Annotated in this window: 307 protein-coding genes, 1 tRNA gene, 3 pseudogenes and 2 riboswitches; of the genes and pseudogenes, 159 read left to right on the top strand and 152 right to left on the bottom strand. The window is 71.6% G+C overall.

All coding sequences use genetic code 11. From position 1 onward, the window contains the following. Nucleotides 1-841: 841 nt before the first annotated feature. The 5 genes from LPA41_RS10400 to LPA41_RS10380 form a co-directional block, all read right to left on the bottom strand. Complete coding sequence (locus LPA41_RS10400) at nt 842-1468, bottom strand: response regulator transcription factor (protein WP_229069877.1); 627 nt, start codon at nt 1466-1468, stop codon at nt 842-844. Then, a complete protein-coding gene (locus tag LPA41_RS10395) occupies nt 1465-2727 on the bottom strand; it encodes a sensor histidine kinase (RefSeq protein WP_229069876.1) in 1263 nt (420 codons plus the stop codon). Before LPA41_RS10395 ends, LPA41_RS10400 begins: the two co-directional genes overlap by 4 nt. Before the next feature lie 5 nt (nt 2728-2732). Beyond that, nucleotides 2733-3473: an ABC transporter permease gene (locus LPA41_RS10390; protein WP_229069875.1), complete on the bottom strand. Its 741-nt coding sequence runs from the start codon at nt 3471-3473 to the stop codon at nt 2733-2735. Next, nucleotides 3470-4384, bottom strand: a complete 915-nt coding sequence (locus tag LPA41_RS10385) for an ABC transporter ATP-binding protein (RefSeq protein ID WP_229069874.1) — start codon at nt 4382-4384, stop codon at nt 3470-3472. The genes LPA41_RS10390 and LPA41_RS10385 overlap by 4 nt, the downstream gene beginning before the upstream one ends. An 82-nt stretch (nt 4385-4466) precedes the next feature. Beyond that, complete coding sequence (locus LPA41_RS10380) at nt 4467-5675, bottom strand: glycosyltransferase (RefSeq protein WP_229069873.1); 1209 nt, start codon at nt 5673-5675, stop codon at nt 4467-4469. 168 nt (nt 5676-5843) lie between these two features. On the opposite strand from LPA41_RS10380, the gene LPA41_RS10375 reads away from it, so the two are divergent. Next, nucleotides 5844-6290, top strand: a complete 447-nt coding sequence (locus LPA41_RS10375) for an SRPBCC family protein (RefSeq protein ID WP_229069872.1) — start codon at nt 5844-5846, stop codon at nt 6288-6290. Nucleotides 6291-6317: 27 nt separating this feature from the next. Here the strand turns inward: LPA41_RS10375 and LPA41_RS10370 are convergent, their stop codons facing one another. Together LPA41_RS10370 and LPA41_RS10365 are read right to left on the bottom strand one after the other, a co-directional pair. Continuing rightward, nucleotides 6318-7214 carry a helix-turn-helix transcriptional regulator gene (locus LPA41_RS10370; RefSeq protein WP_229069871.1) on the bottom strand — a complete coding sequence of 299 codons (897 nt, stop codon included), beginning with the start codon at nt 7212-7214 and terminating at the stop codon, nt 6318-6320. A gap of 42 nt (nt 7215-7256) precedes the next feature. Beyond that, a complete protein-coding gene (locus LPA41_RS10365) occupies nt 7257-7469 on the bottom strand; it encodes a hypothetical protein (protein ID WP_229069870.1) in 213 nt (70 codons plus the stop codon). Nucleotides 7470-7816: 347 nt separating this feature from the next. Here LPA41_RS10365 and LPA41_RS10360 point away from each other — a divergent pair, with 347 nt between their 5' ends. Continuing rightward, nucleotides 7817-8005, top strand: a complete 189-nt coding sequence (locus LPA41_RS10360; RefSeq protein WP_229069869.1) for a hypothetical protein — start codon at nt 7817-7819, stop codon at nt 8003-8005. A 121-nt stretch (nt 8006-8126) separates the two neighbouring features. On the opposite strand, the gene LPA41_RS10355 is transcribed toward LPA41_RS10360, so the two are convergent. Next, nucleotides 8127-9719, bottom strand: a complete 1593-nt coding sequence (locus LPA41_RS10355; RefSeq protein WP_229069868.1) for an NAD(P)/FAD-dependent oxidoreductase — start codon at nt 9717-9719, stop codon at nt 8127-8129. 177 nt (nt 9720-9896) lie between these two features. Between LPA41_RS10355 and LPA41_RS10350 the strand changes: the two genes are divergently transcribed. Both LPA41_RS10350 and LPA41_RS10345 read left to right on the top strand, forming a co-directional pair. After that, nucleotides 9897-10361 (top strand): SRPBCC family protein, encoded by a 465-nt coding sequence (locus tag LPA41_RS10350; protein ID WP_229069867.1) that lies wholly within the window; start codon nt 9897-9899, stop codon nt 10359-10361. Between the two features lie 71 nt (nt 10362-10432). Beyond that, nucleotides 10433-10618, top strand: coding sequence for a hypothetical protein (locus LPA41_RS10345; protein ID WP_229069866.1), 186 nt, complete (start codon nt 10433-10435; stop codon nt 10616-10618). 16 nt (nt 10619-10634) lie between these two features. Here LPA41_RS10345 and LPA41_RS10340 read toward each other — a convergent pair whose 3' ends face one another. Continuing rightward, nucleotides 10635-11198, bottom strand: a complete 564-nt coding sequence (locus tag LPA41_RS10340; protein WP_229069865.1) for a hypothetical protein — start codon at nt 11196-11198, stop codon at nt 10635-10637. A 289-nt stretch (nt 11199-11487) separates the two neighbouring features. On the opposite strand from LPA41_RS10340, the gene LPA41_RS10335 reads away from it, so the two are divergent. After that, nucleotides 11488-11697 (top strand): hypothetical protein, encoded by a 210-nt coding sequence (locus LPA41_RS10335; protein WP_229069864.1) that lies wholly within the window; start codon nt 11488-11490, stop codon nt 11695-11697. Here the strand turns inward: LPA41_RS10335 and LPA41_RS10330 are convergent. Beyond that, nucleotides 11685-12134 (bottom strand): hypothetical protein, encoded by a 450-nt coding sequence (locus LPA41_RS10330; protein WP_229069863.1) that lies wholly within the window; start codon nt 12132-12134, stop codon nt 11685-11687. The genes LPA41_RS10335 and LPA41_RS10330 overlap by 13 nt on opposite strands. Before the next feature lie 117 nt (nt 12135-12251). On the opposite strand from LPA41_RS10330, the gene LPA41_RS10325 reads away from it, so the two are divergent. Further along, nucleotides 12252-12608, top strand: a complete 357-nt coding sequence (locus LPA41_RS10325; RefSeq protein WP_229069862.1) for a DUF6401 family natural product biosynthesis protein — start codon at nt 12252-12254, stop codon at nt 12606-12608. A gap of 199 nt (nt 12609-12807) precedes the next feature. Here the strand turns inward: LPA41_RS10325 and LPA41_RS10320 are convergent, their stop codons facing one another. After that, the gene (locus LPA41_RS10320; RefSeq protein ID WP_229069861.1) at nt 12808-14235 is read right to left on the bottom strand and encodes a hypothetical protein; all 1428 of its coding nucleotides are present in this window, start codon (nt 14233-14235) and stop codon (nt 12808-12810) included. A gap of 255 nt (nt 14236-14490) precedes the next feature. Here LPA41_RS10320 and LPA41_RS10315 point away from each other — a divergent pair, with 255 nt between their 5' ends. The 7 genes from LPA41_RS10315 to LPA41_RS10290 all read left to right on the top strand — a co-directional run bounded on the left by LPA41_RS10315 (nt 14491) and on the right by LPA41_RS10290 (nt 20155). After that, complete coding sequence (locus LPA41_RS10315; protein ID WP_229069860.1) at nt 14491-16653, top strand: ATP-binding SpoIIE family protein phosphatase; 2163 nt, start codon at nt 14491-14493, stop codon at nt 16651-16653. A gap of 11 nt (nt 16654-16664) precedes the next feature. Next, nucleotides 16665-16793, top strand: a complete 129-nt coding sequence (locus LPA41_RS41795; RefSeq protein WP_255689457.1) for a hypothetical protein — start codon at nt 16665-16667, stop codon at nt 16791-16793. Then, the gene (locus LPA41_RS10310; protein WP_229069859.1) at nt 16793-18037 is read left to right on the top strand and encodes a sodium:proton antiporter; all 1245 of its coding nucleotides are present in this window, start codon (nt 16793-16795) and stop codon (nt 18035-18037) included. The genes LPA41_RS41795 and LPA41_RS10310 overlap by 1 nt, the downstream gene beginning before the upstream one ends. Before the next feature lie 144 nt (nt 18038-18181). Continuing rightward, on the top strand, nt 18182-18898 hold the full coding sequence (locus tag LPA41_RS10305; protein WP_229069858.1) for a VOC family protein: 717 nt from the start codon (nt 18182-18184) through the stop codon (nt 18896-18898). Nucleotides 18899-18959: 61 nt separating this feature from the next. Continuing rightward, on the top strand, nt 18960-19169 hold the full coding sequence (locus LPA41_RS10300; RefSeq protein WP_229069857.1) for a DUF3072 domain-containing protein: 210 nt from the start codon (nt 18960-18962) through the stop codon (nt 19167-19169). 136 nt (nt 19170-19305) lie between these two features. Beyond that, entirely contained in the window at nt 19306-19542 is a 237-nt protein-coding gene (locus tag LPA41_RS10295) for a helix-turn-helix domain-containing protein (protein WP_229069856.1), read from the top strand. Nucleotide 19543: 1 nt separating this feature from the next. Then, nucleotides 19544-20155, top strand: a complete 612-nt coding sequence (locus LPA41_RS10290; RefSeq protein ID WP_229069855.1) for a Clp protease N-terminal domain-containing protein — start codon at nt 19544-19546, stop codon at nt 20153-20155. A gap of 124 nt (nt 20156-20279) precedes the next feature. On the opposite strand, the gene LPA41_RS10285 is transcribed toward LPA41_RS10290, so the two are convergent. Both LPA41_RS10285 and LPA41_RS10280 read right to left on the bottom strand, forming a co-directional pair. After that, nucleotides 20280-20744 (bottom strand): GNAT family N-acetyltransferase, encoded by a 465-nt coding sequence (locus LPA41_RS10285; RefSeq protein WP_229069854.1) that lies wholly within the window; start codon nt 20742-20744, stop codon nt 20280-20282. A 665-nt stretch (nt 20745-21409) separates the two neighbouring features. Next, a pseudogene (locus LPA41_RS10280) lies at nt 21410-21630 on the bottom strand (transposase); the annotation flags it as partial. 271 nt (nt 21631-21901) lie between these two features. Here LPA41_RS10280 and LPA41_RS10275 point away from each other — a divergent pair. Further along, nucleotides 21902-22342: a MarR family winged helix-turn-helix transcriptional regulator gene (locus tag LPA41_RS10275; RefSeq protein WP_229069853.1), complete on the top strand. Its 441-nt coding sequence runs from the start codon at nt 21902-21904 to the stop codon at nt 22340-22342. Nucleotides 22343-22345: 3 nt separating this feature from the next. Continuing rightward, nucleotides 22346-23293: a pirin family protein gene (locus tag LPA41_RS10270; protein ID WP_229069852.1), complete on the top strand. Its 948-nt coding sequence runs from the start codon at nt 22346-22348 to the stop codon at nt 23291-23293. 344 nt (nt 23294-23637) lie between these two features. Here the strand turns inward: LPA41_RS10270 and LPA41_RS41790 are convergent, their stop codons facing one another. After that, nucleotides 23638-23766, bottom strand: a complete 129-nt coding sequence (locus LPA41_RS41790) for a hypothetical protein (protein WP_255689455.1) — start codon at nt 23764-23766, stop codon at nt 23638-23640. Nucleotides 23767-23864: 98 nt separating this feature from the next. Here LPA41_RS41790 and LPA41_RS10265 point away from each other — a divergent pair, with 98 nt between their 5' ends. Further along, nucleotides 23865-25448, top strand: a complete 1584-nt coding sequence (locus LPA41_RS10265) for a phospholipase D-like domain-containing protein (RefSeq protein WP_229069851.1) — start codon at nt 23865-23867, stop codon at nt 25446-25448. 18 nt (nt 25449-25466) lie between these two features. Here LPA41_RS10265 and LPA41_RS10260 read toward each other — a convergent pair whose 3' ends face one another. Genes LPA41_RS10260 through allB form a run of 4 tightly spaced genes read right to left on the bottom strand, consistent with a single transcriptional unit; the run spans nt 25467 to nt 30110 of the window. Next, nucleotides 25467-26654 (bottom strand): protein-L-isoaspartate O-methyltransferase, encoded by a 1188-nt coding sequence (locus tag LPA41_RS10260; protein ID WP_229069850.1) that lies wholly within the window; start codon nt 26652-26654, stop codon nt 25467-25469. After that, nucleotides 26621-27781 (bottom strand): phosphotransferase family protein, encoded by a 1161-nt coding sequence (locus LPA41_RS42930; protein WP_229069849.1) that lies wholly within the window; start codon nt 27779-27781, stop codon nt 26621-26623. Before LPA41_RS42930 ends, LPA41_RS10260 begins: the two co-directional genes overlap by 34 nt. Next, a complete protein-coding gene (gene alc / locus LPA41_RS10250; RefSeq protein WP_229069848.1) occupies nt 27778-28761 on the bottom strand; it encodes an allantoicase in 984 nt (327 codons plus the stop codon). Before alc ends, LPA41_RS42930 begins: the two co-directional genes overlap by 4 nt. After that, a complete protein-coding gene (allB, locus tag LPA41_RS10245) occupies nt 28761-30110 on the bottom strand; it encodes an allantoinase AllB (protein ID WP_229069847.1) in 1350 nt (449 codons plus the stop codon). The genes alc and allB overlap by 1 nt, the downstream gene beginning before the upstream one ends. Before the next feature lie 126 nt (nt 30111-30236). On the opposite strand from allB, the gene LPA41_RS10240 reads away from it, so the two are divergent. Together LPA41_RS10240 and LPA41_RS10235 are read left to right on the top strand one after the other, a co-directional pair. Then, on the top strand, nt 30237-30662 hold the full coding sequence (locus LPA41_RS10240) for a glutaredoxin domain-containing protein (RefSeq protein ID WP_229069846.1): 426 nt from the start codon (nt 30237-30239) through the stop codon (nt 30660-30662). 363 nt (nt 30663-31025) lie between these two features. Further along, nucleotides 31026-31703 carry a hypothetical protein gene (locus tag LPA41_RS10235; protein WP_229069845.1) on the top strand — a complete coding sequence of 226 codons (678 nt, stop codon included), beginning with the start codon at nt 31026-31028 and terminating at the stop codon, nt 31701-31703. Nucleotides 31704-32140: 437 nt separating this feature from the next. Here LPA41_RS10235 and LPA41_RS10230 read toward each other — a convergent pair whose 3' ends face one another. The 6 genes and pseudogenes from LPA41_RS10230 to uraD all read right to left on the bottom strand — a co-directional run bounded on the left by LPA41_RS10230 (nt 32141) and on the right by uraD (nt 37943). After that, nucleotides 32141-33277 (bottom strand): aldolase/citrate lyase family protein, encoded by a 1137-nt coding sequence (locus tag LPA41_RS10230; RefSeq protein WP_229069844.1) that lies wholly within the window; start codon nt 33275-33277, stop codon nt 32141-32143. A 10-nt stretch (nt 33278-33287) separates the two neighbouring features. Continuing rightward, nucleotides 33288-34838: pseudogene (aceB, locus tag LPA41_RS10225) on the bottom strand (malate synthase A); the annotation flags it as partial. 47 nt (nt 34839-34885) lie between these two features. Continuing rightward, entirely contained in the window at nt 34886-36226 is a 1341-nt protein-coding gene (locus LPA41_RS10220; RefSeq protein ID WP_229069842.1) for an 8-oxoguanine deaminase, read from the bottom strand. Beyond that, a complete protein-coding gene (pucL, locus tag LPA41_RS10215; protein WP_229069841.1) occupies nt 36223-37083 on the bottom strand; it encodes a factor-independent urate hydroxylase in 861 nt (286 codons plus the stop codon). The genes LPA41_RS10220 and pucL overlap by 4 nt, the downstream gene beginning before the upstream one ends. 4 nt (nt 37084-37087) lie before the next feature. Then, nucleotides 37088-37450: a hydroxyisourate hydrolase gene (gene uraH, locus LPA41_RS10210; RefSeq protein ID WP_229069840.1), complete on the bottom strand. Its 363-nt coding sequence runs from the start codon at nt 37448-37450 to the stop codon at nt 37088-37090. Continuing rightward, a complete protein-coding gene (gene uraD, locus LPA41_RS10205; RefSeq protein WP_229069839.1) occupies nt 37440-37943 on the bottom strand; it encodes a 2-oxo-4-hydroxy-4-carboxy-5-ureidoimidazoline decarboxylase in 504 nt (167 codons plus the stop codon). Before uraD ends, uraH begins: the two co-directional genes overlap by 11 nt. A 139-nt stretch (nt 37944-38082) precedes the next feature. Here uraD and LPA41_RS10200 point away from each other — a divergent pair, with 139 nt between their 5' ends. Next, on the top strand, nt 38083-40953 hold the full coding sequence (locus LPA41_RS10200) for an ATP-dependent RNA helicase (protein ID WP_374238142.1): 2871 nt from the start codon (nt 38083-38085) through the stop codon (nt 40951-40953). Nucleotides 40954-41566: 613 nt separating this feature from the next. Here LPA41_RS10200 and LPA41_RS10195 read toward each other — a convergent pair. The 8 genes from LPA41_RS10195 to glgX form a co-directional block, all read right to left on the bottom strand. Then, nucleotides 41567-43933 (bottom strand): bifunctional diguanylate cyclase/phosphodiesterase, encoded by a 2367-nt coding sequence (locus LPA41_RS10195; RefSeq protein WP_229069837.1) that lies wholly within the window; start codon nt 43931-43933, stop codon nt 41567-41569. A gap of 55 nt (nt 43934-43988) precedes the next feature. Continuing rightward, a complete protein-coding gene (locus LPA41_RS10190; RefSeq protein ID WP_229069836.1) occupies nt 43989-44711 on the bottom strand; it encodes a PP2C family serine/threonine-protein phosphatase in 723 nt (240 codons plus the stop codon). Nucleotides 44712-44792: 81 nt separating this feature from the next. Further along, nucleotides 44793-45818, bottom strand: coding sequence for a hypothetical protein (locus LPA41_RS10185; protein ID WP_229069835.1), 1026 nt, complete (start codon nt 45816-45818; stop codon nt 44793-44795). Then, a complete protein-coding gene (locus LPA41_RS10180; RefSeq protein ID WP_229069834.1) occupies nt 45815-46960 on the bottom strand; it encodes a transporter substrate-binding domain-containing protein in 1146 nt (381 codons plus the stop codon). Before LPA41_RS10180 ends, LPA41_RS10185 begins: the two co-directional genes overlap by 4 nt. A gap of 23 nt (nt 46961-46983) precedes the next feature. Beyond that, nucleotides 46984-47223: a membrane protein insertion efficiency factor YidD gene (yidD, locus tag LPA41_RS10175; protein ID WP_374238140.1), complete on the bottom strand. Its 240-nt coding sequence runs from the start codon at nt 47221-47223 to the stop codon at nt 46984-46986. Continuing rightward, nucleotides 47220-48947 carry a malto-oligosyltrehalose trehalohydrolase gene (treZ, locus tag LPA41_RS10170; protein ID WP_229069832.1) on the bottom strand — a complete coding sequence of 576 codons (1728 nt, stop codon included), beginning with the start codon at nt 48945-48947 and terminating at the stop codon, nt 47220-47222. The genes yidD and treZ overlap by 4 nt, the downstream gene beginning before the upstream one ends. Beyond that, on the bottom strand, nt 48944-51214 hold the full coding sequence (treY, locus tag LPA41_RS10165) for a malto-oligosyltrehalose synthase (RefSeq protein WP_229069831.1): 2271 nt from the start codon (nt 51212-51214) through the stop codon (nt 48944-48946). Before treY ends, treZ begins: the two co-directional genes overlap by 4 nt. Further along, complete coding sequence (glgX, locus tag LPA41_RS10160) at nt 51214-53325, bottom strand: glycogen debranching protein GlgX (protein WP_229069830.1); 2112 nt, start codon at nt 53323-53325, stop codon at nt 51214-51216. Before glgX ends, treY begins: the two co-directional genes overlap by 1 nt. A gap of 214 nt (nt 53326-53539) precedes the next feature. Between glgX and LPA41_RS10155 the strand changes: the two genes are divergently transcribed. The 4 genes from LPA41_RS10155 to LPA41_RS10140 all read left to right on the top strand — a co-directional run bounded on the left by LPA41_RS10155 (nt 53540) and on the right by LPA41_RS10140 (nt 58416). Further along, nucleotides 53540-55384: a glycogen debranching enzyme N-terminal domain-containing protein gene (locus LPA41_RS10155; RefSeq protein ID WP_255689512.1), complete on the top strand. Its 1845-nt coding sequence runs from the start codon at nt 53540-53542 to the stop codon at nt 55382-55384. Then, nucleotides 55381-56619, top strand: coding sequence for a glycosyltransferase family 4 protein (locus tag LPA41_RS10150; RefSeq protein ID WP_229069828.1), 1239 nt, complete (start codon nt 55381-55383; stop codon nt 56617-56619). Before LPA41_RS10155 ends, LPA41_RS10150 begins: the two co-directional genes overlap by 4 nt. An 82-nt stretch (nt 56620-56701) precedes the next feature. Beyond that, a complete protein-coding gene (locus LPA41_RS10145; protein WP_229069827.1) occupies nt 56702-56929 on the top strand; it encodes a potassium transporter TrkA in 228 nt (75 codons plus the stop codon). Nucleotides 56930-56937: 8 nt separating this feature from the next. Further along, on the top strand, nt 56938-58416 hold the full coding sequence (locus LPA41_RS10140; RefSeq protein WP_229069826.1) for a cation:proton antiporter: 1479 nt from the start codon (nt 56938-56940) through the stop codon (nt 58414-58416). Nucleotides 58417-58450: 34 nt separating this feature from the next. Here LPA41_RS10140 and LPA41_RS10135 read toward each other — a convergent pair whose 3' ends face one another. The 4 genes from LPA41_RS10135 to LPA41_RS10120 are packed head-to-tail and all read right to left on the bottom strand — an operon-like array spanning nt 58451 to nt 61675. Further along, nucleotides 58451-58714: a UBP-type zinc finger domain-containing protein gene (locus tag LPA41_RS10135; protein WP_229069825.1), complete on the bottom strand. Its 264-nt coding sequence runs from the start codon at nt 58712-58714 to the stop codon at nt 58451-58453. Next, on the bottom strand, nt 58711-60285 hold the full coding sequence (locus LPA41_RS10130; protein ID WP_229069824.1) for a Na+/H+ antiporter: 1575 nt from the start codon (nt 60283-60285) through the stop codon (nt 58711-58713). The genes LPA41_RS10135 and LPA41_RS10130 overlap by 4 nt, the downstream gene beginning before the upstream one ends. Nucleotides 60286-60342: 57 nt before the next feature. Then, a complete protein-coding gene (locus LPA41_RS10125; RefSeq protein ID WP_229069823.1) occupies nt 60343-60933 on the bottom strand; it encodes a fibronectin type III domain-containing protein in 591 nt (196 codons plus the stop codon). Between the two features lie 31 nt (nt 60934-60964). After that, entirely contained in the window at nt 60965-61675 is a 711-nt protein-coding gene (locus tag LPA41_RS10120) for an EcsC family protein (RefSeq protein WP_374238139.1), read from the bottom strand. 185 nt (nt 61676-61860) lie between these two features. On the opposite strand from LPA41_RS10120, the gene LPA41_RS10115 reads away from it, so the two are divergent. Beyond that, nucleotides 61861-62763 (top strand): proteasome assembly chaperone family protein, encoded by a 903-nt coding sequence (locus LPA41_RS10115; RefSeq protein ID WP_229069822.1) that lies wholly within the window; start codon nt 61861-61863, stop codon nt 62761-62763. A gap of 104 nt (nt 62764-62867) precedes the next feature. Here LPA41_RS10115 and LPA41_RS10110 read toward each other — a convergent pair whose 3' ends face one another. After that, entirely contained in the window at nt 62868-63449 is a 582-nt protein-coding gene (locus tag LPA41_RS10110; RefSeq protein ID WP_229069821.1) for a dihydrofolate reductase family protein, read from the bottom strand. Nucleotides 63450-63678: 229 nt separating this feature from the next. Here LPA41_RS10110 and LPA41_RS10105 point away from each other — a divergent pair, with 229 nt between their 5' ends. From LPA41_RS10105 to LPA41_RS10085, 5 genes are all read left to right on the top strand, one after another. Further along, nucleotides 63679-64344, top strand: coding sequence for a hypothetical protein (locus tag LPA41_RS10105; RefSeq protein ID WP_229069889.1), 666 nt, complete (start codon nt 63679-63681; stop codon nt 64342-64344). A 333-nt stretch (nt 64345-64677) separates the two neighbouring features. Beyond that, the gene (locus LPA41_RS10100; protein WP_229069820.1) at nt 64678-65796 is read left to right on the top strand and encodes a DMT family transporter; all 1119 of its coding nucleotides are present in this window, start codon (nt 64678-64680) and stop codon (nt 65794-65796) included. Between the two features lie 203 nt (nt 65797-65999). Further along, complete coding sequence (locus tag LPA41_RS10095; protein WP_229069819.1) at nt 66000-67085, top strand: hypothetical protein; 1086 nt, start codon at nt 66000-66002, stop codon at nt 67083-67085. A gap of 19 nt (nt 67086-67104) precedes the next feature. Next, nucleotides 67105-67776 carry a tRNA (guanosine(46)-N7)-methyltransferase TrmB gene (trmB, locus tag LPA41_RS10090; protein ID WP_229069818.1) on the top strand — a complete coding sequence of 224 codons (672 nt, stop codon included), beginning with the start codon at nt 67105-67107 and terminating at the stop codon, nt 67774-67776. A 157-nt stretch (nt 67777-67933) separates the two neighbouring features. Beyond that, the gene (locus LPA41_RS10085; RefSeq protein ID WP_229069817.1) at nt 67934-70129 is read left to right on the top strand and encodes an ATP-binding protein; all 2196 of its coding nucleotides are present in this window, start codon (nt 67934-67936) and stop codon (nt 70127-70129) included. A gap of 450 nt (nt 70130-70579) precedes the next feature. On the opposite strand, the gene ggt is transcribed toward LPA41_RS10085, so the two are convergent. After that, complete coding sequence (gene ggt, locus LPA41_RS10080) at nt 70580-72376, bottom strand: gamma-glutamyltransferase (protein WP_229069816.1); 1797 nt, start codon at nt 72374-72376, stop codon at nt 70580-70582. 91 nt (nt 72377-72467) lie between these two features. Then, on the bottom strand, nt 72468-73865 hold the full coding sequence (locus tag LPA41_RS10075; RefSeq protein ID WP_229069815.1) for an alpha/beta hydrolase: 1398 nt from the start codon (nt 73863-73865) through the stop codon (nt 72468-72470). A 260-nt stretch (nt 73866-74125) separates the two neighbouring features. Here LPA41_RS10075 and LPA41_RS10070 point away from each other — a divergent pair, with 260 nt between their 5' ends. Then, a complete protein-coding gene (locus LPA41_RS10070; RefSeq protein WP_229069814.1) occupies nt 74126-75250 on the top strand; it encodes a sorbosone dehydrogenase family protein in 1125 nt (374 codons plus the stop codon). Nucleotides 75251-75255: 5 nt separating this feature from the next. Here LPA41_RS10070 and LPA41_RS10065 read toward each other — a convergent pair whose 3' ends face one another. The 4 genes from LPA41_RS10065 to LPA41_RS10050 all read right to left on the bottom strand — a co-directional run bounded on the left by LPA41_RS10065 (nt 75256) and on the right by LPA41_RS10050 (nt 78264). Continuing rightward, on the bottom strand, nt 75256-75507 hold the full coding sequence (locus tag LPA41_RS10065; RefSeq protein WP_229069813.1) for a hypothetical protein: 252 nt from the start codon (nt 75505-75507) through the stop codon (nt 75256-75258). Between the two features lie 89 nt (nt 75508-75596). Further along, nucleotides 75597-75863 (bottom strand): hypothetical protein, encoded by a 267-nt coding sequence (locus LPA41_RS10060; protein WP_229069812.1) that lies wholly within the window; start codon nt 75861-75863, stop codon nt 75597-75599. 10 nt (nt 75864-75873) lie between these two features. Next, nucleotides 75874-77544 (bottom strand): sodium:solute symporter family protein, encoded by a 1671-nt coding sequence (locus LPA41_RS10055; RefSeq protein ID WP_229069811.1) that lies wholly within the window; start codon nt 77542-77544, stop codon nt 75874-75876. 60 nt (nt 77545-77604) lie between these two features. Continuing rightward, a complete protein-coding gene (locus LPA41_RS10050; RefSeq protein ID WP_229069810.1) occupies nt 77605-78264 on the bottom strand; it encodes an HAD family phosphatase in 660 nt (219 codons plus the stop codon). Nucleotides 78265-78510: 246 nt separating this feature from the next. Between LPA41_RS10050 and LPA41_RS10045 the strand changes: the two genes are divergently transcribed. Then, nucleotides 78511-80085 carry a glycosyltransferase gene (locus LPA41_RS10045; protein WP_229069809.1) on the top strand — a complete coding sequence of 525 codons (1575 nt, stop codon included), beginning with the start codon at nt 78511-78513 and terminating at the stop codon, nt 80083-80085. A gap of 522 nt (nt 80086-80607) precedes the next feature. Here LPA41_RS10045 and fgd read toward each other — a convergent pair. Continuing rightward, on the bottom strand, nt 80608-81606 hold the full coding sequence (gene fgd, locus LPA41_RS10040) for a glucose-6-phosphate dehydrogenase (coenzyme-F420) (RefSeq protein WP_229069808.1): 999 nt from the start codon (nt 81604-81606) through the stop codon (nt 80608-80610). A 10-nt stretch (nt 81607-81616) separates the two neighbouring features. Then, nucleotides 81617-83482 carry a sigma-70 family RNA polymerase sigma factor gene (locus tag LPA41_RS10035; RefSeq protein ID WP_229069807.1) on the bottom strand — a complete coding sequence of 622 codons (1866 nt, stop codon included), beginning with the start codon at nt 83480-83482 and terminating at the stop codon, nt 81617-81619. A 135-nt stretch (nt 83483-83617) separates the two neighbouring features. On the opposite strand from LPA41_RS10035, the gene LPA41_RS10030 reads away from it, so the two are divergent. The 4 genes from LPA41_RS10030 (at nt 83618) to LPA41_RS10015 (ending at nt 86753) form a co-directional block, all read left to right on the top strand. Beyond that, the gene (locus LPA41_RS10030; protein WP_229069806.1) at nt 83618-84016 is read left to right on the top strand and encodes an ATP-binding protein; all 399 of its coding nucleotides are present in this window, start codon (nt 83618-83620) and stop codon (nt 84014-84016) included. Between the two features lie 149 nt (nt 84017-84165). After that, complete coding sequence (locus tag LPA41_RS10025; RefSeq protein ID WP_229069805.1) at nt 84166-85308, top strand: PP2C family protein-serine/threonine phosphatase; 1143 nt, start codon at nt 84166-84168, stop codon at nt 85306-85308. Between the two features lie 76 nt (nt 85309-85384). Next, nucleotides 85385-85849: a MarR family winged helix-turn-helix transcriptional regulator gene (locus tag LPA41_RS10020; RefSeq protein ID WP_229069804.1), complete on the top strand. Its 465-nt coding sequence runs from the start codon at nt 85385-85387 to the stop codon at nt 85847-85849. 22 nt (nt 85850-85871) lie between these two features. Then, entirely contained in the window at nt 85872-86753 is an 882-nt protein-coding gene (locus LPA41_RS10015; RefSeq protein WP_229069803.1) for an LLM class flavin-dependent oxidoreductase, read from the top strand. A 101-nt stretch (nt 86754-86854) separates the two neighbouring features. On the opposite strand, the gene LPA41_RS10010 is transcribed toward LPA41_RS10015, so the two are convergent. Next, nucleotides 86855-87205: an Lsr2 family protein gene (locus LPA41_RS10010; protein WP_229069888.1), complete on the bottom strand. Its 351-nt coding sequence runs from the start codon at nt 87203-87205 to the stop codon at nt 86855-86857. 190 nt (nt 87206-87395) lie between these two features. On the opposite strand from LPA41_RS10010, the gene LPA41_RS10005 reads away from it, so the two are divergent. Together LPA41_RS10005 and LPA41_RS10000 are read left to right on the top strand one after the other, a co-directional pair. Continuing rightward, on the top strand, nt 87396-87827 hold the full coding sequence (locus tag LPA41_RS10005) for a hypothetical protein (protein ID WP_229069802.1): 432 nt from the start codon (nt 87396-87398) through the stop codon (nt 87825-87827). Continuing rightward, nucleotides 87818-89176 (top strand): serine hydrolase, encoded by a 1359-nt coding sequence (locus tag LPA41_RS10000; RefSeq protein ID WP_255689452.1) that lies wholly within the window; start codon nt 87818-87820, stop codon nt 89174-89176. Before LPA41_RS10005 ends, LPA41_RS10000 begins: the two co-directional genes overlap by 10 nt. Nucleotides 89177-89272: 96 nt before the next feature. Here LPA41_RS10000 and LPA41_RS09995 read toward each other — a convergent pair whose 3' ends face one another. Then, nucleotides 89273-89773 (bottom strand): DUF456 domain-containing protein, encoded by a 501-nt coding sequence (locus LPA41_RS09995; RefSeq protein WP_229069800.1) that lies wholly within the window; start codon nt 89771-89773, stop codon nt 89273-89275. 194 nt (nt 89774-89967) lie between these two features. Here LPA41_RS09995 and LPA41_RS09990 point away from each other — a divergent pair, with 194 nt between their 5' ends. Next, nucleotides 89968-90879: a sigma-70 family RNA polymerase sigma factor gene (locus tag LPA41_RS09990; protein WP_229069799.1), complete on the top strand. Its 912-nt coding sequence runs from the start codon at nt 89968-89970 to the stop codon at nt 90877-90879. Between the two features lie 169 nt (nt 90880-91048). On the opposite strand, the gene LPA41_RS09985 is transcribed toward LPA41_RS09990, so the two are convergent. Next, on the bottom strand, nt 91049-93367 hold the full coding sequence (locus LPA41_RS09985) for an ATP-binding domain-containing protein (protein WP_374238138.1): 2319 nt from the start codon (nt 93365-93367) through the stop codon (nt 91049-91051). Nucleotides 93368-93541: 174 nt separating this feature from the next. On the opposite strand from LPA41_RS09985, the gene LPA41_RS09980 reads away from it, so the two are divergent. Beyond that, nucleotides 93542-94057, top strand: a complete 516-nt coding sequence (locus tag LPA41_RS09980) for a hypothetical protein (protein ID WP_229069798.1) — start codon at nt 93542-93544, stop codon at nt 94055-94057. 111 nt (nt 94058-94168) lie between these two features. On the opposite strand, the gene LPA41_RS09975 is transcribed toward LPA41_RS09980, so the two are convergent. After that, complete coding sequence (locus LPA41_RS09975) at nt 94169-95026, bottom strand: sigma-70 family RNA polymerase sigma factor (RefSeq protein WP_229069797.1); 858 nt, start codon at nt 95024-95026, stop codon at nt 94169-94171. 245 nt (nt 95027-95271) lie between these two features. Between LPA41_RS09975 and LPA41_RS09970 the strand changes: the two genes are divergently transcribed. Then, nucleotides 95272-96849 carry a DEAD/DEAH box helicase gene (locus LPA41_RS09970; RefSeq protein WP_229069796.1) on the top strand — a complete coding sequence of 526 codons (1578 nt, stop codon included), beginning with the start codon at nt 95272-95274 and terminating at the stop codon, nt 96847-96849. Between the two features lie 119 nt (nt 96850-96968). Here the strand turns inward: LPA41_RS09970 and LPA41_RS09965 are convergent, their stop codons facing one another. Beyond that, nucleotides 96969-97619 (bottom strand): hypothetical protein, encoded by a 651-nt coding sequence (locus tag LPA41_RS09965; RefSeq protein WP_229069795.1) that lies wholly within the window; start codon nt 97617-97619, stop codon nt 96969-96971. 17 nt (nt 97620-97636) lie between these two features. On the opposite strand from LPA41_RS09965, the gene LPA41_RS09960 reads away from it, so the two are divergent. Next, on the top strand, nt 97637-97801 hold the full coding sequence (locus LPA41_RS09960; RefSeq protein ID WP_229069794.1) for a hypothetical protein: 165 nt from the start codon (nt 97637-97639) through the stop codon (nt 97799-97801). A gap of 19 nt (nt 97802-97820) precedes the next feature. Here LPA41_RS09960 and LPA41_RS09955 read toward each other — a convergent pair whose 3' ends face one another. Both LPA41_RS09955 and LPA41_RS09950 read right to left on the bottom strand, forming a co-directional pair. After that, nucleotides 97821-98867, bottom strand: coding sequence for an App1 family protein (locus tag LPA41_RS09955; RefSeq protein WP_229069886.1), 1047 nt, complete (start codon nt 98865-98867; stop codon nt 97821-97823). 90 nt (nt 98868-98957) lie between these two features. Then, nucleotides 98958-99659 (bottom strand): hypothetical protein, encoded by a 702-nt coding sequence (locus LPA41_RS09950; protein ID WP_229069793.1) that lies wholly within the window; start codon nt 99657-99659, stop codon nt 98958-98960. Nucleotides 99660-99801: 142 nt separating this feature from the next. On the opposite strand from LPA41_RS09950, the gene LPA41_RS09945 reads away from it, so the two are divergent. From LPA41_RS09945 to LPA41_RS09890, 12 genes are all read left to right on the top strand, one after another. After that, nucleotides 99802-100686, top strand: a complete 885-nt coding sequence (locus LPA41_RS09945) for an NAD-dependent protein deacetylase (protein ID WP_374238137.1) — start codon at nt 99802-99804, stop codon at nt 100684-100686. A gap of 112 nt (nt 100687-100798) precedes the next feature. Then, nucleotides 100799-101803 carry a LacI family DNA-binding transcriptional regulator gene (locus LPA41_RS09940; RefSeq protein ID WP_229069792.1) on the top strand — a complete coding sequence of 335 codons (1005 nt, stop codon included), beginning with the start codon at nt 100799-100801 and terminating at the stop codon, nt 101801-101803. A 147-nt stretch (nt 101804-101950) separates the two neighbouring features. After that, a complete protein-coding gene (locus LPA41_RS09935; RefSeq protein ID WP_229069791.1) occupies nt 101951-103642 on the top strand; it encodes an ABC transporter substrate-binding protein in 1692 nt (563 codons plus the stop codon). A 64-nt stretch (nt 103643-103706) separates the two neighbouring features. Continuing rightward, nucleotides 103707-104798, top strand: coding sequence for an ABC transporter ATP-binding protein (locus LPA41_RS09930; RefSeq protein ID WP_229069790.1), 1092 nt, complete (start codon nt 103707-103709; stop codon nt 104796-104798). Continuing rightward, nucleotides 104795-105775: an ABC transporter permease gene (locus LPA41_RS09925; RefSeq protein WP_229069789.1), complete on the top strand. Its 981-nt coding sequence runs from the start codon at nt 104795-104797 to the stop codon at nt 105773-105775. Before LPA41_RS09930 ends, LPA41_RS09925 begins: the two co-directional genes overlap by 4 nt. A gap of 3 nt (nt 105776-105778) precedes the next feature. Further along, a complete protein-coding gene (locus tag LPA41_RS09920; RefSeq protein WP_229069788.1) occupies nt 105779-106888 on the top strand; it encodes an ABC transporter permease in 1110 nt (369 codons plus the stop codon). Then, nucleotides 106885-107895 carry an ABC transporter ATP-binding protein gene (locus tag LPA41_RS09915; protein WP_229069787.1) on the top strand — a complete coding sequence of 337 codons (1011 nt, stop codon included), beginning with the start codon at nt 106885-106887 and terminating at the stop codon, nt 107893-107895. The genes LPA41_RS09920 and LPA41_RS09915 overlap by 4 nt, the downstream gene beginning before the upstream one ends. A gap of 55 nt (nt 107896-107950) precedes the next feature. After that, nucleotides 107951-109267, top strand: coding sequence for a GH1 family beta-glucosidase (locus LPA41_RS09910; protein ID WP_229069786.1), 1317 nt, complete (start codon nt 107951-107953; stop codon nt 109265-109267). Next, the gene (locus LPA41_RS09905; protein ID WP_229069785.1) at nt 109264-110091 is read left to right on the top strand and encodes a bifunctional 2-polyprenyl-6-hydroxyphenol methylase/3-demethylubiquinol 3-O-methyltransferase UbiG; all 828 of its coding nucleotides are present in this window, start codon (nt 109264-109266) and stop codon (nt 110089-110091) included. Before LPA41_RS09910 ends, LPA41_RS09905 begins: the two co-directional genes overlap by 4 nt. 47 nt (nt 110092-110138) lie before the next feature. Then, complete coding sequence (locus LPA41_RS09900; protein WP_229069784.1) at nt 110139-110339, top strand: hypothetical protein; 201 nt, start codon at nt 110139-110141, stop codon at nt 110337-110339. Nucleotides 110340-110502: 163 nt separating this feature from the next. Beyond that, nucleotides 110503-111465 carry an aldo/keto reductase gene (locus LPA41_RS09895; RefSeq protein WP_229069783.1) on the top strand — a complete coding sequence of 321 codons (963 nt, stop codon included), beginning with the start codon at nt 110503-110505 and terminating at the stop codon, nt 111463-111465. A 1068-nt stretch (nt 111466-112533) separates the two neighbouring features. Beyond that, nucleotides 112534-113079, top strand: a complete 546-nt coding sequence (locus LPA41_RS09890) for a hypothetical protein (protein WP_229069782.1) — start codon at nt 112534-112536, stop codon at nt 113077-113079. 128 nt (nt 113080-113207) lie between these two features. Here the strand turns inward: LPA41_RS09890 and LPA41_RS09885 are convergent, their stop codons facing one another. The 3 genes from LPA41_RS09885 to LPA41_RS09875 all read right to left on the bottom strand — a co-directional run bounded on the left by LPA41_RS09885 (nt 113208) and on the right by LPA41_RS09875 (nt 118540). Next, the gene (locus LPA41_RS09885) at nt 113208-115727 is read right to left on the bottom strand and encodes a DNA topoisomerase (ATP-hydrolyzing) subunit A (RefSeq protein ID WP_229069781.1); all 2520 of its coding nucleotides are present in this window, start codon (nt 115725-115727) and stop codon (nt 113208-113210) included. A 10-nt stretch (nt 115728-115737) separates the two neighbouring features. Next, nucleotides 115738-117819, bottom strand: coding sequence for a type IIA DNA topoisomerase subunit B (locus LPA41_RS09880; protein WP_229069780.1), 2082 nt, complete (start codon nt 117817-117819; stop codon nt 115738-115740). Nucleotides 117820-117931: 112 nt separating this feature from the next. Next, the gene (locus LPA41_RS09875) at nt 117932-118540 is read right to left on the bottom strand and encodes an adenylate/guanylate cyclase domain-containing protein (RefSeq protein ID WP_229069779.1); all 609 of its coding nucleotides are present in this window, start codon (nt 118538-118540) and stop codon (nt 117932-117934) included. 244 nt (nt 118541-118784) lie between these two features. Here LPA41_RS09875 and LPA41_RS09870 point away from each other — a divergent pair, with 244 nt between their 5' ends. From LPA41_RS09870 to LPA41_RS09860, 3 genes are all read left to right on the top strand, one after another. Further along, nucleotides 118785-121601, top strand: a complete 2817-nt coding sequence (locus LPA41_RS09870) for an AAA family ATPase (RefSeq protein ID WP_229069778.1) — start codon at nt 118785-118787, stop codon at nt 121599-121601. Nucleotides 121602-121776: 175 nt separating this feature from the next. Continuing rightward, nucleotides 121777-122547, top strand: a complete 771-nt coding sequence (locus LPA41_RS09865) for a DUF5995 family protein (RefSeq protein ID WP_229069777.1) — start codon at nt 121777-121779, stop codon at nt 122545-122547. Between the two features lie 351 nt (nt 122548-122898). Then, the gene (locus LPA41_RS09860) at nt 122899-123903 is read left to right on the top strand and encodes a glutathione S-transferase family protein (protein ID WP_229069776.1); all 1005 of its coding nucleotides are present in this window, start codon (nt 122899-122901) and stop codon (nt 123901-123903) included. 12 nt (nt 123904-123915) lie between these two features. Here LPA41_RS09860 and LPA41_RS09855 read toward each other — a convergent pair whose 3' ends face one another. Continuing rightward, entirely contained in the window at nt 123916-124404 is a 489-nt protein-coding gene (locus LPA41_RS09855) for a MarR family winged helix-turn-helix transcriptional regulator (protein WP_229069775.1), read from the bottom strand. 78 nt (nt 124405-124482) lie between these two features. Between LPA41_RS09855 and LPA41_RS09850 the strand changes: the two genes are divergently transcribed. From LPA41_RS09850 to LPA41_RS09825, 6 genes are all read left to right on the top strand, one after another. After that, on the top strand, nt 124483-125748 hold the full coding sequence (locus LPA41_RS09850; RefSeq protein ID WP_229069774.1) for an EamA family transporter: 1266 nt from the start codon (nt 124483-124485) through the stop codon (nt 125746-125748). Nucleotides 125749-126041: 293 nt separating this feature from the next. Next, entirely contained in the window at nt 126042-129062 is a 3021-nt protein-coding gene (locus LPA41_RS09845) for an SWIM zinc finger family protein (RefSeq protein WP_255689499.1), read from the top strand. After that, nucleotides 129059-130120, top strand: coding sequence for an AAA family ATPase (locus LPA41_RS09840; protein ID WP_229069772.1), 1062 nt, complete (start codon nt 129059-129061; stop codon nt 130118-130120). Before LPA41_RS09845 ends, LPA41_RS09840 begins: the two co-directional genes overlap by 4 nt. Then, nucleotides 130113-132383: a DUF5682 family protein gene (locus LPA41_RS09835; RefSeq protein WP_229069771.1), complete on the top strand. Its 2271-nt coding sequence runs from the start codon at nt 130113-130115 to the stop codon at nt 132381-132383. Before LPA41_RS09840 ends, LPA41_RS09835 begins: the two co-directional genes overlap by 8 nt. Further along, nucleotides 132380-133558 (top strand): VWA domain-containing protein, encoded by a 1179-nt coding sequence (locus LPA41_RS09830; protein ID WP_229069770.1) that lies wholly within the window; start codon nt 132380-132382, stop codon nt 133556-133558. The genes LPA41_RS09835 and LPA41_RS09830 overlap by 4 nt, the downstream gene beginning before the upstream one ends. A 23-nt stretch (nt 133559-133581) precedes the next feature. Continuing rightward, the gene (locus tag LPA41_RS09825; protein ID WP_229069769.1) at nt 133582-134343 is read left to right on the top strand and encodes a trans-aconitate 2-methyltransferase; all 762 of its coding nucleotides are present in this window, start codon (nt 133582-133584) and stop codon (nt 134341-134343) included. A gap of 380 nt (nt 134344-134723) precedes the next feature. On the opposite strand, the gene LPA41_RS09820 is transcribed toward LPA41_RS09825, so the two are convergent. Next, on the bottom strand, nt 134724-134948 hold the full coding sequence (locus LPA41_RS09820; RefSeq protein ID WP_229069768.1) for a hypothetical protein: 225 nt from the start codon (nt 134946-134948) through the stop codon (nt 134724-134726). Between the two features lie 482 nt (nt 134949-135430). On the opposite strand from LPA41_RS09820, the gene LPA41_RS09815 reads away from it, so the two are divergent. Then, complete coding sequence (locus LPA41_RS09815) at nt 135431-136168, top strand: hypothetical protein (protein WP_229069767.1); 738 nt, start codon at nt 135431-135433, stop codon at nt 136166-136168. Nucleotides 136169-136223: 55 nt separating this feature from the next. Here LPA41_RS09815 and LPA41_RS09810 read toward each other — a convergent pair whose 3' ends face one another. Next, nucleotides 136224-138320, bottom strand: coding sequence for a S8 family peptidase (locus LPA41_RS09810; protein ID WP_229069766.1), 2097 nt, complete (start codon nt 138318-138320; stop codon nt 136224-136226). A gap of 233 nt (nt 138321-138553) precedes the next feature. On the opposite strand from LPA41_RS09810, the gene LPA41_RS09805 reads away from it, so the two are divergent. Further along, entirely contained in the window at nt 138554-139306 is a 753-nt protein-coding gene (locus LPA41_RS09805; protein WP_229069765.1) for a hypothetical protein, read from the top strand. Nucleotides 139307-139458: 152 nt separating this feature from the next. Here the strand turns inward: LPA41_RS09805 and LPA41_RS42925 are convergent, their stop codons facing one another. Beyond that, the gene (locus LPA41_RS42925) at nt 139459-141669 is read right to left on the bottom strand and encodes an IPT/TIG domain-containing protein (protein ID WP_229069764.1); all 2211 of its coding nucleotides are present in this window, start codon (nt 141667-141669) and stop codon (nt 139459-139461) included. 334 nt (nt 141670-142003) lie between these two features. Here LPA41_RS42925 and LPA41_RS09795 point away from each other — a divergent pair, with 334 nt between their 5' ends. The 6 genes from LPA41_RS09795 to LPA41_RS09770 all read left to right on the top strand — a co-directional run bounded on the left by LPA41_RS09795 (nt 142004) and on the right by LPA41_RS09770 (nt 147177). Continuing rightward, nucleotides 142004-142756, top strand: a complete 753-nt coding sequence (locus tag LPA41_RS09795) for an NUDIX domain-containing protein (protein WP_229069763.1) — start codon at nt 142004-142006, stop codon at nt 142754-142756. Then, entirely contained in the window at nt 142753-143802 is a 1050-nt protein-coding gene (locus tag LPA41_RS09790; protein ID WP_229069762.1) for a molecular chaperone DnaJ, read from the top strand. Before LPA41_RS09795 ends, LPA41_RS09790 begins: the two co-directional genes overlap by 4 nt. Before the next feature lie 11 nt (nt 143803-143813). After that, on the top strand, nt 143814-144773 hold the full coding sequence (locus LPA41_RS09785) for a hypothetical protein (protein ID WP_229069761.1): 960 nt from the start codon (nt 143814-143816) through the stop codon (nt 144771-144773). After that, nucleotides 144770-145996 (top strand): adenylosuccinate synthetase, encoded by a 1227-nt coding sequence (locus tag LPA41_RS09780; RefSeq protein ID WP_229069760.1) that lies wholly within the window; start codon nt 144770-144772, stop codon nt 145994-145996. Before LPA41_RS09785 ends, LPA41_RS09780 begins: the two co-directional genes overlap by 4 nt. A gap of 302 nt (nt 145997-146298) precedes the next feature. Beyond that, nucleotides 146299-146592: a DUF1540 domain-containing protein gene (locus LPA41_RS09775; protein WP_229069759.1), complete on the top strand. Its 294-nt coding sequence runs from the start codon at nt 146299-146301 to the stop codon at nt 146590-146592. Between the two features lie 114 nt (nt 146593-146706). Further along, nucleotides 146707-147177 carry a hypothetical protein gene (locus LPA41_RS09770; RefSeq protein WP_229069758.1) on the top strand — a complete coding sequence of 157 codons (471 nt, stop codon included), beginning with the start codon at nt 146707-146709 and terminating at the stop codon, nt 147175-147177. A 7-nt stretch (nt 147178-147184) separates the two neighbouring features. Here the strand turns inward: LPA41_RS09770 and LPA41_RS09765 are convergent, their stop codons facing one another. Continuing rightward, the gene (locus LPA41_RS09765; protein WP_229069757.1) at nt 147185-148354 is read right to left on the bottom strand and encodes a DUF5925 domain-containing protein; all 1170 of its coding nucleotides are present in this window, start codon (nt 148352-148354) and stop codon (nt 147185-147187) included. A gap of 44 nt (nt 148355-148398) precedes the next feature. Next, nucleotides 148399-148833: a nitroreductase family deazaflavin-dependent oxidoreductase gene (locus tag LPA41_RS09760; protein ID WP_229069756.1), complete on the bottom strand. Its 435-nt coding sequence runs from the start codon at nt 148831-148833 to the stop codon at nt 148399-148401. 136 nt (nt 148834-148969) lie between these two features. Here LPA41_RS09760 and LPA41_RS09755 point away from each other — a divergent pair, with 136 nt between their 5' ends. From LPA41_RS09755 to LPA41_RS09740, 4 genes are read left to right on the top strand one after another with little or no spacing between them, the layout of a single operon-like run. After that, nucleotides 148970-150628, top strand: coding sequence for a S8 family peptidase (locus LPA41_RS09755; protein ID WP_229069755.1), 1659 nt, complete (start codon nt 148970-148972; stop codon nt 150626-150628). Between the two features lie 44 nt (nt 150629-150672). Continuing rightward, on the top strand, nt 150673-151272 hold the full coding sequence (locus LPA41_RS09750; protein WP_229069754.1) for a sulfite oxidase-like oxidoreductase: 600 nt from the start codon (nt 150673-150675) through the stop codon (nt 151270-151272). A gap of 8 nt (nt 151273-151280) precedes the next feature. After that, on the top strand, nt 151281-152033 hold the full coding sequence (locus LPA41_RS09745; protein ID WP_229069753.1) for a ferredoxin reductase: 753 nt from the start codon (nt 151281-151283) through the stop codon (nt 152031-152033). After that, on the top strand, nt 152030-152290 hold the full coding sequence (locus LPA41_RS09740; protein ID WP_374238136.1) for a DUF6510 family protein: 261 nt from the start codon (nt 152030-152032) through the stop codon (nt 152288-152290). Before LPA41_RS09745 ends, LPA41_RS09740 begins: the two co-directional genes overlap by 4 nt. 212 nt (nt 152291-152502) lie before the next feature. Here the strand turns inward: LPA41_RS09740 and LPA41_RS09735 are convergent, their stop codons facing one another. From LPA41_RS09735 to LPA41_RS09715, 5 genes are read right to left on the bottom strand one after another with little or no spacing between them, the layout of a single operon-like run. After that, nucleotides 152503-154590: an alpha-galactosidase gene (locus LPA41_RS09735; RefSeq protein WP_229069752.1), complete on the bottom strand. Its 2088-nt coding sequence runs from the start codon at nt 154588-154590 to the stop codon at nt 152503-152505. Then, the gene (locus LPA41_RS09730; RefSeq protein ID WP_229069751.1) at nt 154587-155921 is read right to left on the bottom strand and encodes an ABC transporter substrate-binding protein; all 1335 of its coding nucleotides are present in this window, start codon (nt 155919-155921) and stop codon (nt 154587-154589) included. The genes LPA41_RS09735 and LPA41_RS09730 overlap by 4 nt, the downstream gene beginning before the upstream one ends. 50 nt (nt 155922-155971) lie before the next feature. After that, nucleotides 155972-156802 (bottom strand): carbohydrate ABC transporter permease, encoded by an 831-nt coding sequence (locus tag LPA41_RS09725; RefSeq protein WP_374238135.1) that lies wholly within the window; start codon nt 156800-156802, stop codon nt 155972-155974. Further along, a complete protein-coding gene (locus LPA41_RS09720) occupies nt 156799-157668 on the bottom strand; it encodes a carbohydrate ABC transporter permease (protein WP_229069750.1) in 870 nt (289 codons plus the stop codon). Before LPA41_RS09720 ends, LPA41_RS09725 begins: the two co-directional genes overlap by 4 nt. Next, a complete protein-coding gene (locus LPA41_RS09715; RefSeq protein WP_229069749.1) occupies nt 157665-159641 on the bottom strand; it encodes a beta-galactosidase in 1977 nt (658 codons plus the stop codon). Before LPA41_RS09715 ends, LPA41_RS09720 begins: the two co-directional genes overlap by 4 nt. Nucleotides 159642-159774: 133 nt before the next feature. Between LPA41_RS09715 and LPA41_RS09710 the strand changes: the two genes are divergently transcribed. Further along, entirely contained in the window at nt 159775-160788 is a 1014-nt protein-coding gene (locus tag LPA41_RS09710) for a LacI family DNA-binding transcriptional regulator (protein ID WP_229069748.1), read from the top strand. Between the two features lie 82 nt (nt 160789-160870). On the opposite strand, the gene LPA41_RS09705 is transcribed toward LPA41_RS09710, so the two are convergent. Beyond that, complete coding sequence (locus LPA41_RS09705) at nt 160871-161245, bottom strand: hypothetical protein (RefSeq protein ID WP_229069747.1); 375 nt, start codon at nt 161243-161245, stop codon at nt 160871-160873. 241 nt (nt 161246-161486) lie between these two features. On the opposite strand from LPA41_RS09705, the gene LPA41_RS09700 reads away from it, so the two are divergent. Next, entirely contained in the window at nt 161487-162266 is a 780-nt protein-coding gene (locus LPA41_RS09700) for an SGNH/GDSL hydrolase family protein (RefSeq protein ID WP_229069746.1), read from the top strand. A 415-nt stretch (nt 162267-162681) separates the two neighbouring features. After that, nucleotides 162682-163056 carry a PLDc N-terminal domain-containing protein gene (locus LPA41_RS09695; protein ID WP_229069745.1) on the top strand — a complete coding sequence of 125 codons (375 nt, stop codon included), beginning with the start codon at nt 162682-162684 and terminating at the stop codon, nt 163054-163056. 12 nt (nt 163057-163068) lie between these two features. On the opposite strand, the gene LPA41_RS09690 is transcribed toward LPA41_RS09695, so the two are convergent. The 3 genes from LPA41_RS09690 to LPA41_RS09680 form a co-directional block, all read right to left on the bottom strand. Further along, entirely contained in the window at nt 163069-165036 is a 1968-nt protein-coding gene (locus LPA41_RS09690) for a serine/threonine-protein kinase (RefSeq protein WP_229069744.1), read from the bottom strand. Nucleotides 165037-165247: 211 nt separating this feature from the next. Then, entirely contained in the window at nt 165248-167323 is a 2076-nt protein-coding gene (locus LPA41_RS09685; protein WP_229069743.1) for a response regulator, read from the bottom strand. A 61-nt stretch (nt 167324-167384) separates the two neighbouring features. Next, complete coding sequence (locus tag LPA41_RS09680) at nt 167385-168323, bottom strand: ribose-phosphate pyrophosphokinase (RefSeq protein ID WP_229069742.1); 939 nt, start codon at nt 168321-168323, stop codon at nt 167385-167387. A 65-nt stretch (nt 168324-168388) separates the two neighbouring features. Here LPA41_RS09680 and LPA41_RS09675 point away from each other — a divergent pair, with 65 nt between their 5' ends. Then, nucleotides 168389-169231, top strand: a complete 843-nt coding sequence (locus tag LPA41_RS09675; protein WP_229069741.1) for an ABC transporter ATP-binding protein — start codon at nt 168389-168391, stop codon at nt 169229-169231. Here the strand turns inward: LPA41_RS09675 and LPA41_RS09670 are convergent. Genes LPA41_RS09670 through LPA41_RS09655 form a run of 4 tightly spaced genes read right to left on the bottom strand, consistent with a single transcriptional unit; the run spans nt 169228 to nt 176965 of the window. Continuing rightward, entirely contained in the window at nt 169228-169878 is a 651-nt protein-coding gene (locus LPA41_RS09670) for an ABC transporter ATP-binding protein (RefSeq protein ID WP_229069740.1), read from the bottom strand. The two genes, LPA41_RS09675 and LPA41_RS09670, sit on opposite strands and share 4 nt — an antisense overlap. After that, entirely contained in the window at nt 169875-172859 is a 2985-nt protein-coding gene (locus LPA41_RS09665) for an FtsX-like permease family protein (protein ID WP_229069739.1), read from the bottom strand. The genes LPA41_RS09670 and LPA41_RS09665 overlap by 4 nt, the downstream gene beginning before the upstream one ends. After that, nucleotides 172856-175882: an FtsX-like permease family protein gene (locus LPA41_RS09660; RefSeq protein WP_229069738.1), complete on the bottom strand. Its 3027-nt coding sequence runs from the start codon at nt 175880-175882 to the stop codon at nt 172856-172858. The genes LPA41_RS09665 and LPA41_RS09660 overlap by 4 nt, the downstream gene beginning before the upstream one ends. Nucleotides 175883-175927: 45 nt before the next feature. After that, nucleotides 175928-176965, bottom strand: a complete 1038-nt coding sequence (locus LPA41_RS09655) for a magnesium transporter CorA family protein (protein WP_229069737.1) — start codon at nt 176963-176965, stop codon at nt 175928-175930. Between the two features lie 21 nt (nt 176966-176986). Here LPA41_RS09655 and pnuC point away from each other — a divergent pair, with 21 nt between their 5' ends. The 4 genes from pnuC to LPA41_RS09635 all read left to right on the top strand — a co-directional run bounded on the left by pnuC (nt 176987) and on the right by LPA41_RS09635 (nt 179361). Continuing rightward, nucleotides 176987-177694, top strand: a complete 708-nt coding sequence (pnuC, locus tag LPA41_RS09650; protein WP_229069736.1) for a nicotinamide riboside transporter PnuC — start codon at nt 176987-176989, stop codon at nt 177692-177694. 174 nt (nt 177695-177868) lie between these two features. After that, on the top strand, nt 177869-178261 hold the full coding sequence (locus tag LPA41_RS09645; protein ID WP_229069735.1) for a TetR/AcrR family transcriptional regulator C-terminal domain-containing protein: 393 nt from the start codon (nt 177869-177871) through the stop codon (nt 178259-178261). 106 nt (nt 178262-178367) lie between these two features. Then, nucleotides 178368-178853 (top strand): flavin reductase family protein, encoded by a 486-nt coding sequence (locus LPA41_RS09640; RefSeq protein WP_229069734.1) that lies wholly within the window; start codon nt 178368-178370, stop codon nt 178851-178853. 169 nt (nt 178854-179022) lie between these two features. After that, on the top strand, nt 179023-179361 hold the full coding sequence (locus LPA41_RS09635; RefSeq protein WP_229069882.1) for a hypothetical protein: 339 nt from the start codon (nt 179023-179025) through the stop codon (nt 179359-179361). Between the two features lie 90 nt (nt 179362-179451). On the opposite strand, the gene LPA41_RS09630 is transcribed toward LPA41_RS09635, so the two are convergent. Further along, nucleotides 179452-181947, bottom strand: coding sequence for an NACHT domain-containing NTPase (locus LPA41_RS09630; RefSeq protein WP_229069733.1), 2496 nt, complete (start codon nt 181945-181947; stop codon nt 179452-179454). Nucleotides 181948-182205: 258 nt separating this feature from the next. On the opposite strand from LPA41_RS09630, the gene LPA41_RS09625 reads away from it, so the two are divergent. Together LPA41_RS09625 and LPA41_RS09620 are read left to right on the top strand one after the other, a co-directional pair. Beyond that, the gene (locus LPA41_RS09625; RefSeq protein ID WP_229069732.1) at nt 182206-185652 is read left to right on the top strand and encodes a TIR domain-containing protein; all 3447 of its coding nucleotides are present in this window, start codon (nt 182206-182208) and stop codon (nt 185650-185652) included. A gap of 17 nt (nt 185653-185669) precedes the next feature. Continuing rightward, nucleotides 185670-186143 (top strand): hypothetical protein, encoded by a 474-nt coding sequence (locus tag LPA41_RS09620; protein WP_229069731.1) that lies wholly within the window; start codon nt 185670-185672, stop codon nt 186141-186143. Here LPA41_RS09620 and LPA41_RS09615 read toward each other — a convergent pair whose 3' ends face one another. Continuing rightward, nucleotides 186144-189230 (bottom strand): BTAD domain-containing putative transcriptional regulator, encoded by a 3087-nt coding sequence (locus tag LPA41_RS09615; protein ID WP_229069730.1) that lies wholly within the window; start codon nt 189228-189230, stop codon nt 186144-186146. 315 nt (nt 189231-189545) lie between these two features. Here LPA41_RS09615 and LPA41_RS09610 point away from each other — a divergent pair, with 315 nt between their 5' ends. Continuing rightward, the gene (locus tag LPA41_RS09610) at nt 189546-190487 is read left to right on the top strand and encodes a helix-turn-helix domain-containing protein (RefSeq protein WP_229069728.1); all 942 of its coding nucleotides are present in this window, start codon (nt 189546-189548) and stop codon (nt 190485-190487) included. Then, nucleotides 190484-191029: a dihydrofolate reductase family protein gene (locus tag LPA41_RS09605; RefSeq protein ID WP_229069726.1), complete on the top strand. Its 546-nt coding sequence runs from the start codon at nt 190484-190486 to the stop codon at nt 191027-191029. The genes LPA41_RS09610 and LPA41_RS09605 overlap by 4 nt, the downstream gene beginning before the upstream one ends. A 132-nt stretch (nt 191030-191161) precedes the next feature. Here LPA41_RS09605 and LPA41_RS09600 read toward each other — a convergent pair whose 3' ends face one another. Further along, nucleotides 191162-192118: an SDR family NAD(P)-dependent oxidoreductase gene (locus tag LPA41_RS09600; protein WP_229069724.1), complete on the bottom strand. Its 957-nt coding sequence runs from the start codon at nt 192116-192118 to the stop codon at nt 191162-191164. Nucleotides 192119-192226: 108 nt separating this feature from the next. On the opposite strand from LPA41_RS09600, the gene LPA41_RS09595 reads away from it, so the two are divergent. Further along, nucleotides 192227-192892, top strand: a complete 666-nt coding sequence (locus tag LPA41_RS09595) for a TetR/AcrR family transcriptional regulator (RefSeq protein WP_229069723.1) — start codon at nt 192227-192229, stop codon at nt 192890-192892. A 23-nt stretch (nt 192893-192915) separates the two neighbouring features. Here the strand turns inward: LPA41_RS09595 and LPA41_RS09590 are convergent, their stop codons facing one another. Then, complete coding sequence (locus LPA41_RS09590) at nt 192916-193521, bottom strand: TetR/AcrR family transcriptional regulator (protein ID WP_229069721.1); 606 nt, start codon at nt 193519-193521, stop codon at nt 192916-192918. A gap of 88 nt (nt 193522-193609) precedes the next feature. On the opposite strand from LPA41_RS09590, the gene LPA41_RS09585 reads away from it, so the two are divergent. Then, nucleotides 193610-194470 (top strand): alpha/beta fold hydrolase, encoded by an 861-nt coding sequence (locus LPA41_RS09585; RefSeq protein ID WP_229069719.1) that lies wholly within the window; start codon nt 193610-193612, stop codon nt 194468-194470. Between the two features lie 46 nt (nt 194471-194516). Then, nucleotides 194517-194738: a hypothetical protein gene (locus tag LPA41_RS09580; RefSeq protein ID WP_229069717.1), complete on the top strand. Its 222-nt coding sequence runs from the start codon at nt 194517-194519 to the stop codon at nt 194736-194738. A 213-nt stretch (nt 194739-194951) separates the two neighbouring features. On the opposite strand, the gene LPA41_RS09575 is transcribed toward LPA41_RS09580, so the two are convergent. Together LPA41_RS09575 and LPA41_RS09570 are read right to left on the bottom strand one after the other, a co-directional pair. Then, entirely contained in the window at nt 194952-195296 is a 345-nt protein-coding gene (locus LPA41_RS09575) for a hypothetical protein (RefSeq protein WP_229069715.1), read from the bottom strand. Then, nucleotides 195293-196441, bottom strand: a complete 1149-nt coding sequence (locus LPA41_RS09570) for a hypothetical protein (protein ID WP_229069709.1) — start codon at nt 196439-196441, stop codon at nt 195293-195295. Before LPA41_RS09570 ends, LPA41_RS09575 begins: the two co-directional genes overlap by 4 nt. A gap of 150 nt (nt 196442-196591) precedes the next feature. On the opposite strand from LPA41_RS09570, the gene LPA41_RS09565 reads away from it, so the two are divergent. Continuing rightward, nucleotides 196592-197422 carry a phosphotransferase gene (locus tag LPA41_RS09565; protein ID WP_229069708.1) on the top strand — a complete coding sequence of 277 codons (831 nt, stop codon included), beginning with the start codon at nt 196592-196594 and terminating at the stop codon, nt 197420-197422. Between the two features lie 303 nt (nt 197423-197725). Here LPA41_RS09565 and LPA41_RS09560 read toward each other — a convergent pair. After that, nucleotides 197726-197797: transfer RNA gene (locus LPA41_RS09560), tRNA-Val, on the bottom strand. Between the two features lie 51 nt (nt 197798-197848). Further along, complete coding sequence (locus LPA41_RS09555) at nt 197849-198256, bottom strand: TIGR02611 family protein (RefSeq protein ID WP_229069706.1); 408 nt, start codon at nt 198254-198256, stop codon at nt 197849-197851. Between the two features lie 276 nt (nt 198257-198532). Here LPA41_RS09555 and LPA41_RS09550 point away from each other — a divergent pair, with 276 nt between their 5' ends. The 4 genes from LPA41_RS09550 to LPA41_RS09535 all read left to right on the top strand — a co-directional run bounded on the left by LPA41_RS09550 (nt 198533) and on the right by LPA41_RS09535 (nt 200911). Further along, nucleotides 198533-198964 carry an SsgA family sporulation/cell division regulator gene (locus LPA41_RS09550; RefSeq protein WP_014446635.1) on the top strand — a complete coding sequence of 144 codons (432 nt, stop codon included), beginning with the start codon at nt 198533-198535 and terminating at the stop codon, nt 198962-198964. A gap of 205 nt (nt 198965-199169) precedes the next feature. Then, nucleotides 199170-200060, top strand: coding sequence for an AraC family transcriptional regulator (locus LPA41_RS09545; protein WP_229069704.1), 891 nt, complete (start codon nt 199170-199172; stop codon nt 200058-200060). Nucleotides 200061-200140: 80 nt separating this feature from the next. Continuing rightward, complete coding sequence (locus LPA41_RS09540; RefSeq protein ID WP_229069702.1) at nt 200141-200596, top strand: Rrf2 family transcriptional regulator; 456 nt, start codon at nt 200141-200143, stop codon at nt 200594-200596. 132 nt (nt 200597-200728) lie between these two features. Next, nucleotides 200729-200911, top strand: a complete 183-nt coding sequence (locus LPA41_RS09535; RefSeq protein WP_229069700.1) for a DUF4236 domain-containing protein — start codon at nt 200729-200731, stop codon at nt 200909-200911. 4 nt (nt 200912-200915) lie between these two features. Here the strand turns inward: LPA41_RS09535 and LPA41_RS09530 are convergent, their stop codons facing one another. Continuing rightward, the gene (locus LPA41_RS09530; RefSeq protein WP_229069698.1) at nt 200916-201821 is read right to left on the bottom strand and encodes a hypothetical protein; all 906 of its coding nucleotides are present in this window, start codon (nt 201819-201821) and stop codon (nt 200916-200918) included. Nucleotides 201822-201895: 74 nt separating this feature from the next. On the opposite strand from LPA41_RS09530, the gene LPA41_RS09525 reads away from it, so the two are divergent. The 3 genes from LPA41_RS09525 (at nt 201896) to LPA41_RS09515 (ending at nt 206027) form a co-directional block, all read left to right on the top strand. Next, on the top strand, nt 201896-203455 hold the full coding sequence (locus tag LPA41_RS09525) for a fibronectin type III domain-containing protein (protein WP_229069696.1): 1560 nt from the start codon (nt 201896-201898) through the stop codon (nt 203453-203455). Nucleotides 203456-203590: 135 nt separating this feature from the next. After that, nucleotides 203591-205159: a GGDEF domain-containing protein gene (locus tag LPA41_RS42680; RefSeq protein ID WP_229069694.1), complete on the top strand. Its 1569-nt coding sequence runs from the start codon at nt 203591-203593 to the stop codon at nt 205157-205159. Nucleotides 205160-205256: 97 nt separating this feature from the next. Beyond that, nucleotides 205257-206027: an alpha/beta fold hydrolase gene (locus LPA41_RS09515; RefSeq protein ID WP_229069692.1), complete on the top strand. Its 771-nt coding sequence runs from the start codon at nt 205257-205259 to the stop codon at nt 206025-206027. A gap of 108 nt (nt 206028-206135) precedes the next feature. Here the strand turns inward: LPA41_RS09515 and LPA41_RS09510 are convergent, their stop codons facing one another. From LPA41_RS09510 to LPA41_RS09490, 5 genes are all read right to left on the bottom strand, one after another. Continuing rightward, the gene (locus tag LPA41_RS09510) at nt 206136-206645 is read right to left on the bottom strand and encodes a DinB family protein (RefSeq protein WP_229069690.1); all 510 of its coding nucleotides are present in this window, start codon (nt 206643-206645) and stop codon (nt 206136-206138) included. Nucleotides 206646-207694: 1049 nt separating this feature from the next. Beyond that, nucleotides 207695-208567 (bottom strand): endonuclease/exonuclease/phosphatase family protein, encoded by an 873-nt coding sequence (locus LPA41_RS09505; RefSeq protein WP_229069688.1) that lies wholly within the window; start codon nt 208565-208567, stop codon nt 207695-207697. An 11-nt stretch (nt 208568-208578) separates the two neighbouring features. Beyond that, nucleotides 208579-210090, bottom strand: coding sequence for a phosphatase PAP2 family protein (locus LPA41_RS09500; RefSeq protein ID WP_229069881.1), 1512 nt, complete (start codon nt 210088-210090; stop codon nt 208579-208581). Nucleotides 210091-210106: 16 nt separating this feature from the next. Then, entirely contained in the window at nt 210107-211114 is a 1008-nt protein-coding gene (locus LPA41_RS09495; RefSeq protein WP_229069686.1) for a YihY/virulence factor BrkB family protein, read from the bottom strand. Further along, entirely contained in the window at nt 211111-212058 is a 948-nt protein-coding gene (locus LPA41_RS09490) for a diacylglycerol kinase family protein (RefSeq protein WP_229069682.1), read from the bottom strand. Before LPA41_RS09490 ends, LPA41_RS09495 begins: the two co-directional genes overlap by 4 nt. 66 nt (nt 212059-212124) lie before the next feature. On the opposite strand from LPA41_RS09490, the gene LPA41_RS09485 reads away from it, so the two are divergent. The 3 genes from LPA41_RS09485 to LPA41_RS09475 are packed head-to-tail and all read left to right on the top strand — an operon-like array spanning nt 212125 to nt 213976. Beyond that, complete coding sequence (locus tag LPA41_RS09485; protein ID WP_229069681.1) at nt 212125-212625, top strand: DUF1990 family protein; 501 nt, start codon at nt 212125-212127, stop codon at nt 212623-212625. Next, nucleotides 212622-213398, top strand: coding sequence for an MBL fold metallo-hydrolase (locus tag LPA41_RS09480; protein ID WP_229069680.1), 777 nt, complete (start codon nt 212622-212624; stop codon nt 213396-213398). Before LPA41_RS09485 ends, LPA41_RS09480 begins: the two co-directional genes overlap by 4 nt. Then, nucleotides 213398-213976, top strand: coding sequence for a DedA family protein (locus LPA41_RS09475; protein WP_229069679.1), 579 nt, complete (start codon nt 213398-213400; stop codon nt 213974-213976). The genes LPA41_RS09480 and LPA41_RS09475 overlap by 1 nt, the downstream gene beginning before the upstream one ends. Before the next feature lie 15 nt (nt 213977-213991). Here LPA41_RS09475 and LPA41_RS09470 read toward each other — a convergent pair whose 3' ends face one another. Next, nucleotides 213992-214918 carry a serine hydrolase gene (locus LPA41_RS09470; RefSeq protein WP_229069678.1) on the bottom strand — a complete coding sequence of 309 codons (927 nt, stop codon included), beginning with the start codon at nt 214916-214918 and terminating at the stop codon, nt 213992-213994. A 145-nt stretch (nt 214919-215063) separates the two neighbouring features. Between LPA41_RS09470 and LPA41_RS09465 the strand changes: the two genes are divergently transcribed. After that, on the top strand, nt 215064-216104 hold the full coding sequence (locus tag LPA41_RS09465; RefSeq protein ID WP_229069677.1) for a hypothetical protein: 1041 nt from the start codon (nt 215064-215066) through the stop codon (nt 216102-216104). A 649-nt stretch (nt 216105-216753) separates the two neighbouring features. Here the strand turns inward: LPA41_RS09465 and LPA41_RS09460 are convergent. Together LPA41_RS09460 and LPA41_RS09455 are read right to left on the bottom strand one after the other, a co-directional pair. Continuing rightward, the gene (locus LPA41_RS09460) at nt 216754-217785 is read right to left on the bottom strand and encodes a S1 family peptidase (protein WP_229069674.1); all 1032 of its coding nucleotides are present in this window, start codon (nt 217783-217785) and stop codon (nt 216754-216756) included. 220 nt (nt 217786-218005) lie between these two features. Next, on the bottom strand, nt 218006-218554 hold the full coding sequence (locus tag LPA41_RS09455; RefSeq protein WP_229069672.1) for a winged helix-turn-helix domain-containing protein: 549 nt from the start codon (nt 218552-218554) through the stop codon (nt 218006-218008). 182 nt (nt 218555-218736) lie between these two features. Here LPA41_RS09455 and LPA41_RS09450 point away from each other — a divergent pair, with 182 nt between their 5' ends. Next, on the top strand, nt 218737-219237 hold the full coding sequence (locus LPA41_RS09450; RefSeq protein ID WP_229069670.1) for a flavin reductase family protein: 501 nt from the start codon (nt 218737-218739) through the stop codon (nt 219235-219237). Nucleotides 219238-219254: 17 nt separating this feature from the next. Continuing rightward, nucleotides 219255-219737, top strand: coding sequence for an NAD(P)H-dependent oxidoreductase (locus LPA41_RS09445; protein WP_229069669.1), 483 nt, complete (start codon nt 219255-219257; stop codon nt 219735-219737). Nucleotides 219738-219765: 28 nt separating this feature from the next. Here the strand turns inward: LPA41_RS09445 and LPA41_RS09440 are convergent, their stop codons facing one another. Genes LPA41_RS09440 through LPA41_RS09425 form a run of 4 tightly spaced genes read right to left on the bottom strand, consistent with a single transcriptional unit; the run spans nt 219766 to nt 224048 of the window. Continuing rightward, a complete protein-coding gene (locus LPA41_RS09440; RefSeq protein ID WP_229069667.1) occupies nt 219766-221271 on the bottom strand; it encodes a S8 family peptidase in 1506 nt (501 codons plus the stop codon). Between the two features lie 31 nt (nt 221272-221302). Beyond that, nucleotides 221303-221941, bottom strand: a complete 639-nt coding sequence (locus tag LPA41_RS09435) for a response regulator transcription factor (RefSeq protein WP_229069664.1) — start codon at nt 221939-221941, stop codon at nt 221303-221305. Then, the gene (locus LPA41_RS09430; RefSeq protein ID WP_229069662.1) at nt 221938-223089 is read right to left on the bottom strand and encodes a sensor histidine kinase; all 1152 of its coding nucleotides are present in this window, start codon (nt 223087-223089) and stop codon (nt 221938-221940) included. The genes LPA41_RS09435 and LPA41_RS09430 overlap by 4 nt, the downstream gene beginning before the upstream one ends. A gap of 5 nt (nt 223090-223094) precedes the next feature. Beyond that, nucleotides 223095-224048, bottom strand: a complete 954-nt coding sequence (locus LPA41_RS09425) for a hypothetical protein (protein WP_229069660.1) — start codon at nt 224046-224048, stop codon at nt 223095-223097. Between the two features lie 111 nt (nt 224049-224159). Here LPA41_RS09425 and LPA41_RS09420 point away from each other — a divergent pair, with 111 nt between their 5' ends. From LPA41_RS09420 to LPA41_RS09410, 3 genes are all read left to right on the top strand, one after another. Then, the gene (locus LPA41_RS09420; protein WP_229069658.1) at nt 224160-225647 is read left to right on the top strand and encodes a hypothetical protein; all 1488 of its coding nucleotides are present in this window, start codon (nt 224160-224162) and stop codon (nt 225645-225647) included. Further along, nucleotides 225644-226636: an NTP transferase domain-containing protein gene (locus tag LPA41_RS09415; protein WP_255689448.1), complete on the top strand. Its 993-nt coding sequence runs from the start codon at nt 225644-225646 to the stop codon at nt 226634-226636. Before LPA41_RS09420 ends, LPA41_RS09415 begins: the two co-directional genes overlap by 4 nt. A 743-nt stretch (nt 226637-227379) precedes the next feature. After that, nucleotides 227380-228195: a pectate lyase gene (locus tag LPA41_RS09410; protein WP_229069656.1), complete on the top strand. Its 816-nt coding sequence runs from the start codon at nt 227380-227382 to the stop codon at nt 228193-228195. Here LPA41_RS09410 and LPA41_RS09405 read toward each other — a convergent pair. The 4 genes from LPA41_RS09405 to LPA41_RS09390 form a co-directional block, all read right to left on the bottom strand. Further along, entirely contained in the window at nt 228186-228860 is a 675-nt protein-coding gene (locus LPA41_RS09405; RefSeq protein WP_229069654.1) for an HAD family hydrolase, read from the bottom strand. The genes LPA41_RS09410 and LPA41_RS09405 overlap by 10 nt on opposite strands. 123 nt (nt 228861-228983) lie before the next feature. Next, nucleotides 228984-229907 carry a GlxA family transcriptional regulator gene (locus LPA41_RS09400; RefSeq protein ID WP_229069653.1) on the bottom strand — a complete coding sequence of 308 codons (924 nt, stop codon included), beginning with the start codon at nt 229905-229907 and terminating at the stop codon, nt 228984-228986. 7 nt (nt 229908-229914) lie between these two features. Next, nucleotides 229915-230499: a cysteine hydrolase family protein gene (locus tag LPA41_RS09395; protein ID WP_229069651.1), complete on the bottom strand. Its 585-nt coding sequence runs from the start codon at nt 230497-230499 to the stop codon at nt 229915-229917. 97 nt (nt 230500-230596) lie between these two features. Next, entirely contained in the window at nt 230597-232267 is a 1671-nt protein-coding gene (locus LPA41_RS09390) for a DUF6194 family protein (protein ID WP_229069649.1), read from the bottom strand. Nucleotides 232268-232314: 47 nt separating this feature from the next. Between LPA41_RS09390 and LPA41_RS09385 the strand changes: the two genes are divergently transcribed. Further along, nucleotides 232315-233040, top strand: coding sequence for a MerR family transcriptional regulator (locus tag LPA41_RS09385; RefSeq protein ID WP_229069647.1), 726 nt, complete (start codon nt 232315-232317; stop codon nt 233038-233040). Nucleotides 233041-233088: 48 nt separating this feature from the next. Here LPA41_RS09385 and LPA41_RS09380 read toward each other — a convergent pair whose 3' ends face one another. The 4 genes from LPA41_RS09380 to LPA41_RS09365 form a co-directional block, all read right to left on the bottom strand. Further along, the gene (locus tag LPA41_RS09380) at nt 233089-233508 is read right to left on the bottom strand and encodes a PRC-barrel domain-containing protein (RefSeq protein WP_229069645.1); all 420 of its coding nucleotides are present in this window, start codon (nt 233506-233508) and stop codon (nt 233089-233091) included. 77 nt (nt 233509-233585) lie between these two features. Beyond that, on the bottom strand, nt 233586-234512 hold the full coding sequence (locus LPA41_RS09375) for a sugar kinase (RefSeq protein WP_229069643.1): 927 nt from the start codon (nt 234510-234512) through the stop codon (nt 233586-233588). Then, entirely contained in the window at nt 234509-235147 is a 639-nt protein-coding gene (locus tag LPA41_RS09370; RefSeq protein ID WP_229069641.1) for a bifunctional 4-hydroxy-2-oxoglutarate aldolase/2-dehydro-3-deoxy-phosphogluconate aldolase, read from the bottom strand. The genes LPA41_RS09375 and LPA41_RS09370 overlap by 4 nt, the downstream gene beginning before the upstream one ends. A 101-nt stretch (nt 235148-235248) precedes the next feature. Continuing rightward, a complete protein-coding gene (locus LPA41_RS09365) occupies nt 235249-236136 on the bottom strand; it encodes a hypothetical protein (protein ID WP_229069639.1) in 888 nt (295 codons plus the stop codon). Between the two features lie 52 nt (nt 236137-236188). Here LPA41_RS09365 and LPA41_RS09360 point away from each other — a divergent pair, with 52 nt between their 5' ends. Continuing rightward, nucleotides 236189-236470: a DUF1707 domain-containing protein gene (locus tag LPA41_RS09360; RefSeq protein ID WP_229069637.1), complete on the top strand. Its 282-nt coding sequence runs from the start codon at nt 236189-236191 to the stop codon at nt 236468-236470. Here LPA41_RS09360 and LPA41_RS09355 read toward each other — a convergent pair. After that, complete coding sequence (locus LPA41_RS09355; RefSeq protein WP_229069635.1) at nt 236442-237011, bottom strand: hypothetical protein; 570 nt, start codon at nt 237009-237011, stop codon at nt 236442-236444. The two genes, LPA41_RS09360 and LPA41_RS09355, sit on opposite strands and share 29 nt — an antisense overlap. 232 nt (nt 237012-237243) lie before the next feature. Between LPA41_RS09355 and LPA41_RS09350 the strand changes: the two genes are divergently transcribed. Together LPA41_RS09350 and LPA41_RS09345 are read left to right on the top strand one after the other, a co-directional pair. Next, nucleotides 237244-238128: an NADP-dependent oxidoreductase gene (locus LPA41_RS09350; protein WP_229069633.1), complete on the top strand. Its 885-nt coding sequence runs from the start codon at nt 237244-237246 to the stop codon at nt 238126-238128. A gap of 128 nt (nt 238129-238256) precedes the next feature. Further along, complete coding sequence (locus tag LPA41_RS09345; protein WP_229069631.1) at nt 238257-239054, top strand: SGNH/GDSL hydrolase family protein; 798 nt, start codon at nt 238257-238259, stop codon at nt 239052-239054. On the opposite strand, the gene LPA41_RS09340 is transcribed toward LPA41_RS09345, so the two are convergent. Continuing rightward, entirely contained in the window at nt 239038-241338 is a 2301-nt protein-coding gene (locus LPA41_RS09340) for a peptidoglycan recognition protein (RefSeq protein ID WP_229069628.1), read from the bottom strand. The two genes, LPA41_RS09345 and LPA41_RS09340, sit on opposite strands and share 17 nt — an antisense overlap. A 158-nt stretch (nt 241339-241496) precedes the next feature. After that, entirely contained in the window at nt 241497-241985 is a 489-nt protein-coding gene (locus LPA41_RS09335) for a TspO/MBR family protein (RefSeq protein WP_229069627.1), read from the bottom strand. A gap of 142 nt (nt 241986-242127) precedes the next feature. On the opposite strand from LPA41_RS09335, the gene LPA41_RS09330 reads away from it, so the two are divergent. Further along, complete coding sequence (locus LPA41_RS09330; protein WP_229069625.1) at nt 242128-242274, top strand: hypothetical protein; 147 nt, start codon at nt 242128-242130, stop codon at nt 242272-242274. Nucleotides 242275-242278: 4 nt separating this feature from the next. Here the strand turns inward: LPA41_RS09330 and LPA41_RS09325 are convergent, their stop codons facing one another. Further along, on the bottom strand, nt 242279-243973 hold the full coding sequence (locus LPA41_RS09325; RefSeq protein ID WP_229069624.1) for an alpha-glucosidase: 1695 nt from the start codon (nt 243971-243973) through the stop codon (nt 242279-242281). 82 nt (nt 243974-244055) lie between these two features. On the opposite strand from LPA41_RS09325, the gene LPA41_RS09320 reads away from it, so the two are divergent. The 4 genes from LPA41_RS09320 to LPA41_RS09305 all read left to right on the top strand — a co-directional run bounded on the left by LPA41_RS09320 (nt 244056) and on the right by LPA41_RS09305 (nt 249089). Then, entirely contained in the window at nt 244056-245090 is a 1035-nt protein-coding gene (locus tag LPA41_RS09320; protein WP_229069623.1) for a glycosyltransferase family 4 protein, read from the top strand. A gap of 191 nt (nt 245091-245281) precedes the next feature. Continuing rightward, complete coding sequence (locus LPA41_RS09315; RefSeq protein ID WP_229069621.1) at nt 245282-246475, top strand: glycosyltransferase; 1194 nt, start codon at nt 245282-245284, stop codon at nt 246473-246475. Further along, nucleotides 246472-247608 carry a glycosyltransferase gene (locus tag LPA41_RS09310; RefSeq protein WP_229069619.1) on the top strand — a complete coding sequence of 379 codons (1137 nt, stop codon included), beginning with the start codon at nt 246472-246474 and terminating at the stop codon, nt 247606-247608. Before LPA41_RS09315 ends, LPA41_RS09310 begins: the two co-directional genes overlap by 4 nt. Beyond that, the gene (locus LPA41_RS09305; RefSeq protein WP_374238134.1) at nt 247605-249089 is read left to right on the top strand and encodes a glycoside hydrolase family 130 protein; all 1485 of its coding nucleotides are present in this window, start codon (nt 247605-247607) and stop codon (nt 249087-249089) included. The genes LPA41_RS09310 and LPA41_RS09305 overlap by 4 nt, the downstream gene beginning before the upstream one ends. A gap of 20 nt (nt 249090-249109) precedes the next feature. On the opposite strand, the gene LPA41_RS09300 is transcribed toward LPA41_RS09305, so the two are convergent. Next, nucleotides 249110-249937 (bottom strand): methyltransferase domain-containing protein, encoded by an 828-nt coding sequence (locus tag LPA41_RS09300; RefSeq protein WP_229069617.1) that lies wholly within the window; start codon nt 249935-249937, stop codon nt 249110-249112. A gap of 222 nt (nt 249938-250159) precedes the next feature. Between LPA41_RS09300 and LPA41_RS09295 the strand changes: the two genes are divergently transcribed. Beyond that, nucleotides 250160-251179, top strand: coding sequence for a Gfo/Idh/MocA family oxidoreductase (locus LPA41_RS09295; protein ID WP_229069615.1), 1020 nt, complete (start codon nt 250160-250162; stop codon nt 251177-251179). Nucleotides 251180-251348: 169 nt separating this feature from the next. Here the strand turns inward: LPA41_RS09295 and LPA41_RS09290 are convergent, their stop codons facing one another. The 5 genes from LPA41_RS09290 to LPA41_RS09270 form a co-directional block, all read right to left on the bottom strand. Further along, nucleotides 251349-252362, bottom strand: a complete 1014-nt coding sequence (locus tag LPA41_RS09290) for an amidohydrolase family protein (protein ID WP_229069614.1) — start codon at nt 252360-252362, stop codon at nt 251349-251351. A gap of 194 nt (nt 252363-252556) precedes the next feature. Further along, the gene (gene kynU, locus LPA41_RS09285; protein ID WP_229069612.1) at nt 252557-253789 is read right to left on the bottom strand and encodes a kynureninase; all 1233 of its coding nucleotides are present in this window, start codon (nt 253787-253789) and stop codon (nt 252557-252559) included. Next, the gene (gene kynA, locus LPA41_RS09280) at nt 253786-254637 is read right to left on the bottom strand and encodes a tryptophan 2,3-dioxygenase (protein ID WP_229069610.1); all 852 of its coding nucleotides are present in this window, start codon (nt 254635-254637) and stop codon (nt 253786-253788) included. Before kynA ends, kynU begins: the two co-directional genes overlap by 4 nt. Nucleotides 254638-254679: 42 nt before the next feature. Continuing rightward, nucleotides 254680-255090: a YchJ family protein gene (locus LPA41_RS09275; RefSeq protein ID WP_229069608.1), complete on the bottom strand. Its 411-nt coding sequence runs from the start codon at nt 255088-255090 to the stop codon at nt 254680-254682. A gap of 122 nt (nt 255091-255212) precedes the next feature. Then, nucleotides 255213-255722 carry a methyl-accepting chemotaxis protein gene (locus tag LPA41_RS09270; RefSeq protein ID WP_304523756.1) on the bottom strand — a complete coding sequence of 170 codons (510 nt, stop codon included), beginning with the start codon at nt 255720-255722 and terminating at the stop codon, nt 255213-255215. Between the two features lie 148 nt (nt 255723-255870). Here LPA41_RS09270 and LPA41_RS41770 point away from each other — a divergent pair, with 148 nt between their 5' ends. Beyond that, nucleotides 255871-257376, top strand: coding sequence for a DUF6596 domain-containing protein (locus tag LPA41_RS41770; RefSeq protein WP_308036529.1), 1506 nt, complete (start codon nt 255871-255873; stop codon nt 257374-257376). 104 nt (nt 257377-257480) lie between these two features. Here LPA41_RS41770 and LPA41_RS09255 read toward each other — a convergent pair whose 3' ends face one another. Beyond that, a complete protein-coding gene (locus LPA41_RS09255) occupies nt 257481-257834 on the bottom strand; it encodes a YciI family protein (protein WP_229069606.1) in 354 nt (117 codons plus the stop codon). Nucleotides 257835-258031: 197 nt separating this feature from the next. Between LPA41_RS09255 and LPA41_RS09250 the strand changes: the two genes are divergently transcribed. The 6 genes from LPA41_RS09250 (at nt 258032) to LPA41_RS09225 (ending at nt 267734) form a co-directional block, all read left to right on the top strand. Next, the gene (locus LPA41_RS09250; RefSeq protein ID WP_229069604.1) at nt 258032-259027 is read left to right on the top strand and encodes a LacI family DNA-binding transcriptional regulator; all 996 of its coding nucleotides are present in this window, start codon (nt 258032-258034) and stop codon (nt 259025-259027) included. Nucleotides 259028-259360: 333 nt separating this feature from the next. Further along, nucleotides 259361-260740 carry an ABC transporter substrate-binding protein gene (locus LPA41_RS09245; protein ID WP_229069602.1) on the top strand — a complete coding sequence of 460 codons (1380 nt, stop codon included), beginning with the start codon at nt 259361-259363 and terminating at the stop codon, nt 260738-260740. A gap of 68 nt (nt 260741-260808) precedes the next feature. Continuing rightward, nucleotides 260809-261747 carry a carbohydrate ABC transporter permease gene (locus tag LPA41_RS09240; protein WP_229069600.1) on the top strand — a complete coding sequence of 313 codons (939 nt, stop codon included), beginning with the start codon at nt 260809-260811 and terminating at the stop codon, nt 261745-261747. 2 nt (nt 261748-261749) lie between these two features. Then, nucleotides 261750-262637, top strand: a complete 888-nt coding sequence (locus tag LPA41_RS09235) for a carbohydrate ABC transporter permease (protein WP_229069599.1) — start codon at nt 261750-261752, stop codon at nt 262635-262637. Between the two features lie 79 nt (nt 262638-262716). Continuing rightward, nucleotides 262717-264351 carry a glycoside hydrolase family 13 protein gene (locus tag LPA41_RS09230; RefSeq protein ID WP_229069598.1) on the top strand — a complete coding sequence of 545 codons (1635 nt, stop codon included), beginning with the start codon at nt 262717-262719 and terminating at the stop codon, nt 264349-264351. Nucleotides 264352-264428: 77 nt separating this feature from the next. Continuing rightward, nucleotides 264429-267734 (top strand): CARDB domain-containing protein, encoded by a 3306-nt coding sequence (locus LPA41_RS09225; RefSeq protein ID WP_229069597.1) that lies wholly within the window; start codon nt 264429-264431, stop codon nt 267732-267734. Nucleotides 267735-267943: 209 nt separating this feature from the next. On the opposite strand, the gene LPA41_RS09220 is transcribed toward LPA41_RS09225, so the two are convergent. Both LPA41_RS09220 and LPA41_RS09215 read right to left on the bottom strand, forming a co-directional pair. Next, nucleotides 267944-270325: a bifunctional SulP family inorganic anion transporter/carbonic anhydrase gene (locus tag LPA41_RS09220; protein WP_304523755.1), complete on the bottom strand. Its 2382-nt coding sequence runs from the start codon at nt 270323-270325 to the stop codon at nt 267944-267946. A gap of 1812 nt (nt 270326-272137) precedes the next feature. Continuing rightward, nucleotides 272138-273223, bottom strand: coding sequence for an NAD-dependent epimerase/dehydratase family protein (locus LPA41_RS09215; protein ID WP_229069595.1), 1086 nt, complete (start codon nt 273221-273223; stop codon nt 272138-272140). Between the two features lie 239 nt (nt 273224-273462). Between LPA41_RS09215 and LPA41_RS09210 the strand changes: the two genes are divergently transcribed. The 6 genes from LPA41_RS09210 (at nt 273463) to LPA41_RS09185 (ending at nt 283112) form a co-directional block, all read left to right on the top strand. Beyond that, entirely contained in the window at nt 273463-276081 is a 2619-nt protein-coding gene (locus LPA41_RS09210; protein WP_229069593.1) for a carboxylate--amine ligase/circularly permuted type 2 ATP-grasp protein, read from the top strand. A 95-nt stretch (nt 276082-276176) separates the two neighbouring features. Further along, complete coding sequence (locus tag LPA41_RS09205; protein WP_229069591.1) at nt 276177-277949, top strand: N-acetylglutaminylglutamine amidotransferase; 1773 nt, start codon at nt 276177-276179, stop codon at nt 277947-277949. A gap of 21 nt (nt 277950-277970) precedes the next feature. Next, nucleotides 277971-279899, top strand: a complete 1929-nt coding sequence (locus tag LPA41_RS09200; protein WP_229069589.1) for a prolyl oligopeptidase family serine peptidase — start codon at nt 277971-277973, stop codon at nt 279897-279899. 105 nt (nt 279900-280004) lie between these two features. Further along, entirely contained in the window at nt 280005-281336 is a 1332-nt protein-coding gene (locus LPA41_RS09195; protein ID WP_229069586.1) for a nitrate/nitrite transporter, read from the top strand. An 84-nt stretch (nt 281337-281420) separates the two neighbouring features. Next, nucleotides 281421-282335 (top strand): hypothetical protein, encoded by a 915-nt coding sequence (locus LPA41_RS09190; RefSeq protein ID WP_229069584.1) that lies wholly within the window; start codon nt 281421-281423, stop codon nt 282333-282335. 276 nt (nt 282336-282611) lie between these two features. Further along, the gene (locus LPA41_RS09185; protein ID WP_229069582.1) at nt 282612-283112 is read left to right on the top strand and encodes a DinB family protein; all 501 of its coding nucleotides are present in this window, start codon (nt 282612-282614) and stop codon (nt 283110-283112) included. Between the two features lie 160 nt (nt 283113-283272). On the opposite strand, the gene LPA41_RS09180 is transcribed toward LPA41_RS09185, so the two are convergent. The 7 genes from LPA41_RS09180 to LPA41_RS09150 all read right to left on the bottom strand — a co-directional run bounded on the left by LPA41_RS09180 (nt 283273) and on the right by LPA41_RS09150 (nt 292995). Then, nucleotides 283273-284778, bottom strand: a complete 1506-nt coding sequence (locus tag LPA41_RS09180) for an ATP-binding protein (RefSeq protein WP_229069580.1) — start codon at nt 284776-284778, stop codon at nt 283273-283275. 30 nt (nt 284779-284808) lie between these two features. After that, the gene (locus LPA41_RS09175; protein WP_229069578.1) at nt 284809-286467 is read right to left on the bottom strand and encodes an FAD-dependent oxidoreductase; all 1659 of its coding nucleotides are present in this window, start codon (nt 286465-286467) and stop codon (nt 284809-284811) included. Between the two features lie 69 nt (nt 286468-286536). Continuing rightward, nucleotides 286537-287949 carry an NAD(+)/NADH kinase gene (locus LPA41_RS09170; protein ID WP_229069576.1) on the bottom strand — a complete coding sequence of 471 codons (1413 nt, stop codon included), beginning with the start codon at nt 287947-287949 and terminating at the stop codon, nt 286537-286539. A 653-nt stretch (nt 287950-288602) separates the two neighbouring features. Then, complete coding sequence (locus LPA41_RS09165) at nt 288603-289559, bottom strand: phosphotransferase family protein (protein WP_229069574.1); 957 nt, start codon at nt 289557-289559, stop codon at nt 288603-288605. 349 nt (nt 289560-289908) lie between these two features. Next, on the bottom strand, nt 289909-290613 hold the full coding sequence (locus tag LPA41_RS09160; protein ID WP_374238133.1) for a DUF222 domain-containing protein: 705 nt from the start codon (nt 290611-290613) through the stop codon (nt 289909-289911). A gap of 9 nt (nt 290614-290622) precedes the next feature. Next, nucleotides 290623-291507 carry a DUF222 domain-containing protein gene (locus LPA41_RS09155; protein ID WP_229069572.1) on the bottom strand — a complete coding sequence of 295 codons (885 nt, stop codon included), beginning with the start codon at nt 291505-291507 and terminating at the stop codon, nt 290623-290625. 507 nt (nt 291508-292014) lie between these two features. Beyond that, complete coding sequence (locus LPA41_RS09150) at nt 292015-292995, bottom strand: class I SAM-dependent methyltransferase (protein ID WP_229069570.1); 981 nt, start codon at nt 292993-292995, stop codon at nt 292015-292017. A gap of 291 nt (nt 292996-293286) precedes the next feature. On the opposite strand from LPA41_RS09150, the gene LPA41_RS09145 reads away from it, so the two are divergent. Next, nucleotides 293287-293748, top strand: a complete 462-nt coding sequence (locus LPA41_RS09145; protein ID WP_229069568.1) for a substrate-binding domain-containing protein — start codon at nt 293287-293289, stop codon at nt 293746-293748. Between the two features lie 151 nt (nt 293749-293899). On the opposite strand, the gene LPA41_RS09140 is transcribed toward LPA41_RS09145, so the two are convergent. Then, complete coding sequence (locus tag LPA41_RS09140; protein ID WP_229069566.1) at nt 293900-294586, bottom strand: adenosylcobinamide amidohydrolase; 687 nt, start codon at nt 294584-294586, stop codon at nt 293900-293902. Between the two features lie 2 nt (nt 294587-294588). Then, a complete protein-coding gene (locus tag LPA41_RS09135; protein ID WP_229069564.1) occupies nt 294589-295128 on the bottom strand; it encodes a GNAT family N-acetyltransferase in 540 nt (179 codons plus the stop codon). Nucleotides 295129-295215: 87 nt separating this feature from the next. Here LPA41_RS09135 and LPA41_RS09130 point away from each other — a divergent pair, with 87 nt between their 5' ends. After that, complete coding sequence (locus LPA41_RS09130; RefSeq protein ID WP_229069562.1) at nt 295216-296193, top strand: nitroreductase family protein; 978 nt, start codon at nt 295216-295218, stop codon at nt 296191-296193. Between the two features lie 72 nt (nt 296194-296265). Here the strand turns inward: LPA41_RS09130 and LPA41_RS09125 are convergent, their stop codons facing one another. Next, nucleotides 296266-297936 (bottom strand): sulfatase, encoded by a 1671-nt coding sequence (locus tag LPA41_RS09125; protein WP_229069560.1) that lies wholly within the window; start codon nt 297934-297936, stop codon nt 296266-296268. A 98-nt stretch (nt 297937-298034) separates the two neighbouring features. On the opposite strand from LPA41_RS09125, the gene LPA41_RS09120 reads away from it, so the two are divergent. Genes LPA41_RS09120 through LPA41_RS09110 form a run of 3 tightly spaced genes read left to right on the top strand, consistent with a single transcriptional unit; the run spans nt 298035 to nt 302403 of the window. Further along, nucleotides 298035-298703, top strand: coding sequence for a TetR/AcrR family transcriptional regulator (locus LPA41_RS09120; protein ID WP_229069558.1), 669 nt, complete (start codon nt 298035-298037; stop codon nt 298701-298703). Then, nucleotides 298697-300445: an ABC transporter ATP-binding protein gene (locus LPA41_RS09115; protein WP_229069556.1), complete on the top strand. Its 1749-nt coding sequence runs from the start codon at nt 298697-298699 to the stop codon at nt 300443-300445. The genes LPA41_RS09120 and LPA41_RS09115 overlap by 7 nt, the downstream gene beginning before the upstream one ends. Continuing rightward, nucleotides 300442-302403 carry an ABC transporter ATP-binding protein gene (locus LPA41_RS09110; protein WP_374238132.1) on the top strand — a complete coding sequence of 654 codons (1962 nt, stop codon included), beginning with the start codon at nt 300442-300444 and terminating at the stop codon, nt 302401-302403. Before LPA41_RS09115 ends, LPA41_RS09110 begins: the two co-directional genes overlap by 4 nt. 157 nt (nt 302404-302560) lie before the next feature. Here the strand turns inward: LPA41_RS09110 and LPA41_RS09105 are convergent, their stop codons facing one another. The 7 genes from LPA41_RS09105 to LPA41_RS09075 form a co-directional block, all read right to left on the bottom strand. Next, complete coding sequence (locus LPA41_RS09105) at nt 302561-305545, bottom strand: Calx-beta domain-containing protein (protein WP_229069555.1); 2985 nt, start codon at nt 305543-305545, stop codon at nt 302561-302563. A 14-nt stretch (nt 305546-305559) separates the two neighbouring features. Continuing rightward, a riboswitch (cyclic di-GMP riboswitch) is annotated at nt 305560-305639 on the bottom strand. A gap of 232 nt (nt 305640-305871) precedes the next feature. Next, nucleotides 305872-306489 carry a response regulator transcription factor gene (locus LPA41_RS09100; protein WP_229069554.1) on the bottom strand — a complete coding sequence of 206 codons (618 nt, stop codon included), beginning with the start codon at nt 306487-306489 and terminating at the stop codon, nt 305872-305874. Further along, complete coding sequence (locus LPA41_RS09095) at nt 306486-307631, bottom strand: sensor histidine kinase (RefSeq protein WP_229069553.1); 1146 nt, start codon at nt 307629-307631, stop codon at nt 306486-306488. The genes LPA41_RS09100 and LPA41_RS09095 overlap by 4 nt, the downstream gene beginning before the upstream one ends. Further along, the gene (locus LPA41_RS09090; RefSeq protein WP_229069552.1) at nt 307628-308419 is read right to left on the bottom strand and encodes an ABC transporter permease; all 792 of its coding nucleotides are present in this window, start codon (nt 308417-308419) and stop codon (nt 307628-307630) included. Before LPA41_RS09090 ends, LPA41_RS09095 begins: the two co-directional genes overlap by 4 nt. Beyond that, nucleotides 308416-309261 carry an ABC transporter ATP-binding protein gene (locus LPA41_RS09085; protein ID WP_374238141.1) on the bottom strand — a complete coding sequence of 282 codons (846 nt, stop codon included), beginning with the start codon at nt 309259-309261 and terminating at the stop codon, nt 308416-308418. Before LPA41_RS09085 ends, LPA41_RS09090 begins: the two co-directional genes overlap by 4 nt. 101 nt (nt 309262-309362) lie before the next feature. Then, nucleotides 309363-310145 carry an ABC transporter permease gene (locus LPA41_RS09080; protein ID WP_229069549.1) on the bottom strand — a complete coding sequence of 261 codons (783 nt, stop codon included), beginning with the start codon at nt 310143-310145 and terminating at the stop codon, nt 309363-309365. Next, complete coding sequence (locus tag LPA41_RS09075) at nt 310142-311071, bottom strand: ABC transporter ATP-binding protein (RefSeq protein WP_229069547.1); 930 nt, start codon at nt 311069-311071, stop codon at nt 310142-310144. Before LPA41_RS09075 ends, LPA41_RS09080 begins: the two co-directional genes overlap by 4 nt. A 133-nt stretch (nt 311072-311204) precedes the next feature. On the opposite strand from LPA41_RS09075, the gene rnhA reads away from it, so the two are divergent. Continuing rightward, nucleotides 311205-311666 (top strand): ribonuclease HI, encoded by a 462-nt coding sequence (gene rnhA / locus LPA41_RS09070; RefSeq protein ID WP_229069545.1) that lies wholly within the window; start codon nt 311205-311207, stop codon nt 311664-311666. A gap of 19 nt (nt 311667-311685) precedes the next feature. On the opposite strand, the gene LPA41_RS09065 is transcribed toward rnhA, so the two are convergent. Next, nucleotides 311686-312318: a hypothetical protein gene (locus LPA41_RS09065; protein WP_229069543.1), complete on the bottom strand. Its 633-nt coding sequence runs from the start codon at nt 312316-312318 to the stop codon at nt 311686-311688. A 401-nt stretch (nt 312319-312719) separates the two neighbouring features. On the opposite strand from LPA41_RS09065, the gene LPA41_RS09060 reads away from it, so the two are divergent. The 8 genes from LPA41_RS09060 to LPA41_RS09025 all read left to right on the top strand — a co-directional run bounded on the left by LPA41_RS09060 (nt 312720) and on the right by LPA41_RS09025 (nt 321970). Then, nucleotides 312720-314009: an ABC transporter substrate-binding protein gene (locus tag LPA41_RS09060; protein WP_229069542.1), complete on the top strand. Its 1290-nt coding sequence runs from the start codon at nt 312720-312722 to the stop codon at nt 314007-314009. A 64-nt stretch (nt 314010-314073) separates the two neighbouring features. Continuing rightward, nucleotides 314074-315141 (top strand): DNA polymerase domain-containing protein, encoded by a 1068-nt coding sequence (locus tag LPA41_RS09055; protein ID WP_229069541.1) that lies wholly within the window; start codon nt 314074-314076, stop codon nt 315139-315141. Between the two features lie 175 nt (nt 315142-315316). Next, on the top strand, nt 315317-316429 hold the full coding sequence (locus LPA41_RS09050; RefSeq protein WP_229069540.1) for a sensor histidine kinase: 1113 nt from the start codon (nt 315317-315319) through the stop codon (nt 316427-316429). 3 nt (nt 316430-316432) lie between these two features. Continuing rightward, the gene (locus tag LPA41_RS09045) at nt 316433-317083 is read left to right on the top strand and encodes a response regulator transcription factor (protein ID WP_229069539.1); all 651 of its coding nucleotides are present in this window, start codon (nt 316433-316435) and stop codon (nt 317081-317083) included. 90 nt (nt 317084-317173) lie between these two features. Then, on the top strand, nt 317174-319891 hold the full coding sequence (locus LPA41_RS09040) for a bifunctional diguanylate cyclase/phosphodiesterase (RefSeq protein WP_229069538.1): 2718 nt from the start codon (nt 317174-317176) through the stop codon (nt 319889-319891). Nucleotides 319892-319910: 19 nt separating this feature from the next. Then, complete coding sequence (locus LPA41_RS09035; RefSeq protein WP_229069537.1) at nt 319911-320348, top strand: TIGR03618 family F420-dependent PPOX class oxidoreductase; 438 nt, start codon at nt 319911-319913, stop codon at nt 320346-320348. 3 nt (nt 320349-320351) lie between these two features. Beyond that, the gene (locus tag LPA41_RS09030; protein WP_229069535.1) at nt 320352-321254 is read left to right on the top strand and encodes a TIGR03619 family F420-dependent LLM class oxidoreductase; all 903 of its coding nucleotides are present in this window, start codon (nt 320352-320354) and stop codon (nt 321252-321254) included. Nucleotides 321255-321271: 17 nt separating this feature from the next. Beyond that, nucleotides 321272-321970: a carbohydrate-binding protein gene (locus LPA41_RS09025; protein WP_229069533.1), complete on the top strand. Its 699-nt coding sequence runs from the start codon at nt 321272-321274 to the stop codon at nt 321968-321970. Between the two features lie 147 nt (nt 321971-322117). Here LPA41_RS09025 and LPA41_RS09020 read toward each other — a convergent pair whose 3' ends face one another. Beyond that, complete coding sequence (locus tag LPA41_RS09020) at nt 322118-322519, bottom strand: Hsp20/alpha crystallin family protein (RefSeq protein ID WP_229069531.1); 402 nt, start codon at nt 322517-322519, stop codon at nt 322118-322120. A gap of 161 nt (nt 322520-322680) precedes the next feature. On the opposite strand from LPA41_RS09020, the gene dinB reads away from it, so the two are divergent. Continuing rightward, complete coding sequence (gene dinB, locus LPA41_RS09015) at nt 322681-323862, top strand: DNA polymerase IV (RefSeq protein WP_229069529.1); 1182 nt, start codon at nt 322681-322683, stop codon at nt 323860-323862. 127 nt (nt 323863-323989) lie between these two features. Then, nucleotides 323990-324748 carry a precorrin-6A synthase (deacetylating) gene (gene cobF, locus LPA41_RS09010; RefSeq protein WP_229069527.1) on the top strand — a complete coding sequence of 253 codons (759 nt, stop codon included), beginning with the start codon at nt 323990-323992 and terminating at the stop codon, nt 324746-324748. Nucleotides 324749-324842: 94 nt separating this feature from the next. On the opposite strand, the gene LPA41_RS09005 is transcribed toward cobF, so the two are convergent. Continuing rightward, complete coding sequence (locus tag LPA41_RS09005) at nt 324843-325439, bottom strand: GNAT family N-acetyltransferase (RefSeq protein ID WP_229069525.1); 597 nt, start codon at nt 325437-325439, stop codon at nt 324843-324845. Between the two features lie 41 nt (nt 325440-325480). Next, nucleotides 325481-329017, bottom strand: a complete 3537-nt coding sequence (gene cobN / locus LPA41_RS09000; RefSeq protein ID WP_229069523.1) for a cobaltochelatase subunit CobN — start codon at nt 329015-329017, stop codon at nt 325481-325483. A 35-nt stretch (nt 329018-329052) separates the two neighbouring features. Next, a riboswitch (cobalamin riboswitch) is annotated at nt 329053-329173 on the bottom strand. Between the two features lie 87 nt (nt 329174-329260). Here cobN and LPA41_RS08995 point away from each other — a divergent pair. The 4 genes from LPA41_RS08995 (at nt 329261) to LPA41_RS08980 (ending at nt 334392) form a co-directional block, all read left to right on the top strand. Beyond that, nucleotides 329261-330517, top strand: a complete 1257-nt coding sequence (locus LPA41_RS08995; RefSeq protein WP_229069522.1) for a nitrite/sulfite reductase — start codon at nt 329261-329263, stop codon at nt 330515-330517. Next, complete coding sequence (locus tag LPA41_RS08990) at nt 330514-331134, top strand: precorrin-8X methylmutase (RefSeq protein WP_374238131.1); 621 nt, start codon at nt 330514-330516, stop codon at nt 331132-331134. The genes LPA41_RS08995 and LPA41_RS08990 overlap by 4 nt, the downstream gene beginning before the upstream one ends. Before the next feature lie 4 nt (nt 331135-331138). Continuing rightward, complete coding sequence (locus LPA41_RS08985; RefSeq protein ID WP_229069518.1) at nt 331139-332659, top strand: precorrin-2 C(20)-methyltransferase; 1521 nt, start codon at nt 331139-331141, stop codon at nt 332657-332659. Nucleotides 332660-332838: 179 nt separating this feature from the next. Then, nucleotides 332839-334392 carry a cellulase family glycosylhydrolase gene (locus LPA41_RS08980; RefSeq protein WP_229069516.1) on the top strand — a complete coding sequence of 518 codons (1554 nt, stop codon included), beginning with the start codon at nt 332839-332841 and terminating at the stop codon, nt 334390-334392. Here LPA41_RS08980 and LPA41_RS08975 read toward each other — a convergent pair. The 10 genes from LPA41_RS08975 to LPA41_RS08930 all read right to left on the bottom strand — a co-directional run bounded on the left by LPA41_RS08975 (nt 334332) and on the right by LPA41_RS08930 (nt 348112). Further along, nucleotides 334332-335534: a glycosyltransferase gene (locus LPA41_RS08975; RefSeq protein ID WP_229069514.1), complete on the bottom strand. Its 1203-nt coding sequence runs from the start codon at nt 335532-335534 to the stop codon at nt 334332-334334. The genes LPA41_RS08980 and LPA41_RS08975 overlap by 61 nt on opposite strands. Beyond that, the gene (locus LPA41_RS08970; RefSeq protein WP_229069513.1) at nt 335506-336819 is read right to left on the bottom strand and encodes a glycosyltransferase family 4 protein; all 1314 of its coding nucleotides are present in this window, start codon (nt 336817-336819) and stop codon (nt 335506-335508) included. Before LPA41_RS08970 ends, LPA41_RS08975 begins: the two co-directional genes overlap by 29 nt. Continuing rightward, entirely contained in the window at nt 336816-338084 is a 1269-nt protein-coding gene (locus LPA41_RS08965; RefSeq protein ID WP_229069511.1) for a sugar transporter, read from the bottom strand. The genes LPA41_RS08970 and LPA41_RS08965 overlap by 4 nt, the downstream gene beginning before the upstream one ends. 71 nt (nt 338085-338155) lie before the next feature. Continuing rightward, nucleotides 338156-339610, bottom strand: coding sequence for a hypothetical protein (locus LPA41_RS08960; protein ID WP_229069509.1), 1455 nt, complete (start codon nt 339608-339610; stop codon nt 338156-338158). Continuing rightward, on the bottom strand, nt 339607-341586 hold the full coding sequence (locus LPA41_RS42430) for a hypothetical protein (protein WP_304523754.1): 1980 nt from the start codon (nt 341584-341586) through the stop codon (nt 339607-339609). The genes LPA41_RS08960 and LPA41_RS42430 overlap by 4 nt, the downstream gene beginning before the upstream one ends. After that, nucleotides 341586-342698: a glycosyltransferase family 4 protein gene (locus tag LPA41_RS08950; protein ID WP_229069506.1), complete on the bottom strand. Its 1113-nt coding sequence runs from the start codon at nt 342696-342698 to the stop codon at nt 341586-341588. Before LPA41_RS08950 ends, LPA41_RS42430 begins: the two co-directional genes overlap by 1 nt. Continuing rightward, nucleotides 342695-343570 carry a glycosyltransferase family 2 protein gene (locus tag LPA41_RS08945; protein WP_229069504.1) on the bottom strand — a complete coding sequence of 292 codons (876 nt, stop codon included), beginning with the start codon at nt 343568-343570 and terminating at the stop codon, nt 342695-342697. The genes LPA41_RS08950 and LPA41_RS08945 overlap by 4 nt, the downstream gene beginning before the upstream one ends. A gap of 136 nt (nt 343571-343706) precedes the next feature. Further along, on the bottom strand, nt 343707-344471 hold the full coding sequence (locus LPA41_RS08940) for an L-type lectin-domain containing protein (RefSeq protein WP_229069502.1): 765 nt from the start codon (nt 344469-344471) through the stop codon (nt 343707-343709). A gap of 84 nt (nt 344472-344555) precedes the next feature. Further along, the gene (solA, locus tag LPA41_RS08935) at nt 344556-345725 is read right to left on the bottom strand and encodes an N-methyl-L-tryptophan oxidase (protein WP_229069500.1); all 1170 of its coding nucleotides are present in this window, start codon (nt 345723-345725) and stop codon (nt 344556-344558) included. An 11-nt stretch (nt 345726-345736) separates the two neighbouring features. Beyond that, nucleotides 345737-348112 (bottom strand): FAD-dependent oxidoreductase, encoded by a 2376-nt coding sequence (locus tag LPA41_RS08930; protein ID WP_229069499.1) that lies wholly within the window; start codon nt 348110-348112, stop codon nt 345737-345739. A gap of 321 nt (nt 348113-348433) precedes the next feature. Between LPA41_RS08930 and LPA41_RS08925 the strand changes: the two genes are divergently transcribed. The 4 genes and pseudogenes from LPA41_RS08925 to LPA41_RS08910 all read left to right on the top strand — a co-directional run bounded on the left by LPA41_RS08925 (nt 348434) and on the right by LPA41_RS08910 (nt 353271). Further along, nucleotides 348434-349237: a glycerophosphodiester phosphodiesterase gene (locus tag LPA41_RS08925; protein WP_229069497.1), complete on the top strand. Its 804-nt coding sequence runs from the start codon at nt 348434-348436 to the stop codon at nt 349235-349237. 395 nt (nt 349238-349632) lie between these two features. Further along, nucleotides 349633-350178: pseudogene (locus LPA41_RS08920) on the top strand (Pecanex-like protein 1); the annotation flags it as partial. 985 nt (nt 350179-351163) lie between these two features. Beyond that, entirely contained in the window at nt 351164-352003 is an 840-nt protein-coding gene (locus LPA41_RS08915; RefSeq protein WP_229069494.1) for a siderophore-interacting protein, read from the top strand. 71 nt (nt 352004-352074) lie between these two features. Beyond that, nucleotides 352075-353271 carry an MFS transporter gene (locus tag LPA41_RS08910; RefSeq protein WP_229069493.1) on the top strand — a complete coding sequence of 399 codons (1197 nt, stop codon included), beginning with the start codon at nt 352075-352077 and terminating at the stop codon, nt 353269-353271. A gap of 12 nt (nt 353272-353283) precedes the next feature. Here LPA41_RS08910 and LPA41_RS08905 read toward each other — a convergent pair whose 3' ends face one another. Beyond that, entirely contained in the window at nt 353284-353922 is a 639-nt protein-coding gene (locus LPA41_RS08905) for a 4'-phosphopantetheinyl transferase superfamily protein (protein WP_229069492.1), read from the bottom strand. A 200-nt stretch (nt 353923-354122) separates the two neighbouring features. On the opposite strand from LPA41_RS08905, the gene LPA41_RS08900 reads away from it, so the two are divergent. From LPA41_RS08900 to LPA41_RS08890, 3 genes are all read left to right on the top strand, one after another. Beyond that, nucleotides 354123-356561, top strand: coding sequence for a glycogen/starch/alpha-glucan phosphorylase (locus LPA41_RS08900; protein WP_229069491.1), 2439 nt, complete (start codon nt 354123-354125; stop codon nt 356559-356561). Between the two features lie 169 nt (nt 356562-356730). Continuing rightward, nucleotides 356731-357237, top strand: a complete 507-nt coding sequence (locus LPA41_RS08895) for a SigE family RNA polymerase sigma factor (protein WP_229069490.1) — start codon at nt 356731-356733, stop codon at nt 357235-357237. After that, nucleotides 357234-358130: a hypothetical protein gene (locus LPA41_RS08890; RefSeq protein WP_229069489.1), complete on the top strand. Its 897-nt coding sequence runs from the start codon at nt 357234-357236 to the stop codon at nt 358128-358130. The genes LPA41_RS08895 and LPA41_RS08890 overlap by 4 nt, the downstream gene beginning before the upstream one ends. Nucleotides 358131-358134: 4 nt before the next feature. Here LPA41_RS08890 and LPA41_RS08885 read toward each other — a convergent pair whose 3' ends face one another. The 4 genes from LPA41_RS08885 to LPA41_RS08870 form a co-directional block, all read right to left on the bottom strand. Then, on the bottom strand, nt 358135-359616 hold the full coding sequence (locus tag LPA41_RS08885; RefSeq protein WP_229069488.1) for an RICIN domain-containing protein: 1482 nt from the start codon (nt 359614-359616) through the stop codon (nt 358135-358137). After that, complete coding sequence (locus LPA41_RS08880) at nt 359616-360233, bottom strand: type II secretion system protein J (RefSeq protein WP_229069487.1); 618 nt, start codon at nt 360231-360233, stop codon at nt 359616-359618. Before LPA41_RS08880 ends, LPA41_RS08885 begins: the two co-directional genes overlap by 1 nt. Further along, on the bottom strand, nt 360233-361945 hold the full coding sequence (locus LPA41_RS08875; RefSeq protein WP_229069486.1) for an Ig domain-containing protein: 1713 nt from the start codon (nt 361943-361945) through the stop codon (nt 360233-360235). The genes LPA41_RS08880 and LPA41_RS08875 overlap by 1 nt, the downstream gene beginning before the upstream one ends. A gap of 190 nt (nt 361946-362135) precedes the next feature. Next, nucleotides 362136-363128, bottom strand: a complete 993-nt coding sequence (locus tag LPA41_RS08870; RefSeq protein WP_229069485.1) for a polyprenyl synthetase family protein — start codon at nt 363126-363128, stop codon at nt 362136-362138. Nucleotides 363129-363214: 86 nt separating this feature from the next. On the opposite strand from LPA41_RS08870, the gene LPA41_RS08865 reads away from it, so the two are divergent. The 3 genes from LPA41_RS08865 to LPA41_RS08855 all read left to right on the top strand — a co-directional run bounded on the left by LPA41_RS08865 (nt 363215) and on the right by LPA41_RS08855 (nt 366510). Beyond that, nucleotides 363215-364375 (top strand): acyl-CoA dehydrogenase family protein, encoded by a 1161-nt coding sequence (locus LPA41_RS08865; protein WP_229069484.1) that lies wholly within the window; start codon nt 363215-363217, stop codon nt 364373-364375. 87 nt (nt 364376-364462) lie between these two features. Then, nucleotides 364463-365752: a VWA domain-containing protein gene (locus LPA41_RS08860; protein ID WP_229069483.1), complete on the top strand. Its 1290-nt coding sequence runs from the start codon at nt 364463-364465 to the stop codon at nt 365750-365752. Continuing rightward, nucleotides 365752-366510: a peptidase gene (locus tag LPA41_RS08855; protein WP_229069482.1), complete on the top strand. Its 759-nt coding sequence runs from the start codon at nt 365752-365754 to the stop codon at nt 366508-366510. The genes LPA41_RS08860 and LPA41_RS08855 overlap by 1 nt, the downstream gene beginning before the upstream one ends. Nucleotides 366511-366589: the final 79 nt, after the last annotated feature.

The raw sequence follows: 366589 nt of genomic DNA, 5'->3' as shown, positions 1-366589 counted from the left end.
ACCCACGGCTGGTTTCCGAGCCACCAAACAGCCGTACGTGACAGCCAGACCGGCCAGAACGCGCCAGCTGTCACCCACGGCTGGTTTCCGAGCCACCAAACAGCCGTACGTGACAGCCAGACCGGCCAGAACGCGCCAGCTGTCACCCACGGCTGGTTTCCGAGCCACCAAACAGCCGTACGTGACAGCCAGACCGGCCAGAACGCGCCAGCTGTCACCCACGGCTGGTTTCCGAGCCACCAAACAGCCGTACGTGACAGCCAGACCGGCCAGAACGGGCCAGCTGTCACCCACGGCTGGTTTCCGAGCCACCAAACAGCCGTACGTGACAGCCAGACCGGCCAGAACGCGCCAGCTGTCACCCACGGCTGGTTTCCGAGCCACCAAACAGCCGTACGTGACAGCCAGACCGGCCAGAACGCGCCAGCTGTCACCCACGGCTGGTTTCCGAGCCACCAAACAGCCGTACGTGACAGCCAGACCGGCCGGAGCGGGCCAGCTGTCACCCACGGCTGGTTTCCGAGCCACCAGACAGCCGGCCGGAGCGGCCGGAGCGGCCAGCCGCCGGAGCGGGATGGCTGTCACCTCCGGCTGGTTTCTGGGACGCCGGGCAGCCGTGCGTGACAGCCGGGGGCGGTTGGCTGTCACGCACGGCTGGTTCTGGGGGCGGTGGGCAACCGTGAGTGACAGCTGAGGGTGGTGGGTGGCGCGCGATCGGCCGGCTCGACGGGCGGCTTCGGGCACCCGCCGGCCCGAGGAGTTCGACCTTGGCGCGGGAGCTGGCGCGTGGTCCGGGGGGAGGCCGGCCTCAGGTAAGAGGTCGGCGGCCCGGGACTGCGGGCTATTCGCGGCCGAGCAGGCCGCGTTCGAAGGCGGCGGCCACCGCGGCGGCTCGGTCGCGGACGCCCAGCTTGGCGTACGCGTGCAGCAGGTGCGTCTTCACCGTGGCCTCGCTGATGAAGAGGCGGCCGGCGGTCTCCCGGTTCGTGCAGCCCTGCGAGATCAGTGTCAGTACTTCGAGTTCGCGCTGGCTGAGCGGCTCCTTCGCGGGTGAGCGCAGTTCGCCCATCAGCCGGCCGGCGATGGCCGGGGAGAGCACGGATTCACCGCGGTGCGCCGAGATCACCGCGCGGAACAGGTCCTCGCGCGGGGTGTCCTTCAGCAGGTATCCGGTGGCGCCGGCCTTGATCGCGGGGAGCACGTCGCTGTCGGTGTCGAACGTGGTCAGGACCAGCACCCGGGCGGCCGATCCGGCGGCCTTGAGTTCGCGGATCGTGGTGACGCCGTCCATCACCGGCATTCGCAGGTCGAGCAGGACCACGTCGGGGGTGACCGCGCCGGCGACCGCGAGCGCCTCCCTGCCGTTGCCGGCCTCGCCGAGGACGGTGAACCGGTTGTCGCCGGCGAACATGCCGCGCAGACCGTCCCGGACGACGGGGTGGTCGTCGACGATCAGCAGGCCGATCATGCGATGCCGCCGACCGCGACGGCCGGCACGCAGGCGGAGAGCGCAGTCCCGCCACCCGGCTCGGACTCGATCTCCATGGTGCCGGCGATCCGGGCGAGGCGTTCCCGCATGCCTTGCAGGCCGAACCCGCCGTCGGCGCCGCCGGTGCGGGACTGCGCCGGGTCGAAGCCGGCGCCGTCGTCGCGCACGTCCAGGGTGACCACGTCCTCCATGTAGGAAAGGGTGAGACCGACCCGGTGGGCGCCCGCATGCCGGGCCACGTTGGCCAGGCCTTCCTGTGCGGTACGCAGCAGCGTCGTCTCGATCTCCGGCAGCAGCCGGCGTGGCATCCCGGTGGTGACCAGTTCCGCCTTCACGCCGGTCCGCTCGGCCCAGATCTCCACGATCTCGCCGAGCGCCTCCGGCAGCGCCGCACTGTCCAGCTGTTGTGGCCGCAGCGCCTGCACCGAGCGGCGTGCCTCGGTCAGGCTTTCCCGGGCCAGCCGTTTCGCGGCCGCCAGGTGCCGGTCCCGCTCGCCGGGGTGGCCCTCGGCCGCCTCCAGCTGGGTGACGATGCCGGTCAGCCCCTGCGCCAGGACGTCGTGGATCTCGCCGGCCATCCGCTGCCGCTCGTCCAGGACGCCCGCCTCCCGTGCCTGGACCAGGAGCTGAGCGTGCAGGCCGGCGTTCTCCCGCATCGCGGTCTCCAGCTTGGCGTTGGCCTCGGCAAGCTCGTCGAGCATCTGCTCCCGGCGGGCGTGGTTCTGCTCGGTCCGGGTCTCCACCTGCAACATCACCGTCGCGATCAGCACGTTGCAGCCGAGGACGGCGCCGTAGATGAGCCACACGCCGTCCTCGGCGAAGTTCTGGACCCCGCCGATCTGGGAGGCCGCCGCGACGGCGGCGACCGGGACCGCACCGGCCAGCCTCCAGCGACCCGGCAACGCGTACGCGACGAAGAGGTAGCCGGTCCAGGTGAAGACGCCGTAGAAGGGGCTGCACCAGACGAGCGCGACGTTGAGCACGTACAGCCCGGCCAGGAAGACCAGCATGTGGCCGAGACGTTTCTCCCACTGCGGGTGCAGGGTGATCCACCAGCCGATCCAGGCCGCGGTCACCACGGTGAGCAGCAGGACCAGCGGGATGGGCCGCGCGGGCAGGCCGCTGTCGCGGGTCGCGAGGGCCAGCACGAACGAGCCGGCCAGGGTGCCGTAGGTCAGCCAGGTGATCCACCACTCGCGAACCGCCTGCGAGCCTTCCTCCGCCTCGGCGTCCAGCATGTCCGTCACTCCCAGCGGAAGTACTTCGCGGCAACCGCCCCGAACACCAACAGGTATCCCAGGAGCACCGTAACGGAGAGCAGGTTCGGCCAGTGCCCCGTCATCGCCTCGTGCATCAACCGCTCACCGGCGCCGAGCGGGGTGTAGTCGCTGACCCGCCGCAGCACCTCGGGCATCACCTGGCGCGGCGCCCACAGCCCGGCGAAGAACATCAGCGGGAAGAACAGCAGCAGCCCGATGGAGTTGGCGGCCTTGCCACTCGGTGCCAATGCCGCGATCACCAGCCCGATCGAGAACACGCCGAGCGTCGCCAGCACCACGGCGAGCACGAAGGCGACCGGGGACTCCGGCATCGGCACGCCGTAGACGGTCCCGGCGAACGCGAAGACCAGCACCCCGGAGACCAGCACGGTGATCAGCGCTGCCGTCAGCTGGGCGCCGAGCAGCGCGACCGGCTTGACGGGTGTGGTGGCGAGCCGCCGCAGGATGCCCTTTTCCCGGTAGGTGGCGAGCACCGTCGGCATGCCCTGCAGGCCCATCATGCCGATGCTCAGCGCGATCACGATGCCGGCGTAGACGTCGATCACCCGGAGGCCGCCGAGGTCGTCGCTGGGCTCCCGGAAGGACGGCACGGCGCCGAGGATGCCGATCAGCACGACCGGGAAAATCACCGTGAAGAACAGGTAGAGCGGCTCCCGCAGGGCGGTCCGGAACTCGGCGGCGACGAGCTTGCGGAAGACGGTCATGACGGGGACTCCTCGGAGGCGCGGCCGGTCAGGCGGACGAAGGCGTCGTCGAGGGTGGCTTGCTCCAGGCGCAGCTCCACCGCGACGATGCCGTTGACAGCGAGCACCGAGGTGACCGCGTGGAGCAGGTTGCCGGTACCGCTGACCTCGATCCGGTCGCCCTGCCGGCTGATCCGGGTGACCTCCGGAGGCGCGGAGAGCAACTCGTCGGAGATCGGGGCGGACGGACGGAAGCGAATCTTCTGGTCCTGGCTGCTGGTCTGCTCGACCAGGCCGGCGGGGGTGTCCAGGGCGACCACCTCGCCGCGGTCGATCACGGCGATCCGGTCGCAGAGGCGCTCAGCCTCCTCCATGAAGTGGGTGACCAGCACCAGCGTGACGCCGCGGTCACGGAACCCGGAGATCAGGTCCCAGGTGTCCCGCCGGGCCTGCGGGTCGAGGCCGGTGGTCAGCTCGTCCAGGATCGCGATCCGCGGGTTGCCGATCAGGGCGAGAGCGATCGACAGTCGCTGCTTCTGGCCTCCGGAGAGCTTGCCGAACGTGGTCCGCAGCTTCTCGGTGAGGCCCAGGTCCCCGGCGAGTTTCCGCCAGTCGGCCGGGTCCGGGTAGAACGCGCTGTAGAGCTCCAGCACCTCGCGGACCGTCAGCTTCTCCTGAAGCTCGCTCTCCTGGAGCTGGACACCGACCTGGGCACGCAGCGCCCGGTCCCGCGGCGCGTGGCCCAGGACGGTGATCCGGCCGGAGTCGGGGGTCCGCAGACCGGCGACGCATTCGACAGTGGTGGTCTTGCCGGCACCGTTCGGACCCAGGATGCCGAAGATCTCACCCGGTTCGACCGCGAACGAGACGTCCCGGACGGCGAGTGTCTCGCCGTACCGCTTGCTCAGGTTCTTGACCTCGATGACTGCCATGCACCAAGCGTCGCGGAAACACCACCGGGACCGAATCGACCGGCGAGCGACAGTGGCGGTCCACCGATCGGTTGATGCCGGACTACACCCCCTCGGTGACCGCCTCCGCGCTCGGTGCGTTGCTGCGGCGCAGGCTCGAGTAGACCGAGCCGACCTGGGCGGCGACACGCTTCCAGGAGTACGCCTGACGCGCCCGATCCAGCGCCGCGGTGGCATAGGTGAAGCGGCGCACCTTGTCGTTGACCAACCGGCGCAGCGCACCGCCCAGCGCCCGCGGGTCACGGGCCGGGACCAGGTCACCGGTCAGCCCGTCCACCACGGTCTCGTTCAGCGCGCCCACCGCGGTGCCGACGATCGGCACACCGCAGGCCATCGCCTCCAGCGCGGACTGCTCCAGCAGGTCCTCGTCCTGCCACGGCGCGGACACCACCACGTCGGCCGAGCGGTACCAGCTGGGCAGGTCCCGGTGCGCGACCGAACCCACCAGGCGCAGCCGGTCCGCGACCCGGAACTGCTCGGCCATCGCGCGCAGCACCTTGGCGCCCGGGTCGGCGGAGAGCTGCTCGGCCGGCGGACCGCCGACCACGACGATCTCGGCGCCCGGCACGTACCGCATCGCCTCGATGACGTCGCCGAAGCCTTTGCGCTCCACCAGCCGGCCGACGGAGAGGATCCGGGGGCGTTCCGGGTCGCGCTGCACGGACGGGCCGTCCGGGGTGAAGCGGTCGCTGTTCACACCGGCCGGGACGATCGTGAGCCGCTCCCGCGGCACCCCGATGCGCACGAGGCCGCGTACCTCGTCCTGGGTCTGTGCCACCACCCGGTCCACCGCCCGGCCGAGCGCACGCTCGTAACCGGACCGCGACGGGCCGCGCACGTCCTTCGGCGCGTCGCGCAGGGTCGCGAGCTCATGGAAGGACTGCACCACCGGGATCCCGATCTGACGTGCGGCGGTCACCGCGGCCAGGCCACTCGTCCAGAAGTGGGCGTGCGCGACGTCCGGCCGCCAGCCGTCACCGCGCCACTGGTCACTCAGCACCCGCGCGAACTCGCCCATGTGCGGCAGCAGCAGGTCCGGCGGGATCGGCTGGGCCGGGCCGGCGACCACGTGCACGACGCGGACACCGCTCGGGGTGGCGACCACCTCGGCCACGTCGGGGTCGTCGCGCCGGGTGTAGACGCGCACCTCGTGACCGAGCTCGGCGAGTGCACCGGACAGCTCGGCGACGTAGGCATGCTGGCCGCCTTCGCCCAGCGGGCTGGCGTGCTCGGAGATCATCGCAATCCGCACCGTGGTCTCCTTCGGCGGCTATTTTTCCAGGCTGCGGTCGGGTACGACGCCACGCGACGACAGCCGGAAGGGGGCGAGCTCGATTACGCGGTCGGGATTGCCCCTGAGTTCGATACGTAAACATGGGCCGGTCGTTACAAGGGCCGCCAGCAGGGTAATCCGTTCGCCGTGGCAATCGTGGCGCGCACCATCCAGGCCCCTCCCGAGCGTATCTTCGCCGTGCTGGCCGACGGCTGGACATACAGCGACTGGGTGGTCGGCACCGTACACATCCGGGACGTCGAGTCCTCCTGGCCGAGTCCCGGCTCGAAACTGCACCACAAGGCCGGCCCGTGGCCAGTCTCCCTGCACGACTCCTCGACCGTGCTGGCCTGCACCCCCAACCGGCAGCTACGGCTGAACGCCGGGCTCTGGCCGCTGGGCGCGGCGGTGGTCGACATCCGGCTGGAACCGCTGAACGGCGGCACCGCCACCCGCGTGGTGATCAAGGAAGACTTCGAGGCCGGCCCCCTGCGCTGGGTCCAGAACAAGGTCAACGACCTGGTGCTGCACCGCCGCAACGTGGAGACGCTGCGCCGCCTGGCCGACATCGCCGAACGCGACGACAAGCGCTGAGCACCGGCGCCGCTCCGCCACCGGTGCTCAGCCCGCGGCGGAGCGGTCACGGTAGAGGCGGGAGTAGCGGTCCAGGATCGGTTCGATCTCGGTGACCGCCACCTCGGCGAACCCCTCGAACACGTCCCGGTGCAACTCGATGTCCGAGACGACCCGGGACGACAGCGCGGTGTTGAAGAGATCCATCATCACCCAGGTGTCGTCGAGCAGCTCGAAGCCGTTCATCGGAGCCTGCGTCAGCGCGGCGTCAGCGGGGATGATGCCGACCGACACATTGGGCTGCCCCGCGATCTCCCGGATCCGGCGCAGCTGCGCGAGCATGTCCTCGGGGCTTCCCAGCCGATTGCTCAGAGTGGCCTCGGTCATCAGGAAGCGGAACCGTTTGTCGGGGAGCTTCAAGATGCGCTGACGTCGTAACCGGGCGGCGACCCCGTCGAGCAGGTCCACCTCCGGCACTTCGGGCGCCGCCCGGCCGGTCCGCCGGCGTTGCGGTCGCATCACGGCCTCGGCGTACCCGCTCGTCTGCATCAGGCCGGGGACCACCGCCGGTTGGAAGGTCCAGATCTCATGGGCGGCCAGCTCGGCCCGCGCGACCTCGACCTGGCGGCGGGCCAGTCCGCTCTCCTCCGGGCGCCACTGCGTCATGGGTACGGAGGTCGTCCGCCCGCCGGCCGCGCGCCGCACCAGATCGTCGATCTCCGCGGGCGGCATCCGTAACGCCTCGGCGAGCCGGCGCACGTCCTCGGGGGCCGCGCCGGTGCGTCCGGTCTCGATCCTGGACACCTTGGCCTGTGTCATGCCGGCCAGTGAGGCGAGGGCGTTGCCGGTCAGACGTAACGACTCACGGCGCTGCCGCAGGATCCGGCCCACCGGACGTCCGGGATCCCGGCCGGAAGCGCCCGGCCCGGAATCCTCATCGGCCACGCCCGGCATCCCTCGTTCCCTCCCCCTCAGGCTGGGCCCGACCTAGACCTTCTGCTGCGCCCGCACGGCGTCGGCCAGGAGTTCGAGGGGGATCTCGACGAGTTGCTCACCCTCGGGCACGTCGACAGCGGCCGCAGCGGCGGTCACCGTGTAGCCCTGCACGATGACGCTGCTCCGATTTGTCGTATAGACGGTGGGGCATGTCCCAGTGGTGCAGGTAACGGCCAGCGGGGTCAGGACGAGATCATTTTGCATGGTCGCAGATTCTCACAGTCCCGATCCCAAGATCGCTAATCCGGCACATTGCACCCCAGACACACTGCAACTCATATCAGACGCGATCAGCCATCGAGCCGTATGCAATGCTCCCCTTCGCCATATGGCAATTCGCCGATCCCAGATTGCCATCTGGCAGGTCATTTGCCGGTTCGGCGCCGGTTTCACCACCCCTTGCACATGCATTGCACGGGATCTCCGAGGAATTGCATAGTCGAATCGCGGGCCGCGCACTCCTGGCCCGCTTCACCCGGCCGGGTGCCCGTCATCCCGCTCCACCGTCTCGGCACCACTCGCCCGTGGTCAGCCGGAGATAGGGGTCCGCCATGTCGCCGCACCACAACCTGCTTTACTTCGCCACTGCCGCCTGCATTCTGCTCGCCCTGCACATGGTCCGTCGCGTCCTCGCGCCGATGGGCGCCCTGTTACGCGCCGCGGCAGCGGTGACAGTCGCCGTGCTGGCGTTGCTCACCGCGCTCGTGCTCGTCGCCACCGCACTCGCCGTCCAGCCGTAACCGGAACGACCCTACCGCGCAGTGTGCCCGGCCCCCGCTCGCTGCGCGGCCCCGTACCGCCCAGAATTCGTCCGCGTCCAGCGCTCCACCGCGCCCGGCCCACCCGCGCGGGGGTGGCGGGTCAGTCCGCGTAGATCAGGCGGTTGGCGCCGCTGATCGCGGCTCGGTAGAGGCCCCCGGTCAGGGACCGGTCGCGGGCCAGCGCGGCGCGCGCCGCGTTGGCGCCGGGGGCGCCGTGCACGCCGCCGCCCGGGTGGGCCGAGGCGCTGCCGAGGAAGAGGCGGTCGACCGGGGTGTCGGGCCGGCCCAGGCCGGGGATGGGGCGCAGGAACAGCTGCTGGTGCGCGGCCGCCGTGCCGCCGCCGAGCGCGCCGCCGACCAGGGACGGGTTCTCGCGTTCCAGGTCGGCCGGGGAGAACACGTTGCGGCCCCGCACCGCGTCGCGGAAGCCGGGCGCGTGGTCCTCGATCACCGCCTCCATCCGTTCCACGTGTTCGGCGATCTCGTCGGCCTGCCATGACTTGCGGTGCGGGAGGTGGGTGTACGCCCAGACCGACTCGGTGCCCTCCGGCGAATGCGCGGGGTCGGCCGTGCTCATCTGGCCGAGCAGCATGAACGGTTTCGGCGGGATCTCGTCGACGGCGAGGTGCGCGGAGTAGCGGGTCAGGTCGTTCAGGTCGGCGCCGAGGTGGACGGTGCCGGCGGTGGTGGCGTCGGTGTTGCGCCACGGCACCTTCCGGCCCACCGCCCAGTCGACCTTGAGGGTGGCGCCGTCCCAGCGGAAGTGGGCCAGGTCCTCGACGAAGCGCGGCGGCAGCCAGCGCTCACCGACCAGGTCCAGGAAGAGGGCGGGGGCCGGCACGTCGGCGATCACCGCGCGGCGGGCCCGCCAGTCGCGGCCGTCGGCGGTTCGCACACCCATCGCCCGGCCGCCGGCCACCAGCACCCGGCTCACCGGCGCCTGGTAGACGATCTCGCCGCCGCGGTCGGTGAGCCGCCGGACCAGGGCGCTGGTGATCTCCTGGGCGCCACCGACCGGAACGGGCCAGCCGAACTCCTGGCCGAGCATGGCGAGCAGCCAGCCGTACACCCCGCCGCCGGCCTGTTCCGGTGAGAGGTCGGTGTGCAGGGCACAGCCGGCCAGCGCCAGGGTGGCGCCCTCGCCGTCGAAGAGTTCGGTGCCGAGTTCGCGGACCGAGAGGACCAGGCGCCGGGCCAGCCGCAGCGCGCCGCCGACCCGCAGCTCCCGGAGCAGGCTGACGCCGTTGCGCACCGGCGGGAACGGGGTGAACAGGGTGTCCAGCATCTTCGCGGAGACCGAGCGCCACTCGTCGTAGACGGTGCGCCACCGCTCACCGTCGCCGGGGGCGAACCGCTCCATCGAGGCCATCGTGCGTTCCAGGTCGCGGTTCACCGTCGCCGCACGGCCGTCGGGCAGCAGATGGGTGAAGACGTCCGGGGCGTGCGTCCAGGTCAGACCCTGCTCGTCGAGGCGCAGCGCGCGCATCACCGGCGACGCGTACCCGAGCGGGTAGAAGGAGCTGAACAGGTCGGACAGATAGCCGGGTGCGGTCACGAACCCGGAACGGACGGCACCACCCGGGTGCGGCGTCGCTTCCAGTACCCGCACCGACCAGCCGGCATCGGCGAGCAGGTTCGCCGCCACCAGTCCGTTGTGCCCGGCTCCGACGACTATCGCATCCACGGTCTCCACAGCGGCACGCTACCCATCGAGGGGCAGCGGAAACACCGAACGCCTCACGTTTAGCCCCCAGGTGCACGGGCACCACTTCAGTCGTGAGCGGGAGGCACCGGCCGCCGTCGAGCCGCCGGAGCCCCGCCGATCTGAACGTCATCCGCATTCCCGTACGCCAGCGAAAGGGAGAACCGCGTGAGCACGGTAACGAAGTCCGTTGATGTCAATGTCCCGGTCCGCACGGCATACAACCAGTGGACCCAGTTCGAGGACTTCCCCCGCTTCATGGAGGGTGTCAACGAGATCCGTCAGCTCGACGACACCCACACGCACTGGAAGACCGAGATCGCCGGCGTGAAGCGTGAGTTCGACGCCGAGATCACCGAGCAGCTTCCGGACGAGCGTGTCGCCTGGCACGCCACGAACGGCGAGAAGCAGGCCGGTGTGGTGACCTTCCACCGGCTCGACGACACGCACACCCGGGTCACCGTCCAGATGGACTTCGACCCGCAGGGCTTCGTCGAGAACGCCGGCGACAAGCTGGGCATCGTGGACCGCCGGGTCAAGGGCGACCTGGACCGGTTCAAGGAGTTCATCGAGAGCCGCGGCGGTGTCGAGACCGGCGCCTGGCGCGGCCAGGTGGACCGGCCGGGCATCTGACCCCGGTCACTGTGGGACGGCCGCCTCCGGGCGGCCGTTTCGCTTTTCCGGGTACGGGTAACCGGACTCCCATGACTGATCGAGAGCAGGACGGCGTGTGGCGCGACGAGGAGAAGTTGCCGCTCGACGAGCTGAACCGGGCGATGGCCACGTGGGACATCGACGGCCAGAACGACGCGAGTGACAACGACACCGGGCAGGAGCCGGAGGAGTCCGGTTCACGCCCGAGCACGACCGGTCACACCGGCCCCCACTGATCGACCGGCCGCCGGGTCACCGCGGGTCCCGGCGGCGCAGTGTCAGGTCGCCGAGGCCCGAACGCACCCGGATCGCGTAGCGGTCGGCGGCCCGCCGGTAACCGGGTTCCCGCAGCACCGTCCCGGCCGGGGTCCCGTTGTTCGCGGTCCACGGGGTGAGGACCGACCCGGCGCCCTGATCGAACCGGATCCGGAACGGCGCACCGGTCGCCGCGGTCACCACCGCGGCGCCGACTCCGCCGGTGAATGTCACCGGTACCGTGCCGACCGGGTCCGGCAGCGAGAGCTCGGCCAGTCCCGAGGAGCCGAGTACGACCCGGTTCACCCGGCCGTGCCGCAGGTTGAGCTGCTGCTCCCCGGCACCGGCGGGCAGCCGGATGTCCCAGCGGACGTCCCGGTTCAGCACGATCCGCAGTTCGTCCAGGCCGTCGCCGCCGGTGCCGCGCAGGCGGATCACCACCCGGCCGCCGCGGCGGAACACCACCGGGGTCACGCCGGCGTCCGGTGCGGTCGTGATCCGGTAGAGCTGGCCGGGTAGGCGGGCGAAGCGTACGCGTACCCTGCTCGCGGCGTCACTCACCGTGAGCCACGCTCCCGTTCGCGCTTGCAGCGGCCCCGCCAGAACCGGCATGGTTTTTGCCGATATTTCGTCCTTCGCCGGAGTCACCGCGGTGATCGGCTTTTTCGCCACCGGCGGGGGTGGCGGCGACTCCTGGCAGGAGGCCGTCAAAACGGCCCCGGCCAGCAAGGACAGGCCGGGCAGGAGCACGCTTGAGCGGCGGTGGCGCAACGCGGGGGGCACCATCGGACAACGCAGAATCGGCCGAACGGGTGACGGCGTTCCGTCCTGATCGAGTAAGACTGTCCGGGTGCGAGATGCCGGATTCCTGTCTGAACGTCAGCGCCGTTTCGCGTGGCTGGGCTTTCTGCTCGCCGCCTTCCAAGCGCCGCTTGCCGCAAAACTGATCGACGACGCCTCCTGGTTCTTCGCCGTCGTCGTGGCCCTCCTCGTCGCTACCGTGATCGTCGCCGACGACGCGCAGCGCCGCCGCCCCGAGGCAGTCGACTACGCCGAGTAATCGGGTCGCGCCTCGTGGCCGGGCCGCCCGCGGGTCCGCCGCTGTTCCTTGAGTTCCGCCTCGTAAAGGTGCCGCCGGCCCTGCGCGAGGCGGTCCCGCACGTCCTTCTCCACGGTGCGGAACTCGGTGTAATACCCGTCGTCGAACTCCTCGACGATCTGGAAGGTCCAGTGGCCCGGGATCACGTTGAGCCCGATCAGCTCGTTCTGGATCCGCTCCGCCACGTCGGCGTGCCCGGCCTTCTCGAAGAGCGACACCGCCTCGTCCAGCATGAAATCGGCGGTGCCGACCAGCTGGTGCATCGAGTAGAGGTGACCGCGGACCCGCTCCACCGTCTCCAGAGCCTCGCTGAGCTTGCCCAGCGCCTCGACGGTGTTGTCGTTCAGGCCCGCCGGCCGCCGGTGCTCCGCGTCCGGTCCGTCGGTGTCGTGTCCCATTCGCGATCCCTTCGTTCGATTTCCGCCCCGACGCAGTTCCCCGATCCGGCGGCTTCAACCGACCTGCACCTGTTCGGGGAACCGTTGGACACCCGAGCCTCCATAACGTTTCTTCTCATGAATGGCCTGTTCAGCAACGCCGCCGCCCGCTCCGCCCAGCGCTCCGCCAACGCTTCGCTTGCCGACCTGACCGCCGCAGTCGGCGTCAGTGGCCTCGCTGCCGCCCAGGACAACCCCGGCTTCATGTCCGTCATCGACCAGCACGCCGCAGGCGTCCGGGACAGCCTCTCCGCCGACAGCCGGCCACTGACCGCGATCCTGCTCGCCGCGTACGCCGAGGGCGTCCGCGACGCCGCCTTCCAGCACGGCTGGCAGGCCCCGGACGGCGAGATCAACTGGTCCGAGGACGACTGGGTGCTGCGTCGCCTGCTCGCCGTCTGCATGCTGGCCCGCACGCTCCCGATCGCGAACTGACCCGCTGCCCGCTGCCCGCTGCCCGCTTCGACGTGCTGACCTGCTGATTCGTTGACCGACGGCCGGAACACGGCCCGTACCCATAGTTCTGGCGTCCGTTGATCGGGGCCGGCACCGGGATCCTCCCGGCGCCGGCCCCGCCGCATCGGCATCGGCATCGGCATCGGCGGTGCCCGGCCGGGCCGCGCCTGCCGGACCTCTACCTACCGGGCCGGCCACCCCGGGGTTCGTCGTCGGCCGCCCCCGGCTCGATGACCTGGGTCTGTTCGTGCGGGGGCAGGGACACCACCTGCGTACGCTCGCCCTCGTCGGTCTCCGCGATCACCACTGTCGCGTCCTCGTCGGGCAGCCGGACGAGCGTCGGCTCCTCGTCGCCGGTGCCCTGCGTGACGACCGTCGTGTCGCCGCTGCCGGGACGGTTCCGCGAGATCACCTCGGTCTCCCGGACCACGGCCGTCGTGTCGTCGTCGTCCCGGTCGAACCCGGGCACCAGGTGCGGCCGATCGTCCCGCGGCACCGCGATGACCTGGGTCTCGTCGCCCGGCCGCTCGGCCTCGGCACGACGTTCCCATTCCAGCCGCTCGCCCTCAGCGCGGCGTTCCTGGTCGAGGCGCTCCTCCTGCGCGCGCCGGGCCTCGGCCTGCCGCGTCTCCTCGGCCTTGCGGACCTCCTCCGCGAGCCGGGCCTCCTCGGCCTTGCGGGCCTCCTCCGCCAGCCGGGCCTCCTCGGCGCGGCGCCGCTGCTCGGCGAGGCGCTGTTCCTCGGCCTGCCGGGCCTCCTCCGCCTTCCGGGCCTCCTCGGCGCGGCGGGCCTCCTCCGCGAGCCGGGCCTCCTCCGCCTTGCGCTTCTCCTCGGCCAGCCGGGCCTGCTCCGCGAGCCGGGCCTCCTCCGCGCGGCGGGCCTGCTCCTCGGCGGCCAGCCGGGCACGTTCGTCGGCGTTGGCCCGGGCCTGGTCCCGCATCGCGCCGGACTCGGTGGCGGCCCGGTCGAGCCAGCCCTCCCAGCGCTGCTGCATGGGCCGGATCAGCCCGCCACCGACACCCACGACGATCACGCCGGCGACCGTGGCGAGGATCGCGACGAGCAGCGGGCGGGTCACCGAGGTGGCGATGCCGACCTGGTCGAGGCCGGCGATCACACCGAGCGTCACGATCACGACGGCGGCCGCCTTGGCCAGCACGCGGGCGTATCCGAGACCGCCGAGACTCGACGCGATCAGATCGTGCGCGGCGCCCGCGACGGCGGCCGCGACGACCACGATCACGATCGCCACGAAAAGCTGTGGCAGCCACCCGATCAAGGCATTGAGCAGGTCGCTCACCGGGTTCGGGCCCCACAGGCCGAACGCCAGCTGCAACGCGACGAGCAGCACCAGGTAGTACGCGATCCGGGCGCAGATCTGCGACGGAGCGGCCGCCTCGCCGCGGAACACGCGACCGGCCGGGCCCCGCCGCACCACCTGGTCGAAGCCGGCCCGGTGCAGGGCCTTGCGAGTCACCGTGCGGGCCAGGCGGGCCAGCAGGTAGCCGACGAGCACGATGGCGCCGAACGCCAGCGCGTACGGCAGGAACAGCACCAGCGAGCGCCACATGTCGCTCAGCCCACGGCTCAACCCGTCCCCGGTCATCCGCCCTCCTTCGTCTCGCACGGCCGCCACTGCGGCACCTCACCGGCCAACCCTAGGGCCCCGGGTCATCCCGTGCCCGGCGGCGGAACCGGCACGCCGGGCTCCCGCGCGGGCACCGCACCTCGCATCCGCAAGATCACGCCGGGTAGCCTTATGTGTGAAATCGCGACGACACGCACCCTGAGTACCGTCGGTAACCGGACGGTCGGCCGGTGCGGCATCGTACAAACGGACCACTCGGGTTAGGCTTTCATCATGGTCGGCTCGGGAGCGATCGGCTCGGGCGGAGTCCGCCCGGCAGCGATCTCAACGCTGCCCGTGCAGGGCGTTGGTGCACAGCACACCGGCAGAGGCTGCGCGGCGCTGGTGCACGCCCAGGACTGGTCGGGCACCTCACTCGGCCCGATCACCGGGTGGGACCCGGCCGTGCGCGCTGCCGTCGAGTTGATGCTCGCCTCACCGGTTCCGATGATGCTGACCTTCGGGTCCGAGTGCCTGGTCCTCTACAACGACGCGTACGCCGACGTGCTGCACGACCTGCACCCGGCCGCGCTGGGCCGGCCCGCGGCCGAGGCGTTCGGCGAGGCCTGGCTGCACTCCGGCATGGGTGACGTGATCGGCCAGGTGCACCGCACCGGCCGGGCCGTCCTCGAGCCGGAGAGCCAGGTCCCGATCCGGCCGGGTGGCACCGAACCGGCCTTCTACACCCAGGGCCACTCCGTGGTCCGTGACTCGCGCGGCGCCGTCGCCGGCGTGCTGACGGTGGCCGCCGAGGCCACCCAGGTGATCCACCGGCTGCAGAGTCTCGGCGAGCTGACCGCCCGACTGGCCGGCGCACTGACTATCGACGATGTCACGCGCGTCGTCCTGGCGTACGCGATGAGCTCTTTCGACCTGGACCACTGCGTGCTGGCGGTCGACGACGGCCTGGCCTACCGCTATGTGCGGCGCATTCGCGGCGAGATGCTGGACGAGGCCGACGAGCGGCTGCCACCGGTGTGGCGGCGCGCGAACTCCGACCCGTCGGCGCCACTGGTGGCGGCGGCGGAGAGCGGGCGCGCGACGTTCGTGGCCGACGGCGAGCCGCTGCGCGACGTGGCGTCCGACCGGCATGAGCGGCGAGTCCGCGCGCTGGCCGCCCTGCCACTGCGCACGCCGTCCCTGCGTGGCGCCCTGACCATGGGCTTCACCCGGGCACACACCTGGCTGCCCGCCGAGCGCGCGCTGCTGAAGGCGGCCGCCGAACTGGTGGCGCAGGCTGCCGAGCGGGCCCGCCGGTTCGAGGCCCAGCACGGCACCGCCCAGCTGCTGCAGCGCAGCATGCTGCCGGAGCACCTGCCCGAGCTGGACACGTTCCGGATCGCGGCCCGCTACGACGTGGGGGTGGACGGCAACGCCGCCGGCGGCGACTTCTACGACGCGTTCCGGCTCGCCGACGGCCGGCTCGCGATGGTGCTGGGCGACGTGGCCGGGCACGACGTGCGGGCCGCCGCGGTGATGGGCCAGGTCCGGGCCGCGCTGCGCGCCCTGGCCCTGACCGATCCGACGCCGCCGAGCGTGCTCGCCGGCCTGGACCGGCTGGTCGGCTCGCTCAGCGCCGAGTCGCGCAACGAGGAGATTTTCGTAACCGTGGTGTACGGGGTGCTCGACCCCACCGACGGCACGATCATCCTGTCCAGCGCAGGCCACCCGCCGCCGGTGCTGCGCCGGGCCGGTCACCGCGGCGGGCCGGCCACCGCCGAGCTGGTGAAGGTGCCGCCGGGTGCCCCGCTCGGGCTGGGCGGCCGCTGGCAGACCGGCTCGCTGCGGCTGGAGCCGGGCGACACCATCCTGATGTTCAGTGACGGCGTGGTGGAGCGGCGCGGCCGCCCGCTCAACGACGGGCTGGACGCGCTGGTCGCCGCGGCGGCCGGTTCCGCGAGCGGCGACCCGCGCAACATGTGCTCGCTCGCCACCGCAGCGGTGGAGGGCACCACCGACGACGACGTGGCGGTGCTCGCGGTCGAGCACGCGCTGGCGATGAGCCGGGCCGCGACGATGCTGGTCCCCGCCGAGCCGACCGGCCCGAGCCGGGTCCGGCAGTGGATGTCGACCCGGCTGCGCGAGTGGTCGGTGCCGGAGCCGGTGATCGGCGCCGCGATCCTCTGCACCAGCGAGCTCACCACGAACGCGCTGCTGCACGCCGGCACCCCGGCCCAGGTCCACATCGACCTGAACGCGGAGCGGCTGCTCGTCTCGGTGGCCGACACCGGCACCCGGGGCAGCGTGATCCGGGCCCGGGCCGACGCGCTCGCGAGCCGCGGCCGGGGCCTCGGCCTGATCGAGGACCTGAGCGATTCCTGGGGAACCGACCCGACGGTGCGCGGCTCGACTGTGTGGTTCGAGATGTTGCTGATTCGCGAGGATCAAGACGGGTAAATGCTCCGGCCATGAAACCCGGAGTTCCCCTCGACGCCGACAGCACCCCGACCGGCACCACCTTGATCCGTACCGCCTTGATCCGTACCGCCTTGATCGGCACCGCCCGCACGCACGTCGTTCCCGCTGAGATCCACTGATGCAACTGTCCGACCTGGTGTTCGCCCTGATCGGGGTGGGCGCCCTGCTCGCCGGCATCCTCCCCCGCCTCGTGGAACGCCGGCCGCTGTCGATGCCGATCGCCTTCCTGGGCCTGGGCATGCTGGTCTTCGGCCTACCCCTGAACCTGCCCGAGGCCGACCCGCTCACCCACGCGAAACTCACCGAGCACCTCACCGAGATCGGCGTGATCGTCGCGCTGATGGGTGCCGGCCTGAAGATCGACCGCCCGTTCGGCCGCCGCCGCTGGGCCTCCACCGGCCGCCTCCTGATCATCGCGATGCCGATCACCATCGCCGCGATGGCACTGCTCGGCTGGTGGTGGGCCGGTCTGGTGCCGGCGTCCGCTCTGCTGCTCGGCGCCGCGATGGCGCCGACCGACCCGGTCCTCGCCTCGGACGTGCAGGTCGGTGAGCCGACCGACGAGGAGGACTCGGAGGACGAGGTGCGGTTCGCACTGACCTCCGAGGCCGGGCTCAACGACGGGCTGGCGTTCCCCTTCGTCTACGCCGCCATCGCGATCGCGCTGTACGGCCTCGACCCGGCCGGCTGGCTCGGCGAATGGGTGCTGAAGGACGTCCTGTACAAGGGCGCGGTCGGCCTGGGCGGCGGCGTGCTGATCGGCTGGGCGCTGGGCAAGCTCTTCTTCCGGGCCCGGAAGGACGCGCTGCGCCTGGCCCATCACTCCGAGGGCTTCCTCGCGCTGGCCGCGACCTTCCTGGCGTACGGGCTGGTGGAGGTCGCCGGCGGCTACGGCTTCCTGGCGGTCTTCGTGGCGGCCCGGGCGATCCGGGCGGCGGAGCGGTCCCACGACTACCACCAGGTTCTGCACAACTTCGCGGAGCAGACGGAACGGCTCCTGACCGTACTGCTGCTGCTCCTCCTCGGCGGAGCCGTCGTCGGCGGCCTCCTGGCGCCGCTCACCTGGCAGGCCGCCCTGGCCGGCCTGGCCCTGATCTTCCTGATCCGTCCGCTGGCCGCTTTTGCCGCTTTGCGGGGCGCTCCGGGCACCACGGCGGAACACTGGGTGATCGCAGCATTCGGGATCCGTGGCATCGGCTCGTTTTATTACTTAGCGTACGCAATGACACACGCAAATTTCCCTCGCGCCGATCTCCTGTGGGCAACCACCGCATTCGTAGTCGTCGTCTCCGTTGTCCTGCACGGAATCGCGGCAACTCCGGTGATGCGTCACCTGGACCACTCAACCACTCACGCTAGGTAATACTTTTCTGCTCTAAACCGGACAATGAACCGTGCGGTGGTGACGAAGCGTATTCAGTGCCGTAGAGTGCTCAAGCAACTGGGGATGTCCACCATGGAGCGGCTCATGCGGATCAGAGGCTATGCACCCTTGACACCTTGCTGGGTGGAACTGGCGAGTACGGACCCCGCACGTGCGGCGGAGTTCTACGGAGAGTTGTTCGGCTGGGAGTCGGCGGGTGATCGGTTCAAGCTGGGCGGACGAGCCGTGGCGGGGCTCTCCCGCAGCGTGCTCGAACGGCCGGACGGCTGGCTCACGCACCTGAGCACTCCCGACATCGAGGAGACCCTCGAGCAGGCGCTTCTCTCCGGCGGACACTGCCTGAGCGGGCCGTCCGAGGCGCACGGCGGCCGGCGTGCCGTCGTCGTCGACCCGGCCGGTGCGGTGATCGGCCTGTGGCAGGGCACCGACTTCGCCGGCGCCCAGGCGCGTGACGAACCGGGCACCATGTCGTGGCCGGAACTCATCACCGACGACCCGGACAGCGCGGCCCGGTTCTACGGCTCCGCGTTCGGCTGGCTGCTGCGCCACGAGTTCGGCACCGGCGAGTGGCTCAACCACGGGCACGACGCGATCGCCGGATTGGCGGCCGGCTACCGCGGTGCCTGGTGGCGGGCCGCGTTCCAGGTGGCCGACATCCAGGAGGCGGCCGACCACTGCGAGCGCCTCGGCGGCGCGGTGATCTCGGAACCGGCCGAGGCCGGGCTGAGCGCCTTCGCCGAACTGCGCGACCCGTTCGGCGCACGCTTCACGGTGGCCGCACCCGTCCACCACCCGGTGGAACTCACCGTGTCGCTGGGCAATCTGCCTGCTTGGGAGTGACCTTCACCGGGTAGTGGTACAGGCGTTCGACACCGACACCACTACCCGGAAGGACGGCGTGATGGCCGACCAGACGAACGCCGACAACAGCAACACGATCAAGGACCCGGCGGACTGGACGACCGGCGAGGAGCCGGCGACCGGCGCACAGGAGTCCTACCTGCAGACGCTCGCCTCGGAGGCGCACGAGGACGTGCCGGACGGCCTGACCAAGGCCGAGGCCTCCGTCAAGATCGACGAACTGCAGGACAAGACCGGCCGGGGACGCTGACGCGACCTCGGCCCCACTGCTTTCAGATTCCGCCCGCCGGGCGCCCCGTCTCACGGGGCGCCCTTTTCTGTTCTCCCTCACCCGCCGATCGTCAACCCTCGTTGACAACTCCCCTGCGTCAACGTAGGTTGACAGCATGACCGAAGCGACCGATCTCGCCGCCGCCGCCGGCAGCACCGACCCACGGGTCGGCCTGCGGGCGGTCGTGGCGCTGCGCCGCCTCCTCGAGGGCCTCGAGCACCTTCAGGTCGCCAACGCCCGGGCCAAAGGCTGGTCCTGGCAGGAGATCGCCGATGCTCTCGAAGTGACGCGCCAAGGCGTACACAAAAAACATGCCAAGCTGATGCCGACGCGGGACCTGCGGGAGGACTGAGATGTTCGAGCGATTCACCAAAGGGGCCCGCACCGCCGTGATCGGCGCCCAGAAGCAGGCCCGTGACCTGGGCCATACCACGATCGGCACCGAGCACGTGCTGCTCAGCCTCGTCAGCGACGAACAGAGCTCCCTGGCCGGGGTGCTGCGGGCGGCAGGCATCGACCGCCAGGGGGTACGCGCCGCGATCGTCCGGCACACCGGCGACCGCACCACCGGGGCCGCCGCCCTGGCCGACCGGGACGCCGAGGACGCAGCCGCGCTCAAGGCGATCGGCATCGACCTGGAAGCCGTCCGCGCCGCCATCGAGGAGAACTTCGGGGCCGGCTCGCTACGGCTGCCGCACCCGGCGCCGAAGAAGAAGGGCCTGTTCGGCCGGCTGAGCCCGCTGGGCGGGCACATCCCGTTCTCGCCGCGCGCCAAGAAGATCCTGGAACTGGCGTTGCGGGAGGCGTTGCGGCTCAACCACAACTACATCGCGCGCGAACACATCCTCCTCGGCATCCTCCGCGAAGGCCACGGGCTGGGCATGCGGGTGCTCACCGAGCTCGGCGCCGACCCGGCCCAGCTGCGCACCGAGGTGACGCGTTCGCTGGAGGTCCGGGCCGCCTGAGCCGGCCGCCACCCGGGCCGATCTCTGCCCGAGCCGGCCGCCGCTGCACCGGTCATTGGCCTGAGCCGATCGCCACCTGTGCCGGCGGTCGCCTGCACCGGCGGTCGCCTGCACCGGCGGTCGATCAGAGGAGCAGGCGCATCGCCGGGTCCTGGGTCCGTTGGAAGCCGAGCGAACGGTAGAGCGGCTCACCGTCAGCCGAGGCCCGCAGGTCGACCACATCCACGCCCTCGGCGCGGAACCAGGCCAGCAGCGCGGTCACGCATCCGCGCGAATACCCGTGACGGCGCTGGTCGGGGTCGGTGACGACGCTGAACACGTACCCCATCAGCCCGCTCGCCCGCCCCGGCCCGCCGAGCCGCTCCTCGATCGTCCCGACGGCGCAGGCGGCCAGCCCGGCACCCTCCGCCCGATCGACGACGAACGCCGCCATCGTCGGCTCCGCCTCGTCGAGCCGCCTGACCAGGATGCGTCGGGCCGACTCACGCCAGTCGTCACTCCAGTCCGGACCGGAGAACGTGCGGAGCATCACCTCGCGCAGGCGAACCAGTTCGTCGGCGTCGGCGGCGGTAGCCCGGCGGATCTGCACACGGCGAGATTACCCATCACCGCGGCGCGGCCCGGCCCTCACCCGACGCCTGTCACCCCGGACCAGCCGCTGACACCGCTGCCGCCGGAAGCCGACCACCGACGCCCGGGCGGCCCAGACGACGGCGCCAGCGCCGGGGTCACGCTCGGGCCAAAACCAAACACCAACCCTGGGGTCACGCTCGAGCCGAAACCAAACACCAACCCCGGGACCACGCTCGAGCCGAAACGGAACACCGACCCATGACCAGGCTGGGCCCGAGCCGGGGTCCCTATGGTTGCCGGGCAGCGAGTGCGGGCGCCACGAACCCATCGACGACGCTGCGGATTTCGTCGGCTTTCCACCCTTTTGCGCCTGCTATGAGGCGGAAGTGCGGAGTCTGGGACGCAGGGTGTCGACACGGCGGTGTGGCGTTGCTTCCCTCGGCTCCGTTGCGGTCGCCGGATGAGAGGCTGCGGTGGGCCCGCGTGGCGTAGTGGATCTGCTAGCGATGCGAAATCGCGGTTTCAACCCCATGATCACAGCGATTTCGTAGCGCCAGCAGATCAACATCTCGCCTGGGGCGGGCGCGACCGGCGCGGCCGGAGCCGGAGACGGGGGACGCGGGGTTGGCGCCCGGGCGGCATCCGCTGGACGGCGATCGGGGGTGCGACGGGGTCGGCCCGGCGCAGCGCGTGCGGCAGGGTCGGGCAAGCGTCAGCGATCACGTTGGCGTCGCGAGTGCCGGTCTTCGCCGGGCCCGGGTGCAGATCAGCGAGTCGGAGCATGACCAGGCCCGGCAGGTAGGGCGATCTCGTTGCCCACGCGCCCTGGCCACGGCGACAGGCAGGGCACCGATCGAGGTGAGCTGGCTGGCCACGGCGAGGATCCAGCCGAGTTGGCCGAGCCGACCGAGCTGACCGAGCTGACCGAGCCGACCGAGCTGACCAGGTCCGACCAGGTCCGACCAGGCTGGCCGGGCTTGCCGAGCTGGCCGATCTGGCCGGGCTTGCCGAGCTGGCTGAGCTGGCCGAGGTGACCGAGCTGGCCGAGGTGGCCGAGGTGACCGAGCTGGCCGAGGTGGCCGGGCTGGCCGGTTTCGGGGGGCGGCCGGCGACGCGTACCCCTGGGGTCTTTCGAATTTGAAGTTTCAGATTTTAAGGAGTACGGTTCTCCGCATGGCCGAGCCCCTCGACGAGACCCAGATGCGGCACTGGCGCGCGTTCATCGAGAGTTCGTGGGCGCTGCACACGCGACTCGAGGACGAGCTACGGGCCGCGACCGGGCTGAGCATGAACGACTACCACGTGCTTGTTGCGCTCGCCGAGGCGAAGGATCGGCGGATTCGGATGGGTGAGCTCGCCAACCGGCTGTGGCTGTCGCCGAGCCGGATCACCTACCAGATCAACTCAATGATCAAACGCGGTCTGGTGCGCAAGGAGAACTGCACTGACGACGGGCGCGGCCAGGAAGCCGTGCTCACCGATCTGGGGCTGGAAACGCTGCGCGAGGCCGCTCCGGCACACCTGACAACCGTGCGGAAACGCTTCATCGATCATCTGGACGACGAGGAGCTGGCCGTCATCGGCCGCGTCTTCGACAAGATCAGGAAGGTGTGAACCATGCCCGCCATCACCGTCGAGGACGTCCTCGTCCTGCCGCGCCTCCCCCGGCTGGACCCGATGACCGATTTCCGGCCGGTTCGCCGGCTGACCACCGCGCCGTCGGGATACGAGGGCGAGGGCTTTCCGGTCCGCCGCGCGTTCGCCGGTGTGCCAATGACCGAGTTGGATCCCTTCATCCACCTGGACCAGATGGGCGAGGTGGATTATGCGCCGGGCGAGCCGAAGGGTACGCCGTGGCACCCGCACCGCGGCTTCGAAACCGTCACCTACATGATCGACGGCATCATGGACCACCAGGACTCCCTGGGAAGCGGCGGTTCGATCACCGACAGCGACACCCAGTGGATGACCGCGGGCGCCGGGATCCTGCACATCGAGGCGCCGCCGGAGCACCTGGTGATGAGCGGCGGTCTCTTCCACGGCCTGCAGCTGTGGGTTAACCTGCCGCGCGCCGCGAAGATGATCGACCCGAAGTACCAGGACATCCGAGGTAAGCAGGCCGCGCTCCTGACCACTCCGGACGGTGGCGCCCTCATCCGCGTCATCGCCGGTGAGGTGGCCGGCCACAGCGGGCCCGGCTCCACGTTCACCCCGATCAACCTGGCGCACGTGACCCTGCAGCCCGGCGCGCGGCTCGACCTGCCGTGGCAGCCGGATTACAACGCCCTCGTCTACACCCTCGCGGGCGAGGGATGGGTCGGCACCGACCTCCGCCCGATCCACCTCGGCCAGCTTGCCACCCACGGCCCCGGCGACGCCATCCGCGTCGAGGCGAAGACCGAAATGGATCTGTTCATCATGGGCGGCCGCCCGATCCGCGAGCCGATCGCCCACTACGGCCCGTTCGTGATGAACACGCAGGCCGAGCTGAAGCAGGCCTTCGAGGATTTCCAGAAGGGTCGCCTCGGCGTCATCCCGGCCACGCGGCTGCCGCACACCGACTGAGCGCCGGCCGCTGCGGGGGCTTGATGCCGCGAACAGCTCGCCAGGCTTCGGTACCGCACGCCCGGGGCGAGCTCAGCGGCGACCACGAACCGGCCGAGGGGAACGCACGGTGAGGCGACCACGAACCGGTCGAGGGGTAGTACGCAGGGTGAGGGCGCGACCGTGCGCAACACGGTCAGTGAGGTGCCGTGGGCTGGAAGATGAGGCGCCGTGGGCGGGAAGACGAGATCCGGTGGGCGGGGAGAAGGGTGCCCGGGCGGGGGCACTTCCGAGGGAATGGGGCGTTGATCACACCGGCGGCTCGGGGCGGGCGAGCCGGTTGCCGGGGAGGGTGACCTACGGGGTCAGGGCATCATCATCAGGATGGCTGCGGTTCCGGCCAGTACCAGTAGCAGGACCGCGATGAGCAGCCCTTTCTCGGCGGACTCGGGGGTGTTGGTGACGCTCGTGGTCGACAGCGGCTCGCTGCTCATGTGATCCACTCCTCCGCGGGATCGGGGTCGCCGCTCCGGGTGCGGACGGCGGGTGGGAGGCTTACGGTGAGGGCGTCGTCGACCTCGAAGGGGTTGCTGTGCCGCCGCAGGAATGGCTTCTCACCGCTGCCGAACGCGGCGACCCGGACACCTCCATACCCACATGGAACACCGGAAACACCGTCGAAGCACTGATTCATGGGCAAAAGTACTTCGATCGGTTGGCTACCGAGGTGGAGGCCCTCCAAGCGGGCGATCACCTCTTCTTCACCGACTGGCGGGGCGACCCGGACGAGCGGTTGCGGGAGGACGGTCCGACGATCGCGGAGCTGTTCGCGAAGGCGGCCGGCCGCGGGGTGATCGTCAAGGGGCTGCTGTGGCGTTCTCATGTGGACAAGCTCGCGTACAGCGAGGAGGAGAACCGCACGCTCAGTGACGACATCGAGGCTTGCGGCGGGGAGGTCCTGCTCGATCAGCGGGTCCGCCGGGGTGGGTCGCACCATCAGAAGCTGGTCGTGCTGCGGCATCCCGGGCGACCGGAACTGGACATCGCGTTCGCCGGTGGCATCGACCTGTGTCACAGCCGCCGCGACGACGAGGCACACGAGGGTGATCCGCAGGCGGTGCGGATGGCGAAGGCGTACGGTCCGAATCCTCCCTGGCACGACGTGCAGCTCGCCCTGCGGGGGCCGGTCGTGGGAGCCCTCGACCTGTCGTTCCGGGAGCGGTGGAACGACCCGGCGCCGCTTGATCAGCACGGGCCGATCTCCACGGCCGTCGACATGCTCAAGCACGAGGACATGAGCGCCGACCGGCTTCCGCCGCAGCCGCCGGACCCGCCGCCGGCCGGTGAGATGACGGTGCAGGTGCTGCGTACCTATCCGGCGATGCGCCCGGCGTACTCGTTCGCGAGGATGGGCGAACGCACCGTGGCCCGCGGCTACACGAAGGCGATCCGCCGCGCCCGCCGGCTGATCTACCTGGAGGACCAGTACCTGTGGTCCAAAGATGTCGCCCAGCTGTTCGCCGAGGCGATGCGTGACAACCCGGACCTGCACCTGATCGCCGTGGTGCCCCGCTACCCGGACGTGGACGGCGCGTTCGCGCTGCCGCCGAACCAGGTGGGACGTGAGCAGGCCATCGAGCTGTGCCGGCGGGCCGCCGGTGACCGGGTGCACGTGTACGACCTGGAGAACGCGGCCGGCACCCCGATCTACGTGCACGCCAAGATCTGCGTGATCGACGACGTCTGGTCCAGCGTGGGCAGCGACAACTTCAACCGTCGCTCGTGGACGCACGACAGCGAGCTGTCCTGCGCGGTCCTCGACGACAACCGGGACGACCGCGCGCCGGCGGATCCGGCCGGTCTCGGTGACGGCGCCCGCCGGTTCCCGCGTGAGCTGCGGCTGTCGCTGCTGCGCGAGCACCTGGGGCGGGCCGAGGGCGACGACGAGGACCTGCTGGACCCGTTCGACGCGGTGCGGGCCGTGACCGAGTCGGCGGATCGGCTGAAGAAGTGGAACGACGGCGGCCGGCAGGGTGCGCGTCCGCCGGGCCGGCTGGTGCCGCACGAGACGAACCGGCTGCCGTGGTACCAGCGGTTGTGGGCGACCCCGGCCTACCGCCTGATCTACGACCCGGACGGCCGGCCCTGGCGGGACCGCCGCGCGGGCACCTGGTGAGTAGGCGCGCCGACAAGCCTACGGGCGCAGCAGGTTCCACGTCCTCGGCACGAGGATCGGCCCGGTCCGCTCGAACCAGGCCCGCCAGGCCCGCATGGGTGGCCGGTGCAGCGCCTGCCAGCGTTCGGTGAGCGCCACCGCGACCCCGGCCCACCGGTCGGCCGAAGCCAGCACCGCGCCGTCCGGCAGCACCACCGCCCCGCCGGTGCCGTCGTCGTCCAGGACGGCGAGGAAGCTGCGGTCCCGGAACCCGGCGAACGCGCCGCCCGTGCCCGGGGTCTCCGGCACCCTGGCCCAGGTGACCCGCCGGTGCCAGACGCCGGCGGCGAACCAGAGATCCCGGTAGGCGAGGGCGGCGAGCGGTTCCCATCGGGGCCCGACGACGGGTACGAGCCCGGTGAGCGGTTCGGCCGGCGGGTCCGGGTGGCTGCCCGGATGCCGGGCGGTGAGCGGGCCGGCGGCGCTCATGAACCCGGCCGGGCAGACCACCGATGCCTCGCAGGCGGTGCCGGCGACGAGGACCGGGTGCATGCCGGCGTGCTCCACGGGTGCGACGATCCGGCCGCCGGGACGCAGCCGCGCCGGCCAGTGCGGTGCCAGCCCGGCCACCCCGACGGTCACGATGATCCGGTCGTAGTCGCCGTCCGGCACGGAGTCACGGAACACGGAGTCACCGGGCACGGCGGCGGGATCCGGCGGGCCGGCGGCACCGGGCCACCTGTCGTCCGGCGGGCGGGACCCGAAGGTGTACCCGTCGGCGGTCTCCACCCGTACCCCGGTGATCCCGGCCCGGGCCAGCGCGGCGCGTGCCCGTTCCGCCACGTCGGGCTGGCTCTCCACGCTCGTCACCTCGGCGCCGAGGGTGGCGAGCAGCGCGGCGTTGTAGCCGGTCCCCGCGCCGATCTCGAGGATCCGCTGACCGGGCCGGATGTCCAGCGCCTCGATCATCAGGGCCATCAGGGACGGCTGGCTGGACGAGCTGACCGGTCGCTGCCCGTCGAGCTTGGTGACCAGCACGTCGTTGCTGTAGACGGCGCGCAGGAACTCCGGGTCGGCGGGCAGCACCAGCCGGCCGTCGCGCCGGTGGAATCCGCCGGGGACGAAGACCTCGCGTGGCACGGTGGCGAAGGCGCGGGCGAGATCGGGTGACAGGGTCACCCCGTCGTGGCGGATCAGGTCGAGGTAGTGCCGGCGGGCGTCCTCCATGAGTCACAAGCCTGCCTCAGGGACGCCGCCACGTCATCGGCGTGATAGACGCGTTCGGCCGGTTCGATGTTCGCCACGAAGTCCGCGTAGACCACGGCCTGCCGCAGGCCGGCGAGCGGCCGCACCAGTTCCACCGCCCGCAGCGCGTCACAACCCGGCCACCGACCGGCCCAGTCCCGCAGCACCCCCGGGTCGGAGCTGAGCCGCAGCGCGTCGAAGGCGGGGTGGCCGGCGCCGGAGTCGCCCCAGTCCACGATCACCGGGCTGCCGTCCGGGCCGGTACGCACGTTCCCCGGGTGCAGGTCGCCGTGCAGCAGCGTGTCCGGCATCCCGCACGCGGCCAGCTCCGCGAGGCGGCCCGGCAGCTCGGCCAGCACGTCGGCGAGCCCGGGGATCCGGTCGAGGTGGGGCGCGGCGACGGCTTCGACGCGTGCCGGGTCGAGCCGGTGGTCCGGCAGGCCGGCGGCGAGCAGCTCGTCCACCCGGGTCGCGAAGTGCGCCTGCACCGGGTGGAACGCGTCGACGACCGCGGCGGCGAGGGACGGGCCGGCGCCGTACCGGTCCTCCCCCGGCACGTGGGCCAGCAGGGTCCGGCCCTGTTCGCCGGCGGCCAGCACATAGGGCACCAGGCCCGGCGAGACGGCGTCAACCATCCGCAGCACGACCGGTTCGTGCGCGAAGAACCGCGGCACCTGCTTGAGCCAGGCCACCGGGGTGCCGTCCGGGGCGTCGAAGCGCCAGATGGCGGAGAGGTTCCAGGTGCGCTGCTGCCGTGGGACCGCCCCGGACAGGCCGATCCGGTCCAGCGCGCCGGCGGCCCAGGCCAGCGACGCCGCCGGGCCGCCGACCTCGGCCCAGGGCGCGCGCAGCGGGTGCGGTGCGAGGCTGGGAGTCACCGGCAGCAGCCCGGCCGGTGAGTCCCGGGTCTCGGCCAGGTAGGTCACGTGCCCGCCGTGCGGCGCCGGCCGGTCGGCGTGCAGCAGCCGCAGCACTGTCACGTCGGCGCCGGCCTTCGCGACGACCTCGGTCACCTCCTGCCACCACGGCGTGACGACGGGGAACGGCGGGAGGGCGCCGAGGACGGCACCGTGCGGGTCGACGAGGACAAGGGAAACGGTACGGCTCACCCCGCCATTCTGGACCGCAGATGCCCCCGATCGGCACGTCCCAGCAGACGCAGCCGCGCCATCCCGCCGTCCGGGAAGATGTCCAGCCGCACGTGCGTCACCGCCGGCCCTTTCGTCAGACGGAACCGGTGCGGGGTGTCCGGCCGCAGCGCCACCCGGGGCAGCAGCTCCACCCAGTCCGCCGGGCCGGTCCGGTCGTCGGTGCCGGTCAGCCGGGCGGCACCAGGGGCGTTGCCCTTGAAGTGGCTGGTGTCCAGGTCGGCGAAGCGGAGCACGGCCGGTGCCGCGAGCCGCACCACGACCCAGTCGTTGCCGTCGTCGCGGCGCCGGGACGTCTCCCAGCCGTCACCCATGTTCCGGGCGAGGCCGGGCATCAGCATCCGCTGCGGGTTGCCGTAGAACATGTCGCTGCAGTCGACGACCGTCGCGCCGTACTCCGCGGCCGCCACATCGAAGGTCTTCGGCAGCAGCGCCGGATCGGGCACCACCTCGCCGTGCACCCGGAGCCGGGCCACCCCGCCGTCCGGGAAGATGCGCAGCCGGACGTGGGTCCAGCGGCGCCGGTCCGCCACCGCGAACAGGTTGTGGCTGTCGCCCCGCAGCGCCGACCGCGGCACCAGTTCGGTCCACTCGGCGGCGGCCAGTTCGTCCGGGCCGGGATGTCCGGGCAGCGCGGCACCCTCGACCGACGCGTGCGGCGGATAGTTGCCGGTGAAGAACGCGGTGTCCACGTCGACGCCGTGCACGATGCCGGGCGCTCCCAGCCGTACCACTGCCTCGTCGTGCCCGGCCACCCGCCGCCGCCGGGTCTCCCAGCCGTCGTAGACCTGTCCCTTGTGGTCGAAGGTCCGCGGCGCGTGCCCGGGTGGTTCCGGCAGGACCAGGTGGTCGGCCGCGGCGAAGAACTCGTCGTTGGCGTGCACGACGCCGCCGCCGAACGCGCGCGACGCCAGATCGGGCAGTGCGGTGAAATCGTCCATCACTTCTCCTCCGGCTCTGCTGCTCCGCCCGGCTCTGCTGCTCCGCCGCGGCTCAGCAGACGGCCGCGGGGTTCGTCGCCGGTCACCGCGCTGCCGCGCAGCCAGGTCCGGGTCACCACACCCGTCAGGACCCGGCCCGCGTACGGGGTGACCGGGTTGCGGTGATGCAGCGCCCGGGGGTCGACCGTGAACCGCTCGTCGGGCCGGAAAGCCACCAGGTCCGCGTCGGCGCCGGCCGCGATCCGCCCCTTCCGCCGCAGCCCGGCCAGGTCGGCGGGACGGCGTGCCATCCATCCCACCACGTCGGCGAGGCTGTGCCCCCGCTCCCGGGCCGCCGTCCAGACGACCGGCAGACCGAGTTGCACGGACGCGATACCGCCCCACGCCGCCGCGAAGTCCCCGGTGTCCTGCCGCTTCAGGTCGGGGGTGCACGGCGAGTGGTCGCTGACCACGCAGGTGATCAGGCCGTCGGCAAGCGCGGCCCAGAGCAGGTCGGCGTTCGCCGCGTCCCGGATCGGCGGGCAGCACTTGAACTCGGTGGCGCCGTCCGGGATCGCGCCGGCGTCAAGGGTCAGATAGTGCGGGCACGTCTCCGCGGTGACCCGGACCCCGTCGGCCCGGGCCTGCGCGATCAGGGGAAGCGCGGAGGCGGCGGAGAGGTGCAGGATGTGCACCCGGCGACCGGCCTCGCGGGCGACGGCGATCGCGGTGGCGACGGCGGCGTGTTCGGCGGCCGGCGGGCGGGAGGCCAGAAAGTCGGTGTACGCGGCCGAGCTCACCGCCTCGCCCAACCTGCCCGGGTCTTCGGCGTGCACCACGAACAGCGCGTCGACCGCGCGCATCGCCTCGGCGAGCTGACCGGCGTCGACCGGCGGGAACTCCGGCACCCCGGAGTCGGCCAGGAACGCCTTGAAGCCGTACACCCCGCGCGCGTGCAGCTCGGGCAGGTCACCGGCGTTGCCCGGGATCGCACCGCCCCAGAACCCCACGTCCACGTGGCACTGCCCGGCGGCGGCCGCCTGCTTGATCCGCAGCGCCTCGGCGTCCACGGTCGGCGGCAGACTGTTCAGCGGCATGTCGACGATCGTGGTGACCCCGCCGGCCGCGGCCGCCCGGGTGGCGCTGGCGAAGCCCTCCCACTCGGTCCGGCCCGGCTCGTTGACGTGCACGTGCGTGTCCACCAGGCCGGGCAGCAGCGCGTCGTCGCCCAGGTCGACGTCCTCGGCAGCGGCCACCACGGCGTCGTACGGCCGGACCGCCACGATCCGCCCGCCCTCGACCGTCACCGCGGCCGCCCGCTCGCCCTCCGGGGTGATCACCCGCCGGGACCGCACCACCAGATCAGCCATGGCCAGACCCTAGCGGCGGTTTGTTTCACCGGACGATCATCCGCCCGGCCGGGGATTTCGTCACGGTTCGCTGTTTTGGCCAGCACTTTCGCGGCGTAGCCGCGTAACGGTGTACCGTCGCGCTCCATGGTGCGTCGGTGGAGGCTGGCAGTTCTGGCGGCCGTCTGTGGTGTGCTCATCGCCGCCGTCAAGGTCAATGACGGCTCCACGTGGGGCGCGGCCTTCCTGCTGCTGCTCTTCCTGGGTCTGGCCGTGGCCCTGTCGCCCGGCGTCTTCCCCCGTCCCGAGCGCGCCGCCGAAGCGGTCCGGGACGGCCGGCCCGTCGTCTACTGGCGGCCGGGCTGCCCGTTCTGCCTCCGGCTCCGCGCCCGGCTCGGCCCGGACGCGGCCCGGCTGCACTGGGTGGACATCTGGCAGGACCCGGAAGGCGCCGCAGCCGTCCGGGCGATCACCGGCGGCGACGAGACGGTGCCGACCGTGGTGATCGACGGTGCGGGTTTCGTGAACCCGGACCCGTCGTGGCTCCGGGACCGGATCGTGCCGGCGTCCTGACCTGGGTCCAGCCCAGGAACTGCTCGAACAGCTCGGCCGGCGTGCGGCGGGGCAGGTCGGTCACGGCCTGGTCCAGGTTGCCCCACATGTACATGGCGAGCGACACCCGGTCGGCGCCCTCGGTGAGCTGGGCCCGCGCCGGCGGGCATGGCCAGGCCCGGCCGCAGGCACGGCACCTCCAGGACGGGCGCTGCCAGATGTGCTCGGAACGTGTGGACTTCAACGGGATGTACCGCACCAGATGCCTCCCCGCATGGTTTGACGGCGACAGGTAGTACTCGGCTTCGCCCCGGAAAGTTCGACCGCACGGCGGATTAGGCATGCGCTATGGTCCAACGTCACGATCAAGTAACGGGGGCCTGTGTGACCGATAAAGCGAAGGACGTCGAAACAGCAGCCGAGCCGGCGGCGGTGCCCGTCGATGCCGTCGGCGAGCCCGAGTCCATCGAGGACGCCGTGCCGGCCGCGGAGGCGACGGAAGAGGCGGAGACCACGGCGGAAGCGGAAGCCGCGGTGGAGACAGAGATCGAGACCGAGGCTGCCGGAGAGCCCGAGCCCGCCGCGGAAGCTCAGCCCGCCGGAGAGGCTGAGCTGATCGCGGAGGAAGTACCCGGCGCGGCGGACGACGCCGAAGCGCAGCCCGTCGACTCGCCGGCGCCGGTGGTGGAGAACGATGCCGGCGACGCGGACACCGACGAGGACGAGCCGGAGACGGACGGCCCGGCGGGTCTAGAAGTGGCCGAGGAGCCGGAACCCAAGGCCGAGCCCACCATGGCCCTGAGCGCGGAGCCGCGCGACGATCCGGCCGCCCCGGAGAACCGGCGGATCCTCGTGCTGAGTGTGCTCGTCGGTGCGCTCGCCGTCGCCGTGGTCGGCGTCTTCGGTCTGATCGTCTACGACCCGGCGACGATGTTCGGTCTCATGCCTACGTGGTGGGCCGAGCCCGGTTCGGGCCGGATCATCGCCGGTGCCGGGATCGTCGCCGCGCTGGCCGTGATCGCCGCCGGCATGCACCGCACCTTCCTGCGCCGCCGGAACTGAACGCGAACGCGATCCGGAGCAGAGCAGTGCGATCCGGAGTGGGAGGCCAGGCGCGAGCGTGGCTGTTGGCCGCTACGGGGGACTGGTGTTGATCTGCTGGCGGTGCGAAATCGCGGTTTCAGGTCCATGATCACAGCGATTTCGTAGCGCTAGCAGATCAACATCTTGGCTGCTTAGGCTCATCGCGCCAAGATCGCGGCTCGGCCGGCCAGCCGGCGAACAGGGCGGCCCGGCGCGAGCAAGGCGGCCCGGCGCGAGCAAGGCGGCCCGGCGCGAGCAAGGCGGCCCGGCACGAGCAAGGCGGCCCGGCACGAGCAAGGCGGCCCGGCACGAGCAAGGCGGCCCGGCACGAGCAAGGCGGCCCGGCACGAGCAAGGCGGCCCGGCACGAGCAAGGCGGGCCGGCACGAGCAAGGCGGGCCGGCACGAGCAGGGTGATCAGGTCAGGGCGGTCAGCTCGGCCCGGGTGAAGCCGACATCGTCGAAAGCACCGCAGTCCAGGCCGCGCAGCAGGTACCCGGCGAGGGCCCGGGCGGTGGCCGGCTCGTCGGCGATGCCGCTCTCCTGGCGGTGCACGTACCGGTGCAGGCGCCCGGCCGCCACCTCCCGGCCGTCGCGGAAGAACTGGTAGGTCGCCGCGTACCGGCTGGGCAGTTGCGCCGGGTGCAGGTCCCAGCCCTGGTAGAAGCCGCGTTCCAGGGAGCGCCGGACCAGGCGGTGGTGCAGTTCCCAGGCCGCGCGGACGTCGGCGGGCGAACCGGCCGGGAGGACGTTCGTGGAGCCGTCGGAGAGGCGTACGCCGGTCTGTGCGGCGGCGGCCTGCATGACGGCTTTCGCGTGGTCGGCGGCCGGGTGTTCCATGGACTGGTAGGCCGCCGCCACCCCGGCGGCCGCGCTGTAGTCGTAGGTGCCGTAGTGCAGCCCGGTGCACCGGCCGTCCGCCGCCGTGATCAGGCGGGCCACCGTGGCGGTGCCGTCGGCGGCGAGCACCGCGGACGGCAGTTCGATCTGGATTTCGAAGGTCAGGGCGCCGCTGCTCAGCCCGTACAGCCGCTCGATCTTCTCGCAGAGGGTGACCATCGCCCGGACCTGGTCGGTGCCGCTGACCTTGGGCAGCGTGATGGCGAAAAGCCCTTGATAGGTGTCGATGAAGAGGTCGAGGGTGCGCAGCGCGCGGTGGCGGGTGGCGGCTTCCAGGGACTTGATCCGGATGCCGAGGAACGGCGGTCGCGGACCGGCGGCGAGGGTCGTGGCGGCCCGGCGGACGGCCGCGTCCTCCTCGTCGTCGTCGCGGACGCCGTACCCGTCCTCGAAGTCGACCCGCAAGTCCTCGATCGGTTCTCGTTCGAGCTTCGCGCGGATGGTCGGATCCGGCCACGGGAAGTCGTTTTCGTCCATGGACAGGAGCGCCTGAGGGCCCCACTCGGCGAAGGAGATGAGCTTGTCGGCCGGGATGTACACCGTATGGATCGGCTGCCTGCCGGCGCGCTCCCCCGGGTAACGGGCCCGGAGGAACGCGTCGTGGGCAGCCAGACGCCGGTCGATCTCGTCGTAATCATGATCGGACAGGCGCACGGGGAACCCTTCAGTCGATGGAGTCGTAGGCCGCGCTCGTGAGGAAGTCGGCGAAGTCGTCGGCGAGGGCGACCCGCTCGAACAGCTTGCGGGCGTCGTCGTAGCGGCCCGCCGCCCAGGCGTCGTCACCGATCGACGCGCGGATGGCGGCGAGTTCCTCGTCCTCGATGCGGCCGACCAGTTCCGCGGTGATGAGCGTGCCGTCCTCGAGCCGGACCCCGTTGTGGATCCACTGCCACACCTGGGAGCGTGAGATCTCCGCGGTGGCCGCGTCCTCCATCAGGTTGTGGATCGCGACCGCGCCGTTGCCGCGCAGCCAGGCCTCCAGGTACTGCAGCGCCACGTTGACGTTGTTGCGCAGCCCCGCCGCGGTGACCGGCTTCTTCAGCGCGGCGACGTTCAGCAGGTCGTGCGCGTCGACCGCGACGTCCGGGCGCTGCTTGTCCAGCTGGTTCGGCCGGTCGCCGAGCACTCGGTCGAAGATCTCCTGGCAGACCGGCACCAGGTCGGGGTGCGCCACCCAGGAACCGTCGAAGCCGTCACCGGCCTCCCGCTCCTTGTCCTCGCGGACCTTGCTCAGCGCGACCTTGTTGACCTCCTCGTCGCGCCGGCTCGGGATGAACGCGGCCATGCCGCCCATCGCGAACGCGCCCCGGCGGTGACAGGTGGCGACGAGCAACTCGGTGTAGGCCCGCATGAACGGCGCGGTCATCGTCACGGCCGCCCGGTCCGGCAGGATCATGGTGGGGTTGTCGCGGAAGTACTTGATGATGCTGAACAGGTAGTCCCAGCGGCCCGCGTTGAGGCCGGAGATGTGCGGCCGGAGCGCGTACAGGATCTCCTCCATCTCGAAGGCGGCCGGGATCGTCTCGATCAGCACGGTGGCGCGGATGGTGCCGACCGGGATGCCGAGCTTCTCCTGGGCGTACGTGAAGACGTCGTTCCAGAGTGCGGCCTCGTTGTGCGACTCCATCTTGGGCAGGTAGAAGTACGGCCCGCTGCCGCGTTCCAGCAGTTCGGCGGCGTTGTGGAAGAAGTAGAGGCCGAAGTCGACGAGGGCGCCGACGGCCGGCTCGCCGTCCACCGGCAGGTGCCGCTCGTCGAGGTGCCAGCCGCGCGGGCGCATCACGATCGTCGGGTACGGGCCGTCGCCGAGTTCGTAGACCTTCTTCGGAGTCTCCAGCCGGATCGTCCGCCGGATCGCGTCGTGGAGGTTCTGCTGCCCGTCGACCACGTTGGACCAGTGCGGGGTGTTCGCGTCCTCCAGGTCGGCCAGCCACACCTTGGCACCGGAGTTCAGCGCGTTGATCGTCATCTTGCGCTCGGTCGGGCCGGTGATCTCGACGCGGCGGTCCTGGAGGTCGGCCGGCGCGGGCGGCGCGGTCCACTCGGCGGCGCGGATGTCCGCCGTCTCCGCGAGGAAGCCGAGGCCGGCGCCGGACGCGATCTCCGCGCGGCGGCGGGCACGGGCCTCGAGAAGCTCGTTACGGCGGGGCCGGAATCGCCGGTTCAGATCGGCGACGAACGCCACGGCCTCGTCGGACAGGATCTCGGTCATCGTTGACGGTTCCTCTCGGTGTGGTTACTCCCCCGTACCGTAGTCGAGCATTATTCATGCACCAGCCGTCGATGTGCCCGCCGGGCCTCCCGCGTCAACGTCTCCTCGTCGGCGTTCACCAGCTCACCGCGCCGCACCACCGGCCGGCCACCGACCAGGGCCAGCTCCACCGGCGCCGGCGGGCCGAACACCAGCGCGGCAACCGGATCGTCGATGCCGGCGTGCCCCAGGCCGTCCAGCCGCCACAGCACCAGATCGGCGAGCTTGCCTGCCTCGATCGAGCCCAGATCGTCCTGCCGGCCGAGGCAGCGCGCCCCGCCCATCGTGCCCAGCCGCAGCGCCTGCCGGGCGTCCATCGCCTTCGGACCACCGCGCATCCGGGCCGTCCAGAGGGCCTGCCGCAACTCGGCGCCCAGGTGCGAGACCTCCTGCGAGGCGGCGCCGTCCACACCGAGACCCACCGGTACGCCGTGATCCAGCAACTCCCGTACGCGTGCCGTGCCCGCACCCAGCCGCGCGTTCGAGCTCGGGCAGTGCGCGACACCCGTACCCGTCGCGCCGAGCCGGGCGATCGCCGCGTCGTCCAGGTGCACGCCGTGCGCCAGCCACACGTCGTCGCCGAGCCAGCCGACGCGTTCCGCGTACTCCACCGGGGTGCATCCGAACTGCTTGCGGCAGAACTCCTCCTCGTCGTCGGTCTCGGCGAGATGGGTGTGCAGCCGGACACCCTTGCGCCGGGCCAGGACCGCGGCCTCCGTCATCAGCCGGGTGGTGACCGAGAACGGCGAGCACGGCGCCACCGCGATCCGCAGCATCGCGTCCGGCGACGGGTCGTGCCACCTGTCGATCGCGGCCTCGGTCGCGGCCAGTGCCTCGTCCGTCTCCTCGACCAGGTGGTCCGGCGGGAGGCCGCCGTCCTTGCGGCTCAGGTCCATCGAACCCCGGGTCGGATGGAACCGCAGGCCGATCCGGCGGGCCGCCTCGATCTCGGCCGCCAGGACATCGCCGCCGTCGCGCGGGAAGACGTAGTGGTGGTCCATCGACGTGGTGCAGCCGGAAAGGGCGAGCCAGCCCAGACCGGCGCCGGCGGCCGCGCCGACGATGTCCGCGTCGAGCCGGCCCCAGATCGGGTAGAGCGTGGTCAGCCAGCCGAAGAGGGTCTCGTCGAGGGCGAGGCCACGGGTCGCCCACTGGTAGAGGTGATGGTGGGTGTTGACGAGTCCGGGGGTGAGCAGGCAGCCCGTACCGTCGACGCGTTGTCCCGGCCGTTCGGGAGCGGGCCCGGCGCCCACCGCCGCGATCCGGCCGTCGTCGCCCACCACGACGTACCCGTTCGCGTACGACGTGTCCGCGGCGTCGACCGTCGCCACCGCGGCGTTCTCGATGATCACAGCCACCACTCCGCGATCGCGGCCGGCGCGTCGTCCCGCGTGACAGTGCCCTCGATCAGCCCGTACGGCCGGTCCCCGGCGATGAACACCTCACCCTCGTTGGACAGGTCGAACGGCGACAGATCCACGAGATAGTGATGCTTGTTCGGCAACGCCAGCCGCACCTCGGCGACCTCCGGCCGATCCGTCAGCAGCCGGGAACCCATCGCCTTGAGCGTCTGCTGCAGCGAATAGCTGTACGTCTGGACGAACCCGTTCTTCAGCGCCTCCAGCGACCCGGCGAACGAACCGGCCCACTCCACGTCGTCACCCCGATGCCGCCACCGCGCGTCCACCGCCGTGGCCAGGATCCGGTCCGTCGCCTCCGGCAACGTCGTGTACCGGTCACGGACGAACCCGTGGAACTCCGAATCCGTCGTGTTCAGCAGCACCAGCCCGGTGACACCCGAGACCACCTGCGTGCCGGCGGCGGACACCGACACCACAGCGGTACGGGTCAGGTCGCCACGCCTGGCGAACGAGTGCGGGCCCAGCCGGTCCCAGGCGTACGCCTCGATCGACACCGTCGCGCCGTGCACCTGCTCCTGGCTGCCGACGAAATGCCGGGCCAGCAGCAGCGCGAACGACTCCGGTTCGGTGACGCCGTGCTCCTTCGCGAACGCGTACACGGTGTTCTTCATCGTGTCGGTCGGCAGCACCCCCGAGTTGTCACCGGTCTCGTGGGTGGCGGCCAGATCGCCGGAGAGCGCGACACTGACGTTGAGATCCACGAGACCGTGGGTGCCGCCGTCCCGCGTCACCCGGACCAGCCGGGTCTCCGCCTTGCCGTAACGGTTCGGTCCGAGCACGATCGCCACCAGGTCAGCTCCCTCGGTAGGTGGTGTAGCCGTACCGGCTCAGCAGCAGCGGCACGTGGTAGTCACGGTCCGGGTCGTGCACGTGGAACGCGACGGTGATCTCCGGGAAGAAGCAGTCGCCACCCAGGTACGGCTCGACGTAGAAGAACAGCCGGTACCCGCCGGCCTGCCAGTCCCGCACCGGCACCCGGAACCGCAGCCGGCCGTCGTCGTCGGTCCGCCCCTCGGCCGCGGTCAGCCAGCCGTCCGAGTCGCGGCGCTCCAGACGCACGTACACGTCGCGCGCCGGCTCTCCGGTCACCGTGTCCAGGATGTGTGTGGAGATCCGGGCGTGGAACCCGCCCGTCGTGCCGTCGTCAGAGGGCATCGAGCACCCGCTCCAGCCGCAGCAGCGCGATCTTGCGCAGCTCGTCGGTCACGACCGCCCGCTCGGTCGCCTCGTCGTTGCCGAGCCGGGCCTTCGCGACGTCCAGGATCTCGCCCTGGCTCCGGCCACTCGCGAAGATCAGGAAGACGTGCCCGAACCGGTCCTCGTACGCCCGGTTCGCCTCCACCAGGGCCGCCCTCGTCCCGTCGTCCGACGACGCCGCGGCCGCCGACTGCTCGGCCCGCGACCACGACGCCTCCTGCGACGCGCCGGCCGCCCGCTCACCGATCCGCGGGTGCGCGGACAGGCCTTGCCGGACGTCGTCCCAGCTCAACGACCGGGCGGCGGCGTCCGCGGCGGCGAGCAGCTCGGCCCGGTCCCGGAACGGCCGGCCGGCCGCGACCCCGGCACCCCACGCGGGCGCCGCCAGGCAGGCGAACAGTTCGCGCTCCAGACGCTCGGCAGGCAGCGCGTTGAAGGCCTCCACGCTCACACCCCCTCCTCCAATGTTGATCAGTCAAGCAGGCGAAGTCCGCCGAACGCACCGGCCGGCGGAAGAATTAACAGACACCCTGCCACGAAACACGCCCGGAAAAACTGTCACCGGTATGGGCCAGACTGGTGCCGTGCTGATCCCCGCCGACGAGTTGCCCGACCTCCCGGTCCGCCCCGCCCTGCCCGAGGTGACCGCCACACTGGCCGCCGCCGGCGCGGCAGTGCTCGTCGCGCCCCCGGGCACCGGCAAGACCACCCTGGTGCCCCTGGCCCTGGCCACCGGCACCGACCGGGTGATCGTGGCCGAACCGCGCCGGGTCGCCGCCCGCGCCGCCGCCCGGCGGATGGCGAGCCTGCTCGGCGAGCGGGTCGGCGGCCGCGTCGGCTACGCGGTGCGCGGCGACCGCCAGATCTCCCGGGACACGGTGGTCGAGGTGGTGACGACCGGCCTGCTGCTCCGCCGCCTGCAACGCGACCCCGAGCTGGCCGGCGTCACCACCGTGATCCTCGACGAGTGCCACGAGCGCCACCTCGACTCCGACCTGGCGCTCGCCTTCCTGGTCGAGGTCCGCGCCGCCCTCCGTCCCGACCTGCGCCTGCTGGCGACCTCGGCCACAGCCGACTCGTCCCGGCTCGCCGCCGTGCTGGGCGACCCGGCGCCGGTGCTGACCGCCCACGCCCGCACCCACCCGGTCGACGTGGTCTGGGCACCACCCACCGGCCCGGTCACACCCCCGCACGGCCTCCGCGTCGACCCCCGCCTGCTCGATCATGTGGCGGCCACGGTGCGGCGCGCGCTGACCGAGAACGACGGCGACATCCTGGTCTTCCTCCCCGGCGCGCGCGAGATCGACGTGGTCGCCGCCCGCCTCCGCGCAGCCGACGGGTCGGATCCCCGCGCGTCCGCCGATGCCCGCGCTTCTGCCGATGCGCGCGCTTCTGCCGATGCCGGCGGGTCGCTCGGCGGGGGCTTTGACGTTGTCGCGCTGCATGGGCGGCTGTCCGGTTCTGCCCAGGACGCCGCCCTGCGCCCCGGCATCCGCCGGCGGGTGGTCCTGGCGACCGCGATCGCCGAGAGCAGCCTCACCGTGCCCGGCGTGCGCGTGGTGGTCGACGCCGGCCTCAGCCGCGTCCCCCGCACCGACCACGCCCGCGGTCTCGGCGCACTGGTCACGGTGCCGGTCTCCCGGTCGAGCGCCGAACAGCGCGCCGGCCGAGCCGGCCGCGAGGCACCCGGTCGCGTCTACCGCTGCTGGCCGGCGGCCATGCACGACCGCTTGCCCGCCCACCCCGAACCGGAGATCGCCACCGCCGACCTGACCGGCCTCGCCCTGGACCTCGCCCTGTGGGGCCACCCCGACGGCTCCGGCCTGTCCCTTCCTGATCAGCCCCCACCCGGCGCGCTCCGAGCCGCCACGGCGACCCTCCACGATCTCGGCGCCATCGGCGAGGACGGCCGTGTCACCCCCCGGGGCCGCGCCCTCGCCGACGCCGGCCTGCACCCCCGCCTGGCACGCGCACTCCTCGACGGCGCAACCTTGGTCGGCTCGCGCCGGGCCGCCGAAATCGTCGCCATCCTCGACGCCGACAACTCCGGATCCGACGACGTGGTCACCCTCTGGCGGAGGGCGCGGACCGGAAATGACCACAGCTTCACCACCGAGGTACGCAGGCTGCGCGCGGCCCTGACCAGAACAGCTGCCCCGCCGTCCCGCATGGTGGGCAACGCTGATACCGCCGCCGCGCCCGTTCCCGCCGTCGAACACCGGGCCGGCGACGCTCACGAGGGTGCGTCCAGCGACGGCCGTGAGAGTGCGTCCGGGATCGTCCGTGAGGGGGCATCCGGCGACTGCCGCGAGGGTGCGTCCAGCGGCGGCCGTCAGGAGGCGTCCGGAAATGGTCAGAAGGCCGCGGTGGGCGACGGCCGCGAGGGTGCGTCCAGCGGCGGCCAGAAGGGCGCGGCTGTTGACGGCCGCCTGCGCGCCCCGGTTGACGGCCAGGAGTCGGACGGCGGCGGTGTCCGGGAACGGCTGCCGGACGATCTGGCGGCCGGGCTCGTCGTCGGGCTGGCCTATCCGGAGCGGGTGGCGAAGGCGCGCGAGCCGGGCGGAAAGGCGTACCTCATGGCCGGAGGCACCGCCGCCGACCTGCCCGCCGGCAGCTCGCTGGCCGGCGCACCCTGGCTTGCCGTCGCCGGCGCCGACCGCAGGGCCGGGGCCCGCACCGCGCGGATCCGGAGTGCCGCACCCCTCGACGAGGCCACCGCGTGCGAGGTCGCCGCCGCCCTGCTCACCGACGCCACCGAGATTGGCTGGATCGACGGCGATGTGGTGGCCCGCCGCGTCCGGCGGCTTGGAGCGATCACGCTCTCCAGCGTCCGGCTGACCGATCCCGATCAGGCCCAGATCCGCGCGGCGCTGTTCACCGGACTCCGCGAGGAGGGGCTGTCGCTGCTCACCTGGACCCGTGGCGCGGACGAGCTACGGCGCCGGCTGGCCTTCGCGCACAGCGCCCTCGGCGATCCCTGGCCCGACGTCTCCGACGAGGCCCTGCTGAAGAACGCCGACCAGTGGCTCGACCCGGGCACCGCCCGCCGCCGCTCCGACCTGGCCAAACTCGACGTCGCTGCAGCGCTGCGCCGCCTGCTCCCCTGGTCGGTGGCCGGGCGGCTCAACGAGGTGGCCCCGGAACGGCTGCCCGTGCCGAGCGGTTCCCAGGTGCGGGTCGACTACAGCGACCCGGCCGCCCCGGTCCTCGCCGTCAAGGTGCAGGAGGCGTTCGGCTGGCAGGACGCGCCCACTCTGGCCGACGGCCGGGTACCGGTGCTGCTGCACCTGCTCTCCCCCGCCGGCCGTCCGGTAGCGGTCACCCGCGACCTGCGATCCTTCTGGGCGCAGGGCTACCCGCAGGTGCGTGCCGAGATGCGCGGCCGGTACCCCCGGCACCCATGGCCGGAAGATCCCACTTCCGCCCAGCCGACCCGCCGCCTGAACCCGCGCTCCCGCTGATACCGCTGATACCGCTGATACCGGCAGGCTGGTGACGCGACCGGCTGGGGTGGGCGACAGCGTTGGCGTTGTCGTCCTCGATCGGGGCGGCTCAAGCTGGGGTTCACCGTGCCGCAGGACGGCTACTGCGTCCACCAGCACGAGCAGCGCGGACCGGCTGTCACCCACGGTCGTTGAAAGCCCTTCCCAACAGCCACCAGTGACAGCCCGGCACCAGCTGTCACCCACGGTCGTTCAAAGCCGTTCCCAACAGCCACCAGTGACAGCCCGGGACCAGCTGTCACCCACGGTCGCCCCCAAGCCCTCTCAACAACCACCAGTGACAGCCCGGCACCGGCTGTCACCCACGGTCGTCCAAAGCCGTTCCCAACAACCACCAGTGACAGCCCGGCACCAGCTGTCACCCACGGTCGCTGGCAGGCGCTCGCGACAGCCAACAGCGACAGCCGGCACACGCCCAGGCCTAAGGCGGGGGCGCGGAGCAAGGGCTGGACACGGGCGAAGCCAAGGCGCGACGCAAAGCGCAAGGCCGCACGGAGGGGCGAAAGCCACGCGAGCGGGCCGTCAGGAGGACACCAGGGCGAGCCGTCAGGAGGACGCCGGGGGCGGGCCGTCAGGAGGACGCCGGGGGTGGGCCGTCGCTGAGGGCGGCCAACGGCACCGGCGGCCCGAACAGGTATCCCTGCCCCAGCGGGCACCCCAGGGCCGCCATCCCCGACGACCGCGCCGGCGTCTCCAGTCCTTCGGCGACCACCGTGATCTGTAGTTCGGCGCAGATGCGCAGGACGGAACGGCACAGCGCGCCGGCCCGCGACGACTCGACGTCGGTCAGGGTGGAGTCGAGTTTGACGATGTCGACCGGCATGGCGTGCAGTTGCGCGAGCGCGTTGAAGCCGCTGCCGAAGTCGTCGAGTGCGACCCGGACGCCGAGGTCGCGCAGCGACGCCACGACGGCGGCGGCGCGGGGCAGGTCGGGGATCCGCAGGGTTTCGGTGATCTCGACGACGAGGCGGGAGGCGGGAACGTCGTGCCGGCGCAGGGCCGCGGTGACCGCGTCCCGCAGGCCCTGCTGCCCGAGGCGCCCGGCGGAGACGTTGACGTGCACGGCGATGGGACGGCCGAAACGTTCCTCCAGCCGGGCCACATCGGCGCAGGCCCGGTCGAGGACGAAGTCGTCGATCGCCGCGACCAGGCCGGTCCGCTCGGCCATGGTGACGAAGACGTCGGGGTGCACGGGCCCGGCGACGGGGTCGGTCCAGCGGGCCAGGGCTTCGACGGCGACGGTGGTGTTGTCGGTGAGCCGGACGATGGGCTGGTAGTGGACCTCGAAGCCGGCGGCGCCCGGGTTGCCGCCTTCGGCGAGGGCACCGGCGAGCAGTTGGGGCAGGTCGGCGAGGGGTCCGGCGTCGCGTGTGCCGTTCCAGCGGATCAGCGCGCCTTTGCCGCGGCGTTTCACGGCGTACATGGCGGCGTCGGCGCGGCGCAGCAGGATGTCGGCGGAGAGCGGGTCGCCGGGTTCGGCGGCGACCAGGCCGACGCTGACGCCGACACCGACGGACCGGCCGTCGATCTGGTAGGGCTCGCGGAGCGCGGTGAGCATCCGCTGGCCGATGGCTTCGGCTTCGGCGACCCAGGTGCCGAACGGCAGTTCGGCGGTGGCGGTGCCGGGGGCGGCGCGGCGTTCCACGAAGTCGGTGACGCGGACCCCGGCGGCGGAGAGCACGTAGCGCCGGGGGCGGAAGCGGCGGCGGCGGTGCCGTGGCGCGGGCGGCTGTTCGCCGTGGTCGAGCACGACCGCGAATTCGTCGCCGCCGAGGCGGGCGACGAGGTCTTGTGCGCGTACGCATGACCGCATCCGCTCGCCCACCGCGGTCAGCACCCGGTCGCCCATGGCGTGCCCGAAGGTGTCGTTTATCAGTTTGAAGTCGTCGAGGTCGGCGAAGAGCACGGCGACCGGGGTGCCGTGGGTCTGGTGCTCCTGGAGGGCGAGGACGAGCCGTTCCCGGAACAGGGCGCGGTTGGCGAGCCCGGTCAGCGGGTCGTGGTAGGCCAAATGGTGCAGCCGCTGCTGGGTGTCGGCGATCCGGTCCAGCAGGACGGTGTTGTCCATGATGGTGAGCATCTGCCGGGTGACGACGAGGGCGAGACCGAGCCAGCCGAGGTACGCCTGGAACGCGGTCAGCGGCTCGCCGGCGATCGTCTGCGCCACCAGCAGGACACCGGCCACGACGACGGGGCCGTACGGCAGGAGCAGGTGGAACCAGTCGTGCTGGAGCAGCGCGGTGGCCGGGCGGGTGAGCGGCGGCCGGGCCGGGCTGAGGGCGGCGAGGGCGATGAGGGCGGGGCCTAGCAGGTGCCCGGTGGTTTCCACCCAGGCCGGTCCGGCGTCGAGCAGCCGCAGCGTGTCGGCGCTGCCGAAGGCGAGTATCGCCGCGCCGATCAGCGCGAGCGGCCGCCGGCCGGCGGGCGAGTCGGGCCGGGTGGTGAGCAGCAGCACGACCATGGTGACCAGCACCAGGTCGACGACCGGGTAGGCGAGCAGCACCGCCTCGGCGAGACGGTCGACGGGCCCGCCGGGCAGGGGGCTGCCGGGCAGCAGCGACCAGAGCAGCGCCAGCACCGAGCCGGTGATCAGCACGCTGTCGATGACCAGGGCGATCTGGTCGCGCCGCGGTGAGGTCGGCACCGGCCGGGGCCGGGTGTGCGCGGCGGCGAGCAGGCCGGCCAGCATGCAGGCCGGCAGCACCAGGAAGCCGATGTCGGAGACCAGTTCCGGTGGGTCGCGGTCGGCGCCGCCGAGGTGCTGCACCACCCACCAGAGCCGGGTGGACGCCCAGATCAGCAGGCCGGCGCCGGCGAGGTGCCGCCAGTGGCGCGGCACGCCGGTGCGGCCCCGGGCTGCGACCAGGCAGACGGCCGCGGCGGCCAGCCCGACGACGAGCTGGGCCAGGTCGGCTAGGTAGCCCACGCCCGGAATCACCACCAGATTTTCTCCGGCCGCGCCCGATGTTCCGCGGCCGGAGTAAAATACCTGGTCAGTCTCCGCTGGTCACGTCGGCGACGATGACCGTGACATTGTCCGGTCCGCCGCCGCGCAACGCGAGGTCCACCAGTCGCTCGGAGCAGGACTTCGGGTCCGCCACGGTGCACATCTCCTGCTCCAGCGTCGCGTCGTTGACCACGCCGGTGAGCCCGTCGCTGCAGAGCAGCCAGCGGTCACCGGCCTGCGGTTCCACGATGACGTACGCGGGGGTGACGGGTTCGCCCTGCAGGACCCGGGTGACGACGGCCCGCCGCGGGTGCCCGGCCGCCTCCTCGGGTTTGAGCAGGCCCTGGTCGATGAGCATCTGGACGTACGTGTCGTCCTTGGTCAGCTGGTTGAGCCGGCCGTCGCGCAGCAGGTAGGCCCGGGAGTCGCCGACGTGGGCCATGGCCGCCCGCTCCCCGTTGAAGAGCACCGCCGTCAGCGTGGTGCCCATCCCTTGCAGGGCGGGGTCGGACACCACCATCTCGGCGATCCGGCCGTTCGCCACTTCCAGCGCCTTGTGCAGCGCGTCCATCTGATGGTCGGTGGCGATCGGCGTGTCGAGGGAGACCATGGCTTCGATGGCGAGCCGGCTGGCGAGGTCGCCGGCGGCCATCCCGCCCATGCCGTCGGCCACGACGAGGAGGTTGTCACCGGCGTAGTGACAGTCCTCGTTGTTGCTCCGGACGTGTCCTTGGTCGGTGACGGCCGCCCACCGGAGGTACAAGGTCATGGCGTGCAGCCTGCCAGGTCGATGCCAAGCTGTCTGCACGTGGTTCGCGGCGAGTCGCACATGTCGTTGTCGAAAATACACTCAGCTCGGAACAAGGGGACGCCCGAGGCACCGCGGATCGACTTCGGTCACGGTCCGTGTCGGTGCGATCCATCGCAGTGCGGAGGCCTCGGCGGGCCAGCCGCGGACCGTGATCCCGCTGTACTCCGGCGGACCGGCGCCGGGGCAGAGCGTCTTGGAGCGCACCTCGCCGTTGGGGATGAAGGTGACCTCACCGTCCGGCTGCAGCATGGTGGTGGAGGTGTCGTCCACCGCGATCAGCTGACCGCGGACCACGGTGACGGGCCGTCCTTCGGGGGCCATCTCGATCGCGCTGTCCGGCAGCACCGGCGCGCGCAGGAACACCACGCCGACCACGAACGGCAGCGCGAAGGCGGCGCCGATCGCCGGCCAGTACGTCGCGATCCGCGCCCATTTGGCCGGGACCGGGCCGGTCAGCAGCGGCCCGAACAGGGGCGGCAGGGCCAGCAGGGCGGCCGTGGACCAGGCGCCGGCGCGGACGGCGGCGACCACACCGGGCCACACGAAGATCCACACGAGCAGTCCGGTGAGCACCGGCACGCCCACCGTGATCCAGACCATCAGCGGTGCCGCGCCTTGGGCGCTCTGCACGGCGGTGAGCCCGAGGATCGCGACGATCAGCATCGCCAGCAGGGGCAGCAGCTGCAGCTGCCAGGTGAACGCGGCGATCATCGCGGCGACCGCCACCACCCAGCCCGGCATCCGCAGCGCGGCCACCGCGAGGTACGACGTACCGGCCTGCGCGGGCACGCTGACCAGCAGGATCCCGCCGAGCACCCGGATCAGCAGGATGGCCGCCGGGATGGTCCAGCTCAGCGTGATGAAGAGCGCGCCAACCATGCCGAGCGGGTTGATGTACTGCACCAGCAGCAGCATCGTGGCCATGTCCTGCCGGCTCAGGTACCAGAGCCGCAGCACCAGCAGCAGCAGCGGGAAGGCGGGCAGGACGGCGAGCAGCCAGTTGAACTCGGCCCGGTACCGCGGCCGGGCACCGAGGCGCTCCTTGATGACCTGGACCTCGCTCATCCGAGGGGGTCCTCCCAGGGCAGCCGGCGCACGTCGGGCCGCTCCACGCGGGGCTGCCGGCCGTCGGCGATCGGAATCCTCTTCTTCGTGTCGATCTCGGACTGCAGGTGCTCCTGGTAAGCCCGTTCCCAGCGGGAGTCCTTCGGATCGGCGTACGACCGGTAGAGGGTCAGGTTGACCAGTTTCTCCAGGGCCGGGTTGTTGCCGACGTTGACGCCCCACCGTTCGACCGTGTCCAGGCCCAGGTCCCAGTGCTCGTACTTCGCCGGGAACCGGTGCTTCCAGCCGGCCAGGATCGCGGCGTCGGTGCTTATCGCGTCGATCGTGCCCCGGTCGAGTTCGGCGAAGCACTCACGGACCCGGTTCTTGCGCGACACGATCGCCTCGGCGCGCTCCAGAGCGGTCTGGCTGGTCGAGGTGGACAGGGTGCAGACCCGCTGCTTCTCGAGGTCCTCCAGCGCGGACACCGGCGGGTGGTCGTTCAGCGTGATCACCGACTGCTCGGTGAGGAGGTACGGCGCCGAGAAGTGCACGCCGGCGGCCTTGCGCGCGTCGGTGACGCTGTAACTGGCGATGACGAGTTGCACGGGCACCCGGTTGCCCTGGGCGTCGGTCGCCTGCATCCGGGCCCGGTCCTCGCTCTCCAGGCCGAAGAACCGCACGTCGTCGCGGCGGAACCCCAGGTCCTCGGCGATCATGTAGGCGATGTCGATGTCGAAGCCGGCCCAGGCCTCGTCGCCCGCGTCGTAGTAGGCGACGCCGTACTGGTCGTCCTTGACCCCGATGTTCAGCGTGGTCCAGTCGTCCACGCCGGCCTCGGCGCGCAGGTCCGCCACCGACGGCGGCCCGCCGATCAGCAGCCGGCTCATCGTCACCGCGAGGGTGAGCACGAGCAGCACGCCGAGCCCGGCCAGCCGCCAGGCGCGGAACCGGTGCTCCCAGTCGACGAGGGAGCGGAACTGCGCCTCCTCGTAGACCTCCTCGAACACCTCCTGCTCGGCGATGTCCCGGGAGGCGATCTCCTCGACGGTGACGTCCGGGGGCGGCACCAGCCGGCGGCGCAGCCACGGCAGGTCGGGGGGCTGCCACTGCCGGAACCGGCGACGCACCGTCCGCGGTTCCCTGTCGTCCGGATCGACCATGCGGACATGGTGCTACACCGATGTCACGGAACGGGGTCCGAGGTACCGAAAGGGACACCGGGACGGCACCTGAGCAGCCGGGCGGCGGTCAGGCGCAGCCCCGGTCCGAGCCCGTGCCTCTCGATCGCCGCGAGGGCGTAGGCGCTGCAGGTGGGCGTGTACCGGCACCGGGTGGCCAGGCGCGGCGAGACGCGACGGTACAGCGTGATGCCGCGTGTCACGGCGCGCTGCGCCAGGCCTCCCGGAGCGGGTGTACGGGTCACCGCACCGCGACCACTGCCGCACTTTCCGCCGGCAGCACCAGACGGTCGCGCTGGACGACGACGCCCGGCTCGGTGGCGAGCAGCACGGAGCGGGCCGGGGAGCGCACGCTGACCGTCTGCTCGACCCCGGCCAGGTTGGCGGCCACCACGACGGATCCGCGGCGGACCACCAGGTGCTGGTCCCCGTGCCACACCTCGACGTCGTGCAGCCACGGGTCGGTCAGGGCGGGCACCTCGCGGCGCAGGCGGATCAGTTTGCGGTAGAGCTCGAGGATCTCGGCGTGGCCCGGCTTCTCCGGCTCCGACCAGTCCAGCTTGGAGCGCTCGAAGGTGGCCGGGTCCTGCGGGTCGGGCACCTCGGCCTCGTCCCAGCCGTGCCGGGCGAACTCCCGGCGCCGCCCGGTCTGCACGGCCTCGGCCAGCTCGGGCTCGGGGTGGCTGGTGAAGAACTGCCACGGGCTGCTCGCCGCCCACTCCTCGCCCATGAAGAGCATCGGCGTGAACGGCGAGGTGAGCAGCAGGGTCGCGCCGACCTTGAGCAGGCCCGGCGAGAGGGTGGCGGTGAGCCGGTCCCCGATGGCCCGGTTGCCGATCTGGTCGTGGTTCTGCAGGAACGCGACGAACCGGTGCCCGGGGATGCGCTGCCGGTCGACCGGGCGGCCGTGCCGCCGGCCGCGGAAGCTGGACCAGGTGCCGGCGTGGAAGAACGCGCCCTCCAGCACGGTACGCAAACAGTCCATCGACCCGAAGTCGCCGTAGTAGCCCTGGCGCTCACCGGTCAGCGCGGCGTGCAGCGCGTGGTGCACGTCGTCGTCCCACTGCGCGTCCAGGCCGTAACCGCCGGCCTCACGCGGCGTGATCAGCTTGGCGTCGTTGAGGTCGGACTCGGCGATCAGGGTGAGCGGCCGCCGCAGGTGCGCGGAGAGCGACTCGACCTCGACCGCGAGCTGTTCCAGCACGTGCACCGCGCCCTCGTCGTGCAGCGCGTGCACGGCGTCCAGCCGCAGGCCGTCCACGTGGTAGTCGCGCAGCCACATCAGCACGCTGTCGGCGATGTAGCGCCGCACCTCGCCGGAGTCCGGCCCGTCCAGGTTGAGCGAGCTGCCCCAGGTGTTGCTGCCGGTGCTCAGGTAGGGCGCGAACATCGGTGCGTAGGCGCCGCTGGGACCGAAGTGGTTGTAGACCACGTCGAGCACCACGCCCAAGCCCTTGGCGTGCGCCGCGTCGACGAACCGCTTCAGCCCGTCGGGGCCGCCGTAGGCCTCGTGCGGCGCGAACCAGCAGACGCCGTCGTAGCCCCAGTTGTAGGTGCCGTTGAACGCGTTGACCGGTAGCAGCTCGACCAGGTCGACGCCGAGGTCGACGAGGTGGTCGAGCTTCTCGATGGCGGCGTCGAACGTGCCCTGCGGCGTGAACGTGCCGATGTGCAGCTCGTAGAGGACCGAGCCGGGCAGTTGCCGGCCGGTCCAGTCCTGGTCGGTCCAGGTGAAGGCGGAGTGGTCGTAGACCCGGCTGAGCCCGTGCACGCCCTGCGGCTGCCACGGCGACCGGGGGTCGGGGAGCGGCTTGTCCTGCTCGGGCAGGAGGAAGCCGTAGTCGGTGCCGGCGCCGGACGGCAGGTCGAGCCGCCACCAGCCGCCGTCGGCGGACTCCATCTCGTGCTCGCGGCCGTCCACGACCAGCCGCACCGGCTTCTCCGGCGCCCAGACCTCGAAGATAGTCATTCTTTCACCAGGAGAGCGACGGGATAGGTGTGCAGGAGTTCGGCGACCGCCAGGCGATTGCCACCGTAACTGGTATTCGTGAACACTTCCGTCCAACTGTGTCCGTCGAGTGAAAGGGTCGTGTCGTGCCAGCCGCCGTGGCGTGACAATCCGACCGGCAGCCGGGTGGCCACCGCCACCACGCCACCGCGGTCGAAGGCGAGCACGTGCTCACCGACCCGGCCGTCGGCGAAGACCGGGCGGTAACCGGTGAACAGCTCCGGCCGCTGCCGGCGCAGGCGCAGCACCCGGCTGGTGACGAGCAGCTTCGCGGCGCCGGTGTCGTCGATCGGCGGCAGCCAGCCGTCGTCGATCCGGCCGAGCAGCTCGCGCCGCAGGCCGAAGTCGACCGGGCGGCGGTTGTCCGGGTCGACGAGCGAGTAGTCCCAGAGCTCGCTGCCCTGGTAGACGTCCGGGATGCCGGGCATGGTGAGCTGCACCAGCTTCTGCCCGAGCGAGTTGGACCAGCCGGGCGGCGCGATCGACGCGGCGAAGTCGCTGATCTCCCGGTGCAGCGCCGGGTCGTCGTAGATCCGGTCGACCAGCTGCCGCAGCGCGGTCTCGAACGACTCGTCCGGCCGCTGCCACGTGGTCGCGGCGCCGGCCTCGCGCGCGGCCTTCAGCGCGTACGCGTGCAGTCGTTCCCGCTCGATCGGCCACGCGCCCACCGCGACCTGCCAGATCAGATGGGCCAGCGACGGGTCCGGCAGCGGGGCGATCCGGACCCACCGGCGCACCACCTCGGTCCAGTCGCCGGGGACCTCGGAGAGGACGGCGAGGCGGGCCCGCACGTCCTCGCCGCGCTTGGTGTCGTGGGTGCCGAGCGACGTCATCGACTCCGGCCACTCGGCCTGCCGCTGCTCGGCGGCCTCGTGGAACTCGTCCGTCGAGACGCCGAAGTCGGCCGGGTCGTTGCCCACCTCGTTGCGGGCCACGAACCGGGTCCACCGGTAGAACGCGGTGTCCTCCACGCCCTTGGCCATCACCGCGCCGGTGAACTGCTGGAACCGGATCGCCAGTTCGTCGGCGGGGTTGCGCAGCCGGGCGGTGAGCTGGTCCAGCACCCCGATCAGGTGCGGGTTGCGGCGACCCGCCTCGGACCGGGCCTGCGCCAGGTGGCGGCTGCCGGCGGGCAGGTAGGACCGGTAGACCGGGAAGCAGGCGGCGAGTTCGGCCAGCGCCCGCGACGCGTTCTCCACCTCCGGGACCAGCCGGGTCAGCCGGGCCAGCTCGGCGGCGAGCAGGGTGGTGGCCACCGTGTACTTGGTCCGGTGCACCAGGTCCTGCCAGGACGTGGTGCCGCCGGTCAGGTGATGGTCGAGGGTGTCGAAGAACGCCTCGGTGCCCAGGTCCACGAAGACCCCGTTCACCTCGGCCATCGCGTCGTAGCCGGTGGTGCCGGCGACCGGCCAGGCGGGCAGCTTCTCCCCCGGTTCGAGGATCTTCTCCACCACCAGCCAGGCGTCCGGCGCGGCCTCCCGCAGCCGGGCGAAGTAGCCGGCCGGGTCGCGCAGGCCGTCCGGGTGGTCGACCCGGATGCCCTGGACGATGCCCTCGCGGTACCAGCGCAGGATCTCGGCGTGGGTGGCGTCGAAGACCTCCGGGTCCTCCACCCGCAGCGCGGCCAGTTCCACGATCGCGAAGAACCGGCGGTAGTTGATCTCGCTGTCGCCCCGGGTCCAGTTGACCAGCTCGTAGTGCTGCCGGTCGTGCACCTCACGCGGGCTGCCGTCGCCGGTCCCGTCGGCGATCGGGTACCGCTTGTCGAAGTAGTGCAGCTCGCCGTCCTCGACCCGCAGCTCGTCGAGCGCGTCCGGGTCGTCGGCGAGGACCGGGATCAGCAGCCGGCCGCGCGACCAGTCGATGTCGTAGTAGTGCGCGTACTGCGACTTCTGCCCGTTGCGCAGCACGTCCCACCACGTCGGGTTCGCCGGCGGGACGGCGACCCCGGCGTGGTTGGGCACGATGTCGGCGACCATGCCGAGGCCGGCCGCCCGTAGCGCGTCACTCAGGGTGCGCAGCCCTGCGCCGCCACCCAGCGCCGGGTTGACCTGGGAGTGGTCCACCACGTCGTAGCCGTGTTCGGAACCGGGCGTCGAGGTCAGCAACGGCGCCGAGTAGAGGTGGCTCACCCCGAGATCGGCCAGGTAGTCGACGATCTCGGCGGTGGCGGTCAGCGGGAAGTCGGGACGGACTTGAACACGGTAGGTGCTGCTGGGGTGGGGCATTACACCGTCCTGTCGAGCACGATGAGGGACCGGTCCGGCACCCAGAGGCTGTGTCCGGCCTCGACGACGGACGGGTGGTCCGGGTCCGGTTCGGCGGTTTCGATCACCTTTTCCCACTTCTCCCCGTACTCCGTGGGAGGAGTGGTGAATTCGAGCGGCGCGTCGTGCGCGTTGAAGAACAGCAGGAACGAGCTGTCCACGTGGCGCTGGCCGTACTGGCCGCGCTCCCGGATGCCCTCGCCGTTGACGAAGAGCGCGACCGCCCGGCCGAAGTCGTTGCCCCAGTCGTCGCCGGCCATCGGCCGGCCGTCCGGGGTGAACCACTCCAGGTCGGGCAGCGGGTCGCCGCCGCCGCGCGCGGTCACCGGCAGCCCGGTGAAGAACCGCCGGCGCTGGAACACCTGGTGCCGGTGCCGGAACGCGGTCAGCTTCCGGGCGAACTCCAGCAGCTGCTCGTCGGCGTTCTCCCAGTCGATCCAGCTGATCTCGTCGTCCTGGCAGTACGCGTTGTTGTTGCCCTGCTGGGTGCGGCCCAGCTCGTCACCGTGCGAGATCATCGGCACGCCCTGGCTGAGCATCAGCGTGGCCAGGAAGTTGCGCCGCTGCCGGGCCCGCAGCTGGAGCACCTTCTTGTCGTCGGTGGGTCCCTCGATGCCGCAGTTCCAGGACCGGTTGTGGCTCTCGCCGTCCCGGTTCTCCTCGCCGTTGGCCTCGTTGTGCTTGTCGTTGTAGGTGACCAGGTCGTTGAGGGTGAACCCGTCGTGCGCGGTCACGAAGTTGATCGAGTGGAAGGGCTTGCGGCCGTCGTCCTGGTAGAGGTCGGCCGACCCGGTGATCCGGGACGCGAACTCGGCCAGGGTGGCCGGCTCACCACGCCAGAAGTCGCGCACGATGTCCCGGTACTTGCCGTTCCACTCCGTCCAGTTGGGCGGGAAGTTGCCGACCTGGTAACCGCCGGGCCCGACGTCCCACGGCTCGGCGATCAGCTTCACCTGGCCGACGACCGGGTCCTGCTGCACCACCTCGAAGAAGGTGGAGAGCCGGTCCACGTCGTAGAACTCGCGGGCCAGCGTGGAGGCGAGGTCGAAGCGGAAGCCGTCGACGTGCATCTCGGTCACCCAGTACCGCAGCGAGTCCATGATCAGCTGGAGGCTCTGCGGGCTGCGCACGTTCAGGCTGTTACCGGTACCGGTGTAGTCCATGTAGAACTGCGGCTGGTCGTCGACGAGCCGGTAGTAGGTCCGGTTGTCGATGCCCTTCAGCGAGAGCGTCGGACCCAGGTGGTTGCCCTCGGCGGTGTGGTTGTAGACGACGTCGAGGATGACCTCCATGCCGGCCGCGTGCAGCGCCTTGACCATGCCGCGGAACTCCTGGGTCTGCTGTCCCAGGGTGCCGGTGGAGGAGTAACCGTGGTACGGCGCGAAGAAACTCAGGGTGTTGTAACCCCAGTAGTTGCGCAGCCCCAGGTCGTCGAGGCGGTTGTCGTGCACGAACTGGTGCACCGGCATCAGCTCGACCGCCGTCACGCCGAGCCCCTTGAGGTGCTCGATGATCGCCGGGTGGCCGATCGCGGAGTACGTCCCGCGCATGTCCTTCGGGATCTCCGGGTGCCGCTGGGTCAGGCCCTTCACGTGCGTCTCGTAGATCACCGAGTGGTGGTACGGGATGTCCGGGCGCCGGTCGTTGCCCCAGTCGAAGTACGGGTTCACCACGACGGCCTTCGGCATGTACTGCGCCGAGTCCAGATCCGACATCTGGTCCGGGTTCTCGAAGTCGTAGGCGTACATCGCCGGGTGCCAGGTGATGTCCGAGTCGACCGCCCGCGCGTACGGGTCGAGCAGCAGCTTGTGCGGGTTGCAGCGCAGCCCCCGGTGCGGCTCGTACGGCCCGTACACCCGGTAGCCGTACCGCTGGCCCGGCTCCACGCCCGGTAGGTACGCGTGCCAGACGAAGGCGTCCTGCTCGTGCAGCTGAACCTTGCGCTCGTTGCCGGAGGCATCGAAGAGACAGAGTTCCACCGCCTCGGCCACCTCGGAATAGATCGCGAAGTTCGTGCCCGTCCCGTCGTAAGTGGCACCCAGCGGATACCGGTGACCAGGCCAGACCTGCATATCGGTTGCTCCTACCCCTCGGCCATCTCATGTCGCACGACCGCCGGGCTGCAATGCCCACCAACCGGTGGTGCTAATCCTGCCCGGCCGCGTCTTGCGGCAATTCTCTCGGAATCGGCTGCTAACGTCGGCGCGACTGACCGGATCCCCGGTGATCTTCCCCATCCGGGGGTTTGGCGTGTTCGAAATCGAGAATTCAGGCGACGTGCCGCGCTTGGATCACTTCACCTTCGGCCCGCAGGTCTGCGGCGCTCTCACCCCGGATGCCGGCGCGGGCCGGGAGTGGCTGGTCACCGACGGCCTCGGCGGGCACGCCGCCGGCACGGTCAGCGGCTTGCGGACCCGCCGCCAGCACGCGCTGCTGACGGTGGCGGCCGACGGGACACCGCACGTGGCGCTCGCCTCCCTCGACCTCACGGTCACCCTGCCCTCCGGCGCCAAGGTGGCGTTGCACACCCACGAGTGGGCGTCCGGCGCGGTCGAGCCCGGCGGGCACCGGTACCTGGAGACGTTCACGCTCGACCGGGGCCTGCCCCGGTGGCGGTGGCGGATCGGCGACGTGGTGATCGAGCGGGAGCTGGCCCTGCGGCACGGTCATCCCTCGCTCGCCGTGGTGCACCGGGTGGTCAGCGCGCCGGCCCCGGTCGGGCTCGCCGTCGCCGCGATGTGCACCTGGCGCGCCGCGGACGCGACCCGGCACGCCGGCGGTGAGCCGCCGTCCACCGAGCCGGTCGCCGACGGGGTGGTGCTGGCCGGCGCGTACCGGCTGGCCGGTCCCGGCTGGCAGCCCGCCGGCCTCTGGCACCTGGGCGTGCGCACCCGCGCCGACGACACGGTCGAGGACCTCTGGCTGGCCGGCGCCTTCTTCCAGCAGGCCGGCGCGGGCGAGTCGATGGAGATCTCGGCGTGGGCGGGCACCCTGGGCGAACGGCCGCCACCCGCGTCGGCGGTGATCGCCGCGGAGCGGGAGCGCGCTCACCGGCTGGTCACCGCGGCCAAGGCGGAGGGGTACGGCGAGACGCTCGCGATCGCCGCCGACAGGTTCGTCGTCCGCACCCCGGCCGGACCGGAGGTGATCGCCGGTTACCCGTGGGGCGGCGGCGCACCCGGCGAGGCGATGACCGCGTACGAGGGGTTGTTCCTGGACACCGGCCGCGCCGACGAGGGCCGGGAGCTGCTGATCGAGCGGACCCGCGCGGCGGTGTCCGTGGACGCGCCGCGATCCGGGCCGGACGCCGTCGACTTCCCGCTCTGGCTGGTGCACGCGGTGGACCGGCACGTGACCCGGACCGGCGACAGCGACCTGGCCGCCGAACTCGCCGCGCCGCTGGGCCGGCTGCTGCGCCAGCGGCTGAACGGCACCGGTCCGCTCGCCGTGGACCCCGCCGACGGGTTGCTGCGGCTGACCGCGGACCCGGCCGGCGCGGCCCGGATCGGCAAGCCCGTGGAGATCAACGCGCTCTGGGTGAACGCGCTCGCGGCGATGGGTGACCTGCTCACCGAGGGCGGCTACGACGACGGCGAGCCGCGGTCCCGGCACGCGCGGGCCCGGACCTCCTTCCTGGCCGCCTTCCCGGCGCCGGAGGGCTGGCTCTACGACGTGGTCGAGGGACCTGCCTCGACCTACCCGCTCGGCGCCGGGACGCACCACGACGACCCGTCGCTGCGGCCCAACCAGCTCCTCGCCTGGTCGCTGCCGCACGGCCCGATGCGGGGCCAGGAGAGCGCGGCCATCCGTACCATCGGGGAGACGCTGCTCACGCCGCTCGGCCTGCGCACACTCGCCGAGAGCGAGTACGGCTACCAGGGCCGGCAGGCCGGTGGCCGGGACGGCACGGTGTGGCCCTGGCTGATCGGGCCGTGGGCGGACGCCTGCGCCGCCACCGGGCGCCCGGCCGAGGGACTGCTCACTGGTCTGGAGGCACACCTGACCGAGTGGGGTGTCGGATCGGTGAGCGAGAGCGCGGAGGGCGAGGCACCGCACCGGGCCACCGGCCGCCCGTTCGCCGCGAGATCGGTGGCCGAGGTGCTACGAGTGAGACGGGGGCTGTGTGCATGAGGATCCTGATGCTCTCCTGGGAGTACCCGCCGCTGCTCGTCGGCGGCCTGGGCCGGCACGTGCACGCGCTGGCGACCACCCTTGTCGCGGCCGGGCACGAGGTCACCGTGGTGACCCGGCACGCACCCGGCGCGCTGCTCGAGGAGTACGCCGAGGGCGTCCGCGTCATCCGCGCCCCGGACGACCCGCCGGCCTTCACCGTCGAGAACGGCGACATGCTCGGCTGGGCCCTGGCGTTCAACCACACGCTCACCCGGGCCGCCCTGCGCGCCGCCCGCACCGGCCGGTACGACGTGGTGCACGCCCACGACTGGCTCGTCGCGCACACCGCCGTGACGCTCCGCGACCACCTGGACATCCCGCTGGTCGCCACGATCCACGCCACCGAGTCCGGCCGGCACCAGGGGTGGCTGCCGGCGCCGCACAACCGCACCATCGACGACATCGAGCGCTGGCTGTCCACCGAGGCGATCCGGGTGATCGTCTGCTCGGCGTACATGAAGCGCGAGGTCACCCGCCTGTTCGGCGTGCACCCGGCCCGCACCGACGTGGTTTTCAACGGGGTCGACGCGCTGCGCTGGCGTGCCCGGCCGCGGGCGGTCGAGGCGGCCCGGGCACGGTTCGCCGGCGACGGCCCACTGATCAGTTTCGCCGGCCGGCTGGTCTACGAGAAGGGCGTGCAACACCTGCTCGCGGCCGTCCCGATCCTGCGCGAGCGCCACCCGGACCTTCGCGTGGTGATCGCGGGCGACGGCCCGTACCGCAGCGAGCTCGAAGCCCTGGCCACGCCCGGGGTGACCTTCGCGGGGTTCCTCGGCGGGCATGAGCTGACCGCCCTGATGGGCGCCTCGGACTGCTATGTGGTGCCGAGCATCTACGAGCCGTTCGGCATGGTCGCGCTGGAGGCGGCGGCCGCCGGCACGCCCGTCGCGGTCGCCGAGACCGGTGGCCTCACCGAGATCGTCGAGCACGGGGTGACGGGCGTGAAGTTCACGCCCGGCGACCCCGCGGCGTGCGCGGCGGCGACGGGTGCGGTGCTCGCCGACCGGGACTACGCCCGGTCGCTCGCGCTGCGTGCCCGCCAGCGCGTCCGCGAGGACTTCAACTGGCCGGCCATCGCGGCACGGACCGTCGCGGTCTACGGCCAGGCCCGCGCCTGCGACGCCGGCCAGGTCTCGCGGGAGGCGGAGAGCCTGCTCGGGCACGTCCCGACGACCCGGCACGCCACTGTCTGAGCAGGTCCGAGGGGAGTGTCGCGCAGGTCTCGGCGGGCGGCGCGTAATCGTCGCGACACAGAACCCCCCGTAGGATCCCGCCATGGGTAAAGGCGTTCACATCCAGGAACTTCCGGGAGTAGGCACCCGGTACGACATCGCGGTGGGCGGCGGTGGGCAGCGCGTCTCCGTCGTGCTGTCCCGGGACGGCAAACGGCACCTCTACGTGTTCGAGGACAGCGGGGACGAGCCGGGCGCCGTCCTGGAGCTCTCCGAGGAACAGGCCCGCAAAATCGGCGCGGTGCTCGCCGGCACGTACTTCGTCGACTAGGGCGACCGGTGCACGCGAATCTCATCGGCCTGGGCGCGCTGATCCTGGCCGCCGGGCTGCTGGCCCGGCTCGGCCGGCGGTTCCGGCTGCCGACCGTTCCGTTCTTCATGCTCGCCGGCATCCTGCTCGGCCCGTTCACCCCCGGCCTGACGCTCTTCGATCACCCCGAGGACCTGGACATGCTGGCCCTGCTCGGGCTGGTCCTGCTCCTCTTCCACCTCGGCGTGGAGTTCCCCGTCGAACAGGTGCTGGGCAGCGGCAAGCGGCTGTTCGCCGCGGCCGGTGCCTACATCGGCATCAACATCGGCGCCGGCCTCGGTCTGGGCTTCGCGCTCGGCTGGGGCACGTCGGAGGCGTTCGTCATCGCCGGCGCGGTGGGCATCTCGTCCTCCGCGATCGCCACCAAACTCCTCATCGAGTTACGCCGGCTGGCCAACGCCGAAACTCCGGTGATCCTCGGTGTGATCGTCATCGAGGACCTGTTCCTCGCCCTCTACCTGGCCCTGCTCACCCCGATCCTGTCCGGCGCCGACTCGGCCGGTGAGCTGGCCCTGCGCATCGGCATGAGCTTCGGTTACCTGGCCTTGCTCTTCGCGGTCGCCCGCTGGGGCGCCCGCCTGGTCGGCAAGGTGATCGACAGCCGCGAGGACGAACTGCTCGCCATCCTGATGGTCGGCCTGGTCGTGCTGGTCGCCGGGATCTCCGCCGAGGTCGGCGTCTCGGACGCGATCGGCGCGCTGATGATCGGCCTGGTGGTGGCCCGCACCTCGGTGAAGGAGCGGGCCGAACGCCTGGTCCTGCCGCTGCGCGACGTCTTCGCCGCGGTCTTCTTCGTGGCGTTCGGGATGAGCATCGACGTCGGCGCGATCGGGTCGGTCGTGGTGCCGGTGCTGATCGCGGTCGGCATCACGGTGCTCACCAACGTCAGTGCCGGCCTGATCACGGCCCGGCTGTTCGGCCTCAACCAGCGCGGCGCGGCGAACGTCGGCCTGACCGTGCTCGGCCGCGGCGAGTTCTCCCTGATCCTCGCCACGCTCGCGCTCGGTGCCGGGCTGGACGAGCGGGTCGGCCCGTTCATCGCGCTCTACGTGCTGATCCTGGCGGTGCTGGCGCCGATCCTCGCGGCCAACTCGCGGATGCTCGCCCGGTTCCTTCCGGACCGGCTGCTGCACACGCAGTGGCGGTACGTCCGGGAGGAGACGATCAGCACCGCCTGCACCCACATGGACCGGATCCACATCACCGAGACCGACACCGACGTCTGCCAGCAGTGCGTCGACTCCGGCGACACCTGGGTGCAGCTGCGCATGTGTCTCACGTGCGGCGAGGTGGGCTGCTGCAACGACTCACCGAACAAGCACGCGGACGCGCACTTCGCCGACACCGAGCACCCGATCATCCGCTCACTCGAGGAGGGTGACGGGTGGCAGTACTGCTACGTGGACGGCGCCCTCATCCGCGAACCGGCCGGGTCCACGCGCGGGTGAGCGAGCCGGCCGGGCGTGGTCCGCCCGGCCGGCTTCAGCCCAGCTGCTGGTGCACGTAGCACCAGCGCCAGCCCTCGCCCGGCTCGTAGGATCGCATCACCGGATGGTCCTGCTCCTCGTGGTGGCGCGACATGTGCCGCCGCGGGGAGGAATCGCAGCACCCGACATAACCGCAGCTCAGGCAGACTCGCAGGTGCACCCAGTCGGTGAACCCGCCGGCCACGCACTCCGGGCAGCCGCCGTCGAAGGGCGCCAGCGGCGCCGGGTCGCCGGCCTCCTTCAGATGCTCACAGATCAAGACTCGCTCCGTTGCAGCTGTGTCTCTTCCAGGTCCAGTTCGCGCTGGGCACGCACCAGCACCTCCTCGGGGATCCGCCCCTCGTTGCGGGCAATCTTGAAGACGTGCCGCTCCGCCTTGATCATTTCCCGCCGCAGCCGCCCGTACGCCGCTGACGGGGTTTCCTGCTGCTGACTGCCCAAACGCTCCCAGGCATTGTTCGACCGGCTCTCCACCAGGCCGCGCAACCGCGCCACCACGGCCGGCGGCGCGCTGCCGGCGTGCGCCTCCAGCGCCTCCAGGGCGGCCCGGCTGGCGGTGTGCTGGATGCCCGCCTCGGCCAGGGCGTCCTGCGCGCTGTTGTCCTCCTTGACCCGCAGCACCCGGGCCAGCGCGGGCAGGGTCGCGCCCTGCACCAGAAGGGTCAGCACGATGATCGCGAAGGCGACGAAGACGAACAGCTCACGGGGGTATTCGGGCACCCCGCCCACACCCGGCTCCGGCAGCGTCTGCGCCGCCGCGAGCGTCACCACCCCGCGCATGCCCGCCCAGGCGATCACGGTCGGCACGGCCGGTCGCGGCCGTTCCTCCCGGTTGCGGATCCGCGGGACCAGCCGGGCCAGATAGGTGGCCGGGTACATCCAGGCGAACCGCACCAGCACCAGCGTGGCGAAGACCGCGGCGGTGACCTGAACGGTGGTCGCCATGTCGGTCTCGATGCTGCCCACCACCTCGCGCAACTGGAGGCCCACCAGCAGGAAGACCACGCCCTCCAGCAGGAAGTTCACCAGTTTCCAGACCGCGTCCATCTGGAGCCGCGACGTCGGCGACAGCAGGAAGGGGATGCGGTGACCCAGGTAGAGACCGGCCACCACCACGGCCACCACGCTCGACGTGTGCAGCTCCTCGGCGACGATCACGACGACGAACGGGGTGAGCAGCGAGACCGCGTCCTCCAGCAGCGAGTCCTCGATCCTGCGGTGCAGCCAGGCCGCGGCGACCGCGAACACGAACCCGATCACCAGGCCGCCGCCCGCCTTGAGCGCGACCTCCTGGCTGATCTCCCACAGCCCTACCGCCGCACCGGCCAGCGCACCCGCCGCGACCCGCACCATGACCAGCGCGGTCGCGTCGTTGAGCAGGCTCTCGCCCTCCAGGATCGTCACCACCCGGCGGGGCAACCCGACCCGGCGGGCGATGGCGGTCGCGGAGACGGCGTCCGGTGGGGCGACGATCGCACCCAGCGCGACACAGGCTGCCAGCGGCACCGCCGGCAGCAGCAGGTGCACCACGAACCCGATCACGAACGCGGTGAGCACCACCAGACCGACCGCGAGCAGCAGGATCGGCCGCAGCGCCAGCCGGAACGCGGGCACCGAGGTCTGCAGCGCCGCCACGTACAGCAGCGGCGGCAGAATCCCGATGAGCACCAGCTCCGGCTCGAGATGCGCCTCCGGGAAGCCCGGCACGTAGGACAGCGCCAGCCCGGCGACGAGCAGCACCAGCGGCGCCACGAAACCGAGGCGGCGGGCCAGCGCGGCGCCGACCACGGAGATCGCTACGAGCACGACCGTGTCGACGATGGCTTCCATGCCGGGAAGCTTAGAGACTGACCCGCCGATCGTCCGCTCCCGGACCGGCCACGGGCGTCACGCCGTGGTGCTCACCACATCCGAGCGCGCGATCGTCCGGGTGTAGGTGCCCTCCAGCGTGCCGGTGTGCTTGCGCACCACATCCACCGAGAAGACGTACGGCGTGCCCGGCGTGAGACCCGTCACGGTGGCGCTGACCTCACCGCAGGCCGCCGGGGTGACAGTGGTCCAGCCGACCTCGTCCTGCTCGCCGACCTGCAGATCCTGCGTGGCGGCGGTGACCCGGTAGTCGACGATGTCCGCACCGCCCGGGTGGTACCAGCTCACCACGGCGCTGGTGCCCCCCGGCACCACACCCAGTCCGTTGATCACGCCGGCGCCGCGCGGGGCCGGCGTGCAGGACGGGTTCGGGTTCGGGGCCGGGGGCGTCGTGGCGGGCGGGGTCGGCAGCGTCAGCTCCGGTGTCGGCGTGGCCTTGCCGTACTTCGTCACCGGCGACGGCGTGGCCTGACCGGCGGCCACCCGGATCCAGTCGGCGCCGTTCTCGGTCGCCGGTGTGGTGGCCGACTCGGCGGACGCGCAGCCCGCGATCAGCAGCGGCAGCGCGAGGGCGGACAACAGGGCGGCGGACTTCCGGATTCGCAGCACGTCAGGAGGATCGGGCGGGAACGCCGGATCCTTAGGGCCTTCCCCCGCCGGATTCCGGCATCGGCCGGGCGGCCGGGTCCGTGGTGCGGTAATGGATCCGGGCGCGGGCGGCCAGGTCACGGGTCGCCGCCGAATTGGCCCAGGTGCCGAGGACCACCCCGCCGAGCGGGATCATTTTGGCGAAGACGCGCTTCGCCGCGCGTACGCCCGCCATCTGCGCCAGGCGCACGCCCAGAGTGACCAGGACACGCGCCATCGGCGTGCCGCCGGCGCCGGTGAAGAGGCGGCTGGCACGCTCCCGGCCGGCGGCGACACCCAGCGCGGTACGCGCGGTCTCCGCCACCTTGTGCACCCGCTGCAGAACCAGCAGCTCGGTGGCGCGCTCCGGCGCCGTCGGGTCGGCGCCGTGCGCGGCCGCGACGTGCAGCACCATCCGCGCCTGCGTCCACGCGAGCACGCCGACGTCGAGGACCGCGCCCGGCAACCCGGCCGCGCCCGACACGGCACCGGAGACCCGGGCCAGCGTGGTGAACCGCTTGACGGCGAGCGCCGCCAGTTCGTCCGGGCCGGCGTCCGGGCGCTCCTCGCGCATCCGGCCGATCCAGCGCTGCGCCTCCGGGCCGAGACGCCGGACGGCTTCCAGCGCCAGGTGCTCCGGGGCGTACTGCGGGTCGGACTTCATCCGGGCCCAGAGCGTGCTGGGCGGTGCGGTGTTCTCCAGGAGGGGTACCGGCTGACTCACACATCGCTCCGAGGGGGCGTAGAAGTGGATCTGAACCCAGTGTGCCCGGTCCGCGCACGTCGCCGGTTGCGCCGATGTCGTACGCGTACGCAAGAATTCGGCGGGGCCGGAATGAACCCACCCGGCGCCGGTGTTGGCACAAGAAGCCCGCGGAAGCGGGCATCGCTCTCAAGGAGGACCGCAGCGTGCTCGACCCCCACGGGCTCTACGAGGTGGCCGGTGACCTCCCGGCCCTGGACAGCCCGGTGCTCATCCAGGCGCTCACCGGGTTCGTCGACGCCGGCAGCGCGATCCAGCTGGCCCGGGACCACATGCTGGAGAACCTGGAGAGCGAAGTCGTCGCGACGTTCGACCTGGACCAGCTCCTCGACTACCGCTCCCGCCGGCCGCCGATGGTCTTCGTGGCCGACCACTTCGAGAGCTACGAGGAACCCAGCCTCGCCCTGCACCTGGTGACCGACCAGCTCGGCACCCAGTTCCTGCTGCTCGCCGGCCCCGAACCGGACCTGCAGTGGGAGCGGTTCATCGCCACCGTCACCGAACTCATCGAACGGCTCGGCGTCCGCGTCACGGTCGGCCTCAACGCCATCCCGATGGCCGTGCCGCACACCCGCCCGGTCGGGATGACCGCGCACGCCACCGACAAACGCCTGCTCGGCGACCACGAGGCCTGGCTGCAGCGGGTGCAGGTGCCGGCGAGCGTCGGCAACCTGCTGGAGTTCCGGCTCGGCAACACCGGCCACGACGCCCTGGGGTACGCGGCGCACGTCCCGCACTACCTCGCGCAGACCGGTTACCCGGCCGCCGCCGAACTGCTGCTCGACTCGGTCTCGGCGAGCACCGGCCTGGCACTGCCGACCGGCGCCCTGCGCGAGTCGGCCAAGCTGGTCCGCGAAGAGGTCGACAAGCAGATCGCCGACGACGAGCAGGCCGGCCGCCTGGTGACGTCGCTCGAGGCACAGTACGACGCCTTCGTCCGCGGCCGCCAGGGCAACCTGCTCGCCGACTCCGACGCCCCGCTGCCCACGGCCGAGGAACTCGGCGCCGAGCTGGAGCGCTTCCTGGCCGAGCAGAGCCGGGACGAGTAACGGGCCCGGCCGGTTCCTGCCGGCCGGGCTTTCCCGCCCGCTGTCCTCTCCGCGCGTTGTCCTCTCCGCGCGCTGTCCTTCTCGCGCGTTGGCCTTCTCGCGCGTCAGGATGTGTGCGGGGTGGGCCGATAGACGAGTTCCTGGGTGCGGCCGTCGAGGGTCCGCGACGCGACCAGGTCGAGGTCGAAGTCGGCGGCACCGGCGAACACCGGGTCGTCCCCGGTCTGCCCGGTGATCACCGGGAACACCGTGACCTGCACGAAGTCGACCAGCCCGGCCGCCATCAGCGCCCGGTTCATCGCCAGGCTCCCGTGCGACCGCAGCGGCACGTCCGACTCCGCCTTGAGCCGCGCCACGACCTCGACGGCGTCGCCCTTGGCCACGACGGCGTCCGGCCAGTCGAGCGGCTCGGTCAGCGTGCTCGACACGACGACCGCCGGCAGATCCAGCATCCGCCGTACCCACGCGTCGTGCACGGTCTCCTCGGCACCACCGGCCACCAGCTGCGTGAAAGCCCGGTACGTGTTCGCCCCGAACACCATCCGCTGCGCCGGCGCGTATGTGGCCGACCGGTGCGCGAGCAACTCGGCCCCCTGCTTGCCCCAGTAACCACCCCAGTCGGCGGAGGTCACCCCGCCGAAGCCGTCCAAACTGGTGAAGACGTCAAAAGTGTACGTAGCGGTCACGTCGCTCTCCTCGATCGCGTCTCGAACGCTGCCGAGCAGTCAGACCAGCCCCCGCACCGGAACTCATCGGCGGCCGCCGGATCAGACACCTCGTACCGCCGCTTTCGCGTTGGGAATGTCGTACCCGTCGATTAGTATGTATGTACGAAAGAGGGGCCCTGAGCTGCTGATCTTCGGCCGATTTTGTGCCGGGCAGCGCGAGTGAGGAGACGACGTGACCACGTCCACCATGTCCACGATCTCGACCAACCCCGTGCCCGTGATCCCTCCCTACGCGACGATGCTCGGCTTCACCCGCTACGTGTCGCGCACCGGGCCGGCCAAGGCCACGTTCGTCGGCGGCCTGCGCAAGCAGCGGGAGCGGCGGTCCGGGTTCAACCCGCACGGCCAGCTGGTGAAAGCCCTGAAGGCGGACATCGCGTTCCGCACCGGCGGCAGCTACCTCGACGGCGTCGTCGGTCTGGTGAAGGAGCGGTGGAAGCCGCTCTACGAGTCGCTGCGCGGCGGCGCGGCGGCCTACCTGGCCTCCCTCGGCGACCCGGAGCAGGTCAGCCTCGCGCAGACCCGGGACGCGATCGCCACGGTCGGCCCGCTCGCCGTGAAACTCAACCCGCACTTCGGCCTGCGCCACGCGGACGGGCACCGCGAGGCCGTCCGGCTGCACTTCGACGAGGAGCCGCCGAGCACCGAGGCCGTCACCGCCATGCTGCACCTGATGGCCCGCCACATGGACCAGATCCTGCCCGACGCCGAGCCGGTCCTGGTCGACGTCCGCCGCGGCGTCACCCACCGCCTCGGCACCACCGCCCCGGCCGCCCACGTCGACAGCTGGCTGGCCGGCGAGGCAGCCGCCTTCACCGCCATGTGGGCCGCCACCGCCACCCCCGCCGCCTGACTTCTCCCCCATCTCCCTCCCCCGGCTTCCCGCAGCTCCCTCCCCCGCTCTTCCCCGGCGCGGCTCCCCACGCGCCGGGGAAGTCCGCGTCCTGCCCCGCCGCCCTTGCCCCGCTCCCTCTCGTTCCGCGATGCGGACCGCCGGGACAGCGGGAGCGGGGTGCTTGCCGCGGCCGCTAGGCTGCCCGGCGTGAGTCTTTCTCTCGGCAACCTCGGCCCGCCGCGCTCCTGACCGGAGCGCCCGCCTGACCGTTCGAGCACCGCTCGACCGGTGATCTTCTGCTGCGCTCCGGTGCCTGCCGACACCGACTCACTTCGTCCTTCCGGAGCGCACGTGTTCACCAAATCCTTCACCCTGCCCACTGCCGCCGGCGCGCGCCTGAGCCTGCTGCAACTCTCCGCCGCCGGCATCCTCTGGGGCACCGCCGGCGTCGTCGTCCAGGTCGTCGCCGAGAGCACCGGCCTCGGCGCCGTCGCGATCGGGTTCTACCGGCTGCTGTCCGCGGCCGCCGTCATGCTGCTCATCGGCCTGCCCGCGCGGCGGCAGATCGTCGCGGCCTTCCGGGGCGCACCCGTGACGATCGTCCTCGCCGGCGTGGGGCTGGCGGCGTACCAGGCGCTGTACTTCGTCGCGGTACGCCTCGCCGGCGTCAGCATCGCCACCGTGGTCAGCCTCGGCATCGCCCCGGTGCTGCTCAGCGCGTGGGAAACCGCCCGTACCCGGCAACGCCCCGGCGCCGCGGCCCTCGCCGCGTCCGGTGCCGCCATCCTCGGCCTGGTGCTGATCGCCGCCGCTACCGCCGGGCCGGGTTCAACCGGGCATGATGCGACCGGGCCGGGTGCGATCGGGCCGGGCGCGACGGCCGGGCCCGGTGCGACGGCTGCCGGGCTGGGGCTGCTGGCGGCGGTCGCGTCGGGCATCGTGTACGCCGCGTCGACCGCGCTCAGCCGGCACACCACCCAGGGCGTACCGCCGATGATCCTGACCACCCTGTCCTGCACCATCGGGGCGGTCACGCTGCTGCCGATCGCCGCCGTGGAGGGGCTCACGTTCACGCCGCGGGCGGAGCCGGTCGCGCTGCTCGTCTACGCCGGGGCGGTCACCACGGCACTGGCGTACGCGCTGTTCTACACCGGTCTGCGGCGCACCACCGGCAGCGTGGCAGTGGTCGTCACGCTGCTGGAACCGCTGACCGCCGCCCTGCTCGCGGTGCTCCTGATCGACGAGCCGCTGGGCGCCGCCACGATCGCCGGCGGGATGCTGCTGCTGGGCGCGGTCGCGACGCTGTACGTCGGCGCCAAGGACCCGGCCACCGCGCCCGCCGAGACCGAGGCCAGCGCGCCCCGATCCAGCGCCGCGCCCGCCGAGACCGGCGCGAACCGGCCCGGCGCAGCCCCCGCCGAGACCGGGGCGGGCGGAACCGGCTCGGTGCCGGCCGAGAAGCGGGCCTGACGGACCCGGCTGCCACAAGCCCCCATCCACCAGCGAAAACGGCCGGGGCGACACCCCGTCCCGGCCGTTAGTCCCATCCGACATCAGACGAAGAGATGTGATTTTTCCGGTCACAGCGTGGTTCCCGCTCAGCAGCTCGCCGGTTGCGACGATGCTTCCAGGTGCAAGCGCAAGTGAGGCAGAACTTCGGGGGGCGTTCGGCCATGAAGAGCATCGGTCAGGCAGCGGGCAACGTGGCGATCGCAGCGGCCGCAGGTGTGTGCTGCGTCGTCTGCAACCCGGGCGTCGCAGCAGCCGGAAGCAGCACGGCAGCCGGCAGCGCGGCGACCGCGGCGACCGCGGCGGCGAACGTCGCGGCGGCCAAGAGCGCGGCCGGCACCACGGCCGGCAGAACGGCGAGCAGCACGGCCGGCAAGACGGCGAGCAGCCAGCTGCCGAGCCTGGTCGCCTACGTTCGCGGCGGCGACGTCTACACCAGCAAGGGCACCACCGAGAAGCGGCTCACCACCGGCGGCACCAGTGCCCGGCCGCGCTGGTCGCCGAACGGCAAGCAGCTCGCCTTCCTGAAGGACGGCCAGCTCTGGACGATGAACGCGGACGGTTCCGGGCAGCGCCGGCTCACCACCCGGGCCGCCGACGGCCCGTCGTGGTCGCCGGACGGCAAGTGGATCGCGTTCTCGTCGCTGTCCTGCAACGGCGGGCCCGGCGTCTACCGGATCTCGGCCGCCAAGCCGGCCAAGAACCCGGAGGTGCTGTTCCCGCGTGACTGCCGGGGCGAGGCGCTGCCCGAGGCGGCCGCGAATGCCGGGCAGAAGGAGCTGAGCAGTGACAACACGGTCGCCTGGTCGCCGGACGGCAACCAGCTCGCGTTCCGGGGCGGCGACTGCGAGTCGATCTACGACACGTGCCTGAGCCTCGGCGACGTGCGGACCGGCGGCGAGCGGACGGTGGCCGCCTACGGCGGTGGCAGCGTGCAGAACCGTGGTTTCGCGGCGGTGCCGAGCTGGCGTTCGGACGGGGCGAAACTGGCGTTCACCGCGTACCAGGAGGGTGAGACGGCCGAGGAGAGCAAGCCGGTGCACCTGGTGGAGTACGACGCGATCACCGGTGCGAAGCGCACGATCGGCAACGCGATGGACCGGGAACTCGACTACGTCGACGCCGGCCGGGCCGTCATCACCAGCGAGAACGCCGGCACCTCCTGGGTGACGGTGGTGGGTTTGGCGAACGGCCTGCGCACCCCGTTCAAGTCGGGTTCGCAGCCGAGCGTGCAGCCGGTGCTGCGCTGACAAATACGATGGGGCGGCCATGACTGACACCAACATCCGGCCCATCCGTACATTTCATCCTCGCCGGGGGCGGATGAGCAGCCGCCATGCGGACGCTCATGCCGCCCTCTGGCCACAGTGGGGCCTGGAGGTCACCGACGGTGACCGCAGCGCGCTCGACCTCACCGCGTTGTTCGGGCGCGCCGCTCCGGCCGTACTCGAAATCGGTTTCGGCATGGGCGACGCGACCGCGGCCATGGCCGCAGCGGACCCGGACCGAGATTTTCTCGCTGTCGAAGTGCACACGCCGGGCATCGGCAACCTGCTGGCGATCGCCGGTGAGCAGGGGCTGACGAACATCCGGGTGGCGCACGGCGACGCCATGGAGCTGGTCCACCGGATCGCGCCGGGTGCGCTGGACGCGGTGCACGTCTTCTTCCCGGACCCGTGGCCGAAGGCGCGTCACCACAAGCGCCGGCTGATCCAGCCGGGCAACGTCGCGCTGCTGCGGGAACGCCTTCGCCCGGGCGGTGTGCTGCACTGCGCCACCGACTGGCCGGCGTACGCGGAGGCGATGACGGAGACCCTCGACGCGGACCAGGGCCTTCGCCGCCTTCCGGCGACGCCGCATGCGCGGCCGGAGACCAAGTTCGAGAGGCGCGGGGCCGCGGCGGGGCGTCCGATCACCGATTTGCGGTACGCGCGACGCTGAGTAACGGGAGTGGCCCGGGGCCGGTCGCCGGACCCGGCCCGCACCGGTGCCGCTCCCACAGCGGCTGAGATGCCGCAGCCACCGGCCGCGGCCGCAAGCCGCCAATTCACCCCCTTTAAGCCCTTTCGCACCTCTACCCTTGAGGGGGAGGTCAGCCATGCGCCGAGATGACGCCGGCATCGACGCCGGGCGGTCCGGAGGGACCGGTGCGGCGGCAGCCGCGGCGCTCGCACGTGCGGCCGCACCTCACGGGGGGACGGCCGCCGGTGGGCACTCACCGGCGGCCGCCGACACGCACGCCGGCTCGTTCCGCCAACTGCTGGCCGGCGCCGCCACGACCGGACCCTCCCTGCACCGCGGCGTGCTGACCAGCGGATCCGCCGACCAACTTGCCGCGCTGACAGCCCGGGCGGCGGGCGCACCGAGCGCCTGCGTGCAGTTCGTGGAGGATTCGCGGCTGCGGCTCTACGGCAGCTGGGGCGTCGCGGCCGACTGGGACGTGCTCGCCGAGACCGGCCTGGAGAACTCGCTCGGCGGCGTGGTCGTGACCGGCGGCGGCACCCTGATGGTCGAGGACGCCGCCCAGGACGACCGGGTCCCCGACGGCGTGCTCAAGTCGAACGGCGGCGCCTACCTGGGCTGCCCGGTGCACGACCGTTCCGGCACGGTCATCGGCGTCTGCTGCGCCTACGACCACCGGCCGCGCGCCTGGACACCCGACCAGGTGGCCGCCGTCTCCGAGGCCTCCGAAGTGGCGACCCTGCTGATCGGCGAACAACTCGACCGCTACGAGCTGGAACAGCAGCACCGCTTCCTCGACGCCGTGCTGGACAGCCTGCACGACGGCGTGGTCGCCTGCGACGCCACCGGCCGGATCGCCCTCGTCAACGAGCGGATGCGCCGGCTGTGGGGTGACACCGTCTTCGGCACCGAGGCCGTGCCCGGCCTGACCGACGCGACAGGCACCCCGCTGACCCGCGACGACCTGGGGCTGAACCGGGCGTTACGCGGCGAGGTGATCCGCGACGAACCGGTCGCGCTGCACGGCCGCAGCCGCCGGACCCACTACTACGTGATGGACGCGCAACCGATCCGCGGACTCGACGGCCGGGTGCTGGGCGCGGTGCAGGCGGTGCAGGACGTCACCCGCCAGCGCCGGGCCGAGCGGTTCCGCAGCTGCGAACTGGCCGTCACCACCGCCCTGGCCGAGGCCGCGAGCATCGAGGCGGCCGGGCCCCGGGTCCTGGAGGCGGTGGTCGGCACCCTGGACTGGGTGCACGCCGAACTGTGGATGGTCGACGACGGCACGATCCGCGCGGCCGCCCGCTGGAGTGCTCCGGGGTGGCCGTCCGGCATCCCGGTGCCGGAACGGCTCGCCTACGGGCAGGGGCTGGCCGGTCGCGCCTGGCAGGTGGACAAGCCGCTCTGGATCCGCGACGTAGGCCGCCCGCAGAGCCTGATCTCCCCGGACACGTCGGCCGACCGGCTGCACACCGCGCTGGCCATCCCGGTGCACGACCACTCCGGGCCGATCGGCGTACTGACCGTCTTCGCCGACGCCATCGAAGATCCCGAGGACGAACTCGTCGCGCTGATGTCCGGGATCGCCGCGCACCTCGGCCAGTTCGTCGAGCGCCGCCGGGTCGAGGACCTGCAGCGGCAGCTGACCCGCAGCAAGAACGAGTACCTGGCGCTGATCGGCCACGAGCTGCGTACCCCGCTCACGTCGATCAGCGCGTACACCGAACTGCTCCGCGAGGCCGACGAGGCGACCCTGGTCCGGGACGGGCCCCGGCTGATCAAGGTGATCGAGCGGAACACCACCCAGCTCCGGGACATCATCAACGAGCTGCTGGAGCTGTCCGCGCTGGACGCCGGGCACGCCGACGTCCGGCGTACCCCCATCGACCTGGCCGCCGTCGTCCGCGACGTGGTGGACCGGACCCGGTCGGCAATCCACGGCACGCCCGTGGTGATCGACGCCGACCTGCCGGGCGAACTGATCGTGCCGGGCGACCGGGACCGGCTGCGGCACATCGTGCAGAACCTGCTCGGCAGCGCGGTCCGCTACAGCCCCGACGGCGGCCACGTGGCCGTCTCGCTGCGCAACACGGGCCGGGCCGCGGAACTGGCCGTCTCGGACGCGGCGGGCGACGTGCCCCGCGCCGAACGCGAGGAGATCTTCACCGGTCACTACCGGACCAGCCGCGCGAACGACCATGTGATCCCCGGCGGCGGGCTGGGCCTGACGCTGAGCCGGGCCGTCGTCGAACGGCACCACGGCAGCGTCGAACTGACCGGCGGCGACTCAGGCACAACAATCCTGATCCGCCTCCCCCTAGAGGCCCGCTGACCCCTCGCGCCCCACCCCAGCTGTCACCCACGGCTGCCCACCGCCCCCAAAACCAACCGCCCGTGACAGCCACCCCACCCCGGCCGTCACCCACGGCTGCCCGCCGACCCCAGAAACAGCCGTGGGTGACAGCCACCCTCCGGCTGTCACCGGTGGCTGCCCGACCACCCGGAAACCAGATGTCCGTGACAGCCACCCGGCCCGGCTGTCATCCACGGCTGCTTGGCGGGCCCAAAAACAGCCGTGCGTGACAGCCACCCGGCTGGGGCTGTATCCACGGCTGCTTGGCGGGCCCAAAAACAGCCGTGGGTGACAGCCACGGCTGGCTGTCACCCACGGCTGTCTGGCGGGCCGGGGAACAGCCGTGCGTGACAGCCACCCGGCTGTGGCTGTCACGGGCAGCTGTCTCGGGAGCGGGGGAACAGCCGTGGGTGACAGCCGGAGAAAGGGTCAGCGCTTCGGGTGGACCACGCCTGCTGCTCCCCCGCCGCGGCGGGTGGGCTCGGAGGAGGCGATCAGGCCGCCGCCCCGGGTGAACTCGATCGCGGTCGCCGCGCCGAGTTCGGCCACGTCCGGGCCGAAGGTGTGCCCGAGTGCGGTGAGCGCCGGCCCGTACCGCGCCCGGAAGGCGGGCTCGGCCTGGATGCCCGCGGAGTTGCGCTGCGAGGCCCGCGGCGCCGCCATCGCCTCCGGCAGTGTCATCCCCAGGTCGAGCCGGTTGATGAGCACCTGGAGCACGGTGGTGATGATCGTGGCGCCGCCGGGCGAGCCGAGCGCGAGGAACGGCTTGCCGTCCTTCAGCACGATCGTCGGCGACATCGAGCTGCGCGGGCGCTTGCCGGGGCCGGGCAGGTTCGGGTCGGCCGCGTCGCCCTGGGTGGGGGCGAAGTTGAAGTCGGTCAGCTCGTTGTTGAGCAGGAAGCCCCGCCCGGGCACGACCATCGCGTTGCCGCCGGTCTGTTCGATGGTGAACGTGTATTCGACCACGTTGCCCCACCGGTCCGCCACGGTCAGGTTTGTCGTGCTCTGTCCCTGCTCGGTGGGCCCGCCCACGGTGGCCGGCGTGCAGCCGCGCGCGGTCAGGTCACCGGGCGGCACCGGCTTGGTGAGCGCCTTGCCCGGGTTGATCTGGCAGGCCCGTTGCGCGGCCCACCGGTCGGAGACGAGTTGCCGCACGGTGCGCTGCGGGGTGTCCGCCCCGACGTACCGGTTGCGGTCGGCGAAGGCGAGCGCCGACGCCTCGAGGTAGTAGTGCAGCTTGTCGGTGATGGACGCGCCGGCCGGCAGGCCCTTCTCGATGATGTTGAGCGCTTCGCTGACGGCGACGCCGCCGCTGGACGGCGTGTTCATGCCGTAGACGGTCAGCCCCCGGTAGTCGGAGCGGGTCGGCTCCGGGAAACGCAGCCGGTACCGGGCCAGGTCGGCCTTGGTGAGCTCACCGGGACGGATCGGGTACGCCCAGGTGCCGGTCGGGTCGTCCGCAACCGGCGGCCGCTGGACCGTCTCCACCAGGTCGTCGGCGATCGCCCCGCGGTAGAAGACGCCGGTGCCCTTGCGGGCGATCAGCCGGTACGTGTCGGCGAGGTCCGGGTTGCGCAGCGTCGTGCCGACCGCGGGCGGCGCACCGCCGGGCAGGTAGATCTCCCGGGTGGAGTCGAACTGGCCGAACGCGGCCGCGTTGTCGGCCACCTGCTGCCGGAACGTCGCGTCCACCGGGAAACCGCGGTCGGCGACCTGCGCGGCCGGCCGCAACCCGTCGGCGAGCGACCGGGTGCCCCATTTGCGGGCCGCCGCCTCCCAGGTGGCCAGGGTGCCGGGCGCGCCGACGGAGAGCCCGCTGACGCGTGCCTCGGCGAAGTCGTACGGCAGGCCGTCCGCCGGGTCGATGAAGTAGTCCTCGGTCATCGTGGCCGGCCCGGTCTCGCGGCCGTCGATGGTGGAGACGGTCCGGCGCTTGGCGTCGTAGTGGACGAAGAAGCCGCCGCCCCCGATGCCTGCCGAGAACGGCTCGGTCACGCCGAGGGTGGCTGCGGCGGCGATCGCGGCGTCCACCGCGTTGCCGCCTTTGCGGAGCACGTCGAGGCCGACCGCGGTGGCGGTCGGGTCCACGGTGGCGACGGCCCCGCCGTACCCGCTGGCGGTGGGCCCGAGGGCCGGCGCGCCGCCGCCCGCCGCAGCGGGTGGGGCCGCGACCGCGACCCCCAGGGTGGTCAAGGACAGCGCAGTGAACGCGGACAGGAACCGCATCGGCCCTCCAGTCAGGACAGCGTCAGTTGTCAATACTCTGCCTACCGGGGATCTCGCCGGGGCACAACCGCAGGGGCCACTCCGCCGTCGATCAGCCGACCCCGTACGGCACCGGCGCGACCGGCGGGCAGGTCACGTCCGGCGCCGGCAGGGTCAGCGCGGTCAGGTACCGGTCGACGGCGCCGGACACGCAGTCGCTGTGGCTGTAGGCGACGTGCCCCCAGCCGTCGTAGGTGAGCAGCCGCGCGCTGGGCCCGAGCTGGGCGGTCACGCTGCGCGCCCAGGAGTACGCGGTGGCCGGGTCGTGCCGCGAGTTGACCAGCAGGACCGGCCCGGCCGCCTTCGGGATCGGGCGCTGCGGGTCGACCGGCGGGTCGGGCCAGCCCGCGCAGCCGGAGACGGCGGTCAGTGCCAGCGGCGAGGCGAGCATCTGCGGCGCCCGCCGCGCGGCGGCGTCGAGGAGCCTGCGGTACTCCGGGTAGCCGCCGACCGGCAGCGACCAGTCCCGGCACATCACGGCCGGGAAGCTGTGCGGGGTCAGCTCGATCTGGGGGCGGGCACGGCGGCCCACCGGCGCCGGCTCGTACGCCTCCTTCAGGTAGTAGGCGAAGGAGTACCACTGCGGATCGTAGAACGCGCTGAACGCCGCCGAGATCAGCTCCCAGGGACGCAGCGGGCTGGGCGGATCGTACGGGTCGGTGAGCGTGCCCGCCGCCGCCCGTTTCATCAGCTCCGCCCACACGGCCCGGATGTCCCGGCCGCGCAGCGCGCACTGGGTGTCCCGAGCACACCACCTCACGAACTCGTCGAAGGAGTCCTGTGCCGCCTCCGCGGTCCGGCCGAGGAAGTCCTCGACCGCGGAGCTGTGGTCCATGACGCTGTCCAGCACCAGGGCCCGTACCCGGCCGGGGTGGCGCTCGGCGTAGAGCTGGCCGATCAGCGACCCGTACGACGCGCCGTAGAAGTTGATCTTCTCTTCGCCGAGGGCGATCCGGACCGCCTCCATGTCGCGGACCACGTTGCCGGTGCCGGCGTGCCGGAAGACCGGGCCGCTGCGCGCCGCGCAGTCCGCCGCGAGCCGCCGGTTGTAGTCGCCGAGCGCGGCGAACTCGGTCTCGTTCGCGGCCAGCGGCACCGGTTTCGCGTCGACCAGATCCTGCGCGCACAGGATCGGGGAGCTGCGGCCGACACCGCGCGGATCCATTCCCACGATGTCGAACCGGCGTTCCACCTCGTCGCCGAAGAGCTCGGTGTCCAGCGCCTGGTTGACGGCGGAGGCGCCGGGGCCGCCCGGGTTGACCATCAGCACGCCGAGCCGCCGGGACCTGTCGCCGGCCGGGCGCCGGGCCAGGGTCAACTCGATCGAGGGACCGTACGGCTGGGACCAGTCGGCGGGCACCCGCATCGTCCCGCACTGCGCCTTCTCGTCCTCGGGACACGGTTCCCACCTGATCGCCACGGCATTGCCACGCCGGAAATCCGGTGGCACGCCGAAGCCTCCGTTGGCCCCGGCCGGTGGTGGCGCGTACCAGAAAATGCTGGTGAGGGTGAGCAACGCGGCCGTGACCGGCCGCCATGATCGCGGGTGTCCAGCTCGCAAAACCCATCTCCGCCCTGCGTGGCCGGCGCACCACGCGGCACCCATCTTGGGCCCGATCACCCCGGCTGATCCGGCAAACAGCTACTTTTAGCGCAGATTGGGCAGCCAGCGGCGAGCCGCGCGGAGCACGATCGTGGCAACGTTGAGCGATGAATGTCATCCGGATCACCCGCCTGGCGCTCGCGGTGACGGGCGCGGCGCTGCTGACCGCGTGCTCCACCGGCGACGGCGACGGGGCACCGCCCACCGTGCAGCCGGTGCCGCCGGTCTCCGCACCGGCGTCCGCGGCGACAGCGTCCGCGGCGACAGCGTCCGAACGGGCGCCGTCGGGCGTTCCGGACCTCTCCGCGCCGGAGACGGTGGCGGACGGGATCGACGTGCCGTGGGGCCTGGCCCTCCCGGCGGACGGCAGCGCCCTGGTCGCCGAGCGCGACACCGGCGACATCCTCCGGGTGCGGCCCGGTGAGCAGCCACGACGCGTCTACACGGTGCCCGGCGTGGACGCCGGGGGCGAGGGCGGGCTGCTCGGGCTCGCGGTGCGCGACGACTGGGTCTACGCCTACCACACCGCGACGGACGACAACCGGATCGTGCGGTTCCGGCTGACCGGTGGCGGCCGGCCGGAAGTGATCTTCGAAGGCATCGCCAAGGGTTCGCGGCACAACGGCGGGCGGATCGCCTTCGGGCCGGACGGCATGCTCTACGTCGGCACCGGCGACGCGGGCGACGAGCCGCGGTCCCAGGACCGGGACGACCCGAGCGGCAAGATTCTGCGGATCACCGCGGCGGGTGAGCCGGCGCCCGGCAACCCGTGGGCGGGCTCACCGGTCTGGACCCTGGGTCACCGCAACGTGCAGGGCCTGGCCTGGGACGACCAGGGCCGGATGTACGGGATCGAATTCGGTCAGAACAGGTACGACGAGGTGAACCTGATCGAGGGTGGCAAGAACTACGGCTGGCCGGCGGTGGAGGGCCGTGCCGATGACGACCGGTTCGTCGAGCCGATCGTCGCGTGGGACACCGACGAGGCCTCGCCGAGCGGTGCGGCGGTCTCCGGCGACACGCTCTACGTCGCGGCGCTGCGCGGGGAGCGGCTGTGGACGGTTCCGCTCGGTGGTGGCTCGGCCCGGGCCGAGCTCACCGGGGAGTACGGGCGGTTGCGCACGGTCGCCGTGGCCCCCGACGGCTCGCTGTGGCTGACCACGTCGAACACCGACGGCCGCGGCGACCGGCGCGCGGACGATGATCGGATCTTGCGTTTCCCGGCGCGATGACGGGGTTACCGGCTGGTCGGGGGCAGTTGCGGCAGGGACGAGATGGCGTGGGCGTACTGGCTGATCTGCCGCTTGTTGGGCACGACGCCGTAAACCCGGAGCTGGTCCTGGATCGCCTGTTTGACGGCGTCCTCGCTCTGGCCGCGGTGGGTCTGCATCACCTGGTTCACGACGTAGTCGACACGGAGCTGGACCTGCCAGCCGGGGTCCCGGCGGGCGCCGGTGGTGAGGCCGCTGAGGGCACTGAGGGCGTTCATGCCCGGGTTATCGGTCGTACCGATCCGCGTCTTGATGATTTGCGGACCCAGTGCACCACGACCGCAACCCGGGCACACCGTCCTGGCCATCAGTCTTTCGGGGCGGGCTCCTGAGTGGCCTCCTCGGCCGGTTCCTGCGGCAGCGGCTTCGGCGGGTTGAGCCGCAGCCAGAGCAGCATCAACAGGCCCAGCGCCAGCATCGCGAGGCCCATCCAGAGGTTGATCCGGACGCCCTCCGCCTTGTCGATCTCGGCCTGGGTGTCGAAGATCCCGAGCCCGGTGACGATCACGCCGTAGACGACGAACAGATACCCGATGACGGACCGGACGTCGAACAGCCGGTTCTTCTCACGCATGGTCAGCTCCTCACCAGACGGGGATGTAGAGAACGACGGCCAGGACCACGGCGATCGTGCCGAGCAGCACCGGGTTGCGCCACCAGACCTTCTCACCGGAGATGATCGTCTCGGCGGAGGTGGAGTCGCCGCCGAGCCCGTACACCAGGCCGCGCAGCTCGCTCTCCGGCTTGCTCGGGGTGAACATGGTGACGATGATCGCGACCACCACGGCGGTCACGAACGCGGCACCGGCACCCCAGAAGCTCTCCTCCAGGTCGGAGTTGAAGTGGAAGACCTCGGTGAGGTGACCCACGTACAGCGTCAGCGAGGCGAGGAAGCCCAGCAGCAGCGACCAGAAGCCGGCCCACGGCGACATCCGCTTCCAGAACATGCCGACGATGAAGGTGGCGAACAGCGGCGCGTTGAAGAGCGAGAACAGCGCCTGGATGTAGTTCATGATGTTGCTGAAGCCGGCCGCGATGAACGCGGTGCCGATGCCGACCAGGATGCCGCCGATCGTGGCGATCCGGCCGACCCGGATGTAGTGCGCGTCGTCGGCGTCCTTGCGGATGTAGGTCTGCCAGATGTCGTACGTGAAGACGGTGTTGAAGCCACTCACGTTCGCCGCCATGCCGGCCATGAACGAGGCCACCAGACCGGTCACCGCGACACCCAGCACGCCGTTCGGCAGCAGGTCCCGCATCAGCAGCGGGATCGCGTTGTTGTAGACCATGTCGCCCTCGTCCGCGCCGAGCCCCTTGATGGTGACCAGGGCGATCAGGCCGGGGATCACGGTCACCGCCGGGATGAGCAGCTTGGGGAAGGCGCCGATGATGGGCGTACGCCGGGCGGCGTTCATGTCCTTGGCGCTCAGCGCCCGCTGCACCTCGGCGAAGTTGGTGGTCCAGTAGCCGAACGAGAGCACGAAACCGAGACCGAAGATGATGCCGATCCAGTTCGCGCCGAGCGGGTTACCGGTGCCCGCGGTGTCCGAGAACGTGTTCAGGCCGGCCTCGCCGAGCGGGGTCTGCCGCACCTTCTCGAACAGGCCGTCGATGCCACCGACCTTGACCAGGCCGACCACGGTGAGCGGGATCAGACCGGCCAGGATGACGAAGAACTGGAGCACCTCGTTGTAGATCGCCGAGGAGAGGCCGCCGAGCGTGATGTAGACGAGCACGATCGCCGCGCCGATGACGATGGACAACCAGAGCGGCCAGCCGAGCAGGGCTTGCAGGATCAGGGCCAGCGCGTACAGGTTCACACCGGCGATAAGCATCTGCGCCACCGCGAAACTGACCGCGTTGAACAGGTGGGTCGGCCGGTTGAAGCGGCGCCGCAGGAACTCGGGGACACTACGGACCTTGGAGCCGTAGTAGAACGGCATCATCACGATGCCGAGGAACACCATGGCCGGCACCGCGCCGATCCAGTAGTAGTGCAGGGTCATCAGGCCGTACTCGGCGCCGTTGGCGGCCATGCCGATGATTTCCAGGGCGCCCAGGTTGGCCGAGACGAAGGCCAGACCGGTGACCCAGGCCGGCATCGACCGCCCGGACAGGAAGAAGTCGGCGCTGCTCTTGATGGCACGGCGGGCGGCGAATCCGACGCCCAGAACCGTGACGAAGTAGATCGCCAGAATTAAGTAGTCGACGATTCCGACGTCGAGCCGAAGACCCTCCGCAGCAAGGGTTCGCACGGGCCCACCTCCATTGGTCGGCCCGTGCGTTACCCGAATCGAAGATTTTTCACACGAAATTCACAGGGTGGTGATCATCTCCGGTGTGACCTCCGCGATTCCTGTCACGACACGGCTCGCGGCGGCGAGCGCGTCGGCCGCCGGCGGGTAGACGCCGTGCGGCACCGCGATCACCGCGAGCCCCGCCGCGGCGGCCGACCGCAGCCCGTTGCTGGAGTCCTCGACGGCGGCACAGACCGCCGGCGTGAGACCCAGCTTCGCGACCGCGGTGAGATAGACGTCCGGCGCCGGCTTGCCCCGGGGGACCTCCTCCGTGGAGAGGGTCACCTCGAAGGCGCCGGTCAGCCCCGCCGTCCGCAGCACCTGGTCGATCAGGAGCCGCGCCGACGAACTCGCCAGCGCCAGCCGGTAATGCTCGCCGAGCGCGCGCACCACCTCGACCGCACCCGGGATCAGCGGCAACGCCTCCGTGTAACGCTGCGCCATCCGGCCCAGCACGTCGGCCGCCACCTGCTCCGCGGTGCGCGGCACACCCACCTCGTCGGCGAGGTGCGCGGACCACTCGCCGGTGCTCATGCCCATCATCCGGTCCTGGCTGTCCGGCCGGAACTCGCGGCCGAACTCGGCCACATAGCCGCGCCGCACCTCCTCCCAGACCTCCTCGGTGTCGATGATCACGCCGTCCAGGTCGAAGACCACCGCTTCGATGCTTTGCTTCACATCGATCACCCTACTGCATTTCGTGTACGGACAGTGACGCCCCTGCCACGCCTCCGGAGCCGACCGGCCCGCTTCGACCCGGCGGGATGATCACTATCAACCGTTAGGGCCGGTTGTCCCGGGGTTGCAGGCAGGTAGCTTCGGCACAGCACGCCAGCCGAAACCGGGAGTCGCCGCGACATGCCAGTTCCGCCGAGCCACCGCGCCACCCCCGGCCACCGCCCGCCGTCACCCTCCGTAAGCATCGTGATCGCGGTCAGCTCGTCTCGGGTGCCCGGCGCCGGCCGTACCGCAGGCAGTACCGCGGGCCGTGGCGCCGCCCGTGCCGCGGACCGTGACGCGGGCCGCGCCTCGCGCCGCGCCTCAGGCCGTGACGCGGGCCGCGCCTCAGACAGTGACGCCGGGCTGGAGTCGCTGCCCGCGTTGATCAGCTCGTTGCCGCCGGTCCACGAGGTGATCGTCGTGGTCGGACCCGGCGAGGACACCACCCGGCCGCTCCCCCGGGCCGCCCGCACCATCCGGCAGACCCGCACCGGCCCGGGCAACGCGATCGCCTGCGGAGTGGCGGCAAGCACCGGCGACGTGGTCGTGACCCTCCCCGGCGACGGCTCCTGCGACCCGGCCGACATCCCCCGCCTCCTGGCCGCCCTGCAAGAGGGCGCGGACACGGCACACGGCTCCCGCTACCTCGCCCCCGTCCGAACCGCCCGCTCGCACCACCTCGCCCCCGTCCGAACCGCTCGCTCACACCACCCCGAACCCGCCCGGGCCGCCCGCTCGCACCACCCCGAACCCGCCCGGGCCGCCCTGCTCACCCGCTGGGCCGACCTGATCGTGCTCTGGTTCCTGCGAGTCCTCTTCGGCTGCCGGCCCACCGACCCCGGCCACGGCTACCGGGCCTTCTGGCGGGACACGGCCGACCGCATCGGCCTGCCCCCGGTGGCCGGCCTGGAATCGGCCCGCGGCGACGGCCCCGAGATCGACGCCCTCCTCACCGCCCGCACCGCCGCCGCCGGCCTGCGCGGCGCCGAGGTCCCGGTCACCGTCCACCCGCTCACCGTCGGACGGCCGTTCCTGACAGCCGTACGCGCCCTGCTCGCCGAAGCCGCCGCCCACCGCCGGGCCGCCCGCGCCGGCACACCGGCCAGCATCGTCGTGATGACCGGTTCCGCCCACACCGCCCACCACCACGCCCGCCGCACCCCGAACCCCTCCACCGGCCGCAGCACCCCCGGCCCCAGCGCCCCCGGCTTCTTGCCCAGCCGCAGCACCGCCGGCTTCTTGTCCAGCCGCAGCACCGCCGACACCACCAGCTCATCCAGCGACTACAGCGCCGATTCCTCCGCGCCGGGCCGGTCGCTGATCAACGCACCGCGCCGGGCGCACCGTGCACTCGCCGACCAGGCACCGCTCTGGCCTGTGCCGAACCAGCGCCGCACACACCCGGCCGGCGGCCAGTTCCACGGTCTCACCGAGCGCCGCAGCGGAGAACGCCGCAACAGTGACCGGGCCCACGGTTCGGCACACCGCGACCGCCGGCGTGCAGAACCGCCGTTCACCGGCCCCGCTCCCGGCCATGCCGCACCGAGCGAAGCGAACTCCGACCGGGCGATGTCCGTTTCAGATCGCCGGAACACGCCTCTTGCTCGCGGCCGGTCGGCCCTGGAAGGCGCGACGAACCTGACCCGTCGCCGCTGGCGGGACAGCCACATCGATCGGAATGCTGCGAAAACCGACACCGGACGCCCCAACCTCCGCGTGATCAACGGCGAGGGGGCGGGCCCGCACGGCCGTCGCAGCGACCACTTGCGCTCCGTCTGAGAAAGCGCTTCCGCTGACGCCGGACGCGCCGAGCCGAGATGTTGATCTGCTAGCGCTACGAAATCGCTGTGATCAAGGGGCCATGACCGCGATTCCGCTCCGCCAGCAGATCAACAAACGCCGCGTGGGCACCACACCGGCGGACGCAAGGCAGCCGATCCCAGCCGCTGACGTCACTGATGGAACAGCGCCGGGGGCACAAAACATCAGGCCACGAACCAGTACAAAACGACCATGTGAGGCGGTCGGCAGATAAGACAGCCGCAAGCGAGGCGGCCGCAGGAGGAATGCCGGGGCGAGGCGGCAGCGGGAGAGAACGCCGGGGCGAGACCGCCGGGTGGGAGAAACATCATGGCCCGGCGGCCGGCGTGGAGAACGCCGTGCCCCGAACAGGCCAGCGCAGGAAAACGCCGTGCCCCGAACAGGCCAGCGCAGGAAACGCCGTGGGCTGCCGGGTGGGGAAGAACAGACGGTGAGCCCCGGGTGTGGGGCTCACCGTGTTCGGGCGGGTGGGGCGGTCTCTCAGCTGCGGTTGCGCAGGAGCGGGAGCACCTCGGTGGAGTACAGGCGCAGGAAGCGTTCCTGGTCCGGCCCGGGCGCGTGGAAGACCAGGTGCTTGAAGCCCATGTCCAGGTATTCGGCGACCTTGGCGGCGTGTTCCTGCGGGTCGGAGGAGACGATCCAGCGGCTGGCGGTGCGGTCGACCGGGAGGGCGTCGGCGAGGCGCTGCATCTCGATCGGGTCCTCGACGCCGGTCTTCTCGTCGGGGGACAGGGCCAGCGCACCCCAGTAGTGGGTGTCGTTGCGGGCCCGGTCGAGGTCGTCGTCGAACGAGACCTTCACCTCGATCATCAGGTCCAGGTCGTCGATCTTGCGGCCGGCCTTCTCGGCGCCCTCGGTGACGGCGGGGAGCAGGGTGTCGGTGTAGAGCGCGTGGCCCTTGCCGCTGGTGGTGATGAAGCCGTCGGCGATGCGGCCGGCGAGCCGGGTCGCCGCGGGACCGGAGGCGCCGATGTAGATCGGGACGGGGATTTCCGGCTTGTCGTAGATGGTGGCGTTCTCAGTGGAGTAGAACTGCCCCTCGTACGTGACCCGGTCCTCGGCCCACAGCTTCTGGATCAGCAGGACCGCCTCCTTGAGCCGGGCGAAGCGTTCCTTGCCGTCCGGCCAGCGGGTGCCGAGCAGCACCTCGTTGAGCGATTCCCCGGAGCCGACGCCGAGGATGGCGCGGCCCGGTGCCAGGCAGCCGAGCGTGGCGAAGGCCTGCGCGACCACGGCGGGGTGGTAGCGGAACGTGGGCGTGAGCACGCTGGTGCCGATCAGCACCCGTTCGGTACGCGCGGCGAGCGCACCCAGCCACGGCAGCGCGGCGGGCGCGTGGCCGCCGTCGTGCCGCCACGGCTGCAGGTGGTCGCTGACGAAGACCGAGTCGAAGCCCAGCTCTTCGGCGAGTGTCCCGTACTTGAGCAGTTCAGCCGGCGCGAACTGCTCGGCCGACGCCTTGTATCCGAACCGAATCATGAAACGAAGACTAACCTGCTGCCCGGTACGCCTTCCCGGCCTCGGTCGGTGTCCGCCCGTCCCGGTAGAGGCCGAAGTCGGTGCTGTCACCGACGGCGGGGAGCCCGAACCAGGCGTACCGCTGGACGTGGGAGCGCTTCTCCAGCCCGGCCGTGGCGCCCTTGATGAAGGTGACCTTCTGGGCGTCGCTCGGGTACTTCGGGGACCCGCCGAAATTGATCAGACCGAACTCGGTGATCCAGATCGGTTTGCCGTACTTGGCGTGCACCGCGTCGACGTAGCCGAGGAACTGGTTCACGGCGGCCTTGCTGAAGTCGGAGCCGTACCAGTGCAGGGCGATCGCGTCGACCCGCAGGCCCCGCGACTCGGCACCGGTCATGAAGCGGTCCAGCCAGCCGCCGTCGGTGTCGCCGCCGAACGCGACCGCCGGGCTGACCAGTTTCATCCCGGTCGCCTCCAGTTGCGGCCAGGCGTCCAGGGCGGCCTCGACGGTCATGTTCGACTGCTCGGCCAGGTCGGGTTCGTTGAAGCCGAGCAGCCAGTCGTCGCCCTCGGCCTTCGCCTGCTTCAGAGTGGCGCCGGTGACGTTCGCGGCCCCCCAGATCATCGGCACGAACTCCACGCCGGCCGGGCCGGGCACCTCGTTGTCGTTCGGTGACCACGAGTAGTACCAGGACGCGCCGACGTCGGCGAGGGCCGGCTTGACGCCGTCGAACTTCCAGACCGCCGCGCCCTTCTTGCCCGAGGTGGCGGCGGCCGGGACGGCAGCCTTGCGGGAGGCGGGCGGCTTCGAGGCGGGGGCTTTCGAGGCGGGGGCACGGGAGGCGGTGGGCGAGGCCGAGAGCGACGGCGAGGGTACGGGCGACGACGGCACCGAGGCCGTCGAGGAGGCAGCCGGGGACGTCACGGCCGGTATGACCAGGGCCGCCGGCGCGGCAGCGGGTGGTTCGGGCGAGCGGGACGCCAGGACCGCCGCTCCGCCGCCGGCCACCGCACCGGCGACGACGAACCCGGCGAGCACCTTCGACAGCACGGAACCGCCGGTTTTCGCCGCGAGATGTGCCGGGACGGTTTTCGCTGCGGTTGTGTGAGCGGTGGCCGTACTCGCGAAGGCTTTGATCGAAGCCGGCGGCAGCGGCACCAGCGCCATGCCCGCCAGGAGCCGTTCGGCGGCGATCAGGTCGTGCCAGGCGGGTGCGCAGAGCCGGCATTCGCGGGTGTGCCGGGCGATGCGTTTGCGCCAGAGCGCGCCGGGGCGGCCGTCCCAGCCGGTGACAAGCGTCGCCAGGTCCGGGCAGCGGGGTGTCCGGTGCAGGGCCCGGACCACCGCGCGGGCCGTCTCGAGTTGTGCCTTCATCCGCTGGATGCGCACCGCGGCGTGCTGGCGGCCGACCCCGGTGGCCTCGACGATCTCGTCGCGGGTGAGTTCGCCGGAGGCTTCCAGCCACCACAGCGAGAGCAGTTCACGGTATTCCTCGTCCAGCCAGCGGGTCGCCTCCGCGGTCTCCCGGCGCTGGCCGGAGAGTTCCAGGCGGGTGATCGCCAGATCGGTGAAGTCGGCACCCGGGTCGCGCAGGTCGGCGTCGAGCAGTTCGTCGCCGGTGCTCTGCCGGGTGCGGAACCGTTCCCGCACCTGGCGCACCGTGATCGCCACCAGCCAGGAGCGGAACGCTTCAGGGTCGCGCAGCTCGCCCAGGTTGCGGAGCACCCTGATCATGACTTCCTGCACCACGTCGTCGACGTCGGCGTGACCTTCCAGGGCCCGGCCCACGATGGTGTAGACCAGCGGCAGATAACCGGCCACCAGCCGATCCACGGCCGCCGGGTCACCGGCACGCGCCGCGATCACCGTCGCGATGTCGGGCTGTTCAGCCATGGTCCCGCCTTTCCTTAGTGCATCCGCACGTCCACCGGATAGGGAGACGGGCGCGCCGACCATGGATAACACGAATCGCCGGAGCACATCCGGGCCCGGCGATTAGCGGAAGCGGTGATCGGGCACAGGTAGGGCATGCGTATGTCGGTCCGGCTCAATCTGCCGCGCGAGGTGGACAGCGTCCCCGCCGTGCGCCGACTGCTGCGATGCGCGCTGACGAACCTGCGGGTGGATCGTCAGGCCGGCAGCGATCTGGAGATCGCGCTCACCGAGGCGTGCGCCAACGTGGTGAAGCACGCCGCCGGCGCGGAGAACTTCGAGGTCCACCTCGACGTGGCCGAGGACCGCTGCTCGATCGACGTGGTCGACCAGGGTGCCGGCTTCGACATCACCGCGGCGAGCGTCGCGTCCCCGGCGTCCAGCAGCGAGCGGGGACGGGGACTTTTCCTGATCCGGGCGCTGGCCGAGAACGTGCGGATGCAGTCGAGTGCGCGCACCGGAAGTCTCATCCACTTCGAGAAGTCCTTCGCCTGACGGCAGGCGGACGGGCCGGACGGGCCGGACGGGCCGGTGGCCTGTCCGGCGCCGCAATGCTTGCCGTATAACAAATACTTGTCGCCCGGGTGTCGCGTACGCGGACCCCGCCACCGCCGTGCACAGGCTCATCGGAGAGGAGTGTGGAAATGTCCGATCAACCGGTCCCCCTGGGCGTGCTCCTGCGAGCCGCCTCGCCGGATCGCCTGCCCGAAGTGGCAGCCGAACATCTGCGCCGCCACTTCGATGCCGACCCGGTGGAGGTGTACGTCGCGGACCTCACCCTGAGCGGTCTCCGGCCGCTGCTGTCCGACGAGACGGCGGACGTCGATCCGGCGGCGCTGCGCTGCCTCGGCAGCCAGTGGGCCGGCAGCGAGACGACCGCGGGCGGCACGACCCGGATGTACCTGCCGCTGAACAGCTGGGGTGAACGGGTCGGGGTGCTGCGCCTGGAACTGCCGGCACGGCCGGAGCCGGAGCTCGCCGAGCAGTTGCATTTCGCCGCCGACGAGCTGTCCACCGCCCTGCGCGCCGCCGCCACCAGCACCGACCGGTACCGCCGGGCACAGCGCCGCGACCGCCTCACCATGGCCGCCGAACTTCAGTGGGAGCTGCTGCCCGGACGGTCCCTCGGCGACGAGCGGTTCCTGGTCGCGGGATTGCTCGAGCCGGCGTACGACGTCCGGGGCGACCACTTCGACTGGGCGCTGGACGACGACCGCCTCACCGTGACGGTGCTCAACGGGTTCGGTGACGGGCTCGAGTCGGCCCTGCTGACCACGGTCGCCGTGAACGCCATGCGCAACGCCCGCCGCGCCGGGGCCGACATCGTCGAGCAGGCCGAACTGGCCTCGGACGCGGTGCACGACCGCCGCGGCGGCGCCGCCCACGTGTCCACCCTGCTGCTCGAGATCGACCTGGTCGGCGGGCAGGTCGACGCGGTCGACGCCGGCTCACCGCGCTGCCTGATCGCCCGCGGCCCCGAGGTGGAACCAGTCACACTGGAGCAGCAACTGCCGTTCGGGATGTTCCCCGAAGCCCACTACGAGATCCAGCGATTCCGCCTGGAACCGGGCGACCGGATGCTCGTGGTCAGCGACGGCGTGCACGCCGCGATGCCCGGCGGCCGGTCCCCGTTCGGGGAGTCCGCGCTGCTCAGCGCCATTCGGCGGACACGGTTGCAGCCCGCCACCGAGGCGATCGGTACCGTGATGCGAAGTCTGCGCGACTACCACGCCGGCGCCGACTCCGAGGATGACGCCGTGACGGTCTGCGTGGACTGGCGGCGCTGAGCCCGGTTCGGCTACCGCCCGAACGGGTATGGGGTGCAGACTGACTGGTCCGCGACCTTCTACAACGGGGATCGTCATGGAACGCGCCATCGAACTTGCCGCCGCCGTCGAGGCATCGGCCGAGGCGCTGGCGGCTGTCCTGGAACGGGCCCGCTCCGCCATGAGTCCGATGGTGCCGCCGGCCCAGTTGCGGGTGCTCACCATCGTGGCCGGCAACCGGCACACCAACATGAGCCGCCTGGCCGAGGCCCTCGACGTCGTACCATCCTCGGCCAGCCGGCTCTGCGACCGGCTGGAGGCGACCGGCCTGCTGCGCCGGGTCGCCGACCCGCGGGACCGCCGCGAGGTCCGGCTGCTGCTCACCCCGGCGTCCCGGCGGCTCCTGGCCGATCTGCGGTCCCGCCGCCGGCAGGCGCTCGCCGAGGTCCTCGATCGGATGCCGGCGTCGGCGCGACAGGACCTGCTGCGGGCCCTGCAGTCCTTCGAGGTGGCCGCCGGGCCCGGCGCCGAGGAGGCGGACGGCGGCCTGCGGTCGGCCTGACCAGGGGAGGTAACCTTCCCCGGTGCGTATCGGCATCGTGATCCTTCCTGACCGCCGCTGGTCCGAGGCCCGGGGCCGCTGGCGCCTCGCCGAGGAGTACGGCTTCGACCACGCCTGGACCTACGACCACCTCGGCTGGCGTGACCTCGCCGACGGCCCGTGGTTCGACGCGGTGCCGACGCTCACCGCCGCGGCCACGGTGACCGAGCGGATCCGGCTCGGCACCTACGTGGCGTCGCCCAACTTCCGGCACCCGGTCCACTTCGCCCGGGAGGCGCTCGCGCTCGACGACATCTCCGGCGGCCGGCTGCTGCTCGGTCTCGGCGCCGGCGGCACCGGTTTCGACTCGGCGGTGCTCGGCCGGCCTGAGCTGACCCCGCGCGAACGGGTCGACCGGTTCACCGAGTTCCTCGAACTTTTCGACACGATCCTGCGCAACCCGGCCACTACGTGGACCGGGTCGCACTACGCGGCCGTCGACGCCCGCAGCATTCCCGGGCCGGTGCAGGAGCCGCGGCCGCCGTTCGTGATCGCCGCCAACGGGCCGCGGGCGCTGCGGCTGGCCGCGCGGCACGGTCAGGGCTGGGTCACCACCGGCGCGCAGGGATGCGAGACCGCCGACGAATGGTGGGCCTCGGTCACCGAGATCCGGGACCGGTTCGACGCGGCGCTGGTCGCCACCGGGCGGCCGTCGGACGCGGTGGACCGTTACCTCAACCTCGACTCGTCGCCCGTTTACTCATTGAGCAGCGTGGACGCGTTTGTCGACGCGGCCGGGCGGGCCAGGGAGCTCGGATTCACCGATGTGATCACGCATTGGCCACGGGAGTCCAGCTGGTACGCGGGCGACGAGAAGGTGCTCGAAGCGGTCGCGGCGGAGCTTCCGGGCATCCGTTTCCCGTAAGCCGTTTCCGGGCACGTTCTGTCCAATTCGGACGCACCGAGTGGGATTTCTCACGCATGCTGTGCCGATGGCGCGGCACCGGCACAGCATCGTGGGGTGAATCAGCGGCCGTTGGCCGCCCGGTACGCGTTGCTTACCTCCTGCGGAATGCGGCCGCGCTCGGAGATTTTGTGCCCGTTCCGGATCGCCCACTCACGGATCAAGCGGTTCTCGTCGCGCGAACCGGCCGTGCGCGCGGGCGCCGCTGCCCGCGACGGGATACGACCGCCGGTCGTCCGGCCCAACCGGGTGCCGGCCGTGATGTACGGATCCAGCGCCTTCCGCAGCTTTCCGGCATTGGCCTCGGAAAGGTCGATCGTGTAGCTGACGCCGTCGAGACTGAACTCGACCGTCCGATCCGCCTTCTTGCCGTCCAGATCGTCGATCAGGGTGGTGATTACCTGCCGCGCCATAACGACTCCCGAGAGAATATTAATCAACCGCGCCCAGTCTCGCGCGCAACCGGCTCACTGCGCAACTCCTCGCCGCGATCCGGCAATTCTTTCCGTCCTTCTTTACCGAATAGAGACGCCGGGATTTGGCGGGCGAATCCCGCAAAGCCCGGTTGACCGCAGCCCCGCCCCGCGCGTTAGGGTCTGCGCCATGCAGGACGAGCACGTCGCCTGGCGGGAGCAGCAGAGGCTGGCCGCGGCCGGTCGCGCGGCAGCCCTCGAGGCGGAGCGCGCGGCGGAGGCACGGCAGGCGTCGGCACTGCTCGACACGTTCGTCGTCCAGGCCGCCGAGCGCGGGCTCGAGCCGCACCCGCTCGTCGCGCGGGCCCTCGACGGCCGGGCGACCTACAAGACGCACCTCCGCGGGTGGTACCTGAAATCGAACCGCTCGGTGGCCGTCGGCGAGGACGGGGAGTACTACATCCTCACCGTTCCGCCGTCGCTGCGCGCCCGGTTCACCGGCGCCGACCTCTCCCCCAGCCGGCCCCGGCTGATCGTCGGTGCGGGCGGCGGCGACGGCGAACCGGTCCCGTTGAAGCAATTGCTCGATCGACGCCTGGAGGCGGGAGCACGTTGGCCGTGAAGATCTTTGCGTCCCTGAGCGCGACGGTCCTTCTGCTCACCCCGGTTCCCGCTTCGGCATCCCTTTCCCCGGCCGGCCCGGCACTTTCCGGGGCGGTCCCCGCCCTTTCCCGCACCGGCCCCGCCGTTTCCGGGACCGGCCCGGCTCTTTCCGGGACCGGCACGGCACTTTCCCGGACCGGCCTGGCTCTTTCGGCGGCCCGGGCCGAAATACCCTGCCCCAAGCCGAAGGTGGCGAAGCCCAGCGCCCCGCCGCGCCCCACCCCGCCAGCGGCGAACGCCGAACACCTGGTCGTCGGCGGCGAAGACCTCGCCACCCGTGGCCTGATCGTCCCGGACGGCAGCCCAGCACCGCCCGCCCTTACCGCCACCACGTGGCTCGTCGCCGACCTGGACACCGGTGAGGTGCTCGGCGCGTGCGGGCCGCACGTGCACCAGACCCCGGCCAGCGTGCAGAAGATGCTGCTGGCGGCCACCGCGATCGACGACCTCGACCCGAAGCAGCAGATCACCGCCACCCGCAGTGACCTGGACATCGAACCGGGCAGTTCGGCGGTGGGCATGGTGGTCGGCGGGAAGTACCCGGTCTCCACGCTGTGGCTGGGACTGCTGCTCAACTCCGGCAACGACGCGGCCAACGCCCTGGCCCGGATGGCCGGTGGCGGCGGGACGGACGGCGTCGCCAAAACCGTCGGGGAGATGAACGCGCTGGCCGAGCGGCTCGGTGCGTACCAGACGCACGCCGTCACACCGTCCGGGCTGGACGGTCCCGGTCAGTTCACCAGCGCGTACGACCTGGCGCTCATCGCACGGGTCTGCTTCGCCAGTGCGGACTTCCGCAAGTACGCGCTGACCCGGAGCGCGAACATGCCGGCGCAGAAGAAACCGAAGGCCGGCGGTTTCCAGTTCCAGAACGAGAACAAGCTGATCTACAACTACCCGGGCGCGCTGGGCGGCAAGACCGGCTTCACCACGCTGGCCCGGCACAGTTACGTCGGCGCGGCGCAACGCGACGGGCGCCGGTTGGTCGCCACCCTGCTCGGCGCCGAGGCCCGCCCGATGCGCGGCTGGGAGCAGGGCGCCGCACTGCTCGACTGGGGCTTCTCGCTGCCGAAGGGCAGCGCGGTCGGCAACCTCGTCACGCCCGAGGAGGCCGGCCGGACCGAGGCGCCCGCGGAGCCGGAGACGGCGGCGACGGCCCCCGCCGTGCCGGACGCGGCAGCGCAGCAGAAGGAGGCGCCGCGCGGGCTGTCGGTGGTGGCCGCGCTCTCGGTCGCCGTGCTGCTCGCGCTCGCCCCGCTCCTGCTGCTGCTCACCCAGCGACGCCGCCGCCGACTGGGCCGCCGCTAGCCGGCTGGGCCGCCGCTAGCCGGCTGGGCCAGCCGCCGGAACTCCGCCGGCTGGCCGGCACCCGGTCAGCCCCGCGTCGACAGGGCAACCGGCGGCTCAGGCGGCGAAGAGGCCGAACACCCAGACCAGGGCCATCGCCAGTGCCGCCGCCAGCTCCACCAGCAGGGAGAGCCCGACCGCGGCGATCGCGGACCGGGTCGTCGGCCAGGCCCGCTCGGCGCCCAGCCGGTTCACCTCGACCAGCCAGATCCCCAGCACGAAGCCGAGCACCAGGCCGATCACCGGCACCACGAAGAAGCCGATCAGGCCGAGCACCCCACCGGCCAGCAGCGCCGAGGTCGGGACGCCGGTGCTTTTCAGCTTCTTCCCCGGCCAGAGGAACTTGATCACCAGGCCGCCCGCGGCGATGAGCGTGGCGGCGCCCAGGACCAGCCACCGCACCGTGCCGCTGCCCTCGCCGAGGAGCGCCCAGAGCAGCACGCCGGACCAGCTGAGCAGCAGGCCGGGCAGCACCGGCAGGAGCACGCCGACCGCGCCGATCGCGATGAGCAGGCCGGACAGAAGGGTGATCGCCGCGCCGGTGTCGCCTAGATTCATGCGGCACACAGTAGCCAGGCCCGCCGAATGCTCATGCCGGCCCGCCCGCCGCCGATAGCTGGACAACGCCGCGGAAGCCCTGCCCGGAACAACCGGCATGCAACCGTGAGTGACCCGGTGGCGCACCCTCCGCTCGCGAATCTTTCTCCTGTCAGCCGGTGCCGCAAGGCGCCGACACACACGGGGGAGACGACTTGACCAGCAACGTGGCTATCGCTGCCGACCTTGCCGCCACCACCGCCGCGGTTCTCACCGCCGCGGAGCAGGAGGAGCTGATCCGCACGCACATGCCGCTCGTCGGCCACCTGGTGCGGGACATGCTCAGCCGGATCCCCAACCACATCCACCGCGACGACCTGACCAGCGCCGGCCTGCACGCCCTGGTCACCGCGGCCCGTGGCTTCGACCCGGAGCGCGGCGTCCCGTTCAACCGCTTCGCCGGCACCCGCATCCGCGGCGCGCTCCTCGACGAGCTGCGCTCGCTGGACTGGGCGACCCGCTCGGTGCGGTCGAAGGCCCGCAACACCGACACCACCCGCCAGGAGCTCACCACCACGCTGGGCCGCAGCCCGTCGGCGGAGGAGCTGGCCCAGGCGCTCGGCACCACCACCACCGACCTGCAGCGCACCGACACCGACGTGCAGCGCGCCACCGTGCTGTCGTTGCAGGGCTTCACCACCAGCAGCGCCGACGACCTGGTCACCGAGCGTGCCCCGGGCCCGGAGGAGATGCTGCTGCGCCGCGAGCAGATCGGCTACCTGCACCACGCGATCGCCTCGCTGCCGGACCGCCTGCAGACCGTCGTCACCGAGTACTTCCTGCGGGAGCGCCCGATGGCCGACATCGCCGCCGACCTGGGCGTCACCGAGAGCCGCGTCAGCCAGCTGCGCGCCGAGGCGCTGTCCCTGCTCAAGGACGGCCTGAACACCCACCTCAACCCGGAGCTCGCCCCGGTCCCGGAGAACCCGGAGAGCATCGTGGCCCGCCGCCGCGCGTCCTACTACGCCAACATCGCCAGCAACACGAACCTGCGCAGCCGCCTCGCCATGACCAACGAGCACGGCCACACCACCCTCGGCCGCGGCCTCGCCAAGGCTGCCGCGTAACTCACCCGCACGACCAGGGCCCGGCGTCATCGCGACGCCGGGCCCTTTTCAGCTGTACGCCTCCGTCCGCACCTCGGACCAGGCCTGTACGCCTCCGTCCGCACCTCGGACCAGGCCGGTGCACGTCCGGCCGGATCTCGGGCGGGACCGGCACGCCTGCGGCCGGATCTCAGGCGAGGCTGGACAGGACCTCCGGGAGCCGGTCCGTGTGGAGCACCCCGAGCCGCCGCGTGGCCCGGGTGACCGCCACGTAGAGGTCGGAGAGACCCCGTGGACTCTCCGCGAGGATCTCCCCCGGCTCGATCACCAGAACCGAGTCGAACTCCAGGCCCTTCGCTTGGCGCACCGTCATCAGCACCACGTGGTTGAGCAGGTCCGGTTGCTCGCCGACGGCCGCACCGGGCACGGCGTCCACGAGGGCCGCCCCCAGCGTCGCCTCCAGCCGTTCCGGCACGAGCACGCCGAGGCGACCCTCCTCGATCAGCGCGGCCTCCTTGCGGACGTCCGCGATCAGTTCCTCGGCGAGGCCGGCGGGCGGCACCCGGCGCGCCCACGGCGTCACGCCGGCCGAACGCACCGAGCGCGGCGGCCGCAGTGCCGGGTCGACGGCGGCGAGCACGTCCGCCGCGACCGCCATCACCTCGGCCGGGGTGCGGTAGTTGACGGTCAGCTCGACCAGGCGCCAGCGCTGCGCGACGTACGGCTCGAAGACCTGCTCCCAGGTCGTCGTGCCGGCCAGCTCCGAGGTCTGCGCCACGTCACCGACCACGGTCATCGACCGGCTCGGGCAGCGGCGCATCAGCAGGCGCCAGGCCATCGGCGACAGCTCCTGCGCCTCGTCGCAGATCACGTGACCGAACATCCAGGTCCGGTCGGCCGCGGCGCGCTCGGCGGCGGTCCGCGTGTCGATCACCTCGTGCCGTTCGACGAAGGCGCTCGCGTCCACCACGTCGAGCGCGGAGAGGATCTCGTCCTTCTCGGTGCCCTCGTCCTCGAAGTCGAGCGACCGGGAACCTTCGACGATCTCCAGGACGCCCTCGGCGTACTCGATCGCCGCCTCGCGCTGCCGCTGCTTCTCCCGGGCCTTGAGCGTGTCGTCGACGCCCAGCAGTTCGGCCAGTTCGTCGAGCAGCGGGACGTCGGCGGGGGCCCAGCCGGCCGACCGCTCGCGCAGCAGCAGGGCGCGTTCCTCCGGGGTGCACCCGGCGGACTCCAGCCGGTCGGCGTCGCTGAGCAGGTCGCGCAGCACCTGACGCGGGGTCAGCACCGGCCAGAACTCGAAGAGCGCCCGCTGCACGTCGATGTCCTCCCGCAGCTCGCGGCGGGTCTCGGCGAGGTCGGCCTCGGAGAGCAGGTTGTCACCCCCGAGCGGGTCGGCGCCGATCCGCTCGGCGATCTGCAGGGATAGCTGGTGGATCGCCTCGGTCACGAAGACCTGCCGGGCCACGTTGTGCGGGCGCTCGGTGCGGCGGGCGGCGGACCGGGCGTCCTCGAGCACCGAGCGCTCGATCCGCAGCGGGTAGCCGTCGTGGTCGACCTCGACGAACTCGTCGGGCACGGTCTGCCGGTCGGCGACCGCGTTGTCGAGCACGTCGAGCATGTGCAGGCTGCCCTTGAGCGCGGCGGTGGCCGGCGGCTCGACGGCCCGGGCCCGGACGCCGGGGAACATGTCGCCGAGCGTGGCCAGCAGCACGCCGGTCTCGGCGAGCGACGGCAGCACCTGGGAGATGTACCGCAGGAACGTCGTGTTGGGCCCGAGGATCAGCACGCCGGACCGGGTCAGCTGCTCGCGGTAGGTGTAGAGCAGGTAGGCCGCCCGGTGCAGAGCCACCGCGGTCTTGCCCGTGCCCGGACCACCCTGCACGACCAGCACGCCGGGCAGTCCGGAACGGATCACCTCGTCCTGCTCGGCCTGGATGGTCTCGACGATGTCGCGCATCCGGCCGGTGCGGTTCGCGGTGAGCGCGGAGAGCAGCGCCGCCTCGCCCGTCACGTCCTCCCGCCCGGTGCCGTCGCCGGCCGAGATGTCGAGCACCTCGTCGTCGATGCCGGTCAGCACCCGGCCGCGGGTGCGCAGGTGGCGGCGGCGGGTCACGCCGTCCGGGCTGACCGCGGTGGCGAGGTAGAACGGCCGCGCCGCGGGTGCCCGCCAGTCGACGAGCAGCGGGTCGCGATCCCGGTCCTCGGCGAAGAGGCCGAGCCGGCCGATGTAGCGGGGATTGTCCGCGGCGAAGTCGAGCCGGCCGAAACAGAGACCGTTCTCGACCGAATTGAACTGCGCGAGTTGTTCGGCGTAGTGGCTTCGGGTGGCCTCGCGCTGCGCCCGGCCCTGCGGCGTGCCACCGGCCTCCAGCAGGATGCCACGCAGCCGGCTGTCGGCCTGCTCACGCAGCTGGTCCAATCGCCCGTAGAGCGTGGTCAAGTACGCCTGTTCGGAATCGATCTCGGCGTCCGAGCTTGACAAAGTCGCCCCTTTTCGTGCTATCATTCCGGCGCTGGCAACCATTCCGATGGTTGCCATTTTGCTTTTCTGCCACAGCATTCGGCAAACGCCCAGACTAGCCGATCCGGCGGAGGTTACGGGCCGGGGCGGGAGTGTCCGCAATCCGTCTTCGACACACCGGGGCGTTACGCCCGGCGGCCGGCCGTCATTAACCGGGTCATGGACTACAACCACCCGTTCAACCGTCGTCTCGGCGCCGTGGCCCTCGCCGCGATCGCCACCCTCGGCGTCACCGCCGGCTGCTCCGACGATGCCGAGGTCCCGGCCGGCAACGCCGCCGCTGCGGCCGGCGGCCCGGAGCCGAAGACGATCGACGGCGCGAAGGCGGCCGCGCAGACGGTGTTCGACCGGTTCAGCGGCGGGGACTTCGCCGGCGCCTGGGAGCTCTACACCTCGGCCGGCAAGAAGGCGATCAGCAAGGTCGACTACATCAAGCTCAACGAGGCCTGCTCGCGCAAGGGCCTCGCGATCCAGCTGACGAGTGCCCGGATGGAGGGCGCCGACCGGGCCATCGTGATCGCGAAGCAGCTCGTCGCGGCGCAGTCCTACACGATGGTCTACGAGGCCGACGCCTGGAAGCTGGAGCCGGCCAAGGAGGGCCTGGCGCTCTACAAGCTCGGCGCGGCGAAGGCGATCGCCGCCCAGAAGAAGGCCGGGACCTGCGCGAGTGCCTGAGTGATGCCGGGGCCCGCCGCGAACCGCGGCGGGCCCCGTCCAACCTGGGACGTCTCGGGCCGGCCCGTGCGGGCCGGACTGGGTGGCCGGAGTGGGTGCGGCCGTGGCGGGCTAGGCGGCGACCGACATGGGCAGGCCGTCGGTGCTGGTCATCGCGAGCCGGGTACGCAGCGTCCCGCGGGTCGCGATCCTGTCGTAGTACGCCGCCCGGCGCCGGGCCACACAGCCCTCCTTGGGCGGGGCCTGCGCCGCCAGCGCCGGGTCCAGGTGGGTGTTCATCCCGTCGCGCAGCAGCACCAGCGCCTCGGCACGCAACTGTGACACCCGCGACTCGCTGACCCCGAGCTCGGCGGCGATCTGGGCCATCGGCCGCTCCTCGAAGAAGTAGCCGCGCACCACCACCCGCAGCCGCTCCGGCAGCGCCTCGACCGCGTCCCGCAGGTAGCCGAAGCGCTCCCGCCGCAGCAGCATCTCCTCGGGCCCGGCGCCCGGCTCGGTGACCATGTCGTCGGCGGTCGCGGTGGCGAAGCCCTGGAGGCTGAAGACGGTGGCGCGGTGCACGTCGTCCTCGGCAGCCTCCAGGTCCTCCACCGTGCAGCCGAGCCGCTCGGCGACCTCCCGCACGGTGGGCGTCCGGCCCAGCTCGGCCATCAGTTCCTCGCGGGCCGAGTCGGTACGCCGGGCCCGCTGCCGCACCGAGCGGCTGGCCCAGTCCAGGCCGCGCAGCTCGTCCACCAGGGCGCCGCGGATCCGGGTGGCGGCGAACCGGGGGAACGGCACGCCGCGCTCCGGGTCGAAGCCGCGGGCCGCCGCGACCAGGGCCGCGTAGCCGGCCGAGAGCAGGTCGTCGCGGTTGACGTGCGCGGGGACCCGGGCCAGCATCTCCCGGACCAGATGCCCGACGAGCGGCATGTTCGCCCGTACGATGTCTTCGCCACGCCTCTCGGTCACAGGGGTGTCACCGGTCATCAGGGGGTCTCCTCGATCGCCTGCCGGGCGGGGATCCCGGCGCTGAGGAGAAAGATCCGGCCTGCTGAGTGCGGCACGGTTCGCCGTCGGGTGCGAACCGGTTGCGGATCGTGCCCGGTACAATGATCTGGAGCGGCCACCCGTCTGGTCCAGGCCGCACTCGGATCGACCACCACGCGCCGCGGCCGGGAAAATGGTCAGCGCCGGGCAGGACGATTCTCGACGACCTTGGAGTTCGCTCTTATATGACCACCTTTTCCGAGCTCGGCGTGCCCGCCGTCCTCACCACGGCGCTCACCGGACTCGGCATCACCACCCCGTTTCCGATCCAGGCCGCCACACTGCCCGACACCCTCGCCGGCCGTGACGTTCTCGGCCGGGGCCGCACCGGTTCCGGCAAGACGTACGCCTTCGTCATCCCGCTGGTGGCCCGCCTGGCCGCCGCCTCCCGCGCGGCCCGGTCCGGCCGCCCGCGTGCGCTGATCCTGGCGCCCACCCGGGAGCTCGCCACCCAGATCGAGGCCACCCTGCGCCCGCTCGCCGACGCGGCCGGCCTGCGCACCCTGGTGGTCTTCGGCGGGGTCGGCGCCAACCCGCAGATCAAGGCGCTGAAGGCCGGTGTCGACGTGCTCGTCGCCTGCCCGGGCCGGCTCGACGACCACATCCGCAACGGGCACGCCGCCCTGGACGATGTGGAGATCACCGTCCTGGACGAGGCCGACCACATGGCCGACCTGGGCTTCCTGCCGGTGGTGCGGCGGCTCATGTCGCAGACACCGGCCCGCGGTCAGCGGCTGCTCTTCTCCGCCACTCTGGACAACGGCGTCGACGTGCTGGTGCAGCGCTTCATGCGCGACCCGGTGACGCACCACGTCGACTCGGCCGCGCAGGCGCCGATCGAGATGGACCACCACGTGCTGCACGTCACGCACGACGACCGGTTCGGTGTGCTCGTCGACCTGCTCGCCGCGCCCGGCCGCTCCGTGGTGTTCACCCGGACCAAGCGGCGCGCCAAGGTGCTGACCCGGCAGCTGAACGCGGCCGGTGTGCCCGCCGTCGAACTGCACGGCAACCTGGCGCAGAACGCCCGCAACCGCAACCTCTCCGCGTTCTCCGACGGCACGGCCGGCACGCTCGTCGCCACCGACATCGCGGCCCGTGGCATCCACGTCGACGACGTGGCGCTGGTCATCCACGCCGACCCGCCGGTCGAGCACAAGGCGTACCTGCACCGGTCCGGCCGGACCGCCCGGGCCGGCGCCCGCGGCACGGTGATCACCCTGATGACCGACGACCAGCAGGCCGACGTGCGCGACCTGACCCGTAAGGCCGGCATCCGGCCGACCACGCGCCGCACCCGGCCGGGCGACACCCTGCTCGCCGAGCTGGCGCCGGGCGAGCGCACGTTCGCCGCACCGTCCGCCGCGGTCGCCATGCCCGCACCGGTCAGCGACCGCGACACCGACCCGGACGGCGCCGGTGACTCACGTCGCCGTCGTGGCGGCCGGGGCAGGCGTCCGGCGGGTGCCGGCGCGACCCCGGACGCGCGTGCCAAGCAGTCCGACGCGGCGGCCGGGGGTTCGCGCCCGGCCCGCAAGTCCGCCGGCACGCCGGAGGGCAACCCGGCACGGTCCGGGCAGGCCCGCTCGGGTCAGCCCCGGTCCGGCCAGGCGCACAGCAACGGCCAGGCGCGCACCGCGGGCGCCGCACGGGGCTCGGGCCAGGCACGGAGCCGCACGGGTACGCCGCAGCAGCGTCCCGCCTCCGCCGGCGGCGCGGCCGCCTTCTCGGCGCGTACCGGTAACCGCCGCTCCGCCCGCTGATCCGGTGATCGCCACCGCCCGCTGAGCCAGACGGCCGGCCGGCTCCCACCCGTGCGGTGGGGCCGGCCGGCCGGCTTCGTTCAAGCCTCCGGCCGGGGCATCGTCCGGCCGGGCTTCGTTCAGGCCTCCGGCACGCGGACCGCGAGCTCGTCGGAGAGCCGGTAACCGGGACAGAGCTCCAGCTCGTCGCCGGACCAGAAGCGGCCCGGGTCGTACCAGTTGGCCTTGCGGCCGCGCGGCAGCAGGCCCATGTCCTCGTAGGTGATCGCGACCACCTCGGCGCAGTACGCCTTCTCCAGGGTCGCGTCGCTGACCTCGCCCGGTTTCCACGGCACCCGGATCTGCGGCACCCGGCCGCGCAGCCACCGGAAGGCCAGTTGCGAGGTGGACGGGAACGGGGTGCCGTCCAGCCGGGCGACCGTCTTGAGCGCCTGGTCCTCCATCTCCTGGGTGACGCCGGGGTCGAGCTGGCGCAGCCAGCCCCGCTGGCCGTACCGCCGGGCCCACACCGTGACCGCGTCGCGCAGGTCGTGCAGCTGCACGCCGCGCTGGAAGTTGCCGGACCACATGTCGGGCAGGGACCTGCCCAGTTCGGCGTGCCACATGAGCGGCGGCATGTCGTCGATGACCAGGGACATGCCGACGTGGTTCACCGGGCTGTTGGTGAGCGCCTGGATGGCACGGTCCGGGCCGGACCGGCCCCGGAAGATCCAGATGTCACCCGTACGCGTCAGGTCGATGGCCTCGTCGAGGCTGAGTTCGGCAACCACGTGTCTATCCTCAGCTGATGCGTTGGTGGAAGATTGCGGGACTGGCAGGGCTGGCGGGCGTCGCGGCGACGGGCGCGGTGATCGCCCGGGCGGAGCGGCGGCGCCGGGCGTACACCCCCGAGGAGATCCGGCAGAAGCTGCACGAGCGGGTCAACGAGGCCGCCGAACCGGCCGCCGACTGACGGCTCGTTGCGGGCACGCTCACACCACGTCGGTGTCGCGCAGCAGGGACCAGAGGCCGGCACCGTCCGGGGCGGAGAACCACGTCTTGCCGCCGGACGGGTGCACCTCGGCGGTCTCCGACGGCCCCGGTATCGCGCCGGCCAGCACCGCCTGTGTCGGCGAGAGCCGGCGGATCGCGACGGCGCTCACGTGCTCCGGGTGCGACCGGGCGAACTCGGAGTAGATCTCCTGGTCGTGCTGGCCGTCGTCGCCGATCAGCAGCCACCGGATGTCCGGGAACTCCTCGGCGAGCCGGCGCAGCGACCTGCGCTTGTGCTCCTGGCCGCTGCGGAACCAGCGGTCCGGGGTGGGCCCCCAGTCGGTGAGCAGGATCGGACCGGCCGGGTAGAGGTGCCGGCTGAGGAACCGGGTGAGCGTCGGCGCCACGTTCCACGCGCCGGTGGACAGGTAGATCACCGGCGCGCCCGGGTTGGCGTTGACCAGCCGCTCGTAGAGCACCGCCATGCCGGGCACGGCGGTGCGCGCGTGTTCGTCGAGCACGAACGTGTTCCAGGCGGCCAGCAGCGGCCGCGGCAGGGCGGTGACCATGACCGTGTCGTCGATGTCGGAGATGACACCGACCTTGACGCCCGGGTCGATCACCCGGATCGGGGCGTCCACCGGGGTCGCACCATCGGTGTGCATCCGGGCGGTGCCCCAGCCGGGCTCCAGGTCGCCCTTGACCTTGCAGTCGACGTAACCGCTGCGGTCCGACCGGGTCTCGGTGACGGTGCCACCGACCTCGATGCGGACCACGGCGCCGTTGACCGGGGTGGTGGTGAAGCTGCGCCAGCCGCGCACCTTCTCCCGGCGTTTGCTGACCGTGCCGGGCCGGGCCAGCAGGACCCGGCCCACGACGCGGGCCCAGCCGGGTGCGCCGTACCCGGTGTAGGCGGTGATGTACGGCTTCCAGCCGCGCCCCATCAGCCGTCGTTCGATGAGCTCGTGCACCGCGTCCTCGACCAGGGCGGCTCGATGCATGTGGGTGATGGGCGCGCTGCCGCCCGCGGGAGTTACCGTCACCATCGCCTCCTTACCCCAGGACAGCCCGGAGGTCACGTTACCCGGGCCACCTGTGTGGCCGAGCGGGAACGGTAGGGGTGTCCAGGGTGGACCTCACGCGGTGGCCGGCAGTTCCGCCCCGGTCCACTGCTCGGACCACCACTGCTGGTCCGCGGACTCGTCGGCGGCGCCGCGCAGCCGGGCCGCGGCGGCTTCGGCGCGCAGGTCACGCAGCGTCTCCGCGGCGGCCTCGGCGCTGCGCCACGCGGCCTGCTCCGCCTCCACCGCCCGGCGGTACGCCGCCAGCCGGTGCGTGCGGGCGGCGGCGTGCAGCACCGCCTCCTGCTGGACCGGGTGCAGGCGAGGGTTCCAGCCGCGGTGCGCGAACACGTCGTTGAGCTGGGCGATCGACAGGTCGTGGGTGCGGCACAGCTCGGTGGCCGCCCGGTGCAGGTACCGCTGCCGGTCGACGTTCTCGCCGGGCTTGCGCTTGCGGCTCATCAGCGGGAACGCGGTGGCCGCACCGATCCGGCGGGCGGCGCGTTCCGCTTCCTCGTACGCCGACCAGGCCTTCTCCGCCGTCTCCTGGGCGGTCAGCCACTCGGCACGACGCCGGTCGGCCGCCACGGCCGCCTCGGCGGCGGCGTTCTCCACCTCCACCGCGTACGGATTGTCGTCCGGCTCCGGCTGTGGCACGGCCAGGCGGCGGGGCAGCCGGGCGCCCACCACCGCCACGGCGAGCAGGAGCAGGATCGTCAGCCAGATCGCCGCTGCCTGCGGCACGACGCTCAGAAAGCTCTGCAGTGCGGAATCCATGGAAAACCCCCAGGTGGGACACGGCCGCGTGGGAGCCGCGATCACACCGCTCAACCTACTAAAGCCCTGGTGAACGCGCACCGGACAATGAGGTCACGCACACCCGTACGGGTTTGCCCGGCGGTCACCCGGACGAGGGACCATGGGTGTCATGGACCTTCAGATGGTGGAGCAGGTGGCGCGGCTGGACGCGTGGATCGCCGAGGGCGGCGTCACGGTGCTCAGCGGCGCGGGCCTCTCGACCGACTCCGGGATCCCGGACTACCGGGGCCCGTCCGGGTCGGCCCGGCGCGGCACCCCGATGACCTATCAGACCTTCACCGGGGACCCGCTCGCGCGCCGTCGCTACTGGGCCCGCAGCCACCTCGGGTGGCGCACGATCGGTGACGCCCGGCCGAACGACGGCCATCGGGCGGTGGCCCGCTGGCAGCAGCTCGGCCTGCTCTCCGGGCTGATCACGCAGAACGTGGACGGCCTGCACCAGGCCGCCGGCGCGACAGGCGTGGTGGAGCTGCACGGCAACCTGTCCCGGATCGTCTGCCTGGACTGCCGGGAGACGACCTCCCGCGTCGAGCTGGAGGACCGGCTGACCGCGGCGAACCCGGGCTTCGCGGCGGTGGCCACGGTGATCAACCCGGACGGCGACGTGGAGCTGGACGACGCGGAGCTGGACGGGTTCGCGGTGGTGGACTGCCGGTCCTGCGGCGGGGTGCTGAAGCCGGACGTGGTGTATTTCGGCGAGTCCGTGCCGGTGGACCGGGTGACCCTGTCGTTCGAGCTGGTGGAATCGGCCCGCACGCTGCTGGTTCTCGGCTCCTCGCTGACCGTGATGTCGGGCCGGCGGTTCGTGCTGCGCGCGGTCCGGGAGGGCGTCCGGGTGGCGATCGTGAACCGGGGTGTGACACGCGGTGAGCCGTACGCGGACCTGGTCGTCGACGCACCGCTCGGAGTGGTGCTGCCGAACCTGGCCGGGGATACCGATAACGACCGATTTGTAAACTCGGTTACCGTCTCGAAACCTAATTAGATCTCGACGCACATTGACGTGACGGCCCTCACTGAGGTTGACTGCCGGAACCGGTACCGAAACCGGTTCCGAAACCTCGACGCAACTGCGTAGATACATCCGCGGAGGAGCAGTGCCGATCACTATCGCCGATGTGGCGGCCCGGGCCAAGGTCAGTAAGACCACGGTTTCCCGGGTGCTGAACGGCAAGGGTGAGCTCGACGAGACGACCGCCGCGCGGGTGCGCGCGGTCATCGACGAGCTCGGCTACGTTCCCAGCGCACGGGCGGTCAACCTGGCCCGCGGGCGCACCCGGGTGGTCGGCATGCTGGTGCCCTCGCTCACCTGGCCCTGGATGGGCGAGGTGCTGCAGGGCGCGGTCGACGTGCTCGAGGCCGAGCACTACGGCCTGCTGCTCTTCACGTGCAACCGCGGCGACGACTCGATGCGGCAGTTCGCCGCCCAGGTCGCCGCCAAGTCCTTCGACGGCCTGCTGGTCATCGAGCCGGAGGGCACGCTCGACTACATCACCACCCTGCACGCCCGGGGGCTGCCGATGGTCCTCATCGACGATCGCGACCAGATCTCCGGCGGCACGATGGCGACGATCGGGACCACGAACCACACCGGTGCCGCCGACGCCGCGAACCACCTGCTGCAGATCGGGCGCCACAAGCCGCTCGTGATCACCGGGCCGTCCCGCTTCGGCTGCACCCAGCAGCGCACCGACGGCTTCGTCTCGGCCTACGCCGACGCCGGCTTCCCCCTCTCGCCCGACCGGATCATGCTGGGCGACTTCAAGGTCGGTTCCGGTGTGGACAACGTCCGGCGCGCGATCGAGACGGGGATGGAGTTCGACGCGGTCTTCTGCCACAACGACCTCTGCGCGTTCGGCGCCATGCGGGCCGTCCAGGACAGCGGCCGGCGCGTCCCCGAGGACGTCGCGGTGGTGGGCTTCGACGACATCCCGATGGCCGCGCACGCCAAGCCGTCCCTGACCACGGTCCACCAGCCTCTGCGGGAGATGGGCGAGGCGGCGGCACGCACGCTGCTCGCCCACTTCGAGGGAGCCCCGCTCCCGAACCGGCCGACCATAATCCCGGCCACCTTCACCATCCGTCAGTCCACCGCACCGTAGATCACACACCCCACATCCACCGGCCGCTATGACGGCCGGGACATCGCGACACCCAGTGACCGGTCTTGGCCGGCCGCGCGGTACCGCACGCCCTCCGGGCACCCCTCTCACCCCTTCACCCGCGAGAAAATTCCGAGGAGTTTAGCGATGCAGAGAAGGAAACTGTTCGCGGTCGCCCTGGCGGGTGTGCTCGCCACGGGCGGGCTGTCCGCGTGCGGTGACTCGCCCAACGCCAACAGCAACAAGAACGCGGCGAACGGCAAGCAGGCCGACTTCCTCTCGATCGGCATGCCGAACGGCACGGTCACCGAGAGCAACAACCCGTTCGTCCAGACGTCGGCGGCCGCCTCGCTCGGCTACCGCTGGATGATCTTCGAGCCGCTCGGTCAGTGGAACAACACCAAGCCGGCCGACCCGCTGACGCCGTGGCTGGCCAGCGAGATCAAGTGGTCCTCCGACTACAAGACCGTCGACCTGGTGATCCGGGACGGCGTCACGTGGTCGGACGGCAAGCCGCTGACCGCCGAGGACGTGGTCTACACCCACAACCTGATCAAGAGCAACGACGCGCTGAACCTCTTCGCCATTCCGTACGACCAGATCACGGCCGACGGCAACAAGGTGAAGATGACCTTCAAGTCGTCGCAGTTCACCACGCACCACAAGGTCATCGGGCAGACCCCGATCGTGCCGAAGCACGTCTGGGAGAAGATCTCGGACCCGGCGACCGACACGATCAAGGAGCCGGTCGGCAGCGGCCCGTACACCTTGAAGTCGTTCAGCCAGCAGGCGACGATCCTTGCCGCTCGAGAGAGCGGTTACTGGGGCACCCAGCCGAAGGTGAAGGAGCTGCGCTACACCTCCTACGCCGACAACAACGCGCAGGCCACGGCCCTGGCGAGCGGCCAGTCGGAGTGGAGCTTCGTCTTCATCCCGAACTACGAGCAGACCTTCGTCGCCAAGGACCCGGCGAACTACAAGGTCTGGGCGCCGGGCGTGCTGGGCATCCACGGCCTCTACCTCAACACCACGAAGAAGCCGTTCGACGACCCGGCCCTGCGCCGCGCCATGAACATGGTGATCAACCGCAACGACATCTTCGTGCAGGCCGAGGCCGGCTACTTCCACCCGGAGATCAAGAGCGTCACCGGTCTGCCGGAGGGCGCGGGTGACGCCTACATCGCCGACGAGTATAAGGGCAAGACCTTCTCGGTCGACGTCGAGGGCGCCAAGGCGCTGCTGACCCAGTCCGGCTACAAGCTGGAGGGCAACGTCCTCAAGGACAAGTCCGGCAAGCCGGTCACCATCAAGCTCACCGACCCGGCGCCGTGGTCCGACTACCAGACCTCGCTCGAGATCATCAAGAGCAACCTGGCCGAGATCGGCATCGCGGCCACGGTGGAGAAGCCGAACCAGAACGTCTGGGACGCGAACGTGCAGAAGGGCGACTTCGAGGCCACCATGCGGTGGACCAACGGTGGCTCGACGCCGTTCGACATCTACCAGACGGTCATGGACGGTGACCTGATGAAGCCGATCGGCACCGCCGCCCAGCAGGGCAACTTCGGCCGCTTCGAGAGCCCGGAGGCGACCGCCGCCCTCAAGGCGTACTCCAACGCGACCGACGACGCGGCCCGCAAGATCGCCCTCGCCACGATCCAGAAGATCTTCGTGGAGCAGGCCCCGATGCTGCCGGTCGGCTCGGACAACGTCGGCGCCGCGTACAGCACCAAGAACTGGGTCGGCTGGCCGACGGACGCGGACTCCTACGCGCCCGCACAGCCCACGCAGGCCGCCTCTCTGATGGTCGTCCTGAAGCTCCAGCCCGCCAACTCCTGATCGCCGAGCGGGCGCCCCGGCACGCCGGGGCGCCCGTCTCACCCCCGCACAAAAGGAACCCGGCATGACGTCGATCCCCGACGCCAAGGCGCCGGCCGGCGAGGTGGTGCTTGAGGCGATCGGCCTGACCAAGCACTTCCCCGTCCGCCGGCGGCTACGCGACCTGTTCTCGAAGCGGCACGACGCGGTGCACGCCGTCGACGACGTGAACCTCACCCTGCGACGCGGCCAGGTGGTCGCGCTCGTCGGCGAATCCGGCTCCGGCAAGTCCACAGTGGCCCGGCTGCTGGCCCAGCTCTACCCCCGCACCGGCGGCGACATCCGGCTGCACGGCGAGTCGACGAAGGTCACGTCCGGCGCGGCGTTCCGCAGGTACTGCGCGCAGGTCCAGATGATCTTCCAGGACCCGTTCGCCTCGCTGAACCCGGTGCACACCATCCGGTACCACCTGAGCCGCTCCCTGCAGATCCACGGCAACGCCGGTGACGATCTCGAGGGTGCGCTGCACGAGCTCCTGGAACGGGTGAGCCTGACCCCGCCGGAGCGGTACCTGGACAAGTTCCCCCACGAGCTTTCCGGCGGCCAGCGGCAGCGGGTCGCCATCGCCCGCGCGCTCGGCGCCCAGCCCGAGGCCCTGCTCGCCGACGAGCCGGTGTCCATGCTGGACGTCTCGATCCGCCTCGGCGTGCTGAACCTGCTGCGCGACCTCAAGGAACGACTGAACCTGGCGATCCTCTACATCACGCACGACATCGCCTCGGCCCGGTACTTCGCCGACCGGACGATGGTGATGTACGCCGGCCGGATGGTGGAGGGCGGTGACTCCGAGACCGTCACGCAGTCGCCGGCTCACCCGTACACCCGGCTCCTGATCGAATCCGCGCCGGACCCGGACCGGCTCGCCGGTCTCTCCGAGGCCGCAGGCGAGGACCGGGGCAACGGCGAACCGCCGAGCCTGATCAACCCGCCCAGCGGATGCCGCTTCCACCCGCGCTGCCCGGCCGCGATGCCGCGCTGCTCCGCCGACCTGCCGGTCCCCCTGGAGATCGGTGACGCGCCCGGTCACTGGGCCGCCTGCTGGCTCTACGACACGAGCGAGAACAACCGGAGCCAGAACGACAAGAGCTCGGACGACAAGAGCGAGGTCGCACGGTGAAGTACTTCCTCCAGCGCCTCGCCTTCTACCTCTTCACCGCCTGGGCCGCGGTCACGCTGAACTTCTTCATCCCCCGGATGATCCCCGGCGACCCGGTGCAGTCGCTCGTCACCAAGTACCAGGGTCAGCTGAGCAGTCAGGCGATCGAGGCGCTCTACGTCCTCTTCGGGCTCGACAAGGACGCCAACATCTGGCAGGAGTACGTCGCCTACTGGAAGCAGCTGTTCTCCGGCGACCTGGGCCTGTCGTTCACGTTCTTCCCGACCCCGGTCTCCGAAATCATCAGCTCCAGCCTGCCCTGGACGCTCCTGCTCGTCGGCATCACCACGGTGATCAGCTTCTTCCTCGGCACCGGCCTGGGCATCCTGGCCGGCTGGCGCCGCGGCTCGTGGACCGACGGTCTGCTGCCGGTCACCACGTTCCTCTCCTCGGTGCCGTACTTCTGGCTCGGCATCATCGCGATCTACCTGCTCACCGGCCCGGACAGCTTCTTCCCGTCGTCCGGTGGCTTCGACAGCGGCCTGGTGCCGGCCTGGGACCAGTACTTCATCCCGAGCGCCATCCAGCACAGCCTGCTGCCCGCGCTCACCATCCTGATCTCCTCGGTCAGCGGCTGGATCCTCAGCATGCGGAACATGATGGTGACCGTCGCGTCCGAGGACTACATCACCGTGGCGCACGCCAAGGGCCTCACCGACCGGCGGGTGGCGATGAGTTACGCGGCCCGCAACGCGCTGCTGCCCAACGTCTCCGGCTTCGCGCTGTCCCTCGGCTTCATCGTCGGCGGCACCCTGCTCGTGGAGATCGTCTTCTCCTACCCGGGCGTCGGCTTCCAGCTCTTCCAGGCGCTCGGCGCCTCGGACTACCCGCTCATGCAGGGCATCTTCCTGATCATCACGATCTCGGTGCTGGTCGCGAACCTGCTGGCGGACATCGCATACCTGCTGCTCGACCCGCGCACCCGCAAGGAGGGCTGAGCTTTGACCATCCCCACCTCCAGCATCGAGCAGGTCATCCCGGCACAGGGTGCGATGGCGCAGCCCGAGACCGGCAAGCCGACTAAGGCGAAGCGGCAGCGCTTCCGGTTCGTCGCCAACAAGAAGGCGGCCACCGGCCTGGTCATCCTCGGCATCTACGTGCTGCTGGCGATCATCGGGCCGTGGATCGCGCCGTACGACCCGGGCGCCCGCGGCAACGACCTGGTCCAGCCGCCCTCGACCGAGCACTGGATGGGCACCACCCACCTCGGCCAGGACGTCTTCAGCCAGCTGCTGACCGGCACCCGCAGCGTCATGTTCGTCGGCTTCTTCGCCGGCATCGTGGCGACCGTGCTGTCGGTCCTGATCGGGGTCACCGCCGGCTACGTCGGCGGCAAGACCGACGAGGCCCTCTCGGCCATCTCCAACGTCTTCCTGGTGATCCCGGCCCTGCCGCTGATCATCATCATCACCTCCACCCTGGAGAGCGCCGAGGACTGGCTGATCGCCCTGGTCATCGGCCTCACGTCCTGGTCGTGGAACGCCCGGGTGCTGCGGGCCCAGACGCTGTCGCTGCGCCGGCGCGACTTCGTCGAGGCGGCCCGCGCGACGGGCGAGCGGACCTGGCGGGTGATCGTCTTCGAGCTGCTGCCGAACCTGACCGCGGTGATCGCCTCCGGTTTCGTCGGCACGGTCATCTTCGCGGTGCTCTCCGAGATCACCCTGGCCTTCATCGGCGTCACGTCGGCCACCACCTGGAACTGGGGAACCATCCTGTTCTGGGCGCAGGGCCAGCAGGCGCTCGCCCAGTCGGCGTGGTGGTGGTTCGTGCCGGCGGGTCTGGCCATCGCGATCCTCGGCACCTCGCTGTCGCTGATCAACTTCGGGATCGACGAGTTCGTCAGCCCGCGCCTGCGCAGCGCCGGCAAGACGAAGCTGAAGACCGCCGACGGCAAGACGGTCCGGATGCGGATCGGCTTCACCCCGGTCCTGAACAACTCGGCCGCGCCGCACACGCACGCCACCCCGACACCCGTCGTACCGACCCCTGTCGCCCCGACCCCCGTCGTCCCCGCACCGGCCGACCCGCAGCAGAAGGAGGTCGCGCCATGAGTGAGCCCGTCCTCGAGATCCGGAACCTCAACGTCGCGTACGGGCTGGGCGACCAGGCGGTCCGCGCGGTCCGCGACGTCAACCTCACGCTGCACCGCGGCGAGGTGCTGGGCCTGGCCGGCGAGAGCGGCTCCGGAAAATCCACCCTGGCGTACGGGCTGACCCGCCTGCTCCCGCCGCCCGGCGTGATCACCGGCGGTGAAGTGATCTACCACCCGGACGGCGGCGAGGCGTACGACGTGCTCGCCCTCTCCGACGCGGCGCTGCGCCGGTTCCGCTGGAACGAAACGGCGATCGTGTTCCAGGGCGCGATGAACTCGCTCAACCCGGTGCACAAGATCTCCACGCAGCTCACCGACGTGCTGAAGGCGCACGACCCGCGGATGAGCGAGCACAGCCGCAACGCCCGGGCCCGGGAGATGCTGAAACTGGTCGGGATCTCGCCGGACCGGATGGACGCCTACCCGCACCAGCTCTCCGGCGGCATGCGGCAGCGCGTGATGATCGGCATGGCGCTGATCCTCCAGCCGCAGGTAGTGATCATGGATGAGCCGACCACCGCGCTCGACGTGGTGATGCAGCGGCAGATCCTGGGTCAGCTCATCGAGCTGCGGGAACGGCTCGGGTTCTCGGTCATCTTCATCACGCACGACCTGTCACTGCTCGTCGAGTTCTCCAACCGGATCGCGATCATGTACGGGGGCCGGATCGTCGAGGAGGCACCGGCCGCCGCGATCTACCGGGACGCGCTGCACCCGTACTCCGCGGGGTTGCTCGGGTCGTTCCCGGCCCTGCGCGGCCCGCGCCGTGAGCTGACCGGCATCCCCGGCTCCCCGCCGGACCTCAAGGGCATGCCGACCGGGTGCTCGTTCCACCCGCGCTGCCCGAAGGCGTTCGACCCGTGCGCCGGGAACATCCCGGTGCTCGGCCGTCCCGGCACCCCGGACGGCGCGACCCGGTCGGTCGCCTGCTGGTTGCACCCGACGGCTCAACCCGTCGGCCGATAGCCGTGGGCCGGTCCTCTGCCGTCAGGACCGGCCCACCTTTACGTAGGGATGAAGTGTGACATTCACGTGGGGAGTGGCCACCTCGGCCTATCAGATCGAGGGCGCCGCGGCCGAGGACGGGCGCACCCCGTCCATCTGGGACACGTTCGCCCGGGACGTGGTCGGCGAGACCGGTGACGTGGCGTGCGACCACTACCACCGGATGCCGGACGACGTGCAACTTGTCAAGAGTCTCGGCGTGGACGCGTACCGCTTCTCGGTCTCCTGGCCGAGGGTGCAGCCGCGCGGCCGAGGTCCGGCCAACCAGGCCGGACTCGACTTCTACGACCGGCTCGTCGACGAACTGCTCGGCGCCGGGATCGACCCGTGGCTGACGCTCTACCACTGGGACCTGCCGCAGGAACTGGAAGACGCCGGCGGCTGGCCGAACCGGGACACCGCCTACCGGTTCGCCGAGTACACGGGCCTGGTCCACCAGCGCCTGCACGACCGGGTCCGCAACTGGGGCACGGTCAACGAGCCGTGGTGCGTGGCCTACCTGGGGTACGAGCACGGGGTGCACGCGCCGGGCCGCAAGGACTTCCGGGCGGCGCTCGCCGCGACCCACCATCTGCTGCTCGGGCACGGGCTGGCGACGGCCCTGATCCGGAAGCCGGGGACCGTCGTCGGACCGGCCCTGAACATCGGGACGGCCACCCCCGCCTCCGACGACCCGATCGACATCGCCGCCGCCCGGCTCGCCGACGGCATGGGGACCCGGATCTTCCTCGACCCGATCGCGCGCGGCGCCTACCCCGGCGACGTGCTGGAACACCTCGCCGCCCGCGGCCACGGACTCCCGATCCGGGACGGCGACCTGAAGATCATCTCGGCGCCGATCGACATCCTCGGCGTCAACTTCTACTTCGGACAGGACTTCGCCGGCCGCGACCTCGACGGCAACACGGTCGACGCGGCCGGGCTGCCGATCGTCCGCGAGATCATGCCGGACGTGCCCCGGACCGCGCTGAACTGGCCGATCACGCCGGACCGGTTCACCACGCTGCTGCTGCGGCTGCACCACGACTACGGGATCCCGCTCGCCGTCACCGAGAACGGCGCGGTCTACGACGACCGGCCCGACGACACCGGCTACGTGGCCGATCACGAGCGGACCGCGTATATCGCCGCGCACGTCGACGCGGTTTTCGCGGCCCGCGCCGCCGGTGCCGACGTGCGCGGCTACTTCGCCTGGTCACTGATGGACAACTTCGAATGGGCGGAGGGGTACGCGAAACGGTTCGGCCTGGTCCACGTCGACTACGAGACGCAGGTCCGGACCCCTAAACGGAGCGCGCTCTGGCTGCGGGACCGCGTACGCTCCGGCGCATGACCGAGTACCTCGACATCAACCGCGCGAACTGGGACGAGCGCGCACCCGCACACGCCGCATCCCCCGACTACCACGTCGAGGACTTCGCGACCGACCCCGCGTACCTGAGCGAGGTGGTCCGGTTCGACAGGCCGCGCCTCGGTGACATCACCGGGCTGCGCGGCGTGCACCTGCAGTGCCACATCGGTACCGACACGGTCTCGCTGTCCCGGCTCGGCGCCACCATGACCGGCCTCGACTTCTCCGGCGCCTCACTCGACCAGGCCCGGACCATCGCCGAGCGGGCCGGCGCCAAGATCCGGTATGTGCGGAGCGACGTCTACGCCGCGCGCGACGTCCTCGACGGCGAGTTCGACCTGGTCTACACCGGGGTCGGCGCGCTCGGCTGGCTGCCCGACATCCGGCGCTGGGCGCAGACCGTGGCGTCCCTGCTCGCCCCCGGCGGGCGGCTCTTCATCCGGGAAGGACACCCGGTGCTGTGGTCCCTCGACTACGACCGCACCGACGGGGTGATCGCGCTCGCCGAACCGTACTTCGAGCAGGCGGAACCACAGATCTACGACGAGCCCGGCACGTACGTGGCGAGCGACCACCAGTTCCAGCACACCACCACACACGAGTGGAACCACGGGCTCGGCGAGATCGTCACCGCTGTCCTCGACGCCGGCCTGACCCTGACCGGGCTCGACGAACATCAGTCCGTGCCGTGGGAGGCGCTGCCCGGCCGGATGCACCCCGTCGGCGGCGGCGAATGGCAGCTGATCGAGAAGCCGGAACGGCTGCCGCACACCTACACGCTTCAAGCCCGCCGTTTAGAGAACTGACGCCACGGGGTATCTGCCGCCCAACCCGGAGGCGAAGGAGAACCCCGATGCGGATCGGCGCGGTCATAGTGGTCATCTGGCTCGTGCTCGGCGTCGTCGCGGCGTACGAGCGTGGCTATTTCAAGGACAGCGGCGACGCGAGCTGTGCCGAGGCGGGCACGGTCATCGTCACCACGGTCGCCGGCCCACTCAACTGGATGGGCGTCAACCCCAAGATCACTTGCGACGTACCGGAACCGAGCAAGTAGGCGTACCCCCTCTCTCGCGAGCCCTCTCTCGCAAGTCTCTCGAAGGAAGCGGATCGCGCGGCAGTCAGCCCGCGCCTTCCGCTTCCTTTTTGCTGTTCGGGGCTTCACCTTTTGCTGTTCGGGGCTTCACCTGGAGCGCGCTCCAGGTCCTACCGTCGACGCCATGCAGATCAGAGGATTCGGCAGACTCGGACGGATCAGCGCGCTCACCCTCGGCGGCGGCGGACTCGGCGGCGTCTGGGGCAGCACCGACCGCGCCGAGGCGGTGTCCACCGTGCACGCCGCCCTCGACGCCGGGATCACCATGCTGGACGTGGCGCCCAGTTACGGCGGCGACTTCGAGTCGGAACGCGTCGTCGGCGAAGCCCTGCGGCAGCGGCCAGCCCCAGACGTTCAGATCACCTCGAAGGTGCAGGTCCACGACGTACCCCCGGGTGGCGACTTCGCCGGCCTGATCGACCGCAGCCTCGCCGGCAGCCTCGAACGCCTCGGCCGCGACCACCTCGACCTGCTCCTGCTGCACACCCAGATGCTGCCCCGCGACGGCTCGGCCACCGCCGGCGGCACCATCCACTGGGACTCCTACCGCGACGCGGTGGTCCCGCACTTCGAACGCCTCCGCGACGCCGGCACCATCCGCGCCTGGGGCATCACCGCCGTCGGCCACCCGGCACCGGTCCTCGACGCGCTGCGCACCGACCCCCGCCCCGACGCCGCCCAGATCATCGTCAACCCGCTCGACATGAACGGCGACATGTGGATCTACCCGGACGCTCCGTCCACCAACGACGAACTCGTCCGGGCCGCCTCCGCCGCCGCCATCCCCGTCCTCGCCATCCGCGCCGTGGCCGCCGGCTCCCTCACCGACACCCTGGACCGCGACCTCCCCGCCACCCACCCGGCCGCGGCCGACTACGCCCGCGCCGCCCCCTTCCGCAAACTGGCCGCCGACCGCGGCGAATCCGCGGCCTCCCTGGCACACCGTTACGCCCTGGCGGTTCCGGGCGTCGCCAGCGTCATCCTGGGCGTCAAAAACCGCACCGAACTGGCCGAATGCCTGGAGGCCGAAGCCCGCGGCCCGCTGCCGGCGGACGAGGTGGCCGAGCTCCTGGCGCTCCGCGCCTGACCCCTGCCTGCATACGGCCTCGGACCGCCGCCGGCGGTTCGGCCTGTGGCTCCCAGGCATACGGCCTCGGGCCTCCCAGGCGTACTGCCTCGCGCCGCCGCGCGTACGGCCTCGGGCCTCCGCGCGTATGGCCTCGGGCCGCCGGGCGTACGGCCTCGGGCCGCCGGGCGTACGGCCCCCGCCTGCCGGGCTTACGGCCTGTGGCTCCCAGGCGTACGGCCTCGGGCCGCCGGGCGTACGGCCTCCGCCTACCAGGCTTACCGCCTGTGGCTCCCAGGCGTACTGCCTCGAGCCACCGGGCGTACCGTCCCCGCCTGCGGGGCTTACGGCCTCCGCCTGCCGGGCGTACGGCCTCCGCCTGCGGGGCTTACGGCCACGGGCGTCCGCCAACGGGGGCGGCGGACGCCCGGATTCGTCACGCGCCGCGTCTCACTCGCATGATCGCCAGGGATGGCGGCACCCAGCGAGCTTGCGCGCGTTGTTGATCTGCTAGCGATGCAAAATCGCTGTGATCATGGGCCTATCACCGCGATTTTGCATCGCTAGCAGATCAACTTCTCGCCCGTGGACGGCCCGTCCGGCATCATCGGGGTCCGAGGACGGCCAACTGGGGGTGATTTGCGCGGTATCGACCGGGTCGCGATCTGGCGAGCGGCGGCCGCGGGCGCTGCGCGGGCGATGACGGCGGGACGCGACCTTGCGAGCGGCGGAAGCGGCTGACACGCAGCGGCAGACGGCGGGTCGCGACCTCGCAGACGGCGAACCCGGGTGACATGCAGCGGCAACGGCGGGTCGCGAACTCGCGAGCAGCGAACCCGGGTGACACGCAGCGGCAGACGGCGAACCCGGGTGACACGCAGGCGGCGACGGCGGGTCGCGAACTCGCGAGCGGCGGCCGCCGGGACGGGAGCGGAGGCCTGCTTCACCGGGGCGATCGTTATTCGGCTGGGAACGGCATGGACACCGGTCGTTACGCTCGGGTCATCGGTGGTCGCCCTGTGGAGTGCTGGCGAGGGGTGACGCGTTGGTGGGTGGTCGATGATCCTTACGGTGCGCGGGCGTTGAGGCATGGATGTCGAGGAGTACCGGCTTGCCCTGTCGGCCGCTAATCGGCACGGGTGGGCTTTCCTGGCCGCCTACGGGGTGACGTGGCTGGCGAGTGCGGCGGTATGGGCTCGGGCGACGCCACGGACGGCCGCTGTGGTGACGCTTGTCCAGGGTCTGGTGGCGCTGCCTGTGGCCTTGCTGCTGACCATGGTGACGCCGGGACCGCCGCGGCCGAGCATGGAAGCACTCGACTCGCTGTCGATCATCCTGGCGACCGGGCAGCTTCTCGGGTTGCCGGTGGTTGTCTTCCTCGTCATGTCGGAGCGTTACGCCCTGGTGCCGCTCGGCATGGTCGTTTTGCTGGTCGTGCACTTCGCGCCGTACTCCTGGCTGTACGGCACGCCGCTGTACCTGGTGCTGGGCGGCGTCATCGCGATCGCGGCGGCGGTGGTCAGCGGCCGGGCGGAGCGGGACGGCGGGCCAGGGCCGGAAGCCGGGGCCCGCCGGACATGCGCGATGACAGGGGTGCTGATGCTGGCCGGGGCAGCCGTGGCAGCGGCGCTGTGAGCCGCCCGGCACAACCACACTGCCAGCCGCCCGGCACGACCACACCCTGAGCCGGCCGGCACAGTCACGCTCTGAGCCGCCCGGCACGGCCTTCGCGCCGCGCGCGGGGGCCGGCCGGGACGGGTCGGTCAGTCTCGTTCGATCAGGTGGCCGATCAGCTGGGGGCCCATGATGACGGCGGTGCCGGAGCCGTCGCGGCGGGGGTCGGGTTCGGGGAGTTCGACCGGGTCGCCGGTGGCGGAGGCGCCGACCGGGCGGGGGCCGACCCAGGCGACGGCCAGCTGGGTTTCGCCCTTGAGGAAGCGCTGGACGCGGACGCCGCCGGTGGCGCGGCCCTTCGCCGGGTAGAGAGCGAAGGGGGTGACCTTGACCTGGGTGCCGGTGGACGTGACGACCATGGGTTCGCCGTGTTGCGGGTCGGCGGCGGAGACGGCGCCGAACGACAGGACCTCGACGTCGGCGGTGAGGTTGATGCCGGCCATGCCGCCGCCCTTGAGGCCCTGCGGGCGGACCAGTTTGGCCGGGAAGCGCAGCAGTGACGCGTCCGAGGTGACGAAGACCAGGGACTCGGCGCCGTCGGTCAGCCAGGTGGCCTGGAGGACCTCGTCACCCTCCTTGAGGGTGATCACCTCGAATTCGTCGGAGCGGACCGGCCATTCGGGGGCGCACACCTTCACGATGCCGTACTTGGTGCCCAGCGCCAGCCCCGGCGAGTCGGCCCCGGAGAGTGGCGCCATCCCGACGACTTTTTCGCCCTTGTGCAGCGGCACCAGCTCGGAGGCGGACATGCCGCCGCGCAACGAGACGGTGCCGGACTGTTCGGGCAGCACCGGGAGGGTGAGCACGTCGGTCTTGAAGGCGCGGCCCAGGTTGGTGACGAGCAGGATCCGGCCGCGGGCCGTGGAGTGGATGATCGCGCGGACCGCGTCGTGCTTGACCCGGCCGCTGCGTCGGCGCGCCTCGGTGCTCTCCTCGCTCTCGGCCGCGGTCCGGGCGATCAGCCCGGTGGCGGAGAGGATCACCTGGCAGGGGTCGTCGGCGACCTCGAGCGGGCCGGCCGGCACGGAGGCGGCGAGCACCTCCTTGAGGTCACCGTCGATGAGCGTGGTGTGCCGCGGGCGGCCGAACTCGGTGGCGACCTCGGCGAGCTCGTCGGAGACGACCTGCTTGAGGACGTCGTCGTTGTCGAGGATCCGGCTCAGGTCGGCGATCTCGCTGCGCAGGCGCTCCTGCTCGGTTTCCAGCTCGATCCGGTCGAACCGGGTGAGGCGGCGCAGCGGGGTGTCCAGAATGTACGACGCCTGGATCTCGGAGAGCCCGAATTCGCTCATCAGGCCGCTCTTGGCGGCGGCCGCGTCGTCGCTGGCGCGGATCAGCGCGACCACCCGGTCGATGTCGATCAGGGCGATGAGCAGGCCGTCGACGAGGTGCAGGCGGTCCTCGCGCTTGGTCCGCCGGTACGTCGTGCGCCGCGTGACCACCTCGTAGCGGTGCTGCACGAAGACCTCGAGCAGCTCCTTGAGCCCGAGGGTCCGCGGCTGCCCGTCGACGAGCACCAGGTTGTTGATGCCGAACGAGGTCTCCAGCGGGGTCAGCCGGTAGAGGTCGGCGAGCAGGGCCTGCGGGTTGACGCCGACCTTGCACTCGATGACGAGCCGGGTGCCGTGTTCCCGGTCGGTGAGGTCCTTGACGTCGGAGATGCCGGCGAGCCGGGCGGCCTGGCGCTGGCCGCGCCGCGGGCCGGAGGTGATCAGCTTGCCCTTCACCTCGTCGGTGATCGCCTCGATGATCTTCTCGGTGCCGACGCCGTACGGCAGCTCGGTCACGGTGATCGCCTGCCGTCCGCGGCCACCCTCGAGCAGGCCGGTCTGCGCGCGGGCCCGCATCCGGACGACGCCGCGGCCGGTCTCGTACGCCCGGCGCACCTCGTCGAGGCCGAGCAGCTGACCGCCGGTCGGCAGGTCGGGGCCGGGCACGAAGCGCATCAGCTCGTCGAGGTCGGCGTCCGGGTGGGTGATCAGGTGCCGAGCGGCCGCCACGACCTCGCCGAGGTTGTGCGGGATCATGTTGGTCGCCATCCCGACGGCGATGCCCGACGTGCCGTTGACCAGCAGGTTCGGGAAGGCCGCCGGCAGCACCTTGGGTTCTTGCTCGGAGCCGTCGTAGGTGGGCTTGAAGTCGACGGTCCCCTCGCCGAGCTCGCCCACCAGCAGCATCGCCTCCCGGGACATCCGGGCTTCGGTGTACCGCGCGGCGGCCGGCCCGTCGTCCGGCGAGCCGAAGTTGCCGTGGCCGTCGATGAGTGGCGTGTTGAGCGAGAAGTCCTGGGCGAGCCGGACCAGGGCGTCGTAGATCGCCACGTCGCCGTGCGGGTGGTACTTGCCCATCACGTCGCCGACGACGCGGGCGGACTTCACGTACGGCCGGTCGGGGCGGTGGTTCTGCTCCGACATGGACCACAGGATCCGCCGGTGGACCGGTTTGAGGCCGTCCCGCGCGTCGGGCAGTGCGCGCGAGTGGATCACCGAGTACGCGTACTCCAGGTAGGAGTCCTCGACCTCGGTGGTCAGCGGGTTGTCGATGACCCGGGCGCCAGGCTGATCGAACGCGGACAGGTCGACGCGGTTCTCGTTCTTGCGGCGTGCCATTGCAGACCTCTCAGGCGTCGATCGTCTCTTGGTCGATCCGGCCGGCTGCCTCGATCAACCAGTTCTTGCGGGGCTCGACACGCTCACCCATCAGCAGCTCGAGGGTGGCCTCGGCGCGTTCGGCGTCCTCGATGGTGATCCGCCGGACGGTCCGTGCGGCCGGGTTCATCGTGGTCTCCCAGAGCTCGTCGGCGTCCATCTCGCCGAGACCCTTGAACCGGGGCACCGGTTTCTGCACCTGCCGGCCGGACCGCTCGATCCGCGTGACGGTGGTTTCCATCTCCTGCTGGGTGTACGTGTAGAGCGTCTCGGAACTGCGCCCCTTGGTGACCACCTTGTGCAGCGGCGGCATCGCGGCGAAGAGCCGCCCGTGCTCGATCACCGGCCGCATGTACTTCGCGAAGAGCGTGATCAGCAGGGTCCGGATGTGCGAGCCGTCGACATCCGCGTCCGCCATGATCATGACGCGGCCGTACCGCATCGCGCCGATCTCGAAGGTCCGGCCGGAACCGGCGCCGAGCACCTGCACGATCGCCGAGCACTCGGCGTTGTCGAGCACCTGCTGCAGGCTGGCCTTCTGCACGTTGAGGATCTTGCCGCGGATCGGCAGCAGCGCCTGGTATTCGGAGCTGCGGGCCATCCGGGCGGTGCCCAGGGCCGAGTCACCCTCCACGATGAACAGCTCGGACCGGTCGATCCCGACGGCGCGGCAGTCGACCAGCTTGGCCGGCATCGACGCGCCCTCGAGCGCGGTCTTGCGGCGGGCGGCGTCCTTCTGCTGTTTCTGGGTGAGCCGGACGCGGGCCGCGTCCACCACCTTCTGCAGGACGGTCCGGGCCTCGGCCTTGGTCCGCCGGTTCTCGATCCACTCCTTGACCCACGTCTCGACCAGGCTCTGCACCACCCGGGTGACGCCGGCCGTGGACAGCTCGTCCTTGGTCTGCGAGGTGAACTGCGGCTCGGGCACCCGCACGTGGATGACCGCGGTCATGCCCTCGAGCAGGTCGTCCAGGACCGGCGGCTCCTCCTTGGGTTTCAGCAGGCCGCGGGTGTTGCGGATGGCCTCGGTGAGCGACCGCACCAGGGCGCGCTCGAAACCCTTGCGGTGGGTGCCGCCGTGCAGGTTGCGGATCGTGTTGGTGAAGCACTCGACGGTGCGCTCGTACCCCGTACCCCAGCGGAAGGCGACCTCGACCTGCGCGTGCCGCACCACGTTGGACTGCATGACGCCGTTGGCGTCCGCCGCGTTCTCCTTGTAGGAACCCTCGCCGGTGACCAGGAGGATGCCGGAGACCGGCTTGTCACCGGCCGGGGTGAGGAACTCGACCATGTCGGTGAGCCCGTTGGGGTAATGGAACGTCTCGGTGACCGGCTCCTCGGCGTTCGCGTCGAAGAGGGTGTATTGCACGCCGGGGACGAGGAACGCGGTGTTGCGCAGCTTGGCCCGCACGGCGTCGGGGTCGAGCCGGGCGCCGGACTCGAAGTACCGGGCGTCGTACCAGTACCTGATGCTCGTGCCGGACGGCTCGCCGCGCTTCATCTTGCGCACGATGCGCAGGCCCGGCTCGCGGGTGAACGCGGCCTGCGGCCCGGGGCCGTCGAAGACGCCCGGCACGCCGCGCTGGAAGGAGATCTCGAAGACCTTGCCGTCGCGCTTGACGGTGACGTCGAAGCGGAGCGCGAGCGCGTTGACCGCGGAGGCGCCGACGCCGTGCAGACCACCGGAGGTCTTGTAGCCGGAGCCGCCGAACTTGCCGCCCGCGTGCAGCCGGGTGAGCACCAGCTCGACGCCGCTGAGGCCGGACTTGGCGTGCACGTCGGTGGGGATGCCGCGGCCGTCGTCGTCGACCTGCACCGATGCGTCGGAGTGCAGCGTCACCGCGATCCGCGTGGCGTGACCGGCCACGCCCTCGTCCGTCGAGTTGTCGATGATCTCGTTGGCGAGGTGGTTGATGCCCCGGCTGTCCGTGGAGCCGATGTACATGCCCGGACGTTTCCGGACAGCGTCCAGCCCCTCCAGGTGCGTGAGGTCGTCAGCCCCGTACAAGGTCTCTGGCTGTGCGGTCACAGGGCAGTACTCCCGATCGGCCATGGGTGGTCAAGACGGCGCGAGCCTACCCGGCGCCTGTGACACTTCTGCCCCAGGCGAGCCAGGTCTCAACCACACCGTGGCCTAAACCGGGATAAACGCGCCAAAAAGCATCCTAGGCTACCGCGGCGAGCTGCGCCGCCTGCGGCTGCAGGGCCCGATAGAGATCCAGCGGATACGGCTTGCCCGGCACCGAGACGGGCGGCAACTCCTGGTACGCGATGAGCGTGTCGGTCACCTCGCGAGTGGCCGAGCAGACCACGACGGTGTCGTGCGGCGCGTACGCCTGCAGCCGCGCCGCCGTGCTCACCACGCTCCCACTGATCATCGCGTACCCGCCGTCGAAGGCCGCCATCGGATCGACGATCACCTCGCCGGTCGCCAGGCCCACCCGGGTCCGGGCCGGGAACCTGCCGGCCAGGAGACGCCCCCTCAACGCCTCCTGGACCGACAGGCCCGCCCGCACCGCCGCAGCGGCCGACTCCGGGCCGAAGCCCCCCTCTTCGGCACCGAACACCGCCATCACCGCGTCACCGACGTACTTCTCGACGATGCCGCCGCAGGCACGCACCACTCCCGACACCGTCGAGAAGTAGTCGCGCTGCAACGCACGGACGTCCGCGCAGTCCAGCCGATCGACGAGCGTGGTGAAACCCACGATGTCGATGAACAACACGGTGACGTCCTGGCGCCGCTCCTGATCGGCGATGGTGATGGCGGTCATGTCCCACGCTCCCCCAGATCACTGAACCCGTCCTCGACGCGGCGAGAAGCCCGGCGCCATCCGGCCCGATGCCAGGTGGAGGAAGGTTCACTGCGTTGACCGGGAGTACGGTGCCAGCCCTGGCGCGGACGCGGATCCGCAGAACGACGTATCTCTGACGGCATCGGTACTCGTCGTTTTTGTGACGCAGAACAGTCCGAACCGACGACAACGTGACAGTCCTGTTCGCATTAGGCTGCCGGTCATGGCCAGCCAGGGGGACGACGGGCCGCTTGTCGGGCGCACCGGCACGCTGGCCGACATTCAGTCCGACCTGCGCAACGTCGGTCCCGGTGGTACGGCAGCGGTTTTCGTGACCGGGGAGAGCGGCGTCGGCAAGAGCCGGCTGCTGCGCGAGACCGCCGACGCGTTGCGCGGTACGGGATTCGCGGTGCTCACCGGAACCTGCCTGGACATCGGCGACGCCTCACCGCTGCACCCGGTGCTCCAGGCGCTGCGCCGGCACGACGGCACCGGGCCGGCCGCCGCGACCGCCGCGGGTGACGCCGGCGCCCTGCTCGACCGGGTCTCGCACGACCTGCGCGCGGTGGCCGGCGACAAGCCGCTGCTGCTCGTCCTGGACGATCTGCAGTGGGCCGACCGCAGCACCCGCCAGCTGCTGCTCTACCTGCTCGCCGGCCTCGGTGACGTGCGGATCTCGGTGCTCGCCGCGATCCGGGCCGAGGCCCTGCACGGCACCCATCCGCTGCGCCGCGTCCTCGCCGAGCTGCGCCGGCTGCGCTCGGTCCGGGTCGTCGACCTGGCACCGCTCAGCCAGGAGCAGACCCACGAGCTGGTCACCGCGATCGCCGGTGCCGACGTGGCAGGTGAGGACGCCGACCGCGTCTTCAAGCGCAGCGGCGGCAACCCGTTCGTGGTCGAGGAACTGGCCCGCGACCTGCGTGACGGCCGGGTCGAGCTCTCCGACACGCTGCGCGAGATCTTCCTGACCAGGGTGGACGAGCTGCCACCGCACGCACACCAGGTGGTGCACGCGATGGCGGCCGGTGTGGAACCGGTCGACCACGCGGTGCTGGCCCGGGTCGTGCCGCTGCCGGAGGACCAGCTGATCGAGGCGGTCCGCGCGGCCGTGGCGCACCGGTTCGTGGCGAGCGACGGCGACGGGTACCGGCTGCGGCACCGCCTGGTCGCCGAGGTGCTCGAGCAGGAGGTGCTGCCGGCCGAGGCGGCCGCCCTGCACCGGCGTTACGCCGAGGCGCTGGAGGCCTCCGGTGACGAGCCGGACCACGCCCGCCTGGCACACCACTGGCAGCGCGCCGGCGTACCCTCGCGGGCCCTGCCCCCGGTGATCGCCGCCGCGCGTTCCGCGGAGGCCCTCTACGGCTTCGCCGAGGCCCACCGCTACTGGTCGATCGCCCTGCGGCTGGTCACCGGCGACGACGCCGAGCGCACCGCGCTGCTGGGCAACGCCGCGGAGTCGGCGCACCAGTGCGGCGAGCACCTGCTCGCGCTCTCCCGGCTGGAGGAGCTGGCCGGCCGTACGGACGCCCCCGGCCAGGGCGAGTTGCACCTGCGCCGGGCCCGGTACCTGGCCGCGGCGGGGCGGACCGCGACCGCCGAGACGGAGTACGAACTGGCTCTCGACGCCCCCGACTGCACCCCGCAGCTGCGCGCCCGGGCCGCCGCGTTCCTCGCCGAGCTGCTGGTCCAGCTCGCCCGGTACGCGGACGCCCACGAGCGGGCCCGCGAGGCGCTGGAACTGGCCGCCGTCGACGGCACCACCGCTGACCTGGTCCGGGCCAGCGCGGCGCTCGGTTTCAGTGCCGCGTTCCGGGAGGACCCCGACGCCGGTCTCGCCGTCATCCGGCACGCCGTGGAGATCGCCGAGCGCTCCGGCCACCCGGACGACCTGGGCGTCGCCTACCTGCACCTGGCCGAGCTGCTGACCGGCCCGTTGAACAACATCGAGGAGGGCGTGCTGGTGGCCCGCCGCGGCGCCGAGCGGCTGGCCGCGCTCGGCGGCGGCCGGACCCATCAGAGCCGGTTGCTCGCGATCGCGGCGAACGGCCTGTTCCGGATCGGTCAGTGGACCGAGGCGGACGCGGTCCTCGAAGCCGGCATGCGGCACCGCCCGTCCGGCGCCGAGGCGGTGGAGCTGCTGCTCGCCCGCTGCCGGCTCTGGGTCGGCTTCGGCGACGTGGACAACGCGGTGCGTGACCTGGACGCGGTCGCCACCCTGCTGGCCGGTGGCGGCGCCCGGCACGTGCTGCCGATGCTGACCCTGCGTGCCGGCCTGGCGATGTGGCGCGGCGAGCACGCCGTCGCCCGGGCCGCGGTCCAGCGCGGGCTGACCGAGACCCGCTCCGACGACCTGGTGCTGCTCGGCGTGCTGGCCTGGCACGGCCTGCGCGCCGAGGCGGAGGCACACGTCGCGGGCAAGCCGGTCGACCCGGGCGCGATCCGCCGGCTGCTGATGGTGCGCGACCGGCTGGCCTCCAGCGCCGGGGGCGCCGGACCGGCGGCGCGCGCGATCATCGACGCCTACCTGGACCTCTGCGCGGCCGAGCTGAGCCGGATCGAGGACCGGCACGACCCGGAGCCGTGGGCGCGGGCGGCGGCGATCTGGGACCGGCGCCAGCAGCCGTACCCGGCGGCCTATGCGCGGCTGCGCCATGCCGAGGCCGCCCTGCAGCGCCGGGTCCGGCGGGCGACGGCGATCACCGGGCTGCGTCAGGCGTACGCCACCGCCACCGCGATGGGGGCCCGCCCGTTCGCCGCCGAGATCGTCGGGATCGCCCAGCGGTTCCGGGTGGCGCTCGCCGACGACATGCCGACGGTGGCGATGGCGGCGCCGGAGCAGCCCGCCGACGAGCTCTCCACCCTCACCGGCCGGGAGCGGGAGGTGCTCGCCGCGGTGGCCGAGGGCCTCACCAACCGGGAGATCGGCGAACGCCTGTTCATCAGCGAGCGCACGGTCGGCGTCCACCTGGGGCACATCTTCGACAAACTTCAGGTGCGTACCCGTGTGCAGGCGAGTCGCGTCTACCTGACAGCGGCCTGACCAGGGATTCGTTATCTGAGCGTTACCGACGTACGCAGAATACGTCGTTCTACCGATCCCCCGGCCCGCGTCCTTTGGAAGGGTGGTCGGCACGGGGGAGCACCACCCGGCGGCACAACCGCCGGGTGGTGCTGGGGGCCCTCCGCTGCACTGCGTCACCCGTGGAGGATCCGTCATGACCCAACCCATCTGGGGCCCCGTCCAGCAGGAGATCTCCGATCTGCTGAAGTCACACCCCGACGACGTGCCCGGAGTCGTCGACCAGCTGGCCCAGCTGCAGGAACTGCTCTGCCAGGTGCCGCCGTTGCTGCAGAGCAACCCGGTCGCCGACTTCAACCAGCTCTACCTGACCATCACCGAGAACGTGCTGGAGCGGCTCTACGCCGGCAAGTTCAAGGACCCGGCGTTCCTGTCCCGGCTGGACGTGGAGTTCGCGGCGCGCTACTTCGACGCGCTGCGCTACTGGAGCGACGGGAGCCCGGCGTGCCCCGGCGTGTGGGCCGGCCTGTTCTGCCGGGTGCCGGGACCGGACGCCCGGCCGCTGCCGTCGGCCGTCGCCGGCGTGAACGCGCACATCAACTTCGACCTGCCGTTCGCGCTCGTCACCACGTTCGACCACCTGGGCAGCGACCCGATCGACGGCAGCGACCAGCACTACGACTATCTGCAGGTCAACGACATCTTCGCGGAGGAGATCCCGGGTCTGCGCCGCGGCTACCTGGACCGCTGGCAGCTGCTCATCGACACGATGAACGGCGACCTGGACGACTGGTGGCAGGGCGAGATGGTGGAGTACACCCGCAACGTGGCCTGGCGCAACGCCCAGAAGATCTGGGCCATCCGGCACGACATGGTCGCGCTGGACAAGCACCGCCGCCGGCTCGACGACACCGCCACCGGCCTGGGCAAGCTGCTGCTCTCCCCGTTCGCCGGCTTCCTGCAGTGAATCGCCGGCTTCCTGCGGTACGAGGGCAGCGCGGCGCTGTGCCCTGGCCGTGCCGCACCACGACGGTAAACCTCGATCGGTGAATCACTCTCGCCATATGTCCGGGAACGTGCTCACTGTCCGGAAAGCGCTCTCCGAACCGTGCTATAAAGACGTTCGTGCGCATCGTCCAAGGACGTCCGGCAGGGTGTCCGCGGACCGGCGGCGATCATGCGCCTCGATGGACGCGAGCGCCGCGGTGGTGAACGTGCGCCGGGCATCGGCCGCCACAGGGACCGGGCGAGGCGTCGCACACGGGGGGATGCCTCGCCCTCCGGGTGGGCTCGGCCGGATTCCGGGTACAGAGCGGGGATGGCCTACGTTAACCCCGCGGGAGAGTTCACCCGCGATCAGCGCTACATCGCCACGCGGATCACCGCGGACGGGCGGGACGGTTTCCCGGTGGAGCCGGGCCGCTATCGGCTCGTGGTGAGCCGGGCGTGCCCGTGGGCGAACCGGGCGATCATCGTGCGGCGGCTGCTCGGGCTGGAGGACGCCCTGTCGATGGGCGTGGCCGGGCCGACGCACGACGAGCGGAGCTGGACGTTCGACCTGGACCCCGGCGGGCGGGACCCGGTGCTCGGCATCGAGCGGCTGCAGGAGGCCTTCTTCGCGCGCTACCCCGATTACGACAAGGGCATCACCGTCCCGGCGATCGTGGATGTGCCGACCGGTCAGGTGGTCACGAACGACTTCCCGCAGATCACCCTGGACATGTCGCTGGAGTGGACCGCGCATCACCGCCCGGGCGCGCCCGAGCTGTATCCGGAACGGCTGCGGGACGAGATCGACGAGGTCAACAAGGTCGTCTTCGCGGACGTGAACAACGGGGTCTACCGGGCCGGGTTCGCCGGGTCCCAGGAGGCGTACGAGAAGGCGCACCACCGGCTCTTCCAGCGGCTGGACTGGCTGTCGGCACGATTGGAGGGGCAGCGCTTCCTGGTCGGTGACACGATCACCGAGGCCGACGTGCGGCTCTTCACCACGCTGGCCCGGTTCGACGCCGTCTACCACGGGCATTTCAAGTGCAACCGGTCGAAGCTGAGCGAGATGCCGGTGCTCTGGGCGTACGCGCGTGATCTGTTCCAGACGCCCGGGTTCGGCGACACCACCGACTTCGTGCACATCAAGCGGCACTACTACGAGGTGCACCGGGACATCAATCCGACGGGCGTCGTCCCGGCCGGCCCGGACCTGCACAACTGGCTGGAGCCGCACGGCCGCGAGGAGCTGGGCGGCCGGCCGTTCGGTGACGGCACTCCCCCGCCGCCGCCGCGCCCGGGCGAGGAAGTGACGCCCGGCCACGGCGCGCGGTGAGGACGGGCGCCGTCAACGGCCGGCGAGCAACTCCCTGAGCAGTTCGGCGAGTGCGGCGCGCCGGTCCGGCGGCAGATGGGCCATCAGACGCTGCTGTTCGGCCAGGCCGGCACCCACGGCCTGGTCGACGGTCGTGCGGCCCTTCTCGGTCAGGCGGACCAGCACGCCTCGCCGGTCGTCCGGGTCCGGGGATCTTTCCACCAGACCGGCGCGTTCCAGGCGGTCCAGGCGGGCGGTGGTGCCGCCGCTGCTGAGCATCATCGACGCGGCCAGCGCGCCGGGTGAGAGCTGGAACGGCGCGCCCGCCCGGCGCAGGGTGGCCAGCACGTCGAACTCGGGGCGGCCGATCCCGAACGGCGCGTAGGCACGCTCGGTGGCGGCCCCGGCGATGCGCGCCAGCCGGTAGATCCGGCCGAACAGGCCCATCGCCTCGGTTTCCAGGTCGGGGCGTTCGACCGCCCACTGGCCGACGATGCGGTCGACCCCGTCGCGCTCTGTCATTCACCCATTGTCTTGATGACAAGCTTCTCGACAAGGTTTATCTTGATGTCGAGATACTTGACGTCGAGGGAGTTGATCGTGAGACGACCGGGCCCACTGCTGATCACGGCGTTCACCCCGATCGTCTGGGGCACCACCTACGCGGTCACCACCGAGTTCCTGCCGCCCGGCCGACCCCTGCTGAGCGGGGTTCTGCGTGCCCTGCCGGCCGGTCTGCTGCTGCTCGCGATCACCCGGGAACTGCCGCGCGGCTCGTGGTGGTGGCGGTCCGCGGTCCTCGGCGCGCTCAACATCGGGATCTTCTTCCCCCTGCTCTTCCTGAGCGCCTACCGGCTGCCGGGCGGGCCGGCCGCGGTGCTCGGTGCGGCCCAACCGCTGCTCGTCGCCGGCCTCGGTGTCGTCCTGCTGGCCGAGCGCGTGTCCCTGCGTACCCTGCTCGCCGGTCTGCTCGGCGCCGCAGGCGTGGCCCTCGCCGTGCTCACCGCCGCCGCCCGCCTCGACCCGCTCGGGATCGCCGCCGGCCTGCTCGGCACCGCGTCGATGGCGGTCGGCCTGGTGCTCACCAAGCGCTGGGGGCGCCCCGGCGTCTCGCTGCTGACCGCGACCGGATGGCAACTCACCGCGGGTGGCCTACTCCTGGTGCCGGTCACCCTGGCGGCGGAGGGCCTGCCCGGGTCGCTCACCGCGACGAACCTGATGGGGTACGGGTACCTGTCGCTGATCGGGACCGCCCTGGCGTACACCATCCTGTTCCGTGGTCTGGAGCACCTGCCGGCCGCGCGGGTCTCGCTGCTCAACCTGCTCTCCCCGCTGACCGCCACGGTGATCGGCTGGGCGGTGCTGAGCCAGTCGCTGACACCGGTGCAGGTGGCCGGGATGGTGCTCGCGTTCGGCGCGGTCGTGTGGGGACAGTCAGCGCAGGTCCGCGTTGGTCACCACGCGGCGGGGAAAGCCGGTGCGGGCGGCCCGCAGCATGCCCCGGCCGATGGCGTCGGTGGTGGTGACCTGGCGCGGCAGGAGCCGGCGCAGCGCCGGAACGAGCGGGGCGGTGAGGCTGTAGAGGGTGTTGTACCACCCGGTCCTCGACCGGGCGCCGTGCGTGGGCTGGATGAAGCCGGGGCGGAAGGCGTACCCGTTCGGGAAAAGCCCCAGGATCTCCTGCTCGGTCCGGCCCTTCACCCGGGCCCACATGAGCCGGCTGTTCGCATCGGTCCCGCTCCCGGAGACGTAGATGAAGGTCATCCGGGGATTCAGAGCGGCAAGGGTACGGGCGGCGGCCATCGGACAGTCGTAGGAGACCCGGGTGTACGACGCCTCGTCCATCCCCAGCGACGAGACTCCTAGACAGTAGAAACAGGCGTCGTAACCGGAGAGTTCGCCGGCGATCGGGCCCAGATCGGCGAAGTCGGTGAGCGTGACCTCGCGCAGCTTCGGGTGCCGCACGCCGGTCGCCGTACGCGTCACCACCAGTACCTCCGTCACATCCGGCGCCAGCAGCGACTCCCGCAGCACGCCCTGGCCCACCATCCCGGTCGCCCCGAAAACAATCACCCGCATGCCCGCTCCTCAGCGCCGGAAAAGTCGTACCCCCGGCCTAGGGTCTCATCGTGGAAGTCGAACGCCGGTCCATCGCACCATTGCCCGCTGCTCGCTGGCCTACCGCTCAGGTCGAGGCTCTCGCACCCGACCCGGGCGCGCTGCGGAACGCGCGGGGCGTCACCGGTCAGGTCACCGCGGCCGGCCGGGCCGGCGATGTCCTGTGGGGACTGTGCCGGGGATACCGGGTGGCGGTCGACCTGTCCGGGCCCGCGTTCACCTGTTCCTGTCCCAGCCGCAAGATCCCCTGCAAGCACTCCCTCGGCCTGCTGCTGCACTGGTCCGGCGGCGCCGGTCTGACCGGCGGGCCGGCGCCCGAGTTCGTGGTCACCTGGCAGGCCGCCCGGGCCCGGCGCGCCCGCCCGGCCGGTCCGCCCGACCCGGTGGCGGCGGCGAAACGCGCCCAGGAACGGGCCGACCGGGTCGCGGGCGGCATGGCCGAGTTGCGCCGCTGGCTCGACGACCAGGTCGAGCGCGGGCTGGCCGGGTTCGCCCGCGGTGGCCGGTCCGAGTTCGAGTCGATGGCCGCCCGGCTCGTCGACGCCCAGGCCCCGGGCGCGGCCGGCATGGTGCGGCGACTCGGCGGGACCGCCGGTGCCGGCCGGCACTGGGCCGACCGGTTGCTCGGCGAGCTGGCCCTGCTGCGGCTGCTGACCGACGGCCACGACCGGCTCGGCGGCCTCGATCCGGCCCTCGCGGCGACCGTCCGCACCCGCATCGGCTTCCCCACCCCGGCCGACGAGGTGCTGGCCGGGCCGCGCCTCACCGACCGCTGGCAGGTGCTCGGCCAGGTCGACATCGACGACGGCCCGCTGACCACCCGCCGCACCTGGCTGCACGGCGCCGGCACCGACCGGTTCGCGCTGGTCCTGGCGTTCGCCGCGCCCGGCCAGCCACTCACCGCCGACCTCCTGCCCGGCACCGAGTTCCGCGGCGACCTGGCCTTCTATCCGGGCGCGGCACCGCTGCGCGCCCTGGTCGCCGACCGAGCCTCGGCGGCCGAGCCGTTCGGCGCACCGGCGGGCGCCGACTCCGTCCGGGCCGCCCTCTCCCACTGGGCGCGCACCCTGGCCGCCGACCCGTTCCGGCACGACGCCCCCATGCTGCTCGCCGGCGTCCGCCCCGGCGGCGGTCACCTCGTCGACGCACACGGCTCAGCCCTCCCCCTGGCACCCGGCCACCGCGAACCGTGGTGGTTGCTCGCGGCCGCGGGTGGCCACCCGGCCGATGTGGCGGCGGAGTGGTCCCCGGCCGGCCTGCGCCCCCTCGCCGCCTGGGTCGGCGGCGAGTTCGTGCCGGCCGGCCCGCCGTCGCCCGAGCCGGGCGGCCGGCGCGAGGCCGAGCTGCCGGCGGACCTGCTGGCGGCGGCGCTGGTGGGCACGGCCCGGCGCCCCTGGCACAGCGACGCGGTGTCCACCGGGGCCGTGCGCGTGACGTTCGGGCCTGCTGTTCCGCCCGCGCCTTCGGTCGCCCCTGCGCCCGCGCCTTCCGCCTCCCCTGCGCCTTCGCTTCCGCCCGCGCCCGCGCTTTCCTCGGCCGGCGGCGGGGTGTCGGCGGCCGGGGCTCTGCTGGAGGCTGCGGCTGTCGCGCTCACCTGCCGGCGGGCCGGGGTCGAGCCGGTGACCGGGCAGTCGCCGGTGCCCCCGGCGCCGGCGGAGGCCGGTCCGCCGCTGCCCGCCGCCGCGTCGGCGCGACTCGCCCGGATCCTCGGCGGCGGTGCGCCCGGCGGCGGCCACCTGGAGCAGGAGTTGCTCGCGCAGTGGCTGGCTGCGGCCGCCGGCCGGGGCGGCGTCGTGCGCCCGGCGCTGCTGCCCGCGCTCTTCGACGCGGGGCGGCGCAACACGACGATCCGCCCCGAGCTGGCCCGGGTGGCCGGGCGGCGCGGCGCCTGGCTGGCCGGGCAGCGGGCCGACTGGCGGTGGCTGCTCGACGAGGCGGTTCCGGTGAGCGGCGCCGACTGGGCGACCGCGAGCGGCAGTGAACGGGCCGGGTTGCTCGCGGCGCTGCGGCGCGACGACCCCGATCGGGCCCGGGAGCTGCTGGCGAGCGGCTGGGAGCGGGAACCTTCGGCGGACCGTGCCCGGCTGCTCGGCACCTTCGGCACCGGCCTGTCGCTGCGCGACGAGCCACTTCTCGAACGCGCGCTCGACGACCGGCGCAAAGAGGTCCGCGAGGTGGCCCTCGACCTGCTGCGGGTGCTGCCCGGTGCCGCGCTGGGGCGGCGGATGGCCACGCGGGCGCGGGCTGCGGTCCGCCTCGACGGCCGGCGGCTGATCGTCGAGCCGCCGGCGGAACTCGACCACGACCTGCGCCGCGACGGGGTCGCGGCCGCACCGGCCCGGGGCGTCGGCGCGGGCGCCTGGCTGCTGGAGGAAGTGATCGCCGGCACGCCGCTGACCACGTGGACCGGCGCGGACCCTGCCGCAGCCGACGGCCCGGACGGCCCTGCTGGCCCGGACGGCCCTGCTGGCCCGGACGGCCCTGCTGGCCCGGACGGCCCTGCGGGGGCCGGCGCCGGGGCCGGCGTCAGCGCTGCCGCCGGCCGGATCGACGCGGCGGGGTGGGTGGGGCTCGCTCGGGGGCACGACTGGGCGACGCCGCTGCTGCACGGGTGGGCGAAAGCGGCCATCGTGCAGCGGGACGCGGGCTGGGCGTCCGCCCTGCTCGCCGCGGACGCCGGTGCGCTGCGCGAGGCGGTGCGGTGGGATCTGCACCTGGTGCTGCCGCCCGACCGGCTGGCCCGGCTCGCCGCCGCTGCCCTGCGCACCGAGGACACCGCCGCGCACCGGTTGCTCAGCCTGCACCCGGGGCCGTGGCCCGGCCCCCTGGCGGTCGCCGTGCTGGAGACGATCGCGGCGCGGGCGCGTACCGATCGGCACACCTGGCAGCTCGGCGAGCTGTGCCGGACCGCCGCGCTCGCGATGCCGCCGGGCTACGCCGATCTGGCCGGGCGGCTCGCCGCCGACCTCGACCAGTCCCTCGACCAGTCGCGGGTGCGGCCGGTGGCCGACCTGGCCCGCACCCTCACCTTCCGCCACGAGATGTTCCAGGAGCTTCGATGACCGCACTGCGACCGCACGCCGAGGACCAGTACGCCGAGGAGCTCACCCTGCTCGCCGCCACCGACGACCGGCAGCGACCGCCCGGCTGGCGGCTCTCCCCGCACGCGGTCGTGACCTACCTGCTCGGTGACGGCGCGAAGATCACCCCGAAGTACGTGGGACCGCGCCGGCTGATCGAGGTGGCCGTGGCAACCCTCGCCACCGACCGGGCGCTGCTGCTGCTCGGCGTGCCGGGCACCGCCAAGACCTGGGTCTCCGAGCACCTGGCGGCGGCCGTCTCCGGTGATTCCACGCTGCTGATCCAGGGCACCGCCGGCACCGCGGAGGAGGCCATCCGGTACGGGTGGAACTACGCCCGCCTGCTCGCCGAAGGCCCGACCGACGCCGCCCTGGTGCCCAGCCCGGTCATGCGGGCCATGCGGACCGGGTCGATCGCCCGGCTGGAGGAACTCACCCGGGTGCCGTCCGACGTGCAGGACGCGCTGATCACCATCCTGTCCGAGAAGACGCTGCCGGTGCCGGAGCTGAACACCGAGGTGCAGGCGCAGCGCGGGTTCAACCTGATCGCCACCGCCAACGACCGGGACCGCGGGGTCAACGAGTTGTCCAGTGCGCTGCGGCGGCGGTTCAACACGGTGGTGCTGCCGATGCCGGCGAACGCCGACGACGAGGTGGAGATCGTCGCCCGGCGGGTGGCCCAGCTCGGGCGGTCGCTGGAGCTGCCCGAGGTGCCGGCCGCGCTGGACGAGATCCGCCGGGTGGTGACGATCTTCCGGGAGTTGCGGGGCGGCATGACCGAGGACGGGCGTACCAAACTGAAGTCGCCGACCGGGTCGCTCTCCACCGCCGAGGCGATCTCGGTGATCACGAACGGGATGGCGCTTGCCGCCCACTTCGGTGACGGCACCCTGCACCCGGGCGACGTGGCCGCCGGCATCGTCGGCGCGGTGGTGAAGGACCCGGCGTCCGACGGCGTGGTCTGGCAGGAATACCTGGAGACGGTGGTCCGCGAGCGCGGCGACTGGCTCGACTTCTACCGGGCCGCGCGCGATGCCTGAACGGCTCTACGGCATCCGCCACCACGGACCCGGCTCGGCCCGGGCGGTGGTGCGCGAACTGGACCGGCAACGGCCCGGCGTGCTGCTGATCGAGGGGCCGCCGGAGGCCGACGACCTGGTGCGCTGGGCGGCGGACGGCGGTCTGCGGCCACCCGTCGCGCTGCTGGGTTACGCGGTGGACGACCCGTCCCGGGCGGCGTTCTGGCCGTTCGCCGTCTTCTCGCCGGAGTGGCAGGCGATCGGCTGGGCGGTGCGGCACGGCGTGCCGGTGCGGTTCTTCGACCTGCCGTACGGCTTCTTCGGCGCCGACTTCGGGGACCGGCCGGCCCGTCCGGTGGACCCGATCGGGGAGCTCGCGGCCGCCGCCGGGTACGACGATCCGGAACGCTGGTGGGAGGACGTCGTCGAGCATCGCGGGGTGCCGGTCTTCGAAGCGATCCAGGAGGCGATGACCGCGATCCGGGAGACCGCCGAGGACGACCCGCGCGACCTCGTGCGGGAGGCCCACATGCGTCAGGTGCTGCGCGAGGAACGGCGCCGCCACGAGGAGATCGCGGTGGTGTGCGGGGCGTGGCACGTACCCGCGCTGGCTCGCAAGGTCCCGGTGAAGGACGACGCCGCGCTGCTCAAAGGCCGGCGCCGGGCGAAGGTCGCGTTCACCTGGGTGCCGTGGACCTACGGCCGGCTGGCCTCGTGGTCGGGTTACGGCGCCGGGGTGCGCTCCCCAGGGTGGTACCACCACCTGTTCACCGCGGCCGACGAGGTGGTGCCGCGCTGGCTGGTGGACGCGGCCGGGGTGCTGCGCGCGGAGGGTGTGCCCACGTCGTCGGCGCACATCATCGAGGCGACCCGGCTCGCCGAGGCGCTCGCCACCCTGCGCGGGCGGCCGCTCGCCGGGCTGGCCGAGGTCACCGAGGCGGCCGAGGCGGTGATGTGCGACGGCGAACCGCTGCGGACCGAACTGATCGCCCGCCGGCTCGTGGTCGGCGAACGCCTCGGTGCCGTGCCGGACGAGATGCCGGCCGTCCCGCTCGCCCGCGACCTCGCCGCGCAGCAGAAATCGGTGCGCCTGCGGCCGGAACCTCTCGACCGGTCCCTCGAGCTGGACCTGCGCCGCGACATCGACCTGCGACGTAGCCGGCTGCTGCACCGGCTGCGGACCCTGGACGTGCCGTGGGGGGAACGGGCGCCGGGCCGGCGGGGCACCGGCACCTTCCGGGAGGAGTGGCGGATCCGCTGGCAGCCGGAGTTCGCGGTCCGGCTCGTCGAGGGCAGCATGTGGGGCACAACTGTCCTCGCCGCGGCGACGTCCCGGGTCACCCGCCGTGCCGCGGCGGCGACCACGCTCGCCGCTGTCACCGAACTGGTCGAGATCTGCCTGCTGGCCGACCTCGCGGACGCCTACCCGCAGGTCCTCGCGGCGCTCGACACCCGGGCCGCGCTCGACGCCGACGTGCACCACCTGATGGCGGCGCTGCCGGCACTGGCCCGGACCTTGCGGTACGGGGATGTCCGGCGTACCGATGTCTCAGGTCTCTCGGCCGTCGCCGCCGGCCTGCTCGGCCGCATCCGCGCCGGGTTGCCGGCGGCGGCCGGTTCGCTCTCCGACGAGGCCGCGAAACAGCTGCGCGACGGCATGGACGGCGTGCACCAGGCGGTCGCGCTGCTCGGCGACGACGAGCTGCGGGAGCAGTGGCTCGGCACGATCGCGTCGCTTGCCGCGCGGCCCGGCCTGCACGGTCTGCCCGCGGGCCGGCTGACCCGGCTGCTGCTGGACGCCGGACGGCTGGACGCCGCCGAGGTGCGGCGGCGGTTGCGACTGCCGCTCACCGTGGGCGGGGCGCCCGCGCACGCCGCCGCCTGGGTGGAGGGTTTCCTCTCCGGCGGCGGGTTGCTGCTGGTCCACGACGAGGCGTTGCTGTCGCTGGTGGACGAGTGGCTGGCGGACATCCCGGCGGAGTCCTTCTCGGACGTGCTGCCGTTGCTGCGGCGCACGTTCGGCGGCTTCGACGCCGGGGAGCGGCGGGCCATCGGGGAGCGGGTGGCCCGCGGACGCGGCGGCGCGGCGACGGACGAGGCGGCGGCGCTCGACCCGGACCGGGCCGCATCGGTGCTGCCCACCCTGGGCGCGTTGCTCGGCCGCGAGCTGACCGCTCTCCCCGCGCAGCCTCAGCTCTCCACTCCCGGGCAGCATCCGCTCACCGACCCAGCCGGGCAGCATCAGCTCTCTGATGTTTCCGGACAGCCTCAGGGGGTGTCATGACCGACGACGATCCCGCCGCGCTGGAACGCCGGCGGCGCTGGCGGCTGGTGCTCGGCGGGGCGGCCGACGAGTCGCTGGGCGCGGCCGGCACCGGCCCCGACGCCGGTGCGGACGGTGCGATGGACGCGGCTCTCGCGGCGCTCTACGACGGCGACGAGGCGGGCGGCGGCTCGTCCGGGAAGCGGTCGGCCGGGCTGGGCAGTTCGGCGCCGAAGGTGGCCCGCTGGCTCGGCGACATCCGGGAGTACTTCCCGAGCACTGTCGTCCAGGTCATGCAGGCCGACGCGATCGAACGGCTCGACCTGAGCCGGCTGCTGCTGGAACCGGAGATGCTTGCCGCTGTCGAGCCCGACGTGCACCTGGTGGGCACGCTGCTCTCGCTCAACCGGGTGATGCCGGAGGCGACGAAGGAGGCGGCGCGGCAGGTGGTGCGCACGGTCGTCGAACGGCTGGAACGGCGGATCACGCAGCAGACCCGGTCGGCGGTGTCCGGTGCGCTCAACCGGGCCGCCCGGATCAACCGGCCCCGGCACGCCGACATCGACTGGGACCGGACCGTCCGGGCGAACCTCAAGCACTACCAGGCCGAACACCGCACGGTCATCCCGGAACGACTGATCGGGTACGGGCGGCGCACCACCGCCGTGCAACGGGATGTCGTGCTCTGTGTGGACCAGTCCGGCTCGATGGCGGAGTCGGTCGTCTTCGCCGGCGTGTTCGCGGCGGTGCTCGCGTCGATGCGGTCCCTGCGGACGTCGCTCGTCGTCTTCGACACGGCGGTGGTGGACCTGACGTCGTTGCTGAGCGATCCGGTGGACGTGCTGTTCGGGACCCAGCTCGGCGGCGGGACCGACATCAACCGCGCACTGGCGTACTCCCAGCAGCTGATCACCCGCCCCCGGGAGACGGTCCTCGTGCTGATCAGCGATCTTTACGAGGGCGGCGTACGGGACGAGATGCTCCGCCGGGTCGCCGACCTGACGTCGGCCGGCGTGCAGGTCGTCACGCTGCTGACGCTCTCCGACGCGGGCGCGCCCTCCTACGACCACGAGAACGCGGCGGCTCTGGCAGCACTCGGCGTCCCGGCGTTCGCGTGCACCCCGGACCGCTTCCCGGAGCTGATGGCGGCGGCGATCGAACGGCGGGACCTGACCGCGTTCTCTTCTGAATCTTGAGCAGCGTAACTACCGTAGGGGGCATGAGTGCTTACTTGACCAATCCGCACATCTGGCAGGAGTCGTGGGACCGGCAGCAGGAGGCGTTCCTCCCCGACCGGGAACACCGCTTCACCGCGATGCTCGACGCGGTCGCGGCGGTCACCGGCGGTGCGGCGCCGCGCCTGCTCGACCTCGCCGGCGGCACCGGCTCGATCAGCCTGCGTGCGCTGGCCCGTTTCCCGGACGCCCAGGTCACGGTGCTCGACCAGGATCCGGTGCTGCTCACCATCGCCGAGTCGTCGCTGCGCGGGCGCGCCACCATCGTCGACGCCGACCTGAGCGAGCCCGGCTGGCGCGCCAAGCTGCCGCACGACGGCTTCGACGCGGTGCTGACCGCGACCGCCCTGCACTGGCTGCCCGCCGACCGGGTGACGGCGCTCTACGCGGAGATCCGGGAGACGCTGCGCCCGGGCGGCATCTTCGCCAACGCGGACCACATGCCCGAGGAAGGCCTCACCCAGCTCTCCGCCAAACTGCGCGAGCAGGCACGCGTCGAGCGCGAGGCGCGGTACGCCGCCGGCGCCTCCACCTCCTGGCCCGACTGGTGGTCCCGCGCCGCCGCCGACGCGCAGCTCGCCCCGAAAGCCGCCGAGCGCGCGAAGATCTACCCGGCCCGCGAGCACAGCGAGGAGTGGACCCCGCCGGCGACCTGGCACGTGCAGGCGCTGCTGGCAGGCGGCTTCACCGAGGCCGGCGTGATCTGGCGCGGCGGCACCGACGCGGCAGTCGCCGGCATCCGCTGACTCACGGACCGCCCGCCAGACCCGGTCCGGCACAGGCCGGGCCGGGGCGCCCACCACAAAGCACCAGTCAGGCGCGACTCACCGAGAGACACGCCAATGTCGAGTTGTTGATCGGCCAGCGATGCGAAATCGCGGTTTCAGCCCCATGATCACCGCGATTTCGTAGCGCTAGCAGATCAACAACGCTGTACGGACGCAACGCAGCGGATCGCGGCTGACTGGTTCACCGACCGTAAGAGAGCCGTAGCCCTGAACCACGTCACACTTACCCGCGCTCTCCCGGCCTGCCCTGATACGGGCTCGACACGTGCCAAGAACGCCGGCCGCCCGCAGCACCGGTCGGCATTCGGGCCGATACGCCGGGCGAATACCGGCGAAGGTCAGCCGGTCCAGCGGAGGAAGCGGTCGAAGAGGGCGGAGGCCGAGGATCGCGGCATGTCGCGAGCGGCCTCTTCGATGTGCTCCCACATCAGGACGGCGAGTTCGACCCGGCCATGATCGCGGGCCAGGCGTTCGCGCGCGGATTGGCACGGCCAGGGGTGGCCGCAGGCGTGGCAGTTCCAGGACGGCCGGGCGGGCGTATGGTCCGCCGGATCGCCGGTCACGGCCGAACCGGCTCGGCGCCGGGCAGCAGCGCGATCGCACAGCCAAGGCGCGACGCGGAGCGCAAGGCTGCGGGGCATCGGGCCGGAGGCGGCTCGGGCGGCCGAAGATGGGGTGCGGAACGGTGGACCGGGGGCCCTGTGGGTGACGTGATGAAGGGTGACCTCATCGGGGGCCGCGGGATTTGTGGTGTGGCAACGGGCCTCTCCTCCCCCTGCTCGGGCATGGCGGAGCGGCCCAGGTCCGCCGCCATCGCACCCGTGTTCACCACACCTTGGGGGGCGGATCGGGCGGGGTCAACCGCCGGGAGGCGTACTCCCCCTTCCGATGAAGTCCGATCATGTGAAAGCACACGCCACGGGGCCTGCGCGGCGATCGTGACCGGATTCTGACAGGGGACCGGCGGCGGCTTCGGGATTTGTGCCCGATAAGTACCTATATCTGAGAGTATGGGGATTCGGCCCTACTTCCGGAGGACGGTGACATGGCCAACGATGAATCGAACGAACCCGTCAGTGGCAGCGGCCTGTACGTCTCGGCGACGGCCGACACGCCGGAACGCCGCAACAGGCGGCGCAAGCAGGCGATCGTCGGGATCGCGGGTGCGGCCGCCGTGCTGGCCGGCGTCGGATTCCTTGTCACGCAGTTGAACGATTCCGGTCAGCCGAGCCTGCCCGAACCGGCTGCCCTGGCCCCGCAGACTCTTCCCACGTCGGCATCGGCCGAGGTGCCTGCGTCGGCGGAGCCTTCGGTAAGCCGTACATCCAAGATGCCGAAACCGGCCGACGCCGTGGAGACCAGCCCCTCCCCCACGCCGTCCGTGTCGCCGGCGGCGACACCGAGCGCCTCCGCCGCGCAGTCCTCTGCGGCGGCCAAGGATCTGAGCACCAAGCTGGCCAAACGTGCCGGCCCGGTGTCCGAGCGCACCGAGGTGCTGGCGAACGGCACGATCCGCATCGTGAGCGCGCCGCGCGACCTGAGCGGCGAGCGGGAGATGTTGCTCGCCGACGGCAAGGGGAAGCCGGCGGGTAAGGGCGTCAACTGCACCACGAAGGTACGGTTCAACACGGGCGTCCCGGAGGGTGACCGGCCCACCGTGCTGCTGTGCTGGCGGACATCGTCGGCGCGGAGCGTGGTGACCATGGCCGTGACGCCGGCCGGCGATCCGCCCACCGCGTCGAGCGTCGAGATCATCGGCAAGGAGTGGCAGCGGATCAGCTGAGAACGGCACAGCGGCAGGACCCTCCTGGGCCCTGCCGCTGATTCGTTCCCGCAGGTCAGACGATGACGGCAGCGCTCGTCACGCCGGTGATGCCGTTGGCGTCCGGCACCACGACGCGGTACTTCTGGCCGACCGACAGACCGTTCAGGAGCGCCTTGTTCGACTGCGCGACGTAGGAGCCGACCGTCTTCCAGGCGCCACCGGCAACGGCCTGCTGGACCTGGACCGTCTGACCGGACACGCCGGTGAGCGTCACGTTCAGGGAACCGCGCCCGCTACGGACAACACCCACCGTGGCCTTCACGCGGTAGCTCACCGTAGGCGAGACAGCGGCCCTGTTCGTCTGCGACGCGACGATCTGGACGCGTACGCGATAAGCCGCCGTGGCCTTGCGGGTCACCGCCACCGTGCCCGCCGTCGTGGTCGTCGCATCGGTGCAGGCGAAGTCGGCGCCGTTCTCGGCCACGCAGACCGAGACCGGCTTTTTCACCCACGCCTTGCCGCCGGCCTTCACCGTGAACGTGGTGACGCTGGTGGTGCCGTAGTTGACGTCCTTCGCGCTGACGTTCGTGGTGATCACGGGGGTGAGCACCACCGGGGCAGCGGTCGGGCTGGCCGTCGGAGCCTTGGCCGGGGCCTTGGTCGTCGGTGCGGTCGTGGGAGCCTTCGTCGTCGGGGCGGTGGTCGGCGCCTTGGTCGTGGGAGCGGTGGTCGGCGCCTTCGTCGTGGGCGCGGTCGTCGGAGCGGTCGTCGGGGCCTTGGTGGTGGGCGCCGTCGTCGGAGCCTTCGTAGTGGGAGCGGTGGTGGGCGCGGTCGTGGGAACCGTCGTCGGAGCGGTCGTCGGAACCGCGGTCGGCGCGCTGGTCGGAGCGGTCGTGGGGACGGTAGTCGGGGCGCTGGTCGGAACGGTCGTCGGGACGGTCGTCACCGGCGGCGTGGTCGCGGCCGGGGCGACAGCCGCCAGCGCGGACGCCGCGTCGATGCGCCCGTTGCCGTAGTCGTTGTCGAACCCGGGTGCGCCCAGGTCCACAGCCGACGCCTCCAGGGCCGTCTCGATCTCGTCCGGGGTGAGCGCCGGCTGGTACGCCTCCAGCAGCGCGGCGGCCGCGGCGACGTGCGGCGAGGCCATCGAGGTGCCGTTCATGAAGACGTACTGCTGGCCGAGCGCGGTCGGATAGGTGCTGAGGATGCCGCTTCCGGGTGCGGCGACGTCCACGTAGCTGCCCGCGTTGGAGTACGACCCGTACCGGTCGGACGCGTCGGTCGCGGCCACGGCGATGACACCGGCGTCGGCGGCCGGGTAGTTCGTCGGGCTGCCCGCGCCGCGGCTGTTGCCGGCGGCGGCGACGACCGTGACACCCTTGCTCCGGGCGTACGCGATCGCGTTCGTCACCGCGGTGACCTGCGAGGACGATCCCAGCGACAGATTGATCACCTGGGCGCCGTTGTCGGCGGCCCAGATGATGCCCTCGGCGGTGTCGGACATGACGCCGCTGCCGTTGGCACCGAGCACCTTGACCGGCAGGATCTTGACGTCCGGCGCGACCGCCGAGATCCCGACGCCGTTACCGGTGACCGCGGCGATCGTCCCGGCCACGTGCGTGCCGTGCCCGTTCCCGTCGGTGCTGGTCCCGGCCCGGTTCGCGATGGCGTCGTAGCCGGCCAGCACGTTGGCCCGCAGATCGGGGTGCGCGGCGTCCACCCCGGTGTCGATCACCGCGACGGTGACACCCTCACCAGTGGACTTCTGCCAGGCGTCCGCCACGTTCATCGTGGCGAAATCCCACTGCTGGGAACGGTACGGGTCCGAGCCGACCGGCACACCGAGGGCGTGAACCGGCGCGTCCAACTCGACGCTCACCGCGTTCTTCGCCTTTTGCGCCTCCGCGACAAGCTTCGTCGCACCGGCCTTGTCGGTGGCCTCCTTGACCGTGACGACAGGCCGGCCGTCGGCGTCGATCGTGGTGCTGACCACCCGGGCCGGCTCCGCCACCGACACGACCGCCGGCACGATGTCGGCCGGGCTCGCGGTCAGCCCGTACGTGACCGGCTGCCAGTCATGGCTGCCGGTGGGCAGGGCGACTGCACCCACGGCCGCGAGTGCGCCCACCGCGACCGCGCCGGCGGCGTACTTCCGCAGCTGAACCTTCATGCTCGGTGTCCCCTCCCGTTTTACTGACGGGTTCGAGCATCGGCCGGGGTGGGTGCGCCGCTGGTGAGGACCAGGTTGCCCCTCGGTAGCGGCCCGCTCAGCGAGACCTACCTGAAACCTGAGAAAACTCTGGATTCGACATGGTTTGTCCGAATCTTTGGAAGCATGAATGGCTGGACAGCGCCCTGCGAGAGCCGCGGGGCGAAGCCAAGTCGAACCATGAAGGACGTGACATGGCCAACGAAGAACAGAACCAACCGACCCAGGACCTGAGCACCGGACGCCGCCCCAGCAAGCGCCGGAAGCAAGCCCTGATCGCCGTCGCGGGTGCGGCGGTGGCGGTGTCCGGTGCGGCCTTCTTCGCCACCCAGTCAGGACAGGAAGAGCAGGCCAGCCTGGCGGAGCCACTGGCGGGGGCGACCACGACAGCGCCAGCCCCGGCGGAACCGTCCGCTTCCGCATCAGCCGAGGCTTCGCCGTCGGCCGGCGCCGGCGCGTCAACGCAGGCGACGGAACCGACGAAGGATGCGACCGTCAAAGCCGCGACCCCGAGCCCCGCCAAGCACGTGACGACGCAGGAGCGCATCGAGCGGGCACGCGAGGCGGCGGCCAAGGACGGCGTGAAGATCCAGAGCGCGCGCAAGCCGGACCCGGCCACGAAGCCGGCCACCGACATCAAGGTCGTTAAGGCCAAGGCCAAAGGCACCGGCATCATGCGCGTGGTTACGGCGAAGGGCGACCTGACCGGACAGCGGGAACTGCTCTGGGCCGCGGACAAAGGCAAGAAGGTCGGCGAGGCCAAGTGCACGCAGAACTTCAAGTTCAGTAATGAGTCGAGCTCACAGGAACGACCGACGTTGCTGCTCTGCTGGCGGACGTCCGCCGACCGCAGCGTGGTGACGGTGGCCGTCTCCGAAGAGGGAAGCAAACCCTCGGCCGCGAAGAGCGTGGCGGAGATCGAACGCCAATGGGTGAGCATGCGCTGAACGGCGAAGGCAATTGAAGGCGGCACCGTTCGGTGCCGCCTTCAATAGTGTTCGATTGCCCCCCCAAGACCTGACGGTGGCCCGGAACCATGGTTCCGGGCCACCGCCGTTGTCAGGTTGCGCCGTTGAGCGCGACCATCAGTCTTCAGTGATCAGAAGCGGGAGACCGTGAAGGTCGAACCGCTCGAGATCACACTCTGCACGAAGTCGCCGTCGGCCGTACCTGAGGCGCTTCCGTTGCTGACGAAGGTCAAGTTGTACGGACCTTCAGGCACCGGCACCACCGCGGCGGGGTTCCAGATCACGATATCCGGGTCGTCGACGGCGATGTCCTTGTCCAGGGTGATCGAGTTCGGCGCCGCGACGGAGTCGATGATCGTCGTAGCGGGAATCGCCGTTGCCGTTGACGGGAAGTCATCCACCCGGAGGCCGTCATCGGAGGCGCTGAAGGCACCCGCCTTCGTGAGGACCTTCTGCGTGTCCGCACCCACACCGCCGGTGACGACGCGAGCGCCCGGCGGGTAGACGTCCAGGTCACCGGCGCTGACCGCTCCGGAAGCTGTGCGCGACACGATGGCCGTCGTTGCGTTCACAACATCGACAATCGTCGCGGTGTTGGCCCCGAAGGCGTCGGGGTCCACCACCGTCATGCCGATATCCAACCTGGTGAACGCGTCAGCCGCCGTGGTGATCACCGCCGAGCCGGCGTCGATTGTCGCACCGGTAACGGCCCGGAACGCAGGCGCGAACAGAGCGTCTCCTTCCGCGTCCAGACGGGTGGCCAGCGGAAGCGTGCAGACGAGATTGGTGTCCGAGAACGGAAGGACATTCTCGCATTCGGCAACCGGCGGGTTAGCTCGATCGGTGGCCGAATAGACGCCGTCGACCAGGTAGATGTGGGCGTTGGTGTCGATCGCACGGTCCGCGCCCCAGGTGACCGCCTGGAGGCCGACGCCCCTCACCAGGATGTCGACGGAAGAGGTGTTAGGAGCGGTGTTCGGAATGGCGGTGAGGGAACTCGTGTACGAATACGCGTTCTTCCTGATGGTCTGGCCGCTGGCCGTCGTCACCACCAGCACGACATTGTTGGCGGGGCTGTGCGCCGGTGCGGTCGCCGTGAACGCGTTGGCACTGATCGGCGTGATGTTGGTGAGCGCGTTGCCACCGAGGGTCGCAGTGATGGACCCCGGGGTGGTCGGGAAGTCGTCGCCGCTGACCGTGATGCGGTTGCCACCGATCGCCGGACCGGAGCTCGGGGTGATCCCGCTGACCGTCTGAACGGTGGTGGCGGCGTACTGGGTCGACGCAATGAGCGCCGACGTGCCGTTCTGCACCCCGTTGTAGATGCACACGCGGTAGTTGAACGGGTAGACAGCTGCGGAAGCCGCACCAGAGGTGTTCGTCAGAGTGGGCGCCTTCACGGCAAGCTGGCTGTCCGAAAGCTTACGGATGTTCGCCGCTGTCGCCAGGACGTTTGTCGTGGCCGGAGCGGGGGTGTCGGTGCTGTTGTAGGAGTTCGGGCATTCGGAGAGCGAAGTGAATGCGACGCCGAAGGTCGTCATGCCGGCGAAGATTGGGGTCGCGGCCGTGAACGTGAGCGCGTTGCCACCCGCTGACGTACCACTCGGCTGGCTCGGCGTGACCAGATGCGCCTCGAACGGCGCCACGGTGATGAGCGCGCCCGTCGCGGTCGTGCCGTTGTAGAGGCACAACTGGTAAGCGGTCGGCTGGGCCGTCGCCGTCGTCACACCCGACGGGACCGTGAGGCTCGCGGACGTTTCCGAGATCTTGGTGGCCGTTGTCGCCAGGTTGGCTGTCGCCGTGCCGTAGGTTGCCGCGCACTCGGTTGTGGTGAACTGCGCACCGATCGTGGTAACACCGGTGAAGACCGGCGAATCGGTGGGCAGCGTCACCGTGACGGTGTTTCCGCCACCCGTGGGCGCGTTCGCGGCCGGGGTGACGGCCGGCGTACTACCGACGTTGATGGCGTACGCCCCGTACCGGGTGGAGGTGGTGGTGCTGGTCGTGTCGTAGATACACACGTTCCACCGCTTGGCCTGCCCGTTCGTACCTGCGGTCACACCGGACGGCAAGGTGAGGGCGACCTGCTGGAACGGACTGGTTCCAGCGCTGGGGATATCGCTGAAGGTGCGGTTGGCGGTCGCCACTGCGACGGCGGCGGCCGACGGCGTGGTGTACCTGACCCCGCAGGCCGCGGTCTGCACCTCCACCACATAGGTGTCCAGCCAGTTCGCCGTGGTGTCGGCGATTGTCACGACACCACCGGGCGCGACGACGGTCGGCGAGATCGTGGTTGCGGCCCAGGCCGCCTGTGGAGCGACGAGCAGCGCGGCACCGACCACGCCAGTCGTCAGCCCGGCGCGTACCAGCCGGGCTCGAGTTTTGGATCGGGACTTAGGCATGCGTTGGTCCTCCTACGGTCTTGCGGACCGCATCGGTGGTTTGGGTGGGCCCGTGCGAAGGCTCGCCTGCCGGGCCGTCTCGGAAGGGAGCGTAACGCGGCATTTACTCACTATTGCCTAGACTGACGAACTTGAGTGGATACGCGCGTTTCAAGTGCATAACCGCCGCCTAGCTGCATGTTGACAGTGGGCGACGTGCGCGCTAGCTTCTTCTCAGACCGAGAAAGACTCACCTCGAGAAGTACTTAAATCGAGAACAACGGAGGAGGCGGCGATGACGGATCAGGAGAGCTTTCTGGCGGGCTACGACCCCCGGAAGTACCCGGCGGTCGCGGTCACCGTGGATGTCGTCGCTCTGACGATCCGGGCCGGCAAGCTCTGCGTGCTCCTGGTCGAGCGGGCCGTGCACCCCTTCGCCGGACACCGGGCGCTGCCCGGCGGGTTCGTCAAGGAGGAGGCGCTCGATGCGGCGGCGCTGCGGGAGCTGGGTGAGGAGACCGGGCTGACGCCCGGGCACGGTGATCTGGACCGGGTGCATCTCGAGCAGCTGAAGACGTACGGGGACCCGGGCCGCGACCCCCGCATGCGTGTCGTGTCCGTGGCGTACCTGGCGTTCGCGCCGAGCCTGCCCGAGCCTACGGCCGGCAGTGACGCCGCGGGGGCCTATTGGGTTCCCGTCGACGAGGCCAAGGATCTCGCGTTCGACCACGACGAGGTGCTCGCGGACGGGCTGGAGCGGGCCCGGGCGAAGCTGGAGTACACGCCGCTGGCCACCGCGTTCGTGAACGAGGAGTTCACGATCGGCGAGCTGCGGCAGGTGTACGCCAGTGTCTGGGGCGAGGAGCTGCACGCCGGGAACTTCCACCGCAAGGTGCTGTCGGTGCCCGGCTTCGTGGAGAGCACCGGCACCACGACGTCGCGGGGCGGCGAGCGCGGCGGGCCGAAGGCGAAGCTCTACCGGGCCGGGGACGCGCGGCTGCTGCATCCGGCGTTGCTGCGGCCGACCCGTGAGGACCGGGTCCGATGAGCACGCTGATGGGTGCGGAGCGACGCCGGCGGCACGAGGAGTGTCTGGGGCACGCGTCGTTCGAGGAGGCGGTGGCCCGGATCTCGGTGGCGGGCAGTTTCCGCGAGCTCCAGCAGCAGGGGGACGCCGGTTCCGCGTACAAGAAATGGGCCAAGATCGTCCACCCGGACGCCGCCGGCGCGCAGCGGCGCGCCACCGCGACGGAGGCCTTCGCCAAGCTGTCCGCCCTTTACGCCGCGCACGAAGAGGCCGCGCGGGGGGAAAACGCGCGGGGGGCGAACATCCCGGAGAACGCGCGCGGAGATCAGCACAAGAGCGGCACCACTCTCAGGACGAAAACCGCGACATACCGGGTCGGACCACTCTTTGCGCGCGGCGACATCGCGGACATCTACGCCGACGGCGCCGCCCTGCTGAAGATCCCCCGGAACCCCGCGGACAACGATCTGATGGACGCGGAGGCTGCCGCGCTCACGGCGCTGAAGAACAACGGTGATCCGAAATTCCGGGCGTACGCGCCTCGGCTGCTCGACACCTTCACCCACGAGGACCAGGCGAAACGCAGGCGCCGGGTGAACGTGGTGGAACGGCAGCGCAGCATGCTGCGGCTCGATCAGGCCGGGCAGCTGACGATCGAGGACGCCGTCTGGATCTGGCGCCGGTTGCTGATCGCGATCGGCTGGGCGCACCGCGCGGGCGTGGTGCACGGCGCCGTCCTGGAGAGCCACATCCTGATCCACCCGGAACGCCGCGGACTGGTCCTTCTCGACTGGTGCTATGCGGGGCATCGACCGAGAGCGATAGTGAAGGCAAGCGAGGCGGCCTACCCGCCGGAGGTGCTTCACGACAGGACCGCGAGCCCGGCCACCGACATCTACATGGCGACCGGCTTGATGACCCGGGTCATCGGCCCGTCCCGTTTGCCCGAGCCGCTGCGGCGGTTCGCCGCGGGCTGCTGCTACGACGCCCCGCGGATGCGGCCCCAGGACGCCTGGGCGCTGCTGGGTGAATTCGACGAGCTGATCCCCGAAAGCCACCGGAACTGAAGGAGCATGTGATGGGAAGCGGACACTGGTCCACCGACGTCTACTCTGCGGCGGCGAACTACCGCGCGGCCACCGGCAAGAGCGCCTTCGACTACAGCGACAGCGGCGCCCGCCGGACGCACGCGGACCTGAACCCGGACGGCGTCTTCATGCGGGAGAGCCGGGACTCCGAGGAGCACCCGTTCAGCACGCCGATCTCGGTGCTGTTCGACGTGACCGGCTCGATGGGCAACGTGCCCCGGGTGTTGCAGACCAAGCTGCCGCAGCTGCTCGGACTGCTGACCCGGAAGAACTACGCGATCGACCCGCAGATCATGTTCGGCGCGATCGGCGATGCCACGTGCGACCGCGCGCCGCTGCAGGTGGGGCAGTTCGAGTCGGACAACCGGATGGACGACCACCTCTCCAAGATCTACCTGGAGGGTGGCGGCGGCGGGCAGAAGCACGAGTCGTACGAGCTCGCGCTCTACTTCATGGCCCGGCACACGATCCTCGACTCGATGATCAATCGCGGACGTCGGGGGTACCTGTTCATCATCGGCGACGAGATGCCCTACCCCCGGGTCAAGCCCCGTGAGGTGCAGGCCGTGATCGGCGACCGGATCAAGCAGCCGATCCCGATCGAGGAGATCCTGACGGAGCTGCGGCGCAAGTACGACGTCTACTACATCCTGCCGACCGCGGCCGGCTGGGGCGGCGACAAAGAGGTGCTGACCCGCTGGCGCGAACTGCTCGGGCAGAACGTGCTGGAACTCGACGACCTGGACGCGGTCTGCGAGACGATCGCGCTGACGGTCGGCCTCGGCGAGGACGCCATCGACCTGGACGAGGGCATCGCCGACCTGGCGGACGTCGGCTCGGGGGCGGGCAGCTCGGTGGGCCGGGCACTGGCTCCGCTGCAGCGCAACGCGGTGGTGCGCGGCGAGTCGCTGGAGATCACCGCGGGTCCGGGCGGGAACCAGCGGCTGTGACCTCGCACGACGAGCACGTCGCCGTGGTCGATCTCGGCTACGGCGACGCCGGCAAAGGCACGGTCGTCGACGCGATCTGCGCCACCCGCGAGGTCACCGCCGTCCTGCGCTTCAACGGGGGCGCGCAGGCGGCACACAACGTGGTCACCGAGAACGGCCGGCACCATACGTTCGCCCAGTTCGGGTCGGGGACGCTGCGCGGCGTACCGACCCACCTGACCCGCTTCGTGGTCGTCGACCCGCTCGCGCTGGCCGCCGAGGCGGCCGCGCTGGGCAACCCGTTCCACCTGCTCACGGTGGACGGCGACGCCCTGCTCGCCACGCCGTGGCATCGCGCCGCGAACCAGCGGCGGGAGCGGGCGCGGGGTGCGGCGCGGCACGGTTCGTGCGGCATGGGCGTGGGCGAGACGATGGCGTACGCGCTGACGCACCCCGACGCCCCCCGCGTCGCCGACGTCCTCTCCCCCGGCCGGCTGCGCGACCGGCTCGCGGCGGTCCGCAACGATCTCGGCGCAGGCGATGCACCGGGAAACGACCTGGCGCCCTTGGACGACGTGGTCGACGCCTTCGTCGCGTTCGGCCGGACGGTCCGGATCGTCGGCGGCGAGTACACCGACCGCCTGCTGGGGCGGGGACCGTGCGTCTTCGAGGGCGCGCAGGGTGTCCTGCTCGACGAGTGGCGGGGCTGGCACCCGTACACGACGTGGTCGACGACCACCTTCGGCAACGTCGCGGAGCTGTGCCCGTCGTTCCGCCGCCTCGGCGTGGTCCGCACCTACACCACCCGGCACGGCGCGGGGCCGCTTGTCACCGAGGCCCCGGAACTGGATCTGCCGGAGGCGCACAACGGTCGCGGCGAGTGGCAGGGCGCGTTCCGGGCCGGTCACTTCGACGCGGTCGCCCACCGGTACGCCGTCGAGGTGGCCGGCGGGGTGGACGCGCTGGCGATCACCCACCTGGACGTGCCGGAGCGGTGCCCGGGCCTGCGGGTGTGCACCGCGTACGACGTGGACGGCGAGGTCTGTGACCGGATCGAACCGGGCCCGTACCGTGATCTGGCCGCCCAGGAGGCGCTGACGCGACGGCTGACCCGCGCCGTTCCGCATCTGTCGCACCGGCCGGTGGACTGGTCCGCCGAAATTGCCGGACTGCTCGGCGCACCGGTCGAGATGGAATCGTACGGCCCGGCCGCGGACGACAAAAAATTCATCCCGCGGATATGACGCGAGAACCATTTATCGGCCGCATTTCCCAGGGTTACCCTGTGGGTGCGGACGCAAACCCGGCGGACCGTCAGACGGGCAGGAACCGGACATGTTTCCAGGTGCCGACGCTGGGCGAGCGGACCTGTGGGCAACACAGGAAACGCTAAGAACAGTTTAGGATTGCCTTACCTAAAGCCTTTTAGGCTCGCCTTACCTAAGGTAATACAACTTTTACAGCAGCATCATGGGATAACTGGATCAATAGCCGGGATCGGGGTTATGGTCGGGTGAGGCCATTAACGATCAGGGGAGCTCGAATCATGACGCAGATGATGAACATGCCGCGTGTCCAGACCTGCACCGTCGCCGAGTGCGGCTACAACCACGACGGCTGTACGGCGTTCGCCATCACGATCGGCAGCCTGCAGACCGCCGAGTGCGACACCTTCATCGGCTCCGGCGAGCAGGGCGGCATGGGTGTCGCCACCGCCCAGGTCGGCGCCTGCAAGCGCGCCGACTGCACGTACAACGAGAACCTCGAGTGCCGCGCCCCGGCCATCACCGTCGGCGCCTCCGCCGACAAGGCGGACTGCCTGACCTACTCGCGCGCCTGAGTCTCTCGATCGGCCGACACGGGCCCGCCCTGCTGCGACAAGCGGGGCGGGCCCGTCCGCGTGCGTGGTCACTTCGGTCGCGACCGGGCGTGCCGGAGGTTGCACAATGTCGGCATGCCTATTGTGGATCCCGAGCTGCGGGAGCTGTTGCTGTCCCTGGACGACCCGGTCCATCACCAGTTCCCGGCCGGCTTCGACTCCCGGCAGGCCGAGGCCGCATTCCACCGGCTCGCGGAGCGCCTGACGAAGGACTTCGGGGCGTGTGACTTCGGTGACCACATGGAGGACGCCAGCCAGCACGGCTCGCTGCGGATCCCGGCTTCGGTCACCGCGAGCGGGCACCGTCTCGTGATCACGGTAAGCAACTTCGGGAATCTCGCCGTGCTGTCCTTGGACGACCCGAACGAGTGGAGCGACGAGGAGGCGGCCGAGATGCTGCATCCCGACGACGACCGCCGCATCCGGGCCGCGCTCGGGGACCTGGGATACCGGCTCGTCCCGGAGGAGCCGTTGTGGGAGAGCTACGACGGCAACGCGCCTGGCGCGTTCCCCTATTGGTGGGATCGTTTTTTCGGCTACCTGTAGCGGTGAGCTAGAGATACATGCCGGTCCGGGAACTCTGCTGGGGGACGGTGACCGGCTGGGCGCCGGTCTTCAGGGCGTAGAGCTCGGCGAGCGTGGCGCCGTCCGGGGAGACTCCGGTGGACGAGCCGAGCCAGGCGACGGCCTCGGGGTACGGGAGACGACCCACCTCGATGCTCGCCAGGCACCGGCCGGGCCGCACCACGGCCGGGTGCAGCGTCGCCAGGTCCTCGTTCGTGGTGATCCCGATGAGCGCGTTGCGCCCCTGACCGAGCAGCCCGTCGGTCAGGTTGAGCAGCCGGGACAGCGCCTGCCCGGAACTCGCCTTGGCGTCACCGCTGATCAGCTCGTCGCAGTCCTCGAGCATGAGCAGCCGCCACTTCGGCTCGTCCTCCTCACCGCTGCCGAGGGCCACGTTCATCAGGTAGGCGGGGTCGCCGAACAGCCGTTCCGGGTCGAGCACACAGTCCACCTGGCACCAGTCACGCCACTGCTGCGCCAGCGCCCGCAATGCGGTCGTCTTGCCGGTGCCGGGTTCACCGTGCAGCAGCAGGAGCCGGCCGGCGATGGACTTGCCGTCCACCGCCATGAGCCGTTCCAGGGTCTGCGCGACCGGCTCCGAGTAGTTGCGCCGGATGTCCGCCCACGGTGCCGCGTCGATCTCCCGCTCGGTGCGGCGGGGGCCGTGCGGCCCGTAGTGCCAGAACCCGATCGGAACCGTCCCCGCGGCCGGCGCCGGTTCCTCGACGGCGTCCGCGACCGCCGACTCCATCAGCTTCTCGGCCAGTTCGGCGCTCGTCGCGGTGACCGTGACCCGGGCCCGGCGCACCGACCTCCAGCGCATCACGTGTAGCGTCCAGCCGTCGCCGACGCTCACCCGCCCGTACCCGTCCTCCTCGACCGCCTCGCGGACCACTGTGGCGTCCGGCACGGTGAGCGGCGCGTCGGGGCGGACGTTGTCCAGGTGGGTGGTCCGGCCGTAGGGCTCCCGCCCGGTGACGAAGCCGTCGAGCGCGATCAGGTCGACGACGTCCACCAGGCGGTCGCCGTCGTCGACGGTGCCGGCCACGGGCAGAGACCCGGCAGAACCGGCCACGGGCAGGGGCCCGCCAGAGCCGGCCACAGGCAGGGGCCCGAGGGTGCCGGCGGACCGGTCGGTGGGCTGATGAGGCGTACGCATCACCCCATGATCCGCGCCGGGCCGCCGCTCGGCATCCATGTTTTTCAGCGCTTGGTCAGCAGGAAGACCGGGATGAGACGGTCGGTCTTCTTCTGGTACTCGGCGTAGTTCGGGAACGCGGCCACCGACCGCTCCCACCAGACCTCGCGCTCCTCGCCGGCGAGTTCGCGTGCCGTGTAGTCCTGCTTGACGTCGCCGTCCTGGAGCTCGACGTGCGGGTTCTTGCGCAGGTTGTAGACCCAGACCGGGTTCTTCGGCGCACCGCCCAGCGAACCCACGGCCACGTACTCGCCCTCGTGCTCGACCCGCATCAGCGGTGTCTTGCGCAGCGCGCCGGTCTTCGCGCCGATGCTCGTCACCACCACGATCGGCTTCCCCAGCATGTCGGCGGCCTCCGTGCCGCCGGTCGCCTCGTACTTCTCGGCCTGCTTGCGCGCCCAGTCGGAAGGACTCGGCAGATACTCACCCGTCAATGGCATGGGCCGAGTGTAGATCGGTCCTCGCCGGCCGCACCCGAACCGCACCCGCGCGCTGCCCGCAACGCTCCGCGCCGCACCGACCGTGGTGGGGTGCCGGCCGAATGGTCGGACCGACGATACGGAGGACGGTTTGCTCGTGCGACGTCAGTTCCTGACCGGCACCCTCGTGGTCTCCCTGGCCGCCGGCCTCGGTTCTGTCGCCCTGCCCGGGGTCTCCTACGCGGGCGTCCCGGGCACCGTCTCGGCGGAGCGGCCGGCCCGGGTGGTCGGCACCGCCGTGGGCGCCGGCGGCCGCCCGGTCGTGACGGTCCGCGAGGCCACCGACCGGGCCGAGGCGGCCGAACTGCTGGCCGAGCTGCCGGACGCGCAGCTCGACGTCCCGGTCAGCGTGGCCGCCGCACCGACCGGCTCGGACCCGTACCGCAGCCGGCAGTGGGGCCTCCCCAAGATCAAGGCGACGACGGCCTGGGCGAAGTCCACCGGGGCCGGCGTGACCGTCGCGGTCGTCGACACCGGCGTGGACGGCAACCACCCGGACCTGGCCGGCAAGGTACTCACCGGCTACGACGCGATCCGCGACGTGGCCGGCGGCAACAGCGACGCCAACGGCCACGGCACCCACGTCGCCGGGATCATCGGCGCGGTCACCGGCAACGGCGTCGGCGTCTCCGGCGTCGCACCGGGCACCCGGATCCTGCCGGTGCGGGTCTTCGGCGCCGACGGCAGCGGCTACATGTCGGACGTCGCCCAAGGCATCCTCTGGGCCGCCGACCACGGCGCCCAGGTGATCAACATGTCGCTGGGCTCGGACGGGAAGCTCGAAGCGCTCTCCGACGCGGTCGCCTACGCCCGCGGCAAGGGCATCACCGTGGTCGCGGCCGCCGGCAACGACCGGCAGAAGGGCAGCCCGACCAGCTACCCCGCCGCCGACGCCGGGGTGATCGGGGTCGCCGCCACCGACGCCGCCGACCGGTACGGGTCCTACTCCAACGCGGGCAGCTACGTCGACGTGGCCGCGCCCGGCAGTGACATCGTCAGCACCTACCCGACGAGGCTGACCGGCGGCGACTACGTCGCGATGAGCGGCACCTCGATGGCGACGCCGCACGTCGCCGCGGTTGTCGCGCTGCTCAAGGCGTACCGGCCGGCGCTCACCCCGGACCAGATCGAGACGGCCCTGGAGACGTCGGCCGTGGACCTGGGTCGCGCCGGGTTCGACAACGACTACGGCAACGGGCGCATCGACGCGGCCGCCGCCCTCGCCGTCACCGGGCAGTCCGTGACGACCGGTATCACCGCGCGGACCGTCACCTACGGCACCCGGACCAGCACCACCTTCAAGGCCACCTCGGGCGGCGGCCGGCCCCTGGTGAACGCCGCCGTCTCCGCGTGCGTGTCGACCGCCGGCGGCGCCTGGAACTGCACCCCCGTCAAGACGAACTCGGCCGGCGGCTACACCGTCACCCGGGTCGCCACCGGGTCGTACAAGGCGCGGCTGTTCGTACCCTCGACCGGGGAGTTCGCCGCCGCGTCGGCGACCACCACCTGGACGGTGAAGGCCAAGGTCACCGCGGTACGCAGCCGGAAAGGCGTGCTCACCGTGAAGGTGACGGGCGCGTCCGGGCAGACCATGTCGGTGCAGCGGTACGCCGCCAAGAAGTGGACGACGGTCAAGACGTTCAAGACCACCGCGACCCGTACCGTGACCGGGCTGGCCGGGGGCGGCACCTACCGCGTCGTCGTGGCCGGCACCAAAGCCGTCGCGGGCGTGACAAGCGGCACCGTGAAGGCCTGAGCGGCGGCGGCCCCACCGGGACGTGAATACGGTTTACTTCAGCCATGGGCATCATCTCCCGCGGCTTCGGCGGGCGGCGGCGTGAGCCGCAGCCCGGCCTGCCGCCCGGTCAGTACCTGACGCACGACTTCCCGGTGCTCTCCGCCGGTCCGACACCGCGGATTCCGCTGGACAAGTGGAACTTCTCGATCGTGACCGAGACCGGCGAGAAACACTCCTGGAACTGGGCGGAGTTCACCGCCCTGCCGGCCGAGGAGTTCACCGTCGACATCCACTGCGTCACCAAGTGGTCGAAGTTCGGCACCACCTGGAAAGGCGTCGCGCTCGACACGCTGTTCGAGGACGTCGAGTCGGCCGCCGACTACACGATGGCGCACAGCTACGGCGGCTACACCACGAACGTGCCGCTCGACGACCTGCTCGACGGCAAGGCCTGGGTGGTGTACGAGTTCGACGGCGAGCCGCTACACCCGGAACACGGCGGACCGGCCCGGCTGATCGTCCCGCACCTCTACTTCTGGAAGTCCGCGAAGTGGGTGAACGGGCTCCAGATGCTGAACGACGACGAGCCCGGCTTCTGGGAGACCGGCGGCTACCACATGTACGGCGACCCGTGGCGCGAGCAGCGCTACCAGGGCGACTGACGCACAGCATGAAGAACCGGATCAGCTGGCGGGTCGCGACCGTCACCGCGGCCCGCTGGGAGACCAGCTCGGCGCGCACCCTCGTGCTGGACGTGCCGGACTGGCCGGGTCACCTGCCCGGACAGCACATCGACGTCCGGCTCACCGCCGAGGACGGGTACTCCGCGCAGCGCAGCTACTCGATCGCCTCGGCCTGGTCAGCGGAGGCCGGGTCACCGGACGCCGGCACGGTCGAACTCACCGTCCAGCGCCTCGACGACGGCGAGGTCTCGCCCTACCTGACCGACGTGGTCGAACCGGGCGACCGGATCGAGCTGCGGGGCCCGGTCGGCGGCTGGTTCGTCTGGCGGGAGAAACAGACCGCGCCGGTTCTGCTGATCGCCGGCGGCTCCGGCGTCGTACCGCTGATGTCGATGATCCGCGCCCGCGGCCTGGCACGCGGCCGCCAGCCGTTCCGGCTGATCTACTCGGTGCGCACGCCGGAGGACGCCGCCTACGCCGACGAGCTCCGCCGGCGGGTCCGCGAGGACCCCGGCCTCGACGTGCACTTCGTTTACACCCGCAAGACCCCCGACGGCTGGCCCGCCCCGCCGAAACGGATCGACGTGGCGACGATCAACTCGCACGGCTGGCCGCCGGACTTCCAGCCGGACTGCTACGTCTGCGGCCCGACCGCGTTCGTCGAGACGGCCGCCGACATCCTGGTCGCCCTCGGCCACGACCCGAAACGCGTCCGCACCGAGCGGTTCGGGGGCGCATGATGGAGCTCGACGGGAACGCGCTCGCCGGCGACCTGCGCGAAGTCTTCGCCACCGACATGACCGGCGCGGTCTTCACCTGCGCCGGCTGCGCCCACACCGGCGTGCTCGCCACCCTGCGCGTGTGGCAGCCGGCCCCCGGCCTGGTGGGCCGCTGCCCACACTGCACCGACGTGGTGCTGCGCCTGGTCCGCACCCCCACCCGGGTCTTCCTCACCCTGACCGGCGCCACCCGCCTCGAACTCCCCCTCGAGCCCTGACCCGCCTCGGACGGCCAGCCCGCTCTCGAGAAGTTGATCTGCTAGCGCTACGAAATCGCTGTGATCAAGGGGTCCAGACCGCGATTTCGCATCGCTAGCAGTGCCTAGCCGACGGCTACCGGCCCGTCGAGGAGAACGACGAGCCGGCGCCGTAACGGCCGGTCCGCAGTCCGCACTGCCGACCGGCCGGGAGACGGCGGACCGGCGGCGGGTCAGGGGGTCTCGGTCACCTCGAGCAGCAGGGCCTGTTCGGGGGCGAGCAGCGGCACCGGCAGACCTGCCTCGGCGAGGACCCGCCCGGGGAGGGTTGCCTCGCCGGTGCGCAGCCAGGCCGGCGGGGCGTCCTGGACCGTGCGGGGTGGGGTGCCGATCGGGCGGACCGTGTAGCGGCGGTCCGGGTCGAGGCCGGGGAAGCGGGCCGGTGGAGGCAGGGCGGAACGCGGCGAGCCGAGGCTGACCAGGGCGAAGAGCGCTGCCGTACGGTCCTGGGCCACCACGCCGTGCAACCGTAGCGCTGGGTCGGGGCTGTCGGCGCGGACCACCGTGCCGGAGTGCAGCAGCGGGCGCAGCCGTTTGTACTCGGCGATCCAGGCGGCGATCTCGGCGCGTTCGGCGGGGGTGGCCGTGGTCAGGTTCCACTCTATGCCGGCGCTGCCGAACAGGGCGGTGGCCAGCCGGAAGCCGAGCGCCGAGTGCCGGCCGGTGACGTGGGCGGTCGCGTCGCCGAGGTGACCGCCCAGGTATTCCGGCGGGATCAGGACGCTCGTCCAGCGCTGAATGCTCTGCCGGTCCAGCGGGTCGTTGGTGTCCGACGTCCAGAACCGGTCGACGAGGTCGAGGATGCCCAGGTCGATCCGGGCGCCGCCGGACGCGCAGCTCTCGATCTCCACGTCCGGGAAGGCCGCCTTCAGTTCGGCGAGCAGCCGGTAGAGGGCGGTGGTCTGCCGGTGCGCGGATCCGGGGGTCAGCAGGTCCCGGTTGTGGTCCCACTTGAGGAACGCGATCGGGTATTCGGTGAGCAGCGCGACGAGGCGGTCGCGCAGGCAGGCGTACGCCTCCGGGTTGCCCAGGTCGAGGACCCGCTGCCAGCGCCAGGTGTGGCCGGTGCCGCCGCCGAGGACCCAGGACGGGTGCTCGCGCGCCAGCTGGGAGTCCGGGCTGATCATCTCGGGTTCGACCCAGAGGCCGAACTCCATGCCCGCGGCGTGCACCCGGGAGATCAGCGGGTGCAGGCCGTCCGGCCACACCGACGGGTCGACCTGCCAGTCGCCGAGGGCGCGCCGGTCGTCGCGGCGGCCGGTGAACCAGCCGTCGTCGAGGACGAACCGTTCGACACCGGCCTCGGCCGCGGCGTCGGCCAGGTCGGTAAGCACCGCGAGGTCGTGGTCGAAGTAGACCGCCTCCCAGGTGTTCAGCACGACCGGGCGCGGGTGGCGCAGCGTGGCGCGGGCCCGGATCCACGGGTGCAACCGGTCGGAAAGGCCGTCGATGCCGGTCGCCGAGTGGACCGCGACGAGCCACGGCGTCTCGTAGGTCTCGCCGGGCGCCAGCCGGACCTCGCCGGGGGCGAGCAGTTCGCCGCCGCCGAGGCAGCCATGGCCGAGCGCCGAGCGTTCCGCGTGCAGCGTCTTGTCGCCGCTGAACGCCAGGTGGACCGCCCAGACCTGGCCGCTCCGGAAACCGAAGCCGGGAACGCCGGCCATCAGCAGGAACGCGTCGTCGTGCCCGGGGCGGCCGTGCCGGCTCTCCCGGCTCCAGACGCCGTGGCGCAACGGTGTCCGCTGGGGCTGCCGTTCGTGCGCCCAGAGGCCGGTGAAGTCGAGCAGTTCGGCGGCCTGTTCCGGGATGGGGAGCCGCACGTCGAGGCCGGCCAGGTCGAAGTCGCCGGCACCCCGGTTCAGCAGCCGGTGCCGGACGCGCAGCACACCTTCCGCGGACAACTCGAGGACGGTGGTCAGTTCCAGGGAGCCGTCGGCGCTCTCCCCCCGTACCGTCGCGGCCTGCTCTTGAACCTGAACATCGAGGAGGCGCAGCGCCGGCGCCGGAACGCCCTGCCGGTGGCCCGCCAGAGCCGGGCGCCCGGTCCAGCCTTCCGCGAGGGAGGGCCAGAGCGACAACCGCAGGGGTACGTCGATCGAGCTCGGTGGCACCGCCGGAACTGCCGCGTCGGCGAGGGCGGCGAGCACGTTCGCGTCGAGGTCACCGAGGTCGGAACCCCAGTGGACGACGGTGGGCGCGGACGCGCCGCGGGCGTCGAGCACAAGGCTGACTCCCGCGGCGCGCAGGTGGAGCACGGTCACTCGGCGACCGGGATGGACTGGGACTTCAGGTTCTGGATGGTGGCGTCCTGCGCCTTCTTCAGCGCGTCGGGCAGCGTGGTGCTGCCGGAGACGGCGCCCTTGAAGCCGTCCGAGGCGGTGGCGTAGGTGGAGGTCATCGTCGGTCCCCAGACGAAGTCGGCAGCGACCTGGGTGGAAGCCTGCGCGAAAACATCGTAGATCGGCTGGCCGCCGTAGAACTCGACGCCCTGCTTCAGGGCCGGCAGCGACGCGCCGGCCTTGGTCGCCGGGTAGAGCTGCGCCTCGGAGTTGAGCATGGTCAGCGCCTCCTCGGAGGTGTTCAGCCAGAGCGCGAACTTCGCGGCCTCGTACGGGTGCTTGGAGCCCTTGAAGACCGCGGTGGCCGAGCCGCCCCAGTTACCGGCGACGGTGCCGCCGGCGGTCCACTGCGGCATCGGGGCGACCGCCCACTTGCCGGACGTGTCGGGCGCGCCGGACATGATGGAGTTGGCGCCCCACACCGCGGACACCCAGGTCCAAGCCTTGCTGGTGTTGTAGGCGTTGTCCCACTCGGTCGTCCACGGCGGGACCGCCGAGACCAGCTTCTTGTCGATCAGGCCCTGCCAGTAGTTGGCGACCTTCGTGGTGTTCTCGTCGGCGAAGTTCACGGTCCACTTGGCGCCGTCGTTGGCGAACCAGCGGCCGCCGGCCTGCCAGGAGAGACCCGCGAACTGGTTGATGTCGCTCTGCGAGAAGTTGGTGATGTAGCCACCGGCCGACTTCACCTTCTCGGCCGCGGCGGCGTACTCGTCCCAGGTGGTCGGCACCGGGATGTTGTTCTTCTCGAACAGGTCCTTGCGGTAGAAGAGCGCCATCGGGCCGGCGTCCTGCGGGACACCGTAGACGGAGTTCTCCTCGCCGAAGGTGACCTGGCCCCAGGTCCAGTCGACGAACTGGTCCTTGGCGGCGGTCACCTCGGAGCAGCCGGCCAGGTTCTCCAGGCCGTCCTGCACCCGGAAGCTGGGCAGCGCGTCGTACTCGATGTGACCCAGGTCGGGGGCGTTGCCGGCCTTGAGCTGGTTGAAGAAGTTCTGGTAGGTGCCGCCGTTGCCGTTGGGGCCGGTCTGCACCTTGACCTGGATGTTCGGGTTCGCGTCGTTCCAGACCTTCACCACCTTCTCGATCCCGGGGATCCAGGTGGTGTAGTTCAGCGTGACCGGGCCGGAGGACGGTGCGCAGCTCGCCGCGCCGGCGGTCGAGGCCGCGTCGTCGTCACCGCCTCCGTTCGAGCAGGCGGTCAGGGCGAGTGCCGAGGTCAGCACGATGCCCAGGGAGCGCATCGGAAAGCGCATGACTTCCTCGTTTCTGCGGATTTACGGGGTGAGAGAGGGGGTTGGTGCGACTACTTGATGGCGCCTGAGCCGAGGCCGTTGCGCCAGAAGCGCTGGAGAAGCAGGAACGCGATCACCAGCGGGACGATCGAGACGAGCGCGCCGGTCAGCACCAGCATCCGGACCTCGGGGTACTGGTTGACCTGGGTGTTCCAGGTGTAGAGGCCGAGCGTGACCGGGAAGAGGCGCTCGTTGCCGAGCATGATCAGTGGCAGCAGGAAGTTGTTCCAGACCGCGACGAAGTGGAACAGGAAGATCGTCACGAGGGCCGGGAACATCAGCCTGCTGGAGACCGTGAAGAAGGTGCGCACCTCGCCGGAGCCGTCCAGGCGGGCCGCCTCCAGCAGCTCGTCCGGCACGCTCGCGGAGGCGTAGATCCGGGCCAGGTAGACGCCGAACGGGTTGACCAGGCTGGGCAGGAAGACCGACCAGAAGGTGTTCGTGGCGTTGAACTGGCTGAAGATCAGGAAGAGCGGCAGGGCGAGCGCGGTGGCCGGGACCAGCACGCCGCTGAGCACCACGTTGAAGATCGCCTCTCGGCCGGGGAAGCGGTACTTCGCCAGGGCGTACCCGCACATCGCGGCCAGCACCGTGCCGAGCAGGGCGGCGCCGCCGGTGTAGACGATGCTGTTGCCGAGCCAGCGCAGGAACACCCCGTCGCGGTACGCGAACAGCTCCCGCAGGTTGTCCATCAGTGCGAAGTCGGCGAACCACAGCGGGTCGGTGCTGCTGAACTCGCTCCGGGACTTCGAGGCGGCGACCAGCAGCCACCAGATCGGCACCAGGAAGTAGAGCGTGCAGGCCCCCATGATCACCATCGGGGCGATGCGGTTGAGCTTCACTTGTCGCCTCCGCGCTGGGTCACCTTGAGGAAGGCGAAGGACAGCAGGCAGGTGGCCAGCGCCAGCACCACCGAGAACGCCGCCGCCAGGTTGAAGTTCGGGATGGACGAGGTGGAGTAGACCGTCAGGTTCGGCGTGTAGGTGCTCGTCACGGCCGAGCTGAAGGTCCGGAACACCTGCGGCTCGGCGAGCAGCTGGAGGGTGCCGATGATCGAGAAGACGGTGGTCAGCACGATCGCCGGCATCACCAGCGGGATCTTGATGGACCAGGCGGTACGGATCGCCCCGGCACCGTCGAGCCGCGCCGCCTCGTACACCTCCTGCGGGATCGCCAGCAGCGAGGAGTAGATGATCAGCATGTTGTAGCCGACGAAGACCCAGGTCACGACGTTCGCCATGGCCCAGAGCACGAGGTCCGCGGAGAGCAGGTCCCACTTGCTGGTGAGCGTGGTGAACGGCGACAGGTTCGGCGAGTACAGGAAGCCCCACATGATCGCGGCGACGACGCCGGGGACCGCGTACGGCACGAAGAAGGCGAGCCGGAAGAACCGGCGCCCTTTGACCAGGCCCGAGTCGAGCAGCAGCGCCAGGAGCAGGGCCAGGCCGAGCATCACCGGCACCTGGACCACGCCGAACAGCAGGACCCGGCCGATCGACTCCCAGAACGGGCCGTCGGCGAAGACCCGCTGGTACTGGACCAGGCCGCCGAAGACCTCGCGGGCCGGACCGAACGTGCCGGTGCGTTCCACGGTGTAGAGGGACTGCTTGATCGCGTACCCGATCGGCGCCAGATAGAAGGCCGCGAAGAGCAGCCCGAACGGCAGGATGAAGAAGAGCAGTGCGGCGACCGGCCTCTTCCTTGTCATTCCCTCTCCTCCTTGATCACCGCGACGCCGCCGGCGTCGACCCGGGTGATCGGCGCACCGGTGACCAGGTCGTGGCCGGACATCTCCACCGGCTGGGTCCCGTGGTTGACGACGAACAGGTAGGAACGGCCGTCGCCGCTGCGGCGGACCACCTCGACGTCACCGCCGGACTCGGGTCCGGCCGCGGTGGCGCCGGCCGCGGTGACCGCGTCCCGGGTCAGCTCGCGCAGGCCACGCGGGTCCAGGCTGGTCGCGGCGTACCAGGCCAGGCCGTCGCGGTAGGTGTTGCGGGTGACCGCCGGTACGCCCGGCAGCGGGCCGTCCGTGTAGGTCGCGACCGCCTGCGCCGTGGTGGTCCGCAGCCGCTCGGTCCAGACCGTCCCGGTCGCGCCGTTGCTCAGGCCGACCTGGTGACCCGGCAGCAGCGGGGCGAACTCCTCGGCCAGCACGCCGAGCACGTCCCGGAACGCACCGGGGTAGCCGCCCAGGCGGATCCGGTCGCGCTCGTCGACGATCCCGCTGAAGAACGTGACAAGCAGGTGGCCGCCGTTCTCCACGTACTCGGTGATCCGCTGTGCCGCCGTGTCACTGACCATGTAGAGGCAGGGCACCACGACCAGCTTGTAACCGCTCAGGTCGGCATCCGGCGAGACCACGTCGGTGGTGACGCCGAGCTCGCGCAGCGCCCGGTGCGCGGCGTGCACCTGGTCCAGGTAGGTGACCGCCTGCGACGGCCGGGCCTCGCCCTCCGACGACCACCAGGACTCCCAGCTGAAGACGAGCGCGACATCGGACTCGACAGTGGTGCCGGCGACCTCGGCGATCCGGTCCAGCGTCTCGGAGAGCCGCAGCACCTCCCGCCACGCGACGGTGTCGGTGCCGGCGTGCGGCAGCATCGCCGAGTGGAACTTCTCGGCGCCCTGCGCGGAGGCCCGCCACTGGAAGAAGCAGAGCGAGTCGGCGCCGCGGGCCACGTGGGTCAGCGAGTTGCGCAGCATCTCGCCGGGCGCCTTGGTGAGGTTGTGCGGCTGCCAGTTCACCGCGCCGGCGGCCTGCTCCATCAGCATCCAAGGCGCGCCGCCGGCCAGTCCCCGGGTGAGGTCGGCCGCGAAGGAGAGTTCCGCGACCGGGTCGCCGAGGCGGTGATCCAGGTAGTGGTCGTTCGCGACGACGTCCATCTCCGGCGCCCAGGACCAGTAGTCCAGGTTGCGGATGTGCGCGGTGACCATGAAGTTCGTGGTCACCGGGACGGCCGAGTGCTGGCGCAGGATCGCGGCCTCGTCCCGGTAGTAGCCGAGCAGCTCGTCCGAGCTGAACCGGTGGAAGTCGATGATCTGGGCCGGGTTGCGCAGCGACAGCGCGGCCCGGGGTGTCTGGACCTCGGACCAGTCGCTGTAGCGCTGGCTCCAGAACGACGTCCCCCACGCCTCGTTCAGCGTCTCGATCTTGCGGTACCGGTCGCGCAGCCACTCCCGGAACGCGACGGCGCTCGCCTCGCAGTAGCAGAGCGCGTTGTGGCAGCCCAGCTCGTTGGAGACGTGCCAGAGCGCGACGGCCGGGTGGGCGCCGTACCGCTGCGCGACCTGCTCGACCAGGGCGTACGCCTTCTCCCGGAAGACCGGCGAGCTGGGGCACCAGGCCTGGCGGCCGCCCGGGAACCGGATCGTGCCGTCGGCGGCCATCGGAAGGATCTCCGGGTGCAGGCTGCTGAGCCACGGCGGCGGCGACGAGGTGCCGGTGCCGAGGTTGACCTTGATCCCGTTCTCGTGCAGCAGGCCGATGACCTCGTCGAGATCGTCGAAGTGGTACCGGCCGGGGCTCGGCTCCACGTTCGACCAGCCGAAGATGTTGACGGCCACCAGGTCGATGCCGGCGCTGCGCATCAGCGCGACATCCTCGCGCCACACGTCGGGCGACCACTGTTCCGGGTTGTAGTCACAGCCGAGGCTGATCCCGGTCTTCCGCTTGAACATAAAACTCCTGGTCACAGGTCTGTGCACGTGCACACATTTCCGACAACCTAAGTGGTCGTTACGGATGTGTGAACGTGCACACAGTAGGACCGGCCTGGCACCCGGTCAATAGCCGCGGCGCTACATTGATCGCATGTCCCGGCCTCGCAAGCGCGCCACGGTCCACGACATCGCCGCCGCCGCCGGGGTTTCGCGTGGCACGGTGAGCCGCGTGCTGAACGGCGGGTACGTCTCCACCGAGGCCCGCGCGGCGATCGAGGCCGCCATCCTCGAGGTCGGCTACGTGCCGAACAACGCCGCTCGTACGCTGAAGATGCGCCGCTCGCAAGCGGTCGCCTTCGTCGCCCTGGAACCGCATTCGCTCTTCCTCGACGACCCCAACATCGGCTCGATCATGCTCGGCGCGAACGCCGCGCTGTCCCTTGCCGACCACCAGATGGTCAGCCTGGTGGTGGAGTCCGCGCGCGACACCGAGCGGGTCGCCCGGTACCTCAGCGGAGGCTTCGTCGACGGCGCCATCGTGGTGTCGGCCCGCACCCGGGACCCGATCATCAAGGTAATCTCCGACCTGGCCCTTCCGGCGGCGTTTGTCGGGCATCCACCCGAGTTGAGCGAAAGCATCCCGTTCGTCGGCATAGACAACGTCGACTCGGCCCGGACCATCACCGCCCGCCTCGCCGCGAGCGGCAGGCGGCGGATCGGCATGATCGCGGCCGCGCTCGACCGGGACTCCGGCATAGACCGCCTCACCGGCTTCCGGACCGCCTTGGGTACGGCGTACGACTCCGCCCTGGTCGCCGACGTGCCGCACTACGACTACGGGTCAGGCGTCAAGGGCATGCGGCTGCTGCTCGAGCGGGAACCGGAACTCGACGGCGTCTTCGCGGCCTCCGACGCCATCGCGGCCGGCGCGCTCGAGGTGCTCCGCGAGGCCGGCCGCAGCGTGCCCGGCGACGTGGGCGTGGTCGGTTTCGACGACAGCACGTGGGCGGTGCGCTGCCAGCCGCAACTGTCGACCGTGCACCAGCCGGCGAAGGAGCTGGGCTCGTTCGCGGCACAGCTGGTGCTGCGGCAGTTGCAGGGCGAGCAGGTCCAGACCGGCGGCCAGCTGCTGCCCACCCCGATCGTCTGGCGCGACTCGGCCTGAGCCGAGCCCGGCGCCCCGATCAGGCGCGGAAGCTCTCCGATCAGGCGCGGAAGCTCTTCGCTCAGCCGCGGAAGTTCTTCGCTCAGCCGCGGAAGCTCGAGCGGAGGCGGTCGGCGAGGCTGGGCGGCGGCGGAGGTGGCACGGGACGACGCACGGCGGGGGCCTCGGACCGGCCGATCGGCCGGTCGTAGTCGGCCGCCGCGATCGCGTCGATCGCCTGCTCCTCGGTGAACTGGTCGGAGCCGGGAATCGTCTCGACGAACCCGACGAGCACACCGTTGCGCATCACCTGGGCGGCGAGCCCGGCCGCGCCGGCCTCCCACTCCGCCTCACGCCCGTCGGCGAGCACCACCCGGATGCCGTAACCCACGCCACCGGCACGGGGCAGTCGCACATGGGCGAAGACATTGCGGTCCCGCAGCGTCTGGACCATCCGGCGGGCCCGGCTCTCTTCCATGGATCGACCGTATCCCGTGGATCTGAAGACACGCTGAAGATCGGCTCGACGGCCGTTGAGAGGCGATGACGCGCGGCGTATGTAACATCACCGGTGGTCATACCCCCTGGTCACATCGGTGCATGCTACTACCGCGAAACATTAATGTCACTGGATTCCTTTTCCGAGGGCATTGACTTACTGTTCGGTAACCGAAGCGCTTCGGCCCCTGAACCCCCTTCGTGGATATCGGAGGCCTTCGATGAGAGCGGCTACCGTCCTCGCCAGTCTCGTCACCACGTCCGCACTCAGCCTCACCCTCGCCGCACCCGCCCAGGCGGCGAGCACCGACTATGTCGCCCTGGGCGACTCGTACTCGTCCGGCGTCGGCGCGCCCGGACAGTCCGGGACGTGCCTGCGCAGCAACTACAGCTACGCCGCGCAGTGGGCGAAACAGAACTCCCCCACGTCGTTCCAGTTCCTGGCCTGCGGCGGCGCCACCACCGACGACGTCCTGAACACCCAGGTGCCGGCCATGAAAAGCGGCGCCGACCTGGTCAGCATCACCATCGGTGGCAACGACGCCGGCTTCGCGCCGACCGTGCTCACCTGCCTGACCTCGAGCGACTCGGCCTGCGCGGCAAAGGTCGCGGAGGGCAAGGCGTACGTCAGCAACACGCTGCCCGGCAAACTCGACTCGACCTACCGGGCGATCCGGGCTAAGGCTCCGGACGCGCGGGTGGTCGTGCTGTCGTACCCCCTGCTCTTCGACACCACGAGGGTGCTCTGCGAGATGAGCATCGCGAAACGGCGGTCGTTGAACAGCGGGGCGCAGGCCCTCGACGACGTGATCAAAAGCCGGGCCGAGGCGGCCGGCTTCGTCTACTCCGAAGTCCGGGACGAGTTCGCCGGGCACGGCGCGTGCGCCTCCCGGCCGTGGGTGAACGGGCTCACCGTGATCCCGCCGCAGAACTCCTACCACCCGAACAGCAGCGGCTACACCAGCGGTTACCTGCCGGCCTTCGCCGGTTCCGCGAGCTGAGGACGCGTACCGGCCGGTCGCTCACGCGACCGGCCGGCCACGCGGCGGGGCGTGGCCGGCCGGCTACGCGGTGGGGCTCGCCCCGGCGCCCCTGAAGCTCGCCCCGGATCTGTCTGAGGCTCACCCCGGCTCGTCTGGAGCAACGAAACAAGCAGCCGAGATGTTGATCTGCTAGCGCTACGAAATCGCTGTGATCATGGGCCCAGAACCGCGATTTCGCACCGCCAGCAGATCAACACCCCACACAAGCCCCGCCGTAGCGGCCCACAGCCACGAACTCACCAACCAAAAAGCCACAATCGGGGCGGCACGCCCGTTTGCCCAAACCATCGGGCCACTCCCCGGAACGGGCGCAACCGGGCGGCAACCTCGGTGGTCCGTGGATCGCCGCCCGGCGTTGCCAGGATCTTTCCCCATGGCCCGCCTGAACACGCTGCTCTTCCTCGTCGTCGTCGCCCTCAGCGTCGTCGCCCTGATCGACTGCCTGGCGACGGACCGGTCCCAGCTGCGCTCGTTCCCCCGGGGCGCCTGGGTCATCCTGATCCTGCTCTGCCCCGTGGCCGGCGCGATCGCCTGGTTCCGCGGCGGCCGGGCCACCTCCGCGACCGACCCGCGCACTGCCGGCCCGCACGCCCCCGGCTCGCACACTGCCGGCCCGCACACTGCCGGCCCGCACACTGCCGGCCCGCACGCTGCCGGAGCCGCACAGGCCGGCCTGCCCGGCCCGATCGGTCCGGAGGACGACCCCGCGTTCGTGCAGCACCTGGCCGACACGCTGCGCAACCGCTGACCCCGGAGCGGTTCACCAGCTGAAAGGCCGCCCCCGGCTGGTGCTCTGGGCGATCCTGCCGTGCCGGATGTAGCGGAACGTCATCACCACCGCGTACTCCCGCCCGCGCTGCGGCTCGGCCCGCAGCGGACCGCACTCCTGGGTCATCGAGCGGCGCGTGAACGACAGGTCGGTGCAGGTGCGGGGGCCGGCGACGGTCCGGCCGGTACGGGTGTCCTGCAACGCCACCTCGATCCGGCCCCGGCCGCCGGCGGGCGCGGTGAGCGCGCCCTGGAACTGGATGTCCTCCCCCAGCTGGTGACACCGTTTGAGACCGATCGGCGTGCGCGAACGCGTGTCGAAGACGAGGTCCGGCGAGCACTGCCAGCGACCCTGCGCCCGGCCCTCGGGCTGGGGTGGCCGGGCGGCACCGCGGTTGGCGGCACCGCGGTTTCCGGCATTGCGGCTGCCGGCACTGCGGCTGCCGGTGTTGCGGTTCGTGGCGCCGCGGTCGGCGGTGTTGCGGTCGGCGGCGGGGCGGGTGGCCCGTACATTCTGGGTCCGCCGCGGCGCGGGATGCGCGACGCCCGTCGTGGCCTTGCCGGTGTGCGCGGTCCGGGTGGTCTGCGCGGGTGGCCGCGGCGCGGGCGCGGAGACGGCAGCGGAGGCACGGGTCGTCGCCACGAACGGTGGCCGGCTGGGCTCGGCGATCATCGCGGGCGGCGCGGCGGCGGGAGTGCCGGACCGGCCGAGGTGCCAGGCGGTCGTAGCGATCCCGGACGCGAGCATGGTCCCGGCCACCACGACGGCGGTGGCGCCGGGACGCGACCATCGGTAGGCGGGGGCGGCATTGCCGCGGTGCCGGCGCCGGGGAAGCGGCAGACGGGGTACGGGCCAGAGCGCCCGTCCCTCGGCGGACGCGCCCCCATCGTCCCGCGCGGAATCGGGCACGCCGCCGAGATTGTCGCCGCCGGGTGCGGAGACGGCCTCGTCGCCTGCTGACCCGCGCTCATCGCGCCCGGAGCCGCGCTCATCGCGCCCGGAACCGGGCTCATCGCGCCCGGAACCGGGCTTGCCGCCTGCGGGGGCGGGCTCGTCGTCGGCGGGTGCGTCCGGGTCGCCGCCGGCGGGGCGGCAGAGGACCGGCAGGTCGTCGCCGTCGGAGGGGACGGCCGCGCCGGCCGCGGGCCCGCCGGGCCGGGGCAGGGCCGGCGTGTCCGCCAGGTTGCGGGCCAGGAACGTCAGGTCGGTGACCAGGTCGGCCGCGCTGGGTCGCTGGCGCGGCTTGCCGGCCAGGCACATCTTGATGATCCGCCAGAGCGGGTCGGGGATGCCGGGCCGGCGTTCCGGATCGGCCTCGACGTGCAGGCGCATGAGTTCCGGGATGGAGTCGCTGCGGTACGGCGGCATCCCGGTGACCAGTTCGTAGAGCAGCACGCCGAGGGCGTACACGTCGGTGGCCGGGCTGGGGGTGGCGCCGTGGAACGCCTCGGGCGCCATGTAGTGCGGGGTGCCGACGACCGCGTTCGGCGTGGTCATGCTGGGCAGGGTGAGGATCCGGGCGATGCCGAAGTCGGTGAGCCGGGTCTCAAGGTCGCCCTCGTCGCCGCCGAGCAGGATGTTGTCCGGTTTGAGATCGCGGTGGATGATGCCGAGGTCGTGGGCTTCGGCGAGGGCGGACGCCACCTGGCCGGCGAGCCGGACCGCCTCGGCCGGCGCGAAGGTGCCGCGCCGGTGCAGGTGCTCGCGGAGGCTGCCGCCGGCGACCAGGTCCATCACCAGGCCCAGTGACTCGCCCGCGCTGAAGAGGTCACGGACCCGGACCACGTTGCGATGCCGCAGCATCAGCAGGATGGTGCGTTCCTGCACGAAGCGGGTGACCAGGCGCGGCTGCCGGAGCAGGCTGTCGTGCAGCAGCTTGATCGCCACGGGTTCGCCGGTGGCGCGGTCCTCGCCACGCCAGACGGTGCCGGTGGCGCCCTGACCGATCGGTCGGACCAAAAGGTACGAATTCCCGACACACCGCCCGGGGAGTGGCGTGTCCGAGCCGGTACTCGTGGGATCCTGGCGCTCCTTGGCCTCTCCGGGGTCCTTCGCCACTCCGGGTCCTTCCGCCGACGGCAATGCCCCGGAATACTGCTGTTTGTCCGGATCGTCTGGCAAGTCTCTGGGCGCAGATTCGCACCCAGAGGGAGGAGTGGCCGTCCCGCCGTCACTCCGATGGCGGCCCCTCGTTCTGCCGCACGGGCGAAGAACCGGGCGGGCTCTCCGCCTGCCGCACCGGCTGCGGGCCGCACAGCGAGCGGATCGCGCCGAGCAGCGTGGACCGGGTGAACGGCTTCTCCAGCAGCATGCTGTTGTCGTCCAGGTGCAGCTGCGGGCCGAGCGACGCCGCCGAGTACCCGGACATGTAGAGCACCGGCAGATCCGGCTGATGGGTGCGGAGCGCGCCGGCCAGCTCGGGGCCGGTCATCGTCGGCATCACCACGTCGGTGATCAGCAGGTCCGGCCGCGCGCCCGAGGCGACCTGGGTGACCGCCATCAGCGCGTCGGTGGCGACCGCGATCTCGTAGCCGGCCGGGGCGATCAGCCGCTGCACCAGCTGCGCCACGTCCGGCTGGTCCTCGACGATCAGGACCCGGCCGATCACCGCCTGCTTGGTGCGGCCCTCACCGGCCGACGCCGGTCGTTCCTCGGCCGCCGGCAGGTAGATGTGCACGGTGGTGCCCATCCGCGGCTTCGACTCCAGCTCGATGTGGCCGCCCAGGTTCTGCACGATGCCGGCGGTGGTGGCCAGACCCAGACCGGCAGCGGTCGGCCGGGTGGTGAAGAAGGGCTCCAGCGCACGGCGGCGTACGTCCTCGTCCATGCCGACACCGGTGTCCGTGACCACCAGGTGCACCAGCTTGCCCGCCGGCGCGTTCTCCGCCTCGAACTGCCCCGGCTCGACCACCTCGTTGGTGGCCGTCACCCGGACCATGCCGCCGTGCAGCATCGCGTCCCGGGCGTTCGCGGCCAGGTTGACCAGGGCCTGCTCCAGCGGGCCGCGTTCGGCCTTCACCGGCCAGACGTCCGGGCCGAACGTCAGGTCCAGGCCGATCCGCTCGCCGAGGGTGCGGCTGAACAGCGACTGCACGTCGGTGAGCAGGTCCGGGATCGGGATCACCTCGGGCCGGTTGCCCTCGCTGCGGCCGAACGCGAGCAGCTGGTGGGTCAGGGTGCGCCCGGTCGCCACCGCGTCCAGGATGTCCTGCGCGAGCTGATGCGGTTGCGTGCCCTCCTCGGTGCCGGTCAGGATCATGTCGGCCGAGCCGGCGACCACCGTCATCAGGTTGTTGAAGTCGTGCGACAGGCCACCGATCAGCTGGCCCAGGCTGTCCAGCCGGCGCAGATGGTCGAGCTGGCGCTTCAGGCCACGGGCGTCGATGTGGTCCGTCGTGTCGGTGATCATGCAGAGCACACCGGCGAACTCGCCGTGGTCGTCGCGGACCGGCATCATGCTGATCCGGACGCTGCGCCGCGAACCGTCGGCCCGCATCAGCCGGGTCGCGCCCACCGTGGACCGCCCGGTCTTGCACTCGGCGATCCGGCGGTCCAGTTCCTTCTGGCCGACGTTGTCGAGGAACCCGCGCAGCGAGACCCCGATCAGCTCGGCCCGCGGCATCCCGAGGACCACGCCGATCGGCTCGTTCGCATAGGTGGCGACGCCCTCCGGGTCGAGCTGGAGCACGCCCTCCGGGATCGTCTCGAGCACCCGGTGGTACCGCTCCTCGGCGGCACGCAGCCGCTCCTGGGCGCGGGCCGCGGACACCGCCAAGGAGACCTCACCGGCGATGTCCCGGGCCAGCTCCACCTCGGGCGTCGAATAGAAGGCGTCCGGCGTGTGCCGGGTCAGGAGCAGGAAACCGGCGTACGTGTTGTCGACGATCACCGGGCACAGAACCGCCGCCGTGATGCTGTGCTCCGGGTTCGCCAGCCCGGCCGCCGCCTCACCGGCCAGCACGATCGGCCGGCGGCTCGCGGCAAGGGTGGTGGAGTACTCGTCGTCCGGCGTGTCACCGGCCCGGTCCAGAGCCCGGGCCAGCACGCCGGAACGTTCGTTGTCGAGGTGGTGGTACGAGATCTCCTCGTACCGGCCGTCATCGCGGAGCAGTTGCACGCCCGCACCGTCACCGATCATGTCGGCGGCGGCGCGGGCGGCCGTGGAGCGGACCTCGGCCGGGTTGGCCCCGGCTCGGCTGAGAGCGAGGGCGAGGTCGGCGAGCGCGTACCGGAGGGGGTAAGCCATGACACCCATGTGGGTCATGATTCGCGTTAGACGACCGTCATGAGGCCGGTTCTCTCAAATCTCAGGCGAAAAGCGCACTCACCGATTCACCGTTGTGGATCCGCCGCATCGCCTCGGCGAGGGCCGGCGCCACCGACAGGATGGTCAGCTTCTCGGTGCGGTTGTGCGGCGGGATCGGCACCGTGTTCGTACAGACGATCTCCTCGATCTCCTTCTCCGCGGAGAGCCGCTGCACCGCGTCACCGGAGAAGAGCCCGTGCGTGCAGGCCACCCGCACGGTACGCACGTTGCGCTCGCGCAGCCGGGCCAGCAGCTCGAAGACCGTACTACCCTTGGCGATCTCGTCGTCCAGCACGATCACGTCCCGGTCGGCGACGTCACCGATCACCGAGCTGATCACTACCTTGTCGTCCGCGTACCGCTGCTTGGCACCGGCGGCCACCTCGATGCCGAGCATCCGGGCGAAGGCCGCGGCCTCCTTGGCGTTGCCCAGGTCCGGGGAGACCACCACCGCGTTGCTCAGGTCGTACCGCCGGAAGTGGTTCGCCAGCTCCCGCAGCGCATGCAGGTGGTCGACCGGGATGTTGAAGAAGCCGTGCACCTGCGGCGAGTGCAGGGTCATGGCGAGCACCCGGTCGGCGCCCGCGGTGGTGAGCAGGTCGGCGACGAGGCGGCCCCCTATCGAGATGCGCGGGGCGTCCTTCTTGTCGCTCCGCGCGTACGCGTAGTGCGGCAGCACCACGGTGATCCGGCCGGCGGAGGCGCCCCGGGCGGCGTCGAGCATGAAGAGCAACTCGGCGAGGTGCTCTTGGGTGGGTGGGGAGAGGGGCTGGATCAGGAAGACGTCCCGTTCCCGGCAGTTGCCCTGCAACTGCACCTCGATGCAGTCGTTGGCGAACCGGGAGATCCGGGTCGGCATGAGCGGCACGGCGAGGTGGTCGCAGATCTCGGCGGCCAGTTCAGGATGAGCGGATCCGGTGAAAACAGCGATGTCGCGCACGGGCTCACCCTAAGAGTCCGCTTCGCCGGGTCGTCAGGGCGGTCCGGCTTCGCTAGCGTGGCGGCATGAACGGACTGGCCGTGGCCTGCCGCAGAGTCGTGCACATCTATCGGGCCGAGGCCGGTGACGTGGTGGCGCTGGCCGGTGTGGACCTCTCCATCGCCCCCGGGGAGACCCTGGCCCTGGTCGGGCCGTCCGGCTCCGGCAAGTCGACACTCATCGCGCTGCTCGCCGGTTTGATGCGCCCCTCCGCCGGGCGGATCAACATCGGCACCTACGACATGGGCAAACTCTCCGACGCGGAGGTCTCCCGGCTGCGCGGCACCGAGATCGGCGTGGTGCTGCAGGGCGCCGCACGCAACCTCCTGCCGTACGCGTCCCTGCACCGCAACATCTGGCTGGCCCAGCGCCGTGCCGCACACACCCGCGGCATCCAGCTCGACGACCCGGACCGCATCCTCGACCTCGTCGGGCTCCCCGGTCAGGGCCGGCGCCGCCTCGCCGACCTCACACCGGGCGGCCGTCAGCGGGCCGCCCTCGCCGTCGGCGTCGCGGCCGGGCCCGGCCTGCTCCTGGTCGACGAGCCCACCAGCCGCCTCGACACGGCCGGCCGCGACGAGGTGCTGGACGCCTTGGAGACGGTGAACACCGAACGGCACACCACTATCGTCGTGGTGACCCACGACAACGAGGTCGGCGCCCGGCTCGGCCGCGCCGTGACGATCCGCGACGGCCGGGTGGGCGCCGAGGGCCGCGACGGCCAGGACTTCGCGGTCGTCGCCGGCGACGGCACCGTCCAGCTGCCGCCGGAGGTGCTGGGCTCCTACCCGCCGGGCACCCTCTTCACCGTCCAGCACATCGACGGCGAGGTGACCCTCGTCCCGGGCGGCTCGGAACCGGTGGCCTAGGGGCGGACCCAGACCGCCTCGCCGTCGGCCAGGTGGAGTTCGCGGTCGCAGGCGGCCGCCGTCTCCGGGTCGTGCGTGGCCAGGACGACCGCGACGCCCCGCTGGGCCTCGGCGCGCAGCAGGTCGAGCACCTTCTGCCGGTTCGACGCGTCCAGCTCGCTCGTCACCTCGTCGGCGAGCAGGACGTCGCCGTGCAGGGCCAGGCCGCGGGCGATCGCCGTGCGCTGCTGCTGCCCGCCGGAGAGTTCGTCGATCAGCTGGTTCGCCTGCCCGGAGAGGCCGAGCGCGTCCAGCGACTCCGCGGTGCGCCGCCGGGCGTCCGCCGGGCTGCCCCCGGTGGCGATCACCGCGACGGAGATGTTCTCGGCCGCCGTGAGGATCGCGGCCAGCCCGTTCTCCTGCGGGATCAGGACCACGCCGCGGGCGACCGCCCGGTCCCGGTCGCCGAGCGGCGTACCATCCACCGCCACCGACCCGGCGCGTGGCCGCAGCAGCCCGGCCATCGCGCTGAGCAGGGTGGTCTTGCCCGCGCCGGACGTGCCGGTGACGGCCAGCAGTTCGCCGGGCCGGGCCGTCACGGTGACCCCGCGCAGCACGTGCTGGTCACCGTGGGCCAGGTCGGCCCCCTCCAGCGTCAACGTCGTCATGAGATCCCCTTCTCGATCCTGCGCCGAAGGTCACGCCCGCCGGCCAGAGCCACCGCCACGTTCACCGTCAGTACCGCGCCGGCGACCGCGAGCAGCACCAGCGGGCGCGGCGCCGTGGGCATCGGCAGGTCCAGCGGGCTGAGGCCGGCCAGCGGCAGGGCCCACCCGGTCAGCCACCACGTCGCCCCGCCGACCAGCAGGCCCACCGCCACCGCGAACCCGACGAGCGCCGGATAGGTCCACATCGTCGCGCGACCGACCACCCGCCCGGACAGCCCCTGTGCCCGCAACGCGGCCAGGTCGCCGGCGCGCCTGCCGCGGTCCACCGCGATGGTCAGCACCAGCGCGCCCACCCCGAGCAGGGTGGCGAGCACCGCGGCCAGCACGTGGAAGGAGAGCGCCAGCGCCGGGCCCTGCCGGTCCAGCCGGTCCCGGACCTCGGCGGCGCCGGTGTCGGTCACCACCACCAGCCCCTGCTCACCGAGCCGTTCCACGATGTCGGCCGGCGCCGCCGGGCCGAGCCACACCTGCGGCGATTGCGCCTGGTGGGCGTCCACGGTGAGGCGGTCGGCGAGTTCCAGATCCACGAGTACGGCGTTGCGGCCGACCGACGGCACCGCCGGCAGCGTGGCGACCGGGACCGTCGGCACCGCGTCCCCGCCGAGACTCGTCATCACCCCGCCGGGCGGTCCGCCACCGGCCAGCGCCAAGGGCAGCGGGTTCGGTGTCGCGAGCGGCCGGGCCCAGGCGCTCCCGACGGGCGCGGCGCGGACGTTGGCAGTCATCGTCAGGCTCCCGGCGCGGGACTCGACCTCCGCGTTCTGCGCCGCCCACCAGTTGTCCAGCGGGATCCCCATCAGGTCCCGGACCTCGATGACGCCGGACGTGTCGGTCGCCTTGCCCAGACCGGAGAGGCCGATGCCGTTGACCCAGCAGCCCTGTTCGCAGAGTGGCAGCGGCTGCCGGTAGCGGCCCGGGCCGTTGCGCAGCACGCCGACCTCCACGACCGTCTCGCCGAGCCCGATCTGGGAGGAGACCGCGACGGCCAGCCGCAGCCGCCGGTCGGCGGGGACCCGGCTCGTCGTCACCTCGGCGACGATCTCGGAGCCGGTGAAGGACGGCCGCTCCGCCGTGTCCGCGTGCAGCAGCGCCCCCACCTGGGCGGCGCTCGGGCCCTCACTGGCCCAGGACGCCACCGCGGGCAGCCGTGCCGAGTCGACGGCCAGGCCGGGCACGCCGGTGCTGCCGCCGCTGGGCAACTCGGTCACCGCCATCGCGAACCGGCCCTCCGGGTCGACCTTGCGCACCGCCTGGAGCAGCTGACGCCGGGGCACGACCTGCACGGCCAGCACCCGGTCGGCGCCGGTGCCTAGCCGTGCCTCCACCTCCCGGCCCTGCGCCGCGATGTCGACCGCGCAGGCCGCGTACCCGGACACCGCCGCGGCGGCCGCGAGCAGCGCGAACAGCCGGCCGGCACCGGGACGGCGGGACAGCTGGAGGCCGGCCAGCCCGGCGCCGAGCCGGCCGCGGTGCAGGGCCCGGCCGGCGTACCGGCTGACGAGCGGCAGCACCGCCCGGGCGGCGAGCAGGGCGAGAGCCAGCATGAGCAGCGCCGGCGCGAACGTGCCGAGGCCGTCGAGGGAACCGTCGGAGATCTGGAGCTGGACGGCCGCGAGAATGGCCAGGACCACCACGACCGCCTCGATCACCGGGATGGTCCGCTGGACCTTGCCGGTGCGTTGCAGCAGGGCGGAGACCGGGCTGAGCAGCGGCCGGCGCTGGGCCACCAGGGCGGCGGCCAGCGCGATCAGGGTGGCGGCCGGCGCGAACCGCAGCGAGGAAAGGGTGGGTTCGGCGCCGACGCCCGGGAAGACCTGTGCCGCCACCACGTTGACGAGCAGCTGCCCGGCCACACAACCGGCCAGGGCTCCGGCCAGGACCGCGGCGAGACTTTCGCCGGTCGCCAGCCACCAGCGGGTCCACCACCGGGCGCCACGCAGGGCGACCACGGCGATCTCGTCACGGCGGCTCTCGGCGCCGTGCCCGACGGTCAGGTAGATGCTGAAGCAGGCGAGCAGCACGAGCGGGACGGCCAGCACCGGTACGAGCAGCCGGGCCTCGGCCCGACCGACGTCGATCCGCTCGAGCAGCTGCGGGATGCCGGTGTCCAGGTTGAGACCCGGGATCGACGAGGCCAGGTCTGCCAGGCGGTCCAGGTCGGCGCGAACGGTGTCGAGCCGGTCGATGTCCAGGGTGCCGGGCTGGGCGATCCCGTCGATCGCCTCGATCGACGTGGTCCGCGTGATCGAGGCAAGCGTGGTCTGTGTGGTGAAGACGGGCTCGCCGGACCCGGTGAACGGGCCGCTGATGAAGTAGCCGTGCGTGCCCCAGTAGATGTCCGCCGGGTTCGGCACCCGGTACGTCCCGGCCACGGTCAGCGTCTCCGGCAGGCCGTCGGCGGACCACAGCGGCGGCTGCCGCTCGGCGTCCACCCGCGCGGTCCGCAGCACGATCGAGTCGCCCGCCGCCAGTTTGAGGCGTTTCGCGCTCTGCTCGCCGAGCAGCACGTCGCCCTCGCCGACGACGCAGCGCCCGGTCACCAGGATCAGCTGGTCACAGACGTCCTGCCGGAAGACCAGCCGGGTCGGGTAGAACTCGGTCGGCTCGATCCCGACGGTCGGCATCTCCTCCGAGTAGATGTAGGAGAAGCCGGACATCGAGTCCAGGGTGTTGCCGGCCGAGCCGATGTCGACGGACGCACCGGTCGACGCGGCCACCGCCGCGTCGTTCGCGGCGCGCACCACCAGCCGCTTCTCACTGAGCGCGGCGGTCTCGACCTGGCCCTGCGCGACGGCCCGTTCGACGGCGAGCAGGTAGGCCGGTGCGGCGACGGCCGAGGCGACGGCGATCAGCGCCAGCAGGGCGAGGGTGACGGCCTGTCCACGGCGGGACCAGATCATCGCGAGGACCACGGAGATCATCGGAGGTCCTCCGCCCGGGTGCTGCGCAGCCGGCGGACCAGCGGCAGCACCGCCAGGAGGGCGGCCAGACCGAGCACCGCGAGGGCCACGGTGGCCGCCACCGCGAGGGCCCATGGGGTCAGCGGGTCGGGCGGTGGCAGCACTCGCCAGCCGTCGGCGAACGGCGGCAGGGCCCCGCCGACGAGCCGGGCGGCCAGGTCGGCGGCGAGCGCTCCGGCCGCGAGCCCGGTCAGCACCAGCACGGTCGTGCCGGCGTAGCCGGTGGAGACGGCGGTGCGGACCGGCAGGCCCTGTGCCCGCAGCGCATGCAGTTGCACATCCAGCGACCGGTTGTCCACGGTGGCCGCCACCATCAGCACGGCGGCCGCCAGGAGCAGCGCGGCCAGTCCGTTGAGCAGCGCGAACCTCGCCACCGTGGCCGGGCCCTGATAGCCGAGCCACTCGGTGCGGCCGGTGACGGTCTCGTCACCGGAGACCGCCAGGCCGGCCGCGGTCAGGCCGTCCACCAGACCGGGTCGTGCGCCGGGCGCCAGCCACACCTGGAACTCGCCACCGGCGTCGGCCTCGGCGGCCAGGCGGCGCACCGCGTCCAGGTCGGTGAGCACGCCGTCGCGGCCCACCGACGGCAGGCTGGCGACGACGCCGGCGATCCGGACCGGTGCCGCCTGGCCGTAGGACTTGAGCATCCGGTCGTCGTACTGCCAGGGGTCGGGCGCCGCGCCGGCCAGCACGATCGGCAGCGGCATCGGGGAGTCCGCCGCGTACGCCGCGACGCCGGCCAGTTTGAGTTCGGTGGGATTGTCGTCCGGGGACATCCGCAGGGCGCCGTCGGCGGTGGCGATGTCCAGGTTCGCCCCGGCACTCCCGGACCGCCAGCGGGCCACGTCTCCGAGGATGCCGCGGTCCAGCACGGCCGCGCCGGAACCCGGCTGGGTCAGCTCGCGGACCGTCACGACGGTGCCTTTCGCCGCCGGCCGGGAGCGGGTGAGCCGGTCCGGCGGGCTTGTCACCTCCCACCGCACGATCCGGCAGCCGGGTGCGGCGGCGCAGCCGGGCAGCGGGGCGTCCACGGACTGCTCGCCGGCCCGCAAGGCGCCGAACGCGACAGTGACCGGAGCACCTGTCGCCTCGTGCTGGAGCCGCAGAGTGAGGTGTGCCGGAGCGGGGCCGTCCCGGCGGGCCCGGACGGTGAGCCGGTCACCGGTGACGACCGGTGACGACGGGCGGGCGCCGTCGGCCATGGCCTGCGGCAGAGTGGCGATCGGCCCGTACTCGGGGCGCCACCGGGCCACCGCGGCGAGCCGGGAGGTGTCCACCTCGAGGATCTCCAGGTCGTCGTCGTTGCGGTTGCGCACCACGGCCATCGCCTGCGTGCCGCCCGGGTCGGCGGTGCGGACCGCGTGCAGCAGCACGGTGCGGTTGGCGGCCTCGACGGTGAGCACCCGCGTGGCGCCGAGCTCGGCGGCGCTGCGCTCCTCCCGGGCGATCTGATCGGCCCGCCAGGCGCCGCCCGCCGTCACGAACAGCGCCACCGCGACCACCACCAGGGCGAACACCCGGTCCATGCCGGGTGACCGGGAGAACTGGAGGCCGGCCAGGCCGAGTCGCAGCCGGCCGGCACGCAGCGCCGCGGCGCCGGCCTGACCGGCCACCCGGCGCAGCAGCCGGGCCAGCAGCAGGCCGAGCGCGAGGGCGACCAGACCCGGTGCGGCCTCCGCCAGCCCGTCGCCGGCGCCACCGCTGCGGGCCTGGTAGAGCGCGGCACCGGCGATCGCGAGCAGCAGCAGGTCGGCCAGCGCCGAACGCCAGTCGCCGCGGCCCGGCAGGGCCCGCTGCAGCAGTGCCGACACCGGCCGGCCGAGCATCGCGGCCTCGACCGCGGCCAGCACCGCGAGACTGCCGAGCAGCACCGCGACCACCGCGACCACCGACTGGTCGAGCGCGCTCGACCGGTCCGCCGCGCCCGGGACGCCGCCGGCGAGCAACCGCGCCAGCAGGAACCCGGCCGGCACACCGATCGCCGCGCCGATCAGCAGCGGCACCAGGTGCTGACCCCAGGCCAGGCGCAGCATCCGGAACCGGCTGACGCCACGGAGCTTGAGCAGGGCGGTGTCGGCCCGGCGGTCGCGCAACGTGTACCACCCGGCCAAGCCGATCGCGAACCAGGTGAGTATCAGCGTCTGCACGCCGGCCGAGCGGACGCCGCGCAGGATGGTGGCCCGGTCCCGGGCGACCGTCTCCAGCAGCGGCCCGGTGGTGCTCTGCAGCCGGAAACCGCCCGCGATGAGCCGGGTGTCGGTGGCGGCCAGCACGGACGTCAGGTCGTAACCACCGTCGCCCCGGATCAGGTCGGGCGGCAGCTCGGTGTCGTAGACCATGGTGGCGTTCCAGAGCGGGCGTTCCACGAACGTGTCGAGGACCGTGAAGGCCGGGTCGATCTGGGTCCGGGTCCGGAAGATCTCGCCCGCCCAGTACGTCCCGGAGACGCCGGCCAGGGCGTAGAGCGAGACGACCTGCGCGACGAGCGGCCGGTTCGTGACCGAGCTGATGAGCGAGAACCGGTCGCCGACCCGGACGCCGAGCCGGCCCGCCGCCTCATGGGTGATGGCGACCTCGCCGGCCGCGCTCGGGCACGGGCCGTCCAGGCGGACGTTCGCACAGAACCCGTCGCGGGAGGCGACCGACATCGCCGTGGCGGGCGCGTCAGGGGTCCGGGCGCTGAGGGTGACCGAGACGCCGACCACCGGCTCACCGAACTCGGGCGGCAGCTTGGCCCGGACGTCGCCGGTGAACCGGCTGACGGCCTCCTGCGGCTGGCCCTGTGTGTCGACACCGGTGCGGACCGAGACGACCCGCTCGACCGCGCGCGCCGCGTCCAGATCCGCCTCCGCGGCCTGACCGGCGGCGGCGTAGCCGTACCACGGCCCGGCCACCGCCACCGCGGCCGCCAGCGCGGCGAGCAACAGGATCGTCAGCACCTGTGCGGTCCGTGCCCGGACCGCACCGATCACGAGCAAGAACATCGACACCCCCGTTTTCCCGCCGGGGACGTTACACACCTCACTTTTCTAGAGCCACCCGCGTTTTTTCAGGAAGCCGTAGAGACCGCCCGCCGAGATCACGATGAGGGCGGTGCTCAGCACGAAACCCCACGGCCGCTCATATCCCGGGTACGGCAAGTTCTGCCCGAAATAGCCGGTCAGCGCCGTCGGCACCGCGATGATCGCGGCCCAGGCGGCAAGTTTGCGGGTGACCTCGTTCAAGACGTTGCTCTGCTCGGCTAGGTCGGCGTCGAGCAGTTCGTTGATCCGGGTCAGCGAGTGCTCGACGAGTTCGGCGGCCTGCTGCGCGTGGTCCTCCACATCGCGGTAGTAGGGACGCAGCCGGTCGGCCGCGTGCGCGCCATCGGCGTGCGCGCTGCCGGCCTGCCCGATGTCAGCCTGCCCGATGTCGGCCTGCACGGTCCGCCGCACCACGTCGGGCATCGGGGCCACCGCCCGGCGCAGGTAGGACAGCGCCTTGCGCAGCGCGAAGCCGTAGTGCCGGACGGCCCGCGGTGCGCCACCCGCCTCGAGCAGCGAGTCCTCGGCAGCGTCCATCGCCTCGTCGATCGCCCGGGCCGCCGTCTGCTGGCTGTCGACGACGGTGTCCAGCAGCCCGTACACCAGGAAGTTGAGCCCGCCGGCGGCACCCAGCCCGGTGTCGGCGTCCCAGCGGGCGACGAGCGCCTCGACGTCGCCGGGCACCTTGTGCACGGTGATCAGCGCCCGGTCCGTGACGAAGGCGCTGATCTCGATCTTGTCGGCCACCACCGAGGTTCCCTCGTGGTGGAACCGGACCGCGTAGACGTTCATGAACAGGTGGCCGTCGTACCTGTCGAGTTTCGGCCGCTCGTGCGCGTGCAGCGCGTCCTCGACGGCGAGGGGGTGCAGCCCGAAGTCCTCGGCCAGGGCCTGCAGATCGGTCTCGTGCGGGTCCAGCAGGTCGATCCAGGCCACCGTGCCGGGCCGGGCACGCAGCCGGGCACTCGTCTCCGCGATCGGGAAGTCCTCGGCAACGACGTGACCGTCGGCATAGAGCCGGGTTCGGGTAGGTGTGGCGCTCACCGGACCACAGTAGGGTGAACCATGACCTGGATCGATCACCTGTTGAGCGTCTTTTACCACGCGAAGTGGCAGGTGACAGCGGACCAGGCGATCTACTGGCGGGAGATCGTCGGCAACGCGTTCGGCCTCGGCTCGGCCCTGTTCGGCCTGCGCCGCAACGCCTGGGCGTGGCCGGTCGGCATCGTCGGCAACCTGCTGCTGTTCACCGTCTTCCTGGGTCAGGCGCTCGGCAACGACCAGGGCACCCCGCTCTACGGCCAGGCCGCCCGGCAGGTCTTCTTCGTGGCCACCAGCGTCTACGGCTGGTGGGCCTGGCGGCGCAACCGCAAGCGCGACCACGGCACCGCGGTGATCCCGCACTGGGCCGGCCGCCGCCAGCGGATGATCATCATTCCGGTGGCCCTCGCCGCGGTGGGTCTCTGCTTCGTGGCGTTCCGCGAGATCGGCGCCGGCTTCCCGGTCCCCTGGTGGTACTACCTGGCCGACTCGTGGATCTTCGTGGGCTCGATCCTGGCGACGTACGCGATGGCCCGCGGCTGGGTCGAGTTCTGGCTCTGCTGGATCGCCGTGGACCTGGTCGGCGTCCCCGAGCTCATCCATTTCGGCTACTACCCGTCGGCGATCCTCTACGCCGTCTACGCGGTGTTCGTGATCTGGGGTTTCGTGGTCTGGTTGCGGATCTCCCGGGTGGAGGCGCCGCGGCCGGCGGTGCAGCCGGCCGCGGCCTGAGCGGCCAGGCCGTTCCCTACGCCGGCTCGAGGATCTTCGGCTCGCGGCCGGCGTCGCCGTCCGGACCCGGCGCAGCATCCACAGGCTCACCGGCACGCCCGCCGCGACCAGCACCGCGGCTACCACCAGCGACAACTGGGGCTCCGCACGCTGTTCGAGACGGTGGTCGGGGTGATGCGCGAGCACCCGTCCCTGCCGGTTCTGCCGCACGCGGTCGACAAGACGCGGACGGAGAGCTTCACCCGCGCGACGAACGAGACGCTCGACCTGCTCGCCGACGCCGGGTTCACCGTCGAGGAGGGCTGCTGGATCGCCATGCACCTGCTGAACGCGGCGATCGGCCTGGTCTCCGGCCAGCCCGGGTGCCCGCCCGGCATGTCCGCCGACAAGGAGGCCGAGTGGCGCCGCACGAAGCGCCTGGAGATGGAGCTGCTTCCCGCCGACCGCTACCCGAAGCTGGTGGAGTACGCGGCCTCGCTGGGCACCGAACCGGACGTGGACCGCTATTACGCGTTCTGTGTCGACCTGGTGATCTCCGGCGTGGAGGCGATGGCAGCCCGGCGCTGAACCCGGCAGAGCCCGGACGACGTGAGGTTCGTCCCTGGATCGGCGGCCGGGTGGCAAGCTCCGGCGGCGCGTTCTAGTTTCGAACCAGCGGAACAGGAGCACCACCATGACCATGCGATCAGCGCTCGAACCACTACGGCTGCGCCGGGTCTTCGGCTCCTTCCCGACCGGCGTGACGGTCGTCGCGGCCCTGATCGACGGCGAACCGCGCGGCCTCGTCGCCAACTCCTTCGTCTCGGTCTCGCTGGACCCGCCGATGGTGTCGGTCTGCGTGGCGCACACCTCGACCACCTGGCCGGTGCTGCGGCAGGCCGGCCGGGTCGGCGTCAGCGTGCTCGGCGCACACCAGGAGAACGCCGGCCGCCAGCTCAGCGCCCGCGACGCCGACCGGTTCGCGGCCCTCGACTGGCGGGCCAGTGAAGACGGCGCGATCCTGCTCGACGGCTCCAGCGCGTGGCTGGACTGCTCGGTCGAACGCGAGATCCCGGCCGGTGACCACGACATCGTGCTGCTGCGGGTGCACGACCTGGACGCCGATCCCGACGTGCCGCCACTGGTGTTCCACGGCAGCCGGTTCCGGCGCCTCGGCTAGATCGACCGGCGCCTCAACTGCTTTGATCGGCGCCTTAACTGCATTGATCGACGCCTCAGTGGGATCGATCCACGCCCCGGTTGGATTGATCCACGCTTCGGTTAGATTGATCCGCGTGAGATTCTCCCCGGGTTCGGCCGCGGGCTGGACGGTCGCCGTGTTCGGTGCGATGGCGGCGCTCTTCGGCGTGGCCGGCCTGCTCGCGCCGGCGGTGGTCCTCGGCAGTTCCGGTTTCGCCACCGACGTCCCCGACTCGACCCGGGTGTTCGTGACGGCGTCGTCGATGGCCTCGCTCAACATGGGCGTGTACTACCTGGTGGCAGCGGCCACCCGATGGCGCCCGTTCTTCCGGTTCACGGTCCCGTTCCGGCTGCTCACCTGCGCGGTCTTCACCACCCTGGTGCTCACCGGCGTCGCACCGGGCGGCTTCCTGGGCGTCGCCGCGTGGGAGGGCGCAGGCGCGGTGGCGACCGGCCTGGCCCTGGCGTGGGACGCGCGGCGCCGCTGACGAGGCGATCGGTTCCCACCCGGAGGCTTCGGCACGGGAGTGTGCGGTGGAGCAGGCGCCCCGGCCTCTGGAGACAGCGGATCTGGATCGTCAAGAGCGGCGCAACCACAGTTGGGCTGTCGACCTGATCAGACCGCTGGCCTGCCAGTGCAGCATGATGGCGCAGTCCAGCACACGTGTCACCTCGTCGGCCATCAGGCCGTGATGAGAGTGCCAGACCGATTCGGCGAGTTCACATGCGCTTTCCACAATCACCAGCAGGTCATCCGGGTCACGGTCCGGAGATGACTGCCAACCGGCCCACACATCCTCGATGTTGTCGAGACAGACGAAGCCGTTGTCGAGGAGCCGCATAAGGCGGAGCTTGACACGAACAGATCGTATGGCGTTGGCCATGTCGGCAGCGCTCACGAATCCAGCTGCTCCGGCGGGTCGCTCGCCCCAACCGCCATTCCAGTGGCGTAGGCCTTGATGCGAAACGCCGCAGACAGCATCAAGATAAGACTCTTTGGCGATAATTGATCCACCGGAACTGACTGATTCACGGTCGGTTGCGTCGAAGGAGAAATCAATCTTTGTCACCGCCCCCTCCTCGGGGAACTCGATCGACTCCGGCCAAGTCCACGCATCGAACGAGTCAACACCGTAAGTCCATTCACTGCTCGAACTCACCCAGGAACAGAACGCCTTTTTCTCCTTGACCGTCAGACCGACGACCGGATCGTCGGGTCGACGGAGCACCAGAGCTCTCGTCCAGTGAGCGGGCCAGTACGCCGGGCTGTCCCCCTTGCTCACCCGTAGGTACAGATCGAACTCCGCATTAGTGATCGGCTCACTGACCAGAACCAATCCGGGCCGCGGATGACGCACGCGACGCAGCTTGCGGGCCAGGATCACCTGCCCGATGAGCCCCGCACGCCGGAGGTCACCGGAGTGTGTCTCGTTGGAGAGCACCCAGTCCAGCTGCTGACGCAATCGAGGATCGAGCTCCCGGGCCACCTCGGCACAGTCGGACGCGAGCAGAAGCGATCGAACCGTGTCCTCACGAAGACAAGCCTCAACAATCGGGCCGGCGTCCGCATTGGCGCAGTAGAGCAGCGTCACCTCCCGCCACCACGGGTTGTCAGTACGTGCGGCCAGATATCCGTGCTGACTCTGCTCGCGCAAGCGAACCGCGGCGAGAAACTCCTGGAAGGTGAGATGAGCGAATGCGTACACGCCATTCTCGCGCTGGACGATCAGGCCACTTTGCTGCTCCGTCGCAGCGAGGAATTCCTCAGGACTCACACCGGGTGCCACCCGCGCCAGTTGCTCGTGGATCAGCCGCGCGGCGTCGCCGGCCTCGATGTCGCGTTTGGAGCCCTGCATCATGGCCAGTGCAAGGCACCTGAGCACCGACTCCTGTTGATCTGAGGTCAGCTCACTGCTCAGCCCCTTGGCCGCTCGTCGACCGCCGAGAAAACCATGACAGATTTCCCGGTAGAGACCGGCCCGGCCACCCGGCAGAACGCCCCGATAGTTATGGACTTGAGCAATCATGGTCAACAGAAGCGGATTGACGCCTAGGTCGTACAATTGCGGATTGTCACGGAGCCGCTGCAAGAGATCATCCGCTTTGCCTTTGGCGTCCGACGTGACCACGTCATCCCTGCGGCCGGCCTGCCTGATCTCGGTGGCCGTGTACCAGAGCCGAACGAAACGCTCAATCTGGTCATCAGTGAAAGGTCTCACCTGTAGGACGTCCGCCGAGTTCAGCGGGTTGCTCTGATAGCCGTACGGCCGGGACGTGAGAAGAAAGCCGTTGGCGTGGTGAACCGAGATCTGGCGTTCCAACCAGGCCGAGATCGCCCGGCGCTGACCCGGATCAGCTACCTCGTCCAGACCGTCGATCATGACCAGGGAGGCGCCGCGACTGAATTGCCGTTCCAACCAGGGTCTCGCGCCTCGGAGTTCGGGCGGCAAGGCGGCTGCCACCGCCTCGATCAGTGGCAATTCCGGGTCCTCCGCAATGGCGGACGACTGATCACGGATGACCAACAGCACAGGTATCCGCTTACGCAGCAACCGGGTTGGCCCACGCCCCGATGCGAGAAGAAGAGCCAGATGCTTGAGCAAGGTCGTCTTGCCCGCGCCGGGCGGACCCACAATCGCGAGTGTCCGGGGCGGCCACTCGGTCAGGAACGACCATATCTGTCGGCGTTCCATCAATCCGTCGTCGCTCTTCGCCACGGGATCTCCGGATGCCAGATGGATCGGCCGCGGCATGAGACTGACGTCGACGAAGACGCTCTCCACGGAGAGATAGTGAGGGCTCTGCGTGTTGAGACCGCGAAAGTCCATGTCCCGGTTGCGCGCAATGATCCACTTCAGGTAGGCACGGCGGGCTCGGGAGGGCAGCAGGGTGGGCGCGGGCATGTGCGGGCGGGGTCGCTGACGCCATGCCGTCACGGCGGCGACAGTTGCCAGCGCGAACGCTCCGACACTGGAGATTTTGTCCATCGCGTCGAGGCCTTCACCGCCGGCGAGTACCGCAGTAGCCGCAATCACCAGCACAACCGCGGCGACTCCAGCAAGGAGTGTCTGCACGGCGGACATGGTGGCAGCAGCGATCGGCCGCTGTCACTTTGACCTTGAGGCGCCGGGGCCTGTTCCTTATCACGGCAGCCGGCCGGAAATGGGGAGCCGGGCATCCACGGGGGAGAATGCCCGGCTCGGATAGATCAAAACACATGACGGCGGGTCACCGCCACAGGGGATCCCCCGGTCTCACCCACGCGCCTTTACCTGCGGGCCGGCGGCGGGGAGAATCGTCCACCGCCGATCCTGCCGATCACGGGGACAACCATGCCGTTCGATGGCTTCATCTCGTACAGTCACGCCGCCGACGGGCGGCTCGCACCGGCCGTCCAGCGGGGTCTGCACCGGCTGGCGAAGCCCTGGCACCAGCGTCGCGCGTTGTGGATCTTCCGGGACCAGACCGGGCTGGCCGTGACGCCCAAGCTGTGGACCTCGATCCAGGAGGCGCTGGACGGCTCGAAGCACTTCGTGCTGCTCGCCTCCCCCGAAGCGGCACGCTCACCGTGGGTCAACCGGGAGATCGAGCACTGGCTGGCGACGAAGTCACCGGACCGGATCCTGCCGGTGGTGACCGACGGCGAGTGGCAGTGGGATCCGGTCGCCCGCGACTTCACCGCCGCCTCCACCGCGGTGCCGGCGGCACTGCGCGGCGTCCTCGCCGAGGAACCGCTCTACCTGGACCTGCGCTGGGCCCGCGACGACCTGCACCTGAGTCTTCAGCACAGCCGGTTCCGCGACGCCATCGCGCAGCTTGCCGCGCCGATGCACGGCGTCAGCAAGGACGAGCTGGAGGGCGAGGACGTCCGGCAGCACCGGCGGGCCCGGCGGCTGTCCACGGTGGCGGCCGTGACGCTGGTGATGCTCACCCTGGTCACCTCGCTGACCGGTGTCGCAGCGGTGCGCAACGCGAACCGGGCCAACGCCGCCGCGGTGGACGCCCGGGCACAGCAGGCACTGGCGTCGCAGCAGCGCAGCACCGCCGAACGCGCCACCCAGGAGTCGCAGCGGCAGCAGGAGAACGCGCGGGTCCAGGAGGACCGGGCCCGGGTGGCGAGCGACGAGACCCGGCGGCAGGAGAAACTCGCCGAGAAGGCGTCCGCCGCGGCCGCGCAGGAGCAGGCCGACGCCGAGCGGTTCCGGGCCGACGCGGCACTCCGGCAGGAGGACGCGAAACTTCAGCGGGCGCTGGCCGCGGAGGCCTCGGCCGAGGCGGAGCGGGAACAGGCGAACGCCAGGCGGTACCGGGCCGACGCGGAACGCCAGCAGGCCGACGCGGAGGAGCAGAAGAAGAACGCCGAGCGGCAGCAGGAGCTGGCCCAGGACGCCGCCGAGGAGGCCGAGCGGCAGAAGGCCAATGCCGAGCGGCAGCTGGCGTACGCCCGGCAGCAGCAGGAACTCGCCAACCAGGCCACCGCCCGGGCCCAGGAGCAGGAGCGGCTCGCCGTCTGGCACCAGGAGCAGGCGCGCAAGGCCGACGCGGAGCGCAAGAAGCAGGAACAGCTCGCCCGGGAGGCGGCGGAGGAGGCCCGGCGCCAGCGGGAGGAAGCGGCGTTGCAGCAGCGCATCGCGGTCAACCGGCGGCTGATGTCCCGGGCCCGCGCGATGATCGTCGACGACCCGAAGAAGGCGCTCATGCTGGGCGCGGCGGCGCAGCGCGTACACCCCGACGCGCAGACCGCCGAGCAGCTCAGCCACCTCGCGATGTCGACGAACTACGCCGGCACCCTCACCGACGTGACAGGTGTCGCGGCGGCCGCCGGCCAGGTCTTCGTCACCAGCGGCGCCGGCGGGACGGTGTCGCTGTGGGACACGTCGGACGCGGCGAGACCGGTCCGGCTGGCTCAGCTACCGGCCGCCGGGACCGCTGAGAAGACGCTCGCCACCGACCGGGGCGGGCGGACCCTCGCGGTCTTCGACGGCGGCCCGGAGGCGGTGCTGTGGAACATCGAGAACCCGGCCCGGCCGGTACGGGCGACGACGTTCACCGACGCAGCCGGAATCGTGGCGGTCACGTTCAGCCCGGACGGCCGCACCGTCGCGACGAGCAACGGCGCCAAGGACACCGTCCTCTGGGATGTCAGCGGTACGGCCCCGGTCGCGCTTTCGACACTGCCGAAGGCGTACCCCTTGAAGTTCGGTCCTGATGGTCGTCTCGGTCTGACCAGCGGCGACGAGGTGCACGTCTGGGATCTGTCGGACCGCACCGCCCCGGTGCGGCGTTCCGTGGTCACGCCGGGCTGGGGTGACAAGGTGCCCGACGCGCCGATCGCGTTCCACCCGACGCAGCCCGTGGTCGCGGTCATGGGTCCCAGCGGTTACCTGTACCTGTGGCAGGTGACCGACCCGGACAAGCCCCGGCAGGGTTCGTCGCAGCGCGTGGTGCGGTTCGACAGCACGCTGCGCTCGGTGGAGTTCAGCCCGGACGGCGACATGATCGCTTTCGGCGACTCGGACGGCCTCACCGCGCTGTGGAGCTTCGACTACAACAACGAGTGGCCGACGTTCCTGGCCCAGATCGCCGCCCTGAACGCCCGCGGCGGCCCGGTCCGGTCGATGGCCTTCAGCCCGGACTCGCGGGCACTCACCATCGCCGGCGACCGGCAGACAGCGAAGGTCTGGTACACCCGCGGCCGGTACGGCCGGGACCCGGTCGCCACCATGTCCGCTCCTTTCCCGGGACGGCTGATGGGCCTGGCCTTCGGGACGGACAACCGGTCGTTGTTCGCCGCGGGCCGGGAGGGGACCGGGGTGTCCTGGGACCTCACCCGGCCGGGCGCCCCGGTCCGGCGCGACGGTCTCGCGCTGCACAGCGGCAAGGTGGACGCGATGGCCCTCAGCAAGGACGGCCGCACCCTGGCCCTGGTCAGCGTGGACAACATGGTGACGGTGCTCGACATGACACGGCCGGCCGAACCCGCGCTGCTGTCCCGGTTCGCCGACCCGGGTGACCCGGTGTGGGCGATGGCGCTCAGCCCGGACGGGCGCACCCTGGCCATCGGCCACTCCACCGGCAAGACGTCACTGTGGGACCTGACCGACCGGACGAAGCCGAGCCGCCTCATCGAGCTCGGCCTCCGCGACATGATGTCCTCGATCGCGTTCACCCCCGACGGGAAGACCATGGCGGTCGGCGAGGGCTCCAACGTGTCCATCTGGGACATGACCGTCCGGTCGGCGCCGGTGCGGCTCACCTCGATCCGGGTGTCGGACTCCTCGAACTCGCACGCGCAATCGCTCGAGTTCGGCCCGGACGGGCGCACCATGGCGGCCGCCACCACCGACGACGGGCTGGTCATGATCTGGGACGTCGCGGACCCGCTGCAGCCCCGCCGGGTCGCCGCCCTTCCCGGCCACTCGGGCTACGCCGTCTGGGCGGGGTTCGGCCCGGACGGGAACGTCCTGGCGACCACGGGCATGGACAACGCCCTGATTCTGTGGGACATCACCGACCCGAGCACCCCGGTCCGGTTCGCCATGGTGAAGCGGCCCGACATGCAGAGCTACACCACGGCGTTCAGCCCGGACGGGCGCACCGTGGCGGTCGCCAACAGCTACAGCGGCACCACCAAGAAGCTCACGCTCTGGTCCACCACGGTGCCGGCGGACCTCGCCGCCGACCCGGTCCGGCACGCCTGCGCGGTCAGCGGCCGGGGCCTCGACGCCGACGAGTGGGCCCGTTACGTCCCCGAACTCCCCCACCGGGCCACCTGTTGAGACGCGCGGAGCCCGGCGTGCGGTTCGGGATCACCGGCCACCGGATGCTTCCGCCGGGCATCGCCGAACGCGCGGTGGCGCACTGGCAGCGGGTGCTGCCCACCGGCGCCCGCCTGCACGGGGTGTCGAGCCTCGCCGACGGCGCCGACCAGCTGTTCGCCGCGCACGTGCTGGCCGCCGGCGGCGTGCTGGAGGCGGTGCTGCCGTGCGCTGACTACGCCGGCTCGCTGACCGGCAACGGCAGCCGCGCGCGGTTCACCGACCTTCTCCACGCCGCGGCGACGGTCGTCACGATGCCGTACACCGAACCGTGCGAGCAGGGCTTCCTCGCCGCCGGGGAGGCCATGGTGGACCGGTGCGACCACCTGTTCGCGATCTGGGACGGCCTGCCGGCGCGCGGGCTGGGCGGCACCGCGGACGTGGTCGCCTACGCCCGCAAGCGCGGCTGCCCGGTGACCGTCCTCTGGATCGACGGCGTGCGCCGCACCTGATCACCGGCCCGGTGCGACGTCGATCAGGGGTGCGGCGGGGACCGCGAGGTCGGCGAAGATCCGCCGGGCGCTGTCCAGATGCGACTCCGCACCGTCGAGGTCGCCGGTGTCCCGCACCGCCGCGGCGAGGCCGTCGTGGGCGCGCGCCTGCTCGTACCGGTCGCTGATCTCCTGCGCCAGCGCCAGCGCCTGACCGTGCTGGTTGCGCGCCTCGGCGGCGTCCCCGGCGGCGCGCAGCACCTGGCCGAGGTCGTTGAGCGCCTCCGCCTCGCTGGCCCGGTCCCCGATCCGCCGCAACAGCACCAGAGCGCCACGCAGGTCGGCGGCGGCCTCGGCGAGGCGGCCCAGGCGGGCGTGCACGGCGGCCAGATCGGTCAGGGCGTACGCCTCCGCGGTCCGGTCGCCCGCGCGCCTGACCTCGGCAAGGCTCTGTTCCAGGTGACCGGCGGCCCGGTCGAGCGGCGCCGGGCGGTGCGGCAACCGGGCGAGCAGGGACATCACGTACGCCTCGCTGAACCGGTCGCCGAGCACGCCGTACAGCTCCAGGGCGGCACCGAACCGCCGCGCCGCCTGCGCCTCGTCGCCCAGCCGCGCGTCGACCAGCCCGAGCCGGACCAGCGCGTCGGCCCGGCCGGCGTCGTCGCCGAGCTCGCCGTGCAGCGTCCCGGCCCGCCGGTAGTGGTCCGCCGCCGCCCGGTAGTCGCCGAGCCGCCAGTCCACACTGCCCAGGTTGCGCAGCACCAGCGCCTCGGCGGCGCGCTCGCCGAGGTCCGCGTAGAGCGCCAGCGCCTGCCGGTAGGTCGCGGCCGCCTCGTGCAGCCGCCCCTGCCGCCGGTGCAGCCGGCCCAGGTCGGAGAGCGCCCGCGCCTGCGCGTCGCGGGCACCCACGGCCCGGGCCGCCGACACGGCCGACGCGGTCACGGTCACCGCCTCGGCGACCGGCCCACCCGCGTCGAGGTAGCGGAACAGCGTCCCGGCGAGGGCGATGGTGTGCCGGGGGAAGCCGTGCGCCGCGCCGTACGTGCAGACCGCGGCCAGGTTGGGCCGTTCCGCCTCGATCCAGGCCCGCGCCGCGTCCGGGTCAGAAGCCGGCGCCGGGCCGGACGGCGCCCCACCGGCCGGCGGCGCGCCGTCCGGGTAGAGGGCGGCCATCGCCGTGCCGGCACCGGCGAGGTAGTGGTCGAACAGGCGGGTGCGTGCGGCGTGCCGGTCCGGCTCGGCGTCGTGCCCGGCGGAGAGCTCCGCGGCGTACGCCCGGAGCAGGTCGTGCATGCCGTACCGGCCGCCGCGCCCCGCCTGCACCAGGCTGGCCCGGGCCAGCACGCCCAGCAGGCGCCGCGCCTCGCCGGGGCCGGCACCGATCAGCGCCGCCACCGCGTCCACGTGCGCGGTCTCGCCCGGATGCAGCCCGAACAGCCGGAACGCCCGGGCCACGTCGGCGGGCAGGTTCTGGTAGGACCAGGAGAACACCGCCCGGACCTCCGCGCGCGGGTCGCCGCCCGCGTCCAGCAGATCCAGCCGCACCTGGTGGTCGCCCACTTCGGCGACGAGTTCGGCAAGTGGCACGTCGGCGCGCTCCGCGGCCAGTTCGGCGGCGATCCGCAGCGCCAGGGGCAGCCGGGCGCACGCCGCCGCCAGCTCACCGGCTGCGGCCGGCTCCCGGTCCACCCGGGCGCCGATCAGCTTGCGCAGCAACCCCACCGCGTCCGCCACCGGGAGCAGGTCCAGGTTGACCCGCTCGGCGCCGTGCACGGCCACCATGCCGGGCAGTGAGTCACGGCTGGTGATCAGCACGAGGCAGGAGCCGGTGCCGGGCAGCAGCGGGCGCACCTGCTCCACCGAGGACGCGTTGTCCAGCAGCACCAGCATCCGCCGGCCGGTGAGCTCGGACCGGTACCGGCCGGCCCGCTCGTCGGTGCCCGGCGGGATCTCCGGCCCGCGGACGCCGAGGGCGGTGAGGAACCCGGCCAGCGCGTCCGCCACCGACACCGGCTGCTCGGCGTCGTAGCCGCGCAGGTTCACGTACAGCTGCCCGTCGGGGAAGGCGTTGCGCACCCGGTGCGCCCACCGCACCGCCAGCGCCGACTTGCCGACCCCGGCCGTGCCGGACAGCAGCGCCACCGTCAGCGGCGGCTCGTCACCGTCCGGCGCAAGCAGGCGATCCAGCGCGGCGAGTTCCCCGGTGCGCCCGGTGAAGGCCCGCACGTCCGCGGGCAGTTGCGAGGGCACCGGCACGGCGGCGGCCGGTGGCGCGCCGGAGACCGCTGCGCTGCCGGCGGCCACCGCTGTGCTGCCGGACACCGCTGTGCTGCCGGACACCGCTGTACCGCCGGCGGGCACCGGGCCGGCGAGCGCGGGATCGGCGGCGAGGATCTGCTCGTGCAGCCGGCGCAGGGCGGCGCCCGGGTCGCTGCCGAGTTCGTCGGCGAGGCGGTGCCGGATCCGCCGGTACTGCTCGTCCGCGTCGGCCTGGCGCCCGCACCGGTAGAGCGCGAGCATCGCCTGCCCGGCCAGCCGCTCGTCAAGCGGATGCTCGGCGACGGCGGCGGCGAGCGCCGGCAGCAACTCGCCGTGCCGGCCCAGCCGGAGCAGCACGTCGTTGCGGTCCAGTTCGGCGGCGAACCGTTCGTCCAGCAGCGTGCGCCGCGTCGCGGCCAGCCACGGCGTGTCCAGGCCGGCGAACGGATCGCCGCGCCACAGCCCCAGCGCCTGCCCGATCAGGTCGGCCGCCGAGCGGTCCGGCTCGGCCGCCCGGGCCTGCGTCATCAGCCGGCGGAACCGGTGCAGGTCCACGGTCTGCGGATCCACGGTGAGCAGGTAGCCACCGGGCTCCCGCCGGATCTCCACCCCGGCCGCGTCCGCGACGGCGCCCCGCAGCCGCGACAGGTAGCTGTAGAGCGCGCCGGCGGCCCGCTGCGGTGCGCGCTCGCCCCACACCCGGTCCATCAGCTGGTCCACTGTGACCGGACGGCCCGCCGCCACGAGCAGCACGCTCAGCACGGTCCGCTGCCGGGCATGACCGAGGTCGACGGACCGGCCGCCGATCCGGGCCTCCACCACGCCGAGCACACCGAACTCCGCCGCCAACTGACCTCCGTACGTCCGTCATCCGACCAGGCGATTCAAGAAATCCACAAGGACCGTCACGAGTCTCGCATGCTTCGTACAAGGTCCGGCGGTGAGCATTGATCTCGTTGCAGGGGGCACAGGTCGCTCTCGCCCGGTTATGCGAACCGCGTACGGGGGAATCGGGACGCCACAGCGCCACGAACGGCGATGAGCGACCTGCCCTGCGACAAAACGTTCCCCGTCCGCGCGGCTCGACACCTCGGGCCGGCGACCGGGCGGAAGGAAGCAAGAACGGTCAGGTCCGCGGACGGCTCCGGGCGTGACAATTCAGCGGTGACGAACGTTGGCCGGGATCGGCTTCGAGAATTGCTCGACGCGGTGCTCGCCGAGGACCACGACGGCGGGGCTCGCTCGCTGGACGACATGGCCGGGGACGCGTACGCCTCATCCTTTCATTTCAGCCGCATGCTCTCCCGCGGCACCGGCGAGGCACCCGTGGCCATGCGCCGCCGGGTGCTGCTGGAACGCGCGGCCTGGCAGCTGAAGCACGGATCGTCGGTGACCGAGGCGGCGTGGGCGGCCGGGTACGACTCGGCCGAGGGTTTCTCGCGGGCCTACTCGCGGGCCTTCGGGCACCCGCCGAGCCGGCCCGCGGAACGGCACTGGCTGCCGGCGCCGAACGGCATCCACTTCCATCCGCCGCTCTCCCTGTGGGTGGACGCGAACGAGCACGCGACGAACCCGCTCACCGAGCAGCTCGTCCGCCACGATCTGGAGGACACGGACGCCCTCCTGGAGTACGCCCGGCGGCTCACCGAGGCGGAGCTGCGAGAGGTACGCCTGCCCGGCACCGTGGTTCTCGAATGGGACGGCCCGGAGGAGACCGTCGGCGACGTCCTGTGCCATCTCGTCCGGACCAAGGAGACGTGGCTGGCCTCGATCGACGGCCGGGACACACCGGCGCACACCGCACGTCCTGCCGTCGCGGAACTCGTCGAACGGCACGACGCCGTCGCCGGTGCCTGGCTCGCGATGGTCCGCGACCTGGACGCACGGGGCGCGTGGGGCGACCGGCTGATCGATGCGTTGTGCGACCCGCCGGAGAGCTTCGTGATGAGCAGCGTCGTCGCGCACGTACTGACCTTCTCCGCGCACCGCCGCCAACTGGTGCGGCACATGCTGCGCGCCGCCGGTCACCGGGTGGGGCCGGGCGACCCGATCACCTGGCTGCGCCGTCATCGCAATGAGGAAACGACAGGAGACGAACTGCCATGACTCGAACCGTCTACTACGTGGCGTGCACCCTCGACGGGTTCATCGCGGACGAACACCACTCCCTGGACTGGCTGCTCAAACAGGACATCGACCAGCACGGGCCGATGAACTACGACGCGTTCATCGACGGCGTCGGTGCGGTGCTGATGGGGGCGACGACGTACGAGTGGGTGCTGAAGCACCAGGCCGGCAGCGGCGAGGGCTGGCCGTACACCCAGCCGTCGTGGGTCTTCACCCACCGCGACCTGGCCGCACCCGCCGGCGCCGACGTCCGTTTCACCAGTGCCCCGGTCACCGCCGTCCACGCGGAAGCGGTCGAGGCCGCGAAGGGCAAGAACCTCTTCCTCGTCGGCGGCGGCGACCTGATCGGCCAGTTCGCCGACGCCGGGCTTCTCGACGAGGTCATGGTGAGTTACGCACCGGTGACTCTCGGCGCCGGCGCACCCCTGCTCCCCCGGCGCCTCGACCTGCGCCTGCGGGAGACGGCGCGGAACGCCGCCTTCGTGACGGCGACGTACGACGTCGTCCGCGCCGGCGCCTGACCCTTCCCGCCCGCTGCGCCGTTACCGGCGCAGCCTCGGTGAAGTAGGCCAGGCCGGGGTAGACCGCCTCCACCCAGCTGCGCGGGGCGGCCCAGATCTCGCCGGGGAACGTCGTGAAGCCGACCGGGACCGCTACCGCCGGCTCGGCATCGAGCACCTCGCGACGGCGGACCCGGCGGAGATCGGCTGGAGCTCGGGGAACGTCACCCCGGTGAGATCTTCGGAGACGGCCCACAACCGCTGCTGTACGGCCACCTCGTACGACGCCGGGCTGGAGGTGACCAGCCGGGGGTGGCCCTTGACCTCGTAGCGTCCACCGGGTCCGTAGTACTGGCCGCCCAGCACGGCGGGATCGGTGGCGGCGCGCAGGGTCGGCAGCGCCCCCATCGCCGGCGTCTGGGTGATCAGCGGCGCGAGCCAGGTGATCGGGAGCCGGAGGGCCGCGGGGGTGTTGCGGGTGAGTTCGGTGCTGGACATGCCGGGGTGCGCGGCCACCGCGACGGTGGTGCCGTGCGTGGCGAGCCGGCGCTGCAACTCGTAGGTGAACATCAGGTTGGCCAGCTTGGACTGGCCGTAGGCGCCGATCCTGCTGTACGACCGCTCCCACTGCAGGTCGTCGAAGTGAATGCCGGCCCGGATGCGGTGGCCGGTGCTGCTGACCGTCACCACGCGGGAGCCGGGCACCGGCAGCATCAGGTCCAGCAGGAGCCCGGTGAGCGCGAAGTGGCCGAGGTGGTTGGTGCCGAACTGCATTTCGAAGCCGTCCCGGGTGCGCTGCTCCGGGGTGTACATGACACCGGCGTTGTTGATCAGCAGGTCGATCCGGTGGAACCGGGACCGCAGCGCCGCCGCCGCGGTCCGGACGGAGTCGAGCGAGGTCAGGTCCAGTGCCTGCACTGTCACGTCGCCGGTCATCCGGGCCGCGGCCCGCTCACCTTTCGCGACGTCGCGCACGGCCAGCACCACGGAGGCCCCGCGCTCGGCGAGCGCCTTGGCGGTCTCATATCCCAGCCCGGTGTTGGCCCCGGTGACCACGGCCACCCGCCCGCGCTGACCCGGAATGCTCGCCGTCGTCCACTTCTCGCCCATGTCAGGCTCCCATCTAATAACGTACCGAAGGTATCTTCTGCCGGAAACGCTAAAGTACTAGCGGTACGTTGTCAACGTACCGCCGGTACCTAAGTTAGGCTGGTGATCATGACTTTCCAGCGCGCGCGAACCGAGGAGCAGCGGGAGATCCGCCGGCGGGCCATCCTCGACATGGCGGCGGCGATGCTCGACGAGATGCCCGTGGCCGCGGTGACCCTGAACGAGCTCAGCCGCCGGGTGGGCCTGGCGAAGCCGAACGTGCTGCGCTACTTCGAGTCCCGCGAGGCCGTGCTGCTGGAACTGCTGGACCGCTTCCTGCGGGAATGGCTCACCGAACTGGCCGTCGACCTGGCCGCCGGCGTCGACGAGAACCTGCCCATGGCCGGGCGGGCGACAGCGGTGGCCGAGACCCTCAGCCGCTCACTCGCCGGCCGGGTGGTGTTGTGCGACCTCTTCGGCGCCCAGGTCAGCGTGCTGGAGCACAACGTCTCCGTCGAGGTCGTGACGCGCTACAAGCGCGCCTCCCTGGAACACCTGGCGACGATGACCGCCCTGATCCGGACGTACCTGCCCGAGCTGGGCGAGAACGCCACCCTGTTCAGCCTGCAGACCATGGTCATGGCCGGCGCGCTGTCCGCCTACAGCACGCCCCCGCCCAGCCTGCAGGCCGCCTACGAGGCCGAACCCGACCTGGCCGCGCTTCACCCGGAGCTGAACGACCAGTTGAAGCTGGCCCTGACCGCCACCCTCCTGGGCGTACTCCCCCGCCACTGACCCGACCCGCGGGGCCATGAAGCTCACGATGATGGCGGCCGGAACACCCGGTCGAGCTGGGCATCGATGAGGGCCAGCGCCTCGTCCGGGCGGTAGAGGCCGACGAGAATCGGGCCGATCAGCCCCTGGGTGAGGAAGTAGAGCGCGGGTGCCTCCACGTCCGGATTGATCCCGTCGCGCAGTTCGCCCAGCCGAGCCGCCTCGCGGAAGTTGGCGATCGACACCGCGAGGATGCGCCCGTATCCGTCGCGCAGCTGCTCGGCGTACGCCGGCGTGACGGTAGCGGCAGAGAAGAACGCGATGTTCACGCACGCCTCCTCGCGGCCGGCCGGATCCACCGGGAGCATCACCGCGGTAGCGGCCCGGATCAGATCGCGGCGCGTCGGCTCCCGCAACGCCCCCACAGTGGCCTGGAGCCGGGCCAGCACGCGTTCGCGCATGTGGGACAGGGCGAACGACAGCATCTGCTGCTTGGTGGGGAAGTAGTGCTGCACGGTGCCCATCGAGACGCCGGCCTGCTGGGCGACGTCGCGCAGGCTCACCGCCTCGAACCCTTGCGTGCTGATGACGGCGAAGACCGCTTCGGTCAGGAGGCGGCGGCGTTGTTCGTGATCGACCAGCTTCGGCACCCACCGAATCTATCTCATGCGAACGCATTGCCATCGATGCCCGTACACGGTTATCATGCGTTCGCATTAAAAAAAATGGGAGGCAGGCATGGGCATCGAGTACGCCGTGAACGGTGACACCAGGATCGCGTACGAGACCTTCGGCACGACCGGTGAGCCGCTACTGCTCGTCCTGGGGCTCGACTACCAGATGGTCTGGTGGCCCGACGCGTTCTGCGAGCGCCTGGTCGAGGCCGGCTTCCACGTGGCCCGCTACGACAACCGGGACACCGGCCTCTCCACGCACTACCCGCAGCCGCCGGACGGCAGCCCGTGGCGGGCCCTGCTCGGCCGCACCCGCCCCCTCTACACGATCGCCGACATGGCCGCCGACGGCCTCGCGGTGATGGACGCCCTCGGCTGGTCCGACGCCCACGTGCTGGGCGGCGCGTCGGCGATCGCGCAGGCCATGGCCCTGCTGCACCCCGACCGGGTGCGCGGCCTCACCCTCTGCATGAGCAGCCCGGCCACCGCGGGAGTTCTGCAGACCTTGCGCTACCTCAAGTTCGGCATCTTCCGCGAGTTCCGCAAACTACCGAAGGCCACCACACCCGAGCAGGAGATCGACAACCTGATCGCGATCTACCGCGCGCAGGCCTCGCCCGGCCACCCGTTCCCCGAACAATGGGTCCGCGAAGCAGCGACACTCAGCCACACCCGCGCCCCCCGCGACCCGCGCACCACCCAGCGACACCTCGCCGCCGGCCGAGCCGTGAAGCTGCCACCCCTGTCCACCGTCACCGCACCCACCCTGATCGTCGCGGGCGCCGACGACCCGATGCTCAAGCCGAGCGCGGGCCGTGACCTGGCCGCCCAGATCCCCGGCGCCCACCTCGTGGAATACCCCGGCGTGGGCCACGACTGGCCCGAGCAGATCTGGAACGACGTGATCGCCCGCATGCCACGCTGACGCGTCGTGGCGCTACCGGCACCTCAGGGGTGGCAGCATGGTGCCCATGCCGAACGGTGCGATACCGGCGATCCCCCATCGGCTGCGGTACGCGCTTGCTCGATGGGACGGCGCAGCCGGCGCTGCGGACAGCGAGGCCGAAGCGGTCCAGGCATTCGTGACCGCGATGGTGTGGGGGTACGGACCGGCGGGATACGGCGCCTTCCGCACCGCGCGGATCCTGACAAAGAACCCGCAAGCCCCGCAGATTTTGCGGAAGGCGCGCTGATCCTCGACCAGGTGGTGCAGCGGTGGCTACACCATTGAGGACGCCGCTTCGGCCTTCGCCTCTCTGGCGAACGTCAGCCCTGCCGATCGGGACGACTTCGAGCAAGGCAGCAAGCAGCTCAAACACATCCTGCACTCACGAAACGCCTGAATCCGGTATCACACCTGGCCTTCGCTGCCGTGCCGGAGGCGTCACCAGCCCACCGGGCGCCGCTCACGCCGGAGGAGGCTCGGGCAGTTCCCAGACCCGCGCGAACTCACCGGAGATCTCCGGTGCGTCCCACACCAGCCGGATACCGGCCGCCACCGAGTCGATCTCCGCGGCCGACGACCCGGAGATCACGAAATCGTGCGGGATCACCCGGCCGGCCCGATCTCGGCGTCCCAGCGGATCCGGGAACCGCAGCGCCACCCGGTCACCGGCACGGTGACAGACCTCCGGCCCGTCCCCGGCGTCCGCGAAGGCGGCCTCGTACTCCAGCAGCGGATCGGCGAGCCCTCCGTCGAGGAGGAACCGGAAGCCCCACGTACGCCCGCGTGTCGCCCAGATGAGGCTCATCTCCGGCTCCGCAGCAGGACGCGCTCCGACTCACCCCGGTCCAGGTCCATCCGATAGCTGGTCAGGGTGGCCGACAGGTTCTCCTGCTTGGTCACCGCCTCGGAGTTGACCTTTCGGAGCTGGTCACCGACCAGCTTGAACGCTTCGCTCACGACATCCGGCCCGACACGGTTCGCCAGTGCGCCGAGTGGGCCCGGTAGGCCACTCGTCTTGCGCCTGACCAGCGCTGCGGCCAGTTTCTCGGTGCCGGCCAGAATGCTCCCGGCGACCTTGCTGGGCACCTGCATGATCCTGTTCCAGTGGAGGTGCCGCTCGAACGGGAGGATCGCGGCCACCGGCAGGATCAGCTCCACCCCGATCCGCTTGGTCACGTCGATTCGGCCCGGTGCGAACCGCGCCGACGACAGCAGCATGAAGTCTTCGCCGACGGACAGTACGTCGCGGCCTTCCACCAGGTCGCCGATCACATCGCGCAGCTCGTCGATCTCGTCGCAGGCCTTGTCGATGACAAGATCGCGGAACCGGAACACGTCCATGCCCGGCAGCAGGTCCGCCTTGGACAGCGCCAGGACCCAGATCCGCGGGAAGTCGACGAGCTTGCCGTCCTTCAGCAGGTCGTCCTTGAGCCGCAGCAGCCCGTTGCGGAAGTCGACGAACAGCGACTTGAGGTACCGCTCCTCCTCGCCCGCGTTGTCCAGCAGCCGCTGCCCGTCCACCAGCAGAAGAGCGACGTCGGAACCGAGCAGATCCTTGAAGGTGTCGATCCGGCGCCGGGCCTCCTCGGCCCCGCTCGGCTCCTGCTCGAACCACTCACCCGGGTAGTCGTGCCACACGAGGCGCAACGCGTCGAACGGCCGCGCCTTCGCCTCCGAGGAATCAGAGCCGTCTTTCATCTTCACCGTGAAGGCGTACGACCGCGCGGCGAATCGGGTCTGCGCCGGCGTGTCCGCCGCATCCCGCATACCGACGTAATTCTTGTACAACCGCTGACCATGTCCGACATTGTCGGCAAGGACGTTGAAAAGCCGTCGCTGCAGGTATTCCGGCTCTTGCGTGGCCCCGTAGAACGAGGACAGCAGCACCGTCTTACCACTGCCACTTCCGCCGAACACGGCAATGTGCTGTTCCTGCACTCGCGGTTGCATCCGAGGATCTTAAGCAACGGCGGCGTCCATCCCCGAACCGGCCGCGCATTCGCCAGCTCGGGCCCGAATGAGCCCATAAGAGATGCTGGGACGGCGAGGCGAAGTCCTGCTGCCCGCCCAACCCTGGAATTTGAGAGAGCCGACTGATCGATGCGCATTGACTGGGACGAGCTGCCCGAGGCCGTCACGACCGAGATCGCCGACCGCGTCGGCGAAGGTCACGTCATCCCGGCCACGGCCGGTGACCACGCGGAGATAGCCGCCACCGTCACCGGGTGCCGAGGAAAGGTCTTCGTCAAGGCAGCCCATACCGATCTCGGTGTCCGGTCGCTGCGCTTCGAGCTGCGGGTGAGTGAGGCCGTCAGCACGTCCCACTCACCCGCGGTCGAGTGGTACTTCGAGGCGGCCGGCTGGCTGGTGGTCGGCTTCGAGCACTGCGACGGCCCGCACGCCGACCTGTCCCCGGCAAGCCCCGGCCTGCACCTTCTCGGGGAGGCGCTGACGGTGCTCGGTGACCAGCCAGCACCTGATGTGCCGTTGTTCGATCCGAAGGCGCGGCTCGGGTTCGAGCACCCCGCGATGGCCGGCGACACGCTTGTTCACACCGACCTCTGTCCGGCCAATCTGATCGTGACCCCGCGCGGTCTGCGGATCGTCGATTGGGCGATGGCGACCCGGGCCGCACCGTGGGTGGAACTGGCCGCTGTCATGCCATGGCTCATCGGTAGCGGCCACACCCCGCAGCAGGCCGAAGAGTGGGTGGCGGGACACCCGGCGTGGGCTGCGACCGACCCCGACGTCATGACCTTCTTCGCGACGCGCAACGCCGACAAATGGTCGGCCAAGGCCCACACCACTCACCTGCCCTGGATGCGCGACCTCGCGACGTGGACCGGCCAGTGGGCGGCATATCGCCGCCAGAAGGACCTCGCAACCCTCTGCCGCAACCTCGGCAAAGCCCAGGCGACCACACGACCATGACGAACAGGAGCAGGGTCCCGACCCAGGACCGGCACGCCAACGCGACCGCGAAGCGGAGCAAGCCCCAGCAAACCAAGCAGAACGCCCCCGACGCGACCGCGAAGCGGAGCGAGCCCGAGCGACCGAACCAAGCACAACGCCCCCGACGCGACCGCGAAGCGGAGCGAGCCCCCAGCCACCCACAAAGGGCGAGCCCGGCAGAGGGGGTGCGGGTGGCGAAGCCCCCGCCGCGCGACGAAGTCGCGCATGACAAAACGAGCGCCCCCGTCTGCGCATTCTGCAGACAGGGGCGCCCCAAGCTCGTGGGCGATACTGGGATCGAACCAGTGACCTCTCCGGTGTGAACGGAGCGCTCTCCCGCTGAGCTAATCGCCCTCAACGAGAAGGAACTCTACTAGACGGGTCCCGTCTCGTGCGAATCAGGGGTCACCGCATGCCGAGCCAGCCCAGGGCGACCTGAACGAGATCGATGCCGAAGCTGAGCCGGACGCTTGTCCAGACCACCGCGCTGATGAAGATCATGCCGATCAGGCCGACGAGGGCGCGGATCGGGAGAGACTGGCGGGCGATCCAGTGGGTCCAGCTTTGGACGTGCCGCTTGGTGAAGGCGAGGAGTCCTCGGGCCCAGTGGAACTCGACGGCCAGGATGGCGAGCCCCAGGATCACGATCGCCCAGCCGGGGCCGGGGAACGGGATGAGGACGATGCCGACGGCCACGACCAGGCCGCCGAGGACACCGACACCGATCTTGAGAGCGAGCCGCCCGCTGGAGTTGGACCGGATACGGTCGAGCACACGCACGTCTGAAACCTCGTCGTCCGTTTTTGGGCCCATTTCATCCCTCAGTGTCCGGGAGCCCCGTCACTACCCGGGAGGAATGGACGTTACCGGAGTAAGTCAACTGCTGGACCACCCGACGCCGGGCGGAACCGAGTACCTGGGCAGAACAGGACAAGATATCGCTTTGCGTCCTGCGCGGTGGCGTTTTCGGAACCGTCTTCCCACTACTGGGTGAGATCAGCGTATGGCGGAGCGTAACGACAGGGATCACCTGAGTATGGGAAACGCGGGGTTCACCAGCCTCGCAGCGGTGCCGGGGGGAGTTCGTCCATGAGTACCATTCGTCCAACGACCGTCGAGGTCGAAACCTCGCTGCGGCTCGTAGCGCCTGACGCGACGGCACTGCCCGTGCGCGCCAGCTTGCGGTACGACCCAGCTGACCCATATGCGGTCCACGTGTTGTTCCACGCAGAATCAGCCGGTGGGGAAGCCGTGAGCTGGTCCTTCGCGCGGGAACTTCTCGTGACCGGGCTCGATGAGCCGGCCGGGATCGGCGACGTACGGGTGTGGCCCTGGGCCACTCCGCGGGGCGACTTCGTCGCCTTGGCCCTGTCGTCACCGGACGGCAACGCGCTGTTCGAGGTACCGCGCAGCGTCCTGGTCCGGTTCCTGCGGCGCACCTATGTGGTGGTGCCGCGTGGCCGGGAGTCCGACCACCTGGACGTCGACGCGGCAGTCAACAGGTTGCTGGCAGGCCGATAGGGCGGCAACAGCACGCGTGATCAAAGGGCGACCCGCTCGGACACTGCCGGTCCGCGCGGGTCGCCCTTTATCCGGATATGTAATAGATCTCCGAAAAGGAATCGGAATCGGACGTATAGCGAATCCCGAGCACGAAAACGGACATAAGCCCCGGCGTGGTCACTAGTGGGTGCGTAGACCGTCATCGACAGTTACCGTCGGCGCGATGCCAGCAATCATTTCCGCCGATGCGGCGCCCGCTCAGCTCCTGCCCGACCGGGCGGGGATCGGCGGCTGCGCCCTTCCGGTGACCGCCGGCGCCGTCACCGGGCTCCTTCCCTGCCACGCTCTCGTGCTGACCGTTACCGGTCCGGTGACCGCGGAGGTGGACTTCAGTGTCCATCGCTGCGCGCCGGGCACCCTGCTCTGGATCCGTCCCGGGCAGGCGGTCAGGTTCGAACCGGGAGACCACGAGACCAGGACGATCGTCTTCCGCCCGGGCCTGTTCGCGCCGGCGGGCCATCCGGACGAGCTGCCCGGCCTCGCGCCCGAGGATCCGGGCGGACCGGCCCGCCGGCCGGTGCGACTGGACGACGACGCGACCTTCGACCGCCTGGCACGCGACACCGCCGGGCCACCGGGGGAATCGGCCGGCGACCCGGTGGTCGCCGCCCTGCTCCGGCACCAGCTCGCCGCCCTGCTGCTGCGGATCAGCCTGCTCGACCCGGGCGACCCGCCGCCGGGGCACGTGGAGAGCCGCACCTTCGAGCGGTTCCGCCGGCGCCTGGAGGAGCGTTACCCGCACACCCGCCGGGTGGAGGACTACGCGGGCGAGCTCGGCTGCTCCGTGCGTACCCTCACCCGCGCCAGCCTGGCACTCACCGGCCGCACCGCCAAGCAGGTCGTCGACGACCGCGTCGCCCTTCAGGCGCAGCGGCTGCTCGCCGCGACGCCGCTGTCGGTCGCGGAGGTGGGCCGCAGTCTCGGGTTCGGGGAACCGACGAACTTCGGCCGCTTCTTCCACCGGGAGACCGGCCTGAGCCCTGGCCATTTCCGGACGCGGTACCGCGACGATCAGCCCAGCGGGATACCCGGTCAGCGACTGCCGTCTGACTGACGGTAATTCTGCGGCCGGCAATTCCCATAAACCCCTGGGGTATATACGTCCGATTGGCGTGGGAGGGGCATGATGGTCAGGTGCAGATCTCCGCGCGCGGTGACTACGCGGTCCGGGCCGCCCTCAGTTTGGCGCAGGCCTATCCCGCCCTGATGTCCGCCCAGGCCATTGCCCAAGAACAAGAGATGCCTCGGAAGTTCCTCGAGGCGGTGCTCGCCGACCTGCGTCGTGCCGGTGTGGTGCGCGCGCAGCGTGGCGCCGAGGGTGGCTACACGCTGTCGCACCCACCGCGGGACGTGACGATCGGGTCGATCCTGCGGGCCGTCGACGGACCCCTCGCCGGCGTGCGCGGCCTGCGCCCCGAGGAGACGCAGTACACCGGTGCCGCGGAGAACCTGCCGAACCTGTGGGTGGCGGTCCGGGCCGCGGTCCGGGAGGTGGTCGACGAGGTGAGCCTCGCCGAGCTGATCAGTGGCCGGATGCCGGCGCACGTCCGCAAGCTGACGACCCGCCCGGACGCGTGGCAGCCACGCTGACCCGGCGCGCGTCCGGCACGGGCCCGGCCACGCTTGTCGCGCACGGATCCGGGCACGTCGATCGCGACTGACGTTTGTGGATCGAGGAGATCGGGAATCGTCCGCCCATCCAAACGAGATGGGAGCGTTCCGATGGGACTCGTGTTCCGCAGCCGCAAGAAGTTCGGCCCCCTCATTCTGAACTTCACCGAGAACGGCTACTCGTCCTGGACCTTCAAGATCGGTCGCTGGTCCTGGAACTCCAAGACCCGCGCGCACCGCTACGACCTGCCCGGTCCGGTGTCCTGGAAGCAGGACAAGAGCCGCAGCCGGTGACCCGTCAGGAGTTCCCGCGGATCACGACGTCGCCCCCGAGCCGCCCGTGCTCGGGGCTGCGCGTCACCGTCCCCGCGTCGACAAGCGAATGCAGCACCCGGGTCGCGTCCGCGGCTCGGTAGACGGTCTCGGTGAGCGTGAAGGTGCGCAGCTCGGTCACCGTGGCGGCACCCACGACGGACAGGTGCGCGAGCATCTCCCGGCGCAACGGCCCCGGGTGCGGTTCGAGCGAGATGTCGATCAGGTGCCGTTCCGGGTCGGCGGGGTCGCGTAGCCGTACGCCCGCGAACTCGTCCACCGCCCAGAGCGCCTCCTTGAAGCTCTCCAGGCTCTTCGCGGAGGTGGTGGCGAAAGCCACCACCTCGCCGGGTTCCGTGCCGGTCGCCAGTTCCGCGGCCGTGAACAGCGGGAACCCCAGTTCCCGGTAGGGCTCGACGGAGACGCCGGGCGCCAGCGTCAGCACCACCTCGGCGGGCTTGCCGATGGTCGCGGCCGACACGGTGGGCACGGCCGGCGACGCGCTTGCGCTTGCCCCGTCCAGGAAGGCGAGCAGGGGTACGCCCGAAGCACCCGCCGCCTTCAGCGCTACCGGCAACCGCGCGTCAGTCCCGCCACCCACCGGGAGCACCGCGAGCCCGGCCCCCGCGCCCATGTCCCGCTGGGCCCCGATCAGCCGCTCACCCACCCCGGTGACGTCGTCGCCGACCGCCACCATGGACAGTTCCCGCCCGCGGGTCAGGTCGGGCAGCTCGGCCAGGGCACGAACCGCCGCCTCCGCCGCTGCGCCGCCGTCCGCGTCGGCGTAGCCGTGCACATAGGTGGCCCGCCGGGACCGGTGCAGCGCACCCGCCGCCCAGGCCTGCAGGTGACGGACGAGCAGTTCGCGCTTGACGGATGAGATCGGGGACATACCGAAGTTCTACCCTGTCCACTTCGGTGCCCGAAACTTGTACCTACGGTGTTCATCCGAGCACTATGAGATACATGGCCGCTCCGCTCGCTGAACTGACCGCCCAGGCGCAGACGCTGTCGACGGCCGGCGACCTCACGGGTGCCCGGGCCGTCCTGGACCGGGTGCTGCGTGACGCCAACGCCGATCCCCGGCGCGCCACCGCCGACCTGGCGATCGCTGCCGCCCTGCACGCCCGGGTGCTGATCGCCCTCGGCGACCCGCAGGCGGCCCGGCTGTGGGCGGCCTTCGCGCACGCCGCCGAGGAACGGCTGCACGGCCGCCGCGACGAACGCACCATCGCGGCGGCCGCCACGCACGCGGCCGTGCTGCAGCAGATCGGCCAGCACGGACGGGCCGCGCTCGTCTACCACGACCTGGTCGGCGAACTGGCCCGGCTGGACGGGCCGGCCGCTCCCCGGGTGCTCGCCGCCGAGGCCGACCTGGCGATCGCCGAGCACGCGGCCGGGCACTGCGGCACCGCCCGGGCCCGGCTGTCCCGCGCCTGGCGGCACCACCGTGACGTCCACGGTGACGCGGCGCCGGCCGGCATCAAGATGCTGGCCCGGCTCGGCGCGATGGAACGCGAGTGCGGCCGGGACCAGGAGGCCGCCGAACACCTGGAGCTGGCACAGGAGCTGAGCGCGCGGTACCTGCCGGCCGATCATCCGCTGGCCCGGCAGGCCACCCGGCTGGCCGGCGCCGGGCCCACCGGGCGGCACACCTGCGGGCGGCGGGAACAGAGCGACGGTACGCCGTTCCGGCCGTTCCCCCGCCGGCCCACAGTTCCCGACCCCGGTCCGGCGAGCCCGTCGCCGTACCCGGCGAAGGCGCCCGGCATGCCACCGCCGGACGACCGCCCCACCGACCCCAGCGGCACGGTCTACCCGGTCGAGGACGACATGCCGGCGCCCGACAACCGGCCCACCGACCCGAACGGGACCGTCTACCAGCAGCCGCTCTACCTCAGCGACCTGAACCGGCTGCCCGGTGACCTGACCGGCCGCCACGCCCGCGCGGACACGCCGCCGCCGCTGCCCGGCCATCCCGCGCCGGACTACGGTGACGACGGCAGACCGGCGCCGGTGGGCACCGCGTTGCCCGTACGCCTGGATCGGCAGCCGCGGTCCCGCCCCGCGAACCCCCTGCTGCTCGCCGCCGCCCTGGCCGGCGCTGTCGCGGCTGCCGCCGCCGTGGTGATCCTGACCCTGCCGGACGCCGACGGCGCCACCGGCCCGCAGGCCGCCCCCTCGGCGAACCCGCCCGCCGCCGGCGCACCCGGCGGCACCGCGTCCGGCCCGGTGACCGAGAGCACGACCGCGGCGGAACCGGGCGCACCGCAGAACGTGCGGCTGCGCGACGACGGGGACAGCGTCTCGCTGCAGTGGGTCTACCCACGCGGCGCGCGGGGCCCGGTGCACATCTCCGGCGGGCGGACCGGCGAGGAACCGAAGAAGTTCCAGGAACTGCCCGGCGGTGCCGCCGACTACGTCGTCTACAACCTCAACGAGCGGGCGAACTACTGCTTCCGGGTCGCGGTGGAGTACGGCGCGGACCGGATCGCCGACTCGGCACCCGTCTGCACCCGCCGCTGAAGAGTCCGCTCCACCCGCCCCTGTTCGCACCCGCCGCTGAGGGGCCCGCAACCCGTCCGCAACCAGGATCGACCCGATCTGCCACCCGGGCGGCGGACTGTGGGACGTCACGGCGAGCACAGGAAAGTAGGGACAGTGACGACCGAGACGGTGAGCTGTGTCCCCGCCCTCGAAGCCCTCGAGAGATCGATCGAGGAGCTCGAGGGTCGTCCCATGTCGCAGTTCCGAACCGTCCGGGCGCCCGCCGAAGCCCTCGAACGGCAGGCCCGTGAACTGGGCGCCGACGAGCTGGCCCAGCGGGCGCTGCTGCTCCTCGCCGCGGTGCTGCTGCGCGAGGGCCGTACCGGTGAGGGCGGCCAGCTGGCACATCAGGTCCGGTCCTGGGCCGAGCTGCACGACTCGCCGTACGTGCGGGCGCGCGCCCACCGGGAGCTCTCCATCTTCTACCGGGCCGTCGGTGACTTCTCCGAGGGCCTGACCCACGCCGTGCAGGGCGTCGCCGTGCTCCCCGACGACGTGCCGGGCAACGTACGGGCACGTCACCTCCTCTCCCTCTCGGTGGCACTGGAGGAGGGTGGCTCGCCGATGGATGGCGAACGCCGGGCCCGGGAGGCGCTGACCCTGGCCGCGACGGCCGGTGACACCGAACTGACCCTGCTCGTCCTCAACAACCTGGCCTACAGCGCGTTCGAGCTGGACGACGAGCCGTCCGCCCGGCTGCTGGTCGGGCAGATGCGCGAGATCCAGCAACGCACCGGCCACCGGTTCGGCGCCAACGAACTCGACACGATGGCCCGGGTCGAGCTGATGGGCGGCCGGTACGCGGCCGTCGAGGCCCTCCTGCAGCCGGTGCTGGCCGACCAGGTCGCCGCGAACGAGGGCGACGCGGTCGCCGAGTGCCTGCTCACGCTCGCCCTGGCCCGCCGGCAGAACGGCCGTTACGAGAAGGCGCAGGAGGCCCTGGACTCGGCCCGCGTGCTCTGCGCCGAACGGGAACTGGCCGCGGTCAGCGCCCGGGTCCGTGAGGAGCAGGCCGCCCTGTTCGCGGCGACCGGGCGGTTCGCCGAGGCGTACGAGGAACACCGCGTCTTCCACGCCGAGGCCGCCGCGCTGCACTCGGCGCAACGTGACGCCCGGGCCCGCGCACTGCAGGCCGTCTTCGAGGCGAACGAGGCCCGCCGCGACAGCGAGCACTTCCGCGAGATGGCCCACCGTGACCCGCTGACCGGCCTGCACAACCGCCGCTACATCAACGAGCGGGTGCCGGACCTGCTGCTCGACGCCGCCGCCAAGTGCCTGCCGTTCTCGCTCGCCATCATCGACCTGGATCACTTCAAGCGCGTCAACGACACGCTGTCGCACTCCACCGGGGACACCGTGCTCCAGCACGTCGCCGAATTGCTCACCGAGGCCGCCTGCGGTTCGGCGTTCGCGGCGCGGATGGGTGGAGAGGAGTTCCTGCTGGTCTACCCCGGTGTGGACGCCGCCGAGGCGACCGAGCGCTGCGAGCGGCTGCGGCTGCGGATCCGGGCGCACGGCTGGGAGCCGATCACCGGGAACCTCCCGGTCACCACCAGCGTGGGCGTGACCACGACGCCGGACGGCAGGGGTACGTTCTCGGCGCTGCTCTCCGAGGCGGACCGCAACCTTTACACGGCGAAGCGGGACGGCCGTGACCGGGTGGTCGCCGGCCTGTTCACCTGATCCCTGTTCGCCCTCTTTGATCCGACTGTCCTTCGAGCCGGCTGTCCTTTGAGCCGACTTCCTTTGATCCGCTGCAAGGCTGGGTACTGACGTAGCCATGCCGAGATCAACGGGGTTCCGCAGCCGCTGGACGACGGTGTCCGGGGTGCGCACCCACGACCGTCACCGCTGCGCTGCCGCCGGCGTACCGGTGGTGCTGGTCCACGGCCTCGCGGTCTCGCACCGCTATCTGCTGCCGACCGCCCGCGCCCTGGCACCCCACCACCCGGTGCTGGTGCCCGACCTCCCGGGCTTCGGGCTCAGCGACAAGCCGGGCACCGCCTGGGACGTCGACGGGCACGCCGCCCACCTGGCCGCCTGGCTGGACGCCCTCGCCCTCGATCACGTCTGCCTGGCCGGTCACTCGTTCGGCGCCGAAGTGGTCGCGCGCCTCGCCGTACGCCGCCCGGATCTCGTGGCCGCCCTGGTCCTCGCTGGTCCCACCACCGACCCGGTGGCCCGCTCACGCACCGGCCTGGTCCGCCGTTTCCTGGTCGACATGCTCGTCGAGGCACCGGCACAGGCCCCGATGATCGCCCGCGACGCGATGGTGGCCCGCCCGTGGCGGGTGCTGGCGACGGTCGATCACTCGGTCCGCAACCACATCGAGGACGACCTGGCCCACCTGCCGGTTCGCCCGCTGGTGCTGGGCGGCGAACTCGACCCGATCGCACCGGCCCGGTGGCGCGCGAGCGTGGCCTCGCTGACCGGCGGCACATCCGTCACCATCCCCGGCGCCGCGCACAACGCACTGACAACCTCCGGGCGCCGCGCCGCGAACGCCATCGCCGGCCACCTCGCGCGCACGCGGCCGGTCAGCCCGCGCTGAGGCTCACCCCCTGCCGGCCGCTCAGCTCCCGCTGAGGCTCACCCCCTGTCGGCCGCTCAGCTCCCGCTGCGGCTCACCCCTGCCCGGCCGCTCAGATCCCGCTGCGGCTCACTCGCCCTGCCGGCCGGTCGCCAGCTCGGTCACGATGTCCAGGTGCCCGACGTGCCGGGCGTACTCCTGCAGCAGGTGGAAAAGAACCCGTTCCAGAGTCGCCGGGTCGGCGCCCTCCCAGCGCTCGCCGGGCTCCCCCACCGCGGCCAGGTCGGTGCCGGTCGCCACGGCCGCGGTGTGCGCCCCCTGGGCCCGCAGCTCCGCCGCCAGACCCGCCAGCGTCTCCGACTCACCGACGTACCACCGGTCGTCGCGCCGATCCGCCCACGGGTCACCCACGTCCCGCCCCTGGAACCCCCACTCGATCCAGCGCCGCTCCACATGCCGCAGGTGTTTGACCAGCTCCAGCGGAGTCCAGCCGGACGGCAGCCGGCTGGACCGCAGCTCGGCCGGCGGTAGAGCGGCCGCCTTCTCCAGCAGCGTCTCCCGGAAGTACTCCAGGTAGCGTACGAAAACCTCGGCACGGTCGGCGGCGGGCCCGGTCGGCGCCGGGAACTCGATGGTCACCCGAGAGATTATGGACGGCGAAGGACGGCGTACGGGTACGGGTACGGCAGACCACCGCGACAGTCGTCATCGATCGGAGTCGGCCCAGTCGACGCCCACGGCTACCGCGGCTACAGGCACCAGCCACCGGAGCCCAGCTGTCACCCACGGCTGCTCCGAAGCGCTCCCACACCACCACCAGTGACAGCCAACCAAACCAGCCGTCACCCACGGCTGCCCGAAAGCCCTCCAACTCCACCACCAGCGACAGCCGACCAAAGCAGCTGTCACCCACGGCTGCCCGAAAGCTCTCACACGACCACCAGCCAACCAGCTGTCACCCACGGCTACTTGAAAGCGCTCCACCCCACCACCAGTGACAGCCGACCAAACCAGCTGTCAGCCGCGGCTGCCTGAAGGCGCTCCACCCCCACCACCAGTGACAGCCGACCGGGTGGAGCTTGCGCTTGTGGTAGCCGGGCTCGCCCTTGGTCGACCGCAAGCACGAGCCCGGGCACGGAATTGCCCGACCCGGCCCACTTGGGCGACGAGTAGTGCGAGCCGAGCGGTCGATCCCGAGCAGGCCCCGGGGAGACCGCGGCCGCCGGGCTCACCGGGCCCAACCCGGTCAACGTCGGCGATCACCGCACTGGCCGCCGCGCAGGATCACCGGCACATCGAGAAGTTGATCGTCCAGCGGTGCGAAATCGCGGTTTCAGCCCCATGATCACCGCGATTTCGTAGCGCTGGACGATCAACTTCGCTGCGGAGGCGACGCGGCAGACAGGTAGGCGGAGACGACGCGGCAAGGCGCCGCCGCCAGGCCCGGGAAAACGACACGGCGGTGCTCCGCAGCCAGATGCGCGGAGACGACGCGGCAAAGCCCTGCAGACGGGCCGGCGGTGACCGGAAGCGGCGTCACACCGGTGAGCAGCGCGAGGACCGCGAGGACCGGTGTCGCGCGGGCGACGAATGCCTGCGGGATCAGCGCGACGGCCAGGGAGCCGGAGGCGACGGGCCGGAGGCGACGGGCCGGAGGCGACGGGCCGGCTGAACGCAGAACCTGGGGACTAAAGGTCCAGGTCGACCCGCACCGGGTAATGGTCCGAGGCGTGCTCGGCGGCGCCGCCCCGGATGACGTGCAGGTCGTGGGCCCGGGCTGCCACCGCCGGGGCGGCCAGCACGTAGTCGAGGCGCATCCGGCCGAATTCGGCTGCGGCGAGGCCGGTGGTGGGCACGGTGCTGAGGTCGGCCGCGGTACCGCCCAGATCGGTGATCCCAAGGTCGCGGCTGCCAGGAAGGTCGGTGCCGGCAAGGTCGGTGCCGGCAAGGTCGCTGCCAGGAAGGTCGCTGCCAGGGAGGTCGGTGCCGGCGAGGTCGGTGCCGGCGAGGTCGGTGAAGCCGGCGCTGAGGAAGGCTGCCACCGCCCGGGTGTCGGGTTCGCCGTCGGGGCCCAGGTGCCGGCGCCGGTAGACGGCCGGCAGGTCGGCGAGGGGGGCCGGGTCGCCCGGTGCGAGACCGTTCAGGTCGCCGGTGATGACCGTGAGGCCGCGGCCGGCGTGCCGGGCGGCGAGGAAGCGGGCCTCGCGCATCCGGCGGTACGGCGAGATCGGGTTGAGGTGGGTGCTGACCACGGTGAGCGGGCCGGCGGTGGTGGGGACGGTCGCCTCGGCCGCCGCGTGATGCAGCCGCCACCGCACACCGGACCGGCGGGCGATGCGCAGTGGCGGGCGGACCAGTACCGCGACCGGCTGGCCGAAGACGGAGCGGACCAGGTGCGCGGTCATCCCCACTGCCGTGGCGAGCCCGGTGAGCCGCCGGTCCCCGTACCCCGGGAAGTCGCGCAGCTCCTGCAACGCCAGGATGTCGGGGCGGACGGCCCGGACCACCTCGATGATCGCCGGCAGGCGGTCCCCTCCGCCGGTGCGGATGTTCCAGGTCATCAGCCGCAGTGTCATCCGATGCTCTCCAACCGGCGCCCGGTGGTGGCTTCGGCGGCCTCGTCCGCCGCTTCGACGGCCGACGCGGGGTGGGCGTTGGGGCGGATCGTGAACCACAGGACGGTGATCCACGCCGTGGTGAGCAGGGCGGCGCCGAGCATGTCGGTGGGGTGGTGCATGCCGCGGTACATCCGGGACAGGGCGACACCGAGCGGCATGATCACCGCGAGGGCCGGGAAGATCCAGCGCCACGGCTGCCGGAACCGGGCCATCGTGATGATCGCGATCGCGGCCCAGACGCACATGGTCGCGGCGATGTGACCGGACGGGAACGACGACGTCGGCATCGGGCCGTCGAGCTGCTCGATCGGCGGGCGCGGGCGGTCCACCGCGGCTGCCGCGCAGAGGAAGAGGGTGAGCTCGCCGACCATGGTGAGCACCAGGAACAGCACCGGGCGCCACTGCCGCCAGAGGGCCAGCGCGAGCGGGCAGAAGATCAGCGAGATGAAGAGGATGGCGTGCGTGTCGCCGACCTTGCTCCACGCCCAGCTCAGTTCGTCCAGGAACGGGGTGCGGTGGCTCTGCAGCCACGCCGGGAACGCCTCGTCGAAACCGGGCGTCCACCGCTTGACGGTGTATCCGACCAGGTAGAGCAGACCGAACACGAAGACCCAGCCGACCAGGATCTCGGCCGCCTTCGCCCACGGGTGCGGCAGGACCGGGCCTTCGGCGGGCGCCAGTCGCAGATCCGGACCGGCTTCCGGTTCGAGGCCTTCGGTGAGCTCGGAGGCCGGGTGACCGGCTTCGCGGCGCCAGAGACGGAAGGCGTACGCCGTGATGCTGATCCACGCCACCCCGAGCAGCCACCCGGCCAGCACGTCGGAGACGTAGTGCACGCCGAGCGCGACCCGGGTGAACCCGACCGCCGCGACGATCACGGCCGCCGCGCCGATGAAGAAGGGGCGCCAGCGACGCCGGATCGCGGGCAGGAAGACCAGCACGATCATGCCGTAGACGACCATCGAACCGAGGGCGTGCCCGCTGGGGAAGCTGTTGCCGGGCGCCGTCGCGACGGGTACCTCGACCACCGGGCGCAGCCGGCCGATGAGCGCCTTGAGCGACGGGTCGAGCACCATGGCCCCGGCGCCGGTGACGATCAGGTAGAGCGCCGGCCGTGGCCGGCGCCGGATGATCAGCATCAGGACCAGCAGCGCGACGAGCGGGACCAGGAAGCCCCGCCCACCTGCCGCGGAGATCTGTTTCAGGACGGCGACCACCGTCTCCGAACCCGCCGCCCAGCGGTTCAGGCCGTCCGCGACCGCGCGGTCCAGATCCTGCAGGGGACCCCAGTGGAACCGCACCAGCAGCAGCAGGACCCCGAAACCGAGGCCGACCGCGAGGACCGCGAGCAGTCCCAGAACACTCCGCTCGGCGAAGTGCCGCACCGGGGCCCAGCCGGCCCGTTCCACCACACCGCTGTCGTCGGTCACCGCGTTGTCGTCGGTCACCGCTCTGTCATCCGTCACAGCCACGGGCCGTGTCTTACCCGGACGGTTCAGCCGGTACACCGGGGGTCCGCTGACCGGGTATGTCGTCCGTCGATGGCTCCCACTGGTCGGGCTGTGCCGGTTTGGCGCCGACCCGGCTCGCCTCCAGTTGTGCCGCGAACGCCAGGCCCAGGAAGAACGCGATGCCGGTCAGGTTCGCCCAGATCAGCAACGCCATGATCGCGGTGAGCGGACCGTACGTGGCGCCGAAACTGTCGCTGAACCGGACGTACCCGGCGAGTGCCAGGCTGGCCAGCCACCACAGCACGGTGGACAGCACGGCACCGAAGAGCAGCCAGGACAGGGCCGGTTGTTTGCGCCGGGGCGAGTACCGGAACAGGGCGCCGACCGCGAAGATGATCAGCACGAGGCTGACCGGCCAGCGCACCACGTCCCACGTCACCCGCAGGCCGTGGGACAGCCCGAGGTTCCGCTCCGCCGAGTTGCCCGACGCGCGTCCCGCCACCAGCAGCAGGAAGCCGAAGAGCGCCGGCAGGCCGGCGGTGACCGCCAGGAGGGTGGCCCGCACGTACTTCCCCAGGGCCGGGCGGTCCCGCTCCACCCCGTAGATCCGGTTCGCGCCGCGCTCCACCTGCGCCATCGCCATGGTCAGCGCGACCAGGCCGGTGACCATGCCGAGAGCCAGGGCGACCTCACCGGCCTCCTCGGTGCGCTCGCCCTCGTTGAGCAGTTCCCGGACCACGTCCGCACTGGCGCCCGGGGTGAGCGCGATGACGGTGTCCGCCACCACCTGCCCGCCGGCCTCCACCCCCAGGTCGGTGGCGAGACCGGAGAGCGCGATGAGGAACGGCACGATCGCCAGGCACAGCTGCAACGCGAACGCCCGGGAGTGGCTGAAGCCGTCGCCGTACCGGAACCGGATGAAGGCGTCACGCAGCAGCGGCCAGCGGCCGTAGTGCCGCAACGCCAGGAACGCGTCGTCGGCGGAGAGGTCGTCCCCGGACATGGTCCGTGTCTCGGGGACCTGTTCGGTACTGCTCAAAGGTTCTCCGCCCGCTCGGCGACCGCCTCGGCGTCGGTGGCCAGGTCAGGGTCGGTGTCGGGCTGCGGCACGCAGAGCAGCAGCGCCTTCGGCCGTACGTGAATCTTCATGGTCTTCCCCGGTGCGATCAGATCTCCGTCGAGCTGACGTGCCTGTGCCCGGTTACTGTAGATCTCCACACGGGATGCGGTGTACGTCTCCATCAGCGGCACCCGTTCCTGCCGGCGCAGCACCGCCAGGGCCAGGGCAGCCCAGTGCGCGAGGTTCGCCGGGGTCAGCACCGCCACGTTGAGCTTGCCGTCGTCCGGTTCGGCCTTGCTGAGCAGCCGCACGCCGCCCTGCAGCCGGCCCACGTTGCCGACGATCACAGCACGGGGGCGGCGCGGCATCGGCGGGCCGCCGTCCAGCCGGATCCGGATCCGCATCGGGCGGTCCAGCAGGTGCTTGGCGGCCCCGCCGACGTACGCCAGCCAGCCGATCCGCTTCTTCGCGGTCTCCGACGTGCCCTCCAGCATCTGCGCGTCGAACCCCATGCCGGCCATCACCACGAAGCACCGGTCGTCGATCACGCCGACGTCGATCCGGCGGCGGCCGCCCTCGAGGGCGACCTCCAGACCGGTCGCCGGGTCGGTGCCGAGGCCCAGGTTGGCGGCGAGCAGGTTGCCGGTGCCGGCGGGCAGGACGGCCAGGGCCACGTCGGACCCGGCGAGCGCCGTGACGACAGCGGTGACCGTGCCGTCGCCGCCGCACGCGAAGACCAGCTCGGCGCCGTCCGCCACGGCCTGCTTCGCCTGCCCGCGGCCGGGGTCGTCGGGGGTGGTCTCGTACCACCGCGGTGCCGGCCAGCCGGCCTTCTCCAGGCCGTCGCCGACGATCTGGCGCAGCTCATCGAGATCGGGCACCTTGACGGGGTTGAACACCACGGCGGAACGAGGTCCAGTCACGTTGTAAGTGTGCCGGAGACCAGGCACCCCGGCGACCCGGGAGACCCGTGCGGGCACACTGCAAGGGTGACCGAGCTGACCTATCCCCACGTCGGGGTGACCCGCACCGGCCCGTTGCCGGCGGGCTACCGCCATCTGCGATACCGCACCCGGATCGGCTCCGGCACGGACACGTTCAGCCGTGCCGGCGAGGCGATTCTCACCTTCGGCATGCACCGGGCCACCGGCGCCCGGATCACCGCTGACGCCGGCCGCGCCACGCCCGGGGTGCAGGTCACGGTCGGCCTGGGGCCGCTGCGCGCGCCCTGCGAGGTGGTGTGGATCACCGAGGATCAGCGACGGGCCGGTTTCGGGTACGGGACCCGCCCCGGTCACCCGGCCAGCGGCGAGGAGGCGTTCGTGGCCGAACTCGACGACACCGGTGACGTGTGGTTCACCGTGACCGCGTTCAGCCGGCCCGCCGGTGTCCTGATGCGGCTCGGCGGCCCGGTCGCGGTTCTCTTCCAGCACCTGTACGCACGTCGGTGCGGCAGCGTCCTGCGCCGTATGGTTACCGTTACCCCGTGAGCACGACATCGGTCACCTGGTGGGGACACAGCACCGTCTGGCTCGCCGACTCCGGCGTCCGCCTGCTCACCGACCCGGTGCTCACCGACCGTCTCGCGCACCTGCGCCGGATGGCCGGTCCGGCGCCCGTGCTGCCCGGCGCGCCCGACGCCGTCCTGCTGTCGCACCTGCACGCCGACCACTTCCACGCGGCTTCGCTGAAGGCGGTGCCCGGCTCGCCCCCGCTGATCGTGCCGCGCGGCGCCGGCGCCTTCGCCGCCAGAGCGCTGGGCCGGGAGGCGGCCGGGCGAGTGGTGGAGCTCGCTCCGGGCGAGGAGACGACGATCTCGGGCGTACGGGTCCGCGCCGTCCCCGCCCGCCACGACGGCGGCCGCGGACCCTGGTCGCGGGAACGGGCCGTCGCCATGGGCTTCGTCGTGGAGGGCGCCACCCGCACGTGGTACGCGGGCGACACCGGCCTGTTCGACGGCATGGGCGAACTCGGCCCGCTCGACCTGGCCCTGATCCCGGTCGGCGGCTGGGGTCCCACTCTCGGCGCGCACGGTCACCTGGACCCGGTCGACGCCGCCGAGGCCCTGCGCCGGGTGAAGGCGTCCTGGGCCGTTCCCGTGCACTACGGCACGCTGTGGCCGATCGGCATGGGCCGGGTCCGCCGGCACATGTTCGACGGTCCCGGCGCCCGGTTCGCCGAGGAGGCGGTGCGCACGTCGCCGCAGACCCGGGTCCGGGTGCTCACCCACGGCGAGACACTGGCCCTGGAGCCGGCACCGTGATGGCCGAACTGGCGACCCTGGGCTGGCTGTTCCTGGTCGTCGCCTTCGGTGCGATCGTGCCGGTCGTGCCGACCGGGGCCGCGGTCAGCGGTGCCGCCGCCCTCGCCTTCCACACCCACCCGATCACCGTGCTCTTCGTGCTGGTCGCCGGGGCCGCCGGCGCGTACGTCGGTGACCTGGTGATGTATGCGATGTGCCGGCGTGGCGGCGAGAGCCTGGCCCGGCGGCTGCGCTGGCTGCGCGACGAGGAGCGGCTCGCCGCGGTCAAGCACCGCCTCCAGGAGAAACAGGTCCCCGTCCTGCTGGTCTCCCGGCTCATTCCGGGCGGCCGCGTGCCGGTGCTGCTGGCGGCCGCCTTCGCCGGTCTGCCCTGGCGCACCTTCGTGGTCGCCAACGCGCCGGCCTGCGCGCTCTGGTCGGTCGTCTACGCCATGATCGGCCTGGCCGGCGGTTCCATCTTCCCGGAGCCGTGGCAGGGCGTGGTGGCCGCGATCGTCCTGATCCTGGTCGTCAACCAGTCGATGACCTGGATCAGCCGGTGGCGCGCGGCCCGGCCCAGCGCGACAGGCGTGTCCTAGTACTTCAGGTGTGTCCTAGTACTTCAGGTGTGTCCTGGTCAGCTTGGCCGCCTTCTCCACCACCTTGATCCCGGCCGGCATCGTCTTGTTCAGGTGCGACAGCACCGCGATCGAGACGTCCGTGTCGCCGCCGGTGACCCGGCCGACCGAATTGATGATCCAGAGGCCGTTCTCGGTGGACCGGGACAGCCAGCCGTTCTTCACGGTGGCCTTCTCCCCCGCCTTCGCCGCCGCCGGGACACCCCAGTCCTGATCCTCGGCCACCGTGCTCATCAAGGTGTTCGCGTATTTCCGGGAGCTCGCGTTCAGCTCACCGTCCTCGTCGACGAGCGCGTCGAGCAACTTCACCTGATCCTTCACCGTGGTCCGGGTCAGGCCCCAGGAACTGCTCACCTTGGTCTGGGTCAGGCCGAGCCGCTTGTTGCAGGCACTTATCGCGCTCGCCCGGCCGAGCCGGCTGAACAGCGACGTGGTGGCGGCGTTGTCACTGAGCCGGATCATCTTCTTGGCGAGCGCGTCCTCAGCCCCGGTCACCTTGCGGTCCTTGTCCTGCGCGGTGAGCAGCAGACACGCCAGGACCTGCACCTTCACGACGCTGGCGGTCTCGTAACGCTCGTCACCGCCGAACGAGTACGTCTGGCCGGTCGTCCGGTCGAGCACCGCGACAGAGAACTCGGGGACCGTGGCCGCGTACTTCTTCAGCGCCGCGTCGAGGGCCTTCACCCGCTTCTTGCGCTCCTGCGCGGCCAGTTCCTCCGGGCTGGGGCCGGTCGGGGTCGGTGACACCGCCGGGGACGGGGCCGCGGCCTGCTGGAACGTGCCGACCAGAGGCAGCGCGCTCGCGCCTGGGTCGTCGCCGGTCATGCCGCGCGCCACCAGCACCGCGCCTCCAAGAATGCCGACGGCGGCCACACTCAGGATGAGATTCCGGGTACGTCGCACCCATGCATACTGCCGTGCCAGTGCCCCCCGATGCCCACCGGAACCCGGTGGAATCCGGAAGAGTGGCCCACTTTCGACCGTACGCCAGCGAACCCGCACGGTCCGTCACCGATCTCGGATGCGCGGTTGGCGCATGATGGGAGACATGGCTTTCCTCCTGTCCCTCACCCGCGCCGCGTTCGCCGCCCCCGCGGCCGCCGCCGACCTCACCCGGTCCGCGATCGGCCAGGTGATCGAGACGGCCGCGACCGCCGCGACCATCCCGGTCCGCGCGGTCGGCCTGATCGGGCAGGCCGAACTCCTGATCAACCGGGTGAACCTCGCCGTCGCCCAGGCCGAGGACCTGATCACCCGGGTCGGCGCGATCGCCACCAGCGCCGAGACGACCGTCGCCGAGGCACGCGCCATCGCCACCGCGGCCTCCCTCACCGTCCAGGAGGCCACCGCCATCTCCGCCGCAGCCGGCGACGTGGTCCGCCGGGCCGCCACCACGGCCGACGCCGCCGGCACGATCATCGACTCCGTCTCCGGCATCACCGCCGACGCCTCCCGCGCCATCGGCGAGGTCTCCACGATCACCACCGCCGCCTCCCGGGCGATCGGCGAAGTCTCCACGATCACCACCGACGCCTCCCGGGCGATCGGTGAGGTCTCCACGATCACCACCGACGCCTCCCGGGCGATCGGTGAGGTCTCGTCGATCACGGCCGAGGCGTCGCGTGCCGTCGGCCAGGTCTCCGGGATCACGGCGGCCGCCTCCAAGGCGGTGACCGAGGTCGCCGGGCTCACCGGCTCCGCCCGCGAGATCGTCACCACGGCCGCCGGCGTCGCCGGCCACGCGGAGGCCGTGGTCAAGCGTGCCGACACGGTGGCCGGCGAGGTCGATTCCCTGCTCGGCGACTACGCCGGCACCCTGCGCCAGGCCGCCCCGCTCGCCGCCCGCTTCGTCTCCGAACTCACCCCCGACGAGGTGACCGCCGCCATCCGCATGGTCGACCAGCTCCCCGAGCTGCAGCGGCACCTGATCAACGACGTGATGCCGCTGCTGAGCAAACTCGACCAGGTCGGCCCGGACCTGCACAAACTCCTCGAAGTGACCGAGGACCTGCACCTCGCCATCGCCGGCCTCCCCGGCCTCAAACTCCTCCGCCGCCGCGGCGAGGAGCGCGTGAACGACGACGCCTGAACGACGGGCATTGCCCCCGGACTGCGCTCACGGTCACGGGGGTCCGGGTGGCGTTGTGGATCTGCTAGCGGTGCGAAATCGCGGTTTTGACCCCTTGATCACAGCGATTTCGTAGCGCTAGCAGATCCACATCTCGCCACGGGCGGCGAGCCGGCCACCGGGGCGACCGGGGGCGAGTCCGGCCACCGGGGCGACCGGGGGCACGGGTTGATGTGTGGGGCATCGGCTGGATGGTGAACGGGGTGCGATGCCTGCGGGGGCGAGTCGGCTCAGCGTGTGCGATCGGGCAGTGCGGCATACCGGATCTAGCCCACCGACCAGTCCCCGGCGGGGGACGATCAAAAGGTAACGGGCCAGAGACCGGGCGGCTCGACGTTCGAGGTCGACGCGCTACACGGGCTCCGATCAGGAGAACGGTCGCGCCGCCTGGCAGTTCATGACCACGCCGCAACCCTTCGGCGGCCCGGAGAGAGCACGGCAGGCCACCCCGGGCAAGCACGGCAGGCCACCCCGGGCAAGCACGGCAGGCCACCCCGGGCAAGCACGGCAGGCCACCCCGGGCAAGCACGGCAGGCCACCCCGGGCAAGGGTGCGGGCAGCAGGAATCCGGCGCCCCAGTGGGGGCGCCGGATCCGTTGCTCACCGAGGATCAGAAGACCGAGACGCCGTAGGCGCTCAGGGCTTCGACGACCGGCTGGAAGTACGTGGTGCCGCCGCTGGTGCAGTTGCCGCTGCCGCCCGAGGTCAGGCCGTGCGCGGTGTTACCGGAGTAGAGCGGGCCGCCGCTGTCGCCCGGCTGGGCGCAGACGGTGGTCCGGATGAGGCCGGTGACCGAGCCCTCGGCGTAGTTCACCGTGCTGTTGAGCGCGGTGACCCGGCCGGAGCGGGTGCCGGTGGTGGAGCCGCGGCGGTAGACGGTGGCGCCGACGGCGGGGGTGGAGGCCGAGGCGATGTCGATGTTGGTGCCGACGCCGCCGGTCTTGGTGATCGTGGTGTTGGTGTAGCGGACGATGCCGTAGTCGTTGCCCGGGAAGCTGCTGCCGGCGGTGGTGCCCAGCGTGACCGAGCCGTTGTTCCAGCTCGACGTGCCGCGCGTGCAGTGGCCGGCGGTCAGGAAGTAGTTGGTGCCCGCGCTGTTGCGCACGTTGAAGCCGAGCGAGCAGCGGCCGCCGCCGGAGTAGATGGCGTCGCCACCGGAGATCCGGATGCTGAGCTTGCCGGAGACCGTCTCGATGCGGGCGGCGTCGCCGAGCTTGGCGACGGTGGCCTTGACGGCGGCGAGCTTCGCGCCGGTGACGGTCTCGTCGACGGAGACGACGACCTGGTTGCTGACCGGGTCGACGGCGAACGCCGTGCCCGGGGTCTTCAGGCTTGCCTTGAGGCTGTCGTCGGCGGCGGCGAGGGCGGCGCCGCTACGGGTCACGTAGCGGGGAGTGGCGCCGGCGGACTTCACCTCGGCGGCGGTGGCGGCGTCGGTCACGTTGACGACGAGTTTGCCGCTGGAATCCAGATAGGACCCGGCATCGCGTACGCCGAGGCGGGTGTCGAGGGTGGCGGCGAGGGTGGACGCGTCACCGGCGGGGGCGGCAACGGCGGTGCCGGGCATGGCGGCGAGTCCGCTGCCGACGAGAATGCCCACTGCCAGGCCGACGATCGGCCGGCGCAGCTTCGGGTTGAGCACGGTTCCTCCCAGGGGGACGGGTAGGTCTGGTACACCGGTCCGGCGCACCCGTGCTCGCAAGTATTTAAATCGATCAATCCCCTGTAAAGGCTTGGATTGGATCACCAAATGCGGGGTAAGTCCGTGCTGAGCAGGCAATACAGCTGCCCCATACCGTCGGCCTATGACCCTTTCGGGATGAATCAGTGATGAACGAGATTTGTCCGGGGAAAGAAGCGCGTCACCTGTCCACGACCGTGATGGGCGCCTCGTCGGCGAGGCGGTAGCCCAGCCCGTACACCGTGGTGATGAGCTCCGGGTCCTCCAGTTTGGTACGCAACCGGCTGACGTGCACGTCGACGGTCCGGTTCGTGGTGTGCCGGTGCCCCCAGACGTGGGTGAGCAGCTGGCTCCGGCTGAACACCTGCCGCGGGTGCCGCGCCAGGAAGAGCAGCAGGTCGTACTCCAGGCGGCTGAGCTCGAGCAGGCGCCCGCGCCGGAACGCGGTCCGCGCCCGCGGGTCCAGCTGGATGTCGCTGGACGGGGCGGGCAGGGACGGCGAGGCGGGCGGGGCCGGCTCCAGCTCCACGGCCGCCACACCGGCCGCGTCCACCAGCGAGCGCAGCGCGGCGAGCACCCGTTCCCGGCCTTCGGGACCCCCCGCGATGCTGATCGTCACGGTGACCGGCGGGTCCTCCACGTCCGGGCGAGGCAGCGGATCCGGAACGGACCGCAGCCGGACCGGGCGGGGGTAGGTGGCGTGCGGGTGGGCTACGGCGAGTACGGACATCTCGGCTCCTCGGGCTGCACCTGGCGGGTCGGCGGCACCGGCCGGGGCCGGCGACGCATGGCAAGGATACATTTCCTATGTGTTAGATAGGAACTACGTCCATGGTGTCGGTCATCTCATGAAGCCTGGTGACAATCTCCTATAGGTTTACTAGGGTATGGGAAACGACTGAGGGGGACCTCATGACCGTCAGCTCACTCGTGGACTCCGAACACTTCCGCGCCCTGCTCCGCCGGCACGCCGCCGCGGTGGTCGTCGTCACCGCGCCCGGCGAGCAGCCGGCCGGCTTCACCGCCACCTCGTTCACCTCGGTGTCGCTTGACCCGCCGCTGGTCTCCTTCTGCCTGGCGCACAGCGCGTCGGCCTGGCCCGCGGTCGAGGCCGCCGACATCGTCGCCGTGCACGTGCTCACCGAGGAGCAGGAGCACGTGGCCAGGACCTTCTCGACGCGCGGGATCGACCGGTTCGCCACGCACGGCGACTGGGAGCCCGGCCCCGGCGGTGTCCCGCTGCTCGGCGGCGTGCTGGCCCGGCTGGTCTGCCGGGTGGTCCGGCGGGTCGAGGCCGGCGACCACACGATCGTGCTGGCGGCACCGGAGACGGGCGCGGTGCACGACGACCGGGCGGCGACGCCGCTGGTCTACCACGACGGTTCGTACCACAACCTGCGCAGAGCAGCCTGAGAGCGAGAAGGAAGATCGTGACCGGAATCGTCGTCATCTCCGGCAACCCGCGTGCCGGGTCGCGGACGTCCACCCTGGCCTCGGCCGTCGGCTCGGCCATCGCCGGTCGGCTCGGTGCCCCCGAACCGCCCCTGATCGAGGCAGGTGCGATCGGGAGCGGCCTGCTCACGCCCGGCGACCAGCGGACCCAGGCCGCCCTGGCCGCGATCACCGACGCGAACCTGCTGGTCGTGGCCACGCCCACCTACAAGGGCAGCTACACCGGCGTCCTGAAGGTGCTCCTCGACCAGCTGCCCGCGCAGGCCCTGGCCGGCAAGCTGGCCGTGCCGGTGGTGACCGCCGGGGTGGCACCGCAGGCGGCCGCCGCCGAGGCCCTGCTGCGGCAGTTGCTCGTCGAGCTCGGCGCGATCACGGTCCGCCCGGGGCTGCCGGTCGTCGAGGCGGATCTGGCCGAGTCGGTGGCGATCGCCGAGAAGTACGCGGGCGCGCTGGACTGGTAACCGGCCCGCCGCGGTTCATGAGCCGGGTTCAGAGGACGGGGCCCGCGACCGGCGGCGTCGGCACCGGGACCGGGACCGGGACCGGGACCGGGACCGGGACCGGGACCGGGACCGGCGGGATCTCCGGGGCGGGAGCGACCACCGGGATCACCACCTGGCGAGTGACGGACTGCGGCACGTAATCGGTGAACCGGACCGTGACCGTACGCTCCCCGGCCGCCCCCGGAGTTCCCGAGAGCACACCGTTCGGGGCGAGCTTCAGACCCGCGGGCAGGGTACCCCCCACCAGCTTCCAGGTGCCGCGCCGGCTCGCGGCCAGGGCCAGCCGGCGGGTGTACGGGACACCCACGGTCGCCGTGTCCACCCGGGCGGTCGTGATCACCGGTGCCTTCGGTGGCGCCGGGACGAAGAGCAGCCGGTCGGGAGCGCCGGCCCGGGAGGTGACCTTGCCCTTCGTGGCGTCCGCGACGAGCCGGTCCCGGACCTGCGCCGGGGTCAGCGCCGGGTTCGCGTCCAGCAGCAGGGCGGCGGCACCGGCCACGTGCGGTGCGGCCATCGACGTACCGTTCCAGGTCGCCTTCGCGCTGTTGCCGTCCGCGGTGGCCGAGGTGATGCCCACGCCGGGCGCGAAGATGTCGACCACGCTGCCGTAGTTGGAGAACGACGCCCGCCTGTCCGCCCGGTCGGTGGCCGCCACCGTGATCGCCGCAGGCAGGCCACCCGGGCTGGTCAGCGACGCGTCCACGTTCTCGTTGCCGGCGGCCGCCACGAACGTCACGCCGGACTTGATCGCCGCACCGACCGCCTGCTCCAGGGCCGGGCTGTAGTCGCCGCCCAGGCTCATGTTCGCGACCGCCGGCCGCACCGCGTGCCTGGTAACCCAGTCGATGCCGTCGATCACGTCGGAGAGCGTGCCGGCGCCCTCGCAGTCGAGCACCCGTACGCTCACCAGCTTCACCTTCCTGGCGATGCCGTAGGTGCTGCCACCCAGCGTCCCCGCCACATGGGTGCCGTGCCCGTTGCAGTCGTCGGCCTTGGCGTCGCGGCCGACGAAGTCCCAGCCGTACGAGGCCCGCCCGCCGAACTCCCGGTGCGCGGTCCGGATCCCGGTGTCGATCACGTACGCGTGCACCGAGTCCCCGTCCGCCGACGGCCGGTACGTCTTCGACAGCGTCCGGCCACGCTGGTCCACCCGGTCCACGTTCCAGGACGGGTTGCCGGTGAGTCGCAGCACCCGGTCCTTCTCCACGAACCGGACCGCCGGGTCGGCCGCGAGCCGCCGCGCCTCGCCGGCCGTCAGCTCGGCGGCGTACCCCGGGTATCCCTGGAACCGGTGCAACACCCGGCCGGCACCGGCACTCAGCGTGCCGGCGGTGCTCAGGGTGCCGGCGGCACCGGGCTGCTGCCGGAGAGTGACCACATAGCGATCCGTCGGGGCGGCAGAGCTGGCGGCCCGGGCCGGCGTGGGCGCGACGAGAGCGGCCGCGACGGCGACGGTCGCGGTGAGTGCCGGCCCCAGGATCCACTTGTGCATGCCGCCGGTATCGGCTGCCGCCCCGGGCCGGTTAAGAACCGTCCTGGTTGCGAACGGCGAGCAGAGCGAGTCGTACCCGGTTCGCGGTGCCGGTCTTGGACATCAGCGCGGTGATGTGGGTCTTCACGGTGGTCACCCCGATGTGCATCCGGTCGGCGATCTCCGCGTTGCTCAGCCCCTCGCCGACCAGGTCGAGCACCTCGCGCTCCCGCGCGGTCAGCCCGTCGATCCGGGGCGCCGGCGCCGGCTTGGCGTCGACCGCCCGGCGTACCAGCCGGCGCAGCACGTCCTGGCTGTACGGGCTCTCCCCGGCCGCCGCCTGCCGGATCCCGTTCAGTAACTCGATGGGCGGGGCGTCCTTGAGCAGGAACCCGCACGCGCCCGCCTGCAACGCGGGATAGAGGTGGTCGTCGTCGCCGAACGTGGTGAGCACCAGCACCCGCGCCGCCGGCCGGGCACCGACGATCCGGCTGGTCGCGGTGATCCCGTCGACGCCCGGCATCCGCAGGTCCATCACGATCACGTCGGGCGACAGCCGGGCGGCCAGCTCCACCGCGGCCCGGCCGTCACCGGCCTCACCGACCACCTCCAGGCCGGCTTCGGCGTCGCAGAGCATCCGCAGCCCGGCCCGGACCAGCTGCTGGTCGTCCACGAGCAGAACCCTGATCATGCGGTCTCCCCCGGCAGCACGGTCGCCACCCGCCAGCCGGCACCGGCCGGTCCCGCACTCAGCACGCCGCCGAGCACCTCCACCCGTTCCCGCATGCCGGTGATCCCGTGCCCGCCGCCGGACGGCACGTCGACCCGGGCGGAACCGTCGCCCGAGTCGGCCACCTCCCACCTCAGGTCGGCGCCGTCGATCGCGACCGTCAGCCGCGCCCGCGCCGAGGCGCCGGCATGCTTCGCCACGTTGGTGAGCGCCTCCTGGGTGAGGCGCAGCACGGCCAGGGCGCGGACCGCGTCCAGCTCGCCGACCGCCGGATCGATCTCCGCCTCCACGATCACCCCGGCGCGTCGTGCGGTCTCCACGGCGCCGTCGAGCGCGGCGGGCAGGGCTGAGGGATCGATTGCGGTGAGTGCCGCGTCCCCGCGTACGCCCTCGGGGTCCCGCAGCACCGCGACCAGCCGCCGCAGATCCGTCAGGGCCGCCGTCCCGGTCCGGTGCACGTCGTCGAAGACGGCTGTCACCTCCGGATCCTGGCCGGGCAGCACGTGCCGCGCCACACCCACCCGCAGCACCATCGACGCGACGTGATGCGCGACCACGTCGTGCAGCTCGCGGGCGATCGCGCTGCGTTCGTCGGCCCGCGCCGCTCGCTGCTCGGAGAGCATCCGGCGCTCGTTCTGCACGCCCAGCTCGCGGGTGGTCCGGACGACCGTGCCGATCAGCACCGGCAGACCCAGGTTGATGCAGAGGCCGACGAGCGACTGCGTGAGGTCGATGTCGCGGGAGGCGCTGCAGATCACGTAGACGACGGCGACCAGGGCGACGTTCACCCAGAGGTACGCGGCGCGGGGCGCCCAGAGCGCCACCTCGCCGATCGCCCACGCGGTGCCCACCTGGTTGATCGTCGGATCTTCGAGGACCGCCAGGGCCACCCCGAAGAGGCTGGTCTGCACCAGCAGGTTGATCGGCGGCCGGCGGTGCAGCAGCAGTCCGGCGGTGAAGGCGAGGACCGCGAGCGCCCACTGCGTGCCGGTCGGCGGCCGCCCGGTCTCCCGGCTGATCAGCAGCAGGTACGTCACGCCGCTGAGGTTCAGCAGCAGCATCCGGGTGAACGTGTGCCGGATGTCGAAGAGACGCCCCCACCGACCCATGTCGATCAGCCTAGACTTCCGGCCGCCGCGCGCCCCTTGCGGAGGACCACCGCGGTCGCGGCGGCGGTCGTCGCGGCCAGGGCCGCGTACGCGATCAGGGTGAGCCCGTCCGGCGAGAGCAGCGGTTGCGCCCGCAGCGCCTGCCAGGTCAGAAGAAGAACGAGTACGGCGTACGCAGCACCCGCGACCCCGATGAGGCGGACACGCGTCACGTCGCCGAGGGCAACGCGATACCGCGTCGTGGCGGTCCGGCGCCGGTCGAACCGGCTGAGCAGGTACGCCAGGATCGGCAGCGCCTGCAACGCGTGCAGCCCGACGAAGTGACCGATCCGCAGGTCGCCGCCGGTCGTGCTCCACCCGGTCAGCGGCATGCCCGGCCCGCCGTCCGGCACACCCACCGCGTGCGCGCCGGGCGCCTCCGGGACACCGCCCTGGGTGGTCATCAGGAAGGCCACGGCCATGCCGAGCAGCGAGATCAGCAGGCCCAGCCGGATCGACCAGGCCAGCGCCCGGTCCGGGATCCGCTGGCGCAGCGCCGTCACCGCGATCAGCAAGTGCGCCAGGAACAGGATCATGATGGATGTGCCCATCGCCGACCAGAGCATCGCGTCCAGCGGCGTGGCGATGTTGTAGTGGCTGGTCCGCCCGCGGATCACCTGCGCCACGATGATCGTCAACTCGATCACCGAGACACCGACGATGACGACGCCGGCCCATTCGGCGGGCCGGCTGCGGCGCGGCAGGACCGACAGCAGCCAGGCGATGGTCCAGCCGTAGACGACGAACGACACGGCGAACTTGAACGGCTTCGCCCAGATCGGCACGCCGGTCAGCATCCGCGGATCGACGAGCATCCCGACGGCGGCCACGACGGCGAGGGCCGCCGACGCGACGGTGAGCGCGAGCAGGGCCCGGTTCTGCCGAACCGGGCTGCGGGTGGCGGATTCGACGATTGTCATATCGGTAGCCTCGCGGCGCGGGGACCTCCGATCGCCCGACCGGCGGCCGCTGTTCCGGCCGGTCGGCGGAGTCCGTCTCCTCCTCTGGTAGGAGACCGCCATACTGGCGCGGTGACCCCCCTCACGGACTTTCCGACCGACGACTCCGGACGTCGCAGCAGCAACTCCTTCGGCCGTTCCGTCGTCGCCGACGCCCTGCACACCACCGACCCGGCCGCGGCGGCCGCCGCCGAACGCGAGACCGACTGGCGGCGCGGCTACCCGCGGCACTTCCGCGCCCTCGTCGAGGCCGGGCTGTCCGCGGACGGCTCCGCCGCGTACGAGATCGCCGAGGCCGGCCTCGCCTCGGTGCAGGCCCGGATGCGGTACCGCCGCGACGACGGCGAGTTCACCCTGGCCCAGGCGCTGATGGCAGCACCGGGACATCCACTGGAGACGGTCGAGGTGACCGGCACCGGCACCGCGGAGAAGGAACTGCTCGTGCCGTACCGGGGTGAGCAGTTGCGCGGCGACACCCTGCACCGGCGGCTCGACGCGTGGGTGGCCGCCGGCGTGGTCGAGGAGTCGGTCGCCGAGGCGGTCCGCGAGGTGGCCGCGAACCCGGACTGGCTGGACCTCGGTGACCAGCACCTGGTCGCGTTCGGCGCCGGCGCGGAAATGGGCCCGGTCGCGTCCGTCCTCGGTTGGGGCGGCACCGTCGTCGCCGTCGACCTGCCCCGCCAGGACCTGTGGGAACGCACCGCCGCCCTGGCCTCGAACTCGGCCGGCCGGCTGCTCGCCCCACTCACCGCCACCTCCGGCCCGGTCGCCGACCCGGTCGGTGCGGCCGACCCCGGCGCGATCCCGCAACCGGTCGCCGGGGTGCCCGGCGTCGACCTGCTCAGCGACCTCGGCGCGGTGGCGCAGTGGCTCCTCGGCTTCGACGAGCGGCTGATCCTGGGCAACTACGTCTACGCACCCGGTGCCGCGTACCCGAAACTGGCCGCCGCCCTGGACGCCCTCGTCATGCACGTCCGGCACCAGCGGCCGGAGACCGCACTGGCCTTTCTCGCCACGCCGACCGACGTCTACGCCGTGCCCGCCGAGGCCGTCGCGCAGAGCCGGTCCCGGTTCGCCGCACGCTCCTACCGGGCCCGCGCCGGTGCCGCCCTGTCCGGCGGCACACTGCTGCGCCCGAACTACCCGTACGACGTAGAACCCGGCATCAACGACAGCCTGGTCCCGCAGCAGGGCCCGAACTACGCGCTCGCCAAACGCATCCACCGCTGGCGGGCCACGGTCGCCCGCCGCGACGGCGTGGTCAGCTTCGCGGTGGCCCCGCCGACCCGGACCCGCTCGGTGCTCAGCAACCGCCTGCTGGCCGCGGCGTACGCGGGCGCCCACGTCTTCGACGTCGAAATCTTCGAGCCGGCCACCGCGAGCCGCCTGATGGCCGCCCTCCTGGTCCACCAGATCCGCCGCCCCCGCCCGGCAGCCGCAGCCGCCTGGCGCGACGAGGCCACCGCCGCGGCACACGGCGGCCTGTGGCGAACCGGCTACCACCCGCGCACCGCCCTGCCCCTGGCCGCCGTCCGCGGCCTGCCGGCTTCCCGCTCATGAGCGCCGAGCCCCGGATTCCGGCCGCGAGCACCGAGCCGGCGGTTCCCCACGCGGCGGCCGGCACCGTTGCCGAGCCGGCAGTCCCACATCCGGCCGCAGGCAGCGCCCCCGAGCCGGCAGTCCCACATCCGGCCGCAGGCAGCGCCCCCGAGCCGGCAGTCCCACATCCGGCCGCAGGCAGCGTCCCCGAGCCGGCAGTCCCGGATTCGGCGGCCGGCGGCGTTGCCGGGCTGGTGCTCGCGGCCGGTGCCGGTCGCCGCTACGGCATGCCCAAAGCGCTCGTCGAACTCGACGGCCGTCGACTCGTGCAGCACGCCGCGGACACCCTGCGCGCGGCCGGCTGCGACCACGTCCTGGTCGTGCTCGGTGCCGCCGCCGACCAGGTCCGCGCCACAGTGCCCGGCCTGCCCGCGACGGTGATCAACCCGGACTGGACAACCGGCATGGCGTCCTCCCTGCGAACCGGCCTCGCAACGCTGGCCCCACCGGCGCCGGCCTCCCTGTCGCTGGCCTCCCTGGCGCCGGCCTCACCTGCACCGGCCTCACCAGCACTGGACTCACCTCCGCCGGCCTCCCCAGCACTGGACTCACCTCCGCCGGCCTCCCCAGCACTGGACTCACCTCCGCCGGCCTCGCCCCTGCCGCCGGGCGGGAAATCCCGCAGCTCCGCAGAGCCGGGCGGGTTCGCGGCAGTGGTCGTGCTTCTCGTGGACATGCCGGGCGTCACCGCCGAGGCGGTTCGCCGGATCATCCGGCACGCCGCCCCGGACGCGCTGGTCATGGGCGGTTACGAAGATCGGCGCGGGCATCCCGTCCTGCTCGGCCGGAACCACTGGGCCGGGGTCGCGGCGACCGCGACGGGTGACCGCGGCGCCCGCGACTACCTGCGCACCCGGGACGTCCTCGTGGTCCCGGTCGGTGACGTCGCCGACGACCGCGACATCGACCACCCCGACGACCTCGCCGGCCCCAAACCTGCGACCGCCTAGACAACCGCAACCGCCCGCCGTGCCGTGCCGTGCCGTGCCGTGCCGTGCCGTGCCGTGCCGTGCCGTGCCGTGCCGTGCCGTGCCGTGCCGTGCCGTGCCGTGCCGTGATCGTCGTCCAGCCGCTACCGCCCGCGCATCAACCCGCGCCCCGTCCCGGCCCGGTCTCGCCGGAAGTGCTCTCCTGACGAGAAGTTGATCTGCTAGCGCTACGAAATCGCTGTGATCAAGGGGTCAGAACCGCGATTTCGCATCGCTAGCAGATCAACAACGCCGCGCGGACCCAACGCAGTCGATCGCGGCTACTGCCTCAAGGACCGCAACAGGGCCGAAGGCAAGCAACACTCCGCCGCCGCGTCGACATCCCGCGCCACGCTCCACACCAGAACCTGACTACCAGCACAAATCGGTTGGAAAGCGCCCACTTGCCGATGACAAGACCATAGGGACGCCCCCGCCCGCACGACCACGGCCGCCGCGCGCACGACCGCCCCTCGCGCGCACGACCGCCCCTCGCGCGCACGACCGCCCCCGCGCATACGACCGCCCCCGCGCACGACCGCCCCCGCGCCCACGACTCCAACCCGCCCCCGCAGGCACGACCACAACCGCCCCCGCGCGCACGACCACAACAGTCCCCGGCGACCGGGATCCCTCCGGCGGCGGCCGGCCGGACCGACCCCCGCGGACGCCGCCGGAAACTGAGCAACCTTTTCGCGCGGAACGACCACTGAGCCTTCGACAGCATGATCGACGGTAGGAAAGGCTTGACGGTGTTCAACAATCTGCGGAAGCGGTGGCGGGCCGGCGTGGTGGCGGTGGCGGCTCTCGGTCTGGGGCTCGGCGCGGTCGTCCACACCCAGGGTGCCTCGGCGGCGTCGTGGCCGAGTGCCACCGGCACGGTCAAGCTGACCAGCAGCAAGACGGTGTCGGGCACGCTGGACGGCGGGTTGAAGCGATACCTCGGCAGCGGCGCCCTGGGCGGTGACTCGCAGGAAGAGGGGCAGGACCCGCTTTTCGTGCTGGCCGACGGCGCGGTCCTGAAGAACGTCGTCATCGGCTCGCCGGCCGCCGACGGCGTGCACTGCAAGGGTTCCTGCACGCTGCAGAACGTGTGGTGGGAGAACGTCGGTGAGGACGCGGCCACGTTCAAGGGCGGTTCCAGCGCCAAGTACGCGGTGTCGGGCGGTGGCGCGCGGTCGGCCGACGACAAGGTGTTCCAGCACAACGGTGGTGGCACGCTGACGATCAGCGGTTTCCAGGTGAGCGACTTCGGCAAGCTGTACCGCTCCTGCGGCAACTGCTCCACGCAGTACAAGCGGTCGGTGGTCGTGAAGAACGTGACGGTCGCCGCGCCCGGCAAGAGTCTGGTCGGGATCAACAGCAACTTCGGTGACACCGCGACGCTCTCCGGCATCACGATCACCGGGGACAGCAAGAAGAAGATCTCGATCTGCGACAGGTTCACCGGCAACAAGACCGGCAAGGAGCCCACGAAGACCGGCAGCGGCCCGGACGGCACCCACTGCAAGTACACGACCGCGAACGTCACCTACAAGTAGGCGCCCAGTTCACGCAGCGTGGCGATCCGCTGCCGCTCCTCGGCCGGGCCGGTGCCGGCCCGGTCGAGGTGCACCGCGCGCAGCCCGGCCGCCCGCGCCGCGAGCACGTCGAAGGCGTGGTTGTCGCCCACGCTGAGCACCGACCCGGGTTCCAGGCCCCATCGCTCGCAGGCGAGACGGAACGCGTCCGGGTCGGGCTTGGCGACACCGAGATCGTCGGGAGTGAAAACCGTTGCGATGTCGTGAAAACCCATCCGAGTCAGCTTCCCGCGCTGCTGGACGGCGCTGCCGTTGGTCAGCACCGCGACCGCCGGGCCGGCCGAGGCAACCGCGGCCACCGCGGCGGCCGCGTCGTCGTACGCCTGATAGCCCGCCTCGTAATGGGTCAGATAACCGGCGAAGACCTCGTCCAGCGCGGTCCACTCGTACGCCACCCCCACCGCCGGCAGGAAATCGCGGAGCCGCCGCCGGCGCTGCTCGCTGAAGGTGACCTCCCGTCGCCCCCAGGCGACCAGGTGCCGCTCGGCGATCTCCTCCCAGAGCTCAACCGTTGCCGCCGAGCAGGTGACGCCGAGTGACGGCAGCCAGGCGGTGAGGGCGGCCGTGACCGACGCCTCATGGTCCCCGAGCGTGCCGTCAAGATCGAAGAGAACGCCGCGCACCATGCCGCCAGCCTAAAGCCGCACGGCCAGCTCAAAGCCGCACGGCCAGCCCGAGGCCGCACGGCCAGCCCGAAGCCGCCCAGCCAAGCTCCAGCCGCACGTCGGGGCTCAAGCCGCGCGGGGGCGTCAGGCGGCTGGTGCCGCGTCCGGCTGGTCCTCGCGGGCCCGCAGCCGCCGCAGCATCCGGGCGTCGCCGAACCCCACGGCCCGGGCGGCGGCCTCCACCGTGGAGCCGTGGCCGATCAGGTAGCCGGCGCGTTCCAGCCGGAGCTGCTGCTGGTAGCGCAGGGGTGTCCGCCCGGTCGCCGCCGTGAAGAGCCGGGTCAGGGTTCGTTCACTCACCCCGGCCGCGGCGGCCAGCTCGGCCAGCGGCAGCGGGGCGGTGAAGTCGGCGTCGATCCGGTCCTGCACGCGGTGGACCACGTCGCTGAGGTGCGCGCGGTGCCTCAGCATCATGCTCTCCTGCTGCTCGTCGCCGTTGCGCCTGGCGTAGACGACCATCTCCCGGGCCACCCGCGCCGCGACCGCCGGCCCGTGCCGCAGCGCCACCAGGTGCAGTGCCAGGTCGATGCCGCTGGCGATGCCCGCGGACGTGACCACCCGGTCGTCGGAGACGTAGAGCACGTCGCGCAGCACGGTCGCCGAGGGGTAGCCGCGGGCCAGGCGCTCCTGCAGGTCGTGGTGGGTGGTGCAGCGGCGACCGGCGAGGAGCCCGGCCCGGCCGAGCGCGTCCGCTCCGGAGCAGACGCTGGCGACCGTGCCACCGGCGGCGTGGTGTGCGGTGATCCGGTCCAGGGTGGGCTGCGCGAAGTACCCGTGCCCGGTGCGCCAGCCCGGCACCAGCACCAGGTCGCCGGTGGTCAGCTCCGGCCACCGGGTGTCGGCCTGCAGCACGACGCCCTGCCAGGTGGGCACGGCCGGCGACTCGGCGACGTAGTCGAGCGTGTAACCCGGCGCGGTCGAGAAGACCTGCGCCGGGCCGGCGAGGTCGAGCAGGTGCACCTGCGGCGTCAGGACGAAGACGACCCGGCTCGAATCCCGCGTGCTCACGATCCGGTCACTCCCCGATGATCTCCGCGACGGTCCGGACGGTGGCGAAGCGACCGGCCAGCGCATAGACGGTCCGGGCCGAGACGTCCGCCGCCGACAGCGTACGCGGGTCGGCCAGCAACTCCTCCACACTCTGCTCGGCCGGGGCGTCCGGGTGCGGGATCGGGTTGGTGGCGGTCGCGTCGAGGGCGAACGTGACGTCGTACCCGAGGTCGGACGCGACCCGGGCGGTGGTCTCCACGCACTGCTCGGTGCGCAGCCCGCAGACCGTCACCGAGCGGATCCCGGCGGCCGTCAGACGGTACTGGAGGTCGGTGCCGGTGAACGCGTTGTGCACCCGTTTCACCAGCACCGGCTCATCCGCCGCCGGCTTCAGCTCGTCCATCACACGCACGAACCCGCTCTCCGGGTCGAAGACGTTCCCGGTGCCGGGCTCCTCGTGCAGCACCCAGATCACCGGGTCACCGGCGGCCCGGGCGGCGTCCACGAGCCGGCCCACATTCGTCACCACCGCGGGGTTGTCGGTGGTCTGCCAGAGCGGCCGGGCCCGGAACGATTCCTGTACGTCGATCACGATGAGTGCTGTCGTCATACGTACGATCCAACGCGGCCGGCGGCGGCCTCAGAAGGCACCATCCGGCCCGCGGGCGGAACGATCCGGTCACGACTCGGAAGAGCGCGCCGCCAGCTTACGCGGGTTCCGGCCGCCCCGCGGCGTGCCGGGAGCGTGCGGTGGACGGGGCGCGTGCGGCGGACCGGGACCGTGCGTACTCCAGGAGCCGCGCGATCTCCGCCGCCGTGGCCGGCCCCGGGTTCACCACGCTCCCCCAGCCCTGCACGCCGTAGGCCGGGTGCGGCACGAACCGGTCGGCCTCGGTGAAGTCGATGCCGGACCGCCGCTCGGCCAGTTCCTCCGGACCGAAACCGAACATCCGCCGGAACTCGTCGCGGCCGAGTTCGAGGTTGAGCCGCCAGGCGTACGGCCGATCCAGCCGCGACTCCGTGTCGAAGCCCGGGACGTCGTGCCCGACGATCGTGGCGAACGGCCGCATCCGGTCCTCACCGGCGAAGAAGAACCGGTCGCCCCAGGTGTACTCGGGCATCCCGGAGTCTGGTTCGATCCGGGTCGCCGCCACGCCCGGCAGCGCCAGAATCCGGGCCGCCATCTCGCCGGCCGGGTCGTCACCGGTGCCGACGTGCAGGATCGCCTCGCACGCCGTCACCGTCCCGGCGTCCAGCGGGAAGTACCGGAGTTCGTCCGTCACCCGCTCCTCCCCCGTCACCTGACCGGGTTGGAACAGTCCGGTCCCGGCGCCCAGCCGGCCCTCCATCGACGCCGGGCCGGGCGCGTCCAGGCCGAGCGCGGGGCTCGCGCCGAGACTCCCGGCGACGAAGACGTAGCGTTCGCCGATCAGGGACGCGACGATCGACCCGGCGCTCGGCCATTCCAGGTCCATCCCGGCCAGCACCCAGGTGCTCGGATGCCGTTGCAGGTGCCGGTTGTGCGCGAAGACCAGCACCGGGCCGCGGTCGTGCTCGGCCTCCAGGATGTCCAGCAGGTTCTGGGCCATCAGCGCGTCGCGCGTGCCGAGCAGCCGGCGGACCCGCTGGTCCTGCGGCCCGGCGACGGCGGCGACCGCGTGGTAGCGGAGCAGGCCCAGCGCCGCCGTGCCGTGGATCCGGGCCCGGTGCCAGTCCGCGACGGAGGTCTGCCGGATCAGGCGCGGCGCGTCCCCGTACAGCCGGGTCAGGAGATCGTCGGCAAGAGCGCGCAGCGCGGCAGCCTCGGGTGACCCGCCGGGGGATCGCGCCGCGTCCATGACGGCCGCCGATTCGCTCCACCGCGCCTCATCCCCGAGCAAGCCGTCCAGGCCGTCCAGGCCGTCCGTCGCCGCCGGAACACCCAGGTAGTCGCGGAGGTGCCGCAGATGGGGCCCGGGGCTGGTGGCGTGCATCATCTCCAGCGGCGCGTCGAAGCCGTGGAACGACAGCCGGTCCGCCGCCGGCCGGTCCGCGTTCCAGGCGCGCATCCACTCGACGAGTTCCCGATTGCCGGCGAGGTGGCCGAGGCCGTGACTGAGACCGGACGGCAGGTCCAGGCTGTCGGTGCGCCACCGCACGTAGTCGTCGACGGCCAGGGCGGCGACCCGGTCCGACTCGATCGCGACGGATCGGAAGCCGTGCCCGGCGAGGGTCCGCAGGATCTGGTTGCGCAGGCGCGGGAACGCGGGCTCCAGGTGGGTCGGCTCCCCCAGGGCCAGCAGCCGCGGCCGGTGTGCCGGCAAAAGGCCGAGCAGGCCAGGTTCGAGTAGGCCAGGTTCGAGTAGGCCGGGTTCGCGCAGGTCGGGTTCGAAAGCCATGACCTTCACCGTATCGTTGAACTTGCTGTTGAGGGTTGCGCCAGGAGATGCACGAAGGAGTCGGGCTGAAGTCTCAAGAGCGCGTCCACCGGCCCGCGGATCTGGCCCGGGCGCACGGGCTCTCCGCGCAGGCGGTGCGCAACTACGAACGTCAGGGTTGCCTGCCACCGGCGGCGCGGACCGCCGCCGGCTACCGGATCTACACGGACCAGCACGCCGCCGCGCTGAGCGCCTATGTCGCTCTCATCCGGGGGTACGGGCATCGCACCGCGGGCGTGATCATGCGGGCGGTCCTCGGCGACGACCAGGAGGAGGCGTTCGCCGCGATCGACGAGGCCCACGTGCAGCTCCGGCGCGACCGGGAGACGTTGCGGGCGGTGTCGGCGGCGGTGACCGTCCTGGCCGGGCAGCCACCGGCGGCGCCCCTGAGCGGTGGCGGCCCGGTCACCGTCGGCGTGCTCGCCCACCGCCTCGGTGTCACCGCGGCCACCCTGCGCAAATGGGAACGGGCCGGGATCCTGACACCGGCCCGCGACGGCGGCCGGCGGGTCTATTCGGCCGAGGACGTCCGCGACGCCGACCTGGCGCACCTGCTGCGGCGCGGCGGCTATCTGCTCGGCCACATCGCGGCAGTGGTCCGGCAGGTCCGCTCGGCCGGCGGTCCGGAACCACTCGCCGGTTCGCTGGCCGGCTGGCAGCAGCGGCTCACCGATCGGGCGCGGGCCATGCTGATCGGTTCCGGCCGGCTGGCGGCGTACCTGGAGCAGACATGACGCCGCCCCGCCCGTGGGGGTTACGGGCGGGGCGGCGGCTCCGGGCGGTCAGCGCGGGTTGTCGCGGTAGTTGCCGGTGTAGTAGTCACCGACCTGCTCGCGGTACTCCGGCGTCTCGAACGTGTCCTTGTCGTACTCCGGAGAATGCTTGATCTGCTCCTTCGTACGGTCCACGTAGACCTTCCGGTCCGTGTGGTCGACGTTCTGCACCGTGCCGGCCGGAAGAATCACCTTCCGCCCGAAGATCCACGGTCCGGTGTCGACCACCAGGTAGGCGCTGCCGACGTCGTAGCTGGCCTGGTCGATCGAGCCGATGTGCCCATCGGTGGCCTCGACCTTGAACCCGACCAGGTCCACGCCGACCCGCCCGGTCTCGTCGACGGCCTCGACGCCAGCCGGGTCGGCGGTGCTCCCGGCCACGGTCTGCGGATCGCGCCACGACCACGGGGTGAACGGCGTAGGTTGCATCACGGCCTCCTCGAGATCGATGAATGTGCCGCTGCGGATGTCCTACCCCGCCGCCCGCCGGCGAAACAATCGCCTGGTCAGCGGTTGATGTCGCCCCCGGAGAGAGCGGCCAGGTCGGCCCGGCTCGGCGCGCCCTCACAGTCACCGGGAACGGTCACCGCGAACGCGCCGGCCGCGATCGCGGTGCGCAACCGGTCCGGCACGGGCGCACCGGCCAGCCGGTCCGCCAAGTACCCGGCCACGAACGCGTCACCGGCGCCCACCGGGTCGATCGCCGTCACCGGCAGCGCCGGCACCGAGTGCCGGGAACCGTCGATCGACGCCACGCAGCCCCGCGCGCCGTCCTTGACGATCACCTCGGTGGGCCCCAGCCCGGCCAGTCCGTCGACCGGGTCCGCGGAGTCCACGAAGATGGCCGCCTCGTCCGGACCGGCGAACACCACGTCGGCCCGGCTCACCAGGTCGCGCAGCACCGGTGCCGCGTCGAACCGGGACCAGAGCTTGCTGCGGTAGTTGACGTCCACCGACACCGTCACGCCCGCCGACCGGGCAGCCTCCACGGCCGCGAAGACCGCCGCGCGGCAGGTGTCGCCGAGGGCCGGGGTGATGCCGGTGACGTGCAGGACGGCGGCCGCCCGGATCTCCGCCTCGGGCACGTCGGCCGGGGTGAGCCGGGAGCCGGCGCTGCCGGCCCGGTGGTAGTCGGCGTGGATGAACTGGCCGGACCGGCGGTACCTGATCATCAGGCCGGTGTGCGCGTCGTCGGCGACGGCCAGGACGCGGACCCCCGCGGAGCGCAGCCGGGACGCGATGAGCGCGCCCGTCGCGTCCGGGCCGAGACGGCCCAGCCAGGTGGCGTGCCCGCCCAGCCGCGCCACGCCGATCGCCACGTTGCTCTCCGCACCGGCGACGCCGAGGGTGAAGCCCCGGGCGTGCTCCAGCGGACCGATGCCGTCGGCGACGAAGATGCCCATCGACTCGCCGAAGGTGAGCAGTCCGGTCATGAGCGGGCGAAGTTCACGGCGTCGACGGCGTGCCGGGCACGGGCCGCGAGCGCGGTGAGGCTGCCGCCGGTCGCGGCGTCACCGACCAGCGGGCCGCCGACCCCGACCGCGACCGCGCCGGCCTGCAGCCACTTCGCGATGTCGTCCAGGCCGATGCCGCCGGTGGGCAGGATCCGGACGTCCGGCAGCGGTCCGCGCAGGTCCTTGAGGTAGCCGGGTCCGAGGCCACCGGCGGGGAACAGTTTGATCAGCGGGGCGCCGGAGCGGTGTGCGGCGTACACCTCGGTCGGGCTGAACGTGCCCGGGTAGAACGGGACATCGGGCCGCAGCGGCAACGACACCGGCGAGACCAGGAACGACGCGCCGGCGTCGACGGCGGCCTTCGCGTCGTCGTCGGTGAGCACGGTGCCGGCGCCGACCCGGACCGTCTCGGGCAGCTGGCGGCGCAGCCCGGCGATGGCTTCCAGGGCGCCCTGCGAGGTGAGGGTGATCTCCAGGGCGGTGACGCCGGCCGCGACGAGCACGTCGGCGATGGCGGCGAAGGCGGAGGCGGTCGGTGCCCGGAGGATCGCGACGAGGCCGGCGTCGGCGATGGCGGCGGAGACAGGGTCGAGGGGTGCACGATGATCGGTCACCCCCCGATCCTGCCGGATCCCCCTGGTGGCGAAAAAGCCTCCGGATCCCGCCGGTGACGAAAAAGCGCTGGTAACGAAAAAGCGCTGGTGACGAGTGAGCCTCAGGCGCCGAGCAGGCGGCCGATCGTGTCGACGATGTCGGCGTAGAAGGTGCCGCCGATGCTGCGGAACAGCTGGAACGGCTTGTCCGGGCTGCCGAAGAACGGCCGCAGCGTCCAGGCGAGCTGGGTGCCGACGAATCCGAAGAGCAGGATCCAGATGTGCAGCAGGGTCATGCTGGCCGGGCGCTCCCCCGGCGGCAGCTCGACCGGCGGCGGGCGGTGGCCGATCTGCGACAGCGGTTTGACGCCGGGCGGGAACGCCGTGACCGATCCGTTCTCCCGGGCCGGCGCCTCCGGGCCGGCGGCGACCGCGGCGCCGACGAGGGCCGGCTCCGGCTCGGCGGCCGGGACGGCGGCCGGCGGCGCGGCGAGCGCGTGGGCCACCCGTTCCTGGTGGTCGTTGAGTGCCCGCATGCCCGCCGTCAGGAACCGCAGGCCGACGATCGCTGTCAGCACCAGGATGCCCACGTTCAGCAGCTTGAAGAAGAGGTAACTCTGCGCGGTGATCAGGAAGAACAGGCTGATCGGGGCGAATGCCAGGGTCAGCACCGCGGTCACGGTGATGGTCACCATGATCAGGGTGAGTGCCTGGAGCACCGACAGTTTCGCCCCGAAGACCAGGTTGAACAGGTAGAGCGTGGGCAGGCAGATCGCGAGGGTCGCCAGGAAGAGCAGCGGCAGCTTCACGAACGACGAGACCGCCTGGAGCGCGCCGTTGGAGGCGCCCAGCACCGCACCGTAGAGCGCGAGACTGACCGTGGAGCTGATCAGCATCTGCAGGGTCAGCTGTTTGAGGTCGCGTTCCTCGATGATCTGGCGCCAAATCCCGTCGCGGTCACGGAGAAGCCTCTCGATCACGAGCAGGCTGCTCCCGGAGGGGTTCGCCATCAGCACTCCCGATGTCTTCAGGGGGAAAGTCCGCAGAGGCTACCCTGTCGCCGTGAACGACCCCACACTTAGGGCCTCCGATGCGGAACGGCAGCGTGTCGTCGTGCTTCTGGAGGAGCACACGGCCGCCGGACGGCTCACCCTCGACGAGTACGCGGAACGCGTCGACCGCGTGCTGGCCTGCCGGACCCACGGCGACCTCGCCCGGGTCACCGCCGACCTGCCGGTGCAGCAGAACCGGCCGGCCGACGACAACCGTCACCTGCTGTGGGCGTTCCTGGTGGCCGGGATCGTGCTGGCGCTGTTCACCGTGGTCCTGACTCTGGCGCGCTGACCGCGTCCGGCTCGCCGACCGGCCGCCGGAAGAGGCCGTTGCGCGCCGCCGGCACCGGCGGCATGTCGGTGATCTCCAGCTCGTCCCGGATCGCCGCCTCGAACTGCTGCATCACCAGCGGCACCTGGGTGAGCAGCTCCCGGAAATGGGTGCGCGGCTCCACTCCGACCACCCCGGCCGGGTTCATCTGCTCGTGCAGCCGTTCCAGCTGCAGGTGCACGGCGAGGGCCGCCGAGCGCACCGGGCCGGAGGCGAGCAGCCGCACCGACATCAGGGCCGGGCCGATCTGGTCCATGTAGGTGAGCGGGTCGGGCACCTTGTCGCCGGCGTCGTACGCGCTCCGGAGGCGATAAGTGGCCCGCTCGAAGGCGGCGAGCAGCTGCACGTAGGCGGTTCTGCGCTCGTCGTACCACGCTCGGGTACGACGGCGCCGGTTGAGCAGATTGTCGGTTCGTGCGGCGGCGAGGTGCGCGGCGCCGGCCCCCGCGAGGGCGAACACGACGGCCACCAGGGGAAGGCCCCACCACGGGATCTGAGACACGCGAACACCGTATCGACCCGGCGCCCCGCGGTCTGTCACCCACACCCCCGGGACAGTGTCGCGTCGATGGCCTTCGCCGCCTCCTCGGCCGCCCGCGTCGGGCCCAGCAGCCAGCGCCGGGTCACCGTGCCTGCTGCGTACGGTCACCGCGGCCGACGCCACCGCGACCGCCTCGGCGGCCCGCGTGCACAACGCTTGACCTCAAGCCGAGTTGAGCTTGCAGACTGCCGCCATGAGAGCTGTCGTCTTCGACCGGTACGGCCCGCCCGACGTCCTGCGCATCGCCGAGCTCCCCGACCCCGAGCCCGGACCGGGCGAGGTGCTCATCGAGGCGTACGCCGCCGGCGTGCAACCTTTCGACATCGCGGTCCGCACCGGCGCCATGCCGTGGGTGAAGGCCCACTTCCCGCAGCAGATCGGCCAGGAGTACGCCGGTGTCGTCGTGCGCGGCGACGGATTCGAACCCGGGACGCCGGTCCTGGGCTCGACGATGCTCAAAGCCGTGGCCGGCCTGCTGACGGTCCCCGCTTCCGATGTCGTCGTCAAGCCTGACCACCTGGACTTCCCGGTCGCCGCCGGCCTGGTGGCGGCCTCGCAGACGGCGAGCGGCGCGCTGCTGGAGATCGGGGTGTCGGCCGGCGACGTGCTGCTGGTGCACGCGGCCGCCGGCAGTGTCGGCACGATCGCCACCCAGCTGGCGCGGCGGGCCGGCGCCACGGTGATCGGCACGGCCCGGCCGGAGAACCACGACTACCTGCGGGAGCTGGGTGCCGTACCCGTCGCGTACGGCAACGACCTGGTCGCAGCGGTCCGCGCCACCGGCCTCGCGCCCACCGTCGCCCTGGACGCCGCCGGCGGCGAGGCGATCGCCCAGTCCGTCGAGCTGGGCATCCCCGGGGACCGGGTCGGCACGATCGTCGACGACAAGGCGGCCGCCGAGCACGGCGCGCGGGTGGTCCGTGCCGGCCGGTCGCCGCAGCGCCTGGCGGAGGTGATCGCGGTCCCGGGCCTGCGGATGCCGATCCGGATGTTCCCGTGGGAGCGGATCGCCGACGCGCACCGCGTCGTGGAGTCCCGCCGAGGCCCCGGCAAGGTGGTCGTGACGATCGGCCGTTAGCAGCGCGGAACCCCGCGACAGCCGCCCCGGCGGGCCCCGGCGGTAGCAGCCCGGGCGCGCCCGGTTGCGGTTGTGGATCACGTGCTCAGTGCCCGGCGGGCCGCGTCGAACCGCCGGGCATGCGCCTGATGAACCCGGTTCCGATGATCGCCGCCGCATTGATGGCCACCGGTGTCGCCCTGGCCGCGCCGCAGGCCGCCACGGCGGCAACGGGGACGCCGCCGGCGGCGCGGGCATCGGCGGCGGGGCAGGCATCGGCGGCGGCCGTCCGGCAGCCGATCCAGGCGACTCCCGGCATCCCCGTCCGGATCATGCCGTTCGGGGACAGCCTCACGTTCGGCAAGGGCGACCGCGCCGAGAACGGCTACCGCGCCGAACTCTTCACCTGGCTGGCCCTGGCCGGGGTGCACGCCGACTTCGTCGGTTCGCAGCGCAACGGCAGCGGCGCCGACACCGCCCACGAGGGACACCCGGGCTGGCGGATCGCCTGGCTGAACCGGCACACCGACTTCTGGATGCGCAAACATCGCCCGCAGGTGGTCCTGCTCGACATCGGCACCAACGACCTGCTGCGCAACCAGGCCGCCGGCGCGCCCCGGCGGCTGGACCAGCTGATCGACCGGATGCTCGCCACCGACCCCAAGGTGCGGATCGTGCTGGCGAAGCTGCTGGTGGTCCGGGGCCGGCACGAGAAGGAGTTCCGTTCGTTCAACGCGACGCTCGCCCGGGCCGCGGCCCGGCACCCGGGCAACGTCACGCTCGTCGACATGTCCGCGATCCCGGCCACGGACACGGTGGACGGCGTGCACCCGGACGAGCTCGGTTACCGCAAGATGGCGTACCAGTGGTTCCAGGGTCTGCGCCAGATCCTGCCCGGCGGCCGTTCCTGGCAGCCGGTGCCGAACCCGTTCAGCGCAGGTAGGTGAGCCCGTCGAGCAGCACGGACGGCCGCCCGGCGGTGCCTTCCACCTGCACTGTCACCGTGTGGGTGCCGGCGGTCGGCCACATCCGCGTCCAGACCGCCTGGCGGTAGCGCGTCCCCGATGACCGCAGGTCCACCACGCCTTGATCACGCCCGTCCAGGAAGACCCGGATCCGGCCCGAGGTCGCGGTCCGCCCGGCCACGAGCGCGGCGGAGCGGCCGGTGAACGTCCAGCTCATCGACGCGCCGCGAGCGGACGCGGCGGCGGCTTCACTGCCCAGGAAGCGCGGGTCGCGCGCGGTGCGCCAGGTTCCGGTCCGCCGGGCGCCGGCTTCGGCGACGAGCACGGGTGTACGGGTGACCGAAGCGCTCCGCACGTTCCCGGCCCGGTCCGCGGCCGTCACCGTCCAGGCGTTCGCCTCGCCGAGCCGGGCGGCCGCGTCGTGGGCCCGCGCGGTGGCGCCGAGCACCGCCCGGGCGGTGCCGGTGACCCGTACCGATCGCAGGCCGTGCGCGTCCCTCGCGCCCCAGCTCACCCGGACCGGCACCGCGTCGCTCATGGTGCCGGTGCGCAGCGACACCTGTGGCTCCGCCGGGAACGCGGGCGGCACCGGGTCGGCGATGATCCGCGCGCTGGTCACCGAGGTACGCCCGGACAGGTGCACCGCCTTGATCGCGAGGGTGTGCTCACCGGGCGAGAGCCGGACCCGCGCGCGGCGGTGCCCGGCCGGGGTGGCGACGAACATCCGGCCGTCCAGCCACACCTCGAAGCGGTCCAGCATCCGGGTCGGCGTCGACAGGTCCCAGAGCGGCTGCACGAGCCCCCGGCTGTAGAACTTGCCCGCCGCCGCGCTCGCGCCACCCAGCTGCTGGAAACGCAGCCCGATCGGTGCGCCGCCGGCGATCGTGCGGATCGCCGGGAGTTGCCGGTAGAGCGCGGTGCCCGGGCACTCGGTGGAGCCGGCGTCCCGATGCCCGGAGATCCGGCTGAAGGTCACCGCCCGGCCGGCCGCGTGCTTGTTGCTGCCGCCGGAGACGAGCGCCACCCGCCCGGCCGGCGGGCTGCCCCAGGCACCCAGCTTGTACGCCGCGACCTGCGCCACCGCTGCCCGCGCCGCCACCGGGATCCGCACCGACCGGAAGTCACCGATCACCGCGATCGCGCTGGCGTTGTCGTTGAACCCGAGTGTGTGCGCCCCGAGCACCGAGCGGTGCACCCCGCCGCCGCGCCCCTCGAAGACGGTGCCGCACTTGTCGACCAGGAAGTTGTAGCCGATGTCGTTCCAGCCCTTGCTCTTCACCTGGTAGGTCGCGATGCCCCGCACGATGCTCGCCGACTGCCCGCAGGTGTACCCGTTGCCGGTCGCCGTGTGGTGCACGAACACAATCTTGATGGCCCCCGTGTAGCTCGGCGGATCCGCCACGCTCCCCTCATTGGCCCCCCAGCCGGCCCGCGTCACCATCCGCGGCACCGGCCGCGCCGGCAGAACCGGATTCCGCCGCGCCCGATCCGCCGCGTTCCCGCCCGCCCTCCGGGCGGCGCTTCCGGCCCGGCCCGCGTTCTGGGCTCGGCCTGCGTTCCGGGCTCGGCCAGCGCTCTCGGCTCGGCCTGCGTTCTGGGCTCGGCCGGCGATCTCTGCCCGGTCCCGGCCGCTCGCCGCTGCCCCCGGCCGCATCTCCGGCGCCTCCCCGACGCCCTCGCCGTCCGGGTTGATCAGGTCCACCCGCATTCCCCGGGGCAGCGTCCGCGCGCCCTCGACCCGGGCCTCGACGCCGTCCGACAGACCGACCCAGAGCGGATCGCTGGCCCCCCGCGCGCCGGGCCCCTCAGCCCCACCCGAAGCGTCCGGATTGTCCGTCTCCAACAGCTGCCAGGGCGTCCACCGGCCCGTCCCCGCCGTCCGCGTCCGCACCTCGATCCGCCCGTCGCTGACCACCCGCGGATCCGCCCAGGTGACACCGACCATGCTGAACGGCTCAGTACGCCGCGGCGGCAACTCAGCCCGCCCACCGCTCAGGGGCTCGGCTCCGCCCCGCATCACGGTCGGAGCCGCCACGGCCGGAGCCGCCGCGGCCGGAGCCGTCACGGCCCGAGCCGCCGCGCCGGCGAGCCGCAGCCCGTCCCCGCGCACCTCTCCCGGCGTCAGCGCGAAGGTCTGCAGCACCGGCCCCGAGGACCGGACCGGGTCAGCCGGCTGCGGGACCGTACCGGCGATCGCGACCGCGACGGCCGGTGTGGCGGCGACCAGGGCGGCCAGCAGACGGGTGGTGAGCCGGTTGCGGCGCATGGAAACTCCCCCGGCCACCGGCGGAAGGGGTCAATACGGGACGTACCGGCGACCATGTGACACCTTGCCGGTGCCAGGAGTGACAGGTGGGGAGTTTCGTGAAAAAAGCTCGGATTTTTACCCGGGTGGCGGCAATCCCGGCGAACGGACTCGCCCGGTCAGTTCGCCAGCCAGATCGCGGTGTTCAGGGCCGTCGCGAACGACACCCACGCCCAGTACGGCAGCAGCAGCCCCGCCGCGACCTTGGAGACCGGCCGGAACTTCCCGACGGTCACCCCGATCAGCACCCAGAGCACGACGATGTCCATCAGCGCCAGGCCGTACTGCCCGGCACCGAAGAAGATCGGTGTCCAGATCGCGTTCAGGACGAGCTGCACCGCGTACCAGTTGAGCGCCGGCGACCAGCCGGTGCGCCGCCAGACCAGCCAGCCGCTCACCGCGATCATCGCGTACAACGCGGTCCAGACGGGGCCGAACAGCCAGGACGGCGGCGCCCACGAGGGCCGGTCGAGACTCTGGTATTCGCTCGCGGTGCCGGCCACCCCGAGACCGCCGATCAGCGCGGCGGCCGCGACCGCGACGCCGAATCCGGCCAGGGCCAACCAGGGTGAGACGTGCCGCCCGGAGCGCATCACGGAACTGGTCATGCGCTCACGTTTACCCCGTACCCCGGCCGTGAACCTCGATGGTCAAGAAATATCGCCATCGAGATTGCCGCCGGTTGTTTAGCGCCGCTCGAGGTGGGGGTAAGGGCTCGCCGCCCCACACCCCCACATCGAGGAGCACCCCATGCCCATCCCCGGACTCTTCTACCTGATCGCCGTGATCCTGCTGGTCCTGGCGGCGCTGCCGATCAGCACGCGCGGTGTGAGCCTGGCGCTGCTGGGCGCCGCCTTCGCCCTCCTCGGCTACTCCTGGGACACCATCACCGGCTGACCCGTCAGCGGGTCCGCTTGTAGACCACGGCCTGCCAGGGGGCCAGCAACCCGTCGACGGGGGCCTGCGGCAGGTTGTTCAGGATCAGCTCGCCGGCCAGGTCGATCCCGGCCCGGGCCGGCTCGCCGGAGAAGTTGCCGACCACCAGCAGCTCGGTGGATCCGAGGGCACGGGTGAAGGCGTACAGGCGCTCGTCGTCGGGCAGCAGCATGGTGAAGTCACCCTGGGCCACCGCCGGTTCGGCGTGCCGCAGCGCGATCAGCCGGCGGTACCAGTGGAACACCGAGTCCGGGTCGGCCCGCTGCGCGGCGGCGTTGATCTCGCGGTGGTTCGGGTTCACGGCCAGCCACGGTGTGCCGGTCGTGAAGCCGGCCTGCGGCGAGTCGTCCCACTGCATCGGGGTGCGCGCGTTGTCCCGGCCCCGGGCACGCAGCACGGTCAGCACCTCGTCCGGGTCGCGGCCTTCCAGGTCGAGCGCCTGCCGGTACTGCCCGAGCGCCTCGATGTCCCGGAAGTCCTCGATCCCGCCGAACGGGTAGTTCGTCATCCCGAGCTCTTCGCCCTGGTAGACGTAGGGCGTACCGCGGTGCAGGTGCAGCACGGTGCCGAGCATCTTGGCCGACGTCACCCGGTGCTCGGGGCTGTCGTCGCCGTAGCGGGAGACCACTCGCGGCTGGTCGTGGTTGTTCCAGTAGAGGCTGTTCCAGCCGAGGTCGGCGAGCCCGGCCTGCCACCGGCCCAGGATGGCCTTGAGCTGGGTCAGCCGCAACGGCATCAGCAGCCAGGGGTCGGGGCCGCGGTCCACCCACACGTGGTCGAACTGGAAGACCATGTCGACCTCGTGCCGCTCCGGGTCGGTGTGCAGCCGGGCCTCCTCGACCGTGACCCCCGGCATCTCGCCGACGGTCAGCAGCCCTTCGCGCCCGGCGAACACCTCGCGGTGCATCTCCTGGAGGAACTCGTGCAGCCGGGGTCCGCCGACGTACGAGGCGGAACCGTCCGCGTACGCCGCACCGGCGCTGAGCCGCCCGTCGGGCAACGACCCGTCCTCGCCGACCACCTTGGAGATCATGTTGATGACGTCCATCCGGAAGCCGTCCACGCCCCGGTCGAGCCACCAGCGCATCATGGCGTAGACCGCCTCCCGGACCTCCGGGTTCTCCCAGTTGAGGTCGGGCTGCTTCTTGGAGAACAGGTGCAGGTAGTACTCGCCGGACTTCTCGTCGAACTCCCAGGCCGGCCCGCCGAAGACCGAACCCCAGTTGGTCGGCTCGGCACCGGGGGTGCCCGGCTCCATGCCGGCGCGCGCCGGCCGCCACCAGTACCAGTCCCGCTTCGGGTTGTCCTTGGCCGACCGGCTCTCCTGGAACCACGGGTGCTCGTCCGAGCTGTGGTTCACCACCAGATCCATGATCAGCTTCATGCCGCGGGCGTGCGCCCCGGCCAGCAGTTCGTCGAAGACGGCGAGATCGCCGAAGAGCGGCTCGATGTTCTGGTAGTCGCTGATGTCGTACCCGTTGTCGTCCTGCGGCGACGGGTAGATCGGCGAGAGCCAGAGCACGTCGACACCGAGCTCGGCCAGGTGGTCGAGGTGGTTGATGATGCCGCGCAGGTCGCCCATGCCGTCGCCGTCGGAGTCCGCGAAGCTCCGCGGGTAGATCTGGTAGACAACCGCCTTCTTCCACCACGATTCCGTCATGGCTCTTCTCTAACACGAGAACGCGCGCGATACCGGCCAGGCATACTGACGACGTGCTTATGGCCGGAAAGCGTGATTTGTCATGAGGATAGCGATGTTGGGCCCTATCGCCTGGCGTACCCCGCCGCTGCACTACGGCCCGTGGGAGCTGATCACCAGCCTGCTGACCGAGGGACTGACCCGGCGCGGCGTGGACGTCACCCTCTTCGCCACCCTGGACTCGGTCACGGAGGCCACCCTCGACGGCGTGACACCCACCGGGTACGAGGAGAACGACGCCATCGACGGCCGGGTGTGGGAGGCGATCCACGTCAGCCACGCGCTGGCCCGCTCCGGCGAGTTCGACCTGGTTCACAACCACCTGGACTGGCTGCCGCTGGCGTTCGCGGCGCACTGCCGGGCGCCGCTCGTCACCACCGTGCACGGCTTCTCCGGCCCGAACATCCTGCCGGCCTACCGGCGGGCGCAGACCGAGCACGGCGCCCGCTTCGTCGCCATCTCGGACAGCGACCGCTCCGCCGACCTGGAATACCTGGCGACCGTGCACCACGGCGTCGACCTGGCCGGTTTGCCGTTCCATCCGGACGGCCCGAATCATCCGGAAGTGAATCGGGACGACCTGCTCCTGTTCGGCCGGATCCATCCCGACAAAGGCACGGACATCGCCATCGAGATCGCCCGCCGCGCCGGTCGCCGCCTGATCATGTGCGGAATCGTCCAGGACCGCGATTACTTCACCGCCCGCGTGGAGCCCGATATCGACGGTGACCGGGTCGTCTATCTGGGTTCGGTGGGACCGGACGAACGCGGCACCCTCCTCGGTTCCGGAGCCGCGCTGTTGCACCCGATCCGGTTCGCCGAGCCGTTCGGCCTCTCGGTGGTCGAGTCGATGATCTGCGGGACGCCCGTGGTCGCGTACCGGAAAGGCTCCATGCCGGAGGTGGTGGACGAGGGCGTCACGGGGTTTCTGGTGGAGACGGTGGACGAGGCGGTGGCCGCGATCGACCGGCTCGGCCGGATCGACCGGGCGGGGTGCTCGGCGCATGCCCGCAAGCGGTTCTCGGCCGACCGGATGGTGGAGGACTACCTGTCGATTTACCGAAAAATCATCAGCTGAATACCTTGGTCTTGTTAACGTCGCAATGTGAATTGCGCGTTAAACAGGCCAGTTTCCCGGTCTGCGCTGACCGCCTGCTCCGTATCGGCCCGGTCTGTCTCCGCGCACTTCTCGCGCGGTTTCCCACATCAAGCCCGCGCGCGCTGAGTCCGTGCTGCGGGGAGGCAGCCGGCCGAGGAGAAAGGCCTGTCATGCCCGCGACATACGGGTTTCTGAGCACTTATCCCCCCACGCAATGCGGTTTGGCGACGTTCAATGCGGCACTCGCGACGCACCTGGCCGCCGGCACCGCCGGTTCCGGGGTGGTCCGGCTGCTCGCCGGCGACAACACCAGCGGCGGGATGGCTCTCGACCGGGCCGCGCCGCGGGTCGTGCACACCTGGAACACCGATCGCCCGGGCGGCTGGGTCGCGGCCGCCACCGCGCTCAACCGCTTCGACGTGGCGATCGTCCAGCACGAGTACGGCATCTATCCCGGTGACGCCGGGGCCGAGATCCTGCCGGTGCTGCGCGCCCTGCGCGTGCCCGTGATCGTGGTCCTGCACACCGTGCTCACCCACCCGGACCAGCTCCAGCGCTCCGTGCTGGAGGAGATCGCCGCCACCGCCGACGCCGTCGTGACGATGACCGACACCGCGCGCACCCGGCTGACCGGCCTCTACCAGGTCGATCACCGCAAGGTGACGGTGATCCCGCACGGCGCCGCCGATCACGGCGTCCCGGGCGCCGCCCGGACGACGGACGACGACGCCCCGCCGGACCACCGGCCGCACCTGCTCACCTGGGGTCTGCTCGGGCCCGGCAAGGGCATCGAGTGGGCGATCCGGGCCCTGTCCCTGCTCGACGACGTACGCCCCGGGCCGCTCTACACGGTCGCCGGCCGGACCCATCCGAAAGTCCTCGAACAGCAGGGCGACCAGTACCGCGAGTCCCTCCGGACGCTCGCCGAGCAGTGCGGCGTCACCGACCAGGTCCGCTGGTCCGACGTCTATCTGACGCCGGCCGGCCTGTCCCGGCTGATCCGCTCCGCCGACGCGGTGGTGCTGCCCTACGACTCCACCGAGCAGGTCACCTCCGGCGTCCTGATCGAGGCCGTCGCCGCCGGTGTCCCGGTGGTGGCCACCGAGTTCCCGCACGCGGTCGAGCTGCTAGCCGACGGGCCGGGCCTGCTCGTACCGCATCAGGACCCGGAGGCGATGGCCATGGCCATCCGCCGCGTGCTCGCCGATCCCGGCCTGGCCGAGCCGGGTCTGGCCGGCCGGCTCACCGGCCTGGCGGGCGGCCCGACGCTGCGCTGGCCCGCGGTGGCCGCGCGGTACCAGGCGCTCGCCGCCCGGCTGCGCGGCGCCCGGCGGCCGCTCGCTGCCCAGACGATCCCGGCATGAGGGGCAACTCCCGCCTCCGGGGCTCCCTGCGGCTCATCCCGCCACCGATCCAGCTCGGGGACGCGCCCGAGCCTCGCTGGGACCACGTGTTCCGCCTCTCCGACGACACCGGCCTGCTCGAACACGCCCGCAACGCGATCGTCCGGCGCGAGCACGGCTACTGCGTCGACGACGTGGCGCGCGGGCTGATGGTGGCCGCGCGCGAACCGCGGCCGGGTCCGCAGCTCGTCCGGCTCGCGGAGCGCTATCTGGCCTTCCTCACCCACGCGGAGGGGCCGGACGGCGCCTTCCGCAACCGGATGAGCTACGACCGGCGCTGGCTGGACGAGCCGTCGCTCGGCGACTGGTGGGGCCGGGCCCTCTGGGGGCTGGGCACGGCGGCGGCGCGGGCCCAGCCGGCCTGGCTGCGGCGGGAGGCGGCGAACGCCTTCCAGCAGGGCGTACGCAGCCGGTCGCCCTGGCCGCGCGCGATGGCGTTCGCCGGCCTCGGTGCGGCCGAGGTGCTCCGCGCCGACCCGCACGACCGGGCCGCGGCCGAACTTCTCGCCGACGCCGTCACGGTGATCGGCGTACCCGGTGCCGAGCCGCACTGGGTCTGGCCGGAACGGGAACTGACGTATGCGAACCCGGCCCTGGCCGAGGTGATCATCGCGGCCGGCGACCTGCTGGGCGACGAGGGTCTGCTCGCCGACGGGCTGCGGATGCTCGCCTGGCTCTGCCGGGTGCAGGAGCACCACGGCCACCTCTCGACCGTCCCGGTGATCGGCTGGCGGGCCGGCGAGCACCGGGACCGGATCGGCGACGCGAGCCCCGGCATCCGGCCCGACCTGCTCGATCAGCAGCCGGTCGAGGCTGCGGCCACGGCGGACGCCTGCGCCACCGCGGCCGCGGTCACCGGGGACGAGCGCTGGGACGCCCCGCTGTTCCAGTCGATCGCCTGGTTCCTGGGTGACAACGACACCGGAACGGTGATGTGGGACAGCGAGACTTATGGTTGTTATGACGGATTGACGGTTGATGGTCCTAATCTGAACCAAGGAGCCGAATCCACCCTCGCGCTCGTCTCCACGCTGCAGCATGCCCGCGGCCTGGCAAGCCGGAGCGCGACCCGACCGTCAGGCGGCCTAGCGTGACCGCAACCGTGAATGCTCAAGACATCACCCGTCACAACATCACCATGACGCCGGACGCCCGCCGCGTGGTGATCAAGCTGTTCGTCCCCGGCGAGGAAGCGCACGGAACCCACAACCGGACATCCCGCATGATCGAGCGCGTCCTCCAGCTCGACGACGCGGACATCAACACCCTGCTGGACGACGTGCTCAACCGCTTCGCCGGGCGGCACCACGACATCCTCTCGGTGTTCCAGCACCACTACGAGGTGGTCCAGCACCGGGTGCCGACGGAGATCGAGCTGTCGCCGGCCGCCCGGACGCTCATCGGCGCGTACTTCAGTCACGAGTTCTCGGTCGAGGCCGCGGCGCTCTGCAACCCGTCGATGGTGCCGCACCCGGACCAGAGCGATCTGGCGCCGGGCGAGCTGCGGGCCGCGGTGAGCCTGCGGCAGATCGGCGAGGGGCACATCTCCTCGATCGGGTTCTGCAGCGTGGTGCTCGGGCCGGGCGCTGCGATCCGGATGGAGGATCGGGACGGACCGCTGATGATCGGCCATCGGGTCGGCGCCAAGCACATGCGGCATCAGCTGTTCGCTGCCCTCGGCGACGAGGACATCGACAACGAGGCCTCGGCGTACGTCCTCAACGCCCTCCCGGAGCGGTACGACGACCAGGAGTTCGAGGACATCATGAGCCACCTGCCGACGGAACTGCTGGCCCGGCCCACCACCCCGATGACCCTCGAGCTGATCCGCCGGGTCGTCGGCGACGACTACGCCGTCAACTTCCCGGCCACCATCCCGCTGCACCAGCGGGTGCTCTGGCCGGCCACGCCCAGCGAGGGCCGGGGCATGGAGGACGCCCGGTTCGTGCAGGTGATGGACCCGGACGGACGCCCGGCCTACCAGGCGACCTACACCGCGTACGACGGCTTCAACATCTCCGGCCGGGTCATCTTCAGCCGCGACCTGCGGCACTTCGAGGTGGCCACGCTGCACGGACCGGCCGCCCGGAACAAGGGCATGGCGCTGTTCCCGCGCTACGTCAACGGCAAGAAGATGGCGCTGTGCCGCTCCGACGGCGAGACCCTCGGGCTGGCCGTCCGGGACGAGAAGCACCGGTGGCAGCCGGCCGGTCCGCTGCTCGTGCCGCACCGTGGCTGGGATCTGATCCAGGTCGGCAACTGTGGCTCGCCGATCGAGACCGAGGCCGGGTGGCTGGTGCTCACCCACGGTGTCGGGCCGATGCGCCGCTACGCGATCGGCGCCATGCTGCTCGACCTGGAACACCCGGATCGGGTCATCGCCGACCTGCCGCAGGGCCTGATCGACCCGGACGAGATCGAGCGGGAGGGGTACGTGCCGAACGTCCTCTACTCCTGCGGCGGGCTCGTGCACGACGGGCGGTTCTGGCTGCCGTACGCCTCCAGCGACGTGCGGAACAGTTTCGCCAGCATGCCGCTGGACCGCCTGCTGCACCGCATGGTGCCGGTCAGCTGAGGACCCCGCGGTGCCGGCCGTCAGGCCGGCACCGTGCCGGTCACCACCCAGATCGTGAGCACGGCGAGGAACGTCCCGCTCGCGCCGGCCGCCTCGACGCAGGCCAGCCACTCGTCCCGCAGGCCGGGCGGGGTCGCCCACACCTCCTCGGGCACCCGCGGGTTGACCATCGGCAGCACCACGGCGGCCGAGTCCGGGCTGGTGAACACGCACGTCACCGGCACGGCGGCCAGGTCGGTCAGGCCGGCCGCGACGAGACGGCGCCGCAACGTACGCCCCATGTCGTGCTGTTTGGGGGTGAAGTGCCCCCGCACGTGGGCCAGCACCACGTCGCCCAGCCCGGACGGCATCCCGTCGAAGGCGAGCGACGACCAGTCCGTGTCGACGAGGCAGATCCGTCCACCCGGCCGGGTCACCCGGATCAGCTCGTCGATGGCCCGGTCGGCGCTCTCCACGTGCTGCAGGACGCGCTCGCACCAGACCCCGTCGAACGCGTCCGACGGCAGATCGAGGGCGCAGACGTCGCCGGTCAGGTAGCGCACCGCACTGCCGTCGTGCCGCGCGACCGCGGCGGCCGTGATCGACGCCGAGTGGTCCAGAGCGACCACCTCGCCGGTCGGCGCGACCTCCCGGGCGAGCCGGCGGGCCACCTCGCCACTGCCCGAACCCGCGTCCAGCAGCCGCTGCCCCGGTGCCGGGGCGAGCATCTCGAACGCGACGCGGCGAACCCGCCGGATCTCGGGATGGCGGCCCATTTCGGTCAGCGCATCCAGCAGCATCGCGGACATCGAGGCCGGCAAGCCGTCGATGTCGGAGAACGGGGTCCGTTCCTTCTGTGCGGGTTCCATGGGATCGATTGTTCATCCCGATCAGCCCGATCGACCGTGCTCGTCAGTCATCCGACAGGGGCGTTACCTGGCCTTACGCTAGATCGAAGCCGATCTGTGCGTGATGCGAACGGGCCCCGAGGGGCCATTGGGGCTATACACCCAGGGTGATGGGGCATGCATCACACGTCACGGCGAAGATCGTGTGCAACAGGACGGCAACGGATGTGAAAAACTCCGAGCATGATCGAGCGGGTTAAGTTCGGGCTGGTCGGCTACGGCACCGGCGGACGGGTGTTCCACGCACCCCTGATCGCCTCGGCTCCGAACATCGATTTCGTCGGCGTGGTGACCACTTCCCCGGAGCGGCGCGCCCATGTCGCGGAGCAACTGCCGGGCGTGACGGCGTACGACTCCATCGCCGCGCTGGCCGCCGCCGGCGTGCAGGCCGTGGCGATCTCGACGCCCGCGGCCACCCACGCCGACCTGGCCGCCGAGGCGATCGCCGCCGGCCTGGCCGTGGTCGTCGACAAGCCGTTCGCGCTCGACGCCGCGGCGGCCCGCAAGGTCGTCAGCACCGCGGAGGAGGCGGGGGTGCTGCTCACCGTCTACCAGAACCGGCGCTGGGACTCCGACTTCCTCACCATCCGCAAGCTCGCCGAGAAGGGCTCGCTCGGCGACATCCGCCGCTTCGAGTCCCGGATGGAGCGCTGGGCGCCGGACCGCGAACCGCCCGCCGCCGGCGGTGGCACCCTGCTCGACTTCGGTTCCCACCTGGTCGACCAGGCACTCCAGCTGAACGGCCCGGCCGAGCGGGTGTACGCCGAGATGCGCGGCGAACCCCGCGACGACGACTTCTTCGTGGCGCTGCACCACACCAGCGGCGTCGAGTCGCACCTGTGGGGCAGCTGGCGGCAGGCCGGTCCCGGCCCCCGGTTCCGGGTCACCGGCAGCGCCGGCACCTACATCTCACCGGAACTCGACCACCAGGAGACCCTGCTCAAGGGCGGCCGGACCCCGGCCAAGCTGGGCGACCGCTGGGGCGTCGAACCGGAACACCGCTGGGGCCACCTCTTCCGCGGCGCCACCGGCGCACCCGTCGAGAGCTGCCGGGGCCGCTGGGACACCTTCTACCCGGCGGTGGCCGCCGCCGTCCTGGGCGAGGGCTCGCTGCCGGTGGACCCGTGGGACTCGGTCCGCGCCATGGAGATCCTCGACGCGGCCCGCGAGTCCGCCACCACCGGCACCGCCGTAACCGTCTGACCCGCGCACCGCGCACCGCACCACCGCGCACCGCACCGCACCACCGCGCACCGCACCGCACCACCGCGCACCGCACCACCGCACACCGCACCACCGCACCTTGCCCTCGCGGCGCCGTTGCCGGCGCCGCCGGGCCACCACCCGCGTGCCGAGACCAGGCCGGCTGGTTTCAGCAGTGGTTCGGCAACGCGGTTCCGTCGATCGCCCGCGCCGTCGCCAGCGAGTCGGCGAAACGGTCCGCATCCAGGTCGAGGCCGCCGTCGACCACACTGAGCACCGAGCTGTCACTTTCGGTCATCGCGGACAGGACCGCATGCGGCTCCAGGCCAGCTTCCTGCAACGCCCGGATCTCCCGGACGTTCACCCCCGCCGGCAGCGGCCCGTTCCCGAGGTCGGTGCCGTAGCGCACGCTTCCCCCGTACCCGAGGAAGCGCCGCAGGTTGTCGACGGCGATCTCCCGTGCCGGGTCGGGTGTTCCCCAACCGTGGATGTCGAGCGTGCTGATCCAGCGCATCCGCTCCGCGCAGGCTCGCACCAGGTCGTCGTCCAACCGCTCTGTCCAGGGCGTATGCGCCAGAATGCCGGCACCGGCGTCCAGGGCGGCGGCGACCGTTCCGGTGCCTTCGGCGTGCACGACGACCTCGAGCCCCGACGCGTGCGCCGCGCCGACCAGCGACGTCAGCGTGTCCTGCGGCAGCAGCGGGCCGCCGGCGTGCGCGGTCACCTTGATCAAGGAGGCCCCGGCCGACCGGGCCTCCGCCACCGCCTCGTGGGCGTCAGCGGCCGAACGGATCTCCCGCCAGCTGCCGGCAGGCGCCCACGAACGGTCGCTCGGATAGCCGCCCGGAGCGATCAGAAACGGTCCGGCATAGCGAACCAGCGGCAGGTCGGTGCCCGGCTGCCGGGCGCGTTCGGCGAGATCTTCAAGATCCTTGGGTACGCCGCCGAGGTCCCACACCGACCCGATCCCCCCGGCCCGGACGGCCGTGAGGTCGACGAGCGCCGCGTGCACGTGCGCGTCGACGAGCCCGGGCAGCAGCGTGCCGCGGAACCGCCGGGTGCCGGCGACCGGCGCCAACTCCCCCGGCACCGGCTTCGCGATGCCGTTCTCGCCGACCCGCAGCGCGACGCGCGACCGCAGCCGGCCGCCCCACCACACCGAGTCGGCGATCAGCCAGCGCACCCGCGGCGCACCCGACCCGGACCGCAGAGCCGCCGCCGCACAGCCCCCGTCCGAAGCACCGCAGCAAGCCGCCGCACCCGCCACGCCCGCCGAGCCACCCGACGAACCCGCCGTGCCACCCGACGAAGCCGCCGCGCCACCCGACGAAGCCGCCGCGCCGCCGGGAGGACCGCCCGGAACGCCGGAGCCGGAGGTCATCGCTGCTTCTCGAGGAGGTCGCGCAGCACCGACAGCCCCTGATACACCTCGCTGAAGCTCGTGCTCAGCGGCGCCGGCCCGATCCGCAGCCCGTCCGGCCGGCGATAGTCGGGGATCACCCCGCTGTCCCACAGCGGCTCCAGCAGCTGCTCGAAGCCGGGCCGTCGCAGCGTCACGTGCCCACCGCGCCGGGCGGCGTCGCGCGGGCTCACCACATCGACGCCGGCCTCTGTCAGCCACGCGTCGGCCAGGTCCAGCACGTACCCGGTGAGCAGCAGCGACTTCTCCCGCACCGCCTCGATCCCGGCTTCGGCGAGCATGTCCAGGTTGGCGTGCAGCGGGACCATCGCGAGGATCGGCGGTGTCCCGCTGAGCAGAGCCCGTACGCCCGGGGCCGGCTCGTGACCGTGCCCCATCTCGAAGGACGCGCGATGCCCCATCCAGCCCAGGATGGGCTGGCGCAGCTCGTCCTGCAGGTCGTGGCGCAGGTAGGCGAAGGCCGGCGCACCGGGCCCGCCGTTGAGGTACTTGTAGGTGCAGCCGACCGCGAGGTCGACACCCCACGCGTCGAGTTCGACGGGCACCGACCCGGCGGAGTGGCACAGGTCCCACAGGGTGAGCGCGCCCGCCTCGTGCGCGATCCGGTTGATCTCCGGGATGTCGGCGAGCCAGCCCGAGCGGTAGGCGACGTGGCTGAACAGCACCAGGGCGGTCCGGTCGTCGACCACCTCGGCGACCTGGGCGGGGTGCACGCCGGTCAGCGGGTCCGCGGAGATCCAGACCAGTTCGAGGCCCCGTTCGGCCGCGATGCCCTCCAGCACGTACCGGTCGGTGGGGAAGTTGTCGGTGTCCAGCACGACGCGGCGGCGGCCGGGCCGGGCGTCCACCGCGGCCCGCGCCAGCTTGTAGATCAGCACCGTGGTCGAGTCGGCGATCACGGTCTGCCCGGGTGCCGCACCGAGGGCGACGGCGCCGAGCCGGTCACCGAGGGTGATCGGCCAGTCCAGCCAGCCGTCGGTCCAGCCGCGGATGAGCCGGCCACCCCACTGTTCCCGGACGAACGCGTCCATCAGCCGGGCCGTCGCCTCCAGGGGCCGGCCCAGCGAGTTGCCGTCGAGGTAGGAGAGCAGGTCCGAGGCGGGCGCGGTGAGGAACCGGTCGCGGAACCCGGCGAGCGGGTCGGCCGCGTCGAGCGCCTTCGCCCGGTCGAGGAGCAGGTCGCCGCTCAACGGGGAACTCCGATCTCGGTGCGGACGGCGTAGAGCTCCGGGAAGAATGTCAGATCGAGAGCCGCCTTCAGGAACGAGACCCCGCTCGAGCCGCCGGTGCCGCGTTTGAAGCCGATCGTCCGTTCCACCGTCTTGAGGTGCCGGAACCGCCAGAGCTGGAAGTTCTCCTCCAGGTCCACGAGGTCCTCGCAGGCTTCGTAGACGTCCCAGTTCTGGTCGGCGTTCTCGTAGATCCCCTGGAAGACGGGCACCAGCTCGGCGCGGTACTCGTAGGGTTCGGTGACGTCGCGCTGCAGGATCTCCATCGGCACCGGGTGACCGCGCCGGGCCAGGAAGTGCAGGAACTCGTCGTAGACGCTTGGCGTACGCAAGGCGTCCTCGAGCAGTTCCCGGGCCGCCGGCTGGTCGTTGAAGATCGACAGCATCCGCCGGTCCTTGTTGCCGAGCAGGAACTCGATCGCCCGGTACTGGTACGACTGGAACCCCGACGACGTGCCGAGGAAGCTGCGGAACTCCGCGTACTCGCTCGGCGTCAGGGTGGCCAGCACCGACCACTGCTCGGTCAGGGTGCGCTGGATGTGCTTGACCCGGGCCAGCCCTTTGAGAGCGGGACGCAACTCGTCCTTCGCCAGGTGCTGCTGTACTGCCTTCAGCTCGTGGATGACCAGTTTCAGCCACAGCTCCGACGTCTGGTGCTGCAGGATGAAGAGCAGCTCGTCGTGGTGCGCGGGCTGACTGACCGGGTGCTGCGCGTCCAGGATCCGGTCGAGACGGAGGTACTCCCCGTACGACAGGTTGACCTTGAAGTCTCGGACGATCCCGTCCTCGAGCGGCCGCTGAGCCGACATGACGCTCTCCTTCCCCGCACCGGTGCAGGCTGGTTCAGTGGATCACAGGGGCAACGGCCCCCAGTAGACCCACTGTCCCTCGTGACGCACGAACCGGCTCAGCTCCTCCATCACACCCGGCTTGCCGCCCTCGCGGTAGTGCGCCCGGAACCGGACCGACCCCTCCGCGTCGAACACTGAGCCGCCGGCCGTTTCGAGGACTTCCAGGCGTACCCAGCGCAGCCCCGGATCGTCGGCGACGTCGGCCTCGTGCGGCGGGCGGGTCTCCGGGTGCCACGTGCGGTGGACGTGGTCGGTGCGACCCAGCGCATACGCGCTGAACCGCGAGCGCATCAGGGTTTCCGGGTCCGCCGCCGGCTTGCCGTCGTGGAGAGGGGCGCAACAGCGGGCGTACGCGGCCGCGCCGCACGGGCAGGCGGCGGAGGCGGTACGGGGCGAACGCTTACGAGCCATGCCGCCAGTCTGCCCCAGCGTGATCCACCCGTCGGGGCCCAGCCCGTCCGTCGGGGCCCAGCCCGTCCGTCGGGGCCCAGCCCGTCCGTCGGGGCCCAGCCCGTCCGTGGCCCAGCCCGCGCTCAGCCCGCCTGCTGCTCCACGACGATGCCGCTGATCACCTTCTGGCAGCGGTCCAGTTCCTCGATCAGGCCCTGCATCTCCTCGATCGCCGACACCGCGTTCTGCGTGTCCGACCGGATGCCACCCACCTGCGTACCGATCTCGCTGGTGGCCGTGGCCGTCTCGTTCGCCAGGTCCTTGACCTCGCTCGCCACCACGGCGAACCCGCGCCCCGCCTCACCGGCCCGAGCCGCCTCGATGGTGGCGTTCAACGCCAGCAGGTTCGTCTGCTTCGCGATCGTGGCGATCAGCTGAACCACTTTGCCGATCTCCGTGCTGCTGGCCTCCAGCCGCTGGATCACCTGCACCGCGGTCTCGGCCGCCCGCACCGCCGCCTGGGTGGCCGTCGCCATGTCGTTGCTGACGTTGGCAAGCCGGTGCACGGAGTCCCGCTGCCGGTCCTGAGCCTGCGCCGACCAGTCGTCCTGCCCCGCCCCGGACGACCAGCTGTCGTTCTGCCAGTCGGACATGTGGTGACGGCCCCTTTCTCCCGGTCGTCTCAAAACATCCCATCCCACCCACCTCCCCCGAAGCGTTTTCCCTGATCCCGCGTGGCCCGGCGCCCGATCACGGCTCGGCCCGGGCAGGGCAGGGGGGCCGGGCGGGCAGACTGGGCGGGTGGACGGCGTCCGGGAGATCCTCGATGGCGTGTGGCGGAACGACTCCGCCGGCATGCTCGGTGTCCTCGCGCGCCGCCTCGACGACTTCGACCGCGCCGAGGAGGCCCTTCAGGACGCGATAGCCGAGGCGTTGCGGCGGTGGCCTGCCGAAGGCGTACCCGGGAATCCGCCCGGCTGGCTCGTCCGGACCGCCTGGCGCAAGGCCCTGGACCGCCTCCGCCGCGAGGCGAACGGCCGGGCGAAGCACGCCGCGCTGGCCGCCGAACTCGCCACCGCCCCCGCCACGGGCCCCGGCTCCGATCCGGCCGCCGACCCTGCTTCCGGAACCTTCCCCGGCAGCCCGCCGGGACCACCGACCGGCGACGACCGCCTGGCGATGATCTTCGCGTGCTGCCATCCCAGCCTCCCCGAGAGCTCCCGCGTCGCACTTACCCTGCACGCGGTGGCAGGCCTGCCCGCCGAGTCGGTGGCCGCAGCGTTCCTGCTGCCCAGGGCCACTGCGGCACAGCGACTGGTACGCGCGAAACGCCACCTCCGCCACCACCGCGTCCGCGTCGAGGTCCCACCGCCCGGCGAGCTACCGGCCCGCCTGCCGTCCGTCCTGCGCGTGATCTACCTGCTCTACAACGACGGCTACCTGACCACCCGGGCCTCTCCAGCCGAGCCCTCCGCCGCCGAGCCCTCTGCTCCCAAGCCCACTGCTCCCAAGCCCTCCGCTCCCAAGCCCTCCGCCCCCAAGCCCTCCGCCCCCAAGCCCTCCGCCCCCAAGCCCTCCGCCGCCGAGTCCCGTGCCGCTGAGCCCACTGCCCGCAAGCCCTCTGCCGCCGAGTCCCCCGCCCCCGCCGGTGATATGCCCGGCCGCAACGGCCCGGACCGGCGGGAACTCGCCCGGGAAGCGCTCGGCCTCGCCCGCCGGCTGACGTCGCTCATGCCTGCCGAACCCGAGGTGGCCGGGCTGGCCGCCCTGCTCGAACTCTCCGAGTCCCGCACCGCGTCCCGCTTCGACCGGGCCGGCCGGCTCGTGCTCCTGGAGGATCAGGACCGGTCACTCTGGGACACGAACCTGATCGCCTCGGCGTGCCGCCGGCTGGCCCGGGCGGCGACGCACGACCGGCCCGGGCCCTACCAGCTGGAGGCGACCATCGCGGCGCAGCATGCGCTGGCGCCGGCCTACGAGAGGACCGACTGGGGTACGGTGCGCCGCCTCTACGACCTCCTGGCGACGACCCGCCCCACGCCGGTGGTGCTGCTCGGGCGGGCGGTGGCGACCAGTTTCGTCCACGGCCCCGCCGCGGCCCTGGTCGAGGTGGACGCGCTGGCCGGGCGCCTGGACGGGTACCGCCTCTGGCACGCCACCCGCGCCGGCCTCCTGCACCGGCTGAACCGGCCGGCCGAGGCGGCCACTGCCACCCGCCGAGCCTTGGCGCTGGCCACCGACCCGGCCGAACGCGACCTGCTGACCCGCCGGTTGGAGTCCCTGACCCGGGAGACCGGCCCCCGGTGAGCGCCCACCGTGAGCCCCACCGGCGCTGACCGAGAGCCCTGCCAACGCTCACCGTGACCCTGCCGGCGCTCACCGTGAGCTTCGTCGTTGCGGGCGGCGCCCGGTCAGCGCTCCAGAATCGGCCGGACCTCCACCTTGTCCCCCACGGCGGCGATGCCGGGCCAGCCCGCCGCCACCGCGACCGCGTCGTCGATGTCGTCGGCCTCCAACAGGATGAAGCCGCCGACGACTTCCTTGAGTTCCAGGTACGGCCCGTCGGTCACCTCGGGCTTCCCGTCCCGCCCGCGGCCCACCGTCTTCGCGGTGGTCGTCGGTTGCAGCTCCGCACCGCCTTCGACGATCTTCCCGGCCTCGAACCACTTGCCCCACCAGGCGCCGACCTCGTCCATGAGCCCGTCGGGCAGCTTCGGCTCGTACCAGTTCGACTCGTCCCCAGTGAGGATCATGACGTAGCGCACGGTTGTGTCCTTCCGTTCGTTGTCGTGCTCCCATGACGATCGGGTACCGGGCCGATCGACATCGCGGCGAAAGAATCTCCACCGACCGCACCAGCTCGCCAGCCGATGCGCAACGAATGCAAGGACAACCGAAGTTCCCGGCTTCGAAGCGCTTCGCACGGTTCAATTCTTGCAGGAATCTGACGTAGGATTCCGTCGTGACCAAACGACTAGCCGAGGTGGCGAAGAAAGCCGGCGTCAGCGAGGCCACCGTGAGCCGGGTTCTCAACGGGCGCAGCGGTGTCTCCGAGGCGACCCGCACATCGGTGCTCACGGCCCTCGACGTGCTGGGGTACGAGCGACCCACCAAACTCCGCGGGGAACGGGCCCGCCTCGTCGGCCTGGTCCTGCCCGAGCTGCAGAACCCGATCTTCCCGGCCCTGGCCGAAGTGGTGACCGGCTCGCTGGCACAGCGCGGGTTCACCCCGGCCCTCTGCGCCCGGACCATCGGCGGCGTTCCCGAGTCGGACTACGTCGAGATGCTCCTCGACCACCAGGTCTCCGGCGTCATCTTCGCGGGCGGGTCCTACGCGCTGACCGACGCCTCGCACGAGCACTACCGGCGCCTGACCGACCGCGGCCTGCCGGTCGTCCTCGTCAACGCCGGCGTCGACGAGCTCGGATTCCCCCGGGTGTCCACGGACGACGCGGTCGCGGTGGAGCAGGCGTACGGCCATCTGCGTTCCCTCGGCCACGAACGGATCGGCATGGTCCTCGGCCCGGAAGGTCACGTGCCGTCCCGCCGCAAGCTCGCCGCCATGCTTGCCGTCGCCGGCGCGGACCAGACGATCGTGGAGCGGTCCAGCTTCTCGATGGAGGGCGCCCGCGTCGCGGCGACCAAGCTGGTCGAGCGCGGCGTCACCGGCATCATCTGCGCCAGCGACGTGCTCGCCCTGGGCGCCATCCGAGCCGCCCGCCGGCTGGGCCGCGCCGTCCCGGCCGACATCTCGGTGGTCGGTTTCGACGACTCCGCGTTCATGACCTGCACCGACCCGCCACTCACCACCGTCCGCCAGCCGATCGAGACGATGGGCCAGGCCGCCGTGGACATCCTGGTCAGCCAGATCGAGGAGGCCCGGGTGCTGAGCGACGAGCTCCTCTTCGAGCCGGAACTGGTGGTGCGAGGCTCCACCGCCCCCGCGCCCGCCCACTGACCGCACCGCGCCTGCCACGTGCAGGGGAAGGTCGTCGATCGCTGAAGCGATCGACGACCTTTTTTGCGTTGTCGGCAGGCCCAAGCCCGCTGCCGAAGATGGCCGAAACCGAGTCACTCTGCGCGAATCACTTCGCTGTCAGGATCTGTCGCGAACAAGTCGACTCTTTGCAGAGCACGATCGAAACGTTGCCGACATAAGTCTGTCTCGTTACAGTGACTCCACTCACTCCCGCGCCGGGTCCGGGCCACCGAAGCGGACCCGCAGGGAGACAACTGATGACACAGATCAGCGATGGCCGTGGATAACACCCGCTCCCGAAGGGATGGACAGATGTCCGTACCGCAATACCGGAAGGTCGCGGCGCTGGCGCTCGTGGCCGGCCTGGGGTTCAGCCTCACGGCGTGCTCCACCAAGAGCGACGACGGAGGGCAGGAGGCCGGCGGCAAGGTCACCATCACGGTCGACTGCCAGCCGGTGGGGGCCCAGAAGGAACTCCTGGCCAACTGGAACGAGGACGTCGCCGCGTTCCAGCAGGAGAACCCCGACATCATCATCAAGAGCGTCAGCGTCGGCGAGCAGTGCAACAACCCGCCGGACTTCACCGCCCGGCTGGCCGGCGGCACGATGACCGACGTCTTCTACGGATACATGACCGACGTCCAGCAGGTGCTTGACGCGGGCCAGGCGATGGACATCACCGAGTACGCCACGAAGGAGAACATCCCGACCTGGGACAGCGTGGACCCGGCGCTCAAGGAGGTCTTCACCGACGGCGGCAAGCTGTACGCCGTACCCGTGAAGAACTATTCGATGGGTCTGGTCTACAACAAGGTCCTGTTCCAGAAGGCGGGCCTCGACGTCGACAACCCGCCGAAGACCTGGGCCGAGGTGCGTGCGGCCGCCAAGAAGATCTCCGCGCTGGGTGGCGGGGTCGCCGGCTACTCGGAGTACAGCGCCGGCAACACCGGCGGCTGGCACTTCACGTCGCTGCTCTACTCGCAGGGCGGCCAGGTGCTCAGCGAGGACGGCAAGAAGGCCGCGTTCAACGACGCCGCCGGCAAGCAGGTCCTGCAGAACTTGAAGGACATGCGGTACGGCGACAACAGCATGGGCAGCCGCCAGTTGCTGCAGTGGGGTGACCTGCTGACCAACGCCGGCGCGGGCAAGGTCGGCATGTTCATCGGCGCGCCGGACGCCACCCAGGCGATCGTGAGCCAGTTCCAGGGCAAGTTCCAGGACTGGGCGATGGCTCCGCTGCCCGGCCAGGACGGCCCGGCCAAGGCGACTCTGGGCGGCGGCGAGGGTTACTTCTTCAAGAAGGACCTCACCCCGGAGCAGGTCAAGGCCGGTCTGAAGTGGATCGCCTACCAGAAGCTGACGCCGGGCAAGGGCCAGTTCGACTACGAGCGGGCGAAGCCGCAGAACTACCCGGTGGGCCTGCCCCAGCCGCTGCTGTTCGCGAACGGCAGCGAGGCGCAGAAGCAGGAGTTCGACCTGCGTAAGGCGAACGCCAACCTGGACACCGCGAACTTCGCGCTCTTCGAGACGAACCCGGTCCCGATCAAGGGCGAGCCGCGCAACGCGCAGGCGATCTACGCGGTGCTCGACTCGGCGATGTCCGGGGTCCTGACCGATCCGGACGCGAACATCGACGCCCTGCTGAAGACCGCTGAGGAAAAGGTCAACCAGCTGCTGGCCGCCGGCAGCTGACCCGGCCGTCGCGGGGGCCGGCCCGTCCGGCCCCCGCGCCCCTCGACGACAGAAACAGGAGTTTTCCCTTGGCGATCATCACTGCCCCGCCGCCGGCCCGGCAGGCAGCGTCCGTGCCGTCGGCGAGCGCCCGCCGCAGCCGCAAGCTCCGGGACAACCTCACCGGGCACGCGTTCCTGATCGGGGCGGTAATCTGTTTCGCCCTCTTCATGTGGTACCCGATGATCCGCGGCGTCGTGATGAGCTTCCAGCGCACCCGCCGCGGCGAGACCACCTGGGTGGGCTGGGACAACTACACCCGGATCATCGCCGACCCGAGTTTCTGGACCGCCTGGAAGAACACCCTCTATTTCACGGTCCTGGCGCTCGTGCTCGGCTACGTGGTGCCGTTCCTGGTGGCGATCCTGCTCAACGAGTTCCGGCACGCCAAGGGCTACCTGCGGATCCTGGTCTACCTGCCGGTGATGCTGCCGCCGGCCTCGGCCCTTTTTCTTTTCAAGTTCTACGCGTACGACCCGAGCGAGGCCGGCCTGTTCAACGCGATCCTCGCCAGCCTGGGCCTGCCCACCTCGGAGTGGGTGCAGTCGCCCACGATGACGATGCCCGCCATGGTCATCGCCTCCACCTGGATGAACATGGGTGGCGCCGTCCTGATCTATCTGGCCGCCCTGCAGAACATCCCGGGTGAGCTCTATGAGGCGGCCGAACTGGACGGCGCGGGCATCGTGAAGCGGATCTGGCACGTGACGATCCCGCAGACGAAGCTGATCCTGGCGCTGCTCGCGATGTTGCAGATCGTCGCGACCATGCAGCTCTTCATCGAGCCGCTGATCCTCGCCAACGGGGCCGGCACGCAGGACTCGGCCACCTCCGTGGCGTACCTGATCTATCAGCACGGCTTCTTCCAGAACGACCTGAACGGCGCCGCGGCGCTCGGCGTGATCATGCTGCTCGTGCTGGCCGCCTTCTCCGCCGTGTACGTCCGGCTGAGCACCAAGGAGAACTGACCATGGCACAGGACTCCGGTTCGCGGACCCTCATCTCGCACGCTCAGCTGCGCCGCGGCCGTGGCCGGGTCATCTACTGGCTCCTGCTCTCGGTCGTCGTCCTCGGGTTCACCCTGGTCTTCCTGGGTCCGCTCTACTGGATGGTCACCGGTGCGCTCAAGTCGGGTCAGGAGATCGCGCAGACCCCGCCGTCGCTGTTCCCGAAGGATCCGCAGTTCCAGAACTACATCGACGCCTGGAACAACCTGGACCTGGGCAAGCTGCTGTTCAACACGTTCTACTACGCGGCCGGCGCGGTGGTGTTCCAGCTGATCTTCGACACGGCCGCGGCGTACTCGCTGTCGAAGCTGCGGCCGGTGTTCGGCAACGCGATCCTGGGCCTGATGCTGGCGACACTGATGATCCCGGCGATGGTGCTGATCGTCCCGCAGTACGTGACCGTGATCGACCTGCCGATCCTGCACCTCAACCTGCTCGACTCGCCGTTCTCGATCTGGCTGCCGCTCGTCGCGAACGCGTTCAACATCTTCCTGCTCAAACGGTTCTTCGACTCGATCCCCGAGGACCTGATGGCGGCGGCCATGGTGGACGGTGCCACGCCGATGCGTACCCTCTGGTCGATCATCCTGCCGATGTCCCGCCCGATCCTCGGCGTGGTCTCGATCTTCGCGGTGACGGCGGTCTGGAAAGACTTCCTCTGGCCGAAACTGGTCATGCCGTCGCCGGAGACCCGGACGGTAAGCGTCGGCATCTACGCCTTCGCCGGTGGCACACCGCAGAACGTGGTCATCGCGGCCAGCGTGATCGCCGCGATCCCCACGGTGATCATCTTCCTGCTCTTCCAGCGGAACATCATGTCCGGCCTGACCACCGGCAGCCTCAAGGGCTGAGAGACCCGCATCCACCGGGCGGACGACGACGTCCGCCGGACCCCACACGCCCACGTACGCACGCAGAAAGCAGGTGCTCGTGTCCACAAATGACGCCCCCGGGTGGTGGCGGAGCGCGGTCATCTACCAGGTGTACCCGCGGAGCTTCGCCGACTCGAACGGCGACGGCGTCGGCGACATCGGTGGCATCCGTGCCCGGCTGGGCCACCTGCGTGACCTCGGGGTCGACGCGATCTGGATGAGCCCCTGGTACCCGTCGCCGATGGCGGACGCCGGCTACGACGTCGCCGACTTCCGCGACATCGACCCGGTCTTCGGCAGCCTGGCCGAGGCGGAGGCGCTCATCGCGGAGGCGCACGCGACGGGAATCCGCATGATCGTCGACATCGTCCCGAATCACATCTCCAGCGCGCACCCGTGGTTCCAGGCGGCCCTGGCCTCCCCGGACGCACCGGAGCGGGACTACTTCTGGTTCCGCCCCGGCCGAGGCGACGGCGGCAGCGGCGACGGCAGCGGCGACGGCAGCGGCGATCGGATGCCGACCGACTGGACCGGTGAGTTCGGCGGGACGACCTGGACCCGGGCCCCGGACGGCGCCTGGTACCTGCATCTGTTCACCCCGGAACAGCCCGACCTGAACTGGGAGCACCCGGTCGTCAAGGCCGAGTTCGAGAGCATCCTGCGGTTCTGGTTCGACCGGGGTGTCGACGGCATCCGGATCGACTCGGCGGCACTGCTCTTCAAGGACCCGGAACTGCCCGAGGTGACCGACGGCGCCCCGCACCCGTTCCACGACCTCGACGCCGTGCACGACGTCTACCGCTCCTGGCGGCGGGTCGCCGACGAGTACCCGGACCGGGCCCTGATCGGCGAGGTCTGGATGCCGGAGGTCGACCGGTTCACCAACTATCTGCGCCCGGACGAGCTGCACGCCGCCTTCAACTTCGACTTCCTCGGCTGCGCCTGGGACCCGGAGATGATGCGGGCGTGCATCGACCGGACTCTCCAGGCGCACGAAGCCGTCGGCGCACCGCCCACCTGGGTGCTGTCCAACCACGACGTCACCCGGCACGTGACCCGGTACGGCCGCACCGACACCACGTTCAGCTTCGACAACAACCTCGACGGCACCCCGGTGGACCTGGAACTGGGCACCCGCCGGGCGCGTGCCGCCGCGCTGCTGTCGCTTTCGCTGCCCGGCTCTGCCTACGTCTATCAGGGCGAGGAGCTGGGTCTTTGGGAGAACGAGAGCATCCCGCCCGAGGCGATCCAGGACCCGATGTACGCGCGGCGCGGCCACACCCGCGACGGCTGCCGGGTGCCGTTGCCGTGGGCGGCCGACGAGCCGCCGTTCGACTTCACCGAGGGCGATCCCTGGCTGCCGCAGCCCGCGGAGTGGAAGGACCGGACCGTCCAGGCGCAGACCGGCGACCCCCGTTCGATGCTGGAGCTCTACCGCTCGGCGATCCGCCTGCGTCGCGCCGAACCGGGCCTGCACGCCCCGGCGATGACCTGGCTGGACGCGGCGCCGGGGGTGCTCGCCTACACGCGCGGGACGGACTTCGCCTGCGTGCTCAACCTGTCCGGCACGCCGGTCCCGCTGCCGGAGCACACCCGTCCGCTGCTCCTCAGCGGGCCTCTCGAGGACGGCGGTCTCCTCCCCCCGGACACCGCCGCCTGGCTGCGCACCGCTCACACCGAGCCGCGCGGCTGAGTCGTCCGGGCGTCCCGGGTTCCACCGCCCGGGGCGCCCGGCGTACCACCTCCGTCCCCGTCCAGAGAGGCGCTCCCATGTCTCGACTCAGACGCCGGATCCTCGCAGCGGCCGCCGCTGCGAGCTTCGCCGGCGCCCTCCTCCACGCGCCTGCCGCTTCGGCGGCCGGCCCCAACCTCGCCGCGGGCAAGACGTTCACCGCCAGCAGCCAGTCCGAGGTCTACGGCCCGGGCAACGCGGGCGACAGCAACGCGAACAGCTACTGGGAGAGCGCCAACAACGCCTTCCCGCAGTGGCTCCAGGTCGATCTGGGCTCCACCGTCCAGGTCGACCAGGCCGTGCTGAAGCTGCCGCCGGAGACCGCGTGGGCCACCCGCACGCAGACCGTCGCCATCTCCGGCAGCACGAACGGCTCGTCGTTCAGCACGATCAAGGCCGGCGCCGGGTACGTCTTCAACCCGTCGTCGGCGAACACGGTGACCGTCGACCTGACCGCCACGAACGTCCGCTACCTGCGGCTGACGTTCACCGCGAACACCGGCTGGCCGGCCGGTCAGCTCGCCGAACTGGAGGTCTACGGCCCGACCGGCGGTGACCCGGACCCCGACCCGGACCCGAACCCGCCGACCGGCACGAACCTCGCTGCCAAGAAGCCGATCGAGGCGTCGTCGACCGTGCACACGTTCGTCGCGACGAACGCGAACGACGAGAACACCGCCACCTACTGGGAGGGCGGCGCCTACCCCGCGACGCTCACCACGAAGCTGGGTGCGAACGCGGCCCTGACCTCGGTGGTCGTCAAGCTCGACCCGAGCAGTGCGTGGGGCACCCGGACGCAGAGCTTCGCGATCCTCGGCCGGGAGCAGTCGGCGGCCTCCTTCTCGACGGTGAAGGCCGGTGCCTCGTACACCTTCAATCCGGCCACCGGCAACACGGTGACCATCCCGGTCAGCGCGACCGTCGCCGACCTGCGTCTGTCCTTCACCGCGAACAGCGGCGCCCCGAGCGGGCAGGTCGCCGAGGTGCAGGCGTTCGGTTCCCTGGCGCCGAACCCGGACCTGACCATCACCTCGACCGGTTTCACGCCGGCCGCACCGGTGGAGACCACCGCGATCACCGCGTCGGCCACGGTGCGCAACGCGGGCTCGGCCGCGTCGGCGGCCTCCAACGTCAACTTCTACCTGGGTACGGCCAGAGCGGGCACCGTGGCAGTCCCGGCCCTGGCCGCCGGCGCCACCACCACGGTCTCGGTGAGCATCGGCGCCCGTGACGCCGGCAGCTACCAGCTCTCCGCGAAGGTCGACGAGGCGAACGCCGTCCTGGAGACCAACGAGGCGAACAATTCGTGGACCCACCCGTCGGCGCTCGTCGTCACCCCGGTGAGCAGCTCCGACCTGGTCGCGTCGTCGGTGAACTGGTCGCCGGCCACCCCGGCCGCGGGCAGCACCGTGACGTTCTCGGTCACCCTGCGCAACCAGGGCTCGGCCGCCTCGGCCGGTGGCGCGCACACCGTGACGCTCACCGTGCTGAACGGGTCGACGGTGGTGCGTACGCTGACCGGCTCCTGGTCCGGCACGCTCGCCGCCGGCGCCTCCTCCCCCGCGATCAACCTGGGCACCTGGACAGCGGCGAACGGCCGTTACACGGTGCGCACGGTGGTGGCGAACGACGGCAACGAGCTGCCGGTCAAGCAGGCCAACAACACCAGCGAGAAGCCGTTCTTCGTGGGGCGCGGCGCGAACATGCCGTTCGACTTCTACGAGGCCGAGGACGGTCAGACCGGCGGCGGCGCGGCGGTCGTCGGGCCCAACCGCACGGTCGGCGACCTGGCCGGTGAGGCGTCCGGCCGCCGGGCGGTGACCCTGAACCAGACCGGGGCGTACGTGCAGTGGACCACCCGGGCGGCGACGAACACCCTTGTCACCCGCTTCTCCATCCCGGACGGCACGAACAGCTCGATAAACGTGTACGTCAACGGGGCGCTCAACCGCACGCTGCCGCTGACCTCGAAGTACGCGTGGCTGTACGGCAACGAGGCGAGCCCGCAGAACTCCGGTTCCGGGCCGCGGCACATCTACGACGAGGCGAACATCATGCTGACCGGCTCGTTCCCGGCGGGCAGCACGATCAAGCTGCAGAAGGACGCCGCTAACTCCGGTCCGATCGCGATCGACTTCATGAACACCGAACAGGTCGCCCCGATCGCCAACCCGGACGCCGCGAAGTACGTGGTACCGACCGGTTTCGATCAGCAGTCGGTGCAGAACGCGCTGGACACGGCCCGTCAGGACAGCACCAAGATCGGTGTCTACCTGCCGGCCGGCGACTACCAGACGTCCAACAAGTTCCAGGTCTACGGCAAGGCGCTGCGGGTGATCGGTGCCGGGCCCTGGTACACCCGGTTCCACACGCCGTCGACGCAGACCGAGACGGACGCCGGCTTCCGGGCCGACGCCACCGCCAACGGCTCGACGTTCGCGAACTTCGCGTTCTTCGGCAACTACACGATCCGCATCGACGGTCCCGGGAAGGTGTTCGACCTCGCCAACGTCGCCGACATCACGATCGACAACATCTGGACCGAGCACGTGGTCTGCCTCTACTGGGGCGCCAACACCGACCGCATGAAGATCACCAACTCGCGGATCCGGAACACCTTCGCCGACGGCGTGAACATGACCAACGGCAGCACCGACAACCTGGTCGACAACAACGAGGCCCGGGCCACCGGCGACGACAGTTTCGCGCTCTTCTCGGCGATCGACGCGGGCGGCGCCGACGAGATCAACAACGTCTTCTCGAACCTCACGTCGATCCTGACCTGGCGCGCGGCGGGCCTCGCGGTCTACGGCGGCTACGCCAACACGTTCAAGAACATCTACATCGCGGACACCCTGGTCTACTCGGGCATCACGATCAGCTCGCTGGACTTCGGCTACCCGATGAACGGGTTCGGCGCCTCCCCGCCGACCAGTTTCGACAACATCTCGATCGTCCGGGCCGGCGGCCACTTCTGGGGAAACCAGGTCTTCCCGGCGATCTGGGTGTTCAGCGCCTCGAAGGTGTTCCAGGGCATCCGGGTGAGCAACGTCGACATCGTTGACCCGACCTACTCCGGGATCATGTTCCAGACCAACTACGTGGGCGGTCAGCCGCAGAACATCATCAAGGACACCGTCTTCACCAACGTCACGATCACCGGGGCGCGCCGCAGCGGTGACCAGTACGACGCCAAGTCCGGCTACGGCATCTGGGCCAACCCGATGCCGGAGGCCGGCCAGGGTCCCGCGGTGGGCTCGGTGACCTTCAACAACCTGCGGATGAGCGACAACTACCGCGACATCGAGAACCCGACGAGCACCTTCACGATCAACCGCAATTGATCCACCGGGCGCGCCCTCGTCCGGGCACGCCTTTGACCGGGCACGCCTTTGACCGGGTACGCCTTTGACCGGGTACGACCTTGACCGGGTACGACAGCACGGGGCCCGCGCATGTCGCGCGGGCCCCGTCTCCCCATGTTTTGTGCGAACAGTTCTGCTGTCTTACGCGGTCCGGACGCTCGGCGTCCGTGCGGCGATCCCGCCGCCTGTCAGGCGGCGGCTCCGGTCAGCCGGTCGCCTTCCTGCTTCTCCCGGCCCGGGCCGTCCCCGCGACCGGGACCGTCACCGTCCCCGTGGCCGGCACTGTCCCCGTGGCCGGCACTGTCCCCGTGGCCGGCACCGTCCCCCCGGTCAGCACCGTCCCCCCGGCCGGCACTGTCTCCGGCGGGTACCCCGCTCTCCCAGCCGGCGGGCGTCATGAGCGGGTGGGCGCCCGACTCCGGGTCCACCGCGTACATCCGGGCCTCGGCCAGGTCGAAGTACATCCCGGTGATGCGCAGCCGGCCGGCCGCCTCGGCAGCCCGGACGGTCGGATAGCTGCGCAGGTTCGCCAGCTGCTGCACCACGTTGTCGGTGCAGCAACGTGCCTCGTCACCGGAGTCGCTGAACCGTACGCCGGAGAGCGCCAGCCAGTTCCCCAGCCCGGAGGCGGGCTCGTCCGGTGCGGTGCCGCCCGGCCCGGCCGGATCCGCACTGTCCGGCCCGGCGGCCGTCGCCTGGCTCACCAGCGCCCGCACCGCGCCACAGCCGGAGTGGCCGCAGACGGTGATCGTGGTGACGCCAAGGACGTCCACCGCGTACTCGATCGCGGCGCCGACCGACGAGTCCGCCGAGCCGTGCCGGGGCACGATGTTGCCGACGTTGCGCACGCAGAACAGGTCACCCGGCCCGCTCGCCGTGATCAGGTTCGGCACCAGGCGCGAGTCGGCGCAGGTGATGAAGAGCTGCTCCGGATTCTGCCCGTCCCGGGCCAGGTCGGCGAGTTCCGGCCGGACCAGGGGCGCGACCGAACGCTCGAACTCGGCGATCCCCGCCGCCATGGCGTCCCGGCGCTGGTGGTCGATGCCCTGCCAGCGCGACCAGGATCCGAGCAGCCGCGGCGTGGTCGGTCGCGGCGTACGCTTGCCGCCGCCCAGCCGCCCGGACAGCGCCTGCGAGAACCAGGAGTCGTGCACCTCACGGATCCGGACCCGGCCGCCGCCACGCTCGTAAGCCTCCTGCCAGTCCTTGATCGTCTCGAACGCACCGTGGTCGAGGTAGTCCAGGTGCAGCTCGACGTCGACCTTCGCACCCGCCGGCAGTTTGCCGAACTCGCGGGTGAGCCGCGCCGACTCGACGAACGCCAGCGTCCCGGTGATCGTGACCAGCCAGTCCCCCGGCGACCGCTCGACCGTGCGGATCTCGCACCGGGTGAGCCGCCAGAGGATGAACAGCGCCGCCGTGATCATGCCGAGCGCCACACCGGTCAGCAGGTCCGTGAAGACCACGCCGAACGCCGTGACCAGGTAGGCCGGCAGTTCCCGGTGCCGCGCGTAGGTACGGATCTGGGCCAGGCTGATCAACCGCAACCCGACCACGATCAGCACGCCCGCGAGGACCGCCATCGGGATCGTCTCGAGCAGCCCGGCGAAAAAGATCACGAACAGCGCGATCCAGACACCGTGCAGGATCGCCGAGGCACGGGTACGCGCACCGGCCGCCACGTTCGTCGAACTGCGGACGATCACCCCCGTCACCGGCAGGCCGCCGAGCAGGCCGGAAACCGTGTTGGCGGCTCCCTGGCCGACCAGTTCGCGGTTCAGGTTGGCCCGCTTGCCCTCGTGCATCCGGTCCACGGCCACCGCCGAGAGCAGCGACTCGACGCTCGCCACCAGGGCGATCGTCATGACGGCCACGGTGATCTCCCGCAGGGGCGCGTCCGGCCAGGCGGGCGTGATCAGGCCGGCGAGCGGGTCGTCGGGCAGGTTCACCCGCACCACGTCGGCGCCGATCGCGGCGGCCAGGGCCGTCATCGACACCACTGCCACCAGGGCGGCGGGAAGCATGGACACGCGCACCACGCGCGGCCAGATGATCAGGATCGCCACGGTGAGTACACCGAGCAGCGCCGCGACGCTGTGGTGCGAGACGATCTGGGCGGGCAGGTCACGAAGGTTGTGCCAGGCAGAGCTCTGCGGGCTGCCGCCGAGCATCACGTGCACCTGGCTGAGCGCGATGACCAGGCCGATCCCGGCGAGCATGCCGTGCACGACGGCGGGCGAGAGGGCGAGGGCGGCGCGCCCCAGGCGGGAGACGCCGAGCAGGATCTGGAGGAGACCGGCGACCGCGACGATCGCGGCCGTGCCGGCGAACCCGAAGTCGGCCACGGCTCCGGCGACGATCACGGTGAGACCGGCCGCGGGGCCGCTCACCTGGAGCGGAGCGCCACCCAAGGCGCCCGCCACGATGCCGCCGACAACCGCGGCGACCAACCCTGCCAGAAGCGGGGCTCCGGATGCCGCTGCGATTCCCAGCGACAACGGAATGGCGATCAGGAACACGACGATGGACGCCGGCAAGTCCCGGCGCAACAACTGCGTCAAGTCGGACATTTCAGCAAAATACCGAATAATGATTAACGGGTCATTACGCAACCGGCCCTTACCCCGTAAACACAGCAAATTGCCGCCTGGCACTCAGCGAGATCCCAGCAAGTTATGGATCATGCATGCCACGCACCTGATGGAAATCTTCCCGCAGAAACGCCTCCAGCCCGGAGAACCTGCCGCTCAGGGACCGTTCCACAGCAATCTCGCCGGTTTCCCCGGTCAGCGCCCGAAAGTTCCCCAACAACCCTCGCGGCGAGTTCTACACGAAAACTCCCGCCGACCGCCCCCAAGAACCCAGTCGCCGACTCCACCGGCCCAGAGCCGCACACACCGCCCCGCAGCCCACCCCCACCGCGTCTGCGCCACCACCCACCAAGCGCGCCGCCATCACAATCCGTGCGCCCAACACCACCGCTGGCCCACCCACCGCTGGCCCACCACCGCCTGGCCCGGCATCACCGCCTGGCCCGGCATCACCGCCTGGCCGGCCACCACCCACCGCGCCTGCCCCCACCACCAACCAAGCGCCGCCATCACAGTCCGTGCGCCGACCACCACCGTTGGCCCACCCATCGCTGGCCCACCCACCGCTGGCCCACCCACCTCGCCCAGCACCACCGCCTGGCCGGCCACCACCCACCGCGCGTGCGCCCACCACCACCTCCGCGCGGCCACCCCCCACCGCCGGACCCACCACCCATCGCGCGTGCGCCCACCACCCAAGCGCCCCGCCACCTACTGCGCGCGCCATCACCCAGGCGCCCCACCACCTACTGCGCGTACGCCCACCACCCAGGCGCCCCACCACCACCTACCGCGCGGGCCCAGCATCACGACCGCGTGGCCACCACCCACCGCGCCTGCGCCACCACCCATCGCGCGTGCGCCCACCACCGCCACCGCGTGCCCACCACCACCCACCGCATGCGCCCACCGCTGCCCCACGGCACGCCGCCAACCGCGCTACGCCCCGGCGGACGTCCCTCCCTGATCGCCGTCCAGCCGATGCCGCCCACGCATCAACGCCGCGTCCCCGTTCGGGCCCAGTGGCGCCAGACGCGGCGTCCCCGTCGAGAAGTTGATCTGCTAGCGCTACGAAATCGCGGTTTCAAGCCCTTGATCACAGCGATTTCGTAGCGCTAGCAGATCAACACGGCCGCGGACCCAACGCGGCCGAGGGCAGCTAGTTCATGCGGGCAGGCGAGGGCAAGCAACACCACGCCGCACTCATCGGCTTCACCCGGCGCCGCGTTCCTACCCGCCGCCGCGTCGACATCCTGCGCGCCATGCTTGCGCCGCACCCGGGTTGGCACCCGGGATGCCGCACCCAGGCCAGCACCCGGGGTCAGCACCCGGGGTCAGCGCCCGGGGTCGGCAGCCGGGGTCAGCGCCCGGCCGCCGCCGGGCCCGCGCCGCACCTGCACCTTCTACCAGTGTGAACCGGCAGAAGCGATCGCTACCAGGTCGAACCGACGGAATAGCCCGCTTTAAGTACGAACAGGCAGATGAGCCGGCTATCGGTCTGAACAGGTGGATGAGTCGGCGATCAGCGCGAAGCCGGCGGGAGGAGCCAGCCATGAGTACGAATCGGTGGAAAGCCCGTCATCAGTACGAACCGGCGGCAGGAGCCGGCCATCAGCGCGAACCGGCGGGAGAGCTCGCTGCGGCTGCTTGGACAGGGCCATAGGGACACCCCCACGGCCCTTCCGTGCGCACCGAACGGCAGAGTCGTGGCCAGGCAGGTTCCCCAGGGGAACGCTCTGCCCGAGCCACGGCTCAGAAGCGGGACGGCGGGACGGCGGGACGGCGGGACTGTCAGGCCTTCCAGACGTCCTTGTTCGACTCGTACATGTCGCGCAGGATCATCGGGACGTCGTACTTGACCTTCCAGTCCGGGTAGTGCTCCTCGAACCGGGCGGTGCTGCTGATCCACCACTGGTGGTCGCCGACCCGGTTCTCCGGCACGTACTCCGTGCGGGCCTCGACGCCGGCGATCCCGGACGCGATCTGGAACGCCTCGAGGACGCTGCAGTTGGAGGTGCGGCCGCCGCCCATGTTGTAGACCTCGGCCACCCGCGGCGCCCGGTGGAACACCTCGAACGCCGACACCAGGTCGCTGGAGTGGATCGCGTCGCGGACCTGCTTGCCCTTGTAGCCGAAGATCCGGTAGAGCCGCTGCTCCATCACGCAGCGCATCACGTACGCCAGGAAGCCGTGCAGCTCCGCCGCGGAGTGCCCGGGCCCGGTCAGCGTGCCGCCCCGGAAGACCGCGGTCGGCATGTCGAAGTAGCGGCCGTACTCCTGGACCATCACGTCGGCCGCGACCTTGGACGCCCCGAAGACCGAGTGCAGGCACTGGTCGATCGACATGGTCTCGTCGATCCCGTCGTACCACTTGTGGTCCGCCGGCAGCTCCCAGCGGGTGTCCTGCTCGATCAGCGGCAGCGAGTTCGGCAGGTCGCCGTAGACCTTGTTGGTCGAGGTGAAGATGAAGGGCGCGTCGATCGCGTGCTTCCGGGTCGCCTCGAGCATGTTGATCGTGCCGACCGCGTTCACGTCGAAGTCGGTGAACGGCTCGCGGGCGGCCCAGTCGTGGCTGGGCTGCGCGGCGGCGTGGATGACCAGGCCGATGTTCTTGCCGAGGCCGGCGAAGAGCTTGTCCAGGCCGTCGCGGTCGCGGATGTCGATGCCGTGGTGCGTGTACCGCGCGCCCACCTCGCTGGTGAGCCGTTCCAGGTTCCACTTGGTGGAACCGTCGGCGCCGAAGAAGTAACCACGCATGTCGTTGTCGACGCCGACCACGTCCATGCCGAGCCCGGCGAAGTGCCGGACCGCCTCGGACCCGATCAGGCCGGCCGATCCGGTGATTACCACGACGTTGCCGGTCGGGACGCTGCTCATCAGGACCTCCGTGGGTTGTGGGGCGCCACCGGCCGAGGTTACACATCGCCGGCTCGGCGGGGGCGGGCCGGTCGGCCGAACAAGCCGGACGAGCACAGGGCCGGGATGAAGATCGCGTGACGAGTTCGATCGTCATGCTTGACCGGCGCGCGAAACGGGCACGTCACAGATTCGCTACATCAGATGGGAAAGCTCCGGCGGACACGGACCCCCTTTGCCGGAACTCATGGAGGCGATCGATGACGGAGTCCCTTCAGGCACCCAGTCCCGGCGATTACGAGCCGGTGCGACGGACGGAACGGGTGGAGGCAGCCGACGCAGGCGCCGGTCTCACCCTCGGTGTGGAGGAGGAGTTGCACGTCGTCGACCTCTCGACGCGGGAACTCGTACCCCAGGCCCCGGAGATCCTGGACCGCCTGGACGCCGCGCATTTCTCCGCCGAGCTGCACCGCTCGGTCGTGGAGACCAACACCCCGGTGAGCGCCACCCTGGACGGTCTGCGGACCGGCATCGCGGAGCGGCGGCGTACGGCGATCGCCGTGGCCGAGTCGCTCGGCCTGGGGCTGGTCGCCGCCGGAACGGTTCCGCTCGTGGACCTGGACCGGTTGCCGGTGACGCCGACCACCCGGTACCAGCGGATGCTGCACGAATACCAGATGCTCGTCCGCGAGCAGCTCATCTGCGGCACCCAGGTGCACGTCGGTGTGCCGGACCGCGACGAGGCGGTCGCGGTGACGCAGCGGGTGGCGCCGGTCCTGCCGGTGCTGCTGGCGCTCTCGGCCAGCTCGCCGTTCTGGATGGGCGAGGACTCCGGGTACGCCAGTGTCCGCTCCCTGGTGTGGATGCGCTGGCCGACCGCCGGTGACAGCGGGCAGCTGCTCTCCGCCGCCGAGCATGACGAACTGGTCAGCGACCTGATCGCGTCCGGGACGATCAGCGACCCGAAGATGGTCTACTTCGACGTCCGGCCGTCCGCGCACGTGCCCACCGTGGAGCTGCGGGTCACCGACGCGAGCCCGGACGTGGAGACCGTCGTCCTGATCGCCGGCGTCTTCCGCGCCCTGGTGCTGCGGGCCCGCCAGGAGCACCGGGCCGGCGTCCCGCTGCCGGCCCTGCGCCCGCCGCTGCACCGGGCGGCGATGTGGCGGGCCGCGCGGTCCGGTCTGGAGGGCGACCTGCTGGACCTGCCCCGGTCGCCGATACCGGTGCCGGCGGCGGCCGCGGTGGAACGGCTGATCGCCGGGTTGCGCCCGCAACTGGAGGAACTGGGCGACTGGGACCAGGTCTTCGACCTGTCGTTGCGCGCGCTGAGCCGCGGTAGTTCGGCCGCACGCCAGCGGCGCGCCCTGGCCCGCCGCGGGCGGCTTGCCGACGTGGTGGACATGCTCGTCACCGACACCCGGGGCGGTCCGGTCGGCGCCGGCCCGGCCGAGATGCCGCCGCCGGTCCGGCTGGAGACCTACGGGGCCGCGGGCGACGAGGCGTTCCCGGACGGCCGGGTGGCGCCGGCCTACGCGGGGATGCTGCCGGTGCTGACCTCGCTCGGGGCGACCGGGCTGCGGCAGCGCGAGGACGCCCGGGACGAGGAGCAGCGCGCCCGGGGCATCACGTTCAGTGTGGCCGGGGAGGCGGCGACCCGGCTGTTCCCGTTCGACCTGGTGCCGCGGATCGTGCCGGCGAACGACTGGGCGCATCTGCGGTCCGGGCTGGTGCAGCGGGTGCAGGCGCTCAACGCCTTCCTCAACGACGTGTACGGCGACCGGCAGATCGTCTCCGACGGCGTGGTGCCGGAGTGGGTGGTGAACGGGTCGCCGGAGCTGCGGGCCAGCGGTGCCCTGATCTCGCGCCGGGCGATCCGCGCCCAGGTGGCGGGCGTCGACCTGGTCCGGGACGGCACGACCGGTTCCTGGTGTGTGCTGGAGGACAACCTGCGGGTGCCGTCCGGGATCGCGTACGCCATGCAGAACCGCCGTCTGACCTGGAGCGTCCTGCCCGAGGTGCCCCGGCCGGCGGCGCTGCTGTCGGTGGAGGACACCCCGAAGCTGTTGAAGCGGGTGCTCCGGGAGGCGGCCGGTCCGGCGGCGGCCGACGAGCCGCGGATCGTGGTGCTCAGCCAGGGCCCGGACGACTCGGCCTGGTTCGAGCACCGGATGCTCGCCGAGGCGATGGACGTGCCGGTCGTGCGCAGCACCGAGCTCTTCGTCGACGAGGGCCGGGTGTGGCGGCTGCGGGACGGTCACCGGCACCCGGTCGACGTGATCTACCTGCGGATGAGCGAGGACAGCCTGGTGCACTCGCCCGGCGCGGACGGCATGCCGCTGGGCCCGAGCCTGGTGGCGGCCCTGCACGCGGACACGGTGGTGCTGGCGAACGCGCTCGGCAACGGCGTCGCCGACGACAAGGCGGTGTACGCATACGTGCCCAAGATGATCGAGTACTACCTGGGTGAGAAGCCGACCCTCGCGGACGTGCCGACCTACCTGTGCGGCATCCCGGACCAGCGGGTGGAGGTGCTGTCCCGGCTGGCCGAGCTGGTCTGCAAGCCGGTCGACGGCTACGGCGGCGACCGGATCGTGATCGGCCCGCACGCGAGCGCCGACGAACTGGACGCGCTGCGCCGGCAGATCCAGACCGCGCCGCACCGCTGGGTGGCCCAGGAACTGGTGCAGCTCTCCACCCACCCGGTGTTCGACGGGCACCGGCTGGCGCCGCGGCACGTGGACCTGCGCGCGTTCGTGTTCACCGGCACGCACTCGACGGTGGCGCCGGCGGCGCTGACCCGGGTGGCACCCGCCGGCAGCATGATCGTCAATTCGTCGCGCGGTGGCGGCTCGAAGGACACCTGGCTTCTCGGCTGACCGTCGCTTCTCGGCTGACCGTCGGGCGCCGGGCGTCGCCCGGCCGGACGTTTCGCCGATCACTGGAAAAGACATCGAACTGGGGAGGAAATCTCATGTGCGGGATCGCCGGCGAGCTGTGTTTCGGCGACCGGGCCGCGGACACCAAAGCGGTCCACCGGATGCTGCCGTGCCTCGAATCCCGGGGCCCGGACGGCGAGGGCACCTGGAACAACGGGCGGATCGCTTTCGGACACCGGCGGCTGCGGATCATCGACCTCTCCGAGGCCGGGCGGCAGCCCATGACGGACGAGCGGCTCGGACTCACCGTGGTGTTCAACGGCTGCGTCTACAACTATCGCGAGCTGCGGGAAGAGCTTCAGGGGTACGGCTACGAGTTCGTCTCCACGTCGGACACCGAGGTCATCCTGAAGGCGTACCACCGCTGGGGGGCCGACTGCGTCACCCGGTTCCTCGGGATGTTCGCCTTCGCGATCGCCGAGCACGACACCGGGACCGTCACACTGGCCCGGGACCGGCTCGGCATCAAACCGCTCTACCTCGCCGAGACACCGGGGCGGCTGCGGTTCGCCTCGACCCTGCCGGCGCTGCTCGCGGCCGGCGGCGTGGACACGACCATCGACACGGTCGCGCTGCACCACTACATGACGTTCCACTCGGTGGTGCCGGCGCCGCGGACCATCCTCTCCGGGGTGCGCAAGCTGCCGCCGGCGACGGTCCGGGTGATCCGGGCGGACGGGACGTCGACGGAGCGGGTCTACTGGGAGGCGTCGTTCACCCGTACCCTCGATCTCTCCGCGGACGAGTGGGCGGAGGCCCTGCGGGAGAAGCTGCGGCTCGCCGTGGAACGCCGGATGGTCGCCGACGTGCCCGTCGGGGTGCTGCTCTCCGGCGGCCTGGACTCGAGCTTCATCGTGGCGCTGCTCGCCGAGCAGGGGCAGACCGGGCTCACCACGTTCAGCATCGGCTTCGAGGCGGCCGGCGGGGAGAGCGGCGACGAGTTCGCGTACTCGGACCTGATCGCACGGAAGTTCGGCACCCAGCACCACCAGATCAAGATCGGTCACGACCGGTTCCTGCCGGCGGTCGAGCGGACCGTGGCGGCGATGAGCGAGCCGATGGTCAGCCACGACTGCATCGCGTTCAACCTGCTCAGCGAGGACGTCTCGAAGCAGGTCAAGGTCGTACAATCGGGGCAGGGCGCGGACGAGATTCTCGCCGGCTACAGCTGGTACCCGCCGCTCGCCGGCGTGCCCCGCGAGCAGGCCGTCGAGGCGTACGCGAAGGAGTTCTTCGACCGCCCGCACGCCGACCTGGCCCGGCAGCTGAACCCGCGGTGGCTCGTCGACCGGGACGTCTCCCGGGAGTTCGTCGCGGAAAGTTTCGGCCGGCCCGGAGCCACCACCGCGGTCGATGCGGCACTGCGTCTCGACTCGCAGGTGATGCTCGTCGACGATCCGGTCAAGCGGGTGGACAACATGACTATGGCGTGGGGGCTGGAGGCACGCGTACCGTTCCTGGATCACGAGTTGGTGGAGTTCGCGGCGGCCTGCCCGCCCGAGGTCAAACTGGCACAGGGCGGCAAGGGGGTGCTCAAGGAGGCGGCCCGCGGGCTTGTCCCGGACGAGGTCATCGACCGGCCGAAGGGATATTTCCCGGTGCCCGGCATCCGGCACCTGGAAGGCCCGATGCTGGAGAAGGTGCGCGACGCGCTGCACGCGCCGGCGGCCCGGGAGCGGGCGCTGTTCCGGAGCGAGTACGTCGAGGCTCTTCTCGCCGACCCGAACACGCCGCGCACCACGCTCGGCGCGAATCAGTTGTGGCAGCTCGCGCTGCTGGAGATGTGGCTACAGGACAACGGGATCTAGCGGGTCTGGGAGGGTTCTTGCATGGGTGGTCAGCTCAACCGTGTCGACGTCACTGTGCTGCCGGTGGGCTGGAGCCACCCGGACGGCCCACGGACCGAGTCCGAGGTCGCCGGCAACTGGTCGCCGGCGCTGTCCCCGGACGGCCGGCACATGGCGTACGTCTCCGACCGCGGCGGCGTCCCGGCCGTCTGGGTGCAGCCGGTCGGCAGTGAGCTGACGTTCCGGGTCGACACCGGCCCCGAGCCGGTGACCGCGGTGCGCTGGTCCTCCGGCGGCGGCTGGCTGGCCTGCGAGATCACTCCCGGCGGCGCGCCCCGGCACGAGGTGTGGCTGGTCCGGCCGGACGGGTCGGACCTGCACCAGGTCGCCGGCTTCGGCGCGGACACCGCGGAGAACATGCGCTGGCTGCCCGGCCGGCCGGTGCTCGCGGTGACCGAGAATCTGACGGCGGCCGTGCTGATCGACGTGGTCGCCGGCACCCGCACGGTGGTCGCCCGGGCCACCGCGTCGGGAGACCCGGGCGACCTGCTCTCGCTCCTGGACGTGGACCCGGCCGGGCGCTTCGCGCTGCTGCGGTACGGGCCCCGCGGCAACCGTGACATCGTCCTGCGCGACCTGGCCGGCGGCGACCAGAAACCGATCACCCGCGGCGAGCAGGCCGTGTTCAGCCCGGGCGGCGGATGCGTCTACGCCCGCAGCGAGGACGGCGAGTTCCCGGTCCTGATCAGGATCGCCGGTGACGCCGTGGAAGCCCTGGCCGACGTCCCGCCCGCGGGTCCCGCCGCCGAGCCCGGCACTGCCGGGGCCGCCGCTGCCGGGGCCGCCGGGGGCGGGGCCGCCCGCTCGCGCCCCGCCCAGCCGGTCGCCGCGTGCCCCGGGGAGATCGAAAGTTTCGCGGTCACGGCCGATGGCCGTACCGCAGCTGTTCTGTGGAACGTGCGCGGCGGCGAGTCGGAGGTCGCGCTGATCGACCTCGACCATGCCGGCCGGGACGCCGGGGTGCCGCGCGTGGAGGTGATCTCGCCGCTGCCCGGTCTGGTGATCAGTGAGCTCGCGTGGAGTTTCGACGGCTCGGCGCTCGCGTTCACGGCCGAGGGCCCGGGGCAGCCGCACGGCGTCTGGGTGTGGTCGCGGGAGACCGGGGAGGTGCGCGCCGTCTCCGCCGAGGCCGCCGCGCCCGACGCGGTCCGGCCGACGCTGGAGACTTTCCCGGCGCATGACGGGCTCCCCCTGACCGGCTGGCTCTTCACGCCCCGCACGCCCGGGCCGCACCCGACCGTACTCTGGCTGCACGGCGGCCCCGAAGCCCAGGAACGCCCCGGTCACGGACCGCTCTTCCAGTCGCTCGTCAACCGCGGCATCGCCGTCTTCGCGCCCAACGTGCGCGGGTCGTCGGGCTTCGGCCGCACATTCCGGGAGTCGGACAACGTCGGACGGCGCTACGCCGCGATCGAGGACGTCCGGACCTGCGTGGAGCATCTGCGCGCGGCCGGGATCGCCGACGCGGTCGGGTGCATGGGCCGGTCCTACGGCGGCTACCTCACGCTGGCGTCGCTCGTCACGTTCCCCGACCTGTTCGCGTGCGGTGTCGACGTGTGCGGGATGTCGGACTTCGCGACCTTCTACGAGCACACCGAGCCGTGGATCGCGGCGGCCGCGGTCAGCAAGTACGGCCACCCGGTGCACGACGCCGACCTGCTGCGCGACCTGTCGCCCCTGCACCGCATCGACCGGCTGCGGGCGCCGCTGATGGTGGTGCACGGCGAGAACGACAGCAACGTGCCGTTGATCGAGGCGGAGCAGGTGGTGGCCGCCCTGGCCGAGCGCGGTGTCGAGCACCGGTACCTGCTGTTTCCCGACGAGGGGCACGAGCTGCTGCACCGGTCGTCGCGGGCCGAGTACCTCCAGGCCGTGATCGAGTGGCTGGACCGGCACCTGCTGGGTAAGTGAGCCGGTGATCACCCGTGAGTGGGCAGTGAACAAGCGCACGTTGCTGTGTCAGGCATCCGCGAGAAAGGCTTGACCGGACGACCACTGCTCGAAGAAAGGCGGACCATGCCCCTGCGCCCTCAGTCCCGGGCCTGGGCGGTCTGGTCCGCCGGACTCGCCGCCTACGTCGTCGCCGTCCTGCACCGCACGTCGCTCGGCGTGGCCGGTCTCGACGCGCAGCACCGGTTCGACGTCGGCGCGAGCACGCTCGCCAGCTTCGCCGTGCTCCAGCTGCTCGTCTACGCCGGCCTCCAGATCCCGGTCGGTGTGCTGCTGGACCGGTTCGGCTCGCTGCGCCTGGTGTTCACCGGCGCCCTGCTGATGGTGGCCGGGCAGAGCGTGATGGCGTTCACCGACGACGTGTCCGGCGCGGTCGTCGCCCGCATCCTGGTCGGCGCCGGCGACGCGATGACGTTCATCAGCGTGCTGCGCCTGGTGCCGCGCTGGTTCCCGGCGAAACGGGTGCCGGTGCTCAGCCAGGTCACCGGCATCGTCGGCCAGCTCGGGCAGGTGCTCTCCGCCGTGCCACTCGCCGCCCTGCTGGCCGGCCCCGGCTGGACCACCGCCTTCGTGGGCGCCGCCGGTGCCGGCGTGTTCGTCGCGCTGGTGGCGTTCGCGGCCCTGCACGACACCCCGGAACGCCGGCTGAACAGCGGCGACGCCATCACTTGGCGACGGCTCGGCGCCGACCTCGGCGCCGCCTGGCGGCACCCCGGCACCCGGCTGGGGCTGTGGACCCACTACACCACCCAGTTCACCGGTACGGTTTTCGCGCTCATGTGGGGCGTACCGTTCCTGATCGCCGGCGAAGGTCTGAGCCGGAGCGCCGCCAGCTCCCTGCTGATCCTGTTCGTGCTGACCGGCATGGCGTCCGGCCCGGTGCTCGGCATGCTGACCCAGCGGTACCCGCTGCGCCGCTCCTGGCTGGTGCTCGGCATCGTGACCGCCAACATGGCCGCCTGGGCCGTGGTCATCGCGTGGCCCGGCCGCGCCCCCATGGCACTGCTCGTGGTGCTTGTCGTCGCGCTCGGCCTGGGCGGTCCCGGCTCGATGATCGGCTTCGACTTCGCCCGGACGTTCAACCCACCGAACCGGCTGGGCACCGCGACCGGCGTGGTCAACGTGGGCGGCTTCGTGGCGTCGCTCGTCACCATCCTGCTGATCGGGCTGATCCTGGACGCCCGTACGGGTGGCAGTGCCGACTATCACATCGACGACTTCCGGGTCGCGATGTCGGTGCAGTTCGCTGTCGCGGCGGTCGGCGTACTCGGCATCCTGCGAACCCGCCGGCTGGCCCGGCGCCGCATGGAGCAGGAGGAAGGCATCGTGATCCGCCCGCTCCGGGAGGCCCTGGCGGAACGCCGGGGCTCGGGTCACCTCACCTCCCCGCGCCGGTGAACCCGCGGCGGCCCAGGTTTAGCGCCGGGGCCGCAGGTAAAGCCCAGGGGCTGGCCCGAAGATCCCAAGCTCCGTAGGAGGAAAATGTCCGAGCAAACCCAGCCTCGGATCTGGTCAGGCATCGACGTCCCGAAAACCATCGCCGGCACCCTGGCAGCCGTCTCGGCCGCCGTGGTCGGCTCGTACCTCGGCGTGGCCGGCACCCTCATCGGCGCCGCCGTCGCGAGCGTGGTCAGCTCGATCGGCACCGAGATCTACCACCGCTCGCTGGACCGCGGCTCCAAGCGGCTCCAATCCGCGTTCACCACCCCGCTGGCGGCACAGGCCGCCGTGGGCACACCCGAGGTCGCGGCGGCCACCGAGCCGCCGAGCAGCTCCACTCCCCTCGTCCGGCGGATTCGCTGGAAGCGGGTCTCGCTTGTCGCGGGCGCCGTCTTCGTGCTCGCGCTCGGCACACTGACCACGGCGGAACTGCTGGCCGGCCGGTCCGCGGCGGACGTCACCCGGGGCGGCGACAGCGGCACCGCGACCGTGCTGAACCTGACCCGCAGCGGCCCGGACAGGTCCGGCTCCGGTTCCGGCGCCGACTCCGGTTCGGATTCCGACTCGGACAAGAAGTCACCGGCCGTCGAGCAGTCCGCCGGGCCGGGCGCGGAGACGCCGGCCGGTGACGAGCCGAGTCCGGGCGCGCCCGGGACGGAGCAGCCGTCGACGGCGCCGTCCAGGAGCGGACAGCCGGGTACCGGCCAGCCGGGGGATGGGCCGCCGGGGAATGGGCAGCCGGGGACGACCGAGCCCACCGGCGAGGTCACCGGACCGGCCACCGAGGCGCCCACCGGCCCGGGGACCGAGCCGACTTCCGGGTCGGGCTCGGATGCGGAGCCGGGATCCGGTTCCGATACTGGTTCTGGTTCTGGTTCTGGTTCCGGCGCGGGATCGGGCTCTGGCTCCGGTTCTGGCGCTGGTACGGATTCAGGAACCGGTAACACCGGTTCGTGATCCCGGCCGGCGCCCTCGCTCGGGAGTCCGGCGTGCTCGCCGGCCCGCCCGTCCGATGCCGGCCAGCCCGCGCGTCCGGCATCGGCTCGTGAACCGAAGCATCGGCTCGTGAGCCGCCCACCGCACCGAGCCACCCACCACACCGAGCCGCCCGCCCCCCACCGAGTCCAGTCACCGCACCGAGCCAGTCACCCCACCGAGCCAGTCACCGCACCGAGCCAGTCACCGCACCGAGCCAGTCACCGCACCGATCGAGAGAAAGGCAGTCATTCGACCATGGACGCCAAGGACATCCTGATCGAGGCGCACGGCCGCCTCCCCGAACTGGTCGACACCGCCGTCCGCGACCTCACGCCCGAGCAGTTGCGTTGGTCCCCCAAGCCCGGCGCCAACTCGATCGGCTGGCTGGTGTGGCACCTGACCCGGGTCCAGGACTCGCACCTCGCCGAACTACTCGACGCCGACCAGGTCTACCTGACCGGCGACTGGGCACCGCGTTTCGGTGTGAAGGCTGACCCGGACGACAGCGGGTACGGCCACTCCGCCCAGCAGGCCGCCGCTGTAGCACCGGAGAGCTGGCAGGCGCTGGCCGGCTACTACGACGCCGTGCACGCCCGCATGGCCGAATACCTCCGCGGTCTCGGCGACGCCGACCTGGACCGCGTGGTCGACGAGAACTGGGACCCGCCCGTGACGCTCGGCGTCCGGCTGGTCAGCATCATCGACGACGACGCCCAGCACGCCGGGCAGGCCGCGTACGTCCGCGGCCTGCTCTGACGGCTGAGCACGGGCGGGCCGAATCCGGTTCATCCCGGAACGGCAGGTCCAGCCGGGAACGGCCGGTCCAGCCGGGAACGGCCGGTCCAGCCGGGAACGGCCGGTCCAGCCGGGAACGGCCGGTCCAGCCCGACCGGCTGGCTCAGCCCGAGCGGCCGGCTCAGGCTGAGGCCGGCTCGGCCATGGGCAGCCGGACGAAGAAGCGGGTGTCCCCCGGCGCCGACTCCACGGAGATGTCACCGCCGTGGCCGTTCACCACGATCCGGTACGAGATGTCCAGTCCCAGGCCGGTCCCCTCGCCTACCGGTTTCGTGGTGAAGAACGGCTCGAAGACGCGTTTACGCACCTCCGGCGGCATACCCGGTCCGTCGTCGGTGATCGAGACGACCACCCGCTCCTCCTCGGCGTACGTCCGGATCGTGAGCGTCCCGTGCCCGCCCATCGCCTGGACCGCGTTGTCGATCAGGTTGGTCCACACCTGGTTCAGCTCGGCCGGGTGGGCCGGGATCTGCGGCAGCGACCGGTCGAAGTCCTTGACCACGCGCACCCCGTCACCGATCTTGTGGGCGAGCATCACCAGGGTGCTGTCGAGGCCACCGTGCACGTCGATCCACTGGTGTGCGGCCCGGTCCAGGTGCGAGTACTGCTTGGCGGCCGACACCAGCGACGACACCCGGCCGGTGGCGTCCTCGATGTCGGTCATCAGTTGCTCGGTCTCCAAGGCGTACGCGATCCAGTGAATCGCCTGGTCGAGCAGCCCCGCGGAGTCGGCGCCGGGGGTCGCCGGGGTGGCCAGCCGGGCCTCGATCTGGGAGAGACACTCGGTGTCGATACCGCCCTGGGCGAACACCGGGGCCACGTCCCAGGGGCCGGTGATGTCCCGCTCGTCCATCCAGTCGCCGAGCTCGTCCTCCAGGTCGGCGGTCTGCATCGCGGTCAGGACCGGCGCCTTCGCGGCCCGCTCGATGACCTCTTCCTGGAGGTCGAGCAGCGCGGTCAGCCGGTCCGGGGCGACCTTGCCGGCGGCCAGCTTGCCCAGCTTCATCCGCATCGCGGCGACCCGCTGGCGCAGCGCACCGGTGGCCCGGGCGGCGGCCGCGGCCGGGTTGTTGAGCTCGTGCATCAGGCCGGCGGAGAGCGCGCCGAGCGCGGCCAGCCGCTGCCGTTCCCCGATCGCCGCCTGGGAGTTGCGTATCCCCAGGGCCAGTCCTTCGAGCAGGTGGATCGCCATCGGGAACCAGTCGCGCATCAGATGCCCGAAGTCCGCGGCGGAGAGCACGAAGAACTCGCTGTCGGAGAGCGCGCGCATCGACGCCTGGTACTTGCGGGGCAGGCCGTCGTCGCGCAGGTACGCCTGGGTCGCGCCCATGTAGACGCCGCGCTGCTCGGTCCGGGTCGTTTCCACATCGTCCCGGCCGACCCGGCGGGTGAGGGCGACAGTGCCGCTGAGCAGCACGAAGAACGACTCCGCGAGGTCCCCCTCACGCAGCACCAGCCCACCGGCGGACACCCGCATGGTGCAGCCGTGCGCGGCGAGCCAAGCCAGTTGCTCCCCGGTCAGCTTCTCGAAGAGGAACAGGGTGCGCAGCTCGTCCGGGGTGAGAGCACCGGGCTCACACGGTTCGAGCCGGATCTCCTCATTGGCGGTGGTGACTTGTTCGGTCATGACTGCTTCGCGCCTTCCACAGAACCGCGGCTACTGGGATTCCAGGTACCGGTGAACCAGCGCGACGGCCATCGCGCCCTCGCCGACCGCCGACGCCACCCGCTTGATCGAGTTGGCGCGGACATCGCCGGCGGCGAAAATGCCGGGAACGCTGCTCTCCAGATAGAACGGATCCCGGTCGCGATCCCATCCCCGCGGCCGGGTTCCGTTGTCGAGAAGGTCCGGCCCGGTGCGGACGAAGCCCTTCCCGTCTCGCACGACCGCGTCACCGAGCCAGTCGGTCCGCGGTTCCGCACCGATGAACACGAAGAGGTAGCCGCACTCCACGGTCTTCTTCGTACCCTCCTTGCTGTCGCAGATGGTGATCGCCTGCAGGTGCCCGTCGCCCTGCGCGCCGATCACCTCACATCGGGTACGCACCTCGATGTTGCCGATCCGGGCGAGCTGCTGGATCAGGTAGTACGACATGGACGCCTCGAGCGAGTCGCCGCGCACCAGCAACGTGACCTTCCGCGCGTACTTGGCGAAGAAGAGCGCGGCCTGGCCGGCGGAGTTGGCGCCTCCGACGATGTAGACGTCGGTGCCCACGCAGGCCGGGCCCTCGGTGGACGCCGAGCCGTAGAAGACCCCCGATCCGACCAGGTCGGCGACGCCGTCGGCGAGCAGCGGGCGGTACGAGACGCCGGTCGCGAGCAGGATCGCGTGTGCCGAGATCTCCCGGCCGTCGGCGAAGGTCAGCGTCCGCGCGGAACCGTCCGCCCGCAGCCCGACCACCTCACGGGTGTTGAGCGTCTCCGCGGCGAACTTGTCGGACTGCCGCCGGGCCCGGTCGGTGAGCTGGGCGCCGGAGATCCCGTCCGGGAAGCCGAGGTAGTTCTCGATCCGCGAACTCTGACCGGCCTGCCCGCCGACCGCCTGCCGTTCGACGAGCAGCGTCTTAAGCCCCTCCGACCCGCCGTAGACGGCCGCACCCAGACCGGCCGGCCCGCCACCCACGATGACCAGGTCGTAGAAGTCCCGCACCGGGGTGGTGGAGAGCCCGGCCACCTCGGCGACCTCCTGCACGCTCGGCTGCGACAGCGCACGCCCGTCGGCGGTCACCACCAGCGGCACCGCCTCCGGCCCGGCGCCGGCGGCCTCCAGCAGGCGCCGGCCTTCCGGCTCGTCGGCGCCGAAATACCGGTACGGCACCAGGTTGCGCGCCAGGAAGTCGCGGATCTGGAAGGACGGCTCACTCCACCGGTGCCCGACCACCCGGATGTCCGGCAGTTCGGTGTCGCCGGTCGCCTGCCACGCGTCGAGCAGCGCGTCCAGCACCGGGTAGAGCTTCTCCTCCGGCGGGTCCCACGGCTTCAGCAGGTAGTGGTCGACGTCCACCACGTTGATCGCCTGGATGGCGGCGTCGGTGTCGGCGTACGCCGTGAGCAGTGCCCGCCGCGCATGCGGGAAGAGATCCATCGCCTCTTCGAGGAACTCGATGCCGTTCATCTGCGGCATCCGGTAGTCGGCGAGGATCACCGCCACCCGGCCGTTGCGCAGTTTGAGCTCGCGCAGCACGTCCAGGGCCTCGGACGCGGACGAGGCCCGGATGATCCGGTACTGGTCGCCGTAGCGCCGGCGCAGGTCCCGTGCGATGGCACGGGACACCGAGGGGTCGTCGTCGACGGTGAGGATCGCGGGCTGGCCCATGTTTCGTACCTCAGATCTGGGTGAGTCCGGGGGTTCTTACGGCGTCGTCTCGGCTCGGATTGTGCTGCGTCAGGCCCGGTGTGCTGCGTCAGGCCCGGCCTGTGCAGCTTCAGGCCCGGCCTGTGCAGCGTCAGGCCCGGTGACGATGTCGGTGTGCTCGGGGTGGCGTTCCAGGTACCCGATGACGAACGGGCAGGTGGCGACGACCGGCGTCGAGCGCGACCGGGCGTCGTCCAGCGCCGCGGTGGCGAGCCGGCCGGCCAGCCCGCGCCCGGAGAAGGCCTGGTCGACCTCGGTGTGCAACAGCTCCACCCGGTCGCCGTGCCGCCGGTAGTGCAGCACCCCGGCGACCTCGCCGCCGAGCAGCACCTCGTACCGCTGACGCTCGAAACTGTCCACGACCACCGCGTCGGCAGGATCCGCACTGCCGACCTGCGCGCTGCCCTCGACCCGGAGCTTGCGGCGGGCCCGCTCGTAGAAAGACGTCCGCCCGAACCGGATAACCTGCGCCGCGGCCGGCACCGGCCGGATCTCCAGACGGGACCCGGGTTCCGCGTACCCCTCGATGATGCCGTCCACCTCGATCGCCAGCCGGCCGCTGGTGGGCAACACGTCCAGAGCGAGCTGCTCGGTGGTGTCCAGCACCAGCGAACGGTTGAACGACGAATGCGCAGCGGCCGCACTGACGATGAGCGCCTCGACGTTGGGCGAGACGATCGGCCCACCCGCCGAGAAGCTGTACGCGGTCGATCCCGTAGGCGTCGACACGATCACGGCATCGGCGGCGTAGTTGACGAACGACCGCCCCTCGACCCGGATCCCGACAGCCGCCAGCCCATGCCCCGGCACCCGCACAAGCGCGACATCGTTGAACGCGGAAACCTCACGCCCGCCGCTCTGCTCGCCCGTGCTGTGCTCGCCCGTGCTGTGCTCGCCCGTGCTGTGCTCGCCCGTGCTGTGCTCGCCCGTGCTGTGCTCGCCCGTGCTGTACTTGCCCGCGTTGTGCTCGCCCGCGCCCTGCGTGCCGGCGTTTTGTGTGGCGGCGTTTTGCGTGCCGGCGTTCTGCGTGCCAGCGTTCTGCCCGCTCGCAGGCAGCGTGGTCCGGACCGCGGTGCGCGACTCCACGGTGTAGCGGTGCTCGTCAATCGCGGAAAGCGCCTCACCGAGGTCAGGAAGATCAACTTCCGCGAGGAACCCGAGCCGCCCCACGTTGACGCCGAGCACGGGGGTCTTGCGGCCTTCGACCAGGCGCATCGTACGCAGCATCGTGCCGTCACCGCCCAGGCTGACCAGCAGGCCGGCCCGTTCGACCATCTCCTCGGCCGGCACCGGCACCGCACTGCACGCGATCCTGGTGATCTCGTCGGGCAGCCCGAGCACGGTGACACCCCGCTCCGCCGCCCAGTTGACGATCGTGTCGACCGCCGACCCGCAGTCCCGGCGCGGATGCAGCACCAGACCCACGACTTTGATCATCCCCACGACTGCTCCGCTCTCTTTCCGGCCCTATGCAGCCTCGCACGCCGTCCCGCGTTCGGCGACAGTCCCAGCCGTGGCGGCGCACACGCCCACCGGCGACGCGGCCACCCGCAGCCGTGGTGCCGAGCCGATTTGGACTGCCGATCCGGATTTCAACCCCGACTTCCGGTTCTGGTCTCCAGTTCGGCCGGGCTTCCGATCCGGCGCCGGGTTCGGTCCCGGCCCCGATCTCGGCCCATCTCGGTCTCGGTCCCGTCTCGGTCTTGGTCTCGGTCTTGGTCTCGGTCTCGGTCTCGGCTGCGGTTCTGATTACGTCTTCGGTTCTCGTTGGCGCTTCGATCCTGTGCTGGCAGACTCCCGTTCCCATACCGGCGCACGCCCGTGCCGGCGGGCTCCCGTGCCGGCGCACGCCCGTGCCGGCGGGCTCCCGTGCCGGCGCACGCCCGTACCGGCGGGCTCCCGTACCGGCGGGCTCCCGTACCGGCGGGCTCCCGTACCGGCGGGCTTTCGTACCGGCGGGCTCCCGTACCGGCGGGCTCCCGTACCGGCGGGCTTTCGTACCGGCGGGCTTTCGTACCGGCGGGCTTTCGTGATGGCGCCGGTGAGGTTCCGTGCCGGTTTCGGCTTTCGATGCCAGCTCGCCGGCAGGAATCCGGTCAGCGCAGCGAGTCCAGATGCTTCAGCTCGGCGACCAGCAGGTTCGTCACATAGTCGTGCCGTTCCCCGCCCACCGGAATGCCCCGGCTCGGCCCTTCGGCGAGCATCAGCACGTACAGGTGCACCCGGTAGAGGGCAATTCGGGTCCGCGCGCTCACATCCCAGGTCACCGCGCCCCCGGCGGACGCGTACCCGGCCAGGAACGGATGCGCCGGCTCGTCCTCGATCCGTCGGAACAGGGCCGGCGAGACCAGGTCCAGCAGCGGATCGCCGTACAGATAGCGCTCGCCGTCAACCACCCCACTCAACGAACCGTCCGGAGCGACGAGCACGTTGCCGTCCCAGAGGTCGAAGTGCAGCAGCGCCGGCCGGGTGACCGCAGCCAACACGTCCCGGTACCGCTCGACCACCCCGTCCAGCGGCGGCAGCGGCACACTCCAGTGCTCCGCGTCGCCCCGCAACTCGTCGACCATGGCACCGAACGCGGCCGCCCAATCAGCACCCCCGGCCCGCCCACCGGTGTAGCCGTACCGCGTCCCGCTGATCCCATGCACCCGCCGCACCGCCGCACCGAGCTGCCGCCGAGCCTCAGCAGAATCACCGTCAGTAAGCGGCCGCCCAGGCAACCACGTAGTGATCACCCACTGCGGCTCGGCACCGGCCGGTGCAACAGCAAGAACCTCAGGCACGGGTACGCCCAAAGCCCGCTCCCCAACCAGCCGAAAGTACTCAGCCTCGGCCGCAACCAGCCCCCGCTCGTACCCAAGAAGGCGAGCCTCCGGCGGCGGCCCCACCTTCACCACCACCCGCCGCCCGTCACGCAGAGCAGCCTCCCAAACAGTGGCGAAGCCACCACCGGCAAGCTCCGCACCACTCACAACCGCATCGCCAAGCCCGTCGCGCACCACCGCCGCAACATCGGCGAGCACAAGAGACCGCTGAGTGGGACTACGCATGACAGGCATTGAACCCGATCAGCTCCACCCCCACCTCCAGCGACCAGTACAGCCCCAACGCAGCCCAGAGCCCGCAGCCCAATCCCACCCGTAGCCAAACCCAACCCGCAGCCGGACCTCAGCCCAGTGCGACGCTCAGCCCAGTGCGACCCTCAGCCCCGCGCGACCCTCAGCCCCGCGCGACCCTCAGCCCTGGTCCGGCCCACCACAGCCTTCAGCCTCACCGCCAGTGCAACCCTCAGTCCGACCCCAGCTCAGCCCTCACCCTCCAACCCCGGCTCTGACCCGCCGCCCGGCTCGAACGTCACCCGACGCGCCTTGCCTCCCGGCAGGCCCCTCCTCCATCCCGTCAGCGCCATCGCCGGTGATATCGGTTTGTTTTGGGTGCACGCTCGGGATCGATCCAGCTCGGCGGCAGGAACTCCGGATGCTGATCGACGCCGAGGCGAATCCGCCAGCCGTTGTCGTCGTGTATCGCGCGGTGGTGGAATCCGCACAGCAGGGCAAGGTTGTCCAGGGCCGTAGCACCGCCCTCCGACCAAGGGGTGATGTGGTGGGCGTCGCACCAGCGGGGTGGCCGGTCGCAGCCGGGGAACGTGCAGCCTCCGTCGCGGACGACCAGCGCTCGCCGTAGCGGGCCGGTCACCAGCCGGCGACTCCGGCCGGCGTCGAGCACCTGGCCGGCGCCCCCTAGGACCAGCGGCAGGATCCGGGCGTCACATGCCAGCAGGCGTACCATCGCCGGCGACACGGACTCGCCGGTGTCGAGCCGGCCGGCACCCAGTTGCTGCTTGAGCACGTCAAAATCGGCGGTGACCATCACCTGCGGCCGATCGCCACCGTTGGCCGGCAGATCACCGCAGGCCAGCACCAGCCGGCACACATCGATCAAGGCGTCCGCGCGGCGCTGACCCGGCGTACGACTCTGTCCAGTCGCCACAATCTCCGCAGCAGCGTCGCCCGCGTCGCGCTCTCCCGCATCGCACCGGACCTCGTGCCGATCGGCGGGCAAGGGCCCGGCCCGCGAACCGGCTCGCGACTCGCCGACCAGCACCCGGCTGAGCTAAGTAGACGCAGCCGCGCCGGCTGATGGATCCCACCCCGCGACGGCCGGAACGAGCACGCCGAGGCCCGGGACAGGCTGGCGGGGCGGTTTGAGGTCGACAGCGGCTGCGCCGAGGGCATCGGGCGCCACAGCGGTACGGCCGGACGCGTCAAGCCGCACTGCACTGCCCTGCCGACCAGGGTGAACGGCTTGTCGACCAGGGTGAACGAGATCTGCGCCAGGGTGGCAGAGCGGGTCCAGGGCCGCGGTGACGATGGCGGCCGCCTGAGCGTCGAGGATGCCCTTGACCCGGATGCGGCCGTCGCCGATCGGGCTCAGCGTCAGAAATCTTTGTTCGTGGGCCTCCCGCTCGGCCCGGCGTAGCGCTGCCTCCTCGGTAGCGTCCGCCACCTCCGGGGCGACGTGCTGCATGATCCGTGAACCGGCTCGGATCAGCTGCGCCGGGTCCAACTCGGTCGACCAGCGGATCAGCGTCTCGGTGGCGGCGGTGCGGGTCGGCTCGTCCACGGTCTTCGGCAAGGTCTTGAGGACGCGGGCGATCACATCCAGCTGCTCGCTGTTCACCCGGCCTTCGGCCACAGCCGCGTCAAGCGATGCATCCGTGTCGAGCAGCCGCGCCTGCCGCAACAGGCCGACGGCCGCGCCCGAACTGATTCGCAGGCGACCGCGCAGCCAAGCGGCGGCGGTGGGAGCTTGCTGTCTGGCAGGTATCGCACGCCCCTCGATCTCGCGGATCGCATGCGCCGTCGCGATACGCACCAGCTGCTCCGCCGCGTGCACGGCGTCCAGGAACTCGAGCAACTCGCCGTCCGCCAGAGCCCACATCGGCGCGACGGCACATGCCGCGGCCGCATGGGACAACTGTGTCGCCGATTCGTTCATGCGCCCATCTTCGAACACACGTACGACAGTTTTGGACCCCTCCGGACGCCGCTCAACGAAGTGTTCGCCAAGCAGGCACACGCTCAAATCGGGCAGCCAAACGCGTGGGGAGCGGGGCACAGTGGCATCGCAAGCCACGGAGCAGCTTGGGCCCGGGGCAGCTTGGGCACGGAGCAACTTGGGCACGGAGCAACTTGGGCACGGAGCAACTTGGGCACGGAGCAACTTGGGCACGGAGCAACTTGGGCACGGAGCAACTTGGGCACGGAGCAACTTGGGCACGGAGCAACTTGGGCACCGAGCAGCTCGATCACACCACGGCAGCAGATCGCGACCGACAGACCGGTACCAGCGAAACCGAAACCAGTGAAACGACTCCGACGAAGACCGGGGACGAACAAGACGGACATTGACCGAGGCCGGTGCCACCAGGACCGACAAAGACAGAAGGAGGCTCCGGCACAAGGGAAGTCAGCCGGAAAGGAGCTCCCGCCGACGCGTCGCGGCTCAGGAGTGACGTGTCGCCAGCACCAGGAAGCGGTCGGGGGCGTCCTCGTAGCTGCGCGACAACCAGCCCGACTCGGCCAGCAACGGGTCCAGTCGTTCCTCGCTCAGTGCTTCGCCGGGGCGCAGCGTCCGGCCGTGGCGGGCTGCCAGCTCGGCACGGCCGGTCGGCTGGAAGATCGCCAGGGTGCCGCCGGGACGGGTCACGCGGGCCAACTCGGCGAGTCCGGCTGCCGGGTCGGGGAGGTGGTGGACCAGCCCTGCCGCGAACACGACGTCAGCGGCTGCGTCGGCGACCGGAAGCCGGCGGGCGTCACCGAGGATGAGGGTGGCGTGGTCGTCCCGGCCGGCCTTGCGGGCTGCTTCGAGCATGTCGGGCGTGAAGTCAAGGCCCAGCACCCGGCCGGTGGGTCCGGCGGCGGCGGCCAGAGCCGGCAGGGCGCGCCCGGTGCCGCAGCCGACGTCGAGCACCATGTCACCGGGGCGTACGCCGGCGAGCCGGACGGCCTCGGCGTAACGCGGGATGTCGTCGCCGAACTTGGCATCCCAGTCGGCGGCACGGGCTGCGAAGAAGGCGCGGCTCTCCGGGAGGTACCACCGGTCGGGGTCGGCCAGGTCGGGGTGGATCTGCCGGATCACGGGCCACTCCGGGTCGCGGTGGTCGATCACCACTTGGGCGCGGCGTTCGCCGTCACCCTCGGCGAACCGATGCCGCGAGCCGCCGCGCAGGAAGATCAAGATCCGATCGGTGGCAGGCTCGAGCACGTTGAGCGCGGAGTCGGAGAAACCGCCGCCCGGACCGGTCAGCCCGAGGACCGCGTCGATGCTCCAAGCTCGGGAGGCCGACGGGAAGGCTGCGGCCAGGCGCGAGGCGAAAGCGGCCGCGGCGCCCGGGTCACCGCCGTCGACGATCACCGTGAGCGGGGCGCGCGGTGCCAGGACTTCGGCAAGCAGGGCGGTGACTTCGGCGATGCGTTCCGGCACGACCCCAGCATGCGGGGTACGGGTGACGTGCGCAACGCCCCGGAAGGCGGTTACTTTGTGCCAGTTTGTCACTCTGGGGCCACGCCCCCAGGCCGTAGGTGCGACAGTCGTCAGGCGGCGGCGGCAACGGAGGTGAGCACCATCGGACGCCACACACGATCCCCCCAGGCAACCCCGCCGGCCACAACGCTGCTGACCGCGACACCGCCAGCCAAGACACCGCTCGCCGCGACACCGTCAACCAAGACACCGCTCGCCAAGACACCGCCGGTCAGGGCACTGCTGGTTGTCATGCTTCTTGCTCTGACACTGGCGCTCACCGGATGCGGCGGCACGGCACCTACCGGCAACGGGACGGACGAGGGGGCGGGCGGCGCGCCGGCCACCAGTCTGGCGCCGGAGGCGGTCGGTGAGGTGCGGGTGCTGGCTGCCGCTTCGCTGCGGGAGGCCTTCGACCTGATCAAGGAGGACTTTCAGGCGTGGAATCCGTCGGTTCAGGTGCTCCTGTCGTACGCTCCCGGCGCTGAACTCGCCCCTCGACTGGCCGGCGGCGAGGCGGCCGACGTGGTCGCCACCGATGCGCCGGACGGCGTCGACGGGATCACCGTCAACGGGCAGCCGGAGTCCTTCGGCGGAGGGCGGTTCACCGTGGCCGCGCTCAACGACTCGGCTAACGCGACGATCTTCGTCGGTCACCTCCGGGAGGGTTCCGCCCAGCGCGTGCTCACCGACACCGGCATACTGCGGCCCTGACCGGCGCCTCACCGGTCAAGGCCGACTCGGCGCAGACAGTCAACCCACGCTGCTCAAGACCAACCCGGCGCAAGCAACACACCAACCCGGCACAAGCCGAAGACCAGCCCGGCACAAGCCCAAGACCGGCCCGCCACCGATCGGAGGCGGCTCAGTGACGGTTCTGGTCGGACCAGGAGCGGCCGGTTGCCAGGTTCACCGCTCCGCCGTCGTGGACCGCTCGGTGCACGGCTCGGGCCATCGGTGCGCCCCAGCGGGAACGGGGGCCGCCGTAGGCTGCGATCGGGCCGGTCGACGGGCACAGGACCACTACCGCGTCGGTGGCCGTACCCGTCGCTGCCAGGCCCAGCTCGCCGATCGCCTGCGTTTTCGCCTCGGTGGCGGTTGCCACCGCGTTGATCAGGGCGGCGTCGCCCAGGCGTTGCGGTACCCAGACGACGATGTTGACGGTGCCGATGTCGGGCACGGAGGCGTGGTGCTCGAACCCGACCGCGTCGGGGTCGGCGGCGGGGATGGGTGCGCCCAGGCCGACTGTCGCGTAGACCTGGATGCCGTCGTCGCGGGACGCCACCACGTCGGCGACGTCCACGCCCGTCATCAGACCCACGCCGGGGCCGGTCAGACCCAGCTGAGCGGCCAGTTCGGCCAGGTGGGCCTCCGGGTCGGTGCGGGAGTACGACATCGGTACGCTCGCGTTCACCAGCCATTCGCGCCGGCCGAGCCCGCCGCCCAGCACTGCCGAGGAGGCGGTGAGCAGCGGGGTGGGGAAACGCCAGAGCAGCAGCGGGACGTCCCGGCCGTCCTCACGGCGGTGGGTGAGCGAGGGCTCGGCGAACACGATCACTTCCAGTCGGTGGAGAGCACGGCCCAGATCTCGGTGTCCCGGCGCGTGCCCTGCCAGGGGTACGCGGAACGCAGCGTCCCCTCCAGTGTCATCCCGAGACGGCGCGCGACGTTCGAACTTGCCACGTTCCGCGGGTCGCAGTGCCACTCCACCCGGTGCATGCCGCGCGTGCGGAACGCCCAGTCGACGATCACCCGGACCGCCTTGGTGATCAGGCCGCGGCCGGTGCCGGCGGGTTCCAGCCAGCAGCCGGCCTCACAGTTGCCGGAGGCCGCATCGAAGGCCACGAACATGACACCCCCGACGAGCGTACGGTCCGCCCAGATGCCCCAGAGCCGCCCGGTGTCCGCGGCCTGCCGGTCGGCGTACCGCTGCAACGTCGCGGTCGCGCTCGCCAGGTCGGTGCTGATGCTGGCCCACGGGATCCACGGGTCCACGGTCTCGCGGGCGCGGTCCATGTGCGCCAGGAACTCCGCGGCCTGCCACGGTTCGAGCGGACGCAGTTCGGCGCCGTCGCCGAGATCGATAGAGAACATCCGGGCAGACTAAAGCCTGTGGCGGTTGTCTTCCGGTAGGGCCACAAGCCCGTACTTGACGGCTCGCGAAACGGGAATACTGAAGCCATGAGCAACGCGGAAGAGGTCAAGAAAGCCCTGGTGCAGGCCGCGGACGCCGCCCGGTTCGCTCCCTCGATCCACAACACTCAACCGTGGCGCTGGGTGGTGCGGGACGGGCGGCTGGAGTTGTACGGCGTCGCCGAGCGCCAGCTCACCGAGCAGGACCCGGAGGGCCGGATGCTGCTGCTGAGCTGCGGCACCGCTCTGCACCACGCGCAGGTGGCGCTCGACGCCGAGGGCTGGCGCTACGAGATCACCCGTCCGGAGTCGCCGGAGAACGGCCCGATCGCGGTGATCCGGCCCGCCGACCGGGCGGCGATCAGCCCGGACGCCACCCGGCACTTCCAGATGTTGCAGGTCCGGCGCACCGACCGGCGCACGGTGAGCGACGAGGCGGTTCCGGACGATGTGGTGAGTTCGCTGGTCAAGGCCGCCGAGGAGGCCGGCGCGCGGCTGCACGTGCTCGGCCGGGACCAGGTCCTCGAACTGGCCGCCGCCGTCGATCAGGCACAGAAGGCCCAGGACACCGACGACCGGCTGCGTGCCGAGACGGCGGAGTGGGTGGGCGGTGACCGGCCCGAGGGCACCGGCATCCCGGCGTCGGCGCTGCCCGAGGAGCTGCCGCTGACCACTGTCGCGGAACGCGACTTCCAGGTGCGGGGGACGCTGGCGGCCGGCGACGGGCACGACCGGGGGGCGACGTACGCGGTGCTCTACGGTACCGGCGACGACGCGGTCGACTGGCTCCGCGCCGGCGAGGCGTTGAGCCGGTTGTGGCTGGCCGCGGCCGAGCAGGCGGTGAGCCTGCTGCCGCTCAGCGGTCCGGTGGAGATCCCGTCCACCCGGGTGGCGCTGCGGCGGATGCTCGGCGGCACCGGGCACCCGTTCCTGGCGCTGCGGCTCGGCAGCCTGGACCCGACGCACTCGGCGCCGCCGCACACGCCGCGGCTGCCCGCCGGCCAGGTCATCGAGATCGCCGACTGAAGGCACGACACGGGACCGGCCGGCCACGGGGCGTCGTGACCGGCCGGCGTACGGAGATCCAGCGCAAGTGGATCAGTGTGGGTCGCCGTCCGGGCCGAAGGCGGTCAGGAACCTGTCCCGGAACGAGTCCATCCGCCAGACCGGGGCGTCCGGCGCGGGCTTGACGCCGTCGGTCCAGCCCCACGAGGCGATCCGGTCGAAGAGCTTCGGGTCCTTCGCGACGATCGTGATCGGCACGTCGTGGGTGGCGTCCTGCCCGACCACGACCGGTGCCGGCTGGTGGTCGCCGAGGAAGACCATCACCAGGTCGTCATCGGCGTACTCGCGGACGTACCCGAGCAGGCTGTCCAGCGAGTAGGCGACCGACTTGGCGTACTCCTGCTTGACCCGGTCGTTCTGCTTCCACAGGTTCTGCGGCGACTCGGCGCCGGTGACCATCGGGCCGTAGACGCTGCCGTCGCCGACCTCGTCCCAGCCGACCATGCTCGGCACCGGGGCCCACGGGGTGTGGCTGGAGGTCAGCGTGATCTCGGCGAGCAGCCGCTCCCGGTTCTTCTTCGCGTACTCCAGTTTCTGGAACGCCGACATCACGTACTGGTCGGGCATCGTGGACCAGCTGAAGGCCGGGCCCTGGTAACCCAGGGTGTGTGAGTCGTAGATGTGGTCGTACCCGTAGAACTGTCCTTCGGGCCAGGCGAAGGTGATGCCCGGCTGCACGCCGACGGCCCGGTGCCCGGCGTTGTTGAACGCCCTGGTCAGGGTGAGCCGGTCGGTCGCGACGAGGCTGCGGTACCGCTGTTCGTTGTCAATCCAGAGCCCGGACAGGAACGTGGCGTGCGCCAGCCAGCTGCCCCCGCCCGCGGTGGACGAGGTGAGGTAGCCGCTGCGTGCCGCGAACCCGGCCTCGGTGAGCTTGTCGCCGTTCGTCGCGAGGCTCGCCAGCACGGCGCCGTTGAGCTGCGGGTCCTCCAGCGCGTCCCGGCCGTAGCTCTCCACGAACGAGATCACCACGTCCTTGTCCCGCAGCGCGGTGAGCAGCTGGTCGCCGGGCCGGTCGCGGAACGCGTCGACCTGCACCTCGGCGGCGAACCGTTTCCGGTCGCGCAGGTCGTTCGGCAGCGCCAGCGCGGTGTGCGCGGCCAGTTCGGCGGCCGTGTGCGAGGCGACCGGGATGCCGCCGATCAGCTGGACGCCGAGCGCCGCGAGGGCGACCCAGGCGGCACCCACCGCGCCCAGGCCCCGCCAGGCCCAGGCGCGGTGGGCGGTCATGGCGCCGGTCAACCGCAGGACCGCCCAGGTCATCGTGGCGACGAGCGCGACGGCGAGGATTACGGCACCGGCCGCGGAGGCGATCGCGGCGGGCCGGCCGATGGAGTCGACCAGGAAGTTGAAGCCGTCGTCCAGCAGGATCCAGTCGAGGACCGGGTCGAAGCGGCGGGCCAGCACCGCGAAGAAGCCGATGTCCACCAGTTTCACGACGGTGAGCAGGCCGAGCAGCACGCCGAGACCGGCGACGAGCGGCTGCCGGGCCCGGCCGAGACGGCCGCGTACCGGCAGGAGCAGCAGAACCGCCCCGACGACCAGGGCCTCGATCGGGACGCGCAGCAGAGCGGTGAAAGCCGAGTTTCCGGGCGGCAACCGGAAGATCTGATCCGGCACGATCAGCGCCAGAAAGATCAGAACGGCGGCGAACCCGGTGGTGACGTGCCTGATGAAGCGGCGGTACGGCTTTGTGTTGCTCACGTTCTGTTCATACGCCCCTTCGCCTGATCCGGTTCGACCGACCCACCGCCCGCAAAACTCAGTGGATGAGTGAGTGCTCGCTCATTAGAGTGGCCGGAATGGAGAACAGGCGCAGGCGGGTACCCGCCCTGGCACCGGAGGAGCGGCGGGAGGCCCTGATCGCGGCGACCATCCCGCTGCTGCACACGCACGGCACGGATGTGAGCACCCGGCAGATCGCGCACGCCGCCGGCATCGCCGAGGGCACCATCTTCGGCGTCTTCGAGAGCAAGAGCCAGCTCGTGGTCTGCTCCCTGGTCAAGGCGCTGGACCCGCAGCCGACGCTCGACGCGCTGGCCGCGATCGACCGCACCGCCGAGCTCCGGGACCGGGTGGCCGAGGCCGCCGAGATCGTGCACGCCCGATTCTCCGAGAGCGCCCACCTGATGCACGCGGCGCGCAGGCTCTTCTTCGAGACCGCGCCGGACGAGCAGGCGCAGCGGCGCATCGCGGACTCGCGCCACCGCATGCACCGGGCGGTCGTCGAGGTGTTCGAGCCGGATGCCGAGCACCTGCGGATCCCGCCCGACCGGGCGGGACGGCTGCTCCTGCTGCACTGCGGCGCGAACGCGTTCGGCCCGTTCGGGGAGCCGGACGAATTCCACGGCAGCGATCTGGCGTCGCTGCTGCTGGACGGAATTCTGATCAGAGACGACGACATCCGGACCGACGACATCCGGACCGACAAGATCAGAGACGACAAGCGGGGGGAACAGGCGACGTGCTGATCAAGTTACTTCGCGTCCACCTGCGTCCGTATCGAACTGCGATCGCCCTCGTGGTGTTCTTCCAGTTCCTGCAGACGCTGGCGACGCTCTACCTGCCGGCCCTCAACGCCGACATCATCGACAACGGTGTGGTCAAGGGCGACACCGGCTACGTCATGCGGCTCGGCGCCGGCATGCTCGGCATCACCGTGCTGCAGATCGCGGCACAGGCGGTGGCGGTGTACTTCGGTGCCCGTACCGCGATGGCTGTGGGCCGCGACCTGCGCGCCTCGATCTTCGACCGGGTGCAGACCTTCTCCGCGCGTGAGGTGGGCCAGTTCGGCGCCCCCTCGCTGATCACCCGGACCACCAACGACGTCCAGCAGATCCAGATGCTGGTGCTGCTCACGTTCACGCTCATGGTGTCGGCGCCGATCATGTGTGTCGGCGGCATCGTCCTGGCGTTGCGCGAGGACGTCCCGCTGTCGTCGCTGCTGCTGGTCATCGTGCCGATCCTGATCGGCGTGGTCGGCTTGATCATCTCCCGGATGCGGCCGCTGTTCCGGCTCATGCAGGTCCGGCTGGACCGGGTCAACCAGGTGATGCGCGAGCAGATCACCGGCATCCGGGTGATCCGCGCCTTCGTGCGCGACGATCAGGAGCAGCAGCGGTACGGGGTGGCCAACGACGACCTGACCGACGTCTCCCTGCGGGTCGGCCGGATCATGGCGCTGATGTTCCCGACCGTGATGCTGATCGTGAACATCTCCAGCGTCGCGGTGCTCTGGTTCGGCGGGCAGCGGATCGACTCGGGCGGCATGATGGTCGGCTCGCTCACCGCGTTCGTCAGCTACCTCATGCAGATCCTCATGTCGATCATGATGGCGACCTTCATGTTCATGATGATCCCGCGTGCCGAGGTGTGCGCGGAGCGGATCAAGGAGGTGGTGGACACCGACTCCAGCGTGACGCCGCCCGCGGCGCCGGTCACCACGCTTGCCCGGCACGGCGAACTCGAGCTGCGCGACGTCGACTTCCGCTATCCGGGCGCCGAGGCGGCGGTGCTCTCCGGGGTACGCCTGAGCGCCCGTCCCGGTGAGGTCACGGCGATCATCGGCAGTACCGGCAGCGGCAAGACGACCCTGCTCAACCTGGTTCCCCGGCTCTTCGACGCGACGAGCGGCACCGTCCTGGTCGACGGCGTCGACGTCCGCGACCTGGATCCGGGCCTGCTCTCCCGCACGGTCGGTCTGGTGCCGCAGCGGCCCTACCTGTTCACCGGCACGGTGGCTTCCAACCTGCGGTACGGCAACCCGGACGCCTCCGACGCCGAGCTCTGGGAAGCCCTGGAGATCGCCCAGGCCAAGGACTTCGTCGAGCGGATGGAGGGGCAGCTCGAGGCGCCGATCGCGCAGGGCGGCACCAACGTCTCCGGCGGTCAGCGGCAGCGGCTGGCGATCGCCCGGACCCTGGTGCACCGGCCCGAGATCTACCTCTTCGACGACTCGTTCTCGGCCCTGGACTACGCCACCGACGCGGCGCTGCGCTCGGCGCTGACCGAGCACCTGACCGGCGCCGCCACCGCCGCGACCGTGGTGATCGTGGCGCAGCGGGTCAGCACGATCCGCGACGCCGATCGGATCATCGTGCTGGACGACGGCAAGGTGGTCGGCACCGGCACGCACGACGAGCTGATGGAGAGCAACCCGACGTACCGCGAGATCGTCCTCTCGCAGCTGACCGAGCAGGAGGCCGCGGCATGACCGCGCAGACCGACCGGCCGCAACCGCGGCCCGCGGGTGGCCCGCCGGCCGCCCGGATGATGATGGCGGCCGGTCCGCCGGAGAAACTGCAGGACTTCAAGGGCTCCACGAAACGGCTGCTCGGGCTGCTCAAGCCGCAGCGGGCCCTGGTCGGCGCGGTGCTGGCCTTCGGCGTCGCCAGCGTGACGCTCTCGGTGGCCGGTCCCTACCTCCTCGGGCACGCCACCGACGTCATCTTCGACGGCGTGATCGGCCGGATGCTGCCGGGCGGGGTCACCAAGGAGGAGGCGATCGCCGGGCTGCGCGCCCGCGGCGACAACGGTCTCGCCGACGTGCTCGCCGGTTCCGGCGCCGTGCCCGGCGCGGGCATCGACTTCACCCGGCTGGGGCAGGTTCTGGCCTGGGTGGCGCTGATCTACGTGTTCGCCTGGGTGTTCGGCGTCCTGCAGGGCCGGCTCACCGCACGGGTCGTGCAGCAGGCCGTCCTCGACCTGCGCAACCAGGTCGAGGCGAAGCTGTCCCGGCTGCCGCTCTCCTACTTCGACCAGCAGGCGCGCGGCGAGGTGCTGAGCCGCGCCACCAACGACACCGACAACATCGCGCAGACCCTGCAGCAGACGTTCGCGCAGCTCGTCACGTCGCTGCTGATGATCGTCGGCGTACTCGGCGTGATGTTCTGGATCTCCCCGCTGCTGGCCCTCATCGCGCTGGTCACGGTGCCCGTGTCGATCTGGCTGACCACCGCGATCGGGAAGCGGTCGCAGCCGCAGTTCGTCGCGCAGTGGAAGACCACCGGCCAGCTCAACGGCCACATCGAGGAGATGTTCACCGGGCACACGCTTGTCAAGGTCTTCGGGCGGCAGCACGAGGCCGCGGAGACCTTCCGCGGGCACAACGACAGGCTGTACGCCTCCAGCTTCCGCGCCCAGTTCATCTCCGGCCTGATCCAGCCCGCCATGATGTTCATCTCCAACATCAACTACGTGCTGGTCGCGGTCGTCGGTGGCCTGCGAGTGGCCTCCGGCACCCTGTCGCTCGGCGAGGTGCAGGCGTTCATCCAGTACTCCCGGCAGTTCAGCCAGCCGCTCACCCAGGTCGCCAGCATGGCCAACCTGGTGCAGTCCGGCGTGGCCTCGGCCGAGCGGGTGTTCGCCCTGCTCGACGCGCCCGAGCAGAGCCCCGACCCGGCGCCGGTCGACATGCCGCACGTCGAAGGCCGGATCACGTTCGAGAACGTGTCGTTCCGTTACCTGCCCGACAAGCCGCTGATCGAGAACCTGTCGCTCACCGTGGAACCCGGCCAGACCGTCGCGATCGTCGGGCCCACCGGCGCCGGCAAGACGACGCTCGTCAACCTGCTGATGCGGTTCTACGACGTGACCGGCGGGCGGATCACCCTCGACGGGGTGGACATCGCCACCATGCCGCGGGAGCAGCTGCGCGAACAGATCGGGATGGTCCTGCAGGACACCTGGCTGTTCGGCGGGACGATCGCGGAGAACCTCGCCTACGGCGCGGACGAGCACGACACGGCGGCGATCGTACGGGCGGCGGAGGCGGCCCACGTCGACGGCTTCGTCCGGACGCTCCCCGACGGCTACGAGACCACCATCGACGAGGAGGGCTCGAACGTCAGCGCCGGCCAGAAACAGCTGATCACGATCGCCCGGGCGTTCCTGGCCGAACCGAGCATCCTGATCCTCGACGAGGCCACCAGCTCGGTGGACACGCGTACCGAGGTGCTCATCCAGCGGGCCATGAGCACGCTCCGCACCGGCCGGACCAGCTTCGTGATCGCGCACCGGCTCTCCACGATCCGGGACGCCGACGTGATCCTGGTGATGGAGAACGGCAGCATCGTCGAACAGGGCAGCCACGACGAATTGCTCGCGGCGAACGGCGCGTACGCCCGGCTCTACTCGGCCCAGTTCGCCCAGGCCGCCGTCGAAATGGACTGACCAGGAAAGGCGAGCCAGGAAAGACGAGCCAGGAAAGACCGGCCGGGAACGATAAGCCGGGAACGACAGGCCCGGAACGACAGGCCCGGAACGACAGGCCCGGAACGACAGAGCGGGGGCGGCCGGATGGCCGCCCCCGCTTCGTGCTCGCTGCTGCTTACTTGATGGTGACCTTGCGAGAGGTCGTGTAGTTCGGCAGGATGCCCGTGGCGGTGTTGCCCGCGACGAACGCCCGCAGCGTCAGCGACTTACCGCTGGCGATCTTCACGCTGTGCGTGTAGCTGCCGTTGGCGCCGGTCTTGCCCTTGTAGACGGTCTTCCAGGCACCGCTGACCCAGCTCTGGACCATGACGTCCTGGCCGGCGCCCTTCGGGTTGCCGGTGACGGCGACCGTCATGGTGCCGCGGCTCGGCGAGGTGGCCGTGAACGCCGGGTTCTGCTTGACCCGCACCGTGATCGTGTCCGACCACAGGTCGCCGGCCTTGACCCGGAACTGGTAGCCCTGGCCGATCCAGCGCGCGAGCGAGTAGTTCCCGTTCGCGGCACTCGTGGTGGCCCGCAGCCGCTCCCACTCGCCGTTGCCGCCCATCGCCATGCCGTAGAGCTCGACAACCGTGTTCGGAGCCGCCTTGCCGGCGATCGTCGCGGTGTTGCCACCGGTAAGCGTCGCGGCCGTGGTCGAGATGCTCGGCTTCGCGGGCTCCGGGTCCGTCGGATCGGTCGGGTCCGTCGGGTCTGTCGGGTCTGTCGGGTCTGTCGGGTCCGTCGGATCGGTCGGGTCGGTCGGGGTCGTCGGCGTCTCACCGTCGTTGGCGGCGATCGTCACCGTGCCGGGCGTCACCGTGCCGGCGCCACCGAAGCCGGTGCCGGAGACGACGATCGTCTCGGCCGACTCCTTGGCCTCGTCGTCGGTCAGCTCGACATCACCCACGTCGAGGGTCGTCCCGGACGGGCTGCCCGCGAGAATCGTCACGGGCTGAACGCCCGGGTCCACGAAGTCGGTCGCCCCGGCCGCCGTGCTGCCGTTCACCGACCCGCCCTGGAACGTGACGTTGAAGGCGACGTCGGCCTGCGCGACGCCCCTGGTGACGCCGGTGACGGCGACCGTGTCGCCCTCTTCGCCCGTCGCGTTGACGATCTCCAGCGACGGAGCCGCGTCGTCGTTCTGGAGCGTGACGTTGCCGGTCTTGGCACCCTGGGTGACGCCGGAGCCCGGCGGGGTGACCGCAACGGCCATCTGCTCGTCGGCCTCGTAGACCTCGTCGCCGTTGACCAGGAAGAAGGCGTAGCCGGTGGTCTGACCGGCCGGGATGACGACCGATGCCGGTGTCAGGTAGTCGCTTCCACCGACCGTCGTGACGTTCTCGTCCTTGGCGCTACCGGTCACGCCGACCGTGAAGGTCAGGTTGGTGCTGGCCGGGTTCGACAGCTTGACGGGCAGGGTGACCACCGTGCCCTCGTTGCCCTCCTTCATCGCCACCGAGCCGACGGTGAACGTGGGCAGGGCGTCGTCATCGGTGATCGTGACGTCCACCGGCGTGCCGGAGGTCATCCCGCCGCCCACCGTCGCGGTGGTGGTGGTGATGGTGGCCTGGTAGGTCTCGTCGCCCTCGTTCAGGGTGTCGCCGACGATCTCCACGTCGAAGGTCTTCTGCGTCTCGCCCGCCGCGAAGACAACCGTGCCGGTCCGGGCGATGAAGTCGCTGCCGGCCGTGGCCTTACCCGGACCCGGGGTGGCGGCTGCCGCCTCCCAGTCGACGAGAACCTTCTGACCGGATGCCCGGTCCAGCTTGAGCGTGAAGGTCTGCCGGATCCGTCCGGTGTTGCCCTCGGCGATCTTCCGAGTGGCCGGCAGCAGGGTGACCGTGGGCATGGCGTCGTTGTCGTAGATCCGGCCGGTGCCGACCGCGTCGTCGCCCAGCACCGCGATGTTGGGCTTCTCCAGCAGGATCTTCAGGTACTCCGGGTCGACCTCGTCGATCGAGTCGTTCGTGGTCCGCACCGCGATCGCCTGCTGGCGGTTGACACTTGTCGGGCCTACCGTGTCGTCGGACGTGGCGGGGAAGGTGACGGTCGCGTCGACGGCCGTGTAGTCGGCGCCGGCGGTGGCCTCGTGCCCCTTGGCGTCGGCGGCCTCGACATCCGGGCCGGCGCCGTCAGCGCTGGTGTAGTCCACCGTGACGGCCCGCTCCGAGGGCGCCGACAGCGAGACGTTGAACGACAGCGCGGTGCCTTCCGCCGGCGTCTTAGCACCAGCGTCGAACGTGGCCGGAGCGATCTCGACCTCGGGGGTCTCCTCGTTGTCGACGATCGTCACCGTCGTGCTCGCGGTGCCCGTGACGTCGTCGTCGGCCGTGCCCTTGATCGTGAGGTCCTGCCGCGGTTCCTCGAACAGATCGTCGTCGTTGATCGTGAGCGCCTCGGTGTCACTCTCCAGATCGCCGGGCGCAACGGTCAGGGAGGCGGCGCTCAGCGCCGTGTAGTCGAGCGTCGCACCGGCCTTCGCCGTGCCGTTCGCCGAGGTGATCGGGATCGTGATCTCCCGCCCGGCCGGCGCGGAGAGCCGAGCCGAGATGTTCACCGCGCCAGCACCCTCGTCCGGGCTGGGCTCGTCGACCACCAGCGAATAGGTCGGCGGGTTGTCGTTGTCAGCGATCCTAAGATTGATCACCTCGGTCGAGGCGTCCGCCCCGGTGAACGTCAGGACCAGGTTCTCGAGGTCCTCGTCCAGCGCGTCGTTGACCGTCTGGATGGAGACGGTCTTCGACTGCGCCGAGTACGGCGCGGTCTCGTCGGCCGAGAAGCTGACCTCACCGGTTGCCGCCACGAAGTCTTCGTCGCTGGTGCCCGGAGTGGTGCCCGCCGCGATCTCCCACGTCAGCGTCGTCTCGGTCAGGGCAGTCTGAGATGCTGCCCGGTCGATCTCGATGCTGAAGGCGTTGCCTTCGGTGACCTGCAGTGCGGTGGGCGTAATGGTGAAGCCGGCGACCGCGGCCCGGGCCGGGGCGGCGTCCAGCACGACGGGAGCGAACCCCATCGCGCCGGCGACGGCCACCGCGAGGACCGTCCGCATGGACTTCGGGCCACGCAGCGCGAACGGAATCGAGCCGCTCTTGGCCGCATGGGCTTGTGGATAGCGCATGTGTTTCTTTCTCCTTCGGCGGCTGGGCTACCTCCGTTCGGGGAGGCCCCTGGCTTTGCGCCCCCGCCTCACGACGGGTTTGCCTGTTCGGGTACCGCGCCTGCTGGCCGCTCAGAGGGGCCGGGCAGACACCGGGGAACCGGTTGTGAGCAGCGCAAACAGCGGATCTTGTGCTGACCTGAGGTCGCGCCATCCGTAATCTAACCGGCGTATCGTGCCCTTATCGGCAGAACGGGTTATTACGTCGAATGGCCCTCAAGTGTCGCGAAGGAACGTACCGGCAGGAACCGGCCGGTGCCCGTACGGCTCAGAGAAGGCCGTACCGCTCAGAGAAGGCCGTGCCGCATCGCCGTGGTCACCGCCGCGGTGCGGTCCGCGACGTCCAGCTTGTTGAAGACCCGCAGCAGGTGCGTCTTCACGGTCGCCTCCGAGATGAACAGGCGCCTGCCGATCTCGGCGTTCGTCAGGCCCGCCGCCACCTGGCGCAGCACCTGCGTCTCCCGGGCCGACAACGGCGGCGGGGCGGGGGTGCGCACCTGGCGCACCAGGGTCGACGCGACGCTCGGGGCCAGCACCGTCTCACCGCGGGCGGCGGCCCGGACGGCGTCCGCCAGTTCGGCCGGGGTGGCGTCCTTCAGCAGGTAGCCGGAGGCACCGGCCTCGATGGCGCGCAAGATGTCGCGGTCCGACTCGTACGTGGTCAGCACCATCACCCGCACGTCCGGGGCAGCCGCCAGGATCCGGCCGGTCGCCTGCACGCCGTCGCCGCCGGGCATCCGCAGGTCCATCAGCACGATGTCCGGGCGCTCGGCCAGCGCCAGCGCCACACCCTCGGTGCCGGAGGAGGCCTCGCCGATCACCGTGAGGTCGGCCTCGGCGTCGAGCATGCCGCGCAGGCCCATCCGGACCACCGGGTGGTCGTCGACGAGCAGGATCCGGATCACGCGGGTATCTCCAGTTCGAGGGTGGTGCCGTCGGACGCCGAGCTTCGCACGGTCACCCGGCCGCCGATCTGGGTGGCCCGGGCGCGCATCCCGGACAGGCCGAAACCGCCGTCCCCGGCGGCCGGGTCGAAGCCGCGGCCGTCGTCCCGGACCACCAGGCGCACACTCGCCGGCGAGTAGGCCAGCAGCACCGCCACCTCACCGGCCGCGGCGTGCCGGCGCACGTTCGTCAGCGCCTCCTGGGCGGCACGCAACAACACCACCTCGGCGGCCGTCGGCAGGTCCCGGGGCTCGCCGGTGACCCGTACCGTGGCCGGGACGTCCGCCTCCTCGCTGAACCGTGACGCCTGCCGGCGTACCGCCTCGGGCAGGGAAGCCGAAGCCAGCGCCGCGGGTGAGAGAGCCGCGACGAGCGCCCGCGACTCGGCCAGGTTCTCCCGGGCGGTGCGTACCGCGAGCGCGAGGCGCTCGTCCGCCAGCTGCGGATCGGCCGCCTGGACCAGCGTGATGATGCTGGTGAAGCCCTGCGCGAGAGTGTCGTGGATCTCGCCGGCCAGGCGGTTGCGCTCGGCCGCGACACCCGTCTCGTGGGAGAGCCGGGCCAGCTCGGCCCGGCTCTCCTCCAGCTCCGCGATGAGCGAGGCGCGCTCCTGGCTCTGCTGGACCATCTGGGTGATCCAGACGCCGATGCAGAGCCCGGCGCCCGTCGAGATGACGGCGACCAGCACGTCGATGGCGATGCCACCGGGGTCGGCACGCAGCTCCGCCAGCACCGGGATCACGTTCGCGACGACGACCAGGACGATCGCGCGGCGCAGCGGGACCATCATGAAGAACACCGGCACGACGGCGAACATCAGCCAGGTCACCAGCGGTACGCAGACGATCGCCGCCGCGAAGAGCACCAGGTGGGCCAGGCACACGAGCAGCGCCGCGGTGTTCTCCGCATCCCGCCGGATCAGCGTGCGGCCGACGACGAAGTGCAGCACCGCCATCGCGGCGATCGCGGTGACGGCGGCGGCCCGGAGCCCGGGCGCGAAGCTGTCCGTGATGACGGTCGCGATCGACACCGCGACCGCGACCACCAGGAAGTATACGTCCCACAACCAGAGCCCGGTCGTGGCGCGGGCCGCCGGCCTCATCGCTCGCTGTTGTTCCACCGGAAGGTCGCCAGGCACAGCACCAATCCGACCACACACCACGCGGCCAGGACCAACGCCACCTTGCCCAGCTCCCAGGAGCCGTTGAGCTCCTGCGCGGCCGCCGAGTCGGGCAGGAACACGTACCGGAAGCCTTGCGCCATCCACCGCACCGGGAAGATCGAGGCCACGCTGATCAGCCAGTCCGGGAGCTGGCTCATCGGCTGGATGAACACGCCGGACACGAACTGCAGCGCCACCACCGGCACGTTCAGGATGCCGCCGGCGTTGCGGGCGTTGCGGACCAGCGCGCTCACCGCGACACCGAGCAGCGAACAGGCGATCACCGAGAGCAGGAAGATCCAGGCGAAGGTCAGCCAGCGGGACGCCTCCGGCAGCGGCATGTCGAAGACCAGCACACCCATCAGGATCAGCAGCGCCGCCTCGGCGAGGCTGAGCACCAGGACCAGGACAGCCTTGCCGATCAGGTACGCGGTGACCGGCATCGGCGTGCCCCGCAGCCGTTTGAGGGTCCCGTCCTCGCGGTCCAGGGCCAGGCCGGCGCCCATCGTCACGAAGGCGGTGTTCAACACCCCGTACGCCACCATGCTGGCCGTGAAGACCTGGCTCGCGCTGACACCCGAGTCGTTGTACTGATCACCGAAGATGGTGCCGAAGAGGAGCAGCAGCATCGCCGGGAACGCGAACGTGAAGATCAGGGCGGTCTTGTCCCGGACGAACTGCAGCAGCTCGACAGTGCCCCGGCTCAAGCTCATGGCGATCGTGCTCATCGGGCACCACCGATCAGGCGAAGGTAGGTGTCTTCCAGGGTCGGCCGGGTGATCGTGAGCGTGGTCAGGTCGACATCGGTCGCCACCAGCCGCCGGATCAGCTCCGTGGGGTCGTCGTGCACTTCCTCGTACGCCACGCCGTCCTCGCGCCAGCTCACCCGGGCCGCCGCCGCGGACCGGCCGCCCAGCGTGGCCGGGGAGCCCTCGGCGACGATCCGGCCGCCGGCCATCACGACGAGCCGGTCGGCGAGGGCCTCCGCCTCGTCCAGGTAGTGCGTGGTGAGCACGATGGTGGTGCCGTCACCGGCGAGCCGGCGGATCAGCTCCCAGAACTGGCGGCGGGCCTCCGGGTCGAAACCGGTCGTCGGTTCGTCCAGGAAGAGCAGTTCGGGGCTGCCGACGATGCCGAGCGCGACGTCGACGCGGCGGCGCTGGCCGCCGGAGAGCGTACGGATCTTGCTGTTCCGCTTGCCGGTCAGCCCGACCAGTTCGATCACCTCGTCGGCCGCCCGCGGCGACGGGTAGAACCCGGCGATGTGCCGGACCATCTCCCGCACGGTCAGGTCGGCGGCGTCGTCGGCGTCCTGCAGGACGATCCCGATCCGGGTACGCCACTGCGAACCCGCCCGGCCCGGATCCTCGCCGAGCACCCGTACGTCCCCGGCGGTCCGGCGGCGGTGTCCTTCGAGGATCTCCACGGTGGTGGTCTTGCCGGCGCCGTTCGGCCCGAGCACCGCGAAGATCTCGCCGCGGGCCACCACCAGGTCCACGCCGGCGACCGCGTCCCGATCGCGATATGTCTTACGAAGCCCAGTTACTTCGATCGCTTCCATGCCGTCGATCGTGCCGCCTGCGGTGGCCCGGACGGGACGACCGCCCGGGTGTCACCGGCTGTCAACCGATCGATGGACACGGGCGGCCGGCAGAAGCCGCCGCCCGGCGCTCACTCCCAGCGGAAGTTGCGGGCCGCCGCGGTCAGCCACACCACGGCCCACGCGCCCAGGCTCAACCAGATCGTGAACGGGACCGACGCGTCGTACAGCAGCGTCGCCCGCAGCGCCTCCGCGTGCGCGGCGAGCGGCAACAGGAACCAGCCCGCCGTGCCGAGGTCCGGTGCGGCGAACATGATGCCGCCGACCGAGAGCATCAGCACGTAGATGAGGGTGGCCGCACCGGTCGTCGTCTCCGGCTTGAGCACGCTGGCCAGCAGCAGGGCCAGCCCGCTGTATCCGGCGGCGGCGAGCACGGTGGCCGCGATCGCCGGGAGGAGCTGGTCGCCGTGCGGGCGCCAGCCCACCGCGAACCCGACCAGACCGAGAACGAGCACCTGCGCGACGATCTGCACGAGCACCGCGGCCGTCTTGGCGAGCAGCAGACCCGGCCGGGTCAGCGGCGACGCGCCCAGACGTTTGAGGACGCCGTAGCTCCGCTCGTACCCCGTGGTGATCGCCTGGCCGGTGAAGGCCGTCGACATCACGGTCAGCGCCAGCACGCCCGGGACGACGAAGCCGAGCCGGTCGTCGGTCGGCAGGTTCGTCACCTCGAACAGGCCGGCACCCAGCAGCACCAGCAGGGGTACGCCCATCGCCAGCACCACTGCCTCGCCACGGCGGGCGGTCAGCAGCAGTTCCATCCGGATCTGCCGGCCGATGATCGTCCGCATCGGGGCCCGGCCCGGCGCCGGCGCGAACGTGCCCGCACCCGGCTTGACGGTTCCCGCGCTCACTTGGCTGCTCCCGCGAAGTTGGAGGTGAGGGACAGGTAGACGTCCTCGAGCGTGCGCCGCCGGCTGCTCACCGCGGTGACCTGCGCGTCCACGCCGGCGAACCAGCCGAGCACGTCGGCCAGGGCGCGGGTGTCCAGGGCGCCGGCGATCGCGTACTCCCCCGGCGACGTCTCGGTGACCTGGTGATGAGCGCGCAGCCCGGTCAGGTCCAGGCCCGGGTCGGCGCGCACCTCGAGCAGGTCGATGCCGGCGGCCGCGGTCAGTTCGGCCGGCGTCCCGGTCGCCGCCACCTGGCCGTTCCGCATGATCACCACGTCGTCGGCGAGCCGCTCCGCCTCGTCCAGCAGGTGCGTGGTGAGCAGCACCGAGACACCGTCGGCGCGCAGCTCCTCGATCAGCTGCCACGTGGTGTGCCGCGCCTCGGTGTCCATGCCGGCGGTCGGCTCGTCCAGGAAGACCAGCTCGGGCCGGCCCACCAGGGCGACCGCGAGGCTGAGTCGCTGCTGCTCACCGCCGGAGAGCCGCCGGAACCGGGTGCGCTCCACAGTGCGCAGGCCCAGCCGGTCCATCAGCATGCCGGTGTCGAGCGGGTTGGCCGCGAAGGAGGCGAACAGCCGCAGGATCTCACCGGCCGCCGCCCACGGGTAGACGCCACCCGACTGCAGCATGATCCCGAGGCGGGGCATCAGCTCGTCGTGGTCGCCGACCGGGTCCAGGCCGAGCACCCGGACCTCGCCCGTATCCGGCCGCCGGAACCCCTCACAGACCTGGAGCAGGCTGGTCTTGCCGGCGCCGTTGTGGCCGAGCAGCGCCAGCACCCGTCCCCGGCGCGCACCCAGGGACACGCCGTCGACGGCCGTCCTGTCGCCGTAGCGCACCACGACGTCTCGCACCTCGACCGCCGCGGCCACGTCGCCACCCACCATTGAGCTCCCGCCCCATCAGGTTCGAATTCGCCGCCACCGCCACCTTACGGCGGGAGGCGGGAAACCCTCGGCACGCCCGCCCCGCAGGATGCAATGCCTCACGCCCATTCTCCCTGACGGTAGGGTGCGCGGCATGAGCAGCCCCGTTGTCGAGATCTACACGGACGGCGCGTGCGTGCCCAATCCCGGGCCGGGCGGCTGGGGTGCCGTCCTGCGGTACGGCCGGGCCGAGAAAGACCTCTGCGGCGGCGAGGCCAGCCCGACCACGAACAACCGGATGGAACTGATGGCGCCGATCTCCGCACTGGAGACGCTGAACCGGGCGCCGCTGACGGTCGACATCTACACCGACAGCATCTACGTCCGCGACGGCATCACCAAGTGGCTGCCCCGCTGGCGCGCGAACGGCTGGCAGACCTCCGCCCGCCAGCCGGTCAAGAACGTCGACCTGTGGCAGCGCCTCGACGCCGCGGTCCGCCGGCACGAGGTCCGCTGGCACTGGGTGAAGGGCCACGCCGGCCACCCCGAGAACGAACGCGCCGACCGCCTCGCCGCCCGCGGCCTGCGCGAGGCCCTCGAAGCCGCAAAGGTCTGACCCCGCTCCCGGCGGGTCTTCAGGAGCCGCGCGGGCCGGGAATCCGCGGCCCGGGACTCCGCGGGCCGGGACTCCGCGGGCCGGGACTCCGCGGGCCGGGACCGTGCGGCCTGGTGTCCTCGTCGTCGAGCGCCGGAGCGGCCACCTTGGCCCGCGCGACCCGATCCGGCGGCAGGCGGTAGGTGGCCGCCCGCACCAGTTCCTCCGGGACCATGTGCCGCCCTTCCCGGGCCACCCGCTGCTCCGGCACCGGCGTGGGCCCCGCCACCTCCGGCACCGGGAACGCCGGGCGCGGCGAAGCGGGCTCGCTGCGTGCGGGCGCCTGCGGAGCGGCGGGGGCGGGGGGTGCGGCTGGGCGCTCTGACGGGGGTACGGGCAACGCTGCGCCCGGGCCAGCAGGAGGGATTCCGGCCGCTTCCGAGGGCATCGGCACCGCGGCACGCACTCCGGACCGTTCGCGTCGTCGTCCGGCCGCGCGGGCGGCCATGCTGAAGACGCTGCGGGTGCCTGTCGCGTAGCCGTCCCGGTAGGCCTCGGCGCGGTCCGCGTTGTGCCGGCGGCGCTGGTGGACCCGGCCGGCGGCGTAGGCGCAGCAGGCCACGAAACCGACGAGCAGGCCATAGAGGATCACGAGGTCGCCGGGAGCGGTCATGCCTTGATTGTGACGATGTGGATAGACCGCGAGCTATGGCCCGTTTGACGTACCCCGAATGAATTAGCTCCAAGGCTCAACCGTGCGGCAGCCGTTCCGCTCACACCGGGTGCGACACGGACAGGCACCCGACAGACACGCGACAGGCCAGGTGAACGAGCCGGACAGGTGCCGGACACGCGGGATTCACCGGGCCCGGACGACGCGCGAACACGCCCGATTGTGATCTCTACTGCAGGGTAACCAGAGCCGGCAGGACATCTATCGAGGTCAAGATTGGGACCGCCACTCTGCCAGCTAACGGCACGATAGGTCACTAGTTGACACATTTGCGCGCCGGGCGGCACGGTACTCCCAGTTGTCCACAAGACAACGACAAGCTTGGATGATTGGGGTAGGCCATGGGTCTCACGGTGCGGCCCCGGCGCGTACTCGCCGCTGTCGCCGGGGTGGTCCTGTTGCTCGGCACGGGCGCCTGCGGCAGCGATGACGAGGACGCCGCCTCGGCGAAGGTGGAGGTTTTCACCTGGTGGGCCGAGGGCGGCGAGAAGGCCGGCCTGGACGCCCTGGTCGGCCGCTTCGGCACGGACTGCGCCGGGCAGCAGTTCACCAACGGCGTGGTGGCCGGCGGCGCCGGGATCAACGCGAAGCAGGTGCTCACCGCGCGGCTCGCCCAGAACGACCCGCCGGACACCTTCCAGGTGCACGCCGGCGCGGAGCTCGCCGAGTACATCGACGCCGGCCGGGTCGAGGACCTGACCGGAGAGTACGACGCGTGGGGCCTGCGCCAGGCACTCCCCCAGGGCCTGATCGACGACCTCACGGTCGACGGGAAGATCTACTCGATTCCGGCGAACGTGCACCGCGCCAACGTGGTCTGGACCAACCCGCAGGTGCTCTCCGACGCGGGGGTGAACAGCGCGCCCAAGACGCTCGCCGCCTTCCTGCGCGACCTGGAGAAGCTGCGCAAGGCCGGCGTCGAGTCGCCGCTCGCGCTGGGCCGCGACTGGACCCAGCTCATGCTGCTCGAGGCGGTGCTGATCAGCAAGCTCGGCGCCGCGAAGTTCGCCGGCCTGTTCACCGGCGCGACGAGCTGGAACGACAGCCTGGTCTCCGGCGCCATCCGGGATTTCGACAGGCTCGTCGCCTACAGCAACGCCGACCGGGACGCGCTGGACTGGCCGGACGCGCAGCGCCTGCTCATCGACGGCAAGGCCGGTTACCAGCTGATGGGTGACTGGGAGGCAGCCGATCTGGAGGCCAACGGTTTCACGGCGTACGACTGGTTCACCTTCCCCGGCAACAAGAACGCCTTCCAGTGGCTGGCGGACTCGTTCGTGCTCTCCACCGGCGCCCCCAACCCGGAGGGTACGAAGTGCTGGCTGAAGACCGTCGCCTCGGTGGAGGGGCAGCGGGCGTTCAGCGTGGCGAAGGGTTCGATACCGGCACGTACCGACGCCGCCACCGGTAACGCGGCGGCCGACGGCTTCACCGCCTACCAGCAGTCGGCCATGCAGGACTGGAAGTCGGCGACGCCGGTGCCGTCCTGCGCGCACGGCTCGGCCTGCCCGCAGGCGTGGCAGAACGCGGTGAACAGCGCGCTCAGCGCCTGGTCGACGACGCACCACGACACGACCGCACTGCAGAAGGCGCTGGCCGCCGCCGCGAACCAGTTCACCAAGCAGGGCTGACGCGCCGGCATCGCGCAGGGCCGGGCGGACGGCGGATCCGCCCGGTTTCCGGCACGATGGGCACATGGCTGCTTCCAAGGATCCGGCAGGCGCTGCTTCCAGGAGTTCGGCGGGCGCTGCTTCCAGGAGTTCGGGCGGCGCCAAGGGCCCGGCCGGTGAGGAGCGCGACGGCGTCAAGCTGACCAACCTGGATCAGGAGCTCTTCCCCGGCGCCGGCGCGACGAAGCGCGACCTCGTGGACTACCTGGACACGATGGCCGACCGGCTCGTCCCGGTGCTGCGTGACCGGCCGCTCTCGGTGATCCGGGTCCTGCCCAAGAAGCCGGGCGGCGAGGACCAGAGGTTCATGCAGAAGAACCTGCCCAAGTACACCCCGGACTGGGTGCCGCGGACCAGCATCTGGGCGGACGCGTCGCACCGCGAGGTGACGTACGCGATGGGCAACGACCGCCGCACGCTGCTCTGGTTCGGCAATCAGCGGGCGATCGAGTACCACCCCGGTCTCACGCTCGCCGGTTCGCACCACCCCACCCACCTGATCATGGATCTGGACCCGCCGGAGGACGCCGGTGACGAGAAGGCCGGGTTCCGGCTCGCCGTCGGGGCCGCCCGGCTGGTCCGGCAGGTGCTCGCCGACGCCGGCATGACCGGGGCGGTCAAGACGTCCGGCTCCAAGGGCGTGCACGTCTTCGTCACCCTGGCACCGGACACCGCCCCCGACGACGTGGCCGCCGCGCAGCGAGCCGTCGCCGCCCGCGCGGAACGCCTCGACCCGGCGCTCGCCACCACGGCCTTCATCCGGGAGGACCGCCACGGCAAGGTCTTCCTCGACGCGACGCGGGCGGGTGGGGCGACGGTGGCGGCCGCGTACAGCCCGCGCATCCGCCCCGGCGTCCCGGTCTCGTTCCCGGTCGCCTGGGCCGACCTCGACGCGGTGTCCCCCGGCGACTTCACCGTGCACACCGCGCCGGGGCTGCTCGCCGGCCGCGACGCGTGGGCCGAGGCCCTGCCCGCGCCGCAGCCGCTGGAGAAGAGCCTGATCGAGGAGGGACACACCATCCCGGTGGCCCGGGTCCAGGCCATGCACGAGGGCAAACGCCGGGCCAAGGCACGGCGCGAAGCCACACCCTGACCGGGCGGCGCCGGCGGCCGGGCGGCGGCGCGACGCCCGGGCTGCGGCAGGCGGGCTACCTTGTCGAGCATCGGGACATACATCGAACGATGTAGCTCGTACGCGGGAGGAGTCCATGCGGGTGCCATCGCCGGGACGACGCGCCGGCCCGCAGCACGGCCCTAGCGTCCCGGGCATGACCATCGATCTGGCAACGAAGAGATTCACCGGGGCGGCCGCCGTGCTGACCCTGGTCGGGGTGCCCGCCGGGCTGGCGATCACCGGCGGGCACGTGGACGGCGTCTTCACCGGCCCGCTCGCCGGCACGCTCGCGCTGCTCGCCCTCGGCATCCGCCGGTGGCCCCGTACCGTCCTGGTGCTGTCGCTGCTCGTCCTGCTCGGGCAGCGCGGCGCGTTCCTCCTCGACGCGGGCGGTGTCTGGCCGGCCACCGCCGCCTTCGCCGGTGTGGTGCTGGCCGGGCGGACCCGGTTCGCGATCGTCACCGGTGCGGTGGCGCTGCTGTACTGGACGGTCTGGGACGCGACGGTGGCCCAGCAGTCGTCGGACTGGGTGCTGGCACATTCCGGCGGGGAGGCGCTCTGGCTGGCGGCCGTGCTGGCCGGCGTCACCGCGTACCGCAGCTCGTCGCTCTGGCGCGCCGAGGTCGCGCACCGGATCACCCAGGACGAGCGGCAGCGCGAGGTCGAGGCGCGCCGGAGGCGGGCCGAGGAACGCGTGGAGATCGCCCGCGACCTGCACGACGTGGTCTCGCACACGCTGGCCGTGGTGGGGGTGCACCTGAACGTGGCGATCGACGCGTTCGACGCCGAGCCGGAGGAGGCGCGGGCGTCGCTGAAGCTGGCCCAGGACGTGCGCAACCAGGCGATGACCGATCTGAAAGCGCTGGTCGGCGTGTTGCGCGAGGGCGAAGTGCCGGCCCTGGCAAGCCTGTCCGGGCTGGTCGATCAGGTACGCGCCGCGGGTCTCGAGGTCTCGCTCACCGAGTTCGGCGACCCGGTGGAGGTGCCCGCGCCGGTCGCCACCGCCGTCTACCGCGTGGTGCAGGAGTCGCTGACCAACACGGTCCGGCACGCGGGCGCCAGCCGTGCCGTGGTGACGCTGCGGTACTCACCGACCCGGGTGGTCGTCGACGTCCAGGACAACGGTGACGCGGTGCCGGAACCGGTGGTGGACGGGCACGGCATCGCCGGGATGCGGGAGCGGGTGGCCGCGCTCGGCGGGGCGCTGACGGCCGGGCCCGGCCGGAACGGTTTCACGGTACGCGCAGGCATCCCGATCCCGGAGTGACGCATGACGATCAGGGTTCTTCTCGCCGACGACCAGCACCTGGTCCGCGCCGGTTTCCGCAGCCTGCTGCGGCGGGGGCGGGACATCGACGTCGTCGGCGAGGCGTCGACCGGGGACGAGGCGGTACGCGCCGCGCGTACCCTGCGCCCCGATGTCATCCTGATGGACATCCGCATGCCGGGGCTGGACGGGATCACCGCGACGAAGCAGATCCTCGCGTTCGCCACCTGCCGGATCATCATCCTGACCACGTTCGAGACCGACGAGTACGTGTTCTCCGCGCTCGCGGCCGGCGCCAGCGGTTTCCTCACCAAGGAGATCGAGCCGGACGGCCTGCGCGCCGCGGTCCGGGTGGTCGCGGCCGGCGACGCGCTGCTCTCGCCCAGTGTCACCCGCCGGGTGGTCGGGCAGTTCGCCCAGCGGCCGGTGCCGGCGGCCGCGCGACCGGGCGGCGACCGGCTGGCCGTGCTCACCGACCGGGAGCGCGAGGTGGTCGGGCTGGTCGCCACGGGGCTCTCCAACGACGAGATCGCCGCCCGGCTGGTGATCAGTCCGTTGACCGCGAAGACCCACGTCACCCGGGCGATCGCCAAGCTCGGTGTCCGGGACCGGGTGCAGCTGGTGATCGTCGCCTACGAGGACGGTCTGATCTGAATTTCCCTCAGGCCGGGCGCCGGCGGCCCGATGTCCCGAGTACTCAGCCCGGCACACACTCGCCGGCACACGGGAGTACCGGAGGATCGGATGCGGAACAGCACGGTGGCCCAGGATCCATCGGCGGTGCGCCGGTGGACCGGGCTCCGCATCGTCGTCGGTACCCTGTTCGTCCTGGTCGCCGTGCTGATCGGCGCCGGCGTGGGCGGGCCGGCGACGACCCGGGCGGTCACCGCGGGCGCCCTGCTCGTCGCCGCGACCGCCGCGGCCGCGGCGTGCCTGCGCCGCTCCCGCACCTTCACCGGACGGTCCCGGTGGGGCTGGGCCGCCGTCGCCGCCGGGGTGTTCTGCTGGGGCGCCGGCCAGTTCCAGTTCGTGGTCTCCGCCGGATCGGACATCGAGCCCGTCCTGGTCCACCCCCACCTCACCCTGATCGGGATGGCGGTCCTGGTCCCGGCCGGCCTGCTGATCCTGCCGAGCACGGCCCAGCCGCTCGCCAACCGGGTCCGCAGCGTGCTGGACGGCCTGCTGATCGCCCTGTCCCTGGCGCTCGTCGCCTGGGTGTTCCTGGTCGACCCGATCACCGAGCCGGGCACCGGCCCGGGGCTGCCGTTCTACCTGACGCTGATCTTCCCGCTCGGGGACATCGTGATCGCCACGATGGTCGCCTACATGCTTCCGCAGCAGCGGCGGCTGCACGGCTGCGGCGCGGACCTCGCGCTCGTCGGCCTCGGTGTGCTCGCCTTCGCGGTCACCGACTTCGGGTACGCCTACCTCGGGCTGATCCACGACGACGGCGCCGGCCGGCTGCTCGACCTCGGATGGATCGCCGGTTACGCCCTGATCCTGCTCGCCGGGCTGCGGCCCAAGGCGCCGGCGATCGCGCCGGTCGACGTGCCGCGTGCGCTGAGCGGCGGTGCGGTGCTGCTGCCCTATGTGGCGGTGCTGGCCGCGCTCGCCTCCAGCGTGCTGTTCCACGTCTCCACCGGCCACAGCCACCCGTTCGTCGCGTACACCCGCTCGTTCTTGATCTTGCTGATCGTCGGCCGGCAGCTCCTCACCCAGCTGGAGAACCGCAACCTGACAAGCACCCTGGAGAAGCGGGTCGCCGACCGGACCGCCGCGCTCTACGCCCGGGAACAGCAGTTCCACGCGCTTGTCCAGCAGAGTTCCGACGTCGTCACCGTGGTCAGCCCGGAGTCGGACGTGCTCTATCAGAGCGAGTCGGTGCAGCGGATCTTCGGCTATCCCGCGCGGTACCTCACCCACCGGCGCCTCACCCAGCTGCTCGACCCGGAGTCGGCGCTGCGGCTGGCACAGACCCTGCGGCAGGTCACCGGGCGCCCGCACGCGACGACCGTGCTGGAGCTGACGGTGCGGCACCGTGACGGGCGCACCCGGCAGGCCGAGATGACGATCACGAACCTGCTGGACGACCCGCACGTCCGCGGCCTGGTCCTGAACACCCGGGACATCAGCGAGCGGATGGAGTTGCAGGAACAGATCGTGCACGAGGCGTACCACGACTCGCTCACCCAGCTCGCCAACCGGGCGCTGTTCCGGGACCGGACGGCCTTCGTGCTCGCCAACGGCGGCGGCGTCACCGCGCTGCACCTGGACCTGGACGGCTTCAAGCGGGTCAACGACAGCCTCGGCCACCTCGCCGGCGACCAGCTCCTGGTGCAGGTGGCCGACCGGATCCGCGGCTGTGTGCGGGACGACGACGTGGTCGCGCGGTTCGGGGCGGACGAGTTCGGCGTGCTGGTGGAGTCGGACGGCGCCGAGGCCGTGGCGCGCCGGATCCTGGACGACCTGGAGGCCCCGGTCGCGGTCGGTGACCGGCTGATCCACGTGCGGGCCAGCATCGGGCTGGCGTCGGACGCCGATCTGGAGGCCGCCGCCGACGAGACGTCCGGCGAGCGCGCCGAGCAGATCATGCGCAACGCCGACCTCGCCATGCACCACGCGAAAGCGGCCGGCGGCGGGGTCTTCGCCGGGTACCGCCCGCGGATGCGTGACGGCCTGATCGAACGACTGGAGCTCGAATCCGACCTGCGCGGCGCCCTGGAACGCGGCGAGCTGCGCCTGCACTACCAGCCCACGGTGGACCTGGAGACCCATGAGGTGGTCGGGTTCGAGGCGCTGGCCCGCTGGCCGCACCCCACCCGCGGCATGATCAACCCGCTGGAGTTCATCCCGATCGCCGAGGCGACCGGCCTGATCGTGCCGCTCGGCCGCTGGGTCCTGCACGAGGCGTGCCGGCAGGCCGTCGAGTGGAGCACCGCCGCCGGTGGCCGCCCGCTGAAGATGTCGGTGAACGTGTCGGTCCGGCAGTTCGACCAGGCCGACCTGGCACAGACCGTGACCGCCGTGCTCGCCGAGACCGGCATGCCCGCCGACCGTCTCTGCCTGGAGATGACCGAGAGCGTCCTGATGACCGACACCGAGGCGAACCTGGAGCAGCTCGTCCGGCTCAAGGCACTCGGCCTCACCCTCGCGATCGACGACTTCGGCACCGGGTACTCGTCCCTGGCCTACCTGCGCCGATTCCCGGTGGACACCCTCAAGATCGACCGCTCGTTCGTGGAACGCCTCGGCGTCCTCGCCGACGACACCGCGCTCACCGACACCATCGTCCGCCTCGGCAAGAGCCTCGGCATGGCGACGGTGGCCGAGGGCATCGAGGAGTTCGGCCAGCTGGCCGCGCTGCGCGAGATGGGGTGCGGCTTCGCACAGGGCTACTACTTCTCCCGCCCGGTCCCGGCGCACGAGGCGGGCCGCCTGTTCCTGGAGGGCGCACCGGCCTGAACTTGACTAGGGTTCAGCCATGGGAGCACTCGAGGACGCCTGGGAACTGAGCCGCTCCGAGACCGGGCTGGCCATCGTGTCCACGGTCCGGGCCGACGGGACGGTCCAATCCACGCTCGTCAACACGGGGATCGTCGAGCACCCGGCGGGCGGCGGGCCGGTCCTGGCGTTCGTGACCTACGGGTCGGTCAAACTGCGGAACCTGCGGGAGCGGCCACAGCTGGCGGTCGCGTTCCGCAGCGGCTGGCAGTACGCGACGGTCGAGGGACGGGCGCTGCTGGCGGGACCGGACGATCCGCAGCCGTGGCTCGACCCGGAACGGTTTCGGCTGCTGCTGCGCGAGATCTTCACGGCCGCCGGCGGGACGCACGACGACTGGCCCGCCTACGACCGGACCATGATCGAGCAGCGCCGGACAGCGGTCCTGGTCGCACCGACCCGCGTCTACTCGAGCTGACCGATGCTGATCAGTTTCGGGTGCCCGGTCGCCGGTGCCTGGGCGGAGCCGGAGACGCTTGCCGCGGTGGCCCGCCGTGCCGACGAACTGGGCTACCACGGGCTCTGGGCGTTCCAGCGGCTCCTCGTCGGCCGGGAGCAGGACCTGGCGCCGGTCTACCGCAGCGTGCTCGACCCGATCGTCGCGCTGACCTGGGCCGCCGCGGCCACCCGGCGGATCCGGCTCGGCGTCTCGGTGATCAACCTGCCGTACCTGTCACCCGCCTACCTCGCCAAGCAGGTGAGCACCCTGGACGTGCTCTCCGGCGGGCGGTTCGACCTCGGGCTGGGCAGCGGCTGGTCGGAGCCGGAGTTCCTGGCGACCGGTTCTGACCCGAGGCCGCGCGGGCGGCGCATCGAGGAGTACCTCGCGGTGCTGCGGACACTCTTCGCCGGTGGCGAGTCGGCACACGACGGCGAGCTCTACACCCTTCCGCCGAGCCGGATGGCGCCGCCACCGGTGCAGCCGGGCGGCCCGCCGATCCTGCTGGGCGGCGGCGCGGACGTGGCGCTGCGCCGGGCCGGGCGGATCGCCGCCGGCTGGGTGAGCAGCAGCCGGGCGAGCCTCGACGAGATCGCGCGCGGTGCGGCAATCGTCCGGGCGGCGGCCGAGGAGGCCGGAAAGGACCCGGCAACGGTACGGGTCGTCGTGCGCGGCGCCGTGCGGCCGGGCCGGCGGGACGAGTCGGTGCCGCTGTCCGGGTCGTGGCGGCAGATCCGGGACGGCGCCCGGCGTTACGCCGAGGCCGGGGCGACGGAACTGTTCTACGACCCGAACTGGGACCCTCGGATCGGCGGGCCGGACGCCGACCCGAAGACCGCCGCCGAACTGGGCGAAGAGATCCTCACCGAACTGGCCCCGGACTGACTCATTACCCTGATCCGGTGGACCCGCGATCTCCGAACGTCTACCGCACCCGTTCGTGGACCAACCGCCGCCGCGCCCTGACCGGGCTCGGCGGCGTTGCGTTGTTGCTGGCCGGGTACGGTCTCGGCCGCTGGCAGGACACCCCGGCGCAGGTGCTTCCGGCCGCCGCGGCGGCCACTTCGGCGGCACCGTCCGCCGCCGCGCCGGCCACCACGGAACAGGCCACCACAGAGCCGGCCACCACAGAGCCGGCCACCACCGAGCCGGCCACCACCGAGCCGGCGTCCGCGCCGGCCACGCCGGCGCCGGTCCCCGTCGAGTACCCGGTGCTGCAGGCCGAGGCCGCCACCGAACTCGCCGGCGCGCAGGCGCAGGACACCGAGGACGAGGGCGGCGGCCAGAACGTCGGCTGGATCAACCGGGGCGACCACCTGCGGTTCGACAACCTCGACTTCGGCCAGGTGGCGGCGACCAAGGCGAGGCTGCGGCTGTCGTGCGGCATCGACCTCGCCGGCCGCGTCGAAATCCGCCTGGACAGCAAGGAGAACGCCCCGGTCGGCGAGGTGTCGGTGAGCAACACCGGCGGCTGGCAGAACTGGCGTACGTCCATCGCGGCGCTCACCCCGGTCACCGGCGTGCACACCGTGTTCCTGACGTTCACGGCGCCGGACGACACCGAGTTCGTCAACGTGAACTGGCTCCAGTTCGGGCGCTGAACGGCGTCGTCCCGGCCCCTGACCGGCTCATTCACGCGCTGACCGGCTCATTCACGCGCTGACCGGCTCGTTCATGCTGACCGGCTCGTTCGCGCTGACCGGCTGGTTCGCGCGCTGACCGGCTCGGTTCGGCGCTGAGAGGCGTACTCAGGCGTTCGTGATCTCGATCTTGCGGGGTTTCTGCTCCAGAACCGGGATCCGCAGCGTCAGCACGCCCGTCTCGTACCTGGCCTCCAGCCGGTCGGTGTCCAGCGTCTCGGCGAGGTGGACCTGCCGGGAGAAGTCGCCCATCTCGCGCTCCGCGACGACCAGCCGCACGTTCTCGGCGTCGTCGCGCCGGCGCTCGGCGCGGACCGTCAGCACCTTGCCGTCGACCGTGATGTCGATCGAGGCGGGGTCGACGCCGGGCAGGTCGATGTCGATGAAGAAGGTGTCGTCCCGGCGGTAGGCGTCGAGGCGGGCGCCCGCCTCCCGGGTGGCGTAGACCCGGGCGGTGAGTCGCTCGAGGTCACGCACCGTGGGCGTGCGAAGGGTCGCAGTGCTGAGCATGGGTGGCTCCTCAAGTATTGAGCGTGGGTGACTCAACTTCGGCAAACCGAGAATCTCGCTCCGGAATTCCCCCAAGCTAGTTCCGCCCCGGCCGCGCCTTCCGCCGGTGCCGTGCAACGTGTCGGCGGACACCAATCGAACACATGTACTAGCATGCGGGAGTGATCCTGCACGCCGACCTGGACTCGTTCTACGCGTCCGTCGAGCAGCGCGACGACCCCTCGCTGCGAGGCCGCCCGGTGCTGGTCGGCGGCGGTGTCGTGCTGGCGGCGAGCTACGAGGCGAAGGCGTCCGGCGTCCGCACCCCGATGTCGCTCGGCCGGGCCCGGGCGCTCTGCCCGCAGGCGATCGTGGTGCCGCCGCGCATGTCGGCCTACACGGCGGCCAGCCGCGAGGTCTTCGCGATCTTCGAGGACACCACGCCGATCGTCGAGCCGCTCTCCATCGACGAGGCGTTCCTCGACGTCGATGGCCTCCGCAAGATCCGCGGCACGCCGGTGGAGATCGCCCACCGGCTGCGCGCCGAGGTCCGGGCCCGGGCCGGCCTGCCGATCACGGTCGGGGTGGCGGGCACCAAGTTCCTCGCCAAGGTGGCCAGCGCCGCCGGCAAACCCGACGGCCTGCTCGTCGTGCCGCCCGGCGAAGAGCTCGCCTTCCTGCATCCGCTGCCGGTCGAGCGGCTCTGGGGCGTCGGCCCGGTCACCGCGGCCAAGCTGCGCGAGCGGCAGATCCACACGGTCGGGCACGTGGCCCGGGTCGGTGAGGCGGCCCTCGTCGCGATGCTCGGCGCCGGCGCCGGCCGGCACCTGCACGCGCTCGCCCACAACCGCGACCCCCGGCGCGTGAACACCGGCCACCGCCGGGGATCGATCGGGGCACAGTGCGCGCTGGGGCGTTCCACCGACCGCGACTTCGGGGCCGTCGAGGCCACCCTCGCGGCCCTCGTCGACCGGGTCGGCCGGCGGATGCGGCGGGCCCACCGGTCCGGGCGGACGGTCACGGTGCGGCTGCGGTTCGGCGACTACAGCCGGGCGACGCGGTCCCGGAGCCTGCTCAAGGCGACCATGCAGACCGCCGCGATCCTGCACACCGCCGAGGAACTGCTGCGCGAGGCCCGGCCGATGATCGACGAACGCGGGCTGACCCTCGTCGGCGTCGCGGTCAGCAACCTCGACGGCGAGGGAAACGTGCAACTGGAGCTGCCGTTCACCCCGGAGCCGGACCAGGACGACCTGGACGCGGCAGTGGACCGGGTCAGGGACCGGTTCGGCGCCGAGGCGCTGCGGCGCGGCTCGATGATCGGCCGGCAGATGTCACCGTCGGTCCCGCTCCTGTCCGACTGAGAGCCGGCCGGCGGGGCACGCGGCCGGCGGGGCGCCGGATCCGCGATCGCTCGAGCACACGGCCGCGATGCCCGGCGGCGCCGGGTCCTCGATCGGCGGGCGCGGCGGCTGAGGCAGACTGCATGCCATGCGGAAGATCTACGTAGTCGGTATCGGCGCCGGCGACCCGGACCACCTGACCCTGCAGGCCGCCAAGGCGATCGGCCGGACCAACGTGTTCTTCCTGCTCGACAAGGGCGAGACCAAGCAGAGCCTGATCGACCTGCGGGAGCGGATCATCCGGGCGTACTCGCACCCGCACAAGCGGATCATCGAGGGCCGCGACCCGGACCGTGACCGCACGCCGGCCGACTACACCGGCACCGTGGCCGACTGGCGGCACCGGCGTTCCCTGGTCATCGAGGAACTGATCGACGAGCACCTCCGGCCGGACGAGACCGGCGCGATCCTGGTGTGGGGCGACCCGGCGCTCTACGACTCCACGATCGCGATCCTGGACGAGATCTTGGAGCGGGGGGCGACGACCTTCGAGTACGAGGTGATCCCCGGCATCAGCAGCGTCTCGGCACTCGCCGCCAAGCACCGGGTCGGGCTCAACCGGGTCGGGCAGCCCGTGCAGATCACCACGGGGCGGCGGCTCGCCGAGGGCTGGCCGGAAGGCGCCGACGACGTGGTAGTCATGCTCGACGCACAGCAGGCGTTCACGGCACACCCGGAGGCGGAGATCTACTGGGGCGCCTACGTCGGCACCGAGGACGAGCTGCTCGCGTCCGGCCGGGTGGGCGAGGTGGCGGACGAGATCGTGCGGACCCGTACCGAGGCCCGCGAGCGGCACGGCTGGATCATGGACACGTACCTGCTGCGCCGCAACCCGGAAAAGCCCTGAGCCAGCCACGCGGACAGGCTGAGCCGGACCACGGGAAGACGCTGAGCCAGACCCGCGCGGAAGCGCTGAACCAGACCCGCGCGGAAGCGCCGGGCTAAACCGCGGCGAACGGCGCCGCGTAGGCGAAGGCGCCGCGCAGCTCGGGCCGGTACGCCGTCAGCGTCCGGACCTGGAAGTGCGGCGCCCACTCGGCCACCGGGGGCTCGATCCCGAACTCCGCGGCGAGCCGGAAGCCGAACCGGGAGTAGTACGCGGGGTCGCCGAGCAGCACCACGAGCGGTTCGCCGAGGGCGTCGGCCGCGCCGAGCACCGTGTGCACCAGCGCTGAGCCGACGCCGCGCCGCTGCCGGTCAGGGCGCACGCTGAGCGGGCCGAGACCGAGGGCCGGCTCGCCGCCGACCGTGGCCCGGCTGCAGACCACGTGCCCGATCACCGCGCCGCCGTCGCCATCCCCGCCAAGAGCGCCGCCACCGCCGAGAGCGCCGCCGCCGCCGGAAAGGCCGCCATCGTCAAGGGCGCCGCCGCCGGAAAGGCCGTCGCCGTCAAGGGCGACCAGGGACAGCGCCGGCAGCCATCCCGGGTCGGCTCGCAGTGCGTCCACCAGCTCGGCCTCGGCCGCCCGGCCGAAGGCGGCCAGCGTGACCGCGTGAACCTCGGACTCCCGGCCCGGCGTCTCCCGCTGCACGAACATGGGCCCAGCCTCGCCGCCGGGCCCATGGCGCACAACCGGATTTACGCGGGGCCGTCCTCCAGCTCGCCCTCGGTCTCCAGGTAGAGCTCCCGCAACGCGTCGAGGGTCGCCGGGTCCGGGGAGTCCCAGAGTTTGCGGTCGGCGGCCTCCAGCAGCCGCTCGCTGATGCCGTGCAGCGCCCACGGGTTCGACCGGCGCATGAACTCCTGGTTCTCCGGGTCGAGCACGTAACTCGCCGCGAGCTGCTCGTACATCCAGTCGGTCACCACGCCGGCGGTGGCGTCGTACCCGAAGAGGTAGTCGACCGTGGCCGCCAGCTCGAACGCGCCCTTGTAGCCGTGCCGCCGCATGGCCGCGATCCAGCGCGGGTTGACCACCCGGGCGCGGAAGATCCGCGCGGTCTCCTCGGTCAGGCTGCGGGTGCGTGCCTGGTCCGGGTTGGTGGAATCGCCGATGTACGCGGCCGGCGCCTTGCCGGTGAGCGCGCGGACCGTGGCGATCATGCCGCCGTGGTACTGGAAGTAGTCGTCGGAGTCGGCGATGTCGTGCTCGCGGGTGTCGATGTTCTTGGCCGCGATGTCGATCCGCCGGTACGCGTTCTCCATGTCCGGCCGGGCGGGCACGCCGTCCAGGTCCCGGCCGTAGGCGAAGCCGCCCCACACCGCGTACACCTCGGCCAGGTCGGCGTCGTCGCGCCAGTTGCGGCTGTCGATGAGCGGCAGGATGCCGGCGCCGTACGCCCCCGGCCGTGACCCGAAGATCCGCATGGTGGCCCGCCGCCAGTCGCCGTGCTCGCCCTGGTCCCGCAGCGCGTGCTCGCGGACGTAGTTGTCCGGCTCGTCGATCGCGGCGACCATCGTGAACGCGTCGTCCATCATCGCCACGACGTGCGGGAACGCGTCCCGGAAGAAGCCGGAGATGCGGACCGTCACGTCGATCCGGGGACGGCCCAGCTCCGCCCGCGCGATCGGCTCCAAGCCGGTGACACGCCGGGACGCCGGGTCCCAGACGGGCCGGACGCCGATCAGGGCGAGGATCTCGGCGATGTCGTCGCCGGCGGTGCGCATCGCGCTGGTGCCCCAGGCGGAGAGGCCGACCGATTTCGGCCAGGTGCCGCCGTGGTCGGCGCGGTAGCGGTTCAGCAGCGACTCGGCCATCGCCTGGCCGGTCTCCCAGGCCAGCGAGCTGGGGATGGCCTTCGGGTCGACGGAGTAGAAGTTGCGGCCGGTCGGCAGCACGTTGATCAGGCCGCGGAGCGGGGAACCGCTGGGGCCGGCCGGGACGTAGCCGCCGTTCAGGGCGTGCAGCACGTGGGTGATCTCGTCGGTGGTCCGCGCGAGGCGGGGGACGACCTCGGTGGCGGCGAACTCCAGCACCCGGATCACGTCCGGGTTGTCCGACAGGTCCGCGATGCCGGAGGTGGGCCAGCCGCGCTCCTCCATCGCCGTGACGAGCGCCCGCGCCTGTTCCTCCACCGCGTCCGTCTCGGCCGTCGACGCGTCCTCGGCGAGCCCGAGTGCTTCCCGCAGACCCGGCAGGGCGGCCACCTTGCCCGCCCACATCTGCCGGGCCCGCAGCATCGCGAGCACCAGGTTGATCCGTGCCTCGCCGACCGGCGCCGAGCCGAGGACGTGCAGGCCGTCCCGGATCTGCACGTCCTTGACCTCACACAGCCATCCGTCGATGTGCATGATGAAGTCGTCGAACTCCTCGTCGTCCGGGCGATCGGACCGGCCGAGGTCGTGGTCCATCTTCGCGGCCTGGATCAGGGTCCAGATCTGGGCCCGGATCGCCGGCAGTTTCGCCGGGTCCAGGGCCGCGATGTTGGCGTGTTCGTCGAGCAGCTGCTCCAGCCGGGCGATGTCGCCGTACGACTCGGCGCGCGCCATCGGCGGGATCAGGTGGTCGACCAGGGTGGCGTGGGCGCGGCGCTTGGCCTGCGTGCCCTCGCCCGGGTCGTTCACCAGGAACGGGTAGATCAGCGGCAGGTCGCCGAGCGCCGCGTCGGTGCCGTCCGAGGCGGACATGCCGACGTTCTTGCCGGGCAGCCATTCCAGGTTGCCGTGCTTGCCGACGTGGACCACGGCGTGCGCGCCGAACTCGTCGGCGATCCACCGGTAGGCGGCCAGGTAGTGATGGCTCGGCGGCAGGTCCGGGTCGTGGTAGATGGCGACCGGGTTGGCACCGAAACCGCGCGGCGGCTGCACCATGACCACGATGTTCTCGTCACGCAGCGCCGCGAGCACGATGTCGCCGCTGTCGACGTAGAGCTCGCCCGGCGCCGCACCCCAGTGCTGCGACACCGAGGCACGGAAGTCCTCGGGCATCGTGTCGAACCACGACGAGTACGCCGCGCCGGAGATCCGCACCGGGTTGCCGGCGAGCTGTTCCTCGGTCAGCCAGTCGGGGTCCTGCCCACCGGCCGCGATGAGCGCGTGGATCAGACCGTCGCCGTCGTAGCCGGTGAAGGAGCCGACCCGGTAGCCGCTGTCGCGCAGGGCGGCCAGCAGCGCCACCGCGGACGCCGGGGTGTCCAGGCCGACCGCGTTGCCGATCCGGGAGTGCTTGGTGGGGTACGCCGAGAGCATCAGCACGATCCGGCGGTCGGCCGGCGGGACGTGCCTCAGCCGGGCGTGCGCCACCGCGATCCCGGCGACCCGGGAGGCCCGCTCCTCGTCGGCGACGTAGACCGACAGCCCCTCCGGGTCGATCTCCTTGAACGAGAACGGCACCGTGATGATCCGGCCGTCGAACTCCGGGATCGCCACCTGCGTGGCCGCGTCCAGCGGCGACAGGCCGTCGTCGCTGGCCTCCCAGGTGGCCCGCGAACTGGTCAGACAGAGTCCCTGCAGGATCGGCACGTCCAGGTCGGCGAGCACGCCGACGTCCCACGCCTCGTCGTCGCCACCGGCACTCGCCGTCGCCGGCTTGGTGCCGCCGGCCGCCAGCACCGTCACCACCAGGGCGTCCGCCTTGCGCAGTTCGGCCAGCAGCTCGGGCGACGCCGTACGCAAGGAGGCCGTGAAAATCGGCAGCGCCCGGGCACCCTTCGCCTCGATCGCGCGGCAGATCGTCTCCACGAACGCGGTGTTGCCGGCCATGTGGTGCGCCCGGTAGTAGAGGACCGCGACGGTCGTGGTGGCCTCCACCGCCGGCCGCTCGAGCACCCCCCACTGCGGCGCCTCGACGGCCGGCGCGAACCCGTTGCCGGTCAGCAGCACCGTGTCGGAGAGGAAGTCGTGCAGCGACGCCAGGTTCGCGGCGCCGCCGTGCACCAGGTAGACGTGCGCGTCCGCCGCGACACCGGCCGGGACGGTGGACAGCTTCATCAGGTCCGCGTCCGGCGCCTGCTCGCCACCGAGGACGACGACCGGGACGTCACCGGCGAGCAGCGTGTCCAGGCCCTCCTCCCAGGCCCGGCGGCCGCCGAGGATGCGCACCACCACCAGGTCGACGCCGTCGAGCAGGGCGGGCAGGTCGTCGACCCCGGTCCGGGCCGGGTTGCCCAGCCGCCAGGCCGAGCCGCTGGCCCGGGCGCTGAGCAGGTCGGTGTCGGACGTCGACAGCAGCAGAAACACGCGTGCGCTCCCCCTCGGGGTCCGCGCCCCGGGTAGTAGAGATCACGGCGACCGGAGTTCCTGGCTCCCGGGGCAACCCGGTGACAGTGGCGGGACCGCGCCGGACTCGCACCGGCTTCCTCCGCGGCGTCGCCGCACGATTCACTTTCGCTACACGCTACTGGATGCCGCGGCGGGCCCGAGTTGTGACGCTGCCGACCCGAGGGTGCGGCCCCTCCGGTGATCGCCCGTAGTATCCGGGCCGTGGCCCCCCTCCGGCAGTCCGACACCGACGCCTGCCCCGGCGCGCTGCGGCTGCACGCCGCCGCCGACGGGTTGCTGGCGCGCGTCCGGCTGCCCGCGGGCGAGCTGACCGGCGACCAGCTGCGGGCCCTGCGGGAACTGACCACGGAGTTCGGCGACGGCTTCCTGGAGCTGACCTCGCGCGCGAACTTCCAGGTCAGAGGCGTGCGGACGGAGGACGCGGAGACCTTGGCGGCCCGCTTGCGCGCCGCCGGGCTGCTGCCTTCGGAGACCCACGACGCGGTACGCAACATAGCGGCGCCGCCCCTCGCCGGCCCGACGATCCGCGCCCTGACCGCCCGGCTGGACAGCGCGATCCTCGGCGACCCGGCCCTGGCCGCGCTACCGGGGAAGTTCCTTTTCGCCCTGGGTCACGTGCCGCTCGCCGCCGACGTGGCAGCCGTCCCCGGCTCCCTTGCGGACGGCTCCGGCCCGGACGGCTCCGGCCCGGAGTTCGTGATCCGGCTGGGCGGGCACGACGTCGGGCTGCGGGTTGCGGCCGGGCGAGTGGTCGCGGTGCTGATCGCGGCGGCGCACGCGTTCCTCGCCGAACGCTCGGCACAGCGGGGTGCGGGCGCGGCGGCGTGGCGGCTGCGGGAACTGCGCGACGGCCCGGCCCGGGTCGCCGCCCGGGTGTGCGCGGACCTCGGGCTGAGCACGGTAGCGGTCGGACCGGCCACATCGGTCGAACCGCTCGAACCGGGCGACCTGCTGGGTGTGCTCGCGCAGCCGGACAGCCCGCTCGTCTCGGTCGGGGCGTTGGTGCCGCTGGGGCGGCTGGGACCCGTACAGCTGAAGGTTCTGGAAAAGGCGCCGCGGCTGGTCGTCACGCCGTGGCGGGGCATCCTCGCCGCCGACCTGGCGCCCGCCGGCGCGCCGGCCTGGGCGGACCGGTTGAACGCGGCCGGGCTCGCCGTGGCGCCGGACTCACCGTGGGTGGGCGTGACCGCGTGCGCGGGGCGTCCCGGCTGCGCGAAGTCGCTGGCCGACGTGCGCGCGGACGCGGCGCGTACCGCCCGCTTCGTCGACGGCCTGCCGGTCCACTGGGTCGGGTGCGACCGCGCGTGCGGCAGCCCGGCCGGCCGGCACGTACAGGTCCGGGCCACACCGGACGGTTACGCGGTGTCCCACCAGGCCACGACCGGCCCGGCGGGGCACGGCGGCGCGGACGGCGTACGTGATCTTGGGGAACTGGTGGCGGAAGCAAGGAGATCTTGATGGAGTACGTGCGCGACGGCGCTGAGATCTATCGGCGGTCGTTCGCCACGATCCGGGCGGAGGCCGACCTGGGCGGGCTCCCCGCCGAGGTGGCACGCGTCGTGGTCCGGATGATCCATGCGTGCGGGATGGTCGACCTGGTGCCGGACGTGCGGTACAGCCCGGCCGTGGTGACCGCGGCCCGGACGGCGCTGCTCGGCGGCGCCCCGATCCTCTGCGACGCCGAGATGGTCGCGTCCGGAGTGACGCGCAACCGGCTGCCCGCCGGCAACGACGTGGTGTGCACGCTGCGTGACCCGGCCGTGCCGGAGATCGCGGCCCGGATCGGCAACACCCGCAGCGCGGCCGCGATGGACCTCTGGGGTGACCGGCTGGACGGCGCGGTGGTGGCGATCGGCAACGCGCCGACCGCGCTGTTCCGGCTGCTGGAGATGGTCGAGGCGGGCGGGCCCCGGCCCGCCGCGGTGCTCGGCATCCCGGTGGGTTTCATCGGCGCGGCCGAGTCCAAGCAGGCCCTGGCCGAGTCCGGGCTGGAGTATCTGATCGTGCGTGGGCGGCGCGGTGGCAGCGCCATGACGGCTGCCGCGATCAACGCCATCGCATCCGAGGCGGAATAGGTAGATGACGAACGAAGTGACGCGGCCCGGCCGGCTCTACGGTGTCGGGCTCGGGCCCGGCGACCCCGAACTGGTCACCGTGAAGGCGGCCCGGCTGATCGAGGCGGCCGACGTGGTCGCCTACCACGCCGCCCGGCACGGGCGCAGCAACGCCCGGGCGATCGCGGCCGGTTACCTGCGTGCCGGCCAGATCGAGGAACCGCTGATCTACCCGGTCACCACCGAGGGCACCGACCACCCGGGCGGCTACCAGGGCGCGATCGACGAGTTCTACGCCGAGGCCGCCGCCCGCCTGGCCGCGCACCTGGACGCCGGCCGGGACGTCGTGGTGCTGGCCGAGGGTGACCCGTTCTTCTATGGCTCCTACATGCACATGCACAAACGGCTCGCCGACCGGTACGAGACCACTGTCGTCCCCGGCGTCACCTCGGTCAGCGCCGCCTCCGCCGTGCTGGGCCGCCCGCTGATGGAACGCGACGAGGTCCTGACCGTCCTGCCGGGCACGCTGTCACCGGCCGAGCTGGCCGCCCGGCTGTCCACCACCGACTCGGCCGCCGTGATGAAACTGGGCCGCACGTTCGCCGGTGTCCGGGACGCCCTCGAGCAGGCCGGCCGCCTCGACGACGCGTGGTACGTGGAGCGTGCCACCACGGACCGGGAACGGTCGGCGCCGCTGCGCGAGGTGGACCCGGAGTCGGTGCCGTACTTCTCGCTGGCCCTGCTGCCCAGCCCCGCCGCAACGGCGTTCGCGGCCGCCGCCCCGGAGACGCCGGCGGGCGACGGCAGTGTCACAGTGGTCGGGCTCGGCCCCGGCGACCGGGCCTGGCTCACGCCGGAGGCGCAGGCCGCGCTCGCCGCCGCCGACGACCTGGTCGGGTACGGGCCCTACGTGGACCGGGTGCCGGCCAACCCCCGCCAGCGCCGCCACCCCTCCGACAACCGGGTCGAGGCCGAACGTGCCGCCTTCGCGCTCGACCTGGCGAAACGCGGTCGCCGGGTCGCGGTCGTCTCGTCCGGCGATCCGGGTGTCTTCGCGATGGCCGCCGCCGTACTCGAAGTCTCCGAGGATCCGCAGTGGGCCGGCGTGCCGGTCCGGATCGTGCCGGGCCTGACCGCGGCGCAGGCCGTGGCGAGCCGGGCCGGTGCGCCGCTCGGCCACGATTTCTGCGTGCTCTCCCTCTCCGACCGGCTCAAGCCGTGGTCGGCGATCGAGACGCGGCTCGTCGCGGCGGCCGCCGCCGACCTGGTGATCGCGATCTACAACCCGGCGTCGAAGTCGCGGACCGAACAACTCGTCCGGGCCCGCAAGCTGCTCCTGGAGCACCGTTCGGAGCAGACGCCGGTGGTCGTCGGGCGGGACGTGGGCGGCCCGGCCGAGGAGATCCGGGTGACCACGCTCGGCGACCTCGACCCGGCCACCGTCGACATGCGCTGCCTGCTCATCATCGGTTCGTCGCAGACCCGGACGATCGAGCGGGGCGACGGCAGCAGGGCCGTCTACACCCCCCGGCACTACCCCGTCTGAGCGTCACCCCCAGGGCGGGCCGGCGCACCATCGGCCGCCGCCCCGGGAATGAAGGGCGTGCACCTGTCCGCTCCCCCATCGCAACCGCACTACATCCACCGAAGTCTGACGATTGCCGGGCATCGACCGAATGGAGGGTCACCAGAAAACAAGCCAAGACGTGAAGGGCTGGACCCCCCGTGAAGACTGTTCGCAGCCGCGCAGCGATCGTCGCCTCCTCGCTGCTCCTCGCCGTGATCGCGCCGGCCGGGGAGGCCACGGCCGCGACCAAGCCGGCCCCCGCTCCCAAAGCCACCACGAAGACCAGCACCACCGTGAAGACTGGCACCGTGAAGACCGGCACCATGAAGATCCAGGGCGGAGTCGTCACCACGCTGGCGAGCCGCCTCGACGCCACCCTGGCGGCCAAGACGATCAACTACTACCCCTCGAACGCCGGCTGGTCGGCGATGTGGACGTCCTTCGACGCCGCCCGGATCGAGGCCGACATGGCGAAGGCCGCCGCGCTCGGCGCCGACAACGTCCGGGTCATCGTCTTCCCGCAGTCGTTCGGCTACCCGACCCCGAAGGCCGAGTACACCGAGCGCCTGCGCAAGTTCATCAGCATCGCCGACTCGTACGGGCTGACCGTCAAGCTGACCCTGTTCGACTGGTGGGCCGGTTACGGCGACGCCACCGGCAGCGCGGCGTGGGCGAAGGCCGTGCTCAGCCCGTACGCGAACGACCCGCGAGTGATCTCGGTGGAGCTGAAGAACGAGTTCAACCCGTCCGACGCCGCCTCGGTGACCTGGGTCAAGAAGATCATCCCGGCCGTACGCGCTGCCGTGCCGACCATGCCGCTGACCCTCTCGGTCGACGGGCAGAGCGGCGCCCCCGCGATGGCGAAGATCAAGCAGGTGCTGGCCGGCACCCCGCTCGACTACTACGACTTCCACTTCTACGGCACCTCGGAGCGGTCGCTCGCGGAGATCCGTAAGGCGCAGGCCGCGGTCAGCCCGTCCCCGATCGTGATCGGCGAGACCGGTGTCAGCACGGCCTCCGGCAGCGAGGGCGAGCAGGCCGCGTTCCTGGCCCGGGTGTTCACGGCCGCCCAGCTCACCGGCGTGGCCTCGGTCGCCCCGTGGACGCTCAACGACTTCAGCGAGGGCGCGATCCCGTCCAACTCGCAGGTCTCGAAGCTGCCGGCGCAGTACAAGTTCGGCCTCTACCGGGCCGACGGCACCGCCAAGCCGGCCGCGGCCGTGGTGCGCACCGCCTGGACCGGCGGCAAGATCACGAACGGCGTGCTGGACCTGGGCTTCGAGGCGGCGGCGGGCAACTCGCCGTGGCGGCCGTACCTGGCCGAGCAGGGTTCCGCGGTGCGGGTCCGTGACGTGGCACGGACCGGCTCCGGTTCGGCCCGTTTCTCCGGCACCGGCCGCAGCGGCTCCAACATCCCGTCGGTGCGCACCTCCCCGGTCACCCCGGTGCAGCCGGGCAAGGCGTGGCACGCCGAGGCCTGGGCCAAGGGCCTCAACGTGACAGGTTCCAACGAGATCGCGCTGAGCTGGTTCGACGCCAACGACAAGTGGCTCGGCCAGAACTCGTCGAAGCAGGTCGCCAAGGGCACCAGCGGCTGGACCAAGCTGACCGTGGACGCGGTCGCACCGGCCGGCGCCGCCAGCGTCCAGCTTCACCTCAAGTCGGGCGACAACACCGGCACCGTCTGGTTCGACGACGTGTCGATGTCCTGACCCCCGATCCGGGCCAGCAGCCGGGAGTAGGCGTCAACAGTTCGCTGCCACGACGAAGGATCCGCGTGCCGCCGGCCGGTCAGGCCGGCGGCACGGCCTATTCCGGCAGCCAGGTCGGCCGGTGACGCGGGCGGGACGAAGACCGTTCCGCTGTATCCCTCGGCCGCCTCGACCAGACCGCCCACCGCCGTCACCACGACCGGCACGCCGTGACTCATGGCGATGTGCAACGGCCCGCTGGCCGAGCTGCGCCGGTACGGCAGCACCACCACGTCGGCGCCGGCGAAAAGGTCGTTCACCTCGGTGTCCGGCACGTACCGGTTGACGAACGTGATCCGGTCCCGCACCGGCGAGTCCACGATCATCTCGCCGGGCAGCGTCCAGCCCTCCCAGGTCTCGCCCACCACGGTCAGGTGGTACCCCGGCCCCAGCTCGGCGAAGGCTTCGATCAGATCCTCGAGACCCTTGTACGGCCGGATCGTCCCGAAGAACAGCAGCCGGCACACCCCGGGCGGTCCGGGCCGCCGCGCGACCGGCTCGTGGTGGTCGAACGGCCCGTGCAGCGCCACCTCCGCCGGCACGCCGCCCAGCCGGTACGTCTCGGCGACGGCCCGCAGGTCGAAGCTCGAGTGCACGATCACCCCGTCGGTGCGGCGCAGCAGCGGCCGGATGCAGCGCCGCACGTAGCGGGCGGCCCAGGCGTACCGTGCCTCGCCGGTGTCCTGCACCTCGTGGAACTCCACCACCACCCGGATCCCGAGCGAGCGCGCGACCAGGCATAGCACCAGGTACGAGTGCAGCACCGCACCGGTCCACCACTGCAGCACCAGGACGTCCGGCCGGAACTCGCGCAGGAAACGCACCGCCCGGAACAGGCTCGGTGCCGCCCACCAGTCGACGCCGTCGAAGACCCGTACCCCCGGCTCGTAACGCAGGTCGGCGAGGGAGTGACCGACCCGCTCCCGCCCGGGATAGAGCCGGGCTGGCAGCAACTGGCGCATCAGGATCGCGCCCACCTCGAAACGCCCGGCGAGCGCGTTGCTGAGCCGGCAGGTGTAGTAGCTGATCCCGGAGAGGAACCGCCAGCCGGAGCCGACCACCAGGATGCGCGTGTCAGCGGCGGGCGGTTGCGATGCAGTCACGGTAGACCTCCTCGATCTGGGGCACGACGCGGGCGGCGGTGAAGTCCAGCCCGCGCTGGTGACCGGCGGCTCGCAGCCGCGCGGCCAGGTCACGATCGGTGAGCACGCGCACCAGCGCGGTGTGCAACAGGTCGGGGTCGCCGGGCGGGACCAGCAGGCCGTCCACGCCGTCGCGCACCACGTCCAGCAGGCCGCCGGAGGCGGAGGCGACAAGCGGCGCACCGGCCAGCATCGCCTCCACCGCCACCTGACCCATCCCCTCCAGCAGCGACGGCACCACCCCGGCGGCCGCACCGTGCCAGGCCGCCATCACCTGCGCGTGCGGCACGTCGTGCCGGACCACCACCCCCGGCGGGACCGGTGGCGTGTCGTCGCGCCGCGCGCCGAGGCAGACCAGCCGGGGCGCCGGACCCGGACCGGCCCAGGTCGCGGCCAGCCGGCGGAACGCGGTGAACAGCACGTCGATGCCTTTGTGCCGGCCGAGCTGGCCGACGAAGAGCAGATAGGGGCCGGCCGGCAGCCAGTCCGGCCGGGGCGTGTCCCGGGCCAGCGCGTCCAGGCCGTCCGGCACGAGGCTGGAGAGCACCCGCACCGGCACCTCCCCCGGCAGCCGGGCCAGGTGCACCGCGGACGCGACCGACGACGAGATCGCGGTGACCGTGTCGATCCCCTCGTGCCGCTGAGCGCGCAGACCCACAGTGAGCACGGCCGACCGGGCGGCGCCGTACTGTGCCGACGCGCACCGAACACACCGTGACAGGCTCGGGCCGGTCGGGCAGCGGCGGCCGTCCGGGGCGAACGTCTTGCGCACACACGTCAGGCCGAAGTCGTGCGCGGTGTGCAGGTGCGGCAGCCCGGACCGCAGCGGCAGGAAGCTGTACATCAGCCAGTCGTGGCTGTGCACCAGGTCGAACTCGTGCGCGCGCAGGACCCGCGCGATGTCCGCCGTGGTCAGCGGGTCCGGCAGGGTCGGGTGGAACGGCTTCGCGGGGTCCGCGTTCAGCCGGGGCAGCATCGTGTTCGCGACGCTGCGGACGCGGACCACCCGTACCCCGTTGATCGTCTCGTCGTGGGCCGCCCGCGACGTCGCCAGCGTCAGCACGGTCACCTCGTGCCCCCGCCGCACCAGTTCCTCGCTGCTGGTGGCGATGCTCCGCTCCAGCCCGCCGATCACCGGCGCGTACAGGTTGGACAGGTGCAGGATCCGCAGCCGCCCGTCGTCGCTCCCCGCGCCCGGCCGTTCCCCGACGATCCGGCGGCTTGCCACCGGCCTGGTGCCACTCATGTCAACCCCGCAGATGTACGCACGTCGCCCTCCACCACCGCATCCCGCCGGCCCCGATCCGGGGCTCTTCGCACGGTCGCCAGCACCCCCACCAGCAGGGCGCTCGCCGTCTGGCCGGCCAGCCAGGCCACCCCGGCACCGGTCACCCCCCAAACCGGCAGCAGTGACCACGCCAGGAACAGGCAGGACACCGCCCGGACCGCGTTGAGGCGGCGGCAGCGGCGGAAATCGCCCCGCGAGCGCCAGTGCGCGACCGCGAGGTTCGTCACCGCGTCCGGCAGGGCCGCCACCACCAGAAGCTTCAGGAGCAGGCCGCCCTCGTCGGCGTACCCGGCGCTGAACATCCCGAGAATCGCGTCCCCGGCGCCCAGCAGCACGACCGCCGGCACCCCCACCACAGCGAGTACCACCGCCGCCGCCCGCGTCAGGCCGACCGGCGCGGCGTTGGTGCGCTCGGCGTAGAGCGCGGACGCCACCGCCGGCGACACCATGAAGAGCATCGCCGCAGTCATCCAGGCCAGGTAGAAGTGGGCGTTCGCGTCCGATCCGAGCCGCGCCGTGACGAGCACCGGCAGCAGCGCCGCCGGCCCGGCCTGCGTCAGATTGATCAGGTGGTGGCCGGTCACCGCGGCGCGCAGCCGGGGCAACTCGGCCCGGATCCCGGCGAGGCGGAGCCGCGCGCCGGGCCGCAACCGGTGCGGCCCGATCACCACGGTCAGCGCACTCACCAGCAGCGACGGCAGGGTCCAGGAGATCAGTACGGCGCCGGCCCAGTCGAGGCGGGCGCCCTGCGACCCGGCCACCAGGATCACGAGCAGGGTCACGATCTTGCCGGCGGCGACGACCAGATTGCGTACGAGCATGCCGTGTCCCGCCCGATGCGCGACGTAGACGTTGTCCAGCAGGGTCGTACCGGTCACGGCCACGGCGGCGCACACCAGCGCCGCCGCCCCCGGCACACCGGCGAGGAACCCGAAGTTCTCCGCGACCGCGGGCACCACGAGCGCCGCCGCCACGGCCGCGACGACCGTTGCGGCCGTCCCGAACACCAGCCCCCCGCTGACGATCCGCGACCACGCACCCGCGTCACTACCGGGAAGCCGCTGAATGAACATGTGCCCGGCGCCCAGATTCGCGACCATGCTGACCGCCGTGGCCGCCGAGATCAACGCCGTAGCAGTCCCGACCTCCGACGCCGGCACGCACCGGGCGGCCACCATCCAGTACAGATACCCCAGCCCCCCGTTGACCACGGTAGTAGCCATGATCAGCAAACTGTTCCGAGCCAGCGAGTCCCGCCCGGCCCGCCGCACCACCCCGGCAACCCACCCCCCGCTCAACATCCCGGACGCCCCCGCCCACCCGCAACCACGCCCGCCACAAGCCCAGCCCCAGCCGACGCACCGGCGCCGGAACCGCCACGTACGCCAGCCGGCGTACCCGCGCCTGCTGCCGAGCCGGCAGGTGTTGCCGGGCCGACGCCCGGGCCTGTCAGGGACCCGTTGAGACGCGGGGCGGCCTGACCTTTTTCGGTCAGCGGTGCTCCGTGCTCATCGGCGAGTGGCGCCCGGCGCTTGCCAGCGGTGAGTAATGCGGCGCGCTTGCCATCCGTGATCGGCCCCCGGGCGTAGAAGCCGGTGCTCATCCGGCCGACACTGATGCTGACGGCGCGCAGGCAGCCGTCCGCGGGCATGGCCGGCACGTGCACGGTCAGCGATCGGACCGTATCGGCCCCTACGGTCACCGGGCGTGCGGCCACCAACCGGCCGCCGATGCGCAGACGCAGCGACGTGGTCAGGGTGTCGAGGCCGGCGCTGGTGACCCGCACCGGGACGGCGAGGCCACGGACCGGCACCGTCACCGGCTTGTCGATCCCGGCCGCCCACCCGTTGAGGGCAACGCTCAGATATCCGGGCTGCTCCGGGCGCGGCGCCGACAGGTAGGCCCGCGTGGCCACCGCACCGATCGCCACGGCCAGCACCACGGGAGCGGCGACCGCCATCCCGTTCCGGGCGTACTCCCCCAGGCGTACGCGCACCTTCCCCGCCGGGCTTTCCGGAGAGACCACATGCATGCCTCGGTCGGGGTTTACCGGTAAACCGGAGACGGCGTCAGGTGTTTTCACATTTGTGGAGGCGTTGTGAACAGAGATCGCCGGCGGACCAGGCACAGGGGCGCGACCCAAGGAAGCCGAGTGCTCCGGCGCAAGGGCGTGATCTGAAACGGCCTGGGACTCCAGCAAAGGGCCGTGATCTGAAGCGGCCGGGGACTCCAGCACAGGGGCATGGTCCGAAGCGGCCCGGGACTCCGGCGCACGGGCTTGATCTGAAGCCGGGTCGTCCGGTGGGAGGAGGCCGCGGGCTCGCTGGGCGGGGAGCCGGCCTGGCGACGAGGGCTCGGCATCGGCGTGAGCGACAGGCCGGGCGTCGGCGCCGGCGTTGGCGGTGGGCTGGGTGGGGCGGTTCTCGCGCCAGAGGGCGCATGCGGTGGAGAGCGTTACGGCTGCTGTGGTGCCTGCCAGCAGGGGTACGGTGCGGATCGGGGCGCCTGCCAGGTGGAGGGTGAGCGCTACCAGGGGCAAGGTTGCCAGGCCGGCCAGGGCGGTCAAGCCTGCGCGGGCTGCCGGTACGCCGCTTTCGGCGGGGATGCCGGGCAGGGCGCGCAACAGGAGTTCGCCGGAGCAGAGCAGGGCGGTCAGGCAGAGGGGTACGGCCAGGGCGGGGCGGCCGTCGGCGGCGAGGGTGGCGGCCAGGGCGGCGTACGCCAGGTAGGTGACCCGGATCGTCGTCATGGTGCGCTCCCCGCCGCCTGGGCGTCCAGACTCCCGAAGTCGAACCGGTAGATCGCCACGTGCGGGCCGTCGTACATCTTGATCAGCCAGGGCAGGGTGTCGAACTTGGTCAGCTGGGCCCGGGTGAAGGCGGGCCGGCCGTCGTGCGGGATCGGCTCGTTGGTCTCGAAGTAGATTTTGATGTCCGGCACCTGTTCGGCCATCCGGCGGTCCACCACCAGGAACTCGAAGCGCCAGCTGCGCAGCTGGTGCAGCAGGGCGGCGGGCATCGGCCGGCCGGGCTGGGCGAGGTAGAGGTCGTACGCCGGGAAGGTGGCCGAGCCGGTGGTCGGGTGCTGCTCGCCGTACGACCCGAAGATCAGGCCGGAGTAGCGGTCGGCGACCAGCCGGGCCTCCCGGCCCTGCGTCTCGCGGAGCCAGGCGGCGGCGGCGAGGACTTCGGGGGTGGCGGCCCGGGTGTCGGAGCCGAAGACCGGCGGGCCGGGGAAGCGGTAGGACGGGTTCATGCCGGCGGCGTTGTTGCCGACCAGCATCAACGCGCAGGCCGCGAGCAGCGCGACACCGGGGACGAGCAGCGCGACCCGGGGAGCGGATCGGCGCCTGCGCGGCCGGTCCAGCAGGGCGATGATCAGGGGGGCTACGGCGAGTGCGAGGCCCAGGTAGCTGAAGGCCCACGACCGGCGGGCTCCCTCGGCGCCGGCCGGGGTGAGGATCAGCAGGGTGGCCGGGAAGTAGAGGGCGCCGACCAGCAGCATCGCCGCGGTTCCGGCTGAGGTGAGCGGGTCCGCCGTGCGGCGGCGGCGCCACCAGAGTGCGGCGGCGCCGGCCATGGCGAGCAGGGCGAAACCGGGTGCGGCGTACGCGGTGGCCCGCTCCCACCAGGGTGCGATCGACTGGCTGAAGAGCGTGCGCCCGCCGGAGCCGCCGCCGGCCAGGCCGCCGAACTGACCGAGGGCGCGGCCCAGGTAGGGGTCGAGGTAGCTACCGGTACGCGGTGCGACAGCACTCATCCAGAGTCCGGTGATCAGCGCGACGCCACCGGTGAGCGCCCAGCCGGTCCGGGCCGCGGTGCGCAGCGGGCCGAGCGTCGCGGTGATCGAGAGCAGGCCGAGGATGCCGGTGAGCCAGAGCGCGGTGAGGTGATGGGTCGCCACGGCTGTGAGCGCGAGCAGCCACGTGAACGCGGCCCAGCCGAACCGGCCGTCCCGGGTGGTGGCCCGCATCGCGCGCAGGGCACCGGCCAGGGCCCAGACGAGGACGCAGAGGGCGAGGGACTCGTACCCGAGCTGGGTGTCGAAGAAGAGGAACGAGCTGTTCAGGCTGTACGCGAAGGCGGCCGCGACGCCGGCCCGCGGGTCCGGCCAGAGCTGTCCGGCGAGGACCGCGACGCCGAGGAGCACGAGGACGTGGGCGGTGATCAGCGCCAGCAGCGCGGCGTGCCAGACGGAGAGGCCGGTGAGCGCCGCGAGCGACGAGACGGTCGCGTGCAGCCCCGGGTAGTCGCCGATCACCCGGACGATCGGGTTCTGCTCGAAGAGCCGGCCGTCGAGGAGGATGTCGTGGCTCTGGCCCCAGTGCGCGTACTCGTCGTGGTAGAGCGGGCCGCCCGGGTTGCGCAGCAGTTTCGGGAGGTAGGTGAAGCATCCGTAGCCGGCCAGCACGGCGAGGCGCAGCCGGGCACTCACGCCCGTGCGCATCCCCCACCAGGCCGCCGGCAGCGTGAAGATCAGCATGCCGGCCCAGAACCAGCCGAACTGGCCGCCCTGCCCCCACTCGGCCCGCCGGTAGGCGACGACGAGTGCGGCGGCGCCGGCCGCCGCGGCGATCGTGAGCGTCAGCGCACACCAGCCCGCCGCTGATCCGCCGGCACGCAGGAGGCCGCGGAAGGGGCCACGCCGGCCGGCGGCGGGACCGCCGGCCGGCAGCCGGGTACGCGGGAACCGGCCGGCGTCCACCCCGGCCGCGGTCGCACCCATCAGGCGACGGCCCCCGCCGCGGCCGGCCGGGCGGCCGCAGCGGCCTGCTTCACCACCGCGGTGTAGACGGCACGGATGCCACCGACCACGTCGTCCCAGGTGGGCAACGCGGCCGGACGCCGGCGGCCGGCCGAGGTCGCCTCGATCATCGCGGCGGCCAGGTCGGCCTCGTCGTCCGGGTCGGCGTAGCGCAGCCACACACCGTCGCCGGCCATCCGGGCCACCTCCTGATGTGCCGGGATCGGCGCGGCGACCGTGGGCAGGCCGGCGGCCAGCGCGTCGGCGACCGACAGGCCGAACGCCTCGTGCGCCGACGCGGAGACCGCAGCCGACGCCTGCGCCAGGCAGGACGCGAACGCGGCGTCGTCCAGCCGGCCGTGGAAGACGACCTGGCCGGCCAGCCCGAGCCGGGCCGCGAGCTGACGCCACTGCCCGGCGGCCGGTCCGGTGCCGACCACGTCGAGCCGGTGGTCCGGGCCGAGATGGGCCATCGCCCGGATCACCCGGTCCACCCGCTTGTACTGCTCGAGCCGGCCGACGCAGAGGATCCGCCGGGACTGCGCGGGGACCACGGGTACGGCCGGGCGCGGGTCGGTGCCGTTCGGGATCACCACGGTCCGGTCGGCGACCTCCGGGAAGTGCCGCAGCAGCACGTCCCGCTCGGCGGCCGTGACGCAGACGACGGCGCTGGAGCGGGTCAGCACGGTACGCCCGAACGGCCGGTACAGCGGGTGCAGCGCGGCACGGAACCGGGTGTGCCCGGTCCCGTGGTAGTGCGGCGTGAAGACCATCGGGGTGCCGGCGCCACCGTGGGCGGCACAGAGCGCGACCAGGGCGTGGTAGCTGTGGACGTGCAGGACGTCGTACGCCTGCGCATGGGTGCGCAACCACCGCCAGAGCGGAAGCGACAGGCGGTAGTCACGTGCCGGGACGGTCAGCGGGAACCGCCGCACCAGCACACCGTCGATGTCGTCCACCGAACCCGTCGCGTGCTGGGTGATCACCTCGACGTCGTCACCGGCGGCCGCCAGTCCGGCGCAGAGGCGCTTCACATGGGTCTCCACCCCGCCGATGTCCGGGTGGTACGCGTTCGAGACGACTCCGATCCTCATCCGACGCGCGCCCCGTCCCGGACCTCCGTCTTCGCGGCGTTCCGCTGCCGGGGCCGCCATTCACGGGCGATGGTCCGCAGCACCCGCATGCCGTCGGTGAACGCGTTGAGGTTGCTGACGCCGTGGATCCGGGAGTGCTCAAAACTCGGCACCTCCACGATGTCCAGGTCGGCGCGGGCCGCGCGCAGGTTCAGCAGAGTCTCGATCTCGAAACCGTCGCCCCAGAGCCGTCCGTCGGCGTTGTCCGGCGCCGGGGACGTGCTGTCCAGCGCGAAGACGTGCAGGTGCCGGGCCCAGAACGCGTTGTAGCCGTAGCAGAGGTCGCTGTACCGGGTCCCGAACAACGCGTTGACCAGCACACTCAGGCACTTGTTACCGGCCCGGCGCAGCCGGGTGATGTCGGCGCTGCCGCCGCGCGGGCCGAACCGGGAGCCCTTCGCGAAGTCGGCGCCGGCCCGCAGCGTCTGCACGAAGCTGGGAATCTCCAGCGGATCGGTGGACCCGTCGGCGTCGATCATGACGATGATGTCCCCGGTGGCGGCGGCGAAGCCGCAGGCCAGGGCGTTGCCCTTGCCACGGCGGTTCTGCCGGACGACGCGGATGTCGGGGCGCAGCCGGCGGGCGACGGCCACGGTGTCGTCCGTGGACCCCCCGTCGACCAGCACGATCTCGTCCACCTCCGGGAGCCGCGCGAACACGTGCGGCAGGTTCCGGGCCTCGTTCAGCGCCGGAACGATCACGCTCACCGTGGGTTCGGTCCCGGCGCCGGGCGGTGCCGCGGCGGATCGATGAGTGGGGAGCCGATGAGCGATGGGCCGGTGGACGGTGGACCGCTCAGCACCTGTCTCGTCGGCGGTCTCGTCGGAAAGCACACGGTCGACCGTGGGCATAGCTGTCTCCGATCGGGCAGGGTGGAGCCGGCCCGGGCGGGCCGGAGAGCATGGGTGCGTCAGAGGGGTACGCCGGGCGTCGCGCCGCGCGAGAACAGCGGGCGACGCCGGTCGCCGATCACGCCTGCGGCGTGCCGACCGTCCAGTCGTAGATGTCCTGCCGGGCGGTGACGTCGCCGGTGGACGCGGTGAAGCCGACCCAGCCGCTCGTCGCGCCGGTACGCGCGGCGAGGTCGACGTTCTGGTCCAGCAGCAGTTGCTCGGTCGAGCCCTTCGACACCGGCCGCACGTAGACCTTCAGGTTTTGTGCGGCGGCGTCGTAGCGCAGGCGTGCCTGGAACGGCTTGCCGAACAGCGGGATCGACGACTCGGCGGTCGCGGTGTGCCGGTCCGGGTTGCCACCGAGGACGACGGCGAGGTGGTTGCTGCTCGGGTCGGGCGTGTTCTGGTAGGTGTCGAACTCGACCGCGACGCTCCGGGAGATGCCGCGGTAACCGAGGCCGCCACCCCAGCCGCCGAGCGCCCGCGGGCCGGCGCCCTGTGCCAGGAACGCGATGCCGTCGGCGCCGGGCGTGCCGTGGTGCAGGTACGCCTTGAACGACGTCTCGAAGGGCTCGGTCAGGTCGATCCGGTTCGTCGACCATGCCGAGCCGGCCTGCTTGAAGCTGCCGTTCGTCAGTTCGAGAACCCGCTTGTCGCCCCGTTCCGAGGTGACGGCGGCGGTGCCGTTGAGGGCGAGCGAGTCCGCGTACCCGGCGCTGATCGGCTCGATCGTGCGGGCGTCGCCGTCGGCGGCGCGTGCTCCGCCGGCGTGCACGGCGGCCAGCATGGAGAGCAGGGCGGAGGCCAGGAGGCCGCCCCGCGCCAGTCTTGATGAACGCACGACATGCTCCGTTTCAGTCGGTTTGCCCGAGTAGAACCTGGCCTAAGTTAGGGCAGACCATGGAGCCTTGTGTCCGAGTCTGGGTTAATTACCCCCATTTGTTGCGATCATGCCACTGAGGAACCGCCGCGGATCGAAAAGCCCTGTCGCGTGGGCGGTGCCGCCGGTCGTCGCGAGGTCCGCCACGATCTCACCCACCACCGGCACGAACTTGAACCCGTGCCCGGAGAAACCGCAGGCCACGGTGACCGCCTCGTGCCCCGGGTGCCGGCCGATCACGAAGTGCTCATCGGGCGTGGTGCTGTAGAGGCAGGGTTCGCCGCGGAGCCACTCGCCGGGCAGATCGGGCAGAATCCGGCCGGCCGCGGCGGCCATCTCGGCGATCTCGTCCGGGTGCACGGTGGTGTCCAGGCCGTCCGGGGTGGTGAGCGTCCCGCGCCGGAAGAACGCGATCTTCACGCCGCCGTCCGGGCCGTCGACGGCCGGGAAGCCGTACATCTGACTGCCCTCGGCCGGTTCCCAGATGTGCACCGGATGCCGGTCGGCGAGGAACGGCGTCACACCCCCGCGCGGCCGGAACCAGTGCTGCACCTGCCGCTCGATGCGCACCGGCACACCGAGGCCGGCCAGCAACTCCGGTGCCCAGGGACCGGGAGTGATCACCAGCTGACCGGCCGTGTACATCCCGGCGGCGGTACGCACCCGCACCCCGCCGCCGGTGTCCGGCGCCCAGGACTCCATCGGCTCGCCGAACCGCAGGTCGGCGCCGTGCCGGGCGGCCAGGCCGAGCTGCGCCCGCACGGTCCGCTCCGGTCGCACGAAACCGGCCTTCGCCTCGTAGAGCGCCACCTCGTCCGGCTGTGGCGCCGTCGTCGGGAAACGGCGGCGCAGCTCGGCCGCGTCGAGCAGCTCGTGCTCCAGGCCGTGCTGCCGCGCGCTGGCCAGGGCACCCGCGACGGTGCGCGACTCCGGCCGCCCCACCATCACGCCACCGGTCAGGGTGATCAGGTCGGTCGCCGAGTCGGTGGCCAGCCGGTCCCACAACTCGTACGCCCGGAGCAGCAGCGGAACGTACTCCGGTCCCTCGAAGTAGGACTGCCGGATGATCCGGGTGCCGCCGTGGCTGGCGCCCCGGTCGTGCCCCGGCCCGAACCGCTCCAGGCCCAGCACCCGGTGCCCGCGGGCGGCGAGATGGTGGACGGTGGCACTGCCCATGCCCCCGAGACCGACAACGATCACATCGTAAGCGGGCAAGATCGGGCTCCTTACTGACGCCGGTGGCGCTCCTGCTCAGGATCGTGCAGCGGCTCCGCGGCGACGGTGGCGAGAAGCCTGCGATCGAAGTATCCGATCTCCACCTGTGCGCCCGGCACGGCGAGGGCGGCCGGCAGCCACGCGAGCGCGACCGGGGCGCCGGCCGTCCAGCCGTACGCGGCACTCGTCACGTGGCCCACCGCGAACCCACCGGCGTAGACGGGTTCGCCGCCCACCGGCACCGCACCGGTGTCGTCCACGCGCAGACAGGTCAGGCTCCGGTCCGGCGGTCGCGGACCGGACCGCAGGCCGGCCTGGACCGGATCGTCCTCGCAGCTCAGATCGACACCCCAGCGCCGCCGGCCGTGCTCGATCCGCAGGCTTTCGTAGGCGAGCCAGCCGGCCGCGACTAGTCCCGTCTCCCGGCCGGCCTCCCACAGCGTGTCCCAGAGGCGTAACCCGTACTGCGCCTCGGTGCTGATCTCCCATCCCGGTTCGCCGACGGCGGAGATCCGCAGCATCGTCACCGGCACCATGCCGACATGCCCCTCCACCGCGTCCCCGCCCGGTCCGCCCGCCGGCTCCGGCGCGCCCGGAGCCGGCCGCCCCGGCAGTCCCGCGCCCACCCCCGGCGGCGCCGCCGGTCCCGGCCCGAGCAGGGGCCCGAGCAGTTCGCCGGCGCGCGGCCCCCACAGGCCGACCGCGCACGTGCCGCCGGTGACGTCCCGGACCTGGACGCCGGTCGGCGCCCGCCGCAGCAGCAGGTCCGTGTCGAGCGGACCACCCGCACCGATCAGAAAACGCTCCGCGGCCAGCCGGGCGACGGTGAGGTCGGCCCGGACCCCGCCGGCCGGATCGAGCAGCAGGACATGCGCGACGGTGCCGACCGGCCGGTCGGCGTCGCTGCCGATCATCGCGGACACGGCGGCGGCCGGGCCGGTCACGACGATCCGGGTCTGCGGTGTCAGATCGTGGAGGGCGACGCGCTTGCGGGTCTGCCGAGCCTCGGTGCCGGCGATCGGCGACCAGTGCCGCCCCGACCACTCGTCCGGCTGCGGGGCCTCGCCGGGTGACGGATTGGACGCGTACCACAGGGGCCGCTCCCAGCCCGCCGCCTCGCCGAAGACCGCGCCCAGCTCGGCCTGCCGCGGATGGAACGGGCTGAGCCGCAGGTTGCGCACCGGGGCCGGGTCGAGCGGGTGGCGGATGCCGCAGCTCGTCGCGTAGCCGCGGATCGCGCGCCGCCGCACGTAGGCCGGGGTGAGCTGTGCGGCGTCGAACCGGTTCAGGTCGCACTCGTGCAGGTCGATGCCGGGGTAACCGTCGACGAGCCACTCCGCGAGAGCCTTCGCGGCACCGGCCGAGCAGTCCACGCCGACGGCCTCGGCGACCCAGAGACCACGCAGGTCACGGGCCTCGCCGAGCAGCGGGAACCCGTCAGCGGTGACCGAGAGGACCCCGTTGAAGGCCTCCTCCAGGGCGGTACGCCGCAGGCCGGGGAGCAGTTCTGCCGCTGCCGCCCAGGACTGTTTGAACGTGTCGGGCGTGAACGGCAGCATCGCCGGGTGCGCGTCGCCGGGCAGGTCGGCGAGGCGTACCGGAATCGGCTCGTGCAGGTGGGAGCCGATGCCGAGCCGGTCGCCGTAGGACCGGAAGTAGAGACCGCGGTCCGGGTGCCGCAGAATCGGCAGCCGTTCGGTGGCACCGGCGCCGGCGGTCCGGGCGTACTGGTGGGCCATCGGCAGCAACGGGATCGGCACCCCGGCCGGTTCGCCGATCGCCGGACCCCAGAATCCGGCACAGCTGACCACCACATCGGCCGGATGGGTGGCGTCCGCGCTGCGCACCCCGGCGACCTGGCCGCCCTGCCGGTCGATGCCGATCACCCGTTCGTTGCCGATGAACCGGGCGCCGCGCCGGGCCGCCCGCGCCGCCTGCGCCTCCGCGGCCCGCAGCACCGCGACGATCCCGTCACCGGGAACGTGCAGGCCGCCGAGGACGCGTTCCGTCGCCAGCAGCGGGAAGAGCGTGTGGCAGGCGTCCGGGCCGAGCACCGCCGAGGCGATCCCCCAGGATTGACCGAACCCGAACCGCCGGTGCAGTTCGGCGAGCCGCTCCGGGGTGGTGGCCACCTCGAGGCTGCCGACCGGGACGAAACAGCCGAGCCCGGTGTACTTCTCGGCGGTGTACCGGGCCAGCCGGGACAGGGTGCGCGACGGGCTGGTCTGCGCGACCAGGCCGGCCGAGTGCGAACTGGAGCCGCCGGTGGCGAAGAGCGGGCCCTGCTCCAGCACGGTGACGTCGGTCCAGCCACGACCGGTCAGTTCGTCGGCGAGGGCACAACCGACGATGCCCGCCCCGATGATCACCACTTTCGGCCCCGGCATCTAGCCGACCGCCGGGGCGCCGGCTTCGACGACAACCGCCGGGCCGCGGGCTTCGGTGACGACCGCCGGGGTCACGGCCGCGCCGGTGCCGGTCGCGCGGACCAGCGCAGGCGGGGCCAGCGCGGAATGATCCGCAGCCGGGCCCGCGGACGCGCCCCGAACCGCCGGGTGACGCTGCGGCGCTTGATCGTGCTCCGGCGCACATTCGTTCTCACCGTTGCCTACCTCCCTCCGGCACGCTGTGCTGGCGGATGCTGCGCTTCGCCCAACAGGATCTTCAGGTGAGTGGTGCGGGTCAATGGGCCGTTGAGTCTTTTACCGATGCGCAACAAAGGCCGCCATACTGCTGGCGTGGATCACCCCTTCCTCGACGCGCCGCAACCGATCGCCTTCGCGCACCGCGGTGGTGCCGCGGGCGGCGACGCGGCAGGCCCGGAGAACACGGCGGCGGCCTTCGAGCGGGCGGTCAAGCTGGGTTATCGGTACGTGGAGACGGACGTGCACGCCACCGCCGACGGGGTGCCGGTCGTGATCCACGATCCGGCGCTGGACCGGGTGGCCGGCCGGGCCGGCCGGATCGCCGCGCTCAGCTGGGCGGACCTCGCCACGGTCCGGGTCGGTGGCGCGGCAGCGGTCCCCCGGCTGGACGAGATCCTTCACGCGTGGCCGGAGATCCGGTTCAACGTGGACGTGAAGGCCGACACGGCCGTGGAACCGGCGGTCGCGGCGGTACGCCGTACCGGTGCCGGGGACCGGGTGCTGCTCGCCTCGTTCAGCGACCGGCGGCTGGCCCGGGTCCGCGCGCTCGCCGGGCCGCGGGTGGCGACGTCACTCGGCATGGGCGAGGTGGCCCGGCTCCGGATCGCGTCGGTGCCCGGTCTCCGGTTGCGCCCGCCGACGTCCGCCGTCGCCGCCCAGATCCCGGTGCGGCACGGTCCGGTGACAGTTCTCACCCCACGATTTCTCGCCTATCTGCACCGGCTGGGTCTGGCCGTTCACGTGTGGACGATCGACGATCCGGAACAGATGAATACGCTGCTCGACATGGGCGTCGACGGCATCATGACAGATCGCATCGACGTACTCCGGAACGTATTCGAGGCGCGCGGGCTCTGGTCACGGTGAGGCTTGACCCGCTCACCGGGCGGTCATGTACTGTCCCTGGTCAGGGGAGTTCGCGCCAGATCGCGTGAACCGGCGACATCATCCGAACGGATGATGCCGGGGGTTCAAGAATGGACCCATATTTTTTCTTTAAGTTCGGCATAAGAATCGCTCAAGTTTCTGCGCGGAATTGATTTCTGTGAAAGCGCCTCTTAACGTGCTGGGCGTCGGCGCTGTCACCGGCGCCGCGAATCCGCCGAACTCGGGGAAAAGAAGGTCACCTCATGCGACGCACCCGGCTCCTGGCCGCCGGAGCAGTTCTCGCCGCGGCCGGCGGTGTCATCGGCTTCACGCAGCTCTCCTACGCCGAGGACACCCCCACAGCGAGCGGCGAGAGCGGCGCCGGCAAGGTGGTGGGCAACAACCTGACCATCCTGACCGACACCTGTGTGGACAGCACCCTGGAGCCGCACGACGGCTTCCAGAAGGGCAACCGGTGCGTCTCGACCGAGTTCGGTGAGGTCGGCGCGGCCGGGAACAACCCGACCCTGCTGATCACCGAGGCCCCTCGCACCGTCGAGCCGGGCACCCCGTTCACGCTGCGGGTGAGCACGCGCAACCTGATCCGGGACCGGTTCCTCGCGGCCGGCCAGGGCGGGTACTACGTGGAGAGCAGCGTCCTGCAGAACGGCCTGGTGCGCGGCCACTTCCACACCGCGTGCCGGATGCTGACCAGCACCGACGAGGCGCCCGCGCCGGAGCCGGTGCCGGCGTTCTTCGTCGCCACCGAGGACAGCCGGGGCGGCTCCGAGCCGGACACCGTGACGATCCAGGTGCCGGGGCTGCCGGAGGAGGGCACCGCACAGTGCTCGTCGTGGGCCGGTGACGGCTCGCACCGCATCCCGATGATGGAGCGCGCCAACCAGACGCCCGCCCTGGACTCGGTCCGGATCACGGTCGGCGCCGGCGGCGGCGACAACGGGGGCGGCGGCAACAACGACGGCGGGGGGAACAACGCTGGCGGGGGCAACAACGCCGGCGGGGGCAACAACGACGGCGGCGGCAACAACGCTGGTGGCGGCAACACCGGCGGCGGGAACGACACCAACAGCGGCGGCGTGAAGCCGACCAAGCCCACGAAGCCGGCCGCGACGGCCACCGCGAAGCCGAACAGCACCACCACGCCGCGCACGAACTCGACGACGCGACCGGCACAGACCGGCACCAACGACGACGACGTGAACTCGAACAACAACGGTGGCGGCAACAGCACCGAGGACAACAGCACCGAGGACAACGGCACCGACGAGAACAGCACCGAGGGCACCGGCTCGCAGGACAACGGCTCCCAGGACAACGGCGCCGAGCAGAGCGACAGCGGCACGGGCAGCGGTTCGCAGGGCAGCGGCTCCGAGGAGAACGACACGGAGCAGGCGGCCACGCCGAAGTCCACGAAGACCGCCAAGCCCGCGGCGACCGAGCAGGCCGCCGAGCAGGCCGGCGAGGACGACAACGCGGCCGCGGTGATCGACGACGGGGCGCCCGACGAGATCGAGTACGTGCCGGCGGACACCAACCCGCAGGCCGAGCCGCCCGCGAAGCAGGACAGCGGCCCGATCAGCCTGATCGCCAACAACATCGTCTGGGTGGGCGGCGGCGCCGTGCTCCTGCTGGCCTCCCTGATCGTGGTGGCCCTGCTCCGCAACCGGCCCCGCAAGACCTGGCGCTGACCATCGGCAGAACCGCTCGACGCGGGTAGCCGAGCATCGAACGAGTAGGTGGGCCGGGATCTCCCGGCCCACCTTTCGGGTACCGGGACATCGGCCGCCCGCATCGACGGGCGAAATTACCCGGCGGCGATCCGGTAGATCAGGGTGAATGAGGGTAGCCTTACCTGCCGAGATCGTCCCACCGGTGGTCTCATCCCACTGGCAGTGAGGTGCAGTCATGGCTACCAGACCAGCGCGGCCGGCCCACGAGGGCGTGGTCACCCGGGTCGAACAGCTGACCCCGCACATGGTGCGTGTCGTGGTCGGCGGTGAGGGCCTGCGTCGCATCGACGCCGGGCAGTTCACCGACCACTACATCAAGGTGCTCTTCCCGCAGGCCGGCGTCGACTACCCGGCGACGTTCGACCTCGGCACGATCCGGGAGACGATGCCGTCCGACGCCTGGCCCGCGGTGCGGACGTACACGGTTCGCAAGTGGCTGCCCGAGATCCCCGAGATGTGGGTCGACTTCGTGGTGCACGGTGACGCCGGCGTGGCGGGCCCCTGGGCGGCGCAGGCCAAGCCCGGCGACCCGTTCCGGTTCATGGGTCCCGGCGGGGCCTACGCGCCGAGCCCGGACGCCGACTGGCATCTGCTCGCCGGCGACGAGAGCGCGCTACCGGCGATCGCGGCCGCGCTGGAGGGCATGCCCGAGGGGATCCCGGTGCGGGCGTTCCTCGAGGTGGAGAGCGCGGACGAGGAGCAGAAGCTGTCCGCTCCGGCCGACGCCGACATCACCTGGCTGCACCGCGGATCCCGCCCGGTCGGTGTGCTGCTCTGCGACGCGGTGCGCAACGCGACGTTCCCGGCGGGCCGGGCGCAGGCGTTCGTGCACGGCGAGGCGAACCTGGTCCGTGACCTGCGCGGCCACCTGCGCCGGGACCGCGGGCTGACGATGGACCAGCTGTCCATCTCGGGCTACTGGCGCAACGGGATGAACGAGGACGGCTGGCAGACCAGCAAGCGCGAGTTCAACGAGCAGACCGAGCGGGAGCAGGAGACGCCCGCCACGGTGTAAGTGGCGGGCGGCCGATGTGACCGTACGCACCTGACCGGGCAACCACGTCTGAGCAGGGCCATGATGGTTCGGTGGCAATTCTTGAGGATCGGGCCCGGGTGGTCTCGCGCCGCCAGGGCCGACTGTTCACCCTGACGGCTCTGCTGCTGGCGGCGGTGAACCTGCGGCTCGCGGTCACCAGCGTCGGCCCGGTGCTCACCGAACTCCGGGCCGGTCTCGGCATGTCGACGACGGTGGCGGGGCTGCTGACGTCCGTACCCGTCGTGTGTTTCGCCGCCATCGGCCTGGCCGCGCCGCGCCTGGCCCGGCGGGTCGGCGCCCCGCGCGTGATCCTCGGCGGCCTGATGCTGCTCGCCGTCGGCCTCGCGGTGCGCCCCTTCGCCGGCGGCCCGGCGGTGTTCCTGCTGCTCAGTGCGGTGGCGCTGGCCGGCATCGCGCTTGTCAACGTGCTGCTGCCGTCGATCGTCAAGGACCACTTCCCGGGCCAGGTCGGCACCGTGACCGGCCTCTACACGGTGGCGCTCAACGTGGGTGCCACCACGGCCGCCGCCGCGACCGTGCCGCTGACCGGCGCGTTCGGCGACGACTGGCGCCTCGGCCTGGCCTGCTGGGCCCTCGCCGCGCTCGTCGCGCTCCCGCCGTGGCTGATGATGGCGCGGGACCGGTCGAACGTCCGGGATCAGGGCCAGGTCCACCCTTCGGTACGCGTGACGCGTAACCCGGTCGCCTGGGCGCTCGCCGTCTACTTCGGCATGCAGTCGACCGCCGCCTACGTGATCATCGGCTGGTTGCCGCAGATCTACCGGGACGCCGGCATCTCGGCCGGTACGGCCGGCGTCCTCTTCGCGGTCACCTCGTTCCTCGGCGTGCCCCTGGGTTTCGGGCTCTCCGCGCTCGCCGGCCGGGTCCGCAGTCAGAGCCTGATCGCGCTGGTGCTGGGGGTGTTCGGTGCCGCCGGCTGGGCCGGGCTGTTCTGGTCCCCGACCGCGGCGCCGTGGCTGTGGGCCGCGCTGCTGGGCGTGGCGAACACCGCGTTCCCCCTGGTCCTCACCATGATCGCGTTGCGCGGCAGCAACCCGGCCGTGGTGGTCAAGCTGTCCGCCTTCGCGCAGGGCGTCGGCTACCTGATCGCCATCCCGGGTCCGATCCTGATCGGCGCGCTGCACGACGCGACGGAGAGCTGGCGGCTGCCGCTGGCGCTGATGGCGGCCCTGACCGTCCCGCAGATCGTGGCGGGCCTCTACGCCGGCCGCAACCGCCAGATCTGACCCTCCTGACCGTCAGGCGTCCACCAGCACCGCGGTGACCACCAGGCCGTGGTCGACGAGCCACCGGCCGTGCAGGTGCGGCAGCGGAGAGTCGATCCGGATGCGCGCCGTGAACGTGCGGCCGGCCGGGTCGATGAGCAGGTCGGCATCGTCGAAGCCCAGCCAGCGGCCGGTCAGCGGGAACCAGGCCTTGTAGACCGACTCCTTGGCGCTGAACAGCAGCCGGTCCCAGTGCACCGCCGGGTGGTCGCGGCGCAGGCCGGCCAGGTGGTCCCGGTCCTCGGCCGTCGTCACGGCCGGCAGCACCCGGTCCGGCAGGGGCGCGTGCGGTTCGGCGTCCACGCCGACGGCCCGCACGTCGGCGGCGGCGGCGACCGCGGCGGCCCGGTATCCGGTGCAGTGCGTGATGCTTCCGACCACCCCCGCCGGCCAGAGCGGCTCGCGGCGGCCGCCGGAGCGGATCGCCACCGGTGGGTGACCGAGCTGGGCGAGCGCCTCGCGGGCGCACCGGCGGGCCGTGACGAACTCGCGGCGCCGGCCGGGCACCGCCGCCCCGATCAAATCCTCCTCGCCGGGGAAGCAGGGCTCGGACGGGTCGTCGGTGAAGGCCTCGGCGGTCCGCACCGGTGGCGGCAGCAACAGGTCGAGCACGGGCAGAAGTGTGCCACCGACCGGCGCGCCGGGTGATCGGGGCCGCGCCCGGACTGTTGACGCGGGCGGATTGTTGACGCGCCCGGATTGTTGACGATGCCGTGCGCGAAAGGGCCGATGACGGCTTTCGGCCGAACGGGGACCGAACCGGGAACCGGAACACCGAGCCGGAGGAAACCGGAACGCGGCACAATGGCGGCATGGATCTTCGACAGGGCATCGGTCTGCGCAAACTGGGCAAGACCGCCGATGAGTTCCAGCAGGACCTGTTGAGCAATCTCTACTTCCGGCGTGGCACCACGGTCGAGTCGGCGAGCGCGCGGGACGCGTACGAGACGTTGTCCCTGACCGTTCGTGATCACCTTGCCGAGCGCCGGGCGCGGACCGCCGCCGCGCACTACGCCAGCAACCCCCGCTGGGTCTACTACCTCTCCGCCGAGTACCTGCTCGGCGCGCAGCTCGAGCAGAACCTCCTCTACTCCGGCACCGGCGAGATCGCCGCTCAGGCGGTCAAGTCGCTCGGCCGCACACTGGAGGAGCTCGAGGAACTCGATGTGGAACCGGGCCTCGGCAACGGCGGTCTCGGCCGGCTCGCCGCCTGCCTGGTCGACTCGATGGCAACCCGGGACATCCCGGCGGTGGGCTACGGCATCCGCTACGACTTCGGCATCTTCAAACAGTCGCTGGACGAGGGATTCCAGGCCGAACGCCCGGACGACTGGGCGTTCCAGGGCAACCCGTGGGAGTTCCCGGCGCCGGACGACCGGCAGACGGTCGGCTTCTACGGCCACACCGAGCCGGTGCCCGGGTCGCCGGACCGCAAGCGCTGGATCCCCGGTGAGATCGTCCTCGGCGAGCCCAGCCACATGCTGGTTCCCGGGTACGGCACGGAGACGGTGAACATCGTCCGGCTGTGGCGGGCCCGGGGCAGCGAGGCCTCGTTCGACCTGAGCCGCTTCTCCGCCGGGCAGTACGCGGAGGCCGTCCAGGAAGCGGTCCGCGCCGAGAACATCAGCAAGGTCCTCTACCCCGACGACAGCACCGAACTGGGCCGGGAGCTGCGGCTCAAGCAGCAGTACTTCCTGGTCTCCTGCTCGCTGCGGGACATCGTCCGCCGGTTCCGGCTGCGCAACTCCGACTGGGACGACTTCGCCGAGAAGACCGTCATCCAGCTCAACGACACCCATCCGACGATCGCCATCCCGGAGCTGATGCGCCTGCTCGTCGACGAGTACGAGCTGGACTGGGACCGCGCCTGGTCGATCACCCGGCGGACGTTCGCGTACACCTGCCACACCCTGCTGCCGGAGGCGCTGGAGACCTGGCCGGTGCACGTCTTCGAGCGGCTGCTACCCCGGCACCTGGAGATCATTTACCTGATCAACATGCTGTTCCTGCGCGAGGTCGAGGAACGGTTCCCCGGCGACGTGGACCGGGTACGCCGGATGTCGATCATCGGGGAGCAGCCGGAGCGCCGGGTCCGGATGGCGAACCTCGCGGTGGTCGGCACCGAGGCCGTCAACGGCGTCGCCGAACTGCATTCGAAGCTGCTGCGCGAGACCGTGCTCAACGACTTCGCCGACCTGTGGCCGGCGAAGTTCCAGAACGTCACGAACGGCATCTCACCGCGCCGCTTCGTCAAGCTGGCGAACCCGCGCCTCGCCGACCTGATCACCGAGAGTCTCGGCGACGACGGCTGGCTGAGCGACCTGGAACGGCTCGCCGAACTCGAGGCGTTCGCGGACGACGCGTCGTTCCGGGAACGCTGGCGGGCGATCAAGCGGGCCAACAAGGTCGACCTCGCCGTCGGCGACCCCGACTCGATGCACGACGTCATGATCAAGCGCTTCCACGAGTACAAGCGCCAGCAGCTCAAACTGCTGCACATCATCACGCTCTACCACCGCATCCGGGACAACCCGGGCGCCGGCTGGGTGCCGCGGACGGTGCTCTTCGCCGGCAAGGCGGCGCCGGCCTACCACGCGGCGAAGAACATCATCCACCTGATCAACGCGGTCGCCGCCACGATCGCGGCGGATCCGGTCGTCTCGCCGTACCTGAAGGTGGTCTTCACCGAGAACTACAACGTCACGCTCGCCGAACGCATCATCCCGGCCGCCGATCTCAGCGAGCAGATCTCGCTCGCCGGCAAGGAGGCCTCCGGCACAGGCAACATGAAGCTGGCACTCAACGGCGCGCTCACCATCGGCACGCTGGACGGCGCGAACATCGAAATCCTGGCCCGGGTCGGCGAGGAGAACTTCTTCCTCTTCGGCCTGGACGCGTTCGAGGCCGCCGAACGGCAGCTCGCCGGTCACCGGCCCGGCGAGTTCTACGACCGCGACCCGGAACTGCGCGCCGCGATCGACGCCATCAACGCGGGCACCTTCGGCGGCATCGGCCACGACGTGGCGGGCTCCCTGCTCGGCCGCGACGAATACCTCACACTCGCCGACTACCGCGCCTACCTCGACTGCCAGGACGCCGTCGATAGGGCCTGGCGCGACGAGGACCGATGGACCCGCATGTCGATCATCAACACCGCGCACAACGGCTTCTTCTCCGCCGACCGCACCGTCGCCGACTACGCCGCCCGCATCTGGCGAGTCGCGCCGGTCCGGGTTCCCAAGGACTCCTAGAAGGGGTACGCCTCCGGCAGGGCTGCGCGACCGGCGAGTGGTCGCGCAGCCCGGTGCCCAGCCCCACCGAGCTGATATCCCCGTCTCACCTTCTTGCCTTCCGGCCGTTCCGATCTCTACCGTCTCCCGGTCCGGGACGGATGCTCGCACGGGTCAGGAAGGGGTGCCGATGCGCGACGAGGCCTTCCACGCGTACTTCGAGCGGCACCACGCGTCGCTGTCCCGCCTGGCGTACCTGATGACCGGTGAGCCCGACGTCGCCGACGACCTCGCCGCGGACGCGCTCACCGAGTGCTGGCGGCACTGGGACCGGGTGACCGCCGCCGACGACCCGGCCGCGTACGGTCACGGCATCCTGATGAACCTGGCCCGCAACTGGGTCCGCCGCCGGGGCCGGGAGCGGCTGCTGTCGTTCGAGTCGTTGCGGCGTACCCGGGAGAGCGACGTCTCCGCCGTTCTCGACGTCCGCGGCGCCCTGCGCCGTCTGCCTCACCGCCGGCGGGCCTGCGTCGTCCTGCGGTACGCCTTCGACCTGCCGGAACGGGAGGTGGCCGCGATCCTCGGCATCTCCGTCGGCGCCGTGAAGAGTGCCACCTCGCGCGGCGCGAAGCAGCTGGCCGGGCTGCTCGACGGCGGCGGCGTGGCATCGATCGACGGCTGGGAGGCGGCGCGATGAGGCTCTCCGACGACGAACTGCGCGCGGCCCTGCGTGCCGAGGCGGCCGGCCACCGGCCGGACCGGGAGGCGATGCTCGACCGGATCGCCATGGCCGCGACGTCCGCGCCGGTGACCCGCCGCGCGCCCCGCCGTGGACCTCGCACCCGGATGGCTGCCGCGGCGGCCACGGTCGCGGCCCTGCTCGCCGGTGGCGGTGTCGCCAACTGGGCGCTGGCCGGCAGCAACGACGCCCCGCCGCCGGACCCGGCGCCCGCCGTCACCTCGCCGGCACCCGGCGGAACCTCCTCGCCCGGCAGTGCCGCGCCCGCCCGGCCGACCGGCACGTCGCCGGCACCGGCCTCGCCCTCGACCGGTCGCGAACCGGCCCGGTCCGCCGCGCCGGTCTCGCCACCGGCCGCATCCTCGTCGCCGGCCGCACCGTCCTCGCCGGCGGCACCGGGCTCGGCGGCACCGGGCTCGGCGGCACCGGGCTCGGCGGCACCGGCCAAGGGGCAGCCCGGCAACACCCGGGTCGAGCAGGGCCCGCTCTGGTCGGACGGCTCGATCGACCCGGACACCGGCGACACCCAGGGCGCGTCGGTCGTCACCCTCAAGACCACCGAGACCCTCACCGCTCTCGACGTGGTGATCCGGGTGGCCCGTACCGAAGGGCTGGTCTCCCGGGGCGGCACCAAGCGGACCCCTGGCGCCGCCGTCACGACGTCGGTCACCGAGACGCCGGGCGCGCTGCTCTACCGGTTCACGCTCGCCTCGGCGGACAGTCTCGCGCCGGGCACCTACACGTTCACCGCCAAGTACGCGCATCCGCCGGGCGGCCGGGACGCGGGCGGTGACACGTACGAGGCGGTGGCCGGCCCGCTGGACGTCTACGGCAACTTCTACCCGGGCTGAACCCTCACTTCTCCTCGACGCCGCTGATCGGTGTCAGCTTGTTGATGTTGGGTGGGGCGTTCCACTTCTGCAGTTCGGACTTGCTGCACACGGCCACCTTCACCTTGCTGGTGCCGTCGCCGTGCACATCCTTGACCGGCGCGTTCAGGTCCGTCGGCTGCAAGCAGAACCCCTTGCTGTCCACGATGCGGTAGCTGGTGGCGTAGACACCGGTGTCGTGGAAGACGGTCCACTGGATGTCGGCCGCGGTGCGGGTGCCGCACGACGTCGTCGTGACGTACGGCTTGCCGCTGACCGAGAGAGGCGACCGCAGGCAGTACGTGACGCCGCTCTTGGTGACCTCGATGGTGCCGGTCTTGGAGGTGGCCGGCGCCACCGGGGACGGATGCACCCAGATCTGGTTCCAGTCGATCTTGGCGTCCGGCGCCTGCTTGCAGAACCACGCGATCATGTACGACGAACCGGGCTGCTGGTCCGTCACGTCGAGACAGCGGCTGAACTGGGCGAAGTTGACGAGCTGATTGGTCCGCTCGCCGGCCATCCCGGCGCCGACCGAGGCGTCGGAGCGCCAGACGTTCTGCGTCCCGCTGATGGTGCAGGTGTTGAGGACGACCGGGCTGCCCGCGGTGTTCGGCGTGGTGACGTAGACGCAGAAGTTCTCGACCTTCACATCCGGGCTGGTGGAGTGGAACCGGCTGTTGCCGTCGAGACTCCACTGGTAGACCGGCGTCGGCTTGGTGGCCGTCGGATCCGGGCACTTCTGGAACACCACGGCCGAGTTGGTCTTGTGGGTGTCGCCGGCGTGCAGGCACATGCCCCGGCTGTCGTTCGACGGCGCCTCAGAGTTGATCAGCTTGAGGTAGAGCTGCTCGGTGTAGCCGAACAGCTGCGAACTGCGGCCGTCGCAGAGCTGCATGACAAGGGGCGCGCCCGCCGCCGGCGGCACCGACCGGGAGTCCATGCACCACTTGTTGGCGGGCGAACTGACCTTTATCGCGCCGCCCGGGATGTTGTCGTTCTCGTTCCAGAACGTGTAGGTCGCGGTCACCGTCCGGCTGTTGCCGGAGGTGCTCGTCCCCGTCGACACCACCGAGGCGCTGTAGGGCAACTCGGTGAGCGGGTCGCAGGCCAGCACCTTGCCGTCCGCGTCCCGGTAGGTGACCGTCACGTTGTAGAGCAGCTTCTCGCCGGTGCCGTCGACACCGGCGTCACCGCTGAAGTTGCAGGTCGGCATGTCCTCGAGCCGGCCGAGCACGTCCTTGTCGGTGACCTCGGAGGCAGCACGGACCCGGGCCATCACCACGTCCAGCCCGATCTGCGCGCCGTTGAGCGAGCCACTGCGATCGGTGAAGCTGCGGGTGTAGTCGACCTGCCGGATGATCAGCGGCAGCAGGGCGGCCGACAGCGCCATCCCGATCGTGATGATGAGCATCGCCATCGGCAGGGACCCGCGGTCGTCGCCGGGCGGCCGGAAGAACGGTTTCATCAGGTCGGCCTCGCCTCACTGCAGTTGTTGGTCGTGGCGGTGTCCCGGCTGGTGTTCTGCGCGGTGAAGACGGAGTCGAACGGCAGCGTGACAGTCCCGATCTTGACGTTGAACAGCAGCCGGACCTGCTGGAAGTCGAGCTCGTAGTTGGCGCCCATGCCGGTGCCCGGACTGGCCGAGGCGTACGGCTGGGCCCCGATCGGGTAGAGGACGAACGGTTTGCGGTTGTCGATCAGCGTGACCCCGTTGGCGATGGCGGTCGCCGGCCCACTCGTGGCGACCGCCGGGTCCCAGGCGGCAAGCGTCAGAATCTGCCCGGTCAGCACGAGCTGCCGGCACCCGGACGGGATGGCGTACTCCAGGTACCACGACCCGTCGACCTGTCCGGGCTCGGCGACCCAGGTCGCATAGCGCAACTCCCGGTCCAGGCGCCGGAACGTGTTGTCGAGCTGGTCGCGAGCCTCGGCGGTGTTGTCGATCTGCTTCGTGCCGGAGTAGATCTCGACCGTGGCGCCCACCAGGACAAGCGTCACGACCGACATGATCGCCGTGGTGACCAGGACCTCGATCAGGGAGTACCCCCGGTCGTCGGCCGGGCGGACGCGAGCCTGGCGCATCAGGAGACCGTCCAGACGAAGGTGATCGTGGTGGTCTGCGGCAGCGGGAGCTTGCTGTCCGCCGTGGCGGTCACCAGGTAGGCGCCGGCTTCGGTGGGCGTACCAGTGATCGCGTCCTTGCCGTTGTTGACCTTCAGACCCGGAGGCAGGCCGGTCACGGTGAACGAGACGTTCCGCAGCAGCAGCAGATCGGCGTTCGTCGTCAGCGGCAGGTTCACCGCGTCGCCGACCGCCGACTGCTGGTCCGGCGTGCTCACGTTCGGCGACGTGAACGTCAGCGTGGTCGCCGCCTCCACCACCAGCTGGTAGCCGGCCGTGACCGGACCGCCGGCACCGTCGCTGACACTGATCACCGGCGTGTACGTGCCGGCCAGCAGCGGCGTGCCGGACACGACTCCGGTACGCCCGTCGATCGTCACACCGGCCGGCAGACCGGTCGCGGTGTACGCGTACGCCCCGTCACCGCCCTTGGCCACCGCCGTCCCGGACGCCGCCGCACCCAGCACGACCTTCTGGTTCGCCGGAGCAGTGAGCGTCAGCGGCTCGTAGACGGTGTGCTGGAACGTCTTGGTGTCCCGGATGCCGTTGGCGTCCTCGACCGTGACGGTGATCGGATAGGTGCCCAGCGCGGGCAGCGTGCCGGTGATCGTGCCGTCGGTGGCGATCTCCAGTCCGTCCGGCAGCTGAGCGGCCGTGAACACGTACTTCTTGACCCCACCCGTCGCCGTCACCTGGTACTTGACCGGCTGGTTCAGGTAGCTCCCCGCATTGTCAGGTATCACCACCGCCGGCGGTGCCACCACCTTCCACGTGATCTTCTGCTCGGCCCACCACCCGCGTTTGTCGGTGACCCGGACGACGTTGCTCGAGTCCGGGACCAGCGCGGTCGGCGCCCCGGTCACGTAACCGCCGGGCGTCATCGCGAGCCAGGACGGCAGCGGCGCCGGCCAGCTCGGGCTGACCCCGAACACGTTCGGCAGCTGGCCGTAGTCGGCGTCGATCCGCTGCGTGACCGGGTGGCCCACGTAGAAGGTCATCTCGGTGGTCACCAGCTTCGGGTAGGCGGCCTTGGAACCGAACGTCGGCTCGGCCGCCTCGGAGATCAGGGTGGACGCGATGTGACTGCACCGGCCCGCCGTACAGGCCTTGTTCGGCCAGCTGACCAGGACGACCACCCGGAAGTACTTGAGGATCTCGGCGGTGTTGGACGGCGGCGTGCCGACGCCGGGGTTGACGCAGTCGTCGTTGCGCATGAAGTAGACGTCGCACCGGCCGACCAGGATGTTGCGATCGAACGTGACGCTGCCGACCGTGACCTTCTGGGGTTCCGTCGAGATCGCCGCCTCGGCGCCCAGCAGGGAACCGGGGTCCTTGCGCACGATCTCGGGATCCGCCTCGAGCGCCATGCTGTCCAGGTAGGGCTTCATCTTCTTCGCGAACGGCCCCTGCCGCACCGCGTCCCACTGGGCCTTCGACTTCGCCGGCCCGCGACCGGCGAGCAGCGAACTGCCTTCGAGCGCACGCACCTGCTCGATGGCGCTCGCCGCGACCTGCACGGCTTGGCGCTGATCACGCTGGTTGGCGACGACGAGGGTGCCGTTGATGAAGAAGGCTCCCAGCCCGGCCATGGCGACGCTCACGACGGCCAGCGCCACGACGAGCTCGATGAGGGTGGCACCCTCGTCCCCCCGACGTGCGGCCGGTCTGCGCATCTCGTCCCCGTTCGTCTCCGATCCCCCGCGGGGCAGATGACTGCCCTCATAGGGACTGATCGGCAGAACGGCCGGGAACAGAAGACTCTCGCGCCGACCTTTCTCAGCGACGCGCGCCACACCGGGTCCGGTTCAGCCCGTCCGCGAGCCTCGGGCCGTCCGCCGGCCTCAGCCCGTCCTCGGGCCCGGCTCAGCCCGTCCGGTCCGCGATGTAGTGGGAGAGGGCGTCGAGCGTCCGGCGCGGCGCGCCGTCCGGCAACCGCGCGGCGTGCCGGCGGGCCTGTTCGGTGTACTGGTGCACGGTCTCCCGGGCCTGCTTCAGCGCGGCCGACTCGCGGAGCAGGTGCAGGGCCTCGGCATGCCGTTCGTCGTCGGTGAGCGGGCCGGCCGAGAGCAGCTCCTTGAGCCGCCGCGAGTCCGGGCCGGTGTCGCCGGCCGCGAGCGCGTAGAACATCGGCAGCGTCGGCACGCCCTCCCGCAGGTCGGTGCCGGGCATCTTGCCCGACTGCGCCGACTCGGAGGCGATGTCGAGCAGGTCGTCGGAGAGCTGGAAGGCGATGCCGATCGAGGTGCCGAACTCCTCCAGGGCCGAGACCTGGTCGCCCGGCAGCCCGGCGACCATGCCGCCGAGCCGGGCCGACGTGGCGATCAGCGACGCGGTCTTGTCCTCGATGACGCGCAGGTGGTGCCGGATCGGGTCGGCGCCACGCGGGCCGACGGTCTCGGCGAGCTGCCCGCGGACCAGCTGCGCCAAGGTCCGGGCCTGCAGCCGTACCGCCTCCTCACCCAACCCGGCGGCGATCGCCGCCGCCCGGGCCAGCAGCCAGTCACCCACGTAGACCGCAATCGAATTGGTCCAGCGCGAGTTGGCGCTCGCCGCACCCCGGCGCATCGCCGCCTCGTCCATCACGTCGTCGTGGTAGAGGGTGGCGAGGTGGGTCAGCTCCATGACCACCGCGGAGGAGACGGCCGCGGCCCGGTCACCGTCGCCGAACTCGGCGCACAGCGCCACCACCAGCGGGCGGAACCGCTTGCCGCCGGCCTCGACGAGATGGGCGGCGACCTCAGTGACCAGCGGGTCGGTGCTGACCACCGAGGTACGCAGGTCCGACTCCACGGTCTGCAGAAAACCGGCGATCGAGTCACGTACCACCGGGTCGATGAGGTCGTTCACCACCGTCATGATCTTGAGGCTAGATCATCCGGCTGGGAGGACGCTGATCCGGCGTTCGGGGCACAATCGCTGCAACCGCGTCCACTGGAGGATCCATGACCGACCAGCTTGATCTGCTCGACATCTCCGGTCTGCTCAGCGACGAGGAACGGCAGATCCAGGAGACGGTACGCCGGTTCGTGGCCGACCGGGTCCGCCCGCACGTCGCCGAGTGGTTCGAGGCCGGCACCTTCCCCCGCGAACTCGCCGGTGAACTCGGCAAGCTGGGCCTGCTCGGCATGCATCTCGACGGGTACGGCTGTGCCGGGACGAGCGCTGTCGCGTACGGCCTGGCCTGCCTCGAACTGGAAGCCGGCGACTCCGGGCTGCGCAGTTTCGTCTCCGTGCAGGGCTCCCTCGCCATGTACTCCATCCACCGGTACGGCTCGGCGGAACAGAAGGAGGAATGGCTGCCCCGGATGGCCACCGGCGAGGCGATCGGCTGCTTCGGGCTCACCGAACCCGACTTCGGCAGCGACCCGGCCGGCATGCGCACCCGGGCGGTGCGCGACGGCGACGACTGGATCCTCAACGGCAGCAAGATGTGGATCACCAACGGCAGCATCGCGGACGTCGCGACCGTGTGGGCGCAGACCGAGGACGGCATCCGCGGCTTCCTGGTCCCCGCCGGCACCCCCGGGTTCACCAGCCGCACCGTCAAGCAGAAACTCTCCCTGCGCGCCTCGATCACCGGTGAGCTGGCCTTCGACGACGTCCGTCTGCCGGACTCCGCCCGCCTGCCCGAAGCCCGCGGCCTCGGCGCACCGCTGGGCTGCCTCAACGAGGCCCGGTTCGGCATCATCTTCGGCTCGGCCGGCGCCGCCCGCGACAGCCTGCGGGCCGCGCTCGACTACGCCACCACCCGGATCCAGTTCGGCAAGCCGATCGGCGCTTTCCAGCTCACCCAGGAAAAACTGGCGAACATGGCGGTCGACCTGAACACCGCCCTGCTGCTGGCCCTGCACCTGGGCCGGCTCAAGGACGCCGGCGCGATCAAGCCGCACCAGGTGAGCATGGGCAAGCTCAACAACGTCCGGACCGCGCTGGCGATCGCCCGGGAGTGCCGCACGATCCTCGGCGGCAGCGGGATCACGCTGGAGTACTCCCCGTTGCGGCACGCCAACAACCTGGAGTCGGTGCTGACCTACGAGGGCACCTCCGAAATACACACCCTGGTCATCGGCCAGACGCTGACCGGGCTCTCCGCCTTCCGCTGACCGGCGCCCCTCCCCGCACGCCGCCTCCTCGCGCGGGCGGGGAGGCGGTACCCGTACGGTGAAGGGTGGTGTTTATGATCTTGCCGCGTGGTCCACAAGAAACTGTCCATAGTGGCAGCAATAGGATTGATCGCCGCATCCGCGCTGCTCGGCGCGGCCCCGGCCGGCGCCGACGAGGTGCCTGAGACCCAGGTCGAACCACCGCGCGTGGAGCTCGTGCTCGACGTCAGCGGATCCATGCGGGCCGACGACATCGACGGGGCCACCCGGATCTCGGTGGCGAAACAGGCCTTCAACGACGTCGTCGACGCACTCCCGGAGACCACCCAGCTGGGCATCCGGGTGCTGGGAGCGACGTACGGCGGCGACAACAAGAAAGTGGGTTGCAAGGACACCCAGCAGATCGTCGAGGTCGGCCCGGTCAACCGGGTCGCGGCCAAGAACGCGATCGCCACGCTGAAACCTACCGGGTTCACGCCGATCGGGCTGGCACTGCGGAAGGCGGCCGAGGACCTCGGCGACACCGGCTCGGCACGGCGGATCGTCCTGATCACCGACGGCGAGGACACGTGTACGCCGCCGGACCCCTGCACCGTCGCCCGGGAACTCGCCGCGCAGGGCACCAGCCTCGTCGTGGACACCCTCGGCCTCACCCCGGACGAGAAGACCCGCAAACAGCTGGTCTGCATCTCCACGGCGACCGGTGGCACGTACGCCGCCGCGCAGAACGGCGAGGAACTGACCGACCGGATCCAGCAACTCGTCGACCGGGCCGCCCTGCCGCCGCCGGTGCAGCCGGCCGCCGTCGAAGGCGCCGAGGACTGCACGAAAGCGCCGCTGCTCGCCGCCGGGGTCTACACCGACCGGGAGCTGATCTCCGAGCACCGGTACTACCGGGTCGCCGTCGCGCCCGGCCAGGAACTCCGCGCGTCGGTGAGCATCGCGCTGGACCGGGAACTGAACCGGGACTACGGGGTGCTGCTGAAGGCGGCCACCGCGGGCGGACGTGAACTGGTGCGCGGCGTCGACGCCGGCAGCGGGCGCGCCGACGTGCTCTCCACCGGTCTGCGCTGGTCCCGCGCCGAACCCTCCGACGAGGACGAGGACGCCGAGGACGCCGAGGACGCGGCAGTCGTCCCGGAACCCGAGGTCTGCCTGATCGTCAGCAACTCGTTCGCCTCGAGGACCGCTGCCGGCGCCCCCGGCATGCCGCTCGAACTCAGCGTGGACCTGGTCGAGGCCTCCGACACCCCGGACGCACCCGGCCTGGGCCGCGGCTGGTTGCTGCTTCTCGTGCTCGCCGTCGCGGGCCTCGTCGCCGGTGTACTCGCCGGCTGGCTGACCCGCTGGTGGGTCGCCACCTGGAGGGAGAACTGATGCATCGCGTACGGCATCTCGCCGCGACCGCAGGCGCCCTCGGCGCCGCCACCCTGTCCCTCGCCGCGGCACCGTCCCCGGCGCCGGGCGTCAGCAGCGCCGGCACGTCGTTCCTCACCGCGGCCGCCATCGCACCGGACCAGCCGGCCCGGGTCAAAGCCGTCACCGGCGACTACCTGTACTGGTCGTTCAGCGCCGAAGCCGGCCAGAACCCCACCGTCGCCGCCACCGTGGCGCTGCCCGCCGCCGCCGACCGCAGCGGCGGCCAGTCCTGGACGATCGAGGTGTTCGACGGTCTGCGCCGCCGCCAGGCCTGCGTGGACGGCGAACAGAGCCCGGTCGCGTCGGCCACCGAGACGACGCTGACGCTGGGCTGCCGGATCCGGCAGGTCCGCTCCTGGGCCGAACCGTGGGACGGCGACCCGCTGCCCGGGACCTACTACGTGCGGCTCGCCAGCACCGACCTCCCGGAAGCAGACCTGGGCCTGCCGATCCAGGTCGACCTCACCCTCACCGCGCCGACCGGCGACACCGGCGCCGACCAGGGCGAACTGAAGGCGGCCCTGGTCCCGAACAACCGCCCGGGCGAGATCCTGACGGCGAACCCGGTGCCCTCCCCCTCAACCGAGCCCGCCACCTTCTCCGCCAACTGGCTGCCGGACTTCTCCTCCCGCTGGCTCTGGACGATCACCGGCGGCATCCTGGCCGCCACAGCAGGCCTGATCGGCTTCTCCTGGACCCGCCGCCGCCGCCCCTAACCCCCACCCCACACAAACCACCCCAAAGCGCCGCGTGCGACAGCCCCCCAGCTCCGCACGCGGCCTACCCCCACCGCCC

Origin of the sequence: Actinoplanes sp. DH11 (assembly GCF_020873875.1) — a bacterium.
GTDB lineage: Bacteria > Actinomycetota > Actinomycetes > Mycobacteriales > Micromonosporaceae > Actinoplanes.
This window is presented reverse-complemented; position numbering and strand designations above follow the sequence as displayed.

Coding starts and splice junctions, on each gene's coding strand:
- LPA41_RS10400 (WP_229069877.1), bottom strand. CDS start 1,468: ATGATCGGCCTGCTGATCGTCGACGACCACCCCGTCGTCCGGGACGGT.
- LPA41_RS10395 (WP_229069876.1), bottom strand. CDS start 2,727: ATGCTGGACGCCGAGGCGGAGGAAGGCTCGCAGGCGGTTCGCGAGTGG.
- LPA41_RS10390 (WP_229069875.1), bottom strand. CDS start 3,473: ATGACCGTCTTCCGCAAGCTCGTCGCCGCCGAGTTCCGGACCGCCCTG.
- LPA41_RS10385 (WP_229069874.1), bottom strand. CDS start 4,384: ATGGCAGTCATCGAGGTCAAGAACCTGAGCAAGCGGTACGGCGAGACA.
- LPA41_RS10365 (WP_229069870.1), bottom strand. CDS start 7,469: ATGCAAAATGATCTCGTCCTGACCCCGCTGGCCGTTACCTGCACCACT.
- LPA41_RS10360 (WP_229069869.1), top strand. CDS start 7,817: ATGTCGCCGCACCACAACCTGCTTTACTTCGCCACTGCCGCCTGCATT.
- LPA41_RS10345 (WP_229069866.1), top strand. CDS start 10,433: ATGACTGATCGAGAGCAGGACGGCGTGTGGCGCGACGAGGAGAAGTTG.
- LPA41_RS10330 (WP_229069863.1), bottom strand. CDS start 12,134: ATGGGACACGACACCGACGGACCGGACGCGGAGCACCGGCGGCCGGCG.
- LPA41_RS10325 (WP_229069862.1), top strand. CDS start 12,252: ATGAATGGCCTGTTCAGCAACGCCGCCGCCCGCTCCGCCCAGCGCTCC.
- LPA41_RS10320 (WP_229069861.1), bottom strand. CDS start 14,235: ATGACCGGGGACGGGTTGAGCCGTGGGCTGAGCGACATGTGGCGCTCG.
- LPA41_RS10315 (WP_229069860.1), top strand. CDS start 14,491: ATGGTCGGCTCGGGAGCGATCGGCTCGGGCGGAGTCCGCCCGGCAGCG.
- LPA41_RS41795 (WP_255689457.1), top strand. CDS start 16,665: ATGAAACCCGGAGTTCCCCTCGACGCCGACAGCACCCCGACCGGCACC.
- LPA41_RS10310 (WP_229069859.1), top strand. CDS start 16,793: ATGCAACTGTCCGACCTGGTGTTCGCCCTGATCGGGGTGGGCGCCCTG.
- LPA41_RS10300 (WP_229069857.1), top strand. CDS start 18,960: ATGGCCGACCAGACGAACGCCGACAACAGCAACACGATCAAGGACCCG.
- LPA41_RS10295 (WP_229069856.1), top strand. CDS start 19,306: ATGACCGAAGCGACCGATCTCGCCGCCGCCGCCGGCAGCACCGACCCA.
- LPA41_RS10290 (WP_229069855.1), top strand. CDS start 19,544: ATGTTCGAGCGATTCACCAAAGGGGCCCGCACCGCCGTGATCGGCGCC.
- LPA41_RS10275 (WP_229069853.1), top strand. CDS start 21,902: ATGGCCGAGCCCCTCGACGAGACCCAGATGCGGCACTGGCGCGCGTTC.
- LPA41_RS10270 (WP_229069852.1), top strand. CDS start 22,346: ATGCCCGCCATCACCGTCGAGGACGTCCTCGTCCTGCCGCGCCTCCCC.
- LPA41_RS41790 (WP_255689455.1), bottom strand. CDS start 23,766: ATGAGCAGCGAGCCGCTGTCGACCACGAGCGTCACCAACACCCCCGAG.
- LPA41_RS10260 (WP_229069850.1), bottom strand. CDS start 26,654: ATGGAGGACGCCCGCCGGCACTACCTCGACCTGATCCGCCACGACGGG.
- alc (WP_229069848.1), bottom strand. CDS start 28,761: ATGGACGATTTCACCGCACTGCCCGATCTGGCGTCGCGCGCGTTCGGC.
- allB (WP_229069847.1), bottom strand. CDS start 30,110: ATGGCTGATCTGGTGGTGCGGTCCCGGCGGGTGATCACCCCGGAGGGC.
- LPA41_RS10240 (WP_229069846.1), top strand. CDS start 30,237: ATGGTGCGTCGGTGGAGGCTGGCAGTTCTGGCGGCCGTCTGTGGTGTG.
- uraH (WP_229069840.1), bottom strand. CDS start 37,450: ATGCCCTCTGACGACGGCACGACGGGCGGGTTCCACGCCCGGATCTCC.
- LPA41_RS10190 (WP_229069836.1), bottom strand. CDS start 44,711: ATGACCTTGTACCTCCGGTGGGCGGCCGTCACCGACCAAGGACACGTC.
- LPA41_RS10185 (WP_229069835.1), bottom strand. CDS start 45,818: ATGAGCGAGGTCCAGGTCATCAAGGAGCGCCTCGGTGCCCGGCCGCGG.
- LPA41_RS10180 (WP_229069834.1), bottom strand. CDS start 46,960: ATGGTCGATCCGGACGACAGGGAACCGCGGACGGTGCGTCGCCGGTTC.
- treZ (WP_229069832.1), bottom strand. CDS start 48,947: ATGACTATCTTCGAGGTCTGGGCGCCGGAGAAGCCGGTGCGGCTGGTC.
- treY (WP_229069831.1), bottom strand. CDS start 51,214: ATGCCCCACCCCAGCAGCACCTACCGTGTTCAAGTCCGTCCCGACTTC.
- glgX (WP_229069830.1), bottom strand. CDS start 53,325: ATGCAGGTCTGGCCTGGTCACCGGTATCCGCTGGGTGCCACTTACGAC.
- LPA41_RS10150 (WP_229069828.1), top strand. CDS start 55,381: ATGAGGATCCTGATGCTCTCCTGGGAGTACCCGCCGCTGCTCGTCGGC.
- LPA41_RS10145 (WP_229069827.1), top strand. CDS start 56,702: ATGGGTAAAGGCGTTCACATCCAGGAACTTCCGGGAGTAGGCACCCGG.
- LPA41_RS10130 (WP_229069824.1), bottom strand. CDS start 60,285: ATGGAAGCCATCGTCGACACGGTCGTGCTCGTAGCGATCTCCGTGGTC.
- LPA41_RS10105 (WP_229069889.1), top strand. CDS start 63,679: ATGTCCACGATCTCGACCAACCCCGTGCCCGTGATCCCTCCCTACGCG.
- LPA41_RS10095 (WP_229069819.1), top strand. CDS start 66,000: ATGAAGAGCATCGGTCAGGCAGCGGGCAACGTGGCGATCGCAGCGGCC.
- trmB (WP_229069818.1), top strand. CDS start 67,105: ATGACTGACACCAACATCCGGCCCATCCGTACATTTCATCCTCGCCGG.
- LPA41_RS10085 (WP_229069817.1), top strand. CDS start 67,934: ATGCGCCGAGATGACGCCGGCATCGACGCCGGGCGGTCCGGAGGGACC.
- ggt (WP_229069816.1), bottom strand. CDS start 72,376: ATGCGGTTCCTGTCCGCGTTCACTGCGCTGTCCTTGACCACCCTGGGG.
- LPA41_RS10070 (WP_229069814.1), top strand. CDS start 74,126: ATGAATGTCATCCGGATCACCCGCCTGGCGCTCGCGGTGACGGGCGCG.
- LPA41_RS10065 (WP_229069813.1), bottom strand. CDS start 75,507: ATGAACGCCCTCAGTGCCCTCAGCGGCCTCACCACCGGCGCCCGCCGG.
- LPA41_RS10060 (WP_229069812.1), bottom strand. CDS start 75,863: ATGCGTGAGAAGAACCGGCTGTTCGACGTCCGGTCCGTCATCGGGTAT.
- fgd (WP_229069808.1), bottom strand. CDS start 81,606: ATGATTCGGTTCGGATACAAGGCGTCGGCCGAGCAGTTCGCGCCGGCT.
- LPA41_RS10035 (WP_229069807.1), bottom strand. CDS start 83,482: ATGGCTGAACAGCCCGACATCGCGACGGTGATCGCGGCGCGTGCCGGT.
- LPA41_RS10030 (WP_229069806.1), top strand. CDS start 83,618: ATGCGTATGTCGGTCCGGCTCAATCTGCCGCGCGAGGTGGACAGCGTC.
- LPA41_RS10025 (WP_229069805.1), top strand. CDS start 84,166: ATGTCCGATCAACCGGTCCCCCTGGGCGTGCTCCTGCGAGCCGCCTCG.
- LPA41_RS10020 (WP_229069804.1), top strand. CDS start 85,385: ATGGAACGCGCCATCGAACTTGCCGCCGCCGTCGAGGCATCGGCCGAG.
- LPA41_RS10010 (WP_229069888.1), bottom strand. CDS start 87,205: ATGGCGCGGCAGGTAATCACCACCCTGATCGACGATCTGGACGGCAAG.
- LPA41_RS10005 (WP_229069802.1), top strand. CDS start 87,396: ATGCAGGACGAGCACGTCGCCTGGCGGGAGCAGCAGAGGCTGGCCGCG.
- LPA41_RS09995 (WP_229069800.1), bottom strand. CDS start 89,773: ATGAATCTAGGCGACACCGGCGCGGCGATCACCCTTCTGTCCGGCCTG.
- LPA41_RS09985 (WP_374238138.1), bottom strand. CDS start 93,367: ATGATAGCACGAAAAGGGGCGACTTTGTCAAGCTCGGACGCCGAGATC.
- LPA41_RS09980 (WP_229069798.1), top strand. CDS start 93,542: ATGGACTACAACCACCCGTTCAACCGTCGTCTCGGCGCCGTGGCCCTC.
- LPA41_RS09975 (WP_229069797.1), bottom strand. CDS start 95,026: ATGACCGGTGACACCCCTGTGACCGAGAGGCGTGGCGAAGACATCGTA.
- LPA41_RS09970 (WP_229069796.1), top strand. CDS start 95,272: ATGACCACCTTTTCCGAGCTCGGCGTGCCCGCCGTCCTCACCACGGCG.
- LPA41_RS09960 (WP_229069794.1), top strand. CDS start 97,637: ATGCGTTGGTGGAAGATTGCGGGACTGGCAGGGCTGGCGGGCGTCGCG.
- LPA41_RS09955 (WP_229069886.1), bottom strand. CDS start 98,867: ATGGTGACGGTAACTCCCGCGGGCGGCAGCGCGCCCATCACCCACATG.
- LPA41_RS09950 (WP_229069793.1), bottom strand. CDS start 99,659: ATGGATTCCGCACTGCAGAGCTTTCTGAGCGTCGTGCCGCAGGCAGCG.
- LPA41_RS09945 (WP_374238137.1), top strand. CDS start 99,802: ATGGGTGTCATGGACCTTCAGATGGTGGAGCAGGTGGCGCGGCTGGAC.
- LPA41_RS09935 (WP_229069791.1), top strand. CDS start 101,951: ATGCAGAGAAGGAAACTGTTCGCGGTCGCCCTGGCGGGTGTGCTCGCC.
- LPA41_RS09930 (WP_229069790.1), top strand. CDS start 103,707: ATGACGTCGATCCCCGACGCCAAGGCGCCGGCCGGCGAGGTGGTGCTT.
- LPA41_RS09915 (WP_229069787.1), top strand. CDS start 106,885: ATGAGTGAGCCCGTCCTCGAGATCCGGAACCTCAACGTCGCGTACGGG.
- LPA41_RS09905 (WP_229069785.1), top strand. CDS start 109,264: ATGACCGAGTACCTCGACATCAACCGCGCGAACTGGGACGAGCGCGCA.
- LPA41_RS09900 (WP_229069784.1), top strand. CDS start 110,139: ATGCGGATCGGCGCGGTCATAGTGGTCATCTGGCTCGTGCTCGGCGTC.
- LPA41_RS09895 (WP_229069783.1), top strand. CDS start 110,503: ATGCAGATCAGAGGATTCGGCAGACTCGGACGGATCAGCGCGCTCACC.
- LPA41_RS09890 (WP_229069782.1), top strand. CDS start 112,534: ATGGATGTCGAGGAGTACCGGCTTGCCCTGTCGGCCGCTAATCGGCAC.
- LPA41_RS09885 (WP_229069781.1), bottom strand. CDS start 115,727: ATGGCACGCCGCAAGAACGAGAACCGCGTCGACCTGTCCGCGTTCGAT.
- LPA41_RS09880 (WP_229069780.1), bottom strand. CDS start 117,819: ATGGCCGATCGGGAGTACTGCCCTGTGACCGCACAGCCAGAGACCTTG.
- LPA41_RS09875 (WP_229069779.1), bottom strand. CDS start 118,540: ATGACCGCCATCACCATCGCCGATCAGGAGCGGCGCCAGGACGTCACC.
- LPA41_RS09870 (WP_229069778.1), top strand. CDS start 118,785: ATGGCCAGCCAGGGGGACGACGGGCCGCTTGTCGGGCGCACCGGCACG.
- LPA41_RS09865 (WP_229069777.1), top strand. CDS start 121,777: ATGACCCAACCCATCTGGGGCCCCGTCCAGCAGGAGATCTCCGATCTG.
- LPA41_RS09860 (WP_229069776.1), top strand. CDS start 122,899: ATGGCCTACGTTAACCCCGCGGGAGAGTTCACCCGCGATCAGCGCTAC.
- LPA41_RS09855 (WP_229069775.1), bottom strand. CDS start 124,404: ATGACAGAGCGCGACGGGGTCGACCGCATCGTCGGCCAGTGGGCGGTC.
- LPA41_RS09840 (WP_229069772.1), top strand. CDS start 129,059: ATGACCGCACTGCGACCGCACGCCGAGGACCAGTACGCCGAGGAGCTC.
- LPA41_RS09835 (WP_229069771.1), top strand. CDS start 130,113: ATGCCTGAACGGCTCTACGGCATCCGCCACCACGGACCCGGCTCGGCC.
- LPA41_RS09830 (WP_229069770.1), top strand. CDS start 132,380: ATGACCGACGACGATCCCGCCGCGCTGGAACGCCGGCGGCGCTGGCGG.
- LPA41_RS09825 (WP_229069769.1), top strand. CDS start 133,582: ATGAGTGCTTACTTGACCAATCCGCACATCTGGCAGGAGTCGTGGGAC.
- LPA41_RS09815 (WP_229069767.1), top strand. CDS start 135,431: ATGGCCAACGATGAATCGAACGAACCCGTCAGTGGCAGCGGCCTGTAC.
- LPA41_RS09810 (WP_229069766.1), bottom strand. CDS start 138,320: ATGAAGGTTCAGCTGCGGAAGTACGCCGCCGGCGCGGTCGCGGTGGGC.
- LPA41_RS09805 (WP_229069765.1), top strand. CDS start 138,554: ATGGCCAACGAAGAACAGAACCAACCGACCCAGGACCTGAGCACCGGA.
- LPA41_RS09795 (WP_229069763.1), top strand. CDS start 142,004: ATGACGGATCAGGAGAGCTTTCTGGCGGGCTACGACCCCCGGAAGTAC.
- LPA41_RS09790 (WP_229069762.1), top strand. CDS start 142,753: ATGAGCACGCTGATGGGTGCGGAGCGACGCCGGCGGCACGAGGAGTGT.
- LPA41_RS09785 (WP_229069761.1), top strand. CDS start 143,814: ATGGGAAGCGGACACTGGTCCACCGACGTCTACTCTGCGGCGGCGAAC.
- LPA41_RS09775 (WP_229069759.1), top strand. CDS start 146,299: ATGACGCAGATGATGAACATGCCGCGTGTCCAGACCTGCACCGTCGCC.
- LPA41_RS09770 (WP_229069758.1), top strand. CDS start 146,707: ATGCCTATTGTGGATCCCGAGCTGCGGGAGCTGTTGCTGTCCCTGGAC.
- LPA41_RS09765 (WP_229069757.1), bottom strand. CDS start 148,354: ATGCGTACGCCTCATCAGCCCACCGACCGGTCCGCCGGCACCCTCGGG.
- LPA41_RS09760 (WP_229069756.1), bottom strand. CDS start 148,833: ATGCCATTGACGGGTGAGTATCTGCCGAGTCCTTCCGACTGGGCGCGC.
- LPA41_RS09750 (WP_229069754.1), top strand. CDS start 150,673: ATGGGCATCATCTCCCGCGGCTTCGGCGGGCGGCGGCGTGAGCCGCAG.
- LPA41_RS09745 (WP_229069753.1), top strand. CDS start 151,281: ATGAAGAACCGGATCAGCTGGCGGGTCGCGACCGTCACCGCGGCCCGC.
- LPA41_RS09740 (WP_374238136.1), top strand. CDS start 152,030: ATGATGGAGCTCGACGGGAACGCGCTCGCCGGCGACCTGCGCGAAGTC.
- LPA41_RS09730 (WP_229069751.1), bottom strand. CDS start 155,921: ATGCGCTTTCCGATGCGCTCCCTGGGCATCGTGCTGACCTCGGCACTC.
- LPA41_RS09720 (WP_229069750.1), bottom strand. CDS start 157,668: ATGACAAGGAAGAGGCCGGTCGCCGCACTGCTCTTCTTCATCCTGCCG.
- LPA41_RS09715 (WP_229069749.1), bottom strand. CDS start 159,641: ATGTTCAAGCGGAAGACCGGGATCAGCCTCGGCTGTGACTACAACCCG.
- LPA41_RS09710 (WP_229069748.1), top strand. CDS start 159,775: ATGTCCCGGCCTCGCAAGCGCGCCACGGTCCACGACATCGCCGCCGCC.
- LPA41_RS09705 (WP_229069747.1), bottom strand. CDS start 161,245: ATGGAAGAGAGCCGGGCCCGCCGGATGGTCCAGACGCTGCGGGACCGC.
- LPA41_RS09700 (WP_229069746.1), top strand. CDS start 161,487: ATGAGAGCGGCTACCGTCCTCGCCAGTCTCGTCACCACGTCCGCACTC.
- LPA41_RS09695 (WP_229069745.1), top strand. CDS start 162,682: ATGGCCCGCCTGAACACGCTGCTCTTCCTCGTCGTCGTCGCCCTCAGC.
- LPA41_RS09685 (WP_229069743.1), bottom strand. CDS start 167,323: ATGGCTTACCCCCTCCGGTACGCGCTCGCCGACCTCGCCCTCGCTCTC.
- LPA41_RS09675 (WP_229069741.1), top strand. CDS start 168,389: ATGAACGGACTGGCCGTGGCCTGCCGCAGAGTCGTGCACATCTATCGG.
- LPA41_RS09670 (WP_229069740.1), bottom strand. CDS start 169,878: ATGACGACGTTGACGCTGGAGGGGGCCGACCTGGCCCACGGTGACCAG.
- LPA41_RS09665 (WP_229069739.1), bottom strand. CDS start 172,859: ATGATCTCCGTGGTCCTCGCGATGATCTGGTCCCGCCGTGGACAGGCC.
- LPA41_RS09660 (WP_229069738.1), bottom strand. CDS start 175,882: ATGTTCTTGCTCGTGATCGGTGCGGTCCGGGCACGGACCGCACAGGTG.
- pnuC (WP_229069736.1), top strand. CDS start 176,987: ATGACCTGGATCGATCACCTGTTGAGCGTCTTTTACCACGCGAAGTGG.
- LPA41_RS09645 (WP_229069735.1), top strand. CDS start 177,869: ATGCGCGAGCACCCGTCCCTGCCGGTTCTGCCGCACGCGGTCGACAAG.
- LPA41_RS09640 (WP_229069734.1), top strand. CDS start 178,368: ATGACCATGCGATCAGCGCTCGAACCACTACGGCTGCGCCGGGTCTTC.
- LPA41_RS09635 (WP_229069882.1), top strand. CDS start 179,023: ATGGCGGCGCTCTTCGGCGTGGCCGGCCTGCTCGCGCCGGCGGTGGTC.
- LPA41_RS09625 (WP_229069732.1), top strand. CDS start 182,206: ATGCCGTTCGATGGCTTCATCTCGTACAGTCACGCCGCCGACGGGCGG.
- LPA41_RS09605 (WP_229069726.1), top strand. CDS start 190,484: ATGACTCGAACCGTCTACTACGTGGCGTGCACCCTCGACGGGTTCATC.
- LPA41_RS09600 (WP_229069724.1), bottom strand. CDS start 192,118: ATGGGCGAGAAGTGGACGACGGCGAGCATTCCGGGTCAGCGCGGGCGG.
- LPA41_RS09595 (WP_229069723.1), top strand. CDS start 192,227: ATGACTTTCCAGCGCGCGCGAACCGAGGAGCAGCGGGAGATCCGCCGG.
- LPA41_RS09585 (WP_229069719.1), top strand. CDS start 193,610: ATGGGCATCGAGTACGCCGTGAACGGTGACACCAGGATCGCGTACGAG.
- LPA41_RS09580 (WP_229069717.1), top strand. CDS start 194,517: ATGCCGAACGGTGCGATACCGGCGATCCCCCATCGGCTGCGGTACGCG.
- LPA41_RS09575 (WP_229069715.1), bottom strand. CDS start 195,296: ATGAGCCTCATCTGGGCGACACGCGGGCGTACGTGGGGCTTCCGGTTC.
- LPA41_RS09570 (WP_229069709.1), bottom strand. CDS start 196,441: ATGCAACCGCGAGTGCAGGAACAGCACATTGCCGTGTTCGGCGGAAGT.
- LPA41_RS09565 (WP_229069708.1), top strand. CDS start 196,592: ATGCGCATTGACTGGGACGAGCTGCCCGAGGCCGTCACGACCGAGATC.
- LPA41_RS09555 (WP_229069706.1), bottom strand. CDS start 198,256: ATGGGCCCAAAAACGGACGACGAGGTTTCAGACGTGCGTGTGCTCGAC.
- LPA41_RS09550 (WP_014446635.1), top strand. CDS start 198,533: ATGAGTACCATTCGTCCAACGACCGTCGAGGTCGAAACCTCGCTGCGG.
- LPA41_RS09545 (WP_229069704.1), top strand. CDS start 199,170: ATGCCAGCAATCATTTCCGCCGATGCGGCGCCCGCTCAGCTCCTGCCC.
- LPA41_RS09535 (WP_229069700.1), top strand. CDS start 200,729: ATGGGACTCGTGTTCCGCAGCCGCAAGAAGTTCGGCCCCCTCATTCTG.
- LPA41_RS09530 (WP_229069698.1), bottom strand. CDS start 201,821: ATGTCCCCGATCTCATCCGTCAAGCGCGAACTGCTCGTCCGTCACCTG.
- LPA41_RS09525 (WP_229069696.1), top strand. CDS start 201,896: ATGGCCGCTCCGCTCGCTGAACTGACCGCCCAGGCGCAGACGCTGTCG.
- LPA41_RS09515 (WP_229069692.1), top strand. CDS start 205,257: ATGCCGAGATCAACGGGGTTCCGCAGCCGCTGGACGACGGTGTCCGGG.
- LPA41_RS09505 (WP_229069688.1), bottom strand. CDS start 208,567: ATGACCTGGAACATCCGCACCGGCGGAGGGGACCGCCTGCCGGCGATC.
- LPA41_RS09475 (WP_229069679.1), top strand. CDS start 213,398: ATGGCCGAACTGGCGACCCTGGGCTGGCTGTTCCTGGTCGTCGCCTTC.
- LPA41_RS09465 (WP_229069677.1), top strand. CDS start 215,064: ATGGCTTTCCTCCTGTCCCTCACCCGCGCCGCGTTCGCCGCCCCCGCG.
- LPA41_RS09455 (WP_229069672.1), bottom strand. CDS start 218,554: ATGTCCGTACTCGCCGTAGCCCACCCGCACGCCACCTACCCCCGCCCG.
- LPA41_RS09450 (WP_229069670.1), top strand. CDS start 218,737: ATGACCGTCAGCTCACTCGTGGACTCCGAACACTTCCGCGCCCTGCTC.
- LPA41_RS09440 (WP_229069667.1), bottom strand. CDS start 221,271: ATGCACAAGTGGATCCTGGGGCCGGCACTCACCGCGACCGTCGCCGTC.
- LPA41_RS09435 (WP_229069664.1), bottom strand. CDS start 221,941: ATGATCAGGGTTCTGCTCGTGGACGACCAGCAGCTGGTCCGGGCCGGG.
- LPA41_RS09430 (WP_229069662.1), bottom strand. CDS start 223,089: ATGGGTCGGTGGGGGCGTCTCTTCGACATCCGGCACACGTTCACCCGG.
- LPA41_RS09425 (WP_229069660.1), bottom strand. CDS start 224,048: ATGACAATCGTCGAATCCGCCACCCGCAGCCCGGTTCGGCAGAACCGG.
- LPA41_RS09415 (WP_255689448.1), top strand. CDS start 225,644: ATGAGCGCCGAGCCCCGGATTCCGGCCGCGAGCACCGAGCCGGCGGTT.
- LPA41_RS09410 (WP_229069656.1), top strand. CDS start 227,380: ATGATCGACGGTAGGAAAGGCTTGACGGTGTTCAACAATCTGCGGAAG.
- LPA41_RS09405 (WP_229069654.1), bottom strand. CDS start 228,860: ATGGTGCGCGGCGTTCTCTTCGATCTTGACGGCACGCTCGGGGACCAT.
- LPA41_RS09395 (WP_229069651.1), bottom strand. CDS start 230,499: ATGACGACAGCACTCATCGTGATCGACGTACAGGAATCGTTCCGGGCC.
- LPA41_RS09390 (WP_229069649.1), bottom strand. CDS start 232,267: ATGGCTTTCGAACCCGACCTGCGCGAACCCGGCCTACTCGAACCTGGC.
- LPA41_RS09385 (WP_229069647.1), top strand. CDS start 232,315: ATGCACGAAGGAGTCGGGCTGAAGTCTCAAGAGCGCGTCCACCGGCCC.
- LPA41_RS09380 (WP_229069645.1), bottom strand. CDS start 233,508: ATGCAACCTACGCCGTTCACCCCGTGGTCGTGGCGCGATCCGCAGACC.
- LPA41_RS09375 (WP_229069643.1), bottom strand. CDS start 234,512: ATGACCGGACTGCTCACCTTCGGCGAGTCGATGGGCATCTTCGTCGCC.
- LPA41_RS09365 (WP_229069639.1), bottom strand. CDS start 236,136: ATGGCGAACCCCTCCGGGAGCAGCCTGCTCGTGATCGAGAGGCTTCTC.
- LPA41_RS09350 (WP_229069633.1), top strand. CDS start 237,244: ATGAGAGCTGTCGTCTTCGACCGGTACGGCCCGCCCGACGTCCTGCGC.
- LPA41_RS09345 (WP_229069631.1), top strand. CDS start 238,257: ATGAACCCGGTTCCGATGATCGCCGCCGCATTGATGGCCACCGGTGTC.
- LPA41_RS09340 (WP_229069628.1), bottom strand. CDS start 241,338: ATGCGCCGCAACCGGCTCACCACCCGTCTGCTGGCCGCCCTGGTCGCC.
- LPA41_RS09335 (WP_229069627.1), bottom strand. CDS start 241,985: ATGACCAGTTCCGTGATGCGCTCCGGGCGGCACGTCTCACCCTGGTTG.
- LPA41_RS09330 (WP_229069625.1), top strand. CDS start 242,128: ATGCCCATCCCCGGACTCTTCTACCTGATCGCCGTGATCCTGCTGGTC.
- LPA41_RS09325 (WP_229069624.1), bottom strand. CDS start 243,973: ATGACGGAATCGTGGTGGAAGAAGGCGGTTGTCTACCAGATCTACCCG.
- LPA41_RS09320 (WP_229069623.1), top strand. CDS start 244,056: ATGAGGATAGCGATGTTGGGCCCTATCGCCTGGCGTACCCCGCCGCTG.
- LPA41_RS09315 (WP_229069621.1), top strand. CDS start 245,282: ATGCCCGCGACATACGGGTTTCTGAGCACTTATCCCCCCACGCAATGC.
- LPA41_RS09310 (WP_229069619.1), top strand. CDS start 246,472: ATGAGGGGCAACTCCCGCCTCCGGGGCTCCCTGCGGCTCATCCCGCCA.
- LPA41_RS09300 (WP_229069617.1), bottom strand. CDS start 249,937: ATGGAACCCGCACAGAAGGAACGGACCCCGTTCTCCGACATCGACGGC.
- LPA41_RS09295 (WP_229069615.1), top strand. CDS start 250,160: ATGATCGAGCGGGTTAAGTTCGGGCTGGTCGGCTACGGCACCGGCGGA.
- kynA (WP_229069610.1), bottom strand. CDS start 254,637: ATGTCGGCTCAGCGGCCGCTCGAGGACGGGATCGTCCGAGACTTCAAG.
- LPA41_RS09275 (WP_229069608.1), bottom strand. CDS start 255,090: ATGGCTCGTAAGCGTTCGCCCCGTACCGCCTCCGCCGCCTGCCCGTGC.
- LPA41_RS09270 (WP_304523756.1), bottom strand. CDS start 255,722: ATGTCCGACTGGCAGAACGACAGCTGGTCGTCCGGGGCGGGGCAGGAC.
- LPA41_RS09245 (WP_229069602.1), top strand. CDS start 259,361: ATGTCCGTACCGCAATACCGGAAGGTCGCGGCGCTGGCGCTCGTGGCC.
- LPA41_RS09235 (WP_229069599.1), top strand. CDS start 261,750: ATGGCACAGGACTCCGGTTCGCGGACCCTCATCTCGCACGCTCAGCTG.
- LPA41_RS09225 (WP_229069597.1), top strand. CDS start 264,429: ATGTCTCGACTCAGACGCCGGATCCTCGCAGCGGCCGCCGCTGCGAGC.
- LPA41_RS09220 (WP_304523755.1), bottom strand. CDS start 270,325: ATGTCCGACTTGACGCAGTTGTTGCGCCGGGACTTGCCGGCGTCCATC.
- LPA41_RS09215 (WP_229069595.1), bottom strand. CDS start 273,223: ATGAGCAGCGTCCCGACCGGCAACGTCGTGGTAATCACCGGATCGGCC.
- LPA41_RS09210 (WP_229069593.1), top strand. CDS start 273,463: ATGACGGAGTCCCTTCAGGCACCCAGTCCCGGCGATTACGAGCCGGTG.
- LPA41_RS09205 (WP_229069591.1), top strand. CDS start 276,177: ATGTGCGGGATCGCCGGCGAGCTGTGTTTCGGCGACCGGGCCGCGGAC.
- LPA41_RS09200 (WP_229069589.1), top strand. CDS start 277,971: ATGGGTGGTCAGCTCAACCGTGTCGACGTCACTGTGCTGCCGGTGGGC.
- LPA41_RS09195 (WP_229069586.1), top strand. CDS start 280,005: ATGCCCCTGCGCCCTCAGTCCCGGGCCTGGGCGGTCTGGTCCGCCGGA.
- LPA41_RS09190 (WP_229069584.1), top strand. CDS start 281,421: ATGTCCGAGCAAACCCAGCCTCGGATCTGGTCAGGCATCGACGTCCCG.
- LPA41_RS09185 (WP_229069582.1), top strand. CDS start 282,612: ATGGACGCCAAGGACATCCTGATCGAGGCGCACGGCCGCCTCCCCGAA.
- LPA41_RS09180 (WP_229069580.1), bottom strand. CDS start 284,778: ATGACCGAACAAGTCACCACCGCCAATGAGGAGATCCGGCTCGAACCG.
- LPA41_RS09175 (WP_229069578.1), bottom strand. CDS start 286,467: ATGGGCCAGCCCGCGATCCTCACCGTCGACGACGACCCCTCGGTGTCC.
- LPA41_RS09165 (WP_229069574.1), bottom strand. CDS start 289,559: ATGCGTAGTCCCACTCAGCGGTCTCTTGTGCTCGCCGATGTTGCGGCG.
- LPA41_RS09155 (WP_229069572.1), bottom strand. CDS start 291,507: ATGAACGAATCGGCGACACAGTTGTCCCATGCGGCCGCGGCATGTGCC.
- LPA41_RS09145 (WP_229069568.1), top strand. CDS start 293,287: ATGCTTCTTGCTCTGACACTGGCGCTCACCGGATGCGGCGGCACGGCA.
- LPA41_RS09135 (WP_229069564.1), bottom strand. CDS start 295,128: ATGTTCTCTATCGATCTCGGCGACGGCGCCGAACTGCGTCCGCTCGAA.
- LPA41_RS09130 (WP_229069562.1), top strand. CDS start 295,216: ATGAGCAACGCGGAAGAGGTCAAGAAAGCCCTGGTGCAGGCCGCGGAC.
- LPA41_RS09120 (WP_229069558.1), top strand. CDS start 298,035: ATGGAGAACAGGCGCAGGCGGGTACCCGCCCTGGCACCGGAGGAGCGG.
- LPA41_RS09110 (WP_374238132.1), top strand. CDS start 300,442: ATGACCGCGCAGACCGACCGGCCGCAACCGCGGCCCGCGGGTGGCCCG.
- LPA41_RS09105 (WP_229069555.1), bottom strand. CDS start 305,545: ATGCGCTATCCACAAGCCCATGCGGCCAAGAGCGGCTCGATTCCGTTC.
- LPA41_RS09095 (WP_229069553.1), bottom strand. CDS start 307,631: ATGAGGCCGGCGGCCCGCGCCACGACCGGGCTCTGGTTGTGGGACGTA.
- LPA41_RS09090 (WP_229069552.1), bottom strand. CDS start 308,419: ATGAGCACGATCGCCATGAGCTTGAGCCGGGGCACTGTCGAGCTGCTG.
- LPA41_RS09075 (WP_229069547.1), bottom strand. CDS start 311,071: ATGGTGGGTGGCGACGTGGCCGCGGCGGTCGAGGTGCGAGACGTCGTG.
- rnhA (WP_229069545.1), top strand. CDS start 311,205: ATGAGCAGCCCCGTTGTCGAGATCTACACGGACGGCGCGTGCGTGCCC.
- LPA41_RS09065 (WP_229069543.1), bottom strand. CDS start 312,318: ATGACCGCTCCCGGCGACCTCGTGATCCTCTATGGCCTGCTCGTCGGT.
- LPA41_RS09060 (WP_229069542.1), top strand. CDS start 312,720: ATGGGTCTCACGGTGCGGCCCCGGCGCGTACTCGCCGCTGTCGCCGGG.
- LPA41_RS09055 (WP_229069541.1), top strand. CDS start 314,074: ATGGCTGCTTCCAAGGATCCGGCAGGCGCTGCTTCCAGGAGTTCGGCG.
- LPA41_RS09050 (WP_229069540.1), top strand. CDS start 315,317: ATGACCATCGATCTGGCAACGAAGAGATTCACCGGGGCGGCCGCCGTG.
- LPA41_RS09045 (WP_229069539.1), top strand. CDS start 316,433: ATGACGATCAGGGTTCTTCTCGCCGACGACCAGCACCTGGTCCGCGCC.
- LPA41_RS09040 (WP_229069538.1), top strand. CDS start 317,174: ATGCGGAACAGCACGGTGGCCCAGGATCCATCGGCGGTGCGCCGGTGG.
- LPA41_RS09035 (WP_229069537.1), top strand. CDS start 319,911: ATGGGAGCACTCGAGGACGCCTGGGAACTGAGCCGCTCCGAGACCGGG.
- LPA41_RS09030 (WP_229069535.1), top strand. CDS start 320,352: ATGCTGATCAGTTTCGGGTGCCCGGTCGCCGGTGCCTGGGCGGAGCCG.
- LPA41_RS09020 (WP_229069531.1), bottom strand. CDS start 322,519: ATGCTCAGCACTGCGACCCTTCGCACGCCCACGGTGCGTGACCTCGAG.
- cobF (WP_229069527.1), top strand. CDS start 323,990: ATGCGGAAGATCTACGTAGTCGGTATCGGCGCCGGCGACCCGGACCAC.
- LPA41_RS09005 (WP_229069525.1), bottom strand. CDS start 325,439: ATGTTCGTGCAGCGGGAGACGCCGGGCCGGGAGTCCGAGGTTCACGCG.
- LPA41_RS08985 (WP_229069518.1), top strand. CDS start 331,139: ATGACGAACGAAGTGACGCGGCCCGGCCGGCTCTACGGTGTCGGGCTC.
- LPA41_RS08970 (WP_229069513.1), bottom strand. CDS start 336,819: ATGAGTGGCACCAGGCCGGTGGCAAGCCGCCGGATCGTCGGGGAACGG.
- LPA41_RS08965 (WP_229069511.1), bottom strand. CDS start 338,084: ATGGCTACTACCGTGGTCAACGGGGGGCTGGGGTATCTGTACTGGATG.
- LPA41_RS08960 (WP_229069509.1), bottom strand. CDS start 339,610: ATGACGACGATCCGGGTCACCTACCTGGCGTACGCCGCCCTGGCCGCC.
- LPA41_RS42430 (WP_304523754.1), bottom strand. CDS start 341,586: ATGGGTGCGACCGCGGCCGGGGTGGACGCCGGCCGGTTCCCGCGTACC.
- LPA41_RS08950 (WP_229069506.1), bottom strand. CDS start 342,698: ATGAGGATCGGAGTCGTCTCGAACGCGTACCACCCGGACATCGGCGGG.
- LPA41_RS08930 (WP_229069499.1), bottom strand. CDS start 348,112: ATGCCGGGGCCGAAAGTGGTGATCATCGGGGCGGGCATCGTCGGTTGT.
- LPA41_RS08925 (WP_229069497.1), top strand. CDS start 348,434: ATGCGCAACAAAGGCCGCCATACTGCTGGCGTGGATCACCCCTTCCTC.
- LPA41_RS08915 (WP_229069494.1), top strand. CDS start 351,164: ATGGCTACCAGACCAGCGCGGCCGGCCCACGAGGGCGTGGTCACCCGG.
- LPA41_RS08900 (WP_229069491.1), top strand. CDS start 354,123: ATGGATCTTCGACAGGGCATCGGTCTGCGCAAACTGGGCAAGACCGCC.
- LPA41_RS08895 (WP_229069490.1), top strand. CDS start 356,731: ATGCGCGACGAGGCCTTCCACGCGTACTTCGAGCGGCACCACGCGTCG.
- LPA41_RS08890 (WP_229069489.1), top strand. CDS start 357,234: ATGAGGCTCTCCGACGACGAACTGCGCGCGGCCCTGCGTGCCGAGGCG.
- LPA41_RS08885 (WP_229069488.1), bottom strand. CDS start 359,616: ATGAAACCGTTCTTCCGGCCGCCCGGCGACGACCGCGGGTCCCTGCCG.
- LPA41_RS08880 (WP_229069487.1), bottom strand. CDS start 360,233: ATGCGCCAGGCTCGCGTCCGCCCGGCCGACGACCGGGGGTACTCCCTG.
- LPA41_RS08875 (WP_229069486.1), bottom strand. CDS start 361,945: ATGCGCAGACCGGCCGCACGTCGGGGGGACGAGGGTGCCACCCTCATC.
- LPA41_RS08870 (WP_229069485.1), bottom strand. CDS start 363,128: ATGACGGTGGTGAACGACCTCATCGACCCGGTGGTACGTGACTCGATC.
- LPA41_RS08865 (WP_229069484.1), top strand. CDS start 363,215: ATGACCGACCAGCTTGATCTGCTCGACATCTCCGGTCTGCTCAGCGAC.
- LPA41_RS08855 (WP_229069482.1), top strand. CDS start 365,752: ATGCATCGCGTACGGCATCTCGCCGCGACCGCAGGCGCCCTCGGCGCC.